General features: G+C 71.5%; 422 protein-coding genes, 7 tRNA genes and 3 pseudogenes (1 of these 432 cut by a window edge). 229 read left to right on the top strand and 203 right to left on the bottom strand.

Features of this window, described 5'->3' with window-relative positions; genetic code table 11:
* The 5 genes from C4V41_RS27520 to C4V41_RS27500 all read left to right on the top strand — a co-directional run.
* The coding region (locus C4V41_RS27520; protein WP_146103806.1) for a phosphopantetheine-binding protein at window positions 1-909 on the top strand (909 nt) is incomplete at its 5' end.
* 47 nt (window positions 910-956) lie between these two features.
* A complete protein-coding gene (locus tag C4V41_RS27515; protein WP_235030415.1) occupies window positions 957-1718 on the top strand; it encodes a thioesterase II family protein in 762 nt (253 codons plus the stop codon).
* Between the two features lie 10 nt (window positions 1719-1728).
* Window positions 1729-2082, top strand: a complete 354-nt coding sequence (locus C4V41_RS27510) for a nuclear transport factor 2 family protein (protein ID WP_103958813.1) — start codon at window positions 1729-1731, stop codon at window positions 2080-2082.
* Window positions 2083-2106: 24 nt separating this feature from the next.
* Window positions 2107-3153, top strand: a complete 1047-nt coding sequence (locus C4V41_RS27505; RefSeq protein WP_103958812.1) for a branched-chain amino acid aminotransferase — start codon at window positions 2107-2109, stop codon at window positions 3151-3153.
* 23 nt (window positions 3154-3176) lie between these two features.
* A complete protein-coding gene (locus tag C4V41_RS27500) occupies window positions 3177-3917 on the top strand; it encodes an alpha/beta fold hydrolase (protein WP_103958811.1) in 741 nt (246 codons plus the stop codon).
* A gap of 109 nt (window positions 3918-4026) precedes the next feature.
* Here the strand turns inward: C4V41_RS27500 and C4V41_RS27495 are convergent, their stop codons facing one another.
* From C4V41_RS27495 to C4V41_RS27450, 10 genes are all read right to left on the bottom strand, one after another.
* The gene (locus tag C4V41_RS27495) at window positions 4027-4968 is read right to left on the bottom strand and encodes an ankyrin repeat domain-containing protein (RefSeq protein ID WP_103958810.1); all 942 of its coding nucleotides are present in this window, start codon (window positions 4966-4968) and stop codon (window positions 4027-4029) included.
* A gap of 420 nt (window positions 4969-5388) precedes the next feature.
* Window positions 5389-5697 (bottom strand): hypothetical protein, encoded by a 309-nt coding sequence (locus tag C4V41_RS27490; RefSeq protein WP_103958809.1) that lies wholly within the window; start codon window positions 5695-5697, stop codon window positions 5389-5391.
* 76 nt (window positions 5698-5773) lie between these two features.
* Window positions 5774-6538, bottom strand: a complete 765-nt coding sequence (locus tag C4V41_RS27485; RefSeq protein ID WP_146103805.1) for a hypothetical protein — start codon at window positions 6536-6538, stop codon at window positions 5774-5776.
* 22 nt (window positions 6539-6560) lie between these two features.
* Window positions 6561-7439, bottom strand: coding sequence for an LLM class flavin-dependent oxidoreductase (locus C4V41_RS27480; protein ID WP_103958807.1), 879 nt, complete (start codon window positions 7437-7439; stop codon window positions 6561-6563).
* Window positions 7439-8383, bottom strand: coding sequence for a zinc-binding dehydrogenase (locus C4V41_RS27475; protein ID WP_103958806.1), 945 nt, complete (start codon window positions 8381-8383; stop codon window positions 7439-7441). Before C4V41_RS27475 ends, C4V41_RS27480 begins: the two co-directional genes overlap by 1 nt.
* 223 nt (window positions 8384-8606) lie before the next feature.
* Complete coding sequence (locus tag C4V41_RS27470) at window positions 8607-10130, bottom strand: apiosidase-like domain-containing protein (RefSeq protein ID WP_200824252.1); 1524 nt, start codon at window positions 10128-10130, stop codon at window positions 8607-8609.
* Window positions 10130-11122 (bottom strand): sugar phosphate isomerase/epimerase family protein, encoded by a 993-nt coding sequence (locus C4V41_RS27465; protein WP_103958804.1) that lies wholly within the window; start codon window positions 11120-11122, stop codon window positions 10130-10132. The genes C4V41_RS27470 and C4V41_RS27465 overlap by 1 nt, the downstream gene beginning before the upstream one ends.
* Before the next feature lie 10 nt (window positions 11123-11132).
* On the bottom strand, window positions 11133-11972 hold the full coding sequence (locus C4V41_RS27460; RefSeq protein ID WP_103958803.1) for a carbohydrate ABC transporter permease: 840 nt from the start codon (window positions 11970-11972) through the stop codon (window positions 11133-11135).
* Complete coding sequence (locus tag C4V41_RS27455; RefSeq protein WP_103958802.1) at window positions 11969-12856, bottom strand: carbohydrate ABC transporter permease; 888 nt, start codon at window positions 12854-12856, stop codon at window positions 11969-11971. Before C4V41_RS27455 ends, C4V41_RS27460 begins: the two co-directional genes overlap by 4 nt.
* A 1-nt stretch (window position 12857) precedes the next feature.
* Window positions 12858-14135: an ABC transporter substrate-binding protein gene (locus C4V41_RS27450; protein WP_103958801.1), complete on the bottom strand. Its 1278-nt coding sequence runs from the start codon at window positions 14133-14135 to the stop codon at window positions 12858-12860.
* Between the two features lie 188 nt (window positions 14136-14323).
* Here C4V41_RS27450 and C4V41_RS27445 point away from each other — a divergent pair, with 188 nt between their 5' ends.
* From C4V41_RS27445 to C4V41_RS64380, 11 genes and pseudogenes are all read left to right on the top strand, one after another.
* A complete protein-coding gene (locus tag C4V41_RS27445; protein ID WP_103958864.1) occupies window positions 14324-15205 on the top strand; it encodes a transketolase in 882 nt (293 codons plus the stop codon).
* Window positions 15202-16161 carry a transketolase family protein gene (locus C4V41_RS27440; RefSeq protein ID WP_103958800.1) on the top strand — a complete coding sequence of 320 codons (960 nt, stop codon included), beginning with the start codon at window positions 15202-15204 and terminating at the stop codon, window positions 16159-16161. Before C4V41_RS27445 ends, C4V41_RS27440 begins: the two co-directional genes overlap by 4 nt.
* Window positions 16154-17623, top strand: a complete 1470-nt coding sequence (locus tag C4V41_RS27435; protein WP_103958799.1) for an FGGY family carbohydrate kinase — start codon at window positions 16154-16156, stop codon at window positions 17621-17623. Before C4V41_RS27440 ends, C4V41_RS27435 begins: the two co-directional genes overlap by 8 nt.
* Window positions 17620-18243, top strand: a complete 624-nt coding sequence (locus C4V41_RS27430) for a DUF2291 family protein (protein ID WP_103958798.1) — start codon at window positions 17620-17622, stop codon at window positions 18241-18243. Before C4V41_RS27435 ends, C4V41_RS27430 begins: the two co-directional genes overlap by 4 nt.
* Window positions 18240-19769 (top strand): sugar ABC transporter ATP-binding protein, encoded by a 1530-nt coding sequence (locus C4V41_RS27425; protein WP_103958797.1) that lies wholly within the window; start codon window positions 18240-18242, stop codon window positions 19767-19769. The genes C4V41_RS27430 and C4V41_RS27425 overlap by 4 nt, the downstream gene beginning before the upstream one ends.
* The gene (locus tag C4V41_RS27420; RefSeq protein WP_103958796.1) at window positions 19766-20857 is read left to right on the top strand and encodes an ABC transporter permease; all 1092 of its coding nucleotides are present in this window, start codon (window positions 19766-19768) and stop codon (window positions 20855-20857) included. Before C4V41_RS27425 ends, C4V41_RS27420 begins: the two co-directional genes overlap by 4 nt.
* Before the next feature lie 16 nt (window positions 20858-20873).
* Complete coding sequence (locus C4V41_RS27415; protein WP_103958795.1) at window positions 20874-21872, top strand: D-ribose ABC transporter substrate-binding protein; 999 nt, start codon at window positions 20874-20876, stop codon at window positions 21870-21872.
* Between the two features lie 114 nt (window positions 21873-21986).
* On the top strand, window positions 21987-22961 hold the full coding sequence (locus tag C4V41_RS27410; protein ID WP_235030407.1) for a sugar-binding transcriptional regulator: 975 nt from the start codon (window positions 21987-21989) through the stop codon (window positions 22959-22961).
* 46 nt (window positions 22962-23007) lie between these two features.
* The gene (locus tag C4V41_RS27405) at window positions 23008-23979 is read left to right on the top strand and encodes a sugar-binding transcriptional regulator (protein ID WP_235030406.1); all 972 of its coding nucleotides are present in this window, start codon (window positions 23008-23010) and stop codon (window positions 23977-23979) included.
* A gap of 82 nt (window positions 23980-24061) precedes the next feature.
* Window positions 24062-24214 (top strand): annotated as a pseudogene (locus C4V41_RS65395) (sigma factor); the annotation flags it as partial.
* Window positions 24215-24236: 22 nt separating this feature from the next.
* Entirely contained in the window at window positions 24237-24437 is a 201-nt protein-coding gene (locus C4V41_RS64380; protein ID WP_235030416.1) for a hypothetical protein, read from the top strand.
* A 1-nt stretch (window position 24438) separates the two neighbouring features.
* Here C4V41_RS64380 and C4V41_RS27395 read toward each other — a convergent pair whose 3' ends face one another.
* From C4V41_RS27395 to C4V41_RS65390, 10 genes are all read right to left on the bottom strand, one after another.
* Window positions 24439-25695: an Nramp family divalent metal transporter gene (locus C4V41_RS27395; protein ID WP_235030405.1), complete on the bottom strand. Its 1257-nt coding sequence runs from the start codon at window positions 25693-25695 to the stop codon at window positions 24439-24441.
* A 10-nt stretch (window positions 25696-25705) separates the two neighbouring features.
* Complete coding sequence (gene groL, locus C4V41_RS27390) at window positions 25706-27397, bottom strand: chaperonin GroEL (RefSeq protein WP_103958793.1); 1692 nt, start codon at window positions 27395-27397, stop codon at window positions 25706-25708.
* A gap of 33 nt (window positions 27398-27430) precedes the next feature.
* The gene (locus C4V41_RS27385) at window positions 27431-28456 is read right to left on the bottom strand and encodes an NAD(P)-dependent alcohol dehydrogenase (protein ID WP_103958792.1); all 1026 of its coding nucleotides are present in this window, start codon (window positions 28454-28456) and stop codon (window positions 27431-27433) included.
* Window positions 28453-29163, bottom strand: coding sequence for an iron-sulfur cluster assembly protein (locus tag C4V41_RS27380; RefSeq protein ID WP_103958791.1), 711 nt, complete (start codon window positions 29161-29163; stop codon window positions 28453-28455). The genes C4V41_RS27385 and C4V41_RS27380 overlap by 4 nt, the downstream gene beginning before the upstream one ends.
* Window positions 29160-30188, bottom strand: coding sequence for an amidohydrolase family protein (locus tag C4V41_RS27375; protein ID WP_103958790.1), 1029 nt, complete (start codon window positions 30186-30188; stop codon window positions 29160-29162). Before C4V41_RS27375 ends, C4V41_RS27380 begins: the two co-directional genes overlap by 4 nt.
* A 3-nt stretch (window positions 30189-30191) precedes the next feature.
* A complete protein-coding gene (mimD, locus tag C4V41_RS27370) occupies window positions 30192-30569 on the bottom strand; it encodes a propane 2-monooxygenase effector subunit MimD (RefSeq protein ID WP_103958789.1) in 378 nt (125 codons plus the stop codon).
* Complete coding sequence (locus C4V41_RS27365; protein WP_103958788.1) at window positions 30566-31729, bottom strand: ferritin family protein; 1164 nt, start codon at window positions 31727-31729, stop codon at window positions 30566-30568. The genes mimD and C4V41_RS27365 overlap by 4 nt, the downstream gene beginning before the upstream one ends.
* Before the next feature lie 13 nt (window positions 31730-31742).
* The gene (locus C4V41_RS27360) at window positions 31743-32765 is read right to left on the bottom strand and encodes an FAD-binding oxidoreductase (RefSeq protein WP_103958787.1); all 1023 of its coding nucleotides are present in this window, start codon (window positions 32763-32765) and stop codon (window positions 31743-31745) included.
* Window positions 32766-34418 carry a ferritin family protein gene (locus C4V41_RS27355; RefSeq protein WP_103958786.1) on the bottom strand — a complete coding sequence of 551 codons (1653 nt, stop codon included), beginning with the start codon at window positions 34416-34418 and terminating at the stop codon, window positions 32766-32768.
* Window positions 34419-34517: 99 nt separating this feature from the next.
* Window positions 34518-34640 carry a hypothetical protein gene (locus C4V41_RS65390; protein WP_268808665.1) on the bottom strand — a complete coding sequence of 41 codons (123 nt, stop codon included), beginning with the start codon at window positions 34638-34640 and terminating at the stop codon, window positions 34518-34520.
* Between the two features lie 133 nt (window positions 34641-34773).
* Here C4V41_RS65390 and C4V41_RS27350 point away from each other — a divergent pair, with 133 nt between their 5' ends.
* From C4V41_RS27350 to C4V41_RS60875, 4 genes are all read left to right on the top strand, one after another.
* Entirely contained in the window at window positions 34774-36582 is a 1809-nt protein-coding gene (locus C4V41_RS27350; protein ID WP_103958785.1) for a sigma-54-dependent Fis family transcriptional regulator, read from the top strand.
* 20 nt (window positions 36583-36602) lie between these two features.
* Entirely contained in the window at window positions 36603-36842 is a 240-nt protein-coding gene (locus C4V41_RS62025) for a hypothetical protein (RefSeq protein ID WP_160150404.1), read from the top strand.
* Entirely contained in the window at window positions 36826-37806 is a 981-nt protein-coding gene (locus C4V41_RS27345) for a serine hydrolase domain-containing protein (protein WP_160150403.1), read from the top strand. The genes C4V41_RS62025 and C4V41_RS27345 overlap by 17 nt, the downstream gene beginning before the upstream one ends.
* 105 nt (window positions 37807-37911) lie before the next feature.
* Complete coding sequence (locus tag C4V41_RS60875; RefSeq protein WP_146103804.1) at window positions 37912-38172, top strand: hypothetical protein; 261 nt, start codon at window positions 37912-37914, stop codon at window positions 38170-38172.
* On the opposite strand, the gene C4V41_RS27340 is transcribed toward C4V41_RS60875, so the two are convergent.
* Entirely contained in the window at window positions 38126-38860 is a 735-nt protein-coding gene (locus C4V41_RS27340) for a CAP domain-containing protein (RefSeq protein WP_146103803.1), read from the bottom strand. The genes C4V41_RS60875 and C4V41_RS27340 overlap by 47 nt on opposite strands.
* A 219-nt stretch (window positions 38861-39079) precedes the next feature.
* Between C4V41_RS27340 and C4V41_RS27335 the strand changes: the two genes are divergently transcribed.
* Entirely contained in the window at window positions 39080-40033 is a 954-nt protein-coding gene (locus tag C4V41_RS27335; protein WP_103958782.1) for a hypothetical protein, read from the top strand.
* A gap of 73 nt (window positions 40034-40106) precedes the next feature.
* Window positions 40107-45278 (top strand): DNRLRE domain-containing protein, encoded by a 5172-nt coding sequence (locus tag C4V41_RS27330; protein ID WP_103958781.1) that lies wholly within the window; start codon window positions 40107-40109, stop codon window positions 45276-45278.
* 3 nt (window positions 45279-45281) lie between these two features.
* Here C4V41_RS27330 and C4V41_RS27325 read toward each other — a convergent pair whose 3' ends face one another.
* Window positions 45282-45770, bottom strand: coding sequence for an NADPH-dependent F420 reductase (locus C4V41_RS27325; RefSeq protein WP_200824251.1), 489 nt, complete (start codon window positions 45768-45770; stop codon window positions 45282-45284).
* 51 nt (window positions 45771-45821) lie between these two features.
* Complete coding sequence (locus C4V41_RS27320; RefSeq protein ID WP_103958780.1) at window positions 45822-46598, bottom strand: IclR family transcriptional regulator; 777 nt, start codon at window positions 46596-46598, stop codon at window positions 45822-45824.
* Between the two features lie 90 nt (window positions 46599-46688).
* Here C4V41_RS27320 and C4V41_RS27315 point away from each other — a divergent pair, with 90 nt between their 5' ends.
* From C4V41_RS27315 to C4V41_RS27285, 7 genes are all read left to right on the top strand, one after another.
* On the top strand, window positions 46689-47609 hold the full coding sequence (locus tag C4V41_RS27315) for a 5-dehydro-4-deoxyglucarate dehydratase (RefSeq protein ID WP_103958860.1): 921 nt from the start codon (window positions 46689-46691) through the stop codon (window positions 47607-47609).
* Window positions 47610-47652: 43 nt separating this feature from the next.
* On the top strand, window positions 47653-49212 hold the full coding sequence (locus C4V41_RS27310) for an ABC transporter substrate-binding protein (protein WP_103958779.1): 1560 nt from the start codon (window positions 47653-47655) through the stop codon (window positions 49210-49212).
* A gap of 11 nt (window positions 49213-49223) precedes the next feature.
* Complete coding sequence (locus C4V41_RS27305) at window positions 49224-50150, top strand: ABC transporter permease (protein ID WP_103958778.1); 927 nt, start codon at window positions 49224-49226, stop codon at window positions 50148-50150.
* Window positions 50147-51046 (top strand): ABC transporter permease, encoded by a 900-nt coding sequence (locus C4V41_RS27300; RefSeq protein ID WP_103958777.1) that lies wholly within the window; start codon window positions 50147-50149, stop codon window positions 51044-51046. The genes C4V41_RS27305 and C4V41_RS27300 overlap by 4 nt, the downstream gene beginning before the upstream one ends.
* A complete protein-coding gene (locus C4V41_RS27295) occupies window positions 51043-52020 on the top strand; it encodes an ABC transporter ATP-binding protein (RefSeq protein ID WP_200824250.1) in 978 nt (325 codons plus the stop codon). The genes C4V41_RS27300 and C4V41_RS27295 overlap by 4 nt, the downstream gene beginning before the upstream one ends.
* A complete protein-coding gene (locus tag C4V41_RS27290; RefSeq protein ID WP_103958775.1) occupies window positions 52013-53011 on the top strand; it encodes an ABC transporter ATP-binding protein in 999 nt (332 codons plus the stop codon). The genes C4V41_RS27295 and C4V41_RS27290 overlap by 8 nt, the downstream gene beginning before the upstream one ends.
* Window positions 53012-53078: 67 nt before the next feature.
* Window positions 53079-53261, top strand: a complete 183-nt coding sequence (locus C4V41_RS27285) for a hypothetical protein (protein ID WP_103958774.1) — start codon at window positions 53079-53081, stop codon at window positions 53259-53261.
* On the opposite strand, the gene C4V41_RS27280 is transcribed toward C4V41_RS27285, so the two are convergent.
* From C4V41_RS27280 to C4V41_RS27260, 5 genes are all read right to left on the bottom strand, one after another.
* Complete coding sequence (locus tag C4V41_RS27280; protein WP_103958773.1) at window positions 53258-53617, bottom strand: hypothetical protein; 360 nt, start codon at window positions 53615-53617, stop codon at window positions 53258-53260. The two genes, C4V41_RS27285 and C4V41_RS27280, sit on opposite strands and share 4 nt — an antisense overlap.
* Window positions 53618-53624: 7 nt before the next feature.
* The gene (locus tag C4V41_RS27275) at window positions 53625-54527 is read right to left on the bottom strand and encodes a WXG100-like domain-containing protein (protein WP_103958772.1); all 903 of its coding nucleotides are present in this window, start codon (window positions 54525-54527) and stop codon (window positions 53625-53627) included.
* Window positions 54524-54874, bottom strand: a complete 351-nt coding sequence (locus C4V41_RS27270; RefSeq protein WP_103958771.1) for a YbaB/EbfC family nucleoid-associated protein — start codon at window positions 54872-54874, stop codon at window positions 54524-54526. The genes C4V41_RS27275 and C4V41_RS27270 overlap by 4 nt, the downstream gene beginning before the upstream one ends.
* An 86-nt stretch (window positions 54875-54960) precedes the next feature.
* A complete protein-coding gene (locus tag C4V41_RS27265) occupies window positions 54961-55581 on the bottom strand; it encodes an SRPBCC family protein (RefSeq protein ID WP_103958770.1) in 621 nt (206 codons plus the stop codon).
* Window positions 55582-55655: 74 nt separating this feature from the next.
* Entirely contained in the window at window positions 55656-57113 is a 1458-nt protein-coding gene (locus tag C4V41_RS27260; protein WP_103958769.1) for a serine hydrolase domain-containing protein, read from the bottom strand.
* Window positions 57114-57289: 176 nt separating this feature from the next.
* Here C4V41_RS27260 and C4V41_RS27255 point away from each other — a divergent pair, with 176 nt between their 5' ends.
* Window positions 57290-58474 (top strand): MFS transporter, encoded by a 1185-nt coding sequence (locus C4V41_RS27255; protein WP_103958768.1) that lies wholly within the window; start codon window positions 57290-57292, stop codon window positions 58472-58474.
* 55 nt (window positions 58475-58529) lie between these two features.
* On the opposite strand, the gene C4V41_RS27250 is transcribed toward C4V41_RS27255, so the two are convergent.
* From C4V41_RS27250 to C4V41_RS27220, 7 genes are all read right to left on the bottom strand, one after another.
* Window positions 58530-58736, bottom strand: a complete 207-nt coding sequence (locus C4V41_RS27250; RefSeq protein WP_103958767.1) for a hypothetical protein — start codon at window positions 58734-58736, stop codon at window positions 58530-58532.
* A 177-nt stretch (window positions 58737-58913) separates the two neighbouring features.
* On the bottom strand, window positions 58914-59126 hold the full coding sequence (locus C4V41_RS27245) for an alcohol dehydrogenase catalytic domain-containing protein (protein ID WP_200824249.1): 213 nt from the start codon (window positions 59124-59126) through the stop codon (window positions 58914-58916).
* Between the two features lie 25 nt (window positions 59127-59151).
* Window positions 59152-60108 (bottom strand): MBL fold metallo-hydrolase, encoded by a 957-nt coding sequence (locus C4V41_RS27240; RefSeq protein ID WP_200824248.1) that lies wholly within the window; start codon window positions 60106-60108, stop codon window positions 59152-59154.
* A gap of 56 nt (window positions 60109-60164) precedes the next feature.
* Window positions 60165-62024, bottom strand: coding sequence for a glycoside hydrolase family 76 protein (locus tag C4V41_RS27235; protein WP_103958765.1), 1860 nt, complete (start codon window positions 62022-62024; stop codon window positions 60165-60167).
* Window positions 62021-63289 (bottom strand): ABC transporter substrate-binding protein, encoded by a 1269-nt coding sequence (locus C4V41_RS27230; protein ID WP_103958764.1) that lies wholly within the window; start codon window positions 63287-63289, stop codon window positions 62021-62023. Before C4V41_RS27230 ends, C4V41_RS27235 begins: the two co-directional genes overlap by 4 nt.
* Before the next feature lie 35 nt (window positions 63290-63324).
* A complete protein-coding gene (locus tag C4V41_RS27225; protein WP_103958763.1) occupies window positions 63325-64191 on the bottom strand; it encodes a carbohydrate ABC transporter permease in 867 nt (288 codons plus the stop codon).
* Window positions 64188-65066, bottom strand: coding sequence for a carbohydrate ABC transporter permease (locus tag C4V41_RS27220; RefSeq protein ID WP_200824247.1), 879 nt, complete (start codon window positions 65064-65066; stop codon window positions 64188-64190). The genes C4V41_RS27225 and C4V41_RS27220 overlap by 4 nt, the downstream gene beginning before the upstream one ends.
* A gap of 125 nt (window positions 65067-65191) precedes the next feature.
* Between C4V41_RS27220 and C4V41_RS27215 the strand changes: the two genes are divergently transcribed.
* Window positions 65192-66292 (top strand): GntR family transcriptional regulator, encoded by a 1101-nt coding sequence (locus C4V41_RS27215; RefSeq protein WP_200824246.1) that lies wholly within the window; start codon window positions 65192-65194, stop codon window positions 66290-66292.
* Window positions 66292-67308 carry a glycoside hydrolase family 76 protein gene (locus C4V41_RS27210; RefSeq protein WP_103958761.1) on the top strand — a complete coding sequence of 339 codons (1017 nt, stop codon included), beginning with the start codon at window positions 66292-66294 and terminating at the stop codon, window positions 67306-67308. The genes C4V41_RS27215 and C4V41_RS27210 overlap by 1 nt, the downstream gene beginning before the upstream one ends.
* A gap of 5 nt (window positions 67309-67313) precedes the next feature.
* Here the strand turns inward: C4V41_RS27210 and C4V41_RS27205 are convergent, their stop codons facing one another.
* On the bottom strand, window positions 67314-69119 hold the full coding sequence (locus C4V41_RS27205; RefSeq protein WP_103958760.1) for a glycoside hydrolase family 2 protein: 1806 nt from the start codon (window positions 69117-69119) through the stop codon (window positions 67314-67316).
* Between the two features lie 145 nt (window positions 69120-69264).
* Here C4V41_RS27205 and C4V41_RS27200 point away from each other — a divergent pair, with 145 nt between their 5' ends.
* From C4V41_RS27200 to C4V41_RS27190, 3 genes are read left to right on the top strand one after another with little or no spacing between them, the layout of a single operon-like run.
* Complete coding sequence (locus C4V41_RS27200) at window positions 69265-70578, top strand: extracellular solute-binding protein (protein WP_103958759.1); 1314 nt, start codon at window positions 69265-69267, stop codon at window positions 70576-70578.
* Window positions 70575-71498: a carbohydrate ABC transporter permease gene (locus C4V41_RS27195; RefSeq protein WP_103958758.1), complete on the top strand. Its 924-nt coding sequence runs from the start codon at window positions 70575-70577 to the stop codon at window positions 71496-71498. Before C4V41_RS27200 ends, C4V41_RS27195 begins: the two co-directional genes overlap by 4 nt.
* Window positions 71498-72328 carry a carbohydrate ABC transporter permease gene (locus C4V41_RS27190; protein ID WP_103958757.1) on the top strand — a complete coding sequence of 277 codons (831 nt, stop codon included), beginning with the start codon at window positions 71498-71500 and terminating at the stop codon, window positions 72326-72328. The genes C4V41_RS27195 and C4V41_RS27190 overlap by 1 nt, the downstream gene beginning before the upstream one ends.
* A 169-nt stretch (window positions 72329-72497) precedes the next feature.
* Here C4V41_RS27190 and C4V41_RS27185 read toward each other — a convergent pair whose 3' ends face one another.
* Window positions 72498-73487, bottom strand: a complete 990-nt coding sequence (locus C4V41_RS27185) for a LacI family DNA-binding transcriptional regulator (RefSeq protein ID WP_235030414.1) — start codon at window positions 73485-73487, stop codon at window positions 72498-72500.
* A gap of 155 nt (window positions 73488-73642) precedes the next feature.
* Between C4V41_RS27185 and C4V41_RS27180 the strand changes: the two genes are divergently transcribed.
* On the top strand, window positions 73643-73885 hold the full coding sequence (locus C4V41_RS27180) for a DUF2188 domain-containing protein (protein WP_103958755.1): 243 nt from the start codon (window positions 73643-73645) through the stop codon (window positions 73883-73885).
* A 6-nt stretch (window positions 73886-73891) separates the two neighbouring features.
* On the opposite strand, the gene C4V41_RS27175 is transcribed toward C4V41_RS27180, so the two are convergent.
* Window positions 73892-74761 (bottom strand): alpha/beta fold hydrolase, encoded by an 870-nt coding sequence (locus tag C4V41_RS27175; RefSeq protein ID WP_103958754.1) that lies wholly within the window; start codon window positions 74759-74761, stop codon window positions 73892-73894.
* A gap of 21 nt (window positions 74762-74782) precedes the next feature.
* Window positions 74783-76423, bottom strand: coding sequence for a ThuA domain-containing protein (locus tag C4V41_RS27170; protein ID WP_103958753.1), 1641 nt, complete (start codon window positions 76421-76423; stop codon window positions 74783-74785).
* Between the two features lie 183 nt (window positions 76424-76606).
* Here C4V41_RS27170 and C4V41_RS27165 point away from each other — a divergent pair, with 183 nt between their 5' ends.
* Entirely contained in the window at window positions 76607-77227 is a 621-nt protein-coding gene (locus tag C4V41_RS27165) for an SAM-dependent methyltransferase (RefSeq protein WP_103958752.1), read from the top strand.
* On the opposite strand, the pseudogene C4V41_RS27160 reads toward C4V41_RS27165, so the two are convergent.
* The 5 genes and pseudogenes from C4V41_RS27160 to C4V41_RS27140 form a co-directional block, all read right to left on the bottom strand.
* Window positions 77224-78334 (bottom strand): annotated as a pseudogene (locus C4V41_RS27160) (hemolysin family protein). The gene C4V41_RS27165 and the pseudogene C4V41_RS27160 sit on opposite strands and share 4 nt — an antisense overlap.
* 151 nt (window positions 78335-78485) lie before the next feature.
* Window positions 78486-79649, bottom strand: a complete 1164-nt coding sequence (locus C4V41_RS27155) for a glycosyltransferase family 4 protein (protein WP_103958751.1) — start codon at window positions 79647-79649, stop codon at window positions 78486-78488.
* Window positions 79646-80500, bottom strand: a complete 855-nt coding sequence (locus C4V41_RS27150; protein WP_103958750.1) for a sulfotransferase family protein — start codon at window positions 80498-80500, stop codon at window positions 79646-79648. The genes C4V41_RS27155 and C4V41_RS27150 overlap by 4 nt, the downstream gene beginning before the upstream one ends.
* A 212-nt stretch (window positions 80501-80712) precedes the next feature.
* Window positions 80713-81876 carry an acyltransferase family protein gene (locus C4V41_RS27145; protein WP_235030404.1) on the bottom strand — a complete coding sequence of 388 codons (1164 nt, stop codon included), beginning with the start codon at window positions 81874-81876 and terminating at the stop codon, window positions 80713-80715.
* A 9-nt stretch (window positions 81877-81885) separates the two neighbouring features.
* On the bottom strand, window positions 81886-82434 hold the full coding sequence (locus tag C4V41_RS27140; RefSeq protein WP_103958748.1) for an alpha/beta fold hydrolase: 549 nt from the start codon (window positions 82432-82434) through the stop codon (window positions 81886-81888).
* Between the two features lie 200 nt (window positions 82435-82634).
* On the opposite strand from C4V41_RS27140, the gene C4V41_RS27135 reads away from it, so the two are divergent.
* The 6 genes from C4V41_RS27135 (at window position 82635) to C4V41_RS27110 (ending at window position 89409) form a co-directional block, all read left to right on the top strand.
* Window positions 82635-83957, top strand: coding sequence for an ABC transporter substrate-binding protein (locus C4V41_RS27135; protein ID WP_103958747.1), 1323 nt, complete (start codon window positions 82635-82637; stop codon window positions 83955-83957).
* The gene (locus C4V41_RS27130) at window positions 83954-84889 is read left to right on the top strand and encodes a carbohydrate ABC transporter permease (RefSeq protein ID WP_407670049.1); all 936 of its coding nucleotides are present in this window, start codon (window positions 83954-83956) and stop codon (window positions 84887-84889) included. Before C4V41_RS27135 ends, C4V41_RS27130 begins: the two co-directional genes overlap by 4 nt.
* 9 nt (window positions 84890-84898) lie before the next feature.
* The gene (locus C4V41_RS27125; RefSeq protein ID WP_103958746.1) at window positions 84899-85774 is read left to right on the top strand and encodes a carbohydrate ABC transporter permease; all 876 of its coding nucleotides are present in this window, start codon (window positions 84899-84901) and stop codon (window positions 85772-85774) included.
* 122 nt (window positions 85775-85896) lie between these two features.
* A complete protein-coding gene (locus tag C4V41_RS27120; RefSeq protein ID WP_103958745.1) occupies window positions 85897-86925 on the top strand; it encodes a DUF6807 domain-containing protein in 1029 nt (342 codons plus the stop codon).
* Window positions 86922-88259: an ROK family transcriptional regulator gene (locus C4V41_RS27115; RefSeq protein WP_103958744.1), complete on the top strand. Its 1338-nt coding sequence runs from the start codon at window positions 86922-86924 to the stop codon at window positions 88257-88259. The genes C4V41_RS27120 and C4V41_RS27115 overlap by 4 nt, the downstream gene beginning before the upstream one ends.
* A 52-nt stretch (window positions 88260-88311) precedes the next feature.
* Window positions 88312-89409, top strand: a complete 1098-nt coding sequence (locus tag C4V41_RS27110) for a serine hydrolase domain-containing protein (protein ID WP_103958743.1) — start codon at window positions 88312-88314, stop codon at window positions 89407-89409.
* Between the two features lie 6 nt (window positions 89410-89415).
* On the opposite strand, the gene C4V41_RS27105 is transcribed toward C4V41_RS27110, so the two are convergent.
* From C4V41_RS27105 to C4V41_RS27085, 5 genes are all read right to left on the bottom strand, one after another.
* Window positions 89416-90948, bottom strand: coding sequence for a CU044_5270 family protein (locus C4V41_RS27105; protein ID WP_103958742.1), 1533 nt, complete (start codon window positions 90946-90948; stop codon window positions 89416-89418).
* Window positions 90941-91546: an RNA polymerase sigma factor gene (locus tag C4V41_RS27100; protein WP_327537471.1), complete on the bottom strand. Its 606-nt coding sequence runs from the start codon at window positions 91544-91546 to the stop codon at window positions 90941-90943. The genes C4V41_RS27105 and C4V41_RS27100 overlap by 8 nt, the downstream gene beginning before the upstream one ends.
* A gap of 60 nt (window positions 91547-91606) precedes the next feature.
* Window positions 91607-92365 (bottom strand): ankyrin repeat domain-containing protein, encoded by a 759-nt coding sequence (locus C4V41_RS27095; RefSeq protein WP_103958741.1) that lies wholly within the window; start codon window positions 92363-92365, stop codon window positions 91607-91609.
* Between the two features lie 70 nt (window positions 92366-92435).
* Window positions 92436-92795, bottom strand: a complete 360-nt coding sequence (locus tag C4V41_RS27090) for a hypothetical protein (protein WP_103958740.1) — start codon at window positions 92793-92795, stop codon at window positions 92436-92438.
* Window positions 92792-94273, bottom strand: coding sequence for a hypothetical protein (locus tag C4V41_RS27085; RefSeq protein WP_146103801.1), 1482 nt, complete (start codon window positions 94271-94273; stop codon window positions 92792-92794). Before C4V41_RS27085 ends, C4V41_RS27090 begins: the two co-directional genes overlap by 4 nt.
* Before the next feature lie 429 nt (window positions 94274-94702).
* On the opposite strand from C4V41_RS27085, the gene C4V41_RS27080 reads away from it, so the two are divergent.
* Genes C4V41_RS27080 through C4V41_RS27040 form a run of 9 tightly spaced genes read left to right on the top strand, consistent with a single transcriptional unit; the run spans window position 94703 to window position 103602 of the window.
* Complete coding sequence (locus C4V41_RS27080; RefSeq protein WP_103958738.1) at window positions 94703-95851, top strand: inositol-3-phosphate synthase; 1149 nt, start codon at window positions 94703-94705, stop codon at window positions 95849-95851.
* Window positions 95848-96720, top strand: a complete 873-nt coding sequence (locus tag C4V41_RS27075; protein WP_200824245.1) for an SCO3242 family prenyltransferase — start codon at window positions 95848-95850, stop codon at window positions 96718-96720. The genes C4V41_RS27080 and C4V41_RS27075 overlap by 4 nt, the downstream gene beginning before the upstream one ends.
* Window positions 96717-97550 (top strand): sugar phosphate isomerase/epimerase family protein, encoded by an 834-nt coding sequence (locus tag C4V41_RS27070; protein WP_103958737.1) that lies wholly within the window; start codon window positions 96717-96719, stop codon window positions 97548-97550. The genes C4V41_RS27075 and C4V41_RS27070 overlap by 4 nt, the downstream gene beginning before the upstream one ends.
* Window positions 97547-98149: an EboA domain-containing protein gene (locus tag C4V41_RS27065; protein ID WP_103958736.1), complete on the top strand. Its 603-nt coding sequence runs from the start codon at window positions 97547-97549 to the stop codon at window positions 98147-98149. Before C4V41_RS27070 ends, C4V41_RS27065 begins: the two co-directional genes overlap by 4 nt.
* Window positions 98149-99003 carry a TatD family hydrolase gene (locus C4V41_RS27060; RefSeq protein WP_103958735.1) on the top strand — a complete coding sequence of 285 codons (855 nt, stop codon included), beginning with the start codon at window positions 98149-98151 and terminating at the stop codon, window positions 99001-99003. Before C4V41_RS27065 ends, C4V41_RS27060 begins: the two co-directional genes overlap by 1 nt.
* Window positions 99003-100130, top strand: coding sequence for a metabolite traffic protein EboE (gene eboE / locus C4V41_RS27055; RefSeq protein ID WP_103958734.1), 1128 nt, complete (start codon window positions 99003-99005; stop codon window positions 100128-100130). The genes C4V41_RS27060 and eboE overlap by 1 nt, the downstream gene beginning before the upstream one ends.
* Complete coding sequence (locus tag C4V41_RS27050) at window positions 100127-101473, top strand: nucleotide pyrophosphatase/phosphodiesterase family protein (RefSeq protein ID WP_103958733.1); 1347 nt, start codon at window positions 100127-100129, stop codon at window positions 101471-101473. Before eboE ends, C4V41_RS27050 begins: the two co-directional genes overlap by 4 nt.
* Before the next feature lie 52 nt (window positions 101474-101525).
* On the top strand, window positions 101526-102665 hold the full coding sequence (locus C4V41_RS27045) for a carboxylate-amine ligase (RefSeq protein ID WP_103958732.1): 1140 nt from the start codon (window positions 101526-101528) through the stop codon (window positions 102663-102665).
* Between the two features lie 10 nt (window positions 102666-102675).
* Window positions 102676-103602, top strand: coding sequence for a diacylglycerol/lipid kinase family protein (locus tag C4V41_RS27040; protein ID WP_103958731.1), 927 nt, complete (start codon window positions 102676-102678; stop codon window positions 103600-103602).
* A gap of 58 nt (window positions 103603-103660) precedes the next feature.
* Here the strand turns inward: C4V41_RS27040 and C4V41_RS27035 are convergent, their stop codons facing one another.
* The gene (locus tag C4V41_RS27035) at window positions 103661-104770 is read right to left on the bottom strand and encodes a glycoside hydrolase family 53 protein (protein WP_103958730.1); all 1110 of its coding nucleotides are present in this window, start codon (window positions 104768-104770) and stop codon (window positions 103661-103663) included.
* A gap of 171 nt (window positions 104771-104941) precedes the next feature.
* Window positions 104942-105907, bottom strand: coding sequence for a hypothetical protein (locus tag C4V41_RS27030; RefSeq protein ID WP_103958729.1), 966 nt, complete (start codon window positions 105905-105907; stop codon window positions 104942-104944).
* Between the two features lie 103 nt (window positions 105908-106010).
* On the opposite strand from C4V41_RS27030, the gene C4V41_RS27025 reads away from it, so the two are divergent.
* The 8 genes and pseudogenes from C4V41_RS27025 (at window position 106011) to C4V41_RS26990 (ending at window position 112173) form a co-directional block, all read left to right on the top strand.
* Window positions 106011-107102 carry a sensor histidine kinase gene (locus tag C4V41_RS27025; protein ID WP_146103800.1) on the top strand — a complete coding sequence of 364 codons (1092 nt, stop codon included), beginning with the start codon at window positions 106011-106013 and terminating at the stop codon, window positions 107100-107102.
* Window positions 107042-107674: a response regulator gene (locus tag C4V41_RS27020; RefSeq protein WP_103958727.1), complete on the top strand. Its 633-nt coding sequence runs from the start codon at window positions 107042-107044 to the stop codon at window positions 107672-107674. The genes C4V41_RS27025 and C4V41_RS27020 overlap by 61 nt, the downstream gene beginning before the upstream one ends.
* A gap of 84 nt (window positions 107675-107758) precedes the next feature.
* Complete coding sequence (locus C4V41_RS27015; RefSeq protein ID WP_103958726.1) at window positions 107759-109690, top strand: MFS transporter; 1932 nt, start codon at window positions 107759-107761, stop codon at window positions 109688-109690.
* Between the two features lie 23 nt (window positions 109691-109713).
* Window positions 109714-109923, top strand: a complete 210-nt coding sequence (locus C4V41_RS27010; RefSeq protein ID WP_103958725.1) for an MbtH family protein — start codon at window positions 109714-109716, stop codon at window positions 109921-109923.
* A gap of 161 nt (window positions 109924-110084) precedes the next feature.
* Window positions 110085-110768, top strand: a pseudogene (locus C4V41_RS66170) (ABC transporter transmembrane domain-containing protein); the annotation flags it as partial.
* Window positions 110769-110997: 229 nt separating this feature from the next.
* Window positions 110998-111600 carry an ATP-binding cassette domain-containing protein gene (locus C4V41_RS27000; protein WP_103958724.1) on the top strand — a complete coding sequence of 201 codons (603 nt, stop codon included), beginning with the start codon at window positions 110998-111000 and terminating at the stop codon, window positions 111598-111600.
* 4 nt (window positions 111601-111604) lie between these two features.
* Window positions 111605-111832: a hypothetical protein gene (locus tag C4V41_RS26995; RefSeq protein ID WP_146103799.1), complete on the top strand. Its 228-nt coding sequence runs from the start codon at window positions 111605-111607 to the stop codon at window positions 111830-111832.
* Window positions 111833-111834: 2 nt separating this feature from the next.
* The gene (locus tag C4V41_RS26990) at window positions 111835-112173 is read left to right on the top strand and encodes a class I SAM-dependent methyltransferase (protein WP_235030401.1); all 339 of its coding nucleotides are present in this window, start codon (window positions 111835-111837) and stop codon (window positions 112171-112173) included.
* Here C4V41_RS26990 and C4V41_RS26985 read toward each other — a convergent pair.
* From C4V41_RS26985 to C4V41_RS64365, 5 genes are read right to left on the bottom strand one after another with little or no spacing between them, the layout of a single operon-like run.
* Window positions 112170-113225, bottom strand: a complete 1056-nt coding sequence (locus C4V41_RS26985) for a Gfo/Idh/MocA family protein (protein WP_200824244.1) — start codon at window positions 113223-113225, stop codon at window positions 112170-112172. The genes C4V41_RS26990 and C4V41_RS26985 overlap by 4 nt on opposite strands.
* A complete protein-coding gene (locus tag C4V41_RS26980) occupies window positions 113222-114001 on the bottom strand; it encodes a ThuA domain-containing protein (RefSeq protein ID WP_103958721.1) in 780 nt (259 codons plus the stop codon). The genes C4V41_RS26985 and C4V41_RS26980 overlap by 4 nt, the downstream gene beginning before the upstream one ends.
* A 17-nt stretch (window positions 114002-114018) precedes the next feature.
* Window positions 114019-114837, bottom strand: coding sequence for a carbohydrate ABC transporter permease (locus C4V41_RS26975; protein ID WP_103958720.1), 819 nt, complete (start codon window positions 114835-114837; stop codon window positions 114019-114021).
* Window positions 114837-115778 (bottom strand): carbohydrate ABC transporter permease, encoded by a 942-nt coding sequence (locus C4V41_RS63160; protein ID WP_235030400.1) that lies wholly within the window; start codon window positions 115776-115778, stop codon window positions 114837-114839. The genes C4V41_RS26975 and C4V41_RS63160 overlap by 1 nt, the downstream gene beginning before the upstream one ends.
* Window positions 115775-116986 carry a sugar ABC transporter substrate-binding protein gene (locus C4V41_RS64365; protein ID WP_103958719.1) on the bottom strand — a complete coding sequence of 404 codons (1212 nt, stop codon included), beginning with the start codon at window positions 116984-116986 and terminating at the stop codon, window positions 115775-115777. Before C4V41_RS64365 ends, C4V41_RS63160 begins: the two co-directional genes overlap by 4 nt.
* A 241-nt stretch (window positions 116987-117227) precedes the next feature.
* Between C4V41_RS64365 and C4V41_RS26960 the strand changes: the two genes are divergently transcribed.
* Together C4V41_RS26960 and C4V41_RS26955 are read left to right on the top strand one after the other, a co-directional pair.
* Window positions 117228-118244: a LacI family DNA-binding transcriptional regulator gene (locus tag C4V41_RS26960; protein ID WP_103958718.1), complete on the top strand. Its 1017-nt coding sequence runs from the start codon at window positions 117228-117230 to the stop codon at window positions 118242-118244.
* A 78-nt stretch (window positions 118245-118322) separates the two neighbouring features.
* Complete coding sequence (locus C4V41_RS26955) at window positions 118323-119135, top strand: SAM-dependent methyltransferase (RefSeq protein WP_103958717.1); 813 nt, start codon at window positions 118323-118325, stop codon at window positions 119133-119135.
* Here C4V41_RS26955 and C4V41_RS26950 read toward each other — a convergent pair.
* The gene (locus tag C4V41_RS26950) at window positions 119128-119784 is read right to left on the bottom strand and encodes a response regulator transcription factor (RefSeq protein WP_200824242.1); all 657 of its coding nucleotides are present in this window, start codon (window positions 119782-119784) and stop codon (window positions 119128-119130) included. The genes C4V41_RS26955 and C4V41_RS26950 overlap by 8 nt on opposite strands.
* Window positions 119781-120935 (bottom strand): sensor histidine kinase, encoded by a 1155-nt coding sequence (locus C4V41_RS26945; protein WP_103958716.1) that lies wholly within the window; start codon window positions 120933-120935, stop codon window positions 119781-119783. The genes C4V41_RS26950 and C4V41_RS26945 overlap by 4 nt, the downstream gene beginning before the upstream one ends.
* An 87-nt stretch (window positions 120936-121022) precedes the next feature.
* Here C4V41_RS26945 and C4V41_RS26940 point away from each other — a divergent pair, with 87 nt between their 5' ends.
* The 8 genes from C4V41_RS26940 to C4V41_RS26905 all read left to right on the top strand — a co-directional run bounded on the left by C4V41_RS26940 (window position 121023) and on the right by C4V41_RS26905 (window position 137363).
* Window positions 121023-121940 (top strand): ABC transporter ATP-binding protein, encoded by a 918-nt coding sequence (locus C4V41_RS26940; protein ID WP_103958715.1) that lies wholly within the window; start codon window positions 121023-121025, stop codon window positions 121938-121940.
* Complete coding sequence (locus C4V41_RS26935) at window positions 121937-123451, top strand: ABC transporter permease subunit (RefSeq protein ID WP_103958714.1); 1515 nt, start codon at window positions 121937-121939, stop codon at window positions 123449-123451. Before C4V41_RS26940 ends, C4V41_RS26935 begins: the two co-directional genes overlap by 4 nt.
* A 31-nt stretch (window positions 123452-123482) precedes the next feature.
* Window positions 123483-124247, top strand: coding sequence for an ABC transporter permease (locus tag C4V41_RS26930; RefSeq protein ID WP_103958713.1), 765 nt, complete (start codon window positions 123483-123485; stop codon window positions 124245-124247).
* An 81-nt stretch (window positions 124248-124328) separates the two neighbouring features.
* On the top strand, window positions 124329-129737 hold the full coding sequence (locus C4V41_RS62020; RefSeq protein ID WP_160150401.1) for a hypothetical protein: 5409 nt from the start codon (window positions 124329-124331) through the stop codon (window positions 129735-129737).
* Between the two features lie 7 nt (window positions 129738-129744).
* A complete protein-coding gene (locus C4V41_RS26920; protein ID WP_103958712.1) occupies window positions 129745-130068 on the top strand; it encodes a hypothetical protein in 324 nt (107 codons plus the stop codon).
* A 14-nt stretch (window positions 130069-130082) separates the two neighbouring features.
* Window positions 130083-134174, top strand: coding sequence for a papain-like cysteine protease family protein (locus C4V41_RS26915; protein ID WP_146103798.1), 4092 nt, complete (start codon window positions 130083-130085; stop codon window positions 134172-134174).
* 41 nt (window positions 134175-134215) lie between these two features.
* A complete protein-coding gene (locus C4V41_RS26910) occupies window positions 134216-136291 on the top strand; it encodes a hypothetical protein (protein ID WP_146103797.1) in 2076 nt (691 codons plus the stop codon).
* 31 nt (window positions 136292-136322) lie between these two features.
* The gene (locus C4V41_RS26905) at window positions 136323-137363 is read left to right on the top strand and encodes an NAD-dependent epimerase/dehydratase family protein (RefSeq protein ID WP_103958709.1); all 1041 of its coding nucleotides are present in this window, start codon (window positions 136323-136325) and stop codon (window positions 137361-137363) included.
* Here the strand turns inward: C4V41_RS26905 and C4V41_RS26900 are convergent.
* The 10 genes from C4V41_RS26900 to C4V41_RS26855 form a co-directional block, all read right to left on the bottom strand.
* A complete protein-coding gene (locus tag C4V41_RS26900) occupies window positions 137303-137647 on the bottom strand; it encodes a hypothetical protein (protein ID WP_103958708.1) in 345 nt (114 codons plus the stop codon). The genes C4V41_RS26905 and C4V41_RS26900 overlap by 61 nt on opposite strands.
* Entirely contained in the window at window positions 137644-138861 is a 1218-nt protein-coding gene (locus C4V41_RS26895; protein WP_103958707.1) for a YncE family protein, read from the bottom strand. The genes C4V41_RS26900 and C4V41_RS26895 overlap by 4 nt, the downstream gene beginning before the upstream one ends.
* Before the next feature lie 68 nt (window positions 138862-138929).
* A complete protein-coding gene (locus C4V41_RS26890) occupies window positions 138930-139916 on the bottom strand; it encodes a hypothetical protein (protein WP_235030399.1) in 987 nt (328 codons plus the stop codon).
* Window positions 139913-140746, bottom strand: a complete 834-nt coding sequence (locus C4V41_RS26885) for a hypothetical protein (protein WP_146103796.1) — start codon at window positions 140744-140746, stop codon at window positions 139913-139915. The genes C4V41_RS26890 and C4V41_RS26885 overlap by 4 nt, the downstream gene beginning before the upstream one ends.
* A 111-nt stretch (window positions 140747-140857) precedes the next feature.
* Window positions 140858-141715: a hypothetical protein gene (locus C4V41_RS26880; RefSeq protein WP_103958705.1), complete on the bottom strand. Its 858-nt coding sequence runs from the start codon at window positions 141713-141715 to the stop codon at window positions 140858-140860.
* Entirely contained in the window at window positions 141712-143145 is a 1434-nt protein-coding gene (locus C4V41_RS26875) for a hypothetical protein (RefSeq protein ID WP_103958704.1), read from the bottom strand. The genes C4V41_RS26880 and C4V41_RS26875 overlap by 4 nt, the downstream gene beginning before the upstream one ends.
* Window positions 143146-143652, bottom strand: a complete 507-nt coding sequence (locus C4V41_RS26870; RefSeq protein WP_103958703.1) for a hypothetical protein — start codon at window positions 143650-143652, stop codon at window positions 143146-143148. It abuts the gene before it with no gap.
* 118 nt (window positions 143653-143770) lie between these two features.
* A complete protein-coding gene (locus C4V41_RS26865; RefSeq protein ID WP_235030398.1) occupies window positions 143771-146071 on the bottom strand; it encodes a xanthine dehydrogenase family protein molybdopterin-binding subunit in 2301 nt (766 codons plus the stop codon).
* Window positions 146068-147039: an FAD binding domain-containing protein gene (locus C4V41_RS26860; RefSeq protein ID WP_103958702.1), complete on the bottom strand. Its 972-nt coding sequence runs from the start codon at window positions 147037-147039 to the stop codon at window positions 146068-146070. Before C4V41_RS26860 ends, C4V41_RS26865 begins: the two co-directional genes overlap by 4 nt.
* Window positions 147036-147518, bottom strand: a complete 483-nt coding sequence (locus tag C4V41_RS26855; RefSeq protein ID WP_103958701.1) for a (2Fe-2S)-binding protein — start codon at window positions 147516-147518, stop codon at window positions 147036-147038. The genes C4V41_RS26860 and C4V41_RS26855 overlap by 4 nt, the downstream gene beginning before the upstream one ends.
* Window positions 147519-147785: 267 nt before the next feature.
* On the opposite strand from C4V41_RS26855, the gene C4V41_RS26850 reads away from it, so the two are divergent.
* From C4V41_RS26850 to C4V41_RS26825, 6 genes are read left to right on the top strand one after another with little or no spacing between them, the layout of a single operon-like run.
* Window positions 147786-148769: a PstS family phosphate ABC transporter substrate-binding protein gene (locus C4V41_RS26850; RefSeq protein WP_200824241.1), complete on the top strand. Its 984-nt coding sequence runs from the start codon at window positions 147786-147788 to the stop codon at window positions 148767-148769.
* Complete coding sequence (pstC, locus tag C4V41_RS26845; RefSeq protein WP_103958699.1) at window positions 148766-149704, top strand: phosphate ABC transporter permease subunit PstC; 939 nt, start codon at window positions 148766-148768, stop codon at window positions 149702-149704. The genes C4V41_RS26850 and pstC overlap by 4 nt, the downstream gene beginning before the upstream one ends.
* The gene (pstA, locus tag C4V41_RS26840) at window positions 149701-150579 is read left to right on the top strand and encodes a phosphate ABC transporter permease PstA (protein WP_103958698.1); all 879 of its coding nucleotides are present in this window, start codon (window positions 149701-149703) and stop codon (window positions 150577-150579) included. The genes pstC and pstA overlap by 4 nt, the downstream gene beginning before the upstream one ends.
* A gap of 43 nt (window positions 150580-150622) precedes the next feature.
* The gene (gene pstB, locus C4V41_RS26835) at window positions 150623-151426 is read left to right on the top strand and encodes a phosphate ABC transporter ATP-binding protein PstB (RefSeq protein ID WP_103958849.1); all 804 of its coding nucleotides are present in this window, start codon (window positions 150623-150625) and stop codon (window positions 151424-151426) included.
* Between the two features lie 31 nt (window positions 151427-151457).
* On the top strand, window positions 151458-152177 hold the full coding sequence (locus C4V41_RS26830) for a response regulator transcription factor (protein ID WP_235030397.1): 720 nt from the start codon (window positions 151458-151460) through the stop codon (window positions 152175-152177).
* A 9-nt stretch (window positions 152178-152186) separates the two neighbouring features.
* A complete protein-coding gene (locus C4V41_RS26825) occupies window positions 152187-152525 on the top strand; it encodes an ArsR/SmtB family transcription factor (protein ID WP_103958697.1) in 339 nt (112 codons plus the stop codon).
* A 353-nt stretch (window positions 152526-152878) separates the two neighbouring features.
* Here the strand turns inward: C4V41_RS26825 and C4V41_RS26820 are convergent, their stop codons facing one another.
* Together C4V41_RS26820 and C4V41_RS26815 are read right to left on the bottom strand one after the other, a co-directional pair.
* On the bottom strand, window positions 152879-154375 hold the full coding sequence (locus C4V41_RS26820; RefSeq protein WP_103958696.1) for an alkaline phosphatase PhoX: 1497 nt from the start codon (window positions 154373-154375) through the stop codon (window positions 152879-152881).
* 116 nt (window positions 154376-154491) lie between these two features.
* Window positions 154492-155718, bottom strand: coding sequence for a glycosyltransferase (locus C4V41_RS26815; protein ID WP_103958695.1), 1227 nt, complete (start codon window positions 155716-155718; stop codon window positions 154492-154494).
* Between the two features lie 110 nt (window positions 155719-155828).
* On the opposite strand from C4V41_RS26815, the gene C4V41_RS26810 reads away from it, so the two are divergent.
* The 3 genes from C4V41_RS26810 (at window position 155829) to C4V41_RS26800 (ending at window position 158652) form a co-directional block, all read left to right on the top strand.
* The gene (locus C4V41_RS26810; protein ID WP_103958694.1) at window positions 155829-156554 is read left to right on the top strand and encodes a class I SAM-dependent methyltransferase; all 726 of its coding nucleotides are present in this window, start codon (window positions 155829-155831) and stop codon (window positions 156552-156554) included.
* Window positions 156555-156631: 77 nt separating this feature from the next.
* On the top strand, window positions 156632-157171 hold the full coding sequence (locus C4V41_RS26805; RefSeq protein WP_103958693.1) for a dihydrofolate reductase family protein: 540 nt from the start codon (window positions 156632-156634) through the stop codon (window positions 157169-157171).
* 206 nt (window positions 157172-157377) lie between these two features.
* Window positions 157378-158652 carry a BtrH N-terminal domain-containing protein gene (locus tag C4V41_RS26800; protein WP_200824240.1) on the top strand — a complete coding sequence of 425 codons (1275 nt, stop codon included), beginning with the start codon at window positions 157378-157380 and terminating at the stop codon, window positions 158650-158652.
* Window positions 158653-158847: 195 nt separating this feature from the next.
* Here C4V41_RS26800 and C4V41_RS26795 read toward each other — a convergent pair whose 3' ends face one another.
* From C4V41_RS26795 to C4V41_RS26785, 3 genes are all read right to left on the bottom strand, one after another.
* Window positions 158848-159852, bottom strand: a complete 1005-nt coding sequence (locus C4V41_RS26795; RefSeq protein WP_103958692.1) for an NADP-dependent oxidoreductase — start codon at window positions 159850-159852, stop codon at window positions 158848-158850.
* A gap of 457 nt (window positions 159853-160309) precedes the next feature.
* Window positions 160310-161281 carry a M56 family metallopeptidase gene (locus C4V41_RS26790; RefSeq protein WP_103958691.1) on the bottom strand — a complete coding sequence of 324 codons (972 nt, stop codon included), beginning with the start codon at window positions 161279-161281 and terminating at the stop codon, window positions 160310-160312.
* A gap of 82 nt (window positions 161282-161363) precedes the next feature.
* Window positions 161364-161735 (bottom strand): BlaI/MecI/CopY family transcriptional regulator, encoded by a 372-nt coding sequence (locus C4V41_RS26785; RefSeq protein ID WP_103958690.1) that lies wholly within the window; start codon window positions 161733-161735, stop codon window positions 161364-161366.
* A 174-nt stretch (window positions 161736-161909) separates the two neighbouring features.
* On the opposite strand from C4V41_RS26785, the gene kstD reads away from it, so the two are divergent.
* Window positions 161910-163670 carry a 3-oxosteroid 1-dehydrogenase gene (kstD, locus tag C4V41_RS26780; RefSeq protein WP_103958689.1) on the top strand — a complete coding sequence of 587 codons (1761 nt, stop codon included), beginning with the start codon at window positions 161910-161912 and terminating at the stop codon, window positions 163668-163670.
* A 138-nt stretch (window positions 163671-163808) separates the two neighbouring features.
* On the opposite strand, the gene C4V41_RS26775 is transcribed toward kstD, so the two are convergent.
* A complete protein-coding gene (locus C4V41_RS26775; protein ID WP_103958688.1) occupies window positions 163809-164246 on the bottom strand; it encodes a MarR family winged helix-turn-helix transcriptional regulator in 438 nt (145 codons plus the stop codon).
* Window positions 164247-164366: 120 nt separating this feature from the next.
* Here C4V41_RS26775 and C4V41_RS26770 point away from each other — a divergent pair, with 120 nt between their 5' ends.
* From C4V41_RS26770 to secD (C4V41_RS26750), 5 genes are all read left to right on the top strand, one after another.
* Window positions 164367-165101 carry an SDR family NAD(P)-dependent oxidoreductase gene (locus C4V41_RS26770; protein ID WP_200824239.1) on the top strand — a complete coding sequence of 245 codons (735 nt, stop codon included), beginning with the start codon at window positions 164367-164369 and terminating at the stop codon, window positions 165099-165101.
* A gap of 3 nt (window positions 165102-165104) precedes the next feature.
* Window positions 165105-166262 carry an MFS transporter gene (locus tag C4V41_RS26765; protein WP_103958686.1) on the top strand — a complete coding sequence of 386 codons (1158 nt, stop codon included), beginning with the start codon at window positions 165105-165107 and terminating at the stop codon, window positions 166260-166262.
* Between the two features lie 103 nt (window positions 166263-166365).
* Window positions 166366-167271 carry a hypothetical protein gene (locus C4V41_RS26760; RefSeq protein ID WP_103958685.1) on the top strand — a complete coding sequence of 302 codons (906 nt, stop codon included), beginning with the start codon at window positions 166366-166368 and terminating at the stop codon, window positions 167269-167271.
* Between the two features lie 53 nt (window positions 167272-167324).
* On the top strand, window positions 167325-167672 hold the full coding sequence (locus tag C4V41_RS26755) for a hypothetical protein (protein WP_103958684.1): 348 nt from the start codon (window positions 167325-167327) through the stop codon (window positions 167670-167672).
* Between the two features lie 39 nt (window positions 167673-167711).
* Window positions 167712-169955, top strand: coding sequence for a protein translocase subunit SecD (gene secD, locus C4V41_RS26750; RefSeq protein WP_103958683.1), 2244 nt, complete (start codon window positions 167712-167714; stop codon window positions 169953-169955).
* Between the two features lie 16 nt (window positions 169956-169971).
* Here secD (C4V41_RS26750) and C4V41_RS26745 read toward each other — a convergent pair whose 3' ends face one another.
* A complete protein-coding gene (locus C4V41_RS26745) occupies window positions 169972-170730 on the bottom strand; it encodes a PIG-L family deacetylase (protein WP_103958682.1) in 759 nt (252 codons plus the stop codon).
* 46 nt (window positions 170731-170776) lie between these two features.
* Between C4V41_RS26745 and C4V41_RS26740 the strand changes: the two genes are divergently transcribed.
* Window positions 170777-171163, top strand: coding sequence for a VOC family protein (locus tag C4V41_RS26740; RefSeq protein WP_103958681.1), 387 nt, complete (start codon window positions 170777-170779; stop codon window positions 171161-171163).
* A gap of 155 nt (window positions 171164-171318) precedes the next feature.
* A complete protein-coding gene (locus C4V41_RS62015) occupies window positions 171319-171684 on the top strand; it encodes a hypothetical protein (protein WP_160150400.1) in 366 nt (121 codons plus the stop codon).
* Here C4V41_RS62015 and C4V41_RS26730 read toward each other — a convergent pair whose 3' ends face one another.
* The 5 genes from C4V41_RS26730 to C4V41_RS26710 all read right to left on the bottom strand — a co-directional run bounded on the left by C4V41_RS26730 (window position 171685) and on the right by C4V41_RS26710 (window position 177123).
* Window positions 171685-173796: a SpoIIE family protein phosphatase gene (locus tag C4V41_RS26730; protein WP_235030396.1), complete on the bottom strand. Its 2112-nt coding sequence runs from the start codon at window positions 173794-173796 to the stop codon at window positions 171685-171687.
* Between the two features lie 84 nt (window positions 173797-173880).
* Entirely contained in the window at window positions 173881-174591 is a 711-nt protein-coding gene (locus C4V41_RS26725; RefSeq protein ID WP_103958680.1) for an FkbM family methyltransferase, read from the bottom strand.
* 42 nt (window positions 174592-174633) lie between these two features.
* Window positions 174634-175329: a response regulator gene (locus tag C4V41_RS26720; protein ID WP_103958679.1), complete on the bottom strand. Its 696-nt coding sequence runs from the start codon at window positions 175327-175329 to the stop codon at window positions 174634-174636.
* Window positions 175326-176489: a sensor histidine kinase gene (locus C4V41_RS26715; protein WP_103958678.1), complete on the bottom strand. Its 1164-nt coding sequence runs from the start codon at window positions 176487-176489 to the stop codon at window positions 175326-175328. Before C4V41_RS26715 ends, C4V41_RS26720 begins: the two co-directional genes overlap by 4 nt.
* Before the next feature lie 10 nt (window positions 176490-176499).
* The gene (locus C4V41_RS26710) at window positions 176500-177123 is read right to left on the bottom strand and encodes a TetR/AcrR family transcriptional regulator (RefSeq protein WP_103958677.1); all 624 of its coding nucleotides are present in this window, start codon (window positions 177121-177123) and stop codon (window positions 176500-176502) included.
* Window positions 177124-177234: 111 nt separating this feature from the next.
* Between C4V41_RS26710 and C4V41_RS26705 the strand changes: the two genes are divergently transcribed.
* The gene (locus C4V41_RS26705; RefSeq protein WP_200824238.1) at window positions 177235-178422 is read left to right on the top strand and encodes an SGNH/GDSL hydrolase family protein; all 1188 of its coding nucleotides are present in this window, start codon (window positions 177235-177237) and stop codon (window positions 178420-178422) included.
* Here C4V41_RS26705 and C4V41_RS26700 read toward each other — a convergent pair.
* Window positions 178403-178996, bottom strand: a complete 594-nt coding sequence (locus C4V41_RS26700; RefSeq protein WP_103958675.1) for a TetR/AcrR family transcriptional regulator C-terminal domain-containing protein — start codon at window positions 178994-178996, stop codon at window positions 178403-178405. The two genes, C4V41_RS26705 and C4V41_RS26700, sit on opposite strands and share 20 nt — an antisense overlap.
* 52 nt (window positions 178997-179048) lie before the next feature.
* Here C4V41_RS26700 and C4V41_RS26695 point away from each other — a divergent pair, with 52 nt between their 5' ends.
* From C4V41_RS26695 to C4V41_RS26680, 4 genes are all read left to right on the top strand, one after another.
* Window positions 179049-180431: an FAD-dependent monooxygenase gene (locus C4V41_RS26695; RefSeq protein ID WP_103958674.1), complete on the top strand. Its 1383-nt coding sequence runs from the start codon at window positions 179049-179051 to the stop codon at window positions 180429-180431.
* A gap of 97 nt (window positions 180432-180528) precedes the next feature.
* Window positions 180529-180924 (top strand): VOC family protein, encoded by a 396-nt coding sequence (locus C4V41_RS26690; RefSeq protein ID WP_103958673.1) that lies wholly within the window; start codon window positions 180529-180531, stop codon window positions 180922-180924.
* A 78-nt stretch (window positions 180925-181002) separates the two neighbouring features.
* Window positions 181003-181716: a TetR/AcrR family transcriptional regulator gene (locus tag C4V41_RS26685; RefSeq protein ID WP_103958672.1), complete on the top strand. Its 714-nt coding sequence runs from the start codon at window positions 181003-181005 to the stop codon at window positions 181714-181716.
* A 386-nt stretch (window positions 181717-182102) separates the two neighbouring features.
* Window positions 182103-183473, top strand: coding sequence for a glycoside hydrolase family protein (locus C4V41_RS26680; protein WP_103958671.1), 1371 nt, complete (start codon window positions 182103-182105; stop codon window positions 183471-183473).
* 1 nt (window position 183474) lies between these two features.
* Here C4V41_RS26680 and C4V41_RS26675 read toward each other — a convergent pair whose 3' ends face one another.
* The 3 genes from C4V41_RS26675 to C4V41_RS26665 are packed head-to-tail and all read right to left on the bottom strand — an operon-like array spanning window position 183475 to window position 186846.
* Window positions 183475-184611, bottom strand: coding sequence for a mandelate racemase/muconate lactonizing enzyme family protein (locus C4V41_RS26675; RefSeq protein ID WP_103958670.1), 1137 nt, complete (start codon window positions 184609-184611; stop codon window positions 183475-183477).
* Entirely contained in the window at window positions 184608-185510 is a 903-nt protein-coding gene (locus tag C4V41_RS26670) for a dihydrodipicolinate synthase family protein (protein WP_103958669.1), read from the bottom strand. The genes C4V41_RS26675 and C4V41_RS26670 overlap by 4 nt, the downstream gene beginning before the upstream one ends.
* A gap of 4 nt (window positions 185511-185514) precedes the next feature.
* Window positions 185515-186846 (bottom strand): MFS transporter, encoded by a 1332-nt coding sequence (locus C4V41_RS26665; protein ID WP_160150399.1) that lies wholly within the window; start codon window positions 186844-186846, stop codon window positions 185515-185517.
* A 277-nt stretch (window positions 186847-187123) separates the two neighbouring features.
* On the opposite strand from C4V41_RS26665, the gene C4V41_RS26660 reads away from it, so the two are divergent.
* The 3 genes from C4V41_RS26660 (at window position 187124) to C4V41_RS26650 (ending at window position 189729) form a co-directional block, all read left to right on the top strand.
* Window positions 187124-187810 (top strand): GntR family transcriptional regulator, encoded by a 687-nt coding sequence (locus C4V41_RS26660; RefSeq protein WP_235030395.1) that lies wholly within the window; start codon window positions 187124-187126, stop codon window positions 187808-187810.
* Between the two features lie 112 nt (window positions 187811-187922).
* Window positions 187923-188747: an ion transporter gene (locus C4V41_RS26655; protein WP_103958666.1), complete on the top strand. Its 825-nt coding sequence runs from the start codon at window positions 187923-187925 to the stop codon at window positions 188745-188747.
* Between the two features lie 40 nt (window positions 188748-188787).
* Entirely contained in the window at window positions 188788-189729 is a 942-nt protein-coding gene (locus C4V41_RS26650) for a sporulation protein (protein ID WP_103958665.1), read from the top strand.
* Between the two features lie 132 nt (window positions 189730-189861).
* Here C4V41_RS26650 and C4V41_RS26645 read toward each other — a convergent pair whose 3' ends face one another.
* Complete coding sequence (locus tag C4V41_RS26645) at window positions 189862-191031, bottom strand: MFS transporter (protein WP_103958664.1); 1170 nt, start codon at window positions 191029-191031, stop codon at window positions 189862-189864.
* A 155-nt stretch (window positions 191032-191186) separates the two neighbouring features.
* Here C4V41_RS26645 and C4V41_RS26640 point away from each other — a divergent pair, with 155 nt between their 5' ends.
* Both C4V41_RS26640 and C4V41_RS26635 read left to right on the top strand, forming a co-directional pair.
* Window positions 191187-191975: an SDR family oxidoreductase gene (locus tag C4V41_RS26640; RefSeq protein ID WP_103958663.1), complete on the top strand. Its 789-nt coding sequence runs from the start codon at window positions 191187-191189 to the stop codon at window positions 191973-191975.
* 219 nt (window positions 191976-192194) lie between these two features.
* The gene (locus C4V41_RS26635; protein WP_103958662.1) at window positions 192195-193094 is read left to right on the top strand and encodes an ArsR/SmtB family transcription factor; all 900 of its coding nucleotides are present in this window, start codon (window positions 192195-192197) and stop codon (window positions 193092-193094) included.
* A gap of 42 nt (window positions 193095-193136) precedes the next feature.
* Here the strand turns inward: C4V41_RS26635 and C4V41_RS26630 are convergent, their stop codons facing one another.
* From C4V41_RS26630 to C4V41_RS62010, 3 genes are all read right to left on the bottom strand, one after another.
* Window positions 193137-193688 (bottom strand): hypothetical protein, encoded by a 552-nt coding sequence (locus C4V41_RS26630; RefSeq protein WP_103958661.1) that lies wholly within the window; start codon window positions 193686-193688, stop codon window positions 193137-193139.
* Window positions 193689-193804: 116 nt separating this feature from the next.
* Entirely contained in the window at window positions 193805-195283 is a 1479-nt protein-coding gene (locus C4V41_RS26625) for an Nramp family divalent metal transporter (protein ID WP_103958660.1), read from the bottom strand.
* Between the two features lie 64 nt (window positions 195284-195347).
* A complete protein-coding gene (locus C4V41_RS62010) occupies window positions 195348-195503 on the bottom strand; it encodes a hypothetical protein (protein WP_160150398.1) in 156 nt (51 codons plus the stop codon).
* 123 nt (window positions 195504-195626) lie between these two features.
* On the opposite strand from C4V41_RS62010, the gene C4V41_RS26620 reads away from it, so the two are divergent.
* Together C4V41_RS26620 and C4V41_RS26615 are read left to right on the top strand one after the other, a co-directional pair.
* Entirely contained in the window at window positions 195627-195839 is a 213-nt protein-coding gene (locus C4V41_RS26620; RefSeq protein WP_103958659.1) for a hypothetical protein, read from the top strand.
* A gap of 333 nt (window positions 195840-196172) precedes the next feature.
* Window positions 196173-196703, top strand: coding sequence for a hypothetical protein (locus tag C4V41_RS26615; RefSeq protein ID WP_146103795.1), 531 nt, complete (start codon window positions 196173-196175; stop codon window positions 196701-196703).
* A gap of 351 nt (window positions 196704-197054) precedes the next feature.
* Here C4V41_RS26615 and glgC read toward each other — a convergent pair whose 3' ends face one another.
* Complete coding sequence (glgC, locus tag C4V41_RS26605) at window positions 197055-198290, bottom strand: glucose-1-phosphate adenylyltransferase (RefSeq protein ID WP_103958656.1); 1236 nt, start codon at window positions 198288-198290, stop codon at window positions 197055-197057.
* Window positions 198291-198448: 158 nt separating this feature from the next.
* Between glgC and glgA the strand changes: the two genes are divergently transcribed.
* Window positions 198449-199615 (top strand): glycogen synthase, encoded by a 1167-nt coding sequence (gene glgA, locus C4V41_RS26600; RefSeq protein ID WP_103958655.1) that lies wholly within the window; start codon window positions 198449-198451, stop codon window positions 199613-199615.
* 111 nt (window positions 199616-199726) lie between these two features.
* On the opposite strand, the gene C4V41_RS26595 is transcribed toward glgA, so the two are convergent.
* Complete coding sequence (locus tag C4V41_RS26595) at window positions 199727-200131, bottom strand: nitroreductase family deazaflavin-dependent oxidoreductase (protein ID WP_103958654.1); 405 nt, start codon at window positions 200129-200131, stop codon at window positions 199727-199729.
* A gap of 143 nt (window positions 200132-200274) precedes the next feature.
* Here C4V41_RS26595 and C4V41_RS26590 point away from each other — a divergent pair, with 143 nt between their 5' ends.
* The 7 genes from C4V41_RS26590 to C4V41_RS26560 are packed head-to-tail and all read left to right on the top strand — an operon-like array spanning window position 200275 to window position 213708.
* Window positions 200275-201273 carry a LacI family DNA-binding transcriptional regulator gene (locus C4V41_RS26590; RefSeq protein WP_103958653.1) on the top strand — a complete coding sequence of 333 codons (999 nt, stop codon included), beginning with the start codon at window positions 200275-200277 and terminating at the stop codon, window positions 201271-201273.
* Window positions 201270-202535 (top strand): sugar ABC transporter substrate-binding protein, encoded by a 1266-nt coding sequence (locus tag C4V41_RS26585; protein WP_103958652.1) that lies wholly within the window; start codon window positions 201270-201272, stop codon window positions 202533-202535. Before C4V41_RS26590 ends, C4V41_RS26585 begins: the two co-directional genes overlap by 4 nt.
* A gap of 4 nt (window positions 202536-202539) precedes the next feature.
* Window positions 202540-203469 (top strand): carbohydrate ABC transporter permease, encoded by a 930-nt coding sequence (locus C4V41_RS26580; protein WP_103958651.1) that lies wholly within the window; start codon window positions 202540-202542, stop codon window positions 203467-203469.
* On the top strand, window positions 203466-204287 hold the full coding sequence (locus C4V41_RS26575; protein WP_103958650.1) for a carbohydrate ABC transporter permease: 822 nt from the start codon (window positions 203466-203468) through the stop codon (window positions 204285-204287). Before C4V41_RS26580 ends, C4V41_RS26575 begins: the two co-directional genes overlap by 4 nt.
* Window positions 204288-204299: 12 nt before the next feature.
* Window positions 204300-205823, top strand: coding sequence for a glucoamylase family protein (locus C4V41_RS26570; protein WP_103958649.1), 1524 nt, complete (start codon window positions 204300-204302; stop codon window positions 205821-205823).
* A gap of 28 nt (window positions 205824-205851) precedes the next feature.
* Window positions 205852-207627: a GH39 family glycosyl hydrolase gene (locus C4V41_RS26565; protein WP_103958648.1), complete on the top strand. Its 1776-nt coding sequence runs from the start codon at window positions 205852-205854 to the stop codon at window positions 207625-207627.
* A gap of 45 nt (window positions 207628-207672) precedes the next feature.
* A complete protein-coding gene (locus tag C4V41_RS26560) occupies window positions 207673-213708 on the top strand; it encodes a CHAT domain-containing protein (protein ID WP_103958647.1) in 6036 nt (2011 codons plus the stop codon).
* A 269-nt stretch (window positions 213709-213977) separates the two neighbouring features.
* On the opposite strand, the gene C4V41_RS26555 is transcribed toward C4V41_RS26560, so the two are convergent.
* The 3 genes from C4V41_RS26555 to C4V41_RS26545 all read right to left on the bottom strand — a co-directional run bounded on the left by C4V41_RS26555 (window position 213978) and on the right by C4V41_RS26545 (window position 215597).
* Complete coding sequence (locus tag C4V41_RS26555; protein WP_160150397.1) at window positions 213978-214787, bottom strand: class I SAM-dependent methyltransferase; 810 nt, start codon at window positions 214785-214787, stop codon at window positions 213978-213980.
* Between the two features lie 38 nt (window positions 214788-214825).
* On the bottom strand, window positions 214826-215086 hold the full coding sequence (locus C4V41_RS26550; protein WP_103958645.1) for a hypothetical protein: 261 nt from the start codon (window positions 215084-215086) through the stop codon (window positions 214826-214828).
* Window positions 215087-215147: 61 nt separating this feature from the next.
* On the bottom strand, window positions 215148-215597 hold the full coding sequence (locus C4V41_RS26545; protein WP_103958644.1) for a hypothetical protein: 450 nt from the start codon (window positions 215595-215597) through the stop codon (window positions 215148-215150).
* A 134-nt stretch (window positions 215598-215731) separates the two neighbouring features.
* Here C4V41_RS26545 and C4V41_RS26540 point away from each other — a divergent pair, with 134 nt between their 5' ends.
* Window positions 215732-216244: an adenylyl-sulfate kinase gene (locus C4V41_RS26540; protein WP_103958643.1), complete on the top strand. Its 513-nt coding sequence runs from the start codon at window positions 215732-215734 to the stop codon at window positions 216242-216244.
* On the opposite strand, the gene C4V41_RS26535 is transcribed toward C4V41_RS26540, so the two are convergent.
* Both C4V41_RS26535 and C4V41_RS26530 read right to left on the bottom strand, forming a co-directional pair.
* Window positions 216241-216789, bottom strand: a complete 549-nt coding sequence (locus C4V41_RS26535; RefSeq protein ID WP_103958642.1) for a GNAT family N-acetyltransferase — start codon at window positions 216787-216789, stop codon at window positions 216241-216243. The two genes, C4V41_RS26540 and C4V41_RS26535, sit on opposite strands and share 4 nt — an antisense overlap.
* Window positions 216790-216832: 43 nt before the next feature.
* The gene (locus C4V41_RS26530; RefSeq protein ID WP_235030393.1) at window positions 216833-217540 is read right to left on the bottom strand and encodes a sirohydrochlorin chelatase; all 708 of its coding nucleotides are present in this window, start codon (window positions 217538-217540) and stop codon (window positions 216833-216835) included.
* A gap of 255 nt (window positions 217541-217795) precedes the next feature.
* Between C4V41_RS26530 and C4V41_RS26525 the strand changes: the two genes are divergently transcribed.
* Entirely contained in the window at window positions 217796-219079 is a 1284-nt protein-coding gene (locus C4V41_RS26525) for an MFS transporter (protein ID WP_160150396.1), read from the top strand.
* A gap of 3 nt (window positions 219080-219082) precedes the next feature.
* Here the strand turns inward: C4V41_RS26525 and C4V41_RS26520 are convergent, their stop codons facing one another.
* Entirely contained in the window at window positions 219083-220018 is a 936-nt protein-coding gene (locus C4V41_RS26520; protein WP_103958640.1) for an SPFH domain-containing protein, read from the bottom strand.
* A 57-nt stretch (window positions 220019-220075) separates the two neighbouring features.
* The gene (locus C4V41_RS26515) at window positions 220076-221425 is read right to left on the bottom strand and encodes an MFS transporter (protein ID WP_103958639.1); all 1350 of its coding nucleotides are present in this window, start codon (window positions 221423-221425) and stop codon (window positions 220076-220078) included.
* A gap of 101 nt (window positions 221426-221526) precedes the next feature.
* Between C4V41_RS26515 and C4V41_RS26510 the strand changes: the two genes are divergently transcribed.
* The 8 genes from C4V41_RS26510 (at window position 221527) to C4V41_RS26475 (ending at window position 226782) form a co-directional block, all read left to right on the top strand.
* A complete protein-coding gene (locus C4V41_RS26510) occupies window positions 221527-222198 on the top strand; it encodes a GntR family transcriptional regulator (RefSeq protein WP_235030392.1) in 672 nt (223 codons plus the stop codon).
* A gap of 10 nt (window positions 222199-222208) precedes the next feature.
* Entirely contained in the window at window positions 222209-222568 is a 360-nt protein-coding gene (locus C4V41_RS26505) for a DUF2203 domain-containing protein (RefSeq protein ID WP_103958637.1), read from the top strand.
* A 78-nt stretch (window positions 222569-222646) separates the two neighbouring features.
* Entirely contained in the window at window positions 222647-223399 is a 753-nt protein-coding gene (locus tag C4V41_RS26500) for an SDR family NAD(P)-dependent oxidoreductase (protein WP_103958636.1), read from the top strand.
* Between the two features lie 34 nt (window positions 223400-223433).
* Entirely contained in the window at window positions 223434-223781 is a 348-nt protein-coding gene (locus C4V41_RS26495; protein ID WP_103958635.1) for an ArsR/SmtB family transcription factor, read from the top strand.
* On the top strand, window positions 223774-224253 hold the full coding sequence (locus tag C4V41_RS26490; protein ID WP_103958634.1) for an SRPBCC family protein: 480 nt from the start codon (window positions 223774-223776) through the stop codon (window positions 224251-224253). Before C4V41_RS26495 ends, C4V41_RS26490 begins: the two co-directional genes overlap by 8 nt.
* A 53-nt stretch (window positions 224254-224306) precedes the next feature.
* Complete coding sequence (locus C4V41_RS26485) at window positions 224307-225263, top strand: hypothetical protein (RefSeq protein ID WP_103958633.1); 957 nt, start codon at window positions 224307-224309, stop codon at window positions 225261-225263.
* 5 nt (window positions 225264-225268) lie between these two features.
* Entirely contained in the window at window positions 225269-226222 is a 954-nt protein-coding gene (locus tag C4V41_RS26480) for a WD40 repeat domain-containing protein (protein ID WP_146103794.1), read from the top strand.
* 20 nt (window positions 226223-226242) lie between these two features.
* On the top strand, window positions 226243-226782 hold the full coding sequence (locus C4V41_RS26475; protein WP_235030391.1) for a CGNR zinc finger domain-containing protein: 540 nt from the start codon (window positions 226243-226245) through the stop codon (window positions 226780-226782).
* A 108-nt stretch (window positions 226783-226890) separates the two neighbouring features.
* Here the strand turns inward: C4V41_RS26475 and C4V41_RS26470 are convergent, their stop codons facing one another.
* The gene (locus C4V41_RS26470) at window positions 226891-228117 is read right to left on the bottom strand and encodes an MFS transporter (RefSeq protein ID WP_103958631.1); all 1227 of its coding nucleotides are present in this window, start codon (window positions 228115-228117) and stop codon (window positions 226891-226893) included.
* Between the two features lie 115 nt (window positions 228118-228232).
* Entirely contained in the window at window positions 228233-229000 is a 768-nt protein-coding gene (locus C4V41_RS26465; RefSeq protein ID WP_103958630.1) for a VOC family protein, read from the bottom strand.
* Between the two features lie 148 nt (window positions 229001-229148).
* On the opposite strand from C4V41_RS26465, the gene C4V41_RS26460 reads away from it, so the two are divergent.
* Entirely contained in the window at window positions 229149-229778 is a 630-nt protein-coding gene (locus C4V41_RS26460; RefSeq protein WP_103958629.1) for an alpha-ketoglutarate-dependent dioxygenase AlkB, read from the top strand.
* A 390-nt stretch (window positions 229779-230168) separates the two neighbouring features.
* Here the strand turns inward: C4V41_RS26460 and C4V41_RS26455 are convergent, their stop codons facing one another.
* The 6 genes from C4V41_RS26455 to C4V41_RS26430 are packed head-to-tail and all read right to left on the bottom strand — an operon-like array spanning window position 230169 to window position 235647.
* Complete coding sequence (locus tag C4V41_RS26455) at window positions 230169-231329, bottom strand: WD40/YVTN/BNR-like repeat-containing protein (protein WP_103958628.1); 1161 nt, start codon at window positions 231327-231329, stop codon at window positions 230169-230171.
* A gap of 10 nt (window positions 231330-231339) precedes the next feature.
* On the bottom strand, window positions 231340-232206 hold the full coding sequence (locus C4V41_RS26450; RefSeq protein ID WP_103958627.1) for an alpha/beta fold hydrolase: 867 nt from the start codon (window positions 232204-232206) through the stop codon (window positions 231340-231342).
* Window positions 232203-232703 carry a GbsR/MarR family transcriptional regulator gene (locus C4V41_RS26445; protein WP_103958626.1) on the bottom strand — a complete coding sequence of 167 codons (501 nt, stop codon included), beginning with the start codon at window positions 232701-232703 and terminating at the stop codon, window positions 232203-232205. Before C4V41_RS26445 ends, C4V41_RS26450 begins: the two co-directional genes overlap by 4 nt.
* A gap of 18 nt (window positions 232704-232721) precedes the next feature.
* On the bottom strand, window positions 232722-233558 hold the full coding sequence (locus C4V41_RS26440; RefSeq protein WP_103958625.1) for a D-alanyl-D-alanine carboxypeptidase family protein: 837 nt from the start codon (window positions 233556-233558) through the stop codon (window positions 232722-232724).
* Window positions 233559-233614: 56 nt separating this feature from the next.
* Window positions 233615-234793, bottom strand: coding sequence for a glycosyltransferase family 4 protein (locus C4V41_RS26435; protein ID WP_103958624.1), 1179 nt, complete (start codon window positions 234791-234793; stop codon window positions 233615-233617).
* Entirely contained in the window at window positions 234790-235647 is an 858-nt protein-coding gene (locus C4V41_RS26430) for a sulfotransferase family protein (protein ID WP_103958623.1), read from the bottom strand. The genes C4V41_RS26435 and C4V41_RS26430 overlap by 4 nt, the downstream gene beginning before the upstream one ends.
* A 116-nt stretch (window positions 235648-235763) precedes the next feature.
* On the opposite strand from C4V41_RS26430, the gene C4V41_RS26425 reads away from it, so the two are divergent.
* Complete coding sequence (locus tag C4V41_RS26425; protein ID WP_103958622.1) at window positions 235764-236444, top strand: DUF6348 family protein; 681 nt, start codon at window positions 235764-235766, stop codon at window positions 236442-236444.
* Window positions 236445-236546: 102 nt separating this feature from the next.
* On the opposite strand, the gene C4V41_RS26420 is transcribed toward C4V41_RS26425, so the two are convergent.
* The 3 genes from C4V41_RS26420 to C4V41_RS26410 are packed head-to-tail and all read right to left on the bottom strand — an operon-like array spanning window position 236547 to window position 239625.
* Entirely contained in the window at window positions 236547-237380 is an 834-nt protein-coding gene (locus C4V41_RS26420) for a carbohydrate ABC transporter permease (protein ID WP_103958621.1), read from the bottom strand.
* On the bottom strand, window positions 237377-238297 hold the full coding sequence (locus C4V41_RS26415; RefSeq protein WP_103958620.1) for a carbohydrate ABC transporter permease: 921 nt from the start codon (window positions 238295-238297) through the stop codon (window positions 237377-237379). Before C4V41_RS26415 ends, C4V41_RS26420 begins: the two co-directional genes overlap by 4 nt.
* A complete protein-coding gene (locus tag C4V41_RS26410) occupies window positions 238297-239625 on the bottom strand; it encodes an extracellular solute-binding protein (RefSeq protein WP_235030390.1) in 1329 nt (442 codons plus the stop codon). The genes C4V41_RS26415 and C4V41_RS26410 overlap by 1 nt, the downstream gene beginning before the upstream one ends.
* A 315-nt stretch (window positions 239626-239940) precedes the next feature.
* Between C4V41_RS26410 and arfA the strand changes: the two genes are divergently transcribed.
* A complete protein-coding gene (gene arfA, locus C4V41_RS26405) occupies window positions 239941-241431 on the top strand; it encodes an arabinosylfuranosidase ArfA (RefSeq protein ID WP_103958618.1) in 1491 nt (496 codons plus the stop codon).
* Here arfA and C4V41_RS26400 read toward each other — a convergent pair.
* From C4V41_RS26400 to C4V41_RS26375, 6 genes are all read right to left on the bottom strand, one after another.
* Window positions 241418-242431, bottom strand: a complete 1014-nt coding sequence (locus C4V41_RS26400) for a LacI family DNA-binding transcriptional regulator (protein WP_456093856.1) — start codon at window positions 242429-242431, stop codon at window positions 241418-241420. The two genes, arfA and C4V41_RS26400, sit on opposite strands and share 14 nt — an antisense overlap.
* Window positions 242432-242503: 72 nt before the next feature.
* On the bottom strand, window positions 242504-243964 hold the full coding sequence (locus C4V41_RS26395; protein ID WP_103958616.1) for a family 43 glycosylhydrolase: 1461 nt from the start codon (window positions 243962-243964) through the stop codon (window positions 242504-242506).
* A 135-nt stretch (window positions 243965-244099) separates the two neighbouring features.
* Window positions 244100-244174 (bottom strand) — tRNA-Val (locus C4V41_RS26390).
* 1 nt (window position 244175) lies between these two features.
* Window positions 244176-244249 (bottom strand) — tRNA-Cys (locus tag C4V41_RS26385).
* Window positions 244250-244268: 19 nt separating this feature from the next.
* A tRNA-Gly gene (locus tag C4V41_RS26380) sits at window positions 244269-244340 on the bottom strand.
* A 56-nt stretch (window positions 244341-244396) separates the two neighbouring features.
* Entirely contained in the window at window positions 244397-245041 is a 645-nt protein-coding gene (locus C4V41_RS26375) for an ACT domain-containing protein (protein WP_103958615.1), read from the bottom strand.
* An 80-nt stretch (window positions 245042-245121) separates the two neighbouring features.
* On the opposite strand from C4V41_RS26375, the gene dusB reads away from it, so the two are divergent.
* Window positions 245122-246228, top strand: a complete 1107-nt coding sequence (gene dusB, locus C4V41_RS26370; RefSeq protein WP_235030389.1) for a tRNA dihydrouridine synthase DusB — start codon at window positions 245122-245124, stop codon at window positions 246226-246228.
* Window positions 246229-246234: 6 nt separating this feature from the next.
* On the opposite strand, the gene C4V41_RS26365 is transcribed toward dusB, so the two are convergent.
* Window positions 246235-247014 carry a phytanoyl-CoA dioxygenase family protein gene (locus C4V41_RS26365; RefSeq protein WP_103958613.1) on the bottom strand — a complete coding sequence of 260 codons (780 nt, stop codon included), beginning with the start codon at window positions 247012-247014 and terminating at the stop codon, window positions 246235-246237.
* 35 nt (window positions 247015-247049) lie between these two features.
* On the opposite strand from C4V41_RS26365, the gene C4V41_RS26360 reads away from it, so the two are divergent.
* Window positions 247050-247958, top strand: a complete 909-nt coding sequence (locus C4V41_RS26360) for a helix-turn-helix domain-containing protein (protein WP_103958612.1) — start codon at window positions 247050-247052, stop codon at window positions 247956-247958.
* Here the strand turns inward: C4V41_RS26360 and C4V41_RS26355 are convergent.
* A complete protein-coding gene (locus C4V41_RS26355; RefSeq protein ID WP_103958611.1) occupies window positions 247948-249102 on the bottom strand; it encodes an ROK family transcriptional regulator in 1155 nt (384 codons plus the stop codon). The genes C4V41_RS26360 and C4V41_RS26355 overlap by 11 nt on opposite strands.
* Window positions 249103-249229: 127 nt before the next feature.
* Between C4V41_RS26355 and C4V41_RS26350 the strand changes: the two genes are divergently transcribed.
* From C4V41_RS26350 to C4V41_RS26320, 7 genes are all read left to right on the top strand, one after another.
* Entirely contained in the window at window positions 249230-250531 is a 1302-nt protein-coding gene (locus tag C4V41_RS26350) for a glycoside hydrolase family 36 protein (RefSeq protein WP_103958610.1), read from the top strand.
* Complete coding sequence (locus C4V41_RS26345; RefSeq protein ID WP_200824237.1) at window positions 250528-251400, top strand: carbohydrate ABC transporter permease; 873 nt, start codon at window positions 250528-250530, stop codon at window positions 251398-251400. The genes C4V41_RS26350 and C4V41_RS26345 overlap by 4 nt, the downstream gene beginning before the upstream one ends.
* A gap of 7 nt (window positions 251401-251407) precedes the next feature.
* Window positions 251408-252217 (top strand): carbohydrate ABC transporter permease, encoded by an 810-nt coding sequence (locus tag C4V41_RS26340; protein WP_103958609.1) that lies wholly within the window; start codon window positions 251408-251410, stop codon window positions 252215-252217.
* Between the two features lie 12 nt (window positions 252218-252229).
* A complete protein-coding gene (locus C4V41_RS26335) occupies window positions 252230-253525 on the top strand; it encodes an ABC transporter substrate-binding protein (RefSeq protein ID WP_103958608.1) in 1296 nt (431 codons plus the stop codon).
* A gap of 208 nt (window positions 253526-253733) precedes the next feature.
* The gene (locus tag C4V41_RS26330) at window positions 253734-255278 is read left to right on the top strand and encodes an alkaline phosphatase D family protein (protein ID WP_103958607.1); all 1545 of its coding nucleotides are present in this window, start codon (window positions 253734-253736) and stop codon (window positions 255276-255278) included.
* A 10-nt stretch (window positions 255279-255288) separates the two neighbouring features.
* Entirely contained in the window at window positions 255289-257217 is a 1929-nt protein-coding gene (locus tag C4V41_RS26325) for an NPCBM/NEW2 domain-containing protein (RefSeq protein ID WP_103958606.1), read from the top strand.
* A gap of 9 nt (window positions 257218-257226) precedes the next feature.
* Window positions 257227-258819 (top strand): beta-N-acetylhexosaminidase, encoded by a 1593-nt coding sequence (locus C4V41_RS26320; RefSeq protein ID WP_103958605.1) that lies wholly within the window; start codon window positions 257227-257229, stop codon window positions 258817-258819.
* A 20-nt stretch (window positions 258820-258839) separates the two neighbouring features.
* On the opposite strand, the gene C4V41_RS26315 is transcribed toward C4V41_RS26320, so the two are convergent.
* Window positions 258840-259334, bottom strand: a complete 495-nt coding sequence (locus C4V41_RS26315; protein ID WP_103958604.1) for a DUF2087 domain-containing protein — start codon at window positions 259332-259334, stop codon at window positions 258840-258842.
* 17 nt (window positions 259335-259351) lie between these two features.
* On the opposite strand from C4V41_RS26315, the gene C4V41_RS26310 reads away from it, so the two are divergent.
* The gene (locus C4V41_RS26310; protein WP_146103793.1) at window positions 259352-259918 is read left to right on the top strand and encodes a hypothetical protein; all 567 of its coding nucleotides are present in this window, start codon (window positions 259352-259354) and stop codon (window positions 259916-259918) included.
* A gap of 136 nt (window positions 259919-260054) precedes the next feature.
* Here C4V41_RS26310 and C4V41_RS26305 read toward each other — a convergent pair whose 3' ends face one another.
* Genes C4V41_RS26305 through C4V41_RS26295 form a run of 3 tightly spaced genes read right to left on the bottom strand, consistent with a single transcriptional unit; the run spans window position 260055 to window position 264429 of the window.
* Window positions 260055-262562 carry a DEAD/DEAH box helicase gene (locus tag C4V41_RS26305; RefSeq protein WP_103958602.1) on the bottom strand — a complete coding sequence of 836 codons (2508 nt, stop codon included), beginning with the start codon at window positions 262560-262562 and terminating at the stop codon, window positions 260055-260057.
* A 37-nt stretch (window positions 262563-262599) separates the two neighbouring features.
* A complete protein-coding gene (locus tag C4V41_RS26300; protein ID WP_103958601.1) occupies window positions 262600-263097 on the bottom strand; it encodes a GNAT family N-acetyltransferase in 498 nt (165 codons plus the stop codon).
* Window positions 263098-263157: 60 nt separating this feature from the next.
* Complete coding sequence (locus tag C4V41_RS26295; RefSeq protein WP_103958600.1) at window positions 263158-264429, bottom strand: acyltransferase family protein; 1272 nt, start codon at window positions 264427-264429, stop codon at window positions 263158-263160.
* A gap of 184 nt (window positions 264430-264613) precedes the next feature.
* On the opposite strand from C4V41_RS26295, the gene C4V41_RS26290 reads away from it, so the two are divergent.
* Window positions 264614-265861: a sensor histidine kinase gene (locus C4V41_RS26290; protein ID WP_103958599.1), complete on the top strand. Its 1248-nt coding sequence runs from the start codon at window positions 264614-264616 to the stop codon at window positions 265859-265861.
* Window positions 265852-266499 (top strand): response regulator transcription factor, encoded by a 648-nt coding sequence (locus C4V41_RS26285; RefSeq protein WP_103958598.1) that lies wholly within the window; start codon window positions 265852-265854, stop codon window positions 266497-266499. Before C4V41_RS26290 ends, C4V41_RS26285 begins: the two co-directional genes overlap by 10 nt.
* A 125-nt stretch (window positions 266500-266624) precedes the next feature.
* Here the strand turns inward: C4V41_RS26285 and mihF are convergent, their stop codons facing one another.
* From mihF to C4V41_RS26270, 3 genes are all read right to left on the bottom strand, one after another.
* Window positions 266625-266930, bottom strand: coding sequence for an integration host factor, actinobacterial type (gene mihF, locus C4V41_RS26280; protein ID WP_103958597.1), 306 nt, complete (start codon window positions 266928-266930; stop codon window positions 266625-266627).
* Window positions 266931-267032: 102 nt separating this feature from the next.
* Window positions 267033-267437: a GlcG/HbpS family heme-binding protein gene (locus tag C4V41_RS26275; RefSeq protein ID WP_103958596.1), complete on the bottom strand. Its 405-nt coding sequence runs from the start codon at window positions 267435-267437 to the stop codon at window positions 267033-267035.
* Window positions 267438-267556: 119 nt separating this feature from the next.
* A complete protein-coding gene (locus tag C4V41_RS26270) occupies window positions 267557-268771 on the bottom strand; it encodes an ROK family transcriptional regulator (protein WP_103958595.1) in 1215 nt (404 codons plus the stop codon).
* Between the two features lie 23 nt (window positions 268772-268794).
* Between C4V41_RS26270 and C4V41_RS26265 the strand changes: the two genes are divergently transcribed.
* The 10 genes from C4V41_RS26265 (at window position 268795) to rbsK (ending at window position 279743) form a co-directional block, all read left to right on the top strand.
* A complete protein-coding gene (locus C4V41_RS26265; RefSeq protein ID WP_268808658.1) occupies window positions 268795-270072 on the top strand; it encodes an MFS transporter in 1278 nt (425 codons plus the stop codon).
* Between the two features lie 153 nt (window positions 270073-270225).
* Entirely contained in the window at window positions 270226-271266 is a 1041-nt protein-coding gene (locus C4V41_RS26260) for a LacI family DNA-binding transcriptional regulator (RefSeq protein WP_103958593.1), read from the top strand.
* Window positions 271263-272177: a carbohydrate ABC transporter permease gene (locus C4V41_RS26255; RefSeq protein ID WP_200824236.1), complete on the top strand. Its 915-nt coding sequence runs from the start codon at window positions 271263-271265 to the stop codon at window positions 272175-272177. Before C4V41_RS26260 ends, C4V41_RS26255 begins: the two co-directional genes overlap by 4 nt.
* Window positions 272177-272995, top strand: a complete 819-nt coding sequence (locus C4V41_RS26250) for a carbohydrate ABC transporter permease (protein ID WP_103958592.1) — start codon at window positions 272177-272179, stop codon at window positions 272993-272995. Before C4V41_RS26255 ends, C4V41_RS26250 begins: the two co-directional genes overlap by 1 nt.
* A gap of 9 nt (window positions 272996-273004) precedes the next feature.
* Complete coding sequence (locus C4V41_RS26245) at window positions 273005-274315, top strand: ABC transporter substrate-binding protein (protein ID WP_103958591.1); 1311 nt, start codon at window positions 273005-273007, stop codon at window positions 274313-274315.
* On the top strand, window positions 274312-275313 hold the full coding sequence (locus C4V41_RS26240; RefSeq protein ID WP_103958590.1) for an ADP-ribosylglycohydrolase family protein: 1002 nt from the start codon (window positions 274312-274314) through the stop codon (window positions 275311-275313). The genes C4V41_RS26245 and C4V41_RS26240 overlap by 4 nt, the downstream gene beginning before the upstream one ends.
* A gap of 6 nt (window positions 275314-275319) precedes the next feature.
* Window positions 275320-276279, top strand: a complete 960-nt coding sequence (locus tag C4V41_RS26235; RefSeq protein WP_103958589.1) for an ADP-ribosylglycohydrolase family protein — start codon at window positions 275320-275322, stop codon at window positions 276277-276279.
* Entirely contained in the window at window positions 276276-277415 is a 1140-nt protein-coding gene (locus C4V41_RS26230) for an ADP-ribosylglycohydrolase family protein (protein WP_103958588.1), read from the top strand. Before C4V41_RS26235 ends, C4V41_RS26230 begins: the two co-directional genes overlap by 4 nt.
* 67 nt (window positions 277416-277482) lie before the next feature.
* Entirely contained in the window at window positions 277483-278859 is a 1377-nt protein-coding gene (locus C4V41_RS26225; protein ID WP_103958841.1) for an ADP-ribosylglycohydrolase family protein, read from the top strand.
* Window positions 278856-279743 (top strand): ribokinase, encoded by an 888-nt coding sequence (gene rbsK, locus C4V41_RS26220; RefSeq protein WP_103958587.1) that lies wholly within the window; start codon window positions 278856-278858, stop codon window positions 279741-279743. Before C4V41_RS26225 ends, rbsK begins: the two co-directional genes overlap by 4 nt.
* A 1-nt stretch (window position 279744) precedes the next feature.
* Here rbsK and C4V41_RS26215 read toward each other — a convergent pair whose 3' ends face one another.
* Window positions 279745-280245, bottom strand: coding sequence for an NUDIX hydrolase (locus C4V41_RS26215; RefSeq protein ID WP_103958586.1), 501 nt, complete (start codon window positions 280243-280245; stop codon window positions 279745-279747).
* A 44-nt stretch (window positions 280246-280289) separates the two neighbouring features.
* Here C4V41_RS26215 and C4V41_RS26210 point away from each other — a divergent pair, with 44 nt between their 5' ends.
* Window positions 280290-280700: a hypothetical protein gene (locus tag C4V41_RS26210; RefSeq protein WP_103958585.1), complete on the top strand. Its 411-nt coding sequence runs from the start codon at window positions 280290-280292 to the stop codon at window positions 280698-280700.
* Between the two features lie 9 nt (window positions 280701-280709).
* On the opposite strand, the gene C4V41_RS26205 is transcribed toward C4V41_RS26210, so the two are convergent.
* The gene (locus C4V41_RS26205) at window positions 280710-281396 is read right to left on the bottom strand and encodes a FadR/GntR family transcriptional regulator (protein WP_103958840.1); all 687 of its coding nucleotides are present in this window, start codon (window positions 281394-281396) and stop codon (window positions 280710-280712) included.
* A gap of 206 nt (window positions 281397-281602) precedes the next feature.
* Here C4V41_RS26205 and C4V41_RS26200 point away from each other — a divergent pair, with 206 nt between their 5' ends.
* On the top strand, window positions 281603-283270 hold the full coding sequence (locus tag C4V41_RS26200; protein ID WP_103958839.1) for a 2-isopropylmalate synthase: 1668 nt from the start codon (window positions 281603-281605) through the stop codon (window positions 283268-283270).
* Between the two features lie 117 nt (window positions 283271-283387).
* Window positions 283388-283897, top strand: coding sequence for a nucleotidyltransferase domain-containing protein (locus tag C4V41_RS26195; protein ID WP_103958584.1), 510 nt, complete (start codon window positions 283388-283390; stop codon window positions 283895-283897).
* Here the strand turns inward: C4V41_RS26195 and pyrF are convergent.
* Window positions 283875-284699, bottom strand: coding sequence for an orotidine-5'-phosphate decarboxylase (gene pyrF, locus C4V41_RS26190; protein ID WP_103958583.1), 825 nt, complete (start codon window positions 284697-284699; stop codon window positions 283875-283877). The two genes, C4V41_RS26195 and pyrF, sit on opposite strands and share 23 nt — an antisense overlap.
* Before the next feature lie 68 nt (window positions 284700-284767).
* Here pyrF and C4V41_RS26185 point away from each other — a divergent pair, with 68 nt between their 5' ends.
* Complete coding sequence (locus tag C4V41_RS26185) at window positions 284768-285262, top strand: DUF2283 domain-containing protein (protein ID WP_146103792.1); 495 nt, start codon at window positions 284768-284770, stop codon at window positions 285260-285262.
* Window positions 285263-285292: 30 nt separating this feature from the next.
* On the opposite strand, the gene C4V41_RS26180 is transcribed toward C4V41_RS26185, so the two are convergent.
* On the bottom strand, window positions 285293-285664 hold the full coding sequence (locus tag C4V41_RS26180) for a hypothetical protein (RefSeq protein WP_200824235.1): 372 nt from the start codon (window positions 285662-285664) through the stop codon (window positions 285293-285295).
* Between the two features lie 51 nt (window positions 285665-285715).
* On the opposite strand from C4V41_RS26180, the gene C4V41_RS26175 reads away from it, so the two are divergent.
* Window positions 285716-286513 (top strand): Cof-type HAD-IIB family hydrolase, encoded by a 798-nt coding sequence (locus C4V41_RS26175; protein WP_200824234.1) that lies wholly within the window; start codon window positions 285716-285718, stop codon window positions 286511-286513.
* A gap of 74 nt (window positions 286514-286587) precedes the next feature.
* Here C4V41_RS26175 and C4V41_RS26170 read toward each other — a convergent pair whose 3' ends face one another.
* The 5 genes from C4V41_RS26170 to C4V41_RS26155 form a co-directional block, all read right to left on the bottom strand.
* Entirely contained in the window at window positions 286588-286845 is a 258-nt protein-coding gene (locus tag C4V41_RS26170; protein WP_146103791.1) for a hypothetical protein, read from the bottom strand.
* Window positions 286846-286885: 40 nt separating this feature from the next.
* Window positions 286886-287506 carry a TIGR00645 family protein gene (locus tag C4V41_RS26165; protein WP_235030388.1) on the bottom strand — a complete coding sequence of 207 codons (621 nt, stop codon included), beginning with the start codon at window positions 287504-287506 and terminating at the stop codon, window positions 286886-286888.
* Entirely contained in the window at window positions 287506-287649 is a 144-nt protein-coding gene (locus tag C4V41_RS62005) for a hypothetical protein (protein ID WP_160150395.1), read from the bottom strand. The genes C4V41_RS26165 and C4V41_RS62005 overlap by 1 nt, the downstream gene beginning before the upstream one ends.
* Window positions 287650-287774: 125 nt before the next feature.
* Complete coding sequence (locus C4V41_RS26160) at window positions 287775-288008, bottom strand: hypothetical protein (protein ID WP_200824233.1); 234 nt, start codon at window positions 288006-288008, stop codon at window positions 287775-287777.
* 85 nt (window positions 288009-288093) lie between these two features.
* Window positions 288094-288441 carry a winged helix-turn-helix transcriptional regulator gene (locus tag C4V41_RS26155; protein ID WP_103958580.1) on the bottom strand — a complete coding sequence of 116 codons (348 nt, stop codon included), beginning with the start codon at window positions 288439-288441 and terminating at the stop codon, window positions 288094-288096.
* A 90-nt stretch (window positions 288442-288531) separates the two neighbouring features.
* On the opposite strand from C4V41_RS26155, the gene C4V41_RS26150 reads away from it, so the two are divergent.
* Both C4V41_RS26150 and C4V41_RS26145 read left to right on the top strand, forming a co-directional pair.
* Window positions 288532-289185: an NADPH-dependent F420 reductase gene (locus C4V41_RS26150; protein ID WP_103958579.1), complete on the top strand. Its 654-nt coding sequence runs from the start codon at window positions 288532-288534 to the stop codon at window positions 289183-289185.
* 93 nt (window positions 289186-289278) lie between these two features.
* The gene (locus C4V41_RS26145; RefSeq protein ID WP_103958578.1) at window positions 289279-289650 is read left to right on the top strand and encodes a hypothetical protein; all 372 of its coding nucleotides are present in this window, start codon (window positions 289279-289281) and stop codon (window positions 289648-289650) included.
* 27 nt (window positions 289651-289677) lie between these two features.
* On the opposite strand, the gene C4V41_RS26140 is transcribed toward C4V41_RS26145, so the two are convergent.
* Complete coding sequence (locus C4V41_RS26140) at window positions 289678-290367, bottom strand: endonuclease V (protein ID WP_200824232.1); 690 nt, start codon at window positions 290365-290367, stop codon at window positions 289678-289680.
* 25 nt (window positions 290368-290392) lie between these two features.
* On the opposite strand from C4V41_RS26140, the gene C4V41_RS26135 reads away from it, so the two are divergent.
* Genes C4V41_RS26135 through C4V41_RS26125 form a run of 3 tightly spaced genes read left to right on the top strand, consistent with a single transcriptional unit; the run spans window position 290393 to window position 294475 of the window.
* Window positions 290393-291493 carry an alpha/beta hydrolase gene (locus C4V41_RS26135; RefSeq protein ID WP_103958577.1) on the top strand — a complete coding sequence of 367 codons (1101 nt, stop codon included), beginning with the start codon at window positions 290393-290395 and terminating at the stop codon, window positions 291491-291493.
* 32 nt (window positions 291494-291525) lie between these two features.
* On the top strand, window positions 291526-292851 hold the full coding sequence (locus C4V41_RS26130) for an FAD-dependent oxidoreductase (RefSeq protein ID WP_103958576.1): 1326 nt from the start codon (window positions 291526-291528) through the stop codon (window positions 292849-292851).
* Window positions 292852-292861: 10 nt separating this feature from the next.
* Window positions 292862-294475, top strand: coding sequence for an AMP-binding protein (locus C4V41_RS26125; protein WP_103958833.1), 1614 nt, complete (start codon window positions 292862-292864; stop codon window positions 294473-294475).
* On the opposite strand, the gene C4V41_RS26120 is transcribed toward C4V41_RS26125, so the two are convergent.
* From C4V41_RS26120 to C4V41_RS26095, 6 genes are read right to left on the bottom strand one after another with little or no spacing between them, the layout of a single operon-like run.
* Entirely contained in the window at window positions 294472-295176 is a 705-nt protein-coding gene (locus tag C4V41_RS26120; protein ID WP_103958575.1) for a type 1 glutamine amidotransferase, read from the bottom strand. The genes C4V41_RS26125 and C4V41_RS26120 overlap by 4 nt on opposite strands.
* A complete protein-coding gene (locus C4V41_RS26115; RefSeq protein ID WP_103958574.1) occupies window positions 295169-295567 on the bottom strand; it encodes a DUF5655 domain-containing protein in 399 nt (132 codons plus the stop codon). Before C4V41_RS26115 ends, C4V41_RS26120 begins: the two co-directional genes overlap by 8 nt.
* Window positions 295564-296391: a bifunctional 5,10-methylenetetrahydrofolate dehydrogenase/5,10-methenyltetrahydrofolate cyclohydrolase gene (locus C4V41_RS26110; protein WP_200824231.1), complete on the bottom strand. Its 828-nt coding sequence runs from the start codon at window positions 296389-296391 to the stop codon at window positions 295564-295566. The genes C4V41_RS26115 and C4V41_RS26110 overlap by 4 nt, the downstream gene beginning before the upstream one ends.
* Window positions 296388-296993: a cyclodeaminase/cyclohydrolase family protein gene (locus C4V41_RS26105; protein ID WP_103958832.1), complete on the bottom strand. Its 606-nt coding sequence runs from the start codon at window positions 296991-296993 to the stop codon at window positions 296388-296390. Before C4V41_RS26105 ends, C4V41_RS26110 begins: the two co-directional genes overlap by 4 nt.
* 28 nt (window positions 296994-297021) lie before the next feature.
* Window positions 297022-297516, bottom strand: a complete 495-nt coding sequence (locus tag C4V41_RS26100) for a hypothetical protein (RefSeq protein WP_146103790.1) — start codon at window positions 297514-297516, stop codon at window positions 297022-297024.
* A gap of 49 nt (window positions 297517-297565) precedes the next feature.
* The gene (locus C4V41_RS26095; RefSeq protein ID WP_103958571.1) at window positions 297566-298990 is read right to left on the bottom strand and encodes a M1 family metallopeptidase; all 1425 of its coding nucleotides are present in this window, start codon (window positions 298988-298990) and stop codon (window positions 297566-297568) included.
* 98 nt (window positions 298991-299088) lie between these two features.
* Here C4V41_RS26095 and C4V41_RS26090 point away from each other — a divergent pair, with 98 nt between their 5' ends.
* Window positions 299089-299994, top strand: coding sequence for an SMP-30/gluconolactonase/LRE family protein (locus C4V41_RS26090; protein ID WP_200824230.1), 906 nt, complete (start codon window positions 299089-299091; stop codon window positions 299992-299994).
* A gap of 19 nt (window positions 299995-300013) precedes the next feature.
* Here the strand turns inward: C4V41_RS26090 and C4V41_RS26085 are convergent, their stop codons facing one another.
* From C4V41_RS26085 to C4V41_RS26070, 4 genes are all read right to left on the bottom strand, one after another.
* Window positions 300014-300781 carry a chitosanase gene (locus C4V41_RS26085; RefSeq protein WP_103958569.1) on the bottom strand — a complete coding sequence of 256 codons (768 nt, stop codon included), beginning with the start codon at window positions 300779-300781 and terminating at the stop codon, window positions 300014-300016.
* A gap of 28 nt (window positions 300782-300809) precedes the next feature.
* On the bottom strand, window positions 300810-301439 hold the full coding sequence (locus C4V41_RS26080) for an FMN reductase (protein ID WP_103958568.1): 630 nt from the start codon (window positions 301437-301439) through the stop codon (window positions 300810-300812).
* 18 nt (window positions 301440-301457) lie between these two features.
* Window positions 301458-302552: an LLM class flavin-dependent oxidoreductase gene (locus C4V41_RS26075; RefSeq protein WP_103958567.1), complete on the bottom strand. Its 1095-nt coding sequence runs from the start codon at window positions 302550-302552 to the stop codon at window positions 301458-301460.
* 92 nt (window positions 302553-302644) lie between these two features.
* The gene (locus C4V41_RS26070; RefSeq protein ID WP_103958566.1) at window positions 302645-303178 is read right to left on the bottom strand and encodes a CGNR zinc finger domain-containing protein; all 534 of its coding nucleotides are present in this window, start codon (window positions 303176-303178) and stop codon (window positions 302645-302647) included.
* Between the two features lie 90 nt (window positions 303179-303268).
* Between C4V41_RS26070 and C4V41_RS26065 the strand changes: the two genes are divergently transcribed.
* Complete coding sequence (locus C4V41_RS26065; RefSeq protein ID WP_103958565.1) at window positions 303269-304510, top strand: MFS transporter; 1242 nt, start codon at window positions 303269-303271, stop codon at window positions 304508-304510.
* Here C4V41_RS26065 and C4V41_RS26060 read toward each other — a convergent pair.
* The 3 genes from C4V41_RS26060 to C4V41_RS26050 form a co-directional block, all read right to left on the bottom strand.
* Window positions 304497-305147, bottom strand: a complete 651-nt coding sequence (locus C4V41_RS26060; protein WP_103958564.1) for an NAD-dependent epimerase/dehydratase family protein — start codon at window positions 305145-305147, stop codon at window positions 304497-304499. The genes C4V41_RS26065 and C4V41_RS26060 overlap by 14 nt on opposite strands.
* A 133-nt stretch (window positions 305148-305280) precedes the next feature.
* On the bottom strand, window positions 305281-305460 hold the full coding sequence (locus C4V41_RS60865) for a DUF4291 family protein (RefSeq protein WP_235030387.1): 180 nt from the start codon (window positions 305458-305460) through the stop codon (window positions 305281-305283).
* Between the two features lie 132 nt (window positions 305461-305592).
* The gene (locus tag C4V41_RS26050; RefSeq protein ID WP_103958563.1) at window positions 305593-306330 is read right to left on the bottom strand and encodes an IclR family transcriptional regulator; all 738 of its coding nucleotides are present in this window, start codon (window positions 306328-306330) and stop codon (window positions 305593-305595) included.
* 147 nt (window positions 306331-306477) lie between these two features.
* On the opposite strand from C4V41_RS26050, the gene C4V41_RS26045 reads away from it, so the two are divergent.
* A complete protein-coding gene (locus tag C4V41_RS26045) occupies window positions 306478-306843 on the top strand; it encodes a metal-sulfur cluster assembly factor (protein WP_103958562.1) in 366 nt (121 codons plus the stop codon).
* Window positions 306840-307823, top strand: coding sequence for an amidohydrolase family protein (locus tag C4V41_RS26040; RefSeq protein WP_103958561.1), 984 nt, complete (start codon window positions 306840-306842; stop codon window positions 307821-307823). The genes C4V41_RS26045 and C4V41_RS26040 overlap by 4 nt, the downstream gene beginning before the upstream one ends.
* On the opposite strand, the gene rodA is transcribed toward C4V41_RS26040, so the two are convergent.
* From rodA to C4V41_RS25980, 12 genes are all read right to left on the bottom strand, one after another.
* On the bottom strand, window positions 307785-308921 hold the full coding sequence (gene rodA, locus C4V41_RS26035; RefSeq protein WP_103958560.1) for a rod shape-determining protein RodA: 1137 nt from the start codon (window positions 308919-308921) through the stop codon (window positions 307785-307787). The two genes, C4V41_RS26040 and rodA, sit on opposite strands and share 39 nt — an antisense overlap.
* On the bottom strand, window positions 308918-310771 hold the full coding sequence (locus tag C4V41_RS26030; RefSeq protein ID WP_146103788.1) for a penicillin-binding transpeptidase domain-containing protein: 1854 nt from the start codon (window positions 310769-310771) through the stop codon (window positions 308918-308920). The genes rodA and C4V41_RS26030 overlap by 4 nt, the downstream gene beginning before the upstream one ends.
* Window positions 310764-311240, bottom strand: coding sequence for a rod shape-determining protein MreD (locus C4V41_RS26025; RefSeq protein ID WP_103958558.1), 477 nt, complete (start codon window positions 311238-311240; stop codon window positions 310764-310766). Before C4V41_RS26025 ends, C4V41_RS26030 begins: the two co-directional genes overlap by 8 nt.
* Before the next feature lie 4 nt (window positions 311241-311244).
* The gene (gene mreC / locus C4V41_RS26020; RefSeq protein WP_146103787.1) at window positions 311245-312039 is read right to left on the bottom strand and encodes a rod shape-determining protein MreC; all 795 of its coding nucleotides are present in this window, start codon (window positions 312037-312039) and stop codon (window positions 311245-311247) included.
* A complete protein-coding gene (gene mreB / locus C4V41_RS26015; RefSeq protein ID WP_103958556.1) occupies window positions 312036-313268 on the bottom strand; it encodes a rod shape-determining protein in 1233 nt (410 codons plus the stop codon). The genes mreC and mreB overlap by 4 nt, the downstream gene beginning before the upstream one ends.
* Window positions 313269-313381: 113 nt before the next feature.
* Window positions 313382-315283, bottom strand: a complete 1902-nt coding sequence (locus C4V41_RS65385) for a hypothetical protein (protein WP_103958555.1) — start codon at window positions 315281-315283, stop codon at window positions 313382-313384.
* 174 nt (window positions 315284-315457) lie between these two features.
* The gene (locus C4V41_RS26005) at window positions 315458-315889 is read right to left on the bottom strand and encodes a nuclear transport factor 2 family protein (protein WP_103958554.1); all 432 of its coding nucleotides are present in this window, start codon (window positions 315887-315889) and stop codon (window positions 315458-315460) included.
* A 41-nt stretch (window positions 315890-315930) separates the two neighbouring features.
* Window positions 315931-318453, bottom strand: a complete 2523-nt coding sequence (locus tag C4V41_RS26000; RefSeq protein WP_103958553.1) for a hypothetical protein — start codon at window positions 318451-318453, stop codon at window positions 315931-315933.
* Window positions 318454-318566: 113 nt separating this feature from the next.
* Window positions 318567-318641, bottom strand: a tRNA-Val gene (locus tag C4V41_RS25995).
* A gap of 1 nt (window position 318642) precedes the next feature.
* Window positions 318643-318716 (bottom strand) — tRNA-Cys (locus C4V41_RS25990).
* A gap of 15 nt (window positions 318717-318731) precedes the next feature.
* Window positions 318732-318803, bottom strand: a tRNA-Gly gene (locus C4V41_RS25985).
* 81 nt (window positions 318804-318884) lie between these two features.
* Complete coding sequence (locus C4V41_RS25980; protein ID WP_103958552.1) at window positions 318885-319610, bottom strand: SDR family oxidoreductase; 726 nt, start codon at window positions 319608-319610, stop codon at window positions 318885-318887.
* 135 nt (window positions 319611-319745) lie between these two features.
* On the opposite strand from C4V41_RS25980, the gene C4V41_RS25975 reads away from it, so the two are divergent.
* From C4V41_RS25975 to hutH, 3 genes are read left to right on the top strand one after another with little or no spacing between them, the layout of a single operon-like run.
* Entirely contained in the window at window positions 319746-320297 is a 552-nt protein-coding gene (locus C4V41_RS25975; RefSeq protein ID WP_235030386.1) for a hemerythrin domain-containing protein, read from the top strand.
* Between the two features lie 44 nt (window positions 320298-320341).
* Window positions 320342-321049 (top strand): ArsR/SmtB family transcription factor, encoded by a 708-nt coding sequence (locus tag C4V41_RS25970; protein ID WP_103958550.1) that lies wholly within the window; start codon window positions 320342-320344, stop codon window positions 321047-321049.
* 16 nt (window positions 321050-321065) lie between these two features.
* On the top strand, window positions 321066-322616 hold the full coding sequence (gene hutH / locus C4V41_RS25965) for a histidine ammonia-lyase (RefSeq protein ID WP_103958549.1): 1551 nt from the start codon (window positions 321066-321068) through the stop codon (window positions 322614-322616).
* On the opposite strand, the gene C4V41_RS25960 is transcribed toward hutH, so the two are convergent.
* Window positions 322597-323763, bottom strand: a complete 1167-nt coding sequence (locus C4V41_RS25960) for a Rid family hydrolase (RefSeq protein WP_235030385.1) — start codon at window positions 323761-323763, stop codon at window positions 322597-322599. The two genes, hutH and C4V41_RS25960, sit on opposite strands and share 20 nt — an antisense overlap.
* Before the next feature lie 58 nt (window positions 323764-323821).
* On the opposite strand from C4V41_RS25960, the gene C4V41_RS25955 reads away from it, so the two are divergent.
* The 4 genes from C4V41_RS25955 (at window position 323822) to C4V41_RS25940 (ending at window position 327195) form a co-directional block, all read left to right on the top strand.
* Window positions 323822-324760 (top strand): LysR family transcriptional regulator, encoded by a 939-nt coding sequence (locus C4V41_RS25955; protein ID WP_235030384.1) that lies wholly within the window; start codon window positions 323822-323824, stop codon window positions 324758-324760.
* Between the two features lie 29 nt (window positions 324761-324789).
* The gene (locus tag C4V41_RS25950; RefSeq protein WP_235030383.1) at window positions 324790-325737 is read left to right on the top strand and encodes a chorismate-binding protein; all 948 of its coding nucleotides are present in this window, start codon (window positions 324790-324792) and stop codon (window positions 325735-325737) included.
* The gene (locus C4V41_RS25945; protein ID WP_103958546.1) at window positions 325738-326568 is read left to right on the top strand and encodes an aminotransferase class IV; all 831 of its coding nucleotides are present in this window, start codon (window positions 325738-325740) and stop codon (window positions 326566-326568) included.
* A gap of 123 nt (window positions 326569-326691) precedes the next feature.
* Window positions 326692-327195, top strand: coding sequence for a hypothetical protein (locus tag C4V41_RS25940; protein WP_146103786.1), 504 nt, complete (start codon window positions 326692-326694; stop codon window positions 327193-327195).
* Here C4V41_RS25940 and C4V41_RS25935 read toward each other — a convergent pair.
* Window positions 327192-328532 (bottom strand): LVIVD repeat-containing protein, encoded by a 1341-nt coding sequence (locus C4V41_RS25935; protein WP_103958544.1) that lies wholly within the window; start codon window positions 328530-328532, stop codon window positions 327192-327194. The genes C4V41_RS25940 and C4V41_RS25935 overlap by 4 nt on opposite strands.
* A gap of 164 nt (window positions 328533-328696) precedes the next feature.
* Here C4V41_RS25935 and C4V41_RS25930 point away from each other — a divergent pair, with 164 nt between their 5' ends.
* Window positions 328697-329275 carry a DUF305 domain-containing protein gene (locus tag C4V41_RS25930; RefSeq protein ID WP_235030382.1) on the top strand — a complete coding sequence of 193 codons (579 nt, stop codon included), beginning with the start codon at window positions 328697-328699 and terminating at the stop codon, window positions 329273-329275.
* Here C4V41_RS25930 and C4V41_RS25925 read toward each other — a convergent pair.
* Both C4V41_RS25925 and C4V41_RS25920 read right to left on the bottom strand, forming a co-directional pair.
* Window positions 329261-329653, bottom strand: a complete 393-nt coding sequence (locus C4V41_RS25925) for a DUF6042 family protein (RefSeq protein WP_103958542.1) — start codon at window positions 329651-329653, stop codon at window positions 329261-329263. The genes C4V41_RS25930 and C4V41_RS25925 overlap by 15 nt on opposite strands.
* Before the next feature lie 603 nt (window positions 329654-330256).
* On the bottom strand, window positions 330257-330673 hold the full coding sequence (locus tag C4V41_RS25920; RefSeq protein ID WP_103958541.1) for an SsgA family sporulation/cell division regulator: 417 nt from the start codon (window positions 330671-330673) through the stop codon (window positions 330257-330259).
* A 466-nt stretch (window positions 330674-331139) separates the two neighbouring features.
* Between C4V41_RS25920 and C4V41_RS25915 the strand changes: the two genes are divergently transcribed.
* Window positions 331140-331214, top strand: a tRNA-Val gene (locus C4V41_RS25915).
* Between the two features lie 51 nt (window positions 331215-331265).
* Here C4V41_RS25915 and C4V41_RS25910 read toward each other — a convergent pair.
* The 7 genes from C4V41_RS25910 to C4V41_RS25880 form a co-directional block, all read right to left on the bottom strand.
* Window positions 331266-332822 carry a phospholipase D family protein gene (locus C4V41_RS25910; RefSeq protein ID WP_103958540.1) on the bottom strand — a complete coding sequence of 519 codons (1557 nt, stop codon included), beginning with the start codon at window positions 332820-332822 and terminating at the stop codon, window positions 331266-331268.
* A gap of 10 nt (window positions 332823-332832) precedes the next feature.
* Entirely contained in the window at window positions 332833-334092 is a 1260-nt protein-coding gene (locus tag C4V41_RS25905) for a sensor histidine kinase (protein WP_103958539.1), read from the bottom strand.
* On the bottom strand, window positions 334089-334778 hold the full coding sequence (locus C4V41_RS25900; RefSeq protein ID WP_235030381.1) for a response regulator transcription factor: 690 nt from the start codon (window positions 334776-334778) through the stop codon (window positions 334089-334091). The genes C4V41_RS25905 and C4V41_RS25900 overlap by 4 nt, the downstream gene beginning before the upstream one ends.
* Before the next feature lie 95 nt (window positions 334779-334873).
* Complete coding sequence (locus tag C4V41_RS25895) at window positions 334874-336196, bottom strand: cation:proton antiporter (RefSeq protein ID WP_103958538.1); 1323 nt, start codon at window positions 336194-336196, stop codon at window positions 334874-334876.
* 25 nt (window positions 336197-336221) lie between these two features.
* Window positions 336222-337529 carry a cytochrome P450 gene (locus tag C4V41_RS25890; protein ID WP_200824229.1) on the bottom strand — a complete coding sequence of 436 codons (1308 nt, stop codon included), beginning with the start codon at window positions 337527-337529 and terminating at the stop codon, window positions 336222-336224.
* Window positions 337529-339088 (bottom strand): NAD(P)-binding domain-containing protein, encoded by a 1560-nt coding sequence (locus tag C4V41_RS25885; protein WP_200824228.1) that lies wholly within the window; start codon window positions 339086-339088, stop codon window positions 337529-337531. Before C4V41_RS25885 ends, C4V41_RS25890 begins: the two co-directional genes overlap by 1 nt.
* 70 nt (window positions 339089-339158) lie before the next feature.
* On the bottom strand, window positions 339159-340649 hold the full coding sequence (locus tag C4V41_RS25880; protein ID WP_103958537.1) for a class I adenylate-forming enzyme family protein: 1491 nt from the start codon (window positions 340647-340649) through the stop codon (window positions 339159-339161).
* An 89-nt stretch (window positions 340650-340738) separates the two neighbouring features.
* Between C4V41_RS25880 and C4V41_RS25875 the strand changes: the two genes are divergently transcribed.
* A complete protein-coding gene (locus C4V41_RS25875) occupies window positions 340739-341425 on the top strand; it encodes a sulfotransferase family protein (RefSeq protein ID WP_103958536.1) in 687 nt (228 codons plus the stop codon).
* Window positions 341426-341429: 4 nt separating this feature from the next.
* Here C4V41_RS25875 and C4V41_RS25870 read toward each other — a convergent pair whose 3' ends face one another.
* Window positions 341430-342338, bottom strand: coding sequence for a phosphotransferase enzyme family protein (locus C4V41_RS25870; RefSeq protein ID WP_103958535.1), 909 nt, complete (start codon window positions 342336-342338; stop codon window positions 341430-341432).
* 39 nt (window positions 342339-342377) lie between these two features.
* Here C4V41_RS25870 and C4V41_RS25865 point away from each other — a divergent pair, with 39 nt between their 5' ends.
* Window positions 342378-343121, top strand: coding sequence for an SDR family NAD(P)-dependent oxidoreductase (locus C4V41_RS25865; protein WP_103958534.1), 744 nt, complete (start codon window positions 342378-342380; stop codon window positions 343119-343121).
* A gap of 77 nt (window positions 343122-343198) precedes the next feature.
* Window positions 343199-344062, top strand: a complete 864-nt coding sequence (locus C4V41_RS25860; RefSeq protein WP_146103785.1) for a hypothetical protein — start codon at window positions 343199-343201, stop codon at window positions 344060-344062.
* Between the two features lie 17 nt (window positions 344063-344079).
* On the opposite strand, the gene C4V41_RS25855 is transcribed toward C4V41_RS25860, so the two are convergent.
* From C4V41_RS25855 to C4V41_RS25845, 3 genes are read right to left on the bottom strand one after another with little or no spacing between them, the layout of a single operon-like run.
* Window positions 344080-347298: an ATP-binding protein gene (locus C4V41_RS25855; RefSeq protein WP_160150394.1), complete on the bottom strand. Its 3219-nt coding sequence runs from the start codon at window positions 347296-347298 to the stop codon at window positions 344080-344082.
* Complete coding sequence (locus C4V41_RS25850) at window positions 347295-348566, bottom strand: oxygenase MpaB family protein (RefSeq protein ID WP_103958531.1); 1272 nt, start codon at window positions 348564-348566, stop codon at window positions 347295-347297. The genes C4V41_RS25855 and C4V41_RS25850 overlap by 4 nt, the downstream gene beginning before the upstream one ends.
* Window positions 348567-348588: 22 nt before the next feature.
* On the bottom strand, window positions 348589-349299 hold the full coding sequence (locus C4V41_RS25845) for a Crp/Fnr family transcriptional regulator (RefSeq protein WP_103958530.1): 711 nt from the start codon (window positions 349297-349299) through the stop codon (window positions 348589-348591).
* A gap of 179 nt (window positions 349300-349478) precedes the next feature.
* On the opposite strand from C4V41_RS25845, the gene C4V41_RS25840 reads away from it, so the two are divergent.
* Window positions 349479-350051: an RNA polymerase sigma factor gene (locus C4V41_RS25840; protein WP_160150393.1), complete on the top strand. Its 573-nt coding sequence runs from the start codon at window positions 349479-349481 to the stop codon at window positions 350049-350051.
* A gap of 6 nt (window positions 350052-350057) precedes the next feature.
* On the opposite strand, the gene C4V41_RS25835 is transcribed toward C4V41_RS25840, so the two are convergent.
* The 3 genes from C4V41_RS25835 to C4V41_RS25825 all read right to left on the bottom strand — a co-directional run bounded on the left by C4V41_RS25835 (window position 350058) and on the right by C4V41_RS25825 (window position 353238).
* Window positions 350058-351323, bottom strand: coding sequence for a hypothetical protein (locus C4V41_RS25835; protein ID WP_103958528.1), 1266 nt, complete (start codon window positions 351321-351323; stop codon window positions 350058-350060).
* 226 nt (window positions 351324-351549) lie between these two features.
* Window positions 351550-351969, bottom strand: a complete 420-nt coding sequence (locus C4V41_RS25830; protein WP_103958527.1) for a hypothetical protein — start codon at window positions 351967-351969, stop codon at window positions 351550-351552.
* Between the two features lie 105 nt (window positions 351970-352074).
* Window positions 352075-353238 (bottom strand): alpha-hydroxy acid oxidase, encoded by a 1164-nt coding sequence (locus C4V41_RS25825; protein ID WP_235030380.1) that lies wholly within the window; start codon window positions 353236-353238, stop codon window positions 352075-352077.
* 107 nt (window positions 353239-353345) lie between these two features.
* On the opposite strand from C4V41_RS25825, the gene C4V41_RS25820 reads away from it, so the two are divergent.
* On the top strand, window positions 353346-353975 hold the full coding sequence (locus C4V41_RS25820) for an HD domain-containing protein (RefSeq protein WP_407670060.1): 630 nt from the start codon (window positions 353346-353348) through the stop codon (window positions 353973-353975).
* Here C4V41_RS25820 and C4V41_RS25815 read toward each other — a convergent pair.
* The 5 genes from C4V41_RS25815 to C4V41_RS60860 all read right to left on the bottom strand — a co-directional run bounded on the left by C4V41_RS25815 (window position 353972) and on the right by C4V41_RS60860 (window position 358565).
* Entirely contained in the window at window positions 353972-355864 is a 1893-nt protein-coding gene (locus C4V41_RS25815) for a hypothetical protein (RefSeq protein ID WP_103958525.1), read from the bottom strand. The two genes, C4V41_RS25820 and C4V41_RS25815, sit on opposite strands and share 4 nt — an antisense overlap.
* Before the next feature lie 42 nt (window positions 355865-355906).
* Window positions 355907-356176, bottom strand: coding sequence for a DUF4031 domain-containing protein (locus C4V41_RS25810; protein ID WP_103958524.1), 270 nt, complete (start codon window positions 356174-356176; stop codon window positions 355907-355909).
* Window positions 356173-356916: an HAD family hydrolase gene (locus C4V41_RS25805; RefSeq protein ID WP_103958523.1), complete on the bottom strand. Its 744-nt coding sequence runs from the start codon at window positions 356914-356916 to the stop codon at window positions 356173-356175. Before C4V41_RS25805 ends, C4V41_RS25810 begins: the two co-directional genes overlap by 4 nt.
* A gap of 18 nt (window positions 356917-356934) precedes the next feature.
* On the bottom strand, window positions 356935-358125 hold the full coding sequence (locus C4V41_RS25800) for a cytochrome P450 (RefSeq protein ID WP_103958522.1): 1191 nt from the start codon (window positions 358123-358125) through the stop codon (window positions 356935-356937).
* A gap of 164 nt (window positions 358126-358289) precedes the next feature.
* The gene (locus tag C4V41_RS60860; protein WP_146103783.1) at window positions 358290-358565 is read right to left on the bottom strand and encodes a hypothetical protein; all 276 of its coding nucleotides are present in this window, start codon (window positions 358563-358565) and stop codon (window positions 358290-358292) included.
* A gap of 227 nt (window positions 358566-358792) precedes the next feature.
* Here C4V41_RS60860 and C4V41_RS25795 point away from each other — a divergent pair, with 227 nt between their 5' ends.
* The 5 genes from C4V41_RS25795 (at window position 358793) to C4V41_RS25775 (ending at window position 363892) form a co-directional block, all read left to right on the top strand.
* Window positions 358793-360034: a hypothetical protein gene (locus C4V41_RS25795; protein WP_103958521.1), complete on the top strand. Its 1242-nt coding sequence runs from the start codon at window positions 358793-358795 to the stop codon at window positions 360032-360034.
* A gap of 10 nt (window positions 360035-360044) precedes the next feature.
* The gene (locus tag C4V41_RS25790; protein ID WP_103958520.1) at window positions 360045-360734 is read left to right on the top strand and encodes a DUF2786 domain-containing protein; all 690 of its coding nucleotides are present in this window, start codon (window positions 360045-360047) and stop codon (window positions 360732-360734) included.
* A 66-nt stretch (window positions 360735-360800) separates the two neighbouring features.
* On the top strand, window positions 360801-361856 hold the full coding sequence (locus C4V41_RS25785; RefSeq protein ID WP_160150392.1) for an Ldh family oxidoreductase: 1056 nt from the start codon (window positions 360801-360803) through the stop codon (window positions 361854-361856).
* Window positions 361840-363123, top strand: coding sequence for an MFS transporter (locus C4V41_RS25780; RefSeq protein ID WP_103958518.1), 1284 nt, complete (start codon window positions 361840-361842; stop codon window positions 363121-363123). Before C4V41_RS25785 ends, C4V41_RS25780 begins: the two co-directional genes overlap by 17 nt.
* Before the next feature lie 4 nt (window positions 363124-363127).
* Window positions 363128-363892, top strand: a complete 765-nt coding sequence (locus C4V41_RS25775) for an SDR family NAD(P)-dependent oxidoreductase (protein ID WP_103958517.1) — start codon at window positions 363128-363130, stop codon at window positions 363890-363892.
* Window positions 363893-363910: 18 nt separating this feature from the next.
* On the opposite strand, the gene pgm is transcribed toward C4V41_RS25775, so the two are convergent.
* Window positions 363911-365548, bottom strand: coding sequence for a phosphoglucomutase (alpha-D-glucose-1,6-bisphosphate-dependent) (pgm, locus tag C4V41_RS25770; protein ID WP_103958516.1), 1638 nt, complete (start codon window positions 365546-365548; stop codon window positions 363911-363913).
* A 96-nt stretch (window positions 365549-365644) separates the two neighbouring features.
* Between pgm and C4V41_RS25765 the strand changes: the two genes are divergently transcribed.
* From C4V41_RS25765 to thrS, 3 genes are all read left to right on the top strand, one after another.
* A complete protein-coding gene (locus C4V41_RS25765; protein WP_103958826.1) occupies window positions 365645-366544 on the top strand; it encodes a TIGR03564 family F420-dependent LLM class oxidoreductase in 900 nt (299 codons plus the stop codon).
* Between the two features lie 30 nt (window positions 366545-366574).
* Entirely contained in the window at window positions 366575-367180 is a 606-nt protein-coding gene (locus C4V41_RS25760; RefSeq protein WP_160150391.1) for a glycoside hydrolase family 25 protein, read from the top strand.
* 64 nt (window positions 367181-367244) lie between these two features.
* A complete protein-coding gene (thrS, locus tag C4V41_RS25755; protein ID WP_407670046.1) occupies window positions 367245-369209 on the top strand; it encodes a threonine--tRNA ligase in 1965 nt (654 codons plus the stop codon).
* Window positions 369210-369721: 512 nt separating this feature from the next.
* Here thrS and C4V41_RS25750 read toward each other — a convergent pair.
* Window positions 369722-369925, bottom strand: coding sequence for a TM2 domain-containing protein (locus C4V41_RS25750; protein WP_103958513.1), 204 nt, complete (start codon window positions 369923-369925; stop codon window positions 369722-369724).
* Between the two features lie 185 nt (window positions 369926-370110).
* A complete protein-coding gene (locus tag C4V41_RS25745; protein WP_103958512.1) occupies window positions 370111-370836 on the bottom strand; it encodes a PIG-L deacetylase family protein in 726 nt (241 codons plus the stop codon).
* Window positions 370837-371000: 164 nt separating this feature from the next.
* Between C4V41_RS25745 and C4V41_RS25740 the strand changes: the two genes are divergently transcribed.
* Complete coding sequence (locus C4V41_RS25740) at window positions 371001-371411, top strand: hypothetical protein (RefSeq protein ID WP_235030378.1); 411 nt, start codon at window positions 371001-371003, stop codon at window positions 371409-371411.
* A 157-nt stretch (window positions 371412-371568) separates the two neighbouring features.
* Here C4V41_RS25740 and C4V41_RS25735 read toward each other — a convergent pair whose 3' ends face one another.
* Entirely contained in the window at window positions 371569-372057 is a 489-nt protein-coding gene (locus C4V41_RS25735; RefSeq protein ID WP_103958511.1) for an Asp23/Gls24 family envelope stress response protein, read from the bottom strand.
* Window positions 372058-372133: 76 nt separating this feature from the next.
* On the opposite strand from C4V41_RS25735, the gene C4V41_RS25730 reads away from it, so the two are divergent.
* Window positions 372134-372664, top strand: coding sequence for an HIT family protein (locus tag C4V41_RS25730; protein WP_235030377.1), 531 nt, complete (start codon window positions 372134-372136; stop codon window positions 372662-372664).
* On the opposite strand, the gene C4V41_RS25725 is transcribed toward C4V41_RS25730, so the two are convergent.
* Window positions 372620-374812: a hypothetical protein gene (locus C4V41_RS25725; RefSeq protein ID WP_235030376.1), complete on the bottom strand. Its 2193-nt coding sequence runs from the start codon at window positions 374810-374812 to the stop codon at window positions 372620-372622. The genes C4V41_RS25730 and C4V41_RS25725 overlap by 45 nt on opposite strands.
* 380 nt (window positions 374813-375192) lie before the next feature.
* Window positions 375193-376095 carry a branched-chain amino acid transaminase gene (locus C4V41_RS25720; RefSeq protein WP_103958508.1) on the bottom strand — a complete coding sequence of 301 codons (903 nt, stop codon included), beginning with the start codon at window positions 376093-376095 and terminating at the stop codon, window positions 375193-375195.
* 81 nt (window positions 376096-376176) lie between these two features.
* Here C4V41_RS25720 and C4V41_RS25715 point away from each other — a divergent pair, with 81 nt between their 5' ends.
* The gene (locus C4V41_RS25715; protein WP_103958507.1) at window positions 376177-377520 is read left to right on the top strand and encodes an aminotransferase-like domain-containing protein; all 1344 of its coding nucleotides are present in this window, start codon (window positions 376177-376179) and stop codon (window positions 377518-377520) included.
* A 190-nt stretch (window positions 377521-377710) separates the two neighbouring features.
* Here C4V41_RS25715 and C4V41_RS25710 read toward each other — a convergent pair whose 3' ends face one another.
* Entirely contained in the window at window positions 377711-379270 is a 1560-nt protein-coding gene (locus C4V41_RS25710; protein WP_103958506.1) for a glycoside hydrolase family 10 protein, read from the bottom strand.
* A 142-nt stretch (window positions 379271-379412) separates the two neighbouring features.
* On the bottom strand, window positions 379413-381551 hold the full coding sequence (locus C4V41_RS25705) for an elongation factor G-like protein EF-G2 (protein WP_103958505.1): 2139 nt from the start codon (window positions 381549-381551) through the stop codon (window positions 379413-379415).
* A gap of 143 nt (window positions 381552-381694) precedes the next feature.
* Here C4V41_RS25705 and pgsA point away from each other — a divergent pair, with 143 nt between their 5' ends.
* From pgsA to C4V41_RS25595, 22 genes are all read left to right on the top strand, one after another.
* The gene (gene pgsA / locus C4V41_RS25700; protein WP_103958504.1) at window positions 381695-382348 is read left to right on the top strand and encodes a phosphatidylinositol phosphate synthase; all 654 of its coding nucleotides are present in this window, start codon (window positions 381695-381697) and stop codon (window positions 382346-382348) included.
* Window positions 382345-383253, top strand: a complete 909-nt coding sequence (locus C4V41_RS25695; protein ID WP_103958503.1) for a phosphatidylinositol mannoside acyltransferase — start codon at window positions 382345-382347, stop codon at window positions 383251-383253. The genes pgsA and C4V41_RS25695 overlap by 4 nt, the downstream gene beginning before the upstream one ends.
* Window positions 383250-384380 carry a glycosyltransferase family 4 protein gene (locus C4V41_RS25690; protein WP_103958502.1) on the top strand — a complete coding sequence of 377 codons (1131 nt, stop codon included), beginning with the start codon at window positions 383250-383252 and terminating at the stop codon, window positions 384378-384380. The genes C4V41_RS25695 and C4V41_RS25690 overlap by 4 nt, the downstream gene beginning before the upstream one ends.
* 8 nt (window positions 384381-384388) lie before the next feature.
* Window positions 384389-384919 carry a hypothetical protein gene (locus C4V41_RS62000; RefSeq protein WP_200824256.1) on the top strand — a complete coding sequence of 177 codons (531 nt, stop codon included), beginning with the start codon at window positions 384389-384391 and terminating at the stop codon, window positions 384917-384919.
* Between the two features lie 62 nt (window positions 384920-384981).
* Entirely contained in the window at window positions 384982-385998 is a 1017-nt protein-coding gene (locus C4V41_RS25680; protein WP_235030375.1) for a DUF3048 domain-containing protein, read from the top strand.
* Between the two features lie 124 nt (window positions 385999-386122).
* Window positions 386123-387031, top strand: coding sequence for a pyridoxal 5'-phosphate synthase lyase subunit PdxS (pdxS, locus tag C4V41_RS25675; protein ID WP_200824226.1), 909 nt, complete (start codon window positions 386123-386125; stop codon window positions 387029-387031).
* Window positions 387032-387362: 331 nt separating this feature from the next.
* Window positions 387363-389045, top strand: a complete 1683-nt coding sequence (locus tag C4V41_RS25670; RefSeq protein ID WP_200824225.1) for an alkaline phosphatase D family protein — start codon at window positions 387363-387365, stop codon at window positions 389043-389045.
* 77 nt (window positions 389046-389122) lie between these two features.
* Window positions 389123-389545, top strand: a complete 423-nt coding sequence (locus C4V41_RS25665) for a MarR family winged helix-turn-helix transcriptional regulator (RefSeq protein WP_103958497.1) — start codon at window positions 389123-389125, stop codon at window positions 389543-389545.
* 14 nt (window positions 389546-389559) lie between these two features.
* Window positions 389560-390759, top strand: coding sequence for an MFS transporter (locus tag C4V41_RS25660; RefSeq protein WP_103958496.1), 1200 nt, complete (start codon window positions 389560-389562; stop codon window positions 390757-390759).
* A 14-nt stretch (window positions 390760-390773) separates the two neighbouring features.
* Window positions 390774-391619: an endonuclease/exonuclease/phosphatase family protein gene (locus C4V41_RS25655; RefSeq protein WP_103958495.1), complete on the top strand. Its 846-nt coding sequence runs from the start codon at window positions 390774-390776 to the stop codon at window positions 391617-391619.
* 27 nt (window positions 391620-391646) lie between these two features.
* A complete protein-coding gene (gene pdxT / locus C4V41_RS25650; RefSeq protein ID WP_103958494.1) occupies window positions 391647-392261 on the top strand; it encodes a pyridoxal 5'-phosphate synthase glutaminase subunit PdxT in 615 nt (204 codons plus the stop codon).
* 3 nt (window positions 392262-392264) lie between these two features.
* A complete protein-coding gene (locus C4V41_RS25645; protein ID WP_103958493.1) occupies window positions 392265-393020 on the top strand; it encodes a YebC/PmpR family DNA-binding transcriptional regulator in 756 nt (251 codons plus the stop codon).
* A gap of 172 nt (window positions 393021-393192) precedes the next feature.
* A complete protein-coding gene (locus tag C4V41_RS25640) occupies window positions 393193-394986 on the top strand; it encodes a carbohydrate ABC transporter permease (protein ID WP_146103782.1) in 1794 nt (597 codons plus the stop codon).
* A 29-nt stretch (window positions 394987-395015) separates the two neighbouring features.
* Complete coding sequence (locus C4V41_RS25635) at window positions 395016-396158, top strand: GNAT family N-acetyltransferase (protein WP_235030374.1); 1143 nt, start codon at window positions 395016-395018, stop codon at window positions 396156-396158.
* 156 nt (window positions 396159-396314) lie between these two features.
* Window positions 396315-396845, top strand: coding sequence for a crossover junction endodeoxyribonuclease RuvC (gene ruvC, locus C4V41_RS25630; protein ID WP_103958824.1), 531 nt, complete (start codon window positions 396315-396317; stop codon window positions 396843-396845).
* Window positions 396846-396873: 28 nt separating this feature from the next.
* Window positions 396874-397494, top strand: a complete 621-nt coding sequence (gene ruvA / locus C4V41_RS25625; protein ID WP_103958491.1) for a Holliday junction branch migration protein RuvA — start codon at window positions 396874-396876, stop codon at window positions 397492-397494.
* A gap of 288 nt (window positions 397495-397782) precedes the next feature.
* Entirely contained in the window at window positions 397783-398814 is a 1032-nt protein-coding gene (gene ruvB / locus C4V41_RS25620; RefSeq protein WP_103958490.1) for a Holliday junction branch migration DNA helicase RuvB, read from the top strand.
* A 211-nt stretch (window positions 398815-399025) separates the two neighbouring features.
* A complete protein-coding gene (gene yajC, locus C4V41_RS25615) occupies window positions 399026-399415 on the top strand; it encodes a preprotein translocase subunit YajC (RefSeq protein ID WP_103958489.1) in 390 nt (129 codons plus the stop codon).
* Window positions 399416-399508: 93 nt separating this feature from the next.
* A complete protein-coding gene (gene secD / locus C4V41_RS25610) occupies window positions 399509-401335 on the top strand; it encodes a protein translocase subunit SecD (RefSeq protein WP_103958488.1) in 1827 nt (608 codons plus the stop codon).
* 1 nt (window position 401336) lies between these two features.
* A complete protein-coding gene (gene secF / locus C4V41_RS25605; RefSeq protein WP_103958487.1) occupies window positions 401337-402329 on the top strand; it encodes a protein translocase subunit SecF in 993 nt (330 codons plus the stop codon).
* 128 nt (window positions 402330-402457) lie between these two features.
* A complete protein-coding gene (locus tag C4V41_RS25600) occupies window positions 402458-402976 on the top strand; it encodes an adenine phosphoribosyltransferase (RefSeq protein ID WP_103958486.1) in 519 nt (172 codons plus the stop codon).
* Between the two features lie 189 nt (window positions 402977-403165).
* Window positions 403166-405358: a RelA/SpoT family protein gene (locus tag C4V41_RS25595; RefSeq protein ID WP_103958823.1), complete on the top strand. Its 2193-nt coding sequence runs from the start codon at window positions 403166-403168 to the stop codon at window positions 405356-405358.
* A gap of 16 nt (window positions 405359-405374) precedes the next feature.
* Here C4V41_RS25595 and C4V41_RS64355 read toward each other — a convergent pair whose 3' ends face one another.
* The 3 genes from C4V41_RS64355 to C4V41_RS25575 form a co-directional block, all read right to left on the bottom strand.
* Complete coding sequence (locus C4V41_RS64355; RefSeq protein ID WP_235030373.1) at window positions 405375-406466, bottom strand: cupin domain-containing protein; 1092 nt, start codon at window positions 406464-406466, stop codon at window positions 405375-405377.
* A 128-nt stretch (window positions 406467-406594) separates the two neighbouring features.
* The gene (locus C4V41_RS25580) at window positions 406595-407824 is read right to left on the bottom strand and encodes a DUF349 domain-containing protein (RefSeq protein WP_103958821.1); all 1230 of its coding nucleotides are present in this window, start codon (window positions 407822-407824) and stop codon (window positions 406595-406597) included.
* A gap of 62 nt (window positions 407825-407886) precedes the next feature.
* Window positions 407887-408762, bottom strand: a complete 876-nt coding sequence (locus C4V41_RS25575; protein WP_327537470.1) for a peptidylprolyl isomerase — start codon at window positions 408760-408762, stop codon at window positions 407887-407889.
* A 138-nt stretch (window positions 408763-408900) separates the two neighbouring features.
* Here C4V41_RS25575 and C4V41_RS25570 point away from each other — a divergent pair, with 138 nt between their 5' ends.
* From C4V41_RS25570 to aspS, 3 genes are read left to right on the top strand one after another with little or no spacing between them, the layout of a single operon-like run.
* Window positions 408901-409581 (top strand): MBL fold metallo-hydrolase, encoded by a 681-nt coding sequence (locus tag C4V41_RS25570; protein ID WP_103958484.1) that lies wholly within the window; start codon window positions 408901-408903, stop codon window positions 409579-409581.
* On the top strand, window positions 409581-410843 hold the full coding sequence (gene hisS / locus C4V41_RS25565) for a histidine--tRNA ligase (protein WP_103958483.1): 1263 nt from the start codon (window positions 409581-409583) through the stop codon (window positions 410841-410843). The genes C4V41_RS25570 and hisS overlap by 1 nt, the downstream gene beginning before the upstream one ends.
* Window positions 410844-410898: 55 nt before the next feature.
* The gene (gene aspS, locus C4V41_RS25560) at window positions 410899-412629 is read left to right on the top strand and encodes an aspartate--tRNA ligase (RefSeq protein WP_103958482.1); all 1731 of its coding nucleotides are present in this window, start codon (window positions 410899-410901) and stop codon (window positions 412627-412629) included.
* Window positions 412630-412696: 67 nt separating this feature from the next.
* Here the strand turns inward: aspS and C4V41_RS25555 are convergent, their stop codons facing one another.
* Window positions 412697-413617, bottom strand: a complete 921-nt coding sequence (locus tag C4V41_RS25555; RefSeq protein WP_235030372.1) for a peptidylprolyl isomerase — start codon at window positions 413615-413617, stop codon at window positions 412697-412699.
* A gap of 167 nt (window positions 413618-413784) precedes the next feature.
* On the opposite strand from C4V41_RS25555, the gene C4V41_RS25550 reads away from it, so the two are divergent.
* The 11 genes from C4V41_RS25550 (at window position 413785) to C4V41_RS25500 (ending at window position 425203) form a co-directional block, all read left to right on the top strand.
* Window positions 413785-414264 (top strand): DUF2231 domain-containing protein, encoded by a 480-nt coding sequence (locus tag C4V41_RS25550; protein WP_103958480.1) that lies wholly within the window; start codon window positions 413785-413787, stop codon window positions 414262-414264.
* A 9-nt stretch (window positions 414265-414273) separates the two neighbouring features.
* Window positions 414274-415578 carry a replication-associated recombination protein A gene (locus C4V41_RS25545; protein WP_200824254.1) on the top strand — a complete coding sequence of 435 codons (1305 nt, stop codon included), beginning with the start codon at window positions 414274-414276 and terminating at the stop codon, window positions 415576-415578.
* Window positions 415575-416405, top strand: a complete 831-nt coding sequence (locus C4V41_RS25540; protein WP_103958478.1) for a cyclase family protein — start codon at window positions 415575-415577, stop codon at window positions 416403-416405. The genes C4V41_RS25545 and C4V41_RS25540 overlap by 4 nt, the downstream gene beginning before the upstream one ends.
* A gap of 59 nt (window positions 416406-416464) precedes the next feature.
* The gene (locus C4V41_RS25535; RefSeq protein WP_103958477.1) at window positions 416465-417328 is read left to right on the top strand and encodes an oxygenase MpaB family protein; all 864 of its coding nucleotides are present in this window, start codon (window positions 416465-416467) and stop codon (window positions 417326-417328) included.
* An 85-nt stretch (window positions 417329-417413) separates the two neighbouring features.
* Complete coding sequence (locus C4V41_RS25530) at window positions 417414-417806, top strand: DUF948 domain-containing protein (protein ID WP_103958476.1); 393 nt, start codon at window positions 417414-417416, stop codon at window positions 417804-417806.
* A complete protein-coding gene (locus C4V41_RS25525; protein WP_103958475.1) occupies window positions 417803-418033 on the top strand; it encodes a hypothetical protein in 231 nt (76 codons plus the stop codon). Before C4V41_RS25530 ends, C4V41_RS25525 begins: the two co-directional genes overlap by 4 nt.
* Window positions 418034-418078: 45 nt before the next feature.
* Entirely contained in the window at window positions 418079-420751 is a 2673-nt protein-coding gene (gene alaS / locus C4V41_RS25520; RefSeq protein WP_103958474.1) for an alanine--tRNA ligase, read from the top strand.
* 1 nt (window position 420752) lies between these two features.
* Window positions 420753-421232, top strand: a complete 480-nt coding sequence (ruvX, locus tag C4V41_RS25515; protein WP_103958473.1) for a Holliday junction resolvase RuvX — start codon at window positions 420753-420755, stop codon at window positions 421230-421232.
* Window positions 421233-421632: 400 nt separating this feature from the next.
* A complete protein-coding gene (gene mltG, locus C4V41_RS25510) occupies window positions 421633-422808 on the top strand; it encodes an endolytic transglycosylase MltG (RefSeq protein ID WP_235030371.1) in 1176 nt (391 codons plus the stop codon).
* A gap of 211 nt (window positions 422809-423019) precedes the next feature.
* Window positions 423020-424171, top strand: a complete 1152-nt coding sequence (mltG, locus tag C4V41_RS25505; RefSeq protein ID WP_103958471.1) for an endolytic transglycosylase MltG — start codon at window positions 423020-423022, stop codon at window positions 424169-424171.
* A 90-nt stretch (window positions 424172-424261) separates the two neighbouring features.
* Window positions 424262-425203, top strand: coding sequence for a shikimate dehydrogenase family protein (locus tag C4V41_RS25500; protein WP_103958470.1), 942 nt, complete (start codon window positions 424262-424264; stop codon window positions 425201-425203).
* Here C4V41_RS25500 and C4V41_RS25495 read toward each other — a convergent pair.
* Window positions 425175-425492 (bottom strand): PIN domain-containing protein, encoded by a 318-nt coding sequence (locus C4V41_RS25495; protein WP_103958469.1) that lies wholly within the window; start codon window positions 425490-425492, stop codon window positions 425175-425177. The two genes, C4V41_RS25500 and C4V41_RS25495, sit on opposite strands and share 29 nt — an antisense overlap.
* Window positions 425489-425740, bottom strand: a complete 252-nt coding sequence (locus C4V41_RS25490; RefSeq protein WP_103958468.1) for a type II toxin-antitoxin system prevent-host-death family antitoxin — start codon at window positions 425738-425740, stop codon at window positions 425489-425491. Before C4V41_RS25490 ends, C4V41_RS25495 begins: the two co-directional genes overlap by 4 nt.
* Window positions 425741-426046: 306 nt before the next feature.
* Between C4V41_RS25490 and infC the strand changes: the two genes are divergently transcribed.
* From infC to C4V41_RS25455, 7 genes are all read left to right on the top strand, one after another.
* Complete coding sequence (gene infC / locus C4V41_RS25485) at window positions 426047-426706, top strand: translation initiation factor IF-3 (protein WP_268808656.1); 660 nt, start codon at window positions 426047-426049, stop codon at window positions 426704-426706.
* Between the two features lie 125 nt (window positions 426707-426831).
* The gene (gene rpmI, locus C4V41_RS25480; RefSeq protein WP_103958467.1) at window positions 426832-427026 is read left to right on the top strand and encodes a 50S ribosomal protein L35; all 195 of its coding nucleotides are present in this window, start codon (window positions 426832-426834) and stop codon (window positions 427024-427026) included.
* Window positions 427027-427053: 27 nt separating this feature from the next.
* Entirely contained in the window at window positions 427054-427437 is a 384-nt protein-coding gene (rplT, locus tag C4V41_RS25475; protein ID WP_103958466.1) for a 50S ribosomal protein L20, read from the top strand.
* A gap of 70 nt (window positions 427438-427507) precedes the next feature.
* Window positions 427508-428311 carry a TrmH family RNA methyltransferase gene (locus C4V41_RS25470; protein ID WP_103958465.1) on the top strand — a complete coding sequence of 268 codons (804 nt, stop codon included), beginning with the start codon at window positions 427508-427510 and terminating at the stop codon, window positions 428309-428311.
* A 50-nt stretch (window positions 428312-428361) separates the two neighbouring features.
* Entirely contained in the window at window positions 428362-429453 is a 1092-nt protein-coding gene (locus tag C4V41_RS25465; protein WP_103958464.1) for a sensor histidine kinase, read from the top strand.
* A gap of 130 nt (window positions 429454-429583) precedes the next feature.
* The gene (gene pheS / locus C4V41_RS25460) at window positions 429584-430624 is read left to right on the top strand and encodes a phenylalanine--tRNA ligase subunit alpha (protein WP_235030409.1); all 1041 of its coding nucleotides are present in this window, start codon (window positions 429584-429586) and stop codon (window positions 430622-430624) included.
* On the top strand, window positions 430624-433182 hold the full coding sequence (locus tag C4V41_RS25455; RefSeq protein WP_103958462.1) for a phenylalanine--tRNA ligase subunit beta: 2559 nt from the start codon (window positions 430624-430626) through the stop codon (window positions 433180-433182). The genes pheS and C4V41_RS25455 overlap by 1 nt, the downstream gene beginning before the upstream one ends.
* A 206-nt stretch (window positions 433183-433388) precedes the next feature.
* Here C4V41_RS25455 and C4V41_RS25450 read toward each other — a convergent pair whose 3' ends face one another.
* On the bottom strand, window positions 433389-433817 hold the full coding sequence (locus tag C4V41_RS25450; protein ID WP_327537469.1) for a Uma2 family endonuclease: 429 nt from the start codon (window positions 433815-433817) through the stop codon (window positions 433389-433391).
* Window positions 433818-433878: 61 nt separating this feature from the next.
* Between C4V41_RS25450 and C4V41_RS25445 the strand changes: the two genes are divergently transcribed.
* Window positions 433879-434112: a hypothetical protein gene (locus C4V41_RS25445; protein WP_103958461.1), complete on the top strand. Its 234-nt coding sequence runs from the start codon at window positions 433879-433881 to the stop codon at window positions 434110-434112.
* 60 nt (window positions 434113-434172) lie between these two features.
* Window positions 434173-434907: a metallophosphoesterase family protein gene (locus C4V41_RS25440; RefSeq protein ID WP_103958460.1), complete on the top strand. Its 735-nt coding sequence runs from the start codon at window positions 434173-434175 to the stop codon at window positions 434905-434907.
* 1 nt (window position 434908) lies between these two features.
* On the opposite strand, the gene C4V41_RS25435 is transcribed toward C4V41_RS25440, so the two are convergent.
* The 5 genes from C4V41_RS25435 to C4V41_RS25415 form a co-directional block, all read right to left on the bottom strand.
* On the bottom strand, window positions 434909-436198 hold the full coding sequence (locus C4V41_RS25435) for an MFS transporter (protein ID WP_235030369.1): 1290 nt from the start codon (window positions 436196-436198) through the stop codon (window positions 434909-434911).
* Window positions 436199-436298: 100 nt separating this feature from the next.
* Window positions 436299-436649, bottom strand: a complete 351-nt coding sequence (locus tag C4V41_RS25430; RefSeq protein WP_103958459.1) for a nuclear transport factor 2 family protein — start codon at window positions 436647-436649, stop codon at window positions 436299-436301.
* 14 nt (window positions 436650-436663) lie between these two features.
* Window positions 436664-437071, bottom strand: a complete 408-nt coding sequence (locus tag C4V41_RS25425) for a hypothetical protein (RefSeq protein ID WP_103958458.1) — start codon at window positions 437069-437071, stop codon at window positions 436664-436666.
* A 132-nt stretch (window positions 437072-437203) separates the two neighbouring features.
* Window positions 437204-437566, bottom strand: a complete 363-nt coding sequence (locus C4V41_RS25420) for a hypothetical protein (protein ID WP_146103781.1) — start codon at window positions 437564-437566, stop codon at window positions 437204-437206.
* Window positions 437567-437612: 46 nt separating this feature from the next.
* The gene (locus C4V41_RS25415; RefSeq protein WP_103958456.1) at window positions 437613-439277 is read right to left on the bottom strand and encodes a class I adenylate-forming enzyme family protein; all 1665 of its coding nucleotides are present in this window, start codon (window positions 439275-439277) and stop codon (window positions 437613-437615) included.
* A 349-nt stretch (window positions 439278-439626) separates the two neighbouring features.
* On the opposite strand from C4V41_RS25415, the gene C4V41_RS25410 reads away from it, so the two are divergent.
* The 3 genes from C4V41_RS25410 to C4V41_RS25400 all read left to right on the top strand — a co-directional run bounded on the left by C4V41_RS25410 (window position 439627) and on the right by C4V41_RS25400 (window position 443610).
* Window positions 439627-441240: an endo-1,4-beta-xylanase gene (locus C4V41_RS25410; protein ID WP_235030368.1), complete on the top strand. Its 1614-nt coding sequence runs from the start codon at window positions 439627-439629 to the stop codon at window positions 441238-441240.
* A 138-nt stretch (window positions 441241-441378) separates the two neighbouring features.
* The gene (locus tag C4V41_RS25405) at window positions 441379-442194 is read left to right on the top strand and encodes a maleylpyruvate isomerase family mycothiol-dependent enzyme (RefSeq protein WP_103958454.1); all 816 of its coding nucleotides are present in this window, start codon (window positions 441379-441381) and stop codon (window positions 442192-442194) included.
* An 81-nt stretch (window positions 442195-442275) separates the two neighbouring features.
* The gene (locus C4V41_RS25400; protein ID WP_146103780.1) at window positions 442276-443610 is read left to right on the top strand and encodes a hypothetical protein; all 1335 of its coding nucleotides are present in this window, start codon (window positions 442276-442278) and stop codon (window positions 443608-443610) included.
* An 87-nt stretch (window positions 443611-443697) separates the two neighbouring features.
* On the opposite strand, the gene C4V41_RS25395 is transcribed toward C4V41_RS25400, so the two are convergent.
* Window positions 443698-444303, bottom strand: a complete 606-nt coding sequence (locus tag C4V41_RS25395; protein WP_103958452.1) for a VOC family protein — start codon at window positions 444301-444303, stop codon at window positions 443698-443700.
* A gap of 44 nt (window positions 444304-444347) precedes the next feature.
* Window positions 444348-444536 carry the 3' portion of a hypothetical protein gene (locus tag C4V41_RS25390; protein ID WP_103958451.1) on the bottom strand. Its footprint extends 156 nt past the window's final position, so 189 of the gene's 345 nt are visible here — the last part of the coding sequence; its start codon lies off the right edge, out of view — the gene reads right to left on this strand; the stop codon is at window positions 444348-444350.

Below are 444536 nucleotides of genomic sequence, written 5' to 3'. Positions count from 1 at the left end.
CCGGTGCGTGCGCCGATCGGGCAGGCCATCCGCAACACCCAGCTCTATGTGGTGGATGAGCTGTTGGAGCCGGTCCCGGTCGGCGTGCCCGGCGAGCTGCTGGTCGGTGGTGCGGGTGTTGGGCGGGGTTATCTGGGTGACCCGGTGCGGACCGCGATGGCGTTTGTGCCGGATCCGTTCTCCGGGGTGAGCGGGGCACGGTTGTATCGCACCGGCGATGTGGTGCGGTATCTGCCGGATGGTCGGCTGGAGTTCCTGGGCCGCCGCGACCACCAGGTCAAGGTACGCGGCCAGCGAATCGAACTGGGCGAAATCGAAGCCGCCCTACGAGAGATCGACGGCGTAACGGACGCCGTGGTGACGGCGGTCACCGACCATCTCGGACAAACCCGGCTGGCAGGCTACGTAGCCGGCGCGGTGGACGCGGCCCTGGTGCGGACGCAGGTCGCGCGGGCGCTCCCCGACGCGATGGTGCCATCGGCCGTGGTCGTGCTGGACGCCCTGCCGCTGACCCCCAACGGCAAGGTCGACCGGGCGGCGCTCCCGGCCCCCGAGTTCGCCGACCGCTCCGAGTACGTGGCCCCCGCGACAGTCCACGAGCACCTGCTCGCGTCCATCTACGCCGAAGTCCTGGCCGTCGAGCGGGTCAGCGCGCTGGACGACTTCTTCCAGCTCGGCGGCCACTCACTCCTGGCCACCCAGCTCATGGCCCGCGTCAGAGAACAACTCGGCGTCGAAGTGCCGCTGCGGTCGCTGTTCGAGCACCCGGTGCTGCGCGACCTGGCCGCCGTCCTGGCGCAGGCGCAGACGGACTCGGTGCCGTTGGAAGAGCTCCTCGACGAGATCGAGCACCTCTCGGACGAGGAGATCGAGAAGCTGCTCGCCGACGGGGACACGCCGTCCCCGTGACGCGGCCGACCGTACCGAAGCAAAGCAGAGGAGAGCACGTGAAGCCCATGACCGGCCGCTGGTTCGCGGCCGAGAACACGGCCCCGGAGGCGGCGGCGCAGTTGTTCTGCCTGCCGCACGCGGGAGCGGGCGCGTCGGCGTACCGCGACTGGCAGGACAAGATCGGCCCGGACGTCGAGGTGGTGCCCGTGCAGTTGCCGGGCCGCGAGGCGCGGTTCGCCGAGCCCTTCGTCACCTCCGCGACCGAGATGGCGGCCGCGCTCGCCGGGCCGCTGCTGGAGCGCGCGACGGGCGACCGGCCGTTCGCGCTGTTCGGCCACAGCATGGGGGCGCTGCTGGCCTACGAGCTGACGCACCAGCTCATCGCCTACGGCCGGCCGCCCGTGCACCTGATCGTGTCCGGGTACGCGCCCCCGCACCTGCCCTACGACCCCGCCTACCAGATCGTCCACCAGATGCCGGACCCCCGGCTGGTGGCGCACATCGAGGCGCTGCAGGGCACGGCCGGAGAGGTGCTGGACCACCCGGAACTGCTCGAACTGCTGCTGCCGGTCATCAGGGCCGACTACGAGCTGTGCGAGACGTACCGGTTCGAGGACCGGCCCCCGCTGCCCGTCGCGCTGACGGCGCTGGGCGGCGCCGACGACCCGGAGGCGGGGGAGAAGACGCTGCCGGCGTGGCGGGAGCTGACGGCGGCGTCGTTCACCGTGGACATCTTTCCCGGCGGACATTTCTACCTGCACGCGCACCTGGACGAGGTGACCGGCATCGCGCGTGAGGCCGCGCTCTCGGAGCGGTCACGTACCTGAGGAGCCGAGAATGAACAGAGAACAGCGCATACGCCACTACTACGAACTGGTGGACGCGGGCGACGTGCCCGCGCTCGTCGACCTCTTCGATCCGGAGGTCGTCTACCGCCGTCCCGGATACGAGCCGCTCGTCGGTAAAGCGGAGTTAGAGCGCTTCTATCGTGAGCAACGGGTCATCAAGGAAGGGCGGCACACCCTGTCCACCACGCTGGTGAAGGAGGAGGGCGCGGCGGTGCACGGCACGTTCGAGGGGACGCTGCACGACGGGCGCGAGGTGTCGCTGGCCTTCGCGGACTTCTTCACCTTCTCGGCCAGCGGCGCCTTCCGCACCCGGGACACCTTCTTCTTCGCTCCGCTGGTCTGACCCTGAGGAAAGGAGCCGGTCGTCATGGCGACGTACGGGTTCGGAGAGCGGTTCACGGACCACCTGGTGACGCTGACGTGGACCGCCGACGCCGGCTGGGCGGGCCGGCCACGGGTGCTGCCGTTCGGCGACCTGCCGTTCAGCCCGGCGATGGCGGGGCTGCACTACGGGCAGGTGGTGTTCGAAGGGCTGAAGGCGTACCGGCGGCGGGACGGGGCGCTCGGCACCTTCCGGCCGGACGCCCACGCGCGCCGTTTCCAGCAGTCGGCCCGGCGCCTGGCCATGCCGGAGTTACCCGAGGAGCTCTTCCTGGAGGCCGTGGACGCGTTCGTCGCACGGGACGGCGGGCTGCTGCCGGCCGACGACCCGCGCCTGAGCCTGTATCTGCGCCCGATCCTGTTCGCCAGCGAGGCGAGCCTGGCGCTGCGCCCCGCGCGCGAATACACCTTCCTGCTCATGGGCTTCGTGACCGAAGGCTTCTTCTCCGACCGGCCGGATCCGGTGTCGGTGCTGGTCAGCAGGGAGTTCTCGCGGGCCGCGCCGGGTGGCACGGGCCAGGCCAAGTGCGCGGGCAACTACGCGGGCGCGTTCCTGGCACAGCGGCAGGCCGCCGACGCGGGCTGCCGCCAGGTGGTCTGGCTGGATCCGGTGGAGCGCCGCTGGATCGAGGAGATGGGCGGCATGAACCTCTTCTTCGTCCGTGGATCGGGCCCGTCGGCCGAAGTCCTGACACCCCCGCTCACCGGTACGCTCCTGCCGGGCATCACCCGCGACTCGCTGCTCACCCTCGCCGCCGAACTCGGCTACACCACGCGCGAAGAGCGGATCTCCGTCGACCAGTGGCGCGAGGAGAGCGAGTCGGGCCTCATCACGGAGGCGTTCGCCTGCGGTACGGCGGCGCTCGTCACCCCGATCGGCGAAGTCCGCGACGGGGACGGCGGCTGGCTGGTCGGCGACGGCAAGGCGGGCCCGCTGGCCATGGAACTCCGCACCGCGCTCACCGATTTACATCAAGGGCGAGTCGACGACGCCCACAGCTGGTTGCGCTGGGCAACCACCGAAGAAAGGTAAGAAAGTACGTGCTTTCTCACGACATGGCGGGAACCGGGGACGTTGTCGTCCTACTGCACTCCTCGGTGGGTGACCGGCGCATGTGGGACCCGCAGTGGCAGGCGTTGCTGGACGCCGGATATCGAGTGATGCGCTGCGACTTCCGTGGTTACGGCGAGACGCCCGCGCCGCTCCAGCCCAACAACGACGCCGACGACGTCCTGGCGCTGCTCGACGAGGTGGGCATCGAACGCGCCACCGTCGTCGGCTCGTCCTACGGCGGCCGGGTGGCGCTGGAGCTGGCGGCCCGCTGGCCGGGCCGGGTGGACGCGCTGGTCCTGCTGTCGGCGGGATCGCCCGCCCACGAGCCGACCGAGGAGCTCGACGCCTTCGACGAGGCGGAGGAGGCGCTGATCGACGCCGATGACCTGGACGGCGCGGTCGACCTGAACGTACGGACCTGGCTGGGGCCGGACGCGTCCGAGGACACGCGCCAGAAGGTGCGCGTCATGCAGCGGCACGCCTATGAGGTGCAGCTCGCGGTGGACGAGGAGTTCGACCAGTTGGAGGTGGAGGTCGACCTGGGCGCGATCGAGTCGCGGGCGCTCGTGGTGGCGGGCAAGCACGATCTCGGCTATTTCCGGCAGGTCGCCACGGATCTGGCGGACCGGCTGCCGCGCGCCCGCCTGGTCGAGCTGCCGTGGGCGGGGCACCTGCCCAGCCTGGAGCGCCCCGACGAGACCACCGAGCTCATCGTCAAGTTCCTCGCCGAGCGCGACGGCTGACCACCCGGCCCCGCCACCGCGCCCGCCCGCCCGCCGCTGAGGACGGGCGGTCCACCGGTTGAGCGGGCCCTCATCCGCCGGCCCGGTGGACGGCCTCGCGCGGTTCGCGTCAGCTCCAGTAGTCGTGTTCGGGCAGCCGGAGGTAGGTGTCCGGGTTGGTGATCGCGACGTTGCCGGTCGGGCGAAGGCCGGCGGCGGCGTGGCAGTAGGCGTAGGTCAGGCCGTCGTAGAGGTAGTTGAGCAGGACCTCCTCGGCCGAGTCGGCGGGGGCCCCGATGCCGCCCGCGTGGAAATCCCAGGCCACGACCTCGCCGTCGCGGTAGACGCTGGTCTGGTCGCCGCTCTTGGCGTTGGCGAACATGCCATAGGCGACCGTGCCCGCGGACAGGGCCTTCATGACGCCGGGGGTTGAGGCCAGGTAGGAGTATTCCTGGCTGACGACGCAGCCGCCGGGAACGTCGGTGAAGCCGAGGATCGGCTGGGCCTCGTCGTCGGTGGGGTCGAACATGATCTCTTCCAGCTCTTCCGCACCGACAGGTTCGGCGGCCAGGCGCCGGGCGGCTTCGGCGGCGCTGATGCCGCGTACGCAGGCCAGGCTGAATCCCTCGCTCGGGGTGTCGCTCAGCACACCGATCAGGCGGTCGGCCTCCACGACGGCGGCGGTCTCGGCTTCGGTCAGGCGGGCATGACCCGGTGGGAACGGGAAGAACAGGCCGGGCGTGGGCCCCGCCAGGCTGAGCCGGCCGGGAGACCAGCCCGCCATCATCGGCCGCCACGGGTCCGCCCCGGCGGCGACCAGGGCGCGGACGTTGTCGGGGCAGTCGTTGAAGACGGCCAACCAGAGCGCGGAACGGCCTTCCCACTCGGCATCGATATCATCGACGCGACCGGCCAGTTCGGCGACCACCTCGGGGGAGCCGGACTCCGCCGCGGCGTGCAGCGGCGGCTGGTAGAGGTCGTTGTTCGGGTCGGCGCCCGCGTCGAGTCGGGCGCGGACAAGAGCGACGTCTTCCCAGCGCGGCATGAGATCGGACCAATCGGCAGCGGTCATGGCGGCTCCTCAAGGATCATGTGTGAGGGGCCATCATGACGGAGGGCACAGACAATTTCCGGGCCGAGCCAGGCCGCCGCCGTGGGGTTCGGGGGAGCGCTGTGGGTGCGCCCATCGGGGGCCGGTCCGCATGGCGGATCGAGGTCCACGGCTCACGCACCCGCATACGGGCGGTCCGCGCCACCTGACCGATGACGGCCTGGTCGTGGACGGCAACCCTGAGGACCGGGAGCACTTCTTCTAGGGCCGGCGTACCAGGCGGGTGAGGGGGGCGGGTGGCTGAGGGGTGCGCCCGCGAATCCGCGGGGGGCCGACGTGCCGGTTCTGCCGGATCAGCGCGAACGCGCCGTCACCGGCGTACCGGCTGTGCTTCACCGGGGGACGGCTCTCGCACAAGGACGAGGTGCCGGCCGGGCACCGCTAGGCGGCCCTGGCCTGGCAGAGGACCGCCACGACGGCGAACCACACGCCACGCGCGTTCTGCGAGGTCACCGACTCGAACACGTTGCACTCCGTGAACCCGTGTTCGAGCGCGTTCTGCCGGGCCGCGGCCTCGGCCTCGGCGAGCGCGACGTTCTCGTCGATGTTCTTGGCGAACCCGTCGAACAGCGCTCCCCTCTGGTCGGTGACACCGGCGGAGGCGGGCAGCGCGACCGCGGCGGCGACACCGGAGCCGGCCAGCGCCGCCGCGGCCACCGCGACCATCAGCTTCTTCATCAGGGACGTCATGGAATCTCCTTGCGGTTGAATACCTACATCCGGGAGGCGTTCCAAGCCGTTCCATACCGGGGACACACCCCGTGCCCTATTCGGAAGGGGTCAGCCGGACATATCCGTACGGGTTGAAGAACAGGTCGTCCTCGTCGTAGCGGTCGCACGCGCCGGTCCGCAGCACCCGGCGGGGGGCGTCCTCGGTCAGCCGGAAGCCGGCCCCGTCCTCGATCTCCGCCGCGCGCGGATCGGTCAGCAGATAGAGCGCCAGCGCGTCCAGGTGCGTGACCAGGTCGCTGACGCCGTCCTCGGTCAGCTCCCTGTCGACCTCGATCTCCACCTCGGGCGCGCCGAGCAGGTGCATGCCGCAGCTGTAGAGCACCCGGCCGCCGTAGATCGGCCGCCTCACCCAGGCGGAGACGAGCGCGTCGGCCAGCTCCTCGTCCTTGGCGCCGGCCGCCTGGCGGGCCAGCGTGAGCCAGCGCACCCGGCCGTGGGTGATCCCGCTGCTCTCGTTCTTCACCGCGACGGCGCCGCCCCGTAGCAGGGCGGCGGTCGCGGCCAGCAGCCGGCGCGAGGTGTCGGCCGCCAGCTCCCGCATCATCGGCATGGACAGCAGGTAGCCGACGGTGTCGTGGGACTCGACGGCGGCCCGGTCGGCCTCACTGAACGACGCCGCCGCCCTGCTCGCCTGGAAGCTCGCCTCGAACGCCTCCGGCATCCGCGGATCGTGCTCGGCCTCCGAATATTCGTGGTCGAGGACGAAACCGCCGAACTCGGTGGCGATCCGCTCCATCTCCGCGAGACCCAGCCCGGAGCCGAGCACGCACAGCACGTGGCGAGGGAATGCTTCACTCATCCGGGCACGCTAGTGCACCGGATCAAGGATTGAGAAGGCGGTTCGTCTCGGCCAGCAGCTCGCTCTGGCGAAGCCGGTCGGCGGGGAACGGCATCCCGATCACCCGGTGCACGCCGACCTCGGCGAGCTCGGCGAACCGTTCGGCGGCCGCCGCGGGCGGGCCGGTGATCAGGCCGCGGCGGGCCTCCTCCTCCGACATCCCGTACTCCATCAGCGACCGGGCCTGCGCGTCGATCACGGAGGCGGGCAGGTCGCCGAGACCGACGCTGAGGCCGATCGTGACCCGTGGCACCGGGCGGCCGTACTCGGCGGCGAGGCCGGCCAGCCGGCCGGTCTGCTCGGCGATCTCGGCGGGCGCGGAGAACGCCGGATACCACTCGTCGGCGAACCGGGCGGCCCGCCGGATGGGGCCCGCGCCGATCAGGACGGGCGGCATCGTCGCACCCGGTGAGAGGGCGATCACCTCGCCGTTCACGTCCGTGGGCTTGCCCTCGACCAGGCTCGGCAGGATCTCCAGGGCGGCGTCGGTACGCCGTGCGCGTTCGGCGTACGGGATGCCGACGGCCCGCCAGGCGGCGTCGCCGTGTACGCTGCCGCCCGAGCCGACGCCGAGCAGCACCCGGTCACCGGACAGGTGCTGCAGGCTCGCGATCTGCTTGGCGGCCCAGGCGACCGGGCGCAGCGCCAGGATCATCACCCCGAAGCCGATCTTGACGCGCTCGGTGACGGCGGCGGCCGTGGCCAGCACGATCGTGCTGTCGAGGTACGGCCGCACCGGGAGCAGGTGGTCGCCCACCCAGACCGACTCCAGGCCGAGCCGCTCGGCGTGCCGGGCGTGCTCGCGTACCCCGGCGCTCTCGTCCACGCCGAACGCCGGCAGATTCACTCCGACCTTGAGCATCAGCGCACCTCAAGCAGGGTCTTGCCGACGCTGGCGCGCGACTCGATGCCGGCGTGCGCGTCGGCGGCCCGCTCCAGCGGGAAACGCTGCCCGATCAGCGGCCGCAGCCGCCCGGCCGCGGCCTCGGCGAGGGCGCTCTCGGTGTACGCGCGCATCGTCTCCGGAGTGGGCCTGGCCTGGACGAGCGTGACGCCGCGCACGGCCGCCGCCTCCTCCTCGATGGCGGCCCACTCCCCGCTCGCCAGCCCGAAGCTGACCATCCGCCCGCCCCGGCCGAGCAGCCCGAAGGCGGCCCGCGCGATGTCGCCGCCGACCCCGTCGAGCACGACGTCCACAGGGGCGACCCCGTCGGCCCAGCCCGGCACCGTGTAGTCGACCACCTCGTCGGCGCCCAGGTCGCGGGCCACAGCGACCTTGCGAGCGCCGCCGGCCGCCGCGACCACGGTCGCCCCGGCCGCCTTGGCGAGCTGCACGAGCAGCGAGCCCACGCCGCCGGCCGCCGCCTCGACCAGCACCCGCTCCCCGGGCCGTGGCTCGGTCGCGCGGAGCATCATGGTCGCCGTGCGCCCGTCGGCCAGCAGCGCGACCGCGTCGTCCAGCTCCAGGCCGCCGGGCACGTCGAAGAGCCCGGCCGCGTCCACCACGGCTCGCTCCGCGTAACCACCCGAACCGCCCATGGAGGTCACCACCCGGCGGCCGATCAGCGCGGCGTCCACACCCGCGCCGACCGCCGCGACCACACCCCCGACACCGTTGCCCGGGATCATCGGCAGCTCCGCCTTGAACGGCGACGGGGCGCCCGACCGGAACTGGGTCTCCACGAAGGTGATGTTGGCGTAGGCGACGTCGATCAGCACCTGCCCAGGCCCCGGGACCGGATCGGGGGCGTCTCCGATCGTGAGCACCTCGGGTCCGCCGAACTCCTTCAACCACACTGCGCGCACAACGTTCTCCTCTTCTTCGGCCGGTATCGGTCCTCAGCATGCAACCTCAACCGAACTAGAGGTCAACCCGCGCGTTCGAGGCAGTTCGTGGAGGAGGGCGACGACCTCGCCGACGGCCGCCTCGAAGCCGCACCGGGACGGGTCGGGAGCGCGCACGGCCGTACAACTGGACGCCCCGCTCGGCGCCAGTGGCGTCAGCCATGACGTCCATTGCCGCGCGATGTCACTCGTCGGAGAAGATGACCACCCGTGGCCCCTCGTGATCGTCGGGGATCGGCTGCCCCGGCTCGCGCAGTCCCTGCGCCCGCGTGAGCCCGGTGCGCGGGTCGACGACGCGATAGCGCTTGGGCACCCTCTCGTCGCGCGCCGGCGGGAGCGGGCCGCCGTTCTCCTGGTAGACGATGTGCAGGCGGCCGGGCACGCGCAGGCTGCGCGGGCTGATGAAGCTCTGCCAGTCCGGCTCCATGCCGGTCGTCGGCAGCCCGTCGAGGATCTTGCCGAGCAGCCCGACGTACGTGGAGCCCTCGAAGTCGAGGGACTCGCGCCAGCCGCCCGAGGGCGCCAGGAAATATGGCGCCTGGCCGGGCTCGTCCTCGTGCAGCCGCCACTGCCAGATGTTGGCGGCCCCGTAGACCACGCCCATCGTGCCGCCGGCGCACAGGTTGCTCCACGCCTCGTGGCCCTGCCACCAGCCGGCCGCGTTGGTGGCCGAGCGGGTGCACTCGTAGGTCGGCTCGCCGTTGGCAACGGCCTTTATCGGCAAATTTCGCCACATGTCGGCGACGCGTTCGGGTACGTGCTCGCCGGTGTGGCCCGTCTGGCACCACTGGAAGTCGAGCCAGCCGGCATCCTGCGAGGCGCGGTTGTCGGCGTGCGGGCGGTAGTGGATGCCGGTGGGCTGGCCGTAGCAGTCCCAGGCGTGGACCTCCTCACCGCCGGCGGCGATCTGCGGTTCGCGGCCGGAGCCGTCCGCGCCCACCAGGTAGATCGCGGGCCGGGCGCCGTAGCGGGCGACCAGGTAGCGGCAGTAGCGGGCGTACTCGGCGGGCGGTACGACGACGCCGGCCACGTCGAGGCCCTTCCAGCCGAACCCCTGGAACACCGGCTGCAGGACGGGGACGATCTCGTGCTCCGCCAGGATGCCGAGCAGGGAGTCCAGGTACTGGAAGTAGGCGGGATCGAGGTCGTTGATGTGCCCGGTGGGCAGGTCCTCGAACGCGACCCCGAACCCCTCGTCGGCCTGGCGGTCGCGCGGCCCGACGGCGCGCATGTCGGGCTGCACGGACATGAGCAGCACCGCGTTGAAGCCCTTGGCGTGCCGGTCGGCCGCGTAGACGCGTACCTGCTCCTCGGTGGCCCGCCAGGGCAGCGCCCAGGCGGTGTCGGCGACGAGGATCGCGGGCGTGCCGTCGGCGTGGACGAGGCCGCGCCCGCCCGGCGCCATCGTCCAGAAGCCGTGGCGCTGGAAACGGTTCGCCGGTTCACCGGGCTCGACCTCGACGACCCCGCTCACCCCGCGAAGGCCGGGGTCGTCCACGGACGCGCCGGTCGTCCACCGCCAGCGGCCGTCCGGCAGCGGCGAGCTGAAGCGGACCCGCCACGTCCGGCCGCCGTCCCAGAACGCGGGCCGGCGCAGGCTGAGCCCGCCGTCGTGGGTGAAGTCGGCCCACACGTCGACGCCGGTGTAAGGGTCGGGGAGGTCGGCGGCGGCGGTGAGGGTGATCTCCGTTTCGCGCCAGGCCCCCATCAGCCCTCCACCTGGGCGGTGAGCAGGGCCTTGCGGGCGATGCGCTGCGCGGCCAGGGCGTCCTGGCGGGACTGCGCCTCGGTGAGGGCCTCGACGTCGAGGATCTGCAGGGCGCGCCAGATCGTCCGCATGACCTCGACGCCGGCGCGGGCCGCCTCGACGGAGTCCTCACGGAACGGGAACTGGTCGAGCTGCCAGACGCCCTGCCAGTTCGCCTGGCGCAGGGTGTGGAAGAACTCGAACGTCTCCACCAGGTGGATGGAGCCGACGACCATGTCGTCGTCCCAGCCGCGGAAGTTGTCGTTGACGTCGATGGCGTACAGGCGGTCGTGTTCGAGGATGAGCTGGGCGGCGTCGGCGGGGGATTCGAGGCCGTAGAGGGAGTGGCCGAAGTCGAGCAGGACGCCGACGTTGGGCACGTCCATCTTCTCGATCGCCAGCAGGGTGCGGGCGGCGGAGGAGAAGGTCATCCGGTTGCGGGGCTCGCGCGGCTTGTACTCGATGGCGAAGCGCAGGTCGGGGTGGCGCTGGGCGAGCTCGCGGACGGCTTCGATGGACATCTGCCACAGGGCCTTGTAGTCGGCCTGGAAGGGGTAGTCCCAGCCGTCCTGCCCCGGCCAGAGCTTGACGTAGTCGCAGCCGAGGCGGCGGGCCAGGTCGGCGGACTCGCTGACCAGCTCGATCGCGGCGCGCCTGATCTCCGGGTCGGGGTTGGTGAAGCCGCCGCGGCTGAACTTGCGGGTGTAGATCTCCGGCGTCAGGGCGATCGCGCGCAGCCCGTTGGCCTTCAGCCGCTCCTCCAACTGGGCCACGTCGGTGTCTGCCGGGTTGAACGGGTAGTTGATGTCCACGACGGACAGGCTGCCGACCTGGCCGGCGCGGTCGATGGCCTCCAGGGTGGAGACGGGCGGGCCGTAGCCGTCGGTGGCGTAGCGGTCGCGGAACTGGCCGAAGTGCCAGAGTCCGGCGCCGAAGAGGGGTTCTGCGGCCATGGAACGGCTCCTATCCCTTGATGGCGCCGGCGAGGGCGCCCTGTGTGAAGAATCGCTGGAACATCAGATAGACGATCAGTACCGGAAGGATGGACATGATGATGAACGCGTTGAGCTGGCCGTAGTTGGAGGCGAACTGCGACTGGAAGGCCTGCAGCGCCAGCGGCACCGTACGCGCCTCCTGGTCCTGCAGCAGCACCAGGGCCATCCCGTACTCGTTCCAGGTGGCGACGAAGTCCAGGATGAACAGGGCGGCCAGGGCCGGCTTGGCGAGCGGCAGGCACACGCTCACGAACAGCCGCCAGTTGCCGGACCCGTCGATGCGGGCGGCCTCGTCGAGCTCGCCGGGCAGCGAGCGGAAGAACCCGTACAGGAAGAACACCTGGTACGGGATGCCGAACGCGAGATACGGCAGGATGATCCCGTTCGTCGAGTTCAGCAGCCCCATGCTCGACAGCGTGGTGAACATCGGCGCGAGGGCCACCTGCACCGGCACCATCGACCCCAGCGTGATCACGATGAGCAGGGCCCGGTGCCGTTTGAAGCGCAGCCGGGCGATCGCGAACGCGGCGGCGGCCGACACCAGCAGGCCGAGCGGCACCTTGATGAGCGCGATGTAGGCGCTGTTGGCGGCGACCGTCCACAGCTCGCCGCGCTCGGCGGCCTTGAGGTAGTTGTCCCAGTGCCATACCTCCGGCAATGCCCAGATGGAGCCGCGGCCGATCTCGGCGGTGGACTTCAACGAGGTCAAGACCATGAAGGCGAACGGCGCCAGCCAGAGCAGCGCGGTGACCACCAGGGCGATCCACAGCCCGATGAGGGGATAGTTGGCGCGGCGGACAGCGGTCATCGCCCGTCCTCCTTCAGGGTCCACATCAGGTACGGCAGCACCAGTGCCAGCGTGATCAGGAGCAGCACCACGGCCAGGGCGTTGCCGCCGCCGAAGTTGTGGTTGATGAACGACTGGCTGTAGGACCACAGGGCCAGCACCTGGCTCGACTGGGCGGGCCCGCCGTTGGTCATGCCGACGATGAGGTCGAAAACCTTCAGCGAGCTGATCACGGTGAGCACCAGGACGACGGTGAACGTGGGCCGCAGCGCCGGCAGCGTGACGTTGCGGAACGTCTGCCACGCGGAGGCGCCGTCGAGCTTGGCCGCCTCCACCAGGTCGAGGGGCACCGTCTGCAGCCCGGCCAGGAACAGCACCATGGAGAAACCGGTCGTCTGCCAGACGAAGGCGACGAACACCGAATAGAGCGCGATCTGCGGGTCGCCGAGCCAGTCCTGGATCCACGACGACAGACCGAGCGACGTCATCGTGCCGTTGACCAGGCCGGAGTTCGGGTTGTACATCCAGGTCCACATGGTCGCCACGGCGATCGAGGCGAGCACGGCCGGGATGTAGAACGCCGACCGCAGCAGGTTGCGGCCGAGCAGCCGGCGGTTGAGCGCCAGGGCGAGCAGCAGGGCCAGCACGGTGGGCACGACGAGCGACAGCACCACCCAGATGACGCTGTTGCGCAGCGCGGTGTGGAAGACGGTGTCGTTGGTGAGGATGTCGCGGTAGTTGTCGAGTCCGGCCCACACCTGGGGCACGGTGGGGAAGCCGTTCCACCGCATGAAGCTCAGGTAGACGGCCGAGACGATGGGGAACAGCAGGAACACCGAGTAGAGCAGCAGTGCCGGGGCCAGGAACGGCAGCGCGCCCAGGACCGGCATCTTCCGGATGGACACGTCAGTCCTTGTGGGTGTCGATGAACTTCTGCAGCAGCGCGCCGGCCTCCTTGGGCTCGATGGAGCCGCTGGTGACGCCGTTCTGGATGCGCCAGTACTCGGTCGTCACGTCCGTGGGGAAGTTCTGGTCGTTGTTGAGGAAGAAGCCCTTGGCCTTGCCGGTCAGCGCGGCGATCTCCGTGTTGAGCGGCTGGAGGGGGTTGGCGGACTTGGTGTCCTTGTTCACCGGGATCGAGGAGAAGACGCCCAGATATTTGCCCTCGACCGCGGCGGAGGTGAAGAAGTCCAGGAACTTCGCGGCCTCGTCCGGATGCTTGCTGCTCTTGGTGATGTACATGCCTTCGGAGAATCCGTAGAGCCGGTCGGTCCCGGTCGGCATGGGGAAGACCCCGACGTTGTTCTGGTCGTCGCCGGCGTCGAGGTTCTGCTGGGTGAACCAGTCGCCCTCGATCTGCATGGCCGACTTGCCGGAGTGGAACATGGCGCCGGCCTCGTTCACGGAAAGGCCGGCGAAGCCCTTGTTGAAGTAGGCGCCGGACCACTGCTTGAGCTGCTCGAAGGACTTGTCTATGCAGGGCTGGCCGGTCCAGCTCGTGGCGCGGGTGTTGAGCTTGTCGGCCGATTCGGCGCCGCAGTTGGTCTCGATGAAGGTGTCGAGCAGGCGCATGACGTGCCAGTTCTCCTTGCCGCCCATGGAGATCGGGGTGAGCCCGGCGTCCTTGAGCTTCTGCGCGGCCGTGGCCCACTCCTCGTACGTGGTGGGCGGAGCGCTGATGCCCGCCTTGGCGAACTGGTCCTTGTGGTAGTAGACGACCTCGGTGCGCTGGGTCCAGGGAACGCCGTGGTGGCCGCCGTACTGGTTGTAGGCCGACAGCGTGGAGGCGTTGAACCGGTCGGTCCACTTGTACTGCTGGTAGTACTTGCCCAGGTCGAGGCTCACGCCGGACTTGACCAGCTCGCCGCCCAGCCCGGGACCGGCCCAGTTGTAGTAGATGTCCGGGCCCTCGGTGCTGCCGGCCGTGGTGCGCAGCGCGTCCTTGTGCGCGTCCACGGCGCGATACTGCAGGTCCACCTTGATGTTCGGGTTCTGCTTCTCGAAGTCGGCGATGATCGACTTCAGCGCGTCGGTGGCAGTCTCCGCGTTCTGCGTGACCATCCACCAGCTCAGCTTGACCTGCCCCCCGCTGGTCGCACCGGGTGTGTCCTGTACGCGGCCGCTACAGGCGGCGATCAGCAGCAAAGAGGTCGCCAGCGCCGCGGTTTTCGTGGGGATGTTCATGTGCTTCTCCAAGCGTTCGGCAGGTTTGAATAACTATTCAGTGCTGCCTTGCTATTCAGCCGGAATGTAACGTCGCCGACACACAACCGTCAAGAAGTCCCCTCATTGACATCGATCCGGTGGCGGTCGTAGCGTCTCAAGTATGCCTAGTCGCTATGGAATAGATATTCAGCTCACGGGTGGTGCCGATGCTCTCCGCTGACCCGGTGCGGGCGGCCGCCTACCGCAAGACGGTCGAGCGCCTCCGAGCGGCCGATGAGGACGCCGTCGGGGCGGAGCTGGACCGGCTGGCCACCGACGTGCGCCGGAACATCGTCCGGACCATCGACCGGGCCGGCATGGGACACATCGGCGGCGATCTGTCGGTGACCGACATCCTGGTGTCCTGTTTCTACGGAGCGTTGTCCGTCGACCCCGAGCGCCCGCAGTGGACCGGGCGCGACCGGTTCGTGCTGAGCAAGGGCCACTGCGCCGCCGCGCTCTACTCCACGCTGGCCCAGTGCGGCTTCTTCGCCACGGCGGAGCTGGACACCTTCATGGCACCGCTGTCGGCGTTGAACGGCCATCCCAACCGGCTCAAGGTGCCCGGGGTGGAGACCAACACCGGCGCGCTCGGGCACGGGCTGCCGGTGGCCACCGGCTGTGCGCTGGCGGCCAAGATCGACGGCGTGAGCTGGCGTACCTTCGTCGTCCTGGGGGACGGTGAGCTGCAGGAAGGCAGCAACTGGGAGGCCGCGATGGCCGCCTCCCACTACGGCCTGTCGTCGCTGACGGCGATCGTCGATCGCAACCGGCTGCAGCAGGGCGCCAGGACGGAGGAGACCAACGCCCTCGGCGCGCTGGAGGACAAGTGGCGCAGCTTCGGCTGGGAGGTGCGCGAGGTCGACGGGCACGACCACCTCGCGCTGCTGCGGGCGATGAACGGCCCGCGCACCGGCCGGCCGGTCGCCGTCATCGCGAACACGATCAAGGGGAAGGGCGTGTCGTTCATGGAGGACAGGGTGGAGTGGCACCACAAGGTGCCCACCCCCGAGCAGGTCGACGCGGCGCTGGCGGAGCTGGCCCGATGACCCTCACCGAGCCGGAGCAGCAGGCCGTCTTCGACTGCCGCCAGGACTTCGCCGCCGAGCTGCTCGCCCTGGCCGAGGCCGACGAGCGGATCGTGGCGGTGTGCAACGACTCCGTGGGCTCCAGCAACCTGGTCGGCTTCCGCCAGCGCTTCCCCGACCGGCTGATCAACGTCGGCATCGCCGAGCAGGACCTCGTGGGCGTGGCCGCCGGGCTGGCGAACGCGGGCAAGATCCCGTTCGTGTGCGCGGCGGCGCCGTTCCTGACCGGCCGCGCCCTGGAGCAGATCAAGGCCGACGTCGCCTACAGCGAGGCGCACGTGGTGCTCTGCGGGCAGAGCCCCGGCATGGCCTACGGCGAGCTGGGGCCGACCCACCACTCGATCGAGGACCTGTCCTGGATGCGCGCGGTCGCGAACCTCGACATCATCATCCCGGCCGACCCGGTCCAGACCCGGGCCGCCGTCCGCTGGGCGGCCGCCTCGCAGCGGCCCTCCTACCTGCGCATCCCGCGTTTCAAGGTGCCGGTCGTCACCCCCGGCGACGCGCCGTTCGAACCGCGCCGCGCCGTGCTCCTCCAGGACGGCGGCGACGCCACCGTCATCGCGATCGGCTCGCTGACCTCCCGCGCCCTGGAGGCGGCGGCCCGGCTGCGCGGCGAGGGCATCTCCGTACGCGTGCTCAACATGCCCTTCCTCGACCCCCTCGACGAGGACGCCATCGTCGCGGCGGCCCGCGAGACCGGCCGGATCGTCACCGCCGAGGAGGCCACCATCAGCGGCGGCCTGGGCGCGGCCGTGTCGGCCGCCGTCGTCACCCACCACCCCGTCCCGATGCGCATCCTCGGCATCCCCCGCGTGTTCGCCCCCACCGGCGACACCGCCTTCCTGCTCGACCACTTCGGGCTGTCCGCCGACGGCATCGTCGCCGCCGTGAAGGACCTGCTGCGCCATGGCTAGCCCGCTCATCCTGGCCGTCGACCAGGGCACAGGCTCCACCAAGGCGCTGCTCGTCGACGCCGGGGGGCGGGTCGTGGCGCGCGCCGCCGTCCCCGTCGCGGAGACGCAGCCGCGTCCCGGCTGGGTGGAGCAGTCGGCGGAAGAGCTGTGGCAGAGCGTGCGCCGCGCGGTCGCCGGCTGCGTCGCCCCCGAGCACGCCGCCCACGTCGCCGGCGTCGGCTTCAGCACCCAGCGCGAGTCGCTCGTCCTGTGGGAGCGCCGCACCGGCGAACCGGCCGGGCCGCTGATCAGCTGGCAGGACCAGCGCACCACCGCGCAGTGCCACGAACTGGCCGCCACCGGGGCCGCCGAGCTGGTCAGGTCGGTCAGCGGTATGCCGCTGGACCCGATGTTCTCCGCGCTCAAGGCCCGCTGGCTGCTCGACACCCACGACCCGGACCGTCGGCGCAGCCGGGCGGGGGAGCTGTGCCTGGGCACCGTCGACTCCTGGCTGCTCAGCCGGCTCGGTGGCCGGCACGTCATCGAGGCCGGGAACGCCTCCCGCACCCAGCTCCTCGACCTCGGGACGGGCGACTGGGACCCTCGCCTGCTCGACCTGTTCGCGGTGCCGGCCGAAGTGCTGCCCGAGGTGGTGTCCTCCCGCGGGCCCTTCCCCGCGGTCAGGGGGCTGGCGCCGCTGCCCGACGGGGTTCCGGTGCTGGCCGTCATGGGCGACTCGCACGCCGCCATGTTCGCGCACGCCGGCTGGCGGCCCGGCGTCGTCAAGGCCACGTACGGCACCGGCTCGTCGGTGATGGCCATCGGCGGCCCCCCTGACGCGCCCGGCCTGTGCCGCAGCATCGCCTGGGACCTCGGAGCCGGCCCCGTCCACGCCGTCGAGGGCAACATCCGCGCGACCGGGCGGACCGTGAGCTGGCTGGCCGAGCTGTTCGACGTACCCGCCGACGTGCTGCTGGCCGAAGCCACAGACCCGGGCGACGTGCACTTCGTGCCCGCCTTCGGCGGTCTCGGCGCCCCCTGGTGGGACCCGGACGCGAGCCCGGTCATCACCGGGCTGACGCTCGGCACCCGCAGGGGCCAGCTCGTCGCCGCCGCCCTGGAGGCGGTCGCCTTCCAGGTCGAGGACGTGGTGGCCGCCGTCGATCAGGCCGTCGGTGACGTACGCGTGCTCATGGCCGACGGCGGCCTCACCCGCAGCGCCCCGCTGATGCGGCTCCAGGCCGACCTCAGCGGCCGGGCCGTCGCCCGGTCCGGTGAGCACGACCTGTCCGCGCTCGGGGCGGCCGACGCCGCCGGGCTCGCGGCCAAGCTCTGGACCCTTGAGCGACTGGAGGCGCGGCACCGGCCCGCCGACACGTTCGAGCCGTCCATCGACGCGGCCGAGCGCGCCCGCAGGAAGGCCGCCTGGCACGCGGCCGTCCGCCGAGCCCGGCGGCCCCCGCAGGAAGGAAGCAGGACATGACCACAAAGGCGCCGCCGGCCCGCTGGATCGCCGCCGCGGCCGTCGCCGTACTGATCGTGCTCATGGCGGTCAGCACCGAATACCGGACGGCGGAGACCGCGGCGGCCACGGCGCGGAAGAAGTTCGACCCGGCCGCCTTCGGCGCCCAGAACTACCAGGCCAAGGTCGTGCCCGCCATCGAGCGGGCCGCCGTCGACCTGCCGACCCTGATCGAGGCCATCACCGACGACAAGGAAGCGGCGGGCGAGAAGTACGGCAAGCGCCAGGGCACCGGCCCCTACACCTTCGCCGTCAAGGGAACCGGCAAGGCCGGAGAGGCCAGGTCGGGGCTGCTCCCCGTCACGGTCAAGGGCCTGGCCGGCACCAGGGTTTCGCTGCAGATCGGCCCCGCCATCAACGGCACCGCACTGCGCGACGCCTCAGGGTTCATCACGTTCGGCCAGTTCACCAACCAGGTGGAGTACGCCGACGCGGCCACCGCCCTGAACAACGAGATGCGCGCCAAGCTCCTCAAGAGCCTCGACGCCGCGGCGCTGGACGGCAAGGACGTCTCCTTCGTGGGCGCGTTCACCCTGCTCACCCCGCAGACCGTGACGATCACCCCGGTGGCGATCTCATGACCGCGCCGGTGCTGAGAGCCTGCGACGTCACCAAGGTGTACGGCGGCACCCACGCGCTGAAAGGCGTGGACTTCGCGGTCGCGCCCGGCCGCGTCACGGCCCTGTTCGGGGAGAACGGCGCCGGCAAGTCGACGCTGATGAAGATCCTGGCCGGGATCGAGCAGCCGACCACCGGCGACGTCGAGCTCGACGGCCGGCCCGTGCGGCTGCGGTCTTCCCGCCACGCCGCCGACCAGGGCATCGCCATCATCCACCAGGAGCTGAGCCTGTGCCCGAACCTCAGCATCCAGGACAACCTGTTCCTGGCCCGCGAGGTGCGCACCGGGCTGGGCGCGGTCGACCGCAAGGAGCAGCGCCGGGCCACGCAGGCCGTGCTCGACCGGCTGGAGGAGCACGCCGACCCCGACGGGCTGGTCGGCGACCTCCGGCTGGGCCAGCAGCAGCTCGTGGAGATCGCCCGCGCCCTGCTCCAGGAGGCCCGCGTCCTGATCATGGACGAGCCGACCTCCGCGCTGACCGCGCCCGAGGTCGAGGTGCTGTTCCGGGTGATCAGGGAGCTGACCGCCGCGGGCGTGGCCGTCGTCTACATCTCCCATCACCTGGACGAGGCCCTCGACATCGCCGATGACGTCGTGGTGCTGCGCGACGGCGCGCTCGTCGCCACCGCGCGGGCCGGCGAGGTGGACATCCGCTGGATCGTCGAGCAGATGGTCGGCCGCGACCAGGACACCCTCTTCCCCGACCGTGAACCCGTGCTGGGCGAGGAGGCGCTGACCGTGCGCGACCTCAGGGTCGCCGACCCGGCCATCCCCGACCGGCTCGCCGTGGACGGGCTGTCGCTCGCCGTGCGCGCGGGTGAGATCGTCGGCGTCTACGGCCTCATGGGCGCGGGCCGCACCGAGTTGCTGGAAGCGCTCGCCGGCCGGCTCCGGCCGGTGTCCGGGCAGGTCCTGCTGGACGGGACACCGCTGGCCGAGCCCGGCATCCGGGCGCGCATCGAGCGGGGCGTGGTGCTGGTGCCCGAGGACCGTCAGCGCGACGGCCTCGTCCAGACCATGTCCGTCGGGCAGAACCTGTCGCTGGCCGCGCTGGGCACGTTCGTCCGCGGCCTGTTCGTCTCCGAGCCGCGTGAGCGCGCCGCCGTCGCCCGCGCCATCACCGACGTCACCGTCAAGACCAGCGGCGCCCAGGCGCCCATCGGCTCGCTCAGCGGCGGCAACCAGCAGAAGGTCATCATCGGCAAGGCCCTGCTGACCGGGCCGCGCGTGCTCCTCCTGGACGAGCCGTCCCGCGGCGTCGACGTCGGCGCCAAGGCCGACATCTTCGAACTGATGGCCGGCCAGGCGCGGCGCGGCCTGGCCGTGCTGTTCACCACATCCGACGCCGAAGAGGCCCTGCACATCCCCGACCGGCTGCTCGTGCTCGCCCGCGGCGCCCTCGTCGGCGAGTTCCGGCGCGGCGAGCTCACCCGGGAGGAACTGATGCGCGTGTCCGACGGCGGAACCCCGAAGGACGGTGCGGCATGACGGCCACCACCAAGACCCCCGCCGCCGTCCCGGCCGAGCGCTCGGCCGCCCGGGCGCGCCGCCTGTCGCTGCTGAACGTGGCCTTCGAGCTGCGCGCCTTCATCGCGCTCGCGGTGCTCATCGTGATCTTCGGCCTGCTCTCGGACTCCTTCCTGACCGTGCCGAACCTCATCACGATGACCAAGCACGTCGCCATCAACGCCGTGATCGCGCTCGGCATGCTGCTGGTCATCCTCAAGGGCGGCATCGACCTGTCGGTCGGCTCCATCGTCGGCCTGTCCGGCGTGGTCGCCGGCGAACTGCTGGGCGGCCTGCACGTCGGCGGTGTGATCGCCTATCCGCCCGTGTGGGTGGTGATCGTCCTGTGCGTGACGGTCGGCATGGCGGTCGGCGCGGTCAACGGGCTGCTGGTCACGCGCTTCAACGTGGCGCCGTTCATCGCCACCCTCGGCATGCTGTACGTCGCCAGAGGCGCGGCCATGCTCATCTCCGACGGCGCCACCTACCCCAACCTGGGCGGCGACCCGGCACTCGGCAACACCGGCTTCGGCCTGCTCGGCAGCGGCCGGCCACTCGGCCTGCCCACGTCCATCTGGATCATGATCGCGCTCGCGGTGCTGGCCACGCTGCTGCTGGCCAAGTCGCCGTTCGGCCGCTGGCTGTACGCCACCGGCGGCAACGAGCGGGCCGCCGACCTGTCCGGCGTGCCGATCCGGCGGGTCAAGACCATCGTGTACGTGATCTCCGGCGCCTGCGCCGCCGTGGCCGGGCTCATCATCGCCTCGGAACTGACCTCGGCCGCCCCGCAGGCGGGGGAGACGTACGAGCTGAACGCCATCGCCGCCGTCGTCATCGGCGGCGCCGCGCTGAGCGGGGGGCGCGGAACCGTGCGCGGCACCCTGGTCGGCGCGTTCGTCATCGGCTTCCTCGCCGACGGCCTGGTGATCCTGGGTGTGTCGACGTTCTGGCAGATCCTCATCAAGGGTGCGGTGATCATTCTCGCCGTCATGCTCGACCAGGGTCAGCAGCGATTCAAGCGACGGGGAGCCGCCGCGGCGGCCGTCGCCGCCAGCAAAGAGCACCACTGAACCACAAGGAGACCAGATGCCCCCCTACCGTCGCCTGCTCACCCTGGCGTTCTCTCTAGTCATCGGCTCGACCGCGCTGACCGCGTGCGGCGGCGGTGGTGAGCAGCCCGCCACCAGCGCCTCCGCGAGCGGCGGCACCAGTGCCGCCGCCGGTGGCCTGATCGCGATCATCACCCCGTCGCACGACAACCCGTTCTTCAAGGCCGAGGCCGACGCGGCGAAGGCCAAGGCCGAGTCGCTCGGCTACCAGACCTCCGTGGCCTCCCACGACGACGACCCCAACAAGCAGAGCGAGCTGATCGACGCGGCCATCTCCCGCCAGGCAAAGGCGATCATCCTGGACAACGCCGGCGCCGACGCCTCCATCGGCCCGGTGCGCAAGGCCACCGAGGGCGGTGTCCCGGTCTTCCTGATCGACCGGGAGATCAACGCCACCGGCGTCGCCAAGGCGCAGATCGTCTCCAACAACTCCCAGGGCGCCCAGCTCGTCGCGCAGTCGTTCGTGGAGAAGATGAAGAGCAAGGGCAACTACGTCGAGCTGGTCGGCAAGGAGTCCGACACCAACGCCAGCGTGCGCTCCAAGGGCTTCGCGGACGTGATCTCCCAGTATCCGGACATGAAGCAGGTCGCCAAGGAGAGCGCCAACTGGGACCAGCAGGAGGCGTTCACCAAGATGGAGACCATCATCCAGAAGAGCCGCGACATCCAGGGCGTCATCGCCGGCAACGACACCATGGCGCTCGGCGCGGTCGCGGCGCTGAAGGCCGCGGGCCTGCTGGACAAGGTCACGGTCGTCGGCTTCGACGGCAGCCCCGACGCGATCGCCGCCGTCAAGGCCGGCCAGATGCACGCCACCGCCCTGCAGCCCGCCGCGCTCGGCGCCACCAGCGCCGTGGAGCAGGCCGACCAGTTCATCAAGACCGGCAAGACCGGAAAAGAGGAGAAGCAGTCCATCGACTGCGAGCTGGTCACGGCCGACAACGCCGACGAGTTCGGGGTGTTCGCCAGGAAATAGCCACCGGATGTCCCCTCGGATGTCACGGCCCTGGCATGGCGCCCAATAAGCTGAATCGGTTATCCAAGCGTGAATAGAAAATCAGCTTCGGCGTCGAATGAAAGGTGGTGCGCGGTGGCCCCTAACCTGGGCGGGAGGCGCGATACGACCAAGGACCATCTGCGGCTCCTGGCCAGAGTGGCCCGCATGTACCACGAGCAGGACATGCGCCAACCCGAGATCGCCGCCGCGCTCAACATCTCCCAGCCCCGCGTGTCCCGCCTGCTCAAGGAGGCGGTCACGCGCGGCATGGTCCGTACGGTGGTCACCCTGCCGGACGGCGTGCACACCGAGCTGGAGGAGGAGCTGCAGCGCCGCTACGGGCTGCGCGACGCCGTGGTCGTGGACGTCGAGGAGTTCCAGGACGACGTCATCCCGCCGCTCGCCTCGGCCGCGGCCAGCTACCTCAGCGTCACCTTCACCGGTGGCGACGTGATCGGCATCTCCTCGTGGAGCGAGACGCTGCTGGCCACGGTCGAGCGCATGCCGCAGAAGAACGCCCAGGTCGCCGACCGGGTCATCCAGCTCGTCGGTGGCGTCGGCAGCCCCGAGGCCCAGGTGCACGCCACCCGGCTGATCGCCCGGCTGGCCAACCTGACCTACGCCAAGCCCGTCTTCGTGCCCCTTCCCGGCGTGGTCGCGACCACGGCGATCCGCGACGCGCTGCTGCAGGACCCCAGCGTGATCGACGTACAGACGCAGTGGAACGACCTGACCGTCGTGCTGGTCGGCATCGGCAGCCTCGACCCGTCGCCGCTGCTGCTGAGCAGCGGCAACGCGGTCGGCCAGGCCGACCAGGAGGAGCTGCGCGGCCGCGGCGCGGTCGGCGACGTGTGCCTGCACTTCTTCGACGGCGCGGGCAAGCCCATCGACTCGGGCTTCGAGCAGCGCGTCATCGGCATCGACGCGCCCACCTTCCGCTCCGTCGGCCGGCGGGTCGGCGTGGCGGGCGGCCTGCGCAAGCTGTCCGCGATCAAGGCCGCCATCGAGGGCGGCTGGATCAACATCCTCATCACCGACCTGCGGGTGGCCCGCCACCTCTGCCAGTAGACTGAATGAACAACGATGCTGGAATAGATATCAGGGCGGTGTCACGGTGGCGGGCTTAGGGCTCGAAAGCGACGTGTCCACCGGGCATCTGCGGCTGCTGGTCAGGGTCGCCCGCATGTATCACGAACAGGGCATCCGCCAGCCCGCCATCGCCGCCGAGCTGAACATCTCCCAGCCCCGCGTGTCACGGCTGCTGCGCGAGGCGGTCAGGCGCGGCATCGTGCGGACCGTGGTCGTCCTGCCCAAGAGCGTGCACACCGAGCTCGAAGACAGGCTCAGGCAACGGTACGGCCTGCGCGACGTCGTGGTGGTGGACATCCCCGAGTCCACCCACGACGTCCTGCCCGCCCTCGCCTCGGCCGCCGCCGACTACTTCGACGCCACGTTCGCGGGCGGCGACGTGGTCGGCATCTCCTCGTGGAGCGAGACGCTGCTGGCCACGGTCGAGCGCATGCAGCCCAAGACCAGCCAGGTCGCCGACCGGGTCATCCAGCTCGTCGGCGGCGTCGGCAGCCCCGAGGCCCAGGTGCACGCCACCCGGCTGGTCGGCCGGCTGGCCGATCTCACCCGTGCCCGCCCGATCTTCGTCCCGTCTCCGGGGGTCGTCGGCAACGCCACCATCCGCGACGCCCTGCTCCAGGACAGCGCCATCCGCGACGTCATGGCGCAGTGGAACGATCTCACCGTCGTCCTGATCGGCATCGGCAGCCTCGAACCCTCGCCGCTGCTGCTCAGCAGCGGCAACGCGGTCGGCCAGGCCGACCAGGAGGAGCTGCGCGCCCTCGGCGCCGTCGGCGACGTGTGCCTGCACTTCTTCGACACCGCCGGACGGCTCATCGACTCGGGCTTCGGCCAGCGGGTCGTCGGCATCGACGCGGACACCTTCCGCGCCGTCGGCCGCCGGGTGGGCGTGGCGGGCGGCCTGCGCAAGCTGTCCGCCATCAGGGCCGCCGTCGAGGGCGGCTGGGTCAACATCCTCATCACGGACCTGAAGGTCGCCCAGCGCCTGGGGGAGTGATTTGAAATGGCGCGGCGCCCGCCGGGCATAGACGGGTGACCGACGACCCCGCCCTCCAGGAGGCCGACCATGGGAACCGCCCGTGGACGATGACCGCGTCACCCGTTTCGAAGAGGTGTACCGCCAGGCCTACGAACAGATCCTCGGCTACGCCATCCGCCGCTGCGAGCGCCCCGAGGACGCGTCGGACGTGGTGGCGGAGACGTTCGCCATCGCCTGGCGCCGCATCGACGACGTGCCGCCCGGCGAGGAGGCCGTTGACCGTCACCTACAGCCGCGTCCAGGTGAGCGCGGCCGGCGGTCCCGGGGGGACGATGAGCTCGCTGTCCTTCGAGCCGGTCCCCGAGACCGAGGTCGGCCGGGACTGGCAGGTCTGGGACGCCAAGCCCGTCAAGGAGGGCCACGTCCGCCTGCTGGTCACCCCGGACCGGCTCCCCAAGAACCCCCTCTACAACTGACTCAGGCGACGAACGTGACGTAGAGCAGGTACACGTTCAGAATGATGATCATGGCGGCGATGCAGCCGGCCGCCGCGTTCGTGAGCCGGTTGTTGACGAACGAGCCCATGATGTCGGCGCGGCGGGTCAGCATCAGCAGCGGCACCAGCGCGAACGGGATGCCGAACGACAGCACCACCTGCGACACCACCAGGCTGTCGGTGGCCGGCAGGCCCAGCCCGAGCACCACCAGCGCCGGCAGCATCGTGAGCCCCCGCCGCAGGAACAGCGGGATCCGGAACCGGATGAAGCCCTGCATGACCACCTGGCCCGCGTACGTGCCCACGCTCGACGACGACAGCCCCGAGGCGAGCAGCGCCACCGCGAACGCCAGGGCCGCCCCGCCGCCGACGAGCCGCCCGAGCCCCTCGTGCGCGGCCTCGATCGAGTCGACGCCGGCGTTGCCGGTGCCGTTGAACAGCGACGCGGCGATCACCAGCATCGACAGGTTGATCACCCCGGCCGCGCCGAGCCCGACCACCACGTCGAGCCGCTGGAAGCGCAGCAGCTCACGGCGTTCGTCGTCGTCGCGGCAGGCCACCCGCGCCTTCGTCAGCGCCGAGTGCAGGTAGACGACGTGCGGCATGACGGTCGCGCCGATGATGCCCGCCACGAGCAGCAGGCTGTCGTCGCCCGCGAGGCGCGGGACCAGCCCGCCGGCGACGCCGGCCGGGTCGGCCCCCACGACGACCAGGTCGTAGAGGAAGCCGAGGAACACGATGAGGAGCAGCCCGGCGATGGCCAGCTCGAAGCGCCGGTAGCCGCGCTGCTCCAGGGCCAGGATCGCGAACGCGACGACGGCCGTGATCAGCCCGGCCGTGAACAGCGGCACCCGGAACAGCAGGTTCAGCCCGACGGCCGCGCCCACGAACTCGGCCAGGTCCGTCGCCATCGCGATGATCTCGGCCTGCACCCACAGCCCGCGCGACACCGGGCGCGGCAGGTGCTCGCGGCACAGCTCCGGCAGGTCGCGCCCGGTGGCCACGCCGGCCTTCGCCGACAGGTACTGGACCAGCATGGCCATCAGGTTGGCGACCACGATCACCCAGACCAGGGTGTAGCCGAACTTCGCGCCGGCGGTGAAGTTGGTGGCGAAGTTCCCCGGGTCGATGTACGCCACCGCCGCCACGAACGCGGGCCCCATCAGCGCCACGGGGCCGCGTACCCGCCCGCGTGAGCGCAGCCCGCGCAGAGCGTTGTGCCGGGAGGTGAGGGTCACGGGGGAACCCTCACCCCACCGACGGCCCGAGCCCGAGCGACTGCGGCGTGCTCGAGTCCGGCGACGGCTGGTTGAGGCCCTCGTCGAGCGGCCCGAACTCGGTCATGAGCGCCCGGCTGCCGCCCCACGGCGGCTGCTCCTCGGCGACCAGCGTGTTCGTCGTGAGCAGCAGGCCGGCCACCGAGGCGCCGTTCTCCAGGGCCGAGCGGGCGACCCGCAGCGGGTCGACGATGCCCATCTCGATCATGTCGCCGAAACGCTCCCGCAGCGCGTCGAACCCCTCGCCGGGGCCCATCCGCGCGGTCCTCACGATCACCTCGGGGCCGGAGAACCCGGCGTTGGCGGCGATCAGGTACGCGGGCTCGGTCAGGGCCCGGCGCACGATCTCCACGCCGGTGGCGTAGTCGTCCTTGACCTCCAGGTCGTCCAGCGCACTCGCGGCGTGCAGCAGCGCGGCGCCGCCACCGGCCACGATGCCCTCGGCCATGGCCGCCCGGGTGGCCGACAGCGCGTCCTCGACCCGGTGCTGGAGCTCCTTCAGCTCGGCGTTGGTGGGCGCGCCCACCTTGATGACGGCGACCTTGCCCGACAGGGCGCCGATCCGCTCGGTGAGCACGTCCTCGTCCACGCCGAAGGTGGCCCGCCCCAGCTCCGCGCGCAACTGGGTGAGCCGGAACTCGACCGCCTCGGCCGTGCCGCCGCCGCCGATGAGCGCGGTCCTGTCCGCGGTGACCCGCACCTGGGCCGCGGTGCCGAGCTGGTCGACGGTCATCGTCTCCAGGGTGAATCCGGAGTGCCTGCTGTAGACGGCGCCGCCGGTGATCGCGGCGATGTCCTCCAGCTTGTGCAGCCGCCGGTCACCGAACCCCGGCGCCCGGACGGCGACACACTGGAAGATCCCGTTGACGTGGTTGTGCACCAGCATGCCCAGCGCCGTGCCCTCGACCGCCTCGGCGATGATGACCAGCGGCCGCGGTGCCCGCATGATCTTGTCGAGCAGCGGCATGAGCTGCTGCACCTTCGTGATCTTCTCACTGCACAGCAGCAGGTATGGCTCCGCGACGACCGCCTCCAGGCTGGCCGGGCTCGTCACCATGTACGGCGACAGGTAGCCGTTGTCGAACTCGAACCCCTCGACGAACTCCACGCTCATCCCGTGCTCCGCCGACTCCTCGACGGTCACGACGCCGCCGTCGCCGACGGTGCTCAGCGCCCTGGCGATCACCGCGCCGACCGTGTCGTCGTCGTTGGCCGAGATCGCGGCCACCCGCGCCAGGTCCCGCTCGGTGCTCACCGGCCGGGCGACCTCGCCGAGCCGCTCGACCAGCCGGCCGACGGCCAGGTCGACGCCCCGCTTGACGAGCACGGGGTTCGCGCCGGCGTCGATCGCCGTCATGCCCTCCCTGACGATGGCGTGCGCGATGACGGTCGCCGTCGTCGTGCCGTCGCCGACGATGTCGTTGGTCTTGATGGCCGCTTCCTTGACCAGTTGGGCGCCCATGTTCTCGAACTGGTCCTTGAGGTGGATCTCCCGCGCGATCGTCACGCCGTCGTTGGTGACGACCGGCGAGCCGGTGAGCTTCTCCAGGATGACGTTGCGGCCCTTGGGCCCGAGCGTCGACTTCACCGCCTCGGCGAGCTGGTCGACCCCGCTCAGCAGCAGGGTGCGCGCTTCCGGGCCGAAACGCAGTTCCTTGGCCATCGATACTCCAATCGGGCTGTCGCGACTATCCGGCTACGGGACGAGGATGGCGCGGCCGCGGACCCGGCCCGCGTCGAGATCCCGCAGGGCGTCCACCGCGGCCTCCAGCGGGTACGTCCTGGTGTGCAGCGTGACCTTGCCCGCCTGGGCCAGCACCATCAGCTCGGCGAGGTCGTTGTAGGTGCCGACGATGTTGCCGACGAGGTTGCGCTCGGTCGAGATGATGTCGAGCGTCGGGATGCGCACGGTGCCGCCGTACCCGATCACGTAGTAGGAGCCGGCCCGCGCCGTCATCGCGAACCCGTCCTGCTCGGCGCCCTGCTCGGCGACGAAGTCGAGCACGACCTCGGCCCCCCGGCCGTCGGTGAGATCCTTGACCGCGTCCACCTGCCGCCCGTCGGCGACGACGCCCGCGTGCGCGCCGAGCTGCTCGGCCAGCTTGAGCGCGTCGGGGTTGCGGTCGACCACGACGATCCGCGTCGCGGTGAGGGCGGCCAGGCACTGGATGCCGATGTGGCCGAGCCCGCCCGCCCCGATGACGACGCACGTCGTGCCGGGATGGAGCAGCGGGATCGCCTTGCGGACCGCGTGGTAGGCGGTGATGCCGGCGTCGGCCAGCGCGGCGACGTCCTCCGGCCGCGTCCGGGGGTCGAGCTTGACGCAGGCCCGCTCCGAGGTCAGCAGGAACGCGGCCATGCCGCCGTCGCGGGACAGGCCGGGGAAGGCGCTGTCGGCGCAGTGCATGTCCTGCCCGATCCGGCAGGCGCGGCACAGCCCGCAGGTGGGCGTCGGGTGCAGGATCACCGTGTCGCCGGCCCGCACGCTGGTGACGGCGGAGCCGGCCTCGTGCACCCAGCCGGCGTTCTCGTGGCCGAGCGTGTAGGGCAGCGCGATGCCCATCGCCTCGGCCCACTGGCCCTCGACGATGTGCAGGTCGGTACGGCACACGCCGGCGCCGCCGACGCGTACGACGACGTCGAGCGGCCCCTGGACGGTCGGCTCCGCTACCTCCTCGACCACGGGCATCTGGTGGTACCCGTGCAGCCGGACGGCCTTCATCGCTCCTCCTCGCCTTCCCCTTTGTCCTGATACCGATGCCGCAGCATGCCGCGGCAGATGCCGGTGTTGGCCTCGATGGCGACCCGCGTGGTGCGCGCCCGGCGCAGGTGCGGCACGACCGCGTCCGGGCCGATCGGCGCGCCCGTCGCCGGGTCGATCAGCAGCGGGGCGTCGTCCCCCGACGGCAGGCCCAGCTCGGCGCGCCGGCGCCGCAGCCGATCGAGTTCGCGTGAGCCGGGCACGTCACCGAGCGTCAGCCCGGCCGGATCTTCACCCGCCGGCAGGGACCGGCACACCTGGTCCGTGCCCGCCAGCACCGCCCTGCGCAGGAAGTCGGCGCGCAGCTCGTCGAGCTCCCCGGCGGCCTCGCCCTCGAAGGACCGCGCGAACCCGGCCCGCGCGGCCACCCCGCCGTTGATCTCCTCGGCGGCGAAATGGTCCTCAAGGATCACCTCGGCGTGGCGCACGCCCTCCGTCGCCGACACCGCGTCGTGGGCGTCGGCGACCATGAGGAAGGCGAAGTTGGGCGCGCAGAAGTACGTCGGCAGCCGCAGCCGCACCTCCGCCCGCCCGCGGGCGGAGACGGTGCACGACGCGACGAAGCCGAGCGCGGTGATCGGCTCGTCCAACTCCGGGTCGCGTACCGTCGCCAGTGCGGCGAGAACGCGCGCTGTGAGGGTCCGCGACCCGTCGAGCACGGCGCTCATGCCGGCGCGAGCGGCGGGACGCTCTGCCCCGCGTCGAGCCGGCACTCGGCCGGCACCTCGATGCCGTAGAGCCGGGCCGCGTTCAGCCCGAGGATCTTCTTCTTCGTCGCGGTGGTGACCCGCGGGAAGTCGGAGAACTCCTCGCCCGGGTAGTCCCAGTCGACGAAGCCCTCGATCTGCCACTTGGGCTCCCAGATGCCGTAGTCGCTGCCGAAGGTCATCTTGTCCTCGCCGACCCAGAACAGCAGCTCGCCCATCACCTTGGCGAAGAACCTGGGACGGGCGTGCATGAGGCCGCCGATGACGACCGACAGCCCCGCGTACACGTTGGGCTCCTGCGTCGCCATGAAGCAGAAGTCCTCGATGCGCGGCAGCCCGACGTGCTCGACGATGAAGTTGAGGTCGGGGAAGTCGGTCGCCGCGTGGTCGATGTCGGAGACGTCGAACGCGTCCTTGTCCAGCGGCCAGATCGTCGGCCCCTTGTGCACGTGAATGTTGACGATCCCGAGCTCCTGGCACGCCTCCAGATAGCGGTAGGCGGCCGGGTCCTTGAGCGTCCAGCCGCGCGAGCCCTCACGCCACTCGGCGGTGTAGAGCTTGACGCCCTTGGAGCCGTACCGCTCGACGTTGTGGGCGAGCGTCTTGAGGCCGTCGTCGCCGTCGCGGGGGTCCCAGCGGGTGTTGGCGATGAACTTCCCGGGGTGCCGCTCGCCGAGCGCCGCGTTGCGCTCGGTGGTGTTGAAGCCCTCCTTGTACCACTCCGTCAGGTACGTCGGCTGGAAGATCGCGACGTCCACGTGCCCGTCCTCGAAGAGGTCCTTCATCAGGTCCTCTTCGGAGTACTTCTGGAACTTCTCCATCGGCCAGTGGGTCTCGGCCGGAGCCAGCCCCTGGTACGCGTGGAAGCACTCGATCCAGCCCTTCGCGTACCGTTCGGCGCCCGGCACCCAGTTGTCCGGCGCCGCGTTCCAGTAGTGCATGTGACCATCGACTATGAAGTACTTCTCGCCGTCCTTCTCGTACACGGTTCAGCTCCTCGGCGTGACGGTCAGGTCGAAGCCGAGATAGCCGGCCGCGTCCTCCGGGTTCGCGAACATGATGGTCCGGTCGTCCTCGTGGATCATCCGGCCGTAGTGCGTGGACATGTTCTCCTCGAACTCGGCGGCGTCGAAGTAGCCGGGCTCCTCACCGAGCGCCTCGGAGATCTCGTCGTAGACGACGTCCATCCGCCGGACCGCGTCGATCCGGATCATCGAGGGCAGCGGCGTCACCCGTACGTTGTCCTTGGTGGCCATGACCTCGGCCACCACCACGCCGACCTGGTTGTTCATCAGCGTGAACCCGCACATTCCGGACGACGTGCTGTCCGACTTGAAGGGGCTCTCGGCCGTCCTGAACGTCGTCACTGGGTCAGCTCCTTCGGGGTGTCGAGGCGGAACTCGGCCAGCAGATCGGTGAACCGGCTCTTGGCCCGGTCGAGGCCGTCCTCGAAGCGGGGTGCCTTCGCGTCGGGCTGCGACCACAGCGGCTGCAGCGTGCGGGCGGCCGAGAGGGCGCGCGGCACCCAGAGCGAGAGCCACTCCTGCATGATCGTCGTGTTGTGGTGGGCGAACTCGCGGTCGTTGGCCAGCAGGCCGAACATGACCCTCGTGTAGCGCAGGTCCCGCTCGGCGTAGTCGTACTCCTCGGCGCCGACGATCGTGGGAGTGATGAAGTCGCCGTTGCGCGGGGCCGCCTGCTGCACCAGATGGCTCCGGAACAGCTCGCCGACCAGCGGCTCGAAGACCACGTTGGCGGCGAACACGGCCTCGCACCAGTCGTCGACGGCGGTCAGCCGCTCGGCGGTCTCCCGCACGCCCTGCCAGGCCGGGTCCCGGTTCCACGCCTCCAGGTGCGCGGCGCCGTCGAACCCGTCGATCTCCTCGCTCAGCGTCAGGTTGTAGAGCGCGAGGTCCTGGGCCGACCTGATCCGGTGCATGCTGTTGACCGAGATCGCGTTGTTGTGCATGTTGGTCGGCGCGCGGCGGTTGGCGTTGGCGAAGAGATAGAGGCCGAGCCCGTGGTCCACGTGCATCCACGCGCCGACGTGGCTCTCCACGAACCGCACCCAGTTCGGGTTCCACTGCTCGAACGCCTTCGACTGCCTGGCCGCCTCGATGTTCTGGCCGACCTGGCGCACCACGTTGGAGTTGTAGCGGTAGAGGGACAGCTCCCACTCCTGGTTGGGGTCGCGGAACTCGTGCCAGCCGTGCGCCGGCCACTCGTAGCCCTTGCCGCCGGAGCCGGGTCCGCGCTCGGGCTCGGGCCGGTCCTGGCCCCACGCCTTGAGCGCGGTCCAGTCCAGCGGGTAGCCGCCGCGGCCGTCGGAGAAGCCGTACAGCCAGCCCTGGCTCAGGTAGTGGCGCGGGTCCGGCTGGACCTCGACGGTCACGTCCTCGTAGTGCGTCCGCTTGCGTTTCTGCGGCGTGTAGTAGGCGAACTGGCGCGCGGTCGAATCCGGGAACTCCTTGGCGCCGGCTTCGGCGTCGGTGAAGACCGGCTTCGGTACGCTTCGCGGGGTTGTCATAAGGTTGCTCCCCTCACCCGGTCGTAGTGAATTTGTCGAAGTAGATGTGCTTCTGCGGCACCCCGAGCGCGGTGAGCAGCGGCATCGCCGCCTCGACCATGGGCGGCGGCCCGCAGAGGTAGGCGTGCGTGTTCCTGAGGTCGTGCTCGTGCCGCCGGACCACGTCGGTGATGAGGCCGACCTCGCCGTCCCAGTCCTCTTCGGACAGTGCCGGCACGTACCGGAAGCCCGGCAGGGTCTTCTCCAGAGCGCGCAACTCCTGCTCGAAGCAGAGGTCGCGACGGCGGCGCGCGCCGTAGTAGTAGGTGGCCCGGCGCTGGACGCCGCGCTCGGCCATCGAGCGCAGCAGCGCCAGGATCGGGGCCATGCCGGCGCCGCCGCCGACGAACAGCAGGTCCTCGCCGTGCCCTTCGCGCAGGGTGAAGACGCCGAACGGGCCGGTCAGGGAGAGGCGGTCGCCCACCGCGACCCGGGTGTCCAGGAAGTGCGAGAACAGGCCGTCCGGATACACCTTGATGACGAACTCCAGCCGGCCGCCGTCGCGGCTGGAGGTGTTCGCCATCGAGAACGAGCGGGTGGCCTCGGCGCCCGGGACGGCGATGTCCACGTACTGGCCGGGGAAGAACGTGAGCTCCTTGGGCTCGGCCAGCCGCAGCACCAGGTGGCGCAGATCGTGGGTGACCGGGTCGTTGGCGACGACCTCGGCCACCGCGTTCACGATCGGTAGCCCCGAGCGGATCATCTCCTCGTCGAAGTTGAGCAGCTCGATCGTGACGTCCTCGTACACGTGCGCCCGGCACAGCAGTGTGTAGCCCTCCTCCTTCTCGTAGTCGGGCAGGGCGAAGGTGGAGTACCGGTCCAGCTCGATGTCGTCGCCGTCGAGGACGAACGACTTGCAGGACGCGCACTGGCCCTCCTTGCAGCCGTGCATGAGCATGAGCCCCTGCTCGGCCGCGGCGCGCAGCACCGCCTGGTCCTCGCCGACCTCGATCTCGATGCCGACCGGTTCGAAGCGCACGACGTGCTTGTCGGCCATCTACGTGAGTTTCGGAGCCGGACGGCCCGCGGGCCCGCCCCGCACGTAGTCGGCGCGGAACGCCTCCCGCTCCTCCGGGGTCATCTCGTTGAGCAGCACGTTCGGGCTCTGCAGCGGCGGGCAGCGGCGCAGGTGATCGAGGGTCCACATCTTCGACGGGTCCAGGTTCAGGTGCGGCTGCGCGACCAGCGTCTTCCCGTCGTCGCGGACGAAGCCCATGTCGCTGACGACGTCGGCCCAGTTCCAGCCGTGGTAGAGCGTCTCCCACTCCCGGGAGCCGATGAGCTGGCCCATGTTGGGCGTCTGGCGGCCCTGGTAGACCGGGCGGAACGCGGTGACGTCGGTCCAGCGGCACGCCTCGTGGCAGTACGTGCGCCACTGGCCGTTGACCTCGTCCATGACCATGTCCTCGCGGACCAGGCAGGGCACCATGCAGGTCCAGCAGCGGTGCGGGTACTGGTAGTCGACGTCCTCGAAGACGATCGGGTTGTGGCCGTTGGGCTTCGACAGGCGGTTGTAGTTCTCCCACCACTTGCCGTACCTGTCGTACCAGCCGGGGTACTTGTGCTCGAACCACTCGAAGTCCGTGTCGGTCATCGGGTCGATCCGCCAGTAGTTGGCCAGCCAGCCGGTGGCGAAGAACTGGGCGACCTCGTGCACGTAGCCCTTGTTCCAGATCTGGTTCCACGCCTCCTCGATCAGGTCGTGCGGGATGACCAGGCCGTACTTCTCCAGCGGTACGAGGTAGCTGCGGTAGTAGTCGTCGTAGATCCACCGCCGCCACATCTCGGCGTAGCTCTCGCGGTCCTTGCGGCGGTCCTTGGTGCCGTACTCGATGAACGTGCCGATCGCGGCGTCCACCACCCGGTGGTTGTTCCACCAGGCGTAGCGCAGGTCGCGCTGCAGCAACTGGTGGTTGCCCTCGTCGGCCAGGGCCATCAGCAGGGTCGCGTAGCCGTTGCTGATGTGCCGGGACTCGTCGGACTGCACCGAGTGGAACACCGTCGGCAGCAGGTAGTCGCCGTTCGCGGCGGCCTCGGCCGGCATGGCGACGAACAGCGTGTTGGTGAACGCCGTCTCCGCCACGATCGTCAGGTAGATGCTCGCCGCGGTGATGGCGTCGCCGGTGATGAAACCCTCGGCGAACTGGCGGCCGATCGTCCCGCAGTAGTCGTTCTGGAAGTTGCGCAAGCTGCTGTTGAAGCCGGCCGGGTCGATGTAGTTGTTCATGTACAGGCGCTTGAGGTTCTGCTGGATCGTCGAGTGCCGTACCTCGTCGATCATCTGGATCGCCTGGCCGTTGTGCAGCTCGGGGTTGGGCACCGTACGGAACAGCAGCGGCATCGCCCGCGCCGCCGAGATCTCCGGCAGCGGGATGATGCTGAGGAACAGCTTCTGCCACTCCAGCCAGCGCTCCTGCACCTGGCGGAACATGTTGCCGCGGATGGCGCCGTCGGACGCGCCGTAGACGCGGTGGTCCTTCTCCTCCTGCATGGGGAAGTACGACCGCAGCACCTGCTTGAGCGGGTCCTTCTTCTGCGCCTTCTGGAAGGTGTAGTCGGTGCCGTACTGCGACACCGGCTCGTGGTACATCGGTTCCCAGGACAGCTCCTGGATCTTCTGGTGGGCCTTGGCCACGCTCTGGCGACTCATCGGTCACTCCTCACCGTGGGCCGACACTCGTCGTGCCCGGATCAGACCACGCGGACGGCGCCTCGGGCGTCTCAAGATGAGGCGGTGGACGGGTTTCGGTCAGCGATCGCCCAGCACCGGATGCAGACCCTGCCCGGCCAGGTGGTGGAAGACCAGGTTGACGACGCTCCAGGGGTTGAAGGTCTCGTCGTGCGGTTCCATCATCCGATCGAACGGCGTCATCGGCGCCGCGGCGGTCTCAATCTGAGACAGGTATCGGACAGCGGGCGCGTATGGTGAAAGTCGCGACGTAATCTCGAATCCGCCCGTGGGCCGGACCTCGCCCGCGGGAGCGTTCCCGCGAACAGGGGGCCCCATGCCGCCCACGCTGACGCGTCCAGGTGACCCTGCCGACGGCGACAACCTGGCCAAGGTTCGCGAACGGTTCCTGACCGCGGAGACCGTCGATCCGCACCAGGTCCGCGAGGCCATCCTGGCGTCGTGGTGGCGCTCCCGGCACTGGAACGTGGCGGCCGACCACATCGACCTGACCTACCTGCGCGACCCCGACCTCGACACCCCGCTGAGCCGCAGCGCGATGCCGGTGCTCATGCATCTGCGCGAGCACCTCGACGGCCAGCCGATCAGCATCATCCTCACCGACCCGGCGGGCCTGGTGCTGGCCCGGCTGGCGGCCGACCGCGACCTCGACGCGCACCTCGACCGCGTCCAGCTCGCGCCCGGCTTCAGCTACGCCGAGGAGTTCGTCGGCACCAACGGCATCGGCACCGCCCTGGAGGGCGGCCGGCCGATGCACGTGTTCGGCCACGAGCACTACGCGGAGCACTTGGAGGACCTCGCCTGCGCCGGTGTGCCGATCCACCACCCGATCACCGGGAAGACGATCGGCGCCGTCGACCTGACCTGCTGGCGCAGGGACGCCGACCCGCTGCTGCTGGCGCTGGCGAAGACCACGGCCGACCAGATCCAGCAGACGCTGTTCACCGACAGCAGCGTGCGCGAGCTGCGGCTGCTCCAGGAGTACCTGCGGACCTGCCGGCGCACCGCCGGCATCGTGTTCGCGCTCGACAACGACGTCGTGATGATGAACGACCACGCCCGGCAGGTGCTCGACCCGAGCGAGCAGTCGATCCTGCTCGGCCAGGCCGCCGAGACGCTCTCCGGCAGGCAGCCCAGCGCGGTGGTCTCGGTCGAGCTGCCCAGCGGCATGAAGGCCCGGATGTACTGCCGCCCGGTACGCGGCCCTGGCCGGCCCGCCGGCGGTGTCGTGCACGTGAAGCTGACCGAGCTCGGCAACCGGCAGCACACCGAGATCGTGACGCCGCCGCGCACGTTCCTGCCCGGCCTGGCCGGCTCCGGCGCGCTGTGGCTGCGCGGCTGCCACCAGGTCGAGGCGGTCCACACCTCCGGCGAGTGGCTCGCGCTGGAGGGCGAGCCCGGCGTCGGCAAGCTGGCCCTGGTCAGGGCCGTGCACCAGCGCCACACCCCGGCCGCGCACTTCTCCGTCCTGGACGCCGCCGACGCCGGTGACCGGAGCTGGCTCGCCGGGGCGCGGCGTGAGCTGCTCGGCGCGTCCGGCACCCTGGTGATCCGGCACGTCGACCGGCTCACCCCCGGGCGGCTGCGCTCGCTGTCGGCGGCCCTGCGCGCGGCGACGGCCGCGGACCGGCCGAGCCCGCTCTGGGTCGCGGTCACGCTGAGCCGGCGCGACGACCTCGGCGAACTGGCCGAGCTGCTGCGCTTCTTCCCGAGCACGGTCGAGCTGCCGCCGCTGCGGCACCACGTCGAGGACGTGCACGTGCTGGTGCCGTTCTTCCTGGCCAAGCTGATGCCGGGCGGCCGGCTGGTCTGCTCGCCCGAGGCGATGCAACTCCTCGTCCGGTCGAGCTGGCCCGGCAACACCGAACAGCTCTGGCAGGTGCTCAGGCGGGTCGTGCAGTACCGGCGTACCGGCTCCATCCAGCCGAACGACCTGCCGCCGGAGTGCCGGACGGTCAGCCGCCGGGTGCTCAGCCCGCTGGAGTCCATGGAGCGCGACGCCATCGTGCGGAGCCTGCTCGACCACGACGGCAACAAGATCAAGGCGGCCAGGTCGCTCGGCATGTCCCGGGCGACGATCTACCGCAAGATCCACGAGTACGGCATCGTGCCGCCGACCGCCTGACGCCCTCCGGCTTCGTCCAGGTGAATGACCGCGGGCCGGCCGTCATCGCCGCCGCCCTGCTCACCGCGACGACGGCCACCGCGGCCGTCGCGGAACAGGCGCCCCAGCCCGACTCCGTCCTTGAGATGGAGTCCATGGGCCGCAACCCGTCCACCATGTCGCTGTGCGTCTTCTTCACCAGGGGCGACGTCGCCCTCTCGTACGCCGATACATTGTCCGGTTATGGGAGATCTGAGCAGTCTGGTGGGGGGAACCGTTGACGGGCTCACGGCACGGCACGCGGGCGTGGTGGTCGCCGCCGTGGCGGGAGCGTCGACGGAGATCCAGGGTTCCGGCTCCTACGGCGCCGGCACGCTGTTCGAGATCGGCTCGGTCACCAAGGTGTTCACGGCGCTGACCCTGGCGCGGCTGGTCGTGGCGGGCACGGCCGGCCTCGACGAGCCGCTGGCCGCGCTGCTGCCCGAAGGGACACGAGTGCCGTCGCGGGACGGTGCGGAGATCAAGCTGCGGCACCTCGCCGGCCACACGTCGGGCCTGCCCCGGCTGCCCAAGGGCATGCTCCTTGAGGCGTTGCTGCGGCCGTCGAAGCCGGATCCGTACGCGCACTGCACCGCCGGCTTCCTGCTGGACGGCCTGTCGAGAACCCGGCTCGGCGCCACGCCCGGCCGCCGGTTCCGCTACTCCAACCTCGGCGCGGGCCTGCTCGGACTGGCCCTCGCCCACCGGAGCGGCACCGACTACGAGACGCTCGTCACCCGGGAGATCTGCGCGCCCCTGGGGATGGCCGACACCGGCATCGCCGATCGGCAGGGCCGGCTCGTCCAGGGCCACGACCGGCGCAAGCGGCCCGTCGCGCCCTGGCACCTGGCCGATCTGGCCGGCGCGGGCGGGCTGCGCTCGACGGCCGCTGACCTGGTCACCTTCGTACGCGCCCAACTGGCCCCGGAGCCCGGCGGCCTCGCCGACGCGATCCGGCTCAGCCACGAGGTCGAGCACCGGGCCAGCCCCTTCTCCTGGGTGCATCTGGGCTGGATGGGCCTGCGGTCGCACCCCAAGCAGGGAGGCGGCCTGCTGATCTGGCACAACGGGCGGATCGGCGGGTTCTCCTCGTTCGTGGGATTCAACCCGGAGAAGGAGGTGGCCGTCATCATCCTGAGCGACACGCACAGGTCGGTGGACACGCCCGGCCTCGACCTGATCCGCCGCTTGGAGTCCTTGCGGTAACGGTTCGCTGCGCGCCTTGTGCGCCGCCGGTGGCGGGTTCGCCATCCAGGCGGAACCTCATCCACCTGGGAGTCCCCATGGTGCCTTCGAAGGACTCTCCTGTCGGTGATCGCCGGGCTGTCGGTGCCGGCGGTCGCGGCGGCTTCCGGCGCCGTCGCCGGGGACGTGACGCCGGCGGCCGCCGACCCGGACACGACGGTCACCGTGAGCCCGGCGGGCGCCCGCGTGACGTTCGCCGGCGGCTGGATCGAGCTCCCGCCCGGCGCGGTGACCCAACCGGCCACAAGGGCACCGTGGACGCCGGCCCGTGGGCCTGAGGTCAGCCGCAGCGCCCGAACATCTGCACGTACGTCACGGCCGGCGTGATCGACCCGGCGGCCGGGTCCGCGCTGCCGAGGGCGGCCTTGGTGTACACCTCGGTGAACGCCGGGTTCAGGATCGCCTCGCGGTGCGGCTTGCTGTTCATCCACCAGGTGACGGCCGCCCGGGGCGTGACCTGGGAGGCGCCCCAGCCCGCGTACGTGTTCTCGGCGACGGCGAACGAGGAGCAGCGGCTGCTGTAGCCGACGGCCTGAGCGCGGCTCAGCGGGGTCGAGCCGGTCTGCGGGTTGACGTGCGGATCGCACCGGCCGGGGTCACCCTGCGTCGGCCGGCAGTTCTTGCCCGGCGTGACCTGGCCCCACCAGCGCAGCCTGACGGCGTCGGCGGCGTGCCTGGCGGCGGCGCTGCCGAGCGTGAGCGGGCCCTTCTTGCCCAGCGACAGATACCTCTTCAGCGGCTGCCGGCCGAGCGCGGCGCGTTCGGCGTTGACGAGGCACAACACGGCCGGCTCGATGGCGAGCTGCTGCCGCAGGAACGCCGCGAGCCCCTCGCGGGTGCCGGGGAATGCGGATTTGGGCTGGTAGACGACGTCGTTGCCGGCGCAGGTGCCGGCGCCCTTCAGCGGCGCGGCAGCGGCGGCGGGCTGGGCCAGGACGACCGCGCCGGTCAGCCCGGCCAGGAGGGCACCGGTGGCGACTCGCGGGGAGAGGAACGGCATTGGGGGCTCCTTCATGGCCGGGGTGCCTCCTTGATAAGCCGGACCCCTTGCAGCCCATCTGCCGGACCCCTTGCAGGCGCCTTTCAGACCCCTCGGTGAGCGGGCGACTACTGGATCTTGGAAGACGGCAAACGTTTACGGCCGCGCCATCCAAGATCACCCGAATGGTCGCCGATGATCTTTACGTTTGCGACGTTTGTGCATAACCCCCCACCCGCACGTGGAAGGACATCCATGCGCATCTCCGCTCGGGCGTTCGTCGTCGGCTTGGCGACGGCCCTGGCACTCAGCAGCGTGAACGTCGCCGGCACCCCGGCCTTCGCGCAGGACGACCCGGCTCTCGCGGCCCTCACCCAGGTGGTCCCCGAGATCGTCGAAGAGGCCAAGACCATCCCGCCCACCGAGATCCCCGACGGCAACGTGCAGCGGCCCTTCGCCGTCGCCACGGACCCCGACCGGACGCTGGTGGCGACCGTCAGTGACTCCGACATCGGCATCGGCATGCCGGAGGCCGCCGGCGCCGGTAACCAGCCGCTGCCCGGCCTGGTCACGTACGCCGCCAACCAGCCCAGCGTGGCCTACGCCCACCAGCGCACCGGCCAGATCGCGCGGGCGATGACCATCATCAAGGACGCCTCGGCGCCGACGGAGTACCGCTTCCCGATCTCCGCCCCCGAGGGCAGCATGCTGGAGGTCGAGGAGGACGACGGCACCGTCCTGATCTACAACAACGACTTCTACCTCGCCGAGATCGACCTGCCGTGGGCCAAGGACGCCAACGGCAACGCGGTGCCGACGTCGTACCGGGTGGAGGGCATGACGCTCATCCAGACCGTCGACCACGTGGGCGCCGCCTACCCCGTGGTCGCCGACCCGGCGCTCAAGCTGCAGTGCGAGTGGTGGAAGGCCATGTGCCGGCTCATCTTCTCGAAGAAGCTGACCAAGAAGATCTACGGTGTCTGGCTCGTCGCCGGCGTCGCCGGCGCCATCGAGGCGCTGAAGAGCTCCTGCGACAAGCTCAAGGGCAAGGCCAAGGTCATCTGCAAGATCGCCTACACGGCGGGTGGCGCCTCGGTCATCTACAAGGTCCGGGAGGCCGCGAGGAAGAACCAGTGCCTCGCGATCCGGTTCCAGGCGCCGGGCATCGTCTGGTACGAGGTCCGCAAGAAGAGCTGCCAGAGCAAGTAACCCCCAGCACCACCCGACGCCCCCGCCGGTCCGGCGGGGGCGTCGCCCTACGCGCACACCCCCCGGAGCCTCCATGCCTGCCATCACGCCACGGGCCCTCGCCGGTGGTCTCGCCCTGCTGCTTCTGCCCCTGACCGCCCTTCCGTCGGCCGCGACGCCATCGGCCCCGACGCCCGTGGCCGAGCGGGGTGACGACCCGAGTGCCCCGGCCCGGCTCACGGCCGAGCCGAGCGCGCCCGACGAGCCGTCCGCCCGGCTGTCCGCGCGGCTGACGGGCCGACGGGTGGAGGTCGCCGGGGTGCGCACCGAGACCACCACGACCTACGCGAACCCGGACGGCTCGCTGACGGTCGACTCGTTCGCCGGTCCCGTCAGGTTTCGCCGCGACGGCGCCTGGGCCCCCGTGGACATCACGCTGACCAAGGCCCCGACGGGCGAGATCGTCACCAGGGGCCACGGCCGCGCGCTGAGGTTCGGCGGCGGGCGCGCGGGCGCGTCCCGGCAGGCGAGCGCGACAGGCAGGACCGATCTGATCACGATCGGTGAGGGTGCCTCCAAGGTGACCATGCAATGGCCGGGCGCGCTGCCGGTGCCGCGCCTGTCGGGGGAGACGGCCACCTACCCCGGCGTCATGCCGGCCGCCGACCTCGTCGTCACCGCCACCAGGACGGGCGCCGAGCAGTTCCTGCTGCTCAAGTCCCGCCCCGCCGCTCCGCTGGAGTACCGGCTGGGGCTGAAGGCGCCGGGTCTCGAACCGCGCCCGGCGGCGGGCGGCGGCGTGGAGCTGGTGGACGCCAAGGGCAAGGTCGCGGTCACCGTCCCCGCCCCCGTCATGTGGGACGCCACCGAGCACCCGATCTCCGGCGAGCACCTGCGCCGCGCCCCCGTGGCGATGAAGGTCGACGGCCGTGACCTCGTCCTCACCCCGGACCCGGCCTTCCTGAACGACCCCGCCACGACATACCCCGTCACCGTGGACCCCTCACTCAACCTGGGCCAGGTCTTCGACACGTTCGTGCAGGAGGGCTACGGCACCGACCAGTCGGGCGCCACCGAGCTCAAGATCGGCAACAACGGCAGTGGCCAGGTCGCCCGGTCGTTCATCACGTGGAAGACCCCCGGCATCGCGGGCAGGAAGATCACCGCGGCCACGCTGAAGCTCTGGAACTACCACTCGTGGTCGTGCGACGCCCGCACCTGGGAGGTCTGGTCGGCCAACCGGGCCTCGACGTCGTCGCGCTGGCCGGGCCCGGCGATGGCCGCCGAATACGCCTCCTCCAGCCAGACGAAGGGCCACGGCAGCGGCTGCGCCGACGGCTGGGTCACCGCCAACGTCACCTCACTGGTGCAGCACTGGGCCAACGAAGGCTGGAAAGAGTCCGGCATGGGCCTGCGGGCCTCCAGCGAGACGGACAAATACGCCTGGAAGCGATTCCACTCGGGCAACGCCTCGTCGAAGGTGCCGGTCATCTCGGTGACGTACAACTCCTACCCGAGCACCCCGGTCTCGGCCTGGCTCTCGCCGCACAGCGCCTACGACGGCGTCCACTGGACCAACTCGCTCACCCCGCAACTGCGCAACCACGTGCGCGACCCCGACGGCGGGAACGTGCGCGGCCTGTTCGACGTGTACGCGGGCTCGACGCTGCTGATCGACAACCTCTACGGCGCGTACGTGGCCAGCAACGGCTTCTCCGGCGCCAACGTGCCCGCGGGCAAGCTCGCCCACGGCAAGACGTACACGACCCGGACCTGGGCCAACGACGGCTCCCTGACCTCGAAGGCGTACCTGGCGAGGACGTTCTCGGTCGACACCGCCAAGCCGCCCGCCCCCAAGGTGACCTCGGCCGACTATCCGAACGACGGCGGCTGGCACGGCGACGCGGGCAAGGCGGGCACGTTCACGCTCACCCCGGCGAACACCGACACCGGCTGGGTCGCGTACAAGCTGGACAGCGGCGCCACCACGAAGGTGCTGACCACCGGCGCGGCCGTCACCGCCAAGCTGACGCCCGCCACGGTCGGCGCGCACACGCTCAGCGTGCACACCATCGACAAGGCCGGCAACGCCTCGCCGGTCACCGCGTACACCTTCAACGCGGGCTCCGGCGCGGCCGTGGCCGTGCTCGCCGCCCCCGAGGACGGCCTGCGCAGCACCGGCAAGGTGCCGCTGGCAGTGACGGGCACGGCCTTCACGCAGGCGCGCTTCCAGTACCGGCGGTCCGAGACCGAGGACTGGGCGGACCTGCCGGTGGCGAACGTGACCGGCGCGGACGGCAAGCCGCTGACCGCGTGGCCCGTCGCGGCGCCCGGCAAGCTGTCCGGGCTGGTCTGGGACGCCGGATCGCAGCTCGGCGACGCCGCCGTCCAGGTGCGCGCGCTCGTCGCGGGCTCGACCGGGGCCACGGCGGAGTCCGCCCCGGCCGAGATCGTCGTCGACCGCCGCGCCACCAGGGCCGCCACCAGCGAGATCGGCCCCGGCGTGGTCAACCTGCGCACCGGCGACTACCGCCTCCAGACGACGGCGGGCGGCCCCTTCGGCCTGACGCTCACCCGTACGGCCTCCTCCCTCGACCCCTCGTGGGCACCGGCGCTGACCGTGCTCAGGGAGACCTCGCCCACGTCCGTCGAACTGACCCGCGCGGACGGCCCGCCGGTGAGGTTCACCAGGACCAAGGACGGCTGGAGGCCGGAGCCGGGCGCCGAGAACCTGACCCTGACCGGCACGTACACGCTCACCGACGCCCGCGGCGAGGTCACCGCCTTCACCAAGCAGGGGGACCTCTACGCGCCCGCCGGCCACACCTACGAGCAGGGCCGCATCAGGTCGATCACCCGTTCGGGCCACACGCTCGACTTCGGCCACGACGCCGCCGGCCGCCTGGCCACGGTCTCGCTCAAGGGAGCGGTGATCGCCCAGTACGGCTACGACAACGCGGGCCGGCTGTCCGAGACGTGGGACCCGCGCGTCAGCCCGCCGCTGAAGACCCTCTACGGGTACGACTCCGCCGGCCGCGTCGCCACCCTCACCCCGCCCGGCGAACTGCCGTGGACCTTCGCGTACGAGGCCGATGGCCGCCTGCGCTCGGTCACCCGCGCCACCCTCAAGCCCGGCACCGCCGACCAGATCGCCGGCGAGGCACGGACCACGGTGGCCTACGGCGTGCCGCTCACCATGGCGGCCGGCGGCCCGGCGAACGTGACGGCCGGGGACGTGGCCGGCTGGGGCCAGGCCGTGGCGCCCGTGACGGCCACGGCGGTGCACCCGCCGGGCTCGGCGAACCGCCCCACCGTGACGTACCTGGACGAGTCGGGCCGCGCGGTCAATGTGCTGGTCCCCGGCGGGCACCTGTCCGCCACTGACTACGACCGCTACGGCCACCCGGTCAGGGTCCTCACCGCCGCGAACAGGGAGCTGTCGCAGCGGGACACGACCGACTACCGGCTCGTCGAGCTGGCCATCACCGCCTACGGCCCGGACGAACGCGCCGAACTGCTGTCCACCCGCTCCGTCTACGACCGCGGCAGGAAGATCGAGGAGCTGAGCCCGGTCCACATCGTCAACCTGGAGTCCGAGGTGGACGACCTGCCGGCCGGCTACGCCATCGGCGCCAGGACCCGCACCGTCAGCACGTACGACGAGGGCCGCCCGGCCACCGCCACCGCCCGCGACCTGCCCACGACCGTGAAGACCGGCGCCGTGATCGTCGGACGCGAGTCCAGGCCGGACGCCGACGTCAAGACCACCACCTTCACCTACGACTGGGCCACCGGCACGCGGCTCAGGACGGTCCGCGACCCCGGCGGCCGCGCGGTCACCGCCGAGACCGCGAGATCCGTCCTCTACACGGCGACCGGCACCGGCACGTGCGCCGGTCGGCCGGAATGGGCCGGTCTGGTGTGCCAGGACGGCGGCCGGACCTACACCTACACCGCCGCCGGCCTGCCGTACACCATCACCGAAGGCGGCACGGTCACCACGATCAAGCACGACCAGGGCGGCCGCCCTATCACGACCCAGACCGGCGGGGAGCCCGAGATCGGCCTCGGCTACAGCCCGGCCAGCGGCCGTCCCACCGAGCGGTGGCGCGGCACGGAGAAGATCGTGACGGCCTACGACCGGCTGGGCCGGGCCATGTCCCACATCGACGCCGACGGCGGCCAGACCCGCACCGAGTACGACGACCTCGACCGTCCGGCCAAGGTCACCGACTCGGTCCCGTCCACCAGGATCTACACCTACGATCACACCGCCGAGCCGCGCGGCCTGCCCACCGCGGTCACCGACTCGGTGGCGGGCAGGTTCACCGCCCGCTACGACGCCGAGGGCCGCCAGGCCGGGGGCGACCTGCCGGGCGGGCTGCACGCGCAGGCCCTGTACGACGAGCGGGGCCGGCACTTCGCCCAGATCTACACCAGGGACGGGCTGGAGGCCCCGGTGCTGATCGACCAGGTCGGCCGGACCGTCCATGGGCAGGAGCTGCTGCGCATGCGTACCGACACCATGAACGAGGGGCAGCTCGCCTACGACAAGGCGGGCCTGCTCACCTCGGTGCTGGACATGGGCTTCCCGCTGTGCACGCTGCGCCGCTACGCCCACGACGGCGCGGGCAACCGGACCCGGCTGGCGGTTCAGGCGTCGGACGAGGACTGCCCGGTGGCCGACGACGCCGCCGCGAGCATCACGTCGTACGCCTACACCTCCGACGGCAGGCTGACCGGCGACGGCTACGGCTACGACCCGGCGGGCCGTACCACCGCGCTGCCGGACGGCCGCACCATCGGCTACTTCGCGGGCGGCTCGCCCGCCCGGCAGACCGCCGGCGACCAGAGCCTGACCTGGACGCGCGACCCGGCGGGCCGGATCAGGTCGGAGACCACAGAGACGGGCGCGGTCACCGTGCACCACTACGGCACCGACGGCGACCGCCCCTCCTGGACCACCGGTGACGGCACGGTCGTCCGCCAGGTGCCCGGCGTCGGCGGCGAGCTGGCCGCGCTCACGGGAGCGACCGGAGGGGTGCGCGTGCAACTGCTCACCGTCGGCGGCCACGTGGGCGCCGACCTCGATCTCGACGCCGACCTGGCCACCGTGATCGGGTACGACGAGTTCGGCGTGGCCACCCAGCCGCAGCGCTACGGCTGGCTGGGCGGCGCGTTCAACCCGACCACGCTGGGGACGGTCCTGGTGGCGGGCCGCCTGTACGAACCGTCGCTCGGCCGCTTCCTGCAGCGGCCGTACTGAGGATCAGCCTGGCCGCCGCGCCGCGGCGGCCAGCTCCCTCACCCGGCCGGCGGGCACCGGCACCCCGGGGGTCTCGAACCAGCGGTAGGCATCCTCCTGGCTCAGCTCCCCCTGGGGCCGGGGGACCACGTACGGGTCGACGTAGACCGGGGTGTCCGGCTGGCTGCGCCAGCTCTCGGCCAGCGGGCCGATGTCCACCACGTCGTAACCGAGGAGGCCGAGCAGCCCGGCCACCTCGGCCTTGGCGGCCGCGTCGTCGCCCGCGATGGGCAGGGCGCTGCGGTCGGCGGCGCCGGCCGGCCGGGCGCTGGTGAGCAGGCGGTGGAAGTCGATGTTGTTGAACGCCTTCACCACGCGGGACCCGGCCAGGTGCCGCTGCACCAGGGCGCTGGAGGTCAGCTCACCCGCGTCCAGCTCCGCCGCCGCCCTCGACTGCCTGAGCGTCGCCCTCGACCACTGGACCGCCTCGGACGGCGGCCTCGACCTCGTCACCCTCGTGGACGAGACCTTCGCCACCCTCGCCCCCCAGCCTGGCGAGCCGGCCTAGCGGACGATGCGGCCCCGGGCCCGGAGCAGGGCGGCCACGACCTTCTCCTCGCGGTCGGCGTCGAGGCGGACGACGGGGATCGAGCAGCTGAGAGCCTCGTTCGGAGGCGAGGAGAACCCGAGGGCGACGGCGAAGCAGCGCAGGCCGATGGTCGACTCCTGCTCGTCGATGGCGTGCCCGCGCAGCCGGATCGCCTCCAGCTCGGCACGCAGCGCCGCCCGGTCGGTGAAGCTGTGGACGGTGCGCGGCGTCAGCGTCTCCGGCAGCAGCCGGTCCACCTCGTCCCAGGGGCGCATGGCGAGAATCGCCTTGCCGAGACCGGTCGCCCACGAGGGCAGCCGCCGCCCCGGCCGGGAGACGACGGCGAGGGAGTGCCGGGAGATGTTCGTGGCCAGGTAGACGATCTCCGCGCCGTCGAGCCGGGCCAGGTGCACGGTCTCGCCCAGTTCGTTGTTCAGCTCGTTCATCGCCGGCTGTGCCCGCTGGACGACGTCGTCGTGCTCGACGTACGAGGCCCCCGCGCGCAGCGCGCGCAGCCCGATCCGGTAGCGGCCGGCGGCGTCGGAGTCGATCCAGCCGGTGTTCACCAGCGTCGTGAGCAGCGCGTACGCGCTCGCCCTGGGCAGGGTCAGGCCGGTGGCCACCTCGCGCAGCGAGCACGCGTGATCGGCGGAGCTCAGATATTCGAGCACCGCGATGGTCCGTTCGGCCGATTTGACGCTGCGGACGCCCCCGCCGGTCTCCGGCGACGGGTCTCCATCATGTTTCGTCATCGACCACCTCTTGACGTGCGTAGAAACCCCGACTTAATGTCTCGGCTACAAATATAGACAGCGTCTTCATATGTAGACAAGAGGTTGTTCGTGGCGCCCCCCGCTCTTTCCCTGGCCGGACTGCTCGCCTTCCCCGTCACTCCGTTCACGGAGTCGGGCGAGGTGGACCTGTCCCGCTTCAGGACGCATCTCACCGACGTCCTCGCGACCGAGCCCAGCGCGATCTTCGTCGCGTGCGGCACCGGTGAGCTGGCGTCGCTGACGGCCACCGAGCATCAGGCGGTGGTCAGGGCGGCCGTCGACCACGTCGCCGGGGCGGCCCCCGTGCTCGCCGGGGTCGGCGGTGGCACGCGTACGGCCGCGGAGTTCGCCCGGGCCGCGCAGGCCGCCGGGGCGGACGGACTGCTGGCGCTCCCACCATACCTGCAGGTCGGGCCGCCGGCCGGGCTGGTGGAGCACTACCGCCAGGTCGCCGCCGCCACCGACCTGGGCGTGATCCTCTACCAGCGCGGCACGGCGATCTTCACCCCCGAGTCGGTGGCCGAGCTCGCCGAGGTGGACAACATCGTCGCGCTGAAGGACGGCCACGGCGACATGGAGCTGCTCCAGCTCATCCAGACCGCCACCGCCGGCCGGCTCCCGCTGCTGAACGGCATGCCGACCGCGGAGGTCTTCGCCCGCTCCTACGCCGGACTCGGCGCCCGCGCCTACTCCTCGGCGGTGCTGGCCTTCGTCCCCGAGGTCGCCACCGCGTTCTTCCTGGCCTTCGAGACCGGCGACGACGCGACCCAGGAACTCCTGCTCCGCGAGTTCTACGCGCCCCTGGCCGACCTGCGCAAGACCACCCCCGGCTACGCCGTCTCCCTCATCAAGGCCGGCCTGGAGATCCGTGGCCGCTCCGCCGGACCCGTCCGCTCACCGCTCGGGCACGTCACTCCCGAGCACCGCGAGCGGCTCGCCCGCATCATCGACCGTGGCCTCGCCGCCCTCACCGCGACGCCCGTCGCATAGCACCCGCCTGCCCCGCCCCAGGGCAGGCGACTTCGGAGGAATCATGATCACCACCCCCAGCCGCCGTCAGGCGGCCTCCGCCCTCCTGGCGCTCGCCGCCATGATGACCGCCGGCGCCTGCTCGGTCGCCAACAGCGGCCCTGAGCCGTCGGCCGGCGGCGCGGCGGCGAGCACCGTCCGCATCGTGCTGCCGGAGGAGCCTCCGACGCTGGAGCCGTGCGACGCCTCTCTCACCGCGACCGGGCGCGTCACCCGCGCCAACATCACCGAGGCGCTCACGGAGCGGGACCCGGGCACTGGCGAGCTGAAGCCGGCGCTGTCCACGGAGTGGAAGCAGGACTCGCCGACCGAGTGGACCTTCACCCTGCGCAAGGACGTGAAGTTCCACGACGGCAGCGCGTTCGACGCCAAGGCGGCCGCCTTCTCCATCGACCGGACCCTCAACCCCAAGGTCGACTGCAACGTCAACGGCTACGTCTTCGGCGGCATCAAGCTGACGGCCACGGCCGTGGACGACGTGACCCTCAAGGTGAAGACCGCCAAGGCGGACCCGATCCTGCCGCTGCGGCTGTCGTTCGTGGAGATCGTGCCGACGACCACGAACGCGACCGGCAAGGTCCGCGAGCCCGTCGGCACCGGCCCCTACAAGATCGCCAAGTGGGACGCGGGCCGCAGCCTGCGCCTGGAGAAGTACGCCGGCTACTGGGGCAAGGCGCCGGAGTTCGCGGCGGCCGAGTACGTCTGGCGCGCCGAGGGCAGCATCCGCGCCGCCATGGTCAAGAGCGACGAGGCCGACATCGCGGTGGGCCTGGCCCCCGAGGACGGCGCCGGCGACTCCGCCGTGCAGTTCCCCAACAACGAGACCTCCTACCTGCGCATCGACGCCACCAAGCCGCCGCTCAACGACATCCGCGTGCGCCAGGCGATCAACTACGCCATCGACAAGGACGGGCTCGTCGCCTCGGTGTTCGCCGGGCTCGGCAAGTCGGCGGGCCAGATCGTCCCCGAGGGCGTGACCGGTCACAGCCCGGCCATCCAGCCGTGGCCGTACGACATGAACCAGGCCAAGAAGCTGATCGCGGAGGCCAAGGCGGACGGCGTCCCCACGGGCACCGCCATCACGATCATCGGCAGGAACGGCATCTACCCCAAGGCCGCCGAGGCCATGGAGGTCGTGCAGAACTCGCTGATGGAGGCCGGGCTCTCGGTCAAGATCCAGATGCTCGACGTGAACGCCTGGCTCGAATACCTGCTGGCCCCGTTCCCCAAGGACGCCGGCCCCACGCTGCTGCAGGCCCAGCACGGCAACCAGGCCGGTGACGCGGCCTTCACGATGGGCCAGATCTACGGCAGCAAGGGCGCGCAGAGCAGCTACGGCACCAAGGAGCTCGACGAGCTGATCTCCACCGCCGAGCAGGCTTCGGGCGCCGAGCGCCAGGCCGCGTTCGCCAAGGCGCTGGAGTACCAGAACAAGGACGTCGTCCGCGACGCGGTCCTCGCGCACATGACCGGCATCCTCGCGCTGTCGAAGAAGGTCACCTACAAGCCCGACGCCGCCACGAACGACGAGATGCGCCTCGCCGACATCCACCCGGCCGGCTGAGAGGAACGAGTGTGCTGACCTTCCTGCGGCGTCGCATCGTTTCGAGCGCGATCCCGCTGGTCGTCGTGATCCTCGGCGTGTTCTACCTGGCGCGCCTCACCGGTGATCCGGCGAATCTCTACCTGCCCCTCAGCGCCACCCCGGAGATGCGGGCGGAGTTCGCCGCCCGCCACGGGTTCGACCAGCCGCTGCTCGTCCAGTTCGGCGACTACCTGTCCCAGGTGATCCAGCTCAACTTCGGCGAGTCGCTGCGCACCGCCGAGCCCGCCGCCGACGCGGTGCTGCGGGCGTTCCCGGCGACGCTGCAGCTCGCGGGCGCGACGATGATCCTGGCGATCCTCGGCGCGATCGTGGTCGGGAGCTGGGCGGCCTACCGCCCCAACTCCGTGGCCGACCGGGTCGCCAGCTTCACCTCGACGACCGCGGCGAGCATGCCGGACTTCTGGTTCGCCATCATGGGCGTGCTGGTGTTCGCCGTGGCGCTCGGCTGGCTGCCCACCTCGGGCACCGAGGGCGCGGCGGCGTGGGTGCTGCCGGTGGTCACCCTGCTGATCAGGCCGTTCGGCGTGCTCGTGCAGGTCGTACGCGGGGCGATGGTCACGGCGCTGTCGGCGCCGTACATCAAGGTGGCCAGGAGCAAGGGCGCGGGAGAGCTGCGGGTGGTCTTCGGCCACGCGCTGCGCAACGCCGCGCCCCCCGCGCTCACCGTGGCCGGCGACCTCGCGGTCGGGCTGGTCAACGGCGCGGTGGTCGTCGAGACGATCTTCGGCTGGCCGGGCATCGGCAAGCTGATGATCACCTCGATCCTGCAGCGCGACTTCGCGGTGCTGCAGGCCGCGGTCCTGGTGACCGCGATCACCATCTTCGCGCTCAACATCATCATCGACGCCTGCTACGCGCTTCTGGACTCCAGGGTCCGTCAGGGGGTGACCGCATGAGGCACACCTCCTGGTGGCGGCTGCTGCTGCGGGACAAGTTCGCCTGTGTGGCGGTGGTGGTCCTGCTGGTCGTGTTCGCCGCCGCCCTCGTGGGGCCGATCCTGCTCGGCGACCTGGCCACCAAGCAGAACCTGCGGGCGGTCAACCGGCCGCCGTTCAGCTTCGACGACGGCTGGGCGTTCCTGCTCGGCAGCGACTCGCTCGGCCGCAGCCTGCTCGCCCGGCTCATCGTGGCCAGCCGTACGACGCTCTCCGTCGCCGTCCCGGCCGTGGTGATCTCCCTCGTGGTCGGGTCCGTCTGGGGGATGTGGGCGGGCTATCACCGCGGCTGGCGCGAGAACGTCTCCATGCGCGTCGCCGACGTCATCCTCAGCTTTCCGTCGCTGCTGCTGGCCGTCGTCGTCCTGTACGTCTTCTCGCCCAGCGCCGGCAACATCATCCTGGTCCTGGCGATCGCGCGCATCCCGATCTACCTGCGGGCCGCCCGCGCGGAGTCGGCCGAGCTGCAGAGCCGGCTGTTCGTCGACGCGGCGCGCACGTTCGGCGCCAAGAGCTGGGCGATCATCGGCAGGCACGTGGCACCCACCGTGCTGCCCACCCTGTTCACCGTCGCGACCCTGGACTTCTGCTTCGTGATGCTCACCGAGTCGTCGCTGAGCTTCCTCGGCATCGGCATCCAGCCGCCGGACATGAGCTGGGGCCTGATGGTCGCCCAGGGCCGGCAGGTGCTGCAGAGCGCCTGGTGGATCGCCGTCTTCCCGGGCCTGGCCATCGTGGTCACCACCGTGTCGGCGACCATCCTCGCCTCGTGGGCGCGCCTGGCCATGGACCCCGGCCAGCGGTGGCGGCTCACCCTGCCCCGCGCCGAACGCAAGATCAAGGAGGTGAAGGCGTGAACCCAGTGCTGGAGGTGGATCGGCTGGCCGTCGACATCCGCACCCCCGCCGGAACCGTACGCGCCGTGCGCGAGGTCAGCTTCTCCGTCCAGTCCGGCGAGACGCTGGCGCTCCTGGGCGAGTCGGGCTGCGGCAAGAGCATGACGGCGCAGGCCATCGCCGGGCTCCTCGACCCAGTGGCGCACGTGGCCGGCGGCGCCGTACGCCTCGACGGGACCGACCTCCTCACCCTGCCGCCGGCCCAGCGCCGGCGGCTGGCCGGTCCCGGCCTGTCGATCGTGTTCCAGGACGCGCTCACCGCGCTGAACCCCGTCCAGACGGTCGGCGCCCAGCTCGCCGAGCCGTTCCGGATCCACGAGCGGGTGTCACGCCGCGCCGCGCGGGCCCGCGCCGTCGAGCTGATGGAACGGGTCGGCATCCCCGAGCCGCGCGCCCGGGCCGGCGCCTATCCGCACCAGTTCTCCGGCGGCATGCGCCAGCGGCTGCTCATCGCGCTGGCGATGGCCCTGCGGCCCAAGGTGCTGCTCGCCGACGAGCCCACCACCGCCCTCGACGTCACCGTGCAGGCCCAGATCATGGAGCTGCTGCGCGAGCTGCGCACCGAGCAGCAGACGGCGCTCATCCTGATCACGCACGACCTCGCGGTCGTGGCCGAGCAGGCCGACCACGTGGCCGTCATGTACGCGGGCGCCATCGTCGAGACGGGCCGCGTGGCCGACGTGTTCGCCCGGCCCCGGCACCCGTACACGCGGGGCCTGCTCGACTCGGTGCCGGCCGAGGTCGCGCGCGGCACCAACCTGAAGTCCATCCCGGGCAGCCCGCCCGACCTGCACTCGGTGCCCTCGGGCTGCGCCTTCCGCGCGCGCTGCACGATGGCCACCGACGTGTGCGCGGAGGAGCGCCCGGTCCTCGCCGAGTCCGGGCCCGGCCGCCATTCCGCGTGTCACCACTGGAAGGAGCTGGCCGATGACTGAGGCCGCCACGGTTCCGCTGCTCGACGTGGCGGGGGTGAGCAAGACCTTCCACGTGTCCGGCAAGGGCCGCCTGCGCGCGCTGGACGGCGTCGACCTGCGCCTGGGGCACGGCGAGACGCTGGGCCTGGTGGGGGAGTCGGGCTGCGGCAAGTCCACCCTGGCCAGGGTGCTGCTCATGCTGGAGCGGCCCGACCAGGGCCACGTCAGGTTCGAGGGCACGGACCCGTTCGCGCTGCGCGGCAAGGAGCTGCTGCGGTGGCGCCGCCGTGTCCAGATGGTGTTCCAGGACCCGTTCGCGTCGCTGAACGCCCGCTTGTGCGCCGAGGACATCGTCGCCGAGCCGTGGCGGACGCACCGGGACCTCGTACCGGCGAAGGAGCGCGGCAAGCGGGTCGCCGACCTTCTCGAAATGGTCGGGTTGCGGGCGGGCGACGCCCGGCGGTATCCGCAGGAGTTCTCCGGCGGCCAGCGGCAGCGGCTGGGGATCGCCCGCGCGCTCGCGCTCGAACCCGACGTCATCGTGTGCGACGAGCCCGTGTCGGCGCTCGACCTGTCCGTCCAGGCGCAGGTGCTCAACCTGCTCACCGACCTGCAGGCCCGGCTCGGCGTGTCGTACGTGTTCATCTCACATGACCTGTCCGTCGTCCGCCACGTCGCCGACCGCGTCTCGGTCATGTACCTCGGCAAGATCGTCGAGACCGGCCCGACCCGGCAGGTGTTCGACCGGCCGCGGCACCCCTACACCGCCGCCCTGATGTCCGCGGCGCCGGTGCTCGACGTCACCTCCGGCGTCCGGCGGGAGCGCATCCTGCTCAAGGGCGAGGTGCCCTCGCCGCTCGACCCGCCGTCGGGGTGCCGCTTCCGTACCCGCTGCTGGCAGGCTCAGGACGTCTGCGCCCAGGACGTGCCGCCCTTGGAGCCGGCCGACGGTGAACCGCTGCACGCGGCCGCCTGTCACTTCCCTCTTCAGGAGGTGACGGCGGGGGCTTGAGAGGTCATAGGTGTGGCCGACCGGTTTCTGGACAGGAGTCTCCTTCGACTTCGATGAAGGGGCTTCCATGTCTGCTGACCAACCGGCCACCTGTCCGGCGTGCCAGGGCGTGCTCGTCGTCCTGCGGACCAGCGCCTACACGCCCGAGCGGGCTCGGCTGATCGTCGCCAACGGCTTCTGCAAGGGGCGCTGCGCCGAGCTCGAAGCCGGCGAGCCGACCCGCGCGATCATCCCGGTGGCGGTCTCCTAGCCCGTGCCCCAGATCTTCTGCCCCGGGTCGGCGGGAGGCAGTTTCGACAGGATGGCGGCCACGCTGTCCCAGTCGGCCACCTGCACGAGGTCGGCCATGAGGCGCAGGCGGGAGGCGATCTCGTGGTGGGCGTCGAGGTAGACCTCGGTGCCCTCGATGATCTGGCCGGTGACCGCCTCGTATCCGCCGGCGGCGCCCTGACCCTTGAAGAACGCCGTGCCCTCCTTGCCGTCACCCCAGAAGTCGCCGATGGCGTTCAGGTCCTCGGCCGCCTCGGCGATGAACCTGCCCAGCTCGCCCCGCTCCAGGTCGAAGGCGGTGGCCGCGGAGCGGATCTGTGTCTTGTCGATTTCCATGTGATCCTCAGGCGGGTTTGTGGGCCATCGTGAAGTAGAGCAGGATGCGGCCCAGGGTCTCCTTCGGGGTGGGGATGAGCTCCTCGCCCGACTGCCCGTTCAGCGAGTCGTACGTCGGGCCGTAGCCGACCGAGCCGCCCGCGAGCCGGCTCAGGAAATACTGCACGTCCGCGTTCGCGGTCACCTTCCTGGCCAGCGGCGCGGCCGCGTCGAACACGCCGTAGAAGGCGACCGAGGCGGTGAACTCCTTGAGCGCCTGCGTCGCGTTGTCCCCGAACGAGCCGGGATCCTCGCCCCGCGCCGCCTTCACCCCGGCCACGACCGCCACGTCGCCCACGGCGAAGAAGGCGCTGCCGATCGAGTATTCGGTCAGCTTGCTCAGCACGATCTTGGCGATGCTGTGCTCCAGCAGCTTGGCCAGCAGCCCCGCCTGCGCCCGCCGCATGAGGATCTGCGTGATCTGGTACGCCACCCCCGCCTGCCAGGGAAAGGTGGTGATGAAGACGAAACTGGCGAAGTTCGCCAAGGCCAGCGTCCAGTACGCCTTCCGCGCCTCCTCGATCACCTCGGCGAACTCCAGGCAGGCGGTGCTGTTGTCACGGCACCGCCGGGCGAGCTTGGCGGCGTAGCCGTTCTCCTCCGGCTGCGGATAGAGCCCGGCGGTGACGGCCGACTTGAACGCCGCCACCCCCTGCCCCTCGTTCCTGCGCCACACCGACGCGGCGGCCGGGTACGTCGCGTCCGGGCTCCGCTCGATCCGATCGGCCAGGCGGGCCCAGACGGCGGCGGCCTGGCGTGCCTTGTCCGGTTCGCCGCTGGGGTAGTCGACCGCCAGCATCTGGAACACGAAGCCCGCGATGCCGAGCGTGCCGAAGCCGTAGATGCTCGCGCGGGTGGGATTGATCTTCACCGCCCGGTCCCGTCGTCCAGCGGTGTGCCCGTGAGGAAGGGCGTCACCACGTCGCCCGCCTCCCGCTCGGCGTCGCGGGCCGCCCGGCCGGCGGCCTCCATGATCGCCGCCGCGAGCCGGTCGGAGCCCAGCTTCATCGCGCGGGGGTCGATGGTGATCCCGGCGAGCGCGCCGCTCTGGGTCACGTCCACCACGACCCGGCCGTCCGCCGCCTCGCCCCGGCCCCGGACGGAGGCGATGCGATCGCGCAGCCCGTCCAGGGCCTCCATCTCCCGCTGAAAGTCCTTCAGCAGCCTGCCGAGATGCTGGTCACCGCCGGTGCTGAAAGGATCGGTCGGTGAGGTCATCCCGCCTCCTGGCTTGTGCGCATGATTCCCACAATATACGGATAAACAGACCTGAAATTAGGGTTATCCGATGGGGAAGATGCGGTTCAGCCGGCGTCCGGGGCGAACTGGGCGAGGGAGGCCGCCACCGCCGCGGCGATCTCGTCGGCGGTGGCGGCGCCCGAGGCCTCGATGGCGGCCGTCCAGGCGTGCACGGACCCCTTGGAGAACTCCTGCGTCTCCAGGGAGTTCGCCGCGGCCACCGGGTCGCCGACGACCTCTCCGCGCAGGAAGAGGTCCAGGCCCATGAACGCGCCGTCCCACCCGGGCCCCACGTAGAGCGCGCCCGCGCCGCTCCCGGCCATCTCGACGGGCACGGTGTGCTCCAGTTCGAGCGTGGTCGCGCCGTCCCCGCCGGGGGTCAGGCGCAGCTCGACGATGCTGGCCGGGCCGCCGAAGGTCACCTTGAGCAGGCGGGGCCGCTCGCAGGTGAGGATGTCGCCGCCCGCGTTGCCCTCAAGCTGGAACGTGCCGCCGGCGCGCAGGTCGCCGCTGAGCGGCAGGAACCAGCGCTTGACCCGATCGGGGTCGGTGACGGCGTCCCACACGTCGTCGATCGCGGCGTCGTAGGTGCGCCGGAGGAGGACTCCGACGCCCTCGCCGCCGTCGATCGGCTTCTTGCCGACCTCGCGGTGGATGGCCTGGAGCTGACTGGCGATGTCGATCATGGGGTGTCCCTTGTCGCGTTCTAGGGGGGTCGCGTCATTATTGCGTTCTCGCTTATATAAGTCAATTAATATACTTACTGGACCTTGGGGGTGGCGCGCATCCCGACGTAACAGACCTGGGAGCCGTCGGCCAGCGTGGCGAAGACGACGGGCATGTAGTCCTCGCTGAAGGCCGCCCCGGCGCCGGAGGCGGCGAACACGGTCTCGGTGACCGGCTCCAGGTCCATCTCCAGCGGCGGTGACATGTCCTTCATGCCGTCCACGAACTCGTAGCGCATGTGCGCCTTGCCGCCGCCGTCCCCGCTGACCGTGATGACCACGCCCTCACGCTTGTACGTCCCCAGCAGCGGCGCGAGATCGACCGCGGGCGCGGGGTTCGCCGGGGCGAAGGGCTCGGGCATCCGCACGCCGGCCAGCTCCGCCAGCAGCTCGCGGAACAGGTCGGCGTAGAGCAGCCGGGCGCTGCCACCGTTGGTCATCAGCGCGAGGGCCAGCCCCGCCCGCGGGACCACGCGCAGGTACGCGTACTGGCCGATGGCGGCGCCGTCGTGGCCGTAGCCGGCGACGCCGTCCCAGTCGTACAGGGTCCAGCCGAGGCCCCAGCCGTCGGCGGAGACCGTCCACTTGTCGGGCACGTCCACCTCGCGGCGCTGCATCGCGGCGACCGCCTCCGCCGACAGAACGCGGGTGCCGTCGGGAGCGAGGCCGTGGCCGAGGTGCATGCCGGCGAGGCGGGCCATGTCGCCGGCCGAGACGATGACCCGCCCGGCGGGTCCCGCCGATCGCGGCATCAGGTCCCAGGCCGGCGCGGGGCCGGGCTCGGCGCCGGGCTCGCCGAGGTGGCTCATGGCGGTCTGGAAGCGCAGGGCCTCTTCCGGCAGGGTCATCGAGCGTTCCAGGCCGAGCGGGGTGAAGAGCAGGTCCTTCAGCGCCTGGTCCCAGGTGCGGCCGGTGAGCACCTCGATGACGCGGCCGAGCACCACGTAGCCGAGGCCGCCGTACGAGACGGCCGTTCCCGGCGGGCAGTCCAGCGCCACGCCGCGAGCGGCCTTGACGTATTCGGCCAGGCAGTCGTCGCCGCGGCCGCTGTCGTGGTTGAAGTCGTTGGTGACGCCGCCGGTGTGCGACAGCAGTTGCCTGACCGTGATCGTCCTGGTCGCCACCGGGTCGGGGGTGGCGAACTCCGGCAGCACGCTCACCACGGGCGTGTCCAGGTCCAGCCGGCCCTCGTCGACCAGCCGCATCACCAGCGTGGCGGTGTAGACCTTGGCGATCGAGCCGGACAGGAACACCGAGTCGGTCGTCACCTTCACGCCGGTGCCGCGGTGCAGCACCCCGCTGGCCAGCTCGTGCACCTGGCCGTCGACCAGCACGGCCAGCGACGCGCCCGGCACGTGGTGCCGCTCGCGCAGCTCGTCGAAGCGGGCCTGCCAGCGGGCCACGTCGAAGGTGCGGCCCCGCGAGTCCGCCGTCCCCCACTCGCCCTTGGCCGTCCAGCCGCCCTGCTCGGTCCAGTTCACGTTCGTCGACATGCTCGACTCCTTTTGTACGCCGTTCCGCTTATGCGAACACTGTACTCTGTGCGCACAGTGTTCGCAAGCGCGACGGTGATCAGGACAAGCCCGTACCGGCGATATCCGTTTTTGTATGGATTGATGTCACATATCACTATTGGACGGCCTGCCCGATCTCTGCTGTCATCTCCCGGGTGACCGTCGCCGCCCTCACGCCGCCCGACCCCGTCGCGGACCCGCCGTCCGGCCGCCGGCTGGTCGTGATGGTGGTCACCATCCAGTTCGCCGCCTGCCTGGGGTTCTTCTCGGTGATGGCGCACCTGGTCGCGCACCTCCGGCACGACCTGGGCCTGCTGGCCGGCACGGTGGGATTGATCCTCGGGGTGCGGGTCGGGCTGCAGTTCGCCCTTCTGCTGCCGGTCGGGGCGGTCACCGATCTGCTCGGCGCGCGGCGTACCGGGGTGATCGCCTGCGTCCTTCGCGCGCTGGGCTTCGGTCTGCTCGGCGTCGCGGACGGGGTGGGCGGACTGCTCGGCGCCGCCGTCGTCCTCGCCGTCGGCGGCGCGCTCTACAACCCGGCGGCCCAGAGCCTGCTGGCCGGCGTCGGCCCCGCCCGCCGCGCCGGTGGGTTCGCCGCCTATGTCGGGGCCCAGCACATCGCGACGGTCGTGGGACCGCCCGTGGGGCTCGTCCTGCTCTCCCTGGGGCCCGGGTTCGTGCTGCTGGCCGGAGCGGCGGCGGCCATGTGGACGGTGTCCGCCGTCCTGTTCCTGCTCCTGCCGCATTCCGGGAGGAAACCGGCGCCCGCCCGCTTCGGCGACATTCTCACCGGGGTGCGGAGGGTGCTCGGCGACCGTACGTTCGTGCTCTTCGCGCTGATGACCGCGCCCACGTCGCTGCTCGCGAACCACATCATGACCGCCGTGCCGCTGCTCGGCTTCACCCCGGCCGCGGCGACGCTCTCCTTCAGCGTGCTGGCCGCGGTCGCGGCGGCCGCCCAGCCGTTCGTCGCCGCCGGGCGGCGGGGCGAGCGTCCGTGGGTGCTGCGCCTCGGCCTGCTGTGCGCGGCGGCGACGTTCTTCGTGCTCGCCCCGCTCGACGGTACGCAGGCCGGCCCGCTGATGGTCGCGGCCGTGCTCAACGGGGTGTCGAACGGGCTGGTCCAGCCGGCCATCTTCCAGCGCGCCGCCCGGCACGCGCCACCCGAGCGCTTCGGCTCCTACTACGGTGTTCTGGCGTTCTGCGCCGGCATGTTCTCGTGCGCGGCGGACCTGCTGATCGGCCGCCTCTTCGACCTGGGCCCGACGGGCGCGACGGCGGCCCTGATCGGCGTCGGCACCTTCGCCCTCGTGGCCGCCATCGGCACCCGGGGCCCGTGACCCGGCAGGGGCTCACACTCGCGAACACCGCTGCCGGGTCTGGGACGACCTGTGGCTAGCCGATCCAGTCGTCACTGGCCGGTGCGGCCCAGTCGCGGTTGGCCGGTGCCACCCCGATCCAGTCGTCACCGGCAGGGGTGACGTTGGCCCAGCCGTGCCCGGCGACGGCGGCGCCGCCGTCGACGTGGCCGGACAGGGCGACGACTCCGACGCCCAGCGTCGCGCTCACGATGATCGCCGCCCCCGCTGCGAACTTTCGCATGTCATTTCTCCCTCGATCGACCCAGCGGCGAAATCGCCGCCCCCGTCGCCTCCGACTCTCCGCCACGAGAGATCGGGCCGCGCGCCATCGTGAGCGCACGTGTCCAGAAAGCTGGGATTCGTGTCCGTTCCCTGACGTTGTCCCCGTCATCGGCCCGCCACCCGGGCTCCTGAGGGATCAGCAGAAGGTGATGACGCGGCGACCTCCGCGCTTGGCCGGGCACAGGATCTGGTCGCCGGACACGCAGTGGTCGCAGTGGCCGCACGAGTCGTACAGGAACCGGGCCCCGACCGGGTCACCCACGGACAGGCCGGGCACACCGGAGCCGAGCGCGGCGACCGTGCCGGTGATCTCGTGGCCGGGGACGACCGGGAAACGGGCTCGCCTCACGGAGGTAGTGCCCAGCCTGCGGCGGTCAACCCAGAGCGGTCTTCAGAACGCCGGACTGGTGCTGCTCCGGCAGCCGGCTGTCCGGGTGCGCCCACGGCAGCACATTGGCGAACCGCCGCCCGAAGAACTCCAGCACCTCCCGATCCGAGTGACGCAGGCTGAAGTGCGTCAGCACGAAGAGCGTCTCCGGATGCGCCTCGACCACCTTCCGCAGGCGGCTCCACACCGTGTGCCCGACCCGGTCGGCGCGCTCCAGCTCGGTGTCGTGGAGGAAGGTGCACTCGGTGATGATCACCGGATAGTCGAACAGCCACGTATTGTGCTCGAACACGCTCACGTGGGTGTCGCCGAGGAAGGCGAAGAGCGGGCGGCGTACCTCCCGCTCGACCTCGTTCCCCGCCGCGCGCTCGCGGGCCATGACGCGGCCGAACTCCGCCGCCCGGCCGTCACTCGCCAGGGAACGCCGCAGCTCGTCGTACTCGGGCAGCAGCTCCTTGCCGCGCTCGGAGAAGGCGTAACCGACGCAGGGGACCTTGTGCTCGCACCGCACCACCCGCACGTGGTGCCCGCGGCGGCCGAAGGCGAACTCGTCGCCGGGCTTCACACCGTGCAGGCGGTGCCCGCCGGCCAGCTCCGGGTCGTAGCCGGCGCCGTGGTTCAGCTCGGCGGAGGCGCGTAAGTACGACTCCACGTACGGCACCGCCTCGGCGGGCAGGTAGATGTCCGTGCCGCCCGCCCGCGAGGCGAGAAAGTCGAGATCCTTGGCATGGTCGTGATGGGTGTGCGTGAGGAACACCGTCTCCGCCTGGCGCCCCTCGCACAGCCCCGCGTCGAGGACGCAGCGCAGCTCGGGCAGGTGGAAGAAGGTCTTGTCGTTGGCGCGTGAATAGCCGGTCATGGTGATCCCGGTGCCGGGAATCCGCCAGGTCTTCCACTGCCGGAACGGATGTCCCTGGTCGAGGCGGTCCGGGTGAGCTGTCATCGCGGGTCGTGCCTTTCGCATGGGCCGGTGGCAGGGGGCCACCGCGCATGCCGAGGCTAGGGGCTTTCCGCGTAACGGATGGTCATCTCGTCAAGGTTGAGCCAGTTCGTACTGCCCTGGGCGGCGTCGAAGGCCAGCGTGACGGTGTTGGCGCCGGCCTGGAGCGCGACGTCCGGCACGGTCACCGTGTTCCAGGTGCCCCACGCGCCGGTCGAGGGGAACCGCACGGTGGCGCCGGGCGTGAGCCGCCGGGTGGCGTCGCCCGCGGCGGCGGCGTAGCGGAACGTGAGGTCGTAGCGGCCGGCCCGGCTGACGTCGGGGCGGAAGGTCACCGACTGGCCGTCGGCGTTCCAGCCGGCCACGTAGCCCGTGCCGGTATAGCCGGGATGGGTGGATTCGGTGCCGACGCCGTTCAGGGTGGCCGACTCGGCCTGGTGCTGGGCGGAGACGTCGAGGCGGTCGAGGTTGAGGTAGTTGCCGGTGCCCAGCTCGACGCGGATCGTGTTGTGGCCCTGGACGAGGGTGACGCCGTTGAGGACGGCGGTGCTCCAGGTGCCCCATCCGCCGGTGGACGGGAACGCCACGTCGGTCTGGGTGCCGTGCACGACGACCCGGCGGGAGGCGTTCCCGGCGCCGGCGGCGTAGCGGAAGCGGAGCTCGTACGGGCCGGCGGACGGGACGTTGACCTGGAACGTCAGGGTCTGTCCCGAGGCGTTCCAGCCGGCGAGGTAGCCCCGGCCGGTGAAGCCGGGCTGGGTGCTCTCGGCGCCGATGCCCGAGGGGATCGCGTTCTCGGCCTCGTATCTGCCGTTCTCCGGCTGGAGGCCGGTGTTGCCGTCGGGCTGGACGAGCTGGAGCGCGCTGACGGCGGCGGCCGCGGTGAGGCTCTGCAGGTACGCGGCCGGCGCGGGCGCGGACCAGTCGGGGCCCGCCAGGTCGTCGCCGGTACGGCGGTGCCGCCACGCCTGGGTGGCGTTACGCTGCAGGAACGGCAGATACCGGCTCTGCCCGTGCCGGGTGACGAGGGTGTTGAGCCCACGGAAGAGCAGCGACTTGAAGCCGCCCGCGTCGTTGACGCCCTCGTGCGTCATCGTCCCGCCGTTGGTCAGGTAGGTGGTCGCCCAGTCGGCCGCCGCGCGGGCGTCGGCGAGGTAGGACGCGGTGCCCGTCGCGGTGTGCAGCGCGGCGGCGGCGCTGATGTAGGTGCCGAAGTTGTAGCTGAAGTCCCACTTCACCAGGGTGCCCGAGCCTTCGATGTGGTCGTAGACGTGGCCCGACTCCTGCAGGTTGGCCTTCAGCCAGGCGAACAGCGACTGCGCCCGGGTCAGGTAGGCCGCGTCGCCGGTGGCGGCGTACAGCTTGGCGGCGGTCAGGGCCGCCGGGGCATTGGTGGCGACGTTCTTCTGGTTGTGCACGCTGCGGCGCCACCAGATGCCGCCCCCGTACGTCGAATCGTGCTCGGCCCAGATCTGGTCGAACAACGACCGCGACCGGGTCAGATACCTGGCGTCCCGGGTGATCTCGTACGCCCGCGCACTGGCCAGCGCCCACCAGCCGATGTCGTCGTTGTAGTCGTTGACGAACGTCGGATAGTAGGCGACGAACCCGTCGTAGACCTCGTCGATCATCCGGCGGTACGTCGCGCTGCCGGTGCGCTGGTAGGCGTCCATCACCAGCTCCCAGAGCTGCGCCTCCCACCAGAAGTCGGTGTAGAGCCCGCCCTCCGGGCCGTGCGCGTGCTCGGCGTGGGTCTGCCGGTCGCTGTTGGTGTAGAAGTACTTCTTCGCCGGATCCCAGAAAGTCGCGACAAAAGCGGACATGGCGGCATCGGCGTCAGCCGGTACGGTGGCCGCCTGCGCGGGCTGGGTCAGGGCCGCCGATAACAGCAGGCAGGCGACCGCCATCTGGCCCCTCATGAGTTGTTCTCCGTCAGCACCCGGTCACCCTGCTGCTGCGCCTGGGTGAGGGCATCCTGGGCGCCGGCCTTGCCCTCCATGAGGAGCTGGAGGCCGGGAATGAGCGACTCCTCCTCCATCGGCGCGTAGCCGGCGCAGGCGGGCCGGATCTTGGCGTACTCCAGGGTGTCCAGGATCGGCTTCCAGAACGGGTCGCCGGCGAAGAAGGGATCCCGCGCCGCCTGCACGTTGCCGGGGATGTTCAGGCTGGTCTTGGCCCACAACACGGCGTTCTCCTTTTCGGCCGTCCACCACTTGACGAACTCCCAGGCCTCTTCCTTGTGCTTGCCCGCCTGCGGGATCACCAGGCCGAAGCCGCCCATGAGGCTGGCCTGGCCGCCCTGCGGGCCCGACGGCGGCGGCACGATGCCGAAGTCGAGGTCCTTGCCGTACTTCTTGTAGGTGGTGATGTTCCAGGGGCCCGTCAGGATCATGGAGACCTTGCCGGTCGCGAAGGCGTCGGTGCCCTCGCCGAGGCCCTTCTCGAAGCCGCTCTGGTAGACGCCCGCCTTGATCATGCGGTCCCAGAGGCCGAGGACCTGCAGGCCGGGCGGGCCGTTGAAGGTGGTGCGCGCGCAGTCGTCGCTGACCATCTGGCCGCCGGCCTGGCGCAGGTACATGCTGAACAGGCCCACGTCGTCCATCGACAGGCCGGCGCGGACGAGCTTGCCGCCCTCGCGCTCGGTCAGCTTCACCGCCGCCCGCTCCAGCTCGGCCCACGTGCGCGGCGGTTCGATGCCGGCCGCCTTCAGATGGGCCTTGTTGTAGAACAGGGCGCGGGCGTCGACCGTGAGCGGCAGGCCGTACAGTTTGCCGCCGTGGGTGAGCTCGCGCATCGCCTCGCCGTAGAAGCGCTCGCGCTCGATGCCGTCCTTCTTCAGCCGGTCGTCGATGGGGTGGAGCACGCCTTTGGGCGCGTAGCCGGCCGTCCGCCAGCGGTCCCAGAACATGACGTCGGGGGCCTGGCCTGAGGTGGAGGCGGTGAGGAACTTGGTGAGCATGTCCTCCTGGACGACGTACTCGACCTGGATCTTGGGGTGGGTCTTGTTGAAGGCGGCGGTCATCGTCCTGAACTGCTGCTCGCCCTCGCCGGACCAGTCGCCCCAGAACTTCAGGCGCACCACGCCGTCCGAGAAGGGGGCGCCGGACGAGCCGCAGCCGGTCGTGATCGTGAGCAGGGCGGCGATGGAGGTGGCGGCCAGCCGCCTGGTCAGGATGGCGCGCATCGGCGGCTCAGTCCTTTCTACTGGATGCCGGAGCTCTACTGGATGCCGGAGCCGGTGAAGGCCAGGCCACGAGTCAGGTAGCGCTGCCCGAAGGCGAACAGCAGCAGCGTGGGCAGCATCGCGACGATCGATCCGGCCATGAGCGGCCCGTAGTCGGTCTGCTTGTTGAAGGAGAAGGCGGCCAGGCTCATCTGGATGGTGCTCATGTCGGGGTCGTTGAGTACGATCAGCGGCCACAGGAAGCCGTTCCAGCCCGCGACGAAGGTGAAGACCGCCAGGGTGGCCAGCGCGGGACGGCACAGCGGCAGGTAGATCCGCCAGAAGATGCGGAACTCGGGGCAGCCGTCGACGCGGGCGGCCTCGCCCAGGTCCTTGGGCAGCGCCAGGAAGAACTGCCGCATCATGAACACCGCGAACGCGCCGACGGCGCCCGGCAGGAGGATCGCCCAGTACGTGTTCAGCAGCCCGAAGCCGCCCTGACCGGCCAGGTCGTTGCCCCCGGCGAGCGGCAGGTTCTTGACGATGAGGAAGGAGGGGACCAGGGTCACCACGGCCGGCACCATCATGGAGGCCAGCAGCAGCCGGAACAGCGCCCGGCTGCCACGGAACGGCAGCCGCGCGAACGCGTACCCGGCCAGCGACCCGAGCACCAGGTTGGTGACGACGCCGCCCACGGCGAGCACCATCGAGTTGGCGAAGTGCCGGGCGAACGGGACGGTGGTGAACGCGGCCCAGTAGTGCTCGAAGGTGATCGAGCTGGGCAGCCACGTGATGGGCAGCGAGATGATCTCGTCGTCGGGCTTGAGCGACGTGCTCAGCGACCACAGGAACGGCAGCAGCATGAACAGCCCGACCACGGTGAGCACGGCGTAGAAGAGGGCGATCCGGATCTTCCGCATCATGTCTCGTCACTCCGGTTGATCCGCATGTTGACCACGGTGACGGCCACGATGATGAGGAAGAGGGTGAACGCCTGCGCGGAGGCGTAGCCCATCTGCAGCCGGTTGAAGCCGGTCTCGTAGATCTGGTAGACGGGCGTCAGGGTCGAGTTGCCCGGCCCGCCCTTGGTCATCACGTACGCCTGGTCGAAGAGCTGGAAGGCGCCGATCAGCGACAGCGTGGTGACGAACAACGTCGTGGTACGCAGTGACGGCCAGGTGATGTGGGCGAACGACGCCCAGCGGCCGGCGCCGTCGAGGGCGGCGGCCTCGTACAGGTGGCCGGGGATGTTCTGCAGTCCGGCCAGGTAGATCAGCATGTTGGAGCCGATCCCCTGCCACAGGGTGACCAGCACGATGGAGAGCATGGCGGTGTCGCTGGAGCCCACCCACGCCGGGCCCGGGAACCCGAAGAAGCCGAGGATCTCGTTGACCGGCCCGTAGTGGCTGTTGAGCATCCAGGTCCACACGGTCGCGGCGGCGACGGGCGAGGTGACCACGGGAATGTAGTAGATGGTGCGGAACAGGCCCATCGCGGGCAGCCTGCTGTTGAGCGCCACCGCCAGCAGCAGCGAGGCGGCGATCATCGCGGGCACGAACATCGCGCAGTAGAACAGGATGTTCTTCAGCGTGGTGAAGAACGTGGCGTCCCCGAGCAGCCTGGCATAGTTCTCCAGACCCGCCCACGTCGGCGGCGTGAGCACGTCGTAGGAGGTGAAGCTGAGACCGAGGGCGCCGATCACGGGCAGCACGGTGAAGACGACGAACAGCACCATCGGAGGCGTGGCGAACAGGACGCCGGCCCGCGCCTGGTGCCGGCTCAGTAAGGAGCGGGTCATCGCCGGGCCACCTCCCATCGCCGTGCGTGAGATGTCACTTGGAAGCAACGTAAGAATCAAGTTGGCATAAGTCAATATGTCTAGGATCAGTTGGTATATATCTGGACCTATCAAGAAGGGGAGCCGTGGCTGCGAGAGGCCCGCTGCTCTACGAGCGGATCATCGACTACCTCCTGGACGAGGTCAGGCGGGGCGCCCTGGCCCCGGGTGACCGCGTTCCCTCGGAGATGGAGCTGGCCGAGCGGTTCGAGGTCAGCCGGATCACTTCCAAGAAGGCGCTCGAACTCCTGCGGGAGGCCGGCGTTGTCCACCGGATCCGGGGAAAGGGCTCGTTCGTGGCCACGGACCTGCCCGATCTCGGCACGCTCACGTTCGCCGCGCGCCCCGCCGAGGCGGAACGCGCTCCGGCGGCGATCGCGATGATCTATCCCGACGCCTCGGAGGCGTACGGGCTCGAACTGCTCTGCGCGGTCGAGGAGCGCTGCGCCGAGCACGGCCTCACCCTGGCGATCAAGCGCACCCGTGGCAGCCAGGAAGAGGAGGAGAAGGCGATCGAGGCGATGGTGGACGGCGGGCTGGTCGACGGCCTGATCGTCTTCCCCGTGCACGGCGAGTACTACAATGCCGGCCTGCTCAGGACCATCCTCGACGGCTACCCGCTGGTCCTGGTCGACCGCTACCTGGCCGGGATCCAGGTGTGCGCCGTGCACACCGACAACGTGGCCGCCGCGCGGGCGCTGACCGAGCGCCTGCTCGACCAGGGGCACCGGCACGTCGCGTTCGTCTCGCCGCCGCCGGAGAACACCTCCAGCATCGAGGAGCGGCTGGAGGGCTTCCGCGCCGCCTGCGCCGGGCGCGGCCTGCCGCCCGACCGGCAGCACCTGCTGACCGACCTGTCCAGCACCCTGCCCGGCGCCTTCACCTCGGACAACGTCTCGGCCGACGTCGAGCGCATCCGCGCCTTCCAGGCCCGCGAACCGCAGGTCACCGCGTTCGTGGTCTGCGAGTACAACCTGGCGCGGGTGATGGGCCGGGCGATCGACGGCCCGGTCATCGCCTGCTTCGACTCGCCCCTCGACCCCGTCGCCGGGCCGGCCTTCATGCACGTACGGCAGGACCAGCGGGAGATGGGCCGGCGAGCGGTCGACCTGCTGCTGGCGCAGACGCGCGGCGAGGTCGTGCCAGGACGGTCCATCGTGCCCTTCACCATCGCCGAGCCCACCTGATGGAGGCAGAACCCGTGTGGAACCACCGGGCCGACCAGGCCCAGCGCAGCCTTGACCACTTCTTCGGCGCCCCCGGAGAGCAGTTGTTCGACAACTGGCATCCGCTGGAGCCGGGTGACAACGACGTGTTCAACTACTGGTGGCTCGCGCACGCCATGGACGCCCGGCTCGACGGCTATGAGCGGACCTCCGACCCGGCCTACCTGGAGCAGGCCAGGCAGATCCACGACGGGATCCGCTGGCGCAACGGGGGATCGCTGTTCAACGACTACTTCGACGACATGCTCTGGCTCGCGCTGGCGACCTTGCGCCTCGCGGACGCGACCGGCGCCGCCGACCTGTACGGCGACGCCGTCCGGCTCTGGGAGCACGTCCTGGAGCACGGCTGGAACGAGCACGAGGGCGGCGGCATCGCCTGGCGGGTCTCGCAGCCGTACTACAAGAACACCCCCGCCAACGCCCCGTTCGTCATCCTGTCGGCCCGGCTGCACCGGCACACGGGCGACCCGCGCTACCTGGAGCAGGCGCTGCGCGTCATGGACTGGCTGGAGCGCACCCTCGTCGAGCCGGACGGGTTCGTGCACGACGGCATCAACCGCCAGGAGGACCACGCCATCGACGTGGACTGGCGCTTCACCTACAACCAGGGCCTGTACGTCGGCGCGTGCGTCGAACTCGGCGAGGACTACCTGGCCCGCGCCGCGCGCACGGCCCGCACCGCCATCGCCGAGCTGAGCAGGGACGGCGTCTTCTCCGACGAGGGCGAGGGTGGCGACGAAGGGCTGTTCAAGGGCGTCTACTACCGCTACGCCCGCGAGCTCGTCGAGGTCGCGGACGTGCCGCACGTCAGGGAGTTCGTGCTGGGGAGCACCGAACGGCTGTGGCGTTCGTGCGAGCGCGACGGCCTGCTGCTCGCCAACGGCGACTGGAACCGGCCGCCGCGCGGCAAGGTGCCCCTGTCGGCCCAGCTCAGTGCCGTCATGGCCACGGAGATGTGCGCGGCCATGACGGGATGAGGGGCCTACCGCTCGGCGGCGGCCTGGCGGATCTGGACCGCGCGCACGCGCTCCACGTCCAGCTTGGTGCTCCGGTCGAAGCGGTAGATGCCGTTCTCCTCCTGGAACACGTCGGTGAGCTGCGTGTAGCAGTAGCCGAACATGTCCGGGTCGTCCAGGAGCACGTCGGTCAGGCCGGCGAAGCGGATGTGGAACTCCTCCTCGCCCCGCACCCGCTGGCCGTAGCCCCACGAGCTCTCCCGGTCGGCGTCCTGGTCGGTCCCGGCGAGCTCGGGGTTCCACCAGATGCCGCCGTACTCGCTGACGAAGTACGGCTGCCCCCGGTAGGGCACCGAGATGGGCCGCCCGTCCTTGTCGTTGACGAACGGCTGGTCCTTGCCCAGGCCGCTCATCTGGCTCGCGAACGCGGCGGGCTCCTGCTCGTAGTTGTGCGAGTCGTAAATGTCGGTCTCCCAGACGCGGTGGCTGTAGCCGGAGGCGTCGATGACCGGGCGGGTGGGGTCGGCCAGCTTGGTTGCCAGGTACATGCCGCGCGTGACGTCGTCGAGCTGGGCGACGTGGTCGTGGATGACCTGGGTGGTCTCGTTGAGCGGGCACCAGCCGACGATCGACGGGTGCGAGAAGTCCCGCTCCAGGACCTCCAGCCACTGCGTGATGAAGGAGGCGGACGGAAGCTGCTCGGTGCCGTCGTTGGCGCCCCAGTCGCCGAACTCGCCCCACACCAGGTAGCCCAGCCGGTCGGCGTGGTAGAGGAAGCGCTCCTCGAACACCTTCTGGTGCAGGCGGGCGCCGTTGAAGCCGGCGGCCACCGACAGCTCGATGTCCTGGACGAGCGCGGCGTCGGTGGGGGCGGTCATCAGGCCGTCCGGGTAGTAGCCCTGGTCCAGCACCAGACGCTGGAAGACCGGGCGGCCGTTGATCAGCACGCGCTTGCCGTCGATCGCGATCGAGCGCAGCCCGGCGTAGCTGTCCACGGCGTCCGTCACGGCGCCGGAGGCGTCGAGCAGCTCGACCTTGACGTCGTAGAGGAAGCCGTCGCCCGGCTCCCACAGGCGTACCCGATCGGCCGGGATCTCCAGGCGCACGGAGGGCGCCAGGTCCACGTCGGCGCGGGCGGTCGCGGTGGCGACGACGCCGGCGGCGTCGGCGACGGTCACGCGGACCGAGCCGCCGGGGCGGTTGGCCGACAGCGGCGTGACGACGGTGAACGACGAGGTCGCGACCTCGGGCGTGATGCGCGGGCGGCGCAGGTGCGCGTCGGGGACGGGCTCCAGCCACACCGACTGCCAGATCCCCGTCGTCCGGGTGTAGAGGCACTCGAAGTTCTGGTATTTGGTCGACTGCTTGCCGCGCGCCTGGGGCCCCTGCCGGGGGTCGCGGGCGCGGACCACGATCGTCGCCTCCTCGCCGGGGCGCACCACGGCCGAAAGGTCGGCCGTGAAGGGGGAGAAACCACCGCGGTGCCGGGCCACCTCGGCCCCGTTCACCCACACCGTGGCGTCATGGTCGACGGCCCCGAAGTGCAGCAACGTCCGCCGCCCCGCCCACGCGGCCGGAACGGTCACACTGCGGCGGTACCAGACCGCCTCCATGAAGTCGGTGTGCCCGACGCCGGACAATTCCGACTCCGGCGCGAAGGGCACCGTGATGGTTCCGGACAACTCGCGTTCGCGCAGGCCACGCTCCAGGCCGGAGTCCGCGGCGTCGATCTCGAACTGCCACGGGCCGTTGAGGGTCAGCCAGTCGGCACGGACCATCTGCGGACGGGGATATTCGGGACGGGGCACGTCATGAGGGGCTGAACTCGGCATCTGAACAACCTTCGGAAATCGCAGACAGCGGGCAGGTCAGGTCTTTTGCTACGTAGCAAAGTGTGCCACACTCCCTCCAACCGGAGTCAACATCCCGCTACGCCCCGTTGTGAGGGCTGGTCGGGCCCTCTGGAGGAACCACGAAATGAGCGAGTGGCCCAATACCCGGCTTTCCCGGCGCCGGGCGCTGCAAGTCGCCGGACTGTCGGCCTTTCTGGCAGGCTGCGGTACGCAGTCCGCCCGGTCGGGCGGGCAGGAGATCGCCTTCTGGCATCTCCTCAGCGGCGGCGACGGCGAGCGCATGAACGCGATCGTCGGCAAAGCCGACGCGGAGATGCCCAACGCCCGAATAAAACAGGTCATTCTCGCCTGGGGCGCCCCCTACTACACCAAACTCGCGATGTCAGCGGCCGGCGGCCGCGCTCCCGACCTCGGCATCGTGCACATGTCCCGCCTGGCCGGGTACGCCCCCGGCGGCCTGCTCGACCCCTGGGACCTGAACCGGCTCGCCCGCTACGGCGTCAGCGAGTCGACGTTCACGGCCCCCGCGTGGAAGAACTCCATCGTCAACGGCAAGACCTTCGCCCTGGCGCTGGACTCCCACGTGTTCGCGGCGTTCTTCAACACCGACCTGGCGAGCAAGGCCGGGCTGCTGGACTCGTCGGGCAAACTGCCCGAGATCAAGAGCATGGCCGACATGAAGCGGCTCGGCGCGGAGTTCAAGAAGCTCACCGGCAAGCAGTACGGCCTCGGCTTCGGCTTCCTCGGCGACGGCGGCCAGCTCTGGCGCCTGTTCTGGACCTTCTACAGCCAGCACGGCGCCACCTTCGGCCTGCAGGGAGACAAGTTCGCCTACGACGCCGACGCGTTCGGCGAGTCGGTCGAGACGATGCGCCAACTGGTCGACGGCGAGGTCGCCTCCACGAGCGCCGACTACTCCACGGCCACCTCGGCGTTCCTCAACGGCGAGATCGGCCTGCTCTTCTCGGGCGTCTGGGAGCTGCCGCAGTTCCAGGAGGCGAAGATGCCGCTGGGCGCCATGCCGATCCCGAACATGTTCGGCACCGGCATCGACGCGACCTGGGGTGACTCGCACACGTTCGTGCTGCCGCACCAGTCGGATCCGGACGAGAGCCGTCGCGAGCTGGCCTACGAGGCGGTGTCGAGGATCCTCAAGGGCTCGCTGCCCTGGGGCGCGGCCGGGCACACGCCCGCCTACCAGCCCGTCGTCAACTCCCCGGAGTTCAAGGCGCTGCGGCCGAACAGCGACTACGCGGTCACCGCGTCGTACACGCACTACGATCCGCCGTCGTCGTTCTCCGGCTCGGGCTCGAACTTCATGACCCAGTTCGGCGGCGTGATCCAGAATGCGCTGATCGGGCAGACCACTGTCAAAGACGCCGTCGCCGACTTCGCCGAGCGCGTCAACGTCCTCATGTCCAAGGCGGTGAAGCGATGACGTCGGCCACCCTCACGCGGGGCGCCGTGACGGAGAAGCCCAAGACCGGCGCCAAGGTGCGCAGGGGCCGCGTCGGGCTCCTGTACGTCCTGCCGTTCTTCGTGTCATTCGTGCTCTTCCTCCTGTGGCCCACGGTCTACGGCATCTGGATGAGCTTCACCGACCGCGACCTGGCGGCCGGCACCGAGCCGAAGATGGTCGGGTTCGCCAACTACGCCGAGGCGCTCACCGACCCGATGGTGTGGACGACGTTCGGCAACACGGTGCTGTTCACCGTGCTCACGACGGTTCCGCTGATCCTGCTGGCCCTCGTGGCGGCGCTGCTGGTCAACCTCGGGCTGCCGGGGCAGTGGGTGTGGCGGATGTCGTTCTTCCTGCCGTACCTGCTCGCCTCGACCGTGGTCAGCCTGATCTGGAAGTGGCTCTACAACCCGGAGCTGGGGCTGGTCAACAGCTTCGTCGCGCTGTTCGGCGTCGAGGCCCAGAAGTGGCTGCAAGATCCCGACACCGCCATGGTCGCGATCGCGCTCACCACCACCTGGTGGACGCTCGGCTTCAACTTCCTGCTCTATCTGGCCGCGCTGCAGAACATCCCGGCCACGGTCTACGAGGCCGCCTCGATCGACGGGGCGGGCAAGTGGCGGCAGCTCTTCTCGATCACGCTGCCGCTGCTGCGCAACACCACCATGCTGATCCTGGTGCTGCAGATCCTGGCCTCGCTCAAGGTCTTCGACCAGATCTACCAGATGTCGGGCGGCGGCCCCGACGACAGCACCCGCTCGGTCCTCATGTACGTCTTCGACACCGGCTTCACCGGCTACCGGCTCGGCTACGCCTCGGCCATCTCCTACGTCTTCTTCGCCATCATCCTGGTCCTGTCACTGCTGCAGCTGAGGTTCGCCCGGAGGTCCGACCGCTGATGAAGAGCACCAATGCCGGGCGGATCGTGGCCTTCGTGGTCCTGGCCCTGTTCAGTCTGCTGATGCTGGCGCCGTTCCTGTGGGCGGTGAACACCTCGCTCAAATCCGAGGCCGACGCCGGCGCGACCCCCATCTCGATCCTGCCCAAGGGCGGCTACACCTGGGACACCTACGCCAAGGTCTTCGAGATGGGCAACATCCCGACGTGGATGGTCAACAGCTTCGTCGTGGCGACCGGCGTCACGCTCATCACGCTGGTGATCTCCACGCTGGCCGGGTACGCGTTCTCGCGGCTGGACTTCACCGGGCGCAAGCCGCTGCTCGCCCTCACCGTCGCCTCCATCATGATCCCCGGGACGATCTTCATCGTGCCGCTGTTCGACGAGATGCTCGCCTTCGACATGGTGGACACGTACTGGGGGATCATCCTGCCCCAGGTGGTCGCGCCGGTGATGGTGTTCATCCTGAAGCGGTTCTTCGACAGCATCCCGCGCGAGCTGGAGGACGCCGCGCGGGTGGACGGGGCGACGTCGTTCCGGATCTTCCTGCGGATCGTGCTGCCGTTGTCGCGGCCGATCATCGCGGCGGTGGCGATCTTCACGTTCGTCGGCGCGTGGAACAACTTCCTGTGGCCGTTCATCGTGACCAACGACCCCAACCTCATGACCCTGCCCGTCGGCCTGCAGACCGTCACCAACGGCTACGGCGTCGTCTTCGCCCAGAACATGGCGAACGCGGTGCTGGCAGCGCTGCCGCTGATCCTCGTGTTCCTGTTCTTCCAGCGGCAGATCATCAAGGGCATCGCCACCACCGGCCTCGGCGGGCAGTAGCGTGCGCGTCACCACGGCCCCGTTCCTGACCGACGGCGGCCGGGTGGAGCGTCGCCGGGCGGCTGCTGATCGAGGACACCGCGCCCGCGGAGGCCGGCCGGCGGGCGCTGCGGATCGCGTACAAGATCATCGAGGCGTTCGAGACGGGGCGCAGGGTCGCGGTCCGGCCTCACTGACTCGACTCGCGCACCTTCAGCTCGAAGTCCACCAGAATGTACGGCTCCAGCCCGCTGGCCTTGCCCGTGATCTGCTCGTGCAGCATCGCGACCGCGGTCCTGGCCAGCGCGTTCACGTCGGGGGAGACCGTGGTCAGCGACGGCGTCGAGTAGCGCGCCTCCTCGGCGTCGTCGAAGCCCACCAGCGCGATCTCCCGCGGCACCCGGATCCCCCTGGAGCGCAGCCCCCGGAGCGCGCCGAGCGCGAGGGAGTCGTTCATCGCGAAGATGGCGTCCGGCATCGGCAGCCCGGCGTCCAGGTGCTGTTCGATCGCCTGCTGGCCGCCGGGACGGGTCCAGTCGGCGTGCACCAGCAACTCCTCGTGCGCGCTCAGCCCCGCCTCCGCCAGCCCTTCGAGGAAGCCCTGCGTCCGCTGCCTGGCCGTCACCTTTCCCTCGGGGGCGTAGCCGAGCAGCATCAGCCGCCGCCTGCCCAGCCCCGTCAGGTAGCGCACCACCGCCAGGGCGGCCTGTCGGTTGGGGGTGCCGACGTGGTGCACCGGCGGATCCAGCACCTGGTCGCCCACCAGCACCATCGGGTAGTCGGGGCGGCGGTGCAGCCCGTCGTCGGGCTTCAGCGTCAGCGCCGCCATGATCGCACCGTCGGTCAGCTGGTTGCGGCCGCCGCCCAGGACCTTCAGCTCGCGCTCGCGCTCCGAACCGGTCAGCTCGATCAGCACCGTGTAGCCGTGCGCCTCGGCCTCGCGGACGACCACGCCCGCGAGGTCGGCGAAGAAGCGGGCCCTGAAGTCGGGGACGACGAGCGCGATGAGCCCGGTGCGGGCCGCGCGCAGGCTGCGGGCGGCGGCGTTGGGCACGTAGCCGAGCGCCGCCATGGCCTCGAGGACGCGGCGGCGCGTCTCCGGGCGGACGAACTCGTAGTTGTTGACGACGTTGGAGACCGTGCGCTGGGAGACCCCGGCGGCGCGGGCGACGTCGTGCATGCTCACGGCCATCGCGGTGTCGCCTCACCCAGGGTCATCACGACCTTTATCGTACTGTGCGTCACCGCCCGGACAACGAGAGAGGACTAGAAGAGCCCGCTCGGGGCACGAGAAGGTGCCAATCACTACAAACCTCCAGAAAAGGGGCACCTCTCATGGCAGGCCAGGCCAACTCCCGAGACGTCGTCCAGCGCCCTGACGGTAGCTGGGCGGTCACCAGGCCGGACGCCGACCGAGCGCTCTACACCGCGGACACGCAGGCGGACGCCGTGCGGCGGGCCAGCGAGCTGCTGCAGCGGGACGGCGGCGGCGAGCTGCGCATCCACGGCGTCGACGGCCAGGTGCGCGACCAGCGCACCATCGCCCCCGGCAACGACCCCACCCCGCCCAAGGGCTGACCGGCCTCAGGCGTGCACACGCCCGAGGAAGTCGCGGACGAGGGGCACGATCTCGCCCAGATTGGTCTCCAGCGCCCAGTGGCCGGCGTCGAGCAGATGCAGCTCCGCGTCCGGCAGGTCGCGCAGGTAGGCACTGGCCGACTCCTCGGGCATGTAGCCGTCGTGCGACCCCCACACGATCAGGGCAGGCGGCCGGTGCTCGCGCAGGTACGCCTGCTCCTTGGGGAACCAGCCGAGCGTCGTCGCCTGGTCCTCGAACAGCGACACGACGTTGGCGCGCCGCCGCGGCGTGTTCATCAGGCTCCAGTGCAGCTTCCACAGGTCCGGGCTCACCCGCTCCGCCAGGTGCGGGGGCAGGTCGCCGGCGAACTCGTCGCGGAAGCCCTCCTCCGAGACGTTCGCGGCCATCTTCGCCCGGCCCTCGGGCGTGGGGCAGGACCAGAACTCCTTCAGCCAGGCGTATTTGGGGCCCAGGACGTCCTCGTAGATGTCGCCGTTCTGGATGACGAGCGCGGCGACCCGCTCCGGTGCCCGCAGGGCCAGCCGGAGGCCGAACTGGGAGCCGTAGTCGTGCAGGTAGAGGGCGTACCTGGACAACTCCATCACCTGGGTGAAGCGTTCGAGGAAGCCGGCGTAGCCGTCAAAGGTGTAGGAGAAGTGCTCGGGGGTGCCGCTGAGGCCGAAGCCCGGCAGGTCGGGCGCGAGCAGGCGCCAGCGGTCGCCCAGCGCGGCCATGAGGCCGCGGAACTCGTAGGAGCTGCACGGATAGCCGTGCGGCAGCAGGAACACCGGCGCGTCCGGCGGCCCGGCCTCCCGGTAGAAGGTCTCGATCCCGTCGACGTCGATGGTCCGGTGGGTCACGGGTGACAGAGGCATGTGTCCCCCATGCCCGGGGAGTCACCTCCGTACCAGGGTGAGGGCGTCGACGTCGAACAGGTGACCTCTGCCGCCCTTGAAGACCAGGTGGAGCGGGCCCGTGCCGGTGCCGGTCAGCGGGGTGGTGACGGTCCTGAAACCCCCTCTGGCCGGTACGGCGACCGAGCCGAGCAGGGGGCCGGTGCGCGAGCCCGAGCGGATCTGGATCGTCCCGCCGCGCCCGGCGGACACGCGGGCGGAGAACGACGCCGCGTCCCGCGTCGTGACGTTCGCGTAGCCCGCCCAGTCGCCGTCGTCGAGGTGGCCGAGCACCTTGCCGCCGCCGGCCCGCGGGTCGCGGACGACGCGCACGCCGCGGCCGGAGGTGCACGACTCGGCCTCGACGGTGGCGCCCAGCCGCCTGATCCGGATGTCGCGGAAGGACACCTGATCGGTGGGACCGTGGTTCTGGATGCCGACGTGTCCCTGGCGCAGCGAGCGCCGCGGATCGGTGTTGGTGAAGTCGTTGATCCGCACGCCGTTCAGGAAGACCCGCAGCCGCTCGTCCTCGACCAGCAGCTCGTAGGTGTTCCACTGGCCCGGCGGGTTCAGCGCGGCGTCGCGGGCGGCCAGGTCGGCGGCCTTGAAGCCGTAGACGGAGCCGGTCGTGCGGTCGGGCGCGTCCGTGGCGTCGATCTGCACCTCGTAGCCGTTGTTCACCGCCGACCACGGGTCGTCCGAGGCCGGGAAGCCGACGAAGACGCCCGAGTTGCCGTCGCCGGTCACCCGCCAGTCGAGCTTCAGCGAGTACGAGGCGAACTCCTCGGCGCGGTACCACAGCAGTCCCAGCCCGCCCTGCGAGGTCAGGGTGGCGTCCTGCTCGGTGAAGCCGCCGGGGCCCGCCTGCGACCAGCCGGCGAGTGAGCCGTCGTAGAGCGCGGTGTAGCCGTTCTCCGGCCGGCAGTCCGCCTGGGCGGCGCCGGCCGCGTACCTGATGCCGCCGAGCAGCACGTCGCGGAAGGCGGGGTCGGCGTAGGACTCGTTCGTGTGGCCCAGCCCGGTGTAGAAGGAGCGGCCCTTGCCCTGGGTGCGGCACCAGGTGATGGGGTGGTCGCCCATGTCGCCGCCGGTGTAGCTGCTCTCGTCGAGGTTCTGCAGCACGTGCACGTCGGCGCGCGGGTTGGCGCGGTAGTTGTACCACTCGTCGGTACGCGTCCACGTCTGCCCGAGGTGCGCGGTCGCGGGATGCGCGCGGTCCTCGGTGCGCACGGTCGCCTGCTGGATGGCGGGGTGGTTCTTGAAGTACGCCCCCACCAGCCGCCCGTAGTAGGGCCAGTCGTACTCGGTGTCGGCCGCCGAATGCACGCCGACGTAGCCGCCGCCTCCGTCGATATACCGCTCGAACGCGGCCTGCTGCGCCGCGTCGAGCACGTCACCGGTGGTGCTCAGGAAGACCACGGCGTCGTAGCGGCCCAGGTCGGTGAACGCGGCCGCGTCCTCCGTCGCGGTGACGGAGAAACCGTGCGCCGCGCCCAGCTCACCGATGGCCCGCAGGCCCGCCGGGATCGAGTCGTGCCGGAACCCGGCGGTCTTGGAGAAGACCAGCACCTGGTACGCCGGTTCCGCTGGAGTCGCGCTCAGGCTCGCCGCGACGAGGACGAGGGTCAGGAGTCTGTGCAGCATCGCCGCCTACCCGGACGGGGGAGTGGGACCGTGTGGGACTCGTGTGGGACTCGTCCTCGACCGTCGCCGCTCTGACAGAGAACGTCAACCCCCTAGGTGATTCCCCCTAACCCTTGAGCACGACGGCGAAGATCGGTCCTGGGGCTCGTGACGGCCGGCCGGCGCCGTTCGTAGATTGCGCCCATGCCTCTGCCGGAACTGCTGCACCGCGCCCTGTTCAAAGGGGTGTCCCTGCTCCCGCCCGCCGTCCAGGCGGCCCTGCTGCGCCGCTACTTCGACTGGTGGCACCGCTCGCCCGATCCGTGGCGGCTCGGCACCGACGACTACGAACGGCACAAGTACGCCACCACGCTGCGCCTCCTGCCCGACCGGACCTACCGCCACATCCTGGACGTGGGCTGCAGCGAGGGCGTGTTCACGCACATGCTGGCCACCGGCCATCCCGAGGCGGAGGTCACCGGCGTGGACGTCTCAGAACGCGCGCTCAACCGCGCCCGCGGCCGCCCCGGGCCGGCCCGCCTGAGCTTCACGCGGGCCGACCTGATCTCCTACGAGCGCTCCCGCGCCTTCGACCTCGTCGTGTGCGCGGAAACGCTCTACTACGTGGGCCGGCACGAACGGCTCCGGCTGGCCTCGGCCCGTCTCGTCGACCTCGTCCGGCCGGGCGGCCTGCTGATCCTCGTGCATCCCTGGCCGGAGGCCCGGCGGCTCTACACCCACATCGACGGCGCCATGACGCGGGTGCTGCACCACGTCGAGCGGGACTCGCCCCGCCCGTTCGCGGTCACCGCCTTCGAAGCCTAGTCAGCCGGGGCCGGAGCGGCGCGCTTGAGGCGTACCTGGGTGATGGCGTGACGTTCGGTGGCCGCGACGCGCAGGTGCCAGCCGCCCGTCGTGACCGACTCGCCGGGGGCGGTGGGCACGCGGCCGAGCAGCGCGAGGACGAGGCCCGCGACGGTGGTGTAGTCGCCGTCCGGGCGGCCGTCCAGGTGCACGTCGAGGTCGGGCAGGTCGTGGACGGGGAAGCCGCCGGGCACCAGGATGCTGCCGTCGGCCTCGCGGCCGACGCCGATGACGTCGCGGTCGGTCTCGTCGTAGATCTCGCCGACGACCTCTTCGAGCAGGTCCTCCAGCGTGACGATGCCGTCCACCACGCCGTGCTCGTCGATGACGAGGGCGAACTGCTCGCGTTCGCTCTTGAAGCGGCGCAGCGCGTCGGCGACGGGCACGCTGTCGGGCAGGAGCAGCGGCGGGCGCGCCACGTCGGCGGCGGTCACGGCGCTCTCGTCGGTCAGCAGGTCACGCAGGCTGGCGATGCCCACGCTCTCCTCAAGGGCGTTGTCGCGGATCACGGGCGCGCGGGAGTGGCCCGAGGCGGCCAGCAGCCGGCGGGCCTCCTCGACCGGGGTCTCGGCGTCCAGGGTGAAGACGTCGCGGCGGGAGATCAGCACCTCGCGCAGGATGCGCTCACTGATCTCGACGGCGCCGGAGATGATCAGGCGCTGCGAGCAGCGCCCAGGTCTCGGCGCGCTGCATGGCCACGCGCTTGGGGGCCAGCTCGCCGAAGACCAGGGTCAGGAAGGTCAGCACGATGGTCACGAGCACGATCGCCACCGGGCTCGCGGCGCCGCCGAGGAACCCGAGCAGCGGCACCAGGGGCGCGGACAGGGTGACGGCGGCGGTCGCCGAGGCCAGGAAGCCCGACAGGGTGATGACGAGCTGAATGGTGGCCATGAACCGGTTGGGGTCGCGCGCCAGGCGGACCAGGATGCGGCCGCCCGCGTTCTGCTGCTCCAGCCTGCGCAACCGGCCCTCCCGGAGGGAGACCAGCGCGAGCTCGCTACCCGCGAAGATCGCGTTGACGATGATCAGAACCAGGACCAGGGCAAGCTGAAACCCATAGCCGTCCACGGCTGAAGAACTCCTTGAGCTGGAAGAGAGGCCGCCATGGACGGGTCACTGGGCGGAGGTGGCGCGCCGGGCCGGGGCCCGGCCTGGTATTGCACTCCTCCACAGGACTCCGTTCTCGCTTTCACACAGCGGGCTTTATGGGCGATAACGCTCAAAGGCGGCTAAAGGTCCCCCCGCCGATCAGCGAGGTGAACAGGTCCTCCCAGAGCGGCATCACGACGTGCGGGGTGTAGTCCTGCGCCGTCTCCGCGGCGGCGGTGCCCAGGCGGTCACGGAGATCGGCGTCGCCCATCGCCTGGGACAGGGCCTCGGCCAGCGCGTCCACGTCGCGAGGCGGCACCAGCAGCCCGTCCTCGCCGGGGGTCAGCACGTCGCCGGGGCCAGTGGGGCAGTCGAAGGCGACGACCGGCAGGGCGTGGCCCATCGCCTCGATCATCGCCATCGGCAGGCCCTCGATGCGCGAGCTCAGCGCGTAGATCGACGCCTTGGCGAGTTCCTCGTGGATGCGGTTGCTCCGGCCCATCAGCCTGATCCGGTCACCCATGCCGGCCTCGTCGATCCTGGCCTGTAACTTCTCCTTCGACGGTCCCGTGCCGAAGATGCGTAAGCTCCACTCGGGATGCTCGCGGGCGGCGGCGGCGAAGGCGGGGATGAGCAGGTCGAAGCCCTTCTGCGGCACCAGCCGGCCCACTGCGATGACGATCGGGCGGCTCCGGTCGGAGTGCTTGCGCTCGTCCATGTGCACGGCGTTGGGGATGCGGACCACGGGTGTGCGCGGCAGCAGGGCGTGATATTCCCTGCGGCTGGTCTCGGTCAGCACCGCCACCGTGTCGAAGCCGTCGTAGTGGCGGCCGATCTGCTCGCGTACGGCCTCGTGGTAGGAGGCCAGGTTCATGTGCTCTTGCGCGACGCGGATCACGCCGGAGGTGGCGCGGCGGGCCGAGATGAGGTTGAGCGCCGGGCGGGTGGTCACCAGGATGCCGTCGCGCAGGCCCGACACGTAGTCGATGACCGCGCCCTCGACCCGTTCGGTGAAGTAGTCGGCGGCGAACTCGCCGTACGGGACGATCTTGCCGCGGGCCCGGCGCCACACCTTGCGGGCCAGGGTGTCGGCCGTGACGCCGTCGCGCTGGTCCACCAGCGACGACAGCGTGACGCGCCGGTCGATGGCGAACTGCGGGTCGGTACGCCGCCGGACCGCGCTGACGATCTCGACCTCGTGGCCCGCCTCGGCCATCGCGTTCGCCTGGTTGACCACGGTGCGAATGGTGCCGCCCATGCCGTAGGCGTGCAGCAACATGTATCGGATCTTCAAACCAGGTACTCCCAGGTTCGGCACATGTCCTTGAGCTCGTCGGGGATGTCCGCCGCGCTGGGCAGGTCGCGGCCGCGCTGCACCGAGCCCGAGCGGATCTTGTCCTTCCAGTCGCCGAGCCCCTTGGTCACGACGTCCGGGGTGCCGTAGGAGAGCAGCTCGGGCGCCCAGGGCAGGTCCAGGAAGTCGCAGATGCCGCGCCCGGTCTTCTCCGGTTCGGCGGTCAGCTCCTCGTAGCGCACGGTCAGGCCCGGCAGTGCTTTACGGGCCCGCTGTACGGCCTTCATGTAGCGCAGCGCGTCGGCCGCCGCCTCGCGCGGGGTGCGCTTGTCCGGGCTGGCCTCGTGCCAGGAGGCGGCGATGGAGGCCGGGTGGCGCAGCAGGAACACGAACCTGGCGTCCGGCCAGCAGGTGGCCAGCCGCTCGAAGGCGAAGGCGTTGGCGGGGGTCTTCTCGACGATGAACCGTTTGCCGCTGCGTACGAGCTCGCGGTGGAGCACCCGATCCCACAGCAGGTGTTCGAGGTCGGCCCGGTTGTGCCCGAGCGCCGCCATGGCCTTGTCCGCCAGCGAGGTATCGAATTCCACCCTCAACCGGCGTACGTGCAGCTCATGGGGAGCGTGCAGGTCCGGGTGAGCGTTCAGCATCGCCCGCAGCAGCGTCGAGCCCGACCTGACCGGCGAGATGATGAACACCGGCGCGGTCAGCAGCCGGTCGGTCTCCGGGTCCGCAGGCGGCCGGAAGGGCACCTCGGGCCTTTTCGGAGAGACCTTCTCCGCTTTTCCTACTCGGTTGATTTGGAATCCTGTGTACCTGGCCAGCGCCTTGTCGATCTTGCGCTGCCACTTCATGTCGAGGGACAGTACCGGGCCTACCTGGGAATTGGCTGTGGATCAAGAGCGCCCCAACCGGCCCCCATAAAGTGGGGCAAACTTGGGCATAAGTTGCCACAAGGGGGGCCGAACGACGTGGGAGGCAGCGGGCGCCGGCGGTTACGGTGGCCGGCGGTGCTGCTGTGGGCGCTGATCTGGCTGCTGCACCTGCACGACTTCCTGGTGACCTTCTAGCGCGAGCGGCCGAGGCGCTGCGCGGGCAGCTCGATCAGCCGGTACGTGAGCCCGCTGACCAGCAGGATGGCCGCCGTGGTGAGGGTCATGACCAGCGCCTGGACCGGCGGGGGAGCCGTCCGCAGATCCCCGGCCAGCGCCGTGAGCAGCTTCAGCACCGGCACATGGGTCAGGTAGAGCGAATAGCTGACCATCCCCAGCCACACCAGGGACCGGGGGATCCGCCACCTCTCCCGCACCGCCATGACCCCGGCGAACGTCGCGGCCGCCATCGCGAGCGTGGTGATCCACACGTCGGGCTGCACCCACCACCATCCGGCCTGCGGCGCCCACACCGGCGCCACGGCCACCAGCACGGCGGCGGCCCCGACCGGCCACAGGCGGCCCGCCTCCCGCTCCCACCGGTGGACGGCGGCCCCGGCGAACATCACCGCCAGGATGGCCGCGCCGAACCACGGCGCCCGGCTGCTGAGGAACAGCAGCGCGACCGCCCCGATCCCCAGTGCGAGCGTGACCGGCACGGCGCCCCGCCGCGCGACCACGCAGGCCAGGCCGAGCGCGAAGGCCACGGTCGACGCCCACACGACCCACCCGCCGGTCAGCGGCGGCCCGGACAGCAGCAGCCCGGCCAGCACGGCGCCCCCGGCGAACAGCAGAGCCGCCACGCCGCCGCGCGTGTGCACGCCGGCCGCGTACATGGCGGCGCACACGAGGTAGAAGACCATCTCGTACGACAACGTCCACATGGGATCCACCACCGTGGCGACGCCGACCACGTCGGTCAGCATGGTGGCGTGCGCGGCGACCGCCGACGGGTCACGGGGCACGGCGTCGCGCACCGGAATCCACCACGCCAGCGCCAGGGTCAGGCCGATGACGGCGACGTAGAGCGGATATAGCCGGAACGCCCGCGAGATCCAGAAGGCCCGCAGATCTCCGCGCCGCTCCAGCGACACCGGGATGATGTAACCGCTGACCAGAAAGAACACCATCACGCCGTAGATGCCCAGGTTGCACCAGTACGGCCGCAGGGACGGCATGATCGCCTGCAGCATGTGCTCGGCGAGCACCGCGACCGCCGCTAGGCCGCGCAGGGCATCGAGCCAGGCCATGCGGGAGTGCGCGGATAAGTGTGAAATATCGGCTTCGGCGGTCGACACCCGACAAACCTAACCTGGTTTTCCACCCAGAAACGCGGCCACGGCCCGCAGCCAGGCTTCCGGCTGGTCCACGTGCGCCATGTGGCCCGCCTCCTCCAGCACCACCGCCGTGGCCGATGGGATCATCGCCGCCGCCCGCTCCGCCCGGGGCCGGCCGTCGGGGGTGGACACGGGGAGGACCGAGCTGGAGGCGATGGCGAGGCGGCGTACCGGGCGGGCGAGCGCCAGCCGCTGGGCGATCAGCCCGCCGTAGGAGAAGCCGAGCACGTCCACCTCGCCGATCTTCAGCGCGTCGAGCAGCGCCACGAGATCGCGGGTCGCCGCGTCCGGGGTGTACGCCCCGTCCGGCAGCCCCCGGGTGGACCGCCCGCAGCCGCGCAGGTCGGCGAAGACCACCTGGCGGGGCAGGCGGGCCAGCGGTTCCGTCAGGTAGGTGTGATCCCAGTCGGGGCCGCCGTGCACGACCAGCAGGGCGGGCCCGGGGGCCGTGGTGGTGCGGGCGGTGAAGAGGTCCACGACGGGATCGGTCGAGACGCGGACCAGGCTCTCGGTCATCATCGCCGCTCATCGTGCCATTTCCTTATTTGTTTCATGGGTTGACGTAACCCGAAATTCCGTCGTAACGTGACCGGCAGATTCCGGCGAGCGACCCACGACCCCGCAGGTCGCCGCCGTCGCAGGGTGGCGCCGATCCGCGTGCCCGAGACACCCCCCATGCCGTGAAAACGCGGCAATTCTCGTGAAGGGACTGCGCCCACATGACGGATCGATCCGGGATCGGCCTGAGCCGCCGGGACTTGGTGAGAATGGCCGGGCTGACCGGCCTCGGACTCGGCCTGACCGCGTGCGGCCGCGGCTTCGGCGGCGGCGGCGACGCGCCCACCGGCGGTGGCGTGCGGCTGAACATGGTCTGGTGGGGCGATGCCACCCGGGCGCAGAAGACGCAGGCCGCGCTCGACGTCTTCCAGCGCAAGAACCCCGGCATCACGGTCAAGACCGAGTATCAGGACAGCGGCCCGTACAAGGACAAACTGGCCACCCGCTTCGCCGCCGGCGACCCGCCCGATCTCATGATGATGCGGATGGACAGCCTGCGTGAATACGCCGACCGCGGCGCCCTCCTCGACCTCAACCAGCACAAGGGCGCGGTCGACGTCACCGGGCTGAGCGAGAGCGTGCTGGGCCTGGCCGCCGTCGGCGACAAGAACTTCGGCATCGCCTCCGGCCTGAACAGCATCGGCTTCGTCGTCAACAAGACCCTGACCGAGAAGTACGGCGTCAAGATCCCCGACGGCGACACCTGGAGCTGGAAGGACCTGGCCGCGTTCGCCAAGGAGATCTCCGACGCCAGCGGCAAGAAGGTCTACGGCACCGGATTCGAGCCCGCCACCCTGGCCAACCTCATCGTCTACACCCGCCAGCGCGGCGAGGACTTCTACACCGCCGACGGCAAGCTGGGCATCAGCGAGGCCACCGTCGTCGCCTGGTTCGAGATGGTCGAGAAGATGCGGGCCGAAGGCGGGTTCCCGCCCGCGGGCTTCTTCGAGAACATCGGCGGCTCCGCCGAGCAGTCATACCTCGCCAAGGGCACGCTCGCCTCGCAGATCATCCCCACCAACAACTTCCTGGGCTACAACGCCGCCGCCGGCGGCAACCTGGCGCTGCTGCGCATCCCCGGCGAGACCACCGAGAAGCGGCGCGGCCAGTCGATCGACACCCCGGCCCTGTGGTCGGTCGCCGCCCGGTCCAAGCACCCCGCCGAGACGCTCAAGCTGCTCGACTTCCTCATCAACGACCCCGACGCCTCCAAGGCCACCGGCACGACGCGCGGCGTGCCCGCCAACGCGAAGGTGGCCGCCGAGGTCAAGCCGAGCCTGCCGCCCGACGACCAGGTCGCCACCGACTACCTGGCCGGGCTGCAGAAGGAGGAGTTGCCGCGCGCGTACACGTATCCGCCCGGTTCGAGCGGCATCGCCGGCAGCCTGGAGACGATCGCCACCGAGGTCGAGTTCAAGCGGCAGACGCCGCAGCAGGGCGCCAAGGCGTTCCTCGAAGCGGGCGCGAAGGCGCTCGGCGGGTGACTCGATCCGTGCTGGAGCGGCCCGTCGCCGCGCCTCCCGTCAAGGCGGCCCGGCGGCGGGCGAAGCCGCCGCAGGACCGGGCCGGCTACCTGTTCCTGCTGCCGTGGTTCATCGGGATGCTGTTCACGGTCATCCCGTTCTTCGCGTCGCTGTATCTGGCGTTCACCGACTACAACCTCCTCAACGCGCCGCGGTGGATCGGCCTGGACAACTTCACCGAGATGCTCGGCGACCCGGTGCTGCACCAGTCGCTGAAGGTCACCTTCGTCTACACGTTCGTGTCGGTGCCGCTGTCGCTGCTCGCGGCCCTCGGCGTGGCCATGCTGCTCAACCGGGGCGTACGCGGCCTGCCCGTCTACCGGGCGGTGTTCTACCTGCCGTCGTTGCTCGGCGGCAGCGTGGCGATCGTGCTGCTGTGGCGCTACATCTTCGGCCTCGACGGCATCGTGAACGGCTTCCTCGGCTGGTTCGGCATCGAAGGCCCCGGCTGGACGACCGACCCCGACTACGCGCTCACCACGCTGATCGTGCTGCACATCTGGACGTTCGGCTCACCCATGGTGATCTTCCTGGCCGGGCTGCGGCAGATCCCCGTCATGTACTACGAGGCCGCCGCCATGGACGGCGCGTCGAAGTGGCGCCGGTTCCGCTCGATCACGCTGCCGCTGCTCAGCCCGATCATCTTCTTCAACCTGATCCAGTCCCTGATCTCGTCGTTCCAGACCTTCACCCAGGGCTTCATCATGAGCGGCGGCACCGGCGGCCCGGCCAACTCCACGCTCTTCTACAACCTGTACCTGTACCAACAGGGGTTCTCCCAGTTCAACATGGGCTACGCCTCGGCCATGGCCTGGATGCTGCTGGTGATCATCGCGGCGTTCACCGCGGTCAACTTCCTGGCCGCGAAGTACTGGGTCTTCTACGACAACTGAGGTCTCAACATGTCGGCTCCTCCGTACGAAGAGGACAGTTACATCGAACGGATCGGCAGCAGCCGCCGGTCCCGGTTCGTCAAGCACGTGCTGCTCTGCCTGGCCGGGGCGGTCATGCTCTATCCGCTGGGATGGCTGATCTCCAGCTCGCTCAAACCCGACGAGCTGATCTTCACCGACCTGTCGCTCTGGCCGGCCGCGTGGGACCTGAGCAACTACGCGCGTGGCTGGACCGCCCTGGAGCACCCGTTCACCGTCTATCTGGTGAACTCGCTGGTCATCGTGGTGCTGAGCATCGTCGGGAACCTGATCTCGTGCTCGCTGGCCGCGTACGGCTTCGCCCGGCTGAAGTTCACCGGCCGCAAGCTCTTCTTCGCCCTGATGCTCGGCACCATGATGCTGCCCGGCCACGTGCTGCTGGTGCCGCAGTACATCGTGTTCGCCAAACTCGGCTGGCTCAACACCTACTATCCGCTGCTGGTGCCGAACTTCCTGGCCACCAACGCGTTCTACATCTTCCTGATGGTGCAGTTCATGCGCGCCCTGCCCAAGGAGCTCGACGACGCGGCGCGCATCGACGGCTGCGGGCCGTTCCGTACCTTCTGGAAGGTCATCATGCCGCTGTGCATGCCCGCCTTCGCGACCACCGCCATCTTCACGTTCATCTCGGTCTGGAACGAGTTCTTCGGTCCGCTGATCTATCTGACCGACTCCGAGCTCTACACCGTGCCGCTGGCCCTGCGGCAGTTCATCGACTCCGAGGGCCAGTCGCAGTGGGGGCAGATGTTCGCCATGTCGTTCCTCTCCCTCGCACCGGTGATCGGGTTCTTCATCGCCGGCCAGAAATACCTGGTCAAGGGCATCGCCACGACCGGACTGAAATAGCCGCGCCCACCCGCCGGCCGCCGAAACGGGGAGCCCGAGAATTGTCGTACGCTCAGGAAGCACCGCGACCTCCGGGAGATCCACTCGGCCTGGTCAGGGCGGAGAGAGGCGGCGATACCACCATGAAGGCTCCCGGCGCAGGTCCGGTGCTCGCCGAGCGGCCACGTGGCGTCGCCGTCCTGCGCCTGCGCGGCCACGACGTCGCCCACTACAACTGGGAGCCCGACCTGCCGCTGTCCACCTCGCCGCGCCCCTACCTGCATCCGGTACGCACGCTGGCCGGCACCACCGTCACCGACGCCGCCCCCGACTCCCACAGTCACCAGTTCGGGATCAGCGTCGCCTTTCCCGACATTGACGGGCGCAACTTCTGGGGCGGGCGCACCTTCGTGGCCGGGCACGGGCCGGCCTGGCTGGACAACCACGGCACGCAGCGGCACCAGCGCTGGCTGCGCCGGACGGGCACGGAGCTGACGCACACCTTGCACTGGGTCGGGCCGCACGCGACGACGCTGCTGGCGGAGGAGCGTTCGATCACCTGCCGGGCTCTGGGGGAGACCGCCTGGTCGCTGGGGGTGCGGACCCGGCTCACCAACGTCACCGGGGCGCCGCTGCCGATCCGCAGCCCGGCGGCGCTCGGGCGGGTGGGGGCCGGGTTCGGCGGCATCTTCTGGCGCGGCCCGGCCGTATCGGGCGCCCCCCGCGTCCTCAGCCCGGCCGTCACGGACCTGGGGGACGGGCCGGGCACCGCCGGTCTCGCACGTGTGCCCGGTGCCTCCGGTGCCTCGGGTGCTTCCGGTGTCGCCGGTGCCTCGGGCGCATCGGGTGCCTCCGGTGCTTTCAGTGCCTTCGGGGCTGATGTCGGGCGGGTTCATGGCGCGACCGCGCCGTGGATCGCCGTCACCGGTGCCGACCGTGACCGTGGGGAGTGGACGCTGGTGTTCACGCCGGGCGACGAGACGACGGCCCGCGACAGATGGTTCGTCCGCGCCCGCGACTACCTCGGCGTCTGCTCCTCGCCGACCTGGGACGAGCCGCTGGTCCTGGCCCCGGGCGAGACGATCGCCAGGCACGTCGTCATCGTGGTCGCCGACGGCGCGATCACCCCCGGGACGGCCGCCGAGCTCGCCGACATCGCCCGGCCGCGATGATGACCCCACCTGTCCGTCCGAGCCAGCCCAGGCAGCCCCAGGAACCCGTCCGGCAGGAGAACCTGCGCACCCTCAACCTCGAACTCGTCTTCCGTCACATCCTGTCCGCCGGCCGCCCCATCTCCCGTACCGAACTGGCCGCCCTCACCGGCCTGACCAGGCCCACCATCACGCGCATCGCCGAAGAACTGCTGGCCGGGCAGCTCATCACCGAGGGCGCCGTGACGCACAGCGGGCGCGCGGGCCGGCCCCGCGTCGGCCTGACCCTCTCCGAGAAGGGCCCTGCCGGGCTCGGGCTCGACATCCGCGCCGACGGGCTGGCGGCCTGCGTCGTCGATCTCACCGGCACCGTCCGCCACCTGGCGTTCGCCCCCTCCGCCGGCCGGGACGCCCCCGACGTGCTGAGCAACCTGGCCGCCATGGCGGGCGCCGCGATCGACGCCGTCGCGGCGGACGACCTCGCCGTCGTCACCGCCACCCTCGCCGTCCCGGGGCCCGTCTCCGCCGGGGTGGTGCGCTCGGCGTCCGCGCTCGGCTGGCGCAACGTCGACGCCGGGGCGCTGCTGCGCACCGCCACCCGGCACCTCGACCTGCCCATCGCCGTCGAGAACGAAGCCAACCTGGCCGCCCTCGGCGAGCTCTACGCCAGCGACAACAGTCTCGACAGCTTCGTGTACGTCTCCGGCGGGCTGGGCATCGGGGCCGGCATCGTCCTGGGCGGCCAGCTCATGCGGGGGGCGCGTGGCTGGAGCGGCGAACTCGGCCACGTCACCGTCTACCCGGACGGCAAGCCCTGCCCTTGCGGCTCACGCGGCTGCCTCCAGACGTACGCCAGCCTCGCGGCCATCCTCGGCGACGCCCCCACCGGCACCCTTCCTGCGATCCCTGGGGCTGATGCCACCACCGGGACGGCCTCTGAGACCGGCGCCACGACCGGGACCGCCGCCTTTGGGGCCGGTGGCGTCACCGGGGTCGCCGCCACCCCCGAGGCCGTCATCACCGGTCGCGCCGAGGCCGGTGGGGCCGAGACGCTGGCCGCGCTCGACACCGCCGGCACCGCGCTGGGCATCGCCCTGTCCGGGATGCTCAACATCCTCGACATCGACACCGTCCTGCTCGGCGGCAGTTTCTCCCTCCTGGCGTCCTGGCTGACCATGAACGCCAGGGCCGAGCTCGACCAGCGCGTCCTCACGGCCGCCTGGGCCCCCGTGACCATCCGCCCCGCCCTGCTCGGGCCGGACGCCGCCGTCATCGGCGCCGCCCTGACCTCCATCGACCAGATCCGCCAGCACCCGACCGGCTGGCTCACCCGTCAGACGGCGGTCAGCCTCTGATTGTCCTCGATACCCCAGCCGGGTATGGTGCGGGTAACGGGAGGTGCATGACATGACCGCGGTCGAGGGATTCGCCGAAGACGGATATGACGAGGTGCGGAAGGTCTTCCAGCAACTCGTGGACGACGGCCGGGAGACGGGAGCGGGGGTCTCGGTCTGGCGCGACGGCCGCGAGGTCGTCCGGCTGAACGCCGGTTGGGCCGACGCCGGACGCCGCCGCCCCTGGCACGCCGGCACCCTGGTGCAGCCGTACTCGCTGTCCAAGTCCTTCGCGACACTCGCCGCGCTGGTGGCGGTCCGCGACGGCGCGCTGGAGCTGGACGAGCCGCTGGCCACCTACTGGCCCGCCTACGGGGTCAACGGCAAGGAACGTACGACGCTGCGCCAAGTGCTCACGCACCAGGCCGGCCAGCCGCGGTTCCCGGCCGAGGCGGCGGGCCTGAGCCTGCTCGACGACGCCGGCCTGCGGGAGAGCCTGGAACGGGCGGCCCCCGAGTACGTACCGGGCACGTCGCTGGGCGAGCACGCGCTGACGTACGGACATCTGATCGACGGCGCCCTGCGCGCGGGCGCGGGCACCACGCTGGGCGAGATGTTCAACGACGTCGTACGCCCCGCGCTGGAGCTGGACGCCTGGTTCGGCGTGCCGGACGATGACCTGGAGCGGGTCGCCGACCTGGAGTACGCCGACCCGGCCTGGCCCCGCCTGCTGCACGCGGCGCCGTGGCTCCAGATCCCCGACGGGGTGCTCGACGTCGAGCGGGCCAACTCCACGGCCTGGCGGCAGTCGGTCTTCGGCGCGGTCAACCTGCACACGACCGCCACCGCCATGGCCGCGTTCTTCGCCCGCCTGACCGCCGACGACGGGCCCGTGCGCGCGCTGCTCGGGCCGAAGCTGCACGCCGACCTTCTGACCTCGCAGGTCACGGACTTCGACGAGGTCTTCGGCACCCGGATCACCTGGACGCTGGGCTTCGTCCGCGACCACGGCAAGATCGCCAAGGGCGGGATCGGCGGTTCGGCCGCGTGGTGGTCCCGTAAGCACCACCACGCGTGCGCGTACCTGACCCGGAGGCTCGACGACCACTCCCGCGCCGCTCAGATCGCCATGGCCTTGGGAGACGACCTGAGCGTGGTGGGCGAGGACTGAGCGCCTTTATCCGGGCAGATCGGGCTGGTCGTCGGTCCAGCCGATGGCCTCGTACGAGGTGGATTGGCGCAATTGCACCTCCCGGCCGTCGGCGAGGGCGGCCGGGAACGTCGTCTCCAGCGCCAGCGGCAGGCCGCTGCGGGGATCGACGATCAGCCGGATCTCCGTCATCGTGCCCGGACTCGCCTCCACCTCATAACTGAGCGCCTGGCCGGGACGGCCCAGCGGATCCATCACCTCGCCCTCGGCCCGCATGCCCGGGAGCTGCGCCAGCAACTGGTACGCCGCGGCCCGCACCTCGGGGGAGACCGCCAGACCCCGCAGGATCTGCAGACATGCCTCGCGCAACAGCGGCTCCAGCTCCTTTCCTGCGTCGTCGAGGCGCTTCTCCAGGTATGAGCGGAGTTCGCCGGGTTCGTCGGGGATCTCGGCGAGGTCCTTCCAGGACATCAGCTTCATCATCAGCGCGCCGCCCGAACCCTGCCACTGACCGGTCAGCCTGGCGGCCTCCGGCTCGTCCGGGGCCGACTTCAGCTTCTGGCCGGACTCGGCGTTCAGGTCCGCGGTGTTCTGTGGGTACTGCCAGCTCGACGGCGAACCCGCCGCCCGCCAGGCCGCCTCGTCCTCGGGGGTCGCGGGCGCGGCGCCCAGGTCACGGCCGATCCGCCAGCCCTGGTCGGCCGGCTGCCGGGCCAGCCACTTCTCCACCGACAGGCTGTGCTGGAGCACGTACGAGCGGGTCGGATCGATCATCATCGACCGGTTCACCTCCCTGACCCGCCAGTAGCGGCCCTCCGCCGGCGCGGTGGCGATCGCCTTGGCGGCCGCGAGCAGGATCTGCCGCGCGGCGGGGCCGGACGTGGGGCTCTGGGAGGCACTGTGCGAGACTCCTGGCTGCGGCGGGGGCACCGAGGGGGCGGCGGTCACCATCACCACCGCGGCGACCGCGGCCAACGCCCCACCGGCAACGGCAACGGCCCAGCCACCCCGCGATCTCCTCCGACGAGCCGGCCCGCCCCGAGGCCCGGACACCTCCCGCGTCGCGGGACCGCCCCGGTAAGCCCGCCCATTCCGCACCACGGGCCCGCCGAGGACCCGAAGGCCGGCCTCGCCCCGTGCCCCGGGCTCGCCGTGGCGGCCGGACTCGCCCCGTGACGCGGGCCTGCCGTGGGGGCCGGGCTCATCCCAGGTCGCGGGGCCGGGCTCGGTGTGGGGTGCGGGACGGGGGGCCGGTTCTTCGGGGTGGCCCTGGGCGGCGTCTTTTGGGGCGGCGGGGAGGGCCGAGAGTTCGGCGAGCAGGCGGGTGCGGCCCTTGGCGATCATGCCCGGGGTCGGATCCGGGCCGCCGAGCAGGTCGCGTACCACGTCGTCCAGGTCGCGCATCACGCCGTCTGCGTCGTGCACCGTGCCGTCTGAGTCGCGGAGCACGCCGTCCGGGTCGTGCGCCATGCCGTCTGAGTCGCGGAGCACGTTGTTCGAGTCGCGTGGCACGTTGTCCGGGTCGCGTGGCATGTCGCCCAGGTCGTTCGGCTCATGCATCGGCTTCTCCGATCGTGGGGTTGACGCCGCCCAGAGCCGCGCGCAGCTTCCTGCGCACCCGGTTGAGCCGTGAGCCGACGGTGCCGAAGGGGATGTCCAGGGTCTGGGCGATCTCCTCGTGGCTGAGGCCGGCCAGCGCGACCAGCAACAACACGTCGCGGTCGCCGTCCGAGAGCCGTTCCAGTTCGGCCGCGAGCCGCCCCCGCAGGCCCGCCGCGCTCACCCAGGCCGCCACCCGGTCCTCGTGCCCCGGATCGGACGTGCCCTGGGTGGCCGAGGCGCGCTGTAAGAGCTCCAGCCGGCGGGTCTCGCTCCTGCGGTGGTGCCCGATCAGGTTGGTGACGATCCCGAACAGCCAGGCACGTACGGTGCCCCGGTCCGGATCGAAGGTCTCTCGTTTCCTGAAGGCCACGAGAAAGGTCTCGGCCGCCACGTCGTCGGCGAACTGCGTGCCGATTCGCCCGGCGACGTAGCGGTATATGTCAACGAAATAGCGGTCGTACAGCACGGCGAACGAGTCGGGGTGCTGCCACGACCGTGCGATGAGCTCGGTGTCATCGAGCAACGCCGGCATGTCGGGGGGAGCGGCCATCCGCATGGTGTCCCTTCTTTCGGTACACCGTTACTCCGCGAAAGTGCCGATTCGCTTTCACGGGCGTCAGATCGTACGGGCCTCCAGCAGGCGGACGATCTCGGCGTGACCTGTCCCGAGCACCGATTCCGAGCGCAGGTCACCGCTCGCGTCACGCACCTCGGCCACCATCCGTACGTCGCCGCCCTCGGACTCCTCACTACGGACGGAGATCCGCGATCCCTCGCGGGCATATTCGGCGGCCTGGGCGCGCAGCTCGGCCTCGATGTCCGCGCCCGCGTAGCGCCGGGCCCGATCGATGGGCCGCAGACCTTGGTCGTCGGTGGGCGCGGGGTCGGCGCCGTGGTCGAGCAGCGCCCTGACCACGGCCGTGGCGCCGTGCCCGGCGGCGTGGGAGAGGGCGGTGCCCCCGACGGAGTCACCGAGGTCGGGATCGGCGCCCCGGTCGAGCAGGACCCGCACCACGGCCAGGTGTTCCCTCGACGCCGCCCAGTGCAGGGCCGTCATCGCGGACCTCGGCAGGTCCTCCCGCTGGTCCGGGTTCGCGCCGGCGTCGAGCAGCGCGGTCACCGCGTCGAGGTGCCCCCAGCTCGCGGCGGCGCACAGAGGCAGCCCTTCGCTGTCGCCCCCGCTCTCCCTGTTGGGATCGGCGCCCGCCGCCAGCAGGATCCGCGCCATGTCCGCGTCACCTCGTACGGCCGCCTGATAAAGGGCGGTGCCGCCGTCCTCATCAGGCTCGTCCGGAGCCAGGCCACCGTCCAGCAGCCGCCTGACCTCCTCGTTCTCGCCGCAGATCGCCGCCGACACGAGCTCGCTTCCCATCATGCGCCCCAGTTTTCTACGCCGCCGCCCGCTAATCCACTTCTTTTAGGCCGGGCGAGTCGGTGGGCCGTCGCTACTGCAGGAGGGCGCGGACGCTCTCTTCGATGGCGGCGACCGCCGCGGCCAAGGTGGACAAGCCGCTGACCCCTGCGCCGAGGGCGCTCAGGAACCCCATCACCCGGCCCGGGTCTGGCTCGTCGGCCGCGAGTTCGCGGCCCGCCTGCTCCGCCGCCTCGATCGCCGCCCGCAGTTCGGGATGCCGCACCTCGGTGGCTCGCAGCTCGGTGAGGAGGTCGTCGAGCCGGGTACGGACGTCGCCGTACTGGCGGCGGTCGATCTTGCGGCTGTTCGCCTGGGCGTGCGAGCCGGCGGCCATGGCGTCGGCCTGGACGTGGGCGTTGCCGGCGATGTAGATGCCGCTGTTCTCGTTCATTTCGAGCCCCTCTGCGCCGCCGAGCGCGCCTGGCCGATGAGGTGTTCCGCACGGGCCACCGCGCCGGTCCCGGCCGCCACGCTGTCGCTGTTGATCTGTCCCTGGCCGGTCACGAAGATGCCGTTGTTCAGAATGGTCGTCTGGCGTTCGAGCAGAGCGCTCACGTCGACGTTGTGCTCGACCAGGAATTCGGTGAGGGCGTCCATGATCCGCTGTTCGGCGGCCTTGACGTACATCTCCTTGTCGAGTTGCTGGAAGTAACGGTGATAGCGGTGGTCCGTGGCGTGTTCGCGCGGGTTGTGGGCCGCGCCGTAGTTGAACGTGTGGCCCTCGATGGCCTTGACGGCCTCCTTCCGCAGCCGCATGTTCCTGCCTCGCGCGGCCAGCGTATTGACGGTGCCGGGCAGCGCGAAGAGCAGAGCGCCGAAGGTGCGCGCCAGCGCCTGCCCGGCTATCCAGATCTGCCGCCGTGACGACGTGCGGTTGGCGATCCTGTCGGCCGCGCGATAAGCGTCCCGCAGGGGTGGCAGCAGCGAATAGTGGGCCTCGGTGAACAGCAGGCCCTTCTCGGCGAGGAGCACGAATCGCAGGAAGATCGAGATGACCACCTCGCCCTCCCAGCCGGTCACGCTCACCGTGAGGTAGGGACGGGCGCGGGTCCTAGGGTCGTCGCGCAGCCGGTGGATCAACTCCGTGCTCACCGTGGACACGGGCGGGGCCTGCTCCCGGGGGAGCACGGCCTGCCGCAGGTCGGCGTCGATCTCGTCGCGCAGGTCGAGCCCGTTGACGAACAACCGGTCCTCGACGGTGAGCCCCGGCAGGCCGAGGGCGCGGATCTCGGCGGCCACCCGGTCGTAGAGCTGCCCGGCGGTGAACGGGACGACCTGCGCGTCGTTCTCGGCCTTGGCCACGTTCATGCTGAACGACCAGTTGCTGATTTTGCCGCCGTGTCCGATGAAGGGCGAGTAGCCCGCGAAAACCGTGACATTTCCCGAGTCGCGTTTCGCGATGTCGTTGAGGCGATCGCACATCTCGGTCGATTTGGGGAGCGGAGCGTCGGCCGGGTCGAAGAATGAACGGGTCAGCTTCGGGAAGATGATGACCTCGTAGGTGTAATAGAGCTCCAGGAAGACCACGAGGGCGCTCAGCACGAGCAGCAAGGGCAGCGAGAAACCGAAAACCGCCAAAATCGTGATGGTGATGGCGGCGAGCGTGGCATCCCGGATGCGCTGGCGTCTCTGCGCGAGAAGCGCGTATTTCAGGACCGTGGCCAGGTCGACGCCGGGGGAGTGGGCGATCGCGCGGAAAGTGTCGTGGAGAATGGCGTTGATGGCCGAATTGCGGGCTCTGGGGTCCAGCAGCATGGCGATGCAGAGGTGGCGGGTCGTTTCGGTGGCGGCCGGCTGAGTGTGCTGTCCACAGTTTCCGCATATAGCGACATTGGGTGGATTTAGTAGGTCGCAGTTGCCGCAGTTCATTTGCCCGCCCTTTAGGTGGTCGCCTGTGCGGCCTGACATTACCTCGACTTCGGTCAGAGGTCATGGGTAATTACCGCGCGGAGGAGTCCCGGCCATAGGCGAGGAGGTGCCCGGCGTCAAGAACGTGAATGATCTGTGTCCGGCTTGTATGGTGGCGGTTTCGAGCGGATCCTGGTCACTGAGCCCGATCATCCCTACGTCTGCGCCCGGCCTCGGCTATGAGCACCCCTTCACCCTGCTGGCGAAGGGCTCCCTGAAAAGCGATCGTCTCCGGCACCGCCCTCGCGCCGTCGTACGACCACGGCGGGCGGCCGCCGCCCGACCTCTGTGGAGGACGCGCATGATCCAGTCGAGCACGTTGCACATCGGCCCCCTGCACCACCCTTCCGACGCCGGATGACCCCCTCGGCGCCGCGCGAAGGAGAGCACATGAGAACGGGAGTATGGCTGATCGGCGCACGCGGGTCGGTCGCCGTCACCAGCATGATCGGGGCGCTGGCCATCCGGGCCGGGCTGGCCGCGCCGACGGGGTGCGTCCTGGAGTCGCCCGGCCTGCGCGACCGTGTCCGGCCCGGGATCGGCGACCTGGTCTTCGGCGGGCACGACATCACCTCGGTCCCGCTGGACAAGAAGGCCGCCGAACTGGCCGAGGCGGGGGTCGTCCCGCTCGCGCTGACCAGGGCGTTGCACGACGATCTGGCCGCCATCGAACAGGACGTCCGGCCGCTGCCCACCCAGTCCGCCCAGGCCGGAACGGCCGACGCCATCGCAGCGGATCTCGAACGGTTCCGTGGCCGGCACGGGCTGGAGCGGGTGGTCGTGATCAACGTCTCCACCACCGAGCCCTTTCCGCCCCCGCACCCCGCCCACGCCGACCTCGGCGCGTTGCGGGCCGCGCTGGTCGGCCCCGAGCCCGTGCTGCCGCCGAGTTCCCTGGCCGCGTACGCCGCGCTCCGGGCCGGCTGCCCGTACGTCGACTTCACCCCGTCCACGGGCACGCGCCTGCCCGCGCTGGACGAGCTCGCCCGCGAAGCGGGGCTGCCGTACGCCGGGCACGACGGCAAGACGGGGGAGACCCTGGTCAAGTCGGTGCTCGCGCCGATGTTCGCCCAGCGCAACCTGAAGGTACGCACCTGGTCGGGCATCAACCTGCTCGGTGGCGGCGACGGCGCCAACCTGGCTCAGCCGGGCGCGAACGCCGCCAAGGCCGCCAGCAAGCAGCGCGTCCTGGCCGAGACCCTCGGCTACGCCCCCCAAGGCGAGACCCGCATCGACTACCTGCAGGATCTGGGCGACTTCAAGACCGCCTGGGACCTGGTCACGTTCGAGGGCTTCCTCGGCACGTCCATGCGCATGGAGTTCACCTGGCACGGCTGCGACTCCGCGCTGGCCGCGCCCCTGATCCTCGACCTGGCCCGGCTCACCGCCGCCGCCCACCGCGCCGGGCGCTCGGGACCCATCACCGAGCTGGCCTTCTTCTTCAAGGACCCCCTCGGACAGGTCCCGCACGGGCTCGCCGAGCAGTGGCAGGCCCTGAACGCCCTCGTGGCCGCCCTCAGCCCACCGGACGAGTCGTGAACAGGGCGCCCCTGCGCGATCTGCTCGAACTCGTACGCGCCCCGGCCGCGCTGTCGGTGCCCGGCGACGTGGTCGCGGGGGCGGCGGCCGGGCGCGCGCTCGGTCGCCGGACCGCCGGCCTGGCCTGCTCCTCGGTCTGCCTGTACTGGGCCGGCATGGCCGCCAACGACTGGGCCGACCGGCGCCTCGACGCGGTCGAGCGGCCCGAGCGGCCCATCCCTTCCGGACGGGTGTCGCCGGGCGCGGCGCTGGCCGTGGCCGCCGGGCTCACCGCGGCCGGGGTCGCCGCCGCGGCGCTCACCGGTGGCCGCCGCGCCCTGGCGGTCGCCGTACCCCTGGCCGCGGCCGTCTGGACGTACGACCTGGTCGCCAAGAACACCCGCGCGGGACCCCTGGTGATGGCGCTGTGCCGGGGGCTTGACGTGCTGCTCGGCGCGACCCCCGGCCGGTCGCTCGCCGGCGCCCTGCCCGCCGCGTTCACGATCACCGTGCACACCTACCTGCTCACCGTCCTGTCCCGGGGCGAGGTGTCCGGCACCGGCCGCGGCCGGCCCGCCACCACCCTGACCGGCACCCTCGCCCTGGCCACCGCCACCGCGGCCCGGCCCGTGACCGGGGAGCGCGGCCCTGACGCGGTGCGGGCGGCGCTCGCCCTCTGGTACGCCGCCCAGTTCGGCTCCTCCCAGGCCGACGCCGTCGCCGACCCCTCCCCGGCACGGGTCCGCGCCGCCGTCACGGCCGGCATCGTCAGCCTGCCCGCGCTCCAGGGCGCACTCACCGCGCGCGCCGGCGCACCGCGTACCGGGCTCGCGCTCGCGGCGGCGGTGCCGCTGGCCCGCCGCCTGGCCAGGAAGTTGTCCCCGACATGATCCGATTCGGCTACGGCACCAACGGCTTCGCCAACCACCGCCTCCCCGACGCCCTCGACGTGCTCGCCGACCTCGGGTACGCCGGGGTGGCGCTCACCCTCGACCATCACCACCTCGACCCGTACGCCGACGGGCTGGGCCGGCGCGTGGCCAAGGTCGCCGACCACCTGCGCGCGCTCGGCCTGGCCGTGGTCATCGAGACCGGCGCCCGCTACCTGCTCGACCCGCGCCGCAAACACGCCCCCACCCTGCTCGACGACGACCGCGGCCGGCGGATCGACTTCCTGCGCAGGGCCGTCGCCATCGGTGACGACCTGGGGGCGGAGGCGGTGTCGTTCTGGGCCGGGATCCGGCCTCCGCACGTGGCTCCGGACCTCGCCTGGGAGCGGCTCGTGGACGGCTGCGCCCAGGTGCTGGAGGTCGCGCACGGCCTGCCGCTGGGGTTCGAGCCCGAGCCCGGGATGTTCGTCGACACGATCGCCGGCTGGCGGGCGCTGCACCGGGCACTCGGCGCGCCGGACGGGTTCGGCATCACGCTGGACATCGGGCACTGCCGCTGCAACGAGCCCGACCCGGCGCCCGACTGCGTCAAGGCGGTCGCGGAGCACCTGGTGAACGTGCAGATCGACGACATGCGCCGGGGTGCGCACGAGCATCTGGAGTTCGGCGAAGGGGAGATCGACTTCCCGCCGGTGCTGCGCGCGCTCGCCGAGTCCGGTTATCGGGGCCTGGTCGCCGTCGAACTGCCGCGTCATTCCCACGCCGCCCCCGACGTGGCCGCCCGTTCCCTGACCTTTCTCCAGCGGGCGGCCGAAGGAGGCAGGACGTGACGTCGTCCGAGCGGCTGCGGGCCGCGCTGCGCGACACCGAGCACGGCACCTGGCTGGACGGCGCGCTCGCGGCCGCCGGACGCCCCGAGACGATCAGGCGCTCCTTCGCCGCCGCCGGCCGGCGTACCGGCCGGGCGCCGTTGCCCGGCGCGCCCGGGTGGACGGCCGACGAGGCGGCCAGGGCGTTGCTGCTGGCCGCGCTCCCGCCCGGCCGCCTGCCCGAAGAGGCCCACGACCTCTACCGGTACGGCGACGCCGACGAGAAACGCGCCGTGCTCAAGGCGCTGCCCCTGCTGCCGATCGGCGCCGACGCCGTACCCCTGCTGCTCGACGCCATCCGCACCAACGACGCCCGCCTGCTGACCGCCGCCCTCGGACCCTACGCCGCGCACCTCGACCAGTCCGCCTGGCGGCAGGCGGTGCTCAAGTGCGTGTTCATGGGCGTGCCGCTGGCCGGGGTGGACCGGCTGGCGGAGCGAGCCGACGCCGAGCTGGCGGCGATGCTGGCCGCGTACGCCGACGAGCTCGCCGCGGCCGGGCGCCCGATGCCCGGCGACGCCGCCGCCCTGCTCCGCCGTCTCACCAGCGAGGAGACCTGATGCGTATCTTCGACCCGCACATCCACATGACCTCCCGCACCACCGACGACTACGCGCGCATGTCCGCCGCCGGGGTCCTGGCCGTGGTGGAGCCGGCCTTCTGGCTGGGCCAGCCGCGGACCAACCCGGGGTCGTTCGCCGACTACTTCGACTCCCTGATCGGCTGGGAGCCGTACCGGGCCGCCCAGTTCGGCATCGCCCACCACGCCACCATCGCGCTCAACCCCAAGGAGGCGAACGACCCGCGCTGCCGCCCCGTGCTCGACCTGCTGCCCCGCTACCTGGACAAGGACCGGGTGGTCGCGGTCGGTGAGATCGGCTACGACTCGATGACACCCGAGGAGGACGACGCGTTCGAACGGCAGCTCGCCCTGGCCGTCGAGCACGAGCTGCCCGCGCTCGTGCACACCCCGCACCGCGACAAGGCGCGCGGCACCCGCCGCACCCTGGAGGTCGTGGCCGCCTCCGGCATCGAGCCGGGACGGGTCGCGGTCGACCACCTCAACGAGGTCACCGTCGGCCTCGTGCACGACTCGGGCTGCTGGATGGGCTTCTCCATCTACCCGCAGACCAAGATGTCGCCGCCCCGCATGGTCGAGATCCTGCGTACGCACGGCCTGGAGCGGGTGCTGATCAACTCCGCCGCCGACTGGGGCGTCTCCGACCCGCTGCTCACCCTGGAGACCGCCGAGGCGATGCTGGCGGCCGGGTTCACCGACGACGACGTGGACCGGGTGCTGTGGCGCAACCCGGTCGAGTTCTACGGCCAGTCGGGACGGCTCGACCTGACGGACGTCACCGGGGCCACCGAGCCGACGTTCGCCGGCAGCTCCATCAAGCGCGGCGGCGAGTGATGCGGCTCCGCCACCCCTCGGGGACCCCGCTGCACCTGAGCTACTGCACCAACGTGCACCCGGCCGAGGACCTCGCCGGCATCGTCGGCCAGCTCGACACCTACGCCGTCCCCATCCGGGCCACGCTCGGCACCGGCGTGCTGGGGCTCGGGCTCTGGCTGGCCGCCCCCGTCGCGGCCGAGCTGGCCGCCGACCCGTCGCTGCGGGCCAAACTGCGCGGTGAGCTGGACGCGCGGGGCCTCGAAGTGGTGACGCTGAACGGCTTCCCCTACCGCTCCTTCCACGACCCGGTGGTCAAACAGGCCGTCTACCACCCCGACTGGACCACGCGGGACCGGCTGGCGTACACGCTCGACCTGGCCCGCGTCCTCGCCGACCTGCTCCCTGACGACGCCGCCCGCGGGTCGGTCTCCACGCTGCCGCTCGGCTGGCGCGAGCCCTGGTCCGCCGAGACGTCCGACCTGGCCGCCCGCCGCCTGGACGCGCTGGCCGAGGGCCTGGCCGCCGTCGAGTCGGCCACCGGGCGGGTGATCCGGGTCGCGTTCGAACCGGAACCGGGCTGCGTCGTCGAGACCACCGCCCAGGCCGTCGCCCATCTGTCCGGCATGGACACCGACCGGCTCGGCCTCTGCCTCGACCTCGCCCACCTCGCCTGCGCGTGGGAGCGGCCCGCCGACGCGCTGGCCGCCCTGCGTACGGCCGGCCTGCCCATCGTCAAGGTGCAGTTGTCGGCCGCCCTGGAGACCGCGGACCCGGAGGCGCTGCGCGAGTACGTGGAGCCGCGCTTCCTGCACCAGACCCGCAACCCGAGCGGCGGCGCGGCCGACGACCTCGACGAGGCCCTCGACCGCGGGCTGCCCGGCCCGTGGCGGGTGCACTACCACGTGCCGCTGCACGCGGAGCCGGCCGCGCCGCTGGCCACGACCATCCCGGTGCTGCGCGAGGCGCTCAAGGAGCTGGCCGGCGGGCCGGAGCCGCTGTGCGACCACTACGACGTGGAGACCTACACCTGGGGCGTGCTGCCGCCGGCGCTGCGGCCCGAGACCCCCGGACGGCTCGCCGCCGGCATCGCCGGGGAGCTGGACTTCGCCCGTGCCGAGCTACGTGAGCTGGGAGTGACCGGATGATCAAGCTGCTGGTGCTGGACGTGGTCGGGCTGACCCCCCGGCTGCTGGCCCACATGCCCCGCCTGCGCGCCGTCGCCTCGCGGGGCTTCCAGGCGGAGCTGGGCACCGTCCTGCCCGCCGTCACGTGCTCGGCGCAGTCCACGTTCCTGACCGGCCTGCCGCCGTCGGGGCACGGCGTCGTGGGCAACGGCTGGTACTTCCGCGACCTCGGCGAGGTCCTGCTCTGGCGCCAGCACAACGCGCTGGTCGGCGGCGAGAAGATCTGGCAGGCCCTGCCGGGCCGTACGGTGGCCAACATCTGCTGGTGGTACGCCATGGGCGCCGACGTCGACTGGACGATCACCCCGCGCCCGATCTACCGCGCCGACGGCCGCAAGGATCCCGACTGCTACACCCACCCGCCCGAGCTGCACGACGAGCTGGAGCCGTTCCCGCTGTTCACGTACTGGGGGCCGGGCGCGGGCATCGCCTCGTCGCGCTGGATCGCCGAGGCCACCCGGCACGTCATGACCACCCGCGACCCCGACCTGACCCTGTCGTACCTGCCGCACCTCGACTACGACCTGCAGCGCTACGGCCCCTCCGACCCGCGCGCCGCCCAGGCCGCCGCCGAACTCGACACCGTGCTCGCACCCCTGCTGGACGCCGCGGGGGACCGGACCGTCGTGGTGCTGTCGGAATATGGCATCACCGACGTCTCCCGCCCCGTCGACGTCAACCGCGCGCTGCGCGCCGAAGGGCTCCTGAGCGTCCACACCCAGGACGGCATGGAGTATCTGGACCCGTGGACCTCGAAGGCGTTCGCGGTCGCCGACCACCAGATCGCCCACGTCTACGTCCGCGACCCCGCCGACGTGCCCGCCGTCGCCAAGCTCTGCGCGTCCGTGCCCGGCGTGGCGACCGTGCTCGACGAGGACGGCAAGGCCGCGTACGGCCTCGACCACGCCCGCTCCGGCGAACTGGTCCTGCTCGCCGACCCCGACGCCTGGTTCACCTACTACTACTGGCTCGACGACGCCCGCGCCCCCGACTTCGCCCGCCTCGTCGAGATCCACCGCAAACCGGGCTACGACCCCGCCGAGCTCTTCTTCGACCCGGCCGCCCCCGGCGCCGCCAAACGCCGGGCCGCCGTCGCACTGCTGCGCAAGAAGGCGGGCATGCGCTATCTCATGAGCGTCGTCGGCCTCGACGCGGGCGCCCGCGCCGTCCGCGGCTCCCACGGGCTGCTTCCCGCCGACCCCGCCGACGGGCCCGTCCTGCTCTGCTCCGACCCGGCCGCCGCCCGCGAACGCTACGAGGCCGTGGAGGTCAAGGACCTGCTCCTGGCTCTCATAGGTGCGTAAAGGCGATTTCTGGGGAGTGGTCATGCCTGTCCTATGAGCCGGAGGTGCCGTCATGACTGGGGATGGGATGCGGGTGGGGGCCGAGGAGGAGTTCCATGTCGTGGACCTGGCCACCCGCCGCCTGGCGCCGCGTGGCCAGCTGGTGCTCGACGGGCTGCCGTCCGAGCGGTTCACCGACGAGCTGCAGCGGTCGATGGTGGAGAGCAACAGCACGCCCTGCCTGACCCTGGAGGAGCTGGCCCGTGACCTGTGCGGGATGCGCGGACGGCTGATCCGGCAGGCCGACGGGCTGGGGCTGGGCATCAACGCGGCGGGCAGCTCGCCCCTGGCCGACATGGACGAGCTGAAGGTCTCCCCGAGCCCCCGCTACGAGCAGATGCTCGACGACTACCAGCAGCTCACCAGGGAGCAGCTCATCTGCGGCACCCACGTGCACGTCCAGGTCGAGGACCGCGACCTGGCCGTCGCCGTGGCGCACCGCCTGACGCCGTGGCTGCCGCCGCTGCTGGCGCTGTCGGCCAGCTCACCGTTCTGGGACGGCTCCGACACCGGGTACGCCAGCTACCGCACCCTCGTGTGGTCGCGCTGGCCCACCGCCGGTCCCATCGGCAAGTACGAGTCCGCCGCCGAATACGAGGAGATGATCAGGGAGCTCATCCGGTCGGAGGTGATCGCCGATCCGGGCATGCTCTACTTCGACATCCGGCCGTCGGAGCACGTGCCCACGGTCGAGCTGCGGATCTGCGACGCCAACCCGCGCGTGGAGTCCGTCGTGCTGGTCGCCGGGCTGTTCCGGGCGCTGGTGTGCAGGGAGCTGGAGGCGGTACGCCAAGGGGTCGAACGCGAGGTGCACCTGGAGGCCGTACGGGCCGCGACGTGGCAGGCGGCGCGGTCCGGGCTGGAGGGCGAGCTGATCGACCCGGCGGGCGGCGTGCCACGGCCCGCGGCCGTCGTGCTCGGGCGGCTGGTCGAGGGGCTACGGCCGCAACTGGAGCAGTCGGGCGACTGGGAGCTGGTGTCCGAGCTGGTCGAGGAGGCCCTGGCCAAGGGGAGCTCCGCCGAGCGGCAGCGCCGCGCGTACGCCCGGGGTGAGCGGCTGGCCGACGTCGTGGACCTGCTGCTGGCCGAGACCAGGGCCTGCGAGTGGGACAGGCCCGCCAACGACCCCCCGTCGTACCGGTCCGCGTCCTGAGGGCCACGGAATGGCACGCAGGCTGCTGGCGATAGCGAACCCCGCCGCGGGCGGGGACGACGACGAGACGCGGAAGACGGTGCTGAGCACGCTCGGCGAGGGAGCCGACGTGGTGGCCGCCGTCGTGGCGGGGCCGGAGGACCTCGACCGCATCCTGGACGAGCACCCCGGCCGCGATCCCGTCGTCCTCGGCGGCGACGGCACCCTGCACCGGGTGGTGGCGGCGCTGCTCGCCCGCGACGAACCGGCGCGGACGGTGGGCCTGATCCCGATGGGCACCGGCAACGACCTGGCGCGCACGCTCGGCATCCCGCTGGACCCGCGCGAGGCCGCGCTGGTCGTGCTGCGGGGGACCGAGCGGCCCCTGGACGTGCTCGTCGACGACCGGGGCGGCATCGTGATCAACGCCGTGCACGTCGGGGTCGGGGCGCTGGCCTCGGAGCAGGCGGTCCCGCTCAAACCGGCCCTGCGGCGGGCCGCGTACGCGGTGGGCGCCCTGCTCGCCGGGGTGCGCGCCAAGGGATGGCGGCTGCGGGTGCGGGTGGACGGCCGGCTGGTCGCCGACGGGCGGTTGCTCATGGTGGGGGTGGGCAACGGCGCGTCGATCGGCGGCGGCACCCCGCTGGCGCCCGGCGCGCGGCCCGACGACGGCGTGGCCGACGTGGTGATCTCGCACGCCGTCTCGGCCTGGGCCCGGCTGGGGTACGCGGTGCTGCTGCGGCTCGGCCGGCACCGCGAACGGCACGACGTGGTGACGCTCAAAGGGCGGTCCATCGTCGTCGAGGGCGAGCCGGTGCCGGCCAACGCCGACGGCGAGCTGGAACCGGCCGCCCCTTACCGCTCCTGGACCCTGCGCCCCGCCGCCTGGCGCGTCATAGCCCCGGACCAGCAGACGGGCCGGCAGCCGGACCAGCAGACGGTCAGGGGCGGCGGGTGATGCGGATGATCTGCCCGGCCGCCTCCCGGTCGGCGCGGAAGTCGTCACCGCCCACGATTCATGGGGTCCACCTGATGCCGGGGTTGATGGAGCCGGTCCAGTTGAAGGTGGCCATGTTGTCCCACTGGTTGCCGGTGCCGTTCATGTTGGCCGGGTCCCAGCCGTGGCCGGGGACGGCGTACCAGGTGGGCTCCCAGTAGAAGAAGCCGATCGCGCCCGCGCTGCGGGCGGTGTTCTGGACGGCGGTGAAGTTGCTCGCCTGCCCCGCCCATGTGGCCGGATAGCCCGAGCACGGCGCCGTGCCGTTCACCGCGTTCGCCTCGCTGTCGGCGTTGGCCGCGGTGAACGGGTACGCGGTCTCGGCCACGACGACCGGCTTGCCGTACCGGGTGCGGGTGTCGTTGATCACCGTGGAGAGCGTGGACAGGGAGCCGTGCCACATGCAGTAGTACGACAGGCCGGTGATGTCCCACGGCACGCCCTTGGCGCGGATCCCGTCGTAGAACCAGCGCGCGTTGGCCTGGCTGTTGGCGTTCGCGGTGTGGATGATCACCTGGGTGCCGCCGTTGCACGCCTTCGTGGCGTTGTAGCCGGCCTTCAGCAGCAGGCTCAGGTTGGTGAAGTCGTTGTTGACGACCCTGCCGTCGTTCCAGAGCATGCCGACGTTGATCTCGTTGCCGATCTGCACGCTGTCGGGGGTGGTGCCCTGCGCCTTGAGGCTGGTGCAGATGTCGTAGGTGTAGTTGTAGACGTCCGTCTGGAGCTGGCCGATGCCGTGGCTCGCCCACGCGGCCGGTTTGTACTGCTTGCCGGGGTCGGCCCAGGTGTCCGAGTAGTGGAAGTCGATCATCAGGCCGAGGCCCCTGGCCTTGACCGCCCTGGCGTGGGCCAGGACCTTCGCCTTGTTGTTGTAGCCGCTGGCCGGGTTGTTCCAGATGCGCAGCCGGACGTAGTTGACGCCGACGCCGGTGAGGATGTCGAGCGGGTCGGCGGCCGTACCGGCGGCGTTGTAGTACGTGGCGCCCAGGTCCAGGCTGCGCTGGACCGAGGAGATGTCGGCGCCGCGCATCGTCAGCGTCGCGGCCGCGGCGGGGGCGGGGGTGAGCGGCACGATGACGAGCAGTGCCGCGAGGGTGAGGAGCGTCTTCCGTAAGCCGTACGCGGGCATCCCGATCTCCTTGGTCGTGTTGTGTGCACGTTCACGGATTGATGGGGTGAAAACACGCTGAAAAATAGGGCTTTGTAGGACGAAACCGGTCTGTGAACGTTCACAGACGTATTGGGGTTGAGGATAAAGAAGAAACCGGCACGGGGGAAGCCCGCAACTTCGCGGGCCTGGTCATGGCGCCGGCGTAGAGCCCCTGCGGCGCAGGTGGTAGGCGATGGTGGCGGTGGCCAGGGCGGCGCCCCAGACCGGCCAGAAGCACTCCGGCAGCCAGGCGCCCCACTCGGCCAGGGCGAAGCGGCCGGCGACGGTGGCGCGCAGGTAGGTCAGGCCGGCCACCGTGACGATGATCGAGACGAATCCGGCCGGAATGACCGCCAGCAGCGGCGGAACCCTCTTACCGCGCAGGCCGGGCAGCCAGCGGGGGAAGATCTCGCCCCAGCGCTGGGTCAGGCCCAGGGTGAGCACGCCGCCGAGGGCGCCGAAGGTGGCCAGGTACGCGCCCGCCAGCCACAGGCCGTCCTCGCCCGCCGCGAGGAACTCCCGGTCCACGCCGAGCGGGATGCCGAGGGCCCACGCCCACCGGGTCAGGCAGTAGACCAGCGGCACCCCGGCGGCCACGTACACGGCCTTGCGGCCTCGTTCCGGGGTGAACCAGCGGGCGTGGTCGTGGCCGCAGGCGAGGGCGGCGGCGGCCAGGAGCAGGCCGCCCAGCACGCACAGCAACTGGTTGAGGACCGGCCACGGCCAGGCGTCGGCGAACGTGGCGCCGCCCAGACCCCAGCCGAAGAGCGGCGCGACCAGGAGGAGCGGGGTGTAGGCGACACCCATCATGAGCCGCGAGTCGGGGATCACCAGCACCAGGATCGCGGCGATCGGCCAGGCCGGGAACAGCGGGAGGCGGCTTCCGGCGGGGCGGGTCAGTGCCAGGGCCGTGGCGGCGGTGAGCAGCGCGAAGGCGGCGATCCACCAGCCGGAGCGCGGCGTCGTGGCGGCCAGGATGGACAGCGCGCCGTCGGGGTCGGGGTCGGAGGCGCCCCAGGGGAAGCCGGGCATCCCCAGCGCCCACGCCACCCCGAGCACCCCGTAGACCAGCGCCCACAACGCCGCCACATGGCCGGTTCTCACAGGTTTGTTCATGTGATCAAGCGTCGCGGGGCGGCGGGTGATGGGGCGAGATGCCGTTCGGCACCTGTTGGGCCGGTGACCGTGCCGTCCGGCACTCCGGCGTATCTTCGGTCCGGTGGACTGGTCGTGGATTGTCGCGTTCGTGCCGGCGCTGGCCGCCGTGACGGCGGTGGGTGCCGGGGCGGTGCGGTGGCGGGGGCGCCTGGCCGGGCTGACCGGGGTGGCGGCGGGTGTTTCGCTGGCCGTCACGGTCGTCTGGAGGTTCGGGGCGCCGCCGGGGGCCGACGCGCTCGGGATGGCCGAGGGGGTGGCGCTCATGGGGCTGGCCGGTCTGGCCGTCCGGTACGCGCCCGCCCGGCGGGCCGCCGTCGCCGCCCCGGCGGCCGGGCTGGCGGCGGCCACCTGGGTGCTGCGCTTCTTCACCCCGGCCTCACCGCTGGAGGGCGTGGGCGTCTGCGCGTTCTGGGGGACGGGAGCGCTGCTGGCCGCCGCCGTGGGCGGATACCTGCGCCACCTCGACGAACGGGCGGTGCGCGCGGCGGCCGACGCCCGTACCGGGCTGCGGTTGCGGCTGGCGGGAGACCTGCACGACTTCGTCGCCCACGACATCAGCGAGATGGTGGCGCACGCCCAGGCGGGCCTGGTGACGGGCGATCCGCGCGCGGCGCTGGAGCGGGTGGAGGCCGCCGGGCAGCGGGCCATGTCGATGCTGGACCGCACCCTCGACATGCTGCACCAGGACCGCCCGCTCGGCCCCGCCGGAGACCTGGCCGGTATTCGCGCGGCGGCCGGGCGGTTCTCCGAGGCGGGCGCGGCCGAGGTGCGGCTGCGGATGGAGCCGGACATGACCGTTCCGGCGGAGATCGGGGCGCTGGCCTATCGGATCGTGATCGAGGGGCTGACCAACGTACGGCGGCACGCCCCCAAGGCGGACCGGGTCGATCTCGTCATCGGAGTGGAGGCCGGGGTGCTGAGGATCGCGATGACGAACGACGGTGTGACCGGAGCGGGGAGCGGGCGGCGGGGCGGGAACGGGGTGGCCGGGCTGGCGGCGCTCGTCCGGGAGCGGGGTGGGGAGCTGGTGGCGGCGGCCGTACCGGAAGGGTGGTCGCTGACCGCCCGCCTGCCGCTGGCACAATCACCGGAATGGCCACCCGCATCCTCATCGCCGACGACCAGGAAGGCATCAGAAGTGCCTTCCGGCTGATCCTCGACGCCCAGCCCGACATGACGGTCGTGGCGGAGGCCGCCGACGGCCGCGGCGCGATCGAGACCGCCAGGGCGATCGAGCCCGACGTCGTGCTCGCCGACATCCGCATGCCGGGCGCCGACGGCATCGAGGTGACCAGGGCGCTGGCGGACACGGGCATCCACGTCGTGATCGTCACCACGTTCGGCCGCGACGAGTACGTGCACGCGGCCCTGCGGCACGGTGCCTGCGGGTTCGTTCTCAAGCGCTCGGGCCCGGCCCTGCTCGTCGAGGCCGTCAGAGCCGCGATGAACGGCGACATGCTCATCAGCCCCCAGCTCACCGTTCGGCTGTTGCGACAGCGCGGGGCGCCGCGGGAGACGCCGGGTGTCGTTCTCACCGGGCGCGAGGAGGAGATCGTGGCGAGGGTGGCGCAGGGCCTGACCAACGCCGAGATCGCCGCCGAGCTGTTCCTCGCGCCCGGCACGGTCAAGAACCACGTCGCGGTCGTCCAGCGCAAGATCGACGCCAGGAACCGGGTGGCCATCGCCGCCTGGGCCTGGGCCACCGGCAGGGCCGAGCCTGGCTAGTTCTTATTTAGGCTAGCCTTACCTAAATTTCAAGTTCATACTTGTCGTGCCACCACGGTCGGATGCCCGAGGAGAGGAGCCGTTTTGGCGGAGCGGTTCGTGGCCGACCCGTTCGGGCCGCGCGGCGGGCGCATGTACCGGACCAGGGACCTGGCCAGGTGGCGGCCCGACGGGATGATCGACTTCCTGGGGCGCTCGGACGGGCAGGTCAAGATCAGGGGCTATCGGATCGAGCCCGGCGAGGTCGAGGACGTGCTCACCGGGATCGACGGGGTGGGGCAGGCCGCGGTCGTCCCGCGCACCGACGCCCAGGGCGCCGTGCACCTGGTGGCCTACCTCGTACCGGCTGGCCCGGACACCAACGCGGGTGCGGACGTGCCCGCCGACGTCGATGCCGAGCGGGTGCGGGCCGAGGCCGCCGCCGTGCTGCCCGGCTACATGGTGCCGGCCGCCGTCGTCACCCTCGACCGGCTGCCGCTGACCGTGAACGGCAAGCTCGACCAGCAGGCGCTGCCCGACCCCGTCATCGCCGCCCCCGGCGCGGGCGACCCGCCGCGCGGGCCCGTCGAGGAGGCGGTCGCGGCGGCGTTCCGCGACGTGCTGGGCCTGGCCGAGGTGGGCAGGGGCGACGACTTCTTCGCGCTCGGCGGGCACTCGCTGCTGGTCGTACGACTGGTCGGCCGCCTGCGGGAGAGCCTCGGCACCGTCTCCGTCCGCGACGTCTACGACGCGCCGACCCCCGCCGCGCTGGCCGCCATCGCCCAAGGTCAGCAGGCCGGCGGCAGCGGGCTGCAACCGCTGCTGGAGATCCGCGGATCCGGTGCGGGCGCGCCGGTGTTCTGCTTCCATCCGGCGGGCGGGCTCGGCTGGTCGTACACCGGGCTGGTCTCCCACCTGCCGGCCGTCCATCCGATCTACGCGCTGCAGGAGCCGCTGCTGTCGGACCCGTCGGCGCCGCGCCGCACCTTCGAGCAGGCCGTCGCCGGGTACCTGGCCCAGATCAGGGAGGTCAGCCCGCGGGGGCCGTACCACCTGGTCGGGTGGTCCTACGGCGGGCTGGTCGCGCACCGGGTGGCCACCGCGCTGCTGCCGGACCCGCCGCTCTGGCCGATCTACGCCCTGGCCGCCTGGGACGGCCTGGCCGCCGGGATCAGCGCCAGCACCCTCACCACACTCGTGCCGAACCTGGTCGAACGCGACGACCTGCCGGCCACCGGCGCCCTGCTCAGCCTGACCGCCGACCTGTCGTCGATGATCTCGCCCGCGCTCGGCGGCCTGCTCATCGCCACGATGGGCGTCGCGGCCAACTACGTCGCCGCCGCGCTCGCCACCGTCCTGACCGCCTTCAGCATCAGCCGCCTACCGCCCTACCCCGCGCCCGGGGCCGGCCGCGAATCGCCGGCGCGGGCGATCGCGGCCGGCCTCGCCTTCGCCGTACGCCACCGGACCGTCCGCAGCGTGCTGATCGCCGGGCTGGCCACCATGCTGCTCAGCGGGCCGGTGGTGCTGCTGCCCGCGCTGGTGGACACCCGGCTCGGCGGCGGGGAGGCCACGCTCGGCCTGCTCTACAGCGCCCCCGCCGTCGGCGCCGTGCTGGGCTCGCTGACCAGCGGCTGGATCGGCGGCGCCCGCCGTCCCGGCGTGGCCCTGCTGGCGGCCATGCTCGCGATGGGCCTGGCCGTGCTCGCCACCGGCCTCAGCGTCACGCCCGTGCTCGCCTTCCTGGCCCTGACCGGGTACGGCGCCGGCCGCGTCCTCACCGACATCCTGTGCTTCACCCTGATCCAGCGGCACACACCCGACGAGGTCAGAGGCCGGGTGTCGAGCCTGTGGCAGGCCCAGGTCGTGGCCGCCGCCTCGGCCGGCTCCCTGGTCGCCGGGCTGCTGGCCGAGGCCGTCGGCCCGGCGACGGCACTGCTCGTGTACGGGGCCGGCGCGAGCGTCCTGGTCCTCGCGCTGGCCACCTTCCTGACCCCGCTCCGCGAACCCGACAGCCAACCGACCAGAACATCCTGAAAAAACACCCCATAGGAGGATCCATGACCAACCCCTTCGACGACGAGAACGGCACCTTCCTCGTTCTCGTCAACGACGAGGGCCAGCACTCGCTCTGGCCCGACTTCGCCGACGTACCGGCCGGGTGGGAGACCGTCTTCGGACCGGGCACCCACGCCGCCGCCCTCGACTACGTCGAACAGAACTGGACCGACATGCGCCCGCTGAGCCTCCAGCGGGCCATGGGCGAATAGGCGCCGGTGACCACGACCACCACCGTCCGGGTACGGGCCGCGGGGCGTTCCCCGCGGCCCGCCCGCGGCCCGCCCGCGACCTGCTGCGCTGGTGCCTGCGCGCCGAAGGCCCGGCCATCGCGGCCGCCGCCGCGCTCACCACGCTCTGGCAGCTCGCGCTCGTGTCACTGCCCCTGTCCATCCGGCGCGCCCTCGACGACGGCCTCGTCGCGGGGCAGCGCTCCGCGCTGCTCGCCTGGTGCGCGGTGATCACCGGCACCGGGCTGCTCGCCTGGCTGGCCCAGCGGGCCGGTCAGCACCTCGACTACCTGGCCGGCGCCAAGGTCATCGGGAGGCTGCGGCGGCGCCTGTCCGACCACCTGCTCGAAGACACCCGCGGCTTCGGCCACGGCGACCTGCAGGCGCGCAACTCTCACGACGTGGACCTGGTCTGGATCTGGATCGGCGGCACGGTCGCCCTTCCGCACCTGGTCATCGGCCTGAGCACGGTCGTCGTGGCGGTCGCGCTGCTCGACCCGCTGCTGGCCCTGCTGTGCGCGGCCACCGTGGCGGCCGTACTGACCATGAACCTCTTCTTCGGCCGCGCCCTCGCCACCAGGAGCGCCGCCCTCGCCACGGCGCACAGCGCGCGGGCCGACCTCGTGGACGAACTGGTCGCGGGCGGCCTGACCCTCCGCGCCACGACAGGCGAGGCGGCCCTGCTGCGGGCGCACCACGATCGGAGCGCGGAGGTGAGCGAACGGGCCCTGGCCATGAGCCGGGTGGGGGCCGCCTGGTCGGCCCTGTCGTCCTTCGTACCGCTGCCGGCCATCGGACTCGGTGTCGCGGCCGCCGCACCGGCCGTGCTGTCGGGCAGGATGACCGTCGGCGGGCTGGCCGCGTTCGCCTCGTGGATGCTGATGCTCGCCGCCACCTCCACCACGCTGTCGGTCCGCGTCTCCCAGCGCGCCCAGGCCGTCGAGGCCGCCACCCGCCTCGCCGAACTCCTCACCACCACCGCGCCCACCGGAACCACCGACGTGACACCCGGGACGCTCGAAGCGGCAGGCGTCACGGTCGAGCACGAGGGGCCGGGTGCTGCTCGGACCGGTCACCTTCCGGGTCGAGCCCGGGGCGTTCGCCGTCGTCACCGGGCCGGTCGCGGCGGGCAAGTCCACGCTGCTGCGCCTGCTCACCCGGCTCCGGGAGCCGACCCATGGCGAACTCCGCTACGGCGGGACCGACCTGCGCGCCCTCGACCCCGAAGCGCTACGACGGCGGATCACGCTGGTGCCCCAACGACCCGTCCTCGTCTCCGGCACCATCGCCGGCAACCTGACCCTCGGCCTGCCCGAACCCCCCGAACCCGGCGTGCTGCGCGCGGCCTTACGGGCGGCGGCGATCCTCCAGGAGATCGACGCCCTGCCCGACGGGCTCGACACCGTGATCGGCGAGGGCGGCGCCACGCTCTCCGGCGGCCAGCGCCGGCGCGTCGCCCTGGCGGCGGCCCTGCTCCGGCGTCCCGACGTGCTCCTCCTCGACGACGTCACCTCAGCCGTGGACGAGCGCACCGAGGAGGCTCTCCTGACGGGCGTCCGCGACTGGATGGGCACCGGAACCGTCATCGCCGTCACCCACCGCCCGGCCCTGCTCCGCGCCGCCACCCAGATCATCGCTCTGCGGGACCACCATGGGTGAGGTCGTGCCGCTGAGGGACGCTCCGCCCAGAACCGGGCTGCTGCGGGCGGCGCTGCCGTACCTGCGGGCACATCTGGGACGGATCGCCGGCGGGGTGGCGGCGAGCCTGGCCGCGACGGCGTCCGTGGCGCTCGTCCCTGCGGCCGTCGGCGCCGTCACCACCGCCGTGCTCGAAAGGGACGCCGGTTCACCGAGACCGGCCTGGAGGCGGCGGCCTGCGACGCCGTGCTGAGCGTGGACGCCCTGTGGATGGTCTGGAACAAGCGGGCCGCCTTCGCCGAGGTGGCCCGCGTCCTGCGTCCGGGCGGCAGGTTCGTGTTCAGCACCTGGGAGCCGTCCTACCTCGACCACGCCGGGATGCTGGGCCGGGCTGGGTTCACCGTGACCTCCAGGGAGGAGGCCGATCGGTGGCTGGAGCGGCAGCTGGAGGTGTACCGGCGGATCCTGGCGGACTCGGTGGCGCTGGAGAAAGAGCTGGGGCCCGGCGTGTCCGTGCTGCTGGCCGAGGCACGGGACACGCCGGCGACCCTGCCGGACACGCCGCGCGTGATCGTGTCCGCCACCCGGAACTAGGACGCGCCTTGGAGCCGTACCCGGATCTCCTCCCGCAGGGGAAGGGCCAGCGCGTCCGCGTGCGCCGTTTCCAGCAGTGCGTCGATCTCGACGCGCTCGCCCGACTCCGCGGAACGGACCGCCGCCTCGACCATGGCCAGGCTGTAGAGGTTGCGGGAGATCGCCCCCGACGGCTCCGCGCCCGTGCGCAGTGAGGCGACGAACTCCGCGAGCGCCCCGGAGATCTGCTCCGCTCCGCCCGGCGGCACGTCCACCGCGCCGCCCGCGCTGGACGTGACGCGGTCCTCGCCGTCCCACGTCGCGGTGCCGCCGGAGCCGGAGGCCCGCCACTCGCCGTTCCACGAGGTCTCCAGGCCCTCCGCGCACCAGCTCCCGGTGAACACGTAACGGGCGCCGTCGCCGAACAGGAAGGTCGCCATGGCGGCGGCGTCGCCCTTGAACCAGCTCCAGGCCGGGTTCCAGCTCTCGCACGTGACCGAGACCGGCTCGGTGCCGAGCAGGTAGCGGGCCGCGTCGAAGGCGTGGATCGCCATGTCGACCAGCAGCGGCTGCTCCATCTCCTCGCGGAAGCCGCCGAAGCGCGGGCCCCGGTAGAAGCCCGTGGTCAGCAGCCCGACCGTGCCCAGCTCGGCGAGCCGGCTCCGGTACGCGGCCAGGGCGGCGTAGTAGCGGCGCGACTGGCTGATCATCAGCAGCCGCCCGGTGACCTCGGCCGCCGCGGCCTGGACGACGGCCTCGGCGAGGGTCGGCGCGGCGGGCTTCTCGCAGAGGACGGGCAGCCCGGCGAAGAGCGCCTCGACGTTCACCTCGGTGTGGGCGGCGGGCACGGTGACGTTCAGCACGGCGTCCGCCGCGGTCGCCGCGAGCACCTCACCGAGCGACGCGCCCACCACCACATCGGCGTCCCCGAACACGGACCGTACGGCCGCCGCCGCCCGCTCGGTGTCGAGATCGGCCACGCCGGCCAGCTCGACGCCCTCGGTGGCGGCCAGCGTACGCATCCAGGCCAGCCCCATCGAGCCCGCCCCCACCTGCACGAAACGCAGCGTCACTCCGAGCTCTCCTTGTTGTGCATGGCGCCGCGGTAGCCGTGGCCGGTGAAGAAGTCGCCCATCTCGTAGCGGAGCAGGGTCGGCAGCTCGCGCCTCGACCGGTCGCCGGCGGCCCACTCGACGCCGTTGGCGATGACGTGCAGCACGTCCTCGTGGTGGTACACGGGATAGTCCTGGTCACCGGGGCTGAAGTAGAAGATCTTGCCGTTGCCGCGCCGGAAGGTGCAGCCGCTGCGGAACACCTCGCCGCCGGTGAACGAGCTGATGAAGACCAGCTCGTCGGGGGCCGGGATGTCGAACTGCTCGCCGTACATCTCCTGGGCCGGGATCTCGATGGGGTGCGGGATGTCGCGGGCGATCGGGTGGGCCGGGTTCACCGTCCAGACCAGCTCGCGGTCGTTGTCGCTGCGCCAGCGCAGCGTGCAGGTGGTGCCCATGAGCTTGCGGAAGATCTTCGACCAGTGGCCGGAGTGCAGCACGATCAGCCCCATGCCGGACAGGACGTGCCGGTGCACCCGCTCGACCACCTCGTCGGCGACCTCCTCGTGGGCGGCGTGGCCCCACCAGGTCAGGACGTCGGTGTTGGCCAGCACCTCCTCGGTCAGGCCGTGCTCGGGGTCGTCGAGCGTGGCCGTGGCGACGGTCGCCCTGTCGCCCAGCCAGCGTTCGATGCCGCGCCGGATGGCGTTGTGCATGCCGTCCGGGTAGATCCCGGCCACGAGGGGCTCGGCCTGCTCGTGGCGGTTCTCGCCCCACACCGTGACGTGCAATGTCATGAAAAAGTCCCTTTCGTTCACTTGACCGCGCCGCTGACGGCGCCCGCCGCGATGGAGCGCTGCGCGAAGATCAGCAGCAGGCCCGCCGGGATGGAGGCGAGCACGGCCGTCGCCATCACGGGGCCCCAGTTCTGAGTGTCCGCGCTGATGTAGTCGTAGATGCCGAGCGTGATGGGCCGCACCTCGGGCGTGCTGGTCAGGGTGAGGGCGAACAGGAAGTCGCTCCACGCGTTCAGGAAGGTGAACAGCGCCGCCGTCACGATCGCGTTCCTGCTGATCGGTACGACGATCGAGACGAACGCCCGGAGATTGTTCGCCCCGTCCACGAGGGCGGCCTCCACCAGCGCCCGGGGGATGGCCCCCATGAACGCCCTGATGAGCAGCACCGCGAACGGGATTCCGCCGGCGGTGTTGGCCAGGATCAGGCCGAAGACGTCGTTGAGCAGGTTGAGCGAGTTGAACAGGGGATAGAGGGCGTTCGCGATCACCATGGCCGGGATCATCTGCGTGACCAGCAGCACCAGCAGGAACACGGTGCCGCCCCGCGTACGGAACCGCGACAGCCCGTAGGCGGCCGGAGTGGCGACGAGCAGCGTCAGGACCACGGTCCCCAGGGCGATGACCAGGCTGGTGAGGAAGTTGCGGCCCTGCTCCGAGATCGCGGTCGCGTACCCGTCGAGGGTCGGATGGATCGGGAAGAAACTGGTCGACGCGGCCCCGGAGCCGGTCTGCAGGCTGCTGTTGACCATCCAGTAGACCGGGAAGATCATCAGCGTCAGGAAGACGAGGCCCAGCGCCGTCATGGGCAACCGGCGTACGTTGACGGAATTGTTCATCACTCGTCGGGCTCCCGGCGCGAGATGTAGAGGTAGACCAGGGAGAACACCAGCGACACCACGATGAGGATGTTGCTGAGCGCGGCGCCCTCCCCGAAGTTGAACTCCACGAACGACTTGTTGTACGCGTTCGTGGCCAGCGTCTGGGTGGAGTTGGCCGGGCCGCCGCCGGTCAGGCCGAGGATGATGTCGACGACCTTGAGCGTGTACACGACGCCGAGCACCATGACGACGCTGACCACGGACCGGATGTTCGGCCAGGTGATGTGCCGGAACGCCCGCCAGCCGACCGCGCCGTCCAGCGACCCCGCCTCGTACAGGTCGCGCGGCACCGCCTGCAGCCCGCTGTAGAGGATCGCCACGTTGAACGGGATGCCCAGCCAGATGTTCACCCCGATGACGCCGGCGAGCGCGAGCCCGGGGCTGACCAGCCAGGGGACGGGCGCGACGCCGAACAGGCCGAGAAACTGGTTCAGCACGCCGTTCTCGTGGTCGAGAATCCATTTCCACACCGCGCTGGAGGCGATCAGCGGCAGCAGCCACGGCAACAGCAGCAACGACCGCAGAAAACCGCTCAACGGGAAATTGCGTCTGAAGAACAGCGCCAGCGCCAGCCCGATGACGAACTGGAACGAGATCGACCCGATCGTGAACAGCGCGGTGTTCACCACGGTCGTCGTGAACAGGTTGCTGGAAAGGGAGGCCACATAGTTCGCCAGGCCGACCCAGGGCGCCTCGCCGGTGTAGAACGTCGCCGTCGTGTACTCCTGGAAGCTCATGACGACGTTCTGGACGATGGGATAACCGAAGAACACCGCCACGAACGCGATGGCGGGCAGCGAGAACAGCCAGTGCGAATGCCGCCGGAGCAGGCGCGTCCATCGGGCCCGGCTTCCCGACGCGCCCGCGGCGGCCCCGAGGCGGAGGTCGGCCGACGTCACTGGTCCTGCGCCTGCCGCAGCGCCTGCTCGGGAGCGGCCTTGCCGGTCAGCGCGGCCTGCACGGCGGTGTAGATCTTCGTCGCCGCCTTCGGCCAGTCCGCGCCGAGGATCGCGGTCCGCGCCCGCGCCGTCTTCACGGTCGTGACGAACGGCGCGATGACCTCGTTGGAGCTGCCGAACTCCGCGGCCACCTTCAAATCGGACGGCACGGTCTGCCGGAGCTTGGCCGATTCGAGCTGCATCTCCGGCGAGATGAGGCATTTCACGAACTGCCCGGCCTTGGTCATCTTGGCCTTGTCGGCGGTCCGCGGCACCGTGTAGACCTCACCGCCGAGCGGCGCGACCGTGGTCTGCGTGGCCAGCCGGGTGGGGACCGGGAACGCCGCCCACTTCACGTCCTTCCGCTTCTCCAGCGCGGGGATCTGCCACGGCCCGTTGACGACCATCGCGGCCTTGCCGGCGATGAACTGGTCGATCACGTCGTCCTGGCTCCAGTTGATGGAGCTCTTCGAGATCGACCCGTCGTTCTGCAGGTCGAGGACCAACCGCAGCGCCTGCGCGGTCTCCGGGCCGGTGATGTCCTGCTCGGAGCCGCCGTTGCCCCACATGAACGGCAGGAACTGCCACGAGCCCTCGTAGGTGTTGACGTTGCTCATCGCGAAGCCGTACCGGCCCTGCCGGGTGAGCTTCTTCGCGTACGCCCGCAGCTCGTCCCACGTCTTGGGCGGCGACGAGAGACCGGCCGCCTTGAACAGGTCCTTGTTGTAGAAGATGACCAGGGTGTTCACCGACGGCGCCAGCCCGTAGAGCTTGCCCTCGTAGGTGCCCGCCTTGACCACGGCCTCCACCATGCCGTCGCCGCTCATCCCGTAGTCGGTGAGCGGCGAGAGCGCGCCGGAGGCGGCGATCTGCTGCACGTCGGGGTTGTCGAGCATCAGCACGTCGGGCAGGGTGCGCGAGGAGCTCTGCTGCAGGACCTTGGGGATCAGGCCGGGGCCGGGCAGGTGGTTGATCTCGACGCTCACGCCGACGGTCTTCGCGCAGGAGTGGTAGATCGGGTCGTGCGCGGGCTCGTAGTAGTCCTGGATCGTCAGCGTGTTCGGCGACCCGGCGCCGGCGGAGCTCGATCCGCCGCACGCGGTCAGGGAGAGGGGGACGAGGGCCGCCACCGCGACGGCTTTCAGCGGACGCTTTCGCGCTGTCCTCATGGGCTACTCCTTCTGCTGAATGCATCCGGCGTATGGGGGGAGTCGTTCGGCGAATTCGTGCGGAAAAGGAGGGCCACACGGGCGCGTCCGCCCGGGCCATCATCAAAGCGCTTAACCGGCGCTGGCTTGTGAAGTATGTTGCGCCTATCGACCGGCGATGTCAACAAGAAGTTAAGCGTTTTACAAGAGAATTTGCGCTATAGTCGCAGGCGCCGTCCCTACGAGCCGGGAGGCGTCACCCATGGCCACGATGCGCGAGGTCGCCGAGCGGGCGAAGGTCTCCATCGCCACCGTTTCCTTCGTCATCAACGGCACCAAGCCGGTGGCGCCGGAGACGCGCGCCCGCATCGAGGCGGCCATCCGGGAGCTCGACTACCGGCGCAACGTCGTCGCCCGTGCCCTGGCCAGCTCGCGCACCCACATCCTCGCGCTGCTCCACCCCGACCTGGAGTCCCGGCCCAACGCCACGGTGATCCAGTTCGTCATGAGCGCCGCCCACGGCGCCCGCGAGCGCGGCTACGACCTCGTGCTGTGGCCGATCAACGACGACGAGCAGATGTCGCACCTGCTCGCGGGCGGTCTCGTCGACGGCGCGCTGCTCATGGAGGTCCAGATCCACGACTCCCGCGTCGACCGGCTCATCGCCTCGCGGGTGCCGTTCGCGCTGATCGGGCGGACCGAGAACGACGACCTGCCGTTCGTCGACATCGACTTCGACACCACGATCCACCAGGCGGTCGACCACCTCCGCTCATACGGCCACCGGCGGATCGCGCTCGTCACCCAGCGCACGAAGGCCGCGCCGGGCAACGAGCCCGGCCGGATCATGCGCGCCGAGTCCGCCTACCGCGAGGCGATGGCGATCCTCGGGTCGCCGCCCGCCGTCATCACCGTGGAGGGCACCTCGGCGGGCGGCCGGGAGGCCGCGCGGGCGCTCGCCGCCGACGCCCCGGAGGCGACGGCCGTCATCCTGATGAACGAGGGCGCCTCGGCCGGGCTCGTCAAGGGGTCGCGGGCGCTCGGCCGTGACGTGCCAGGACACCTGTCCATCGTCTCGGTGTCCACCACGCGCGAACTCGGCGAAATGATCGAGCCTTCCTTGACCGTCATGGAGGCACCGGCCGCGCCGCTCGGCCGGCTGGCCGTGAACGCGCTGATCGACCAGCTCGAAGGCGTCCAGGACGCCCCTCCGCACCGCCTCATCCCGTGCACCCTCGTGCCCGGGCAATCGGTGGGGCCACCACCGTCGCGCACTTGAGGCTTGTCACCATCACTGGATAGCGTGCTGTCGTCGGGCATAATCAAGGAGTTCTCCAGCCCGTGGAGGGGGCGGCGCATGAGTGACGAGGCGCGGTGGGGCGCAGGCGTGGACCCCAACACGCCCAACCTCGCCCGAATGCACGACTACTTCATCGGGGGCAAGGACAACTTCGCCGCCGACCGGGAGGCGGCCGAGGCGGTGCTCGCCATCGCGCCGGAGGTCCGGGTGATGGCGCAGGAGCATCAGGCGTTCCACGTCCGCGTGATCCGCTTCCTCGTCGAGCAGGGCATCACGCAGTTCATCAACCTCGGCTCGGGGCTGCCCAGCGATCTCAACACGCACGAGCTGGCCCGCTCCCACACCCCGGACGCCCGCGTGGCCTACGTCGACACCGACCCCGTGGTGCTCACGCACGGCCGGGCGATCCTCGCCCGAGGGCCGCGGACGACCGTCGTCAAGGGCGACGTCATGCATCCCGCCGCGCTGCTCGCCGACCCCGGCCTGCGCAAGGTGATCGACCTCGACCAGCCGGTGGCGGTGCTGCTGTTCGCCGTCCTGCAGTACATCCCGGACGACCACGACCCCTACCGGCGCGTGGCCGAGCTGATCGACGCGCTGCCGGCCGGCAGCCACGTCGTCATCACCCATGTCGTCTTCGACTCGCGCCCGGAGATCGCCGAGCCGATCGTGCAGCTCTACCGCAAGATGCTGGGCCACACCGAGGGCGGCGCCCGCGGCCGGGAGGAGGTGCTGCCCTTCTTCGACGGCCTGGAGCTGGTCGATCCCGGCCTGGTCTACGTCCGGGAGTGGCGGCCCGACAGCCCGTTCGCCTCCGGGCCCCCCGACAAGGCCTGGGTCCTGGTGGGCGTCGGCCGTAAGGTCACGTGATGCGGTAGCCCACGCCCGGCGTCGTGGCGATGACCGGCGGGTCGCCGAGTTTGCGGCGCAGGCGGCCGATGGTGACCGTGACGGTGTTGGTGAGCGGGTTCGCGTGCTCGTCCCACACCTGTTCGAGCAGGTCCTCGGCGCTGAGGAAGGCCGGGGTGGCCCGGAGCAGCGCCTCCAGCAGGGCGAACTCCTTGACCGACAGCTCCAGCGGGCGGCCGTCGCGGGTGGCGGTGCGGCGCAGCGGGTCGAGCTCGATGCCCGCCGCGCGCAGCGTACGAGGCCGCGCGGAGGGCCGCCGGCGGGCCAGGGCGCGGAGGCGCAGCACCAGCTCCGGGAAGTGGAACGGCTTGGCCAGGTAGTCGTCGGCCCCCAGCGTCAGCCCGGTGACCCGGTCGCCGGGCGAACCGGCGGCGGTCAGCATGAGGACCATGACCCGGTCGTCCCGTTCGGTGATCATCTGGCAGAGGGTGTCGCCGTGGATGCCCGGCAGGTCCCGGTCGAGGACGACCACGTCGTAGGCGTTGAGGTCCAGCTTGGCCGCGGCCTCCAGCCCGTCGTACGCCACGTCCACCGCCATGCCCTGATCGCTCAGCCCCTCGGCCAGGACGGCGGCGAGCGTCCTGGCGTCCTCCACCACGAGCACCCTCACGCCGGCACCCCGGCGGCGGCCAGGGGCAGCGAGACGGTGGCCAGCAGGCCGCCTTCAGGCCGGGCACGCAGGTCGAGAGAGCCCCCGTGCGCGGCGGCGACGGCCGCGACGATCGACAGGCCGAGCCCCGAGCCGGTGCCGACGCGATCGGCGCCGAGCCGCTGGAACGGCCGGGCCAGCCGGTCCACCTGCTCCTGGTCGAGCACCGGCCCGCCGGTCTCGACCACCAGCCCGGCCGTCGCGCCGTCGGCGATGGTCGCCAGGCGGATCCAGCCGCCCGGCGCGTTGTGGGTGACGGCGTTGTCGATCAGGTTGTCGGCCATGCGGGCGAGCAGCGTCCCGTTGCCCTCCGTCCACGCGCCGTCGTGGACGTCGCCGGAGCGGACGGTGAGGCCCTTGGCGGCGATGTCGCCGGCCCGGGCGTCCAGGGCGGCGGTGAGCAGCCGGCCGAGCGAGAGCGTCGCCCGGTCGGACAGGGCGCCGTGCTGGGCGCGGGCGAGCAGCAGGAAGCCTTCGAGCAGCCGGTCCACCTGGTCGAGCTCCGTACGCAGCCGCCCGGCCAGCGCCGTCGTCTGCGGCGGCACCGGGTCCGGCTTGGCCAGGGCCACGTCAATGGAGGCGCGCATGGTGGCCAGCGGTGTACGCAGCTCGTGGGAGGCGTTGGCCACGAATCTGCGCTGCGCGGCGAACGAGCTCTCCAGGCGTTCCAGCAGCTCGTCGATGGTGTCGGCGAGATCCTTGACCTCGTCGGCCGGGCCCGCGGCGGCCAGCCGCTCGTGCAGGTTGTCGGCCGAGATGCGGCGGGTGGCCGCCGTGATCGTCCGCAGCGGGCGCAGCACCCGACCGGCGGTGAGCCGGCCCAGCCCGACCGACACCAGGGCCATCACGCCGAGCCCGACCGCCGAGCCGATGAGCAGCCGGCGTTCCTGGTCCGCGTACGCGGCGGTCAGCTCCGCCTCCAGCCGGGCGATCCGCGTGGCGGCGACGGACAGCGTGGTCGCCTGGACGGGCGCCGGCACGGACTGGCTGACCCGCGTGCCGCCGAGCCCCACGAGGTTCGTGATCACCAGCAGGCCGACGGCCGACAACAGGAACATGGCACCGTAGAGGACGGTGAAGCGCGTCCGTACGGTACGCCACGGCTTTCTCATGGGAACCAGGATGCCCTGCCGGACCTAACAACGATGTGACAGCCGTCGTTCGGCCCGTGTTAGGGCCCGATCCGTACAACCGATCACATGCGAGCAACGATCGAAGTCAGCGGCCTGCGCAAACGGTACGGCGGCACCACGGCCCTCGACGGGATGACCTTCACCGTTCCGCCCGGCCGCGTCACCGGGTTCGTCGGCCCCAACGGCGCCGGCAAGTCCACCACGATGCGGGTGATCCTCGGCCTGGACGCGGCCGACGAGGGGCACGCGCTGGTGGGCGGGCGGCCGTACCGGAGCCTGCGCGACCCGCTCCGCCACGTCGGCGCGCTGCTCGACGCCGGCGCACTGCAGCCGAGCCGCACCGGCCGCGACCACCTGCTGTGGCTGGCCCACTCCCAGGGGCTGGGCGCGCGGCGGGTGGACGAGGTGATCGAGCAGGCCGGACTCACCCCGGCGGCGCGGCGCAGGGCCGGCGGCTACTCGCTCGGCATGCGGCAGCGGCTCGGCATCGCGGCGTCGCTGCTCGGCGACCCGCCCATGCTCCTGCTGGACGAGCCCGTCAACGGCCTCGACCCCGAGGGCATCGTGTGGATCCGCGGCCTGCTGCGCGCGCTGGCCGCCGAAGGACGGGCCGTGCTGGTGTCCAGCCACCTGATGAGCGAACTGGCCGACACCGCCGACCATCTCGTGGTGGCGGGCCGCGGGCGGGTCGTGGCCGACGTCGGGGTGGCCGAGCTGATCGCCCGGGCCTCCCGTGGCCGGGTCGCGCTGCGCAGCGCGGAGCCGTCGCGGGCGATGGCCGCCCTGTCGGCGGCCGGGGCCGAGGTGAGCGCCGATGACCGGGGCGCGCTCACCGTCTCCGGGCTGCCGTCCGAGCACGTCGTCGCCGTGCTCAACGCGAACGCGGTGCCCTTCCACGAGGTGTCGGCGCACCGGGTGACGCTGGAGGCGGCGTACATGGAGCTCACCAGGGACGCGGTCGAGTACCGGGGGGCCGCGCGATGAGGATGCTGCGCGCGGAGCTGACCAAGCTCAGGACGGTACGCGGCTGGATGATCGCCCTGGTGGCCGCGGCGCTGGTCACCGTGCTGCTCGGGCTGACGTCGGCGGCCGGTAGCCACGCCTCGTGCGGCGCGGGCCCGGAGGAGACGGCCTGCCCCGCGCCCCCGGTGGGGCCCGGGGGCGAGGCGGTGGACGACAAGTTCTTCTTCGTGCACCGGCGGCTGACCGGCGACGGCGCCATCACCGCCCGCCTGACCTCCATGACCGGCCAGATCCGCAAGCCCGACGCCACCCCGGGCGTCCGGAACGTGGTCGCCGGGCTCGTACCGTGGGCCAAGGCCGGCGTCATGATCAAGGAGAGCACCGAGCAGGGCTCGTCGTACGCGGCCGTGATGATGACCGGCGCGCACGGGGTGCGGATGCAGCACGACTTCACCCACGACGTGGCCGGCCGACCCGGCGGCGTCTCGGCGAAGTCACCCCGCTGGCTGAGGCTCACCCGCGCCGGCAACCTCATCACCGGGTACGAGTCCGCCGACGGCACGACCTGGACCCCCGTCGGCACCGCCACCTTGACGGAACTGCCGGAAACGGTCGAGATCGGGCTGTTCGCGACCTCGCCCGGCGACCTGACGGTGACCCAGGGAGACCTCGGCGGGTCCATCTCCGCAGCCCGCTTCACGGAGGCCACCGGCGAGTTCGACCACGTCGAGCAGACCGGAAAGGCGTCCGGGGGATGGCGTCACGACGACATCGGCGCCACCCTCGGGCCCGACGGCCAACCTCACCACCCGGGCCGCTCCGGCGGGTCCGGGAGTGCCTTCTCCGTGACCGGCGTCGGCGACATCGCGCCGGCCACGGAGGGCCAGACCGCCGAACGGCCGCTCGGCTCGGCGCTGTTCGGGCTGGTCCTGGTGATCGTGGTGGCGGTCCTGTTCGTCACCGCCGAATACCGGACCGGGCTGATCCGCACCACGCTGCTCGCCGGCCCCCGGCGCGGGCGCGCGCTGGCGGCCAAGGCCCTCGCGCTCGGCCTGGTCACCTTCGCGGCCGCACTGCCCGCCGTGGTGGTCACGTACGTCGCCGGCGGGCGGATCCTGCGCGCCAACGGCAACGCCGTCCTCCCGGTGACCACGCTCACCGAGATCCGCGTCATGGCGGGGCTGGCGGCGCTGTTCGCGCTGGCCGCCGTGCTCGCGCTCGCCCTCGGGGCGCTGCTGCGGCGGGGGGTCGCGGCGGTCATCGCGGCCGTCGCACTGATCGTGGTCCCGCACGTCCTCGCGACCACCTCGGTCCTGCCCGACGAGGCCGCGCGCTGGCTGCTGCGGCTCACCCCGGCCGCCGGGTTCGCCGTCCAGCAGACCCTGCCCGAGTACGCGCACGTGCTCGGCCACTACGCGCCCATCGCCGGCTACTACCCGCTCCCACCCTGGGCCGGCCTCGCGGTCCTGGCCGCCTACGCCGCGCTCGCCCTCACCCTGGCCACCGTTCAACTCGGCCGGAGGGACGCATGAGAGAGCCGTTGTGCCATTGCGGGAGGACCGCATGAGAGAGCTGCTGCACGCCGAGTGGACGAAGCTCCGGACCCTGCCCGGCACCGCCGGGCTGCTGCTCACGATCGTCGTGCTGACCGTCGCCGGCAGTGCCGCGGCGGCCGCCCTCGTGTCCTGCGGCCCGGCGGCCTGCGGTTACGACCCGGCCAGGATCGGGTTCTTCGGCGTCCAGGTGGGCCAGGCGGCCGTCGTCGTCATGGCCGTGCTGGCGGTCGGCGGCGAATACGGCACCGGCATGATCCGCACCACCTTCACCGCCATGCCCCGCCGGGCCGCCGTCCTGGCCGCCAAGGCGATCCTGCTCGCCGCGCTGACCCTGGCCGCCGGGAGCGTGGCCGTGCTCGGCTCCGCCCTGGCCGCGCGCGGCATCCTGCTCGGCAACGGCTTCCCGGCCGGCTCACTCGACCTCGCCGACGGTCCCGTGCTGCGCGCCGCCGTCGGCTCGGTGCTCTATCTGACGGTGATCGCGCTGCTCAGCCTGGGTGTCGCCATCGCCGTACGGGATTCCGCCGCCGCCGCGGGAAGCGTGCTCGGCCTGCTCTTCCTCTTCCCCGCCCTCATCCTCATGATCCCCGACGCGGACTGGCAGCTCCTGCTCTGGCGGCTCTCCCCGATGAACGCCGGCCTCACCGTCCAGGCCACCACCGGCCTCGCCGCGCTGCCCCTCGACCCGTGGGCCGGACTGGGCGTGGCGGCCGCCTGGGCGGCGGCGGCCCTCCTGGGCGGCGGGCTGCTGCTCAGGGCCCGCGACGCCTGAGCGAGGGGTCAGACATGTGTGGCTGTATCGGTGAGATGGGCGGTGGTAGGAACGGTTTGTCTCGTGGGGATGGGGGCGGACATGCACGCTGTCCATGGGCACGTACGCGCGGCAGGGGAAGCGGACTGGAGCGGTCACCGGGTCGAGCTGTCCTATGGCGAGACCGTTTCCGTGGACCGAGGTCCGGGGCAGCCGCCGGAGAAGGTGACCGTGCCCCGCACCGCCGGCGCGGCCCTGGCCGCAGACGGAGCCTTCGAGCTGCGGATCGCGGTTCTGGCCGACGTGGTGCCGCCGGTGCGCGTCTCGGTGACCGGGCCGGACGGCGCGTCCCTGGCGGCCCGGGATCTCACGGTCAAGGAGCTGGAGGACGAGATCCTGCTCGACGCCGTGCCGATGCCGCCGCGCGACATCCGGCCCAGCGGCGTGCCCGCGCTCGGGCGTCGGCTCCGGCTGTCCGGCCGGGTGTTCGACGAGCTGGGGCGTACGGTGCCGGCCGGGCTGCCGATCCTGATCTCCGGCGTGCTCAAGGGGACGGACGCGCTGGTGCCGCTGGTGGTGGCCGAGACGCAGCCGAGCGGCTACTTCGGCGCGGACTGGGCGCCCGACGTCCTGGAGCGGGCGCAGGCCATGATCGCGGGCGGCGCCGCCCTGCCCATCCGGCTGGAGGCCGAGCGGCTGCCCGCCAGGATCATCCTGGTGAGCCGGCTCGCGGACGAGACGCTGGCCGACGGCTCCTGCGAGTGCGAGGTCGCCCCGCCGCTCGGCGCGGCGCCCGACGACGTGGCCGGCAACCCGGTGGGCTTCTCCCAGGACCTCGGCGGCACCTGCCAGGGCCTCACCACGCCCAACCGGGTGGTGGAGGAGTTCGCCTACCACCTCGTCGTCCGCACCACGGAACCGCAGATCAAGGGCACCACGCTGGGCGAGCGCCGGGCCGTGCCCAGAAACGTGCTGGCCGACCTGGCCCGGGTCGCGGGCGCCGCCCGCGTGGACCTGGCCCTGCCCCCGGGCGAACCGAACGGCGACGGGGACGGGGACGGGGACGGTGACGGGGACGGAGACACCGGCGGCGAGCGCGGCGCCGGGTCCGATGAGGAGCGTGCCAGCGGGAATGGTGGCCGGCGTGCCGGTGGGAACGGTGGGGCGTGGAGCCGGGGCGGGAGCGGGATCGCGCCGATGGTGGACGCCGCCACCGTGCGCGACCTGCTGCGCCGCCCCGCCGCCCTCACCGTGGGCGCCGTCGAGCTGGCCGTGCTCAACAAGGAGCTCCGGCACGTCGTGGACGTCGTGGACGTGGCCCGCCGGGCCGCGCCCGCCCGCGTCCCGCTTGACGCCACCACCCCCGTGGACTGGGACGACACCCCGACCCTCTACCAGGCGACCTCCGTCGCCCACGGTCACCTGCTCGGCTTCCGCCAGGTGTGGCGGGCCGACGGCTACTCCCTGGGCGACCTGCTGCACTCCGTACCCCTGGCTCCCGGCCAGCAGCGGCGGATGGCCGTGCTCGACTGGGAGCGCCGCGAGGAGAGCCGCCGCGACGAGGTGCTGGAGTTCGAGGAGCAGCTCGAAGCCATGCTCGGCCGCGACCGCGACATCACCGAGATCGCCGGCTCGCGCCTGGCCGAGGAGTCGGCCGGCGGGTCGCGGGCCTCGCAGTGGGGCGTGGCGGGCGGCATCGGCGGCGGGTTCATCGGCAACGGCTGGGGCATCTTCGGCGGCGTGGCCGGCGGCGCGGGCGGCGCCGACGCCGACGCCTGGCAGAACTCCTCGCGCACGCTCAGCGCCAACAGCCTGCAGGCGCTGCGCGACCGGACCACCCAGCGGGCCTCGGCCGTACGCGACCAGCGCTCCACCGTCATCCAGACCGTGGCGCAGGGCGAGAGCGTCCGCGCCGAGACGGAGATCGTGGCCAACTTCAACCACTGCCACGCCGTCACCATCCAGCACTTCGAGGTGCTGCGGCACTTCCTGGTGGACCACGAGCTCGCCGACGTGCGCGAATGCCTGTTCGTGCCACTGCCCATCACCCTGTTCGACCCCGACAAGGCCAGGCGCTGGCGCGAGCCGCTGCGGCGCCACCTGCGCGACCGTACGCTGCGGGACGCGTTCGACGCCGTGGAGCGGGTCCTGGACGACTGGCAGGGCCACAACCTGCCCCCGAACCGCTTCTCCGAGGAGGCCCCCGAGGATCTGATGGGCGAGCTGCGGGTCTCGTTCGTCCTGCCGCGCCCGCGCGACGCCGACGACGGCGGCTTCCAGCTTGAGAACTGGCGCTGGCTGCGCCCGTTCCTGAACGTCGACGCGCTCGAACTGTGGACGGCCAGGCTCAACGCCCGCGCCCAGGCCGAGCGCGACCGCGTCTTCCGCACCGAGATCGCGCCGGGGCTCGCCGAGCGGCTGGTCCAGCGGCTGCGGTTCGCGTACGTGACCCGCTCCGGCAGCGAGGTGCCGATCCCGCTGGACGCGACCCTCGTCTCCCGCTACGCGGAGGGTGTCCCGCTGTACGTCAGCCTGCGCCCGGCCGGCCCGCTGCCGCCCATCCCGCGTGAGGAGATCGCCCGCTTCATGATCGCCGCCCCGGACGCCGACCTCCCGCCGGACGCTCAGGTGATCGTGCACAGCGGTCGCGCCCGCTACCGTACCCCGCACCTGCGGCACCTGCTGTTCGACCAGCCGCGGCTGCTCAACGACCTCGGCGGCGCCGACCGCGCGGTCGTCTCCACGCCGTTGTCGCGCCTTGAGCTGCGCGACCCGCGCGACGAGGACCGCAAGCTCGCCGAACGGCTGGTCGCCCACCTCAACGAGCAGATCGAGTGGTACCACCAGGCGATCTGGGCCGACATGAGCGCCGCCCGCCGCTACCTGCTGCTCGACGGCGTCATCGCCCCCAACGCGGGCGGCCGCAGCGTGGCCGGCGTGGTGGAGAACCGGCTGATCGGGATCTCCGGCAACTGCCTCATCATGCCGGTCGCGCCGGGCATCCACCTCGACCCGACGCTCGTCCGCGACGACGAGCGGGTCAGCCTCCAGAACGCCTACGCCGCCGACGCGCCCCCGCCGCTGCGCGTCAGCGTGCCCACCCGCGGCGTGTTCGCCGAGGTCGTGGCCGGGAGCTGCAACTCCTGCGAGGTGCCGGACGACACCCGCTTCTGGCGCTGGGACGAGTCGCCGCTGCCGGAGACCCTGACCGCCATCGAGCCGCTGTCCACCGCCAGCCGCGCCGAGCCGCAGACGGCGCTGACGCCGACCCCGCTGCCCCAGCCGCTGGTCGCGATCCAGAACGCGCCGGAGCTGCCCGACCCGCTCGGGCTGCAGGAGGCGCTGAAGGTGCTGGCCCAGAACAACCTGTTCAAGGACATCACCGGCCTCAGCGAGACGCAGAAGAACGCGCTCGCCGCGTTCAAGGGCGCGCTCGACACCGCGCAGTTCTTCGGCAAGCAGGCCGCCGACCTGGCCAAACAGCACAACCTCGGCCGCACCGTGGACCGCACGCTGGCGCAGATCGAGCAGGCCCGCGCCGACGGGCTGCTCAACCCGGCAGAGGCGCAGAACCTGGCCGTCTCAGCGCTGCGCGCCATGGTCGGGCGCCCGCAGCAGGCCGACCGGCCGCCGGCCGACGACCCGGCGGTGAAGAAGGTCATCGACGCGGCCGCCCAGGCCGGCCAGGCACAGGTCGCGGTCCGTACGCCCGAGGAGACGGTGGAGGCCACGTTCGAGGGCGTGGTGGGCGCCGGGGGCGCGCTGCTGCCGCGCAGCGACTCGCGGGCCGAGTTCGTGGCCGTGCCGATCCAGCTCGACGACCGCCGGGCCGGCACGCCGGTCAGATTCACCTCCGATCCGCCCGAGCGTTCGATCACCGGGGTGAAGGGGCGGCTGCAGTCGCTGGGGACCGGCAAGGTGGGCCGCTACGGCAAGGCGTTCTTCGACGCCGGCCTGCTCATCCCCGACCCCGCGGCGCCCACCTCGTTCCTGGCCCAGATGCGGCTGCGGATCACCTGGCCCACCGACTCCACCGGCGCGGTGGCCGGCACCGGGCGGCTGCCCGTCGTCGTGCTGCTGCACGGCCAGAGCGCGGCCTGGTCGGTCGTGTGGAAGAGCACGCCGACCGCGACCGTCAGCGGCGTCGACGTCTTCGACGCCGACCACGTCAACCAGGCGGCCAGCCACGAGGGGTTCGCCTACCTCCAGGACGTTCTGGCCCGGCTGGGCATCGTGTCGGTCTCGGTGGACTGCAACTACGCCAACACGTTCGACTCCTGGGTGGAGACGCGGGCGGACCTGGCGATCGAGGCGCTGCACGCGCTGCGCAGGCTCGACGGCGACGCCACGCACCGCTTCCACGGCCGGCTGGACTTCGACCGGGTGGGCCTGTTCGGCCACTCGCGCGGCGGTGACGCCGTGGTCCGCGCGGTCAAGAAGAACCGGGCCACGGCCGGGACGCCGTACAAGATCGTCGCGGCCTGCTCGCTCGCGCCGACCGACATCACCGGCACCGCCCGCCTCGCCGCCGCCGGCGAGATCGGCCGGCAGGACCTCGCCGCCGCCGACCTCGGCTTCTACCTGGTCCTGTACGGCGCCCAGGACGGCGACGCGCACACCCTGAACGGCGTCACCGACGCCATCGGCACCGGCTTCCGCCACTACGACCGGGCCCGCTGCCAGAAGGCGATGATCTTCCTGGACGGCTGCAACCACAACAGGTTCAACACGACGTGGCCGGTCAACGACCCCTTCCGCGTCGCGGGCGAGGCGGTGCGCGACGCCGGCGAGCACCGCATGCTCGCCGGCGAGTACGTCGGCGGCCTGTTCGCCTGGCAACTGGCCGGCCGCACCCAGTTCCGCCCGCTGTTCGACGGCACGCAGGCCAACGGCAGGGGCGTGCCGGCCTCGATCCAGTGGGCCTTCGGCACGCAGGTCTCCCTGCTCGACGACTTCGAGGCCACCGCCGCCCCGGCGGGCGCCACCAGGACCGTCGGCACCGCGGCGGAGGTGAAGGCGTTCGGGGACATCACCATCGGCACCAGCCTCGCCCCGCGCGTCGGCCACCAGACCCGCGTCCTGCACGGCGACGTGACCGGCGGCGCGAGCAAGTGCCTGGAGCTGGGCTTCGCCGCGCCGCGCGACCTGAGCGCGTTCACCGACCTGACGCTGGCCATGACCGGCAACTTCGACCTGACCACCAAGGCGTCGATCGCGTCGAGCCCGCTGCCCGACCTGAAGGTCTCGCTCGTGGACGACGCGGGCAAGTCCGCGTCGGTCACCAGGACCGGCTTCCGGCCGCGCTCGGTGCCCGGCCGGCCCGCCTTCCACGAGGTGGACGAGGGGGCCGGCAAGAAGGCGGTCACCGTGCTGCGCCTGGAGACCGCGAGCATCGCGCTCGGCTCCTTCACCGGCGTCGACCTGAAGAAGGTGCGCAAGGTGATCGTGGAATCCGTCGCCCGCACGGCCCAGCACGTGTTCGTGGACGACCTCCGGGTCAGCAGGAGGTGAGGACGTCATGGAACCTCTGGTCGCCGCTTCGGCGCTGTTCATGAAGATCCCGCAGGGCATGCACCCGCAGTGGAAGGTACGCCTGCTCGTGTCCGGCTCCGGCTTCCGCGCGACCACCAGGGGCCTGAGCGCCGCGGTCGGCGGCCAGCCGGTCGAGGGCATCACCCTGGGCACGGAGGGCGCCGGGTTCGCCGGGTTCCTGCGGGCCGAACCCGCCAAGGGCGACCGGCTGTCCGTGGGCTACGGCAGGCGGCTGGGCGAGACGGGCGTGACCTACCAGGGCCCGTTGCACGATCCGATCGAGCTGGGCGACGAGGGCCCGGTCGCATAGGGGGAGTGGTGGCGATGGCAGCGCTGACGGGGCACCTGATCGCGCCGGGGCCGGCCGATTTCACCGGCTGGCGGCTGAGCGCCGACTTCGAGGAGGCCACCGGGCAGGAGCCGGTCGTCATCCCCGCCCACCGCTCGGCCGGTGTCGCGCCCGACGGCGCGTTCAGCCTGGCCCTGCCCGACGGGTGGCGCGAGCCGGTGGCGGTCACCGCCTCGACGCCCAGCGGGTTCGTGGCGGGCCGCACCAAGCTGAGCGCCAATGAGGTGTCCCAGCCGGTACGGCTCGATGTGCTGCCCGCCCCGCCCGTGCCCATCGAGGAGTCGCCCGACCCCACGCTCGGCCGCCGGCTCCGCTACACCGGCAGGGTGCTCGACACGCTCGGCACCGGGGCGCCGGCCGACCTGCTGGTGGTGCTGTGGGGGACGCCGAGGGGCGGCGGGGACGCGTACCCGCTGTCGGTCACCCGCACCGCGACGGACGGCTACTTCTCCGACCTGTGGCCGGTGGACGAGCTGGACGGCGCCTACGGCGTCGTGCAGGGCGGCGTCCAGACGTCGATCCCGCTGGCGGCCGGGCGGCTGCCGGACCGGATCCTTCTCGTGCTGGCCGAGCTGCCGGTGCCGATCGCGGCCGAGTCGCCGGACGACTGTGAGTGCCTGCCGGCGCCGCCGCGCGTGCCGGACGCCCTCGACCTGGCCGCCAACCCGGCCAGCTACGCGGCCGACCTGGGCGGCTGCGGGGACGTCACCGTGCCCAACCGCACGGTCGAGGAGGCCACGTTCCACGCCGTCGTACGGACCAGCGAGCCGGAGGTCAAGGGCGTCACCGCGCCGGAGGCGGTGGAGCTGTCGCAGCCGCTGGCCGCGTACGTGGCCACGCTGGTCGTCGAGCGGGAGCGGCTGGGCACGGAGCGGGAGCGGGTGGTCGTCGAGCGGGAGCGGCTCTCTGGGGGGACGCCGCGGCTCGCCGCCGATCAGCCGGTCACCGCGCAGGCGACCGAGCTGATGTCGGCCCGGCTGACCGACGACAGTGGCCCCGACCTGCGGCTCGATCCGGCCATCCTGAGCGCGGTGGCCCGCCGCCCCGACCAGCTCCGCTCCCTCGACCTGATCCGCGCCGAGCACCTGACGCTCAGGAAGCAGATCGGCCAGGCCGTGCTGCCGCTGGCCAGACCGCACCCCGGCCGCGTCACGCTGGACGCCGACCATGAGATCGACTGGGACGAGACGCCCACCACGTACCAGGCCACCACCATCGCCCACGGCCACCTGCTGACGCTCAAGCAGGTGTGGCGAGCCGACGGCTACTCGCTCGGCGACCTGCTGTACTCGCTGCCGCTGGCCCCCGGCCAGCGCAAGCGGGTGGCGATCGTGGACTGGCGGCGCGAGGAGGTCGCCTCCAGGAGCGCCGAGCGCAGGGAGAGCGAGCGGCTCGGCGCGCAGCTCGTCCATGACCGGGACATCTCCCAGGTCCTCGACACCGCGCTGCGCGAGAACACGCGCGGCCACTCGGAGTCGAACGTCGGCGCGGTCGGCGGCGGAGTGGCCGGCTTCATCGGCGCCGTCGTCTTCGGCGTCGGCGGCGGGTACGCCTCCAGTTCGGCCTCGGCCTGGCAGTCCTCGGCCCGCTCGGTCGCGGCCACCTCGCTGAGCAACATGCGCGACCGCACCCTGCAGGCGGCCAGCGCCGTCCGCAGCCAGCGCGCCACGGTCGTGCAGGGGGCGCGCGTGGGCGAGTCCGTACGCGCCCAGACCGAGGTGCTCGCCAACCACAACCACTGCCACGCCGTCACCGTCGAGTACTTCGAGGTGCTGCGCCACTTCCAGGTCACCAACGAGGTCGCCGACGTCCAGGAGTGCCTGTTCGTCCCGCTGGAGATCACGCCGTTCACCCCGGAGAAGGCGCTGCGCCACCGGCGGGTCCTGGAGGGCTCCCTGCGCCGCGCCGACCTGGCCGGCTCCTTCGCCGCGCTGGAACGCGTCGTCACCGGCTGGGAGAACGCCGGCGTCCCGGTGGGCAGGAACGCCGACCAGCCGATCACCGACCTCGACGGCGAACTGTGGCTGGCCTTCACCCTGCTGCGGCCGCGCGACGCCGCCGACGACGGGTTCGACGGGACCGACTGGGAGGCGTACGTCCCGTTCCTGCCCCAGACGCCGGGCGTGCCGCCGAACAAGCTGGCCGAGCACGTCTGGCGCACCTACCTGGGCGTCGCCCGGCGCGTCGACCGGGACCGGATCTGGAACACCCGCATCGCGCCGCGCGTGGCCCGCAGGATCGCCGGCACCCTGACGCTCGAACTGGTCAAGGCCGACGGGTCGCCGCCCGCGCCGGTCACCATCGACCCCACGCTGGTCACGCCGTTCGCGCAGGACCGGCCGCTGCTGGTCACGCTCCGCCTCGACCAGGCGCCCCCCGGCCTGGCCCGCGCGGCGGTGAGCGGCGTGCGGTTCACGTTCGGCGCGGCCCTGCCAGGGCTGGCCAGGGTGCTGGCCACGACGGCCGCGATGACGTACAGGACCGCCTACGCCACCCGGCCGCTGTTCGGCGACTGGCGGCTGGACAACGACCTGTCGAACACCGACGACGTCCTCATCCCCACGCCGCTGGACGCCTGGGAACGGCGCAACCCGCGCGAGGAGGACGTCCGCCGCGCGGCCGCGCTGCTCGGCCACCTCAACGACCACGTCGAGCACTACCACCACGCCATCTGGTGGAACATGGACCCGGGCCGCCGCCACCTGCTCCTCGACGGCTACCTCGCGCCGAACACCGGCCGCAGCGTGGCCGGCGCGGTCGAGAACCGGCTCATCACCATCGTCGGCAACTGCCTGGTGATGCCCGTCGCGCCCGGGCTCCACCTCGACCCCGGCTACCAGGCCAACGGGACGAGCCTGCTGGACGCGTACGCGACCCCGCCCACCCCGCCGGCGCGGATCAGCGTGCCCACGCCCGGGGTGTTCGCCGAGGCGATGCCCGGCGCGTGCAACTCGTGCGAGGTCATCGACGACACCCGGTTCTGGCGGTGGGAGGAGGCGCCCATTCCGGGCGAGCCCGCCGACATCCTGCCGCTGTCCACGCTCACCCGCCGCACCACGCCGGCCGGCGTCACGGCCGACGACTTCCCGGCCCCGATCGTGCGCATGCAGACGGCCCCGCGCGCCCCTGACCCGACCGGGCTGGCGGCGGCGCTCAGCCTCATCGGCACGCCCAACCTGTTCAGGGACCTCACCGGGATCGACCTGACGCAGGCCAACGTGGCCGAGGCGTTCAAGAGCACCATGAGCGCCGCCAAGGAGTTCGGCTCCCAGGCCGCCGGGCTGGCCCAGCAGCGGTTCCAGGCCGGCGAGAGCGAACGCAACCTGGAGCGCATCAAGCAGGCGCGCAAGAGCGGGCTGATCACCGAGGAGCAGGCGAGCGAGCTGGCGTCGGCCGCGCTGGGCGGGGCCGCCGGGCAGGCGCCCGCCGGTGGCCGGCCGGTGGACAACCCGTCGGTCCAGAAGCTGCTGGACCGCGCCGCCGGCAGCCCCGACAGTCACGTCAAGATCACCCGGTCGAGCGGCGAGGTCGACGTCCGCACCGGCGCGCGGGCCGACGGGAAGATGGACTTCACCGTCGTCCCGCCGGTCGCGCCGCTGAAGCAGAGCAAGCCGCTGAACTGCTGGGCGGCGGTCGGGGCGATGATGCTGGGCTGGCGCGACCGGATCTCGATCAGCGAGGCGGGCGCGGCCGAGCGGGCGGCGCCCGAGTGGCTGGCCAAGCAGCGGGCCGGGACCGGGCTGGAGGCCGCCGAGGTGGCCGCCTTCACCGCGGCCCTGGGGCTGCGCCGCGAGAATCCGCAGAGCTACCTGCCCAAGGGCATCTTCCTGCTGCTGGAGGCGCACGGGCCGCTGTGGGTGATCGGCGACGTCGGCTTCTCCGATGATCGGCTGTCGCACGCCATGATCGTCACCGGCATCCGCGGGGACGGCACGGCCGAAGGCACCCGGGTCACTCTCGTCGATCCCGCTCTGGGGGCGGCCAGGGAGGAGACGTACACGAACTTCGCCCGGTCGATGGAGGCACAGGACGTGGTGCGGCTCGGGCTCGGAATCTTCCACTGGTGATGGCTCTGGTCTCGGAGGGGCGTGGGGGTCAAAATCACGGCATGACGGTTGTTGTCGCGGCCGTCGCCCGGGACGGGGGCGACGCCGGACGGCTCGTGGAACGGGCGGTGGCCGGAGCGGGCCTGTGGGCGGCGCTCCCGGCGGATACCGCGCTCACGGTCGCCATCGCGGCCGGCCGCGGCGTCGCGCCCGCCGTGGTGGAGAGCCTGGTCGGATTGCTGTACGCGCACGGGTACACCTCGGTCGCGGTCACCGGCCGCTCCGGGCACGCGGGCCGCCATACGGGCGGGCCTTCGGGTGGCCCTGCGGGCGGTCATGTGGGCGGCCGTGCGGGCGGTCATGCGGACGGGCTTTTGGGCGATTCTTCGGACGCCCCTTCGGCCGGCTCTTCGGAGGGCCCTTTGGGCGGCCTTGGGGTGATCGACTTAGGTGCGGACCTGGTGTCCGGGGGGTTCGCGGCCGAGTGCGGGCTGCACGGGGTGTCGCTGGCGCGCGGCTGGGTGGAGGCGGGCTTCCGGATCAGCGTGGCCGGCTGCGCCACGCATCCCGAGCAGGGGTACACGCTGTGCCTGGCCGCCCTCTGCGACCTGCTGCCCGAACCGCCCGCCGACCGGGCCGAGGCGGCGGCCGAACTGCTGGCGCTGGCCGACTTCCACCTCATCGACGCGGTCGAGAGCAGCCACGGCCCGGCCGGGACCTTCGTGCCCGTGCCGCTGGCCACCGGCACCGTCGTCGCCTGCGCCGACGGGGTGCTGGCCGACGTGGTGGGCGCCTGCCTCATGGGCGTCGACCCGGCCACCTCGCCGCTGGTCGCCCGGGCGCTGGCCGACCCCGGCCTGCCCGCCGCGTACCGGATCGACGGCGACCTCACGCCCTTCGCCGGCTGGCGCAACCCGCCCCGCCCGCTGCTGGACGCCATGGGCAGGCTCGCCGACGAGGGGGCCTTACGCCGGACCATCCTGGCCGCCGCCGAGGCGCCGCGGGACGCCGACCGGGTGCTGGTCAGGATCGGCGACGTGGTCGGCGGCGCCCTCCGCGCGGGAGAGCGCAACCCGCTGGCGCTGGCCGCGCTCTGCTGGTCGCTGCAGGCCCTGGGCACGGCCGAGGCGGCGGTACGGAGCTGGCAGGTGATGTTCGCCAAGGAACGGGTCGCGCGGCGGCGGACGTCACTTGGGCTGCGGCTCGGCGACTACGCCGCGGCCGACTACGAGGCCGTCGCCACGCTGCTGGAACCCGTGGAGAGCCTGATCGACGCGCTGCCCGCCGACGAGCACGGCATGCGGCTCGGCCTGCTGGACGGCTCGACGGTGTTCGGGTGCGAGCGGACCGTGGCGGCGCCGTACGCGGACTTCGCCGCCCGGGTGGACATCAGCCGGGCGATCTCGTACATGAACGACTATCTTGGCGGCTGTGTCGTGCCCGTCGCGACCGATGAGGACGGGCGGGTGGTGTGGCAGGCCGAGCGCAACCTGTATCTGCCGCAGCCGAACTATCTGGCGATGTTCGGCGGGGACGTCATCGACGTGTGCAAGCTGGAGAGCATCCGGTACGAGCCCGGCCGGCGGAAGATCTCCTGGCGGACGGTGCGCAGCCCGAACGGGTCGGCCCTGTTCGACGACGGGTCGGTCACCTTCGCGGCGGCCGACGGCGGGCGGCGCACCACCATCACCGTACGGGTCAGGCAGCGGTTCACCCTGCCGCTGTTCTGGCAGGTCGTCGATCTGGACGCGTGGCCCGAGCTGAAGGCGGCCCTGGTCGCGGACGCGTACCGGCAGTTCTTCGCGGCCACCATGGACAACTTCGAGGCCCGGTACGAGGACAGGGACTTCCGCATCGGCCGGCGCTCCGAACCGGTGGGCCGGCCGACCGAACGGCTCTCACTGCTGCTCGACCTCGCCTCGGTGTCCGCGGAGAGCGCGCGGGAGCGGCTGCGGGCGCCGGTGGGGGAGCTGGACGCCGACGGGTTCGAGCACTTCTCGGCGGACGACCGGCCGGAGGACCTGCTGTCCCGGCTGCGCGGCGACGGCGGTTCGCCGGTGTCCCGGCCGGTGGCCGACTACCTGCGCGGCCTCCGCGAGGCCATCACCCGCGACTTCGGAAGGGGAAGACAGCGGTGAGGGGTGGGGCGGGGCGGGAGGCGGGGCTGGGGTGAAGGCGGCGGTTACCGGGGCGTCCGGGCTGGTGGGCGGGCATGTGGTGCGGGCGTTCGCGCGGGCGGGCCACGACGTGCGGGCGGTCGTGCGGGCGACCAGCCGGACGCGGGAGCTGGCCGGGACCGAGCTGGCCGTCGCGGACCTGGGGCGGCCGGCGCGGTTGCGGGCCGCGTTCGAGGGGTGTGACGTGGTCGTGCACTGCGCCGGCGCGTTCTCGTACGCCGAGGACACCCGCGAGGTCAACGTCGCCGGCACCGAGGCGGTCCTGCTGGCCGCCGCCGACGCCGGCGTGAACCGCCTGGTCGTGACCTCCTCCTCGGTGACCTGCGGCGCCGGCGAGGACGACGACCCCGTGCTCGACGGCATGCCCGCCTACTTCGCCGCCAAGGCCGAACAGGAGGCGCTCGCCCTGCGCCTGGCCGGGGAGCTGGCCCTGGAGGTCGTCGTGGCCTGCCCGACCGTGGTGATCGGCGGCCCCGATCACCGGCTGGTGCCCAGCAACGCGCTGCTCGTGCGCTATCTGCTCGACCCGCTGCGCACGACGTTCCCCGGCGGCGGCAACCTCGTCGCGGCCCGCGACGTCGGCGACGGGCACCTGCTGCTGGCCGAGCACGGCGTACCGGGGCGGCGCTACCTGCTGGGCGGCGAGAACCTCACCTGGCGGCGGATCCACGAGCTGGTCTCCGAACTGTGCGGAACCCACGGCCCCGGCCTGACCGCCACCCACACCAGCGCGTACGTCGGCGCCTCGGTGCTGGAGCTGGCCGCGCGGCTCACCGGCGGCCCCGCCCTGTCCACCCGCGCCGAGGCGGCCACCATCGGCCGCCGCTTCTGGTACGGGCACGAGCGCGCGGCGGCACTCGGGTACGCCCCGATGCCGGTCAGGCGCGCCCTGGCCGGGGCACTGAGCTGGCTGATCACCAGCGACCACGTGCCCAGACCCGTCCGCGCCTGGCTACGGCCGCTCCCCGAGGTCTACGAGGCCCGCGAACTCTTCCCGGCACCACCACCGCGCGTCGTCCCGCCCCCGGCCTGATCCCCGCGTGTCGTATCGCCCCCGGCCTGGCGTACGTGCTCGACGAGCCGGGTGCTGAAGTCCCTGCCCAGCGCCGTCAGCGCCTCGGTGTAGTCCACGGCGGCCGAGGCCATTCTGGCGGCCTGCTCGGGCGTCTCCTTGGTGATGAAGTCCAGCGCCGCGCCGCCCGTACGGATCGACACGCCCGCCCGCAGCAGCTCGTCGGCGGTGCCCAGGGCGACGCGCCACATGTCGAGCTGGGCGTTCAGGTAGCGCGAGAAGACGTCGTCGCTCGTGGTCGTCATGCGTCCTCCAGGAGTGTGCTGTGGTGGAATCCCAGCCGCGGGTCGGCCCAGGTGGGCAGGCCGGGGTCGTACCTCTGCAGATCGGGCATCCGCACGCGCAGCCGTACGGTGTTGGCCGGGTAGTCGTACACCGTGATCGTGTTCAGGCCCCGGTTGGCGGTGAAGAGCAGGCTCTGGTCGCCGGAGAGGCGGCAGGCGTACACCGAGTCCAGCAGCGTGCCGCGCGACACCCGCAGCGCGCCGAGGAAGTGCTTGCCGCTCGGGGCGGGCGAGCCGCGCGTGAAGGCGTCGGTCACCTGGCGCACCGCCTGCCGTCCCGCCCGGAACTGCTCGCCCAGCGAGGGCCGCTCGTCGATGATCCGGTACGCCGACAGGCTCTCCAGATCGATCATCACGATGGTCCCGCTGCCGCCGTTGCAGTAGATCAGCTCGTGGTCGGACACGCAGACGTCGGAGTTGACGTGCGCCGGGGTGTCCAGGCCCGAGGCCCAGTGCCGGCGTACCTGCCCGGACTCGGCGTCGATCTCGAAGACGTACTCCTTGAAGTACGCCATCGCCCACTCGTGCCAGTCGTGGCCCTCCTGCGGGCGTACCCGGAACGACAGGGCGTAGAAGCGGTCCTCGCGCGGATGCGCGGCCACGTGCCAGCAGGTCGTCGGTAACTCCACCCGGCGGGCCCGCCCGGTCTCCAGGTCGAAGATGCCGACCTCGCGGGCCTCGCCCCTGGTGGGGTGGTCCATGCCGCCGTACACCAGGTAGCGGCCCGAGGCCGTGCGGTTGATGGCGTGCGGCAGCTTCAGCGCGTGCCGGCCCAGGCACTCGGCCTTGGTCAGGCGGTCCACGTCGAAACGCCACAGGTTCTCGCCGATGGCGCTCACGCCCTCGCGCTCGTTCAGCCAGACGATGTGCGTGCTGCTCTTGATGGCCGCGTCGACCGGCTCCAGCCGCAGCGTGGAGAAGCGGTCCTCCTCGCGGAGGGTGGCCGTGTCGTAGAAGAGCAGGTGCTGGCCGACGTTGCCGAGGAAGCCGAGCTGCCGGTTCGGGCTGACGCTGACGGCGTGGCCGCCGGACACCCCGTCGAAGTAATTGATCTTGTACGCGTACCGTTCGGTGTCCGGGTCGTACAGGAAGGCGCAGACCCCCGCCCTGCCCTCCAGCCCGTTGAGCCCGTTGCCGTCGAGTGCGATGTGGAATGCGTACCGATAGTGCCCCATTCCCACCCCCGTAGATGGCGATACCGCCTAGCGTAGGCACGATCCGCGCGCCCGCCCAGAGCGTGGCGTCACGGCTGCGGGACGAGCTGGACGCGGGTGCTTCCGTCGTACGGCACCACGATCGTCTGGTCCCGGCCGAGCGTCCAGGCCGAACCCACCAGGAACAGCCGGCCCCCGGCGGCCAGGAGCAGCCGGAACCCGCGGTAGCGGTGCGCGAAGGCCGGGTCCTTGGCGGTGCTGGGGAGCGGGGTGTAGGCGATGCCCGACGGGGTGCCCTGCAGGGGCTCCTTGAGGTCGAGGATGACCTCGGGCCGGTGGGGGAGCTCGCGTACGTCGTCTTCGCCCCTGCCGGTGCCGTACGCCCACGCGACCGTGGTCGAGAACCAGAGCAGACCGGCCAGGGCCAGGCCGAGGACGCTGACGACGCCGTTCCTGGCCAGCCGCTTCGAGATCAGCGGGCGGCCACGGTTCCTGCCCTGGAGGTGGATCGCGTACGCGACGGTGACCGGGCCGAACGCCAGCGCCAAAGGGGTGACGTTGATCGTCACACTGGTTTCCGTGCCCTCCAGGAAGATCCCGATCAGGGCGCGGGCGATCAGGAGGGTGCCGACGAGCCCGATGACGGCGGCGAGGAAGGCGTTGACCGTGTCGCCGGGGTGGCGGGCGATCTGGCGGGTGAGCAGGGTGTGGGCGCCGATGGCCAGCAGGGCGCTCAGGCACATGATGGTGGCGGGGACGTAGACGACCTCCAGGCCGAGGAGGAGCAGGGTCTGGTTGGACATGCCGGTCATGTCGATGGAGATACCGAAATACGCGAAGCGGGCGCGGGTGGCGATGTAACCGAAGTAGATCAGCAGCGCGGTGGCCAGCGTGGTGGGCCCGGCGGCCTCGGCCAACTGCCGCATCCGCACCGAGACCGGCTCCTGCCCATCAGCCGCCGCTCCCGCGTCGGTCTGCTCAGGGCCGGTCTGCTCAGCGCCGGTCTGCTCAGGGCCGGCCCGGTCCGGCGCCGGGCCGGGCTCTGTCTCCTCCGCGGCCGCCTTGCTCGTCATCATTCCTCCGGCGCCGGGGCGGCGCTTTCGGCGGGAGCGTCCGAGTTGCTCGACTCCTCGTCCGTGGCCGACGTGTCGGGCTGCTCGGCGTCGTCCGGGGACGGGCTCGGGGACTCCTCGTCGGGGGAGGAGGGCCCTTCGATGGAGACGCTCATCGGGGGGACGTCGTCGGTGGTGCCGCTGATCGTGATCGGCCTTTCGGCCGTCGGCGGCGGGCCTTTCCAGTCGCCGACCTCGTCACAGGGCGAGTCCTCGGGGTCGACGCACACGTACCGGTACCGGACCTGAGCCCTCAGCACGTACGCCGTCTCGGAGGCGGGACCGCTGACCTGGGCTCCCGCGATGCACTGGGTACCGGGCCTCAGCATGACGCCCTGGCACGACGGATCGCCGTCGCGCTCACAGTGCCCGGCGCCGGACCGGACGGTGGCCTTCCCCGGCCCCGACTCGACCAGGAAGGACACCGACTCGATCACCCCGGGGGTGGAGGTCTTGTTGATGACCTTCATGCAGCCCCCGCCGCCGCTGCCGTCGAGATGGATGCCGTTCCAGGTGACGCTCTGCCGGCCGTTGCCCGACGACCCAGGAGACCTCCCAGACCGCCCCTGACCACCTCGCGAACCCTGCTCGCCGTCCGAGCCCTGGCCGCCGTCCGAACCCTGCTCCGCACCGTCCGTGGCCTGTTCGCCGGGCTCTTCTCCGGTGGCGCCGGGCCGGACGTCCTCCGACGTACCTCCTGGGGCGCCGGTGAGCCGCCCGTCGCCGCCGCCCGTCGCCACGCCGACCAGCCAGACGACCCCGAAGGCCCCCACGAGGGTGAGGACGCCCGCCATGATGAGCAAACGTGACCGCGATGGTGTCATGGATCATCCCGAGAAGCGTCGCCGAAATTCCTGACTCGCCCTCAGGATCGGTGTCCCGCGCCGGGACGGGATGAGTACCCCCTACTCAACCGGAGACGCCTCAGGGACGTCGATGCCCAGCTCGCCGAGCGCCGCCCGCAGGTCTTGGGGAATCCCGAGGTGGCCGAGGAGAACCCGGGCGTGCGCGGCCGACCAGGGATCGATGCGCGCCGCCGCGTCGGCGAACCCGACGAGGGCCGCCGGGCTGAGATCGTCGTTCTCGGTCACCGGCTCGATGGACGTCCTGACCAGCTCGGCCCGCTCCGGGTCCGCCACGAGCAGGGTCCGGTAGTAGAACGGATCCCGCTCCAGCGCCGCCACGACGGCCGGATGCCGGGCTCTGTCCGCGCCCTGAGCCGCGTCCGTGGCTGGGGCCGGGTCCAGGGCGAACAAGGCCAGGGCCTGTTCGTGCCTGGGCCAGGGGTCGTTCGGCCAGCGGGCGGCCACCGCGGCGTGGTTTTCCAGTGCCGCTGTGTGGTCTCCCCGGTCGTGGGCGGCCAGGCCCGGTTCCAGGGCGGCCGCCAGTTCGCCGCCCCGCCAGCTCACCTCGTCGATCAGCTCGCCCAGGACGTCCAGGGTGCCGGGGTCGGCGAAGGGCCGGGCGAGCCGGATGAGCAGGGTGCCCCGGCGGTGCAGCCCTCTGCCGAGCAGCAGGCAGGCCAGCGCGAGCTGACCGGCGGTCGCGGGCGCCGGGTCGCCGTGGGTCAGGCACGCCCAGTACGTACGGTCCGCGCGCACGTCGGGCCACCACCGCTCGAACGGCCTGCCGTCCCCGCGCAGCTCGCTCAGCCGCCGGGCCAGCAGATTCCCCGCCGACCCCATGAGCGCCAGCAGCGAGGCCACCTGCCGGAAGCACGCCTCCTCCAGGGGCCGCCCACCCTGCCACGACCCCGAGCTCATGAGGTGGCCTGCTCGTGGGCCGGGTCCAGGGGCACGCCTCGTCGCGCGCGGGACAGGGCCTCCTCGTGGGAGTCGCCCAGTTCGAGGTGGCCGACATAGCGGGTCAGCGCGCCGGGTGGGAGGAGCCGACGGGCGTGGCCGACCAGGATCGCCGCACAGGCCAGCGCCGCCTCGCTCTCCATCCCCCCGGTCTCGGCGCCGGTGGTGTCGAAGAACCAGAGCATGCGGTCCACGTGTGCCGGCAGGGTCCGGTCCACGCCCAGCCCGAAGAGGAACCGTACGGACTCCGGCGCCTGGTCGGGCGGGCGGCGGGCGAAGGGGAGGAGGACGTGCATGGCCGCCGTGGGCACCGCCCGCCGGAGCGGGAGCCGCAGTCCGTCGCGGACGAAGGCCGCACCGGCGGCCGGTGCCGCGCCGGACCAGCGGTGGATGGCGGCGGTGAGCTCGTCGCACAGGGCCTCGGCCAGCTCGACGTCGCCGATGCGGGCCGAACGGTGGCCGGCCTCGCCGCCCGGCAGGACGTCCATGGAGAAGTGGGCGAAGGCGCGTCCGAGGCCGATGTCGTGGCACTCGGCGTAGATCGGGGCCGCGAACGGGCCGAACTCGGCGTCCCAGGCCGCCACCCCGTCCAGACCGGCCAGCAGTTCCGCCGCCCGCCGGACGGCCGGGCTCAGCGACGGCCGGGACGCCAGCCGTGCCAGGACCGGCCGGTCCGAAGCGAGCCGGGCCACCGCGAACCTGGCCGCCGCCACCTCGGGCAGCCGGTCGTAGGACGGGTCGATGCGCGTCAGTGCCGCGCCCGCCCGGCCCAGCAGGTCTTCCTCCATCGGCAGCCCGGCCTCCAGCAGCCGCAGGCAGCGTTCGGCGATCAGCAGGTCCATCGAGCGCCGCACGTCCAGCGGCATGCGCGTGGCGTGCAGCATCTCGCTCGCCGCCCCGAAGTAATCCAGCGCCCGCACGTAGTACGACTCCACGGCCAGCCCGTCCGCGACCGCCCAGAGCAGTTCGCCGGCCAGGTTGTCGAGCAGCGGGTTGCGCTCCATCTCGGGGTCCATGACGAAGGCGGCCCCGAGGTTGGCCAGCTCCATGACCTCGTCCAGTTCGCCCAGCTCGGCATGGAGACGGACGCATTCGAGCAGCCCCTGGAAGCGCTCGGTGAACTCCGGCAGCTCGTACGGGACCTCGGGCTCGGGCATGGCAGGCCGCAGTTCGGTCAGGCGCCGGTGGTGCGACTCCCGCCGGGCCGCCCGCCGGTCCTCGATCTCCCGCAGCGCGACCGCCTCCAGGACCTCGATCACGTCCGGCACGGTGAGCCAGGTGACCGACACGAGAGAGGCGAAGTCGACGGCCAGGGCGCCCTCGACCGTACGGCACCGCTCCTCCAGCTCCGCGCGCAGCCGCAGACCGCCCAGGAGCGCCGGCCGGGCCATCTACCTGCCCCTGAGCAGCACGAGGAAGGAGCCGATGCGCTCGCTCCCGCCCGACGGCCCGGGCGCGACGTCGAGCGAGCACTCCCAGAGCCCGCTGACCGCCGCCTCGACGAAGAGGTCGAACCCTCGCGCGGCCCCCGCCGGCAGCGTGCAGCGGCTGCCGGCGACGGCCACCGTGCAGCCCTCCGCGCCCGGTGAAGTGAGGCGCACCCGGCGGCCTTCGCCTTCGAGGGGCAGCCGCGCGGACCCGAGGCCGGTCTCCAGCCGGTCGTAGCGCAGGGAAGGGGGATAGCCGTCCTGCCCCCGCCGCGCCACCACCTGAATCCCGGGGAACTCCACGGGCGACCCGGTCGTGTTGGCCACGCTGATCGGCAGCCTGACCCCGCGCCCGTGCACGGTCACCCCGTCGAGGCTGCCCGCGTGCCCGTAGATCCGGCGCGCCGATCCCTCGACGGCCCAGAACAGGCGCGGCGCGCCGACGCTGACCTCGATCGGGGAGGGACCCATACCAGCGTTGTACCGCACCCGAACCCGGGTGTCCTCTTCCGCCGGGACCGAAATCCCGGCAACGGTCAGACCCGGACGCCGAACCGCGCGCCCGGGCTCTGCCGCACGTCTCAAGGTCTCAGGTGAAGACCTTCTCCGGAGTGATGGGCAGGTCGCGGACCCGCTTACCGGTGGCGTGGTGGACCGCGTTGGCGACCGCCGCCGCCACCCCCACGATGCCCAGCTCGCCGATGCCCTTGGCGCCGAGCGGCGTCTGCGGGTCGGGCCGGTCCACGAAGCGCACGTCGATGTCCGGTACGTCGGCGTGCACCGGGATATGAGAGCCGGCCAGGTTCGCGTTGACGATCCGGCCCGAGCGCTCGTCGAGCAGGGTCTCCTCCATCAGCGCCATGCCGATGCCCATGATGATCCCGCCGCGCATCTGCCCGGCGGCCTGCTTGGGCGAGACGATCCGGCCTCCGTCGAACGCGCCCGTCCAGCGGGTGACGCGCACCTCGCCGGTGTCCGCGTCCACCCGCACCTCCGCGAAGTGCGCGCCGTACGTGCTGGTCGAGCGCTTGATCGTCTGGTACGGCGGCGCGGACCTCCCGGTCACCTCCACCTCCTCCCGCCCGGCCCTGGCCAGGATCCGCCGGTAGCTCTCGCCCCGCCCGTCCGGCAGGTACAGGCCCTCGTCGCGCGTCGCCACCTCACCCGCCCGCCGCCCGGCCAGCGGCGAATCGGTGCCCTTGACGAGCGCGAGCAGCTCGCGGACCAGGTGGTCGCGCGCCGACCAGACCGCCGAGGCGAGCGTCGTCGTCGCCGCCGAGGCGCCGGGGATGCGGGTCTTGGCCACGTCCGAGTCGCCCTGCAGGAAACGGATCTTCCCCATCGGCACGCCCAGCCGCTGCGCCGCGGCCTGGATCTGGGCGGTCGCGGTGCCCGCGCCCAGCTCGTTCGTGCTGCTGTGGAGGGTCACCGTGCCGTCGGCGCGCAGCCGCAGCCGTATCGCCGCGATGAGCACCGCGTCCGGGTTGATCGCGGCGGCCATGCCCTGCCCGACCAGCCAGCGCCCGTCGCGGGTGGCGCGCGGCGCGGGCGCGCGCTCGCGCCAGCCGAACGCCTCCGCGCCGAGCAGGTACGCCTCGCGCAGATGCCGGCTCGTGAACGGCCGCCCGGAGACCGGATCACGTTCAGGCTCGTTGCGCAGCCGCAGGTCGAGCGGGTCCATCCCGAGCTCCCAGGCCAGCTCGTCCATCGCCGACTCCATGGCGAACGACCCGGGGGTCACGCCGGGCCCGCGCAGGAACGCGTTCTGGATCCGGTCCACCCGCACCACCCGCTGGTGCGCGGTGAGGTTGGGGCAGGCGTACAGGTGACGGGAGGCGGCGATGGCGGCCTCGGCGAACTCGTCGGCCGAGCACGTGGACAGCGCGTCGTGCACGATCGCGGTCAAATGCCCCTGATCGTCCGCGCCGAGCCGGATCCGGCTGCGCGTGGGCGCCCGGCCGCCGGTCATGGTGTACGTCTGCCCGCGCGACAGCACGAGCTTGACCGGCCGCCCGGCGAGCCTGGCGGCGGCCACCGTCAGCGCCACGTGCGGCCAGGCCGTCGTCTTGCCGCCGAACCCGCCCCCGATGTACGGGGCCAGCACCCGCACCCGCCGCATCGGCAGGCCGAACTTCCCGGCCAGCATCTCCTTGAGGCCGTACGGGTACTGCGAGGTGTCGTACACGGTGAGGTCGTCGCCGTCCCACATCGCCAGCGTGGCGTACGGCTCCATCGCGTTGTGGTGTTCGAGCGGCGTGGTGTACTCCGCCCGCACCGTCACCGCCGCGCCCGCCAGCCCCGCCCGCGCGTCGCCGACGACGGTACGCGACTCCTCCAGCACGGAGTGGGCCGGGGTACGCGCCCCCTCGTCCGTCATCGCCAGCACCGCCGGCTCGGCGGCGTAGCGCACCACGACCAGCCCCGCCGCGTGCTCGGCCTGCTCCCGCGTGCCGGCCACGACGACCGCGACCGGCTGGCCGTGCCAGTGGACGCGGTCGGTGTTCAGGATCGGCAGGCTCATCGCGGCGGCCCCGACCGGGGCCCTGAGCGTGGCGTACGCGCCGGTGGGCCGCATCTCCGGCGCGTTCTCGTGCGTCATCACCAGCAGCACGCCGGGCGCGGCCGACGCCGCCGAGGTGTCGATGCCCGTGACGCGGCCCTTGGCGGTCGCGCTCGGCACGGGCACCGCGTACGCGAGCCCCTCCGGCACGTGGTCGGCGGTGTACCGGATGGCACCCGACACCTTGTCCGGCCCGTCCACCCGGTCCACCAGGCGGCCGACCTCGCCGGGCTCGGTGGACAGCGGATCGTGGCGGCCGTCCGGCAGGAGCCGGGCCACCTTGCCCACGGCACGCATGACCAGGCCGAAGCCCTTCGCGGCGATGCTCATGACGGTCCCGCCAGTTCGGTGAGGGTGCGCTGGATCAGCCGCCGGGCCAGCTCAGCCTTGAACGCGTTGTCCCGCAGGGGCCGCGCCCCGGCCAGCGCCGCCACGGCCGCCTCGCGGAAGGCCCGCTCGTCCGGCGCCGCCCCGGTGAGCAGCTCTTCCGCCTCGTACGCGCGCCACGGCCTGGCCGCCACGCCACCGAGCGCGATGCGTACCGTGCCGATCCCGCCGTCCTCGACGTGCAGCAGCACGGCCACGCTGACCAGCGCGAAGGCGAAACTGGCCCGGTCGCGCACCTTGACGTAGGCGCCGTGGGCCGGCAGCCCCGGCGGCAGGTCCACGCTGGTGACCAGGTCGTTCCCGAGCACGGTCTCGACGTGCGGCGTCCGCCCCGGCAGCAGGTGGAAGTCCGTCACCGGCACCGCCCGCGCACCGTGCACGCCGGCGAGGTTGACGGTCGCGCCGAGCGCCGCCAGCGCCACGCACATGTCGGAGGGGTGCACGGCGACGCAGCTCTCGCTCGCCCCCAGGACGGCGTGTCCCCGGTCGAGCCCGCCGATCGCCTCGCAGCCCGCCCCCGGCACGCGCTTGTTGCAGGCGGCGCCGACGTCGTAGAAGTAGCCGCAGCGGGTGCGCTGCAGCAGGTTGCCGCCGACCGTCGCCCGGTTGCGGAGCTGCGGCGAGGCCCCGCTGAGCAGGGCGCGGGCCAGCACCGGGTACCGCGCCCGCACCCGGTCGTCGGCCGCCACCCGCGCGTTGCGGGCCAGCGCCCCGATCCGCAGGCCGCCGCCGGGCAGGTCCTCGATCCGGTCCAGCGGCAGCCGCGAGATGTCGATCACCCGCTCCGGGCGTTCCACCTCCTGCCGCATCAGATCGACCAGGTTCGTCCCGCCCGCCAGGTACGTCCCCGCCGCCCCCAGCTCGACGGCCTCGGAAAGATCGGCCGGCCGCTCGTACACGAAGGGCCTCATGACAGCTCCCTGACGGCGGCGACGATGCCGTTGTAGGCGCCGCACCGGCACAGGTTGCCCGACAGCCGCTCCCTGATCTCCGCGTCGCTCAGCGGCGCGGGAGCGGTGAGATCACCGGTCACGGCGCTGGGCGCGCCGGCGCGGTGCTCGGCCAGCATGGCGATGATCGAGCAGATCTGCCCCGAGGTGCAGTAGCCGCACTGGAACCCGTCGTGGCGCACGAGCGCCTCCTGCACGGGATGCGCCACGCCCTCGATCGTGGTGACCTCCATGCCCGCGCACTGGACCGCGAGCACCAGGCAGGAGTTGACCCGCTCACCGTCGAGCAGGACCGTGCACGCCCCACAGGCGCCCTGGTCGCAGCCCTTCTTGGTGCCGGTGAGCCCGAGCCCCTCACGCAGGAGGTCGAGCAGGCTGACGCGCGGGTCCGTCGGCAGGTCGTGGGACCGCCCGTTCGCCCGCAGGGTGTGGCCGACCATCGGCTCCTCCTATCTCGTACATGTCTGTACGACTTAGACCATACCCCATCCCAGTATGGGAACCGGCGGTCAGGCCGGGGGGCCGCGCGTGAGCAGGAGCCGGTGCGCGGCGCCTGCCAGGCGAAAACCATATATAGATGATCATCAATGAATTCAGTGAGTGCTCAAGCGCTGTTTCCCGTCTGTTCACATTGACGGATTTCTATGCGATTGCGGGACTCGGATGCCTGGTCGCGGCCGGGCTCGTCAGGAGCCGGAGGAATGATCGTGAGCAATCGAATGCGGACCGCACTCGCCCTGGTCGTGGCGGCCGGCGCCATCGGGCTCGCCGCGTGCGGCGGCGGCAACCAGACCGCCGCCGAACAGGAGCCGGGCGCGTCCCAGCCGGCCAAGGAGCTGGCCGGCGACGTGAAGGTCGACGGCTCCAGCACGGTCGCGCCGCTGTCCACGGCGGCGGCCGAGTTGTTCGCCGAGCAGCAGGCCAAGGTGCGGGTCACGGTCGGCACGTCCGGCACCGGCGGCGGCTTCGAGAAGTTCTGCAACGGCGAGACCGACATCTCCAACGCCTCCCGCCCGATCAAGGACGAGGAGAAGGCGGCGTGCCAGGCCAAGAACATCGCCTATGAGGAGTTCTCGGTGGCCAACGACGCCCTCACGGTGGTCGTGCACAAGGAGAACACCTGGGCGAACTGCCTCACCGTGGAGCAGCTCAAGAAGATGTGGGAGCCCGGCTCCAAAGTGAACAACTGGAACCAGGTGGACGCCAAGTTCCCCAGTGAACCGCTCAAACTGTTCGGCGCCGGCACCGACTCCGGCACGTTCGACTACTTCACCGACGTGATCAACGGCGAGGAGGGCAAGAGCCGTACCGACTACAGCCCGAGCGAGGACGACAACGTCACCGTCCAGGGCGTGGCGGGCTCCAAGGGCGGGCTCGGCTACTTCGGGTTCTCCTACTTCGAGGAGAACGCCGGCAAGCTCAAGGCCGTGCAGGTCGACAGCGGCGACGGGTGCGTCGGGCCGAGCGTGCAGAGCGCGCAGGACGGCACGTACAAGCCGCTGTCGCGGCCGCTGTTCATCTATCCCAAGGCCGCCTCGCTCAAGCGGCCCGAGGTGCTGGCCTTCGTCGAGTACTACGTGGCCAACCACAAGCAGATCGCCGAGGACGCCAAGTTCATCCCGCTCAACGCCCAGCAGGAGACCGAGCTCCAGGGAGACCTGGCCAAGCTGAAGACCCAGGCCGGCGGATGAGCACGACCGGCACCGAGCCCTCTCCGGCGAGCCCGCTGGAGAGGGCCCGCTCGCGCTACGGGGAACGCGCGGTCCAGGTCGTGCTCGTGGCCGCCGCCCTGGTGTCGGTCGCCACGACCGCGGGCATCGTGATCTCGCTGGTGCCGCCCACCGCCGAGTTCTTCGAGTCGGTGAGCGTGGCGGAGTTCTTCACCACCACGGTCTGGGCGCCGCTCTTCGAACCGCCCGCCTACGGCGTGCTGCCGCTGGTCACGGCCACGTTCCTGATCACGTTGATCGCCGTCGTGGTCGCGATCCCGCTCGGGCTGGGCGCCGCGCTCTACCTGAGCGAGTACGCCCACGCCCGCACCCGCAAGGTCTTCAAGCCGATCCTGGAGGTCCTCGCGGGCGTCCCGACCGTCGTGTACGGCTTCTTCGCCCTGCGCTTCGTCACCCCCGCGCTCCAGACGTACCTGCCCGCCGGCCTGCAACCGGACATCTTCAACGCGATCTCGGCCGGCCTCGTCATGGGCGTCATGATCGTCCCGACCGTGGCGTCGCTGTCGGAGGACGCCATGTCGGCGGTGCCCCAGGGCCTGCGCGACGGCGCCTACGCCCTGGGATCGTCGACCAGGCTCGTGGCCGTGCGCGTGGTGCTGCCCGCCGCGCTGTCGGGCGTGGTGGCCTCGTTCGTGCTGGCCATCTCGCGGGCCATCGGCGAGACGATGATCGTCGCGATCGCGTCGGGCAACAAGCCCGCGCTGTCGTTCAACCCGCTGGACGCCATGCAGACGATGACCGGGTTCATCGCCCAGGCCGGCTCCGGTGACCTGCCGACCGCCTCGCTCGACTACAAGACCATCTTCGCCGTCGGCGCCCTGCTGTTCCTCATCACGTTCGCGATGAACTTCGTCAGCGCCCGGCTGGTCCGCAAGTTCCGGGAGGTGTACGAATGACCGCCACCCAGCGGCGGCTGCTCGTCCGGCGCCGCGTCCCGTGGGGCGACATCGCCTTCAAGCTGGTGCTGCGGCTGTGCCTGGCCGTCGCGGTGGCCTTCCTGGTGACGCTGCTCGTCTACGTCGTCTACAAGGGCTGGTCGCGGCTCGACCCGAGGTTGTGGGAGAACTTCCCGTCGATCCGCCGCCCCGAGCGGGCGGGCGCGAAGTCGGCGCTGTTCGGCAGCCTGTGGGTGATCGGCATGACCGCGGTGTTCTGCCTGCCGGTCGGCATCCTGGGCGCCATCTACCTGGAGGAGTACGCCGACCACCGCCGCTGGTACAACCGGCTGATCGAGCTGAACATCGCCAACCTGGCCGCCATCCCGTCCATCGTGTACGGCATCCTCGGCCTCGGCGTCATCGCCCGCGGCTTCGGCTTCGGCACCACGGTGATCACCGCGTCGATCACGCTGTCGCTGCTCGTGCTGCCGATCGTGATCATCGCCTCCCGCGAGGCCATCCGCGCGGTGCCGGGCGAGATCCGCAACGCCTCCTACGGCCTGGGCGCCACCAAATGGCAGACCATCTGGCGGCAGGTGCTGCCCTCGGCGATCCCCGGCATGGCCACCGGCTCCATCCTGGCCCTGTCGCGGGCGGCCGGCGAGGCGGCCCCGCTGCTGCTGCTCGGCGGCCTGACCTACGTCGCCTACATCCCCGACGGCCTGCTCAGCGGCTACACCGTGCTGCCGATCCAGATCTACGGCTGGATCAGCCAGTCACGCGAGTCCTTCCACGACCTGTCGTCGGCGGCCATCGTGCTGCTGCTGATCGTGATCATCGCGATGAACTCCGTCGCCATCTACGTACGCAATCGCTCCCAGAAGCGGTGGTGAACAGACCGTGACCACCCCCACGACCCCGCGATCCGAGAAGGCCATGGCCCCCTCCCAGTTGCCGGACCTGTTCGACCCCGTCTTCACCCTCCAGGACCTGTCGGTCTTCTACGGCGACTACGAGGCGGTGCGCGGCGTGAACATGCGCATCGCCCCGCAGGAGATCACCGCGCTGATCGGCCCCTCAGGCTGTGGCAAGAGCACGGTGCTGCGCTGCCTCAACCGGATGAACGACCTCATCCTGGACGCCCGCGTGGCCGGCAAGGTGACCTACTACACCGAGGACCTCTACGGCGAGTCCGTCGACCCCATCGAGGTACGCCGCCGGATCGGCATGGTCTTCCAGAAGCCCAACCCGTTCCCCAAGTCCGTCTTCGACAACATCGCCTACGGCCCGCGCATCAACGGCCAGCGCAGGGGACTGGACGAGATCGTCGAGGAGGCCCTGCACCGCGCGGCGTTATGGGACGAGGTCAAGGACAAGCTCAAACAGAACGCCCTCGCGCTGTCCGGCGGCCAGCAGCAGCGCCTGTGCATCGCCCGCGCCATCGCGGTCAAACCGGACGTGATCCTCATGGACGAGCCCTGCTCGGCGCTCGACCCGATCGCCACCACCAAGATCGAGGACCTCATGCAGGTCCTGTCGCGGGACTACACGATCGTGATCGTCACCCACAACATGCAGCAGGCGGCCCGCGTGTCCGAGCGCACGGCCTTCTTCACCGCCGAGGTGGACGAAAGGGGTGAGCGGCACGGCCGGCTCGTCGAGTTCGACTCCACCGCGCGCATCTTCAGCAACCCCGCCGACAAGCGCACCGAGGGCTACATCACCGGGCGGTTCGGCTGACAGAAGCAGACCAGGAACGGAGCGATCGAGCGTGACCCAGGCCATGGCGGCACCCCAGTCCGACCGCCCCGGCGGCCCCGAGCTCCTGGTCGCCGATCCGGATCACGGTCTGACGGAGCTGGCCGCGCAGGGCATCACGGTCGTGCGGGCCGTGGACGGCCCCGGCGCGCTGCTGCGCATCGGGGCCTGCCCGCCCGACGTGCTGCTGGTGAGCGCGCGCCTGCCGGGCATCGACCCGGTGACGCTCATCGAGTCGGTACGCCGCTCGCTGGCCACCCTGCCGATCATCCTGGGCACCGGGCCCGAGGACGCCGAGCTGGCCATGCGCGCCCTGGCGGCCGGGGCCACGGCGTGTGTGGCGCGGCCGTACCGGTGCAAGGAGCTGCTGACGCTGATCCACGCCACGCACATCCCCGGGTCCCTGCCCCTGCTGCGGGTCGGCGACATCGAGCTCGACCAGGACGCGCACGTCGTCCGCGTCGCCGGGGCGGCCGTGCACGTGCCGCTGCGCGAGTACGAGCTGCTGCGCTACCTGATGCGCAACGCGGGCCGCGTGGTGACCAAGCACGAGATCACCAGGAAGGTGTGGCGCAGCGAGGGCAAGCCGCCGAACAACACCATCGTCGTGCACGTCAAGCGGCTGCGGCGGCGGCTGGGCGACGACGAGCGGCATCCAGCGATCCTGCTCACCGTGCGGGGCATCGGCTACCGCATCACGGCTGGTGATCCACCACGGTCGAACGGTACCTAAAATGGGCCGGTGCAGCCCGAAGAGATCTCGCCGGCCGATGAGCGGCGCGACACCGCCCCCGTCGCCGAGCCTCTCTCGCGGCCGGCGGCCGAGCGGCTAGCGAGCGCGCTCAAGGCGGTCGCCGATCCCACCCGGCTGCAGGTGCTCAGCATGATCAGCGGCAGCCCGGCCGGGGAGGCGTGCGTCCTCGACCTCACCGCGCCGCTCGGGCTGACCCAGCCCACCGTCAGCCACCACCTGAAGATCCTGGTCGACGCCGGGCTGCTGACCAGGGAGAAGCGCGGCAAGTGGGCGTGGTACTCGATCGTCCCCGAGCGGCTGGACGCCCTGCGCGGCCTGATCCCCTAACGCTCCACCGGCCTCTGACACCTTCCCGTTCTCCAGCGCCTCTTGCAGGCGCAGCGACCGGGCGAACAGCTCCCGCCCGGCCGGGGTGGCGCGGTGGCCGCCCGGGCACGGCTCGATCAGGCCCGCCTCGCGCAGCACCGCGAGATCCCGCTCGGCGCCGCAGGGCGCGCCGCTCTGCCAGAGCAGCACGCTGAGCAGGCGCAGCCGATCGGGATCCGCCATGGCCCGCAGGCGGCGGGCGCGGGCGACGGCCGTGGCGTAGGGAATGGGCGGCCCCGGCGGCGACCTCTCATCCGTGGGCACGCGTCAATCGTCAGGCGGCGGGCGGGGCTTGTCCAGGCCGTTACAGCCTATTAGAGCGGCCCGCGGTGCCAGGGGCCACGGATCGCGTACGTGCGGCCCGGCGGGTCCGGCGACACCGTGTCGCCGAGCTGGTTGACGAACAGCACCGAGCCGTCCGGGCTGAAGCACGCCCCGGCGAACTCGCTGTCGTCGGCGATGTTGACCGCGAACTCGAACGGCTGCCCCCGCCGCGGGTCCAGCCCGATCAGCCGGTTGACGTTGACCAGCCCCGGGGCCAGCGGGTGCGGGTCGGCGTCCACCGAGCCGGCATCGTCCTCGCACAGCACGATGCCGCCGCGCGGGGTGAACGTCAGGTTGTCCGGCGAGTCGAGCTCCCTGCGGCCCGGCGACTCGTACACCAGGACCAGGGTGCCGCCGTCGCGCCGGCCGGGGACGTACCGCCAGACCTGGCCGTAGCCCTCCCGGTAGCCGTCGGCGCCGGGCGCGTCGCCGTTCTTGGCGTCGCCGCCGCTGGTGGAGTTGAAGAAGATGCTCCCGTCGCCGTACCAGCAGCCCTCCAGGCGGTTGAACATGGCGCCGCCCTTGGCCAGGCCCTGCTGGGTGCAGGTCTGGGCGCCGTTCTCCAGGTCGGGGTCGGGGTCGTCGATGCGCACCCACTCGACGGGGATGCGGGCGCCCATCGTCTGGCCCTCGCGGCAGTCGTACCCGTCGGCGCCCTTGACCTTGAGCATCTCCAGTACGCCGCCGGCGGCCAGGTCGCGCGGGTCCCGAGGGCGGAAGCGGTAGAAGCCGTCGGGTTTGCCGGAGTCGTCCTCGGTCTCGTAGACGTAGCCGGTGCGCGGGTCCACCGCGACGGCCTCGTGGGAGAAGCGGCCCATCGCCGTCAGCGGCTGCGAGGGCGCGGGCCTGCCGGGCTCGGGGCCGTTCAGCGGCACCTGGAAGATGTAGCCGTGCTTGCGCCGCCAGCCCTGCGCCACACCGGCGGTGGTCTCCTCGCAGGTCAGCCAGCCCCGATCGTGCAGCATCCGGCCGCCCGCGCAGTTGACGATCGTGCCGTTGAGGCTGACGAAGTGGCGCAGCACCTCGCCGCTGCGCAGGTCGACTTCGAGCGTGGTGGTGCCGGCCACGCCCAGCTCGTCGTAGCGGGCCGAGCCCTCGACGAGCACCCGGCCGACGGGGGAGCCGGGGGCGGTGCGGACCTCGTGGTTGCGGATCAGGCGCACGGTGTGGCGGCGCGTCCCGGGGAAGGCGGCCATGCCGTCGTGGGCGATCGGGGTGGCGACGCCGTCGGTCATCGTCGTGCCGGTCCTGCCCAGCACGACGTAGGAGAAGCCGGCGGGCAGGGCGAGCAGCTCTTCGCCGGTGTTCTTCGAGGGGGTACGTGCCGGCGGGCCGTACCCGGCCCGGTGCGCGCCGGCGGCGGGACGGCCCGCGTCCGCCCAGGAGGCGTGGGCGGTCAGGGTCTCGATGGCGACGCCGCTGGCCAGCACGCCACCGGTGGTGGCCAGGCCGCGGCCGAGGAAGGATCGTCTGTCGAGCTCGGTCATGGTGCTTTCCCCTCGGGACAAGGGCATCGACACATGCCTATATGTCGTATTCGGTGAACGAATGCTGTCGATAGCGTAAACGTCGGATTAAGTGCGGAGAGGGCCCATTTCTGGCGTTAGTCGGATTTCGCCGCGCCCGGCGCGCTCTCCAGCCGGGCGATGGCCGTGGCGATGCCGTCCTCCTCCGCCATCCGGCCGGCCAGCGTACGGGCCGCAGGCGCCAGGCGGGCCGCCTGGTCCAGGGCGGCGGCCAGCCGGGCCGGGGTGAGGCGGCCGCCGAGCGGGGCGGCGGCGACGCCGAGCCGGTGCAGGCGGGCGGCCCAGAACGGCTGGTCGCCGATGAACGGGCGGACGGCCTGCGGGACCCCGGCGCGCAGCGCGGCCGCGACCGTGCCGATGCCGCCGTGGTGCACGGCCATCGCCATCCGGGGCAGCAGCCAGTCGTGCGGCACGTCCTCGACGACGAGCACACCGTCCGGCTCGGTGCCCGGCCGCAGGCCGCCCCAGCCCGTGGCCAGCACCGCCCGCTTCCCGGCCAGCCGGACCGCCTCCAGCACGGTGGCGGTCAGCGCGCGCGGATCACGCCCGACCGCGCTGCCGAAGCCGATGTACACCGGCTGCTCGCCCTCCTCCAGGAACCGGGCCAGCCGCTCGGGCGGTGCCCAGTCGACGGCCGCGGGCATGCTCCAGAACCCCGTCGGCCGCGCGGAGTCCGGCCAGTCGGCGGGCGCGGGCAGCAGGTGCGCGCTCCAGGCGTGCAGCACGGCGCCGCGCCTGGCCACGTCGGCGACCGGCCGGAACCCGCCGGTCATGCCCAGGGCCTCGGCCCGCCAGGTGCGGATGAGGCCGCGGTAGGGCATCTCGATCACGCTCGACGTCCGCCAGCTCGCGCGGTTGAGGGCGCGCGGCAGCCGTACGGGAAGAATGGGGGACGCGAACGCGGCGGTCGGCACGTAGAGGGGGAGCAGCAGGCCCGCGATGGCGGGGACGCCGAGCTTCTCGGCCACGTACGGGCCGCCGAGCGACTTGGGATGATAGAGCACGACGTCGGCGTCCCGGTGCGCCAGCTCGGCCTCGTCGTCCAGGACGCGCCGCACCAGCGGCTTGACGGACCGGGCGGCGGCCATGGCCGCCCTGGCGCCCTTGCCCTTGGCGAGGTCCTGAAGGTCCAGCATCTCGTCGTTGAGCGGGACACAGTCGATCCCGTGCGCGGCGGCGAGCGGCTGGAAACGGCGCGGGGCGGCGACCACCGGCTGGTGCCCGGCGGCCAGCAGGCCCTTGGCCAGGGCGAGGTACGGCTGCACGTCGCCCCGGCTGCCCACGGTGATCAGTAACGGCTTCATCTGCGTACCTCCTCGATGGGAACACCGTCCACCGAGAACGCCTCCCTGTCACGGGCCCCTCGCCCGGAAACCGGGAGCACTCGTGAGGTCGCACGGCGTATCGTCTCCGCATGGCTGACGATCTCTTCGAGCACCCCCGGCTGGCGGCCGTCTACGACCCCCTCGATCCCGACCGGAGTGACTTGGAGGTGTACGCCGACATCGCCCGGGAGCTCGGCGCCCGCCACGTGCTCGACGTCGGCTGCGGAACCGGCACGTTCGCGCTGCTCCTGGCCGATCGTGGCTTCGAGGTGACCGGGGTCGACCCGGCGGAGGCCTCGCTCGATGTCGCCAGGGCCAAGCCGGGCGCCGATCGGGTGCGCTGGCTGCACGGCGACGCGACCGGCCTGCCCCCGATGCGGGCCGACCTCGCCACGATGACCGGCAACGTCGCCCAGGCGATCATCGAACCGGCGGACTGGGCGGGCACGCTCGACGGGATCCACGCGGCGCTGCGGCCGGGCGGACACCTGGTGTTCGAGACCCGCGACCCGGCCAGGCAGGGCTGGCTGGAGTGGAACCGCGCCGCGTCCTACCAGGTCACCTCCATTGACGGGGTCGGTGAGGTGACGACCTGGTCGGAGGTGCTCGACATCAGCGGGCCGCTGGTCACCTTCCGCGGCACCTGGGAGTTCGCCTCCGACGGGCAGCGGCTGACGTCGTACTCGACGCTGCGCTTCCGCGAGCGGGACGAGGTCGAGGCCGACCTGGCGGCGCACGGCTATGTCGTGAAGGAGGTCCGCGACGCTCCCGACCGCCCCGGCAGGGAGTTCGTGTTCTTCGCGCGGCGACCTTAAGGATTTTGGCAGAGTTCGGTAAGCGGGCCACGCCAAAGTAGTCTCATCAGCCGGAACGCCCCTGAAGGAGACATGTCATGAGGAAGCTCGTCGAGTCCACGTTCGTCACTTTGGACGGGGTCATCAGCGACCCGCACGTGTGGGGCGTCCCCTACTGGGACGAGGACCACCAGAACTACAGCGCCAAGCTGCTGTTCGACGCGGACGCGCTGCTCCTGGGGCGCGAGACGTACGAGGGCTTCGCGGAGGCGTGGCCGGGACGCTCGGGCGACCCGTACACCGACCACATCAACAGCATGCCGAAATACGTCGCCTCCACCACGCTGAAGTCGGCCGACGCCTGGAACGGCACCCTCATCGAGGGCGACGTCGCCACCGCCGTGGCCGAGCTGAAGCGGCAGGAGGGGAAGAACATCCTGAAGTTCGGCACGGGCTCCCTCGACCGCGCGCTGCTCGACGCGGGGCTGGTCGACGAGCTGCACCTCTGGGTGTTCCCGGTCATCGCGGGCGGCGGCGACCGGCTGCTGGAGGGCCTCGACCTCACCCACCTCGACCTGATCGAGACGACCCGCTTCAAGTCCGGCATCGTCGTCCACGCCTACGGCCCGAAGAACTAGCCGGTTCTGTACTAATATCCGGAGGTACGGCGGTGCTCTCCCGCCGAACCTCCAGAGCGGGTCCCCACGCGGCCCGCCGATCGCGGGGGCAAAGGGGACGCCATGAGCCTCGGGAGTCGCGCTCCGAACGGTCGACGCTCTGTCGCGGCCGCCACGGGCCGCGGGCGTGGGCCGGGCCCTGGCGATGGCCGCGGGAAGAGCCTGACATGACCAGCAAGAAGCAGCTCAAGGCCCGCATCAGGGCTCGCATGGCCAAGACGGGGGAGAGCTACACCACCGCTCGTGCCCATGTCGCGGGCAGCGCCTCCTCCTCCTCCTCTGACGGCGGCTGGCGGTTCGCCGGCGGGCGGCACCCGTCCAGCGCGGCGATCACCTCCGTCCTGGTCAACCAGGGGGCGGCCGTCAGTGAGCCGCTGGTGTTCCTGGCGGGCGGCGGCATCGGCGCCGGCTACATCCTGTGGGAGTTCCAGCACGACGCGTCCCGTCATGTCGTCCTGGGCTTCCGCAACCAGTGGCAGTATCACGACCGGTGGATGGCCAAGACGCTCACCCGGCTCGGCGTTCCCTTCGACGAGCACCGCACGTCCGGCGTTCGCGCCGCCAGTGATCGGCTGGCCGCCGAACTGGACGCCGGGCGGCCGTGCGTGGTCCTGCCCGACCGGCACCGTACGGGCTACTGGCAGCTTCCCGACGCCCTGGAGGGGCACGGCGGGCATCCGGTGGTCGCCTACCGGCGCGACGAGGACGGGGTCTACCTCGACGATCGCGGGCAGGCACCGATCTGTGTCCCGCGTGAGCGGTTCGACGCGGCGCGGGCGCGGGTGGGGTCGTACAAGAACGTCATGCACGTGCTGGGGGAGGCGAAGATCACCGAGGCGGCGCTGGCGGAGGCCGCCCGGGAAGGGCTGCGCGACTGTGCCGCGCACTTGTCGGCCACCTCCGACTCCTTCTCCCTGCCCGCCTGGCGCAAGTGGGCCAGGTTGCTGGTCGACACGCGCAACGCCAAGGCGTGGCCGAAGGTGTTCGCCGACCGGCGCGGCCTGGCCGACGCCCTGCTGTCGATCTGGGAGGGGGCCGAGCCGGTGGGCATCGACGGCGGCAACCTCCGCGACCTGTTCGCCGACGCCCTCGACGAGGCCGCCGCCCTGCTCGACCGGCCATCGCTGGCCGAGTCGGCCGCGCGGTTCAGGGAGATTCGCGGTTTGTGGCACGAGCTGGCGGAGGCGGCGCTGCCGGCGGAGGTGCCGGAGTTCGCCAGGATCCGGGAGCTGACGGCCGCGATCAAGGAGAGCGTCATGGCGGACGGCACCGCGGGCGGCCCTCAGGCGGCGCAGGCGGCCAAGGAACTGTGGGCGGCCCGCGCCACCGCCAACGCCTCCCTGGCCACCCTCCCCGACACGCTCCCGCTGTTCGCCGACCTGAGTTCCCGGCTGGGGACCATCTACGAGGCCGAACGCTCGGCGATCACCACCCTCACATGAACCGCACCCCCGCCTGAACCGAGCCGGACCCTTCGGCCGGTTCGGTCGCTGAGGCCGAACACTCGGCGCCCACCGCGCTCGCACAGCCCGCCCAGACCGGGCCCTTCGCCCAGACCGGGCCTTCCGGTCGGGCCGGGCCTCCGGTCGGCCGGGCACGGTCGCCTCCGTCTGGGCGGCTCGGCGTGGTCACCCTGGTCAGGGCAGGTGGACCAGCATCTTGCCGAGGTTGGCGCCGCGTAGCACGCCGAGGAAGGCGGCCGGGGCCTGTTCCAGGCCCTCCACCACCGTCTCCTCGGTGTGCAGGCTGCCGTCGGCGAGCCAGGCGGCGGCCTTGGCGACGTACTCCGGGAAGCGGTGGAAGTGGTCGCTCACCAGGACGCCGCGCAGCGACAGCCGCCTGGTCACCACGTCGTAGAGGTTGCGCGGCCCGGGCGGCGGCTCGACGGCGTTGTAGCGGCTGACCATGCCCACCAGGGCCGCCCGCCCGTGCACCTTCAGCGCGCCGATGGCGGCCTCCAAGTGGTCGCCGCCCACGTTGTCGACGTAGACGTCGATACCGCCCGGCGCCAGCTCGGCCAGCCGCGCGGCCACCGATTCCGATCGGTAGTCGATGGCCGCGTCGAAGCCGAAGACCTCGACGAGCTTCCCGGCCTTCGCGGGCCCACCGGCCGAGCCGATCACCATGGCGGCACCGGCCTTCCGTGCGAGCTGCCCGGCGACGCTGCCCACCGCTCCGGCGGCACCGGAGACGAACACCACGTCGCCCTCCTTGACCGGCGCGATCTCGGTGACGGCCAGGTACGCCGTCAGCCCGGTCGTACCGAGCGCCCCCAAATGGTCCTGCGGCCGGGCGAGCCCGGTGTCCACGACGGCCGCCCCGGCGGCGTCCAGCACGGCGAAGTCGCGCCAGCCCAGGAAATGCGACACCGTCGCGCCGACGGGAATGTCAGGGGCTTCGGAGGCGACCACCTCGCCGATCGCGCTGCCCTCCAGCGCCTCACCCAGCCGGAACGGCGGGATGTAGGACTCGGCGTCGTCCATCCGGCCCCGCATGTACGGATCCACCGACATCCAGGTGTTACGCACCAGAACCTGCCCGGGACCCGGCCGTGGGACCTCGGCCGTCACCAGTTCGAAGTTCTCCGGCCCCGGCTCACCGACGGGGCGGGAGACAAGCCGGATCATACGGTTGACGCTCATGATTCATCCTCAGGAAAGCCGGTTCGGTCGACCCCCTGACTCTGCGGCACCCCGCTTCCGTTTCCCTGTCGGGCCCACCGACAGCTCGCGGTAGCACAACGTTTGTTACGTAACAGCGGTCATGTGGAGGCCGGGATGCCCAAACAGGCCGACCAGGCCGAGCGTTGTCCGAGGCGGTGCGGCGGGTGGTCGCCGAGCGGGGGATGGACGACCTGACGCTGCGAGCGGTCGCCACCGCCGCGCGTGCTGCACCACCGGCATGGTGACCCACAGCACGCGGCGGCGCACGCCTCCTGAGCACGCCACCTCACCGGCCTGGTTCGCGATGCCCTGCCTCAGCCGGAGCCCTCCGGCCTGGTTCGCAACGCGCTTCTCCAGCCGAAGCCCCCGACCTGCGAGAACGGGTTCACAGCCTGGCCGCCTGCCTGGATGGGGTCTACTATGCGGGTTCGTAGGGTCAGAGCGTCAGCAGGGCGTGGCAGTGGTGGGCCAGGAAGGCGCTCACCGCCGGGGCCGCCGCCAGTGCCGCCGGGCCCGCCAGCAGCGACGCCACCGCCAGCAGCCCCGTGACGCGCTCGCGCCGTTCCAGCGGCGGCTGCGGGTGCAGCATGCGGCGGACGCGCTCCAGCGCCGTCTCACCGCCCGCGCCCAGCGCGAAGGCCGGCGCCCGGCCGGTGGCCAGCCGGACCAGGGCGGCGGCGAGCTGGTCGCGCGGGTGGTGGCGGGCCGCCATGTCGTCGGCCAGCAGTTCGACCAGGCGGCCGATCTCGGTACGCGCCCGTTCGAACAGCGGGACCCGGGGGAACGCCCGCGTCAAGCTCTCGGCGGCGGCCAGCACCAGGTGGTGCCGACCGCGCAGGTGCGCCCGCTCATGGGCGAGCACGGCGGCGACCTGCGGGGGAGCGAGCGACCGCAGGGCGCCCGTGGTGATGACCGCCTGTCCCCTGCGCCCCGGGACGCAGTAGGCGATCCGCTCCTCGTAGTCGACCACGGTCGCGCCCAGGCCGTCGTCGTGCCGGCCGAGCAGGGCGAGCGCGCCGGCGTGCCGCCGCCGCTCTCTGCGGGCGCCCAGCAGGACGGCGCCGCCCGCGTACGCCAGCCGCGCCAGCACCAGCCCACCGGCGGCCAGACCGGCCCCTGCGGCGGCCGCGTTCGGCGCGGACGGGTCGTTCAGCAGTTCCGCGCACACCTCGACCAGCGCCATGCACGCGTCGAACAGCCCGGCCAGGCCGTGCCCCACCAGCGAGGCGGGCACCACCACCGCGAACACCGCCAGCAGCGCCGAGACCACCGCCGACGCGCTCGCCGCCTGCCACAGGACGATCGCCAGCCGGGGCGCACGATCGGCCCACGCGGCCCGCCCGAGCAGCCGCGGCAGCGCCAGCGCCGCGAACACGCAGTAGAGGGCGAGAAGGACCGCCACCACCATCAGCCGCGCCCCTCGGGCAGACGCTCCTGCGGCGCCGCCATCAGTCGCACCCCTTGGGGCGGGTGGAGGTGCAGGGCCGCCATCAGCCGCGTCCCTTGGGTGGGTAGACCTGCAGGGCCGCCTCCAGTGCGCTGGCCTCCTCCGGGGTGAGCCGTTCGAGGAAGTGCACCAGCGTGGCCGCCTGGTTGCCGCTGCGGGCCAGTGACTCGCGCATCACCTCGGCGGTGTACGCCTCCTTCGACGACACCGCCTCGTAGATGTAGGCCCGGCCGACCGGTCTGCGCTTGAGCAGGCCCTTGGTGTGGAGCTTGTCCATCACCGTCATCACCGTCGTGTAGGCCAGGGCCCGGTCTTTGCGGAGATGCTCGAGAACGTCCCTGACCGAGGCGGGCTCCTTGATGGCCCACATGCGATCCATGATCGTGGACTCGAGCTCGCCCAGTCCGCGCGCCATCCGACCGCCCTCCTCCGCCTGGTCCCTCTTCGCCGCGATCGGCCCAATGCTACCGGCGATCGTAGAGGCGCGACCAGGTACGAGATCGCGGGGTGTTGACAGGCCAACCAACCAAGCGCATGCTTCGGTGCGGCGAGGGGGCCACGAGGCTCTCCCCTGCGAAGGGATCGATCGATGAGACCTGTCGTGCCGGCCCCCGAGGGCCTGACCGCCGAAGGCCGCAGCCGCCGTACCCTGCTGATCGCGGGCGGCATCCTGGTGACCGGTGCGGCGCTGGGGCAGAACCCGGCGTACGCCCAGGCCGACTACGACGTCGTGGTCGTCGGATCGGGAGCCGCCGGCATGACCGCCGCGCTCACCGCCGCCAAGCGCGGCCTGAGCGTCGTCGTCCTGGAGAAGGCCCCCACGTACGGCGGGACGGCGGCCAGGTCGGGCGCCGGCATCTGGATCCCGAACAACGAGGTGATCCTGGCCGCCGGCGTGCCGGACACCCCGGCCAAGGCCGCCGCCTACCTCGCGCGCGTCGTCGGCGGCACGGTGCCCATCGAGCGGCAGCAGGCGTTCCTCGCCGCCGGACCGGCCATGATCTCGTTCGTCATGCGCAACAGCCCGCTGCGCTTCCGGTTCATGGAGGGGTACGCCGACTACTACCCCGAGTACCCCGGAGGGATGCCGAACGGCCGCTCCATCGAGCCGGACCAGTTCGACGGCAACCGCCTCGGCGCGGAGCTCGCCCGGCTCAACGCCCCCTACATGGCCGTACCCGCGGGCATGGTCGTCTTCAGCGCCGACTACAAGTGGCTGACGCTCAGCGCCGTCCACCCGAAGGGGATCGAAGTGAGCGCGGCGGCCCTGCTGCGGGGCACGGAGGCCGCGCTGCGCGGCGAGAAGCCGCTGACCATGGGCCAGGCGCTGGCCGGCGCGCTGCGGGCCGGGCTGATGGCGGCCGGGGTGCCGGTGTGGCTCAACACCCCGCTGCTCGACCTGCACGTCGAGGCGGGCCGGGTCGCCGGGGTGGTCACCTCGGCCGGCGTGGTCAGGGCCCGGCGCGGGGTGATCGTGGGGTCGGGCGGGTTCGAGCGGAGCGCGGCGATGCGGGCGGAGTTCCAGCGCCAGCCCATCGGGACCGCCTGGACGCTCGGCGCCAGGGAGAACACCGGCGACGGCATCGAGGCAGGCGAGCGGGCCGGGGCCGCGCTGGAGCTCATGGACGACGCCTGGTGGGGGCCGGTGATCCCGCTGCCGGGCGAGCCGTACTTCTGCCTGGCCGAGCGCACGCTGCCGGGTGGCCTCATCGTCAACGGCAACGGCGCGCGGTTCGTCAACGAAGGGGCGCCGTACAGCGACGTCGTCCATGTCATGTACGACCGCAACACGCCGTCCGCGCCGCACATCCCCGCCTGGCTGATCGTCGACCAGCAGTACCGCAACCGCTACCTGTTCAAGGACATCGCCCCGCTGCTGCCGTTCCCCGACTCCTGGTACGCCAGCGGCGCCGTCCACAAGGCGTGGACCCTCGAACAGCTCGCCAGCCGCATCGGCGTGCCGCCCGCCGCGCTGCGCAACACCGTCACCCGCTTCAACGGCTTCGCGCAGACCGGCCGGGACCTCGACTTCCAGCGCGGCGACAGCGCCTACGACCGCTACTACGCCGACCCGTACGTCAAGCCCAACCCCTGCCTGGCGCCCCTGTGGCTGCCCCCCTTCTACGCCTTCAAGATCCAGCCCGGCGACCTGGGCACCAAGGGCGGCCTGCGCACCGACGCCCGCTCCCGCGCCCTGCGCGCGGACGGCTCGGTCATCCCGGGCCTGTACGCCGCCGGCAACGCCAGCGGAGCCGTCATGGGCCACAGCTACGCCGGCTCCGGCTCCACCATCGGCCCGGCCATGACCTTCGGCTACATCGCCGCCAACCACATCGCCGACAACCCCTGACCATCAGCCGATCACGCCTGGCTGACCAGTGGGCGCTCGGGTAGCCGCGTTTCCGCACGTGCTGAATCGCCAGACAATCCGGCCTCCCCCTCTTCGAAAAGGGATCCCGCCGAAGAGGGGCCGGGCCGGCCCGGGTGGTCAGCCGGGTGACTCCAGGTTGGCGATCATCCGCTGGAGGGTCCGCATGAACGCCTCCATCTCCTCCGGCGGGATCCCGCGCACCGCCCGCGCGTTGGCCGCCCGCGCCCCCGCCGTCAGCGTGTCCTGGACCGCGCGCGCCCGCTCGGTGAGCGTGTACCGGGACCGCCGCCGGTCGTCGGGGTCGGTGGAGCGCACGACGAGGCCGTCGCGCTGCATCCGGTTGAGCGTGTGGGCCATCGTCGACTGGTCGATCCTGACCCGCTCGCACAACTCCTGCTGGGTCAGCCCGTCCTGCTCGTACAGGGCCAGGAGCTGGGCGAACTGCCCGGGCGTCACCCCGGTATCGGCGATGTTGACCCGCAGGCCGTTGCCGAGCAGCCGGCCCAGGTGATTGATCTGGTAGCCGAGCGAGGCTCGGCGGGGCAGCGAGGTCACACGCGTTCCTTGGAGCGGTCCGGTGACGCGTGCGCCGCGTCATGGCGACAGCGTATCGGGGGGCGTTCCGTCCCATGGAAGGCAGTCGGCCAGTAAAGGGTTGGGTAACGTGCGGAAGGCATGTTCCCCGGACGAAAGCAGGACATGAAGATCACCAACGCCGTCGTCACCGGTGCCGCGAGCGGGATCGGCCGCGCCCTCGCCACCCGGCTGCGCGCGGACGGCGCCCACGTCACCCTGGCCGACATCGACGCGGCGGCCCTCGACGGCGCCGCCGAGGAGCTGGGCGCCGTGCCCTTCCCGGCCGACGTCTCCGATCCCGAGGCCATGGAGGCGCTGGCCGCCGCAGTCCCGGACGCCGACCTCGTCTGCCTGAACGCGGGCATCGTCGGCCGCGACCTCGGCGCGCCGTGGGAGGTGAGCGCCGCCGACTGGGAGCGGGTGTTCGCGGTGAACGTCGGCGGCGTGGTCAATGGGCTGCGGGCCTTCGTGCCCCGGCTGCTCGCGGCGGACCGGCCGGCGCACATCCTGATCACCGCGTCGCTGGCGGGGCTGGTCACGTTCCCCGCCGGAGGCGCGTACGCGGCCGCCAAGCACGCCGTCGTCGCCCTCGCCGAGCAGACGGCACTCGGGCTGGCGGACACGCCGATCGGGGTGACGATGCTCTGCCCGGCGCTCGTGCGTACCGGAATGTCGCCTGAGGGCGAGGATCCCGCCGACATCGCGGACAACGCGCTCCAGGCCGTCGGCGAGAACCGGTTCACGGTGGTGCCCGGCGGGTGGGAGGACGCGATCCGGCGGCGGGCCGGCCGGCTGGCCTCCGGGGCGCGGCCGGAGTCGCCGCTGCCCGGCTGAACCATGGTGACCAGGACGTACCTGATCTGGACGTTCTTACGGGCCTCGTGCCATCGGGGCTACGTGCTGGTCTCCGGCCTGTACTTCGTCGTCGTCGCCCACCTGCCCGCCGGCGAGCTGCTCCTGCTCGGCACGGTCGTGGCCGTCACCATGCTGGCCTCGGACGCCCCCGCCGGCGTCTGGTCCGACGCGATCAGCCGCCGGTGGCCGCTGGCGACCGGGCACGCGCTGCTGGCCGCCGGCATGGTGACGACCGGCTTCGTGACCGCGTTCCCGTGGATCGTGGCCACGCAGGTGCTGTGGGGGCTGGGGTGGGCGCTCATGGCGGGGGCCGACGTCGCGTGGCTGACCGACGAGCTCGACGACCCCGCCGGGATCGCCCGCGCGCTGACCGCGGCGGCCCGCTGGGAGCTGGCCGGCGGCGCGGCGGGGATGGTCGCGTTCGGGGTGCTGAGCCTGGTCGCGGGCCCGGCGGCCGCGATCGCGGTCTCGGGCGCGGGCATGGCCCTGATCGGCCTGTACGTCGCCGCCCGCTTCACCGAACGGCACTTCACTCCGGTACGCCACAGGGCCGCCCCGGCGATCCTGCGGCGCGGGCTGGGCCTGGCCCGCCGCGACCACCAGATCCTGCTCGTGCTGGCCGCCACCACGACCGTCAACGGGGCCGGCGTGATCGGCTGGATCTTCCCCAGACGGCTCGTCGAGCTGGGCTTCCCCGGCGACCCCACGCTCTGGTACACCGCACTCGGCCTCCTCGCCTCCGTCGCCGGCGCGGTCACGCTGCGCCTGGTCGAGGCCCGCATCGACGGCGAAGGCGTCGCGCGGCGGGTCTACGCGCTCGCCTGCCTCGCCGGGGCGCTGGGGGCGCTCGTGCTGGCGTACGCGCCGGGCGCGCTCGTCGGCGGGCTCGGCGTGCTGCTCGTGAGCGGCGTCTGCTTCACCGTCACCCGGGCCGTCGGCGTCATCTGGGTCAACGGGCGCGTCACGAGCGACGTGCGGGCCACCGTGCACTCGTTCCTCTCCCAGGCCGAGAACACCGGGAAGATCGCCGGCGGGTTCGCGCTCACCGCCCTGGCGCAGGCCGCCGGCCCGGGGGCCACGCTGGTGACCTCGGCCGCGCTGATCGCCTGCGCGGGCGCGATGGTGGCGACACGGCGCTGAGGCGTTCGGTTCAACGTTCCTCGAAGGGAGCCGCCGCCAGGCGTTTCGTGGCTTAAGGTCCCTTCCGGTACGCCGGGTTCCGGGGGAAGGAAGGCACGCCACCATGACAGCGAGTCCGTGCGCGCGCTGCGGAACGCCGGTCCTGCCCGACCGGCAGGCGGCGGGCTTCTGGGTGGACCGATGGAACGGCCGCTTCTGCGGCGGCGACCAGCGCTTTCCCCACCAGGCCGCCAGCCGCGGCCCCGTCCCGTGGATCATCACCGGCTGCGTGGCGGCCGTGGCCGTCCTGCTGGGCGCGGCCGTCCTGGTCATCGTCCTGAACGGCGGCCAGAGGGACGATCCCGCCGCCGGGCAGGCCGCCCGCACCTGGGCGCCGGACGCCACGCCTGCCCCGAAGCCGAGCGTGACCAGGGCGCCCGAGGCCCCGGTGCCCTGCGATCCGGCCCTGGAGCGCGGCTTCTCTTGCTTCCCGGCCGCCTACCAGGGCCCCGCCCTCCTGCGCCGGATCGCCAAGGCGATGAAGTGGACCTGCTACCGGGCCGGGCAGAAGGACCGCAGCGGCACGAAGCTCAGGAACGCCGAGTGCCAGGGCGTCAACACCGTCGACCAGCCGTACACCAGGCGGGTGAGCCTGGGCTACGAGGCTCCGCCGAACAAGGACGACGGCACCATGAAAGAGGTCGTCATCGTGGCCTCGACCCAGGCCGTGAACCAGGGCACCACCGTGAAGAACACCACCAGGCTCGGGACCGACGCGTTCGACATCGCGGTGACCCATCTGTGGCCGGCCAACAAGGCGCTGCGGAAGGAGGCCAACAGGGCCCTCGCCAAGCTCCAGCGTGACTGCGCGCCGTCCGGGATGTCGGAGAAGGTCCGGCTCTCGGTCGGCTACGACATCTCGTGCTCCGTCCCCACCCCGATCTCGGTACGGCACGACGACGGCGAGGTCGTCACCACCATCACCCAGATTCTGCGCATCGACGCCCCCATCGACGCCTACGGCGACTGATGCGGCATGCGGGCGAACCCGGCTAGGGTAAGCCGCGAAGGGGAGGGGGCGACATGCGTACCAGGCTGCCTGCGGCGCTGCTCCTCCTCCTGTCGTGGTTCCTGCCGGCCACCGCCCACGCGCAGGCCGTCCAGCAGCTCACCGCCACCGCTCAGGCCACGTCCTGGCGGGCCGAGCAGCAGCACTCCGGGATGCGGCAGGTCCCGCACCCCGGCCCCGTCATGCGGGCGTGGGCCGGCCCCTACGGCGTCACCGGATCGGGCGCGGCCGTGCTCGGGTCCGGGCCGGCCGGCCACCGCCACGGCTGGGCCGTCGCCGTCGCGCCCGCGACCACCGACGCCCCCGCCCGCACCAGGCCGGACACCGCGCCGGCCAGGGCGCCTCCCTCCACCCGGTTCTGAAGCGTCTCTTTTCGCACGTCTGAGCCTGTGGAGGCTTCCATGTTCCGTGCGCCCTTCTGGCGTGCGGTGGCGGCTCTCGCCGTCATCGTGACCTCGATCATTCTGACCTTTACCATGTCGCCGCGCCTGGGGCTCGACCTCAGGGGCGGCACCCAGCTCGTCTTCGAGACGAAGGACTCCGCCACCGTCAAGGCCGACGCCGCGGCCACCGACCGTGCCATCAACGTGCTGCGCCAGCGGGCCGACGCGCTGGGCGTGGTCGATCCCACCCTGGTCCGTTCCGGTGAGCGGCGGATCATCGTCGAGCTGCCCGGCGTGCTCGACCCGGCGCAGGCGGCCGAGGTCATCGGCCGTACCGCGCAGCTCGCGTTCCATCCCGTCCTGGGCGCGGCCGAGCCCGGCGACAAGAGCGCGCCGCGCGACGAGAACGGCGTGCCGTACGAGCTCGGCCCCGCCGCGATCACCGGTGACGGCGTGAGCGACGCCGTCGAGCAGAGCGACCCCCAGCGCGGCCCCGGCTGGTGGGTGAGCCTCGAATTCCGGGACGCCGGCGCCTGGCAGCGGCTGACCGGCGAGGCGGCCTGCCGGTCGCAGGACGACCCGCGCCGGCGGATCGCCATCGTGCTCGACAAGGAGATCATCTCCTCGCCGCCGATGGACGCGTCGATCGCCTGCCGGACCGGCATCCCGGGCGGCCGTGCCGACATCACCGGCTCGTTCAGCCACGAGGAGGCGCGCGACCTGGCCGTGCTGATCAAGGGCGGCGCGCTGCCCGTACCACTGGACCTGGTCGAGCAGCGTACGGTCGGCCCGACGCTCGGAGCGGCGGCCATCGAGGCCAGCGCCAAGGCGGCGCTCGCCGGGCTGGTGCTGACCGCCGTGTTCATCGTCGCCGTCTACCGGATGGCGGGGCTGCTGTCGGCGATCGCGCTGCTCTGCTACGGGCTGATCTCGTATGCGGCGCTGGTGGCGATGGGGGCGACGTTCACGCTGCCGGGGCTGGCCGGGTTCGTGCTGGCCATCGGCATGGCCATCGACGCCAACGTGCTGGTCTTCGAACGGGCCAGGGAGGAGTACGGCCAGGCGCCGGGCCGCGGACTGCGGCCGGCGCTCGACCGGGGGTTCAAGAACGCCTGGAGCGCGATCGCCGACTCCAACGTCACCACGCTGATCGCCGCCGGCCTGCTGTTCTGGCTGGCCTCGGGGCCGGTCAAGGGCTTCGGCGTGACGCTGGCCGTCGGCGTGCTGGCCTCGCTGGTGTCGGCCATGCTGATCACCCGCGTGCTCGCCCACGCCGTCATCGACCGGGTCGGGCCGCGCCTGTCGGGGCTGGGCTCGCCCGGAGCCGTACGGACCTGGCTGACGCGCAGGAGCCCGCAGCTCATGAAGGCCGGGAAGGTGTGGCTGGCGATCGCGGCCGGGGTAGCGGCGGTGGCCGTGGCCGGCCTGCTCGTCCGCGGGCTCAACTACGGCGTGGAGTTCACCGGCGGGCGGCTCGTGGAGTTCGCCACGAGCCGGCCGCTGTCGGCGGACGCCGCCGGGCAGGCGGTCACCCGGGCCGGGGTGCCGTCGGCGGTGGTGCAGGCGACCGGCGACGGCGTCACCGTACGCGCCGGGCGACTCGGCATCGACGAGGTGAGCAGGATCGAGCAGGCCCTTGAGCGGCAGGGCGGCGAGGTGACCAAGCGGCGCGAGGAGTTCATCGGCCCCAGCCTGGGCGAGGAGCTGCGCCGTAACGCCCTCGTGGCGCTCGGGGTGGCGGTGGCCATGCAGCTCGCGTACCTGGCGGTGCGTTTCAGGTGGACGTTCGGGGCGGCGGCCGTGATCGCGCTGCTCGTGGACGTGATCCTGGTGGCCGGGCTGTTCGCCTGGCTGGGCAAGCCGATCGACGGCGTGTTCCTGGCCGCCATGCTGACCATCGTCGGCTATTCGGTCAACGACAAGGTGGTGGTGTTCGACCGGGTCAGGGAGCTGTGGACGGCCCGCCGTGGCGAGCCTTTCGCGGCGGCGGTGAACGGCGCGATCCTGCAGACGATGCCGCGCACCGTGAACACCGGTCTCGGCGCGCTGTTCATCCTGCTCGCCCTGATGGCCTTCGGCGGCGACTCGTTGCGCGACTTCGCGATCGCCCTGGTGACCGGCATCGTCGCGGGCACCCTGTCGTCGGCCTTCGTCGCCGGGCCGACGGCCATCCTGCTCGGCCGGTTCGACCGCCGCCCGGCGCCCGAACCGGCCAAGCCCCGCGTCAGCCGGCCCCGCGAGGGCAGCGGCGCCGTCGTGTGACACCCCTGACCGGCCCTCAGGAGAGCGTGCGCTCCTGAGGGCCGGTGTAGGCGACGCGGCGGTACCACTCGTTCGACAGGAGCTGGGCGCGGGCCTGCTCGGGCAGCGCGGTCAGCATGGTCATCGACGCGCCCCGCCCGACCTCGGACTCGTGCGCGTGCATCGCGGCCCACTTGCGCTCCGCCCACGGGGAGACGTCCAGGTGCGTGGTGATCTGGTCGTCGGGCACGCCGGGCAGGGTCTGGCCCGGGGCCGGGGGCGCGCCGAAGACCGACTCCCACTGCGACTCCACGACCGACCGGGGAAGGGTCGACAGGTAGAGGGCGCGCGGCCGCCACGGGTCGCCGGCCTCCGGATAGAGCTGGTCGTAGCCGGCGGCCTCGACCGCGGCCATGGTCACCCGGTGCACGTGGACGTGGTCGGCGTGGCCGGAGGAGCCGTAGCCGTCGAACGTGAGCACGACGTCCGGCCGTACGCTCCTGATGTGCTCGACCAGCAGCCCCACGGCCTCGTCGAGTGGGACGTCCACGAAGCGCGGGCGGCCGGGCGCGGACTCCGGCTTGCCGGCGTCGGCGTAGCCGAGCAGCCGGGGCTTGCCCGCGCCGAGAAGGTCGAGGGCGCGCTCCAGCTCGCCCGCCCGGTTCGTCCCTTCGGCCCAGGTGCAGGTCACGACCGCCGTCCTGGCGCCCTCGTCGGCGTAGCGGGCCAGGGTGCCGCCGGTCCAGATCGACTCGTCGTCGGGGTGGGCGTGTACGCACAACAGGCTCAGATCCATGCCGATCAAGGTTACCGGTGGCGAGGTCGCGGGGAAGAGAACCGGCATGGAGGTGCTGAGCAGCCGGGTGCTGCTGCGTCCGAACGACCTGGCGAGCAGCCGCCGCTTCTACGCTGAGACGCTCGGCCTGGCGATCTACCGCGAGTTCGGCCCGCCCGAGCATCCCGGCGTGGTCTTCTTCCTGGGCCAGGGGTTCCTGGAGCTGTCCGGCCACCCCGACGACGGCGCCGGCCCGGGGGTGTCGCTCTGGCTGCAGGTGCGCGACGTCGCCCGCGAGGAGGAACACCTCAGGAAGGCGGGCGTGACCGTGCTGCGCGAGGCGCGCCAGGAGCCGTGGGGCCTCATCGAGCTGTGGATCGCCGACCCCGACGGCCACCGCATCGTCCTGGTGCAGATCCCGGGCGACCACCCGCTGCGCCGCGACACCCGCTGAGCCCTCGAACGGCCACCGCTTCGACGGCGGGGTCTCGGTGCGCGGCGGGACGGCCGGCAGGGACGTCCATCGAGGGAAAATCCATCGAGCCGGGACGGGTCCCGGCTCGATCACGGCAGACTGGCGGCGCCGACCCCTTCGGAGCAAGGAGGATCATGTTCGCCAAGATCGCCGCCCTCACCGTCGCCGCGTCCCTCGCCCTGGCGCCGGCCGCCGCCACCGCCGCCACCGCCGCCACCGCCGAGACGGCCGCCCGCCCCAACCTGCGGGCCTGCTACGACGGCAATTGCAAGCTCACCATCACCAAGGCGGTGTCGTTCCGGGTCAGCCCCCGCTTCGGCATCACCAGACTCCGGATCAGCTTCACCGGCTCCACCGTGAGCATCCGGGGCACCAGCGCCCGCACGATGTCGCAGACGGTGATCGGCCGCAACGCCACCGGGTCGGTCAACGGCATCGGCGTCCGCATCATCTCGCTGTCCGCCGGCAAGGCGGTGCTGCGGCTGAAGCCCGGGCGCTGATCAGGAGCCGTCGCGCATGAGCAGCACCGCGATGTCGTCGGAACGCGCCTCCGTGACCGGGTCGATGAGCGCACTCGCGAGGTCGTACAGGGGCTGACCGGCCGTGGGATTGAAGCGGTGGGCCAGCGCCGCCATGGCGTCGCCGATGTCGAGGCCGGGTGCCTCGACGAGGCCGTCGGTGTAGAGGGTCAGCACCGAGCCGACCGGCAGATTGATCTCCGTCGTGGGGTAGCCGGCGTCGGGGTCGATGCCGAGCAGCAGGCCCGGCGAGATCTCGATGATCTCGGCGGGCCCGCCGACCAGCCCGAGCAGCGGCGGAAGGTGCCCCGCGCTGGCCAGGCAGGCGGTGTGCGTCTGCAGGTCGAGGCTGACGTACAGGCAGCTCGTGAAGCGGTCCGGCGACAGCTCGATGAGCAGCCGGTTGGTGTGCGCGAGCACCTCTCCGGGCGAGGCCCCCGCGGTGGCGTGGGCGTGGATGGCGGTGCGCACCTGGCCCATGAGGGCGGCGGCGGTCACGTCGTGGCCCTGGACGTCGCCGATGACCGCGGCGGCCATCGTGTCGCTGAGCCGGATCAGGTCGTAGAAGTCGCCGCCGATGTCCATGCCCGGGGTGGCGGGCACGTAGCGGGCGGCCACCTCCAGGTTCGGGATGCTGGGGAGCTCGCGGGGCAGCAGGCTCGACTGCAGGAACTGGGCGATCTGGTGCTTGGTGTCGTACATGCGGGCCCGCTCGAACGCCTGGGCGATCACCCCGGCGAGCGCGGTCAGCGAGGCCCGCTCGTCGGTGCTGAACCGGTGCGGACGGTCGTAGGCGAGCACGCACGTGCCGATGGGCCGGCCCGAGGTGACCAGCGGCAGGAACGCCCACGCGCACATGTCGTCGGAGCGGATGGCGCCGGGATAGGTGGCGCGCAGCTCGTCCCAGTCGGCGAAGAAGCCCGGCTGGGTGGGGTCGAACGACTTGCTGGTGGGGATCGGCGGCATCACGGGCCGGCCGTCGAAGTCGTTGATGGCGGCCCGGGTGTAGCCGCGCGAGGCCTCCACGTGCACGCGGTCGCCCTTGGTGGTGAGGATGGCCAGGGCCTGCACGTTGTAGACCGGCATGACGTGGTCGGCGACCAGGTCGATGACCTCCTGCGCGGTGATCGCCCTGGCCAGGCTGGTCGCGAGCTGCAGGATCTCGTGCACCATGATCAGCCGGGGCCGCCGCTCGTTCTCCGCCACGATGTCGGGGACGCGGGTGGCGGTGCCGGGGCTGATGCGCACGGTGATGCCCGTCAGGCCCGGATAGAGCCAGAACGACAGGTTCCGCCCGGCGGGGTTGCGGACCTGGAAGTGGGTGACCTGCCGGCTGACGACCGCGGCTCGGTAGCGGTCCTCGTACACGGGGTCGTCCAGCCAGGGCAGCGCCTCCCACGGGCGCCGGCCGAGCAGCTCGGACGAACAGCTCCCCAGCAGGTCGCAGGCCGGCGCGCTGACGACGGTCACGCGCCCCTCGACGTCCAGTGAGCAGAACCCCTCGGGCAGGCGGTTGAGGCATTCGAGCGCGACCATGCCGGCCCGCCGGTCCGTCTTGTGCACGGGACACGGGTCGAGCACGCGGGGCCTGGACGGGGCGGCGATCGGCCGGCCCGCCTCGGCCGCCCGTTCGAGCAGGCCGGCGATGTCGGTGCAGGCCTCCTCGATGACCTCGCGCTGGCGCGCGGTGAGCTCGGCCGCGTGCCCGGCCGGCCACAGGAGCATGAATCCGCCCCAGATGACGTCGCCGGTGCTGATGGGGGTGAGCGCCGCCGCGAAGTGGTACGGCAGGGCCAGCGCCGCCGCCGGGAAGTCGCGGGCCAGGTGCTCGCGGCCGCTGATCCAGATCAGCCGCCGCTCGCGGATCGCCACGGCGACCGGTACGGGATCGTTCGTCCTGATGCGAGACCACGCCCTGGCGATCGGCGCGGGCAGGCCGAGCTCGGTGGTCATCTGCAGGACCTCGCAGTCCTCGTCCAGGAGGTAGACCGCGCCGATGTGCGCTCCCGCACAGATGATGGCCTCGATCAGCAGGTCGTCCAGGCGCTGCGACTCGTCCGCCGCGCCAGGACCCGAGGTGCGCTCGTCCCGCACCGCCTCAGCACGCCCCGCTCACGACCTTGAACCCCCCATAGTGGCAGGATACCCGCATTGGCGTAGCAGGGCACTTACTGTACGTTAATGCCCTGGTATGGCGAACAGGTAGTTGCGCCGCCGCGTGGTCACCTCCTTTGTGCGGCTCCAGCGCCCCCGATGCCACACGTGCATGTGATATCCGCGATCGAGCAGCGACCCGGCCACCTCGCCCGCGCTCCTGCCGTACTTGCCCAGGTGCCGCTCCTCGATCTCCAGCAGCAGCGCGGGCCGGTGCTGCTCGATCGTCCACGCGGCCCCGTCCAGCACGTCGAGCTCGGCCCCCTCCACGTCCAGCTTCATGAAGTCCACCCGCGACAGCTCCCGCAGCTCGCACACCCCGTCGACGGTGTGCACGGCCACCTCCAGCGTCTTGCCGCCCGGCCGCCGCAGCCCCTTCTCCAGATGGGCCCAGCCGTGGATCGGCAGCCCGAACCGGTACGGCAGCACCAGCCGCTCCCACCCCGACGACGAGCCGAGCGCCGCGTTGGTGACCCGCACGTTCCGCGCCCCTGCCGCCCGCAGCCCGGCCTCAAGGATCCGGTACGGCACCGGCAGCGGCTCGAAGCCGTGCACCTGCCCGGCCGGCCCGGCGAGCCTGGCCAGCGGATAGGTGTACATCCCGTACGCGGCCCCGATGTCGAAACAGACCGCCCCCGGCCGGACGAACTCGGCCAGCCCCAGCAGTTCGGGTTCGCTCAAGGACATCCGCGCCCCGGTCCTGAGCAGGGCGTCCGCCGCTCTTACACGCATCATGCGGGCGACCGTAGGCGGGGGAGGGGCGGCGCCACATCCCCTTCAGGTACGCATTCCGGGCCTCCGCCGTGCCCCCGAGGGGGGAGAGCCGGGCACGACGAGCCCGCTCTCGTACGCGAGCACCACCGCCTGCGCCCGGTCGCGCAGCCCCAGCTTGGTGAAGATCCGCCCCACGTGCGACTTCACCGTCTCCGCCGCGATCGTCAGCTCCCCGGCGATCTCGGCGTTGGCCAGCCCGGCCGCCACCAGCCTGAGCACGTCCAGCTCGCGCGCGGTCAGCGCGTTGAGCCGCAGCGCCTCCCGCTCGTCGACCGGCCGCCTGGCCGCGAACTCCTCGATGAGCCTGCGGGTGACCGAGGGCGCGAGCAGCCCCTCGCCGCCGGCGACGACGCGGACCGCGGTGATGAGGTCGGCCGGCGGGGCGTCCTTGAGCAGGAAGCCGCTGGCCCCGCCGCGCAGGGCGGCGTAGACGTAGTCGTCGATGTCGAAGGTGGTCAGGATCACCACCTTCGTCGCGCGCCCGGCCTCGGTGATGCGGCGGGTGGCCTCAAGGCCGTCGAGGTTCGGCATGCGCACGTCCATGAGCACGACGTCGGGGCGCAGCTCGCGGGCCATCGCCACCGCCTCCAGGCCGTCCGCGGCCTCGCCCGCCACCCGCAGGTCGGGCTGCGCGGAGAGCAGGGCCGCGAACCCGGCCCTGATCATCGCCTGGTCGTCGGCGACCAGCACCGTGATCATTCGTCTCCCTCTGGTAGCACCGCGCGCACGGCGAAGCCGCCCTCGCCGGTGGCGGCCGCCGTCAGCCGCCCGCCGAGCGCCGCCACCCGCTCGCGCATGCCGATCAGCCCGAGCCCGGAGCCGGGGGTGGCGGCCGGAGCGGCGGGGGGTTCGTTCACCACCTCGACGGTCAGCTCCCCGTCGCCGCCGGAGATGGTGACCGTGGTCCTGGCGCCGGGGGCGTGCCGTACGACGTTGCTCAGGGCCTCCTGGACGATCCGGTAGGCGGTGAGCGACACCACCGGCGAGGGCTCCTGGGTGCCGATCTTCAGCTTCACGGGGACGCCCGCCCGCCGTACCGACTCCACGAGCCCGCCGAGCTCGCCCAGCCCCGGCTGCGGAGTGGTGCCGGGATGAGTGCCGGCGCCGCGCAGCGCGCCGAGCAGGTGCCGCATGTCGCGCAGCGACTCGCGTGCGGCCACGTTGATCTCCCCGAACTCGCGGGCGGCCGCCTCGCTCACGCCGCCCTCGATCCGGTACGGCGCGCTGGCCGCCTGCACGGCGATCACCGACATGTGGTGGGCCACCACGTCGTGCAGCTCCCTGGCGATGCGCGAGCGCTCCTCCAGGATCCGCCGCCGGCCCAGCTCCTCGGCGACCCGCAGGGTGTGCAGCAGCCGCATCCGCCTGGTGTGGCCCAGCAGCGTGGCGACCAGGAGGGCCAGCGCCCAGCTCAGCAGGCCCCTGGCGAGCCGGTCGGGCTCCAGGTTCAGCAGCGTCGTCACGGGGAGGACGGCCGCGAGCGTCAGCGCGAAGGCGGGCACGGTCACCCGCCGGGGCGACGACAACGCCAGCACGTACATCACCGGCGCCTGCGACAGCATCTGGTCGAACAGCCATGGCTCCGGCACGAGCGGGCTGTCCAGCGCCAGTCCCAGCCCGAGGAGCGCGACGTGCGCCACCACCATGGCGGCCCACGCGGGTAACGGCCGGTACCACGCCCACAGCACCGGCGCGGCGATCATGGCGGCGGCCGGCACGGCCAGCACGCCGAACCCGGAGCTGACCGACAGCAGCAGCGCGTCGTGGACCAGGAGCGCCACGGCCGCGGCGGCGAACGGCCAGCGGCGGAGCACCGGCCGCCCGGTCTCCGGCGAAATGGGCACCCGGATTACCCCCATACGGCCTAGCCTAGGGGCCGCCGGGGACCTCCAGGCCGAGCTCCCGCCCGAGCAACTGGTGCATGTGCGCGCGGAAACGCCGCAGGTGCTGCCGATCCTCCGGGCCGCGCCGGGTGCCCGTCCCGTTGAGCACCCCGCTCAGCGAGAACCCCTGGATGCACCAGACCATCGTGTACGTGGTGTACAGCGCGTCGGCGCCGATCGGCTCCGCCAGCGTGCTCACGGCGTCCACCGCGGCCTGGGTCAGCGGCTGGGCGTTGTCGGAGTCGGGGTCCGCGATGTCGCTGGCGTCGGACAGCCAGCGGTGCATCCACAGCGCGGGCACCTCGGGATGGTCGACGCACAGGTCGATGTAGCCGTCGATGAACCGGTGCAGCGCCTCCGCCCGCCCTTCTGGAGGGGCCGCCGCCAGCTCCGCGGAGCGCGCCTCGATGACGTCGGCCAGCAGCCGGTGGGCCAGGCCCATGACCTCCAGATAGAGGTGTCGCTTGTCGGTGAAGCAGGCGCCGACGGCCGCCGTGTCCACCCCAGCCGCCTCGGCGATCTGCGCCAGGTCGGTGCCGTCGTAGCCGAGTGCGGAGAACAGGCTGGTCGCGGACCGCAGGATCGACTCCCGCTCTTCTGGAGAGTGCATGCACGTGACCCTAGGCGGGAAGCGCCGGGCGGCCTATGACTTGATCGACAAGCAGGGGTAAAACCCGAAAGGCACCCCCGCCGGTCAGCGCCGCCGGAAACGTTCGGTATCGTGCCGAAAATTTCCAAGGAGGCCGCGTACATGCACTGGGTCACCACGTGGACGGCGATGCCGCAGCTCACCGAGCCGGACAACCTGCCGCCCCCGCCGTACGCCAAGGAGGGGCTGGTCCTCGCCGACACCACGCTCCGGCAGACGCTGCGGGTGTCGGCCGGTGGGCGGCGGGTGCGGCTGCGCCTGTCCAACGCGTTCGGCGGCGCGCCGCTGCCGCTCACCCGCGTGACGGTGGCGCTCCCGGACGGCGGGGCGGGCGCGAGCGCGATCAGGCCGGGGACCTGTAAGCCGGTGACGTTCTCCGGGCGCGCCTCCATGGTCGTGCCGATGGGCGCGCACGTCGTGTCGGACCCGGTGGACCTCGATCTCGCCCCCGGCTCCGTCCTGACCGTGTCGGCCTACCTCGCGAAGGGCCTGGCCTCCTCCGCCCTCACCTCGCACCCCGGCTCCAGGACCACCTCCCACCTGGCCACGGGCGACCACACCGAGGCCGGCGACCTGCCCGGCGCGACCCCCGTCGATCACTGGTACCTGCTCAGCGGGGCCGAGGTGTGGTCCGGCGCGGCCACGCTCGTCCTGCTCGGCGACTCGCTGACCGACGGCAGGGGGTCCACCACCAACGGCGACGACCGCTGGCCCGACCAGCTCTTCGACCGGCTGCCCGGCGGCGTCGCGATCGCGAACCAGGGCGCGGGCGGCAACCGGGTGCTGAACGACGGCCTGGGCCCGAGCGCCCTGGCCCGGCTGGACCGCGACGTGCTCGCGCAGAGCGGCGCGCGGTGGCTGGCCGTCTTCGAGGGCGTCAACGACCTCGGCACGGCGGAGCCCGCCGCGCAGCGCGAGACGGTCGCCGACCTGATCGCCGCCTACGAGCAGATCATCCTGCGCGCCCACGCCCGCGGCCTCCTTGTGTACGGCGCCACCCTCACCCCTTTCGGCGGCCACTCCTACGACGACCCGGGAGGTCACCGTGAGGCGGCCCGGCAGACGGTCAACGCCTGGATCCGCGACTCCGGCCGGTACGACGCCGTCATCGACTTCGACCGCGCGGCCCGCGACCCGGCCGACCCCCGCAGGCTGCGCGCGGACTGCGACGAGGGCGACCACCTGCACCTGAGCCCGGCCGGCTACCGCACCCTGGCGCGGGCGTTCCCCCTCGAACTGCTCAGGCCAGAATCCGGGTGAGCCCGTCCTCGAAGCGCTCGTCGAAGGTGGCGTCGGTGAGGTGGCCGAGGGCTTCGCGCAGGGCCGGGTAGGAGCCCCGCGCGACGGCGTCGCGCAGCCGGGAGGCGTCTCCGGCGGGCATGCCCTGCTCCTCCTGGGCGAGCCCGAGCGTGAAGTAGGCCAGCGCGTTGAGCGTCCAGGCCGCCTCGCGCGGTGTCGCGCCGCCGTCCATCAGCGCGGCCACCACCGCGTCGGCGAAGCGCAGGGTGCCGGGTTCGGCCGCGTAGGTGCCCGCGACCAGCGCGGCGCCGTCCCGATGGCTCGTCAGTGCGCGCCGGTAGCGCCGCATCAGCTCCCTGACCCGCTCCGGCGGTGACGCCGGCAGGTCCTGGAGCGAGATCTCGGCGGCGATCGCGTCCGCCATCAGCTCCAGCAGCCCGGCCTTGGTCTTGACGTGCCAGAGCACGGTGTTCATGCGCACGCCGAGCAGTCCGGCGACGGCGCGCGTGGTGACGGCCTCCAGCCCCTGGTCGTCCAGCAGGCGCAGGGCCGCCGCGACGACGGTGCCCGGGTCGAGGGTTTGCCTTTTGGTCACTGACCTAGTTTACTCGGCCTTCCAGAGTTGGTCAGTGACCAAGGAGGTTCTCATGGATCCCGTCATCGTCGTCGGCGCCGGGCCGACGGGGCTGTGGCTGGCGGCCGAGCTGCGGCTGCACGACGTACCGGTGATCGTGCTGGAGGCCCGCGTCGAGCGTGATGAGCACTCCAAGGCGATCACCGTGCACCCCAGGACGCTGGAGATCCTCGCCATGCGGGGGATCGCCGGGCGCTTCGTCTCGGCCGGGATGCCGATCCCGGTCGGGCATTTCGCGGGGCTGCCCGACCGCATGGACTTCGGCGTGCTCGACGGGCCCTATCCGTACACGCTGTTCCTGCCGCAGGCGCGTACCGAGGAGCTGCTGGAGGAGCACGCGGTGGCGCTGGGCGCGACGGTGCTGCGCGGGCACCGGGTGACGGGCCTGGAGCAGAGAACGGACGCGGTGACCGTGCGGGTGACGGGACCCAGCGGGGCCTACGACGTGCGCGCCTCCTACGTCGCCGGCTGCGACGGCACCCGCAGCACGGTCAGGGAGGCGGCCGGCATCGCCTTCCCCGGGACCGAGGCCACGGCCTGGGGGTGGCTGGGGGACGTCGTCCTCGACGACCCGCCCGCCGGGCCGCTCAGCGCGTCGGGCCCCGACGGGCTCGCGATGGTGGTCCCGCTGCCCGGCGGCGCGCACCGCTTCGTCGGCCTGAACCCCGAGGACCTGCGCCCGGAACACCCCGGCGAGCTGCGCCTTGAGCGGCTCCGCGAGAAGGTCCGGCGCGTGCTCGGCACCGACCACGGCATGCGCGACCCCCGGTGGCTCTCCCGCTTCGGCAACGCCGCCCGCCAGGCCGCCGCCTACCGCGCGGGCCGGGTCGTGCTGGCGGGCGACGCCGCGCACATGCACTTCCCCGCCGGCGGGGTGGGGCTGAACGTGGGCCTCCAGGACGCCGCCAACCTGGGCTGGAAACTCGCCGCGACGATCCGGGACGCTCACGGCGACCTGCTGGACACCTACCACGCCGAACGCCACCCCGTCGGCGCGCGGTTGCTGGCGCACACGCAGGCGCAGACCGCGCTCATGGCCGGCTTCTCCGCCGACGGGCAGGCGCTGCGCGCGGTCTTCAGCGCGCTCATCGCCGAGGTCCCCGAGCTGTCGCGGGCCCTGGCCGGGCGGCTCTCCGCGCTCGACGTCCGGTACGACGTACCGGACGCCCATCCGCTGGCCGGCACCCGCGCCCCCGACCTCGCCTTCACCGGCGGCACCGGCCTGTTCGCCCTCATGCACGCCGGCCGGCACGTCCTGCTCGACCTGTCGGGCGGCCATCCGGAGATTCCGGGCGCCGACCGCCACGGCCTCCGCCTGGCCGAGCCGGTCGCCGGCTGGGAAGACGTAAGCGCCGCCCTCGTACGCCCCGACGGCCACATCGCCTGGGCGCGATAGCCCCTTGCCAAGCGTGCGCGGAATCTCTAGCGTATGCGGATGTGTCCCCCGGACACTGAATGTCTCGGGGAAACATCATCGTACGAAGGAGATCGTCATGTCCAACGCCATCTGGATCAACCTGCACGTCAAGGACGTCAAGGCGGCCGTCGACTTCTTCCGCGCCCTCGGTCTGGAGATCGACGACGAGTTCACCAACGAGCAGGCCGGCTGCGTCAACGTCGCCCCCGGCGCGAAGGTCCTGCTCGTCTCCGAGGACTTCTTCACCTCCGTGACCGGCAAGAGGCTTCCGAACCTCGACGTCGCCCAGGAGGTCGCGCTGGCGCTGGAGGCCGACAGCCGTGAGCACGTCGACCAGCTCGTCGACCTGGCCCGCGACAACGGTGGCAAGGAGTCGAAGGAGCCGGAGGACCACGGGTTCATGTACTCCAGGGGCTTCCGCGACCTCGACGGCCACCTGTGGAACGTCATGTACATGGCCGTGGAGGCGTGAGCCCCTTTCGCGCGCCCGGTAGTGTCCGGTGTACACCAGTGCGTACACTGGACAGTCCGGAAGCGTGAAGGAGGGCCAATGGCGGCCGCGGACCAGAACGGCATCGTCGACCTGCTGTGGGGGCAGCTCGGCAAACAGCCCGCTCCGGCGCGGCCCTCGCTCAGCCTGCCCGCCATCGTGGCCGCGGCGACCGCCATCGCCGACGCCGAGGGCATCGACGGGGTGTCCATGCAGCGCGTGGCGGGCGACCTCGGCTTCACGAAGATGTCCCTCTACCGGTACGTCTCCAGCAAGGCCGACCTGGTCGCCGTCATGGTCGAGAGCGCGGTCGGGGCCCCGCCCGACCTGTCGCGGGTGGAGGGCGGCTGGCGGGAACGGCTACTGGAGTTCAGCCGCCTGCTCGCCGCCGTCTGGCAGCGCCACCCGTGGCTGCCGTGGGCGACCCTGGGCGAGCGGGTCATGGGGCCCAGGGAGGTCGGCTGGGTCGAGGCGGCCGTCGGAGCGCTGGACGGCACCGGGCTGTCGGGCGGTGAGCGGATGGACGCGGTGTTCCTGCTGTTCGGGCACCTGCGCAACACCGAGTCGCTCACCACCTCGGGCACCCAGCCCTGGACCTCCGACCGCCGCCCGAGCGACGCCTTCGCCCGCATCCTCGACCGCCACGGCGCCACCTTCCCCGCCCTGGCCGCCGCCATCGGCGACCTGGGCGACGCGCCCCACGACAACGGGCGCGCGTTCGGCCTGGCCTGCATCCTCGACGGCCTCACCGCCCGGATCGACGCCAAGCCCTGACCTTCATGGGGGTCCGTGAGCGATCCTGACGAGATCCGCGACCAGGTGCTCCCGCGCTACGCATCGGGCCCTCGACCGGTGGGGCGCCGTTCGAACATCGACCTTCTTGGCGACCGCCATTCCCGCCGGTTGCCGATCGTGCAACCATTTCCGCTATCTGGAGCAGGTACGCGCGCTGCCCGGCGAGATCGACCCCCACCCGCCGGAGGAATTCGAACGATTGCGCTGGTTTCCGCTGCCCGCCTGCACAAGCCCGGGGAAAGCGAATTCCATTAACACGCGACGGTAACGATTACCTGTGAAAGCAGTCCCTGGATATGCCCCTTTCGTATTTCCCGTGGAACGCTTCAGGCGGCAGGCAGACGGCAGGAATCGGGTGAGGCCGGGTGGCATCGACTAACGGGGGATCGTTCTGGCGGCGGCTGCGCAGGCTGACCGCCTCGGTCGCCGGGGCCACCGCCCTGGCACTGGTCGTGGCGAGCTGTGGCCGGCCGGCCGAGCCGCCCCAGGGGAGCGCGTCTCCGCAAGAGCCCACCGCGCAGGAGACGGCCGAGACCGTCAAGGCGCCGGCGGTCGAGGAGGGCTGGCCCCGCTGGGGGCTCACGCACACCGGCGTCAGCGCCAACAACATCACCCGGGAGTTCGAGCAGGTCGTGGCCGGCCGCCTGCAGCGCACGCCGATGCTGCAGAACCAGCACATCATGGGCTTCGGCGCGCTCAACCCCGAGCCGTACCCCGGCCAGTATTTCTGGGAGGACCTCGACAGCCGGCTCAACCTCATCACGCAGTCGCGCGGCACGCCGATCATCACGCTCTGCTGCGCCCCCGACTGGATGAAGGGCGGCCCCGAGGGACCCACCGAGGACTCGGCCTGGGGCGAGCATCTGGAGGACGCCCCCTACCCGGAGCACTTCGACGACTTCGCCAAGCTGTCGGCGGCCGTCGCCGAGCGGTTCAAGGACGTCAAGTACTTCATGGTGTGGAACGAGCTGAAGGGCTTCTGGAAGGACCACGCCAAACCGGCGGACTTCAAGGGCTACACCGAGATGTACAACAAGGTCTACGACGCGGTGAAGAAGGTCCGGCCCGACGCGATGATCGGCGGCCCGTACATCGGGTTCGACAGCAACAAGAGCGGCGACTCCGAGCTGCGCGGCGACTGGGGGGTCGTCAACCAGAACGTCCTCGACGCCTTCAACTACTGGTACGAGAACAAGAAGGGCGCCGACTTCATCGTGGTCGACGGCGCCTCGCCCACCGACGCCCACGAGCTGCTGCCGGACGAGTTCGGGGCGCTGGCCAAGTTCGGGGCGGTCACCGAATGGCTCCGCAAGAAGGCCGGTGACCTGCCGATCTGGTGGTCGGAGTGGTATTTCGTGCCCGAAGACGGCACCAAGTGGGCCGAGCCCAAGCGGATGGCCGTCCAGGCCGCGTCCATGATGGAGTTCGCCCGCAGCGGCGCCGCCACCGCGCTGTACTGGAACCCGCAGGCCAAGGAGGGCACCTGCACGGGGTGCATGTGGGATCCGCGCAGCGGGAAGGAGACGCCGACCGGCAAGCTCGTCGCCGACTTCACCAAGTGGTTCCCGGCCGCGGCGCGACTCGACCCGGTCACCTCGTCCGACCCGGCCGTCCGGGTGCTGGCCCAGCCGCAGCAGTTGCTGCTGGTCAACACCACGGACGGCGACGTCACCACGACGGTGGACGGCAAGGAGTACTCGCTGAAGGCGTACGAGATCAAGTGGAGCGCCCGCTAGGTCAGACGTAACCCGTGGAGCCGTCGGGGCGGATCGGCAGCCTGCGCTCCCAATGCACGTAGTCGTCCGTCCCCAGCGCCGACTCGTCGATCTCCACGCCCCAGCCCGGTCGGTCGGGCCGCAGCTCCAGATACCCGTCCACCGGCAGGTACGGGTCCGGGCACCAGGTCGTCTCGCACGGCTTGTACTCCACCAGCTTGAGCCCGTGGTGCGTGGCGGCGAAGTGCACGTTGACCGCCGTGGCCAGCGGCCCCATGGGGTTGTGAGGCGCCACGCTGGCGTAGTGCGCCTCGGCGATGGTCGCGATCCTGCGCATCTGCGCCAGCCCGCCCACCACGCACACGTCCGGCTGCACGATGTCGGCCCCGCCCGCGCTCAGCAGGGCGAGGAAGTCCTGCGGCAGGAACAGCGACTCGCCGGTGGCCAGCGGCACGCTGAGCTGGTTGCGCAGGTGCCCCCAGGCCGGGATGTACTCGGGCCTGATGGGCTCCTCGAACCACAGCGGGTCGTACGGCGCCAGCGCGTTGCCGAGCTGGATGGCCTGGCGCGGCTCGAAGATGCGGGCGTGCGCCTCGAAGGCGAACTCCCACTCCGGCGGGTGGATCGAGCGGATCTCGGCGAAATAGTCGGCCGCCTCCTTGACCACGTTGCCCCAGCGGCCCGCGTACAGGTCGCGGCGGTAGGGGCTGAGCTTGAAGGCGGTGAAGCCGTACCGGTCGTTGTACTCCTGGGTGAGGTCGCGGCAGGCCGGCGGGTCGGGGGCGGTGTAGACACCGCAGTAGACCGGGACGCGGTCGCGGACGCTGCCGCCGAGCAGCATGTAGACCGGCAGGCCCGCCGCCTTGCCCGAGATGTCCCACAGGGCCTGGTCGATGGCCGAGATCGCGGCCAGCCCGATCGCGCCCGGCGGGAAGCGCGCCTCCTGCAGGAGCCGGCGCACCACGTACTCGACCCGCCGCGGGTCCACGCCCTCGATCTGCCGGAACATGTACTCCAGCACCGGCACCAGCGCGTGGTCGGGCCCGTGGTTGTAGGCCTCGCCCCAGCCGGACACGCCCTCGTCGGTCTCCACCTTCACCAGCAGGCGCGGGCGTTCGTCCACCCGCTGCATGTACGTCCGCAACGCGGTGATCTTCATACCGTTCCCTCCCAGGTGGCCAGGATCACGGCCACCTCCTCCCGGATCTCGGCGGGCAGCGCCCGGCTGGGCGGCCGCACGTCGCGGCGGCACAACCCGAGCTGGGCGAGGGCCTCCTTGACCACCGCCACGTTGTCGGCCGAGGCGTCCGCGCCGCGCAGCTCCTCGAACCGCCTGATCAGCTCCCATACCTCCATGGCGGCCGGATAGTCGCCGGCCCGCAGCGCGTCGCGCATCCGCAGCGTCAGCCCGGGCGCCGCGGTGACCAGGCCGGAGGTGAAGCCGCGGGCACCGGCCGCCCAGTACGCCGGCGTGTAGGGCTCCGCCAGCCCGCACAACCAGGCGAACCGCTCCAGCCCGGCGTCACGGGCCACCGAGGCGAATTGCACCGGGTCGGGCACCGCGTACTTGACGCCGACGACGTTCGGGCACGCCTCGCCCAGCCGCGCGATCTGCTCGCCGGTGACCCGGGGGCCGCGGACGTACAGGACGACGCCCAGGCCGGGCACCGCGTCGGCGATCCGCCGGTGGTAGTCCACCCAGCCGTCCGCCGACACGTACGGGTGCACGGGCTGATGCACCATCACCATGCGCGCGCCGTGCTCCCCGGCGTGCCGGGCGGACTCGACGGCCGAGGCCACGTCCAGCCCGACGCCGGCCAGCACGATCGCGTCCTCGCCGACGGCGGCGGCCGTGGATTCGAGCATCAGGCGCCGCTCGTCCGGGGTCAGCGCGTAGAACTCGCCGGTGTTGCCGTTCGGCGTGATCACGCCGACACCCGCGTCGACCAGCCGCCGCACGAGCTTGACGTTCGCGTCGAGATCGAGGCCGCCGGCCGCGTCGAACGGCGTCACGGTGACGGCCGCGACGTCGGCCAGCCGCTCGGTCAGTGAACGCATGAAATCAACCTCTGCTCTCTGCGGGTACGGTCTCGTTCAGCGGTCTCACCTTCACCACGAATCCGTAGATCAGGGTGCCCAGGATCGCCATCGCCCCGGCGAACAACATGGGGCCCGTGTAGGAGTTGCCGCTCAGCGCCAGGAAGAACCCGATGAGGATCGGGCTGATGATGTTGCCGATCTGCGAGCCGAAGTTCTGGAAGCCCGCGACCGAGCCGATCACCGTGGGGGACGGGGCGACCTCGGCCGGCAGGCTGAGGATGGCGGCGCCGGCGAAGGAGTGGGCGCAGTTGCTGATCGACAGCAGGATCATCACGGCCAGGGTGCCGTCCACGAACGTGGTCAGCGCGATCGTCGAGGCCAGCAGCATGCCGGTGATGATCGGGATCTTGCGGGCGCGGGAGATCGGGACGCCGCGGCGTACCAGCCAGTCGGAGAAGGCGCCGCCCGCGATCGTGGCGCCCACCGCGAGCAGCGACGGGATGGAGCCGTAGATGCCCAGCTCCACGAGCGAGAAGTTCCTGGCCTCCATCAGGTAGCTCGGATACCAGGTCAGGAAGAACGCGCCGGTGGCCGAGCGGCAGATGTAGCCGAGCACCAGCCCCCACACGGTGGGGTAGCGCAGCAGCTCGACCCAGCGCACGCGCGGGCCGGTCTCGGGCACGGCCGCGTCGCCGCCCTCGATGTAGTCGAGCTCGGCCTGCGAGATCTTCGGGTGCTCCTGGGGCGAGCGGTAGATCATCCACCAGCCGATCACCCACAGCATGCCGACCAGGCCGATCACGACGAACGCCGCCCGCCAGCCGAACGCCCCGACGAGCACGGCCATGACCGGCACGGACAGGGCCACGCCGACCTGCTGCCCCGTGTCGAACAGGCTGGAGGCCAGCGCCCGCTCCCTGCGCGGGAACCAGGCGGAGACCACCTTGATGTTGGCCGGCTGCACGGGCGCCTCGCCCATGCCGAGGCCGAGCCGGGTCACCAGCAGCGTGCCGACGCCGTGCGCCAGGGCCGTCGCGGCCGTCCACAGCGACCACCACACGACGGCGATGGGATAGATGAGACGCGGGCCGAAGCGGTCGAGCAGCCACCCGGAGGGCAACTGGAAGATCGCGTAGGTCCAGAAGAACGAGCTGAGCAGGATTCCCTTGGTGACCTGGTCGAAGCCCAGGTCTTTCTGGATGTCGGTGCTGGCCACGCTGAGGGCGGACCGGTCGAGGTAGGCGATCGCGAGGCCGAGGCCCGACAGGGCGATGATCGACCAGCGGAGCCGGGACCGTGCGGGCCGCGCGGTCGCGGGCCCGGCGGGGGCGGGGGTTGCGGAGTTAGACTGCATTCGAGCTCCATGCTGCAGGTCAGTGCAGTGGTCACGCCGGACCGCCGGCTCGTGAGCCCGAAAGGCCGCCGCGCCAACGGCGTCCCCGGGGAACCGTGGGGTCCGGGTGTGCGAGTGAACGGAGCCGTCTCGCCGGTGTGGTCCGTTGCCGCGGGCCACACCGGACGGCTCTATCGGTACGGGTCTCCCTTCGGTGAAGTCCCTGAAGTCGTAATTCACGCGACTGTAACCGAAATATCGGTCATATACGAGATGCGATGTACGATATCTTTGTCGCATGAGTGAGGTCATGGCGTCCCCCGTCTTCGCCGGACAGTCCCGGTCGCTGTCCTCGCGGGGCACGATCGTGCTGGAAACGATCAAGAACGCGATCCTGACCGGCGCGCTCCAGCCGGGGCAGCAGCTCGTCGAGACCGACCTGGCCCAGCAGCTCGGCGTGTCCAAAACCCCCGTGCGCGAGGCGCTCAAGACGCTGGCGGGCGCGGGGCTGGTGACGATGAGCGAGTACAAGGGCGCGACCGTGCGCACGGTCGACGACGCGCTGCTGGAGTGGGTCTACGACCTGCGGCTGCTGCTGGAGCCCGAGGCGGTCTCCCGTACGGTCGAGCGCGGCGCCGACCTGACCCCGGCCGCCGAGGCGCTGCACCGCGCCGACACCGCCGCCGACCGGGCCGAGCGCAGCCTGGCCAACCGCGACTTCCACCGCACCCTCTACGCCGGCTGCGGTAACCCGCTGCTCGTCAGCACCCTCGACTCGCTGCGCGACCAGACCGCGCTGATCTCGGCGGCGGCGTGGGAGCGGGTGCCCACCTGGGAGCGCGAGGCCGACGAGCACCGCGACATCCTGCGCGCCGCCCAGTCCGGCTCCGCCACGGACGCGGCGCGGCTGCTGCGCGAGCACGTGTGCGGCTTCGTCGACCGTGTCAGGCAGAGCGGTGGTCTCACCGGCGAAAGCGCCTCTTAAGGGGGCGGGCCTCTCAGGGTGTGATCCATCTCTCAGCCCGGCCCGGCCGGCGGCCGGGGCCTTCCCGCGTCCCTACGATGATCTTCGATCAGCCGGAGGGAATCGAGGGTCTTTGTCTGGGCAAGAGCGGGTTCGGGCCGCACTGGAGAGCCGGCTCGTGCAGCGGGCGGTCATCCTGGTCATCATCGTCAACGCCGTCACGATCGGCTGCGAGACCAGCGCGTACCTGATGGAGCGGGCCGGCGGGCTGCTGCACGCCATCGACCGGATCGCCCTGGCGATCTTCACCGCCGAGATCGCCGCCCGCCTGTACGCCTACCGCGCGGCGTTCTTCCGCGACCCGTGGAACTGGTTCGACACCATCATCGTGGCCGTCGCGCTCATCCCGGCCTCCGGGCCGACGTCGGTGCTGCGCGCGCTGCGGATCCTGCGGGCGCTGCGGCTGGTCTCGGCGGTGCCCAGCATGCGCCGCGTGGTCGGCGCGCTGCTGGCCGCCGTGCCGGGGATGGCCTCGATCATCGGCCTCCTGGTGCTGATGATCTACATCGCGGCGGTCATCGCCACCAAGCTGTTCGGCGACATCGTGCCCGAACGGTTCGACGAGCTGCCGCGCTCGCTGTTCACCCTCTTCCAGATCATGACGGGCGACGACTGGGGGAACGTCGCGCAGGAGGTGATGGAGGAGAAGCCGTGGGCGTGGATCTTCTTCATCGTGTACATCCTCATGTCGACCTTCGTAGCGCTCAACCTGTTCATCGCGGTCGTGGTCAACGCCATGAACGACGTCGAGGGGGACGCGGCGGAGAACGAGACGCGGGCCGAGCTCGAATCGGTACGGCAGGAGCTGGCGGCGGTCAACGCCAAGCTCGACCGGCTCCTCATCCGAACGCCATCACCGTCACCTTCGGCGGAACTCGGCTCCCCGGTTGATCGTTGACGCCAGCGGACAATCGATCTTCGACAGAAAGAAGAGAGCCGTGGTCTTCAAACGGATGCTGGGTGCGTTCGGCGTCGGCGCGCCCTCGGTGGACACCGTGCTGTCCACTCCGCGGACCAAGCCGGGCGGCACGCTGGCGGGCGAGGTACGGCTCAAGGGCGGTGACTTCGACGCCGAGATCGAGCACATCACGCTGGGCCTGGTGGCCAGGGTCGAGATCGAGCACGGCGACGGCGAGGGCTCGGGTCTCGGCCAGTTCGCCAACGTCCGCGTCTCCGGCCCCTTCACGCTGCTCAAGGGCGAGGAGCGCACGGTCGGCTTCGGGCTCCCGGTGCCATGGGAGACGCCGATCAGCGAGATCCAGGGCCGGCCGCTGACCGGGATGGCGATCGGGGTGCGGACCGAGCTCGCCATCGCCAAGGCCGTGGACAAGGGCGATCTGGACATGGTGGCGATCGAGCCGCTGCCGTCCCAGTTGCGGATCCTGGAGTCCTTCCTGCGGCTCGGCTTCGTCTTCAAGTCCGCCGACCTGGAGTACGGGCACCTCTACGGCGTGCGGCAGGAGCTGCCCTTCTACCAGGAGATCGAGTTCTACCCCGGGGGCCGGTACGCCGGGCGGGTGGGCGAGGTCGAGGTCACCTTCGTGGCCGACCCGGCCGGGCTGCAGGTGGTGCTCGAAGCCGACAAGCGCTCGGGCCGCTACTCGTCGAGCGACGCCATCGGCCGCTTCCACGTGAGCCACGAGGACGCCCTGCGTACGGACTGGGACGGCGAACTGAGCCGCTGGCTCGACGGTCTGTCCCAGTACGGCCACCACAGCGACCACGGCCACCACGGCGGCCATCATGGGGGGCACCACGGCGGGCCGGGCCTTGGGATGGTCGCCGCCGCCGGTGCCGCCGGCGTGGTGGGCGGCCTCGTGGCCGGTGAAGTGATCGAGGAGGTCGTGGAGGACTTCTTCGAGGGCGGCGACGAGGAGTGACGAGCCACTGGTGACCCGGCCCCGGCGGCCGGGTCACCGGTACTCCTCACTTGGGCCGTTGCCGGTACATGCCGAGCGCCGCGGCTCCCGGAGGTGTGCGGGCGATCTACCGTCATCCGCACAGGTGTCATGTCAAGGATCCGCTGGAAGCCGCCGTGCCGTCACCCCGGCCCAGCCCAGCCCGAGTGCGGTGATCATGAGGACGCCGCCCGCGCCCATCCCGGCCGCCACCAGGCCCGCCGCGCCCGGCAGCAGCAACTGACCGGTGCGGTTGCCGACCAGGCGCAGCGACATGGCCCGCCCGCGCAACCCCGGCGGCGCCGACTCCGCCAGCCAGGACATGGTCAGCGGCTGCCCCACCCCGAGCCCGAACCCGAGCACGACGAGCACGGGCACCAGCAGCCAGAGCGGCATCGGCAGGGGAGTGATCAGCATGGCGGCCGCCGCCGCGACCGTGCTGGTGACCAGCAGCCGGCGCCGGCCGAGCGCCCGTGACAGGCGGCCGAGGAAGAAGCGCGAGATCATGGACGCCAGGCCGCGGATGGTGAGCAGCAGGCCGACCGTGCCCGCGGTCAGCCCCTGCTCGGTGCCCAGGGCGGGCAGGTAGACGAGCGTTATGTCGACCGCGGCCAGGACCACGCAGCTCGTCACGAGGGCGTGCGCGATCCCGGGGCGGCGCAGCAGGGAGCGTACGTTCATGGCGTCCTGCCGTTCGCCGGGCTCCGGGCGGGGGCTGCGGGCCAGCGGGATCGACAGCAGGACCAGCAGCACGGCCAGGCCGCAGGCCCACAGGAAGATGCGGCCGGTGTCGGGGATGGCCTGGTCCCCGCCGAACGCGGAGATGAGCACCGGCCCCGCGGCCTGCCCCAGCGAGGCGGCGAACGTGTAGCGGCCGAACGCCGTGTCGTGGCCGCCGCGCTGGGTGGTGTTGGCGACCAGGGCCTGCTGGGCGATGACGCACCCGAGATGGCCGGTGCCGAGCAGGATCCCGGCCGCGACCAGGCCGGGCACGGTGTGGCCGAGCGTCAGGAACGCGGCTCCGGCGGCGGTGAGCAGCAGGGCGCCGGCCACGGCCATGCGGCGCTCGCCGTACCGGTCGGCGGCGTGCCCGGCGGGCAGCGCCAGCAGCAGCGGCGCGATCGCGAAGCTGGCCCCCAGCACGCCGAGCAGGGCCGCGGGGACGTCCAGCTCGATCGCCCGGTACGACATCGTGGGGCGGAGCACGAACGTGACCACCTGCGTGCCCACCGAGTGCGCCAGCAGCACCGCCGTCGCGTACCGGCGGTTCCGAGCCTCAGACATCGATCCCTTTCCGTTCCCGTCCGCCGGAGGTGACCGTTATAACGTACAGCTCGCTGGACCGAATCTATCCATATGTACCGACCATTCCGGCTTTGGGGTGTTATAGCGGGCTGGCCATATTGAAACAGGTTGCAGTTCGTCTCTAGGCTGGCGGCATGATCCTGGACCGCTTCCAGATCACCGGCGCCGCCGCCGTCGTCACCGGCGCGGGCCGGGGCATCGGCGCGGCGACCGCGATCGCCCTCGCCCAGGCAGGCGCCGACGTCGCGCTCTGCGCCCGTACCGAGGACCAGCTCCGTGCCGTCGCCGACCAGGTGGCGAAGGCGGGCAGGCGGGCCCTGGTCGTCCCGGCCGACCTGAGCGCGCCGGGCGCCGCCGAGGAGCTCGCCGCGCGCGCGGCGGACGCCTTCGGCCGGCTGGACGTCGTGGTCAACAACGTGGGCGGGGCGCTGCCCAGGGCGTTCGCCGACACCCGGCGCAAGCACCTTGAGAACGCGTTCCAGTTCAATGTCGGGATCATGCACGAGCTGACCCGCGCCGCCCTGCCCCACCTGCTCGCGAACGGCGGCGCGGTGGTCAACATCTCCTCCGCCATGGGCCGCCTGGCCGGGCGCGGCTACCTGGCGTACGGCACCGCCAAGGCCGCCGTCGCCCACTACACCCGCCTGGCCGCCCTCGACCTGGCGCCGCGCGTACGCGTCAACGCGGTGGCCGTCGGCTCGGTCGCCACCTCCGCGCTCGACCTCGTCATGAACGACGACGGCCTGCGCACCAGCATGGAGCAGGCCACGCCGCTGAAACGCATCGGCGAACCGGAGGACGTGGCCGCGGCCGTCCTGTACCTGGTCTCACCGGCCGCCCGGTACGTCACGGGCACGGTGCTCGAAGTGGACGGCGGCATCGAACGCCCCAACCTCGACCTCGGCCTGCCCGACCTCACCTGACGAACCGGTCGCACAAAAATGGGCCTCTCATGATTCATCGAATCATCCTGCAACCGGACGTTAAGTCGTTGGAAAGCCGCCCGATTAGGTTGACTCTCTGCCCGATGGAGCCGACCTCTAGGAGCCGACGTAACCAGCCAGACCGTATGGAGTGAGCTGCGTGTTTCCTCCGCACCTCAGCTGTCCATCTCGCTCTCCCCGCACCTCACGGCCCTGGCCATGATCACCGATGCCCTCGCGGGCCGCCGCCGGGGCCTGCCGGACCTCTGGCGCAAGGCGATCAGCGCCCGCGTCGGCCGGCCGGGACACCAGGCGGTACGCCCGCTCGCCGCCCCCGGCTACTCGGTGGTCCCCGACTGTCTCGTCCCTCGCACGCCCATCGGCGCCGACGTCTCGGTGCGGGCCCAGATCGGCGCCCTGCGCGACCTGCCGCCGGACACCCTGCTCACGGACCTGGAGCAGGCGTTCGGCGACGGGCCGCTGCCCGTGCACTGGCGCTCGGCCGCCGAACGGCCGTCCGCCTGGCTGCACGGTTACGCGAGCGCGCTGGCCGAGGTCTGGAGCACCACCGAGCCCCTGTGGAAGCGCGCCCGCGCCCTGCTGGACAGGGAGGTGCACCGCGTCGGCGTCGCCACCGTCCGCGGCGGCCCCGAACTGCTGCTCGGCTCGCTCACGAGCCGGATCACCTGCGGCGAGCGCGGCCTGCTGATCTCCGACGTCGAGGCCAGCGTGTACGACCTGGGCGACCGCGACATCGTCCTGGTCCCCATGCTGGCCGGCAAGGACGCCGTCATCGTCAGCCTGGACAACGAGGAGGCCGTCTGGATCGCCTACCCGGTGCCCGGCGCGCAGTCCCTGTGGCGCCAGCCCGCCGCCCCGGTGCACGACGAGTTGTCGGCGCTGATGGGCCCGGTCCGGGCCGACCTGCTCTGCGCGATCGGCCGGCCGATGACGATGAGCATGCTGGCGGCCGACATGAAGATCGCGCCCAGCAGCATCACGTACCACTGCGACCGCCTGCGCGCCGCCCGGCTCATCACCAGGGAGCGCCGGGGCCGCGAGGTGTGGGTCGGGCGCACCCACCGCGCCGAGGAACTCCTCGAACTGTTCCACCGCTGACACCCGAAAGGGGCGCGCCCGGCGCGCCCCTTTCGCCGGTGCTCAGCGCGCGGTGCCGAACTGGAAGAGCAGCGGGCCGTCGAGCTTCCAGCCGGGCTCGTTCGCCAGGATCTTCTGGGTGTGCGACTCGATCGCCAGGCGCCACTTGTTGTCGTTGGACAGGCGGTTCACCTTCACGCTGCCCCCGGCACCGGCCGACCCGGGCGCGTAGCCCAGGATGCCCTCGTACCGGAAGTCGCCCGAGCCCACCAGCTTCTCCCGCTCGGCGACGGACGCGGTGACCAGGTACGAGGCCTTCTTCGACCAGCGCAGCCGGAAGAGCGGCTTGCCGCCGGTGAACGGCGCGGACGAGAGGTAATAGAGCGGCGTCTGCGTCGTCGACCAGCCGTGCTTGGCGATCGCGCTCTGCTTCTCCGACTCGCTGGCGGTGTAGAAGAACCCGCCGTCCTTGGTCACCAGCTCGTAGACCTTCACCCGCTGCGCGGCGACGCTCGTGGCCGGCTGCTCGGTGGTGGCCGAGGCCGATGCGGCGGCGCCGAGGGACAGCGTGGCGCCCAGCGCGACCGCCAGGCCGAGGCCGACGGGGCGGGTCATGCGACCGAATGACAGGGCCATGTATCCGAGATCCCTCCGAATGGCTGACTTGACGCCCGTCAAACTAACAGCGCGTACCCGCCCTGAAGATCACTTCAATTTCCCGGTAACTGTGGCTAGAACGTCACCAGCGGATCCCCGATGAAGTCGGCGATGAAATTGACGAAGAAGAACCCGAAGAACAGGAAGTTGAGCACCAGGATGACGTAGTGCCAGGGGCGCGGCCGGGCCGGTCGCGGCAGCTTGCTGTTCAGGTACATCAGCATGAACGGATACAGCAGCGCCCCGAGGTTGGACATGTTGGCCGACCACTCCACCAGCCCCACCGGCAGCGACTGGAAGATGATGATCGAGATGATCACCAGCAGCACCAGCATGAACGGATAGTAGAAGCGGCGCGGGTCACCCGAGATCAGCGCGCGCAGGCGCGGGCTGGTCGCGTTGGCCGCGTCGGTCGTCACCCGGACCATCGCCTCGAAGATGCCGAGCTGCGTCGAGAACAGGATCAGCACCCCCACCGCGAGCGCCACGTAGAAGACCACCCGCCCGTACTCCTCGCCGAGCGCGCTGGCCACGAACGTCGGGACGTTCGCCCGCGTGGGCCTCTCGCCGGACAGGGTGACCGCCTGGGCCATCAGGAGCGTGGGCAGCAGCATGCCGAGGATGGCGCCGACGAAGAACACGCCCCACATGTCCACCATGAGCAGGCGATACCACCGGCGCCACAGGCCCCGGTTGCGGTCGTCGTCGGGGAAGGTGACGCCGCTGGCCAGGATCTCGCGCCGCTCACCGCGCAGGCCCGAGATGTAGCCGACCCGGTAACCCATGCCGTAGCCCTTGTCACGGTAGTGGCCCATGACGTACCAGTTCAGGCCCGAGGCCAGCGCGGTGAAGCCGGCCAGGGCGCCGAGCTGGGTGGCGGTGATGCCGGCGGGCGGTGCGGCCGGGGTGATGAAGCCGAGGATGCCGTCCCACCACTGGCTGAACGGCACCACGAGCAGGTCCACGGCCAGCAGGGAGATGAGGATGGCGCCGACCATGAGCCAGTTGGCCAGTTCGAGCACGCGGCTGATGCGGCGGGCGCCGGCGGTGATGAGGAACACCAGCACCAGCAGGCCGACGGCCCACCAGCGGGGTTCGAGGTCGGTGGCCGCCGGGGGGACGCCGTGGACGAGCGCGTACACGCCCTGTCCGGCCGAGGCGGCCCAGCCGCCCGCGACGAACGCGAAGATCACGATGAGGACCGACAGGGGCACCCACAGTGGCCAGCCCGGCGGCACCCGCCCCCAGCCGACCACCGGCGTCTCGCCGGTCGCGATGATGTAGCGGGAGCACTCGACGTTGTAGAACGTCTGCAGCACGGCTGAGACCACGATGACCCAGCCGACGCCGATGAATCCGTACTGGCCCACGCTCAGCGGGCCGAGCAGCCATTCGCCGCTGCCGATCGAGATGCCGAGGGCGATCAGGCTGGGGCCGATGGCGTATTTGACCAGTTCCTTGGGGCCGATCTTGGAGACCTTGAAGACCTCCTCAGGCGTGGGCAGGTCGGTGACTTCGAGATCCGGGCGGCTGACTCCGAGTGGGTGCGACATGTCACTGCCTCCTGCCGTTCAGGGTGATCCCTTGGTACGGCGGCTACAAGACCCAAATGCCCGATCACCCACCCGGCAGGTGAAGGACCACGTACCCCTCCCGTTCCAGCACCAGCCGATAGCCGCGAGCGCGCAGCCCGGCGACGTGTTCGTCCAGCGACTTGAAGATCGGCTGGCACGTCGCCACGTCCACCACGACCCAGGGGGCGCGCCGGGGCATCGGCCGCCACATGACCGCCTTGGCCCGGGCCGAGAGGTTCGGCCCGACCTGGTTGGCGCTCTCGACCGGCGCCGCCGGGAAGGCTTCTCCCTGCGGCGCCGCTGGAGCCGCTCGATCGCGTCGATGGACGCGCAGAACAGCGCGATGACGACGGCGCAGTTGTCGTGGTGGCTCGTGCCCCACCAGCCCGGCTGGCCGGTGGCCGGCACGCGCTCCAGCACGAGCAGCGCGGGCGGCAGCAGCGGCAGGAACGGCACGGGCACGAGCAGCAGCATCGTGCTCACCTTGACGCCCGGCGTGGTGAGCACGGCCAGGCATCGAGCGGATGGGTGGTGAACAGCCGGACCACGGCCTCACCGGAGCCCGCCCCCAGCCCGCGGTATTACCAGTAGCGACCTCCGAACGCCGGGATGACGACCTGGCCGGTCACCCACACCACCAGCGGCCCGGCCCGCCACCACCGAAACCAGGCCCGGCCAAGGCCCCGTGATCGCCGCATTTTGATCATGATGGAAGTCGCGAAGCGGCATATGCCCCAAAGCCGGACAAGTGCCAACAAGGCAGGTTCACCAACGTGACGGAATGTTCAGGCGTGGCGTTACGCGACGTTCCGGGACTGACTACGTACAGTGAGGAAGCGTTGTCACAAGGTGACTACAGGGGGAGATCATGAAAGTTAAGCTCATAGCGGCAGGTGGGGTGCTCGTCACCGCCGCCACGGTCATCGCGATGGCCACACCGGCCAGCGCCGACCCGGTCGTATGCGACCTGAGCGTCGGCGACAGCACGCACTCGCTCCGCATCGACGGCTGGGGCGTGTACGCGGGCCGCCGCGACGCCGACGCCTGCGAGGGCCGCCACACCTACAACCGCGACCACGGCGACCACGACAACGGCGGCAACTGGGACAACGGGGACCGCGGCTGGAACGGCGGAAACTGGGGCAACGGCGGCTGGAACGGCGGCGGCTGGAACGGCGGCGACCGCGGCTGGAACGGCGGCGGCTGGGACAACTCCGGCTGGGACAACTCCGGCTGGGGTAACGGGCACGACCGCGGTCACCAGACCACCTGGGCCTGGCCGTCCCGCCACTGGGGCAGCGGAAGCTGGAGCGACACGGGCTGGGGCACCCGCGGCGGCTGGGGCGAGCGTGGCCTGGTCGGCTACGGCTGGCCCGGCGCCTGGGCCGGCCGCTACTAACAGCCGGCCTTGCCGGCCGGAACTGGCGTAACCGGTCCTGGATGATCAGTCCGGTTCGGTCCCGGGACACTGTCACGGTGACCCGGGACCCCTGTCCCCACCGATCACCCACATCTCCCCGCCCGAACCGCTCGAACCACCCGAACCGCTCGAACCACCCGAACCGCTCGAACCACCCGAACCGCTCGAACCACCTGAAGTGTTCGAACCACCGAAGCGTTCGAACCACCAGTAGCGTTCGAAACGCCCGTAGTGTTCGACACACCCGTGCGTTCGAAGCGCCCGCCGCACGTGTCCACTCCGTGGCAGGCGTACCGGGCCGCCGCGTGCCCGCGGCCCGGCCGGCCGTTCCTACCGGTCGACGATCTCGTTCTTACCGATCACCACGACCCCGCCCCGCGTGAGCGCGAACCGGGTGCGGTCGTAGTCCAGGTCGAACCCGATCCGGGCGCCATCGGGGATCACCACGTTCTTGTCGATGATCGCCTTGCGGACGATGGCCCCCCGGCCGACCTTGACGTTCTCCATCAGCACGGAATCCTCCACCAGCGAGTGCGAGTGGAGCACGACCTTGGGGGACAGGATCGACCTGATCGCCGTGCCGCCGGAGACGATCACGCCGGGCGACACCAGCGAGTCGATCGCGCGCCCCACCCGGTCGCCGTCGTTGTGCACGAACTTGGCCGGGGGCAGCGGGTCGTGCCCGGTGAAGATCGGCCACTTGTCGTTGTAGAGGTTGAACACCGGATGCGCCGAGATGAGGTCCATGTGGGCCTCGTAGTAGGCGTCCAGCGTCCCGACGTCGCGCCAGTAGCCCCGGTCGCGCTCGCTGGAGCCGGGGACGATGTTGTTGGCGAAGTCGTAGACGTCGGCGCCGCCCGACTTGACCAGCATCGGGATGATGTTGCCGCCCAGGTCGTGTTTGCTGGTGGGGTCGAGCGCGTCTTCGCGCAGCGCGTCGATCATCGACTGCGTCTTGAACACGTAGTTGCCCATCGAGGCGAACACCTCGTCGGGGGAGTCGGCCAGCCCGACCGCGTCCTTGGGCTTCTCCCTGAAGGCCACGATCCGGCGGCCCTGGGGGTCGGTCTCGATCACGCCGAACTGGTCGGCGAGCGAGATCGGCTGCCTGATCGCCGCCACCGTCACGTCGGCGCCGGAGTCCTCGTGCTGCTCGACCATCTGCCGGGGATCCATCCGGTAGATGTGGTCGGCCCCGAACACGATCACGTGCTCGGGCATCTCGTCATAGATCAGGTTCAGGTTCTGGAACAGGGCGTCCGCCGAGCCCGAGAACCACCGCGGCCCGAGCCGCTGCTGCGCGGGCACCGGCGTGACGTAGTTGCCGAGCATCGCCGACAGCCGCCAGGTCCGCGACACGTGCCGGTCAAGGCTGTGGTTCTTGTACTGCGTCAGTACGACGATCTTGAGAAAGCCACCGTTCGCGAGATTGGACAGCACGAAATCCACGAGCCGATACATCCCCCCGAAAGGGACCGCCGGTTTCGCCCGATCCGCCGTGAGAGGCATGAGCCTCTTGCCCTCTCCACCTGCCAGCACGACCGCAAGTACCCTCCGGGACCTCATGTCCAGGACGCTACCCTCAAATCGCCGATCTATCGACGAAACCCCGCACGGTGAACTTCCCGCGTGTCCGGTTTTGGGGCTCAATGTACGAAGAGGAGTTGCCGACCTGGGGCTTGTCGATGTGTCCGTGGCGGGTGGGTCACCCGTAAGGTCGTCTCATGCGTGTTGATCTGCTCAGCCGGGAGTATCCGCCCGAGGTCTATGGCGGGGCCGGCGTGCACATGGAATATCTGGCCAGGGAGCTGCGGAAACTGGCCGACGTACGGGTGCGCTGCTTCGGCGCCGGCCGGGCCGAGCCGGGCGTCTCGGCCTACCGGGTGCCGGGCGGGCTGGAGGGTGCCAACGCCGCGCTGCAGGTGCTGGGCGTGGACCTGGAGATGGCCGCCGCCTGCCAGGGTTCCGACGTCGTTCACTCCCATACTTGGTACGCCAACTTCGCCGGGCATGTCGCGAAGATGCTGCACGGCATGCCGCACGTGGTCACCACGCACAGCCTGGAGCCGCTGCGGCCGTGGAAGGCCGAGCAGCTCGGCGGCGGCTACACGATCTCGTCATGGGCCGAGCGGACGGCGCTGGCGGCCGCCGACGCGGTGATCGCGGTGTCGGAGGGCATGCGGCGCGACGTGCTGGCCGCGTACCCGGAGATCGAGCCCGGCCGGGTGAGCGTGATCCACAACGGCATCGACACCGCCGAATACGCCCCTGACCGGGGCCTCGACGTGCTGGAGAAGCACGGCGTCGATCCTGACCGGCCCTACGTGATCTTCGTGGGCCGCATCACCCGTCAGAAGGGCCTGGTGCACCTGCTGCACGCGGCGCGCGCCTTCGACCCGGAGGCGCAGCTCGTGCTGTGCGCGGGCGCGCCGGACACGCCGGAGATCGCGGCGGAGGTGTCCGAGCTGGTGCGCGGCCTCGACCGCGACGGGGTGTTCTGGATCCAGGAGATGCTGCCCAAGCCCGAGGTGATCCAGTTGCTGACGCACGCGACGGTGTTCGTGTGCCCGTCGGTCTACGAGCCGATGGGGATCGTCAACCTGGAGGCGATGGCCTGCGAGACGGCGGTGGTGGCGACGGCGACGGGCGGCATCCCGGAGGTGGTGGCCGACGGGGAGACGGGGCTGCTGGTGCCGATCGAGCAGGGCGCCGACGGCACGCCGCACGATCCGGAACGCTTCGCCGCCGACCTGGCCGAGCGCGTCAACGCGCTGCTGGGGGATCCGGGCCGGGCGCGCGCGCTGGGGAAGGCGGGGCGCACCCGCGCCATCGACCACTTCTCCTGGGAGCGCATCGCCCACCGCACGCTGGACCTCTACACCTCCATCTAGTACGGCTTCGCGGCGGCCGGCGCCACCCGCCGCACGGGGCGGGTGGCCTCCAGGGTGACGCCGTCTGACCCGCACAGGGCGGGCCGCCGTCACGGCGCACAGTGGGCCGGGCTACGGGATACGTTCGAGCACCACCACCGGGATCTCCCGGTTCGTCTTCTTCGTGTACTCGTCGTAGTCCGGCCACGTCCTGGTCATCAGCCGCCAGAGCTCGGGCCGTTCCGTGTCCGTCGCCGTCCGGGCGCGCGAGGTGAACTTGTCGCCCTTCACCTGGATCTCGACCTCAGGGTTGGCCACCAGGTTCTTGTACCACTCCGGATCGTCCGGGTCCCCGCCCTTCGAGGCCACGATGACGTGGTCGTCGCCGTGCTTCTGGTAGATGAGCGGCGTCGTGTAAGCCCGGCCCGAATTACGGCCCTTGGTGGTCAGCAGCAGGACCGTGGTGTTGTTCCAGTCGTGTCCCTCGGCGCCGTCGGTCTCCTGATAGCGCTGGACATGTTCCTTGCCATAGAGCATGATCCCCCACTACCCAGCCCCGCCGTGACCTCACCGTTACCTGCCGGGCCCTGTACGAGAAGTTAACAACCCTGGCACACTGCATTTGTGTAAGCGCTTACAGCAGCTCATTATGAAAGCGCTTACATGTAAGGAGCGACTCGATGGACGTGACCATCTACGAGGTGGCCAAGCGGGCCGGCGTGTCGATCGCGACCGTGTCCAGGGCCCTGCGCGGCACCGGCCCCGTGGCGGCCAGGACGCGGGAGAAGGTGCTCAAGGCGGTCGAGGAGCTCAACTTCACGCCCAGCCGCCTCGGTGTCAGCCTGGCCGAGGGCCGCCACGCCGCCAACGGCATCGTCTTCCCCGACCTCGCGGGCCCCTACTACACCGAGGTCCTGCTCGGCTACGAGGAGGTCGCCTCCGAGCTGGGCCGCTCGGTGGTCATCCTGTCCACGAAGGGCCGCACCAAGGTCGGCGACCTGGTCAAGGATCTCGCCGGGCGGGTCGACGGCATGCTGATCTTCGGCCACACCGTGCCGGAGCCGATGGTCGCCGAGCTGGTCCGGCTCGGCGTGCGGCTGGTGTTCATCTCGCGCGACCCGCTGACCGGCGCCGACACGCTGCGCAGCGAGAATATCGGCTCGGCACGGGCGCTGGCCGGGCACCTGGTCGGCCACGGCTATGAGCGGTTCGCGTTCCTCGGGGCGCCGCTGGCCAGCCGGGACGACGTGGACGAGCGCTGGCAGGGCGTGCGGGGCGTGCTCGGCGGCGCCATCGAGGCCGTGGACACCGGCCGCTACACCGTGGAGAGCGGCTTCGAGGCCGCCAGGAAGCTGCTCAAGACCGGAAAAGGGCCCGAGGCGATCGTGTGCTCCGACGACGAGGTGGCGCTGGGGGCGCTGCTCGCCGCCGAGGAGCTCGGCCTCGACGTGCCCGGCGACGTGGCCGTCACCGGCTGGGACGACATCATGGCCGCCCGCCACGCCCGCCCCGCGCTGACCACCGTGCGGCAGCCGATGCGCGAGCTCGGCGCCCGCGCCGCCCGCGCGCTCGACGAGCTGATCACCGGGGTCCGTGACACCCCGAGCCACCTCATCCTGACCACCGAGCTGGTCATTCGCACCAGCTGCGGTCACCACCCCCAGGAGGTAAGCACGTGAACACCACCACCCGGCGCGCCGCCGCCGGCGGGCTGGCTCTCGCGGTCCTGGCCGCGGGCTGCGGCCGCAGCGCGGACAGGGCGCCCGAGCAGGCGCAGGACGTGACGACCGGCAAGGCCACGGGGGAGGTCACGGTCTGGGCGATGGGCGAGGAGGGCAAGGCGCTCGGCGCGTTCGTCAAGGACTTCGAGAGCGCCAACCCCGGCATCAAGGTCAACGTGACGGCCATCGGCTGGGACGTGGCGCACGACAAGATCACCGCCGCCATCGCGGGGAGCGCCACGCCCGACGTGAGCATGATCGGCTCGACCTGGTCGGGCGAGCTGGCCAAGACCGGCGCGCTGGAGCCGACCCCGGGCAACCTGGTCGACAAGGCGGCGTTCTTCCCCGGGGCCTGGCAGACCGTCGATGTCAACGGCACCGCCTACGGCGTCCCCTGGTACGTCGAGACCCGCGTCCTCTACTACCGCTCCGACCAGGCGAGCAAGGCGGGCGTGCGGCCGCCTGAGACCTGGCAGGAGTTCACCGCGTTCGCCAAGGCGCTCAAGGAGGAGGGCGGCGCCAAGGACGGCTTCCAGCAGAGCTACACGCTCGGCGCGTCGTGGCAGGAGGTGCTGCCGCTGATCTGGCAGGCCGGCGGCGAGATCGTCAAGGACGGGAAATACACCTTCGACACCCCGCAGGCGGTGATGGCGCTCAAGCAGTACCGGTCCATGTTCGAGCAGCGGCTCGCCCCCACCGACGTCCCCGCGAACGCGTTCCCGCAGACGTTCATCAAGGGCCAGGTGGGCGGGTTCTTCTCCGGCCCGTGGATGATCGGGGTGCTCAACAACGACGGCGGTCCCGGGTTCAAGGACAAGTTCGACGTGGCCCCCTACCCCAAGGGGCCGGTGGCGGGCACCAGCTTCGTCGGGGGCGCCGACATGGCGGTGTTCAAGAAGGCGAAGAACCGCGACGCCGCCTGGACGTTCATCAAGTGGCTGAGCGAGCCGAAGGTGCAGGCCAAGTGGTACACCACGGTCAAGGCGCTGCCCGCCGTACAGTCGGCCTGGCAGGAGCCCGAGCTGAAGTCCGACGAGCAGCTCGCGGTCTTCGGCGAGCAGCTCAAGGATGCCAAGACGCCGCCGCCGTTCCCCACCTGGGAGCAGGTCGCCAGAGTGCTGGAGAGCGAGCTGGAGAAGCTGGCGCGCGGCCGGTCCACGCCCGAGCAGACGGCCAAGGCGATCCAGTCGCAGGCCGACACGATCGGGACGGGCCTCTGATCCCATGGCGGTCCTGACGAGGCAGGCGCCGGCCGCCCCGCCCCCGATCAAGGTCAGGGGCGCATTACGCCAGTCGGGCATCGGCTGGATCTTCATCCTCCCGTTCGTGGTGCTGTTCATGGTGTTCTACCTGGGGCCGCTGCTCGTCGGCATCGGGATGAGCTTCACCGACATGCGCAGCACCGACGTGACCGACCCGCTCGGCGTCAACCTGGTCGGCGTCGACAACTATCTGCGGCTCATGAACGACGACGCCATGCGCAGGGCGGCGCTCAACACCGTCGTGTTCGTGCTCACGGCGCTGCCGCTGACGATCGGCCTCGGGCTGGCCGCCGCCGTGGCGCTCAACTCCGGCATCGCCCGGCTGCCCGCCGCGTTCTTCCGGCTCGGCTACTACCTGCCCAACATCACCAGCATCATCGGCGTCGCGGTGGCCTGGAAGTTCCTGCTGGAGCCGCAGGCCGGGCTCGTCAACCGGCTGCTGGAGCTGGTGGGGATCCAGGGCCCGAACTGGCTGCAGGACGAGAGCACCGCCCTGCCCTCGATCATCGTGATGACGGCCTGGCGCAGCTTCGGCTTCAACATGGTCGTGCTGCTGGCCGCCCTGCAGACCATCCCGAGAGAGCTGTACGAGGCGGCCGAGGTGGACGGCGCGGGCCGCTGGGCCCGCTTCCGCTCGGTGACCGTGCCCTCGCTCCGCCCGGTGCTGCTGTTCTGCACCGTCTACAGCTCGGTCGGATTCATGCAGTTCCTGGAGGAGCCGCTCGTCATGACCAACGGCGGCCCGCTCAACTCGACGCTGTCGGCCTCGCTGGCGATCTTCGACCAGTTCGGCGTCGGCAACTACGGCTACGCCGGGGCCGCCTCGACCGTGCTGTTCACGGTGATCGTGGCGCTGGCGATCCTGCAACTCAGGCTGGGGAGGAACCGGTGAACAGGACCCGCCGCCAGCGCGCGATCGTCTACCTCGGGCTCGCCGTGGGCCTGCTGCTGGTCGCCGGGCCGTTCCTGTGGACGGCGCTCAGCTCGGTCAAGCCCGAGCGGGAGATCCGGCAGGACCCGCCCACGTTCTGGCCTCAGACGTGGACGCTCGACAACTTCGCCGAGCTGTTCGACCGGGTCAGCATCGGCACCGCGTTCGCCAACAGCCTGATCATCGCGCTCGTGCTGGTCGCCACCAACCTGCTGTTCTGCTCCATGGTCGGCTACGCCTTCGCCAAGCTCTCCTTCCGCGGCAAGAACCTGGCGTTCGGCCTGGTGCTGGTGCAACTGGCGATCCCGGCGATCGTGCTGATGGTGCCGCAGTTCGTGCTGATCGCCAAGCTCGGCATGGTCAACACGTTCATCGGGATCATCCTGCCGACCGTGGTGACGCCGCTGGGCGTCTTCATGATGCGGCAGTTCATCTCCGACCTGCCCGACGAGCTGATCGACGCGGCCCGGGTGGACGGCGCGCGCGAGTTCCGGATCTTCGCCACCATCATCCTGCCGCTGTGCGGGCCGCCGCTGGCCACGCTGGGGCTGATCACGTTCCTCGGCTCGTGGAACAACTTCCTCTGGCCGGCCGTGGTCGCCCAGAGCGAGAACATGTACACCCTCCCCGTCGCACTCAACATCCTCAACGACTTCGAGGGCACCCACTACAACCTGCTGGTCGCCGGATCGGTCGTGGTCATCGCGCCGATCCTGTTCCTGTTCGTCTTCCTGCAGCGCTTCTTCATCCAGGGCATCGCCACCACCGGCCTCAAGTAGAGGAGCACCTCCATGCGCAAGACGGTCCTTTCCGGCCTGCTCGTTCTCTCCTTAGCCGCGACCGCCGCTCCAGCGAACGCCTCAACGGACAGCACACTCCACCGGTACGCCAAGGACACCTGGCGCTCGATGGCCGCCATGGTCGAACCGGCCACCGGCGTCCCCTCCGACAAGGTGACCGGCGACCTCAGGACGAGGGCCCAGGTCACCTCGCCCACCAACATCGGCACGTACCTGTGGAGCACGCTCGCCGCCCGCGACCTGCGCCTCATCAGCGGCGCCGACGCGGCCTCCAGGGTCGGCAGGGTCCTGCGTGCGCTGGAGAAGATGGAGCGCGACACCCCGACCGGCCAGTACTACAACTGGTACGACCCCGCCACCCTCGCGCTCGTCACCTCCTGGCCCGGCACCGGCGAGCCGGTCCGGCTGTTCGCCTCCAGCGTGGACAACGGCTGGCTGGCGAGCGCCCTCATGATGATCCGCACCGCCGTGCCGGCCCACGCCAGAGCCGCCGACCGGCTGGTCACCTCCATGAACTTCGCCTCCTACTACGATCCGGCGGCCCGCCCCGACGCCGGGACCGGCCTGCTGCGCGGCGGTTTCTGGCCGGAGCGGCCGCCGGGACCCAATGACTGCTTCGTCGAGAGCGACTACGCCGGCACGGGCACGACCGTCTACTCCACCTGCCACCACTACGGCGCCCCCGCCGAGACCCGCATCGGCCAGTACGTGGGTATCGCGCTCGGCCAGATCCCGCGCGAGAGCTACTACGGCCCCTACCGCACGTTCCCCGACAACGGCTGCGACTTCGGCTGGCAGGAGCAGAAGCCGGTCGGCTCCTGGAAGCAGTACCTGGGCGTCAACGTCTGGGAGGGCACGTACGAGTACCGCGGCATGCGATTCGTCCCCAACTGGGGCGGCTCGATGTTCGAGGCCCTCATGCCCGACCTGGTCGTCCCGGAGGCCAAGTGGGCGCCGCGCGCCTGGGGCCGCAACCACCCGGTGTTCGTCCAGGCCCAGATCGAGCACGGCCTGAACGAGGCCGAGTACGGCTACTGGGGCTTCTCCCCGTCCAACGACCCGCTCGGCACCTACGAGGTGTACGGGGTGGACCAGCTCGGCATGGACGGGCCCGGCTACATGTCCGACCGCGAGCGCACCAACGTCGACCCCGGCTACGAGGGCTGCCGTCCGGCCCAGCCGGCGCCGGAATCGTACAAGGAGGGCGTGGTGACGCCGCACGCCAGCTTCCTGGCGCTGCCGTACGCGAAGTCCGCGGCCCTGGACAACCTGGCCAAGCTGCGCAGGGACTTCGACGCCTACGGTCCCGGCGGGTTCTACGACGCGATCGCCGTCCGCTCGGGGGTCGTGTCCAAGTGGTACCTGGCGCTCGACCAGGGCATGGCCATGGCCGCCCTGAGCAACGTGCTCACCGGCGGCAACCTGCACCGCTACTTCGCGGGCTCCGGCGTGGAGGCCAAGCTGCGCCCGGTGATGCGGATCGAGGAATGGGACGTCGTCCCGCCCAAGAAATGACCCTTTAGATGAAACGGGGTAATCGTTGATGAACTCGGCCGCCCACAGCGACTGGCAGGACCGCATCGGTGACGCGTCCGGCGAGGTCGCCGCAGCCCCGAGGCCCGCTCTGAAGGCCCCCACCGGCCTCCGGGCGGCCCCGGGGGCCGGGCACGTGACGCTGACCTGGGACCCGGTCCCCGGCGCCATCGGCTACCTGGTGCACAGGGACGGGGCTCCGGCCGCCCCGCCGGAGGTGGACGTCCCCGCCGTCCCGGCGTGCCGCTACGTGGACACCGGTCATGGGGCGGCCGAGTACACCGTGGCCGCCGTCTCCGCCATGGACCACACCGGGCCCTTCTCCGCGGCCGTGCGGGCCGAGCCGCTGACCGCGGGCACCACGGTGCTGTCCGTGCGGGTGGACGCGGGGCGGGTGACGCGTGAGCTGCTGCGGCCGTGGGCGTACATGGTGGGCTCCGAGCACCTGTCACACCTGCTGAGCACCGACGAGACCGGCGGCAGGCCCATCGGCGAGGAGCTGGCGGCGGCGCTGCGGACGGTGCGCGACGAGCTCGGCGTCCAGACGGTCAGGGCGCACGCCATCCTCGGCGACGACCTCGGCGTCTACCGCGAGGGGCCGGTCTATGACTTCAGCGGCGTGGACCGCGTCTACGACAAGGTCGTCGAGCTGGGCCTGCGGCCGATCGTGGAGCTCGGCTACATGCCCCGCGACCTGGCCGCCGACCCATCCAAGACCGTCTTCGAGTACGCGGCCGTCATCTCGCCCCCCAAGGACTTCGAGGCGTGGGGCGACCTGGTCAGGGCGCTGGTCGAGCACCTGGCGGAGCGGTACGGCGTACACGAGCTGATCGACCACTGGGCCTTCGAGGTCTGGAACGAGCCGAACCTGGCCGTCTTCTGGTCCGGCACCCCCGAGGAGTACTTCCTGCTCTACGACGTCACCGCCGCCGCCGTGAAGAACGTCCACCCGGACCTGCGCGTCGGCGGCCCGTCCTCGGCCGCGAACGGCTGGGTCGAGGAGCTGCTCGCCCACGTCGAGGAGTCGGGCGCGGCGCTCGACTTCATCTCGACCCACACCTACGGCAACGCGCCGCTCGACTGGCGGCCCGCGCTGGCCAGGCACGGGCGCGACGTGCCGATCTGGTGGACCGAGTGGGGCCCCACGCCGACCCACTTCCACGGCATCGGCGACGGCCCGTTCGGGGCGGCGTTCCTGCTGCACGGCATGAAGTCGGCCGCGGGCCGGGTCGACGCGCTGTCGCACTGGGTGGCCTCCGACCACTTCGAGGAGCTGGGGCGCCCGCCCCGGCTGTTCCACGGCGGGTTCGGGCTGCTGACGGTCGGCAACCTGCGCAAGCCGCGCTTCCACGCGCTCAGCCTGGCCAACCGGCTGGGCGGCGCCGAACTCGCGGCCGAGCTCGACGGCGACGCGGGCGGCGTCGAGGTGTGGGCGGCCCGGCACGACGACGGCCGCGTCGGCGTGCTGGTCTGGAACGGCACGCTCAACAACACCCAGGCGACCGGCGCCCCCGAGCTGGCGCGCACGATCGAGCTGACCGTGGACGGGCTGGAGGGCACGTACACGCTCACCCACCACCGCATCGACCGCGACCACACCAACGTGGAGGCGGTCTGGCAGTCGATGGGCGGCGGCGACTGGCCGTCCGGCGAGCAGTGGGACAAACTCCGCGCGGCCGACGGCCTCGACGAGCTGACCCCGCCCGCCACCGTCACCGGCGGCTCGCCGAGCCTCACTTTCGAGCTGCCCATGCCGGGTGTTTCCCTGATCGAGTTCGCACCGTAATAGGCAATCCTGTACGGAGGCGCACGCTGGTGAGAGCCTGTGCGCATGACCGATCCGGCCGATGCACTGGCCGCCCGCATCGAGCGGTTCGAGCGGGCCGCGGATCCCGAGCTGATCTGGGATCCCGCGGCCCTCGCCGAGGCCGAACAGGCGATGCGGGCGTGCGCCGGCGACCGGTCCGACGCCGCCACCTGGCGGCTGATCGGGATGCTGCACCTGGCCCGCTACCGGCTCGACCAGCGGACCACGCGGGACGCGGCGGTGGCGGGCGCCTTCTTCGCCGCCGTGGCCGTGCTGGACCCCGGGCGCTTGCCGGAGAAGCTGCGCGGCTCCAGCGGGCCGCCGGGCGATTCGGCCGGCACGTGGGCCGGGCTGGTCGAGGAGCTGTTCCGGCACGTGGACCCGGCCTCCTACCGGCACGTGGGGCTGCTGATCCACGCGCTGGTCCGCCGCGCCATGGCGCGCCCGACGCGGGAGGTGGCCGACCGGCTCGGGCAACTGCTGCTGGAGGAGTCGATGCGCTCGCCCGACCCCTCCTGGGCGCCCGGCGCGCTCGAACCGCTGGGCACCGGTCTGGTCCACCTGTACGGGCTGACCGGCGACCGGGAGGTCATCGACGACGCGGTGCACGTGCTGTTCAGGGCGGCGCTGTCCGGGCCCGTCGAGGCCGCGTACGCGGGCGAGCTGGCGGCGGCGCTGGGCCTGGCGGCGCCCGGCGACGAGGAGCTGGTCAGGGCCTACCTGTCGGCGGCCGAGACCCCGCCGGGCGGCCAGGACCGGTCGCAGGCGCTGCTCGCGCTCGTCGACGTCACCCAGGCGCGGGCCGCCGCGTCGTGCGCGGACGGTGACCTGCTGGCGTTCATCAGGGTGGGGCAGTGCGCCCTGGACTTCTGGCACGAGCAGTGGGCGCATCCCGCCGTGCTGGCGCCGTACGCGGCCGGGCTGATCGAGTGGTTCGTCATCACGGGGAACGAGCGCTCGCTCGAAGCCGGCATGGAGATGCTGGAGGCCCTGCACGTCACGCCCGACGAGACGGCGCGCGGGCTCGGCACCGACCCCGTCGTCCGCCTCGGGCTGCTCGGCGACCGCCGCCGGCGCCGCTACGACGTGACCGGCGACCTCGCCGACCTGGACGTGACCGTCGACGTCCTGCGCGAGGCGGCCAGGCTCGCCCCCGCCGGGCACCGGGAACGCCCCAGGATCCTGGACGGCCTGGCGAACGCGCTGCTCAGGCGGGCCGTGGTGGCCGGCGGGGACCCGGCGGAGGCGATCGCCGCCGCCCGTGCCGCCGTGGCCGCGTACGACGGGCGCGACCCGGCCAGGGCCACGTCGCTGCTGCTGCTCGCCCGGGCGCTCAAACTGGAGCTCACCCCCCAGACCGCCGACGAGGCCGTCGCCGCGCTGCACGACGCCCTGGCGGCCGGTGAGCGGCTGGCCTTCCGCGCGGAGGCGTACGGGCTGCTCTCGGAGGTGCTGCGGTGGCGCGCCGCGCGGGAGGGCGGGACCGAGGACCTGCACGAGGCCGTACGCTCCGCCCGCCAGGGTGTCGAGCTGGCCGTGAAGACCTCGAGCGACCACGGGCCCGTGCACGGGACGCTCTGCCGGGCGCTGCTGGCGCGCTTTTCGGCGCAGGGCGACCCGCGCGACCTGGCCGAGGCGCTGGCCCTGGCCGGCGACGGGGACGCCGACCTGCTGGAGCGGCTCGGCGCCGCGCTGGCGGACCCGCCGCCGGTGGACGAGCAGCTCGCCCAGGCGGCCACCGAGCTGGCGCTGCGCATCGCGGACGACGACATGGCGCTCAAGCTGCTGCGGTTCGCCGGGCAGCGGCCCTGGTCGCCGGGCGAGCGCGGCGAGTTCCTGCTGGACACGGCGCTGCACCTGGGCGAGCTGGGCCGCCCGCGCATCGCCGGCGAGGTGCTGGAGCGGGCCGCGGCGGCGTTCGAGGCGGCGGGGCTCCTGGCGCGGGCGGCCTACGCGCTGTCCCGGAAGGGGGCCGGCCACGAGGAGCTGGGCGAGCCCGACCGGGCGCTGGCGGCCTTCGGGCGGGCGGCCGACGCCTATCGGGACGTCGGGGAGACGCGTTCCGAGGCGCTGCAGCTCGGCAACATGGGGATCGTGCACCTCCAGGCCGGCGATCCGGCCCGCGCCGTCGAGCACCACCTGCGGGCCGTCGCGCTGTGCGAGGGCGCCGGGCTGGCCGCGGAGGAGGCGGGGCAACTGGGGCACGCGGCGGAGGCGTACCTGGCCGCCGGCGACCCGGACGGCGCCGTGGACTGCGCGGGCCGGGCCCGCGAGCTGTACCTGGGGCTCGGCGAGACGGAATCGGCGGCCCTGGCCCTGGTCCACGCCGCCAGGGCGGCCGTGGACCAGGACGACCTCGTCGCGGCCGGGGAGCGCATTGCCGCCTGCGCCATCGAGCTGGAGGCGGCGGGGGCGTGGGAGGACGCCTGCCGCACGCTCGACGCCCAGGCCGTCCTGCTGGCCGCTCGCGGCCACCGGACCCAGGCGGCGGCCTGCGAGATCCGGCTGGTGGAGATCGTGCGGCGCAAGGGGCGGCGACGGGAGCCGGCCGACGAGTGGTACCGCCTGGCGCAGCGCCGCCGTGGCCTGGGCGACGTGATCGGCGCGCGGGCGGCCTTCGAGCTGGCCGAGCGCGAGTACGAGTCCATCGCCCACCACGACGGGGCCGGGTCCGTGCGGTACAACCTGGGCGTGCTGTCGTACACGGAGGGGGAACCGGAGCGGGCGCTGGAGGAGTTCGGGGCGGCGGCGGAGACGTTCGTACGGCTGCGGGCGCCCGCCAAGGAGGCGGCGGCGCTGACCATGCGCGCGTCCTGCTCGGTCGCGCTGGGCGGGGTCGAGGACGCGCTGGCCGACCTGGACCGGGCCCTCGAACTGGCCGCCGCCGAGGGCGACCTGGAGGCCCTGCTGACCGCCACCCTGGGCCGGGCCGCCCTGGACGTGGAGCTGGGCGAGCCGCAGGAGGCCGAGGAACGGCTGTACTCCGCGCTCGGGCTGGCCGCCGGCGACCCGCTCAAGGAGGCCGTCGTACGCGACCGCCTGGCCGCACTGGCGGCCCGCGCCGGGGACGCGAGGGGGCAGGTGGCGGCCTTGGAGGAGGCTCTCACCCTCTTCCACGCCGGCGGCCAGGCGCGGCTGGCGGCGCTCGCCTCGATCAAGCTCGGCTTCGCGCTGGAGGAGCGGGGCGAGTTCCGCCGCGCCAGAACGGCCCTCGAAGAGGGGCTGGCCGGGCTCGCCTCCGCCCCTGGCCCGCGTCCGGCCGGGACCCCGTTCGAGGTGGTGGCGGCCATGGCGGGCGACCTGGACGCGGACGTCCTGTCCCGGCTGGCCACCATCCAGCTCACACTCGGCGACCTGAGCGGCGGCCGCGCCACCCTGACCCAGGCGCTGTCGACGCTGCGGGCGGGCGGGCACCGGGGGGAGGCGGCCACCCGCCTGGAGAACCGCCTGCGTCTGGAGGAGGCCGAGGCCGCAGGCGACCTGACCACGGTCCGCCACCTCGCCGAACAGGCCCTCACCACCGCTTCCCCGAGCGCTACCGCGTCTTTTGGCACTCCCACGGAGTGGCCCCCTGCCGACGCCTCGGCCACCCCGCTGGGTACGGCCGTTTTCCCCGAAGCAGCCGCCCGCCCGGAAGGGACCGCCCTGCCAGGATCAGCCGGCCCGCCGGTTCCGACCGGGGACCCCTCCGAGCGCTCGTACCTGCTGGCCAAGCTCTCGGCCTGTTGCCTCGCCCTCGGTGATCCGGCCGCCGCCTACGACTACGCGGCCCACGGATACCGGCTGCGCGACGAGCGGATGCTCGACCACCTCCGTAACCTCGGGACGGCGGCCAGAGCCCTGGGCCGGACCGGCGAGGCGGTCGAGCACCTGTCGAAGGCCGTCGACCTGGCCCGCGACGCAGACTCCGCCCTCCCGGCCCGGCTCGCCCGCTCCCTCGGCCTCCTGGCCACGGCCCTCACGGACCAGGCCCGCTGGGAGGAGGCCGCCCGCGCGTACGAAGAGGGCCTGTCCCTCCTGGAGGCCCCCATCTGGCGAGCACTGCGCGCCCCCCTCCTGTCCGGCCGCGCCGCCCTCCACCTCGAACTCGGCGAGCTGAACGAGGCGACCACCCGCTACCGCCAGGCCATCTCCCTCAAGGAGGAACTGGGCGACACCACCGGCCTGGCGGACGCCTACGCCGACCTGAGCCTCACCCACGAGCTGAGCGGCGACCCCGCCCAGGCCCTGCCCCTCGCCGAACGCGCCCTGGACCTCGAAGACGCCCCCCGGAGCAGGGTCCTGATCCTGCTCGCCCTCGCCCGCCTCACACCCCCGGAACGTGCGGAGTCCCTGCTGTCGGAGGCCCTCGCGACGGCCCAGGAGCTCGGCTTCAGAGCGGGAGAGGCCATCGCCCTCAGGCATCTGGGCGCCCTCGATCTCACCACGGCCTCCTACGCCCGCGCCCGCCGACGCCTGTCCACCGCCATCGACCTGCTCACCGACCTGGGCCACGACCTCGAACTGGGCGCCGCCCACCACCACCGCTCCATGGCCGCGGCGGAACTCGGCGACCTCCCGAACGCCCTCACCGACGCCGAACACGCCTGCGCCCTAGGCCACCCTCCCGCCACTGACCGCGCCGTCCACCTGGCGGTACGCCTGAACCGCGGCCTGACCGCCTGGACCCACGCCGAAACCGCCAAGTCCACCGCCCTGTCCACTGTCCTGTCCGCCCGCCTCCACCGAAACGCCGCACCAGGCACGCCCGGCCAGGACGCGCCGCATGGCGTACCCCGCGACCTGGCGGAGGCCGAACACCGCGGCCTCACCGAGGTCCGGACCCTCACGACGGCCGCCCGCCACACCCGCGACCCCGAACACGCCGCCCGGCTCCTCCGCCGCGCCCACACCGCCCAAGCCACCCTGGAGGCGTTGTGGACCCGCATGGAGCCCCTGGCCCCCGACCACGTCGCCCTCCACAGACCGGCCCCCCTCACCCAGGCAGACCTGGACTTCCTCGTCGGCCGACCGGACGGCCCGATCGGCCTCCTCGCCTTCCACCTCACCGAGGCGCCCCCGCCCACCAGACCCTCCGAAACCGAGGACGACACCCTGATCGGGGACGGCGGTCTGAACGGTGAGGACACCGTGATCGTGCTCGCGCACCGCACCGGCTGGCCCGAGCCCCGCGCCTTCCCCACCACGGTCACCCGCGCCCTGCTGGCCGCCTTCCTCCGCACCACCAACGGCCGCCGCCCCGGCCTCCTCGACATCGAGGCCCGTCGTCGGCGCGCCGCCCTCTGGCGTGAACTGGCCGACCGGTTGCTCGCGGGCGCCCTCGCGGCCCTGGGCGACGACCTGACCCATCTTCACCTGTTCCCGCACGCCGAGCTGCGCCGCGTCCCTCTGCACGCCCTCGCCCCCAACGGCCGCATGCTCCTCGAACGCCTTCCCGTGACGTACGCCCCCTCCGCGACCGTCCTGAGCCGCCTCCACCACCGCGCCCCCGCCCGAGGCGCCGACTCCCTGGCACTCGGCTTCACCCCGGACCCGGCCGAGCGACTCGTCGTGGAATCCGAGGCGGAGGACGTGGCCGGCATCCTCGCCACCCGCCCCCGAACCGGCCAGGACGCCACCAGCGGCCTCCTGAACGGCTCATGGGACGTCGTGCACCTGGCCTGCCACGGCGTGTTCGACGACGCCGGCCCGTCGGGCCCGGGCATCAGACTCGCCGACGGCCTCCTCACCACCCGGCGCCTCATGACCATGAACGTGGACGCCCGGCTGGCGCTCCTCAGCGCCCACGAACACCAACCGGCCGGTACGACCAGCGGGGCCGGCGTGGCCGAACTGGGTTACGCCCTGCTGCACGCGGGAGCCAGGTCCGCGGTGCTCACCCTCTGGCCGGTCTCGCCCGAGATCACCCGCGTCCTGATGCGCGACCTCCACACCAGGCTCCACCACGGCGCCACCCCGGCGGAGGCCCTGCGCGCCGCCGTACTCGGCCTGCGCGAACTCTACGGCTCGGCCGAGCCCGACCTGTGGGCCGCGTACATCCTGACCGGCCTGCCGCGCTAGCCCGGGGATTCCGCATGTCGCCATGGCTTCCCCTCTCGTCCTATCCCACCGCACTTCGGCGCGGTCCTTTTGAAGAAGAGGAGGAGGCGGGGAGTCCGGTTCGCCCGCGGCGTGGGGAGGAGTGGGCGGAGGCTGCGAGGTCGGTTCGCCTGCGGCGTGGGGAGGAGTGGGCCGAGGCGGGGAGGCCGGTTCGTCGGTGGCGTGGGGGAGTGGGCGGAGGTTGCGAGGTCGGTTCGCCTGCGGCGATTTCGGCGCGTGCGGAGACGTGGCTAGGCGGTGCCGAGAACGCCGGGGCGATACTGCCAGACGAACTCCAGCCACGGCGGTGCCACCGACATGAAGTGCTCCCAGCTCCCCGGTTCCAAGCCGGGGCGATCACTGTGGACCTCGGAGAGGTGCGTCAGCAGGAAGCCCTCCCCGGTCAGGCCGTTGACGATCCGGCTCAGCGTCTGCCGGTATTCTCTCGGCTCGCGGATCGAGCGGCCGTCCGATGTCCTGTCGTAGACCCATTCCTGGTCGGGATAGCTGGTCGCGGCCTCGTCCGTGTAGGGCTGCCTGAGCGTGTAGCCCTCGCCGTTCCACGAACTGTGGGTGAGGCCGGAGAAGAACGGGTTGGCGCACATCAGGTGGTAGTGGCCGCCCTTCTCGACGACCTTCGCGACCTCGCGGAAAACGACCCGGGAGTCCGGGACGAACGTCAACGAGTACGGATGCCAGACCAGGTCGAACGACGAGTCGTACAGAGCCGACAGGTCCCGCATGTCTCCCTGGACGGTACGGACACCGACGCCGTAGTGCTCGGCCGCCGAACGGTCACGCTCCAGTTGCCCGGCCGAGATGTCGAAGACCGTCACATCCGCTCCGAGCAGGGCGAACGCCGCGGACTGCTGCCCGCCCCCGCCCGCCAGGCAGAGCACCTTCCGCCCCGCCAGGTCGTCGGGAAGGCCCAGCCTCGCCAGGCCCAGATAGGCGCGGGCCTTCTCTTCGTCCAGGTCGAGCATGGGACGGGTGAACAAGGCGTCCGCCGCCACCAGGGCTTCCCAGCGTTCCTCGTTGTAGCGGTAAACGTCGTCGGTCATGGCGGAGACCATATCCGCCCTTCCGGTGGCCGTTCAGCTCAATTGTTCTCGCCTGTCCACTTCGAGTCCGGCATGAGCGTGACCAGCACCAGGTAGCCGAAGAAGCCGGCCGCGAGCCCCACCGCGTAGCCGCCGAACGCCTCGGGTGAGCCCAGTAGCGCCGTCACCCAGCCGCCGCCCACCGCGGCCAGCACCGCCGACAGCTCGCTCAGCCCCGTGGCGGCCTGCCGGCGGCGTAGCGTGCCATAGGTGATCCAGCCGATCACCAGGCCGAAGCAGATCGCGCCGAGCACCGCCATGAGAGCCTCCAGATCGCCGCCAGGAGATCACCATCGCATGCGGCGAGCCCGCCCGGCCACCCTAGAGGTACGACTTCGTCGCGCTCACCAGCTCGGCCGCCGCCCCAGGCGTGTCGACGTAGAGGGCCACTTCGGGGGTGCGCTCGCGGACGTCCTGGTCGCGGATCGCGAACACGGCCGGAACCACCCCCACGTCCCCGTAACGGCGGGTCACGGCCGCGCCGATCGCCCGGCGCACGTCGCCGACCACCTCCCGCGCGGTGTGACCGCCACCGGAGGCGGCGAGGTAGCCCAGCATTCCGGCGAAACGCAGCTCGCCCTCGGCCGCCGGCCGCTGATCGAGCGGTGAGTCCAGCCAGAACACCTTGCCCGCCAGGAACGCCTCGTAGCCGTCACCCTCGCGGCCGAGCAGGCGGGCGGTCTCGGCGAGCAACTCCCCGAACTCGGCCAGCTCGGCCTCCGGCGGCAGGTCCGTGGTGACGAACAACGGCACGATCAGCGAGTCGAGCATGTGACTATCCCTCCGTGAGGAGCCTCATCGTAGGATGTCCCACCGACAATCCCGGTTCCAGCCACGCCCGCCCGGCCGGCACCTGCCCGATAATCACGCGCGCCCGGCCAGGACCGCTCGGTAAGATCGGGTGAATGGCGACGGCCCTTCTGATCACCGGCACCGTGGGCGTGGGCAAGACGTCGGTCGCCGACGCCGCCGGCGACCTGTTCATCGACGCGGGCGTGCCCAACGCCGTCATCGACCTCGACCGGCTGCGCCATTGCTGGCCCGCCCCGCCCGACGACCCGTTCCACGCCGCCCTGACCATGCGCAACCTGAGCGCCGTGGCGGCGAACTTCCTGGCGGCGGGCGCCGAGCGGCTCGTGCTCGCCGGTGTCATCGAGAGCCGGGCCGAGCGCCGCCGCCACGAGGAGGTCCTCGGCGTCCCGCTCGCGGTCTGCCGCGTCCACGTCGAGCTTCCCGAGGTGCACCGGCGCCTGCGGGGCCGTCACGTACACGATGGCGGGCTTGACTGGCACCTCGCGAGAGCCGGGGAATTGGCGGCCGTTCTCGACGAGGCGCGCGTCGAGGACTACACCGTGGACGGTACGCACGGCACCCCCGGGGAGGTCGCCGCCCAGGTCATCAAGGGCTGGCAGGGCTAGCGTTCGATCCACTCGTCCTGGAGCGCCGAGTGCACGATCGAGTCGCGCCACCCGTGCGGCGTGTGCACGTGGTGCCGGATGCGGCCCTCCTCGACCATGCCGGCCGTCAGCATCGCGAGCTGGGCGGGCAGGTTGGCGGGGGAGCGGGCGCCCCAGATGCGGTGCAGCCCGAGCTGCTTGAACCCGAACGACAGCAGCAGCCGTACGAGATCCGTCCCGATGCCCCGCCCCCACTGGTCGGGATGGAGCCCGAACCCGATCTCCGCGCTGTGCGGATGCTCGGCCTCGACGTGCAGCCGCGCCACCCCGATGACATGGCGCCGATCGGCGTCGACCACGGCCAGCACGTAGAGGTGGCGCGGCTCGGCGGCGGCCGCCTCCATGGCCTGGCCGACGAGTTCGGCCACTTCGCGCAGGCTACGCGGCGTGAACGGCATGTGCTGGGTCACGGTGGGATCGCCGTAGATGGAGTGGAGGGCGGCCACGTCGGCCTCCGTCACGTCCCGGAGGCCGAGTCGCTGGCCGTCGCACACCACGCGCCGCATGCGCAGAAGGTAACGCGAGTCCCGTGATCTTTACAAGCCCTTGTCAAGTCGCGAGTTGACTCCCGTAAGCTCGCGCGACAAGTTCGGCGACGGCGCTGTGCGCGCCGAGCGGCGCCGCGTGCCCGGCGCTGATCGCCGTGGCGGCCTGCTCGACGATGTCCGGCGCGGCCTCGTGGCCGATCAGGCAGGGGGCGATGGCCAGCCGCTGGGCGCCCGACGCCCGCAGCCGCTGCGCCGCGAAGGCGACGGCCGGGTCGCTGTCCAGTGAGGCGGCCACGACCGGCAGCGTGAGCCTGGAGGCCAGCAGGACGGCGGTGGCCTGCACGGCGTGCACCGCCCGCTCCCCGCCGACGGTGGCGAGGATGACGGCGTCGACGGGGCTGCCGACGTTCAGCAGGCGGACGCGGTCGGCCCTGGCCAGGCCGCGCTCGGCCAGCCTGATGTGCAGCGCCTCGGCCAGCAGCGGATGCGGGCCGAGCGCCTCGGTGACGACCGCCCCCGAGCCGCTCGCCGCGACGGCCTTGCCGATCTCCGCCATGACGAGGGGGTCGTCCCAGGTGAGCAACGGGACGACGACGGCGTCCCGGCCGGAGGGCACATTGTCCGCCAGGTCGGTCACGCTCGACAGCCGCACCTCGATCTGCGGGTTGTCGACGCGGACCACGGCCGCGATCTCCTCGGCCACGCCGGTGGCGCTCCCTGGGGCGGCGAGCACGAGCACGGGGGCGTCGGGCGGCAGGGACGTGGGCACGGGCGCGCGGTGTCGGCCGCCGCCCGGGCGGGGGGAACGTTGACGTACAGGCAAGCTCACAGCCGCGCAGTTTATGCCTATCCGGGGCTGGTTGTTCTGGGAATCGATGGCGATTCCGTCACAACCACCGGGCTGTGATCGAAAATACATCGCGAGCCCTGAATACGTTGACTTATCCGTACAAAACGGCAACTCTGAAGCAACTAGAAACGCGTTCTAGAGCGACAGTCACAGGACCGTCCCCGGAGGATGGGAATGAAGCCGTTCTATGTCCGCGAACTGAGTGTGTATCCCGTCGGCCGCCGCCGGATCTTCCTGCTGGCCGTGGCCGTGCTCGCCAGCCTGGTGGCCAACTTCGAGACCACGATCGCCACCATCCTGCCCCTCCTGATGTCCGACCTCGGCATGTCCCTCACCGTCTACGGGCAGATCGCCGCGCTGTCGGTGCTGGTGGGCGGGCTGTCGGCGGGGTTCGGCGGCATCTTGTCCGACCGGTGGGGCCGGGTCACGATCCTGGTGCCGACCCTGACGATCACGGCCGCCTGCAACTTCCTGCTCGCCACCGTGGACACCGTCGCCGAGCTGTTCTGGGTGCGGTGCCTGATGCTGTTCATCGAGGGGGCGGGCATCACGATCACCGCCTCCCTCGTACGGGACTTCTCACCGCGCATGGGACGCGCGCAGGCGTTCGCGTTCTGGACGTGGGGGCCGGTCGGGGCGTCGTTCCTGGCCTCGTTCATCGCGGGGTTCACGCTGCCGCTGTTCGGCAACGCCTGGCAGTCGCAGGCGATCATCATGGGCGTCGTGTCGCTGGCGATGTGCGCGGTGATCATCTGGAAGATCGCCGAGCCGTCGGCGTCGCTGCGGGCGCAGGTGCTGGAGGCCGAGCAGGCCCTGGAGGTGCGGGAGCACACCCACCACGGCCGGGTACGGCTGCTGTTCCGGCACCCGCACCTGTGGGCGCACGTCCTCGGCAACACCGGCTGGCAGGTGCTCTACTGGACCTTCACCATCTTCGGCCAGACCATCCTGGCCGGCGGGTTCGGCATGGACCCGGCCGGGGCCAACCGGGTGGTGGCGCTGGGCATCGTGCTCAACGCCCTGGCCGTGGTCACCGTCGGCCGGCTGTCCGACCGGCTGCGGCTGCGCAAGCCGTTCGCGGCCGTGGGCACGGTGCTCACGGCGGCGACGCTGGCGTACTTCATCGCCTTGATCGGCCCTGGCGTGCCCGTCGGCCAGATCACCTTCGTGTACGCGCTGCTCTTCGTCTTCCTCGGCATCGCCTACGTGCCGTGGATGGCCAGCTTCTCCGAGGACGCCGAGGACGTCGACCCCCGCCTGCAGGGCTCGGCGCTGGGCCTGTGGGGCATGGTCGTCCGGGTCATGATCGTCGTCCTGCTCGTCGTCTCCCCGCTGGTGGTGGAGGCCGGCGGCTGGCAGACGTGGCTGACCGTGGCGCTCGCCGGCCAGATCGTGTTCCTGGTCTCCACCGTCGCGTTCAAGGGGCCGTGGGCCCGGCGACCCAAGGTCACGGTCTAAAGGTCACGGTCTAGCGGGCACGACCACGGACTGCGGGTTGCCGGGCGCGTACACCGTGATGCCCTGCGGCAGCGACTTGAGCTTCTCGATCTCCGCGCAGGCCGGGCACTTGTCGTAGCCGTCCTGCCTGGCCTGGTTCGCCGCCGACTCCGCCTTGGCCTGGGCCACCCGCGCCTGGGCCTCGGAGACGGCGGCCGAGGCGGCCAGCGAGCGGTCCACGGCCTGCTGGACCTCGACCGGTAGCGTCACCTTGACCAGTGTGAACCGCAGCCCGGTCAGGAACTCGCCGCCCAGCGTGGCCGGCAGGTCGCGGGCCAGCGAGGCGTTGACCGCCTCCTGGACCTTGGCGATGGAGGCGTTGCCGTCCTGCGGCTTGAGCGACGCGCTCTCCAGCAGCGCGCAGGAGGAGACGAGCTCGGCGCAGCGCATGGTGCCGATCTGGCCGCGCAGGGCGTTGTCGATCACCGGGCGGACGGCCTGGCCGAAGAAGGCTGACCAGCCCTCGTCGCCGTCCCACGGGTAGAGCGACTGGTCGTCCTGGGCGCGGAACGTGCGGGTGCCGTACTTGTCGTCGAACCTCTTCAGCGTGTCCTGGTCCAGGTTGAGCGTGAAGTACAGGGTGCCTTCGATGCCAAGGTTCACGCCGTCGCTGCTGGGCACCGTCACCACGTCCACGCCGAGCGCGGTGGCCCGCCTGGCGTCGGCGGTGATCGTGTAGAAGCGCTGCTGCGCCGGATAGGGGTGGGTGGAGGACCACAGGCCGACCCAGGTCAGGCCCGAGCCGGGGTCGATGACCTGGCGTACCTTGTTGTCGTCGAGCGGCCCGCCGTCACGGACGACGGCCACCTCACCGCCGCTCGTGCGCTCCAGGCCCCCGATGACTCCGATGAGCAGGGGGATCGCGATCAGCGTGCCGATGACGGCCAGGGCGATTCTCATGCGGACCCTTCCGCGCGGGCGGCGTTGGCAGCCGCCGCCCGCGGCTTTCGCGGCAGATCAGGCGAAAGGCCCCACTTGTCCGGGGTGCGGGGCCTTGGGGGCGTCCTCGGGCGTGTCGCCGGGTGCGTCGCCGGTCAGGTCGAGGTCGCGGGTCTCCGGGGCGATGGCCAGGCCCAGCGCCGTGACGGCCAGGGCGATGACCACGTAGATCGACACCGCGACCGTGCTCTGGTACGCGGTGAAGAGCTGCAGCGCGATGACCGGGGCCAGGGCGCCGCCGACGATGCCGGCGAGCTGGTAGCCCATGGAGGCGCCGCTGTAGCGCAGGCGGGTGCTGAACAGTTCGGCGATGAAGGCGGCCTGCGGGCCGTACATGGCGGCGTGGGTGACCAGCGCCACGATGGCGGCCAGCGCGATGAGCGGGAAGGAGCCGGTTTCGAGCAGCGGGAAGAAGGCGAACACCCAGACCGCCGCGCCGGCCACGCCCGCGAGGTAGACGGGACGCCGGCCGTACCGGTCGGACAAAGCGCCGGCCACCGGGATGAGCACGAGTTGCAGGGCCGAGCCGATGAGCACCGCGTTGAGCGCGTACGAACGGGGCAGCTTCAGCACGGTCGTGATGTAGACGATGATGAACGCGGTGAAGGTGTAGAAGGCCACGTCCACCCCGATCCGCGCGGTGAAGGCGGACAGGAGCGCGCGCGGATGCGTGGTCAGCACCTCGACCAGCGGCATCCTCGCCTTCGTGCCGCGCTGCTCGACCTCGGCGAACAGCGGCGACTCGGTGACCTTCAGCCGCACCCACAGGCCCACGAACACCAGCGCGCCCGACAACAGGAACGGCACCCGCCACCCCCACGACAGGAACGCCGCGTCCGACATCGTGAACGACATGATCGTCAGCAGGCCCGTGGCCAGCACGAAGCCGGCGGGCACGCCGACCTGCGGCCAGCTCGCGTTGAAGCCGCGCCGGCGGCCGTCGCCGTGTTCGAGCGACATGATCACCGCGCCGCCCCACTCGCCGCCGAGCCCCAGGCCCTGCACGAACCTGAGCAGCGCCAGCAGCACGGGCGCCAGGACGCCCACGCTCGCGTAGCCGGGCAGCAGGCCGATGAGGAACGTCGAGACGCCCATCACCAGGAGCGTCACCACCAGTACGGTCTTACGGCCCACACGGTCGCCGAAGTGGCCGAACACCACGCCGCCGAGCGGCCGGGCGACGAACGCCACGGCGTTGGTGGTCAGCGAGGCCAGGGTCGCGTTGAACGGGTCGAGGCTGGGGAAGAAGAGCTGAGGGAAGACCAGGGTCGCCGCGGTGGTGTAGAGGAAGAAGTCGTACCACTCCAGCGACGTGCCGATCAGGCTGGCGAGGATCACCCGCCGGGTCTGTTGCGTGGAGCCTGCCATCCGATGCTCCTAGGGTCGAAGGGGGATGCTTATCAACGTATGGATCGTTGAACAATTGGACAAGAGGTTTGCTCCATGATTTCCTGTTAAATGTGGATAACGTGGTCGCTGATCTTTCCCAGGACCGGCCCCGGCTGGGACGCAGCAGCACGGCGGAACGGGTCGCCGACATCCTGCGCGACCGCATCAGCGAAGGCTTCTTCCAGCCCGGCCAGCGCCTGTCCGAGGAGTCCATCTCCGAAGGGCTCGGCGTCTCCCGCAACACGCTGCGCGAGGCGTTCCGGCTGCTCGGCCACGAACGACTGCTCGACCACCGGCTCAACAAGGGCGTGTTCGTCCGCCTCCCGTCCGCCGAGGATGTGGCCGACCTCTACCGGGTGCGCCGGGTGCTCGAAGGGGCGGCCCTGCGGCGCGCGCCGTCCGAGGAGGCGCTCGCCCTGATCAAGGAGGCCGTGCTCGACGCCGAGCGGGCCGCCGAGCAGGACGACTGGCAGGGCGTCGGCACTGCCAACATCCGCTTCCACCAGGCGCTGGTCTCGCTGAACGGCAGCCCCAGGATCGACGAGGCCATGCGCCAGCTCCTCGCCGAGCTGCGGCTGGTCTTCCACGTGATGGAGAACCCGCGGGCCTTCCACGAGCCGTTCGTCGACCGCAACCGCGCGCTGGTCGGCCTGATGGAGTCGGGGCAGCCGGAGAAGGCCGCCGCCTATCTCGACGACTACCTCGACCAGGCCGAGCGACTGCTCATCCACGCCTACGAGCCGAACCGCTAACGTTGCGGGCATGGACCGGATCTTCACGCTGGACGAGGCCCGTGCGCTGCTCCCCGCCGTCATCGAGGACGCCCGCGCGGTGATCGCCGCCCGCGCCGACCTGGCCGAGATCGACTTCGAACGGCGCTCGGGCGGCCGGTCCGAGCTGGGCGGCCTGCCGGAGCTCAAGGGCCTGCAGGCCCGCATCGAGGAGATCCTGAGCGGCTGGGGCGAGCAGGGGATCGAGGTCAAGGGCATCGCGCCGGTGCTCGTCGACTTCCCCGCCGTGCTCGACGGCGTCTCCGTCCGGCTCTGCTGGATCGAGGGGGAGCGCGAGCTCGGCTGGTACCACCGCACGGAGCTGGGCTTCCCGGGCCGCCGCCCGCTGTAACCGTCACGCACCCCTTGACAGGGCCTCGTCGTCGCCTATATTCAACTCACAGGTTGATAAACCGAAAGGTTGAATACGATGCTCCTTCAAGACAAGATCGCGATCGTGTACGGCGCGGGTGGCTCGATCGGCGGCGCGGCCGCCAGGGCGTTCGCCAGGGAGGGCGCCCGCGTCTTTCTCGCCGGCCGCACCCGGGCCGCGCTCGACAAGACCGCCGCCGCCATCCGCGACGCGGGCGGCACGGCCGAGACCGCCCAGGTCGACGCCCTGGACGAGGGCCAGGTCGACGCCTTCGCCGCGGACGTCGCCGGCCGGGCGGGCGGCATCGACATCTCGTTCAACGCCATCGGGATCCAGGACGTGCAGAAACCGCTGACCGAGCTGTCGGCCGCGGACTTCCTGCGGCCGATCGAGGTGGCCGCGCGCACGCAGTTCCTCACCGCCAGGGCCGCCGTCCGGCACATGACGCCGCGCCGGTCCGGGGTGATCTTGATGTTCGGCGGCGGCGGGCCGCAGACCATACCGGGGGTGGGCGGGCTCAAGGTCGCGCTCGACGCCATGGAGAGCATCCGGCGGCAGTGGGCCTGCGAGGCGGGCCCGTACGGCATCCGGGTCGTCACCATGGTGACCGGCGGCATCCCGGAGAGCCTGCCGGAGGACTTCGCCGACCAGGAGGAGCTGACCGCCGCGCTCACCGAGTCGACCCTCCTCAAGCGCACGGCGAGCCTGGCCGACGTGGGCGACGTCGCCGCCTTCGTGGCCTCCGACCGGGCCAGGACCATGACGTCGGCGACCGTCAACATCTCCTGCGGCGCGATCGTGGACTACTAGGGTTGAGCGGCACCCGAGAGAAAGACCGGCCGGCATGCCCGACGACCCGCTCAGCCTCACCTTCGCCGCGCTGGCCGATCCGACCCGGCGGGCCATCCTCGCCCGGCTCGCCGACGGAGAGGCCACGGTCAACGAACTGGCCGAGCCGTTCGACATCAGCCTCCAGGCGATCTCCAAACACCTCAAGGTGCTGGAGCGGGCCGGGCTGATCAGCAGGGGCCGCGACGCCCAGTGGCGGCCCTGCCGCCTGGAGACGGCCCCGCTGGAGACCGTGTCGGAGTGGGTCGACCGCTACCGCGGGCGCTGGAGCGACCGGTTCGACCGCCTCGACCAGGAGATCAAGAGCATCCAGCGCCGGCAGGAAGGGCACGAGCATGGCTGACACCGAGTTCGTCATCGAACCCGGCAGGCAGGACCTCGTCATGATCCGGATGTTCGACGCGCCGCCGGACGTGGTGTTCCGCGCGATCACGGACCCGGAGCTGATCCCGCGCTGGTGGGGGCCGCACGTCCTCACCACCAGGGTCGATCGGATGGAGGTCCGCCCGGGTGGCCGCTGGCGTTACGTCAACGTCGACGCGCACGGCCGGGAGTGGGCCTTCAGCGGCGTCTACCACGCCGTCGTGCCGCCGGAGCGATATGTGCGCACGTGGGAGTTCGAGGGCGCGCCGGAGGAGGTGGCGCTGGAGACGGTCACGCTGACGGAGGTGGACGGCCGGACGCGGTACGTGGCCCAGTCCGTGCACCCCTCGGTCGAGGCCCGCGACGCCATCGTGCGGGCGGACGGCCCGAGGGGCGGGCGGGAGTCCATGGACCGCCTGGCCGTCCTGCTCGGCACCGTGGCCGACATGTGACCAACCGGGCACGTCCTGTGGGGGTCTAACGGGGTGAGCGAAAGGATCACGCCATGAGACCCATCTCAGCGGCCGCGGCGCTCTCGGCGGCCGCCCTGGGACTGTCCCCCGCCGTCGCCCATGCCGAGAACGCCCCTCCGGTGGCCCGTGCCGCCTGGATCAAGGGCTGCTACGACAAGACCTTGGAAGACTACGCTCCCTGCGGCCACTGGCGGCTGCTCACGAAGGACGGCCGCCAGGTCACCGTGCACGGGGCGGCCACGCGCGCCGCGGACGCCAACGGGGACCCGACCAGCGAGGCGGGCGCGTTCGCGATCAGCGCGGACGGCCGCGTGCTGGCCTACGAACGGGCCGGTGACGGCCGGCTGGTCGTCCAGCGGGTCGCCGGCGGCCCGGCCAAGGTGCTGCCGAAGCCGACGCGGGCCCGAGGCGCCGACCAGGTCTACCTCGCCCTCTCCCCGGCGGGCGACCGGGTGCTGGTCGACTACGACGAGGAACACCTGCCGTCCAAGGTGATCACCGTGGCCACGGGCCGGGCCGTGACGTTGCCGGCCGCGTACGAGCCGCTCGGCTTCAGCGCCGACGGCGACGAGCTGCTCGCCTCACGCGCGCTGGGCGACAACACCACCGCCCTGTACGCCCACCGCCTCGCCGGCGGTTCGACCAGGCGGACGCCGCCCCTGGTCATCGCGAACGCCCACACCTACGCGCTGGACTCCAACGGCACCACGGTGGCGGCCTTCACCTCGGGGCCCAGGATCCGTACCTATGACCTGAAATCGGGGGAGCTTTCCGCGGGGGCGGACCTGCCGTTCAAGAAGGGCACCGAACCCACCGTCGGCGTGTGGGACGCCGACGGCCGGGTCAGCACCACGATCAGCACCGGAGAGGCCAGGGAGACGGCGGTGGTACGGGTGCTCACCGTCGATCCGGCCACCGGCGAGGCCACGCAGGCCGACAAGTACTCGATCAGCCGTGAGCGCCACTCGTTCGTCGTGGCGGGGGAGTGATCATCATGAGGATCCTGACAACACTGGCCCTCGTCGCCGGCCTGTCCTGGGCCTTGACCGCACCGGCCGCGCACGCGCAGCCGCACGAGCACGATGCCATCCGGTACGCCTCCATCAAGGGCTGCGCGGTCAAGGGCGGCGGGACCAGGCCGTGCGGTGACTGGCGGCTCGTCATGCACAGCGGCGAAATCGCCACCCTGCCCGACGGCCAGGGGGTGGCGCTGGAGGCCAACGGCTCGTCCAGCCACAACTACACGGCCGCCATCGCGGTGAGCGGGAACGGGCGGCGGGTGGCGTACTTCACCAAGAAGGGCCGCCTCGCGGTCAGGACCGTCGGGGGCGGGGCCGAGGTGTTCGCCAAGGACGCGCTGCCGAAGGTGCCGCAGTGGGAGGTGACCCTGCGACTGTCCGACGACGGTGAACGGCTCGCCGCGGTGCTGGCCAAGGAGACGCGGATCTTCGACACCGCGACCGGGGCGCTGCTCGGCACCGTACCGGCCGAGTCGGCGGTGCTGGGCTTCAGCGGCGACGGCGGCGAACTGCTCACCGTGCTCGTCAACGACGAGACCGTCACCGAGCTGATCGTCTACAGCGACACCGGCCAGGAGCTGCGGCGCGTCGCGCCGCCGCAGGTCATCGCCTCGAACTCGCCGCAGGCGCTGGCCGCCGACGGCCGCACCGTGGCGAGCATCGTGAACGGGTCCAAGAAGGAGCTGGTCACGTACGACGCCGAGGGCGACCAGCTCATCGGCCGCAAGCGGATCAAGCTGCCCGCCGGAGAGATCCACGGGGTCGACTGGACCGGTGACACCCAGGTGACCGTCCACCTGGCCAGCCGGTCGTCAGGCCCGGCCAAGGTGGCGATCGCCGAGATCGACACGAAGACGGGCGCGGTCGGGATCAGGGACCGGTACACGACGCTGAAGGACACCTTCTTCTTCGCGGCCTGCGGGGGCTGAGGCGGGCATACGCTTCTCGGGTGGAGGTTCACTCGACCAAGGCGATGGCCGTGCGAGCCGTCGACCTGTGCGTGGCGCTGCTGCACGAGCGGCCGTCGATCGAGTCGGTGTCGCGGGTCCTGCGTGACCATGGCGAGGTCGGAGACCTCGACCTGGGCGAGGCGGACGTGGCGGCGATGCGGTCGGCGGCCGTCCGGCTGCGCGAGGTGCTGGGGGCGGCCGGCGCCGACGAGGCGGCGGCCCTGCTCAACCGGCTCCTCGCGGGCGCGGCCCAGGCGCCCAGGCTGACCAGCCACGGGAGCTCGACGAGCTGGCATCTGCACGTGGACAGCGGGGATGACGCGCCGTGGGGGGAGTGGTTCCTGGCGTCGTCGGCGCTGGCGCTGGCGGTGCTGCTGGCCGACTACCAGCGGGTGCCGGGCGGGTTGTGCGCTTCAGCTAGTTGCGGGCGGCCTTACCTGGACTTCGGCGGAGGCAGCCCGCGCCGCTACTGCAGCGCCCGCTGCGCCACCCGCGAACGCGTCGCCGCCCACCGCTCCCGCTCAACGGTCGGCGGCTGACCCTTTCAGTCGCCCGACCGGTTCAGATGTCCGACCGGTTCAGGCGTCTGGCCGGTTCAGGCGTCCGACCGGGTTCAGGCGGCTGGCCCGCTCGGGCGGTCGGACCGCTCAGGTGGCTGCGCGCCTTGGGATCAGGATGGCGACGGCCAGCGCCTGCAGCGCCGCGCCGGTCAGCAGAGCGGCACCCGTCGAGTACGCCGCCAGCGGCCCGGCCAGCGCGGCCCCGAGGGCGAACGAGGTGATCTTCAGACTGGCGCCCGTGGTGAACACCTGACCACGCAGATGGGTGGGCGCATGCTGGTGGCGTACCGCGAACAGGGCGGTGAGCTGCGGCCCCTCACCCACGCCCGCCACACCGGCGGCCACCACCGCCACCCAGAACGCCTGTGCGAAGGCCGCCAGCGCCATGCCCGCCCCCAGCACCGCCGTCCCCCAGGCGAGCACCACGTCCCACCTCTTCACCCGCCCCCAGGCCGCGACCACCCCGTTGACCGCCAGCCCGCAGGCGGCGGTGACGGCGAGCAACAGGGCACCATGCCCGCTCTCACCGGTGAGCCGGGCGCCGAGCACGGGCGCGGACACGACCATCATGGCCAGCCCCGCACACGACACCATGGACCCGACGGTCGCCCGCCGCAAAGCCCCACTCCGGACAAGAACCCCGAACCCGGCCCCCAAATCCCCCCAAATCCCACGCCAGGCACCCCGCCATCGGCCCACTTCATCGCCACGAATCCCACGCCAGGCAACAGCCCGCCACCGGCCCACTTCATCGTCACGGATCCTGCGCCGGGCGGCGGGGAGGTGCCAGGCGGCGGGGAGCGCCATCAGCAGGAGCGCGACGCACGCCAGGAGCGCCACCGGGCCACCGCTCACCGTCGCGACCACGCCGGCCACAGCGGGTCCGGCCAGCCCTGCCACGTTGTAGCTCATGGAGTCGAACGCCGTGGCCCTGCCCAGCCGCTCAGGCCCCGTCACCAGGGGCAACTGCGCCGTCCAGCCGCCCGTGAGCGCCGGCCCCAGCAGCCCGGCGGCGACGGCCAGCCCGATCAGGGCCGCGTCCGGCACCCGCCCCAGCCCGCCGAGAACGCACACGAGCCCGCCCGCGTACCCGGCCAGGCAGCAGGCGAGCACCCGCCCCGGCCGCCGCACGCGGTCGAGCAGCACCCCGAGCAGCGGCCCGCCGACGGCGGCCGAGATGGTCAGCCCCGCCAGCAGCCACGACGCGAGCACCGGCGACCCCGTGACGGCCAGCCCGGTGACGAGCAGGGCGGGCCCGGACATCTCATCCCCGGTGCGGGCGGCGACGGCCCCCACCATGTAACGCCATAACATGAAGAAGACGTTACAGGACGTTAGGCGGGACGGTTCGGGGGAATGGATACACCCGAAATCCGGGGAGGGTCCGGCCTGCACGGACTGCGTGCCGTGCAGGCCGGACGCCCCTCGGTCAGGCCGAGCTGGTGATGATCGCGAACCGCGCGCCGAACGGATCGGTCAGGAACGCCATCCGTCCGACCCCTTCCGCCGTCACCGCCGGCTCCCGCATCGTGCCTCCGAGCTCCTGCGCCAGGATGGCCGTGGCGTCACAGTCGCGTACCTCGAAGTAGGGCAGCCAGTGCGCCTCATCGCCGTCCGGAAGCCGGACGATCCCGGCCATCGCCGACGACTCGTCGCCACCGGCCGGGGAGATCACGGGATAGGGCAGGTCGCCCATCGGCAGATCCTCGACGTGCCAGCCGAAAACCGACCGGTAGAAGGGCTGGATGCCACCGGGATCGGGGACGTAGAGCTCGACCCAGCCCAGCGAGCCCGGCTCCGTGACCAGGCCGAGCCCCTTGGTCGCCCCCGGCTGCCACACCGCGAACGAGGCCCCCGCCGGATCGGCGTACACCGCCATCCGCCCCTGCCCCTCGATGTCGGCCGGCGCGGCCAGGACCGCGCCGCCCGCCTGCTCGATCGTCTTGGTGATGACGTCGGCGTCGGGCGCCTGGAAGTAGACCAGCCACGCCGGCGCCGTCCTGAACGCGGTCTCCCGGCTGATCCCCGCGACGGTCTTGCCGTCGGTCTGGCAGAAGCGGTAGTCGCCGTGGCCGGAGCCCAGCGAGAGGGACCGCCAGCCGAACAGCCCGGTGTAGAAGGTGTTCGACGCCTCCAGGTCGGGGCTGCTGACGTCGAGCCAGCACGGGGTGCCGGGGAGGTAGTGGGTGGTGAGCATGGCCCTGCTCCTTCGCGTGACGAAGCGGTGGGTGGCCTCTTCACCTCTGGCGCGGTTGGAGGGGCGACGCCACGCGTACAGCCTGACACGGCCTGGCCACCCAACGCCAATCGAATGGGTGTTTGAACGATGGCATAAACTCGGCACCATGACAGCCGCGTTCCAAGCATCTCTGCTCGGCCTCGACGACGAGCTCGGGGTCGGACCGCTAGGTGACACCGTGCGCAGGACCCGCCTCGACCACGGCGCCTGGCTCGACCTCCGGCCGGGCTGGCTGACGGGCGCCGACACCCTGTTCGAACGGCTCGCGGAGGCGGTGCCGTGGCGGGCGGAGCGGCGGCGCATGTACGACCGGGTGGTCGACGTGCCGCGCCTGCTGAAGTTCTACGACGAGGACGAGACCCTGCCCGACCCGGTGCTCGACGACGCCCGGCGCGCCCTCGACGCCCACTACGGCCGCGAACTGGGCGAACCATTCCGTACGGCCGGCCTCTGCTTCTACCGCGACGGCCGCGACAGCGTGGCCTGGCACGGCGACACCATCGGGCGTGGCGGCCACGAGGACACCATGGTCGCGATCATCTCGGTCGGCAGCCCCCGGCCCCTCCTGCTCCGCCCCCGAGGCGGCGGCCCCTCGATCCGCCGCGACCTGGGCCACGGCGACCTGATCGTGATGGGCGGTAGCTGCCAGCGCACGTGGGAACACGCCATCCCGAAAACCTCCCGCCCCGCGGGCCCCCGCATCAGCATCCAGTTCCGCCCCCACGGCGTCCGCTGAAACCTCCGCAAACACCTGCCGAGAACCCCGACGCGAGCTGAACCACCGCAGCCCGAGTCGGCCACTGCGCCGCAAGCCGGGCAACCGCAGCGCGAGCGGGGCGACTGCGGCGGAAGCCGGGCGGCCGCTGCAGCAGCCGGGCGGCCCCGTGCGAGTCGGGCGACTGCGGCACCAGCCGGGCCACTGCGGTGCTAGCCGGGCCGCGCTCGCCTCGTTCTTTGCACGTGCTGGACCGCCACAGGCGAACTGACCTCTCCACCTCCCCTCCTTTGAAGGGACCTCGCCGAAGTGCGGTGGAGAAGGGGAACCGCTCCAACGTGAGGCGGCCCGCTCGGCGTACGCCGGGCCGCTTCAGCGTGCGCCGGGCCAGCTCGGCGTGAGCCGGGCTGTTCAGCCTGAACCGGGTCGCTTCAGTTTGAGGCGGGCGACGCGGCCCTGTTCGCCCGCTGCCCAGCACGACAGGTCGCGTGTGCAGGACACCGTGTCGAACGAGCCGCTGTCGAACGTCTCCCACCGGCGCCCGCCCGAATACGTCACGTCGCTCCCCGACGGCCCCACCGCGATGGCCGCGAACGGCAGGTGCGGTAGCCAGGTGACGCCCGAGCGGTAGGCGGGCGGGGGAGTCGTGGCCGGTCGCCAGGTGGTGCCGCCGTCGCCGGTCACCGCGCCCGCGCTGGGTGACTGCTGCTCGGGCCGGTAGTCCCCGCCCACCGCGATGCCCCGGTGCCGGTCGCGGAAGGCCAGGCCGAAGACGCCGCGCGCCGGGTCTCCGGCCGGGATCGGCGTGTCGGCCACCGTCCAGGTACGGCCACGGTCGCCCGAGTGGAACACCCGCGCCCGCTCCGCCCCACCGCCGGCCAGCCAGACGTCCCGGCTGCCCGACGCGACCAGGCACTGCCCGCTCGCCGCGAACCCGGCCTCGCCCGGCAGCGCCTCCGGCATCCCGTCGGAGGGCAGCACCCGCCAGCTCCGCCCGCCGTCCTCCGTGGCCAGGATCCGGAACCTGCCGTCCACCGGGTCGCTCATGGCCAGCCCGTGCCGCCGGTCGAAGAACGCCAGGCAGTCGTAGAACGCCCTCGGCTCGTCGTTCCTGAACGTCTCCGTCCATGTACGTCCGCCGTCCTCGGTCCGGTAGACGCGCGAGTCCGTACCCGAGCCGATGGACAGCGCCACCGCCCTGCGCGCGTCGAACGCCTCGATGTCGCGGAACTGCAGCGCGGCGGTGTCGGGCGGGGACACGTTCTGCCAGCTCCGCCCGCCGTCCACGGTCCTCAGCACGGTGCCGGCCGAGCCCGACGCCCACACCACATCCCGGCTGACGGGCGACAGACCACGCAGGCGCGCCGTCACCCCGGTCGCCTTGAGCTCCCAGCCGAGCGCGGGGGTGCCGACCGCGCCGACGGTGCCGGCAGCGCCGGCGCGGTCCACAGCGCCGGCCGTACTGGCAGTGCCGGCAGCGTCGGTCATGTCAGTGGCGCCGGCCTGGGCGGGCAGCGGGGTGGCGAGAACGGCTGCCGCTGACAGCGCGCTTAACGCGATTCGAAGCTTCATGTCGGGCAAACTAACCCAAAGGATCAGCACCGTCCATGAGGAATCCGGCGATCAGGGCGTTGACCCGTTCGGGTGCCTGACGGCTGGACCAGTGGCCCACGCCTTCGAGCAGTTCGAAGCGGGCGCCGGGGATGAGGGCGGCGGCGGCTCGCGTGCGGGCGTGCGGTACGCCGACGTCCCGATCGCCCTGGATGAGCAGGGAAGGGCAGGCGATCTCGGACAGGCGTGGCCGGAGGTCGACACGCATGCGGAACGGGCCGATGGAGGCGTTCTGCCAGTCGGAGGAGCCCGCGCCCCCGTCGCGCACCTCGGCGGCGATCTCGTCCACGACCTCCTCGAAGTCGGCCACCGGCCCCGCGAACAGCGCCCGTCTGGCGAACCGCGCGATGCCCTCCCTCGTCCCGAACATGGCCCTCGGCAGCGTCCGGTTGAGCAGCGGCAGCTTGGCGGTGAGCCGGAGCAACTGGTGCACGACGGGCGGGAACGACAGGATGCCCGCCGGCGCGAGCGCCACGAGCCGGTCGACGCGTTCGGGGTGCTCGATGGCGTAGGCGAGGGTGAGCGCGCCGCCCTGGGACAGACCGATCAGGGCGGCCGAGTCGTGGCCGAACCGGTCGAGGACGTCGGTGACGCAGCGCAGCATGCGGGCGTGGGTGGCCGGCCCCTCCCAGGGCCGGCTCCTGCCCTGCTTCGGCCAGTCGAGCGCGAGGACGCGGTGCTCCTGGGCCAGCACGGGGATGAGGTGCCGCCAGCTGAGCAGCGCGTTGTCCACCCCGGCGCCACTCAGGAGCAGCACAGGTGAGCCGTGGTCACCGGCCTCATAGACGTGCAGCCGGCCTTCCGGGGAGGGGAGGTACGTGCCACGGAGGCCGGTCATCTCCGGTCTTCCCGGTGGGAAGGTCGCGGGCCGCCGTCTCGCCGGGCTTCCCACCGTTCCCACAGCGCCGGCAGTTCCTCCTCCAGGAACCGGTACAGCTCGTTCACCCCGGCCAGCCGCTCCCGCCGCTCGGACGTGCCGTTCGCGAGCGTCCGCAGGCCCGCCTCGGTGATCTCCCGGAACGCGGCCGTCTTCGCGTAGCGGGCGGCCAGCATCCGGCTCCACCCGTCAGGCTCGATGCGGAAGTATTCCTGGCGATCCCCCCGCCGCCGCACCCCTTTGACGAGCCCGCTGGGCGTCAGGAGCCGGGTCGCGCTGCTGATCGAGCTCCGGCTGACCCGCAGCACGTCGGCGAGCTCGGCGGCGCTCTGCTCCGGCGGGTCGCTGATGAGCAGCCAGCCGATCACCCGGCCGGCGATCAGCGGCATGCCCTCCCGGGCGAAGAACCCGGCGACGTCATCGACGAACTCCAGCTCTGCTTCCGGGGGAGTGCTCATTGCCAGAGGTTACAGTCATTACTGCAATGAGCGCACGCTCAGGCCCCACTCCAGCAACTCCTCGGCCGTGGTGAAGCGCCGGCTGGAGACCGACTCGTCGAGCAGGACGCCGACCAGCCGCCGCCCGTTCGTCTCGCCCGCGAACGCCAGGCAGTAGCCCGCCGCCCGCGTGAATCCGGTCTTCAGCCCGACCGCGCCCGGCGTGCCCAGCAGCCTGTTGGTGTTGCGCCAGCTATAGGAACGGTGCTGGGCCGTGGCGTCCAGGGAGTGCAGACGGGTCGCGGCCGTCTGCTTGATCAGCGGCACCGCCAGCGCCCTGGCCGCCAGCACGGCCTGGTCCCTGGCGGTGGAGTAGCCGTCGCCGCCGGGCATCGGCAGGCCGTCGGCGTTGACGTATGCGGTGTCGTTCATGCCCAGCTCGCGGGCGGTGGCGTTCATTTTGGTGACGAAGCCGCCGACGCCGGGGCCGTACGTGCGGGCCAGCGCGTGGGCGGCGTCGGCGCCCGAAGGGAGCATCAGGCCGTAGAGAAGCTCGCCGACCGTGAGACGGTCGCCGGCGCGCAGGTCCGCGGTGGTGCCGCCGCCGTCCTCCGCGTACGCGACGTCCGCGGAGTCGATCCGGACCACGTCCGTGGGTTTGGCGGTTTTCAGTACGACATATGCCGTCATGGTCTTGGTGAGGCTGGCGATCGGCATACGTTCGCCGGCCTCCTTGCTGAACAGCACCTGACCCGAGGTGGCGTCCAGCAGGATGGCGGCCTGGCCGTGAACGGCCGGAGTGTCCGCGTGCGCGGGCGCGGCCAGCCCGGTGACCAGGGCGAAAAGACCTGCCGGGACGACGTGACGGATACGCATGGCACCCAGCGTGCCGCCCGATTTGGGGTGCGTTTAACGAAATGAGGTAAATCTTTTCAGCGGGCTGACCAGTGGTTTCGCACGGCGCGGCGGTCCTCCGACAGCTCCGAGAACAGCCTCTCCCACAAGGGCATCACCACGCCGGGCCCGTATGCCCGCGACGTCACGACCGCCGCCTCGCCCATGCGCAGTCGCAGCTCCCGGTCGGCGATGACCCGGTTGAGCGCGGCGGCCAGCGCGTCCACGTCCCTGGGCGGCACCAGCACGCCGTCCACGCCGTCGGTCAGCACGTCCTTGGGGCCGGTCGGGCAGTCGAAGGCGACCACGGGCAGCGCGTGCGTCATGGCCTCGATCATCACCATGGGCAGGCCCTCGAAACGCGAGCTCAGCGCGTACACGGAGGCGTCGGTCAGTTCCCGCTCCATCCGTTCGGTACGCCCCGGCAACTCGACGTGCTCGCCCAGCCCGTACTGCTCGATGAGCCCGGCGAGCTGCCCCTTGCGCGGTCCGGTGCCGAAGACGCGCAGCCGCCACTCCGGATGCTCGGGCACCACCTGCGCGAAGGCGGCGATCAGCAGATCGAACCCCTTCTGCGGCACCAGCCGCCCGGCCGCGATCACGACGGGATTGACCTGCTGGGAACGTTCCTGCTCGACCTTGTGCACCGCGTTCGGGATCTGCACGATCGGGGTGCCGGGCAGCAGCCGCTGGTATTCCAGCCGGTTCGTCCCGGTCAGCACGCAGATCGCGTCGAACCGGTGGTAATGACGGGCGATCTCCCTGCGGATGGTGTCGGGGTAGGCCGATAGGTTCATGTGCTCCTGGGCCACCTTGATGACATTTCTAGGGGTACGCCGGGCGGCGATCAGGTTCAGCGCCGGCCGGGTCGTCACCAGGATGCCGTCCCGCAGACCCGACACGTACTCCATCGCCGCCCACTCCACCCGCTCGGTGAAGTAGTCGGCCGCGAACTCGCCGCGCGGCACGATCTTCCCGCGCACCCGGCGCCACGCCCTGCGGCCGATCGAGTCCGGCAGCCGGCCGGTGCGCTGGTCCACGAGGGTGGTGACGGTGATGCGGGGGTCCAGCCGGAACTGGGGCATCTCGCGCCGGCGTACCAGGCTGACCAGCTCCACCTCGTGACCGGCGGCGGCCATCGCGTTCGCCTGGTTGACGACGGTGCGGATGGTGCCGCCCATGCCGTAGGCGTGCAGCATGAGGTAGCGGATCTTCACGTCAGATACCCCCAGGTGCGGCTGATCGGCTTCAGCACGTCCGGGACCTGATCCGCCGGGGGCAGCTCGCGGGCCGGTTGCACGGTGCCGGAGCGGATCTTGTCGCGCCAGTCGCCGAGCCCCTTCTCGATGACGGCCTGCTCGCCGTACGAGAGCATCCCCGGCTCCCACTCCAGCTCCAGGAACGCGCAGATCTCCCGCGTCACCCGCTCGGGTTCGGCGCTGAGCTCCTCATATCTGACCGTGAGGCCGGGCAGCGCCGCCCTGGCGCGCTGGACGGCCTTCATGTACCGCAGGGCGTCGGCGGCGGCCTCGGCCGGGGTGCGCTTGTCCGGGCCGGCCTCGTGCCAGGAGGTGGCGATCGAGGCCGGGTGGCGCAGCAGGAAGACGAAACGGGCGTCGGGCCAGCAGGTGGCGATGCGCTGGTGGGCGAAGGCGTTGGCGGGGGTCTTGTCCACGATGTACCGCTTGCCGCTGCGCACCAGCTCCCGGTGCAGGACGCGGTCCCACAGCAGGTGCTCCAGGTCGGCCTGGTTGTGACCGAGCGCCGCCATCGCCTTGGCGGCCAGGTTCGTGTCGAACTGCACCCGCAGCCGCCGTACGTGCAGCTCGTGCGGCGCGTGCAGGGCCGAGTGCGCGTTCAGAATCGAGCGCAGCAGGGTCGATCCGGAGCGCACCGGCGAGAGCAGGAACACGGGCGCTTCGAGCAGCCGGTCGATCGCCGGATCCGCGGGCGCTCTCGTCTCGGGAACGGGCAGGGGCGCCTCGGCCGCGGGCGCCTTCTTCCCTGCACGTTCGATCTGGAATCCCGTGAACCTGACCAGCGCTTTGTTCATCTTCCGCTGCCAGTTCATGCCGACGCAGACTACCGCCTGTTCCTGGTGATTCCCTGGGAGCGCCGGACCGCCCGATGATCAAGACCGCTAGCCTTGCAGGTGTCGAGCTGCTGATCTTGACCGAGGGGTAGGGCATGGGCGAGGAACGGCTACCGGACGACGTGGTCCTGGGGATGGTGGCCGGACATCTGAGCGCGGCCATGGGCCGGCCGTGGCGGGTCGAGGACGGCAGGGCCAAGGGCCCCGGCTCGGCGGCGGTGACCCTCGGCGGCCACACCGGCGACCCGTACCACCTCGATCTCGACTTCCAGCTCAACGCGGACACCAGCATCGGCGACCGCGTGGCCGGCTACGGCGCCACCACCGAGGAGGCCGTGGACCGGGCCGTCCGGCTGTGGCTCGGCACCACCGGCAGCGCGCTGCTCGAACTCCTCGTCCAGGACGGCTCGCACGCCGGCCACTTCGCCCCCGGCGACCCCCACGGCTTCCCGGGCCGGCACGCCGTGCACGGCGGCATCGTCGGCTGGGGCACGGGCGACGACCACGACGCCGTCCAGCGGTGGGCGGTCCAGCACGTGCTCCTCCCCGACCTGGCCCCGGCCCTGAAGGACACGGTCGGCCGGGACCGCCTGGTGGGCGTCAAGGCGTTCTTCGGCGGGGGAGAGGACACGGAGGCCGCGGAGATCCGGGTGGACGGCGTCTATCACGAGGCGGGGTCCCGGGTGCTGGCCGAGCTCGGCTGGCCCCGCCTCCAGACCGGCGTTTCCTACGCCCGCACCTTCATGCTGCTGGTCCGGCACGACGAAGAGCCGTGACGCCACGATCTCGCGCAGGGATGAGCCGCTCGGCGATCTCGACCGCGTCGACTGGGCCGGGCTACGGCACGCCCGGCCCTCCCGTACCTGCTCGTACCCGGGTCACTGACCGGCCAGGCCGGTGTGCGCGACACCGCGTACGATCTGCCGCTGGAACAGCACGAACACCACCAGCAGCGGCAGCCCGGCGAGCACCACGGAGGCCATGATCTGCGCGTACCGCAGGCCGAACGTGCCCTGGACGACGTTGGCCAGGCCCACCGGCAGCGTCATCGTGTTCGGGTCGGTGGACACCAGGAACGGCCAGAGGAAGTTGTTCCAGGTGTTGATGAACGTGAAGATCGACACGGCCGCCAGCACCGGGCGCGACAGCGGCAGCACGATCGTGAAGAACACCCGCCACCGGCCCGCCCCGTCCACGAACGCGGCCTGCTCCAGCTCGGGCGGCACGTCCTGGAAGAACTTGAACAGGATGTAGACGATCAGCGGCGCGGCCACCTGCGGCAGGATGATCGCCCACCAGGTGTCCACCAGGCCGAACGCCACCATCTCCGCGAACAGCGGCGCGATCAGCACCTGCGGCGGCACCATGATCCCGGCCAGGATCGCCCCGAGCAGCACGCGCTGGCCCCTGAACTGCGTGCGGGCGAACCCGTACGCCGCCATCGCGGAGAACAGCACGGTCATGAACGTGACGGCCACCGCGGTGACGGTCGAGTTGATCGCCCACTTGACGATCCCGCCGGTGCCCAGGACCAGCTCGTAGGAGTCGAAGGTGATCTCGCTGCCGATCCACTCCAGTGGGATCTTGGTCGTCTCGCTCTCGGGCTTGAGCGAGGTGGCCACGGCCCAGGCGATGGGCGCGAGCCAGATGGCCGCCAGGACCAGCGTCACCACCAGCAGGACGACCTGGCTGAAGCTGAACCGCTTGGTCACGACGCGACCTCCTCGCGCTTGCGGAACAGCCGGAGCTGCGCCAGGGAGACGATGACGATCAGGACGAACAGGATGTACGACACGGCCGAGGCGTAGCCGATGCGGTAACCGGTGAAGCCGACGTCGTAGGCGTACTCGATGATCGGCCGGGTGGAGTCCTGCGGGCCGCCGCCGGTCATCAGGTAGATCTGGTCGAACACCTTCAGCGAGGCCACCAGTTGCAGCACCACGATGAGCGCCGTCGTACGGCCGAGCAGCGGCAGGGTGATCGAGCGCAGCTTGTCCCAGGAGGAGGCGCCGTCGATGGCGGCGGCCTCGTACAGGTGCGCCGGGATGGACTGGAGCGCGGCCAGGTAGAGCAGGAAGTTGAAGCCGACCGTCCACCAGACCGTGGTCAGCACCACCGACCACATGGCCACGGAGGGGTCGCTCAGCCACAGGACGTCGGTGCCGAGCGTGCCGTTGAGCAGGCCGTAGTCGGGCGGGTAGATCATCTGCAGCCACAGGATCGAGATCACGGCCGACGGCAGCAGGAACGGCCCGAAGAACGACAGCCGCCACAACCACTGGACCCAGCGCAGGTTGTGCACCAGCAGCGCGAACACCAGGCCCAGGAGGACCAGCGGGATCGTGCTCAGCACGGTGAAGACCAGCGTGTTCCAGAGCGAGCGCCACATGCGCGGGTCGCCGAACGCCTCCAGGTAGTTCCCGAACCCGACGAACTTGTTGTTGCCGCCCGCGATGTTGACGCTCGACAGGCTCATCTGGAAGCCGAGCACGGTCGGCCAGACCAGGAAGGCCAGGTAGATCAGCAGGAACGGCCCCACGAACAGCAGCCCGTGCTGGGTCCAGCCACGCCGGACCTTGGCCTTGGCGACGGGGGCGGCGGTCGCGGGGGCCGCGGTGATGGTGGCCATTAGCGCTCCTCGTCGGGGAAGGGGTTCGGGGCGGACAGCAGCCTGTTCAGCGACGCCTTGGCGGCGGCCAGGCCCTCCTCAGGCGTCCGCGCGCCGCTGATGACCGGAGAGAACGCCTCCCCGAACTCGATCCACAGCCGCGAGGCCGACCCGGCGAACCACGCCTGCGGGTCGAGGGCGACCTCGGTGATGACCGAGCGGTACTCCGACTGCGGCTGCAGCGCGAGGTAGTCGGGCTCCTCCAGCGCCGGCAGGTACGCGGGCACGTGCCCGGCCACCGCCCAGTCGGCGCTGTTCTTGACGAGGTTCGCGATGAACTGGTACGTGGCCCGCTCCACCTGCGGATCCCGGTTGCGCTGGTGCGGCAGGACGAACGCGTGACAGTCGGCCTGCGCCGCGCCGGTGCCGAAGACGCTGGGGAAACGGGTCATGCTGAACGGCGTCTTGCGCTCCTTGAGCCCGGTGGTCTCCCAGTCGCCGTTCCACAGGAAGGCCGCCTGGCCGTTGGTGAAGTTGGCCACGGAGGCGCCATAGTCGGTACGCGGGTCGCACAGCCCTTCCTGCCCGAGCCGCGCCATGAACCGCAGCGCCTCCAGCGCCTTGGCGTCGTCGATGGTGACCGTGGCGCCGTCGTCGGAGAGCAGGGTGCCGCCGCTCTGCGGATACAGCGAATACCACACCCGCCATGGGCCCACCGTGCCGAGACCGAGGCAGTCGAAGGCGAGCGGCGGTTTGCCGCCCATGACCTCCTTGGCCTTGTTGAGCTGGGCGATCAGCTCGTCGGCGTTCTTGGTGGGCACCAGCTTGCCGTCGGAGCCGAGCAGGCCCGCCTTCCCGCAGATGTCGGTGTTGTAGTACTGCACCATCGGGTGGGCGTCGAACGGGATCGCGTACAGGACGCCGTCGAGGTGGGCCCGCTCCCAGATCGGCGGGCTGAAGTCGGCGCCCCGCAGGCCCACCTCCTCCAGCAGCTTGACGTTGATGGGGTCGAGGATTCGCCCGGCACCGATCCCGGCCAGCCGGGCCAGGTGGAAGGTGGCCAGGTCGGGCGAGCGCCCGCCGGAGCCGGCCATCGCGATCTTCGTGTAGTACGGCTCGCCCCACGCGAGCACGTTCTCCTCGACGAAGATGGCCGGGTTGTCCTTGGCGAACGCCTGGACCATCTTGTTCATGATGATCCCGTCGCTCGCACCGAGGAAATGCCAGTACTGGACCCGGGTCTGGGACGAGCCGAGCCCGACGGGGATGGCGCAGCCCGTGGCCGCCGCGCCGAGAAGTGCGAGGCTGCCGCCGAGGAGATGCCGGCGGTTGATGGGGGGACCGTGCACGTGAGCCTCTTCCTGCACCGAGCTATCGCTTGGCTATGTTCTCGCTAACATCAGAGGAGTCAGGGCAGCCGTGAATAGGGCCTCTCGCGCAGCGCGGCGCGAAGGCGTCATGGGCGTACCGTCCGGGTCGCGGAGGTCGCCGCGTGGACCCCGTTGTTTCAGCGGGGTTACCCGAGTGTTAGCGGTAACAAGCAGCCTGTCAAGGCCCGTCGGCAAACGGTTGCCGCGATCACCGTGCCACTCCCCGCCCCTTGACCGGACTTCCTGATAGCGCTAACAATCTGGAGCACGTAACGCCGCGAACCAGGAGCATCCGTGCATCAGGCCAAGCTCACCCTCGATCCCGCGTTCAAGGTCGCCCCGGTACGGCGGCGCACCTTCGGCACGTTCGTGGAGCACCTCGGGCGTTGCGTCTACACCGGCATCTACGAGCCCGGCCACCCGTCGGCCGACGACGACGGCTTCCGCCGCGACGTCCTGGACCTGACCAGGGAACTGGGCGTGTCCACAGTCCGCTACCCCGGCGGCAACTTCGTCTCCGGCTACCGCTGGGAGGACGGCATCGGCCCGGTCGGGCAGCGGCCGCGCCGCCTCGACCTGGCCTGGCACAGCACCGAGACGAACGAGGTCGGCGTCGACGAGTTCGTCCGCTGGTGCCGCAAGGCCGGCGTGGAGCCCATGATGGCGCTCAACCTCGGCACCCGTGGCATCGCCGAAGCCCTCGACCTGCTCGAATACTGCAATATCCCGTCCGGCACGACGCTGTCCGACCTGCGCGTCACCAACGGCGCCAAGGAGCCGCACGGCATCAGGATGTGGTGCCTGGGCAACGAGATGGACGGCTCCTGGCAGACGGGCCACAAGACGGCCCTCGAATACGGCCGGCTCGCCGCCGAGACCGCCCGCGCCATGCGCATGGTGGACCCGAAGCTGGAGCTGGTCGCGTGCGGCAGCTCGAGCGCGAGTATGCCCACTTTCGGCGCGTGGGAGGCCACCGTGCTGGAGGAGACCTACGACCTGGTCGACTACGTCTCCTGCCACGCCTACTACGAGGAGAAGGACGGCGACCTCGGCAGCTTCCTGGCCAGCTCGACCAACATGGAGTACTTCATCCGCTCGGTCGTGGCCACCGCCGACAGCGTCGGAGCCCGGCTGAAGTCGCGCAAGAAGATCGACATCTCCTTCGACGAGTGGAACGTCTGGTACCTGTCCCGCTTCGTGAACGCCGAGCCGCCCACGGACTGGCCGGTCGCGCCGCCGCTGCTGGAGGACCACTACCACCTGGCCGACGCGGTGACCTTCGGCGGGCTGCTGATCACCCTGCTGCGCAACAGCGACCGGGTGACGGCCGCGTCGCTGGCCCAGCTCGTGAACGTGATCGCGCCCATCATGACCGAGCCCGGCGGGCGGGCCTGGCGGCAGACCACCTTCCACCCGTTCGCGCAGGCGTCCCGGTACGCGGCGGGCGACGTGCTGCGGGTGGAGCCGGTGTCGCCGTCGTACGACACGAAGCTGTACGGCGAGGTGCCGCTGGTGCACGCGGTGGCCACGCACTCCGAGGAGGGCACGACGTTGTTCGCCGTCAACCGCTCGACCGATGAGCCGCTGTCGCTGGAGATCGACGCCAGGGCGCTCGGAGGCGTCCGCGTCGTCGAGGCCACCACGCTCACCGACCCGGACGTCTACGCCCGCAACACCGCCGACGACCCGGACCGGATCGCGCCCCGGCCGAATCCGGACGTCGAGCCCGACCCCCTGCGGATCCTGCTGCCCCCGGTCTCCTGGAACGTGATCAGACTGGCTTAGGTCCGGTGCTCTCCCTGACGACCAGCTCCGGCTCGACCAGCCGGCGCGCGTCCGGCTCGGCGCCCGCCATCCGGTCCAGCAGCAGGTGGAAGGCGAGCCGGCCCACCTCGCCGAAGTTCTGGCGCACGGTCGTGAGCGGCGGCCAGAAGTAGGCGGCCTCGGGAATGTCGTCGAACCCGGCCACGCTCACGTCTTCCGGCACCCGCCGCCCGGCCTCGCGCAGCGCCCGCAGCACACCGAGCGCCATCTGGTCGTTGGCCACGAACACGGCGGTGACCCCGGGATCGGCGGCGAAGCGGCCGCCGAGCTGGTAGCCGGAGCGCGAGCTCCAGTCGCCGCGCAGGATCTCGGGCACCGGCCGCCCCGCGGCCTCCAGCACGCCGCGCCAGCCCTCGATGCGGTCGTTGGCGTCCAGCCAGTCGGCGGGGCCTGCCACGTGCAGAACGGTCTCATGCCCGAGGTCGAGCAGGTGCCTCGTCGCGCGGGCGGCGCCGGTGCGCTGGTCCACCTTGGCCACCGGCACGGGGATGTCGTCACCGGCGTCCACCGCGACCACCGGCATCTCGGGCGGCAGGTGGCGCAGCCCGTCGGTGGCCGATTCGTGCGGGGCGACGATGATCACGCCGTCGACCGACTGGGTGCGCAGCCGCTGCAGGCCCTCCTCCATCGAGCGCCGGTTGAGCGAGCTGAGGCTGGCGATGCTGACGTTGTAGCCGGCGTGCCGGGCGGCCTGCTCGATGCAGTAGAGCGTGGAGGCGGGGCCGTAGAGGGTGGTGTCGATGCTGACCACGCCGAGCACACCGGAGCGGCCGGTGACGAGCTGGCGGGCGGCCTGGTTGGGCCGGTAGTCGAGCTCGCGCACGGCGGCCAGCACCCGGGCCCTCGTCTCGGCGCGTACGAGGTCGGGCGCGTTGAGCACGCGCGAGACGGTCATGGTGGAGACGCCGGCGAGCACGGCGACGTCCATGAGCACCGCGGGCCTGCCCGATCTGGCTTTCACCGTGGCTCACCCCCCTTGGCGGTAACGCTAACAGGCCAAAGGGGCGAGCGCGCGATCATAACCGCCGACCCGCTACACCGGCCGGATCGACCACTGCTGGCAGGTGTTGTTGAGCCAGCTCCACTGCCGTACGTCGGCGCCGTCCGCCGTGCCGCAGTCGGCCACGTCGGCGACCTTGCCGGTGGCGGCGTTGACGATCCTGACCCAGCCGCCGGTCGCGGTGTAGACGAGCCGGAAGCGCTGGCAGGTGTTGTTCAGCCAGCTCCACTGGCGGATGTCGGTGCCGTCGGCGGAAGCGCAGTTGGTCACGTCGGCGACCTTGCCGGAGGCCACGTTCACCAGGCGGCTCGTGTCGTCGGCCTGGTCCTCCAGTCGCCAGCGCTGGTTGGTGCCGCCGTTGCAGGTCCACTGCTGGATGTTCGCGCCGTCGGTGCCGGATCCGCCCGCGACCTCCAGGCACTTGCCGCTGTTCCGGTTGACCAGCGTGTACGCGGTGGGCGTCGCGGCCGTCTCTCCCGCCGGGGCGGGCAGCGAGGTGCCCGTGGCCACCGGGGTGCCGAAGTTCGGGCTGCCGTCGGAGTTCCAGGTGAACTTCTGGGCGCGGGTGGTGCGGTTGTTGTCGCAGCCGCCGCCGCTGGAGCTGTTGGCGTGGTAGACGATCCAGTTCTCGGCGCCGTTGGGGGAGGTGAAGAAGCCGTTGTGGCCGGGGCCGTACACGTTGCCCGAGCGCTGGAACACCGGCGTCGGCTTCTTCACCCACGAGGACGCGCTGAGCGGGCTGCCGCCGTTGTAGGTGAGCTGCCCCAGCTTGTAGTCGGGCCCCCAGCAGGCGCTCGCCGAGTAGATCACGAACGTCTGCCCGCCCCGCTGCAGCGCCTCCGGCCCCTCGTTGACCGTGCCACCCTGCGTCTCCCAGCTGAGCGCCGGACTGGAGATCCGGCTGAACGTGCTCCCGCTCACCGTGTACGGATTGCTCATCGGCGCGATCACCAGGCTCTGCGTGCTCCCGGCGATGAACCCGCTGCCCAGCAGGTAGAGCGTCCCGTTCAACGTCATGGGGCTCGCGTCGATCAGCCACCCGCCCGGAGTGAGGTTGGAGCCGGTCAGCATGCTCCGGTACGCGTACGGCCCCAGCGGATCACTGCCCGAACTCTCCAGCACGTGCGTGCGCTGACTGTCACAGCAGGCGGCGCCGACGGCCCCGGCCGAGTAGTAGATGTACCAGCGGCCGTTGAACTGGTGCAGCTCAGGAGCCCAGAAGTTGGTGCCGCGGGAGGCCGTGGTGTCCTGCCAGACCTGGATGCCGGGCGCGGTGGCCAGCCCGCCGAGGGTCGGCGACCTGCGCATCACCAGCGTGTTCGTGAAGCTCGTGGTGATCAGGTAGTAGTTGCCGTCGTGATACTGCAGCCAGGGGTCGGCGCCCTTCTGCGACTTGATCGGGTTGGTGTACGACGTGGCCGCCGAGGCCGGTCCCGTGCCGGGGACCAGGGCTAAGAGGAGGAGCGACAGGGCCGCCAGGATGCTTCGGATCATCGTCGGACTCCTTGGTAGCGCTAACATTCCGCTCTCCTTTGTTAACGCTCACGTCCGGCGTGTCAATGGAGGCTGAAAGTTTCACTACCCGTACAACAGAGCAGCCCCAGCTCGCGTGAGCTGGGGCTGTGAAGCTGGTGGACGATACTGGGATTGAACCAGTGACCTCTTCCGTGTCAGGGAAGCGCTCTCCCGCTGAGCTAATCGTCCTTGGAGGTGGCGACGGGATTTGAACCCGTGTGGACGGCTTTGCAGGCCGCTGCCTCGCCTCTCGGCCACGCCACCGAGTCAAATCTCTACTCCGAGCGGAAGACGGGATTCGAACCCGCGACCCTCACCTTGGCAAGGTGATGCTCTACCACTGAGCCACTTCCGCGTAGCTGCTTGCACAACTCTAGCGGGTTTTTGGAGCGGATGCTTACGTGGCGAGCCTCAGCGGGGGTCCTTGCGCAGTTGCCGGGCCACGCTGCGCTCCGTGGCGGGCAGGGTGAGGAAGATCTCCAGAATCCTGGTGAGGCGGTGGACCTCGATGCGGTGGAAGGCCGGGCCCTCCGAGCGGGCCAGCAGGAGCGACAGGGCCAGCGGCGGCAGCGGGGCGTGGATGACGTGCAGGCCGCCGTGGAGCGTGACGGCCGTCGGCCGGGCCGGGACCTGGCCGGGGACGGTCAGATCCTGCGGGGCCCGCCAGCTCGCGTAGACGACGCGGTCGTCGGCGGTCGTGGCGGCCCAGTCGGCGCTGAACAGGACAGGGAGCGAGTCGATGAGGGTGGTCAGGGCGCGGTCGCCGGCCGTGGTGATGTATTTGAGGATCTCCAGCTCCGGATAGGTGCCGGGCGCCTCCCGGGTGGTCCAGATGCCCTCGACCGTCACGTCCTTGACGCTCAGCAGGCTCTTGACCAGGGCCTGCCTGGGCGTGCTGTCGGGGCAGAAGATCGTGATGTCGTCGACGGCCATGCCCGCGCCGCGTTCGAGCACGGTCACCTGCGTGATGTCGGCCCCCGCCGCCCCCAGGACCTTGGTCACCTGCGCCAGCGACCCCGGCCGGTCGGGCAGCCCGACGCGCACTCGAAGAAGCATCCATCCCCTCCACTCCAGATGCCTCTCACAGCCTATCCGCGAATACCGGTTACGGCCTGACCTGCGCTACAACTGTGGGGGTGAAGATTGGGCCGATTGGGGTGTGGCCGCCGGTGGTGCTGGCGCCGATGGCGGGCATCACGAACGCGCCGTTCCGGATGCTGTGCCGGGAGCAGGGCGCGGGGCTGTTCGTGTGCGAGATGATCACCACGCGAGCGCTGGTCGAGCGCAATCCCAAGACGTTCCGGATGATCAGGTTCGCGGAGTCGGAGCGGCCCAGGAGCATCCAGCTCTACGGCGTCGACCCCGACATCGTGGGCCGGGCGGTCAAGATGATCGCCGAAGAGGACCTGGCCGACCACGTCGATCTCAACTTCGGCTGCCCGGTGCCCAAGGTGACCAGGCGCGGGGGCGGGTCGGCGCTGCCGTACAAGCGCAATCTGCTGCGGCGGATCCTGCGGCAGGCGGTGGCGAACGCCGGGCCGCTGCCCGTGACGATGAAGATGCGCAAGGGCATCGACGACGACCACCTGACCTACCTCGACGCCGGCCGGATCGCCGTCGAGGAGGGCGTGGCCGCCATCGCGCTGCACGCCCGCACCGCGAAGCAGCACTACGGCGGCGTCGCCGACTGGGAGGCGATCGCGCGGCTGAAGGAGGCCGTGCCCGAGGTTCCCGTGCTGGGCAACGGCGACATCTGGTCCGCCGACGACGCCCTCAGGATGGTGGCGCGCACCGGGTGCGACGGCGTCGTGGTGGGGCGGGGGTGCCTCGGGCGGCCGTGGTTGTTCCGGGATCTGGAGAACGCGTTCAACGGCGGCCCCGAGCGGGTCCGGCCGACGCTCGGCGAGGTGGCCGAGGTGATGGCCAGGCACGCCGAGGGGCTGACCGAGTGCTTCGACATCGAGCGCTACGCGGTGGCCGACTTCCGCAAGCATGTCGGGTGGTATTTGAAGGGGTTCACGGTCGGGAGCGAGCTGCGGCGCGAGCTGGCCACGGCCGAGTCGCTCGACGGGCTGCGGGAGGGGCTGGCCAAGCTGGAGCACGACCAGCCGTGGCCGCCGAACACGGACACGCCCCGGGGCAAGTCGGGCGAGCGGGCCAAGGTGCTGCTGCCCGACGGGTGGCTCGACGACCCGTGGGACACCCAGGCCCCTGATGACGAGTTCGAGATGTCCGGCGGCTGACATCTCCTAATGCGGGCCGCTGACCTCGGTGCCGCAGGGGCCGCCGCCGACGGCCGTTTCGAGCTGGACGCGCTCGCCGGACATCGTCATCGTCGGGTAGTACTCGGCGATCCGCTCCGCGGAACGGCCCACGTAGTGGCAGATGAAGCTGCGCCGGAAGCGGTCGGCCGTGCTGTTGGGCTCCGAGCCGTGCACCAGGCTGCCGTTGAAGAACAGCACGTCGCCGGCGTTCATGTCCACGGGCACCCGTTCGAGGCCGGGCGGCGGGGGTACGTACTCCCTGGTGAACGAGACGTCCTGGTCGGCCTCCTCCGGGCAGAACAGGTCCATCTTGTGCGTGCCGGGCACGACCTCCAGGCCGCCGTTCGCGCGGTCCACCCGGTCGAGCGCCACCCAGGCGGCCACACAGGTGCCCGGCTCGACCCGGAGGTAGAAGTTGTCCTGGTGCAAAGCCTGGCCCCTGGCGCCCGGCGGCTTGAAGTAGAACATGCTCTGGGCTGCTATCGGCTCCTCCTCCAGAAGGTCGCGGAGCACGGCGGCGATGCGCGTGTCGAGCAGGTAGCGCAGGGCCAGGTCGTTCACCACATGAGGGTGCATGATGCGCGGGTAGTCGCGCAGGATGTCGTACGGCCGGCCGGGTTCCTGCGGCTGGGGGGCGAAGTGACCGGGGATGGGACCCCTGGAGTGCAGCGCCATGAACTCCTCGCGCAGCTCGGCCACCTCCTCCGGGGCGAGGAGACCGGGCACCAGCAGGTACCCCTGATCGTGGAAGTCGTTGAGCCTCATGCCTCTCACGCTAAAGAGCCGGATCGTGTAACGGTATGCCTGTGACCGCTGAGGACCTGTCTGTTCCTGCTGCCGAGCTGACGATCGTGGGCCACTACGACAAGGTGGCAGGCTACGCGACCCGTCGCGCCGGCGGCTCGCCGAGCTGGCTGCTGCTGTGGACGGAGGCGGGGGCCGGGCTCGTCGAGCAGGGCGGGGTGTCGTGCGAGGTGGGGCCGGGGGATCTGGTGGTGCTGGGGTCGGGGGTGGCGCAGCACTACCGGGTGCCGGCGGGGGCGGGGAGGTGGCGGTTCTGGTGGGTGCACTTCCAGCCGCGCGCGACCTGGGCGGCCTGGCTGGGGCCGTACGCGAGGGGGGATGGGCTCCACCTGGTGGCCGGGGTTCCGGCGATCGTGCACGAGCGGATCGGCCGGGCGTTCGAGCGAGCGCTCCAGGACTCCCGCTGGACCCCGGACGCGCCCGCCCCGGACGCGCCGGTGCCGGGGGAGGCGCGGGTGCCTGCCGTGGTGGTCGGCGGCCCTGCGCGGGAGCTGGTGATGGGGGCCGTGGAGGAGGCGCTGGTGCTGGCCACCGCGTCGGCGCGGCCGGTGGGGGCGCGGCGGGGGGAGGAGGGCGACGAGCGCGTACGCCGGGTGCTGGCGATCATCGCGGCCGAGCCGGGCGCCCCGCACTCGGTCGCCTCGCTCGCCCGCGCGGTCGCCCTCTCACCCTCCCGCTTCGCCCACCTGTTCGCCGAGGAGACCGGCCAGACCCCCATGCAGTCCGTACGCCAGGCGCGCGTCCGCCACGCCGCCGGCCTCCTGGAGGTCACCGACCTGGACGTCGGCCAGGTGGCGGCGGCCTCGGGCTTCGTCAGCCCGTTCCACTTCAGCCGCGCCTTCAGAAGGGAGTACGGCCTGCCGCCCCGCGACTATCGCGCCCGCGTGCGCCCCGTCACCGGCTGACCGGCAGTGGCCCCCTGTCCGGGGTGAAGAGCCGGTCGTCCAGGTGGTCGACGGCGTAGTCGATGGCCCCGGCGACCACGCATTCGTCGCCCAGCGTCGAGGCGCGCACCTCCGGCATGCGCATGCACGTACGCTCCAGCCGCTCCCGCAGCCGGTCGAGCAGCACGTCGGCCGAGCGCGAGAAGCCGCCCCCGAGCACCACGAGCTGGGGATCCAGGATGAGGACCATCGCGGCCGTGCCCACCGCGAGGTCGTCGACGTACCGCTCGACGGCCTCGATCGCCGCCGGGTCGCCGTCGCGAGCCGCCGCCAGCGTGTGGCCCGCCGCGTCCTCCGGCGGCGTGCCCGGGGGCACGGACGCGCACGTGTTGAGGTGCTCGGGAGCGTCGAACCAGCGGGCCTCGGGCAGCATGGAGATCTCGCCGGCCGCCGCGCCGAACCCCCTGTGCACCCGGCCGCCGATGATGAGACCGGCGCCCATGCGCCGCCCGACGTGCAGGAACACCACGTCCCGGGCGCCCTTGGCGACGCCGCGCCGGTGCTCGGCCATGGCCGCCAGGCGGCTGTCGTTCTCGATGAGCACCTGGCACGGGAACATCTCGCGCAGCTTGCCCGCCAGGTCGAGGTCGCGCCACGCGGGCACGGCGGCCGAGAAGATGACCCGGCCCTCGACGTCGATCACGCCGATGGTGCCCACCGAGATGGTCCACAGGTCCTCGACCGTGGTGCGGCTGAGCGCGAGACAGCCGGAGACCGCGCGCTCGATCGCGGCCAGGCGCTCCTCCAGCGGGGCGTCCGGCAGCACCGGCTGCCGGGTCTCGGCCAGGATCTCACCGTCGAGGTCGGACAGGGCGGCCCGGATGTTGTGACCCCCTATGTCCACGCCCACCAGGTAGCCGCTGTCGGCGCGGAAGCGGTAGCGGCGGGCCGGCCGGCCCATCGTGCCGGGGCTCGGCGGCACCTCCTCGACCCAGCCGAGCGCCATGAGCTCGTCGGTGACCTCCTTCATCGACGGCCGGGACAGGCCGGTGCGCTCGGCGAGCGCCGACAGGGTGAGCGGCCCGGACCCGCGGAGCTCGCGGATGGCCGTCAGCGAGTTGAGCTGCCGCAGGCGGGACAGGTCGCCGCCGCGTAGGTCCGCCATCGCCCGTCCTTAATGTAAGAGTCCTCGTTAATTAACGATTATGCCAGGAGATGGCCCGTTGACCATCCAAGAAACTCGGTGCTACTAATAAAGCTCTCCTTCGTAAGTTGAGAGGAATGAGGGACTGATGCCGTTCGCGGACGTCGGTGAGATCAGGTGCCGGCCCCAAGAGGCGCGGGTGTTCGAGCACGGCTGGCAGTCGTGGAGCCCCACGGGCCGCTACCGCTGGACCGACACCCCGCCGCGCCCGGCCGACGCGACGATCCGGGTCCTCGCCTACCGGCCAGAGACGCCCGTGCCTGAGGGATCCTTCCAGGGCGAGGGGCTGCTCGCGATCGAGCCCGGCGACGGTTCCGTCGAGCTGTGGTCGGCGCCCGATCCCCGCACCGTGCCCTCGATCAGGGTGCGGGAGGAGCAGGGCCGCCTGGTGGTCTCCGCCGACGGCCCCGTACGCCACCACCGCGCGGAGAACGGCCTCGACCAGGCACTCCGCGACTGGGCCGCCGGCATGACCGAGCAACGTGAGTTCCCCGCCGTGCCGCCCATGTGGTGCACCTGGTACGGCTACTGGGACCGGGTCACCGACGCCGACGTCATCGAGAACCTCGAACTCGCGCGGCGCCACGACCTGGGCGCCGACATGTTCCTCATCGACGACGGCTACGAGGCCGGGATCGGCGACTGGCTGGAGGGCCGGCCCGGCTTCGGCTCGCTGTGGCGGGCCGTGGACGCCGTGACGGGAGCCGGGCGGCGGGCCGGGATCTGGACCGCGCCGTTCCTCGTCGGGCACCACGGCCGGATCTTCAGGGAGCACCCGGACTGGCTGGTCGGCGGCGCGTACGCGGGCCACATGTGGGACCAGGACCTGGCCGTCCTCGACGTCACCCACCCCGACGCCGCCGCGCACCTGGTCGAGGTGTTCAGGACGCTGGCCGCGATGGGCATCGGCCACTTCAAGATGGACTACCTCTACGCCGGGGCGCTGCACGGCCGGCGGCACGAGGACATCGACCCGATCGCCGCGTACCGGCTGGGCCTGGAGCTCGTCCGCCAGGGCGCGGGCCCCGAGGCCACGCTGCACGGCTGCGGCGCGCCGATGCTGCCCAGCATCGGCCTGGTCGACATCATGCGGGTCAGCCCGGACATCGCCCCCACCCTGCAGCCCAAGTCCGGCGACATCAGCCAGCCCTCCCAGCTCGGCGCCCGGCTCACCGGCGCGGCGCGCGAGTTCCTGCACGCCCGCTGGTGGGTGAACGACCCCGACTGCATCATCCTGCGGCCGGAGGTCGAGGCCAGGGAGGAGTGGGCGGCGCACATCGAAGCAACCGGCGGGCTGCGCGGGTCGAGCGACCCGATCGCGGCGCTCGACGCGTGGGGGATGGAGACCACCAGGCGGCTCATGGTGCCGACGGCCGAGGTCCCTTCGTGAGAAGGAACAACTGGTACCCGTACCTGTTCGTCGGCCCGAGCCTGTTCGGCGTGGTGGCGTTCCTGCTGCTGCCGATGGTCATCGTGCTGGTGCTCAGCCTGTTCGACTGGGAGCTGTTATCGGCTCCCGAGTTCGTCGGCCTCGACAACTACGCGCGGCTGGCGGCCGACGGGGAGACCTGGCACTCGCTCTGGGTCACCGTCGCCTACGTCCTGCTCTGCATCCCGCTCCAGACCGTGCTGGCCCTGGGCCTGGCCATGCTGCTCGACCGGCGGATCAAGGGCGTCAGGTTCTACCGCTCGCTGTTCGTGGTCCCGTGGATGGCCACGCCGATCGTCCTCGCCCTCGTCTGGAACTGGATCTTCGACCCCCGTGACGGCGCGCTCAACAGCGCCCTGGCGGTGATCGGGATCACCGGCCCGGACTGGCTGTCCGACCCGGCGTGGGCGCTGCCCGCCGTCGCGCTGGTCAGCGTCTGGCAGCACACCGGCTACAACATGCTGTTCTTCCTGGCCGGGCTCCAGGGCATCCCCAAGGAACTGCACGACGCAGCCGAGACCGACGGCGCCACCCCGGCGCAGCGGTTCTGGAAGGTGACGCTGCCGCTGCTCAACCCCACGATGTTCTTCGTCACGGTGACGAACCTGATCGGCGCCTTCCAAGTCTTCGACACCGTGTACGCGATGACCGACGGCGGTCCGAGCCAGAGCACCGAGGTGCTCAACTTCCGGATCTTCCAGACGGCGTTCAAGGAGTTCGACTTCGGCTACGCCGCCACACTGTCGACGCTGCTCTTCGTGATCATCCTGCTGGTGACGCTGGCGCAGGTCAGGTTCTTCTCCAAGCGCACCACCTACGACCTGAGCTGAGGCGGCCGTGACCAGACGAATCCTGCTCTATGCCGCCCTCGCCACCGGCGCGCTCATCTCCGTGTTCCCGTACCTGCTGGTCCTGCTGACCGCGTTCAAGACGCAGGCGCAGCTCAGCTCGACCCCGCCCTGGCTGCCCGGGCTGCCGCCGACCACGGACAACCTGGCGGACATGCTCGGCGGCGACTTCCCGCGCTTCATCCTCAACACGGCCGTGATGACGGCGCTGCTGACGGCCGGGCAACTGGTGTTCACCACGTTCGCCGCCTACGCGTTCGCGCGGCTGCGGTTCCGGGGCAGGGACGTGCTGTTCTGGCTGTTCGTGGCCACGATGATGGTGCCGAGCGCGGTCACCATGATCCCGCTGTTCCTGATCATGCGCGAGCTGGACCTGGTCAACACCTGGTACGGCCTGCTCGCGCCGTACGTGCTCGGCACCCCGTACGGGATCTTCCTCATGCGCCAGTTCTTCAAGAGCCTGCCCGCCGGGCTCGAAGAGGCGGCGCGGATGGACGGCGCCGGGCCGATGACGATCCTGCTGCGCGTCATGCTGCCGCTCTGCCGCCCGGCGCTCGGCACGCTGGCGATCATCACCGTGATCTCGTCGTGGAACAGCTTCCTGTGGCCGCTGATCATCACCAGCGGCGACGACACCAAGGTCATCACCGTGGCCATCGCCACGCTCAAGGACGGCATCGGCGTCGACTACCACCTCATGATGGCCGGCAGCCTGATCGCGCTGGTGCCGATGGTGGCGATCTTCGTCTTCTTCCAGAAGTACATCGTCAGGTCGGTGGTCCTCACCGGCCTCAAGTAAAAGAGGCAGCGGATGTCGAAGAACCCCCCGATTCGCTGGGCCCTGCTCGCGGCCGTGGCGCTCGCCCTCACCGGGTGCGGCTCCGGCTCGGACACGGGCAAGGTGACGTTGACGTACCGGCTCTGGGACGACCAGCAGAAGGCCGGCTACGAGAAGGTGATGGCGGCCTTCGAGAAGGCCAACCCGGGCATCGACGTGCAGATCGAGCTGCTGCCGTACGACCAGTACTGGACCAAGCTCACCGCCGACGCGGTCGCCGGCACGGCGCCGGACGTGTTCTGGATGACGCCCACCCAGTTCCCCGAGTACGTCACCAAGGGCGTCCTGGCCCCCGTCAAGATCGACGCCGCCAAGTACCACCAGACGGTCGTCGGCTCGTTCACCTACGAGGGCAAGCCGTACGGCGTGCCCAAGGATTGGGGAGTCGTCGGCCTGCTCTACAACAAGGACCTGTTCAAGCAGGCCGGCGTGGAGATGCCCGACAAGCTCACCTGGACGGCGGACGGCACCGGCACCCTGCTCGACACGGCCCGCAAGCTGACCGTGGACGAGGCCGGCAAGCACCCGGGCGAGTCCGGCTTCGACGCGGCCAAGGTCAAGACGTACGGCTTCGCCTCCTGGAACCACTACCAGACCCAGTGGATGAACTGGGTGGCCTCCAACGGCGGCAAGCTGGTCGACCAGCCCTTCGGCAAGTACGCCTTCAACGACCCCGCCTCCGTGCAGGCGCTGCAGTTCGGCGTCGACCTGGTCAACAAGCACCACGTGTCGCCGCCCGCCACCCAGACCAACCCGCCCACCGGCAAGGTCACCGACATGTTCAAGGCCGGCCAGATCGCCATGTTCCCGGCCAACAACGCGCTGCTGCCGTTCGTGGCCCCGGAGTCGACCTTCGAGGTCGGCGTCGCCCTCATGCCCGAGGGCCCGGCGGGCCGCTCGGTCAACCTCAACGGCCTGGCCGAGGCCGTCTACGCCAAGAGCGACCATCCCGAGGAGGCCATGAAGCTGGCGAACTACCTCGGCACCGAGGAGCCGCAGAAGCTGATGGCCGACGGCGGCTACGTCTTCCCGGCGCTCAACGGGCTGTCGCAGGGCTACGTGGACTACTGGAAGGCCAAGAAGATCGACGTCTCGCCGTTCGCCGAAGAGGCGGCCGGGACCACCTTCCCCCTGCCGGTGACCACCGGTTTCACCGGGTTCGAGACGAAACTTAATCAGATCTTCAACGAGATGTACCTCGGCGAACTCTCTCCGAAAGAAGCCGCCGACCAAGCTGTCGCCGAAGGCAACGCCGCTGTATCCAATTGACCCGCTCCGCGGGGCTCGGTCGCTGTATCTGATTGACCCCGCTCCGCGGGGCTCGGTCGCCATGATGCTTCCGACTCCGTCGGAAGCGCGGTGTATCTGATGACCCCGCTCCGCGGGGCTCGGTCGCCATGAAGCTTCCGACTCCGTCGGAAGCGCTCCCTCGTTCTCTGCAAGTTCGCTCCCTCGTTTGTACAGGTTAAGGATCCTCATGATCACCCGGCGTTCACTATTCGCCGGGGGCGCGAGCCTGGGCATCTCCGCCGCACTGGGGGTCACCCCCGTGCGCGCGGCCGCCCGGCCCGTCCCTCTTTCCGACCCCTTCCAGCTCGGCGTCGCCTCGGGCGAGCCCACGCAGGACGGCGTGGTGCTCTGGACGCGCCTCGCCATGAACCCGATCGCGGCCGACGGCTTCGGCGGCATGCCGGACCGCGCGGTCGACGTCCACTGGCAGCTCGCCAAGGACGAGAACTTCCGCCAGATCGTCCGCCAGGGCACCGAGCCGGCCAGCCGCGAGTCGGCCCACAGCGTGCACGTCGAGCTCGAAGGGCTGACCGCCGGCGCCGAGTACTTCTACCGCTTCAAGGCCGGCAGCGAGCTGAGCGAGGTCGGCCGCACCCTGACCTCCCCGGCCCCGGGGATCCGCACCCGGCCGCTGAACCTGTCGTTCACGTCGTGCGCCGACTACCAGGCCGGCTGGTTCACGCCGTACCGCAGGATGGCCGAGGACCAGCCCGACCTGATCGCCTTCCTCGGCGACTACATCTACGAGTACGGCGACTACAAGTACCCCGTCCGCGACCAGGCCGGCGGCGAGTGCCTCGACCTGGCCGGTTACCGCCTGCGCCACGCCCAGCACAAGGCCGACCCCGAGTCGCGGCTCGCGCACGCCATCGCCCCCTGGGTCGTGGTGTGGGACGACCACGACATCGAGAACGCCTGGGCCGGCGACGTGCCCGAGCAGCCCGACCCGCCGTTCCTCAAGCGCCGGGCGGAGGCGTTCCAGGCGTACTACGAGAACATGCCGCTGCGCCGCGCCCAGAAGCCGGACGGCGCCGCGCTCAAGCTCCACCGCAGCATCCGGTGGGGCGACGTCGCCAACCTGCACCTGCTCGACACCCGCCAGTACCGCGACCTGTACGCCTGCACCGGCAAGAGCGGCACCGTCGGCCCCGACTGCCTGGAGCGTTTCGAGCCCAACAGGACCCTTCTCGGCCGGGACCAGGAGGCGTGGCTGGACCAGCGGCTCAAGACCTCGGAGGCCACCTGGGACCTGCTCGGCCAGCAGGTCTTCTTCATGGAGATGGACTGGGCGAACGGCGAGGGCAAGGGCTACTCGAACGAGGGCTGGGACGGCTACGTCGCCTCCCGCAACCGCCTGACCGCCGCCATCGACACCTACAAGCGCAACGCGGTCGTCCTCACCGGCGACGTGCACTCGCACTGGGCCGGCGAGGTCAAGCGCGACCACCAGGACCCCGAGTCCAAGTCGGTCGCGGTCGAGCTGGTCACCACGTCGGTGACGAGCGCGGGCAACGGCCTGGACGAATACCCGAACACGCAGATCCTGATGAACGAGAACCCGCACGTGAAGTTCTTCAACGGCCGCCGCGGCTACGTCAGGACCCGGATCGACCAGCGGGAGATGAAGGTCGAGTTCCGCTCGCTGTCCCGTGTCACCGAGCCCTACGCCCCCGCCTACACCTCCGGCTCCTTCGTCATCGAGCCCGGCAGCCCCAAGCTCAACCCCGCCTGACAGGACTCCCATGCGCACGATCACGGCCGCCGCCGCGGCGGCCCTTCTCACCCTGCCCTTTTTACCCGTGACCAGCGCCGCCGCCGCGGTGGCGGGCCCGCCGATGGGCTGGAGCAGCCGCACGCTCGGCTGCTCGGTCTCCGAGCAGTCGGTACGCCAGGCCGCCGACGCCCTCGCCCCCCTGGCACCCCTGGGCTACCGGTACGTCATCCTCGACGACTGCTGGCTCGCGCCGCAGCGCTCAGGCGGCGCCCTGGCCCCCGACCCCGCCCGTTTCCCCGGCGGCATCGCCGCGCTGGCCTCCTACGTCCGCGGCAAGGGCCTCAAACTGGGCCTCAGCCTGTCGGCCGGCACGAAGGCGTGCGCGGGCGGCGGCCCCGGCTCGTACAAGAGCGAGGCCGCCGACGCCGCCCAGGTCAAGGCGTGGGGCGTGGACTACGTCAAGTACGACTGGTGCAACATCCCGGCGGCCGACTTCCCCGGCCAGAACGTGCAGCAGATCGGCCAGGCCCTCTACCCGCCCATGCGCCAGGCCCTCGGCCCCGACGTCGTGTTCGCCATGAACAACGAGGACGGCAGCACCGTGCCCTGGCTCTGGGGCAAGTCAGCGGGAGCCACCACGTGGCGCACCAACGTCTACAACCGGCCCATCGCCGACGCCTACGCCACCATGGCCGACATCTGGGAGACCAACCAGCTCAGAGCCGAGTACGCGGGCCAGGGCAGCTTCGCCGACCCCGACCTCATCCAGGCCGGCCGCGGCGGGATGACCGAGACCGAGTACCGCACCCAGTTCACGCTCTGGGCCATGGGCGCGGCCCCGCTGATCCTGCAGGCCGACCCGGCCAAGGCGCCGGCCTCGGTCGTCGCCAACCCCAAGGTGATCGCCGTGGACCAGGACAAACTGGGCGCCCACGGCACGTTCGTCACCAGCGACGGCTGGTACCACGTCCTGTCCAAGCCCCTGGAGAACGGCGACCGCGCGATCGCGCTGTTCAACGAGAGCGACCGGTCGGCCACGATCTCCACCAAGGTCGGGAGCACCCGTCACCGCGTCGAGGACCTGTGGACCGGCGCGGTCACCAGCACGACCGGTGAGCTGGCCGCCCAGGTGCCCGCGCACGCCGCGCTGCTCTACCGGGTGAGCGCGAGCCAGGAGCAGGCGCCGCCGGTGGTGACGTTCGAGGCGGACCCGCCCAAGTTCCTGGGCGACGACCGGCCGTCGGTGCTGGAGCCGGGCGTGGCCGGGGAGATCCTCACCCGGGTCACGAACACCGGGGGCACGGCGCCGCTGCGTGGCGTCGAGGTGACGGCGGACGTGCCGGCGGGATGGAAGGTCGAGGCCCGCACGCCGGCCAGGACCGGCAGCCTGGCCGCCGGGGAGACGTTCACCGTGACGTGGGCCGTCACCCCGTCCGCCGAGGGGACCCGCGAGCTCACGTTCCGCCAGGGCGGGCGGAGCGCCACGGCCGTCGTGACCGTGGCCAGGGCGCCGGGGCCGGGCAGGACGTACCTGAGCGACCTGGCCTGGACGAGCGTCAAGAACCACTTCGGCCCCGTCGAGAAGGACGCCAGCAACGGCGAGCGCGCCGCCGGCGACGGCCGCCCGCTCACCATCGAGGGCGTCCGGTACGCCAAGGGCCTCGGCACCCACGCGCCCGCCGAGATCGAGTACCACACCGCCGGCCGCTGCACGACCGTCGAGTTCCAGGCCGGGATCGACGACGAGGTCGGCTCCGCCGGTTCGGCCGGGTTCGAGGTCTGGGCCGACGGAGGCCGGGTCGCCTACTCCGGCCTGCTCACCGGGGCCATGCCCGCCCGCAAGGTCACCGCGCCGATCAAGGGCGCCCGGTTCGTCCGGCTGGTCGCGACCAACGGCGGCGACAACGCCACCTCCGACCACGCCGACTTCGCCGACGCCACCATCACCTGCGAGTAGAGGAGTTTCATGATCGTCCCCAAGCCCGTCAAGCACGAGTCCAGGCCGGGTTCGTTCGTCCTCGACGGCCGGACCTCGCTCACCGCCGATCCGGCGCTGGGCGAGGTGGCGGCCTGGCTGCGCGGTGAGCTCGCCCCCGTCACCGGCGGGGAGCTCCTGCCGGGGGCGGGCTCGGGCACGATCAGCCTCGCGCTCGGGGACCTGCCGCCGGAGGCGTACCGGCTGAGTGTCGGGCCGGATGTCGAGATCGTCGCGGGCGGGCCCGCCGGGGCGTTCTACGGGGCGCAGACGCTGCGGCAGCTCCTGCCCGCCGCCGCGTACCGGAAGGGGCCGGGCGGGCCGTTCACGGTGCCGGGCGCCTACGTCGAGGACGCGCCGCGCTTCGGCTGGCGCGGCGTCATCCTCGACGTCGCCCGGCACTTCCTGACCAAGCACGAGGTGCTGCGCTTCATCGACCTGATGGCGCTGCACAAGCTGAACGTGCTGCACTTCCACCTCACCGACGACCAGGGCTGGCGCGTCGAGATCCGCCGTCACCCCCGGCTGACCGAGGTCGGCGCGTGGCGCACCGAGAGCCAGACCGGCTGGAACGGCGCCATGGACGGCCGCCCGCACGGCGGCTTCTACACCCAGGACGACCTCAGGGAGATCGTGGCGTACGCCGCCAGGCGGCACATCACGGTCGTCCCCGAGATCGACCTGCCGGGGCACACGCAGGCGGCCATCGCCGCCTACCCGGAGCTGGGCAACCTCGGCACCCCGCTGGAGGTGCGCACGGGCTGGGGGGTGGGCGTGAACGTGCTCAACGTCGAGGACGCCACGGTGGCGTTCTTCCAGGACGTGCTGGACGAGGTGCTGGAGCTGTTCCCGAGCCCGTACGTGTGCGTGGGCGGCGACGAGTGCCCCAAGGACCAGTGGAAGGCCAGCCCGGCGGCCCAGAGCCGGATCGCCGAGCTGGGCCTGCGCGACGAGGAGGAGCTGCAGAGCTGGTTCATCCGCCAGTTCGGCACCTTCCTCGCCGCGCGCGGACGCCGGCTGGTCGGCTGGGATGAGATCCTCGAAGGCGGCCTGGCCCCCGGCGCGGTCGTCGCCTCGTGGCGGGGCGAGCTGGGCGCGGTGGCGGCGGCCAGGCGCGGCCACGACGTCATCAACTGCTCGAACACCTCCCTCTACCTCGACTACCGGCAGGGCCCGGGGGAGGACGAGCCGGTGCCGTTCGGGACGGTGCTGACGCTGGAGGACGTCTACGCCTTCGAGCCGATCCCGGCCGAGCTGCGCGGCGACCCGGCCGCCGCCCGCGTCCTGGGCGCCCAGTGCGGCGTCTGGACGGAGCTGATCGACTCGGGCCGGCGGGTGGACTACATGGCCTTCCCCCGGCTCGCGGCCTTCGCCGAGACGGTCTGGAGCTCGGAGGAGCGCGACCTGGCCGGCTTCCGCACCCGGCTGGACGCCCACCTACGCCGGCTGGACGCCCTCGGGGTCGAGTATCGGCGGGCGGACGGCCCCTTGCCCTGGCAGACCAGGCCGGGGGTGCCGGGCCGCCCTGAGACGCCGGAGCGGTGGCAGGCCAAGCTCGACGCCTGGACCAGCAACCTGCGCTAAATGTCCCGTTAAATGTCCCGTTAAATGTCCACGTGGCCGCCGCTGCGCCAGTAGACGTTGCCCTCGCGTGACAGCAGGTCCTCGTCCACCAGGTAGCGGCGCAGCGCCGCGTAGTCGTCGTGGAAGGCGCGCAGCGCCACGTTCACGTCCTTCTCCGCGTAACGCATGCCGGGCTCGAAGACCATCGCGATGTAGCGCAGCACGACGAGCCGCTTGTCGCGCCGCATCGCCATGGTCGTCAGCCGCCCGTCCACCAGGAACGTGCGCAGCACCCGCTCGTCGGGGCTCAGCTCCTCGGCGGGCTCGGCGTGCGCCCGCAGCAGGTCGCGGAAGCGCTCGGGCGTGGCCCGCCATGTTCCGTCGTCGCCGCGCGCCGCCAGGCCGCCGGCCGCCAGCTTGTGCAGACATTTGGGGGAGAGCCCGTCGGTCGTCCCGAGCACCAGGGAGGCGAAGGTCCGCAAAGTGTCGTCCTGGTAGAGCAGTCCGAGGACGCGCCTGATGTCTTCGTCGTTCACTCATACCATTTTGTCCCATGATCTCAGTGCTCTTGCTCGCGGCGACGGTCGCCATCCCGAACAACTTCCTGCTGTACGAGAAGGCGGCCGCGAAGAAGGACGACAACCCCGAGACGAGCTGGTCGGCCAGCAGTAAGAAGGCGGCCAGGCTCGTCGTCAACCCGTGCCAGAAGGCCGCGCTGGGCCAGAAGGGACGGACCCAGGCCAGGACGCTCGTCTACACGGCGGTGCCCGACTACGCCAAGTCGGAGCAGGTGATCCTCTACTCGTCGGCGGCGGCCGCCGGCAAGGTGCTGCGCGACGTGGAGGCGGCCGTGCGCTCGTGCGGCACCAAGGGCTACCGCTACTCCGCCAACGTGACCGCCGGCCTCGGCGACCGCGCGCTGTCGGTCACCGGCCAGGCGTATCAGGACGGGAAGCCGGCCGTCGGCGGCGACCGGGGCATCGTGACCCGGCGCGGGAACGCCCTGATCCTCTACATGGTGTCAGGCGAGTGGGGCAAGCCCGCGACCTCCGACTTCAAGCAGCAGACGAAGGACACCAAGACGATGCTGGCCAAGATCTGCACCATCGCCGATTGCTGATTTCATGAAATGTCTCGATCTTGGGACATTGTCATGACACGACCTCGACGTAATTCGTCGGACACTCGTATCGACAGGCCTGTGCCGGGACGCCCTTGCCAGTCCGTTCCGGCACACGGCTTGTCTTTTTCATGCCCTAGAGGCGGTTGAGCCCGAGCACGTGCAGGACCGCGCGGCCCTCCTCGTCGGAGGCGGTCAGATCGACCTGGGCGTCGATGCCCCAGTCACCGTCGCCGGCCGGATCCTTGATCGTCTGCCGCACCTTCCACAGCCCGCTCTCCTCCTCGATCCGCAGCAGCGCGGGACCACGGGCGTCGGCGTCGGTGCGGATCTCCTCGTGCTCGTCGTAGTAGGCGTCCAGCGCCGCGCCCCAGTCGACGTCGGGAGCCAGCTCGGCCAGCTCCTCCTCCTTCTCCAGGGCGCACAGCTCGGCCAGCCGGAACATGGCGTTGCGCACCAGCACGCGGAAGGCCCGCGGGTTGGCGGTGACCGGGCGTACTTTGGCTTCGAGCTGCTCCTGCTGCTCCAGCACCGCGTCGGGGTTGGTGAGCTTCTCCCACTCGTCGATCAGCGACGAGTCGACCTGGCGGACCAGCTCGCCGAGCCACTCGATCAGGTCGATCAGGTCCTCGGTCTTGAGATGCTCGGGCACCGTGCGCGACAGCGTGCGGTAGGCGTCGGCCAGGTAGCGCAGCACCGTGCCCTCTGACCTGGTCAGCTCGTAGAACTGGATGTACTCGCCGAACGTCATGGCCCGCTCGAACATGTCGCGGATCACCGACTTCGGGCTCACCGTGTAGTCGCCCACCCACGGATGCCCCCGCCGGTAGGTCTCGTAGGCGCCGAGCAGCAGGTCGTCGAGCGGCATCGGATACATGACCTCGGCCAGGAGCTCCATGCGCTCCTCGTATTCGATGCCGTCGGCCTTCATCTGCCCGACGGCCTCGCCCCTGGCCTTCTTGAGCTGGGCGGACAGGATCTGGCGCGGGTCCTCCAGGATCGACTCGACGATCGAGACCATGTCGAGCGCGTAGGACGGCGACTCGCGGTCGAGCAGGTCGAACGCGGCCAGCGCGAACGTGGACAGCGCCTGGTTGAGCGCGAAGTCCTCCTGCAGCTCGATCGTCAGCCGGGCCCGCCTGCCCTGCTCGTCGGGCTCGGCGAACTGCTCGACGATGCCGCCGGCCAGCAGCGACCGGTAGATGGCGATGGCCTGGCTGATGTGCCGCCGCTGCCACTTGCGGTCTTCGTGGTTGTCGGTGAGCAGGTGGCGCATCGCCTGGAAGCAGTCGCCCGGGCGGTTGATGACCGCCAGCAGCATGGCGTTGCTGACCTTGAACCGGGAGTTGAGCGGCTCGGGCTCGGCCTCCTGGAGCTTGGTGAAGGTGTCTTCGCTCCAGCCCACGAAGCCCTCCGGCGGCTTCTTGCGGGCGTAGCCGCGCCGCCGCTTGGGGTCGTCGCCGATCTTGGCGAGGGCCTTGTGGTTCTCGATGTCGTGCTCGGGGGCCTGGCAGGCGACGTAGCCGATCGTGTCGAAGCCCGCGCGGCCGGCCCGGCCAGCGATCTGGTGGAACTCGCGGGCCCGCAGCCGCCGCACCTTGTTGCCGTCGTATTTGGACAGCGCCGTGAACAGCACCGTGCGGATCGGCACGTTGACGCCGACGCCGAGCGTGTCGGTGCCGCAGATGACCTTCAGCAGCCCGGCCTGCGCCAGCCGCTCCACCAGCCGCCGGTATTTCGGCAGCATCCCGGCGTGGTGCACGCCGATGCCGTGTTTCACCAGCCGCGACAGCGCCCGGCCGAACCGGGTGGTGAAGCGGAACCCGCCGATCATGGCGGAGATGGCCTCCTTCTCGGCCTTCGTCGCCATGTTGATCGACATCAGCGCCTGGGCCCGCTCCATCGCGGCGGCCTGCGTGAAGTGCACGACGTAGACCGGCGCCTGCCCGGTGGAGAGCATCTCCTCCAGCGACTCGTGCAGCGGGGTCATCCGGTAGGAGTAGATCAGCGGCACCGGCCGCTCGGCGTGCTTGACCACGGAGGTCGGGCGTCCGGTGCGCCTGGTCAGGTCCTGCTCGAACATCGACACGTCGCCGAGCGTGGCCGACATCAGGATGAACTGCACGTTGGGCAGCTCCAGCAGCGGCACCTGCCAGGCCCAGCCGCGGTCGGGCTCGGCGTAGAAGTGGAACTCGTCCATGACGACCTGGCCGATGTCGGCCGCCGCGCCGTCGCGCAGCGCCACGTTGGCCAGGATCTCGGCCGTGCAGCAGATGATCGGGGCGCCGGGGTTGACGCTGGCGTCGCCGGTCATCATGCCGACGTTCTCGGTGCCGAAGACGGCGCACAGGTCGAAGAACTTCTCCGACACCAGCGCCTTGATCGGCGCGGTGTAGAACGTGCGCATGTCGCGCGTCAGGGCGGCGAAGTGGGCGCCCGCCGCCACCAGCGACTTGCCCGAGCCCGTCGGCGTGGCCAGGATCAGGTTGCTGCCGGAGACGACCTCGATGAGGGCCTCCTCCTGGGCGGGATAGAGCGTGAGCCCCCGCTCGGCGTTCCAGGCGACGAACGCGTCGAAGATGGCGTCCGGGTCGGCGTCGATGTCTTCGGGCAGGCGGTCAACGAGTAGGCTCACGGCTCCTATCCTGCCGAAGTTTGCCGTGTGGTCGAACCGGGCTCGACTATTTCAGGTCGAGCTGGAACAACACCGTGTCGATCCAGCGCCCGTGTTTGAACCCCACGGCCCTCAGCCGGCCCGCCTCCTCGAAGCCGAACGCCGTGTGCAACCGGGCCGACGCCGGGTCCCCGGAATCGGCGATCACCGCGACGAGCTGGCGGGCCGCGGTCTCGCGGGCCTGGGCGACGAGTTCGCCGAGCAGCAGCCGGCCGAGGCCCCTCCCGGTGCAGCCCGGCGCCAGGTAGATGGTGTCCTCCAGCGTGTGCCGGTAGGCGGGCTTGGGACGATATTGGGCGACGTAGGCGTAGCCGGCGACCTCACCGTCCAGCTCGGCCACCAGGAACGGCAGCCCCGCGTCGGCGATGGCGCCCGCCTTGGCCCGCCAGTCGGCGACGGTGAGCGGCTTCTCGTCGAACGTGGCCACGGTGCCGGTCACGTAGTGGGCGTAGATCTCCGCGATGGCGGGAAGGTCGGCGTCGGCGAGGGCCCGAATCTTCGTCATACCGCTGCATTCTCCTCAACGGCGGGTGACGTTCGCATTTCCGGACCCTCACCACGACTCTCAGGCGCGGGCTCGCGGCACCGTCGTCAGCAGCCCGCCGAGCAGGGCGAGCACTCCCAGGAACGGCCCGCCGCCCGGCGCGAAGCCGCCCACGGTCAGGGTCAGCACCCCGGCGCCGACCAGCACCGCGGCGCCGAGCGTGCCGCCCCAGCCCGCCTGCCCGTACGGCAGCGACGGCGGCGTCTCGAACCTGGCGAACCCCTTCAGCAGCGGCCACATGACCAGGCACAACATCCCGAACCAGAGCGGCCACCCGGCGAACCACAGGCCGCTGCCCGGCGCCGGCGTCTCCACGCCCAGCAGGACCACCACGACCCCGGTCACCGCGAAGAGGGCCGGCATGTGCCACAGGTACACCGTCATGACGCGCGGACCCGCCCAGTCCAGCAGCCGGTCCAGGGGCAGGCGCAGCAGCAGCGGGCGCAGCAGCACGGCCAGCCCGATCTGGCCGACGCCGACGGCCAGCATGGCGAGCGTGGGCGGGGCCATGTTCGACACCTCGGCGCCCGGCAGGCCGATCATGCTGCCCGGGTAGGGGCCGTACGCCACCAGCAGCGCGCCCACCCCGAAACCACCGGCCAGCATCGCCCAGGGGAGCCGCAGCCGGCCCTCGGCGTAGAAGAAGCCGAGCTGGTGCACGGCCAGCCAGACGAACACGATGTTCAGGTAGCCCACGGCGTCGAACCCGGTCGAGAAGCGCGCCACGTCCGTCAGCACCGCCCCGGCCGCCAAAGCCGCGGGGACCAGGAGGCCGTACCGTTCGTGCAGGCGGTGCGCGTACGGCATGACCGTGACGGCGATCAGGTAGACGGCCAGGAACCACAGGAGCTGGCCGGTCAGCTTCGCGCCCACCTCCAGCGGCTGCGCCGGCACGCCCAGCGTCAGCAGGATGTGGGGGAGCGGGATCCACACCGCGGCCAGCGGCAGCAGCGGCCAGGCCAGCCGGCGCAGCCGGGCCGACAGCCACCGCTGCGGGCTCCCGTCCCACCGGCCGAAGCTGATCGCGTTCGCCGCGCCGCCCGCGAAGAACACCAGCGGCATCACCTGGCTGATCCAGGTCACCACCCACACTCCCGGCGTGGCCAGCGCGTTGCCCGTGGTCAGCCGCACACCGTCGTACGACAGCACGGGGATCGTCCAATGCTGGAACACGATGAGCGCCATGCCGAACACGCGCAACAGGTCGATGAACGGATCCCGCGCCGTGCGGCGCGCGCCCGCCGCGCGCGGCGGCGCGACTGTGGCGGCGGGGCGGTCCAGCAGGACGGTCATTGGGGGGCCTCGATTCGCTGAGAGCGGATGAATCAAGGTTCCCGTTCACGGCGTCCCGGCACACTGCCGCGGGCCACCGTATGCCGGTCAAGATCACACCACCACCAGGGGTAGGGCTGGCCCTACCCCTATTGGAAGGCGCACCCGCTCGTGCCGGTCGCGGCGACGTCTTACCGTTGAGGCCATGCGCTCCCTGATGAGGCGTGTCCTCCTCGACACCCGCTACACGCTGGTCGGCCTCCCGACGACGCTCATAGGCTTCGTGCTCATGCTCGCGGGCTTCGCCGCCGGGCTGGGCACGGCGGTCGTGTGGATCGGCGTGCCGTTGCTGGCCGGCACGCTGATGCTGGCGCGGGGCTTCGCCGACGCGGAGCGCGGCTGGCTGTCCGACGTGCTCAAACGGCCCCCCGTCCGGCCCCGCTACAAGCCCGCCCCGGCGGGCGCCGGCCGGTTCCGGCGGCTGGTCAACCCGCTGACGAGCGGACAGTCCTGGCTCGACCTGCTGCACGGCATCATCAACCTGCCGTTCGCGATCATCAGCTTCGTGCTCACCGTCGTGTTCTGGGCGGTCCCCCTGGCCGGGCTCACCTGGCCGATCTACGGCATCATCACCTCGCAGATCCCCGGCAACATGGAGCTGCCCGAGCTGCTCGGCATGGGCGACGGCTACTGGATCAACTCGATGTTCTACGTCTCCATCGGCCTGGTCTTCACCCTCCTCATGCCGTTCGTGATCCGCGGCGCCGCGCTGGTCAGGGCCGGGCTGGGCCGGGCGCTGCTGACCGGGGTGGCCGAGCTGCAGGAGCGCATCGACGACCTGGCCCAGGGCCGGGCCGCCGCCGTGTCCGCCGAGGCCAACGCGCTGCGCAAGCTGGAGCGCGACATCCACGACGGGCCGCAGCAGCGGCTGGTCTCGCTGGCGATGGAGCTGTCCAGGGCGCAGCGGCAGATGGCCAAGGACCCCGAGGCGGCCCAGGCCACGATCAAGTCGGCGATCACCGCCACCCGCGAGACCCTCGACGAGCTGCGCGCCCTCTCGCGCGGCATCGCCCCGCCCATCCTGTCCGACCGCGGCCTCGCGCCCGCCCTGGCCGCCCTGGCGGGGCGCTGCACGGTGCCCGTGGACCTCGACGTGCAGACCGTCGAGCGCTACCAGGCGGCCGTCGAGAACGCCATCTACTTCGTCTGCGCCGAAACCCTCACCAACGTGGCCAAGCACAGCCGCGCCACCGTCTGCACGATCCAGCTCGTCCGCATCGGTGACGTCCTGATGCTCTCGATCGGGGATGATGGGGTCGGCGGCGCACACGTCGCCAAGGGACATGGTCTCGCCGGGCTGGCCGACCGGCTCCGCGCCGTTGACGGGGAGCTGGCCGTCCATTCACCCGACGGCGGGCCCACATTGATCGTGGCGGAGGTTCCGTGCGGGTAGTCGTGGCCGATGACGCGGTGCTGATCAGGGAGGGCCTGGTCAGGTTGCTGGAGGAGTTCGGCTGCGAGGTGGTGGCGACCGTCGGCGACGGCGACGCCCTCGTCGAGGCGGTCGCCGAGCACAAGCCCGACGTGTCGGTGGTCGACGTGCGCATGCCGCCGTCGTTCACCGACGAGGGGCTCAGGGCGGCCGTGGAGGCGCGGCGCAGGGTGCCGGGGGCGCCCGTGCTCATCCTGTCGCAGTACGTCGAGGTCTCCTACGCCGACGACCTGCTCGCCGACGCCCGTGGCGCGGTGGGCTACCTGCTGAAGGACCGGGTCGTCGACGTGGACGAGTTTCTGGAGGGCCTGCGGCGGGTGGCCGCGGGCGGGACCGTGTTCGATCCGCAGGTGGTGTCCCAGTTGATGGTGCGCAGGCGCAAGGACGATCCGCTGGCGCAGCTGACGCCGCGGGAGCGTGAGGTGCTCGGGCTGATGGCCGAGGGGAAGTCGAATCCGGCCATCGGGCGGCAGCTCGTGATCAGTGACGGCGCCGTGGAGAAGCACATCAGGAGCATCTTCAACAAGCTCGGCCTCTACGCGGAGGACAGCGACCAGCACCGCCGGGTGCTCGCCGTCCTGGCCTACCTGCGTTCCTGAACTTTCCGGCCTCCCCGTGGTGGTCACCGTCGAGCGGGGGCGGCTCCGCTCGCCGGTCCCTCCTGTTCGCCGAGGGTCGCTGGCCGGTCCGCGCGGCGCTGCGCGCGGACCTGGCCGCTCAGGCATCAGCCGAGCGCGTCGACCAGCTTCTTGCGCTGCTGGGCGCCCAGGCCGCCGAGGCGGCGCTTCTCGTCGACGCCTGCCTCCTCCATCAGCGCGGTGGCCTTGGCCGGACCCACGCCCTTGACGGCGCGGAGCGCCTGGGAGACCTTGATCTTCTTCGCGATGTCGTCGTCGCGCTCGAGCAGCTGAGCGAACGTCATCTCGCCCGCCTTGACCTTGCCCAGGAGGGCCGTGCGGGCGGCACGGGCCTCGGCGGCCTTGGCCAGAGCGGCTTGACGCTGCTCGGGGGTGAGAGTGGGAAGTGCCATCTCAGTTCTCTCCTCGGGGAGTTTTACGTTCGGGTGTTGTACCCGTGGTGCAGTGGCTAATCATGGCGGATACCAGCGGTTCGTGTTGTCGAAAGCGCCCGCTCAACGTGTCCGCCACACCGACTCGGCCGCTTCCGCGCACGCCACGTCCTGCGTGACCGTGCCTCCGCTGACCCCTATGCCGCCGACCACGCGTTCTCCCTCACCGTAGTCCGACCACAGCGGGATGCCACCTCCAACGCAGATGAATCCGCAGCCCGCCAGGCCGGACAGCTCTCCGCCGGGGGCGGTCCGCGCGGCGAGCTCGGAGGTGGGTCTCCGCAGGGCGACCGAGGTGTACGCCTTGCCCCGCGCGAGGACGGGCCCCGAGATCTCCGCACCGTCCATACGCTGGTACGACACCAGATTTCCGCCCTCGTCCACGACCGCGACGGAGATGGCCGCGCCCTCGCGGAACGCCTGTTTCACGGCCGCCTCCGTCATGCGGAGGGCGAGTTCGAGGTTCACGGGATTCGTCCCTGGGTCATGATTGTTTCGCGCATCGGACCCTTCCACTCGTACCGCTCGCCGGACGGGCTGTCCAAGATCGCGAAGAGCGCCCCGGTGCGGGCGTTCTATGGCGGTGTTTACCGCTTCGGCGTGGAATGCATCACATTTTCCCGGTCGGGCGTGTCGCGAGCCTGGTCAGGCTGGTTTTTCCGCCACCGGCCGAGGCCCTCCGGGGTGAGGAAGGCGTCGAAGACCGACTCCATGGCGCCGAGGAGCGAGCCACGCCAGCCGAGGGCCGAGCCCTCGATCCGGGGCGGGCGGTCGCGGCGGATCGCCATCAGAGCGGGCTCACAGGCCGCCTGGAGGGCGTCTCCGGCCCGTTCGAGCAGCTCCCGGCCGTGGCCGGACAGGGTGACGGCCTCGGGGTCGTGCGCGTTCACCAGGGCCGCGACGCCCCGGCCGAGCGCCCCGGCGTTGGCCGTGACCGCCTCCTGGCTGGTGGCGAGCACCTGTTCGGCCTGCTCCCGCCCCCGGCCGCCGCCGTAGGCCAGGCCGACGTGCCGCAGCAGGGCGTTCGCGCCGACGTCCATGCCCCAGCAGCCGATCGCGCCGCACGGGCAGGGGCGGTCGCCGCCGGTGAGCGGCATGTGCCCGAACTCCGCACCGGTCCCGCTCGCCCCGCCCAGCGGCCGGCCGTCCACGACCAGCACGCCGCCCAGGTCGAAGTCCACGTGGAGATGGAGTCCGACCCGCACCCCGCGCAGCCGGCCCCGCCGCGCCTCGGCCAGCGCGGCGAGCGCGGTGTCGTTGCCCACGATCAATGGCGTCTCGACGCCCAGGAGGCTGGGGACGTCCACCGAGCGCCAGCCCAGGTGGGCGATGTCCACCAGGCCGCCGTGGCGGACCGGGCCCGCCAGGGCGACGCCGGCGCCGATCACGCGGTAGCCCGCTTGGGCCCGGTGGGCCGCCATGGCCTCGCCCAGGGGGACGAGGGCGTCCTCCGGGGTGCCGTCGTGGGGGCGTACGGCGATGATCGTCACGCGGCCGCCCAGCTCGCAGGCGGCCAGCTCCCAGGCGTCCTCGCGGATGTCGGCCGCCAGGGCCAGCGGGCCGAGCGGGTGCGGGCCCGGGATCTGGGTCGGCCGGCCCCGCGCGTGCTCCGGGGCGGGCTCCTCGTGCAGCAGGCCGTCGTCGGCCAGGCCGGCGACGAGGACCGAAGCGGTGCCTCTGGCCAGGCCCAGGTCACGGGTGAGCTGGGACCTGGTGCGGGAGGCCCCGCAGTCATGTACGGCGCGCAGCAGCCTGACCCGGTTGTGCGCCCGGAGTTCGCCGCTGGTGGTGGCTCCATTCACGGAACACAGTTTATGCTCTAGCCGTGAACAAAAGCCTCATTGATGCCAGACGGGCACGTGCCGGAGTTTTCGGATTCTTCTTCCTAGCCGGATTTGTCATGGGTTTGTGGGCGGCGGGGCTGCCGTCCCTGTACGACCGGCTCGAGCTCGACACCGCCAGGCTGGGCAGCGTCCTGCTGCTGATCTCCGGCGGCGCGCTGGTGTCGATGCTGCTGGCCGGGCCGCTGGTCGACAGGTGGTCCAGTCGCCGGGTGTGCTGGATCGCGGGGCCGTTCTCCGGCGTGGTCCTGCTCGGGCCCGCGCTCGCGCCCTCGTACTGGAGCCTGGCCGCGCTGGCGGTGCTGTTCGGCATCGGGCTGGGGGTGACCGAGGTCGCCATGAACGCCCACTCCGTCGAGGTCGAGCGCCGCTACCGGCGGCCGATCATCTCGGCCTTCCACGGCACGTGGAGCCTGGGCGGCGCGGCCGGGGGCGGGCTCACCTCGCTCGTCCTCCAGGCGGGGCTGGACCCGCAGTGGCTGCTGATCGTGGCGGCTCTCGTGGTGCCCTTCCTGTACGTGCCGGCGGCGCGGCTGCTGCTGCCGGACGAGCCCGCGCACGCCGAGACCGAGGTGAAGACCGAGCGGGGCGGCTCGCTGCGCTGGGGGCTGATCGCGCTGCTGGGGCTGGCCGCGTTCGCCGGGCACCTGAGTGAGGGGGCGGCCATCGACTGGGCCGCGCTGCACGCCAAGCTGGTGCTGGCGACCGATCCGGCGCTGGCGCCGCTGGCGTACACGATCTTCTCCGTGGCCATGACCACCGTGCGGCTGCTCGGCGACCCGATCAGGGCCCGGCTCGGCTCCGTGCGGACCATCCAGCTCGCCGGGGTCTTCGCCACCGCCGGATACGTCCTGGTGCTCCTCTCGCCGGTGGTGGCCGAGCCGCTGCGGGTGGCGTGCGCCTGGACCGGCTGGGCGCTGGCCGGGGTGGGCCTGGCCACGGTGGTGCCGGTGCTGTTCAGCGCGGTGGGCGCGGCCGGCGGGCCCGTCGGGCGGGCGCTGGCGATGGTGACGGCGTTCGGGTACAGCGGGCTGCTGCTCGGCCCGGCGGTGCTCGGCTACGTGGCGGAGGCGTCGTCCCTGCCGGTCGCCCTCATCATCCCGGCCGTGCTGGCCGCCGTCGTGACCCTCACCGGCTCCCCGGCCATCCGCGCTCTCCTGCGGCTGTCCCCGGCCGGGAACGAGCCGGTGCCGGTGCCGGCCGCCGAGCCCGCCGAGTCCGACGGCGGTGTGGGACGGTGGGCCGAGCCGGCCCGCGACTGAGTGGCGGGTCAGTGGTCAGGGGCCGGGGCGATTTGCCGTCAGGGCCTCTGACCTGGTGTTATGCGATCGTGACTTGACCTGCAAGTTACGGGCGGGTTTCATATGGCGCACACCGTAAACGTTTACAGTTTACCGCCCACGGGAAGGACAGCCTTGGCCGACGGACCCACGATCAACACGATCGCCGCGCGCGCCGGTGTCTCGATCGCCTCCGTTTCACGGGTGTTGAACGGCCTGCCGACCCGGCAGGACACCGTGCGCAAGGTCATGGCGGCCGCGGACGAGCTCGGCTACGTGCGCAACGCCGTCGCCAGGTCGCTCAAGTCGCGCCGCACCCATCAGGTCGCCTTCGCCATGGCGGACGTCGGCAACCCCGCCTACCTGGCCATGCTGCGCCAGATCCAGCCGGTGCTCAAGGCCGCCGGATACCGGCTCGTGCTGCACTCCACCGACGCCGTCGTGGCCGACGAGATCGACGTGCTGCACAGCCTGGGCGAACGCTACGTGGACGGGCTGATCATGAGCCCGCTGCGCGTCACCGAGGCGCACCTGCGGATGCTGGCCACCGCCAGGGCGCCGGTCGTGATCATCGGTTCTGTGCCCGACGGGACGCGCGTGGACAACGTGCGCGCCGACTCCCGCACCGGCGTACGACAGGCGATCGACCACCTCTACTCCCTCGGCCGCCGCCGGATCGGCATGGTCAACGGCCCGCTCGACACCGTGCCCGGCGCCGGGCGCGGGGCCGCGTACCGGGAGGCGCTGGAGGACCTGGGGCTGCCCTACGACGAGAACCTGGTGCAGATCGGCGACTTCTACCGCGCTGAAGGGGGCCGCGCGGTGGCGGAGCTGCTCGCCAGGGAGCCCGGCGTGGACGCGCTGCTGTGCGCCAACGACCTGATCGCCCTCGGCGCCCTCGACGTGCTGCGGGCGGCGGGCCGGCGGGTGCCCGAGGACGTGGCCGTGGTCGGCATGGACGACACCGACCTCGCCGCGGCCTCGTGGCCGTCGCTGACCAGCGTCTCGCTCGGCTCGGCCGAGCGCGGCAAGGTCGCCGCCGAGCTGCTGCTGGACCGGCTCCAGGGCGGCGACAGGGAGCCCCGGCTGGTCACCGTGCCGCCGCGGCTCGTGGTGCGGGCCTCCACGGCCGGCGCCGCGTACGAGCGGATCGACAGGAAGGACGGCGGGGAGTGACGGCGACCGTGACGAGAGCGGCGCCGCCCCGGGGGACGCGGCACAAGCGCCGCCGGATCTCGCGCCAGACGCGCGAGATGTGGGTGATGCTGCTGCCGGCCATGGTGCCGGTGCTGCTGTTCAGCGTGGGGCCGCTGCTGTACGGCATCGGCCTGGCCTTCACCGACGCCCGCAACACGCGCAACCACGAGACCGAGTTCGTCGGACTGGAGAACTTCGGCGCGCTGCTGAGCGACGAGCAGTTCTGGGCGTCGTTCCAGATCGGCGCGATCTGGTCGGTCTCGGTGACCGTGCTGCAGTTCCTGGCCGCGCTCGGCCTGGCCCTGCTGCTCAACGAGAAGCTCCGGTTCAGAGGCGTGGCCAGGGTGCTCTCGGTGGTGCCGTGGGCGATGCCGCCGGTGGTCATCGGCCTGATGTGGAAGCTCGTCTACCACCCCGACGCCGGTGTCCTGAACAGCCTGCTCGGCACGCACGTCAACTGGCTGGCCGACTTCTCGCTCGCGCTGCCCGCGATCATCGTGGTCGGCGTCTGGGCCGGGATGCCGCAGACCACGGTGGTGCTGCTGGCCGGCCTCCAGGGCGTGCCGAAGGAGCTCTACGAGGCGGGCGAGGTGGACGGGGCCGGCCGCTGGCGGCGGTTCTGGAACATCACGCTGCCGCAGCTCAAGCCCGTGATCGTGGCGATCACCTCGCTCGACTTCGTGTGGAACATCAACCAGTTCGGCCTCGTGTACGTGCTCACCCAGGGCGGCCCCGGCGGCCGGACCAGGCTGCCGATGTTGTTCGCCTACGAGGAGGCGTTCCGCTATCGCATGGCCGGTTACGCCTCGATGCTCGGTCTCGCCATGGCGATCGTCGTGCTGGCGGTGCTCGGGCTGTACCTGTGGCGGCAGATGAGGGAGACCAGGTGATGAGACGCGTTCCTCAGTACGCGGCGCTGCTGGCGTACGTCGTCTTCCTGGCGTTTCCGCTGGTGTGGCTGCTGTCCACGGCGTTGAAGACGCCGCAGGAGATGGCGCTGGCCGACCCCACGTGGCTGCCGCGCGAGCCGACGCTGGCCAACTTCGGCGACGCGTTCGGCGAGCAGGACCTGGTGGGCGCGGCGCTGCGGAGCCTGGTGGTGGCGCTGTTCAGCAGTGTGATCACGGTGCTGATCTCGCTGCCCGCGTCCTACGCCATGGCGCGTTATCGCAGCCTGATCAACCGGGTGGCGATCGGGTGGGTGCTGGTCAGCCAGGTGTTCCCGTTCATCCTGATCATCATTCCGCTGTTCCTGATCATGCGGGACCTGGAGCTGGTCAACACGCTGCCGGGGCTGGTGGCCGTGCACGTGACGTTCACGCTGCCGTTCGCGCTGTGGATGTTGCAGGGTTACGTCCGCGCGGTGCCGCACGAGCTGGAGGAGGCCGCCGCCATGGACGGCGCGACCCGGCTGCGCGCGCTCGCCAGCGTGGTCGCGCCGCTGCTGGCGCCGGGCGTGGTGGCCACGCTGCTGTTCGCGTTCATCTCGTCGTGGAACGAGTTCATGTTCGCGCTCGTGATGCTGCAGGACCCGGACGTCATGACGCTCCCGCTCACGCTGGTGAGGTTCACCGGCCCCGAGGGGGTGGCCAGGCTCGGGCCGCTGGCAGCGGCGTCGCTGATGGCGACGATCCCCAGCCTGATCTTCTTCGCAATCATTCAGCGGCGGCTGAAGTCCGGCCTGATGGCCGGCGCCGTCAAGGGCTAGGAGGCTCATATGCGAATCAGGTCCGCTCTGGCGGCGGCGGCGATCCTCACGCTCGCCGCCGCGTGCGGCGGGGGAGGCGGTGGCGGCGGCGAGTCGTCGTCCGCCTCCGGCGAGCCGGTGAAGATCAACTTCCTCAGCCTGGCCTGGCAGAAGGAATCGGTCGCCGCGAACAAGCAGCTCGTGGACGAGTGGAACAAGGCCAACCCCAAGATCCAGGTCACGTACGTCCAGGGAAGCTGGGACAACGTCAACGACCAGCTCGTCACCCAGTTCGCCGGTGGCACGGCGCCCGACGTCATCCACAACGACTCGCCCGCGCTGGCCGGCTTCGCCGCCGACGGCTACCTGCTCGAACTCGGCGGCAAGCTGCCCGCCGAGCTGAAGAGCGACATCCCGCAGGCCGCCTGGGACACCGTCACGTTCGACGGCGGCAAGGGCGAGCAGGGCGTGTACGGCGTCCCGTTCCTGCAGGAGTCGCAGGTCATCATCGCCAACAAGAAGCTGCTCGACGAGTCCGGGGTCCGCGTCCCGACCTCCGAGGAGCCGTGGACCTGGGACGAGTTCTCCGCGGCCGCCAAGAAGATGACCAAGGGCGGCACGTACGGCGTCGCCTGGCCGATGAAGTCCCCGGTCAACAAGACGCTCAACCTGGCGCTCAACTTCGGTGGAACGTTCTTCCAGACCGCCGAGGGCAAGACCACGGTCAAGGTCGGCCCCGAGGAGCGCGAGGTGCTCCAGCGCATCCACGACCAGCTCTACAAGGACAAGTCCGCCGACCCGGCCGCCCTCGGCCAGGGCACCGCGGACCCGCTGCCCACGTTCTACCAGGGCAAGTTCGCGCTGCTCCCGGCCGGGGTCTTCCTGCGTCAGCAGGTGGCCGAGCAGGCGCCCGACGGGTTCGAGTGGGTCACCCTGCCCGCGCCCAAGGGCACCTCGGCCCAGCAGGGCGCCGTCTCGCAGACGTTGTCGATCGCGCAGGACAGCAAGCACCCGGACGAGTCCATGAAGTTCATCTCGTTCTTCCTGAACGGCGCCAACCAGGCCAAGCTCGCCAAGGGCGACTGGCTGCTGCCGACCTCGACGACGGCCGCCGCCGACGCGTCGATGACCACGAAGGAGAACGGCTGGGACGTGGCCACCGCGTCCGCCAAGAACCTGGTCGTCGCGCCGTTCCTCAAGGTCAACGGGTTCGACGAGTGGAAGAGCAAGGTCGCCACGCCGGTGCTCCAGGAGTACTACGGCAACAAGATCACGCTTGACCAGGCGGCGGCGAAGCTGGTCGAGGACGGTAACAAGGTGTTGGAGCGGTACCAGCGGTGACTTATCGGGATAGAGCCCGGGGGTGTCTGCTCGGCCTCGCGGCCGGCGACGCCCTCGGGGCCCCGGCCGAGAACCTGTCGCCGCCGGAGATCCGGCGGCGGTGGGGGCGGCTCACCGAGATCGAGGGCGGGGGGACGGATGACACGGAATACGCGATCTTCGCCGCGTCACTGCTGGTGCGGCACGGGCACGGGCTGACCGCGGCGGACGTGGCGGCGGCGTACCGGACGGAGATCATTCCGCTCGTGGCGGGTCCCATGCGCGGGGCCGGGTTCTCCGAGCTGGGCACCATCGAAGCGCTTCGCCGGGGGCTGGAGCCGCCTCTGACCGGGCTCGTGCATTCGCACGGCTGGTCGGACGGGCTGGCCATGCGGGCGGCGCCGTACGGGATCTTCTGCCCGGGTGATCCGGCGGAGGCGGCCCGGCTGGTGGAGCAGGACGGGCTGGTCAGCGGGTCGGGCGAGGGCATACTCGGCGGCCGGGCGGTCGCCGGGGCGGTGGCCGCCGCGATGGACGGGGCCACGCCCCGCGAGGTCGTGGCCGCGGCGCTGTCGGTGATCCCCGAGGATTCGTGGACGGCCAGGAACGTCGTGCGGGCCCGCGAGACGCTCGGCCGCTCTTTCGCGAGCCGCGAGGCGGATGGCGCGGGCGCGATCGGCGCGGACGATACGGATGTGATCGACGCGCTGCACGAGGCGGTCGTCGTCGAGCACTATCCCTGGACCGACGTCGCCCCCGAGGCCGTGGCGCTGGCGCTGGCCGCGTTCCTGGCCGGGGACGGTGAGGTCGAGGCGGCCGTGACGTTCGCGGTGAGCCTGGGCAGGGACGCCGACACCATCGGCGCCATCGCCGGCGCGATCGCCGGCGCCCTGCGGGGTGAGAGTGGCGTCCCGGAGCGGTGGGCCGCCAGGATCGGGCCGGTGACGGGCAAATGCCTGCCCGTCGTCGCCGGAAAACACGTGCTGGACGTCGCCGACGAACTGGCGGGAGGACGGTAGATCTTTATGTCGGGGGACAGAATCAGGGGAGCCTTCGCCGGGCTCGCCATCGGTGACGCCGTGGGCTGGCCCGCGGCCAGGCACCGGGCGGCCCTGCACGCACCCTGGAGCCGCCGCCTGCACCGCGAGCTGGACGCGTTCGCCGAGGAGCACCGGGTCACGACGCTGCCGGTGCCGTTCGCGCTGAACCAGCCCGTCGCGCCGCTGCGAGCAGGCCCGTCCGACGACGCCGAATGGCTGGCGTGGACGCTGCTCACCATCGACCGCCCGCGGGCGGCGGCCTACCGGGAGCTCAAGGACGTCAGGGCGCGCATCTCCGTCGCGACCGCGCTCGGCAACCTGGCCAAGGGCGTCGAACCGCCCGCGTCCGGGCACGACAACCCGCACCATTTCGACGACGCCGCCGCCGTCAGGGCGGTCGCGTACGGGGTCCTGGGGCGGGACCCCACACCGGACGCCCAGGTGACGAACGCCGGCGACGGCGTCCTGGGCGCCCAGGCGATGGCCGCCGCCGTGGCCGAGGCCGTGGCGTCGGGGAACGCCGGCCAGGCCGTCGAGGCGGCGCTGGCCGTACTGCCGGCGGACACCGCCATCGGGCACAACGCCCGCCTGGCGCTGGCCGCCGCCCGCAAGGCGGGTGACCCGTTCGGCGCGATCCCCGCGCTGGACGCCGCGCTGCTCGACCACGTGTACAGCTACGGGGTGGGCGCGGCGCAGACGGTGCCCGTGGCGCTCGCGCTGGCCGAGGCGGCCGGTGGCGAGCTCGGCCGGGCCGTGCCCGCGGCGGCGTGCCTCGCTCCGCTGGCCGACTCGGCGCCCGCGCTGACCGGGGCGCTGGCGGGGGCGTGCGGCGGATACGACGCGATCCCGGAGGGGTGGACCGCGTCGGCCCGCACGCTGGCCGGTTGCTGCCTGCCCGAACTGGCGGGCCGAGATCTGATCGAACTAGTGGAGGGAATCGCATGACGCCGCTTGAGGACAAGGCCACCGGCTGCGTGGCGGGGGCGGCGGTCGGTGACGCGCTGGGCGGCGCCACCGAGGGCTGGACTCCCGAACAGATCGTCACGCGGTACGGGGGGCACGTCGAGGGCATCGTGCCGCCGTACAACGAGGACTGGCGCAACGCCCGTCCCATCGCCCCGTACCACAAGGGCGACGGCCACATCACCGACGACACGTTGATGACGCACGCCCTGATCCGCGTGTACGAGAAGGCCGGCGGGCACCTGAACGCGTACTCGATGGCTGAGCACCTGGTGCCCGAGCTGATGAGCGAGCGGCGCTGGATCCCCGAGCTGGAGGCCGAGGCGCTGCCGCTGCAGCGGATCTTCCTGGCCGAGAAGTGGATCGTGGCCAGGCTGCACTACGGGCACGCCGACCCGCGCGAGGCCGGCGTCGGCAACATCGTCAACTGCGGCGCCGCCATGTACGTCGCCCCCGTCGGCATCGTCAACGCCGCCGACCCCGACGCCGCCTACGCCGAGGCCATCGACCTGGCCGGCGCGCACCAGTCGAGCTACGGCCGCGAGGCCGCCGGCGTCATGGCCGCCGCCGTCGCCGAGGCCATGCGGCCGGGCGCCACGGCCGACTCCGTGGTCGCCGCCTGCCTGCGCCTGGCCAAGGACGGCACCAGGGACGCCATCGAGGCGGTCTGCGAGGCGGCGGCGGGGCTGGGGCACTGGGACGGGTCGTTCGAGGCGCTGCGGGCGGCCGTACGGCCGTTCGACACGGTCGCCGACACCTACCGCGACCAGGGGCTGGGGGCGCGGCGGCCGAGCCGGGTGCACAGCATCGAGGAGCTGCCGCTGGCGCTCGGGTTCCTGGTGATCGCCAAGGGCGACTACCGGGGCACGGTGCTGGGCGGGGTCAACTACGGGCGCGACGCCGACTCGATCGCCTCCATGGGCGGGGCCGTCGCGGGGGCGCTCGGCGGGCTCGCGAGCGTGCCGGGGGAGTGGGTCGAGCAGGTGGGGGTGGCCAGCCGCACGGACCTGGTGGCTCCGGGGCTCGCGATCGCGGACGTGGCGCGCCGGGTGCACGCCGAGGACCTGGTACGGCGGCGCGACCACGAGTCCGCCTTCGCCGACCTGGACCGCCCATGACCGGCTTCGCCCAGACCCAGGGCCCGGCCCCGATCCGGCTTGCGCGGGCTCGGTCCGGGGGGTGCTCGTGATCCGGCTGACCTGGGTTCAGCCCGAGGACCTGATCGGGCACGAGCTGCGGCAGGCCGCCGAGGACGGCCGGGACGCGCGGGAGATCGCCGCCCGGTGGCACGCGGCGGGCGGCCACGACGCCCCGCCGCGCGCCGGCGCCTCGGAGCCCGGCGCGGCGCGGCTGCGAGGGCTGGCGGAGGAACTACTCGACGAGCTGACGGCCATCCCGTCCCCGCTCCCGGAGCCGTCGGACCTGGCCGGCATCATCGCCGCCTGCCCGGACTGGCCGACCGCAACACGGACCGCCGGGCCAATCGCCGCCGGGTCGGTCGCTGGGTCGGTCGCCGAGGTGCGGGGGGTGGATTCCGCTCGGGTGCTGGGGGCGTGGCAGGGGCGGGCGGCCGGGTGTGTGCTCGGGAAGCCCGTCGAGAAGATCCCGCGCGAAGGCATCAGGCAGATCGCCGAGGCCACCGGCAACTGGCCCATCAGCGGCTGGTTCACCGCGAAAGGGCTGCCCGACGACATCGCCCGCCGCTGGCCCTGGAACCGCCGCAGCGCCGTCAACTCCCTGGCCGAGAACATCGACGGGATCCCCGAGGACGACGACCTCAACTACCCGCTCCTCGCCCTGTCCGTCCTGGAGCGCCACGGCCGCGCCTTCACCACCGAGGACGTCGCCAAGCTGTGGCTGGACGAACTGCCCGCGGGCCGGACGTTCACCGCCGAGCGCGTGGCGTACCGCAACCTGCTGGACGGCGTGGAGCCGCCGGGGACGGCCCGCCACCGCAACCCGTTCCGCGAGTGGATCGGTGCGCTGATCAGGACGGACGTCTACGGTTGGGTCAATCCGGGCGATCCGGCCACGGCGGCCGAGTACGCCTGGCGCGACGCCCGCCTCACGCACACCGCCAACGGCATCTACGGGGCCATGTTCACGGCCGCGATGTGCGCCGCCTCCCTGGTGGCCACGTCGGCGGAGGAGGTCGTACGAGCCGGGCTGTCCGTGGTGCCGGCGGGCTCGCGCCTGCACGAGGCGGTAAGCCTGGCCGCCGCCGACGCCGCCCGCGAGGACGACTTCGACCGGGTCATCGACCTGCTCCACGAGCGCCACGGCGGCCTGCACTGGGTGCACACCATCAACAACGCCGCCCTGATCGCCGCCACGCTGATCCACGGCAGGGGCGACTTCACCGCCACGATCGCCGGTGCGGTCGCCGGCGGCTGGGACACCGACTCGGCCGGAGCCACGGCCGGGTCCATCGCGGGCGCCCTCAACGGCGGCGTGCCGGAGCGGTGGCGGATGCGCGACAGCCTGGCCAGCAGTCTGACCGGGTTCGATGGGGTGGGTCTCGGCGCGCTGGCGGCACGTACTCGGGAGATGATGAGGTCATGATCTCGGTTTTCGGCAGCGCCAACATGGACCTCGTCGCGTACGTTCCCGAAGCCCCCAAACGGGGTGAGACGGTCACCGGGCACCGGTTCCGTACCGTGCCCGGCGGTAAGGGCGCCAACCAGGCGATCGCGGCCGCGCGCGCGGGCGCCGGGGTGGCGTTCCTGGGAGCGGTGGGCGACGACGGGTTCGGCGCGGAGATGCGGGCCACGATGTCGGAGGCCGGGATCGACGTACGCGGCCTGCGCCAGGTGCCAGGGCCCAGCGGCATCGCGCACATCGTGGTCGACGATGACGGCGGCAACTCGATCATCGTCGTCCCCGGCGCGAACGGCACCATCACCGGCCCTTCCGGCGAGGACCTGGCCGCGATCGCCGCCTCGCGGGCGCTGCTGCTGCAGTTGGAGCTGCCGATGGTGGCGGTCGTGGCGGCGGCGCAGGCCGCCATGGTCTCCGGCGTGCCCGTCTTCCTCACCCCGGCGCCCGTCCAGCCGCTGCCGCAGGAACTGCTCGACGCGGTCACCACGATCGTCCCCAACGAGCACGAGGCCGCCGCCATCACCGGCGTCACCGGCCCGGACGCCGCCCTGGAGGCGCTGCTGGAGCTGGTGGAGGAGGCGGTGATCACGCTCGGCTCCGAAGGCGCGCTCTACGGGTCGCGGTCGGGGGAGCGGCTGCGGGTGCCCGCCGTACAGGTCAAGGCGGTCGACACGACAGCGGCCGGCGACACGTTCGTGGGGGCGCTGGCGGTGGCGCGCTCCGAGGGCATGGACATGGAGCGGGCCCTGGGCTTCGCCTCGACGGCGGCGGCGCTGTCGGTGCAGCGCGAGGGTGCCAGCACCTCGATGCCGTCCCGCCGGCAGATCGAGGACAACCTCACGACCTGACCTACGCGATCCACCGGAGCATGACGGGGGCGGCCGGGCGAGCACCGGAGAGCAGGCCGGGCAGGAGGGTGGCCAGGCCGGGCGGGAAGACGCGCTCGTCCGTGGCCGCCAGCTCCGCCGCGCTCCACCAGCGGTATCCGAGCCGCCACTCCTCCCGCTCGTAGTGCTCCAGCGCGGTGGGCGCCACGGTCGCGGCCGGGACCCGGACGAAGAAATAGGTGCTCACGGTGTAGAAGTTACGGCCCTCGTTGGACCACGGGCCCTCGTTCACCGCCACCGGGTCGCCCAAGGTGCTCGGGTCCAGCACGTGGCCGGTCTCTTCGAGCGCTTCGCGTACCGCGGCCTGCGCCGGGGTCTCGCCCGCCTCGATCCCGCCGCCCGGTGTGTGCCAGGCGGGCTCCCGCGGCCACGGCTCCGGCGGGACGAACCGGAACAGCAGCACCCGGTCGTCGGGACCGGCCAGGATGACGCGCCCGGTGGGACGTCGCGTGGGATCGATCACCTTTGGGACGCTAACAGGCCGGTTCGCCGGGGCAGTGGGTGGCTATGAGCGAGACATCCGAGGAACTGCCCGAGGCGGTCGGCCGCATCAACGGCGAGAGCGACATCGTCGCGGAACGCTCCGGCGCCGACACCCCGAGAGCCCGCCGCCCCATCCCCGCCGACCTGCCCGACCCCGAAGCCGACCAGGAAGCCGACCAGGACGAGCCGGATCGTTCCGAGGACCCGGATCGCCCCGAAGAGCCGGAGCAGCCCGAGGAGCAGGCCCAAGCCGAAGAACCACCCGTGGAGCCCGACCAGCCCGAAGCGCCGGACCAGCCGGAAGCCTCGGAGCAGTCCGAGCGGTCGGAGGGGGCCGAGCGGGCCGGGCAGTCCGAGCGGTCGGAGGCGGCCGAGACGCAGGTCGAGGAGGAGAGTGACGAGGTCGTCCGGCCCGAGGCGGGTCCGACCGGCTGAGCGGTGCGGTCAGCGGTGCAGGTGGGCGAGCGTCTGTTCCAGCTCCGCCTGCAGGATCCCGCAGGCCGCGTCCCCGTCCCCCGCCCGGATCGCCGCCACCAGCGCCGCGTGCGAGTCGTGCCCGGGATCGCGCTCATGCTCCCGCAACCCCAGCAGCTCCACCAGGTCGATCAGCCGTGACCGCAGCGCGGGCGCGAACTCCGCGAACAGGTCCGTGAGCACCGGATTGCCCGCCGCCGCCACCACCGCCGCGTGCAAGGCGATGTCGGCGTCCACGAACCCCGCGTCGTCGCCCGCCGCCGCCCTCGTCCTGGCCGCCAGCGCCGCCTCCAGCGCCGCGAGGTCCTCGTCGGTACGCCGCCCCGCCGCCAGCCGGGCCGCCTGCGTCTCGACCATCATCCTGACCTCGTAGACGTCGGTGATCGCGGCCCGCCGCAGCCGGGCGGGCCAGTCTTCGGCCGGCTCCGTGGCGATCACGAACACCCCCGACCCCTGCCTGGCCTGCACCAGCCCCGCCCCGGCCAGCGCCCGCAGCGCCTCGCGCACCGTCGAACGCCCGACCCCGAGGGTCTGGGCCAGCGCGTTCTCCCCGGGCAGCCGGGTGCCCACCGGCCACTCGCCCCGCGTGATCTGCTCCCGCAGGTGCTCGGTGGCCTGTTCGACCAGGGGGCTGGGGCGGATGGCGCCGAGGGGCATCGTCGTCAAACCTCTCAGGTTGTCTGAGGACCTGTGTTGTGGTTAGTGTAGCGCCCATGACGACGCACGGTCTCCTTCTCGGCCGCCGCGGCGGGGCCTGACCGGACCGGCACCCCGCCGCGGCGATTCGGGTGCCCGCCGGTCTGCCCACGACCTCACAGAGAAGAGCAGACGTGTACGACTGGAACCGCCAACGCCCCAGCACCATGCCCTACCACCGATACCGCCCCGCCCACGAGCGCGTCGACGTCCCCCTGACGGACGCCCGCGCCTGGCCCGCCCGGCGGATCACCCAGGCGCCCCTGTGGGTGCCGGTCGACCTGCGCGACGGCAACCAGGCCCTGGCCGAGCCGATGGACCCGGTCCGCAAGCGCCGCATGTTCGATCTGCTCACCGGCATGGGCTTCAAGGAGATCGAGGCCGGCTACCCGTCGGCCAGCCGGCAGGACTTCGACTTCGTGCGCGACCTGGCCGAACGGGGAGGCGGGGAAGATGTGACGGTGGTCGTGTTCACGGCCGCCCGGCGCGACCTGATCGAGCGCACGTTCGCCTCGATCGAGGGCCTGCCCCGCGTGGTCGTGCACCTCTACACCGCCACCGCGCCCACCTGGCGCGACGTGGTGCTCGGCCACGACCGGCGCGAGCTGCGCGACCTGATCATGGACGCCGCCGGGCACGTGGCCCGGCTGGCGGGGGACCGGGACATCCGGTTCCAGTTCTCGCCGGAGGTGTTCAACCTCACCGAGCCGGACTACGTCCTGGAGGTCTGCAACGACCTGACCGCCCTCTGGGACGCCTCGCCGGACCGCCCGGTGATCCACAACCTGCCCGCGACGGTCGAGATCGCCACCCCCAACGTGTACGCCGACCAGATCGAGCACATGCACCGCCACCTCGACCGCAGGGACTCGGTGATCCTCTCGGTGCACCCGCACAACGACCGGGGCACCGGCGTGGCCTGCGCCGAACTGGCGCTGCTGGCCGGGGCGCAGCGGGTGGAGGGCTGCCTGTTCGGCAACGGCGAGCGCACCGGCAACGTCGACCTGGTGACCCTCGCCCTCAACCTGCACTCCCAGGGCGTGGACCCGATGATCGACCTGTCCGACATCGACGAGGTACGCCGGGTCGTCGAGCACTGCAACCGCCTGCCCGTGCCCGACCGTCACCCGTACGCGGGCGACCTCGTCTACACCGCCTTCTCCGGCACCCACCAGGACGCCATCGGCAAGGGCCTGGCCCACCACGCCAAGCGGGCCGCCGACCTGGGTGTGCCGCCGGAGCAGGCGCCGTGGGAGGTGCCGTACCTGCCGATCGACCCCGCCGACGTGGGCCGCGACTACCAGGCGGTCATCCGCGTCAACAGCCAGTCGGGCAAGGGCGGCATCGCCTACCTGCTGCGTACCCGCTACGGCCTGGAGCTGCCCCGCCGCCTGCGGATCGACTTCTCCTCGGTCGTCCAGCGGGCCACCGACGGCAGCGGTGAGGAGATGACCGCCGAGAAGCTGTGGCGGCTCTTCCACACCACCTACCTGACGCCGGGGGAGACCAGCGCGCTGGCGGACTGGCGTACGGTCGAGACCGGGCCGGGCACGCACGAGTTCGCCGGCACGCTGCGGTCAGGGCGGCGGCTGCACGGCACCGGCAACGGTCCCCTCGACGCGCTGACCAGCGCGCTCGCCGCCGACGGGATCGAGGTCGACATCCTGCACTACGCGGAGCACGCCCTGGACCCCGGGCGGGACGGCCGGGCCATCGCCTACGTGGAGGCCCGCGTCGGCGGCGTCACGCGCTGGGGCGCGGCCCAGGACACCTCCGTCCTGACCGCCTCGGTGCACGCCGTACTCTCCGCCGTCAACCGGGCCATCGACGGCTAGGCCCGTTCCGCTCCGCCGCACTTCGGCGGGGTCCTTCTCGAAGGGAAGAGGAGGTGGGGAGGCCGGTTCGCCTGGGGCGATTCAGCACGTGCCGAAAACGAGGCTACGATCAGGCGAATGTTCGAGGCGACGACGGTCCTGACCGTGCTGGAAGCGCTGCGCCGGGCGGGCTGCGAGGTCTGGATCGGCGGCGGCTGGGGCATCGACGCGCTCGTCGGCCGGGTCACGAGGCCGCACGGCGACCTCGACCTGCTGCACCGCGCCGAGCAGGAACCGGCGGCGATCGCCGCGCTGGAAGAGCTCGGCTACACCGAGCGCGACGGCGCCGTGCCGGGCAGGCCCGCCCGCTTCGTCATGGCCGACCCCGCCGGCAACGAGCTGGACCTGCACCCGCTGCTGTTCCAGCCCGACGGCTCCGCGCTCCAGCGCCTCGACGACGCGGGCGGCGCCTTCACCTATCCGGTGCGGGCGTTCGCCAGCGGCGTGATCGAGGGCGTGCGGGTGCCCTGCCTGTCACTCGACCAGCAAGTGCACTTTCACCAGGGTTATCAGCCGAGGGAACGCGACCTGCACGATTTGGCCCGGCTGAGCGAGGCGTTCGGGGTCAGTGCCGAGTGGCGATCTTGACGTCGAGGTGGGCGGCGCACTCGTCCCGGTAGTGCAGCGTACGGGTGCGCACCCGCTTCGGGTCGGTCAGCACGGCCCTCGACACCGACGGGATGACCGCGTGCCGCACCGAGGCGAACAGCCGCGCCACGTCGGCGGGTGAGGCGCCCTGCGCGCCCAGCCCGGGAGCCAGGACGGGGCCGTTGAGCCCGGTCAGCGAGTGCTCGATCGCGGGCAGCGTCGCGCCCACGACCACCCCGACCGGTCCGAACGGGGACTGGCCGGCGTTCGCCGCGGCGGCGCCGGCCAGCACCTGGTCCGCGACCAGCCGTTGCAGCGCGGCCGCCTCCGGGTTGGAGGTCAGAGCCAGCACGAACACGCCCGCGTCGTTGGCCACCGCCGAGGTGATCGCCCCCTCCAGCGACCCGAACCCCAGGTACGGGCTCAGCGTCACGGCGTCGGCGGCCACCGGGCTCCCCCGGTCCAGGTACGCCTCCGCGTACGCGGCCATCGTGCTGCCGATGTCACCCCGCTTGACGTCGAGGATCACCAGCGTGCCCGCCTCGCGCAGGTCGGCGATGGTGCGTTCCAGAACGGCGATGCCGCGGCTGCCCCAGCGCTCGAAGAAGGCCGACTGCGGCTTCACCACGGCCGCCACGTCGGCCACGGCCTCGACGACCGCGCGGCTGAAGCGTTCGAGACCGGCGGGGGAGTCGTCGAGCCCCCAGGCGCCGAGCAGCTTCGGGCTCGGGTCGATGCCCACGCAGAGCGGTCCGTACTCGTCGAGCCTGGCTCGCAGGCGGCTCCCGAACGACTCGTTCATGGCTGGGCTCCTCGGGCACGAATGTATCTCCAGGGTCGATATGGTACCGAGTCTTCCATGGCGGCCTCGTGGGTAGATCAGCAGACATGTACGAGATCGCCCACCGGGTGCTGGCGCTGCGTACCGATCCGCCGCGTGACGTGGTCGTCGCGATCGGCGTCCCTTACGAGGAACCGACGGGTGAGTGGTCGTGCCCGTACCGGATCGACGGCCTCGCCGGGTGGGAGCACGAGCGGAAGGTCACCGGGCTCGACTCGCTGGAGGCGGTCGAGCTGGCGATGGCCATGGTCAGGGCGGCCCTGGCGGGTTCGCACGAGGCCAAGGAGGGGCTGCTGACCTGGGACGACGAGCCGGCGGGGCAGCGGGCGCAGACGGTGTACGTGAGCTGGGACAAGCTCCGGAATATTGCTTATATAGCGATGAAGCATGAAGTCGTGCCCGGCGAGGCCGTACGGCAGTTCGTCGCGGAGGACATCGTCCTCGACTACGGTGACGCCGGGCAACTGCTGGGCCTGGAGCTCATCGACGCGGAGCGGCTGCTCCCCGCCGAGATGCGAATCTGACGGGCCGACGGCTCTGACGGGACAGCCGCTCTAACGGGACAACAGCCACCGCCAGCGCGGCAGCTCCATCACCACCGCCACGATGGCCAGCACGGAGACCAGCGCCGCCGCGAACGCGTGCCAGACCGCCCAGGCCGCCGCGACAGCGGCCACCACCTGCAGCACGACCAGTGCGATCGTCACGTAGCCCGGGACGGCGACGATCACGTTGCGCTTGTCGCCCGGTGTGGAGAACACGGTCGGCAGCCCGATCAGCACTATCACCGACAGCACGGCCAGCGGCACCGAAACCGACCAGAGCGCCCCCGGGGTCGCGACCCAGGCGACCAGCTCGGTGGCGAACCGGAAAACGGACGCGACCCGGTCGTCAGGGCGGTCATCAGGCAGGGGCTGTAAGGGCACTCGCGTAACCCTACAGCAGCACAAACGCACCGGATTGGAATAATCACTCGGGTGACCCTTCCTCGCATCGTGGCCACCGACCTCGACGGCACCCTCCTCACCACCGCCGGCACCGTCAGCCCCCGTACCAGCCAAGCTCTGCGCACGGCCCGCGCGGCCGGGGCGGAGATCGTCTTCGTCACCGCCCGCCCACCGCGCGGCGTCCTGCGGGTCGTCGGGGAGGATGACGGCTCCGGCATCGCGATCTGCAGCAACGGCGCCATCGTGTACGACCTGACGACCGACGAGATCACCGCCAGCCACCCCATGGACCCGGAGACGGCCGCGAAGGTCGCCGAGGCTCTCGCCCGTACCCTCCCCGGCGTCGGCCTGGCCGTCGAGACCGGCAGGAACGTGCTGGCCGAGGCCGCCTACACCCGGAGAGTCGCCCGCGACCTGGCGTTCTACCATGAGGTGGACTCGGTCTTCGACTCCGATCAGCCCATCGTCAAGCTGCTCGCCATGTCGTCGGAGCACACGGCGGACGAGATGTACACGGTGGTGTCGGAGGCGGTCGGGGACCTGGCCGAGGTGACGTTCTCGGGCGTGGAGGGGCTCCTGGAGATCAGCGCGGCGGGGGTGACGAAGGCGCTCACGCTCGACGTGCTCTGCAGGGAGCGGGGGATCGGGCCCGACGAGGTGGTGGCGTTCGGGGACATGCCCAACGACGTGGCCGTCCTGCTCTACGCGGGCGCGGGCTACGCGATGGCCAACGCCCACCCCATGGTGACCGCGGCCACCGAGCACAGGACGCTGTCGAACGACGAGGACGGCGTGGCCGTGGTGCTGGAGCGCCTGTTCGGTCCCTGACCAACCCCGTCATCGCACCCGCTGGGGTGGCCGCCTTGGTGCCCGCCCACCCCCGCGGGCGGGCACGTGCGGTCTCACGCGTCGTCGTCCGACACGCGGGATGCGCCTTCGCAGGTCGCGGGCGACGACTTGCTGAGCACGGGCAGCAGGCTCCCGCACGTGCTCAGCGGCAACGACACCGGCTCCACGATCTCGTCGTTGAAGATGATCACGTCGCCGATGAGGGGGGCCGGGCCCTTCTCCGGGGCCGCGTCGTCGGCGTACGCGCCGCCGCAGAACAGCACGCCCGGCAACACGGCCGACAAGACGAGCGCGGCGCCCCTGACTCCCATCAGGACCTCCGCCGCGGACCCGGCCGCGTCCGGCACCGGCCTACGCGGCGTGCCGCTGCTGCTGCATCTGCGTGGGACGCTCCTCGCTGCCGGTGTCGTGCTGGGGCCGCCCGCCCGCCATGAGGCGGTCGATCCAGGCCAGCGCCAGGGCGGAGACGACGAAGGTCAGGTGGATCAGGGTTTTCCATATGAGTTCCCGGTCGGTGATGGTCGGCCTGGCCGCGTTGATGAAGATCTGCAGCAGGTGGATGGAGGAGATGCCGATGATCGCCATGGCCAGCTTGACCTTTAGCACGTTGGCGTTGACGTGCGAAAGCCATTGCGGCTGGTCGGGATGTCCCTCTATGCGGAGCCGGGAGACGAACGTCTCGTAGCCGCCGATGATGACCATGATGAGCAGGTTGGAGATCATCACGACGTCCACGAGCCCGAGGACGATCAGCATGACGGTCGTCTCCGGCGGGGTGCCGCCGAAGCCGAGCTGGGCCAGGTGGAGCAGCTCCAGCATGAACCGCCACACGTACACGACCTGGGCGACGATCAGCCCCAGGTAGAGCGGCACCTGGATCCACCGGCTGAGGAACATGACGTAGCCGACACGAGTGAGCGCTGTCCGTGGCTTGGCCGGCTCGCCGGCCCCGGGCACCTGCGCGAGCCGCACTAGGACGTCAGAACGTTGATGTGCTGGACGTAGGACTCGACGTTGACGACAGGAGTGCCTTCGCCGAGCTTGTCGAGGACGAGGGGTGGGGCGCCCGCCGCCAGCGCGAGAACGCCGGCGGCGATCAGGACTCGGATCTTCAACAGAACTCCTTGCTGCTGCTCTTCGTACACGCGTTGCGCTGTCATGGTGGGGACCGGGCGGCGCGGTGCGCGCGCCGCCCGCACCCGTGTCGAGGGGCGGTCCGGGGCCGAGGCTTTCCGGACGGTCAGGGCGCGAGGCAGTGCGTGGCCGCCGGGATCTCCGGCGGCGCGGCCAGACTGGCCGGGTCGGCGACGACGGCGGTCGGGTCGACCAGCGCGGTCAGGTCGGCGGGGGTCCCGCCGGCGCAGGTGAGGAAGGCGACGGGGTCGACGACCGCGTGGGCGGCGGGGGCGGCGATGAAGGTCAGGCCACCGGCCACGAGCGCGGCGGCGGCGATCCGGCGGGGGGTGACGTGCATGAAACCTCCTGGGTAACAGCAATGAACAACTCTCGACTTGCTACCCAGAGTAGTGATTCGGTAACACTCGGCTCAAGTAAAGTGTTCACCGTATGTGACAGGCAGAGCGGTCCTGCGCGGCCATGACCTCGTCGGCGTGGTCGAAGGCCCACTCGCCGAACGCCTCGATCGGGCCCAGGAGGGTGCGGCCCAGGTCTGTCAGCTCATATTCGACCCGGGGCGGGGCCTCCGCGTACGCGTGGCGGACGACCAGGCCGTTGTGCTCCAGGCGGCGCAGCGTCTCGGTGAGGACCTTGGTGCTGATGCCGCCGATCTCCTCGCGCAGCCTGCCCGGCCGGCGCGGGCCGTGGCGGAGCGACCAGACGACGACCGCGTTCCAGGTGTTGGCGATCAGGTCGAAGGCGAGCCTGGCCTGGCAGTCGGCGAGATACAACGCGAGCCTCCGTTAGGCACCGAATGGTGTGCGACGACATTTCTACAGTCCTCCCATAAGTAAAGCCCCTCGAATGACGGAGGACGGAACATGCGAATCGGGATCCTGGGCGCGGGCGGCATGGCGGACGCGCTGGGCACCCAGTGGGCCGCGGCGGGCCACGAGGTGATGATCAGCGGCCGCGACCCGGGCCGGAGCGCGGCACGGGCCGCCCAGATGACCACCGGGGCCACAGAGGTGCGGGCCGGGAGCTGGGCGGAGGTGGCCGCGTTCGGGGAGGTCGTGGTGGTGGCCGTCAGGGAGGAGGGGCTGCTCGGCACGCTCCAGGCCGCCGGCGCCGCCCTGCGCGGCAAGCCTCTCATCGACGTGACCAACGGCGACCCCGGCCGGTACGACCCCGCGCGTCCCCTCGCCCGCCTGATCGGCGACATCACCGGCGGTCACGTGGTGAAGGCGTTCAACCTGTGCCATGTGGACGTGTGGCGGATGACGCCGCCGGTGTTCGACGGCAGACCGCTGGCCGTGCCGCTGTGCGGGGACGACCCTGAGGCCCTGGAGGCCGCGCGCACGCTGGTCGAGGCCCTCGGCTGCACGCCCGTGAGCGGCGGCGGGCTGGACCGGGCGCGGCTGCTGGAGGCTACAGCGGCGTTCGTGATCGGCCTGTGGGTGGGCGGCGCCGACGCCCAGGCCATCCTGCCGCCGATGGCCCTGTCGGGCGACCACCCGTCACCCGCGTACGACTGACGGTGTAGCCGGGATGACGACGCCCGGCGGATGCCGTCACGGGGGCGCGGCGGAATTCTGGAGACCTCGTCCAGGATCGAAGGAGAGGGTCCAGTGGTCACCGAGGTCGTCAAGCGGAGCGGATACGCGACCGCGTTCCAGGTCGTCGCCGCGCTCAGCACGTTGTCCGTCCTCGCGCAGGCGGTGACGGCCGGGCAGCTCATGAGCGGGGGAGCGGAGAGCCCGCACGGCGTGGGCGCGACGGCGGTGCACGTGCTGGGGCTGGCCCAGCTGGTCGTGGCCGTGCTGCTGTGGCGGCCGGGGCGCGGCGCGGGCTGGCCGGCGCTGGTCAGCCTGGCGGTGCTGCTGCTCGGGTTCGTCCAGTCCGCGATGGGCGGTTCGGGGGTGGTGACGGTGCACGTACCGCTCGGGATGGCGCTCTTCGGGCTGAGCGTCTGGCTGCTGGTCTGGTCCTGGCGCCGCTGACCCCGGTCCACCCGGCCCGTACGGGGGTCAGGCCGGGTGGCGGGCCAGGTGGTCGGCGTGGCGGATGGGCTCGGGGAGGCGGTAGCGGGCGGCCAGGCGCAGGATCTGGTCGGTGGCGGCGTCCAGTGAGATGCGGTGGCCCTGCGAGACGTACACCGGCTTGATCCCGGGCTGTGTGCGCAGGGCGCGGCCCACCGTGGCGCCCTCGTGGACGATCGGCGTCCACGCGCCGCGCTCCTGGCCCGGCGGCTCGTGCGTGCCGACGAACGGCGTCTTGCCGGCCCCCACCGACGGCAGCCCGGTCAGTACGCCGAGGTGGCAGGCCAGGCCGAAGCCGCGCGGGTGGGCCAGCCCGTAGCCGTCGCAGACCAGCAGGTCGGGCGTCACCGTGAGCCGTTCGAGCGCCCGCACGAGAGCGGGCAGCTCGCGGAAGGCGAACAGCCCCGGCACATACGGGAACGCCGCCTCCCCGTGCACCACCACCCGCTCCACCGCCTCCAGCGTGCCGCCGTCGAGGACGACCACCGCGGCCGTCAGCGCGTCATCGCCGTGATAGTGCACGTCCAGCCCCGCCACCAGCGAGAACGTCGTGGGCCCGGTGAGCTCGACCTGCCCGCGGAGCCGGTCCTGGATGGCCTCGGCCTCGGCGACGGTGGCGGGCCAGGGGTGAAGCTGCTTCACATGCACCGGCCCAAGGTACGCCACGACGGCGATCATGCGCTCTTCTATAGGGTCGGGCCTTATGAGCGACGATGTCCTGGTGGTCGTCGGCCCGGGCGTGACGGCCGACCCGGCCCTGCTGGCGGAGATCGCGGAGCGGGAGTTCGCGGGGGCGGGCGTCAGCGGTGCGCTGGTCCACGCCCAGGGCGCCGCTCACGTGCGGTCCCTCGTGTCCGACGGCACGGTGGTGCTGCCCGGGCCCAGGCCCGAGGTGCGCGCGCTGATGGAGCGGCCGCTGGGGGCCGTGGTGTGGGTGGACCTCGAAAGGGTGGACGGGGTGACGGCCCTTGAGGGTGCCACTCACCTGCACGGGCGCGGCATCGGCGGCCTGGCCTGGGGCATCCGGCACGCCGTCCACCGAGCCCGGCACCCGTCCCGCCGGATCGCCTACGGCCCGGAGCCGGAGCAATGGGGCGACCTGTACACACCCGGGAACACGGCGCCGGCCGTGGTGCTGATTCATGGCGGTTACTGGCGTTCGATCTGGGCCGCCGATCTGATGGAGGCGCTCTGCGCCGACCTGGCCGGGCGCGGCCTGGCGGTGTGGAACCTCGAATACCGGCGCCCCGACCTGCACGGCTGGCGGGCGACCACGGCGGACATCGCCGCGGGCCTGGCCGCCCTCGGCGGGCTCGGCGACGTCGTGGACCTCGGCCGGGTCGCCGTCGCCGGGCACTCGGCCGGGGCTCAGCTCGCGTTGCGGGCGGTGGCCGACGGGGCGCGGGTGCCGCCGGCCGTGTCGCCGCCTGCGTCGCCGGCCGTGTCGCTGCCCGTGTCGCTGCCCGTGTCGCTGGTCGTGTCGTTGGCCGGGGTGCTCGACCTCGTCCAAGGGGAGCGGCGGTGGCTCAGCGCCGGGGCGGTCGCGGCCGCGCTCGGAGAGTCAGGGGACGCGGACGCCTCGCCGCTGCTCAGGGTGCCGGTCGGGGTGCCGCAGCTCGTCGTCCAGGGCGCGGGCGACGACCTGGATCTGGTCGACTTCGGCCGGCGGTACGCGCGGGTGGCCCGGGAAGCGGGCGATAACGTGAAATATCTGGAAATGGTGGGTGATCACTTCGACGTCATCACCCCGTCCACCCCCATCTGGCAGGCCACCGCCCACGCCATCACCGAAGCCCTCACCTAGACAGCGGCCGCCCCCCGCCGTACGAAGGAGAGATGGAGGTCACGATCGTCGGGGCCGGGCTCGTCGGCTGCCTGCTCGCCTGTTTCCTGGCCCGCCGCAACCACCACGTCACCCTGTACGAACGCCGCCCCGACCCCCGCCAGGAGGGAGCGGACCGGGGCAGGTCGATCAACCTGGCCATCTCGGAACGCGGCATCGACGCCCTGCGCCGCCTCGGCCTGGACGGCAAGGTCCTGGACGCGGCGATCCCCATGCCGGGCCGGATGATGCACGCCCCCGACGGCGCCCTGACCTTCCAGCCCTACAGCGCCGACCGCTCCCACGCCATCAACTCGATCGGCCGCGCCGACCTGAACAGGGAGTTACTCGACGCCGCCACCGCGCTGCCGGGCGTCGAGGTCAGGTTCGGGCACCGGCTCACCGGCCTGGACGAGCGCACGGGCAGGCTCGAATTCGAGCACGGCAAGACGGAGACGGCCAGGGTGGTGATCGGCGCGGACGGGGCCTACAGCGCGGTCAGGGCCAGGCTGCAGCAGCTCCCCGGCGTGAGCTTCCGCCAGGACTACCTCGACTACGGCTACAAGGAGCTGACGATCCCGGCCAGGAACGGCGCGTTCGCCATGGACCCGGGCGCACTGCACATCTGGCCCAGAGGCCGCTCGATGATGATCGCCCTGCCCAACCCCGACCGCTCGTTCACCTGCACCCTGTTCTGGCCGCACGAGACCCTCGCCGCCCTGGACGGCCCGCAGCGGGTCAGGGCGTACTTCGCGGAGCACTATCCGGACGCGTTCGAGCTCATGCCCGACCTGATCCCCGCCTACCGGGACAACCCGGTCGGCCACCTCGTCACCATGCACTGCTCACCCTGGCACGTCACCACAGAGTCCACCACTGGGTCCACCACGGTCGGGCTCGTCGGCGACGCCGCGCACGCCATCGTGCCCTTCTACGGCCAGGGCGCCAACTGCGGCTTCGAGGACTGCGTCGAGCTGGACCGCTGTCTCGACCAGGCCGGGGACGACTTCCCCAAGGCGCTGGAGCTGTTCGAGCGCCGCAAGGCCGACACCGACGTGATCGCCAGGCTGGCCCTGGACAACTTCGTGGAGATGCGCGACAAGGTCGGCTCCCGGATGTTCCTGGCCGGCAAACGCGTGGAGCACGCGCTCGAACGGGTGCTGCCGGGCTACGCCTCCCGCTACGAGCTGGTGTCGTTCTCGACGACCCCGTACGCCGGGGTGGAGCGCCGCGTCGCCCGCCAGCGCCGGATCGTGGCGGGGGCGGCCGCCGCGCTGCTGGCGCTCGGATTCGCGGCGCGCCGGAGGCGGGGGCTGGTGCGTACGCGGGATGGCGGCTGACACTGTGGTCATGCTGTCGTACTCCAGCGCAACCGCCGTCACACCCCTGCTGGGCGAGACCATCGGCGAGAACCTCGAACGCACCGTGGCCCGATTCGGCGACCGGGAAGCCCTCGTCGACGTGCCGACCGGCCGCAGGTGGACCTACGAGCGGCTCAACGCCGACGTGGACGCCCTGGCCAGAGCCCTGCTGGCGCGAGGCGTCGCGAAGGGCGACCGGGTCGGCATCTGGGCACCGAACCGCGCGGAATGGGTGATCGTCCAGTACGCCACCGCCAAGATCGGCGCGATCCTCGTCAACGTCAACCCGGCCTACCGCACCCACGAGCTGCGGTACGTGACCGAGCAGTCCGGCATGCGCCTGCTGATCAGCGCCCAGGAGCACAAGGGCAGCGACTACCGCACAATGGTCGGGGAGATCGGCTTCGCCGACGTCATCTTCCTCGACGACCCCACGTGGGACACCCTCACCGGCCGCCAGGCGGACGACGCCGCGCTCCGGGCCCGGATGGCGGAGCTGGCCTTCGACGACCCGATCAACATCCAGTACACCTCGGGCACCACCGGCTTCCCCAAGGGCGCGACCCTGTCGCACCACAACATCCTCAACAACGGCTATTTCGTCGGCGAGCTGATCCACTACACCGAACAGGACCGGGTCTGCCTGCCGGTGCCGTTCTACCACTGCTTCGGCATGGTCATGGGCAACCTGAGCGCCACCTCGCACGGCTCCTGCATCGTGATCCCGTCGCCCGGCTTCGACCCGGAGGCCACGCTGAGCGCCGTGCAGCAGGAGCGGTGCACGTCCCTGTACGGCGTGCCGACCATGTTCATCGCCGAGCTGGCCCAGGCCGCGAAGTTCGACCTGTCGTCGCTCAGGACCGGCATCATGGCCGGCTCCCCGTGCCCGGTGGAGGTGATGAAGCGGGTCGTCGGCGAGATGAACATGCGCGAGGTCGCCATCTGCTACGGCATGACCGAGACCTCGCCGGTGTCCACGATGACCAGGTCCGACGACGACCTGGCGCGCAGGACCGAGACCGTGGGCCGGGTGATGCCGCACGTCGAGGTGAAGATCGTGGACCCGGAGACGCGGCTCACGGTGCCGAGGGGTGAGCCGGGCGAGCTGTGCACGCGCGGCTACTCGGTCATGCTCGGCTACTGGAACGAGCCCGCGAAGACGGCCGAGGCCATCGACGCGGCCCGGTGGATGAGCACCGGTGACCTGGCCACGATGGACGACGCCGGCTACGTCAACGTGGTGGGCCGGATCAAGGACATGATCATCAGGGGCGGCGAGAACGTCTATCCGCGCGAGATCGAGGAGTTCCTCTACGGCCACCCGGACATCGCCGACGTGCAGGTCATCGGCGTGCCCGACGAGAAGTTCGGCGAGGAGGTCATGGCCTGGATCGTCATGCGGCCGGACACGGAACCCCTGACGGCCGAACGGGTGAAGGACTACTGCGCGGGCCGGCTGGCGCACTTCAAGATCCCCCGGTACGTGCACGTCACGGACGCGTTCCCGCTGACCGTGACCGGGAAGATCAGGAAGGTCGAGATGCGGGAACGCTCGGTCGGCCTGCTGGGGTTGCAGGCCGCCGCCCAGGTCCGTAATGCCTAGACCGGCGCCTCCGTGGCCCGTTCGGTGACGAGATCGGCGAACCGGCTCGTCACCAGCTTCCAGATCGGCGTCGAGACCGGTTCGTCCGCCACCGCCCGCGCGTACACCTCGTCGGGGTCGAAACCCTCCACCCGCCACTCACGGATGCGCACCGGCAGCACCTCCGGATGGAACTGCACCCCCCACGCCCGCTCACCCGTCCGGAACGCCTGGTACGGGCAGCGCCCGGTCTCGGCCAGGTGCGCGGCCCCGGCCGGGAGCCGGACGATCGCGTCCTTGTGGTGCTCGATCGCGGGCACCACCGGCGGCAGGTCGTGGAAGAGCGGGTCGTCGGCGGCCTCGGGCCTGATCGTGAGCGGCAGGCTGCCGTTCTCCGGCTCGCCCACGTCGCCGGCCACCTCGCCGCCCGCGATGTGGGCGAGCATCTGCCCGCCCAGGCAGATGCCGAACAGCGGCACGCCGTCCGCCAGCGCCTGCCCCATCAGCCGCCGCGCGTCCGCCAGCCACGGCGCCCGGTCATCGTCGTCCGGCAGGTAGCCGCCGCCCAGCATGATCATGGCGTGGTGCTCCAGGCGGGCGGGCAGGGGAGCGCCGTCGTGGGCGGGCACGACGTCCAGCTTGTGCCCGGCCTCCTCCAGCCAGCCGGCCATCCGGCTCGGGCCGCCGCTCCGGCTGTTCTGGACGATCAGGATGTCACCCATCGTGGGCCTCCGCCATGAAGTCGATGATCCGCTCGTCCACGTCCGCCACGCGGGTGAGCTTGAAGAAGTGCCACACGCTCCCGCCCGGCGCCGGGAGCGCCCTGGCGATCAGCGGGTGCTCGACCCGCCGGGAGAGCACCAGCGCCAGGGTCAGGCTGCGGGCCTTGGGGCGGATCTCGGCGAACGTGCGCCCGCTCTTGAGGAACACCCCGACCCGCACGGCGTCCTCGTGGATCGGGCCCAGGTCTTCGACCAGCCGGTCGTAGATCTCCCGGTAGACCGGCGGATACGGCGCGAAGGTCTCCTCCACCGTGCAGCCGGGGACGCACACGTGCGACTGCCGCGTGCGGCCGAACTCGCGGTCGCACTGCGGGCAGGTCCACCGGGTCACGGCAGGTTCGCCGCCCTGGCCGTGTGGCGGAGCAGCAGGGCGGTCGTCACCGGGCCGACGCCGCCGGGCACCGGGGTGAGCGCCCCGGCGACCCGCGAGACCGCCTCGAAGTCGACGTCGCCGGTCAGCCCGCCGTCGTCGGTCGGGTTGGTGCCGACGTCGATCACCACCGCGCCGTGCGCCACGTGGCCGGCGCCGATCAGCCCCGCCCGGCCCACGGCCGCGACCAGCACCTCGGCCGTCGCGGTCACCGAGGCCAGGTCACGGGTGCGCGAGTGGCAGACGGTGACGGTGGCGTGCCGGTCGAGCAGCAGGTGCGCCAGCGGCTTGCCCACCACGGTCGAGCGGCCCACCACCACGGCCCGCCGCCCGTGCAGCTCCACCTCGTGGTGGTCGAGCAGCGCCATCACGGCCGCCGCCGTGGCGGGCGGGAAGGCGGGCAGCCCGGCGGCCAGCCGCCCCAGCGACAGCGGGTTGGCGCCGTCGACGTCCTTGCGCGGATCGATGGCCGCGGCCAGCTCCTGCGCGGAGGCGCCGGCGGGCAGCGGGGTCTGCAGCATCAGGCCGTGCACGTTGGCGTCGGCGCTCAGCCGGGCCAGCGTCTCGCCGATGTGGCCGGGGGTGGCGTCGCGGCCCAGGTCGACCACGTCGCAGGCGATGCCCACGCCGGCCGCCGCCTTGGCGATCGAGCGGACGTACCACAGGCTGGCCTCGTCGTCGGTGGCCACCACCACGGCGAGCCTCGGCTGCGGGCCCGCCGCCGCCTCGGCCTGCGCCTGGGCTCTGATGGCGGCGGCCAGGTCCTTGCCGGTCAGCGTCTTCACGGCTTGATCTCCTCGCGTACTTCGGCGGTCACCCAGTCTGCCCTGGCGACGGCCGCGTCCACGCCGGAGACACGGATGTTCAGCCGCTCGCGTACCCGCTCGTCCTTGATGCCGCCCAGGTTGACCTCCACGTTCACCCGCGCCGTGGTGAGCGCGGCGCGGGCGGCCTCCGCGGCGGCGGCCACGTCGGTGACGACGTTGCGGTTGCCGATCGGCAGCAGCAGCTCACAGAGCTCGACCAGGCGCGTGGCGGCCTCGATCACCCGGGCGGGCGGCTCGGCGGCGCCGGCCAGCGTCCTGGCGATGGCGGCGCTGCGCTCCTCGCCCTTGGGCAGCCGGTAGGCGTCGGTGACCGCGGTGAACGCGGTCGCGTCGTCCTCGGCCAGCTTCAGCGCCCGCACCCGGAGCGTGTCGGTCTCGGCGATCACGGCCACGATGGTCTCGGCGTGGTCGGCGTACTTCTCCCCGGTGCTGTAGCGGGCCACCATGCCGAGCAGCGCGGCGGCCTGCGCCGCGTGCAGGGCCGCCGTCGCGCCGCCGCCGGGCGCGGGCACCCGGTCGGCCAGCTCGGCCAGGAAATCGACGATCTTCAAATCGCGCATGGCGGCATTCTGCCAGGCCATCGGGGGCTTACTCGCGGTACATCGGCCTGGTGGTGTCATGCGGCAGGTACGGCGCCGCCGTGTTCGAGTCGTACTCCACCGCCTCGTAGACGATCTGCGACCGCCAGCGGGACGGGAACATCGAGACGATCAGCAGCATCACACCGAACACGAGCTGCAGCCCCGAATAGCCCAGGGTCTGGAAACCCGTCTGGAAGGCGGCGGGCGGCAGGCCGTCCGGCAGCAGGCGCACACCGGTCATCTCCAGCAGGGGAAGGACCCCCAGGGCGGTGAAGGCCAGCCCGCCGATCAGCGAGGCCACGGGCGACAGCCGCGACCCCGCCAGGAAGGCCAGGACGATCCCGGCCGCGACGAGCGCGCCGATCGCGATCCAGGAGATCTGGAACGCCTGCGCGGCCTGGAGACGCAGATCGCCGACGCCGTACCAGAGGCCGGCGGCGACGAGAGGAGGCAGGAGCAGCCCCGCGACCACTCCCAGAGCATGACGGGCACCGTTTGACATGATCAACCCCGTTTGGTCGGCTCTGTCCCAACCTACTCGCCCGTCGCCGTCAGCGCGGTGTGGTCTCCGAGTCCAGCCAGGTGTCGACGAGCGCGGTGAAGTCCTCGCCAGTGTGCTCGTTGAGCCAGGCGACGAACGACGCCCGGTCCTGGGTGGTGTTGCGGTGCTCCTGCGGCCAGGCCCTGATCATGGCGAAGAAGCGCCGGTCGCCGAGCCGGGCCCGGATCTCGTGCAGCATGAGCGCCGGCCCGTAGTAGACGTTGCTCTCGCCGAAGGAGTCGCGCTTGTAGTTCCCGGGAGGGCCGTGCTCCGCGCGCAGGCCGGCGTCCTGGAAGCGGAGGTCGTCGAGGAGATCCTCCAGCGTCTCGTCGCCGTGCTCGGCCTCCCAGAGGATCTGGAAGTACATGGCGAAGCCCTCGTTGAGCCACACGTCACGCCAGGTGCGCGGGGTGACGGTGTCGCCGAACCAGTGGTGGGCCAGCTCGTGCGCCACCACCTCCGGCCGCATGTAGTCCGGGCCGAGCGCGATCATCTGCTGCGTCTCCATGCCGGACTCGCTCGTCGCCACCAGCCCGGCGCTCGGGAACGGGTACGGCCCCAGCTTCTTCTCCAGCCACCGGATGGCCGCCGGCATCGTGCGGGCCACGGGCAACTGTTCGGCCACGTCCCCGGGACGGATCCAGTACGTGATCGGGATCCCGCGCGGCCCCTTGTCCCTGAACATCCGGAACCTGTCGGCCGCGAACACCGTCAGGTAGCTGGCCACCGAATCGGTCGACCGCCACCGGAACGTGCTGGTCCGTCCAGAAATGGTGTTGCCCCGGTACGTGCCGTGCGCGACGCCCGACCAGCCCTTGGGCATGGTGATCGCCACGTCGTACAGCGCCTCGTCCGAGGGGTGGTCGTTGACCGGGAACCAGGTGAACGACCCGAACGGCTCCTGCAGCGCCCACGCGCGGCCGCCGGCCCGCGTGTGGAAGCCGAGAACGGAGAGGTCCTCGCGCCAGAGTCCGGTGTCGATCGGCTTGGGCGTGCCGTGGTAGCGCACGGTCACGATGGCGCTGTGGCCGGCCCCGATCGGCCGGGCCAATGGCACGGTCAGGTCGTCGCCCTTACGCGTCGGCAGGGCCTTGCCGCCGTTCACCGTGACGTCGTCCACCTCGAGCGCGCGGCCGAAGTCGAGCCGGACGCTGGACAGGGGACTGACCGCCCGGAGCGTGAGCGCGGCGGTGCCGGTCAGCGTGCGGGAGCCGGGCCGCCAGTCCAGCTTCAGGTCGTAGTGGAGCACGTCGATGGCCGGGTTGCCATATTCGGGGTACAGCGGGTCCGCGACGGGCTCCGACCTGCCCCTCTCGGCCGGGCTCGGCTCGGACTGCGGGCTCACCGGGGCGGGCGAGGGGGCAGGCGGCTTCGGCGCGGTACAGGCCGTGACGGCCAGCGCGACGGTGAACAGGACTAACAGGGGCCTCCGCATTGGCGCAAAGGTATCGGTGCCCGGCTGATGCTGAAAACTCCCTGTGAAGGCAATCATGGGTCTTTGCCCCGACCCGTGATCGGGGCATCGTGGGCCGCATGAGATCCGCGATCCTGAAGACCGCACTCAGTGCCGTAGTCGTGGTCCTGGTGGCGGGCATACCCGCACAGGCCACCACGAAGCCCGACACGTTCCCGCTGCCCAACGGGTTCCAGCCGGAGGGCATCGCGATCGGAGGGCCGTACGCCTACTTCGGCTCGCGCGCGACCGGTGACATCTACCGGGCCGACCTGCGCACCGGCAAGGGCGCCGTCATCAGCAAGGGGCCGGGCACGCAGTCGCTCGGGCTCAAGACCGACGGGCGGCGGCTGTTCGTGGCCGGGGGCAACGCCGGGAACGCGCGGGTGGTCGACCTACGTACCGGCGCGGTGCTGAAGTCGTACCAGCTGGCCACCGGCACGTCCTTCGTCAACGACGTCATCCTCACCGGCCGCGCCGCCTACTTCACCGACTCGGCCAACCCGGTGCTGTACAAGCTGGAGCTCGGCCGGGGCGGCGCGCTGCCCGACGAGGCCGTCAAGATCCCGCTCAGCGGCGCCATCCAGTACACGACCGGTAACAACGCCAACGGCATCGCCCCGAGCCCCGACCGGAGGTCGCTGCTGATCGTCCAGTCGAACACCGGCAAGCTGTTCGAGGTGGACCCGTCGTCCGGCGTCACCACCGAGGTGGACCTGGGCGGCGAGCTGCTGACCAACGGCGACGGCCTGCTGCTGTCCGGCCGCACCCTGTACGCCGTCCAGAACCGCCTCAACACGATCGCCGTCATCGGCCTGGCCCGCGACGGCTCGTCGGGCACGGTCGTCCGGCGGCTGACCGACCCCAGGTTCGACGTCCCCACCACGGTCGCCGCCTCCGGCCACCGCCTCTACCTGCCCAACGCCCGCTTCACGACCCCGCCGACCCCCGACACCACGTACGACGTGGTCTCCGTCAAGCGCTGATCCGCCAGGACACGGCCCGTCACTTTTTGATCGTGTAGCGGTCGCCGTAGACCTTCCAGGTCAGCGGCGGGTTCAGGTCGAGGTTGCCGTTCTTGAGGAACACCCGCTGCATGGTGTCCACCCGGGTCGTGTCCTCGTGCGCCTCCTCGGCCTTCATCGCCGCCTTGCGGACGTCGAGGAACGCGTTCAGGTACGTCACCTCGTCGCCGCCCTGCGCCGGCGTCTTCGCCTTGGCCAGGGCGGCCTTCCTGATGCCGCCGAAGCTCATCTTGTCCGCGCCCGGGCCGTGCATGACCATGGCGTCGTAGTACACGAACTGGCCGAGCGTCCGCAGCCCGTCCTTCTTGGCCTGCTTGACGGCCGGGTCGAAGTAGACCCGGTCGCGCTCGTCGTTCTGGGCCTGCTGGAAGGCGGGGTCCTTGGCGGCCGTCTTCCAGTCCTTGATGAAGGTCGGCTCCAGGCCCTTGAGGGAGTCGGTGCCGTTGACCTTGCGCAGCGCGGGCAGGTAGCGGGCCAGCACGTTGCCCGGCTTGCGCTTGGTGTAGAGCTCGACCAGCTCCAGCATGTCGCCGGTGCCGGAGCAGAAGCCGATGATGCCGGCCGTGTAGCCGCGTTCGTCCTTGATGTTCTCGATGTAGCCGTACTGGGCCTTCCAGTCGAGCGAGGAGTTCTCCGCGCTGGACACCAGTCGCATGGCGATGTCCTTCTTGTGCGGGTCGGCGAGGCCCGTGCCGGTTACGGTGCCCGTCACGGTGAGAGACAGGGTGAGGAGGGCGGCTGTCAGCACGTGGGCTCCCGTTCGTTAGGAAAGGTTCCTAACGAACCTTACTCCCCGATCCCGGATCGAGGGGGCGCAATGCCGCGAGTTGCTGCTCGAAGGGTACGACCTCGTCCACCGGCTCCGCCCGCCGGGGTGCGCGGTGCAGCAGGAGATCCGTCAGCTCGCCGGCGGCTCGCGCGACGCGCTCGCCGAGCCCGTCGGTCAACGCGTCGCGCCCGCCGCCCCAGTCCTCCGAGGCCGCGTAGACGGCGGTCGGCACGACCACGGCCCGCAGGTACGCGAACAGCGGCCGCAACGCGTGCTCCAGCGCCAGCGAGTGCCGGGCGGTGCCGCCGGTGGCGGCGATGAGCACGGGCTTGCCCGCCAGCGCCGTGTTGTCGAGCACGTCGAAGAACGACTTGAACAGGCCGCTGTAGGAGCCGCTGAAGATCGGCGTGACCGCGATGAGCCCGTCGGCCTCGGTCACTGCCTCGATCTCCTCGCGCAGCCGGCCGCCGGGGAAGCCGGTCACGAAGGTGTTCGCGATGTCCACGGCGAGGTCGCGCAGCTCGACCACCCGGACCTCCACCTCTGCGCGCTCCGCTACGGCGGCGGCCAGGCGGTCGGCGAGCAGGCGGGTCGAGGAGGGCTGGGTCAGCCCCGCCGTGACGACGACGAGCTTCATGAGGTTCCTTCCGGTCTTTCAGGCTCCGACGGGCTCGGCGGCGTCTTTGGCCGCGAGCAGGGAGGCGTGGGTGGGGGCGCCGGGCACCTCGGCCGGCCGGTCCTTGGCGAACTCCTTGCGCAGCACCGGGACGACCTCCTCGCCGAGCAGGTCGAGCTGCTCCAGCACGGTCTTCAGCGGCAGGCCCGCGTGGTCCATGAGGAAGAGCTGGCGCTGGTAGTCGCCGAAGAACTCCCTGAACTCAAGGGTCCGGTCGATGACCTGCTGCGGGCTGCCCACGGTGAGCGGCGTCTCCGCGGTGAACTCCTCCAGCGACGGGCCGTGGCCGTACACGGGGGCGTTGTCGAAGTAGGGGCGGAACTCGCGTACCGCGTCCTGGGAGTTCTTGCGCATGAACACCTGGCCGCCGAGACCCACGATGGCCTGCTCGGGCGTGCCGTGGCCGTAATGGGCGTAGCGCTGCCGGTAGAGGCTGATCAGGCGCATGAAGTGCTCCTTCGGCCAGAAGATGTTGTTGGCGAAGAAGCCGTCGCCGTAGTAGGCGGCCTGCTCGGCGATCTCGGGGCTGCGGATCGAGCCGTGCCAGACGAACGGCGGCACCCCGTCCAGCGGGCGCGGCGTGCTCGTGAACCCCTGCAGCGGCGTGCGGAAGCGGCCCTCCCAGTCCACGACGTCCTCGCGCCAGAGCCGGTGCAGCAGCGCGTAGTTCTCGATGGCCAGCGGGATGCCCTGCCTGATGTCCTGCCCGAACCACGGGTAGACGGGCCCGGTGTTGCCCCGGCCCAGCATGAGGTCCACCCGGCCGTCGGCCACGTGCTGCAGCATGGCGAAGTCCTCGGCGATCTTCACCGGGTCGTTGGTGGTGATCAGCGTGGTGGCGGTGGACAACCGCAGCCGCTCGGTCCTGGCCGCGATGTAGCCGAGCATCGTGGTCGGGGAGGACGGCACGAAGGGCGGGTTGTGGTGCTCGCCGGTCGCGAACACGTCCAGCCCCACCTCCTCCGCCTTGAGCGCGATCGTCACCATCGCCTTGATCCGCTCGTGCTCGGTCGGGGTCCTGCCGGTGGTGGGGTCGGTGGTCACGTCGCCCACGCTGAAGATTCCGAACTGCACTTTAGTCACCATCCATGACTGTTGAATCTTTGACGGCTAGGGTAGCGCTCTCGCCTCCCGGGATATTCCATCATCCGGCAAGCCCGCGACCGCTATCGCCGCCGGGCGCGGAACGCCGCCGCCTTCGCCCGGTTGCCGCACCCGCGCATGTCGCACCAGCGGCGGGTGCGGCGGTGCGAGGCGTCGATGTAGAGGCGGGTGCACGGGTCGGCCTCGCACTCCCTGATCAGCGCGGCCTGCGGGCCACCGAGCAGCTCGGCGGCGGCGCGGGCGGTGCTCGACAGCGCGGCCCGCAGATCGCCGGCCCTCTCCACGCCGCGCTCGCCGAGCAGGACGGCCGCCGGTGGGCGGCCGGCGGCCAGGTTGAGCACGCCGCGGTCGGCCGGCTCGAACCTTTCTCCGGTACGGGCCGCGCTCGCCAGCCGGTAGACCGCCTCCCGCAGCGCCTTGGCCTCGGCCAGGTCGCCGTCCGTGGCGGCGGGCGGAGTTTCGAGAAGCCCGGCCGCGACCGTCCACCGGGCCAGATCCTCGGGGGCCGCCAGCAGATCGACCCGCCCGCCTCGGCGCCGCCCGATGGTGCCGGCCAGGTCGAGCCCGAGATTGCCGCTGACGAAGGTGAACTCCATGGGTTCCATGCTAACCGGATTGACAAGTTACTTCGGCGGCTGCCAGAGTCCATAACCGGATTTGATGGTTATTTCGGGAGATGTCTGGTCATGGCGGTATTGAGCAGGTCGCGGCACCGATGGGTCGTCCTGGCCGTCGGCGTCGGGGCACAGGGCGCCTTCGCGGCGATGTTCTCCGGCATCCCGGTCACGGGGATCGCGATGCGCGCCGGCTACCGGCTGACCACGGGCGAACTCGGGCTCGTGCTGGCCTGTCTGGGGCTCGGGGTGGCGGTGTCCGACCTGGTGTGGGGGCTGCTGACCGACCGCTTCGGCGACCGCCGCGTCCTGCTCACGGGCCTGACCTCCACGGGTCTTCTGCTCGCCGTGATGGCCGCCACCGTGACCCCCGCGGACGGGGCCGGCGTGGTGCCGCTGGCCGGCTGCATGGCGGTCGCCGGCGCCCTGGGCGGCAGCGTCAACGGGGCGTCGGGGCGCGCGATCATGACCTGGTTCCAGGAGGGGGAGCGGGGCTTCGCGATGAGCATCCGCCAGACCGCGATCCCGGTGGGCGGCGCCGTCGGCGTGGGCCTGCTGCCCTGGCTGGCGCACACGTACGACTTCCGCGCCGTCTACGCCGCCCCCGCCGCCTTCTGCCTGGCGGCGGCCGCGGCGACCTGGCGCTGGCTCCACGACCCGGCGGACCGGCCCCGCGCCACCGAGCACCCCGTCACCGGGCACCCCGTCAGCGAAGGCCCCGAGGGCGGAGGCCGTTCGCCGCTACGACGGTGGGACGTCTGGCGCCTCGCACTGGCGGGTTCCCTGCTCACCGTCCCCCAGTTCGCCGTCCTCTCCTTCACCGCCATCTTCCTGCACGACGTCAAGGGCGAGGGCGCCACCCTGGCCAGTGTCACGGTCCTGATCGCCCAGCTGGGCGGCGGCGCGGCCCGCATCTGGACCGGCCGCCGCACCGACCGCGCCGGCAGCGCCTCCGGCACCCGCCGGGCCTACCTGCGGGCCATCGGCGCGCTCGCCGGCATCGCCATGGCCGCCGCCGCGGTCCTGACCGGCGCCCCCACCCCGATCACCGTCACCGCCCTGGCCCTCGGCGGCCTCCTGGCCAACTCCTGGCACGGCATCGCCTACACGGAGATCGCCGCCATGGCGGGCCCGGCCAGGGCGGGCACGGCGCTGGGCCTGCTCGGCACCGCCCTCTTCGCCATGGGCTTCCTCACCCCGCTGCTCATCCCCGTGGTCATCGCCCACGCCTCCTGGACGGCGGTCTGGGCCCTCACGGCCGCGGCCGCCCTCCTCGCCATCCCCCTGGCCCCGGCCCCGGTCAGAGCGCGTTGATGTCCGCCGGCCCCAGAATCCGCCGCGGCGCCCCCCGCTCGGCCACCGCGATCATCGCCTGCCCGATCCGCTCGGTCGTGGTCACCCCGCCCCCGAACAACCGCCGCAGCATCGGATAGAGCGGCCGCGTCACGACATAGGCCAGCCGATAGAACCGCGTCCGCGAGGTGACGCCGTGCATCGGCTGGATGTAACCGGGCCGGAACATGTACCCCTCCAGCGGCAACGCCAGCAGCGCGTTCTCGGTCTCACCCTTCACCCGGGCCCACATCGCCCGCCCCCGCGCATCGGTCCCGGCGCCGGAAACGTACACGAAGGTCGACCCAGGACCGAGCCGCGCCAGCGTCCGCCCCACCGACAACGTGACGTCGTACGTGATGCGCCGATAGTCCGCCTCGGCCATCCCGACGGACGAGACCCCCAGACAGAAGAAACACGCGTCGTATCCGCCCAGCTCACCCTCGATCGCCGTCAGATCGAGCAGGTCGGCGTGCCGAATCTCCCGCAACTTCGCGTGCGCGACCCCGGTCGCGCTCCGCCCGACCCCGAGCACGGCCGTCACCCGCTCATCGAGCAGGCACTCCCTGAGCACACCCCGCCCGACCATACCGGTCGCCCCAAAGATGATCACCCGCATGGCACGCTCCTCGCCAAGACGCCAACCCACATTAGGCGATCTACGATCTCTCGGCGGTGCTAGGAGGCGCTGTGGCCAGGCTACAGGCGCGGCGGGACGCTCAAGCTCATCGCGGACTTTGGCGACGAGCAGCTCAAAGTGAGCCGACGCTCGCTTCGATGATCTCCGCGAGGTCGTCACGTAGCGGGTACGGCCGCTCGGCCGGCAGCAACTCGTCCGGGGTCTCGCGGCGGCGGACCGCCGCGTGCACCTCGCGCGCCCGGTCCGTGACGTCGGTGATGGCCACCGTCCACTCGTCCACATACCGCCCCACCGCCTCCCCCGACACCCCCGTCGTACGCCTGATAGACGGTGATGGTCCGCTCGGTGTAGGCGGCGCGGATCTGGCGGTAGGGGACGTTCATGCCGTTCACCCTGGCCAAGCCGGGAGCTCGGAGGCAACGGGTTATGTCCGCGTCAGGTCCCTGATCGCGGCCTCCAGGCGGGCGGTGGCGGCCGCGGGGATGGCCAGGCCGCGGGTCGAGAAGCCGATCGCCCACTGCGTCCCGGGGACGATCGCGCCCGCGCAGGCCACCTCCTCCCTGAACTGCCCGTGCTCCTCCACCACCTGCCCCGGCCGCAACCTCGACAGCTCCTCCTCCAGGTCCTCCACGCTGGCGGGGGTCGAAGGGGTGAAGCGGCGCAGGCCGTACTCGGTCAGGACGCCGCGCCTGACGGGGGACGGGAGGGAGAGCAGCAGCGCCTTGCCGAGCGCGGTGGCGTGCGGCGCCGTCTCCAGCCCCGCCTGGAGGTCCTCCAGCCACGGCGAGCGCGGCCCCTCGGCCACGTCCACCACGATCAGCCGCCCCTCGGCGAGCTGCGCCAGATAGGCGGTGTGGCCGGACGCCTCGGCCAGATGCCGCAGCACCGCCGAGGCGCGCGGCGGACGCTGGAACGTGTCGAGCATCTCGTGGAACCGCTCGGCCACCTTGGAGCCCAGCAGATGGTCACCGTCCGGCAGCCGGTGCAGATAACCCTCGTAGCACAGCGTGCGGACCAGGTGGTAGGTGGTGGACAGGTTGAGGCCGCACCGGCGGGCGATGACCTTGACCGGCAGCGGCCGGTCGGCGCGCGCGACCACCTCCAGCACGCGAAGCGCGCGGGAGACGCTGCGAATCAGGTCACTGGGCGGTTCGCCGGTCATCTCGCCAGCATTCTCGCCATGTCGGCTTCTCTCACGTCACGTGCCGGTCTGAGCGCAGATTAATGCTTGACCGGGCACGTCAAGATGTGAAATCGAATATGGGCCGGATCTCTATCCAAGAGGCCATACCGGTTTCATGATGAGGCCATGCCGGAGATACCGCAGTGGGCGAGCCAGGCGCTGTCCGAGGTCTACGACCCGTGCTGCAGGGAGAAGGGCATTTCCGTCGTGGAGATGGGTCTGGTCAGGTCGGTCGAGGTGGACGGCGGCCGGGCCCGGGTGGAGTTGCTGCTGACCTCGGGCTGGTGCCCGTTCGCGGCCCGCGTCCTCACCGAGGTACGTGAGCGCATCGAGGAGCAGCCCGGCATCCGGGAGGCCGAGGTCGAGGTCGTGTGGGACGAGGTCTGGACGACGGACCGGCTGTCCCCGAGGGCGGCCGGCCTTCTGCGCTTCCTGCCGGATCCCGCGCGAGTGCCCGACAAGTCGGCCTACATCAGGAGGGAACTACGGTGATCGACGATTTCTTCGTGTTCGACAGCGTGGCCCACGTGTTCAACTTCGAGCCGAAGAACGCCTACGGCTCCGCGGGCCAGATGTTCTCCAACCACCTGTACGCCTTCCACACCACCCTCACCCCCGAGGGCGAGACCAAGCTGCCGCCCGAGGAGTTCCTGCGGCAGTGGACGATCGACGACATCCACCGCATGGTGTACGAGGAGTCCGACACGGACATGCTGGTCGCCATGCCGCTGCCACTCACCGACCTCTACCACGACGGCCTGTCGCCGTGGCAGGAGTGCGCCGAGCTGGCCGCCCGCGACCCCGACCGGACGATCTTCTGGGGCACGGTCAACCCCCTGGAGGGCCGCAAGGCGCTGGACCTGATGGAACGCCAGGTGGGGGAGTTCAACGCGCGCGCCTTCAAGCTGTACAACGTCCGCTACGACTACGGCTCCCCGTACCCGTGGCGCATGGACGACCCCCGGGTGGCCTTCCCGATCTTCGAAAAGGCCCAGGACCTGGGCGTCAACCTGATCGGCGTGCACAAGGGCGTCCCGCTGGGCCCGCAGCCGATCGAGCACACCCAGACGTGGGACATGGACGGCGCCGCCGCCAACTTCCCCGACATCAACTTCGTCATCTTCCACGTCGGCCTGCCGTTCCTCGACGAGACCTGCTGGCAGCTCATCCGCTACCCCAACCTGTACGCCGACCTGGCGGCCACGATCAACTTCATCGTCAGGGCGCCCAGGATGTTCGCCGAGATCATCGGCAAGCTGCTCTTCTGGTGCGGCGAAGACAAGATCATCTACGGCTCGGAGGCGCCGATCTTCCATCCGCAGTGGGCGCTGAGGGCGTTCAGGGACTTCCAGATCCCGCAGGACCTGTGCGAGGGCTACGGCTATCCGCAGCTCACCGACCAGGCCAAGCGCAAGATCCTGGGCGAGAACCTGCTACGACTGCATGGCCTTGGTCCGGTGCACCGCCTGTAACAGCCCGATGGCCAGCAGCCCGGCCACCGTGGCGGAGCCGCCGTAGGAGACGAACGGCAGCGGCACGCCCACGATCGGCATGAGGCCCACGGTCATGCCCACGTTCACGAACGTCTGGAAGGCGATCCACGACACGATCCCGCCGGCCAGCACGGTCCCGTACGGCGAGGCGCTGTGCCGCGCGATCGACAACCCGCGCCACAGCAGCGCCAGCACGGCCAGCAGGATCAGCGCGGCCCCGGCGAACCCGAGCTCCTCGCCCGCGACCGTGAAGATGAAGTCGGTGTGCTGCTCCGGTACGAAGTGCCCGGCCGTCTGCTCCCCGTTGAACAGCCCCTTGCCGGTGAGCCCGCCGGAGCCGATCGCGATGCGCGCCTGGGCGGCGTTGTACCCGACGCCGCCCGGGTCGGCTCCCGGGTCGGCCAGCACGAGCAGCCGTTCGAGCTGGTACGGCCGGACCAGCCCCAGCTTCCACGCCGCCACGGCCGCCCCCGCCGCCCCCACCCCGAGGACCAGCAGCCACCGCTTGGGCGCCCCCGACACCAGCAGCGCGCCCGCCACCATGGCCGCGAACACCAGCATCGTCCCGAGGTCGGGCTGCAGCGCGATCAGCCCGATCGGCACCGCGGCCAGCACCAGCGCGAGCAGCACCCCGCCGAACCCCGGCCGCCGCTGCCCGTCGCGCAGTTCGCCCAGCGGCACCGCGAACGCCAGCGCCAGGGCCACCTTGGCGAACTCCGACGGCTGGAACCGCACCCCGGGCGCGAGCACGATCCACGAGTGCGCCCCGTTCACCCGCACGCCCAGCGGGCTCAGCACCCCGGCCAGGGACAGCAGCGCGAGCACGTACACGAGCGGCACGTACGCCCGCAGCACCCGCAGATCCACCCGCGACACCAGCCACATGAGCACCAGCCCGGCACCGACGGCGCCCGCCTGCCGCAGCAGCAGCCCGTGCCCGCCCGACAGCCGGGTCGCCGACCACACCAGCAGCAGCCCGACCCCGGACAGGGCGAGGGCCAGCAGCGTCAGCATCCGGTCGGGCGCGGCCAGCGAGGGCGCCCACACGATCCGCCGCTTCTCGGCCCTCAAGGTCATCGCCGCTCCCGCAGGCCGAGGATGCCCTCCCAGATGGCGCGCGCCGCCGGCGCCGCGCCCTCGGCGCCCCTGCCGCCCTCCGACAGGACCACGACCACCGTGTACGCCGGATCCGGGGCGAACGAGGCGAACCAGGAGGTGTCCCGATGCCCGAACGACTCCGCCGTGCCCGTCTTCCCCGCCACGGCGATCTTGCCGAACGGGAACCCCTTGAAGGCCCCCTCCGCCGTACCGGACCTGGGCACCTGGGCGAGGGCCTGGCGGATGAACCGCAGCGTCCCCGCGGAGGCGGGCAGCCGCCCGGCCACCGGCGGCGTGATCGTCCGCACCGACGTCCCGTCCGGGCGCACGACGCGCAGCCCGGCGCGCGGGCTGTACAGTGTGCCGCCATTGGCGATGGCCGCGTACGCCCGCGCCAGTTGCAGCGGCGTGACCAGCACGCCGCCCTGCCCGATCGACAGGTTCGCCGCGTCGCCACCCCGCCACACGCCGCCGCCCCGGCAGTTCTCCCTGGCGATCGCCGTCAGGTACGCCGCCCGCCCCCGATCCGCCTGCTCCGGATAGCCCTTGACGGCCCGGCGGCAGCTCTCCGCGCGCGTCGCGCGCCAGAGGGCCTTCTTCGCGGCCGCGCCGGGCACCGCGCCGGCGGCCTCGCCGGGCAGGTCCACACCGGTCGGCCGGCCGAAGCCGAACCCGCGCGCGGTCTCCTGCAGGGCGCCGGAGCCGCGCCGCCACAGCTCGTCGGCGAGCCGGTAGAAGATCGTGTCGCACGACCGCACGAGCGCGCCGTGCATGGTCATCAGGCCCAGGTTCGCGCTGCCGAAGTTCCTGAACACCCGGTCACCCACGGTGTAGCCGCTGGGGCAGTCGTAGGTGGCGCCGAGGCCGTACCCGGCTGACGCGGCGGCCACCACCGAGGCGACCTTCCACGTGGAGCCCGGCGCCCACTCGCCCCGCACGGCCTGCGACAGCAGCGGCAGCGCCTTGTACTCGCGGGCCGTCACGCCGTCGATCCACACGGCCGGGTCGTAGGAGGGCCGCCCGGCCAGCGCGACCACCCGCCCGGTGCCCGACTCCAGCACCACCGCCGCGCCGGACGAGCCGCCGCTGCTCGACAGGCCATCGCCGAGCGCGCGCTCGGCGATGGCCTGGATGCGGGAATCGATGCCGGTCACGAGCGTGTTCCCGGGGACGGGCCGGTCTTCGCGGATCGTCCTGGTGACCTGGCCGGTGTTGTCGACGGCCACGTCGCGGCGGCCCGCCCGCCCGGCCAGCTCCCGGTCGTACACCGCTTCAAGGCCGTCGCGGCCCTTGACGCCCTGCACGTATCCGAGCGTGTGGGCGGCCGCCCGGCCCAGGGGATGGACGCGGACCGGGCGCAGCTCCGTACGGACGCCCGGGAAGTCCTGCTGGCGTTCGCTGATCTGCAGCGCCAGCGGCACCGTGACGCCCTCGGCGACGGGGATCGGCTCGTACGGCGAGCCCTGCCAGCACGGCTGCGCCACTTCCGGCCCGCACGGGCGTACCTTCTCGGCGAGCTGCCGCTCCGGCTGCCCCAGCACCTCGCCGAGCCGCGCCAGCACCGCCCGGCCGCCGTCCGGCTGGTGGGCCAGCGCCACGGCGTCCACCGTGACCACCGGCCGCGTCCTGTTCGTCACCAGGGGACGCCCGGCCACGTCGAGGATCTGGCCCCGGGTGGGCGGCAGCGACACGGTCCTGATCCGTACGTCGGCCGCCGCCCGCACGTACCGGTCGCCGCTGACCACCTGCAGATACCAGAGCCGGCCCGTCAGCGTGAGCAGCATGGCCGTGACCACCAGCCGCAACAGGAACAACCGGGCGCTAGACACGGTGCGGCACCACCCTGGCGGGCCGCCGGCGGATGAGCGCGGCGCCCGCGACGGCGGCGGCCACCGTCCAGGCCAGCACCAGAGGCAGCCCGGCCATCGCCGATCGCCACGGCTCGTCGCCGAGCGCGACCGCCGCCGCGCCCAGCAGGACGACGCCCAGCGCGGCGCCCGCGGCGGCTACCAGCAGCCGGGCCGCGCCCGCCGGTGAACGGCGTTCTGACCACCATCCCGCCAGCAGCCCGGTGAGCGACAGCACCAGCGCCGCCCGCCCCACCGTGCCGTCGGCGGGCGGTGCCACGTCGGCGGCCAGCCCGCCGGCCAGGCCCGCGGCGCACCCCCAGACCGGCCCCCTGGCCAGCGCCAGCCAGAGCACGGCCAGCGTCACCAGGTCGGGCCCGCCCCACGGGGCGCGGTTGACCAGCAGCACCTGCAGCAGCGGCGCCGCGAGCAGCAGCGACACCAGTCCCACGGGATCACCTCCCGGACCGCGGCACGATCACCGCGACGAGGCCGAGCGCGGAGAGCCGGGCGGCGGGCCGCACCAGCGCCGTGCGGGTGGCCGCGCCCGGCACGCTCTCGATCGCGGCGACCGTGCCGATGGGCACCCCGGCCACGTACGGCCGGGCGCCCGCGGACCCGAGCGTCACCACCTGGTCGCCCACCTTCAGCGGCGCGTGCGGATCGAACAGGCTGAGCCGCAGCCGTGTCTCGCCCGGCAGGCCGGTGACCACGCCCAGCTCGCCCGAGCCCGCCATGCGCGCGCCCACGGACGAGGCCGGGTCGGTGATCAGAGACACCGAGGCCGTCGCGGCGCCCGCCCAGGTGACCTTGCCGATGAGGCCGTCGGCGTTCAGCACGGTCACGTCGCGCACGACGCCGGCCGCCGAACCGGCGTCGATGGTGAGCCGCTGCCCGGCCCCGAAGCCGACGACGTGCGCGGCCACCCCTCGATGCCGGGCCGGGCCCGTCGTGGCCCCGCCCGCCGTGCGCGTGCCCAAGGCCGTGCCCAACGCCGTGCCCGCGTCCGTGCCGAGCCCGCGCGTGCCCGAGGCCGTTAAATCCGCCCGCAGCCGGGCGTTCTCCTGCTCCAGCGCCCGCAGCCGCCCCTCGCCACCGAACGACCGGGTGACCGCGCCGGCCGCGGCCTGAGCCGTCCCGTACACCGTCGCACCGGCCTCGCGCAGCGGCTCCAGCGGCGCGACCGTGCGATCGACCACGACGAGGAGGACGGCGGTGGCGAGCACGAGCAGGACGAACGCCCGCCTCACCGCCGTGACCAATCGGGCAGCAGCACGTCGCGCATCGCCTGGAAGCGCTCCACGCAACGCCCGGCGCCCAGCGCCACCGAGTACAACGGCTTGTCCACGACCCGGATGGGCATGCCGGTCGCGTCGCCCATCCGCTCGGCCAGGCCCCGTAACAGGGCGCCGCCGCCGGTCAGCACGATGCCGTTGTCCAGCAGGTCGCCGGCCAGCTCGGCCGGGCACTGGTCCAGCGTCGTCTGCACCGCGTCGATGATGGACTGCACCTGGTCCTCGATGGCCTCGCTGATCTCCTCGGAGGTGAGGGTCGCGGTCTTCGGCAGGCCGCTGACGAGGTCACGGCCGCGTACCGGGGCGGAGGTCCGCAGGTCGAGCGGGCGCGGCGCGGCGCTCGGCGGCACGCTCTCGGGCTTGGGCCGCGGCCTGAACGGGTTCCAGCTTCGCGGCGCGGGCGGCGGCTCGGGGAGCTCGTCGTCCGCGGTCATGACCGGGCCGGCGTCGCCCGGCGCGGCGACGCCGACCCGGTGCCGGCCCTTCGGTGAGGAGTCGGCGTCGCGGGCGCTCACAGGCGCGGGACGCACCATGCCCAGGTCGATCTTCAGCCGCTCGGCGGTGCGGTCGCCGAGCAGCAGCGCGTGCTCCTTCTTGGTGTACGTGATGATCGCCTCGTCGAGCTCGTCACCGCCGACGCGCAGCGACTTGGCCACCACCACGCCGCTCATCGAGACGATCGCGACCTCGGTGGTGCCGCCGCCGATGTCCACGACCATGTTGCCGGTGGCCTCGCCGACCTTCAGCCCGGCGCCGATCGCCGCCGCCATCGGCTCCTCGATGATGTGCACCCGGCGCGCGCCGGCCTCGTAGGCGGCCTCCTTGACCGCCCGCTGCTCGATCGAGGTGGTGCCGCTCGGGACCGCCACGACGATGCGCGGCTTGGCCAGGAACCGGCTCGGGTGGGCCTTCTGGATGAACATCCGCAGCATGCGCTCCGCCGCGTCGAGGTCCGCGATCACGCCGTCCTTCAGCGGCCTGATCGTGGCGATGTGCGGGGGAGTGCGGCCCATCATGCGCTTGGCCGCCTTGCCGACGGCGACGACTGTGTTCTTGTGCAGGTTGATCGCGATGACGGAGGGCTCGTTCAGCACGATGCCCTTCCTGCGGACGTACACCAGAGTGTTGGCTGTCCCGAGATCAACCGCTATGTCATGACCGAGAAGAGCCCATGCGAATGCCATTGCCGCACAGCCTTTCGACCGGGTGGGGCAGGGGGACACTGCCTGCCCTCGCGTTGCCCGCAGGGAATTCCCCACAAACGTATTAAGTCCGTACCCTCCGACATCGCCGCAGGTCAGCCGGGGTGGTACGAGCAGCGCACGCCGGTGCGCACGGTCGCGCGCAGCTCGTCGCCGATGACGGGATCGGCTATCGCGACGCGGTCGATGGCCCGCCGGATGGCCTTGCCCACGGCCGTGCGGGCGCGCTCCTCGCTGCCGGTGAAACTGCGCGCCCGCCCGCCCAGCCCGGTCGCCGAGGCCAGCTCGGCGATCAGCCAGTCGCGCTCGGTCCGCCGCGCCTGCGCCTGCCGGCGCTTGGAGCCGGACTCCAGCTCCGCGATCTCGGCGTCGAGCCGCGCCAGCCGGTTCCGGTACGCCCGCCCGGCGGGCCCGTCCAGCACCGGCTGCGCGGACCCGGCGGCCGCGGCTTCCGCCGGGCCGGCGGCGGATCCGGCCGAAGCCGCCACGGCCGGGCCCGCCGCCAGCTCGGCCGCCGGGATCTCCTGGCCGGGGTTGGCCAGCAGCACCGCCAGGTGCAGCAGGCCCACGCTGTGGTCGACCAGCACCGAGCGCGGGCCCAGCTCGACCCGCCACTGCGTGCCGGACGGGCGGCAGGTCAGCGGGCCGGTGACGTACCGGGGCAGCACCATGTCCTGCGCTCTGGCCTCCTGCTCGGCCTGTGTGAGCTGCCGGCGCGCCCCCTCGTTCCTGGGCCCGTCGCGCAGCGCCAGCGCCTGGCCGAGGCGGGAGCGCGACAGGGCCACGGCGGGCCAGTGGCCCAGCGCCAGGTTGCCGTGGACGGCGGCGCGCAGGTGGCCGACGGCCGCGTCCAGGTCGCCCGTGGTGATCGCGGCCACGCCCAGGCTGTGGCTGACCGAGCCGAGACAGGCCACGCCGGGGCCGGCGACCACGGGCAGGTCCGCGTACGGGGCCAGTAGCTTCGCCGCCCCCGCCGCCAGCTCGGCGTCGGCCAGCAGATCGGCGGCCTCCACGATCGCGTACATGGACGGCAGCCACGTCCCCGTGCGCGGCAGATCGGCCAGGACGCTGCCGCGCAGCCGGGCCAGCATGCTCTCGGCCATCCGCCGGTCGCCCGCCGCCGCGGCGGCCAGCGCCAGGCCCGCGTAGGGGAAGTCGTCCACCGCGCTGAGCTGGGGCGAGGCCAGCTGGTCGGTCAGGAGGGGGACGAGGTCGCCGACGCGGCCCTGGTACCAGCGGACGGTGACGAGCTGGCAGCCGTACCAGCCGGTGGCGTCGTGGTCGCCGGCCGCCACGCCCAGCTCGTGGCAGGCAGCCGCCCGCTGCTCGGCCTGGGCGAACCGGCCGGCGCGGATGCTCAGCATGACTTCGATGGCGCCGAGCACGTACCGGATCGCCTGGTGGTCCTCGCCGTCCAGCGCGAGGCGCAGCTCGGCCACGGCCCGCTCGGCGTGCGGGTCGGCTTCGAGGAGCAGGTCCACGGCGTACCAGAGCAGGCCGGTGAGCAGGTCGGCGCGGCGGCCCGTACGGGAGGCCACCCCGATCAGGTCCCTGGCCAGCTCCAGCCGCCGCGCTCCGTGCCCGGGGCCCAGCACGCAGTGGTGGGCCAGGCGCAGCGCCTCGGCCAGCGCCACCGGATCGCCCGACGCCCTGGTCTCGGACAGCAGCGCGAGGATCGCGTCGAGGCCGCCGCCCCGGTAGTCCTCCTCGGCGGCCAGCCTCACGCGCAGCCGCAGCGCCAGGGAGGAGCCGGGGTCGACCTGGGCGAGCGCCTCCCGCTGGCGCACCCGTACCATCGCGGCCCCGGCCGCCGTCCTGTGCTCGTGCACCCACATCCCGCCCAGGCCCAGCGCGGCCCGGGCCATGGCGGGCCCGTCGCCCTGCTGCGCGGCCTCGCGGTAGGCGACGTCGAACCGTTCGCGCGCCCGCCGCATGTCCCCCTTGACGAGCAGCGCGTGCTCTCCGTCCTGGAGAGCCCACTCCAGTGCCTCGATCACCGGCCCCTACCCCCGTGGCATCGCCCATCGCGTGAGCACCCATGGGGCAGCGGTCCCTCGTCCGCTTCCCGGCCGATGAACCGCATAGGTGAAAAACCCTCGGAGACGGCTCCCATCCGTCGTCCAACTCAATTCCACATCAAACGGGAACGATTCGGAACCGAATTACCGGAATCAGCGGGCGGTGCGCCAGCTCTGCTCCTCCACCAGCTCGGTGCTGCGCCAGCCGTCGGGGGTGCGTCGCATGCGGTGGTGGTACCAGCCGCCGCCGTGCAGGAAGCCCTCGGTGCCGACCGCGACCATCTCCCGCGTCGGGGCCAGCGTGTCGGTGAACGGCGCGCTCACCCGCGCCTCACCGTCCTGGAAGTCGATGTACGCGGCCCCGACCAGGTGCAACCGGGCCGGCCAGTGCGCCAGGACGTCCGCCAGCCACGCCTTGACGTCGTCCCTGGTGCCCCTGATGCCGCCGGAGGAGGTGTAGTCGATGACGGCGTCCGGGCTGAACACGTCGTCGAGCAGGTCCCACCGGCCCGAGTCGATGGCGTGGGTGTAGCGGGCCAGCAGGCCGGTGATCTCTAATCGGTCGGCGATCTCCTGAGTCTCCATGAGGTGATCGTCGCTCCAAGAGGGCTCGATGACCAGATCGTTCAGCGCAGGAGCAGCCCGGTCAGCCGTCCGGACGGCACGCGGACGGTGAACGGCTCGCAGGGCACGCAGAAGTAGTCGCGGCCGAAGGTGAACTCCACGCCGCCGGTGACCAGGTTGACCAGCAGACGATCGCTGTCCACGGTCACCGTCCTGGGGTCCTGGCCCTCCGGCACGAGGGGCCGCAGCGCGTCGGCCAGCCGCCGCCGGCCCGCGGGGGAGAAGGCGGCGGGGGCGAAGACGTCGCGCACGGTGAGGACCCTGGCCGCGCGGCGGTCATAGGTGACCGCGGCGCCCGCCTCGCCCGTCATCACGTACCGGACGGAGACGATCTCGGGGTCGTTGCGCACCACGACGAAGGTGCCCGTCACCACGCCCGGCTGCTCGCGGTGCTCGCGCAGCGCGTTCTCGACGTACGCGCGCAGGGGCGCGGCCAGGGCCGCGTTGATCCGGACCGCCTCCCCGCCCCTCACCCTGGGATAGGTGACGTCGATCGTGAGCCGCCGCTGCGCGCCCCGCCAGACTCCCTCACCGATCACGACCGGCCCGGGAGCCGGCCGTAAGAGCGGCGCCGCACTCACCAGCACCAGCACCACTCCTCCCGCCAGCAGCACCTTCCGGCTCGCGGGCCATCGAACCGCCACCGTCAGCGCTCCGGCGACCAGCCCCATCTGCAGCCCCACGACCCCCGGTAACCCGCCGGCCACCCCCGCCAGCCCGCCCGCCACCACCGAGAACCCCCACACGGCCGGCCGGACGGACCGGCCGCGCTCCCGCAGATTGACCTTCCGCAGTCCCGCGTAGACCAGCGCCGCGAGTAACGCCAGGTAGAGCAGGCCCGTGAGGTTGTCCGGCCACGGCAGCGCGAACGACACGGCGGGCGCGGCCAGGAAGACCCCCGCCACCTCGGCGTCGCTCCAGACGCCGAACGCCCGCAGCGTCCCCGCCACCACGGCCACCACCAGCGCGCCCCCGGCGGCCCGCGCCGCGAGCAGCCCGCGCTCCCGCCCGCCGGGCACGTGCTCCCGGACGCTCTCCTTCCAGGCCCGGTAGCGCTCGGTCAGCTTCTCCCATGTCTGCTCGCCCTCCAACTCCACGAGACGGGCGAACCTGGACACTCCGACCTGCGAGTGCACGATGAACAGCACCGCCGCGAACACCGGCGCGACGAACGCGGTGAACGTGGCGGCCTCCGTCGCGGGCGAGATCCCGAGCGGCCGTTCCCCGGCCAGCAGGTGGCCGATCACGCTGCCCGCGTTCCAGGCCAGCGCCGCCGCCAGCGCGACCGCGCCGGTCAGCACGAGGTACGACGTCGCGGGGAACACCCGGACCAGTTGCCCGCGCACCGCGACGTACACGAGCGCGGCCGCCGCCACCCCGAACACCGCCGCCACCGCCCACGACCACACCACCGCGGTCCGGCCCAGCGCCGGATCGGGCGGCGCCAGCAGCGCGAGGGCGCGCAGCATCACGGGCGTCTCCTCGTCGTACTCCCGCCCGGTCAGCACCGGGAAGCGCGAGGTGGCGGCCAGGCAGAAGTAGGTCAGCACGATCGCCGCCCCCGCCACCAGCAGACTCCACCGCCGGTCGGGCCGCACCGGATCGGGGACGCCCGGCGTGGGCGCCTTCCAGGGAAGCGCCCACTGCAGGGCGGTGCCGGCCAGCGCCAGCAGCAGCGGCGGCACGGCGACCTGCGCCGGGGCCGCGACCAGGGCGGCTCCGGCGTCATTGAGGTATTCGGTGACCCAGGCCGGGTTCCAGGGGGCGGCCATCAGCGGCTCCCGCATGCCGCGGTCGATCGCCACGACGGCCGCGTACACGATGGGGGCCACGGACAGCGCGATCCACGCCAGCACGAAGGCCCGCCCGGGACGCCCCTCCACGGGCAGCCGCCGCCGCAGCGCCCCTTCCAGCGAGGTGGCCGCGATGGCCGCGAGCACCACGGCGACCTGGTCGAAGTAGCCGAGCGAGAGCGGCAGCCAGGCCAGGAGGTCGTGCTCCCGCAGGAACAGGCTCCACACGATGGACCATCCGGCGACCAGGCACGGCAGCACCCAGGCCCGCGGATGGAACGTCCGCTTCCGCTCCCGCCCGGGGGCCGGGGTCGTCCGGGTCGCGGCCAGGGCGAGCAGGCAGGAGAGCAGGGCGGTGGCCATGCCCCAGGCGGCGGCGTACCGCGCGTACCCGGCGAACGGCAGTCCCTGTAACCGCGCCCACGCCAGCAGCGCGATCATCCCGGCGGGCCCGCCGGTCAGCGCCCAGCAGACGAGCACCCCGACCCGCGACGGGCCGAACCCCGACCACCGGAACACCAGGTACGCCCCGCCCGTCATCGCCACGGAGAAGCCGGCCAGCGCCACCGCCGTACCGGCGAATCGCCCCTGGCCGAGGCCGGGAAAGACGAGCGCGGCCGCGAGCGCCCGGCCGAGCAGGAACCCGCCCACGGGCGGCAGGGCGCACAGGCAGGAAAGGCCGAGCGCGGTGCCCGCGGCGGCGAGCAGGAAGGTCCGGGTCGTCTTCGCCACGCCCTGTCATCTGCCCGCCACGGACGGGATCCGCACCGGGGTGACCCGGAAGTGGCCGCCAGGTGAGCCGGGAACGCGCGAAAGCCCCGGCCGGTGGCCGGGGCTTTCGGAGGTGGTGGACGATACTGGGATTGAACCAGTGACCTCTTCCGTGTCAGGGAAGCGCTCTCCCGCTGAGCTAATCGTCCTTGGAGGTGGCGACGGGATTTGAACCCGTGTGGACGGCTTTGCAGGCCGCTGCCTCGCCTCTCGGCCACGCCACCGAGCCGGAAGCTCCGAGCGGAAGACGGGATTCGAACCCGCGACCCTCACCTTGGCAAGGTGATGCTCTACCACTGAGCCACTTCCGCTTGTGCCCCGCTTGCGCCGGGCGACGAGAGAACTCTAGCGAATCTCGGCCGAGTCCCCAAACTGAAATAGCCCGGCGCAGGTCACGTGTGGCCGCCGTTGACCGTGACGCGCTGGCCGGTGACGAAGGCGGCCCCGTCGGAGGCGAGGTAGGCCACCGCGCCCGCCACGTCGTCAGGCGTGCCCATCCGCCGCAGCGGCACCTCCGCCCGGTAGGTGCTCAGGTCCAGGCCTGAGTGCCGCTCTACCGGGATCCAGCCGGGCGCGACCACGTTGACCGTGATGCCATGAGGGCCCAGCTCCCTGGCCCACACCTCGGTGAGCGCGTGCTGGGCGGCCTTGGCGGCGATGTAGGCGGACATGCCGGGCAGCCGGCGGTCCACGACGTCGGAGCCGATCTGGATGACGCGGCCGCCGCCCAGCTCTTTCATGCCGGGCAGCGCCGCCTGCAGGAGCAGCGTCGGGCTCTTGACGAAGAACGTGAGCTGGTCGAGGTGCGACTGCCAGGTGAGGTCCTCGAACCCGATCGCCGGCTGCGGGCCCGTCGCGTTGGCCACCAGCACGCTCACCGGGCCGAGCCTTCCGGCGACGCCGGCGATCAGGCGCGTCACGCCGGCCTCGTCGGTGACGTCGGCGGCGAACGCGTCGGCGGTGCCGCCGGCGGCGCGGATGTCGTCCACCACGCGCTGGGCGCCGGCGGAGTCGGAGTGGTAGTTGACGGCCACGGCCAGTCCGTCGGCGGCCAGGCGGCGGGCGATCACGGCGCCGAGGCCGCGCGAGGCTCCGGTGACGAGGGCGACTGCTGTCATGGCATCCGACTGTAGCGGCGGGGCCTCAGCCGCTCACTCGCAGGCCCGATGGAGCGATCTCGGCGTTGGGTCCTCGAACGGCCCGCGTTCGGTAAGGCGACGCGTGCCGGGCCGAAACCGGGGTAGGGCGCCGACGTGGCTGAACACGATGTCATTGACCTGCTGATGGCCCAGCATGGGCAGATCAGGGACCTGTTCGACGAGGTGGAGCAGGCGCCGCCGGAGAAGGCCGGGGAGGCGTTCGGCCGGTTGACGCGGCTGCTCTCCGTGCACGAGACCGCCGAGGAGGAGGTCGTGCACCCGTACGCGCGCCACAAGCTCGACAACGGCCAGGGCGTGGTGGGCGACCGGCTCGCCGAGGAGCACCAGGCCAAGCGCCTCCTCCTCGACCTGCACAAGGCCGGGGTGGACCATCCGGAGTTCTGGGAGCGGCTGGCCGAGCTGCGCACCGCCGTGACGGCCCACGCGCGCAGCGAGGAGCGCTACGAGTTCGCCCGGCTGCGGGAGAGCACCTCCGTGGCTGAGCGGCGGGCCATGGCGGCGGCGGTGCGGGCGGCCGAGGCGCTGGCGCCGACGCGCCCGCACCCCGGCACTGAGTCGCTGGCCATGAACGTGCTGGTGGGCACGCCTCTCGCGATCGCGGAGCGGGCCAGGGACCTGATCAGGAAGGGCCTGGGGCGGAGCTGACCCTTCGACGCCGGGCGAAATATCGGCGTATTACCGTCGTGGACATGGAGTACATCGCTCGTGACGCCGACATCGCACCCGTCGCCGCGCTCATCGCCGAGCCCACCCGGGCGGCGATCCTGACGGCGCTGCTCGACGGGCGCGCGCTGGCGGCGGGGGAGCTGGCCAGGGTCGCCGGGGTGAGCGCCGCCACCGCCAGCGCCCACCTGGCCAGGCTGCTCGACGGCCGGCTCGTGGACGTCGTACGCCAGGGCCGCCACCGCTACTACCGCCTGGCCGGGCACGAGGTGGCCGAGGTGCTCGAGGTGCTGGCCAGGATCAGCGCCCGGCCGCCCGTACGCTCTCTGCGCCAGTCCAGGCAGGCCAGGCAGCTGGAGGAGGCCCGTACCTGCTACGACCACCTGGCCGGGCGGGCCGGGGTGGGGCTGCTCGACCGGCTGCGGGAGGGCGGCTTCTACGACGGCCACGACCTGACCGGCGCGGGGGAGCGGCTGCTGTCGGGGTTCGGCGTGGACGTCGAAGGCGCGCGCAGGTCCAGGAGGCGGTTCGCGCCCGAGTGCCTCGACTGGACCGAGCGCCGCTCGCATCTCGGCGGGGCGCTCGGGGCGGCCATCACGGAGGTGCTGTTCGAGCGCGGGTGGTACCGCCGGGGCACGGTCCCCAGGGCGGTGATCCTCACCGACGAGGGCAGGGAGGGGCTGGAGGCGATGTTCCCCGGTAAGGAGCTAACATCGGGAACACCAATTACTTGAGCGAGAGAGACGCATCATGCGCGACAACGGAGTCGTGAACGTCGGCCCGGAGCCCTTGACCTTCGGCGACGTCATCAGGGTGGCCCGGCACGGAGCCCCCGTCCAGCTCACCGACGACGCCATGGCCGCCATCGCGGCGGCCCGCCAGCGGGTGGACGAGCTGGCCGAGAGCCCGACGCCGGCGTACGGCATCTCGACCGGCTTCGGCGCGCTGGCCACCCGGCACATCGACCCGGCCCTGCGAGCCCAACTGCAGCGCTCCCTGGTGCGCTCGCACGCGGCCGGCAACGGCCCCGAGGTCGAGACCGAGGTCGTGCGCGCGCTCATGCTGCTGCGCCTGCACACCCTCGCCACCGGCCACACCGGCATTAGGCCGACCACCGCCAAGACCCTGGCCGCCCTGCTCAGCGCGGGGATCACGCCCATCGTGCACGAGTACGGCAGCCTCGGCTGCTCGGGCGACCTGGCCCCGCTGGCCCACGTGGCGCTCACGCTGATGGGCGAAGGGGTCGTCCGCGACAGGGCGGGGGCCCTGCTGCCGGCGGCCGAGGCGCTCAAGCAGGCCCACATCGACCCCGTCGAGCTGGCCGCCAAGGAGGGCCTGGCGCTGATCAACGGCACGGACGGCATGCTCGGCATGCTCATCCTGGCCATCGACGACCTCACCGGGCTCGTCAGGACCGCCGACGTGAGCGCCGCGATGAGCGTGGAGGCGCTGCTCGGCACCGACCGGGTCTTCGCCCCCGAACTGCAGGCGCTGCGGCCGCACCCCGGCCAGGCGCTGTCGGCCGCCAACATGACGAAGGTCCTGCGCGACTCGGGCATCATGGCCAGCCACCGCGACCCCGAGTCGTGCACCCGCGTCCAGGACGCCTACTCGCTGCGCTGCGCCCCCCAGGTCGCCGGCGCCGCCCGCGACACGATCGCGCACGCCGCCACCGTGGCCGGGTGGGAGCTGGCCAGCGCCGTGGACAACCCCGCCGTGCTGGCCGACGGCCGCGTGGAGTCCAATGGCAACTTTCACGGCGCGCCCATCGCGTACGTGCTGGACTTCCTCGCCGTCGTGGCCGCCGACCTGGCCTCGATGTCGGAACGGCGTACCGACCGGTTCCTGGACGTGGCCCGCAACCACGGGCTGCCCGCGTTCCTGGCCGACGACCCGGGCGTCGACTCCGGTCACATGATCGCCCAGTACACCCAGGCGGCCATCGTCTCCGAGCTCAAGCGCCTGGCCGTGCCGGCGAGCGTGGACTCCATCCCCAGCTCGGCCATGCAGGAGGACCACGTGTCCATGGGCTGGTCGGCGGCGCGCAAGCTGCGCAAGTCCGTCGACGGGCTCACCCGCGTGCTGGCCATCGAGGTGCTCACCGCCGCCCGCGCCCTGGACCTGCGCGCCCCGCTGACGCCCGCGCCCGCGACGGCGGCCGTGGTCAAGGCGCTGCGCGAGACCGTCCCGGCGCCCGGGCCCGACCGATTCCTGGCGCCGGAGATCGACTCGGCGGTGCGCCTGGTGGCCGACGGCGCCGTGGTCGCGGCGGTGGAGTCGGTCACCGGCCCCCTGGCGTAAGGGCCACGATCAGGTCCACCTCCAGCAGCAGCCCCGGCATGAACAGCCTCGACACCTCCACCGTCGTGCTGGCCGGGGGCGTGCCGGTGATGTACTTCCTGCGCACCCGTCCGTACTCGACCCGGTCGTCCATGTCCGTCAGGTACGTCCTGATGAACGCCACATCCTCGAACGTCGCCCCCTGATCGGCCAGAATGCGGCCGATGACCTGGAAGACGTGCTCGGCCTGCGCCGCCATGGAGCCTTCGCCGACCACCTTGCCCTCCTCGTCGAAGGCCGCCTGGCCGGAGACGTAGAGCATGTCGCCCACGCGGACGGCGTGCGAGTACATGCCGTTCGTGGCCGGCACCGTCGCCGGATTGAGCGGTACGGCCCGGTGCGCAGGGGTTCCGCCGATGTGTTCGACGATGGCCGACAGGTCGCGTTCGCCCAGCCCGGCGGCCCGCGCCTCCTGGAGCCTGGCGCGGGCGGCCGTGGCCATCGAGGCGCCCTCCCACGCGCCCAGCTCCAGGTCCTTGGCCGCGTGGGCGAGCGCGTAGCGGGTCTGCGCCGATGGTGCGCGCAGGCGGTCGGCCAGGACGCCCAGCGGGGTGCCCGACAGCACGTCGATCAGCGCGTCGTGATCCACGCCGTGCGCCCGCCCGTACGCGAACGTCTCCGCGAGCAGCACCTGGGCGGGCACGAGCGCGCTCATGACGGCGATCTTCATGGCCGCCCCCGAGCCCAGCGGCCCGAGCTCGCGTACCGTCCCGAACACCGACAGCACCTCGCGGCACCCCGCCACGTCGCCGCCCGCGAGGACCGTCAGCGTGCCCTCGGCGGCGGGCCCCACGCTGCCCAGCACCGGCGCGTCCACCAGCCCCACCGACGGCGGCAGCAGCGCGCGCAGCTCACGCACCGCGTCCGGGCCGATCGTGGACATCTCCACCACCGTCGCGTCCGGCCGCAGGCCCGGGAGCGCCCCCGCCAGCACCTCCCGCACCGCCGCCGGATCGCTGAGCATGGTGATGACCAGCTCCGCGCCCGCCACCGTCGTCGCGACCGGCACCCCGGCCCCGCGCCGCCACGTCGTCACCTGATGCCCGGCCGCGATCAGCCGCCGGGCCATGGGGGCGCCCATGCGCCCCTGTCCGAGAAAAGCAATCACGTGCCCTAGTGAACCTGGACGCGAGGCATTCCACCACCGACTAGATTGCATACCAGCCATGCTTGACACGAATGCCTTGGACACCGCCGCGCTCCGGCTCTTCGACGAGGTCGCCAGGAGCGGCTCGTTCACCGCCGCCGCCGAGCTGCTCGGATACACGCAGTCGGCGGTCTCGCGCCGCGTCGCCGCCCTGGAGCGTGCCGCAGGCGGGCCGCTGTTCGAGCGCCTGGCGCGCGGCGTGCGCCTGACGCCCGCCGGGGTGGCGCTGCACCGGCACGCGGTCGCCGTCCTCGACCGCCTCGACCGCGCGGGCGAGGAACTGGCCGCCATCCACGGCGGGCGGGGCGGCACGCTGCGGGTGGGCGCTTTCGCCACCGCCAACGTCGACCTGGTGCCGGGGACGCTCAAGCGGTTCGCCGGGCGGCATCCGCGTGTCGAGCTGCGGCTGATCGAGGGGCTCAGCGCCCGGCTGATGGACCGGCTGCGCGCGGGCGCCATCGACGTGGCCGTGATCAGCGACTATCCCGCCGGACTGCCCGCCGAGGGCTCGCGTGCCGGTTCGGAGGGCGCTCGCGCCGTGCCGCTGCTTGAGGATCGGTTGCTGGTCGCGCTGCCCGCCGGCCACCGGCTGGCCGGCGAGCCGGAGGTGGACCTGCGCGACCTGGCCGGGGAGAACTGGATCGAGGCCGCGCCGCGCGGCCAGCCGACGCTGCTGGTGACGGCGTGCGCGGCGGCCGGGTTCACGCCGCGCAGCGGGCTGCGGGTGGCCGAGTGGTCGGGCAAGTTCGGATTCGTGGCCGCCGGGCTCGGGGTGACGCTGGTGCCGGAGCTGGCGGCGCGGGCCGTACCAGGGGATCTGGTGCTCCGGCCGCTGCGCGGAATGGCCCCTGTGCGCAAGGTGTACGCGGCCCTCCCAGAGATCCCCCTACCCGCCGCGCGGGAACTGGTCGAGATGCTGGGACAATGGGAGGTGTGTACGACGGTTTCGCCCACTTAGGTCACCATCTCGCAACCGGGTTGCGCGACGTGACCTCCGACCTCGCCGCGCTCGACGGCGAGGGCTGGTGGGCCGTCGTCGTCGACTACGAGGGCAAGGTGACGTGTGCCCGCTTCGACCGGGTGCGCAAGGCGCCCCTGCCCGCACCCGCCGCGCCCTGGCACGGGCCGCGCCCAGACCAGTGGCGCAGCTCGCTCGACCGGGCCGCCTACGAGCGCGGGGTGCGCGCCATCCGCGCGTACATCGAGCAGGGTGAGGTCTACCAGGCCAACCTCTGCCGGGTCCTGAGCGCGCCCGTCCAGCCCGGCGCCGACCCGCTCGCGCTGGCCGCCAGGCTGGCCGAGGGCAATCCCGCCCCCTACGCGGGCGTGATCCAGGTGCCGGGGCTGAGCGTGGTGTCGGCCTCGCCCGAGCTCTACCTGTCGCGCGACGGCGACATGGTGGAGTCCGGTCCCATCAAGGGCACCGGCGCGACCGCCGGCGACCTGCTCGACAAGGACTACGCCGAGAACGTCATGATCGTCGACCTGGTCCGCAACGACCTCGGCAGGGTCGCGGCGGTCGGCTCGGTCGAGGTGCCGTCGCTGTGCGCGCTCGAAGAACACCCCGGGCTCGTCCACCTCGTCTCCACCGTCCGCGCCAGGCTGGCGCGGGGGGTGGGCTGGCCGGGCCTGTTCGCGGCGACATTCCCGCCCGGGTCTGTCACGGGTGCGCCCAAGTCGTCCGCTCTGCGCATCATCAATGAACTCGAAGCGGCACCTCGCGGCCCGTACTGTGGGGCCGTGGGCTGGGTCGACGCCGACCGAGGCAGGGCGGCGCTGGCCGTAGGCATCAGAACATTCTGGATCTCCGCAGGAGAGATCCGTTTCGGAACGGGAGCGGGCATCACCTGGGGCAGCGATCCCCATGGCGAATGGCTCGAAACCGAGCTCAAGGCAGCCAGGCTCATCGCACTGGCATCCACAGGAGGAAACTGAATGAACATCCCTGTCTGGGTCAACGGGGAGCTGATCGACCCCGCGCAGGCCACCGTCTCGGTGTTCGACCACGGGCTCATGGTCGGTGACGGCGTCTTCGAGACCATCAAGATCGTGAACGGCACGTCGTTCGCGCTCACCCGCCACCTCGACCGGCTCACCCTCTCGGCCCAGCGCATGGACCTGCCCGAGCCCGACGTCGACGCCATCGCGGACGGCGTCGCGAAGATCCTGGAGGTCGCGCCCACCTGGCCGCTCGGCCGCATCCGCGTCACCTACACCAGCGGCCCGGGCCCGCTCGGCTCCGACCGCGGCGACCAGGGCACCACCTCCGTCGTCATCGTGGACGAGCAGAAGCCGTTCCCCGCGACCGCCAACGTGGCCGTCGTGCCGTGGCCGCGCAACGAGCGCGGCGCCCTGTCCGGGGTCAAGAGCACCTCGTACGGCGACAACGCCAAGGCCCTGCTGCACGCCAAGAAGCGCGGCGGCGGCGAGGCGATCTTCGGCAACCTGGCCGGCAACCTGTGCGAGGGCACCGGCTCCAACATCTTCATCGTCCACGACGGCCGCCTGCTCACCCCCACGCTGGAGTCCGGCTGCCTGGCCGGCGTCACCCGGGCGCTGGTGCTCGAATGGTGCGGCGGCGACGAGACCGACGTGCCGCTGAGCGCCCTCTACGAGGCCGAGGAGGCGTTCCTCACCTCCACCACCCGCGACGTCCAGCCGATCAGGCTGGTCGACGACACCGAGCTCCCGGTCGCTCCCGGCCCCATCACCGCCAAGGCCATGCGGATCTTCGCCGAGCGTTCCGCCGCCGACCTGAACCCCTGACCCCGCGCGGCCCCGCCCTCTTTCGTCCCGGCGGGGCCCATATTTCCGGCGTTCGGCTCCAGGCCCGCGCAACCGGGGTTACGCTTCGCGGCAAACAGCCTCCGAGCCAGCTTGGGATCGATCATGAGTGGGGATGGCGGCCCGGTGCCGCCGATTTCAAGAATGGGCGCGATCGTCACTCTGGAGCGGGTGCTCGCCCGTACTCCGGCGCTCGCCGTCCTGCTGCCGATGCTCCAGGTGTACGACGTCGGCTGCCTCGTGCGCCTGGACGTCGTCGTACGCAACGCCATGGCCCCCCGCGGCCTCGCGCTACGCCTCGACTCCGCCCTCTCCGGCGAGGAGAGCACGTCCTTGCACGTCACGGTGCGTTATCCGGACGGCAGCGAGGCCGCCTCCGACGACGACCGCCATTGCGCGCCGCCGAGCCTGTCCTGGTTTCCCGGAGGGGTGCGCGGCGACGGCGCGTACACGCTGTACGAGATGCCCTTGTGGCTGTCTCCGCTGCCGCCGCCGGAGGATTTCCTGCTGACCGTGGAATGGCTCTGGGCCGGAATCGGGCCCGAGGCCATCCCACTCGACGGCGCCGCCGTCGCGAGGGCGGCGGCGCGGTCGGCGGAGTGCTTCTAGTACGACTTCTGGGTCTGGACGTTGAAGTCGTCCATCTTGACCTTCTTGGCCGGGTCGGTCAGCGGGTCGTTGATCTCCAGGACGTCCAGGCCCTCCATGATGTCGCTGGAGTAGATGTAGCCGTTGTAGTAGTAGGCCGACCAGGAACCGGCGATGGCGGGCTCGGGGTGCGGGCCGCGCTCGAAGAAGCCGATCTCCTTCGGGCTGGAGGAGTCGGTGAAGTCCCAGACCGACACGCCGCCCTGGTACCACGACTGCACCATGATGTCCTTGTCCGGAACCGGGATCAGGGAGCCGTTGTGGGCCACGCAGTTCTCGTTCTCCTGCTGCTCCCTCGGGATCTTGAAGTAGCCGCGCCGCTCCAGCTTGCCGCCCACCAGGTCGTAGACGGCGTTCGCGCCCTTGGTGGGCGGTGTGTTGCGGTCACAGGTGGCCTGGCCGCCGCCGCCCAGCTCGTCGCTGAACACGACCTTCGTCCCGTCGTTGTTGAACGTCGCCGAGTGCCAGATCTGGAAGTTCTCGGTGTCCGTCAGTTGCTGCAGCACCTTCGGGCTGACCGGGTCGGAGATGTCGAGCAGCACGCCGTCGCCGAAGCAGGCGGCCGCGGCCAGCTTCTTCTCCGGGTAGGCGGTGATGTCGTGGCAGCCCGAGGCGAGATCGGAGTGCTGCCGCTCCGGGAAGATGTCGGGCTTGGCGACGATCTTGGCCGACTGCGGCGCCTTCAGCGGGACCTCGACGATCTGGATGAGCTCGTGCGGCGGCGGGCAGGTCTCCGACTCGGGCTCGGGGCCGGGGGAGGAGACGTACACGTACAGGCTCTCGCCGTTGGGCACCATCGTGTGCGTGTGGGAGCCGCACTCGGTCTTGACGGCGCCGACGTACTGCGGGCTCTTCTTGTCGGTGATGTCGAAGATCCGCAGGCCCTCCCAGGCGCGGGGGCCGTCCTTGGAGTCGCACTCCGGGCCGCCGCGCGGCTCGTCGATCGACAGGATCAGCAGGTTCTGGTAGACGGTGACGTCGTTCTGCTGCGCCGGGCAGGAGACCTGGCTGACGATCTCGGGCTTCGCCGGCTCGCTGATGTCGTAGACCGTGAAGCCGCCGAAGTTGCCGACGTAGGCGTAATCCCCCTGGAACGCCAGGTCGGTGTTGATGTCGTCCTCCCCGTTGAGGGGGGCGGTCCGCGGCATGCTGGCGACCTGCTTGATGTTGCCGCTCATCATGACGTTGCCCGTCTGGGCGGGCTTACTGGCTGGAGCGCTGGTCTCCTGCGTGGTGGTGGGGGGCGTCGGAGCCCCGGTGACCTGCGGGCCCGCGGCACATGCGGATGCCAGCAGCATCACCGTACACAACAACGCTCCGCGCAACTTGGCAGAGATCAACGCGCATCCCCTTTGTCTCGTAGCTCACTATGGAAGCTATGTCAGCAGGTTCGCGGCCGCGTACGGTAATCATCACAGTATTGGCGACATTTGCCCTTGCGGGTTGTTCGCCGGACCAGAGGGTGCCGTCGGGGCCGTCACCAGTAGGTACGGATGCGCCCGTCATCCTGCCCGGCAAGCCCGGCGCGGCCGCCCGTACGGCGACGCCCGGGCAGCGGGTCGGGCCGACGCCCTCGCCGACGGTGGCCGCCGACGTGCGGTTCGCGGAGGGCATGATCCCGCATCACCGCCAGGCCCTGGAGATGACCTCCCTGGTGAACGAGCGCACCACCACGCCCGGCACCCTCGCCATCGCCCGCTCGATCACCGCCGCCCAGACGCCGGAGATCAAGGCCATGACCGGCTGGCTGTCCGAACTGGGCCGCTCCGTCCCCGCCGGCCACGGGCACCAGCAGGCGGCCGCGTACGGGATGGCGACCCAGGAGCAGCTCAACGCGCTGCGCGCGGCCAAGGGCGGCGCGTTCGACCGGCTGTTCCTGCAACTGATGACCCGGCACCATGAGGGGGCGGTGAAGATGGCGGGCGAGGAGCTGGCGGACGGGCGTGATCGGCGGATGCGGATGATGGCCAAGGACGTGTACTCGGGGCAGAGCATCGAGATCGGCCGCATGCGAAAGGTCCTGGAGTCACTGCCCGCCTGAGGGATCGCCGCCTGCCCATGCTTCAGCGGTGGCTGCGGCGGCCCGGCCCATGGTCCACAGATCGGCGGCGAAGGGGGCGTAGCGGCGGTGCGCGTCCTGACCCCGGATGGTGGCGCTCTGCCCGGCCGGCAGGCGCAGCACGTCCTCGGCGCGCGGCGGCGTCTCGACGACCCGATAGCGGGTCTCGCCGTCGGTGGTCACCAGCCCCGCCGCCACCAGCAGCCGGAGCAGCTCACGGCGCGTGGCAGGCGCGGGCACCCCGAGCTTTACGGCGTACTCCGGCAGCTCGACGGAGAGCGCGGCATCCCAGGGCCCGGAGCCGCTGGACCACGGCTGATAGGCGGCCGCGACCTGCTCCTCGGTGGCCGCACCACCCACCGCCGACGCCGTACAGCACCTCATAACCAGGGCGCCCGAGAACGACGTCCCAGCCGGTGCCCGCGGGCCGGCTCCTGGCCTGCCATCGAGGAGGCTCGGGCGATCCTCCCCAGAACTGCATCCGCCACACATCACCCTCGGAGGCCGCGAGGCCGGGAATCTCCGGCGGTGTCCTTCGACAGGAGACCCGGACCCGGTAGAACCCCGGCGGGCCGATCTGGGGCGGGCGGTCCTCTTGGCGATCACCGCTCATCAAGGTGGTCAGGACGACCGAGCCGGTGGCGGAGTGATAGGAGGTCTCGACGACGTCATGCCAGTCATCGCCGTCTTGGGGCGGCGGACCGTTGCGCGGGCGCACCGCGAGCCGGCGCCCGCCTTGGCGATCGTCCCGCAGGACTGGACTGGACCGGAACGTCGAACTCGCCGAGCAGGGGCAGGCCAGGCACCGACCGGGACGCCGGATCCACGCCCCAGGTGTCCCTGACGACGATCATTCCGTGTTCGGGCCAATGACCATCTACGGTAAGGATCTTCACACGCAGACCCTACGATCCATCCATCCGTCCGGCTCAGGGGAGCGTGCCGGACGGTGGTGACCCTCGTTCAGGAGGGCCAGAGCATGTTGGTCAGCTCGGCGTCCAGATCCATGTAGTCGGTTTCCCGCCCCGCCGGCACCTTCTCATAGGTGCGATGGAGGAACTCGGTGAGCGGGGCCAGCGGTACTTCGAAGAGCGCCTGCCCGAACGGCGACGTAAGGCTGATGTGCAGCGTGCGTTCGCCGTCGGCGCGTGCGGGCCACACCTGCACGTCGCCGTCGCCGACACGTCGTACGATCCCTACGGTCAGCAGTTCGCGAGCAAAGATCCACTCGACCGGCTCGTCGTTCCCTACGTGGAAGGCCATGCGGATGGCGTACGGATCGTCGGCTGTGTAGCTCAGTCCGGCGAGCAGGGGGACGGTAGTACGGTCGGGGACCACTAGCCGAAGGCCAAGCTCGGCGGAGACGGTGGTGCTGTTCATCGTCAGCCAAACCTTTTCGTCGTAGGTCCCCTCTTCGGGGCTTTCACTGCTCTGACGGACTTCGTCCTGAGCTATGACGCGGAACGAAGAAACCTGTAGGAAAGATTCCGCTTCTAGGGCCTTCTGTAACGCACATCACAGCTGGACATTTAGGCATCTACCAGGCTAAACGGCATCAATCGGGTCGTATTTACAAGGGTTTTGCGTGCGGTGGAGCCCTTCCCCGTCCGCGCCGACCATGAACGTTTTTCGCCAAAGATCGCGGCCGATGCCTTCCGGGACACGACGATGGTATGACACACGCCCGCCACGCCGATGGGCAACCGCCGCGTTTCACCCGAATCCCTCTGACCGCCCTCCCGCCCAGCCCCGGCCCCTTGATCGTCCCCACCGGTTTCCGCTTCGCCATCAGGTGCCAGAGTGCGGTATGGTTTTCCACGTCGGCACCGCAAGGCACCGGCAGGGCGGGCGATTAGCTCAGGGGGAGAGCGCTTCGTTCACACCGAAGAGGTCACTGGTTCGATCCCAGTATCGCCCACCACGCTCAAGGGTCGCTTCCCATCACGGGAGGTGGCCCTTTTCGCGTTCCGGGTCAGAACGCGCGTGAGCGGCGCATGTTTCGGGGCCGGCCGTCCGGGTCCACCGCGATGCGGTACAGCGGCATCGCCATCAGCTTCTGCAGGTGCGACAGGTGCGGCGCGGGGTGGGGGCGGAGGCGGCCGGGTGGGCGGGGGCCTGTGCGGCCGGAGTTGTGCCAGGTTTCGAGGGTGGCCGCGGTGCGGGCGAACGCGTCGAAGGCGACCGCCGGGTCGGACAGGTCGTCCACCCGTTCGGCCGGCCGGTCGAGGTGTTCGGCCATGAGGGTCAGGCGCAGGTCGCGGGCGAAGCGGAGAGCGCCGGCCGGTTGGCGGGGGTCCTCGTGTTCGTCCAGGACGGCGCAGCTGAGCTCCGAGTCGTACGTCCACGAGCGCAGGTTGACGTTGTCCGAGCCCACCGTGGCCCAGACGTCGTCCACGACGCAGACCTTCGCGTGGACGTACACGGGGACGCCCTGCTCGTTCTCCAGGTCGTAGATGGCCACCCGGTCGCCGCCGGCCTGGCTCAGGCGGCGCAGCGCGCCGGCGCGGCCGATCAGGCTGGCGGGGGAGGCCAGCCAGCCGTCCTGGTCGGGGTGGCGGGGCACGACGACCACCATGCGCAGGCCCGGCTCGCGTTCGAGTGCCTCGGCGAAGGGTTCGATGACCTCCGTGGACCACAGGTACTGGTCCTCCAGGTAGATCAGCGAGCGGGCCCGGGCCAGGACCTTGCAGTAGGCGCGGGCGATGCTGCGCTCGCCGCCCGGCGCGAACGGGTAGCCGCGGCGCCGGGCCGGGTACGTGCGCAGGAGTTGCACGTGGTGGTGGCCCGCGCGGGGCGGCGGCGGGCCGGGCTTGGGCAGGGGAGGGGCGTCGTCGAGGTGGCCGAAATGGTCGCGTACGCGCCGCAGTGGATCGCGGGTCTCGGGGGCGGGGTCCTCCCAGCGTTCGCAGAAGACCTCCTCGACCTGCGCGACGGCGGGCCCGCGGATGGCCACCTGGACGTCGTGCCAGGGCGGCCGGGGACCGTACACGGAGGGCATCGGGGCCGGCTGCGGGTCGCCGCCGTGGCGGGCGTCGTCGCGGCGGCTGTGGCACAGGTCGACGCCGCCGACGAAGGCCACGTCCTCATCCGGTTCGCGGTCGTGGCGCAGGATGACGAACTTCTGGTGGTGCGAGCCGCCCGCCTTCGTCCGGGTGTCCAGCAGCGCCTGGCCGCCGGCGGCCTCGATGGCCTGGCCGAGGTGGCGGTTCTCGGCGGAGCTGAAGCGCAGCAGGTCGAGGTGGGAGCGCCAGATGAGGCCGCGTACCAGGGCGCCCCGTTCGGCGGCGGCGGCCATCGCGGCGCCCACGCCGGGGCCGTCGGGGGTGAGGCGCTCGTCGGGGTCGCCGCGCCAGTCGGCGAACAGCAGCAGGTCGTCCTTGCCGAGCCGGTCGAGACGGGCGTTCAGCTCGGCGAAATAGGTGGCGCCGTGGATGAGCGGGCGCACGTCATTGCCGGACGACCAGGGTTCGAGCTTGGTCGCCGGGTTGCCCCGCTCCTCATCGGTGAGGAACCAGTCCTGGATGCGCATCCGTTTCCGGCTACCCCGAGAGCGGGCGCTGATACCTCTCCAGCACGGGTTCCGGGGCGGCCGGCGCGGTGCGGTCGGCGGGCAGGCGTACGGTGAACGTCGCGCCGCCGCCCGGCCTGCCGTCCACCGTGATGGTGCCGTTGTGACCGTCCACCACCTCCCGTACGAGCGCCAGCCCCAGCCCGAACCCCGCCCCCACGAACGGCGTGAACAGCCGCTCGGTGTCGTCCGGGTCGAGCCCGGCCCCGTCGTCGCGCACGACGAGCTGGACCGTCCCGGGCTCGCTGGACAGCGTCACCCAGATGTGGCCGCCGGCGCCCGTGTGGCCGAGCGCGTTGTCCAGCAGCGCCGAGATCACCCGGCGCAGCGCGGACTCCACGCCGCGCACGACGTGGTCGCCGGGCCCGTCGCAGCGGACCTCGACGATCACCCGCTGGGCCGCCGCCCTGGCGTTCTCGGTCACGGCCGGCTCGGTGGCCAGCACGGCCAGGTCCACCGGCCCGAACGGGCGGCGCAGGCGCTTGAGCTGCGCCGAGCGCAGCAGGTCCTCGACGACCTCGCCGAGCTGCCTGGTGCCGATGACGAGCTGGTCCACCTCGTCGATGAGCAGGATCGGGTCGGTGCCGCCGCGCAGCCGCCGCGACAGGAGCTGGGCGCGGGTGTGCAGGCGGGTCAGCGGGCTGCGCAGCTCGTGGCTGACGTCGGCGGCGAAGCGGCGCTGGCGGGCCAGGGCCTCGCCCAGCGGCGCGATCGCGTGGCGGGAGACGACCTGGCCGACCAGGAGCGCGGCCAGCAGGCCGGCGACCTCGGCCCCGAAGAGGGTACGCAGCAGCCGCTGACGCTCGCCGGCCTGGTAGCGCAGGTCCATCACGGACTGGATCGTCGTGGCGCCGCGCTGCCGGGTGTGGATCAGGTAGTCGCGCCCGGCCACCGTGACCTGCGTGGTCTCCGGCCCGGCCCCGGCGGCGACCTGGGCCAGGGACGTCCGCACGGGGAGGGCGGCCGGCGCGCCGGGGGAGCCCTGGACGGTGCCGTCGGGGCGCAGCTCGTACAGCCACACGCAGGGCGGCGGGTGGGCGACGGGCGAGCGCTGCGCGGCGGAGGCCAGGTCGCGCCGGGCCGAGCCGGTCTGGGAGTGCACCATGGCGCAGTAGACCAGCACGCCGACGAGCGCGAGCACGACCGAGATCGCGCCCGCCACCTGCACGGTGAGGCGGCGGCGGGCCCGGATGAGCAGGAGCCGGTCTGGGTCGGGGGCCGGACGGTTCATAGCCGGCCCAGGCGGTAGCCCACACCTCGCACGGTGCACACGACCCCGGGGCCCAGCTTGTTGCGCAGATAGTAGACGTAGGTGTCCACGATCGATTCCTTGTTCGCCCCGTCGAAGACCCGCTGGCGCAGAGACCTGCGGGTGTGCACCTGCCGCGGGCGGGCGGCCAGCGCGCTGAGCAGCCGGCACTCCTGCCCCGACAGCGCCACCTGCTCCCCGGTCGGCAGCCGGACGAGGTGGGAGTCGGCGTCCAGCCAGCCGGCGCCGAGCGGCAGCAGCCGGGCCTGGTCGAGGTTGCGGCGGTGCAGCGCGCGCACCCTGGCCAGCAGTTCCTCGATCTCGAACGGCTTGACCAGGTAGTCCTCCGCGCCCGCGTCCAGCCCGGCGACCCGGTCGGAGACCGAGCCGAAGGCGGTGAGCACGAGCACCGGTACGGTGACCGCCTGCCGCCGCAGCCGTCGCAGCAGGTCGATGCCGTCGAGGGCGGGCAGGCCGCGGTCGACGATGAGCACGTCGTAGGCGCGGCTCAGCCCGAGATGCAACCCCGTCTGTCCCTCCAGTGCCAGATCGACCGTGTAGCCCTGTTCTGTGAACAGGCCGACCAGCATGTGACCCAGTTCGCGGTCGTCCTCGACGAGCAGCAGCCGACGGGAGGGGAGGGCGGCCGTGCCCGATGTCCCAGCCACGCCCCAACCGTTACATCACCGCCGGGGATTTACCAGGTCCACTGCATGATTGGACCGACGGCAAATCCGCATCAACCCGCCCACATGGGCAAATATCAGGAATTGGACCTCACGGTCACCGGCGGTTCCGCGGCCGGCTCGGCCTTGGCGTCCCGTTCGAGGCGGTCGGGCAGCGCCAGCTTGTACAGCGGCAGGGCGCCGGCCGTGGTCAGGACGGCCACGAGGACCAGCATCGCGAACAGCTCCGAGGTGATCATGCCCTGGGCCAGGCCGATGTTGATGAAGATGAGGATCATCAGGCCGCGGGCGTTCATGAGCGCGCCCACCGCGTACGACTCCCGCCAGCTGAACCCGATCCCTCGCATCGCCAGCGAGCAGCCGAAGTACTTCCCGCTGAACCCGGCCAGCAGGATCACCGCGAACGCCAGCAGCATGGTCCCGCCCGCGATGCCCCCGAGCTGCGTGTTCAGCCCGGAGAAGGTGAAGAAGGTGGGCAGCAGCAGCGTCGAGACGATCTCCATCATCCGGCCGTGCAGCACCCGGCGGAACTCGGCGTCGCGCGGCATGGCCAGGCCCGCGATGAAACCGCCGAAGACCGCGTACACGCCGATCCAGTCGGTCGCCCAGCCGGCGGCCAGGGGGATGAGGACGACGATGTACACGTGGGTGGCGCTGAACCGGCCGGTGCGCGCGACGGTCCTGCCCATCGGGCGCAGCATGGGCCGGACCACCGTGAGCATCACGATCGCGAACCCCACGGTCAGGCCGATCGTGGGCAGCGCGCCGCTCGCGCCGGTGCCGAGGTGCATGGCCGACAGGACCGCCAGGATGCACCAGGCCAGGGCGTCGTCGACGGAGGCGGCCAGCAGGGTGAGGCGGCCGATGGGGCTGTTCTCCAGGCCGCGCTCGTACAGGATCCTGGCCAGCATGGGGAAAGCCGTCAGCGACAGCGCGCCGCCGACGAACAGGGCGAACTGGAACGGCGGCACGTCGGGGCGCGAGAGCGTGCTCCACAGCAGCAGGCCGGTGCCGAAGCCGAGCAGCATGGACGGGACGATCCCCGACGTGGCCAGCACGGCCGCCTTGCGCAGCTCGTTCGGCGTCCGCGCGCTGTGGTCGAGGCCGGCGCCGACCAGGAACATGTAGAGGGTCAGGCCGATGGTGCTCAGCACGTACAGGACGGGTCTGACCTCGGGCGGGAACAGGGCGGCCTGCGCGTCGGGGAACAGCCACCCGAACAGCGTGGGCCCGAGGAGCACGCCGGCGACCATCTCGCCGAGCACGCGCGGCTGCATCACCATGATCGCCAGCCGCCCGCAGACCGCCGCGGTGATCAGGAGGACCACCAGGGCGGGAAAGACCTTCAGCATGATGGCGAGGTTGGCGTCGGCGGGAGCGACGTAGGCCAGGTAGGGCATTCCGGTTTCTCCGCTCGGAAAGGGGTCAGGGGTCGAAGTGGCGCCCGCACAGCCGCTGCCTGCGCGCGTCCCAGACCATGTACGTGCCGAGGACGAGCTGTACGAGGCTGCGCCAGACGTCCTCCCAGCGGTCGCGGACGCGCATGTACGCCAGCGCGGCACGCGGCGACCGGCGGGCGGCGCCGAGAGGGGTGAGCAGACAGGGCCCCCGGTTCGGCAGGGACCTGGTGTGGGAGGCGGAGGAATCCAGGCGGTAGCGCCGCAGGACCTCCTGGGCCGCCACCCGCATGGCGATCGGCGCCAGCCGCCAGGCCGGGCACGGCCGGTTGGCCGCGACGCCGAACGGGATGTGGTTCAGCTCCTTGACCGGCCGGTGGAACCGGTCCGGGTCGAAGCGGCCGGGATCGGCGAAACCGGCCCGGTGGAACTCCGGGTAGTTGAAGCAGAGCACCGAGCCGGCCGGGATCGCGGCGTCCTCGTCGAGCGGGATCGCGCCGGTGGTGATGCGGTGGGCGATGCCGAACAGCGGATAGAGCCGCAGCGTCTCGGCGATCACCTGGTCGAGGTAGCGGGAGTCGCCCGTACGGGCCCGTTCCTGCACGCCGGGATGCTGGGCCAGGACCATCAGCAGGTGCGCCATGGCCTCCGACATCTGCACGACGGCGGTGTTGAAGAAGGCGCCCTGCAGGTAGAACGCCTGCTCCCGGGGGGTGAGGTCGGGCGGCAGCGGCAGGCGCACCCTCGACAGGCGGGCGGTGAGATAGCGGGTCAGGCGGTGGCGGCGCTCCATGTGCCGCAGGCCCGTGCACTTGAGCGAGGTGACGACGTCGTTCGCGTTGCCGATGATCAGGTCGCGGGCGGCGCGCGGGCAGGGCTCGGCGAACACCAGCTCGTACGAGAACTCCGCCCACAACGGCATCATCAGATCCCGCAGCCGGACGAACCCGCCCGCGTCCCCGAGCGTGCGGACCGCGCAGCGGCGGGTGAGCTCCTCGGCCTCCCCGCGCGGCACGGCCAGCAGATCACGGGTGACGCGGGCGACGGCGTCGTAGCGCTCGCCCGCCTCCAGGTGCTCCTGGTGCATCTCGGGGCCGGGCGACAACCAGTACCAGAACAGGTCCGACAGCGCGGCGCCCCTGCTGCGGCCGCCCGCGGCCGGGTGCGAGTAGATCTCCCTGAAGCGCTCGACGCCGACGAGGTCGCCGGGCACGGGGATGCCCTCGTCGCCGTTGATCCGGGAGAACAGGCGGGCGCGCAGTGCCACGACCCGGCCCGGCAGCCACCACGGCAGGCTCACCACGACGGCCAGGGTCAGCAGCAGCGCGATCATCATCAGACCGGTACCGAGGCGGTCCTGCGGGCGAAGAAGGCCCTGAGCGGCTCGACGTGGACCTCAGGCGAGTCCCACTCGTTCTCCAGGTTCTCGGTGATGTGGTGGGCGACGGGGGCCTGGCCGGGCAGGTGGTGCCGGACCACGGGGTGCAGGTAGTGGCCCTCGTGGGCGCGGGCCGCGTCGGTCTGCCTGATGCGGCCGACCGCGATGTCGAAGGGGTCGATCTTGTCGTGCTCGGGGCCGTACTCCAGGGTGATCGCGAAGTGGCCGCGGTCGCCGATCGGCGGTCCCTGCAGGTCGTGGGGGAGCTCCTCCATGTAGCGGGCGGTGCCGTCGCCCACCACGATGACGTCGGCCAGCAGGCCGAACTGCTGCCACAGGGCCGAGGAGCGGTTGACGCGCTCGATGACGGCCGCCGCGAGCGCCGCCGGGTCGGCGGGCAACTCCCGCGCCGGCCACGGGACGTCGTGGTAGCGGGACTCCAGGACGCGGTGCAGGGCGCGGACGCCGTACCTGAAGCCGTGGATGAAGCCGCTGGTGCCGCGCCTGAAGTCGCGCGACTGGGTGATCGTGCCGGCGAAGTACAGGCCGGGCACGTCGGCCGACTCGTAGGCCGGGGTCAGCGCAGGGAACCTGTCGTTGATCGTCAGGGCGGGCCGGCAGGAGTCGGCGAAGATCGAGGAGTCGAACCGGAAGCCGGTGCAGACGATCACGCTGTCGTACGGGATGTCCTTGGTGACCTCGTTCACCCGGGCGAAGGACACCGTCACCAGGTACGTGCCGTCCGGGCGCCGCTCGATGTTCTTGACGTCGCCGTCGAGGATGGCGTTCTGGGACTTGAGCTGGTAGGTGTCGAGCAGGCTGTTGTTGATCGCGCGCAGGTGCCCGACGTAGTGCGTGCGCCACGCCATGCGCAGCGAGTGCGGGCCCGACACGTGGATGACCGCGGCGGTCTCGATCAGGTTGTCGGCCGTCTCGAAGCCAGAGTTGCCCTTGCCGATGATGAGCACCCGCTGCCCGAGGTAGTCGGCCGGGTCGGTGGAGGCGGTGCCGTAGAGCTGAGCCGTCTCGATGCCCGGAATGGGCGGGAGGTTGGGGCGGGTGACGCCGGCCGCGACGACGACCCGTTTCGCCTCGTACGTGCGCCCGCCCTCGTCGGTCACCCGGAACACCTCGCCGGGACGCTCGACCCGGACCACGCGGGAGTCGTAGGAGACGCGCAGCCCGCACGTCTCGGCGAAGTCGGTGAGGTAGCGGACCATGTCGTCGGCGTGCGGGAAGTACCGGTCGCTGTAGTGGGTGAACAGCAGGCCGGGGTCGTCGGACAGCAGCGAGTTCCAGTCCATCCGGAGGTTGAGCTCGGGGTCGTCCCAGCCGGTGTGCTTCTTGTTGATCGAGATGAGCGTGCGGTGGCGTGGGAAGGTGCGGAAGAACTGGCCCGGTCCCGGCCCCGCCTCGAGGATCAGGTAGTTCCGGCCCGTTTTCTGCAGGAGGTGGCCGAGCTGCAGGCCGGCGGGCCCGGCTCCGATCACCAGGTAGTCCAGGGAATTGTCCGGCACTGACGCCTCCAGACCAGCGATGTGGTTGAACGGACAACGTCAGTGTTGGCGGGCGATTCTCAGAAAATGCTCAGAGAATCCGGTTCAGCAGGGCGCGCTTGTCGGGCTTGCCGCTGGTGGCGACGGGGACGCCGGGCACCAGGGTGATCGTCTGGGGCACGCTGTCGCCGCCCAGCTCGCCGCGCACCAGCTCGGCCAGGCCGGCGCGGTCCGGGACGCGGCCGGGCGCGGGCACGACGAACGCGTGCACGGCCTCCCCGGTGCCCTCGTCGGGCGCGCCCGCCACGTACGCCTCGTCCACGTCGGGATGGCCGGTCAGCACGCGCTCGATCGGCCCCGCGTAGACGACCATCGCGTTGACCATGATGACGTCGCGGGTGCGCCCCGCCAGGTGCAGGAAACCGTCCGCGTCCACGTGGCCGAGGTCGCGGGTGCGCAGCCAGCCGTCCCGCAGGGTGTCGCGGGTCTCCGCCTCGTCGCCCCAGTAACCCGCCATGAGGTACGGGCTGCGCACGTGGATCTCGCCGGTCGCGCCCGCGGGCAGCTCGGCGTCGTCGTCGTCGCGCACGCTGAGCTCGACCCCGGGATGCGGCCGGCCGACCGGATCCAGGACGCCCGCCGCGATGTGCTCGGGCGTCAGCATGGCCACGTTGCCCGCCTCGGTCTGCCCGTACCCCTGGTAGACGACCGGCCCGAGCCGCCGAGCCGCCGCCGCGAGCCGTTTCGGGCCGATGGGCGAGCCGGACACCATGAGCGCCCGCAGGCTGGAGACGTCCGCGTCGTCTGCCAGGTCCAGGAGCTGGAACAGGCGCGGCACGGTGATGATCGACCCGGTGATCCGGTGGCGCTCGATCGCGTACGGGAACATCGGCCGCCCGTCCTCCTCCGGGATCACCGCGGTGCCGCCGCCCAGCAGGCACGGCGCCAGGAACTCCATCACCACCATGCTCGCCAGCGTGCCGAACAGCAGATACCGCTCGAACCCCGCCGCGAACGCCCGCGCGACCGGCGACCACACGCGCGGCTGCCACGCCCAGTGCTCGCTCAGCGCCCGGTACGTGATCGCGCACCCCTTCGGCCGCCCGGTGCTGCCGCTGGTGAACGTCAGGGCGGCCACGTCGTCGGGCCGGGCGCCCACCTCCAGCGGCCCGCCGTCGTCGGGTCGGGCCAGCAGGTCGGCCGCGCCCGCCACCGGGCCGAGCGACAGCGCCGTCCCCGTGCTCATGAGGCCCGGCGCGGCCGTTCCCGGGTCCACGAGCACGGCGTCGACGTCCATGGCGAGCACGTGGGCGAGCTGGCCGGGCGGGTAGCCGGGGCGGATGCCGACGACGCGGCAGCCCAGCGCGTGGGCCGCCATGTGGGCGGCGAACGCCTCGGGGGTGACGGCCGTGCGGACGGCGACCGCCCGGCCGGGGCCGAGGCCCGCCGCGCGCATCGCGCCCGCCAGGCGGCGGATCAGGTCCAGCAGCTCGGCGCGGGTGACGGTCCTGCCCGCGTGCTCGAAGGCCGGGGTCGCGGGGGCGGCGCGCAGGGCGTGGAGGAGGGGGTGCGGGAAGAGCATGGCCGGGCTCCTCTGAGCGATTTCCCATTTAGATATGTCGTCATATAACGGGATTCAGATCAGAGCTAGATCAGAGAGGTGGGCTCGGCGTGGACGTGATCGGCGCGGGGTTCGGCCGTACGGGGACGCGGTCGCTGAAGGCGGCGCTCGAACTGCTCGGGTTCGGTCCGTGCTACCACATGTCGGCGGTCATCGCGGAGCCGTACCGGGTGCGGCAGTGGCTCGACGTGGGCGAAGGGCGGTCCCAGGACTGGGACACGGTGTTCGCGGGGTTCCGGTCGGCGCTCGACTGGCCGGCGTCGGCGTACTGGCGGGAGCTGGCCGCGTACTATCCCGATGCCAAGGTCATCCTGACCGTCCGCGACCCCGCCCGCTGGTACGACAGCGTCAGCGCCACCATCTTCCGCAGCGCGCTGGACCAGCGGCGGCCGTCACTGCGCCGCCGGGCGATCCGCCGGCTGGTGAGCTGGCGGTCCCCGGACTTCGCGCTGTACCCGCGCATGGCCAGGGCCACCTTCATCGACCGGGTCTTCGACGGCCGCGTCGGCGATCGTGACCACGTCATCGAGGTCTTCGAACGGCACGTCGCCGAGGTGAAGGCGGCGATTCCGGGCGATCGGCTGCTGGTGTTCGAGGCGGGGGAGGGGTGGGAGCCGCTGTGCGCGTTCCTCGGGGTGCCGGTGCCCGAGGTGCCGTACCCGCGGGCCAACGAGCGGGCGGACTTCAGGCGCAAGCGGCCGCGCCGCCTGTTACGCCTGATCGTGCGCGGCCGCTGACCCCCTAAGCAAGGAGCGCGTCGATCCTGGCCGTCGTGAGCGGCCGGCCGAGCATGGTGCCGATCCGCCCGCGCGCCCTGGACCGGTTCTCGTCCGTCTCCTGGGGCGACAGCGCCCGCCGGATGTAGAACTCCAGCAGGTGCCCCTGCTCGGCGATCGCCATGGAGAAGTCGGCCGGCTCCGCGAGCCGCCCGGGACCGCCCGCCGCCCGGTAGGCGTCGTAAGCGGCGGCGGCGTCGGGCAGGTCGGCCAGGATCTTGGCCAGCTCCCACGACGGCCGCGCCGGGCCGCAGTTCTCCCAGTCCAGCACCACCACGCCGCCGTCGTCCCGCGCCCGCAGCACGTTCTCCAGGTTGACGTCGCAATGGCAGGTGGTGAGGGAGGCCGGGTCGGGCGCGACGACCAGGGCGTCCAGCGCGACCAGCTCGGGCAGCAGCCGGTCGAGCGCGGGCGACCACTCCTCGCCCGCCGCCGCCGTCGCCAGCGCCTCCCAGCGGGCCGGGCCGATCGGCTCGGAGAACCACGGGATGACCGGGCCGGACGCCGGGTGCGCCACCCGGTGCAGCCCGGCCGTGACCGCCCCCAGCTCCGCCGGCGTGACCTGCTGCCCGGCCGCCAGATCGACCCACTCGTACACCCGGAAGCCGCCGCACATCACCGTGCCCTCCAGGGTCGGCCGGGGCCGTGGCAGCCTCACCCCCGCGGCGGCGGCCGCGAGCTGGAAGGCCACGTCGGCCCGCGCGTCCCGCTCCTCGACCGGCACGAGCAGCTCCTTGACCGCCCACGTGCCCGAGGCCGTGTCGAGCCGCCAGATCCGGCCCAGCTCACCACGCGCCGCGTACGCCGGTGGGCCCAGTGGCTCCCCGAGCCCGTACGCCCGCGCCAGCTCTTCGATCCTGCCGTTGTCGACCATGTTCTCAAGCCTGGATCACGACCCCCTAAGCTGCGGTGGATGAGCGCACGAAATGTTCTGGTCACGGGGGCTTCGAGGGGAATCGGACGGGCGGTGGCGAGCGCCTTCGCCGCCGCGGGCGACCGTGTCGCGATCCATCACCGCGACTCCGCCAAGGAGGCCGAGAGCCTGCTCGGCACGCTGCCCGGGCAGGGCCACACGGTGGTCCAGGCCGACATGGCCGACGCCGATGCGGTGCGGCGCATGGCCGACACCGCCGCCGAGGCCCTGGGCGGGATCGACGTGCTGGTCAACAACGCGGGCATCTTCCTCCACCACCCCATCGCGGAGACCTCCTACGAGGAGTGGCAGCGGGCCTGGCGGCGCACGCTCGACGTCAACCTGGTGGGCGCGGCCAACCTCATCTGGTGCGCGCTGCCGCACATGCCCGCCGGCGGCCGGGTCATCAACGTCACCTCGCGCGGCGCCTTCCGCGGCGAGCCCGACAGCCCGGCCTACGGCGCGAGCAAGGCGGGCCTGAACGCCCTGGGCCAGTCGCTCGCCATCGCCCTGGCCCCGCGCGGCGTCGCGGTGGCCATGGTGGCGCCGGGCTTCGTCGAGACGGACATGACCAACGAGCACCTCAAGTCCCCGCGCGGCGACGCCATCCGGGCTCAGAGCCCGTTCGGCCGGGTCGCGCGGCCGCAGGAGATCGCCGCCGCCGTCCTCTACCTGGCCTCCCCGGCCGCCGAATGGGCCAGCGGCACCGTCCTCGACCTGAACGGCGCCTCCTACCTCCGCTGACCGGAATCTGGGGATCTTCCCGGATTGGCGGGTTATGGTGAACTCGGCACGTCGGGATCTCGCGCAGAGGGGACGTTGTGGCCAAGGGCTGTGGGTGGGCGCTGGGATTGTTAGCGGGCTGCGCGGTCGTCCTGGTGGTCTGCTTCGTCATCGCGGTGGAGGCCGGTCCCCGGGCCTCGTTCGTCGTCCTCGCGCTCGCCCTGCTCAACCTCTGCGGCTACCTCGTCGGCCACGACGCCCTGCGCCGCAGGCAACTGGCCGACGAGGAGGGCCGGCAGCTCGCCAGGGAGCGCGACCACGTCAAGCGCACGGTCGACTTCGTCGCCGACCCCGGGCTGACCGAGGAGGAGCGGCTGGCCGTCATCGACTGCTTCATCCCGAGGCTCGGACTGAGCGCCGCGCGGTCGCCGTACCGGGACAGGTTCGTGCTGGTGCCGGAGCTGGACCCGGGGGCCCGCGCGCTCCTGGAACGCGCCAGATCGGCGGTCATGTCCGTTTACACCTCCGAGGCCATGCGCACCCGCCTGCTGGACGGGCTGGCCAACGAGGTGCTGCTGCCCCGGCAGATCTGGGAGATCGCGCTGCTCTTACGCGTACAGACGCATCTGAACGAGGAGCAGGAGCGGGCCATGAGAGGGGTCGTGACACCCGAGCTGATGGCCGTCCTGGAGCCGCAGCAGGAGGCGCTGCGCCGCTCCGTGGCGGCGGTGACGGCCCGCGTCGAGAGCCTTGAGCGGTACGCCCACCGCGTCCAGGAGGCCGACGCCGCCCTGCGGGCCCGCGCGGCGCTGGACAACAACGACAAATACCGGGCGCTGCTCGCGCACACCGACGACGCCGACGCGATGCGCTCGCTCGAAGCGAGCGGCGACGCGCTGGAGCAGACCCTGGCCAAGAGCGTGCGTGAGGCCATCGAGGCAGGTCAGACCCTGGCCCTGTAACTCAGCGGCCCTGTAACTCAGCGGAGACGGCGCTCCAGCAGCAGCGCGCCCCGGCCGGGCAGCAGCGACCCGCACCATTCGCGCAGATCCTCCGGCTTGGGCCCGTTCACCTCGCCGCCGTCGAGCAGTTCGGCCCAGTCGAGCAGCGACTCGGCCAGCATCAGCGGCACCCCGCGCCGCTCGTGCACCTCGGCCGCGGCCTCGAAGTGCTCGGCGGCCCGCTGCCGGTCGCCCATCGCCACGCACAGGTGCGCCAGGTAGTGGTGGCCGCAGTGGTGCGCCACCGCGCCGTGCCCGAAGGTCTCCCCGTCGGAGGACAGCGAGGTGTAGAGCTGCCCGGCCAGCTCGGCCCGCCCCAGGCGGGCGGCGGCCACGGCCAGGTTGTCGAGAGCGGGCCGGTGCGCCATGTTGCGCGGCGGCTCGGCGCCCCCGCCGGCCAGGATGCGGTCGAGCAGGGGAGCGGCCTCCGCATCGGTCAGCTCGCACAGGTAGCGCAGCACCGCGTGCACCGGGTCGACCTGCGGGGCCTGGGCGATGCGGCGCAGCCGGTCGCGCAGCTCCCACAGCCGCCCCTGCAGCCGGCGGATCTCGGCGATCTGCTCGGAGTAGATGGCCACGGCCTCCAGGCGGCGGCCGATCCCGGAGCCCAGCCGCATCGCGGCCTCCGCCTCGGACTCGGCCTGCGCCAGGTCGCCCTGCATAAGGGTCAGCCCGGCCTTGGAGTAGCCGATCAGCCAGTTGAGGTGCGGCTGCCCGAGCCGCCTGGCCAGCTCGTCGGCCCGGTCGAGCAGGGTCGCGGCCTTGGCCGCGTCGCCGCTGTCGAGCACCGGGGGAGTGCGCTGCACGTAGGCGTGGAACAGCGCCAGGTCGTCGCCCGTCTGGCGGGCCGCCTCCAGCATCTCGTCGCCGTCGCGGTTGCGCTGGTGCAGCGGGTCGGCCGGGATGATGGTCAGGCTGCGCATCCCCAGCACGCTGGCCAGCGTGCGCGGGTCGCCGGCCTTGCGGGCCAGGGCCACCGCCTCGTCGCTGAGCGCGAAGCGGCGCTCGCCGTCGGGGGCCCAGATGAGCTCGGAGGCGAGCAGCGCGGCCAGCAGCGCCCTGGTGCTGACGTCGGTGGAGTCGACCACCTTGCGGGCCTCGGTGAGCAGCGCGATGCGCTGCTGGTCGGGGGCGGCCGAGACGGTCGAGAAGCCGCGCTCGCCGCCGAGCGCGGCCAGCACGATCAGGTCGCCGCGCCCGCACTCCCTGGCCAGGTCGGCCGCCTGCGCGAGGGTCTGCCTGGCCTCCGGGTGCCCGGCCAGCCACATCGCCCTGCCGCACTCCACGAGCAGGTCCGCGCGCCGCTCCTGGGTGGCGCCGGGGTAGTCGCGCAGCAGGTCGAGCACCCGCTGGTACCAGGTGACCGCCTCGCGGTGGGCCAGCCCGGCCAGCGCGTGCCGGGCCGCGCGCTCGGCCGCGTCGGCCGCCGCGCTCACCCGGGCCGGGTCGCGGCCGTGCTCGGCGGCGGCCAGCAGGTGGGTGGCCACGACGTACGGCCGCGACTCCATCGCCTTCGGGTCGGACTGGACCAGCGCGTCGGCGACCCGCCCGTGCAGCAGCGCGGCGCGCGGCGGCGAGAGCGTGGCGTAGAGGGCGTTCCTGGTCAGCTCGTGGGAGAACTGGCAGGACCCGTTGTCCAGCATGGTCACCAGGCCCGCGCCCATGGCCTCCTCGACCGCGGCCACGAACCGGCCCTCACCGAGACCCGCGTCGTCGCCCAGGCCCCGGCGCAGCGCCGCCGACTCCATCCGCTCGCCCACGGCCAGCAGGCTGACCAGGTCTCTGGCGTCCGGGTGGAGCTGCGCCATGCGGGCCATGACCATCCGGGTGACCGAGTCGGGCACCGCCAGCGCGTCGAGTTCTTTGCCCGCGGCCAGCTCTCTGACGACCTCGCTGATGAGGAAGGCGTTGCCGCCGGTGATCCGGTGCAGTTGCGCGGCGTCGCCGCGGGCGCGCGCCTCCGTCAGCGCGTGGGAGACCTCGTCGAGCCCGAACGAGGGCACCTGGACGACGCGGGCGTCAGCGGTCAGCTTGTGCAGCTCCGGCACGGCCGTCTCGACCGGCACGGGCCGCGACATGGCCATGATCAGCAGCGGCAGCGCGTCGGCGTCCCACATGAGGGCGTTGAGCATCTGCAGCGACTCCAGCGTCGCCCACTGCAGGTCGTCGATCACCAGCAGCACCGGCCGTACGGTGGCCAGCCGCTCGATCAGCGTACGGGCCGCGGCCATGAGGTGGTAGCGCTCCGACACCGGCTCGGTCGCCGGCGGCACCTCCAGCGACAGCGGCGGCGCGGCCAGCGACGGCGCCAGCCGGACGAGCTGGCCGCACTGCTGGTCCACCCCGGCCCGCAGCAGCAGCGCGGGCGAGGTGCGGGCCAGCCGCTCCACCGCCGCCGCGATCGGCTCGTACGCCTGCCGCGCCGGATCCGTGCACCGCCCCGCCAGCACCGTGAACTGCCGCTTGAGCGCCCGCCTGGCCACCTCGGAGGCCAGCCGGGTCTTGCCCACCCCCGGCTCGCCCTCCAGGATCACCAGCCCGCTGCCGAACTCGGCCGCCGCCAACTCCCCGTCGAGCGCCCGCAGCTCCTCCTCCCGCCCGACGAAGGGCAGCACGTGCCCGTCGTCCAGCCACGGGGCCAGCCGGCCGCCCAGATGGTGGTCGGCGCTCTGCCAGTGCAGCTCGAACGTGTGCAGCGGCTCGCGCAGCCCCTTGCCGGGCAGCCGCCCGAGATCCTTGAACTCGTGCCTGCTGCGCCCCTGGGCGAGTCGCCGCACCAGGTCGGTGCAGAGCACCTGGCCGCCCTCGGCCACCGCGACCAGGCGGGCCGCCTCCACGGTCGGCAGCCCGCTCACGTCGTCGCGGCCCCAGGCGACGTCGCCCGCCGCGAGCGCGGCCCTGATGGAGATCTTCTCCTGGGCCCGTTCGTTCTCGTCGGCCACCGCCTGCTGCACCGCGATGATGGCGTCGAGCCCGGCCGTGGCCGAGTCGAACACCGCCATCAGCCCGTCGCCCAGGCTCTTGGTGAACGTCGACCCGCTCGCCGTCACCACCGAGCGCAGGAGCTGGTAGAGCCGCCGGAAGACGTCGTTGGCGCGTTCTTCACCGAGCCTGATCCGCAGCGCGGTGGAGCTCACCACGTCGGTGAACAGGATCGTCGCCGTGGTGAGGGTGCCCGGCTCATGTGGCGCAGTCACGTGCGCGGCCCTTTCAGCCCCTGCGTGGGCGCTCGAAGCTTCTCGCGGACGGTGCCGCGGATCGCGCGAGTCTTCACCGCCGGCTTGGACTGCTTGATCCGCCACGCGCGGGCCAGGTCGTCGGGGATCCTGAACGCCGCCGTCCCGTTGGAATGGCGGTCGATCAGGGCCACCACGATGTGACGGCCGGCCCTGCGTACCAGCCAGCGAATCACACCGCGCACCGGACGGGCCACCCATGGCGTCCGGTGAGCCTCGCGGCCCAGCCAGAACAGGGCCGTGCACCACCAGGCCGGCTTCGGTACGCCGAGCAGCTCGGGCACCCGGTCGGCGCCGTGCGCGGCGTCGCGGAAGATCCAGTGCACCAGGCTGCGCGGCAGTTTGCGCCAGCCCAGATGCATGAACCCCTCCATCTCCGACAGCAGGGTCGCCATCAGCCGGTGGCCCTCGTCGCTGGTCTCGCACAGGCGGCCCAGCCGCGCGCCGACGGGGTCGACGTCGTCGAGCGTGAGGGGGCCGTCGCGGCACACCTCCACGCCCATGAGGTGGCCGAAGACGCTCCAGGTGTAGAGGTGGGCCTCCCGCTCGTCGCGGCTCAGCTCCACGCCCATCGTCTCCATGGCCTCCCAGGTGACGACGGAGAAGTCGAAGAGCGTGGCCAGCAGCAGCTCCTGGTTGACCGGCGGCCCGAACCTGGCGGTGTCCCAGTCATCGGCGTGGCGCTCCTCGACCAGCGCGCGCACGAACGAGTGCAGGATCCGCAGCCCGATCGCCGTGGTGTGCCCAGGACGGCCCGGCTCCAGGCTGTCGGTGGCCTTGAGCCCCATCACGTCCACCAGCATCTGGCCGGTCTCGGCCACCCGGCGGGTGAGGCTGTGCGTGGCCAGGTGGGACACGCCCGCCAGCACCTTGGCGCTGGAGACCTCCACGTACGCCATCGGCAGGCAGGCGAAGAACAGCGCGGCCGACTGGTAGAGGCCGTAATCGGCGAAGACGGCCTGCCCCCGGGCGAGCATGGCCCGGTCGTGGCCCCACTCGGGCAGCTCCTTGGTGAAGTCGAGCGCCTCGAAGATGCCGGCGGACGGCGGCCTGCCGTCCTCCTTGGCCTGGCGCAGCTCGACGATCATGTCCTGCAGCAGTTGCAGCGGCCCCCGGTCCGCGGGCTGCGTCTCCAGATATTCGGCCACCACCTTGTCGACGTCTGGGTCCGCCTGCTGCCTGAGCTGCCGGAACCTCTCCGCCGGCCAGCGCTCATCTTGAACGTTCATGTACCCCGTACTCCAGATTCGGTCAGAGGCCGCCCCGTTTCCGCAGGGCGGAGATGTCGAGAAGCGTGATCGTCCGGCCCTTGATGTCGATGAGTCCCCGTGACACCAGCGACTGCAGAGCCCGGTTGACCGCCGGTCGCGACGCGCCGATCAGCGCCGCGAGGTCCGACTGGGTCAGCCCGGGCAGGTCCACCACGCCGTCGGATTGCCCGTGCTTGTCGGCCAGTTGCAGCAGCAGCTTCGCCAGCCGCCCGCCGAGGTCGAGGAAGGCCAGGTCGGCGGCCTGGCCGGTGAGCCTGCGCACCATGTGGCCGAGCAGGCGCAGGAACTCGTCGGCCAGCGCCGGGTGCTCCCGCATGAGCTCCAGCAGCCGCGCCCTGGGCAGCGCGAACACCCACGCGGGACGTACGGTCACGATCGAGGCCGAGCGCGGCGAGCCGTCGAGCAGCGCCATCTCGCCGAAGGTGTCGCCCCTGCTCAGCATGTTGAGGACGATCTCGTCGCCGTGCTCGGTGGTGAACACCACCTTCACCAGCCCGTCGAGCAGCACGTAGAGCGACTCTCCCGGGTCTCCCTGATGGAAGATGATCTGCCCGGACCGGTATCTGCGGGCCAGGCCCGCCCGTGCCGTGCTCTGGATGCCGCTCTCCCCGAGTACGCGGAACAACGGGATCTCCGCCAGCACGGCGGCGACCGGCTCGACCTCGTGGGGCAGCCCGCTGCGCGCAGTCATGCAAGAACTTTAGGCCGCATTCCGCGAGTCGCCAGTATCTGGTAACTGATCTGTCGAATGTGACGCAGAACACACTCCCACTGTCACGCGCGAAACAGCCCTCCGCGATCACTCGGCGCACGGTGGTGATGCCGGCCGGAAGAGGCCCCCCGAGAACCCGGACCGGCAGGGAGAACGACATGCTTGTGGAGACCATCGAACGACTCGACACAGCCGCGCTGGTGTCGGCCGCCCAGGACGGCGACGCCGAAGCGTGGGAGCGGCTGATCGAGGAGTTCAGTCCCATGCTGAAGGCCCGCATCCGCCGGTTCAGGCTGAGCCACGAGGACGCCCAGGACGTGTTGCAGACGACCTGGCTGCTGGCCTGGCAGAACCTCAGGAGCGTGGCCGACGGCCAGCGCATGGCGGGCTGGCTGGCCACCATCGCCTTCCGCGAGTGCCTCAAGCTCACCAGACGCACGAAGGAGATCTGCACACCGGACCTCGACTCACTGGGCAGCACGGACGACGTGGACAGGGAACTGGCCAGGATCTGGCTGGCCGGAACGCTGGAGGAGCTGGTGGAGGAGCTGCCGGCGGCGCAGCGCGTGCTGTTCAGAGCGCTCACGGAGACCTCCGAGCCCCACTACGTGGACGTGGCGCGCAGGCTGGGCAGGCCGGTCGGGAGCATCGGGCCCACCCGAGCCCGCTGTTTCGCGAAACTGCGCGGGCTTCTTCAGGCCCGCGAGATCACGCGTGACTTCCTCGACTGAAGCTGTCTATTTACGGGCCGGGTCCAGGGGGATCGCCTCCAGGAACGGCTCGAAGTCGAAGTGGGCCATCTCGTACGCGTCCGGGTCGGTCTCCGTCGGATAGGAGTAGACCTTGCCCCGGCGGCGCCGGCCCGGCCTGGCCTCCAGCAACTGGCTGACGGCCTCGGGCACCAGCCCCCGCGTCATCTCCGCGGCCAGACCGTCGGCGATCTCCTGGTCGAACGGCACCCGGTAGAGCGCGTCCACGTTCTGGTAGACGCGGAAGTAGCTGACGATGAAGCGCATGCGGTCGGGATAGGACACCCAGTTGGCGACCCCGGCCGTGGACGCCTCCTGGTCCTCGGTGATGAACTCCTCGGCCAGTTTGCGCACGCGCTCGTTCTGGATCGGCCGCCACACCTTGGCCAGGTCGACGCCCTGGGGGGCGGTCAGCGGCCGGCCGACCTTGATGTCGCTGAGCGGGGTGCGCACGGAGAACAGGTGCCGCGTGTAGAGGGAGGCCCAGAGCTCTTCCAGCTTGCGGGTGAGCCAGGGCTGGTCCTCGTGGCGGGCGGCGTAGAGGCGGAATCTCGGGAAGCGCCTGCGGGTCACCAGGGAGCGCAGCGAGCGCCACGACACCCGGGTCATCCAGCGCACCGGCCGGTAGAGCACCAGCTCCAGCGCGGCCTGCGCGCGCGCCTGCTCGTACGCCGACAGCGCGATGTTGGCCCCCAGCATCAGCTCGGCCCGCACCTCGGGGTCGTCGGCCTTCTTGGCCTCGACCAGGAGCCGCGCCGCCTCCTTGAGGTAGCGCGGGTCGGCCGGTGACAGCAGGTCGGTCAGGAACTCCGGCGGCGCCGGTGTCAGGTCGGACTCCGGGCTGACCTTCAGGTAGCGGTCGGGCTCGTCGTTCCACAGGTTGACCGCCAGGCTGGCGGTCTCCAGGAAGATGGCGCGGTTGGCCAGCGCCAGCCCGAGCTGGTAGCTGGGCCCCAGCAGGGTGAGCAGCATGGCCCTGAACAGTCTCCGGAAGCGGTGCGGCACTCGGAACCGGCGGCCGAAGTCGTCGATGAACGGCGAATCAGGGCCGAGGTCGAGGCTCTCCCCGACCGCTTTGGAGGTCCAGGTGGCGTAGCAGTACCAGTTGTTGGCCGCCCTGCCCAGGTGCACGGCCAGGTCGGCGGCGACGCGGTGGTAGCTGTAGGCGATGACCATCGCTTCGAGCGCGGCGCTGCGGTCCTTGTAGGCCGCGATGCGCAGCACGTCGTCCGCGGTCATCGGAGTGTCGGACATTGCGGTCTCCCGTTTTTGCCGGTCCCGTCGCCTCGAGAGGAGTGCTCATGGAGATAAGAGCGGCTCCGGCGGCGTCAGATACAGTCGGCGGCCTGCCTTTGCCCCGTGGCCGCCAGCCAGGAGGGTAGGAGGGGCACCTTGCGGAAGGCTTGCAGGGCGATAGGAGAGGAATCGCGCGCGGGCACACGTCGCGCCGCCCCGGGACGCCCGCCCGGGGCGGCGGCTCTCATTCCTTCACGAGGATCTTGCTGATCACCACGAATCCGCCGAGCGCCCCCGCGGTGCCCGCGGCAGTCGTGGTCGTGAGATTGACCACGAGGTCATATGTCCCAGGGGAGAGCTGGCCGCGCATGGGAATGGAGGCCGTATATCGCCCCGAGCCAGGTGTGAAGGTCAATTCCACCGGAGGTGACGGATGCCTCGTCTCGCCTCCCCCGAGCAGGTCGGCGATGATCTCCAATTGCCAGCAGCCCGCCAGCCAGTCGATGAGCTCGCCGGTGACCTCCCAGCTCACATCCACGGTCCAGCCCTCACGTTGCCGTACGACGTTCGTGGGCTGGGCTCCGGGATCGACAACCTGGCCGTGAAGAATACCGGTCAACTGCTCGGCCGGCACTTTCATCACTTGAAACTCTCCGGTGGCCATTTCGATCTCCTCTCCGCGCGGGACAGATCCCCGTGTGAAGGAGCAGAGTGAAGACACCGGCGGCTAAATACGCGGCCTTTCTGTCAATAAATGCCGGAAATTTCGTTACATGCGGATCCGGACGGCGTCGCGGCTCAGGCCGCCGACCCCGCCCACTCCCAGCAACTGCAGGGTACGGACGAGCTCGGCGCGCATCAGGTCGAGCACCCGCCGCACGCCGGGCTCGCCTCCCGCCATCAGCCCGTACAGGTAGGCCCGGCCCACGAAGCACGCCCGGGCGCCCAGCGCGACCGCGGCGGCGACGTCGGCCCCGCTCCTGACGCCCCCGTCCAGGAACACCTCGGTGCGATCGCCCACGGCGTCCACCACGGAAGGCAGCAGCTCCAGCGGCGTGGGGGAGCGGTCGAGCTGCCGCCCGCCGTGGTTGGACACCACGATCCCGTCCACCCCGACGGCGGCCAGCTCCTTCGCGTCGTCCACTCGCTGCACGCCCTTGACCAGCAGCTTCCCCTGCCAGGCCGACCTGATCCACTCCAGGTCGGCGACCGTGACCGACGGGTCGAACATCATGTTGGTGATCCCCGCCAGGTCGCCGGGCGCGCCGTCCACGGTGGCGAACCTGAGCGGCTCGCTGGTGAGGAAGTCGAACCACCACGCCGGATGCCGCAGCGCCTGCAGCGCGCTGCGCCAGCGCAGGGACGGCGGGATCGTCAGCCCGTGCCGCACGTCGCGCAACCGCGCCCCGGCCACCGGCACGTCCACGGTCACCACCAGCACGTCCATGCCCGCGCCGGCGGCCAGGGACAACATCTCCAGGCTGCGGGCGCGGTCGCGGACCACGTAGAGCTGGAACCAGTTCCACCCGCCCGGCGCCGCGGCCGCCACGTCCCTGGCCGTCGTGGTGCCCATGGTGGACAGCGTGTACGGGACGCCCGAGTCCGCGGCGGCCCGCGCCACGGCGCGCTCGCCCTCGCGGTGCATCATCCGGGTGAACCCGGTCGGGCCGAGCACGACCGGCATCTCGATCCGCCGGCCCAGGATCTCGACCGAGGTGGGGGCGTCGGCGACGTCGCGCAGCACCCGCGGGCTGAACTCCACCCGGTCGAACGCCTCCACGGCCCTGGCCATCGACCACTCGCCCTCAGCCGCGCCGTCCACGTAGTCGAACACCATCCGCGGAGCCCGCCTCCGCGCCAGCAGCCGCAGATCGGCGACGTCGGCCGCCCCCGCGACCCTGGCCTTCCTGGACAACCGCGGCCGCCGGGGCACGACGGCCCGCAACTCCCGCCAGCGGGGCAGGCGCCGTGGCTCTTCTCCGATGCTGTCGATGCCCAGGACGGTACCAAACCGGTCACCCGGCTACGGTGGGCAGGGTGATCGACTCTTCTGACGTCCGGATCTCGGCTGCTCGGTGGGCGGGGCTGGCGGGCGGCTCGCCGGCGGCCCTCGCCGTGCGGGCCGAGCTGGTCGCCCGCTGGTCCGAGCCGCACCGCCGCTACCACACGCTCACCCACCTGGCCGCCGTCCTCGCCGCCACCGACCGGCTCGCCACCGAGGCCGAGGACGTGACGGCGGTGCGGCTCGCGGCCTGGTTCCACGACGCGGTCTACGACGGCAGGCCGGGCTCGGACGAGGAACGCAGCGCCCAGCTCGCCCAGTCCGCCCTCCCCAGGTGCGGTGTGCCCGCCGGCCGGGTCGCCGAGGTCGCCCGGCTGGTGCGTCTCACGGCCGCCCACGACACCCTCCGGCCCGGCGACCGTAACGGCGCCGTCCTGTGCGACGCCGACCTGGCCGTGCTCGGCAGCCCCGGCTACGACGACTACGCGGCGGCGATCCGCCAGGAGTACGCCCACGTCCCTGACGAGCTGTTCAGGCAGGGCCGCGCGGAGGTGCTGCGCCGCCTGCTCGCCACACCCTCCCTCTTCCGCACCGCCCTGGCACGGGAGCTGTGGGAGGCTCCGGCCCGCGCCAGCATGACGGCCGAACTGACCAGGCTGACCGGTTAGAGCTCCTCCGAGGCGCGTTCGAGGGTGGCGCGCGCGGACTCGGCGTCGGGGACGACGTCGAGGCGGCCCCACCGCACCGGCCAGGCGAAGCGGCGCTCCACCGTCCAGGCCAGATCCGCGTCCAGCTCGGCCAGCCGATCTCCAGGGACGATGACCAGGCCCGCCGCCGGCCCCACGGCGGGGGCGGCGATCGTGCACCAGGCCTCCTCGTCCAGCACGAACGAGTCCGCCCCGAACACGTCGTCCAGCAGGGCGTCCTCCTCCACCGGAGGCTCCACGTCGCACTCCAGGTCGAAGACGAAGTCTCCGAGCACCTCACCGGTCATCGCCCGGACGAACCGCAGCGCCCGCTCACCGGCCAGCGCCAGCACGTCGCCGTCGCCCCAGAAGACCGCCGTCGCCTCGTCCGGCGCCTCGGCCGACCGCACCAGCTCCGGCTCCGCGCCCAGCGACCACACCTCGACCCGCCCGCCGGAGGTCAGGCAGGCGCCGTGCTCGCCGGAGGGCGCCCACGCCCACGGCAGCTCCTGCCCGGAGTGCGGGTCCGCGCCGGTCCCGTCGATGGTTTCGATCCCGAGGTGGTACCGGAACCCGCCGTGCTCGTCATGGATCCCGACGCCCGCGCCGTCCTCCATCACGACCGCCAGCCGTGGTACGTCCCCGCGCATGCCCCAGTACGGCGCCCCGGCCACCGGGTGCGAGCCGATCTCGTGGCCCGTGTTCGCGTCGAGGACGACCAGCCGGCCGTTCCCCACCGCCGCCACCAGCCGTTCGTCGGGGCTCCACACGGCGGGGCCGCCGGTCTCGGCCAGCCAGAGCATCCGGCCGCCGGGCAACTCGACCGCGCACGCGAAGTCGTGGTCGTGGCCGAGCAGGCGCTTGCCGTCCCGGGAGTACCACACCTGGTCGAAGAACCACTCGCCGTCGTCGAGGCGCGACTTCATCTCCCCGGGGATCGGCTCGGGCAGCAGCTCCGGCAGCGGGCCCTCGACGTCACCGAACTGCGCGGCGAAGAACACGTGACCCTGGTCCAGCGCCGCCACGCACCCCATGACCTCGTGGTCGCTCCGCATCGAGATGTAGGCGCTCCGCCCGTCCGGGGCCAGCGCGAACGTGGCCGCGCTGTCGTTCCCGTCGGTGACGTTGGCCTCCCCGTACGGGTTCAGCCACGCGCCGAACGGATCCCACACCCCCACCATGTTCGTACGGAAGGCCAGGGCGAGACGGCTCCCGTCGGCCGACCACTGGACCGTGTCCACACAGCCCGGCCAGCCGACGCCGCCCTCGATGCCGGCGACCGCGTTGACGGCGCGCCCGGTGGCCAGCTCCCAGATCTGCAGCGTCCCCCGTTCCTCCTCCATGTGCCAGTGACCGGTGGCGAGGTGGCGGCCGGACGGGCTGAGCGCGAAGCCGGTGATCGCGCCCGTGACCCCGAAGGCCGGCCGCGCGTACGGGTGCCGCAACCGCGCCCCTCGCTCCACGAGCCGCTCGGTCGCCAGCAGGTGGGCGGGCGTGACCCCGTGCGCGCGCTCCAGCGCGGTGAGCGTCTCACGCAGCGGCGGCAGGTCCCGCTCCGGCACGAACGCCGCCCAGTCGGCCGCCCGCAGCACCGCGTGCACCCGCTCGGGCTCGCCCCCCGGCACACCGGCCCCCGGGAAGTCTCCCGGGCCGGGTTCGGGCGTGCCGCGCAGGAGCAGCTCGTACAGGTCGGCCTCGGTCAGCATCGGGATCCCGAGCCGCCAGACGTCCTCGTCCGGCTCCGAGCCGCACCACAGATCGGCGGGCTCCTCCAGGGAGTCCGTCACGCGGGCGCCGAGGGCACGGAGGCGGTCCGCCAGGTCCTCCCGCCCGGCGTCCGCGAGGACGACCGTCTTGCCATGAAAATTCATGATCGAGGACTGTAGCGGCGCCCGGCGACGGTCCGCAGGCCATCAAGAATGATGGCGTTTACGCCGGCGAAGGCCCGCCGAGATGAGCCGCCGCAGCAGCTCACGCGAGCTGACCGCCTCCGCCCCCATCGACACCGCCCGCGCGTGCACGGTCTCCGGCACGTCGTAGTGATCCCGGTCGAACGCCCGCACCGGCACCCCCAGCCGCCCCGCGAAGTCGTGCAACTCCTCCAGCGAGCTGTCGCTGACGAGATGCGACCACATCAGGCCGCGCGGCCCTGGCCAGTTGGGCGGATCGATGAGAACGGTCACGAGGTCAAGGGTAGGACCCTGCCACGAACGCTCAGTTCGCCCAGATCGGGCACCGCGAGGTGCGCCCCACGGGCCCGCAGCTCGTCGGTCTCCCCGACCGCGACCACCAGCCCGAACCCGCCCTTGCGGGCCGCCTCGACCCCGGGCAGGGCCGAGTCCACCACCGCGACCCTGGCGGCGGCCAGGTCGAGCCGGCGCGCGGCCTCGGTGAAGAGCGCGGGGTCGGGCGTGCCGGGCAGGTTCATCAGCGCGGCGTCATGGCCGTCCACCATCAGGTCGAACAGGTGCATGACCCCCGCCGAGCCGACCAGCTTGCGGCCGTGCAGGCTGGCGGAGACGGCCGCCGTACGCGCGCCGCGCCGCCGCAACTCGTGCAGCAGCGCCACCGTGGACGGGAACGCGGCCACCCCGTACTTGTCCACCTGCGCCACGAAGATCTGGTCCTTGGCCAGGCCGAGCCCGTGCACGGTCGGCGCGCCCGGCTCGTCCTCGGGAGAGCCTTCGGGCACCTCGATGCCGCGCGCGGCCAGGAACGTGCGGATGCCGTCGAGGCGCGGCCGGCCGTCGACGTGGCGCAGGTAGTCGTCGCGGATGTCGAACGGATCCGAGCGGCCGCGCAGGAAGGTGTCGAAGACGTGTTTCCAGGCGGCCGCGTGCCCCCGAGCGGTGTCGGTGACCACGCCGTCGGTGGCGAAGACGACGGCGTTGATCGTGGTCAGGTCGATGACAGGCTCGTTCACATTGCGAACGTAACCGCTCTACCAGGCGACGGGTAGTTCTTTGACCCCGTAGACGATGGCGAGTTCCCTGAACGGCACCTCGCCGGCCACCCGCAGCCCGGGAAAACGGCGCAGCAGCGCGGGAAAGGCGATGCGCATCTCCATCTGCGCGAGCGGCGCGCCGATGCAGCGGTGGATGCCGTGGCCGAAGGCCATGTGCGGGCCGGCCGTCTCCCTGCCGGGGCGTACCTCGTCCATGTCGCCCACGCCCTTGCCGAGCGCGGCGTCGCGGTTGGCGCCGGTGAGCGAGCACAGCACCATCTCGCCCTTCTTGATCGGTACGCCGTACAGCTCCAGGTCGTCGCGGGCGAAGCGCGGGAAGGCGACCTGGACGACCGTCATGTACCGCAGCAGTTCCTCGATCACGTCGTTGACGTAGCCGTCGACCTCGCGCACCTTCGCGGCCTGCTCGGGGTTGCGCAGCAGCCACAGGCTGCCGAGGGCGAGCATGCTGGTGCTGGTGTCGTGCCCGCCGGTCAGCAGCCCGTCGGCCATGCTGGCGAGCGTGCGGTCGTCGAGCTCGTCGCCGTGCTCGCGCAGCAACTGCCCGAGCAGCCCCTCGCCCGGGTTCTTCCGCTCCCTGGCGACCAGGTCCGTCAGGTACGCCATCGCGTCGTTGATGGCCTGCAGCGACGCCTCGGGCCCCGCCGTGAAGTCGAACCGGTCCTTGCTGATCTTGACGAAGCCGGCGCGCTCCTCGTACGGGACGCCGAGCAGCTCGCACACCACCAGCGACGGGAGCGGCAGCGCGAACTCCTCCACCAGGTCGACCGGCCGCCCCCCGGCGCCCTTGGCTTCGAGCCGGTCGAGATGCTCCTCGACCATGGCCTCGATCCGCGGCTCCAGCCTGCGCAGGCGGCGCATGGTGAACTCGGGGGTCAGGTATTTGCGCAGCCGCGTGTGCTCGGGCGGGTCACGGAACCCGAGCCCGCCCGGGTCCTCCTGGTTGGAGCCGAGCCCGATCACACCGGCGAAGTCGTTGCTGAAGCGCTCGTGGTCGCCCAGAACGCCGCGTACGTCCTCCCAGCGGGTGACGAGGTACACGGTCTGGCCGCCGGGGATCTCCATGGGGAAGACCGGGTGCTCGGCCCGGATGCGCCCGAGCTCTCCGACAGGGTCGAACCCGTCGCGCATGAACTGGACGAGCGGGAACTCTTCTGTGTCTGACATCGATATCCGTCCTGCTGGGATACATCGCACCATGTTGGGATAAATCCCTGCATAGATGGTCCCATCAGGAAGGGTGGAAGGTGCCCTCCGAAAGGACGAATTTAGCCGTAAGACTCAGGGCCGATCGGCCGTTCCGTCACCGGCCGATCGCGTGCCGTCACGGGTCACCGTACGGCCAAAGTCCTGGTCACCTCGGCGGGCGGCGGCTCGGACCTGTCGTGGACGAACACGAGCGGTTCGGGCAGCGGCGCCTCGGCCGATAAGGCCGGCGGGGCGGGCTTGGGCCTGCGCGGTTCGCGCACACCGCCCTCTCTTCCCGGGTCGCCCGGCGGATCATCGAAGTCGTCCTTGGGCCCGTGCGGCTCACCGGGGCCGAAACCGGGCGGCCAGGCGGGCGCGCCGCTGGGTAGAGCACGGCGTCTGCGCGATCGCTTGCTCACAATCCCTCCTCGGATCCATTGTGCGCCCGCCCCCTGGAGGCGGCCAGTCCGAATCGCGGTGTAATCGAGACGGCCTGAGAGCTGTCACACCCTCTGTCAAGGCCCCCGAACTGCAGTGAAAGGTGGGCAAACTGGGGCAGCAGCCGCCGTTTGGCGTACAAGATGGCAACATTCTGCGATGATCTCGTCGCATAGAGCCGGAGTTTGAGCCTCACGGATAGTGACTGATGCCGACATTCGAGGAAATAACGACCTTCGTCACCGAGAAGCCCCTCGCCACCGCCGTCATAGCGTTGCTGAGCCTGATCGGGCTGGTGGTGGCGTTCCTTGCGCTCAGGATCGCCTGGCGCGTCACCGCCTGGCTGTTCACCAGATACATCGCCCCGCGCCCCATCGAGGACGTGCTGACCGTCGTGGCGGCCTCCATCGCCACGGGCGTGTCCGCGCAGGGCATGTGGCGCTTCTCCGGTGACGTGCTCGGCCTCGACGGTCCGCTCCGGTTACTGTTGTTCGCCTTCATCGAGGTCGCGATCATCACCTCCGCCGTCCGCGCCCGCCGCAACATGCGCGAGAACTTCTCCGCCGGCATCGACGGCATCGCCGTGTGGGCCCTGACCTGCCTGACCGCCGTCCTGTCCAGCATGGACGCGCGCAGCCTGCCCGAGGCCGTGTTCAGGCTGGCCGCCCCGCTCGTGGCCGCGTGGCTGTGGGAGCGGGGCATGGCCATCGAACGGCACCGCATCCGTGGCACCGGCCGCATCAACTGGCGCCTGACGCCCGAGCGGCTGATGGTCAGGATGGGCCTGGCCGAGGTCAGCGACCGTACGGCCAGCGAGGTCGACGCCCACCGCAGGCTGACCCGGGTCGCGCTGGCCGCCAAGCGCGCCAAGGCGCTGCGCGAGAACGGCGCGTCCGAGCGGAAGATGCGCACCGCGCTGGCCAAGCTCGACAAGGCCATGGACCAGGCCGTCGAGCACACCGGGCTGGCCGTGGACCAGGGCCGCCAGGAGGCGCTGCTGGCGCAGATCGCCGCCCTGTACAACACCTCCGCCCTCATCGACGCCGACCCCCGCGTCCCCTGGGAGCCCACGGCCGACCACCACCCGGTGCCGGCCCGCCCGGCGCTGCCGCCCGCGCTGGCCGAGCTCGTCTCCGACGACGACGAGGACTTCGACGTGTTCGACACCACGCCGCAGGTCCTCAGCACCGCCGAGCGGGCCGCGCGCATGCGGGCCGCCCGCGAGTTCTGGGACCGGCAGATCGCCAAGGGCATCGTGCCCCGCACCGTGGACATCGCCCAGGAGATCGGCATCTCGCTGGCCACGGCGCGCGAGTATCGTGCCCTGTGGAAGCTGGAGCCGCAGGCGCACGCCCTCATCGAGGCGCTGTACCAGCAGCACGGCATCGTGGACACGGGCGCCTTCCCCGCCATCGCCGATGACGGGCGGGTGCTCACCGCCAAGCCCTAGGGGAGCACGGTTGCGGGAGCGCACGCTCGAGCGCGTCAGGAAGCTGCTGGCCAAGGCCGAAGGCACGGACAACGAGCACGAGCGGGCGACGTTCATGGCGGCCGCGTCGGCGCTCATGGCCAAATACGGCATCGACGCGCTGCCTCCCGCCGGCGCCCGCCAGACGCCCGGTGACCGGATCGTCTCCCTGCCCAACCCGTGGGCCAGGGAGAAGGCCCGCCTGGTCAGCATGGTCGCCCGCGCGGTGCGCTGCCGGCCGCTGCTCATCGGGCGGGGCGACGACGGGCACCGGGTGCACGTGTTCGGGTTCGCCGCCGACCTGGAGCGCGCCGACCTGCTGGCCACCTCGCTGCTGCTGCAGATGGCCACGGGCCTGAACCGGGTGGAGCTCCCGCCGGAGGTCACCGCCGTGCGGGCCTACCGCCGGTCCTGGCTGCTGGGGTTCGCGGACGAGGTCTACCGGCTGCTGTGCGCGGCCGAGTCCCGCGCCGAGGCCGAGTCGGCCGGCACGGGCTCGGCCCTCGTCCTGGCCGACCGCCGCGCCGAGGTCGAGCGGGCGGTCGCGGCCCACTATCCGAAGATCCGCAACAGCGTGCCCAGGACCAGCGGCACCGGCTACCAGGACGGGGTCGCCGCAGGCCGCAGGGCCGACCTCGGGCGTACCGGGATGGGCGCCACGACCGCCCCCGAGCTTCGGTAGGCCGTTTCGGCCGTTCTCGAAGCGGGCATAAGCGCGCACACGGAACGCAGCCGAAACAGGGTCCCCGTGAACGCATCCTCCCGTCTGCTCACCGCCGGCCACCTCCGCGATCTCGCCCGCGCCCTCCTCAGCGCCGCCCGCGTCCCGCCCGGCACGGCGGCGGCGGTCGCCGAGTCCCTGGTGGAGGCCGACCTGGCCGGCCACGGCTCCCACGGCGTACGGCGGATCGGGCCGTACCTCGACCGGATCGAGGCCGGCGCGATCGTGCCGGACGCGCTGCCCGAGGTCGTCTCGCGCCGTGGCGCGAGCGCGGTCGTGTCGGGGCGGCGCGGCTTCGGGCAGCCGGCCGCGCGCCTGGCCGCCGCCGAGGCGGCCACGCTGGCCGCGGCGCACGGCGTGGGCGTGGTCGCCATCAGGGAGTGCAACCACGTCGGCAGGCTCGGCGAGTACGCCGGGACGCTGGCGGGCTCCGGCCTGATCGCCCAGATCGTCGGCAACGCCGACCCGACCGTCGCCCCCTACGGTGGGCACCGCAGAATGCTCGGCACCAACCCCATGGCCTGGGCCGTGCCGCGGGCCGGCGGCGCGGCGGTGGTCATGGACTGGGCGACCGCCGCCATGGCCGAGGGCAAGCTGGGCCTGCTGCGGGCCGCGGGCTCCCCGGCCCCCGAAGGGGTGCTCGTCGACCCGGAAGGGCGCGCCTCCACCGACCCGGCGGACTTCTACCGGGGCGGGGCGCTGCTGCCGTTCGGCGGCCACAAGGGCTACGGCCTGAGCGTCCTCATCGAGCTGGTCGGCGGCCTGCTCACGGGCACCGGCACGGCCTGCTCGCCCGACTACGACGGCACGTTCGGCACGGTGATCACCGCGGTGGACATCACCGCGTTCGTCCCCATGGAGAGCTACGTCGCTCAGGTCGAATCCTTCTGCGCGGCCCTGCGCGCCTCCGGTCCCGGCGTGGTCGTGCCGGGAGAGCCCGAGGCGGCGGCGCGCGCGGCCCGCCTGAAGGAGGGGATCCCGCTGCCCGCGCCGGTGTGGGAGGAGCTCGGCGTGCTCGCCTCGCGGCTCGGCGTTCCGTGGCCCGACACGCCCCCTGGGAGGTCAGATGTCCGCCACCTCTGAATTACGCCGCGTCGTCGCGGGCGCCCTCGTCGGCACCGCCCTGGAATGGTACGACTTCTTCATCTACGGCACCGCGGCCGCCCTCGTCTTCAACCGCCTGTTCTTCACCGAGTCCGACCCTGCCGCGGGCACGATCGCGGCGTTCGCCACGTTCGGCGTGGGGTTCGTGGTCCGGCCCTTCGGCGGGATCCTGTTCGGCCATCTCAGCGACAGGATCGGCCGCCGCTCCACGCTGATCATCACCACCGTCATCATGGGCGTGTCCACGGGGCTGATCGGCCTGCTGCCCACGTACCCGGCCATCGGGGTGTGGGCGCCCATCCTGCTCACGCTGCTGCGCGTGTGCCAGGGGCTCGGCGCGGGCGCCGAGTTCGGCGGCGCGGCGACGCTGCTGGCCGAGCACGCGCCGCCGGGCCGGCGCGGCTACTACGCCTCCTTCGCCCAGACCGGCGTGCAGATCGGGCTCGTGCTGGGCACCTCGGCGTTCCTGCTGGTCCAGCTCCTGCCGCAGCCGGACATCAACTCCTGGGGCTGGCGGCTGCCGTTCCTGCTGAGCTTCGCGCTCATCGGGGTGGCCCTGTACGTGCGGCTGCGGGTCGCGGAGTCGCCGGTGTTCCGCGAGATGGAGCGCACCCGCGAGATCGTCAGGCTGCCGATCAGGGACGCCATCGCCCGCCACCCGCGCAACTTCCTGGTCGGCGTCGGGGCGCACATCAACGACACCGCCGTGGTCTACACGCTGGCCACCTTCAGCGTCGCCTACGCCGCGAACCGGCTCGGCCTGTCCAGCCGTACCGCGCTGCTGGGCGTGATCCTGTTCGGGCTGACCGTCATCGCGCTCCAGCCGTTCTACGGCGACCTGTCGGACCGGATCGGGCGGCGCCCGCTCAACCTGTTCAGCGTGGTGTTCGTGGCGATCTTCGCCTTCCCGTACTTCCTCATGGTCGACACCGGCGTCACCTGGCTCGTGTGGCTGGCGATGATGATCATGGGGGCGTTCGGATTCGCGCCGCAGGTGGCCGTGCAGCCGGTGTTCTACGCCGAGTTGTTCGGGGCACGGGTGCGCTACACGGGGTTCGCCGCCTCGCGCGAGCTGGGCGCGGCGCTGGCCGGGTTCTCCCCGCTGATCGGCGCGGCGCTGGCGGCGCGGATGGGCGGGGCGCCGTGGCTGGTGGCGGCCTTCCTGGTCGGTACGGCGGTGGTCTCGTTCGTGGCGTTCTACGTCTCGCGGGAGACCAGGGACATGGACATCTCGCTGAAGGAGTGAGCGCATGGACGTCAACGGCACGGTGGCCGTGGTCACCGGCGGCGGCACCGGCATCGGCGCCGCCGTCGCGGAGAGCCTGGCCAGGAAGGGGGCGGCGGCCGTGGTCGTGAACTACTCGCGATCGTCGGAGGCGGCCCAGGCCACCGTCGCCCGGCTGGAGAGCCTGGGCTGCAAGGCCGAGGCGATGGCGGCCGACGTGTCCGACGACGCCGCCGTGCGCCGGATGGCCGAGCGCGTACGCGCCGCGTACGGCCGGGTCGACGCCCTGGTGTGCAACGCGGGCACCACCGCGTGGGTGCCGTTCCCCGACCTGGACGGGCTCACCGACGAGGTGTGGCGCGACATCATGGGCGTCAACCTCATGGGCGCCTTCTACTGCGCCCGCGCCTTCGCCCCCGACCTGAAGGCCGCCCGGGGCGCGATCGTCAACGTGGCCTCCATCGCCGGCCTGCTCGCCACGGGCTCCTCGATGGCGTACGGCGTCAGCAAGGCCGCCCTGCTCCAGCTCACCAAGGACCTGGCGGTCGCGCTCGGCCCCGACGTCCGGGTGAACGCGGTCGCCCCCGGCCTCGTGGCCACCCGCTGGCACATCGACCGGGTCGGCGAGCAGGTGTTCGCCGACATGGCCGCGAAGGAGGAGGCGAAGGCGCCGCTGCGCCGGACCGCCCGCCCCGAGCACATCGCCCAGATGGTCACCGCGCTGCTGGAGGCGGACATGGTGACCGGCGAGATCCTCGTCGGCGACGGCGGGCGGCACCTGGGCTATTAGACGTGGCCGGCGCGAGGGCTATGGGGCGCCGAGCGCGTCCGACACCAGGGAGCGGGCCTCCTCCTGCACCTTGGCCAGGTGATCCGGGCCCTTGAAGGACTCGGCGTAGATCTTGTAGACGTCTTCGGTGCCCGACGGCCGGGCCGCGAACCAGGCGTTCTCCGTCGAGACCTTCACCCCGCCCAGCGCGGCGTCGTTGCCCGGCGCGGCGGTCTGCACGGACGTGATCGGCTCGCCCGCCAGCGACGAGGCCGTCACCTGCGCGGCCGACAGCTTGCCGAGCACGGCCTTCTCCTCGCGGGTGGCCGGCGCGTCCACCCGCGCGTACGCGGGCTCGCCGAACCGCCCGGTCAGCTCCCGGTAATGGGCGCTCGGCGACTCGCCGGTCACGGCCAGGATCTCCGAGGCGAGCAGCGCCAGGATGATGCCGTCCTTGTCGGTGGTCCACGCCGAGCCGTCGCGGCGCAGGAACGACGCCCCCGCGCTCTCCTCGCCGCCGAACCCCAGCGACCCGTCGAGCAGCCCCGGCACGAACCACTTGAAGCCCACGGGCACCTCGTACAGCCGCCGCCCCAAAGACCCGGCCACGCGGTCGATGATCCCGCTGCTGACCATGGTCTTGCCCACCCCGGCGTCCGCCGGCCAGCCGTCGCGGTGCGTGTACAGGTAGGAGATGGCGACCGCGAGGTAGTGGTTGGGGTTCATCAGGCCGGCGTCGGGCGTGACGACGCCGTGGCGGTCGGCGTCGGCGTCGTTTCCGGTGGCGATGTCGTACGTGTCGCGCCCGGCGATCAGGGAGGCCATCGCGTACGGGGACGAGCAGTCCATCCGGATCTTGCCGTCCCAGTCGAGCGTCATGAACCGCCACGTCGGGTCGACCAGCGGGTTGACCACGGTCAGCGCCAGGCCGTGCCGCTCGGCGATCTCGCCCCAGTAGGCCACGCTGGCCCCGCCCAGAGGGTCGGCGCCGATGCGTACCCCCGCCGACCGGATCGCGTCGAGGTCGACCACGGACGGCAGGTCGTCCACGTACGTCCCGAGGAAGTCATAACGCCCGGCCTGTGCGGCGGCCCGCGTGTACGGGACCCGCCGCACACCCTTCAGCCCGTCCTGCAGCAGGCGGTTGGCGCGGTCCTGGATCCACGAGGTCGCGTCCGTGCCGGCGGGACCGCCGTGCGGCGGGTTGTACTTGAACCCGCCGTCGGCCGGCGGATTGTGCGACGGCGTGATCACCACGCCGTCGGCGAGCCCGTCCGTGCGGCCCCGGTTGTGCCGCAGGATCGCGTGCGAGACCGCCGGCGTCGGCGTGTAGCCGTCGCGCGTGTCGATCAGCACCTCGACCTCGTTGGCCGCCAGCACCTCCAGCGCGGAGACCCGCGCGGGCTCCGACAGCGCGTGCGTGTCGATGCCGAGGAACAGCGGCCCGTCGGTGCCCTGCGCCCGCCGGTATTCGCAGATCGCCTGGCTGGTGGCCAGGATGTGCTCCTCGTTGAACGCCGTACCGAACGACGACCCCCGATGCCCCGATGTCCCGAACGCCACGCGCTGACCCGCCTCGCCCGGATCGGGACGCAGCGCGTAGTAGGACGTCACCAGCTTGGCGACGTCGACGAGATCGGCGGGCTGAGCGGGCTGTCCCGCGCGTTCGTGGGTCATGGGGGCCACTTTACAAATCGGGCCCCGGCCAGGGGTGACCGAGTGGGGGCGTGGGGAGATACATTCGCGTCAGCCACTAGAATGGAGTTCTGTTTCATGCGATATGGATACTTTCTGGCGGAATCCAAGGATTCCGACCCCATCGGCGACCTGCGCGACCAGATCACCCGCGCCGCGGACGAGGGCTTCAGCTCCGCCTGGCTCTCCAACATCTTCAGCCTCGACGCCATCACCGCCCTGGCCGTGGCCGGCGCCCAGGCCCCCGCGATCGAGCTCGGCACCGCCGTGGTGCCGACCTACCCGCGCCACCCGGCCGTGCTCGCCCAGCAGGCCATGACCGCCAACGCCGCGCTCGGCGGACGCCTCGCGCTCGGCATCGGCCTGTCCCACAAGATCGTCATCGAGAACATGTACGGCTTCAGCTACGACCGCCCCGGCACCCACATGAAGGAATACCTGGACATCCTCATCCCGGCCTCCAGGGGCGAGCAGGTCAAGTACGACGGCCAGACGCTCAAGGCCGACCTGCGCCTCACCACGCCGGGCGCCGGCTTCCCCGTCCTGATCGCCGCGCTCGGCCCGCGCATGCTCAAGCTCGCCGGGACCAAGGCCGACGGCACCGTGCTCTGGATGACGGGCCCGAAGACGGTGGCCGAGCACATCGCGCCCACCATCAAGGCCGCCGCCGCCGAGGCCGGCCGCGAGGCGCCCAGGATCGTCTGCGCGCTGCCGATCGCCGTCACCGACGACCCCGAGTCCGCCATCACGCGCGGCAACGAGATCTTCTCGGTGTACGGGCAATTGCCCTCCTACCGTGCCATGCTCGACAGGGAGGGCGCGGCCGGCCCCGGCAACGTGGCGATCGTCGGCGACGAGGACACCGTGCTGGCCAAGCTCGACGAGCTGCGCCAGGCCGGGGTCACCGACTTCGTGGGATCGCCGTTCGCCAACCGCGACCGCACCCGCGCCCTGCTGATCGGCGCGGCGAAGGGCTGATCAGCCGACATCTCAATAAACTCCGACAAGGTGAAGCGCTTGCTACAGGGCATAGATGTGTCGAACTGGCAGGGCACCGTCGACTGGGCGGACCATGCGGAGGCCGGCGTGGCCTTCGCGTTCGCCAAGGCCACCGAGGGCGGCGACTACACCGACAAATGGTTCTCACGTAACTGGAACGGCATGCGCGAGAGCTGGATCGTCTGCGGGGCCTACCACTTCGCCAGGCCCAAGGGCGATCCCATCGAGCAGGCGCGTCACTTCCTGCGCGTGGTCAGGTCGGCCGGCGGTCTGCGCCGCGGCGACCTGATCGCGCTCGACCTGGAGACCAACGACGGCCTGCGCCCGGAGCAGGTCGCCCGCTACGCCCGCCGCTGGTGCCACCACGTCGAGCGGCACGCGGGCGTACGGCCGTTCATCTACACCTTCCGCGCGTTCGCGAGTGGCGGGCACTGCGCCGGGCTGGCCGAATATCCGCTCTGGATCGCCAGCCCGGAGAGCGAGCGCGGCCGTCCGCCCGTGCCGCGGCCCTGGCGCGACTGGACGATCCACCAGTACGCCAACAGCCCGATCGACCGCAACCTCTTCCACGGCACCCGGCAGGAGCTGACAAAGCTGGGGTTTCACCCGCGATAGCATCGGTGTTCTCTATCGAAGCCGCATCGGTGCCGGGCATCGAGCGCGATCCAAGGGAGTCACCGTGTCAGCCGAGCTACGCATCACCCTCGCCGGAGCCGAGCGTGTGGTCGCGGCCGGCACGACGGCCGGGGAGGCGCTGGAGGCCGACGGCCGCACGGTCATCGCGGCCAAGGTCAACGGCGAGCAGCGCGACCTGGCCCACCCGCTGGCCCAGGGCGACGTGGTCGAGCCGATCGAGGTCGGCAGCGAGGAAGGACGGGCCATCGTCCGCCACTCCACGGCCCACGTCATGGCCCAGGCGGTGCAGGAGCTGTTCCCCGAGGCCAAGCTGGGCATCGGGCCGCCCGTGGACAACGGGTTCTACTACGACTTCGACGTCGAGCAGGCCTTCCAGCCCGACGACCTCAAGCGCATCGAGAAGCGCATGCGGGAGATCGTCAAGCAGGGGCAGCTTTTCTCCCGCCGGGCCGTCTCCGACGAGGAGGCGCGGGCCGAGCTGGCGGCGGAGCCGTACAAGCTGGAGCTGATCGGGCTCAAGGGCGGCGCCGACGCGGAGGAGTCGGTCGAGGTGGGGGCCGGGCAGCTCACCATCTACGACAACCTCGACCCCAAGAGCGGCGAGCTGTGCTGGAAGGACCTGTGCCGTGGCCCGCACGTGCCCTCCACCCGGTCCATCCCGGCCTTCAAGCTCATGCGCTCCGGCGGCGCCTACTGGCGGGGCAGCGAGAAGAACCCGCAGCTCCAGCGCATCTACGGCACCGCGTGGGAGTCCCGCGACAAGCAGGACGACTACCTCAAGCTGCTGGAGGAGGCCGAGAAGCGCGACCACCGCAGGCTGGGCGCCGAGCTCGACCTGTTCAGCTTCCCTCCGGAGCTGGGCAGCGGCCTGCCCCTCTTCCATCCCAAGGGCGGGATCATCCGCAAGGAGATGGAAGACTACATGCGGCGGCGGCAGGCCGAGGCGGGCTACGAGTTCGTCAACACCCCGCACATCACCAAGTCGTCGCTGTTCGAGACCTCCGGCCACCTGCCCTGGTATGCCGATGACATGTTCCCGGCCTTCGAGCTGGAGGGCATCGAATACCGGGTCAAGCCGATGAACTGCCCGATGCACAACCTGATCTTCCGGGCGCGCGGGCGCTCCTACCGCGAGCTGCCGCTGCGGCTGTGCGAGTTCGGCTCCGTCTACCGCTACGAGAAGTCGGGCGTGGTCCACGGGCTGACCCGGGTGCGCGGCATGACGCAGGACGACGCGCACATCTACACCACCCGCGAGCAGATGGCCGATGAGATCAAGTCGCTGTTGCGGTTCGTGCTCAGCGTGCTGCGCGACTTCGGCCTGTCCGACTTCTACCTGGAGCTGTCCACCCGCGACGACTCCGAGAAGTTCATCGGCGACCCCGCCGAGTGGGAAGAGGCCACCGCCGCCCTGCGCCAGGTGGCCACCGAGTCCGGCCTGACGCTGGTCGACGACCCGGGCGGCGCGGCCTTCTACGGCCCCAAGATCTCCGTCCAGGCCAAGGACGCGATCGGCCGCACCTGGCAGCTCTCCACGATCCAGCTCGACCTCAACCAGCCCAAGCGGTTCGGCCTCGAATACCAGGCGGCCGACGGCAGCAGGCAGACGCCGGTCATGATCCACCGGGCGCTCTTCGGTTCCGTCGAGCGCTTCCTCGGGGTGCTCACCGAGCACTACGCGGGCGCCTTCCCGCCCTGGCTGGCCCCGGTCCAGGTGACCGGCATCCCGATCGCCGACGCGCACGCGCCCTACCTGCACGACGTGGCCAAGCGGCTGCGCGAGCGCGGGATCCGGATCGAGGTCGACGCCTCGGACGACCGCATGCAGAAGAAGATCCGCAACGCGCAGAAGGCGAAGGTGCCGTTCATGCTGCTCGCGGGCGACGACGACATCGCCAACGGCGCGGTGTCGTTCCGCTTCCGCAACGGCGAACAGAAGAACGGCGTCCCGGTCGACGAGGCCATCACCGAAATCATCAACGCCGTCGAAAGCCGCGTCCAGGTCTGACCGAGCCCACAGCGCCGGGCTTGGGAGCCCGGCGCCGCGTCACGGGTTTACGGGCCCGTGGGTCCAGCGCTGCATCGCCAACCGACGGGCCTGCGGGTCCGGCACCGCGTCGCGTACCGACGGGCCTACGGGTCCGGCGCCACGTCGCATGCCGACGGGCCTGGCCACATCCTCCCACTCGCCCCGCCGGCAGGAGACGCGCGCCTCCCTTTCACCCACCCTCCGGCAAAGGGACCTGTGCCGTAGTGCGGCGGGTGGTGGGTGGGCGGGCCTGGCGCCTTCTTCGGGCTCTCCTCCGGCAGGTGACGTGCGCCGGAGGGCACTTCCTGTCCTGCCCCCTTCAGCGAAAGGGATCTGTCGTAGTGCGGCGGGTCTGGTGCCTCCCTCTCGCCCTCCCCTTCGGCGAAGGGACCTGTGCCGGAGTACGGCGGGGCTGGTGGCGGTCGGTGTCCGGTTCCAAAGGACGGCGGAGCGGCCCGTGGGGGTCGCTCCGCCGTTGTTGTGCGGCCGGGTCACTTGGCCAGCGGCTGACCCTGCTTGTCGGTGAACTTGCCGATGAGGATCATGATGAAGTCGATCAGCGCCCAGATGCCGAAGCCACCCAGGGTGATGAGCATCAGGATGCCCGTCCCGATCTTGCCGACGTAGAAGCGGTGCACACCCAGTACACCAAGGAAGAAGCAGAGTAAAACGGCCACGATCCATGATTTGGCCATGAGAAGAACCTTTCGCATCGGGGGGATCGGCCGGGCGCAGGGCATGGCGCGCCCGACCGGCAGCGCCTGCGGGAAACGATCGACCGCAGGGCACGAAACCCTAGCAAGGTCTTCAGGCCGTCGCAGATGCTTCGTGGACGATGCGTCCAATATCCAGCAATATGCGGAAGATCCCGAAATCTCCTTTATTGGGGGTAAAGCCGGAAAGGCACCGCAGGGCGGCCGTCGAAGCGTTCCGCCGACTCTCTGGCGGAGCCCTCGACCTGGTTGCGGGCATACGCCTCCGGGTCCTCCGTGGTGAGGGCCTCGATGTAGGCGCGGTGCTCCATGAGGGAGCGCACGCCGCGCTCCAGGCCGTCGGTGACGTCCACGGCGTGGGTGGGGGAGTCGCATCCGGCCACGGCGACCCAGCGGACGCCCGGCCAGGGTTCGGCCTCGGTGTCCGGAAAAATCCAGCGATTTCCGGCGTCTCCGGTGGCGTCCACCACGGCCCTGCCGACGGCGCGGTGGTCGGGCGTGTTCCAGTGAGCGCCGCCGCCCCAGGTGTCGTCGAAGTTCAAGGTGATCACGAGTTCGGGGCGGTGCCTGCGGATGGCGGCGGCGAGGTCCCTTCTGAGCGCGGGGCCGTACTCGATCACCCCGTCGGCGTAGTCGAGGAACTCCACGCTCGTCACCCCGACCACGCCCGCACCGGCCCGCTGCTCACGCTCCCGCAGCGGCCCCGCCTTGGCCGGCTCCAGCGTGTCGATGCCCGCCTCGCCCCTGGTCACGAGCAGGTAGGAAACCTCGCGCCCGGCGTCGGTCCAGGTGGCGACGGCCGACGCGCAGCCGTACTCCAGGTCGTCGGGATGGGCCACGATGGCCAGCGCGCGCTGCCAGTCCTCGGGCATGGGCTCAAATCGGTCTGCCATGGTTCTCATCCTGACAGGGCCGGGCGCCCGATCCTGGTGCGAAAGGGCCGCAGAAGGACGCGACACGGCCGAGGAGGAAGTTTTCTCGCCGAGACCGATTGCTTTTGCCGCGCCGCGCCGTCATAAAGGCGTACCTCACTTCCGGAGACTGAAGGGACGCCACCATGACCGAGCACGTGGACACTCAGCTCAAGGCCCTCGACCGGCTCGTCGGCACCTGGAAGGTGACCGGCGACGCCGAGGGCACCGTCACCTACCGCTGGATGGAGGGCGGGCACTTCCTCATCCAGGACGTGGACCTCGCGCAGGATGGCGGGCGCGTCAAGGGCACGGAGTTCATCGGCAGGAAGCGGCCGTTCGGCGCGGAGCGGCCGAGCGAGGACGTGCACTCCTGGTACTTCGACAGCCAGGGCGCCACCCTGGCCTACGTGTACGAGATCGTGGACGACACGCTCACGATCTGGGCCCACCAGCGAGACTCGGGGGCCTACTACCGGGGCACGTTCAACGCGGAAGGTACGAGCGTCACCGGCGCCTGGGTGTATCCCGGGGCGGCGGCTACAACGCGGACATGACGAGGGTGAGCTGAGCGACCCGACCCGGATCTCGCACATGACGACGGCGGGGCGTGCGGGCCCCGCCCGGGACACCTGCGCATGGGCACGCCGACCGCATCGGGACGCGGTTACGCGGTGGCACGCCGACCTCGCCGGGGTGCCCAGAACGACGGATTCAGGATGGTTGGGGTTCCTCGGCGGGGTCGCCTGGTTTGGGGCGGATCTCGCCGGGGAGCCGGACGTCGTCCACCGTCACGTTGACCTCGGTGACGCGCATGCCCAGCATGCGGCTCACGCTCCTGGCCACGTTCGTCTTGACCTCGGCGGCGACGTCCATCACCACATGCCCGTACTCGACCACGATCGTCAGGCTCACCGCCACCTGCCGGTCCTCGATCTGCGCACTGACGCCCTGGTTGCCGCGCCGCGAGCCGATGCCGATGCGGTCGCGTACCGACTCGAAGGCGCGCGCCAGGTCGCCGCCCATGTCGGCGACGCCCGCCACCTCGAGCGCGGCCAGCGCCGCGACCTTCTCGACGACCTCGTCGGCGACCTTGATCCGGCCCTTCACGACCGCGCCGGACGTGGGTGCCTCGATGTACGAGGACGGCGGCGCGCCATCCTCGACAGGGCTGGCGGGCTGTTCGGCTAAGGCTTCACTCATCGCGGCCTCCTGTAGGCGGTGCTCAGGATTGTGCCGGACGGACACCCCGTTTGTCCGTGGTCCTATGCTGCTAGTTATGCACGATCAGGCAGGGGCCGGGGCCCCCGACAACTTCCAGCGTCTGTGGACCCCGCATCGCATGGCCTACATCAAGGGCGAGAACAAGCCGACCGGCACCGGTCCCGGCGACGGGTGCCCGTTCGACGCGATCCCCAAGATGGCCGACGAGGACGGCCTGGTCGTGGCGCGCGGCGAGACCGTCTACGCCGTGCTCAACCTCTACCCCTACAACTCCGGTCACCTGATGGTCGTGCCCTATCGGCACGTGTCCGACTACGACGAACTGGAGCACGCCGAGATGGCGGAGCTGGGGGAGTTCACCCAGAAGGCGGTGCGGGCGCTGCGCAAGGCCAGCGGCGCGCAGGGCTTCAACGTCGGCATGAACCTCGGCCACGTCGCGGGCGCCGGCATCGCCGCCCACCTGCACCAGCACGTGGTGCCGAGGTGGGGCGGCGACACGAACTTCATGCCGGTCGTCGCCCAGACCAAGGTCCTGCCGCAGCTACTTCGTGACACTCGCCAGTTGCTCGCCGACGCCTGGGACTGATCTCTTCGTGCGAGGCAGCGCGCCGATGCCGGTCGCCAGCAGCAGCGGTACCGCCAGCGCCAGCGCCATGGACAGCACGGCCGCGCCGGAGTCGTTGACCAGCATCCCGACCACGCCGCTGACCAGCGTGCCGATCAGCCCGGCCCGCAGCGCGGGGGAGTGCTCGAACGCGGCCGGCACCACGCCGGCCGACGCCTGCTCGGGCCGCATGACCGCGTACACGAGAAACGCCACGGCCGCGATCACGATCGGCATCAGGTTGGGGCTGAGCAGGGTGGACAGCATGGCCTGCAGCTTGCGCCAGATGACGTCGAGCGCCTCCCCGGTCAGCACCTGCCCCACGAACCGGCCCAGGTGCGTCTGTTCGGCGGCGGGCCGCAGGTAGTTGAGCCAGGCGAACGCCATCACGATCACGCCCCCGAACACGCAGAACGCGCCCAGCTTCACCAGCGAGACCCGCCTGCCCGACAGGATCAGCGCGGTCACCGCGATGCCCGGCACGAACGCGATGACGCCGCCGAAGTCGCTGCCCATCCCGGACCCGCCCAGCACCATCGCGAACGCCCCCAGCACCACGATCGCGCCCACACCCACCTTGCCCGGCCACCGGTGCGCGATGACCGTGGTGCCCAGCAGCGTGCCGGTCGCCAGCAGCGCGAACGGGATGTTGCCGAGGCCGTAGTAGCGGGCGCCGACGTCGGCTCCGTAGCCCATGATGCTGTTGAGCTGCAGCGTCGTGCCCGTCAGCAGATCGCCGGCGAGCGTCAGCGCGGTGACCCCGGCCACCACCGCCAGCGGGCCCAGCGGCCGGCGCCGCCACGGTCCGCCGAACGCCACCGCCGTGATCAGCGCCGCCCAGCCGAGCACCCCGCCGACCAGTTGCGGCAGGTCCGACCAGGGCAGCAGGTTGACCAGGTAGCTGGAGACCGGGATCGAGGCCAGCGCGACGGCCGCGAACCGTACCGGCGCCAGGCCCTTGCGGCGGCGCAGCAGCAGGAACGCCACCAGATAGAACAGCACCTGCAGCACCGCCACGACGGTGAAGTAGATGCCCTTGATCGAACGAATCTCCTGCGCGGTCCCGTCGGCCCTGCTCAGGCGTTCGAAGGTGGCGCCGGTGTCGCCCGCGCGCACCGGCGAGCCGACGACCGTGGCCGGCACCGGCACGTCCAGCCTGGTGAGCACGGTGGCGGTCAGGTCGGTCAGGATCGAGATGTCCTCGCGGCGCGTGGAGGCCGCGCCGAGCAGCCGTCCCTCGGCGCCGGGCTCGCGCAGCGCGGCGACCCGCAGATGCGGTACGGAGCCGTGGTCGGACAGCCCCGCCAGCAGCACCGTCGTCCCGGCGGGCAGGATCGACAGCAGCGCCCCCGCCTTGGCGTCGGCCAGGCGCAGCGCGGCGCGGCGCTCGGTGGGGCCGAGCAGGTCGGGCACCTTGGGCAGCCGGTCGCCGGCCAGGTAGGGGAGGATGAGGTCGTCCACGTCCATGGCGATCATCGGGCACTTCCGCAGGTCGGCGGAGCTGACCTGCTGCGGCGAGGGGCGGTAGTTCTGGACCGCGCCCTGCCGGTCGGCCAGCGCCAGCGCGGCGCCGCGGCCGATCGCCATCGAGCACCGGCCGGCCGCCTTGAGCGATTCGCCCAGCGTGCCCGCGGTGCGCTGCCCGGCCACGTCGATGAGGTAGCGGTAGTCGGGGATGACGGCGCCGCCGTCCTTGGGCTCCGGCGCCGGGGCGGCGCCGCAGCCGTAGCCGACGGCGGACCTGGTGCCCGCCGACACGGTGAGCCAGCCGTCGTAGGGGCAGGTGACGCTGCCGACGGTACGGACCGACAGGGAGCCGATCGCGCTCGCCTTCGCCAGGCCCCACAGGTGGGGGGTGTCGGACCGGGTGAGGTCGTTCCAGTGCAGACCGGGCACGCCGATCAGTGCCACCTGTTCCGCGGCCGTGCCCGCTTTCGCCGGCTCCGCTCCCGTCGGCTTCGCGAGTTCGGCCGCTGCGCCCGCGCTCGATCGCCCCGTGAGTTCGGCGGCCGTGTCGGCCCTCGACGGCGCCGCGAGCTTCGCGGCCGCGCCCGCCGGCCCCGCGAAGAGGCCGTTTCCGACTATGACCTGGCCGACCAGCATGGCCAGCACGACCAGCGCGCGCCTCACCCGAAGACCTCCCACGTCGATGATTTCCGTGGCGCGGGAGAGCTAGGTCACATTCCGGCGCGCCACCAGACGGCACCACCCTCTCATGCGGCGGACCCGCGAAAGGCCGTCTTGACCGTCACACGGCGATCGGCTTGGCCTATGACCGGCGCCACGCGCCGACCGGCTTCCCCTATGACGGTCGGCTTCACGGGGGACGGTCAGCTTCGGGTCGGGCGGTCGGCTTCACGTGGGACGGCCGGTTTCAGGTCGGGCGGTCGGCTTCACGTGGGACGGCCGGTTTCAGGTCGGGCGGTCGGCTTCATATGGGACGGTCGGCTTCGGGTAGGACCGTCGGCTTCGGGTGGGACGGTCGGCTTCGCGCGCGGCTGGTGCGGGCGTCAGGCGGTGATCGGGGTCAGCCAGGAGCGGTAGCGGTCGTCGCGGCCGTGGACGGCGGCGTCGTAGGCGTCGGCCAGCTTGGCGGTGACCGGGCCAGGGCCGCCCAGTTCGCGCCGGTCCACCGAGCTGACGTGCGCGATCCCGGCCCCGGTGCCGCACACGAAGACCTCGTCGGCGACGTACAGGTCCGAACGCAGCAGCTCCCGCCGCTCCGCCCGCAGCCCCAGCCCGGCCGCCAGCCGTTCGACGGTGTCCTGGGTGATCCCGTCCAGGGCGCCCGCGCTGGACGGAGGCGTGGCCAGCAGCCCGTCGCGGACGACGAAGATGTTGGCGCCGGTGCACTCGCTGACGTACCCGGCGGCGTTCAGCAGCACCGCCTCGTCGTACCCGGCGTCGAGCGCCTCGTTCTTGGCCATCACGGAGTTCAGGTAGGGACCGGTGGCCTTGGCCGCGGTGGGCACCACCGTGTGGTCGTTGCGCCGCCACGAGCTGGTCATCAGCCGCACCCCGCCGGTGCCGAGCAGCGGGCCCCAGCTCCAGGAGGCGATGGACACGACGGTCGGGCAGCCGCGCGCCGCGATGCCCATCTCGCCGTAGCCGCGGTGCACGAGGTGGCGGATGTAGCAGGCGGGATGCCCATTCGCGGCCACCGTCGCCAGCGTGGCGGCGCGCAGCTCGTCCATCGTGTACGGCAGCGTCAGCCCGATCATCCGCGTACTGCGGACGAGCCGTTCGAGGTGCTCGTCGAGCCGGAACGCGGCCGGCCCCCGCGGCGTCGCGAACACCCGGGTGCCCTCGAAGACCGCCGTGCCGTAGTGCAGGGCGTGGGTCAGCACGTGCACCTTGGCCTCACCCCACGGCACCAGCGTCCCGTCCATCCAGACCCACTCGGCTTCCTCCACCGGTCCTCCTTCTGGCTACAAAAGGCTCAACTATTTAGGCCAATATGCCGATAAGTGGCACAATAACTGGATAATGGTGGCATGGGAAGGGAAGACAACCTCGTCACACTCGTCCGCGACCGCCTCCGGCTCCACCAGGGCACGCCCAGCCGCCGGCTGGCGGGCGCGCTCGCGGACCTCGCCCAGACGGGCCTGATCGTCCCCGGCACCCGGCTGCCGTCCGAACGGGACCTGGCCCAGGCGGTGGGGCTGAGCAGGGGGACGGTGGCGGCGGCGTTCAACGCGCTGTGCGAGGACGGGCTGTGCGAACGACGCCACGGCAGCGGCACGTACGTCCTGGGCACCCCGTCCTTCGGCGGCCTGCTCCGCGGCGGCGCGGTCCTCGCCGACCTGTCCACCTCGGTCGTCCCCGACCCCTCCCACCTGGTCGTGCCCGCCCTCGACCCGGCCGACCTCCTCCGCTCACCCAGCGGCCACGGCTACGACGCCCAGGGAGACCCCCGCCTGAGAGCCCTGCTGGCACTGCCCGGAGCGGAGGGCGACCCTGTCGTGACGGCCGGCGCGGAGAGCGACCTTCTGGTGACGGCCGGCGCCCAGCAGGCGATCGACCTGACGGCCCGGGTGCTGCTACGGCCAGGAGATCGCGTGCTGGTGGGCGATCCGGCCTACGGCGGCGCGCTCAGCGCGTTCCGGCGGGCGGGGGCGCACGTGGTGGCCGTCGATCTGACCTCGGAGACCGCCGTCGAGGAGGCACTCGCCCGGCACCGGCCCGCCGCCGTCTACGTGGCCGGCGTCGACAACCCCACCGGCTCCGTGGCCCATCTCGCCCACGTCGCCGAACTGGCCAGGAACACGGACATACCGCTCGTCGAGGACCGCACCCTGGCGGCGCTCGTGTACGACGGCACCCCGTCCCCCGACCCACTGGCCACGCTGCACCCGCACGGGACGGTCACGGTCGGGTCGTTGTCGAAGGTGCTGTGGGGCGGCCTGCGGGTGGGCTGGCTGACGGCGCCCGAGCCGCTGCTGGCCCGGCTGATCGAGGCCAAGGTGGACGCCGACCTGGCGACCAGCGCGGTGGCCCAGCGGCTGGCGGCGGACCTGCTGGAGAGCAACCCGATCGGCCCCTGGCTGACCGAGCTGACCCGCCGCCGCGAGCACTGCACGGCCGCGCTCGCCGAGCGCCTGCCCGAGTGGACCTGGACGCGCCCGGCGGGCGGGCTGTCGGTGTGGGCCCGCCTGCCCGGCACCGACACCGACCGGTTCGCCGCCGTGGCCCGCGAGCACGGGGTGGCGGTCGCGCCCGGCTCCCTGTTCTCCCCGGACGGCCGCCACCGCGACCGCCTGCGCCTCAGCTTCGCCCTGCCCCCCGAACTCCTGGACCAGGCCCTGACGGCCCTGACCCACGCCTGGCACGAGCGGTGACCTGCGGGAGGGCCGGACCTGGTGTGAGCGTCCCCTGGGGGAGAACGGGCTCCCGCGTGCGGTGGCCTGCGGGAGGACAGGGCCTGGTGTGAGCGTCCCCTGAGGGAGAACGGGCTCCCGCGAGCGGTGACATGCCGAAGGGCCGGTCGTGGGACCGGCCCTTCGGGTCAGACGGAAGGTCAGGCGAGGGTCAGACCGCGTCCACCTTCACCTTGACCGCCTTGCTCTCGTGGTGCAGCCGGTCGAGCGACGTGACCAGGTAGCTACCCGCGGCCTTCACCGCGTAGGACGGATCGCTCACCACGGCGACCAGGTTGCGGCTGTCGGTGGTGCGGCAGTCCTTGCCGGACTTCGGCACCTGGTAGACCGCGTAGGCCCGCGCGCCGGCCGAAGGCGTCCACGTCAGCTTGGTGCCGGCGGCCTTGGCGCCCGCGGGCGGCGCCGGGGCCTCGCCACCGCGCTCCTTCATCAGGGGCAGCAGCGCCGGACGGCTGTAGTGGGTCTTGGCGACCCGGTCCATCGCCTTGAGCGGGTTGGTCAGGAGCTGCTTGGCGCTGAAGTAGACCGCGCCGTCGACCTGCTTCTGCTCCCGGCTCGCGGCGATCTGCCCGGCCAGCTCGCCCGGCTTGGTCCACGCCTTGTCGTCCTTGGCGCCGACCCGGTAGAGGCCCTCGCCGATGTAGAGCTGCACGTCGCTGCCCTCGACCGCGCCGGACCACCAGCGCACCAGCGTGTTGTAGTCGGCCAGCTTGTGCCCGCGCGGCCAATAGAGCTGCGGCAGCACGTAGTCGACGGTGCCGGCCTTGATCCAGGCGCGCGCGTCGGCGTAGATCGAGTCGTAGGCGGACATGCCCGAGGTGTCGGATCCGGCCGGGTCGTTGGACTTGTTGCGCCAGATGCCGAACGGGCTGATGCCGAACTTCACGTGGTTCTTCGCCTCGTGCACGGCCTCGTCGACCTCGGAGACGAGCGTGTTGACGTTGCCGCGGCGCCAGTCGGCCAGCTTCTTGCCCTTGCCGTATTTCTGGAACGCGGCCGTGTCGTCGAACTTCGCCCCCGCCACCGGGTAGGGGTAGAAGTAGTCGTCGAAGTGCACGCCGTCGATGTCGTAACGGTCGACGACGTCACTGATGACCTTGACCACGTGCTCGCGCACGGCCGGCAGGCCCGGGTTGTAGTAGAGGCGCCCGCCGAACTTGACCGTCCAGTCGGGGTGCCGGCGCGCCGGGTGGCTCGCGGGCAGCTTGGCGGTGCTGTCGCCGTAGGAGGCGCGGTAGGGGTTGAACCAGGCGTGGAACTCCATGCCGCGCTTGTGCGCCTCGTCGGTGAGGAACGGCAGCGGGTCCCAGCCCGGGTCCTTGCCCGCCGTGCCCGTCAGGTATTGCGACCAGGGCTCCAGCGAGGACTTGTAGAGCGCGTCGGAGGCGGGCCTGACCTGAAGGAAGACCGCGTTGAAGTTGCGCTTGGCGGCGCTGTCGAGGATCTTGACGTAGTCGGCCTTCTGCCGCTCCGGGCTGAGACCGGCCTTGGAGGGCCAGTCGATGTTCTGGGTCGTGGCGATCCAGATCCCGCGCAGCTCACGCTTGGGGTATCGGGCATCGGCCTTGCAGGCCGCGGAGGGTGCGGCGATGGCCGTCTTCTTCTCGCTCGCTGCGGGGCTCTCCCCGGCGCCTGGGCCGAAGACGTAGGCGGCGGTCATGGTGACGACCGCGAGCGTGGCAGCGGCTAGGAGTGGGCGTCCTGTTCGCATAGTGCCACCCAGTGTGACACCTGCTCAGGCATGCTCGCGACGAAAAATCGAAACAAAGTCGTGACACTTTTGTGATAAAAGCCTACGGCTGGGCCGGGAGGGACATATCCCTCCCGGCTCGTTCACAGCCCGTGCCGGCGGCTCAATCCGTTGCCGCGACCTTGCTCGCGAGGTTGGGCGGCAGCGGCTCGTAACGCAGGAACGTGCGCTGGAAGGTCCCGGTGCCGTGTGACATGGATCTCAGGTCGATGGCGTACCGTGTTATCTCCAGCTCCGGCACCTCCGCCTTGACCAGCGTGCGGCCGGTGCCCACCGGCTCGGTGCCGAGCACCCGCCCGCGCCGCGACGACAGGTCGGACATCACCGACCCGACGTAGTCGTCGGCGACCAGCACCGACAGCTCGTCCACGGGTTCGAGCAGCAGCGTGGAGACCTTCGACGCCGCCTCCTTCAGCGCGAGCTGGCCCGCGATCTGGAAGGCCATGTCGGAGGAGTCCACCGAGTGCGCCTTGCCGTCGTACAGGGTGACGCGCACGTCCACCATCGGATAGCCGGCCACGACGCCGCGCTCCATCTGGGCGCGCACGCCCTTCTCCACCGACGGGATGAACTGCCGCGGCACCACGCCGCCCACGATCTTGTCCACGAACTCGAAGCCCCCGCCGGACGGCAGCGGCTCGACCTCCAGGTGGCAGATCGCGTATTGGCCGTGGCCGCCGGTCTGCTTGACGTTGCGGCCCATCGCCTGGCACTTGCCGCCGAACGTCTCGCGCAGCGGCACCCGCAGGTCGACCCGCTCGACCTCGACGCCGTGCCGCTTGGCCAGGCGGTCGAGCAGGACGTCGGTGTGCGCCTCGCCCATGCACCACAGGACGAGCTGGCGGGTCTCGGCGTTGTTCTCCAGGCGCAGCGTCGGGTCCTCGGCCACGAGCCGGCCGAGCGCCTGCGACAGCTTGTCCTCGTCGGCCTTGGACTTGGCCCTGATCGCCACGGGCAGCAGCGGGTCGGGCATGGCCCACGACGTCATCAGCAGCGGGTGCTCCACCTCCGACAGCGTGTCGCCGGTCTCGGCCCGCGACAGCTTGGCCACGGCCACGATGTCGCCCGCCACGCCCTTGGCCGCGCCGCGCTGCTGTTTGCCCAGCGGGCAGGTCAGGGTGCCGATGCGCTCGTCCACGTCGTGGTCTTCGTGCCCGCGGTCGGCCAGGCCGTGGCCGGACACGTGCACGGTCATGTCGGGACGGAGCGTGCCGGAGAAGACGCGTACGAGGCTGATGCGGCCGACGTACGGATCGCTGGTGGTCTTGACGACCTCGGCCACGAGCCGGCCGTCGGACTGGCACGTGATGCCCTTGACCGGCTTGCCGGACAGGTCGGTGATCTCGGGCATGGGGTGTTCGAGCGGTGACGGGAAGCCCTGCGTGATGAGCTCCAGGACCTCTTGGGCGCCCACCCCGAGGCCGCTGCACAGGACCGGGTAGAAGCTGCCGCGCGCGACCGCCTTCTCCAGGTCGTCGACGAGGACCTTGGTGTCGATGGGCTCGCCTTCGAGGTAGCGCTCCATGAGCGACTCGTCTTCGCTCTCCTGGATGATGCCCTCGATCAGGACGCCGCGGTGCTCCTCGATCTGCGCTTCGTACTCGGCGCCGGGGTCCTTCTCGGTACGGGTGCCCGTGGCGTAGTTGTAGAACTTCTGCGACAGCAGCCCGATCAGCCCGTTGACGTGGCCGTTGGTGATCACCGGGAGATACAGCGGCGCGACGCCGTCGCCGAAGACGTCCTGGCAGGTGGCCAGCACCTCGTCGAAGTCGGCCCGCTGGTGGTCGATCTTGGTGATGACCACCGCCCGCGGCATGCCGACCTGGGAGCACTCCTCCCAGAGCATCTGCGTGAGCCCGTCGATCCCCTCGGAGGCCGACACGACGAACAGCGCGGCGTCCGCCGCGCGCAGCCCCGCGCGCAGGTCGCCCACGAAGTCGGCGTAACCGGGGGTGTCCAGAAGGTTGATCTTGATGTCGTTGTGCATCAGCGGCGCGACGGACAGGTTGACCGACCGCTGCTGCCGGACCTCGACCTCGTCGAAGTCACTGACCGTGTTGCCGTCCTCCACCCGTCCCGGGCGCTGGATGGTGCCCGTGGCGGCCAGCAGCTGCTCGACGAGGGTCGTCTTACCCGCTCCTGAGTGGCCGACCAGCACGACATTGCGTATCGCGTCCGCCCGGTCGGCCGCGGGTGCCCTGCCCGCGGCTCCTACGGCGCCGCCCGAGTTTCTTTCCGCCACATCGCCTCCCGCGTCGTCGGTGTTCCCCAACGCCGCGCCCGCGCGGAGGGTGCCAGAAACCGCATGGACGCGGTGTGTTCACCAAATACCCCTGTGGCGGATATCACAAGGGGGGCGGGGCAAAGAAAGTTGTCAGTTGCGTCATGGCCTACGATCGGACGGCGATGCTCAAACTCCTGCGCCCGGCCATGACCCGGATACTCACCCCGCTGGGCAGGGCTCTCGTCGGCCGCGGGATCGGCCCGAACGTCGTCACGGCGATCGGCACCCTCGGCACCGTCGTGTCGGCCCTGCTCTTCTTCCCGTTGGGGCAGCTCACCTGGGGCGCCCTCGTCATCACCGTCTTCGTGCTGTTCGACCTGCTCGACGGCCTGGTGGCCCGGCTCGGTGGCAAGGGGGGCAGCACCTGGGGGGCCTTCCTCGACTCGACGCTCGACCGGGTGGCCGACGCCGCCATCTTCGCCGGCCTGATCTTGTATTTCATCGCCGGAGGCGACACGCTGATGGCCGCGGTGACACTGGTGTGCCTGATCGCGGGCGCTCTGGTCTCCTACGCCAAGGCCAGGGCCGAAGGGCTCGGGCTCACGGCCGACGTGGGGCTGGCCGAGCGGCCGGAGCGGCTCGTCGTGGCGCTGGTCGCGGCCTTCCTGGCGGGGCTCGGGGTGCCGTACGTGCTGGCCGGGGGCATGTGGCTGCTCGCGCTTGCCAGCGTGATCACCGTGGGGCAGCGCGTCATGACCGTGTATCAGCAGACGCGGCAACAGCAAGGTGCGGACGAGCAGACGAGGGAGAGATGAGCGAGAAGGCGTCGTTCGGGGACCGGGTGGTGGCCGCGGGCTTCGCGGCAGGCTGGACGCTCGTTCCGAAACTGCCCGAGCGCCCGACGGCCGCGGTCTTCCGCTTCCTGGCCGACCGGGTCTGGAGCAGGCGTGGCAAGTCGGTGCTCCGGCTGGAGTCCAACCTGGCGAGGGTGACAGGCCTCAGCGCCGGGAGCCCGGAGCTGCGCGAGCTCAGCAAGGCGGGGCTGCGCTCGTACTTCCGCTACTTCCACGAGATCTTCCGGCTGCCGTCGATGAGCACCGAGGAGATCGTGCGCCGCTCCCACACCATCGGCGCCGAGCACGTGCACGACAACGTGGCGGCCGGGCGGGGCGTGGTCTTGGCGCTGCCGCACATGGGCAACTGGGACCAGGCGGGCGCGTGGCTGGTGGGCGTGGGTCACCCGTTCACGACCGTGGCCGAGCGGCTCAAGCCCGAGTCGCTGTTCCGCCGCTACGTCGCCTTCCGCGAGGGGCTCGGCATGGAGGTCCTGCCGCTGACCGGGGGCGACGGGCACAACTTCGGCACCCTGGCCACCCGGGTGCGCAAGGGCGGCGTCGTCTGCCTGCCCGCCGAGCGCGACCTGACCAAGGGCGGCATCGAGGTGCGGTTCTTCGGCGCGACGACCAAGGTGCCCGCCGGGCCGCCGCTGCTGGCCGTGCAGACCGGGGCGGCCCTGCTGCCGGCCATCCTCTACAACGTGGGCGACGACTGGGCCGTCCACATCCACGAGGAGGTCCCCGTCCCCGCGGAGGGCACCCGGCAGGAGAAGGTGGCGGCCGTGGCGCAGGGCCTGGCCGACGTGTTCGAGAAGGGCATCGCCGAGCATCCGGAGGACTGGCACATGCTGCAGCGGCTCTGGCTGGAAGACCTGCCACGATGAGGGTCGGCATCGTGTGTCCCTACTCCTGGGACATGCCCGGCGGCGTCAGGCAGCACATCGACGATCTCGCCCAGGCGCTCATCGCGCAGGACCACGACGTGTCGGTGATCGCTCCGGCGGCCGACGACGAGGAACTGCCCCCCTACGTGACGAGCGCGGGCAGGGCGATTCCGGTGCCGTACAACGGGTCGGTGGCCAGGATGTCGTTCGGGTTCATCTCGGCCGCGCGGGTGCGGCGCTGGGTGCGTACGGGCGACTTCGACGTGCTGCACATCCACGAGCCGCTGATCCCGAGCCTGGGCGTGCTGGCCTGCTGGGCGGCCAAGGGGCCGATCGTGGCCACGTTCCACGCCTCGTTCAAGCGCTCGCGGGCGATCGCGGTGGCCGAGCCGCTGCTGCGCAGCGCGCTGGAGAAGCTGAGCGGCCGCATCGCGGTCTCCGACGCGGCCCGCAAGAGCCTGGTCGAGCAGTTCGGCGGCGACATGGTGCTGATCCCCAACGGCGTCACCGTCGCCCGCTACACCGAGGCCGAGCCGCTCGACGGCTGGGGGCCCGACGGGACCACGATCGGCTTCCTGGGGCGGATGGACGAGGAGCGCAAGGGCCTGCCGATCCTGCTCGACGCGTTCAACAGGCTCGCCGAGGCGCGGCCCGACGTGAAGCTGCTGCTCGCCGGGCCCGGCGACGCCAAGGACGTCTACGAGAAGGTGCGCAAGCCCTACCACGGCCGGGTGACCGTGCTGGGCATGGTGAGCGAGGCCGACAAGATCCGCGCCTACCACTCGGTCGACGTGTTCTGCGCGCCCAACACGCGCGGCGAGAGCTTCGGCATCGTGCTGGCCGAGGCCATGGCCTCCGGGGCGACCGTGCTGGCCAGCGACATCCCCGCCTTCCGCAGGGTGCTGGGCGAGGGGCAGGCGGGCGCGCTGTTCACCAACGGCGACCCGGCCTCGCTGGCGCGCGAGGCCACCGCGCTGCTCGACGCGCCCGAGCGCCGGGCCAAGCTGGCGGCGGAGGCGCTGGTGGCGGTCAGGAAGTACGACTGGTCCACGGTCGCCAGAGACGTCGTGCGCGTCTACGAGACGGTGACCACGAGCGGCGCGGGGCGCGTGGAGGAAGACCTGTGACATCGACCATGATCGTGCTGATCGTGGGCATCGTCGTCGTGCTCATGGCCGTCTACGTCTCCTGGCGCGCGGGCCGGCTCGACCGGCTGCACATCCGGCTGGAGCTGGCCCAGGAGTCGCTGGACGCCGCGCTGATGCGGCGCCGGGCGGTGGTGCTGGAGCTGGCCGGCTCGCGGCTGCTCGACCCGGCCACCTCCCTGGTGCTGGCCGCCGCGGCCCACGAGGCCAGGATGGCCGGGCCCGAGGAGCGCGAGCACGCCGAGAGCGACCTGTCGGGGGCGCTGCGGGCGGCGGTGGACCAGGAGCGGTTCAGGGAGAAGCTGTCGGAGGCGGCCGGCGGGCCCGACCTGCTGGAGGAGCTCGACGCGGCGGTGGCCAAGGTGGTCTACTCGCGCCGCTTCTACAACAACGCCGTCGGCGTCACCCGTACGGCCCAGCGCCGCTGGCTGGCCAGGACCCTGCGCCTGGCCGGGCACACCGAATATCCGCAATTCTTCGAGATTGATGACAATCCGCCTGCGACTATGGCAACTGAATGACCTGATTTGGGAGAGCCAGTAAGCTTCTCTCCGTTTCTGGGCTGAAGCGAGGAGAGTTACAGGTGCGGCTACCCCGGATGATGACGTTCTGGCTGGCCGGAGCGGCCGTGCTGCTGCCCGTCGCGGGCTGTTCCTCGGACGAGCCGGCCGCGGGCCAGGCTCCGCAGGCCACCACGGCGGCGCCGAGCGAGGCGCCGGCCGAGGAGGTCAACGCCCATCCGTTCACCGGCAAGCCGTACGGGTCGCTCAGGCCGGTGCTGGCCGTCAAGATCGAGAACACCGCGGCCGGCAAGCCGCAGCTGGGGCTCAAGAGCGCGGACATCGTCTACGTCGAGCAGGTGGAGGCCGGTCTGACCCGGATCATGGCCATCTTCTCCTCCAAGCTGCCCGCCAAGGTCGGCCCGGTCCGCAGCGCCCGCATCTCCGACCTGCACATCGCGCCGCAGTTCGGCAAGCCGGCCTTCTCCTACTCGGGCGCGCAGACCAAGATGCTGCCGTTCATCGCGGAGGCGTCGCTGTTCGACGTGGGCGACACGCGCAACCCGGGGGCCTACTTCCGTCAGCCCGGCCGTTTCGCCCCCTACAACCTGTTCGCCAACACCAAGCAACTGCTGTCGAAGGCGCCCAAGGCGACCAAGGCCAAGGACATCGGCTTCACCTTCGGCGACGCCCCGGCCGAGGGCGGGGTCGAGCGCAAGTCGTACAGCGTCAAATGGCCCGCGGCGCGCTTCACCTTCGCCTGGTCGGAGGAGAAGAAGCAGTGGATGATCTGGCAGGACGGCAAGAAGGACATGGCCGCCGAGGGCGGGCAGCTCGGCGCTCCCACGATCGTCGTCCAGTACACCAAGACCGAGCGCTCGGAGTTCCACGACAAGAACGACAGCTACACGCCGCTCGTGCACACCACGGGCAAGGGGTCGGCGATCGTGCTGCGCGACGGTAAAGCTTTCAAGGCGAAGTGGGAACGGGAATCAGAGGACTCCGGTACGACGTTCACCACGGAGAGCGGCGAGCCGATGAACTTCGCGCCCGGCCAGGTCTGGGTCGCTCTCGCCAGCCGCAAGCCCGTCATCCCGTAGCGCCGTCCTGTACGAATATGGGGGCTGATCCTGACATCTTGGCATGTCGGGGGAGGGGTCCTTCAGGACCTACGATGGGCTTGATAACTTACCGAACCGCCGTGAGAGCCCCGTGAGGTCGACCGTGTCCAGCAGCACGCCAGAGAGCACCCCCGTCACCGGAACCGCCCGCGTCAAGCGCGGCATGGCCGAGATGCTCAAGGGCGGCGTCATCATGGACGTCGTCACGCCCGACCAGGCCAAGATCGCCGAGGACGCCGGCGCCGTCGCCGTCATGGCCCTCGAGCGGGTGCCCGCCGACATCCGCGCCCAGGGCGGCGTCTCCAGGATGAGCGACCCCGACATGATCGACGGCATCGTCGCCGCCGTGTCGATCCCCGTCATGGCCAAGGCCCGCATCGGTCACTTCGTCGAGGCCAAGGTGCTGCAGTCGCTGGGCGTCGACTACGTGGACGAGTCGGAGGTGCTGACCCCGGCCGACTACGCCAACCACATCGACAAGTGGCAGTTCACCGTGCCCTTCGTGTGCGGGGCGACCAACCTGGGCGAGGCGCTGCGCCGCATCACCGAGGGCGCGGCCATGATCCGCTCCAAGGGCGAGGCCGGCACCGGCGACGTCTCCAACGCCGTCACCCACATGCGCACGATCCGCGCCGAGCTCAAGCGCCTCGGCTCGCTGCCCGAGGACGAGCTCTACGTCGCCGCCAAGGAGCTGCAGGCCCCCTACGACCTCGTCGTCGAGGTCGCCAAGACCGGCAAGCTGCCCGTCGTGCTGTTCACCGCCGGCGGCATCGCGACCCCGGCCGACGCCGCGATGATGATGCAGCTCGGCGCCGAGGGCGTGTTCGTGGGCTCGGGCATCTTCAAGTCGGGCGACCCGGCCAAGCGCGCCGCGGCCATCGTCAAGGCCACCACGTTCTACGACGACCCCGACGTCATCGCCAAGGTCTCCCGCGGCCTGGGTGAGGCCATGGTCGGCATCAACGTCGACGAGATCGCCCAGCCGCACCGCCTGGCCGAGCGCGGCTGGTAGTCCCTCCCGCCGGCCCTCTCCGCCCGACTTTGGCGGATCCTCATGAAGGAGGGGCAGGTGGGCAGATCGGCCGCCCTCAGGCGATTCAGCACGTGCGCGGCGCGTCGCTGCAGGTCACAGGCTTGAGCGCGTGAGAAGATCGCTTTCGGCAGGCGAGGAGCAACGAGCCTCGCCTGGTGGGGGCGCCACAATGTGACGGCAATAATTGCCGAAAAAGGCGGCATCCGCGAAGGATGTCGCCTTTTTCGTGTTGTGTGGTGTTCACCAGGTAGTCATGATCTTCAGTCAGGCTACGGGCGTCCCTCACCCTCGCACGTCCCAGGAGTCACACGTGTCCAAGCTGAACCGCCGGCACTTCCTCGTCACCGGGTTAGCGGCGGGAGCCGGCGCCGCGATTCCCGCCACCGCCGCCTACGCCGACCCGGAGCCCCCCGCGGAGACCGGCCGTGACCTGGCCGGGAAGGGGCTGCGCAGCGACCCGTTCACGCTCGGCGTCGCCTCCGGCGACCCCGACCACGAGGGCTTCGTGCTGTGGACCAGGCTGGCCCAGCAGCCGCTCGCCGAGGACGGGCTCGGCGGCATGCCCCAGACGCCGTTCACCGTCCAGTGGCAGATCTACGCCGACGAGGGCGGCCGCCGCGTCGTTCACAGTGGCGTCTCCGTCGCCGCGCCCGAATGGGGCCACAGCGTCCATGTCGAGGTCGACGGCCTGCGCTCCGACCGCGACTACTGGTACCGCTTCCGCGTCGGCCCGTACGTCTCCGCGATCGGCCGCGCCCGCACCGCCCCGCACCCCCTGTCGTACGGCGGCGGCCTGGCCATGGCCTTCGTCTCCTGCGCCCAGTACGAGCACGGCTACTTCACCTCGTACCGCCGCCTGGCCGAGGAGAACCCCGACCTGATCCTGCACCTGGGCGACTACCAGTACGAGTACACCAAGAACACCTACACCATCCCCGGCGGCAACGTCCGCCACCACGACGGCCCCGAGACCGAGACGCTGGCCAACTACCGCCAGCGCCACGCCCAGTACAAGGCCGACCCCGACCTCCAGGCCGCGCACGCCGCCGCCCCCTGGCTGGTCGTGTGGGACGACCACGAGCTGGACAACAACTGGGCCGACGAGGTGCCGGAGAAGCCCGAGGTGCCCCAGCCGAACTTCCGCGCCCGCCGCGAGGCGGCCTTCCGCGCCTACTACGAGAACATGCCGCTGCGCCGCACCTCGATCCCGCGCGGCATCGACATGCAGCTCTACCGGCGCATCCGGTGGGGCCAGATGGCCACGTTCCACATGCTCGACACCCGCCAGTACCGCGACGACCAGGGCTGCGGCGACGGCTACCGCGACTGCCCGGCCGCGGTGGACCCGGCGCGCTCGATCACGGGAGCCGAGCAGGAGTCGTGGCTCCTGGACGGTTTCCGCAAGTCGCGGGCGCAGTGGGACGTCCTGGGCCAGCAGGTCTTCTTCGCCCAGCGTGACAACAACGCCGGGCCCGCCAAGGTCACCTCGATGGACGCCTGGGACGGCTACGTGGCCTCCCGCCGGCGCATCACCCAGGGCTGGATCGACGCCGACGTCCGCAACCCGGTGGTGCTGACCGGCGACGTGCACGCGCACTGGGCCAGCGACCTCAAGCTCGACTACGACGACCCGACCGGGCCGTCGGTGGGCGCGGAGCTGGTGGCGACGTCGATCTCGACGGGCGGCAACGGCGCCGACTCCGACCCGGCGAAGCACCCGTTCCTGACGATCAACCCGCACCTCAAGTTCTACAACAACCAGCGCGGATACGTGCTGACGAAGATCGAGCGCGACCAGATGACGGCCGACTTCAAGGTCGTGCCCCAGGTCCAGACCCCCGGCGCCGGGGTCTACACCAGGGCCACGTTCGTCATCGAGGACCAGGTGCCCGGCGTGCAGCAGACGTACCTGCGCCCGATGGACCCGGCCCTCCGCGCCGCCCAGCAGATGACGGTGGAGGAGACCGTCCGCCTGGAGACCGAGCGTCCGTAGCTCCTCAAAGGGGCCGGCCTGTGCCGGCCCCTTTTTCCGGACGGAATATTAGCCAGGCTAAGTTAGTTGGGCTAAGTATGAGGGACGATCCCACTCACCTGGCCGAACAGGTCTCCTCGGTGCTGCGGCACCTGGTCCTCCTGCTCAGGCGCACCGTCGCCGGTCAGCCCGTCACCAGCCAGCAGTACGCCGTGCTCGGCTCGCTCGAAGGCGCCCCGCGCCGCATGACCGAGCTGGCCGAGGAGCACGCCGTGCAACTGCCCACGATGACCGTCCAGATCAACCGGCTGGAGGACGCGGGCCTCGTCGCGCGCGGCTCCGACCCCGCCGACGCCCGGGTCAGGACGGTCGAGCTCACCGGCGAGGGCCGCGACCGGCTGCGCGCCGTACGCCAGGCCAGGATCGGCCACCTCACCCGGGAACTGGCCGCGCTCACCGACGACGAGCGCGCCACACTAGCGGCCGCCCTGCCCGTGCTGGCGAAGCTCGGCCGCTCGTAGCGTTAGGAGCATCCATGTCGACCGGCGTTCTCCGCCAGCCCACGTCCGTCTGGGCCACCGCCTTCGCCGCGGTCGTGGCCTTCATGGGCATCGGGCTGGTCGACCCCATCCTGCCCTCCATCGCCCAGGGGCTGCGCGCCACCCCGAGCGAGGTGTCGCTGCTGTTCACCAGCTACTTCCTGGTGACCGCGGTGGCCATGCTGATCACCGGCTGGGTGTCCAGCCGCATCGGTGGCAAGCGCACGCTGCTGGCCGGGCTGGCGCTGGTGGTGGTGTTCGCCGCGCTGGCCGGCACCTCCTCCAGCGTCGCCGAGCTCGTCGGCTTCCGCGCCGGCTGGGGCCTCGGCAACGCCCTGTTCGTGGCGACCGCGCTGGCCGTCATCGTCGGGGCGGCCAGCGGCGGGGCGGAGTCGGCGATCATCCTGTACGAGGCCGCGCTCGGCCTGGGCATCTCCGCCGGACCCCTCGTCGGCGCGCTGCTCGGCGACTGGAACTGGCGGGCCCCCTTCTTCGGCACCGCCACGCTCATGGCGGCCGGCTTCGTGCTGATCGCCACCCTGCTCAGGACCGCGCCCAAGCCGGCCGTCAAGACCCGCCTCAGCGCCCCCATCAGGGCACTCGCCCACGGCGGCCTGTCCACGACCGCCTTCACCGCGCTGTTCTACAACTTCGCGTTCTTCACGATCCTGGCCTTCACCCCGTTCATCCTGCACATGTCCCCGTACGGCATCGGCTCGGTCTTCTTCGGCTGGGGCGTCTGTGTGGCGCTGGCCTCGGTCTTCGGGGCGCCGCCGCTGCGGCGCAGGCTCGGTTCGGTGAACGTCCTGCACCTGTCCCTGGCCCTGCTCGCCGTCCTCCAGATCGGCATCGCGCTGTCAGGACATGGGGGTGTCATCGTGTTCACCGTGCTGTCGGGCATCCCCATCGGGCTCAACAACACCGTCTTCACCGAGGCGGCCATGGAGGTCTCCGACGCGCCCAGGCCCGTGGCCTCGGCGGGTTACAACTTCGTGCGCTGGATGGGCGGGGCGCTGGCGCCGTTCATCGCGACCAAGCTGGGTGAGGAGATCGGGGTCGCGGTGCCGTACGCGCTCGGGGCCGTGTGCTGCCTGATCGGCATGGCCATCCTGTACACCCGGCGCCACCACCTGCGCTCCCTGTCCCGCGTGGACGCCGGCCACACGTTGCGCGACGCCGAGCCCGTGCCCCTGTGATTGGATGTCCCACCATGGTGGGACACGCGCTGCTGCTCGCGGCGAGTCTTCTCGTCGCGCCGTCGGAGCTGTCGGTCATGACGTGGAACGTCTGCACCGGCACCAACTCCGACTGCCGCTTCTACCGCGCGACACCGCTCGAACTGGCCGAGAACATCGGCCGGTACGCGCTCGACCAGCCGATCAAGCCCGGCGTGATCTTCCTGCAGGAGTTCTGCACGGGCGCGACCGGCACGCTGGAGCTGTGGCTCGAACGGCGCACCGGCCGCCCCTGGTCGGTCGGCTCGTGGGGCCTGACCGGCGCCGGCGGAAAGCCGTACGCCTGCCACCCCGACCGCCTCGGCCGCCCGCGCGGCGCGCAGAGCATCGCGGTGGCCGTGATGGGCGACACGGCCACGTTCGAGACGCACCCGCTGCCCGCCCCGCCCTGGTACGTCCGGCGCGCCGCCATCTGCGCCACCATCCCCGCCAGGAAGGTACGCGCCTGCGGCACCCACCTGTCCTCGGGCAACGGCTACGACGACCGCCGGCCGGGCGCTCCCTACCGCACCAGGCAGCTCCGGCGGCTGCTGGAGGTGGCCGCCAGGCCCGGATACCGGACGATCGTCGGTGGCGACCTCAACGTCGCCCCGCCCGACAGCGGTTACGGCAGCGCCGCCGGGCGCCGCGCGGTGGCCCCGCTCTACCGGGCGTACCAGGAGTGCGGCCAGCGGGGCGCGCGGCGTACCGGAGGGTGGACCCGCGAGGGCAGGAAGCTCGACTACCTGTTCGCCCCCAAGGGCACCGTGCGGCGCTGTCACGTCGAACGCGACGTCACCCTTTCCGATCACAAGCCCGTCTACATCAAGGTGGCCTTCTAGGAAGATGCCAGGCCATCCTGGTGTTGAATGGTCGGAACCCTGACCCGGACGGAAGGATCGGCTGTGCCCACGATCGGTGTACTCGCTCTCCAAGGAGACGTGCGCGAGCATGCGCGCATGCTTCAGGAGGCAGGAGCCTCGGCCGTCGCCGTACGCAGGCCCGCCGAGCTGGACGCGATCGACGGCCTGGTCATCCCCGGCGGGGAGTCGACCACGATGTGGAAGCTCGCCGAGACCTTCGACATGCTCCAGCCGCTGCGCATGCGGATCAAGGAGGGCCTGCCCGCCTACGGCTCCTGCGCCGGCATGATCATGCTGGCCGACAGGATCGAGGACGGCGTCGCCGGCCAGCAGACCATCGGCGGCATCGACATGGTGGTCAGGCGCAACGCGTTCGGCCGGCAGGTCGACTCCTTCGAGTCCGACCTGGACTTCGCGGGGGAGAGGGTGCACGCCGTCTTCATCCGCGCGCCCTGGGTCGAATCGCTCGGCGCGGACGTCACCGTGCTGGGCCGGTGCGAGCCTGGGGATAGGATCGTCGCGGTCCGTCAAGGGCCGTTGCTCGCTACGTCGTTCCATCCCGAGCTCACCGGGGACGTACGCGTGCACCGATACTTCGTAGACATGGTGAGGGAGCTCTAGGTAATGTCCGGCCACTCCAAATGGGCGACGACGAAGCACAAGAAGGCCGCGCTCGACGCCAAGCGCGGCAAGCTGTTCGCCAAGCTCATCAAGAACATCGAAGTGGCGGCCCGGACCGGTGGCCCTGACCCGGACGCCAACCCCACCCTCTTCGACGCCATCTTCAAGGCGAAGAAGAACTCGGTGCCCAACGACAACATCGAGCGGGCCCGCAAGCGCGGCGGCGGCCTGGAGGCGGGCGGCGCCGACTGGCAGACCATCATGTACGAGGGCTACGCGCCCGGCGGCGTCGCGGTGCTCATCGAGTGCCTCACCGACAACCGCAACCGCGCGGCCTCCGAGGTGCGCGTGGCGCTGACCCGCAACGGCGGCTCGCTGGCCGACCCCGGGTCCGTGTCCTACATGTTCAACCGCAAGGGCGTCGTGCTCGTGCCCAAGAACGGGCTCGACGAGGACACCGTGCTGATGGCCGTGCTCGACGCGGGCGCCGAGGAGGTCAACGACCTGGGCGACTCCTTCGAGGTCGTCTCCGAGGCCGGTGACCTGGTGCCGGTGCGCAAGGCGCTGCAGGAGTCGGGCATCGACTACGACTCGGCCGAGTCGAGCTTCCTGCCGACGATGAGCGTGCCGCTGGACGAAGACGGGGCCAAGAAGGTCTTCCGGCTCATCGACGCGCTGGAGGACAGCGACGACGTCCAGAACGTCTTCGCCAACTTCGACGTCAGCGACGACGTCCTGGCCGGCCTCGACGCCGAATAGCCACCGCTGCGGCCGCGGCCGGGCTCCGCGTTCTCCTGGACGTGCGGCCCGGCGGTCGCGGCGCACGAAAACGGCCGCGCTCGCTCCGCGTACACTTTCGCGTTCATTCCGTGACCTTCCGGCTTGTTCTAAGCGTGCGCGAGAGGGCCGGGGCAGCGTAGGGTCGGGCGACGTGACTTCCCCCACCCCCGCTTTCCCTGCCCCGCCTCAGGCGTTCTCGCGGGCGCTCGGCTGGTTGCTGGCCGTGCCCGCGCTGCTCGGCACCCTGATCTCGCTGGTGCTGCCGACCGTCCAGACGATCTGGCTCAGTTTCCAGAGCGGCGGCGTCATGCGGGCGAGCGCATACGTGGGGGCGGACAACTACACCGACCTGTTCGGCGAGGACGAGTTCTGGCGGGCCCTGGGGTTCACCCTCTCCCTCACCCTGATCCCGCTGCTGGTGGCCGTGATCGCGGGCCCCCTGCTGGCCCTGGCGCTCGACCGGGCGGGCACCTGGCCGCGCCGGGCCGGATACGTCGTCCTGTCCCTGGCCATCGTCACGTTCTCGCCGGTGGGCGTCGCGGCCGCCTGGATGCGGGGCCTGATGTCCGACGCCTCGGGGATCACCTCCCTGGCCGAAGGGCTGCGCGAGCCCGCCACCGCCCCTGGAACGCTCCGGCTGATCGTCGCGGCGGCCACGTTCGGGGTGGTGTGCGCGCTGGCGGTGATCGCCTTCCTGCCCGCCCTGCGCGGCGGCACCGTCGCGCCCGCCATGCTCGCCGTCGGGGCCCTCGTCGTGCTCGCCACGGTCGCCGTGGGGCTGCAGTCGTTCTCCGTCGGCATGGTGCTCACCCGGGGCGGCCCTGAGCGGTCCACAGAGACGCTCGCGGGCCTGCAGTACGACTACGCCTTCAGAATGGCCCAGTTGGGCCCTGGGGCGTCCATCGCGGTCCTCACGGGGGTGATCCTCGGCGCGCTGGGCATCATCGCCACGGTCATCGCGGCGGCCTCCCGCCTGCGCATCACCCTGACCTCCCGCACCGAGACGGGCCCGCATGGCGCCGGCCCTTCCCCCTTCGAGGGGCCTAAGGGTTCCGCGACCGCGAGTGGGCCGGCCGGGTCCTGGCCCGCGGCCGGCATCCCGGGCCCGCGCCCCGCCGAAGACGCGTCCGGCTCGTGGGCCGCGCCGGGCGCGCCGGCCGAAGGGCCCGCACCGGTCTCCTCCTCCGGCTCGCCCGGCGCGGCCCGCAGGGGGTCGGCCGGGCCTGTCGGAGTGGTCGTGGGCGTGGTGGCGTTGGTGGTCTTCACCGGGGCCGGGCTGCTGTGCGCGTGGCCGTGGATCGACGGGGTGCTCGCCTCGCCCGGGAGCCCGGCCGGCAGCCTGCGCGTGCACATGAACACCTGGGTGCCCGCCCTGGCCGGAGCGCTGGTCTCGGTCGGCGTCGCGTACCTGGCGGCCCTCGGCATCGGCGGTCTGCGCCCGCTCGGCCGCGGCAGTGAGTGGCTGCTGCTGGCGTTCGCGCCCTGGCTGTTCGTCGGCGCGGGACCGCTCGGCAACGCGAACTGGCAGAACGTCCGCAACCTCGGCCTCATCGACTCCTTCCTGGCCCTCTTCCCGCCCCTCCTGGTCAGCGTCCCCGCCCTGCTGGTGCTCACGCTGCTCTGCAAGGGCCTGGCCGAGCGCGCGGGCCGTGACTTCTTCGGCGGCGTGTTCGTCCCGTCCCTCCCCATGGCTGGCATCCTCGCCGGCGCCGTCACCCTGGTGAACGCCCACGACCTGCTGTGGCCGATGCTCGTCGTACAGAAGCCCGGCCTGTACACCGCACCCGTGGCCCAGGTCGCCCAGCTCAACGGCTTCAGCTCCCAGGCGATCGACGTCGGCGCCACCACGCCCGTGGTCGTCGTCGCCATCGCCCTGGCCGCTCTCGTCGCGGCCCAGGTGTTCTACCTCGACCGGCTCGCCATCGCCACAAAGGGTTCGCGATGACGTGCGCACGCTGAATAAATTGGCTCCTTGTGGAAATTCGCGACCTGACTCCTGAAGACCTCGACGCCACCCTTGACCTCCGCAAGCGCGCCTTCGGCCCGCTGTCCGCGGCCGATGTGGAGAGATGGCGCGCCGCGGTGATCCCCGTGCTCGGCGAGGGCCGGTATCTGGGGGCGTTCGACGACGGCAGGCTGGCCGCCGCGGCGCGGCTGCGCCGGTTCACGCAGTGGTGGCACGGCAGGCCGCAGCCGATGGCCGGAATCGCGGGCGTCACCGTCAGCCCGGAGGACCGCGGGCGCGGCGTCGGCAGCGGCATCATGCGGGCCGTCATCGAGCGCGGCGTGGCGCTCGGCGACGCGATCTCCGCGCTCTATCCGGCCACCACCGCCATCTATCGCGGGCTCGGCTACGAGCACGCCGGCGCCCAGTACAACGTGCGCATCCCCGCCGAGGCGCTGCGCCGGATCCGGTCGTCAGGGCCGGTCAAGCTGCGCAGGATGGGCCCGGACGACGCCTCCGAGATCGTGTCGGTGCTGCACCGCGTGCACGGCGCGGCCCGTTCCAGCGGCCCCGTCTCCTGGGACGAGCAGACCTGGCGGCTCTGGCTCGGCAACCCGGACGACTTCCTCTACCTGGCCGACGACGGATACGTCATCTACCGGTGGAAGGGCGAGGACATGGAGGTCGAGAACGTCGTCGCCGCCTCCGGGGAGAGCCTGCGGGCGCTGTGGTCGATGGTGGGCAGCGCCTCCTCGATCGCCCGCGACGTCATCGCCTCCGTGGCGCCGGACGACCCGGTGCTGTGGCTGCTGCGCGAGCGGTCGACGGAGCAGGTCCTGCAGCGGCGGTGGATGTTCAGGGTGCTGGACGTGGCCGCCGCCGTGGAACGCAGAGGCTATCCGGAGCAGGTGGGGTGCGAGGCGGTCGTGACCGTGGAGGACCCGATCCAGGGTTCGGGCACGTGGCGGCTGGAGTTCGGAGGCGGCTCGGGCGCCGCCACGCCCGTGGAGGGGGCCGGGGTCACGCTCTCGGTGAACGGCTTCTCCGCCCTGTACGCCGGGATTCCGGCGGCGACGCTCCGGCTCACCGGGCTCATGTCCGGGGACGAGCGCTACGACGAGGCCCTGGACACGGCTTTCGCGGCGAAGCCGTACATGCTGGATTACTTCTGACCGGCATCCGGGCCGCGGACGGCGCGGCCGTGCGTCCGATGGGCGCTTTCCAGGGTACGGTCACCGATCCGGAGGGCGTTTTCCGATGCACGGCCACCTCAGCCGGGGTAAAGTCTCGTGCCGAACAGATGTTCGGCGGCGCGGGGAGGCATGCCGGTGCGGGTGATGGGCGTCGATCCGGGGCTGACCCGGTGCGGCCTGGGCGCTGTCGAAGGGCGTCCGGGCGCGCCGCTGACGCTGGTGGCCGTCGGGGTGGTGCGCACCGGGGCCGACGAGGAGCTCGGCGCCCGGCTCGTCGGCATCGAGGCGGGGATCGAGCAGTGGCTCGACGACGTGCGGCCCGACGCGGTCGCGGTCGAGCGCGTCTTCAGCCAGCACAACGTCCGCACCGTGATGGGCACCGCCCAGGCGGCGGGCATCGCGGTGCTGTGCGCGGCCCGGCGCGGCCTGCCGGTGGCCCTGCACACGCCGTCCGAGGTCAAGGCGGCCATCACCGGCAGCGGCACGGCCGACAAGAAGCAGATCGGCGCCATGGTCACCCGGCTGCTCCGGCTGAGCGAGATGCCCAAGCCCGCCGACGCCGCCGACGCCCTCGCCCTGGCCATCTGCCACACCTGGCGCGGCGGCGCCCAGCACCGCCTGGCCGAGGCCCTGGCCAAGGCCACCCGAAAGGACCCCAGACTGTGACAGACCTTCAGGCGACGGGGGTGGGGCCGTGATCGCGTCGGTGGCGGGCAAGGTGGCGGCGGTCGCGCCCGACGGGGCCGTGATCGAGGTCGGCGGGGTCGGCATCCTCGCCCACTGCACGCCGGGCACGCTCGCGACGCTGCGGGTCGGCGAGGACACGCGCCTGGCCACGTCGCTGGTCGTGCGCGAGGAGTCGCTCACCCTCTACGGCTTCGTCAGCGATGACGAGCGGGCCGTGTTCGAGCTGCTGCAGACGGCCAGCGGGGTCGGGCCCAAGCTGGCGCTGGCGATGCTCGCCGTCCACCCGCCCAACGCGCTGCGGGTCGCCGTGGCAAGTGCCGACCTCAAGGCGCTCACCCAGGTGCCGGGGATCGGGCAGAAGGGGGCGCAGCGGATCGTCCTGGAGCTCAAGGACCGGCTGGGCACGCCTGAGGAGGCGGTCAACGCGGCGCTCAACGGGGAGCGGCGGGTCGCGGCGTGGCGCGACCAGGTCCATTCGGGGCTGGTGGGGCTGGGCTACTCCGGCAAGGACGCCGACGAGGCGATCGCCGCCGTGGAGCCCGACGCCGACGCCGACCTCGCCGCCGGCCGCCAGCCCCAGGTCGCCGCCCTGCTCAAGGCGGCTCTCAAGTCTCTGAGCATCCGATGAGCCTTTACGGCGAAGCCACCGTCCCCGCACGCGCCGACGCCGGTGACCGTCCGTCATGGCCGGTCGTGAAGGCTCACGGGCTGCTCGCCGTGACGAGCGCCACCTTGACCGGCCACCGTGCCCCGGCCGGCCACCGTCCCAGACGCGCCGGCCCCCGCCGCGCCACACCCCGCCGTCCCGGCGCGGTGGTGACGCCTTCGGACCCATTCCGGAAATCGGTGTCCAGTCAGATGGCGGTCCAAGGCAGGGTGTGTGATAGCCAGGTGCTGAACGGGAGGTGGGGGCGGCGTGGGGTTTGAGAGGGAGATTCTCTCGTCCGAGGCCGAGGGCGACGAGCTGCAGATCGAGGCGGCGCTCCGGCCCAAGCGCCTGGGCGAGTTCATCGGCCAGGCCCGCGTGCGCGAACAGCTCTCCCTCGTCCTGGAGAGCGCCCTGCGACGGCGGCGGCCGCCCGACCACGTGCTCATGAGCGGCTCTCCAGGGCTCGGAAAGACGACCCTGGCCATGATCGTCGCGGCGGAGCTCAACGCGCCCCTCAGGATCACCTCAGGGCCCGCCCTGGAGCGCGCGGGTGACCTCGCCGCCATCCTGTCGACGCTCACCGAGGGCGAGGTGCTGTTCATCGACGAGATCCACCGGATGGCCAGGCCCGCCGAGGAGATGCTCTACCTCGCCATGGAGGACTTCCGGGTCGACATCATCGTCGGCAAGGGCCCGGGCGCCACCGCCATCCCCCTTGAGGTCTCGCCCTTCACGCTGGTCGGCGCCACCACCCGCGCCGGGCTGCTGCCCGCCCCGCTGCGCGACCGGTTCGGGTTCACCGCCCACATGGACTTCTACGAGGTCGGCGAGCTGGAGCAGGTGCTCTACCGCTCCGCCAAGCTGCTCGGCGTCAAGCTGCCCATCGAGGGCGCCCACGAGATCGCCCGGCGCTCCCGTGGCACGCCGCGCATCGCCAACCGGCTGCTGCGGCGCGTACGCGACTTCGCCGACGTGCGGGCCGACGGGCTGATCGACCGCGACATCGCCTCCGCGGCACTGAACCTTTACGAAGTCGACGCAGAAGGGCTCGACCGGCTCGACCGGGCGGTGCTCGGCGTGCTGCTGAAGAAGTTCGGCGGCGGCCCCGTCGGCCTGTCGACGCTCGCCGTGGCCGTGGGGGAGGAGCCGGAGACGGTCGAGGTGGTGGCCGAGCCGTTCCTCGTACGCCAAGGTCTGCTGGCCAGGACTCCGCGCGGCCGGGTCGCGACCGCCGCGGCCTGGACCCATCTCGGTATGACACCGCCACCCGATGCGTTCGGAGCGGCACTTTTCGACTGATTACAGAACGGTTGCAACCGTTTCAAATTGGGAACTTCCCCGCGCGCCGAAACGCTGCCTCGTTGCCGCGTTTCGCAACAAGCGCCTACACTCCGTGGCTTGGCTGGCTGTGTAGGCTGACGGGCTGAGCGGCGCGGCCCCAAGCCACGCACGGAATTTCCGGCGCGAGGCCGGTGTCAACTTCTTGTACGACAATGGAAGGTCGCCCCTTATGGACATGGGACAACTCGGAAGCATCCTGCCGCTGATTCTTCTGGTGGTGGTGTTCTACTTCCTGCTGATCCGCCCCCAGCGCAAGCGCCAGCAAGAGGCGATCAAGATGCAGAACTCCCTGGGCCCCGGCGCGCGGGTCATGACGACGACCGGACTTTTCGGCACCGTCGTCGCGGTGGACAATGAGGATGTGATCCTCGAGGTCGCGCCCGGGATCGAGACCCGTTGGGTGAAGGCCGCCATCGGCCGCGTCGTCACCCCCGGTGACGCCCCAGCGGACGCGGAGCCGGCCGATGACGAGGCCGAACTCGGCGAGGAGGGCAAGAAGGAGTCCGAGGCCACCGTGGAGCGTAACGGCGACCAGGACTCCAGTACCAAGCAGTCCTGACTAAGCTCTGCGACAAACACCCCTATCCGAAAGAACTGACGACCAGTGGCCCGATCGACCAGCAGCCACAGCCGACCGGGGCGTACGCTCCTCGTGCTTCTGGCGCTCATCCTCGCCCTGCTCGGGACGATGTTCCTGCAGAAGGCGTTCACGCCCAAGCTGGGACTCGACCTCGCCGGCGGCACGACGGTGACTCTGTCTCCCGTGACTCAGAACAACGCGGCTCCTCCGGAGGAGATCCTTGACCGCGCGGTCAACATCATCCGCGATCGGGTCAACGGCACCGGAATCTCCGACGCGGAGGTCGCCAAGTCGGGCGACAACATCATCATCTCCATTCCGGGCGTCGGACAGAGCGAGGCCGTGAAGCTGGTCGCGACCACCGCGGAGCTGCGCTTCCGCCAGGTCCTCGCGATGGCGGCCACGGAGGTCCCGCAGGAGTTGGCCACCAACGCGCCGACGCCCAGCGGGTCTCCTTCGGCCGCCCCGAGCCAGTCGGCCAAGCCGTCGAGCTCGGCCAAGCCGTCGACCTCGGAGTCGGCCGGCGCGCCGAAGGCCACCCCCTCGCCCACGGGCAAGGCGCTGTCCTCCGCGCTGACCGCGCCGAGCCCGGCCGCTCCGGCCGCCGAGCAGAGCACCGGCGCCAAGACCGACCAGACCGGCCAGACCGGGGCGAAGACCGACCAGACCGGCGCCAAGAACGCCGAGCCGTCGGCTCAGCCGTCCGCGACTCAGCAGGACACCAAGAAGAACAAGGCCTCCCCGTCGGCGAGCCCGACCGGCCAGGCCAGCACGCCGCCGCAGCAGCAGGACCCGATGGCCGGCATCAACACCGAGGGCATCGACCCCGCGGTGCTGGCCCAGTTCCAGAAGCTCAACTGCGCCGACCCGGCCAACCGCGGCCAGGGCGTCCAGGACGACCCGAACAAGCAGTACGCCGGCTGTGAGACCGACGGCAGCTACAAGTACGTCCTCGACGTCGCCAAGGTCGTCGGCACCGACATCGACACGGCCTCGGCGGGCGTCCAGCAGGGCACCACCGAGTGGGTCGTGCAGCTCGATTTCAAGAGCAAGGGCGCGGGCGAGTGGAGCAAGCTCACCACCACCGCGTACAACTCGCAGGAGCCGCGCAACAAGGTCGCGGTCGTGCTCGACGGCGTCGTCATCACCGCGCCCAACATCATCAGCCCGATCCCCGGCGGTCGTGCCGAGATCACGGGCGGCTTCGACCAGGCCAGCTCCACCAACCTGGCCGACCAGCTCAAGTACGGCGCGCTGCCGCTGAAGTTCAACCGCAGCTCGATCGACACGGTCTCCTCGACCCTGGGCCAGGACCAGCTCCAGGGCGGCCTGATCGCGGGCCTCATCGGCCTGGCGCTGGTGGTCGTCTACTGTCTGCTCTACTACCGGGGCCTGGGCATCGTGGCGGTGCTGAGCCTCGTGGTGGCCACGCTGATCACGTACACGGCCGTGGTGGTGCTCGGGCACAACGCCAACTTCCGGCTCTCGCTGCCGCACATCATCGGTTTGGTGGTCTCGATCGGCATCACCGCCGACTCCTTCATCGTGTACTTCGAACGCATCCGTGATGAGATGAAGGAAGGACGGCGGACGCTTCGCGCGGCCGTCGAGGTGGCCTGGGTCCGTGCCCGGCGCACGATCCTGATCGCCGACGCCGTCATGTTCATCGCCGCGATCGTGCTGTACTTCCTGGCGGTGGGCGGTGTGGCCGGGTTCGCGTTCGCGATGGGCCTGACCACGCTGATCGACATCGTGGTGGTGTTCCTGTTCACCAAGCCGTTCATCGCCCTGCTGGCGAGGGTGAAGTTCTTCGCCAAGGGACACCCGCTGTCGGGTCTCGACGCCGAGCGCATGAGCGAGGTCACGACCGGCCGCACGACCACTCCGCAGGAGGCCTGAGATGGGACTGGGGCGTCGCCTCTATCGCGGCGAGATCGATGTCGACTTCGTCGGCCAGTGGAAGCTCTGGTACAGCCTGTCGGGCTTCCTGCTGATCATCTCCCTCGCCGGACTGCTGATCAACGGCCTCAACCTGGGCGTGGAGTTCAGGGGCGGGTCGGTGTTCTCCTTCAAGGCCCAGACCGCGAACATCGAGCAGGTACGCGAGGTGTTCCAGGAGCAGGGCGTGCACCAGCCGATCGTGCAGACGGCCGGTGACCGCTGGCGGGTGACCACCGAGACGCTGTCGGAAAGCACCATGAACCAGGTGCAGACCGCCGTCTCCAAGGACTTCAACGTGCCCACCAACCAGGTCGACATCCAGTCGATCGGCGCGTCCTGGGGCGGTGAGGTGTCCCAGAAGGCCTGGATAGGCCTGGGCGTGTTCATGCTGGCGATCATCTTGTACCTGTCGATGGCGTTCGAGCCGAAGATGGCCCTGGCGGCCATCGTCGCGCTCATCCACGACCTCGTCATCACGGCCGGCATCTACGCCTGGTCGGGCTTCGAGGTCACGCCGGCGACGCTGCTGGGCTTCCTGACCATCCTCGGTTACTCGCTCTACGACGCGGTCGTGGTGTTCGACATGATCAAGGAGGTCACGGCCAAGCTCGGGCACGGGTCGAAGCAGACCTACTCGATGGCGGCCAACAACGCCCTCAACCACACGCTGATCCGGTCGCTGAACACCTCGCTGGTCGCGATCCTGCCGGTGGCGGCGATCCTGTTCATCGGCACCACGCTGCTCGGCGCGGGCACGCTGAAGGACCTGTCGCTGGCGTTGTTCGTCGGCATGATCGTCGGCACCTACTCGTCGCTGTGCGTGGCCACGCCGCTGCTGGTGACGCTGAAGGAGCGCGAGCCGAAATACCAGGCCATCGCCAGGAGGCTCGCCTCCACGGGAGGTGGCAAGGGAGCCAAGGGCTCCAAAAGCGCGGCCGTAGCCAAGGGGTAGCCGCGACGGCATCCGTACGACGCCCTCGCCCTGCACCGGGGTGAGGGCGTCGTCGTGTCCGGGTGCGGCCGGAAATGCACCATCATGGAGCCCGGCATACGGCCGGTTGAGAGAGGCGAGGAAACGCCATGAGTGAGCTGAGCGCGATCATCCTGGATCGGATCAGAGACGTGCCCGACTACCCCAAGCCGGGCGTCATGTTCAAGGACATCACCCCGCTCCTGGCGGACCCGGTCGCGATGGCGGCCGTGGTGGACGAACTGGCCGGGCTTCACCAGGTGGACAAGATCGTGGGGATCGAGGCGCGGGGGTTCATTCTGGCCGCGCCGGTGGCGTATCGGGCGGCGGCGGGGTTCGTTCCCGTACGAAAGAAGGGGAAATTGCCCGCCGCGACCCTGGAAGAGTCCTACGATCTGGAGTACGGCTCCGCGACCATCGAGGTCCACCGTGACGCCTTCACGCCCGGCGACCGGGTTCTCGTCGTCGACGACGTGCTGGCCACGGGAGGCACCGCGAAGGCGGCCGTGGAGCTGGTGCAAAGGGCCGGAGCCGAGGTCGTCGGCATCGCCGTGCTGATGGAGCTGGCCTTTCTCAAGGGACGAGAGCGCCTGACGGGGGTGGACGTGCACTCCCTGCTGATCGTCTGAGCCCCGGCCCGCGGCGGCCCAGGTTCGCCGCCTGGATACACTGGGGGATCTGGACTCGAAACGTGAGGAGCCATTGCGTGAGGAGTCTGTGTGCCCCGTGATGTGGTCGTGCCCGACGTGACCGACTCTGGCAACGCCGAGACGTCCGGCGTGCCGTCGGTGCGCCGAAGGCGGTTTGGGGGTGGGGCCATGAATCCGGTGCTGGAGCCGTTGTTCCGCACGGTCCGCGCCACCCATCCCAAGGCCGACCTGCGCGTGATCGAGCGCGCCTACGACGTCGCCGCCTATCACCACCGCGACCAGAAGCGGAAGTCCGGCGACCCGTACATCACCCATCCGCTGGCCGTGGCGACGATCCTGGCCGAGCTCGGCACCGACGACGAGACGCTGTGCGCGGCGCTGCTGCACGACACCGTCGAGGACACCGCCTACAGCCTCGACGAGCTGCGCGGCGACTTCGGCGACACGATCGCGTCGCTGGTCGACGGCGTCACCAAGCTCGACAAGGTCAAGTTCGGCGACGCCGCGCAGGCCGAGACGGTGCGCAAGATGGTCGTCGCGATGTCGCGCGACATCCGGGTGCTGATCATCAAGCTGGCCGACCGGCTGCACAACATGCGCACCATGCGCTACCTGCCGGAGCACAAGCGCCACCAGAAGTCGCGCGAGACGCTGGAGATCTTCGCCCCGCTGGCCCACCGCCTGGGCATGAACACGATCAAGTGGGAGCTCGAGGACCTCGCCTTCGCGATGCTCTACCCCAAGCGCTACGACGAGATCGCGCGCATGGTGTCGGAGCGGGCGCCGCGCAGGGACTTGTTCCTGCAGGAGGTCATCGAGAAGGTCTCCGGCGACCTGCGTGAGGCGAAGATCCGCGCGGTGGTCAAGGGCCGGCCGAAGCACTACTACTCGGTCTACCAGAAGATGATCGCCCGCGATGTGGCGTTCGACGACATCTACGACCTGGTGGGCATCCGCGTGCTGGTCGACAGCGTGCGCGACTGCTACGCGGCGCTCGGCACCATCCACGCCCGGTGGAACCCGGTGCCGGGGCGGTTCAAGGACTACATCGCGATGCCCAAGTTCAACATGTACCAATCGCTGCACACGACGGTGATCGGTCCCGAGGGCAAGCCGGTGGAGCTGCAGATCCGCACCCACGCGATGCATCACAGGGCCGAATACGGCGTGGCCGCGCACTGGAAGTACAAAGAGGAGGTCGGCGCCCCCGGCCCCACCGGCAAGGTCAAGCCGGGCAGCGACATGGCCTGGCTGCGCCAGCTCCTCGACTGGCAGAAGGAGACCTCCGACCCGGGCGAGTTCCTGGAGTCGCTGCGCTTCGACCTGTCGGTCTCCGAGGTCTACGTGTTCACCCCGAAGGGCTCGGTCATCGCCCTGCCCGAGGGGGCCACGCCGGTCGACTTCGCCTACGCCGTGCACACCGAGGTGGGCCACCGCTGCATCGGCGCGCGGGTCAACGGGCGGCTGGTGCCGCTGGAGTCGCGGCTCGGCAACGGCGACACGGTCGAGATCTTCACCTCCAAGTCGCCGGACGCCGGGCCGTCGCGCGACTGGCTGAAGTTCGTCAAGTCCGGCCGCGCCCGCAACAAGATCCGGCAGTGGTTCTCCAAGGAGCGCCGCGAGACCGCGATCGAGGCGGGCAAGGAGGCCATCGGGCGGGCCATGCGCAAGCAGGGCCTGCCGCTGCAGCGGCTGATGTCCGGCGAGGCGCTGCTGGCGCTGGCCCGCGACCTGCGCTACCCCGACGTGTCCGCGCTCTACGCGGCCGTGGGCGAGGGCCACATCGCGGCCCAGACCGTCGTGCAGAAGCTGGTGAGCTCGATCGGCGGCGTCGACAGCGCCGAGGAGGACATCGCCGAGACCTCGCTGCCGACCCGGCTGCGCGGCCGCCCCCGTGGCGGTGGCGGCGCGGGCGTGGTGGTGGCGGGCGACGCCGACGTGTGGGTACGCCTGTCGAAGTGCTGCACCCCGGTGCCCGGCGACGACATCGTCGGCTTCGTCACCCGGGGCCACGGCGTGTCGGTGCACCGGGGCGACTGCACCAACGTGCAGGCGCTCAAGTCGCAGCCGGACCGCCTGGTCGAGGTGAGCTGGTCGCCCAGCGACGACAGCGTGTTCCTGGTGGCCATCCAGGTGGAGGCGCTCGACCGGCCGCGCCTGCTGTCCGACGTCACCCGCACGCTGTCCGACCAGCACGTCAACATCCTGAGCGCCTCCGTGACGACCTCCCGCGACCGGGTGGCGATCAGCAAGTTCACCTTCGAGATGGGCGACCCCAAGCACCTGGGTCACGTGCTGAAGGCCGTACGCAACATCCAGGGCGTCTTCGACGTCTACCGGGTGAGCGGCGCCGGCGGCTGAGCCCCCGGCGGGAAGCTCAGCGCTGGCGCAGGTCGGGCAGGTTGACGACGATCGCCTCCTGCGTGCTGCGCGCGATCACCACGACCGCCTCCTCGGAGGGGTCGGGGTTCTCTTCGCGGTGCGGCACGTAGGGCGGCACGAAGATGTAGTCGCCGGCCTTGGCGTCCAGGCGCACCTCCTGGCCGTCCTCCAGGAACACGAACGACGGGTGGCCGCTGACGACGTAGATGGCCGTCTCCGAGGCGCCGTGGTGGTGGTCCGAGGAGCGGCTGGCGGGCGCGACGTGCGTCTGCCCCATCCACAGCCGCGCCGAGCCGGCCGAGGCGCCGCTGACGGCGGCCAGCCGCCGCATGCCGGGGCTCTGCGCCGTATCGCCGGAGAGCTCTCCTGAGGCGATGTGACGCAGGGGCCGGTGGAAGGGGTCCCCTTGGGTGCGATAGCCCTCCCACAGGCGTCCTCCGGCCCGTTCGAGCACGGTCGTGGCCACGGCGGTCAGCTTCGCGGGGTCGTCGCGGGCCGCGAGCAGCTCATCCGCCAGCTCCGCATCGAGGGTGCGCAGCTCGCGCAGCAGCCACTTGCCGTTCCCCTGCCACCAGCGCCCCATGCCCAGCGCGGTCCTGGCGGTGGCCTGCACGATCTCCCAGCCGATGAACGCCCGCTCACCCGGATCCGTCGTCCCCGCCAGGTCGTCGAGCAGGTCGGACAGCACGTATCGGGCCCGCTCCGCCTGGCCGGTCGTCAGCCCCGAGGGCCCGGCCGACAGGCGCTCGGCCAGCGCGCTCTGCAGGTCGCTGGCCCGGCCGCCCGTCCTGTCGGCCAGCACCGCGCCCTCGGCGCAGATGCGCGCCAGGATCGGCCGCCGCTCGTCGAAGCCCTTGCCGATGTAGGCGGCCAGGCTGGTCTCGCTGTGCGCGAACAGCTCCACCGGCCACTCGCGCCAGCGCAGCGTCTCGCGATAGGGGCGCGCCAGCCCGTCGAGCACCACCACGACGTCGAGATCGGAGGTGCCGGTGCGGCGCTCGGTGAGCACGCTGCCGCCGACGAAGGCGTAAAGAGCGCCGGGGAACATCTCTTCGATGAAGGCGCGCGCCGCGCTGACGGGATCCATGCCGTCAGCCTAGATCCGTGGCGCCGCCGCTCGCCGCCCGATTCACGCGACGGCGGCATCAATGGGCAGGAGAAACAGAGCGGACCGCCCGAGCCGTCCGGCGAGGGGCGCGAGGCCCCCGCGCCGGACTAGCTGAACTCGGTCAGCGTGCGCTCGGCCTCCTCCAGCCACGAGCGGCGGGCGATCAGGGCCTCCTCGGCCTCCTTGACGTCCTTGGCGCGCCCTGCGGCCTGCGCCTTGGACAGCCGCTTCTCGAGCTGCTCGATCGAGGTGCGGAGCTGGTCGACCGTGCTCTGGGCGCGAGCCCTGGCCTCGGGGTTGGAGCGCTTCCACTCGGCGTCCTCGGCCTTGCGCACGGCCTCGTCCACCTTGCGCAGCCCGCCCTCCAGGCGGTCGCGCTGCTCGCGCGGCACGGGGCCGGCGGCCTCCCACCGCTCCAGGATGTGCCGCAGCGCCCCTCGGGCCGTGCGCACGTCGGTCACGGGCAGGATCTTCTCGGCGTCGGCGAGCAGCTCCTCCTTGACCTGCGCGTTGGCGGCCAGCGAGGCGTCACGCTCGGCGAAGACCGCCGAACGGGCCTGGAAGAACTGGTCCTGGGCGCCCTTGAAGCGCGCCCACAGCTCGTCCTCGGCCTCGCGTGAGGCGCGCCCAGCGCTCTTCCACTGCTGCATCAGCTCGCGGTAGATCGCCGCGGTCGTGCCCCAGTCGGTCGAGTCGGCGATCGCCTCGGCTTCGGCGACGATGCGCTCCTTGGTCGCCCGCACGCCCTCGCGCTGCTCGTCGAGCCCCGCGAAGTACTGCTTGCGCCGCTTGGCGAACGCCGTGCGCGCGGCCGAGAGCCGCTTCCACAGCGCGGCCTCGGTGACCCGGTCGATCCGGTCGGCCGCCTTCCACTCCTCGACGAGCTGACGCAGCCGCTCGCCGCCCGACTTCCAGTGAGTGGTCTCGTCGGCGATGCGCTCGGCCTCGCCGACGATGCGCTCCTTGACCGTCCTGGCCTCGGCCCGCGCGTGCTCGCGGGCCGCCTTGACCTCCTCGCGGCGCTGGCCGACGAGCTCCGTCAGGCCGTCGAGCCGGGCCACCAGGGCGGCCAGGTCGCCGATGGCGTGCGCGTCGGCGACGGCCTCGCGCAGCTTGACGATGCTCGCCTCGGCCTGCGCCGGGGCCAGATCGGTGCCCTTGACGCGCTGCTCCAGCAACTGCACCTGGCCGGCCAGCTCGTCGTACTTGCGATGGAAGTAGGCCAGTGCCTCTTCGGGTTCACCGGCCTGCCAGGAGCCGACGGCTCGCTCTCCCTCAGCCGTACGCACGTAGACGGTGCCGTCGTCGTCTACCCGGCCCCACGGGTCGGTGCTCACCGTGTCCTCCCGCACTATCCATCAGACCCTTCGGGACTACTTCGTCCCTAGTTTGTATTACGTCAGCTCTTGCCGGCGATTGTCACGTCTTTGATTTCGACGGATTGCTTTGGCGCTCCTGTCCCGTCTCCCGCGTCGCCGATGACGCCTGCTTTGTTCACCTTGTCCAGGATGTCGAGCCCCTTGGTGATCGTACCCACCGGCGTGTAATCCGGGGTGAGTCCGATGTCTCCGTAAACCAGGAAGAACTGACTGCCCGTGCTGCCCGGCGCCTGCGTCTTGGCCATGGCCATCACGCCGCGCTTGTACTGGGCACCCTGCAGGTTCTCCTCGGCCATCACGTAGCCGGGGCCGCCCGAGCCGTCCTGGCTCTTGCCGTCCGCCTTCGCGGTCGGGTCGCCGCACTGCAGCATCGGGAACTTGTCGCTGCCGAGCCGGTGGCACTTGCTGCCCTTGTAGTAGTTCTTCTTCGCCAGGAACTCCAGCGAGTTGGTCGTGCAGGGCGCCTTGGCGTTGTTGAGCTCGACCACGATGTCGCCCTGGTTCGTCTTGAGCGTCATCGTCTTCGTCGCCGGCTCGGTCTTCACCTTCGCCGGCGGCGTGCCGACGTCCTTGACCTGACCGCCGCCGGTGTCCTTGGCGTAGTCGCACGTGCCCGTCGCCGCGTTGTACGGCTTGGGGCCCGTCGCGGGCGGCGCCGTCGTCGCCGTCGTGTCGGCGGGCGTCGCCGAGGGCGATGCCGCCGCCTCCGTCGCCGGGTCATTGCCCCCGAGCAGGGCGACCGCGGCCACGATGCCGCCGACCACGATCACCACGCCCACGGTGGAGCCGATGATCGCCGTGCGCTTGGCCTTCTGCTCACGCTCGACGCGGCGCTGCATCTGCCGCTCGTAGTGCTCGCGTGCCAGCTGCTTCTGCCGGTCCTTCCCCGTGGCCACCGCTTTGCCTCCCATAGTCAATCAACTGAGGTGGGCGAATCGTATCGGCCAACGGGTAATGATTCGCAGCCCGGCGACCCGCACCGGTACCCTTCAGTTACATTCCCATTGGCTTTTCGACGAGATCACCTGAGGCAGATGCTCATCGCCGGCTTCCCCGCAGGGGCCTTCCAGACCAATTGTTACGTTGTCGCGCCTGCCGCCGGCGAGGAGTGCGTGATCGTCGATCCAGGTCAGGACGCGACCGAAGGCGTGGACGAGCTGCTGCGCGAGCACCGGCTCAAGCCGGTCGCGGTCCTCCTGACCCACGGCCACCTCGACCACGTCTGGTCGGTGGCCCCCGTCTGCGGCGCGCGCGACGTCCCCGCGTGGATCCACCCGGAGGACCGCCACCTGCTGAGCGACCCGGCCGCGGGCTGGTCCGGCACGAGCGCCTCGATGTTCGGCGGGCTGACGCTGAGCGAGCCCGACGACGTGCGCGAGCTGTCCGACGGCGCCGTGCTGCCGCTCGCCGGTCTTGAGCTCGTGGTCGACCACACGCCCGGCCATACCAGGGGGTCGGTGAGCTTCCGGCTGCCCGGTGACGAGATCATGTTCTCGGGTGACCTGTTGTTCGCCGGCTCCATCGGCCGCTCTGACCTTCCCGGCGGCGACTACGCGACCATCCTGCGCAGCCTGGCCTCCAAGTGCCTGCCGCTGCCTGACGATACGGTCGTCCTGCCGGGCCACGGACCACAGACCACGATCGGCCGCGAGCGCGCGACCAACCCCTACCTCAAGGAAGCAGCGCCGCACGCCGGTCCCACACGAGGGATCTAATGAGCTTCCAAGCACCGAAAGGCACCTTCGACTGGCTGCCGCCCCGCTCCGAGCGGGTCCTCGCCGTGCGCGAGGCGCTGAGCGAGCCGCTGCGCCGGTCGGGATACGGCTACATCGAGACGCCGGTCTTCGAGGACACCCAGCTGTTCGCCAGGGGCGTAGGCGAGTCCACGGACATCGTCTCCAAGGAGATGTACACCTTTCCCGACAAGGCCGGCCGTTCCCTGACGCTGCGGCCCGAGGGCACGGCCTCGGTCGTGCGCGCGGTGCTCCAGCACAACCTGCACAACGGCCAGCTCCCGGTGAAGCTGTGGTACTCCGGCAGCCAGTTCCGCTACGAACGCTCCCAGAAGGGCCGCTACCGGCACTTCTGGCAGGTCGGGGCCGAGGCGCTCGGCTCGGAGGACCCGGCGCTCGACGCCGAGATCATCATCCTGGCGGCGCGCGGGTTCGCCTCGCTCGGGCTCCGGCAGGTCCGGCTGATCCTCAACTCGCTCGGTGACAAGAACTGCCGGCCCGCCTACCGGGCGGCGCTGCAGGAGTTCCTGCGCGGGCTCGACCTCGACGAGGACACCAGGGCGCGCATCGAGATCAACCCGTTGCGCGTGCTCGACGACAAGCGGCCCGAGGTCCAGGCTCGACTGGAGGGCGCGCCGCTGGTCGTCGATCACCTGTGCGCGGCCTGCGAGGCCTACCACGAGGAGGTCCGTGGCCTGCTGACCGCCTCCGGGGTGGCGTTCGAGGACGATCCGCGCCTGGTGCGCGGGCTCGACTACTACACGCGCACCACGTTCGAGTTCGTGCACGACGGCCTCGGCTCGCAGTCGGCCGTGGGCGGCGGCGGCCGCTACGACGGGCTCAGCGAGATGCTCGACGGCCCGCCGCTGCCCAGCGTCGGGTGGGCGCTCGGCGTGGACCGGACGTTCCTGGCCATGGAGGCCGAGGGGTTGCTCGCCGACGACACCGCACAGAGGCGCGTCCAGGTGTACGGTGTCCCGCTGGGTGACGACGCTCGCCGCCGCATGTTCCTGCTCGTCGGCGAGCTGCGCGAGGCGGGCGTCAGCGCCGACATGGCCTTCGGTGGCAAGGGGCTCAAGGGCGCGATGAAGGGCGCCGACCGCTCGGGCGCGGCGTTCGCGCTGATCCTGGGCGAGCGTGACCTCGCGGCCGAAGCCGTGCAAGTGAAGGACCTGGCCACCGCCGAGCAGACCGAAGTGCCGCTGGCCAAGGTCGTCGACGTACTGAAGGGGAAGGTGCAGTGACCGGCGAGCCAGGGCCGCTGCCGCCCCTCTCCTATTCGCATGAAGGGAAAGTGCAGTGATCCGCACGCATACCGCCGGGTCGCTCCGCGAGGAGCACGCCGGGCAGCAGGTGACGCTCGCAGGATGGGTGGCGCGCCGCCGTGACCACGGCGGCGTCGTCTTCATCGACCTGCGTGACGCCTCCGGCTCGGCGCAGGTGGTCTTCCGCGAGGAGGACCACGCCCACGACCTGCGCGCCGAATACTGCGTGCAGGTCGTCGGCCAGGTCAGGACGCGGCCCGAGGGCAACGAGAACCCCGAGCTGCCCACCGGCGCGATCGAGGTCGTGGCCGACCGGGTCGAGGTGCTGAGCGAGTCCGCGCCGCTGCCGTTCCCGATCGAGGGCAACGTGGGGGTGTCGGAGGAGGCGCGGCTGAAATACCGCTACCTCGACATCCGCCGCCAGCAGGTGGCCGCCGCGATGCGTACCCGCTCCAAGGCCACCTACCTGGCCAACGAGGTGATGCACGAGCTCGGCTTCGTCTACGTCGAGACGCCGACGCTGACCCGCTCCACGCCCGAGGGCGCGCGCGACTTCCTGGTGCCGGTGCGCCTGCAGCCCGGCAACTGGTACGCGCTGCCGCAGTCGCCGCAGCTGTTCAAGCAGCTCCTCCAGGTGGCCGGGCTCGAGCGCTACTACCAGCTCGCCAAGTGCTACCGCGACGAGGACCTGCGGGCCGACCGGCAGCCGGAGTTCACCCAGATCGACGTCGAGATGTCCTTCGTGGACCAGGAGGACGTCATCGCGGTCGGCGAGCAGCTGATCGGCCGGATCTGGAAGGAGACGCTCGGCTACGAACTGCCGTCGCCGCTGCCGCGCATGACGTACGCGGACGCGATGGCCCGCTACGGCTCCGACAAGCCCGACCTGCGCTTCGGCCAGGAGCTGGTCGAGATGACCGGCTACTTCGCGGGCACCACCTTCCGCGTCTTCCAGGCCGACTACGTGGGCGCCGTGGTGATGCCCGGTGGCGGCTCGCAGACCCGTAAGGAGCTCGACGGCTGGCAGGAGTGGGCCCGCTCGCGCGGCGCCAAGGGCCTGGCCTACGTGCTCGTGCAGGACGACGGCATGCTCGGCGGCCCGGTCGCCAAGAACCTGTCGGAGGCGGAGCTGTCCGGCCTGGCCGCCAAGGTGGGCGCCGCGCCGGGTGACGCGATCTTCTTCGCCGCCGGGGCTCGTAACGCCGCGCGCGACCTGCTCGGCGCGGCCCGCCTGGAGATCGGGCGGCGCTGCGGGCTGATCGACGAGTCGCTGTGGTCGTTCCTGTGGGTCGTGGACGCGCCCATGTTCGAGGAGGACGGTGAGGGCGGCTGGACGGCCGTGCACCACCCGTTCACCGGGCCGAAGCCGGAGTGGGCCGACAACTTCCAGGACCATCCGGGCGAGGCGCTGGCGTACGCGTACGACATGGTCTGTAACGGCATGGAGATCGGCGGCGGCTCGATCCGTATCCACCGGGCCGAGATGCAGCAGCGCGTCTTCGACGTGCTCGGCATCTCCAAGGAGGAGGCGGAGAGCAAGTTCGGCTTCCTGCTGGAGGCGTTCAAGTACGGCCCGCCCCCGCACGGCGGCATCGCCTACGGCTGGGACCGGATCTGCATGCTGCTGTCCGGCGGCGACTCGATCCGTGACGTGATCGCGTTCCCGAAGACGGCCTCCGGCTTCGACCCGCTCACGGGCGCGCCCACGCCCATCACCACCGTGCAGCGCAAGGAGGCGGGCGTCGACGCGACGCCCAAGGAGTGATCAGCCCCTGAAACGCGAATACGGCGGGCGCCCGATCGGGCGCCCGCCGTATTTTTCGCGCTCTACCTCAGGAGAACGTGATCCGCTTGATGATCACGGGGTTCTTCGGCGCGGTCGTGCCGCCGTCGCCCGTGATGTCGGCGTCGTTCAGGAGCAGGTCCTTGCCGCTGGTGGCCATGGCGAGCAGCGTGTCCATGCCTTCGCTCACCATGCCGAGCACGTTGTAGCCGGCACCGATCTGGACGTTCTCGTCCGACAGCGAGAAGGCGAACTGGCTGTTGTTCTGGCCCGCCGCGTCACCCGCCTGCGTCAGGAACACCACACCCTTGCCCACCGGGATGTCGATGTTCTCGTCGGTGAAGACGTAGCCGGAGGTGCCCTGGCCGTCCGTCGGGTTCTTGCCGTCGGCCTTGGCCAGCGGGTCGCCGCACTGCAGCATGTGCACACCGGCCACGTCGGGCGTGACCAGGCGGTGGCACTTCATGTTGTCGTAGAACTTCTTCTTCGACAGGAAGCTCATCGAGTTGACCGAGCACGGCGCGGCGGCCGTCATGAGGTCGACGACGACCTTGCCCCGGTTGAACTCGATCGTCATCTTCTTGAGCTTCATGTTGGGCCGCTTGCCCGGAAGTCCCACGAACTTGTTCGGCACCGCCGTCTCACGCTTGTACGCGCACGACACCGGCCCGGTCTTCGTCGGAGTGATCGACGGCGCCGGCTCCAGAGGGCCGGAGCTCGTGGACGGGCTCGCGCTCGCCGACGCCCTCGCGGCGGCGTCCACCTCGGCCGCCCCCTTGTCGTTGCCGACCAGGGTCGTGGCGGCGAAGACGCCCGCCGCGACCACGACGACGGCCACGCCCGCACCGATGAAGGTGTTCCGCCGTGCCTTGGCGGTCTGGTCGGAGGCGCGCTTCGCCTGCCGCTCCTTGTGCTCCCGCGCCAGCTCTGCCTGGCGGTCTTCCTCGTTCTGGCGGTCGTCGCCGCTCACCGCTAGTCCCCTCATCTTTGCCGATGCATGACCAAACAACTCCGCGAATGCTACCGGCCTTCGTTATGTGCCGGACGTAAGTGGCGAAAGCCGTAGGTGGGACTACAGAGGTCGCGAACCATATGGTGCTGAGATGCGTAGTTGAAATGAGCACTAAGGAGCGCCCCATGTTCGACCAGATCCTGGGCCTGCCGGCCCACCCGCTGATCATTCACTTCGCCGTGGTGCTGACCCCGTTGCTCGTCGTCGTCGCGGCGGCCTACGCGCTGCTGCCACGCCGGCGTCCGTATGTGGCGTGGGCGGTCGTCCTGCTCTCCCTGGCCACGCCCGCGGCCGTCTTCGCCGCCAGGCAGAGCGGCGCGAGCCTCAAGGCGGCCCGGTTCTCCACCGCGGAGGGCGAACTGGCCACCCGCATCTCGACGCACCAGAGCTTCGCCACGCCGCTGCTGCTGTCGGTGCTCGGGCTGTCCGTGGCGGCCCTGCTTCTCGTGTACGTCACGCGCCCGGCCCGCGACTCCGTCGGCCGCGACCGCTTCGGCCGCTCCATGACGCTCGTCCTGGCGGGGCTGACCCTGGTCCTGGGCGCGGTGGCGGGCTACTACGTCTTCCGCGCGGGGGACTCGGGCGCGAGAGCGGTCTGGGCCTAGTAATCTCGCATTGTGGATAGCCTGTTCGACTCGGCGGCTGAGGAGGCCACCCCGCAGCCCCTGGCGGTGCGGATGCGCCCGCGCTCGCTCGACGAGGTGATCGGCCAGCGGCACCTGCTCGGTCCTGGCACGCCGCTGCGGCGCCTGGTCGAGAGCGAGGCGCCCATGTCCCTGTTCCTGTGGGGGCCGCCGGGCACCGGCAAGACCACGCTCGCCTACGTGGTCTCCAACGTCACCAAGCGCCGCTTCGTCGAGGTCTCCGCCGTGTCGGCGGGGGTCAAGGACGTGCGGGCGGCCATCGACAACGCCCGCCGCGAGCTGGGCATGAGCGGCCGCCAGACGGTGCTGTTCGTCGACGAGGTGCACCGCTTCAACAAGGCCCAGCAGGACGCCCTGCTGCCCGCCGTCGAGAATCGCTGGGTCACTTTCATCGGCGCCACGACGGAAAACCCGTACTTCTCGGTCATCTCACCGCTGCTGTCGCGCTCGCTGCTGCTCACGCTGGAGTCCCTGTCCGACGACGACGTACGCGCGGTGCTGGAGCGGGCGGTGACCGACCCGCGCGGCCTGGGGGAGCGCGCCACCCTGGCGCCCGAGGCCCTGGAGCACCTCGTCCGTCTGGCGGGCGGTGACGCGCGCAGGTCGCTCACCTATCTGGAGGCCGCGGCGCTGCTGGCCGACGACATCACCGTCGAGGTCGTCGAGAAGGCCGTCGACAAGGCCGCCGTGCGCTACGACCGGCAGGGCGACCAGCACTACGACGTGATCAGCGCGTTCATCAAGTCGATGCGCGGCTCCGACGCCGACGCCGCGCTCCACTACCTGGCCCGCATGATCGAGGCGGGGGAGGACCCGCGCTTCATCGCCCGCCGCATCGTCATCTTCGCCTCCGAGGACGTCGGCCTGGCCGACCCGACCTGCCTGCAGACCGCCGTGGCCGCCGCCCAGGCGGTGCAGCTCATCGGGCTGCCCGAGGGGCAGATCAACCTGGCGCACGCGGTCATCCACTGCGCGACGGCGCCCAAGTCCAACGCCGTGGTCAAGGCGATCGGGGCGGCCGTCAGCGACGTCCGGCGGGGGCTGATCGGCCAGGTGCCCGGGCATCTGCGCGACGCCCACTACCAGGGGGCGGCCAAGCTCGGCCACGGCGACGGGTACAAATACCCGCACGACTTCGACCACGGGCTGGTCCGGCAGGACTACGCGCCGGAGGTCGTCCGCGACAAGCGCTACTACGAGCCGACCCGGCATGGGGCGGAGGCACCGGTGTCGGAGCGGTGGGCCAAGATCCGCGCCTTTCTGAGAGGGTCATGACCGACTATCGCGCCTCCTTCGACGCGGCGATCGCCTTCAGCAACGGGGGTGATCTCAGCGTGCACGGGTTCCGGGTGGACCTGCCGGGGCCTGCCGCCGGTGAGAGCGAGATCGCGGCGTTGTTCGTGGCCTCGCTCGGGCTGCTGATGACGGACACCGTGGAGCTCACCAACGTGCGGATCTTCGCCGAGCCGCACAAGGGCACCAGGGGCGGGCCGTCCGACTCGGCGTCGGGGCGGGGCTCCGCCGGCCCTGGCCGGGCTTTGGTTTCGGGGCGGCTGGTCGAGCTCGGACGCCTTTCGGGGGACGGTGGCACCTGCCTGGAGGCGCCTGGTGGCGACCTCGCGGCCGTCCCTTTGGGGCGGACCGTGGACGTGCCCGCCGTGGTGGTGCGCGTCGCCGGGACCGCGCGGCCGGTCGGCGTGGGCTCGCTGGCCGCCTTCGACGTCCGCGACCACGCCGTGCTGCTGCACACCGGCGGGTCCGGCGGCCACGGCCTCACCGTTGAGGCGGCCGGCTGGCTGGTGGAGCAGGGGGTCGCGCTGGTCGGCACGGACGCCGGCAGCCTGGACGACGGCGCCCATGCCGACGGGGGCGATGGCGGTGCCCGCGCCGACGGTCTCGACGGTGGTGCCCGGGTCGGCGGTGGTGCTCGCGTCGGCCCGCTCGCTCGTGAGGTGCTGCTCGGTGCGGGTGTGCCCGTCGTGGAGCGGCTTGCCGGGCTGGAGTCGCTTCCGCCGACCGGGGCGCTGTTCACGGCCGCGCCGCCGCGCCTTGAGGGCGTCGGACATGTGCCGATACGGGCTTACGCCCGCATACCCGGCTGAAGCCGTACCGACCCGGAGAAAGCCGTACTAAAGCGGTGGTCGCGGGGAATCACCATCGGATGAAGGCGATGGTCACCCCCGGCGGCGGTCTGTTCGGTCCTCAGTCGATCACCTGGCGCGTCCACACCGAAACCCCCGCCAGGCCGGCCGCCCTGCGCGCCTTCCAGCTCCAGGCCCTGCACCCCCGCACCATCCGCGGCATCGCCCAGAACTGCCTCCTCGACGACCCCGAGGTGGCCCGCGCCCGGTTGCGGCGTCAGCTCGACTTCGTGGCCGTGCGCACCTTCGGCACCAGCGAGCAGGCCGAACAGGCGGGCGAGCGGATCCGCCGGGTGCACGCCCGCCTCATCGGCCTCGACACCGACACCGGCACCCTGTTCCGCGTGGACGAGGAGGAGAACCTGCGCTGGGCGCACTGCGCCGAGGTCTCCTCGCACCTGGAGGTCGCCCTGCGCTCGGGTGTGCCGCTCACCCCGGCCGACCGCGACGCCTATGTGGCCGAACAGCGGCGCAGCGCCCGGCTCCTGGGCGCCGGGGACGTGCCGGGGGACACGGCCGAGCTCGCGGACTACTTCGACGGCATGCGCCCCTGCCTGGCCGTCACCGGCGAGGCCCGCGACGCGCTGCGCCGCAGCGTGAGCCCGCAACTGTCGTTCCGGCTGGCGTTCATGACACCCCCGCTCGAACTCGGCTCACTGCCCGCCGCGGGCGCGCTCGCCTTCGCCACCCTGCCGGCCTGGGCCCGTCAGATGTACGGCTGCCGCGGCAACAGAGCGGCCGAATACGCGGCGGACACGGCACTCAAGGCCCTTCGCGCGGCGGCCATGGCCCTGCCGGCCAAGCTGGTGGCGCCCGAGATCAGGGCGGCCCGCGGCCTCATGCGAGCGGTCACGGAAGTGTCAGGGGCCGACGTGGCTGCCTGATCGCGCCCGCCTTGGTCACTAACGTTGTCACTCGAACGCGATAGGGTCTTGCCGTTCCGGCCCAGCGTACGAGGGAGATGAGCGGATGCTTACCGCTGGAGAGGTCGCCGGGCTGATCGCGGCCACGGGCTGGGTTGTCCTGGTCTGCGTTCTCGCCATGGTGCTCGTCAAGCTCGCCAGGCTGCTCACGGAGACCACCAAGGCGGTCTCCGACCTGAACGACCGGCTGACGCCGCTGCTCGACGACATGAGCGTCACCGTCAACGAGACCAACAGGCAACTGGTCGCCGTCGAGGCCATCGCCAAGGACGTCAAGCAGGTCAGCGCGCACGCCGCCAAGCTCAGCGCGGTGACGCAGACCATGTTCACCGGGCCGCTGATCAAGGTGTCCTCGCTCGGCTACGGCGTGCGCCGCGCCATCGAGGCCCGCCGCCCGCGCAAGCCCGTGACCAGGGCCCGGCAGGGGCGGCCGAGATGATCAGACGGCTGTTCTACCTGTCGCTCGGCGCCTTCATCGCCTTCTGGGTAATGCGCCGGTTGCAGGCGCTTCATCCCGATCACGTGGCCCGCAGGACCGCCGACGGCGCCGCGGGCATGGTCCGGCGGGTGAGAGACTTTACCCAGGACGCGCTCGGCGAGGCCGCGGAGCGCGAAACCGAGTTGCGAGCGCGCTTCGGGCTCGACAACCCTGATACCACCCCCTGAAACACCCAGAACGACAATCGATGACTACAGCAAAGGATGGCCACCATGGAGTCGGCAGAGATCGCCCGCCGCTTCCTGCGCTTCTTCGAGGAGCGTGGGCACAAGGTAGTGCCCTCGGCCAGCCTGATCGCTGAGGACCCCACGCTGCTCCTGGTCAATGCCGGTATGGTGCCGTTCAAGCCGTACTTCCTGGGGCAGCGCAAGCCTCCGGCGCCCAGGCTGGCCACCGCGCAGAAGTGCGTGCGCACCCCCGACATCGAAGAGGTCGGCAAGACCACCAGGCACGCCACGTTCTTCCAGATGCTCGGCAACTTCTCCATCGGCGACTACTTCAAGGCCGAGGTGATCCCGTTCGCGTGGGAGCTGCTCACCAGGTCCGAGTCCGACGGCGGCTTCGGCTTCCCTGAGGAGCGGCTCTGGGCGACCGTCTACCACGACGACGACGAGGCGTACGACATCTGGCGCAACCGCGTCGGCGTGTCCGAAGACCGCATCCAGCGCCGCGGCCTGGAGGACAACTACTGGCACATGGGCGTGCCCGGTCCCGGCGGCCCCTGCTCGGAGATCTACTACGACCGCGGCAGCGAATACGGCAAGGAGGGCGGTCCCGTCGCCGACGAGGAGCGCTACCTCGAGGTGTGGAACCTCGTCTTCATGCAATACCAGCTCAGCCAGGTCCGCACCAAGGTCGACTTCGACGTGGCCGGCGAGCTGCCCGCGAAGAACATCGACACCGGCATGGGCCTCGAGCGCATGGCCACGATCCTGCAGGGCGTCGACAACCTCTACGAGATCGACACCACCTACAAGATCCTCGACCGGGCGGCCGAGCTCACCAAGACCCGCTACGGCCGCGACCACCGCGCCGACGTCAGCCTGCGGGTGATCGCCGACCACGTGCGCACCGGCACCATGCTGGTCGCCGACGGCGTCATGCCCGGCAACGAGGGCCGCGGCTACGTGCTGCGCCGCATCCTGCGCCGCTCCATCCGCAACCTGCGGCTGCTCGGCTCCGGCGACGAGCGCTACATGCACGAGCTGACCGACGTCGCGATCAACGTCATGGGCGAGCAGTACTCCGAGCTCAAGAACGACGCGCCGCAGATCCACGGCGTCATCGACGCCGAGGAGGCGAGCTTCCTCGGCACGCTCCGCACCGGCACCGCGATCTTCGACGTGGCCGTCGAGGAGACCAAGCGCAAGTCCGGCACCACGCTCTCCGGCGACCAGGCGTTCAAGCTGCACGACACCTACGGCTTCCCGATCGACCTGACGCTGGAGATGGCGTCCGAGCACGGGCTCAAGGTCGACGAGGAGGGCTTCCGCCGGCTCATGAAGGAGCAGCGGCAGATGGCCAAGGCCGACGCCGCCGCGAAGAAGACCGGCAACGCCGACATCTCCGTGTTCGGGCAACTCCTCGAGGCGGCGGGCAAGGTCGAGTTCCTCGGCTACGACCAGACCGAGGCCGACACCAGCGTGCTCGGCATCCTCGTCGACGGCGTGCCCGTCCCGGCGGCGGGCGCGGGCACGACGGTCGAGGTCGTGCTGGCGCGCACCCCGTTCTATGCCGAGGGCGGTGGCCAGCTCGCCGACCAGGGCGTGATCCGTACCGGTGGGGCCGAGGTCGAGATCAACGACGTGCAGTCGCCGATCGCCGGGCTCGTCGTGCACCGCGGCAAGATCCGCAGCGGTGAGCTCAAGGTCGGCGACGACGCGCAGGCGGAGATCGACCTGGAGCGGCGCCGCGCGATCTCGCGCAGCCACAGCGCCACCCACCTCGTTCACCGCGGCTTCAAGAACGCGCTCGGCGAGACGGCGGCGCAGGCCGGTTCGGAGAACTCGCCCGGCCGCTTCCGCTTCGACTTCACCGCGGCGGGCGCGGTCCCGCAGAGCGTGCTGCGTGACGTCGAAGACGAGGTCAACGCCGTGCTCATCAACGACCTCAAGGTCAACGCCTTCTACACCTCGCAGGCCGAGGCGCGGGCGATGGGCGCGCTGGCGATGTTCGGCGAGAAATACGGCGACGAGGTCCGCGTGGTCGAGATCGGCGACTACTCGCGCGAGCTGTGCGGTGGCACCCACGTGCACAGCTCCGGCCAGCTCGGCCTGGTCAAGGTGCTGGGCGAGCAGTCGGTCGGCGCAGGCGTGCGCCGCGTCGAGGCGCTCGTCGGCATCGACGCCTTCCGCTTCCTGGCGCGCGAGAGCGTGCTCGTCGCGCAGCTCACCGAGCAGCTCAAGGCGCGCCGCGAGGAGCTGCCCGAGCGCATCGACGGCATCGTCACCCGGCTGCGCACGGCGGAGAAGGAGCTGGAGAAGATCCGCTCCGCGCAGGTGCTCCAGGTGGCCGGCGATCTGGCGTCCCAGTCTCGTGACCTGCGGGGTGTCTCCGTCGTGACACACCGCGCGCCTGATGGAACCGGCGCCGATGACCTGCGTAAGCTCGCGCTTGATGTGCGTGGCAGGTTCCCGGCCGACCGGCCGGCGGTCGTCGTGATCGCCGGTGCCCCCTCCGACCGGCCGGTGGTGGTTGCCGCGGTCAACGAGGCGGGGCGCGAGCGGGGGCTCAAGGCCGGGAAACTGGTCGGCGTCGCCGCCAAGGCTCTTGGGGGTGGCGGTGGCGGCAAGGACGATGTCGCGCAGGGCGGTGGCACGCGAGCGGAGTCGATCGGCGACGCGTTGCGACTGGTCGAAGAGGCCATTTCGGGGCAGCTCAGCTGATATGAGATTCGGTTCGCGAATCGGCGTGGACGTCGGTTCGGTACGTGTCGGCGTGGCCCGCAGCGACCCTTCCGGGATGCTGGCCACGCCGGTGGAGACCGTCAGGCGCGGCAAGGGCGACCTCAACCGCATCGCCGCGATCGTCGCCGAGCACGAGGCGATCGAGGTCGTGGTGGGGTTGCCCACCTCGCTGTCGGGGCGTGAGGGGCAGGCCGCGGGGCTGGCGCGCGAGTTCGCCGCCAAGCTCGCGGCCCGGCTCGCGCCGACGCCCGTGCGGCTGTTCGACGAGCGGCTGACCACGGTCGCCGCCCAGCAGGGGCTGCGGGCCAGCGGTGTGCGGGCCAAGAAGCAGCGCGGTGTCGTCGACCAGGCGGCGGCGGTCGTGCTGCTGCAGGACGCGCTCGACGCGGAGCGGGCGACGGAAAGACCACCAGGCAGGCCCGTCGAACCGCCACCAGCGGCCGACGGACCTGCCTCATGAGCGGGCCACCCCCCGGCCCCGCAGACCCGGCGTCCCACCTACGTGCCGCGTGCGCCTGTGCCCTGGCCACGTGCCGCCCTTCTCCGGCCCGCGGCTGGGCCCCGGTGGCGGGCCATGTTCCTGCGACGCTCACCAGGGCCCCGATGGCGTGCCGCGTTCGTGCGGTGCGCGTCGGGGCTCCGATGGGGTGCCGGGCTCTTGCGGTGCGCGCCGGAGCCACGTGTCGCCCCACTGGGCGCGAACATGTGAACGACGGGGCCACCGCCCTGGTGCCTGCGGGTGAGAGAGCCGTTGGCCGGGCAGGCGTGGCCGGGAGGGCCGCTGCCTGGGCGGGCGTCGCCGGGAGGGCGGTTGGCGGCGGCGGTGCCCATGCTCACGGGTGTGTGGGCGGGGTGGTCGTGTGAACGGGACGCCTGAGGATGAGGATGACGGCGGCGAGGTGATTCCGTTCCGGTCCGGGGACACCACAGGTGAGCCTTCGGGGCCGGAGGAGGGCAGGGACGAGGCTGCCGAGGCGGAGGTCATTCCGTTGCCGGCCCGGCGTCAGAGGGCCGTGCGGAAGGCGGGGCTGTTGTCGGCCGCGCTGGCCGCCGGACTGCTGGTGCTCGGGGTGGGGACGGTCGTGGCGGTGAAGCCGTACCTGAGTCCCGATGACTTCGAGGGGCCGGGCAGCGGCGCCGTGACCGTGCGGATCGCGCCCGGGTCCAGCGCGCAGGCCATCGGGTCCGCGCTGACCGAGGCCGGGGTGGTGGCGAGCGTGGGGTCGTTCGTGAACGTCACCGAGGAACGCGCGGTGAGCGACCGGCTGCGGCCGGGGCACTACCGGCTGCGCAAGGGCATGGCCGCGGGCGCGGCGCTCGACCTGCTGCTCGCCCCCGCGTCCAGGATCGTGCGGCGGGTCACCGTGCCCGAGGGCCTGCGGACCTCCGAGGTGCTGAGCCGGGTCGCCAAGCTGGCCGGGCTGCCGCTGAAGGACCTCATGAACGTCGACAAGGCCCTGGTCGGCCTGCCCGCGTACGCCCGGGGGCTGGAGGGTTTCCTGTTCCCGGCCACATACGAGATCGAGCCCGGCGACACCGCCGTGGACGTGCTGGCGGCCATGGCCGAGCGTTTCATCGCCGCCGCCCGCCAGGTGGACCTGGAGGAGCAGGCGGCACGCGTACGCCTGACACCCCTCCAGGCCGTCACGGTGGCCAGCATGATCCAGGCCGAGGGCGGAACCGACGAGGACTACCCGAAGATCTCCAGAGTGATCTACAACCGCCTGGAGAGAGGCACCCCGCTGGAGATCGACAGCACCGTGCTGTACGCCCAGAACCGCCGCACCCTGAAGGTCACGGAGAGCGACACCAAGGTGAACTCTCCCTACAACACCTATCGCCATCGCGGACTGCCGCCAGGACCCATCGCCAATCCCGGAGAGAAGGCGCTGATGGCGGCGCTGAACCCGGCGGAAGGTGATTGGCACTGGTTTGTAACGACGGATCCGGCGCATAGAATCACCAAATTCACCAACAAAGAGAGCGAGTTCGTGAGATACCGGGAAGAGCTGAACAAGAACCTCGGGGCGAGCTGATGTTCCACGGAACCCCCTCTGTTCCCGCGCAAAAGCCCCAAAAGGGGGCACGCGTGCTCTTTCCGTCCCTTAGCATGGCTACGCAGAGTGATAGCTGTCGGGCATGGGAACATGTCCGGCGAACCCCCCAGTTTCGCTCGGTGACCCCAGCCGGTTCTGCAGTTCCGCTTGACGTCCGGCGGGCACTACCGGGAGATTGGCCAGCGCACCTATGAACGATCTCGATCTGAACACCTTGCTCGGCGCCGAGGACGACGAAGGGTCTCCCCGGCGCGGTGGCCGCGGCGGCAAACGCGGTGGCCGCCGCCGGCGCCGGCGCCGCAACCGGGGCGGCTTCATGGCCCCGCTGCTCGCCTTCATCGTGCTGGCGGGCATCCTCGGCGGCGGCGGATATTACGGCTACCTCTGGCTCAGTGACGCCCTCGTGCCCGACGACTTCAGCGGTCGCGGCACGGGCGAGGTCGTCCTCGAGATCAAGGACGGCCAGAGCGCCTCCGACGTGGCGGTGGAGCTGGAGCGGCTGGGGGTCGTGGCCAGCGCCAGAGCGTTCACCAACGCGGTCGCCAGCGCGAACAAGAGCGCCGCGCTGCAGCCGGGCGAGTACAAGATGCGCAAGAAGATGTCGGCCGCCAGCGCGGTCGCCCTGCTCACGCCTGAGAACCGGCTGCTCGCCACGGCGACGGTCCCGGAGGGCAAGCGCCTGTCCGACGCGCTCGCCATCCTCGCCAAGGAGACCGGCAAGCCGCTCAAGGAGTTCCAGGCGGCGGCCAAGAACACCAAGGACCTCGACCTGCCGTCGTACGCGAAGGGCAAACTCGAGGGGTACGCCTTCCCGGCCACGTACGAGTACGGGCCGAAGACCACGCCGAAGGAGATCCTGGCGGCGATGGTCAAGCGGTTCTCGCAGACGGCCGAGCAGATCGACCTCGAGGGCGGGGCCAAGGAACTGGGCCACACGCCGCACGAGATCATGATCATCGCGAGCATCGTGCAGGCTGAGGCGGGCCGGCAGCAGGACATGTCCAAGATCGCCCGTGTCATCTACAACCGGCTTGAGAGCAATCCGGAGATGAAGCTGGCGATGGACAGCACGGTGATGTACGCGCTCAACAAGTACGGCACCGCCGCCACCTTCGCCGAGACGAAGGTCAAGCACCCGTACAACACGTACATGAACCTGGGCCTGCCGCCCGGTCCCATCGTCAACCCCGGCGACCACGCCATCGAGGCGGCGCTCAACCCGGCCAAGGGCACCTGGCTCTACTTCGTCGCGACCGACCCCAAGAGCGACGTCACCAGCTTCGCCACCACGGAGGCCGAGCGCCAGGCGCTCCTGGCCAAGTACAAGGCCAACGGCGGCTGACCCGGCATTCTCCAGGCGGCGCACGACCGGGCGGTCGTGCGCCGCTGTCGTGCCCGGGCGATAAGGTCTTGCTGTTCGGAAGGAGTGTGGATGCGGGCTGCGGTGATGGGGTCACCCATCGGCCATTCGCTCTCGCCCTACCTGCACAGGGCCGCCTACCAGGCGATGGGGCTCGACGGGTGGAGCTACGAGGCGTACGAGTGCGATGAGGCGCGCCTGCCGGGGCTGCTGGCGGGGCTCACACCCGTGCGCGGCGGTGCCGAGACCGGTGCCGGTGCGAGTGCGGGTGCCAGTTCGGATGCCGAGGCCGGTCCTGGTGCGGGTGCCGACGCCGAGGCCGGTCCGGGTGCCGGCGCGGACGTCTGGGCGGGGCTGTCGCTGACCATGCCGCTCAAGCGGGCCGTGCTGCCCCTGCTCGACACGGTGTCCGAGCTGGCCGTGGAGGTCGGCGGCGCCAACACGGTGGTGTTCGGCGACGGCGCGCGGCACGGCCACAACACCGACGTCTACGGGATCGAGCAGGCGCTGGCCGAGGCGGGGGTGCCCGCGCCGCGCTCGGCGACCGTGCTGGGCGGCGGGGCCACGGCGGCCTCCGCGCTGGCGGCGCTGCGCAACCTCGGCCTGTTCTCGGCGACCCTGCTGGTGCGCGACCCCGCGCGGGCGGGGGAGACGGTGGAGGTGGCCGAGCGGCTGGGGGTGGCGCTGGCAGTGGAGACGTTCGACAAGCTCGACGCGCTCATCGGCGTCGACCTGGTGGTCTCGACGCTGCCCGGAGGGGCGGCCGACGTCTTCGCGGGGCGGCTGACGCGGGTGCCGGCGCTCTTCGACGTGGTCTACTCACCCTGGCCGACCCGCGCGGCGGCGGCCGTCCAGATGGGGGGCGGCACGGTGGTCGGGGGGTTCGAGATGCTGCTGCACCAGGCGGTGCGGCAGGTGGAGCTGATGACGGGGCGGTCCGACGTGCCGGTGGAGGCCATGCGCGCCGCCGGCACGGCCGAGATCGTCAGGCGGTCGGCCAGCCGAACGGGTTGACGACGGTCTTATCGTCAGGCGGTCGGCCCTCGGACGGGTTGACGGTCTTGACGTCGAGCCCGGCGAAGTCCTTCACGTTGCGGGTGGCGAGGGTCCAGTCATGGGTACGCGCGGTGGCCGCGATGAGGCCGTCGATGATCGGCAGCGGCCGCACGGCGTGCAACCGCCCCCACTCCTCGGCGACCACGGCACCCTTGCGGATCTCGCCGAACACCATGACGCTCACGTAAAGGCCGGAGCCGGTGCCGAGCCATGCCTGCACGTGCGCGTCTCTGGTGCGCTTGGTCATCTCTGACAGGACAGGTAGCTCACTCGGCGCCCTCGAAGCCCGGGCCCCGCGTCTCGGCGCTCTTGTCGCGGGCAAGGTCGAGAACGCTCAGATCGGGAGCCGAGAGCTGAAGTCCGGCTGCTCGCCCTTGAGCCGACGGTCATGCCGAGAATGACCGCCACGTCGTGCCCATGCCCGGTGACGATCTGCGGGCCTTCATCATGGGCCCTCCTGGCGACCTCGCTGAAGCGCTGTTCGGCCTCCCGCAGCCTGCCACTTGGTAATTTCGGCCTGTTGTACTGTCATTTGCCCCTCCTGGCTGGTTTTCTGGACAGAAGTTTGAGGGGCGGTCTTGGCCGGCGGGGATGATTCGAGTGGATGCCGGTGTTGTGGTAATGTAGCTCTCTGATCGGTCCGGCATGCCTTGCTGGACGCGCAAGCGGAGGTCTCCCTCCCACCTGAGTCACCGCAAGGTGGCCGGGTCCAGGATCACGCCGGACTACTCCGGGGAGCTCGAGGCCACGAAGCCAAAGAGCTCAGTGGCCCCGCATGCGCGACGTGCGGGGCTTTTCGCGTTGAAAGCGAGAAGTCCCGGGCACGACGAGCACGTAGGGATCGCAAACCTAGGAGGCCCCATCAGCACTGAGCCCCGCATCAACGAGCGTATCCGAGTTCCCGAGGTTCGCCTCGTGGGCCCGAACGGCGAGCAGGTCGGCATCGTGTCCATTCACGACGCCCTCAAGCTCGCCCAGGAGGCCGACCTCGACCTCGTCGAGGTCGCGGCCACGGCTCGACCGCCCGTGTGCAAGCTCATGGACTACGGCAAGTTCAAGTACGAGTCCGCGATGAAGGCGCGCGAGGCGCGCAAGAATCAGGCGCACACGATCATCAAGGAGATCAAGCTCCGGCCGAAGATCGACCCGCACGACTACGAGACCAAGAAGGGTCACGTGGTGCGGTTCCTCAAGGCGGGAGACAAGGTCAAAGTCACGATCATGTTCCGTGGCCGTGAGCAGTCCAGGCCGGAGCTCGGCTTCAGGCTGCTGCAGCGGCTCGCGGACGACGTCCAGGAGCTCGGGTTCGTGGAGTCCCACGCCAAGCAGGACGGCCGTAACATGATCATGGTGATCGGTCCGCACAAGAAGAAGGCCGAGGCCAAGGCCGAAAAGGCCGCCGCCAAGGCCCAGCGTGGCGACGAGGAGCCTTCCGTACCGGAATCCGTACCGGAAGCGTGACCCGCAGTTGGGGTTAGCCTTACAGGCGGGACCCCAGCCAGCCACCGGCAGACGAAGACGTCGCTACCGGGCCGACCAGCACCGGCCCGGCCAGCGGCACGACCGAAACGAGGAGAGACGGCGACATGCCGAAGATGAAGACGCACAGCGGTGCGAAGAAGCGGTTCCGGATCACCGGCACCGGCAAGATCAAGCGTCGCCGTGCCAACCGCGCGCACTACAACGAGTGGAAGTCGTCCACGCTGACGCGCCGTCTCAAGAACGAGGTCGTCCTTTCCGACGCCGACTCCAAGAAGATCAAGAAGCTGCTCGCCAAGTAAGTAGCGCGAACCCCCGGGGAGAAGAACATGGCACGCGTGAAGCGGGCGCTCAACGCCAAGAAGAAGCGCAAGGTCGTCCTCGACAGGGCGAGCGGTTACCGTGGCCAGCGGTCACGTCTTTACCGCAAGGCCAAGGAGCAGATGCTCCACTCGATGACGTACGCCTACCGGGACCGTAAGGACCGTAAGGGCAACTTCCGTCGTCTCTGGATCCAGCGGATCAACGCCGCCGCTCGTCAGAACGGCATGACGTACAACCGCCTGATCCAGGGTCTGCGCCTGGCCAACATCGAAGTCGACCGCAAGATCCTCGCCGATCTCGCGGTGAACGACAGCCAGACTTTCGCCACGCTCGTCGAGGCCGCCAAGAAGGCGCTTCCGGCGAACGTGAACGCTCCGGCCGCGAGCTGAGCGATCGCCTTAAATCGAGGGCCCACCGATTGCGGTGGGCCCTTTGTTGTATGAAACGCAGGGGGAGAGCATGGCGGGGTCCGAGCTGACCAACGTGAGATCGCCGCGGGTCAAGGCCGCCAGACGGCTCACCAAGCGGGCCTTCAGGGAGCAGGACCGCAAGTTCCTGGCCGAAGGCCCCCAGGCGGTACGCGAGGCGCTCAAGCTCGAGGACGTGACCCTGGAGCTCTTCAGCACCGCCGAGGCCGAGCTGCGCCACCCCGAACTGATCACCGAGGCCACGCTCAAGGGCGTCCCCGTGCACCGGGCCAGCGGCGAGGTCATGTCCGAGCTGTCCCAGACCGTGACCCCGCAGGGGCTGGTGGCCGTCTGCCGGCTCGTCCACGTGCCGCTGGAGCGGGCACTGACCGGTGAGCCCCGGCTGGTCGCGCTGCTCGCGCACGTGCGCGACCCGGGCAACGCCGGCACCGTCATGCGGGCGGCCGACGCCGCCGGCGCCGACTCGGTGATCCTCACCGACGCCTCCGTGGACCCGTACAACGGCAAGTGTGTACGCGCCAGCGCCGGCAGCCTGTTCCACCTCCCCGTCGCCATCGGTGCACCGGTGGCCACCGCCGTGCGTCAACTGAAGGAGCGGGGACTGCGCGTGCTGGCGGCCGACGGCGCGGGCAAGCACACGCTCGACGACGTCGATCTTTCCGGACCGACCGCGTGGATCTTCGGCAACGAGGCCTGGGGACTGCCGGAGGAGATCCTCGCCGAGGCCGACGACGTGGTCCGGGTGCCCATCTACGGACAGGCGGAAAGCCTGAACCTGGCCACCGCGGCGGCGGTATGCCTTTACTCATCGGCCAGGGCGCAGCGGGTCCCCTAGGGGACCGGAAACCCGCTATTGTCGGCGTTGTAGGCGGAGGAGGCGAGGTCGTGCACGGCGCAGACACCGACGGGCGAGTGGTGGCCGCCGCGTGCACGATAGCCATCGACGACCTTCCTGACGGGCTCATCGTGACCGACCGATATGGGTGCGTGGTGGCCGTCAACCAGGCCGCGTCACGCCTCACCGGCGTCGCCATGGAACGCGCGGTCGGCCGGCACATGAACGATGTCTTTCCCTTTCGCGACCATGACGGGCGCGACTGGTGGAAGGCGCTCGACCCCGAGGGCGGGCTGCGCACGCGGAGCAGGGTCCCGGAGCGGCCGCTGCACCTGCCGGGCCGCCAGGAGCTCTACGTCGCGGCCAGGCTCGTACGCGAGCCGGAGCGCGGCGGCGAGGTCGAGCGCGTCGCGATCACCCTGCGCGACGGCGGCGCCCGCGCCCGGCTGGAGCGCAGCCGCGCCGATCTGGTCTCCACCGTGGCCCACGAGCTGCGCTCGCCGCTGACCAGCGTCAAGGGGTTCACCGCCACGCTGCTGGCGAAATGGACGCGCTTCACCGACGAGCAGAAGCGCGTCATGCTGGAGACCGTCAACAACGACGCCGACCGCGTCACCAGGCTCATCACCGAGCTGCTCGACGTCTCGCGGATCGAGTCCGGGCGGCTGGAGGTGCGCCGCCAGGTCGTCGACATCCCGGCCAGGACCCGCCGCCTCGTCGCGGGCCGGGTCGCGGCCGGTGAGAGCGAGGAACGTTTCAAGCTGATCGTCGACGACGACCTGCCGGAGATGTGGCTCGACCAGGACAAGATCGACCAGATCCTGGGTAACCTGGTGGAAAACGCGGTGCGCCACGGGCGGGGCACCGTCACCATCGAAATCGAATCCGTCGGATGGGGAGTGGCCGTGTCGGTGCGCGATGAGGGCGAGGGCATCGAGCCCGAGCTGGCTCCGCGCGTCTTCAGGCAGTTCTGGCGGGGCGGCAACAGCCGCAGGCGCGGTGGCACCGGGCTCGGCCTGTTCATCGTGAAGGGCCTGGTCGAGGCGCATGGCGGGACGATCGCCGTGCAGCGGGCGCCCGAGGGCGGCGCGGAGTTCCGATTTACCGTGCCCACCGGCACCCCCGACTTCGTCATCCCGTAGTGAGCGAGTCGGCCCCGGTGGGCGGGTCCCACTAGACTCTTTTCCGCTCAAGCCCTGGATACGGAGCTCACTCTTGTCTGATTACGACCCCGTCGAGGTGACACCGTTGCACGCCGACGAGCTGTCCCGCATGGAGGCCGACGCCATCGAGGCGATCAAGGCCGCCGCCGACCTCGACGCACTCAAGCAGGCCAGGCTGGCGCACGCGGGCGACCGCTCGCCCATCGCCCTGGCCAACCGCGAGATCGGCGCCCTGCCGCCGGCCGCCCGCGCCGAGGCCGGCAAGCGCGTCGGCGGCGCCCGCAAGGCGATCGGCGAGGCGCTGGCCGCCCGCCAGGCCGAGCTGGAGGCCGAGCGCGACGCGCGCGTGCTCGTCGAGGAGAGCGTCGACGTCACCCTGCCCTGGGACCGGCGGCCGCGCGGCGCCCGCCACCCGCTGACCACGCTGCAGGAGCGCATCGCCGACGCGTTCGTCGCGATGGGCTACGAGGTGGCCGAGGGGCCCGACCTCGAAGGCGAGTGGTTCAACTTCGACGCGCTCAACATCGCCAAGGACCACCCGGCCCGCTCCGACCACGACACCTTCTTCGTCGGGTCCACCGACTCCGGCATGGTGCTGCGCACGCAGACCTCGCCGGTGCAGATCCGCGCGCTGCTGCAGCGCGAGCTGCCGGTCTACGTGATCTCGCCGGGCAAGACCTTCCGCACCGACGAGCTCGACGCCACCCACACCCCGGTCTTCCACCAGACCGAGGGGCTGGCCGTGGACGAGGGCCTGACCATGGCCCACCTCAAGGGCACGCTCGACCGGTTCGCGGAGGTGATGTTCGGCAAGGGCATCACGACCCGGTTCCGGCCCAACTACTTCCCGTTCACCGAGCCGTCCGCCGAGATGGACCTCAAGTGCTTCGTCTGCCGTGGCGCCTCGGCGATCCTCGGCAACCCGCCCTGCCGCACCTGCAAGTCGGAGGGCTGGATCGAGTGGGGCGGCTGCGGCATGGTCAACCCGCGCGTGCTCATCGCGTGCGGCGTTGACCCCTCGCGCTACTCCGGGTTCGCGTTCGGCATGGGCATCGAGCGGACGCTGATGTTCCGCCACAACGCCGAGGACATGCGTGACATGGTCGAGGGAGACGTGCGCTTCACGCTCCCGTTCGGAATGGAGATCTGATGAGGGTCCCGCTTTCCTGGCTGCGGGAGTATGTCGATCTCCCGGCGGTCACCGCCCACGAGGTGGCCGACAAGCTGACCGCGGCCGGGCTCAAGCTCGAGTCGATCGTCTCGCACGGCCATGACGTCAAGAACGTCGTGGTCGGCGAGGTGCTCGAGATCGAGGAGCTGACCGGGTTCAAGAAGCCGATCAGGCACTGCAAGGTCGAGACGGGCGAGGCCGCGCCGCGCGAGATCGTCTGCGGCGCGACGAACTTCGCCGCCGGCGACCGCGTGCCCGTCGTGCTGCCCGGTGGCGTGCTGCCGGGCGGGTTCGAGGTCGGGGCGCGCAAGACGTACGGGCGGCTGTCCGAGGGCATGATCTGCTCCGAGCGCGAGCTCGGCCTGGGCGACGACCACAACGGCATCATGGTGCTGCCCCCGGACACGCCGATCGGCACCGACGTGGTCGAGCTGCTCGGGCTGCGCGACGACGTGATCGAGCTGGAGATCACGCCCGACATCGGCTACGCGCTGTCGATCAGGGGCGTGGCGCGCGAGGCGGCCACCGCGTTCGGGGTGCCGTTCCGCGACCCCGCCGACGTCGAGGAGCCGCCCGCCGAGACCGAGCCGTCCTGGCCCGCGTCGATCGCCGACGCGACGGCGTGCGACCGGTTCGTGCTGCGCGAGGTGCGCGGCTTCGACCCGTCGGCCCAGAGCCCGCTCTGGATGCGCGTACGCCTCCAGCGCGCCGGCATGCGTCCCGTCTCCCTGGCCGTCGACATCACCAACTACCTGATGCTGGAGCTCGGGCAGCCGCTGCACGCGTTCGACCGCGACAAGCTGCGCGGTGAGATCGTCGTACGCCGGGCCAGGCCCGGTGAGAAGCTCGAAACGCTCGACCACGTCGTGCGGGAGCTCGACCCCGACGACATCCTCATCACCGACCAGTCGGGGCCGATCTCGATGGCCGGCACGATGGGCGGCCTGGACAGCGAGATTTCCGGCGCCTCCACCGACATCGTCATCGAGGCCGCCCACTTCTCCGCGACCGGCATCTCGCGCGAGTCGCGCAGGCACGGGCTGGTGTCGGAGGCGTCCAAGCGCTTCGAGCGGGGCGTCGACCGGGAGCTGCCGCTGATCGCCTCGTGGCGGGCCGTGCGGATGCTGGCCGAGCTGGGCGGCGCCACGGTGGCGCCCGGCGTCACGCACGCCGAGGTCGAGGTGGCGCCCGCGCGCATCGCGATCCCGTCCGGCTACCCGGGCCGGGTGGCCGGGGTGTCCTACTCCAGGGACACCGTGGTCGCGCGGCTGGAGCAGGTCGGCTGCGTCGTCACCGGCGGCGACGACCCGGCCGTGCGCCAGGGCGGCGTCGACCCGACCGGGGTCGTGACCGGCGGCGCGCTGGCGGCCAGGCTGGCCGTCACCGGCGACGACATGATCACCGTGACGCCGCCGTCCTGGCGTCCCGACCTCACCGACCCCAACGACCTGGCCGAAGAGGTCATCCGGCTGGAGGGCTACGAGAGCCTGCCGTCGGTGCTGCCCGCCGCCCCGGCCGGCGCCGGGCTCACAGAAGGGCAGCGGCTGCGCAGGCGGGTCGGCCGGACGCTGGCCGAAGGCGGCTACGTCGAGGTGCTCGACTACCCGTTCATCAGCGCCGACGACTTCGACCGGCTGCTGCTGCCCGCCGACGACGCGCGGCGTAACGCCATGCGGCTGGCCAACCCGCTGTCGGAGGACGAGCCGCTGATGCGGACGACACTGCTGCCGGGTCTGCTCAAGACCCTGGTACGCAACGTCGGGCGCGGCTTCACCGACGTGGCGCTGTTCGAGACGGGGCCGGTCTACCGGCCGCGGCCGGGTGCGCCCGAGGTGGCGCCGGTGCTCGGCGTCGAGCGCCGGCCGACCGCCGAGGAGCTGGCCTCCATCGAGGCGGCGCTGCCCGACCAGCCGATGCGGGTCGCGGTGGTGCTGGCCGGGGAGTTCGAGCGGTCCGGCTGGTGGGGCGCGGGCCGTGCGGTGTCGTGGGCCGACGCCGTGGAGGCCGCGCGGCTGGTGGCGGGCGAGGCGCGGGTCGAGCTGTCCATCAGCGCCGACCAGCACGAGCCCTGGCACCCGGGCCGGTGCGCCGCCCTCTACGTGGGCGACACGCTGGTGGGGCACGCGGGCGAGCTGCATCCGCGGGTCATCCAGGCCTACGGGCTGCCGCCGCGCACCGCGGCGATGGAGCTGGAGCTGTCCCGGCTGGAGGCTGCCATGACGGGGCCGGTCCAGGCGCCGGCGGTGTCGGCCTATCCCGTCGCCACGCAGGATGTCGCCCTCATCGTCCCGGACTTCACGCCGGTGGCCGACGTGGAGGCCGCGTTGCGCGATGGGGCCGGGGAGCTGCTGGAGTCGATCCGGTTGTTCGACGTCTACGCCGGGGAGCAGGTGGGCGAGGGGAACAAGTCGCTCGCCTACTCGATGCGGTTCCGGGCCGCTGACCGGACGTTGACGGTTGAGGAGACGACGGCGGCCAGGGACGCGGCGGTGGCGATGGCGGCCGATCGGGTGGGGGCTCAGCTGCGGAGCTCGTGAGCTTGACTCCGGAGGGCCGGTGCGGCGGATGCCGCGCCGGCCCTTTCGCGTCATATGCGGTTGATCGCGGCGAGGTCGAAGTCGAGGTCGAAGGGGACGGTCAGCTTCAGCCGGTCGCGGTGGACGCCGGTGGGGATGTAGGAGCCGGTGACGGAGTCGGGCTCGTAGACGTGGACGACCGGCTGGTCGGCCTCGTTCTCGACGAGTCAGAAGTGCGGAATGGCGGCCGAGGCGTAGAGGTGCGGCTTGCGCTGGCGATCGCGCACGTCGGACGCGGGTGAGACCACCTCGACGACGAGCGAGACGTCGTCAGGGCGGTAGAAGGTCTCCTTGGCGCCCTGCCCGGCGTCCGCTGCCACGACGCAGAGGTCCGGTTCGGGGCGCTGGCCTCTGCTGAGGATGACGCTCATCTCCCGGCGCACGCGGAATGCGGCCGGGGCCGCGCGCCGGAGCCTGCCGTCCAGGAGTGAGACGGCGCGCATGTGGAAGAGGGCGCGGCGGCTCGGGAAGACCAGGGCGCCGTCGATCAGCTCCGTGTGGACGGGGAGGTCGGGCAGGCGATCGAGGTCTTCGGCCGCGAATCCGTCGGGTGGGGGGATGACCCCAGGAGGGAGGGCATCGAGGTCCTCTGTCATGACGCAACGTTATCGGCCGCGACGGTCCGTGTGCGGGCAATGGCTGGGAGAATGCGGGTTCATGAGGCAGTTGCTGGTGTTCGGGGAGCGGGACGACGCCGAGGAGGTCGCGGAGACGCTGGGGGAGTGGTTTCCGGGGCTCGGGGTGCCGCGGGTGGTGCGGGAGACGCTGGCCGGGGAGGACGACGCCGAGGACGCGCAGTGGCTGGTCGTGGTCGAAGGGCTGGACGAAGAGGCGCTGGCCAAGGTCGATGAGCTGGCCGAGCGGTATGAGGGGTGGCGGGAGGCCGAGTGAGGGGTTCTCCGGGTAGCGAACAGCGGGGCCGGGGCGCCTGAATCAGGGCAGGGTGGCGATATGCGAATCGCCGTGTTGTCCGATGTCCATGGGGTGTTGCCCGCGCTGGAGGCCGTGCTGAGTGAGCCCGACGTGGCCGCGGCTGATCTGATCGTGCTGACCGGTGACGTGGCCGCCGGGCCCATGCCGGTCGAGACGCTGGATCTGCTGGTCTCGCTGGGGGAGCGGGCCCTCTGGGTGCGGGGCAACGCCGATCGGGAGCTGGTGGAGATCGCCGGGGGCAAGGCCGGGCCGTTCGCGTCGGCCGAGTGGGCGGCGAAGGAGCTGCGGCGGGATCAGGTCGCGTTGCTGAGCGGCATGCCCGAGCGGTGGACGGTCGAGCTCGGGCGCCTGGGGAGCACCCTGTTCGTGCACGGGACGCCGCGTAGCGACGAGGAGATCGTGCTGGTCGACAGCTCGATCGAGCGGTGGGGCGAGGTGCTGGCGGGGGAGAGCGCCGACACCGTGGTGCTGGGCAACACGCACATGCCGTTCGTCCGGCTCGCCGATCGGGTGCTGGTCGTCAATCCGGGCTCGGTGGGGATGCCGTACGGGCGTCACGGGGCGCAGTGGGCGTTGCTGGACGGCGAGAGCGGCGCGGTGACCTTGCGGAACACGCCGCTCGACGCCCGGCGGGTGGGGGAACGGCTGGTGGCCGAGAGCGGGTTCGGCGGGATCGAGGAGTGGGTCGCCGAATACGTGACCAGCGTCTACTCCGACGCCGAGGCGCTGGCCGCGTTCGGGAAGCGGGGGTAGGTCAGGCGGCGGCCGTTTCCCGGCGGGCCTTCTCCGACAGGGCGTGCTCGTCGGTCCTGGCGTCGTACCGGCGGAATCTGGGCAACGTGGCGGCCAGCGCCAGGACGGCGCCCACGCACAGCAGGCCGCCCGCGCCGAGCGAGAAGCGGGTGCCGCTGAGCTTGGCCATCAGGCTGGCGCGGGCGTTGCCCAGCATCGGGCCGCTGGCGTAGGAGAGCAGCTCGATGCCGGCCAGCCGGCCGCGCAGCTCCGGCGGGATCGTCTGGTTCCACATCGTCATCCGGAAGATGCCGCTGACCATGTCGGCGGCGCCCGCCAGCGCGAGGCAGACGAAGACCAGCCAGACGTTGGGGGCCAGCGCGGTCAGCGCCACCGCCGCGCCCGTCAGCGCCGCCGAGACGATCACGCCGAGCCCCTGGCGCTGCACCCGCGCCGTCCATCGGCCGGTGACCGAGGCGATCAGGGCGCCCACCGCCGACGCCGAGTAGAGCAGGCCGAGCGCCTGCGGCGACCGCAGCTCGTCGGCCAGCCACGGGTACAGCGCCGTGGACATGGCGAACACCATCGCGGCGATGTCCACCACGTACGTGCCGATCAGGTCGCTGCGGCCCATCGCGTACCGGACGCCCTCGACCAGGGACTTCAGCGACGCGGGCGCGGCGTCCTCGGCCGGCGGCAGCGAGCCCACGCGCCACAGCAGGACCAGCGACACGGCGAAGGTGAGGCTGTCGAGCGCGTACGCCCCCGCGGGGCCCCACGTCGTCACCAGCAGGCCGCCCAGCGCCGGGGCCACGATGGCGCCGAAGTTCCAGCGCAGGCTCGACAACACCGCGGCGGCCGACTGCTGGTCGTGCTTGACGACCTGCTGGATCACCGCCTCCAGGCTCGGGCGCTGCAGGCAGGCGATGCCCGTGGACACGGCGCCCACCACGTACAGGACCCAGACCTGAGGGTCGGGCAGCATCGCGTTGACCATGAGCGTGGCGGTGGTGAACAGCAGGCCCAGCTCGCTCACCACGATGATCTTGCGGCGGTCGAGGGCGTCGGCGATGGCCCCGCCCCACAGCCCGCACACCACCATCGGCACGAACTCCGCCAGGCTCACCAGCCCGACCGCCAGATAGGAGTCGGTGAGCTGCTTCATCTGGTACGGCACCGCCACCAAGGTGATGAACGAGCCGAACATCGTGATGACCCCGGCGGTGAACAGCAGCCGGTAGTCGCGCGAGTCGCGCAGCGGGCTCACGTCGATGGTCAGATGGCGAGAAAGGCGCTTTACGGCATTGAGCACGAGTTCAGATTGTCCGACACGTGAAGTGATCAGGGCAAATGGATTTCAGCGCACACGCCGACGGCCCCCGGGAGTACCCGGAGGCCGTCCATCAGGAAGATCAGGAGGGGACCTTGTCGAGGAAGCCGAGGACCTTGCGGATCCTGCCGTCCTCGGCCAGCTCCACCACGTCGAACCCGATCGCGACCGGCTCCCCGCCCTCGGGGCCCAGGTGCCAGGTGAAGCGGGCGACGTGGTGGTGGGCGTCGTACGTCTCGCCGGGGGTGAAGACCAGGCCGGGGAACATGCCCTGCGCGCCCTCGATCACCGCGGCGATCGCGGCGTGCCCGGCCACGTCGGCCAGGGGGTCGGTGTAGGTGGCGTCCTCGGTCCACAGGCCGGCCACCGCCTTGGCGCGGGCGTCGGGGTCGGTCTCGTTCCAGGCTGCGACGTAGCGTTCGATGAGGGTCATGATGTCTCCCGGGTCTAGTTGGTGCGGGCCTTGCGCAGGCCCATGATCTGCAGTTCGGCGAAGCCGCCGACCACGAGCGCCTGGGCGATGGCCCAGATGGCGCCGATGGTGGTGAACTCCAGCGCGCCCGTGACGACGGCGGCGACGCTGCCCAGGGTCCAGATGATGTTCAGGGCGATCACCGCCTTGGTGCCGGCCGGGCTGATCGCGCGGCGGGCGGCCAGGAGGCCGACGGCGACGCCGTACACGAGGAGGAAGACGCCGATGCCGCGCAGCAGGCCGGCGTCCGGGCCGAGCAGGGTGCCGACGGGGCCGGCGAGGGCGAGGTAGATCAGCCCGTTGCCGCCGGTGACGACGGCGTCGGCGGCCAGGGCGAGGCGCAGGAACTTCGTCCGGTCGGCGGTGACGGTCACAGCGGTCATGTCGGGCTCCCTTTGTTGTGGCTGTTCGGTGCGACACCTGAAAGATGTCAGCCAGGGGGTAGGGGCCGCGATTACGCGTCAGGTAAGCGTGGGGCGCCGAGCTGCGGAAACGCCGTTGAAATGTGACCGTCGTCACCGTTTCCGGTACGTCACGACCTTGTCGCCCTCGGCCGGGTACGCCATGACCAGCAGGCGCTGGCGACGGAGGCGTACAACGTCCGGCGCAGGAGGGTGACCCGCCGGTCGCGGGTCGCCGCGGGCCGGGCCGGGCAGGATCTGCCAGTAGGCCCAGCCCTGTACGGCCGCGACCGGCGCCAGGAGCAGCACGAGCCACCACCTGACGGTGAAGTCCATGAGCGGGGAGTCGTGCACGACCAGCCACCAGGCGTGGTCGAGCCTGCCGGTGGCCGGCGTGGCCACGCCGGCGGCGATGGCCACGAGCCCATAGCCCGCCGCGGCGAACGCGGCGATCCTGCCTGACCGATGGCGACGCACGAGGGCACTCCCGGGGGGTTGGAGCGCCAACTCTAGCGGACGATGATCAGGCGCTGCCCAGGATCTCCCTGCGCAGGTGGGTCTTGAGGATCTTGCCGCCGGGGTTGCGGGGAAGCTCGCCCTCGCGGAACCACACGTGCACCGGGATCTTGAACTTGGCGATCCGGTTCGCCAGGAACGCCTGCAGCTCCTCGGCGGTGACCGTCCGGCCGGGGGCCAGGCGCACGACCGCCCCGACCTCCTCGCCCAGCTCGTCGTCCGGTACGCCGATCACCGCCGTGTCGTCCACCGCCGGATGCTCGAACAGGGCCGCCTCCACCTCGGCGCAGTAGACGTTCTCGCCGCCCCTGATCAGCATGTCCTTGGCCCGGTCCACGATGTAGACGAAGCCCTCGTCGTCGATCTTGGCCAGGTCGCCGGTGTGCAGCCAGCCGCCGACGAACGTCTGCGCGGTCGCCTCCGGCTTGTTCCAGTAGCCCAGGATGACGTTCGGGCCGCGTACGCAGAGCTCGCCGACCTCGCCCGGCGGCAGCTCGGCGCCCGACGGGTCCACCACGCGCACGTCCACCACGGCCGCGGGCAGGCCGATGCTGTCGGGCCTGGCCTGGTAGTCGGCGCCGCCGTTGCCGATGGCCAGGGCGGTCGTCTCGGTCATGCCGTAGCCGTTGGAGGGGGCGCGGTCGGGCAGGTTCTGGGTGATGCGCTCCAGCAGCTTGGGCGGGGCGGGGGCGCCGCCGTAGCCGAGGGTGGTCAGCGACGACAGGTCGTACTTGCCGAAGTCGGGGTGGGACATGAGCTGCCAGGCGTTGGTCGGCACGCCGATCATCGCGGTGACCCGCTCGCGCTCGATGAGGCGCAGGGCCTGCTCGGGGTCCCACTTGTACATGAGCACCAGGCCGCCGCCGCTGAACATCGTGGTGGTCAGGGCGGAGAAGCAGCCGGTGACGTGGAAGAGGGGGACGGTCAGCAGCGTGACCCGGCGCACTCCGGCCGCCGCCGCGACGTCCTTGCCGGCCAGGGCGGTGGCGCGCATGAGACCGTACGCGACCGTCATGGGGGACTGGCCCAGGTTGCGGTGGCTGCCCAGCGCGCCCTTGGGGTTTCCGGTCGTGCCGGAGGTGTAGAAGATCGTGGCCGGGTCCTCGGGGGACAGCTCGACGTCCGGAAGTTTCACGTCGGCGACCACCTCACCCAGCACCTCGTCGAACGCCCGCGCGCCCGCCGGGGCCTCGCCCCTGGTGACGATCATCGGCACGCCCGTTGAGGCCAGCCTGACCGCGCGCTCGCCGTCGGCGATCAGCACCTTGGCGCCGGAGTCGTGCACGCCATAGGTCAGCTCGGCCTCCGTCCACCAGGCGTTCAGCGGTACGGCGATGGCCCCCGCCGCCAGCACGGCCGAGAACGAGATAGCCCATTCCGGATAGTTGCGCATGGCCACGGCCACCCGGTCGCCCTTGGTCACGCCGTACTCCTCGACCAGGCGGGCGGAGAGGGTGGCGGCGCGGCGGAAATGCTCCTCGAAGGTGAGGTGCTCGTCCTCGTACGCCAGGAAGACCTTGTCGCCGTGGAACCGGCTCATCTCCAGCAGGGCGCGGAAGTGGGCCGGTGCGTGCTTCCACGTGCGTACGCCGCTGTCGCCGATCTCCTCGATCTCGAACAGCTGGCCTGGACCGGTGAGCTGGGCCTGGACCTGGGCGTGCGAAAGAGACATGCGCAGAACTCCCGCAGTGGACGATTATTCCGGATAATTCACAGTACCGACCGGTAGGTACGTCGCGCTAGACCAGGAAAAATGGCCATATTGCCCCCTCTGCCGTTGATGTTCCCAGGGGTCGCCTGCGGGGAAACCTCCGTGAAAGTTTCATATATCTGCCGATAGTTTCAGCGCGTCAACTGCTGCTTTGGCGGCGGGGTTTGCCTGCCATTGACCATGCACGGGCATGTCAATACCGTCGGCGATGCGGTCCTGTCCGGGCCGAAAACTTTCGGAACCGAGTGCCTGCCTCCGGAGGTAGATGTCCGTGCATTCGTCGCTTGTCAGAATCCTCACCCTGGTGGGGATGCTCGCAGCCTTCCTCCTGCCCGCCACCGCGGCCGAAGCGTCCGGCCCCCTGCGTACGCACGCCGAGGCGCGGGGCAAGTTCATCGGGGCGGCCCTCGCCACCAGCCCGCTGGCCAACGAGACCTCCTACCGCAATATCGCGGCCACGGAGTTCAACCAGATCACCGCCGAGAACGCGATGAAGTGGGACGCCACCGAGCCCAGCCAGAACCAGTTCAACTTCTCCGGCGCCGACGCCATCGTCAACTTCGCCACCCAGAACAACCAGCAGGTCCACGGCCACACCCTCGTGTGGCACAGCCAGACGCCCGGCTGGGTGCAGGGCCTCGGCGCCACCGCGATGCGCTCGGCCATGCAGAACCACATCAGCCAGGTCGTCGGCCGCTACGCCAGCAACGCGGCCGTCGTCTCCTGGGACGTGGTCAACGAGGTCTTCGACGACAACGGCAACATGCGGACCTCGTTCTGGTACAACACGCTGGGCCAGAGCTACATCGCCGACGCCTTCCGCGCGGCCCGCGCCGCCGACTCCAACGCGCGGCTGTGCATCAACGACTACAACGTCGAGGGGATCAACGCCAAGAGCACCGCGATGTACAACCTGGTCTCGTCGCTGCGCCAGCAGGGCGTGCCCGTCGACTGCGTGGGCTTCCAGGGACACCTCGCGATCCAGTACGGCTTCCCGAGCGACCTCCAGCAGAACCTGCAGCGCTTCGCCGCGCTCGGCGTCCAGGTCCGGATCACCGAGCTGGACGTGCGGATGCAGATGCCCAGGGACGCCACGAAGGACGCCACCCAGGCCACCTACTACCGCAACGTCGTGAACGCCTGCCTGGCGGTCTCGGCCTGCGCCGGGGTGACGATCTGGGGCTTCACCGACAAATACTCGTGGGTGCCCGACACCTTCTCCGGTCAGGGCGCCGCGCTGATCTACAACGAGAGCTACCAGCAGAAACCGTCGTACACGGCCGTCCACGACGCCCTGGCCGGCGGCTCGACCACCGACACCACGCCGCCGACCACGCCCGGCACACCGGCGTCGAGCGGCGTCACCTCCAACTCCGCCGCGCTGACCTGGACCGCCTCGACCGACAGCGGCGGCAGCGGCCTGGCGGGCTACAACGTCTACCGCGAGCAGGGCACCACCGACACCCAGCTCGGGCAGAGCACGACCAACTCGATCACGCTGACCGGGCTGAGCCCGAGCACCCAATACCAGGTGTACGTGCGGGCGCGCGACGGAGCCGGCAACCTGTCCGGCAACTCGGCGCTGGCCACGTTCACGACCACGAGCGGGCCGGGCGGCGGTGGCTGCACCGCGGTGGGCACCGTACAGAACCAGTGGAACAACGGCTACGTCGTCCAGCCCGTCACCGTCACCAACACCGGCACCGCCGCCATCACCGGCTGGACCGTCACCTTCACCCTGCCCGCCGGTCAGACCCTGGCCGGCTCCTGGAACGCCGCCCTGACCGTCAGCGGCCAGACCGTGACGGCCAGGAACGCCGGCCACAACGGCAACCTGGCGCCCAACGGCGGCACCACCTTCGGCTTCCAGGTCAGCCGGCCGAGCGGTAACACGCAGACCGTCTCCGGATACACCTGTGCCTGACCAGCCCTGAACGGGGATCCCCTGGGGTCTGCCCGGCCTGCCCGCCCGGCTACCGGCCCGCCCCAGGGGATTCTCTCCGGTGGGAATATTGACAGTTAAACCGTTGAGGTCTGTCGTTCGCCATAGGAGGTGAACGGCATGAACGAATGGGATGCCACCTCGTACGCCGGGAAGGACACCATCCTGCGAGTCGTCAGGGACGAGGCCGAGCGGCTGTTCGCGCTGGCCGAGCCCGAGGAGGCGTGGGAGGCTCCGACCGCCTGCACGGGCTGGACGACGCGCGACGTGGTCGCGCACATCGTCGACACGACGGAAGGCTACTTCGCCGCCTTCGAGGCCGCCCGGGGTGGCGGGGAGCTCGGTACGGCGTACGGACTGCCCGGGATGGGCGCCCGCGTCAACGACCAGGCCATGGCGCTGCGCGGGGTCCCGCAGAAGGAGCTGCTCGACCGGCTCAAGACCGACTTCGAGCGGATGCAGGCGATCCTGCGCGACCTCGGCGAGGACGAGTGGAGCGGGCTGACCGTCCCGCACTTCTACATGGGCCCGCTCCCGGCCTACTTCTACGCGGCCGGGCAACTGATGGACTACGCGGTCCACTCGTGGGACGTCCGCCAAGGCACCGGCCGCGCGCACGGCCTGCCGGGGGAGTCGGCCGACCTGCTCGTGCCGTTCATGTTCGTGCTGTGGCAGTCGACGATCAAACAGGGGGCGGACCTGACGCCGTTCGACGTCGGGATCCGGGTGGGCGGCGTCAACGGCGGCGACTTCCGGGTCTCGGTCGGGGCTGAGGGGATGACGTACCGGCAGGCGAACCTGGACGGGCTGCCGGCGGTCATCGAGTTCGACGCCGGGAGCATGGTGCTCACGACGTTCGGGCGCAGCAACTCGGGGACGGTCCGGGGTGATCTGGCGATCGCCGACCGGTACCTGAATCTCTTCTTCCGGATCTAGCGCTTCGTGACCTGCCGGTGCGACGGCCGGCAGGTCGCGCCCAACGGGAACTCGGGCGCCGGAATTCGCGTCAAAGCCGGAATGAGAGCCTTTCGCGTGTTCCTGGCGGCCGTCCTCATCGCCCTGGGCGCCGGGTGTGGTCAGGACGTGGCGGTCTCGGCGGCTCCGCTCTTACCGGAGCGGCCAGGAGGTCTTCATCTGGAGGAGATGATGCCATCGAAAGCCGAAGGAGACCCGGTCACGGCCTATGCGGACGGTGACAGGACGCTGGCCGTGCTGGTGACGGACTCGGAGGACTGGGATCCGCCGTACGGCGGCAAGCCGGTCAAGCTGGACAGGCACGAGGCGACCATGGGCGGCTCGGGACGGCACCGCTGGATCACCTGGCCGGACAAGACCAGCCAGGACTTCGAGTCGTTCGCGGTGCTGGGCCACGGGCTGTCGGACGCCGAGCTGACCGCGGCGGCCAACGGGGTGGTCGAGGATCGGCGGCGGCCCCGGATCGACGACGGACGCCTGCCGGACGGGCTGAGCCTCGTCAAGAACGGTTCGCTGCCGGTCGGTGGGTGGCGCGCGGAGCTCGGGGGGACCGAGCGCGTCTGGACGAACCGGCAGAAGCGCGCCAGGATCGTCGTCAGCCAGTTGCCCGGCGACGCCGATATGGAGGTGCTCGCCGGGACCACGGTCAGCGGGGAGCGCCGGGAGATGCGCGGCACCACCGGCCTGTCGGGCGGCGACCTGCTGATCAACGGCTCGCTCAGCATGGACTGGGTGCACGAGGACCTGAGCCTCATGATGCCCAAGGTCCGGCTCTGGCGGGAGAACGGGATGATCGTCAAGGTGTCCTCGCTGGGGCTGGCCGACGACGCGGTGGACGCGTTCGTCGAGGGTCTGAGCCCGGCCGGTCCCGAGGCCGTCGAGCGGGCGCGGGACTCCATCCTGAACTATCCGCCTGACCTGCTGTTCCCGCCCGACGACGGTGATGGCCGGCCGTTGCGGGTGGTCACGTCCGGCAGGCTCGGCGAGCGGGCCTGGGCCGTGGCCGCGGGGATGCGGGGCGAGAGCCTCACGCACGCGTTCCGCCTGCTCTCCCGCCGGGACGAGGCCATCGACGGTGGCGGCTCGACCTTCGGCGAGTGGAAGGCGGCGTACAACCGGGGACCGATGGTGATCATGCGTGAGGTGACGGACCTCGGGCTGCCGAGTGACAACGTTCTCGTCGGCTTCGCGGCGGCCGGGGTGGTGAAGGTGCGCATCGCCTACCAGGACGGAACCTCGGAGGAGCTTGCGCTCGGCCCGGAGAGTGTGCCGGGCGGCGTGCGCTGGTTCTCCGCCGAGGTGAAGTCCCGGTCGTTCAAGCTCTCCGCCGAGCTGGCGGACGGCAAGGTCACCGGCACCGTACGCCGCATCCCCTGAGTCAGCGCTGAACCGGGCCCGAGGAGATGACGATGCTGAGATCGTCCTCGGCGTTCTCCCGTATGGCGACCTTCGCCGCGGAGATCGTCAAGGCTCCAGGGTGATGCCTTCGCGCCGCAGGTCCTCGACGATGCCGTCGACCAGCCGGGTGGCGACCGTGTGGTGCAGCCGGCCGTCCTCCCGGAGCTCACGCACGGCGGGCACGGGGTCCGGGTCGGCGAACAGCCGCTCGTCGGCGTAGTCGACCGGCCTGCCGGTCGGGTCGATCGTCCACCAGGACGCCTCCAGCGCGATGCCGTTGGGGTCGCTGAAGTAGATCGAGCGCAGGAACCCGTGGTCGATGACGTCGGTGACCTCGCAGCCGTGCGCCTTGAGCCGGTCGCGCAGCCTGATGAGGGCGTCCTCGTCCGGCAGGTGCAGGGCCAGGTGGTCGAACTGGGCCGCCTTCGCGTACGGCACTCCGGCCGGCTTGGCGAAGCTGTCCAGCGGCTGGTCGGTGTATTCGAAGAAGGCGACCGTGTTGCCGGTGCCGACTTCGAAGAAGTAGTGCTTGAACGCGGGGACGGCGAGGGTGGTGACGAGGCGGGCGTCGAGCACACCGTGCCAGAAGCGCACGGTGGCGTCCATGTCCGCGGTCACCAGGGCAAGGTGGTGCACACCGCGCCAGTGCACCGTTTCCGGGGTCGCAGCCATGCCCTAACCGTACGCCTTTCAACTACCTTCGTTAAGGCCCTGGCTCAAGGCGTGGTGGCGCAGTGATCCTGGGTGCTGCCGGACAGGCGGACGCACACCTTGTCGCCGGTGACCAGGCCGGCGGAGGGGCGGAACTCGCCTTCGAGCGCGGTGCCCACGCGGTAGGTCGAGACGCCGCCCGAGGCGGGGATGCCGTTGAGGGTGAGGGTGAAGGCCGGCGTCGCGGGGGCGGG

Origin of the sequence: Nonomuraea solani (assembly GCF_900108335.1) — a bacterium.
Lineage (GTDB): Bacteria > Actinomycetota > Actinomycetes > Streptosporangiales > Streptosporangiaceae > Nonomuraea > Nonomuraea solani.
Note: the sequence above shows the minus strand (reverse complement) of the source record. Positions and strands in the feature narration are given on the sequence as shown.

Coding starts and splice junctions, on each gene's coding strand:
- C4V41_RS27515 (WP_235030415.1), top strand. CDS start 957: ATGACCGGCCGCTGGTTCGCGGCCGAGAACACGGCCCCGGAGGCGGCG.
- C4V41_RS27510 (WP_103958813.1), top strand. CDS start 1,729: ATGAACAGAGAACAGCGCATACGCCACTACTACGAACTGGTGGACGCG.
- C4V41_RS27505 (WP_103958812.1), top strand. CDS start 2,107: ATGGCGACGTACGGGTTCGGAGAGCGGTTCACGGACCACCTGGTGACG.
- C4V41_RS27500 (WP_103958811.1), top strand. CDS start 3,177: ATGGCGGGAACCGGGGACGTTGTCGTCCTACTGCACTCCTCGGTGGGT.
- C4V41_RS27495 (WP_103958810.1), bottom strand. CDS start 4,968: ATGACCGCTGCCGATTGGTCCGATCTCATGCCGCGCTGGGAAGACGTC.
- C4V41_RS27490 (WP_103958809.1), bottom strand. CDS start 5,697: ATGACGTCCCTGATGAAGAAGCTGATGGTCGCGGTGGCCGCGGCGGCG.
- C4V41_RS27485 (WP_146103805.1), bottom strand. CDS start 6,538: ATGAGTGAAGCATTCCCTCGCCACGTGCTGTGCGTGCTCGGCTCCGGG.
- C4V41_RS27480 (WP_103958807.1), bottom strand. CDS start 7,439: ATGCTCAAGGTCGGAGTGAATCTGCCGGCGTTCGGCGTGGACGAGAGC.
- C4V41_RS27470 (WP_200824252.1), bottom strand. CDS start 10,130: ATGGGGGCCTGGCGCGAAACGGAGATCACCCTCACCGCCGCCGCCGAC.
- C4V41_RS27465 (WP_103958804.1), bottom strand. CDS start 11,122: ATGGCCGCAGAACCCCTCTTCGGCGCCGGACTCTGGCACTTCGGCCAG.
- C4V41_RS27460 (WP_103958803.1), bottom strand. CDS start 11,972: ATGACCGCTGTCCGCCGCGCCAACTATCCCCTCATCGGGCTGTGGATC.
- C4V41_RS27450 (WP_103958801.1), bottom strand. CDS start 14,135: ATGAACATCCCCACGAAAACCGCGGCGCTGGCGACCTCTTTGCTGCTG.
- C4V41_RS27445 (WP_103958864.1), top strand. CDS start 14,324: ATGCTCTCCGCTGACCCGGTGCGGGCGGCCGCCTACCGCAAGACGGTC.
- C4V41_RS27440 (WP_103958800.1), top strand. CDS start 15,202: ATGACCCTCACCGAGCCGGAGCAGCAGGCCGTCTTCGACTGCCGCCAG.
- C4V41_RS27435 (WP_103958799.1), top strand. CDS start 16,154: ATGGCTAGCCCGCTCATCCTGGCCGTCGACCAGGGCACAGGCTCCACC.
- C4V41_RS27430 (WP_103958798.1), top strand. CDS start 17,620: ATGACCACAAAGGCGCCGCCGGCCCGCTGGATCGCCGCCGCGGCCGTC.
- C4V41_RS27425 (WP_103958797.1), top strand. CDS start 18,240: ATGACCGCGCCGGTGCTGAGAGCCTGCGACGTCACCAAGGTGTACGGC.
- C4V41_RS27420 (WP_103958796.1), top strand. CDS start 19,766: ATGACGGCCACCACCAAGACCCCCGCCGCCGTCCCGGCCGAGCGCTCG.
- C4V41_RS27415 (WP_103958795.1), top strand. CDS start 20,874: ATGCCCCCCTACCGTCGCCTGCTCACCCTGGCGTTCTCTCTAGTCATC.
- groL (WP_103958793.1), bottom strand. CDS start 27,397: ATGGCCAAGGAACTGCGTTTCGGCCCGGAAGCGCGCACCCTGCTGCTG.
- C4V41_RS27385 (WP_103958792.1), bottom strand. CDS start 28,456: ATGAAGGCCGTCCGGCTGCACGGGTACCACCAGATGCCCGTGGTCGAG.
- C4V41_RS27380 (WP_103958791.1), bottom strand. CDS start 29,163: ATGAGCGCCGTGCTCGACGGGTCGCGGACCCTCACAGCGCGCGTTCTC.
- C4V41_RS27365 (WP_103958788.1), bottom strand. CDS start 31,729: ATGACAACCCCGCGAAGCGTACCGAAGCCGGTCTTCACCGACGCCGAA.
- C4V41_RS27360 (WP_103958787.1), bottom strand. CDS start 32,765: ATGGCCGACAAGCACGTCGTGCGCTTCGAACCGGTCGGCATCGAGATC.
- C4V41_RS27355 (WP_103958786.1), bottom strand. CDS start 34,418: ATGAGTCGCCAGAGCGTGGCCAAGGCCCACCAGAAGATCCAGGAGCTG.
- C4V41_RS65390 (WP_268808665.1), bottom strand. CDS start 34,640: ATGACGCCGTTCGATCGGATGATGGAACCGCACGACGAGACCTTCAAC.
- C4V41_RS27350 (WP_103958785.1), top strand. CDS start 34,774: ATGCCGCCCACGCTGACGCGTCCAGGTGACCCTGCCGACGGCGACAAC.
- C4V41_RS27340 (WP_146103803.1), bottom strand. CDS start 38,860: ATGAAGGAGCCCCCAATGCCGTTCCTCTCCCCGCGAGTCGCCACCGGT.
- C4V41_RS27335 (WP_103958782.1), top strand. CDS start 39,080: ATGCGCATCTCCGCTCGGGCGTTCGTCGTCGGCTTGGCGACGGCCCTG.
- C4V41_RS27330 (WP_103958781.1), top strand. CDS start 40,107: ATGCCTGCCATCACGCCACGGGCCCTCGCCGGTGGTCTCGCCCTGCTG.
- C4V41_RS27320 (WP_103958780.1), bottom strand. CDS start 46,598: ATGACGAAACATGATGGAGACCCGTCGCCGGAGACCGGCGGGGGCGTC.
- C4V41_RS27310 (WP_103958779.1), top strand. CDS start 47,653: ATGATCACCACCCCCAGCCGCCGTCAGGCGGCCTCCGCCCTCCTGGCG.
- C4V41_RS27300 (WP_103958777.1), top strand. CDS start 50,147: ATGAGGCACACCTCCTGGTGGCGGCTGCTGCTGCGGGACAAGTTCGCC.
- C4V41_RS27290 (WP_103958775.1), top strand. CDS start 52,013: ATGACTGAGGCCGCCACGGTTCCGCTGCTCGACGTGGCGGGGGTGAGC.
- C4V41_RS27285 (WP_103958774.1), top strand. CDS start 53,079: ATGTCTGCTGACCAACCGGCCACCTGTCCGGCGTGCCAGGGCGTGCTC.
- C4V41_RS27280 (WP_103958773.1), bottom strand. CDS start 53,617: ATGGAAATCGACAAGACACAGATCCGCTCCGCGGCCACCGCCTTCGAC.
- C4V41_RS27270 (WP_103958771.1), bottom strand. CDS start 54,874: ATGACCTCACCGACCGATCCTTTCAGCACCGGCGGTGACCAGCATCTC.
- C4V41_RS27265 (WP_103958770.1), bottom strand. CDS start 55,581: ATGATCGACATCGCCAGTCAGCTCCAGGCCATCCACCGCGAGGTCGGC.
- C4V41_RS27260 (WP_103958769.1), bottom strand. CDS start 57,113: ATGTCGACGAACGTGAACTGGACCGAGCAGGGCGGCTGGACGGCCAAG.
- C4V41_RS27250 (WP_103958767.1), bottom strand. CDS start 58,736: ATGCGAAAGTTCGCAGCGGGGGCGGCGATCATCGTGAGCGCGACGCTG.
- C4V41_RS27240 (WP_200824248.1), bottom strand. CDS start 60,108: ATGACAGCTCACCCGGACCGCCTCGACCAGGGACATCCGTTCCGGCAG.
- C4V41_RS27235 (WP_103958765.1), bottom strand. CDS start 62,024: ATGAGGGGCCAGATGGCGGTCGCCTGCCTGCTGTTATCGGCGGCCCTG.
- C4V41_RS27230 (WP_103958764.1), bottom strand. CDS start 63,289: ATGCGCGCCATCCTGACCAGGCGGCTGGCCGCCACCTCCATCGCCGCC.
- C4V41_RS27225 (WP_103958763.1), bottom strand. CDS start 64,191: ATGATGCGGAAGATCCGGATCGCCCTCTTCTACGCCGTGCTCACCGTG.
- C4V41_RS27220 (WP_200824247.1), bottom strand. CDS start 65,066: ATGACCCGCTCCTTACTGAGCCGGCACCAGGCGCGGGCCGGCGTCCTG.
- C4V41_RS27210 (WP_103958761.1), top strand. CDS start 66,292: ATGGAGGCAGAACCCGTGTGGAACCACCGGGCCGACCAGGCCCAGCGC.
- C4V41_RS27205 (WP_103958760.1), bottom strand. CDS start 69,119: ATGCCGAGTTCAGCCCCTCATGACGTGCCCCGTCCCGAATATCCCCGT.
- C4V41_RS27200 (WP_103958759.1), top strand. CDS start 69,265: ATGAGCGAGTGGCCCAATACCCGGCTTTCCCGGCGCCGGGCGCTGCAA.
- C4V41_RS27195 (WP_103958758.1), top strand. CDS start 70,575: ATGACGTCGGCCACCCTCACGCGGGGCGCCGTGACGGAGAAGCCCAAG.
- C4V41_RS27190 (WP_103958757.1), top strand. CDS start 71,498: ATGAAGAGCACCAATGCCGGGCGGATCGTGGCCTTCGTGGTCCTGGCC.
- C4V41_RS27185 (WP_235030414.1), bottom strand. CDS start 73,487: ATGCACGACGTCGCCCGCGCCGCCGGGGTCTCCCAGCGCACGGTCTCC.
- C4V41_RS27180 (WP_103958755.1), top strand. CDS start 73,643: ATGGCAGGCCAGGCCAACTCCCGAGACGTCGTCCAGCGCCCTGACGGT.
- C4V41_RS27175 (WP_103958754.1), bottom strand. CDS start 74,761: ATGCCTCTGTCACCCGTGACCCACCGGACCATCGACGTCGACGGGATC.
- C4V41_RS27170 (WP_103958753.1), bottom strand. CDS start 76,423: ATGCTGCACAGACTCCTGACCCTCGTCCTCGTCGCGGCGAGCCTGAGC.
- C4V41_RS27165 (WP_103958752.1), top strand. CDS start 76,607: ATGCCTCTGCCGGAACTGCTGCACCGCGCCCTGTTCAAAGGGGTGTCC.
- C4V41_RS27150 (WP_103958750.1), bottom strand. CDS start 80,500: ATGAAGTGGCAGCGCAAGATCGACAAGGCGCTGGCCAGGTACACAGGA.
- C4V41_RS27140 (WP_103958748.1), bottom strand. CDS start 82,434: ATGATGACCGAGAGCCTGGTCCGCGTCTCGACCGATCCCGTCGTGGAC.
- C4V41_RS27135 (WP_103958747.1), top strand. CDS start 82,635: ATGACGGATCGATCCGGGATCGGCCTGAGCCGCCGGGACTTGGTGAGA.
- C4V41_RS27125 (WP_103958746.1), top strand. CDS start 84,899: ATGTCGGCTCCTCCGTACGAAGAGGACAGTTACATCGAACGGATCGGC.
- C4V41_RS27120 (WP_103958745.1), top strand. CDS start 85,897: ATGAAGGCTCCCGGCGCAGGTCCGGTGCTCGCCGAGCGGCCACGTGGC.
- C4V41_RS27115 (WP_103958744.1), top strand. CDS start 86,922: ATGATGACCCCACCTGTCCGTCCGAGCCAGCCCAGGCAGCCCCAGGAA.
- C4V41_RS27110 (WP_103958743.1), top strand. CDS start 88,312: ATGACCGCGGTCGAGGGATTCGCCGAAGACGGATATGACGAGGTGCGG.
- C4V41_RS27105 (WP_103958742.1), bottom strand. CDS start 90,948: ATGCATGAGCCGAACGACCTGGGCGACATGCCACGCGACCCGGACAAC.
- C4V41_RS27100 (WP_327537471.1), bottom strand. CDS start 91,546: ATGCGGATGGCCGCTCCCCCCGACATGCCGGCGTTGCTCGATGACACC.
- C4V41_RS27095 (WP_103958741.1), bottom strand. CDS start 92,365: ATGATGGGAAGCGAGCTCGTGTCGGCGGCGATCTGCGGCGAGAACGAG.
- C4V41_RS27090 (WP_103958740.1), bottom strand. CDS start 92,795: ATGAACGAGAACAGCGGCATCTACATCGCCGGCAACGCCCACGTCCAG.
- C4V41_RS27085 (WP_146103801.1), bottom strand. CDS start 94,273: ATGAACTGCGGCAACTGCGACCTACTAAATCCACCCAATGTCGCTATA.
- C4V41_RS27080 (WP_103958738.1), top strand. CDS start 94,703: ATGAGAACGGGAGTATGGCTGATCGGCGCACGCGGGTCGGTCGCCGTC.
- C4V41_RS27070 (WP_103958737.1), top strand. CDS start 96,717: ATGATCCGATTCGGCTACGGCACCAACGGCTTCGCCAACCACCGCCTC.
- C4V41_RS27060 (WP_103958735.1), top strand. CDS start 98,149: ATGCGTATCTTCGACCCGCACATCCACATGACCTCCCGCACCACCGAC.
- eboE (WP_103958734.1), top strand. CDS start 99,003: ATGCGGCTCCGCCACCCCTCGGGGACCCCGCTGCACCTGAGCTACTGC.
- C4V41_RS27050 (WP_103958733.1), top strand. CDS start 100,127: ATGATCAAGCTGCTGGTGCTGGACGTGGTCGGGCTGACCCCCCGGCTG.
- C4V41_RS27045 (WP_103958732.1), top strand. CDS start 101,526: ATGACTGGGGATGGGATGCGGGTGGGGGCCGAGGAGGAGTTCCATGTC.
- C4V41_RS27040 (WP_103958731.1), top strand. CDS start 102,676: ATGGCACGCAGGCTGCTGGCGATAGCGAACCCCGCCGCGGGCGGGGAC.
- C4V41_RS27035 (WP_103958730.1), bottom strand. CDS start 104,770: ATGCCCGCGTACGGCTTACGGAAGACGCTCCTCACCCTCGCGGCACTG.
- C4V41_RS27030 (WP_103958729.1), bottom strand. CDS start 105,907: ATGAACAAACCTGTGAGAACCGGCCATGTGGCGGCGTTGTGGGCGCTG.
- C4V41_RS27020 (WP_103958727.1), top strand. CDS start 107,042: ATGGCCACCCGCATCCTCATCGCCGACGACCAGGAAGGCATCAGAAGT.
- C4V41_RS27010 (WP_103958725.1), top strand. CDS start 109,714: ATGACCAACCCCTTCGACGACGAGAACGGCACCTTCCTCGTTCTCGTC.
- C4V41_RS26980 (WP_103958721.1), bottom strand. CDS start 114,001: ATGACATTGCACGTCACGGTGTGGGGCGAGAACCGCCACGAGCAGGCC.
- C4V41_RS26975 (WP_103958720.1), bottom strand. CDS start 114,837: ATGAACAATTCCGTCAACGTACGCCGGTTGCCCATGACGGCGCTGGGC.
- C4V41_RS64365 (WP_103958719.1), bottom strand. CDS start 116,986: ATGAGGACAGCGCGAAAGCGTCCGCTGAAAGCCGTCGCGGTGGCGGCC.
- C4V41_RS26960 (WP_103958718.1), top strand. CDS start 117,228: ATGGCCACGATGCGCGAGGTCGCCGAGCGGGCGAAGGTCTCCATCGCC.
- C4V41_RS26955 (WP_103958717.1), top strand. CDS start 118,323: ATGAGTGACGAGGCGCGGTGGGGCGCAGGCGTGGACCCCAACACGCCC.
- C4V41_RS26945 (WP_103958716.1), bottom strand. CDS start 120,935: ATGAGAAAGCCGTGGCGTACCGTACGGACGCGCTTCACCGTCCTCTAC.
- C4V41_RS26940 (WP_103958715.1), top strand. CDS start 121,023: ATGCGAGCAACGATCGAAGTCAGCGGCCTGCGCAAACGGTACGGCGGC.
- C4V41_RS26935 (WP_103958714.1), top strand. CDS start 121,937: ATGAGGATGCTGCGCGCGGAGCTGACCAAGCTCAGGACGGTACGCGGC.
- C4V41_RS26930 (WP_103958713.1), top strand. CDS start 123,483: ATGAGAGAGCTGCTGCACGCCGAGTGGACGAAGCTCCGGACCCTGCCC.
- C4V41_RS62020 (WP_160150401.1), top strand. CDS start 124,329: ATGCACGCTGTCCATGGGCACGTACGCGCGGCAGGGGAAGCGGACTGG.
- C4V41_RS26920 (WP_103958712.1), top strand. CDS start 129,745: ATGGAACCTCTGGTCGCCGCTTCGGCGCTGTTCATGAAGATCCCGCAG.
- C4V41_RS26915 (WP_146103798.1), top strand. CDS start 130,083: ATGGCAGCGCTGACGGGGCACCTGATCGCGCCGGGGCCGGCCGATTTC.
- C4V41_RS26910 (WP_146103797.1), top strand. CDS start 134,216: ATGACGGTTGTTGTCGCGGCCGTCGCCCGGGACGGGGGCGACGCCGGA.
- C4V41_RS26900 (WP_103958708.1), bottom strand. CDS start 137,647: ATGACGACCACGAGCGACGACGTCTTCTCGCGCTACCTGAACGCCCAG.
- C4V41_RS26895 (WP_103958707.1), bottom strand. CDS start 138,861: ATGGGGCACTATCGGTACGCATTCCACATCGCACTCGACGGCAACGGG.
- C4V41_RS26890 (WP_235030399.1), bottom strand. CDS start 139,916: ATGATGACGAGCAAGGCGGCCGCGGAGGAGACAGAGCCCGGCCCGGCG.
- C4V41_RS26885 (WP_146103796.1), bottom strand. CDS start 140,746: ATGGCGGGCGTCCTCACCCTCGTGGGGGCCTTCGGGGTCGTCTGGCTG.
- C4V41_RS26880 (WP_103958705.1), bottom strand. CDS start 141,715: ATGAGCTCGGGGTCGTGGCAGGGTGGGCGGCCCCTGGAGGAGGCGTGC.
- C4V41_RS26875 (WP_103958704.1), bottom strand. CDS start 143,145: ATGGCCCGGCCGGCGCTCCTGGGCGGTCTGCGGCTGCGCGCGGAGCTG.
- C4V41_RS26870 (WP_103958703.1), bottom strand. CDS start 143,652: ATGGGTCCCTCCCCGATCGAGGTCAGCGTCGGCGCGCCGCGCCTGTTC.
- C4V41_RS26865 (WP_235030398.1), bottom strand. CDS start 146,071: ATGAGCATCGCCGCGAAGGGCTTCGGCCTGGTCATGCGTGCCGTGGGC.
- C4V41_RS26860 (WP_103958702.1), bottom strand. CDS start 147,039: ATGAGGCCCTTCGTGTACGAGCGGCCGGCCGATCTTTCCGAGGCCGTC.
- C4V41_RS26855 (WP_103958701.1), bottom strand. CDS start 147,518: ATGGTCGGCCACACCCTGCGGGCGAACGGGCGGTCCCACGACCTGCCG.
- pstC (WP_103958699.1), top strand. CDS start 148,766: ATGAGCACGACCGGCACCGAGCCCTCTCCGGCGAGCCCGCTGGAGAGG.
- pstA (WP_103958698.1), top strand. CDS start 149,701: ATGACCGCCACCCAGCGGCGGCTGCTCGTCCGGCGCCGCGTCCCGTGG.
- pstB (WP_103958849.1), top strand. CDS start 150,623: ATGGCCCCCTCCCAGTTGCCGGACCTGTTCGACCCCGTCTTCACCCTC.
- C4V41_RS26820 (WP_103958696.1), bottom strand. CDS start 154,375: ATGACCGAGCTCGACAGACGATCCTTCCTCGGCCGCGGCCTGGCCACC.
- C4V41_RS26815 (WP_103958695.1), bottom strand. CDS start 155,718: ATGAAGCCGTTACTGATCACCGTGGGCAGCCGGGGCGACGTGCAGCCG.
- C4V41_RS26810 (WP_103958694.1), top strand. CDS start 155,829: ATGGCTGACGATCTCTTCGAGCACCCCCGGCTGGCGGCCGTCTACGAC.
- C4V41_RS26805 (WP_103958693.1), top strand. CDS start 156,632: ATGAGGAAGCTCGTCGAGTCCACGTTCGTCACTTTGGACGGGGTCATC.
- C4V41_RS26800 (WP_200824240.1), top strand. CDS start 157,378: ATGACCAGCAAGAAGCAGCTCAAGGCCCGCATCAGGGCTCGCATGGCC.
- C4V41_RS26795 (WP_103958692.1), bottom strand. CDS start 159,852: ATGAGCGTCAACCGTATGATCCGGCTTGTCTCCCGCCCCGTCGGTGAG.
- C4V41_RS26790 (WP_103958691.1), bottom strand. CDS start 161,281: ATGGTGGTGGCGGTCCTTCTCGCCCTCTACTGCGTGTTCGCGGCGCTG.
- C4V41_RS26785 (WP_103958690.1), bottom strand. CDS start 161,735: ATGGCGCGCGGACTGGGCGAGCTCGAGTCCACGATCATGGATCGCATG.
- kstD (WP_103958689.1), top strand. CDS start 161,910: ATGAGACCTGTCGTGCCGGCCCCCGAGGGCCTGACCGCCGAAGGCCGC.
- C4V41_RS26770 (WP_200824239.1), top strand. CDS start 164,367: ATGTTCCCCGGACGAAAGCAGGACATGAAGATCACCAACGCCGTCGTC.
- C4V41_RS26765 (WP_103958686.1), top strand. CDS start 165,105: ATGGTGACCAGGACGTACCTGATCTGGACGTTCTTACGGGCCTCGTGC.
- C4V41_RS26760 (WP_103958685.1), top strand. CDS start 166,366: ATGACAGCGAGTCCGTGCGCGCGCTGCGGAACGCCGGTCCTGCCCGAC.
- C4V41_RS26755 (WP_103958684.1), top strand. CDS start 167,325: ATGCGTACCAGGCTGCCTGCGGCGCTGCTCCTCCTCCTGTCGTGGTTC.
- secD (WP_103958683.1), top strand. CDS start 167,712: ATGTTCCGTGCGCCCTTCTGGCGTGCGGTGGCGGCTCTCGCCGTCATC.
- C4V41_RS26745 (WP_103958682.1), bottom strand. CDS start 170,730: ATGGATCTGAGCCTGTTGTGCGTACACGCCCACCCCGACGACGAGTCG.
- C4V41_RS26740 (WP_103958681.1), top strand. CDS start 170,777: ATGGAGGTGCTGAGCAGCCGGGTGCTGCTGCGTCCGAACGACCTGGCG.
- C4V41_RS62015 (WP_160150400.1), top strand. CDS start 171,319: ATGTTCGCCAAGATCGCCGCCCTCACCGTCGCCGCGTCCCTCGCCCTG.
- C4V41_RS26725 (WP_103958680.1), bottom strand. CDS start 174,591: ATGATGCGTGTAAGAGCGGCGGACGCCCTGCTCAGGACCGGGGCGCGG.
- C4V41_RS26720 (WP_103958679.1), bottom strand. CDS start 175,329: ATGATCACGGTGCTGGTCGCCGACGACCAGGCGATGATCAGGGCCGGG.
- C4V41_RS26715 (WP_103958678.1), bottom strand. CDS start 176,489: ATGGGGGTAATCCGGGTGCCCATTTCGCCGGAGACCGGGCGGCCGGTG.
- C4V41_RS26710 (WP_103958677.1), bottom strand. CDS start 177,123: ATGCACTCTCCAGAAGAGCGGGAGTCGATCCTGCGGTCCGCGACCAGC.
- C4V41_RS26695 (WP_103958674.1), top strand. CDS start 179,049: ATGGATCCCGTCATCGTCGTCGGCGCCGGGCCGACGGGGCTGTGGCTG.
- C4V41_RS26690 (WP_103958673.1), top strand. CDS start 180,529: ATGTCCAACGCCATCTGGATCAACCTGCACGTCAAGGACGTCAAGGCG.
- C4V41_RS26685 (WP_103958672.1), top strand. CDS start 181,003: ATGGCGGCCGCGGACCAGAACGGCATCGTCGACCTGCTGTGGGGGCAG.
- C4V41_RS26675 (WP_103958670.1), bottom strand. CDS start 184,611: ATGAAGATCACCGCGTTGCGGACGTACATGCAGCGGGTGGACGAACGC.
- C4V41_RS26670 (WP_103958669.1), bottom strand. CDS start 185,510: ATGCGTTCACTGACCGAGCGGCTGGCCGACGTCGCGGCCGTCACCGTG.
- C4V41_RS26665 (WP_160150399.1), bottom strand. CDS start 186,846: ATGCAGTCTAACTCCGCAACCCCCGCCCCCGCCGGGCCCGCGACCGCG.
- C4V41_RS26660 (WP_235030395.1), top strand. CDS start 187,124: ATGAGTGAGGTCATGGCGTCCCCCGTCTTCGCCGGACAGTCCCGGTCG.
- C4V41_RS26645 (WP_103958664.1), bottom strand. CDS start 191,031: ATGTCTGAGGCTCGGAACCGCCGGTACGCGACGGCGGTGCTGCTGGCG.
- C4V41_RS26640 (WP_103958663.1), top strand. CDS start 191,187: ATGATCCTGGACCGCTTCCAGATCACCGGCGCCGCCGCCGTCGTCACC.
- C4V41_RS26635 (WP_103958662.1), top strand. CDS start 192,195: ATGATCACCGATGCCCTCGCGGGCCGCCGCCGGGGCCTGCCGGACCTC.
- C4V41_RS26630 (WP_103958661.1), bottom strand. CDS start 193,688: ATGACCCGCCCCGTCGGCCTCGGCCTGGCGGTCGCGCTGGGCGCCACG.
- C4V41_RS26625 (WP_103958660.1), bottom strand. CDS start 195,283: ATGTCGCACCCACTCGGAGTCAGCCGCCCGGATCTCGAAGTCACCGAC.
- C4V41_RS62010 (WP_160150398.1), bottom strand. CDS start 195,503: ATGCCCCGGCGCGCCCCCTGGGTCGTGGTGGACGTGGCGACGTGCCAG.
- C4V41_RS26620 (WP_103958659.1), top strand. CDS start 195,627: ATGGACGCGCAGAACAGCGCGATGACGACGGCGCAGTTGTCGTGGTGG.
- C4V41_RS26615 (WP_146103795.1), top strand. CDS start 196,173: ATGAAAGTTAAGCTCATAGCGGCAGGTGGGGTGCTCGTCACCGCCGCC.
- glgC (WP_103958656.1), bottom strand. CDS start 198,290: ATGAGGTCCCGGAGGGTACTTGCGGTCGTGCTGGCAGGTGGAGAGGGC.
- glgA (WP_103958655.1), top strand. CDS start 198,449: ATGCGTGTTGATCTGCTCAGCCGGGAGTATCCGCCCGAGGTCTATGGC.
- C4V41_RS26595 (WP_103958654.1), bottom strand. CDS start 200,131: ATGCTCTATGGCAAGGAACATGTCCAGCGCTATCAGGAGACCGACGGC.
- C4V41_RS26590 (WP_103958653.1), top strand. CDS start 200,275: ATGGACGTGACCATCTACGAGGTGGCCAAGCGGGCCGGCGTGTCGATC.
- C4V41_RS26580 (WP_103958651.1), top strand. CDS start 202,540: ATGGCGGTCCTGACGAGGCAGGCGCCGGCCGCCCCGCCCCCGATCAAG.
- C4V41_RS26570 (WP_103958649.1), top strand. CDS start 204,300: ATGCGCAAGACGGTCCTTTCCGGCCTGCTCGTTCTCTCCTTAGCCGCG.
- C4V41_RS26565 (WP_103958648.1), top strand. CDS start 205,852: ATGAACTCGGCCGCCCACAGCGACTGGCAGGACCGCATCGGTGACGCG.
- C4V41_RS26560 (WP_103958647.1), top strand. CDS start 207,673: ATGACCGATCCGGCCGATGCACTGGCCGCCCGCATCGAGCGGTTCGAG.
- C4V41_RS26555 (WP_160150397.1), bottom strand. CDS start 214,787: ATGACCGACGACGTTTACCGCTACAACGAGGAACGCTGGGAAGCCCTG.
- C4V41_RS26550 (WP_103958645.1), bottom strand. CDS start 215,086: ATGGCGGTGCTCGGCGCGATCTGCTTCGGCCTGGTGATCGGCTGGATC.
- C4V41_RS26545 (WP_103958644.1), bottom strand. CDS start 215,597: ATGCTCGACTCGCTGATCGTGCCGTTGTTCGTCACCACGGACCTGCCG.
- C4V41_RS26540 (WP_103958643.1), top strand. CDS start 215,732: ATGGCGACGGCCCTTCTGATCACCGGCACCGTGGGCGTGGGCAAGACG.
- C4V41_RS26535 (WP_103958642.1), bottom strand. CDS start 216,789: ATGCGGCGCGTGGTGTGCGACGGCCAGCGACTCGGCCTCCGGGACGTG.
- C4V41_RS26525 (WP_160150396.1), top strand. CDS start 217,796: ATGAAGCCGTTCTATGTCCGCGAACTGAGTGTGTATCCCGTCGGCCGC.
- C4V41_RS26520 (WP_103958640.1), bottom strand. CDS start 220,018: ATGAGAATCGCCCTGGCCGTCATCGGCACGCTGATCGCGATCCCCCTG.
- C4V41_RS26515 (WP_103958639.1), bottom strand. CDS start 221,425: ATGGCAGGCTCCACGCAACAGACCCGGCGGGTGATCCTCGCCAGCCTG.
- C4V41_RS26505 (WP_103958637.1), top strand. CDS start 222,209: ATGGACCGGATCTTCACGCTGGACGAGGCCCGTGCGCTGCTCCCCGCC.
- C4V41_RS26500 (WP_103958636.1), top strand. CDS start 222,647: ATGCTCCTTCAAGACAAGATCGCGATCGTGTACGGCGCGGGTGGCTCG.
- C4V41_RS26495 (WP_103958635.1), top strand. CDS start 223,434: ATGCCCGACGACCCGCTCAGCCTCACCTTCGCCGCGCTGGCCGATCCG.
- C4V41_RS26490 (WP_103958634.1), top strand. CDS start 223,774: ATGGCTGACACCGAGTTCGTCATCGAACCCGGCAGGCAGGACCTCGTC.
- C4V41_RS26485 (WP_103958633.1), top strand. CDS start 224,307: ATGAGACCCATCTCAGCGGCCGCGGCGCTCTCGGCGGCCGCCCTGGGA.
- C4V41_RS26480 (WP_146103794.1), top strand. CDS start 225,269: ATGAGGATCCTGACAACACTGGCCCTCGTCGCCGGCCTGTCCTGGGCC.
- C4V41_RS26470 (WP_103958631.1), bottom strand. CDS start 228,117: ATGTTATGGCGTTACATGGTGGGGGCCGTCGCCGCCCGCACCGGGGAT.
- C4V41_RS26465 (WP_103958630.1), bottom strand. CDS start 229,000: ATGCTCACCACCCACTACCTCCCCGGCACCCCGTGCTGGCTCGACGTC.
- C4V41_RS26460 (WP_103958629.1), top strand. CDS start 229,149: ATGACAGCCGCGTTCCAAGCATCTCTGCTCGGCCTCGACGACGAGCTC.
- C4V41_RS26455 (WP_103958628.1), bottom strand. CDS start 231,329: ATGAAGCTTCGAATCGCGTTAAGCGCGCTGTCAGCGGCAGCCGTTCTC.
- C4V41_RS26450 (WP_103958627.1), bottom strand. CDS start 232,206: ATGACCGGCCTCCGTGGCACGTACCTCCCCTCCCCGGAAGGCCGGCTG.
- C4V41_RS26445 (WP_103958626.1), bottom strand. CDS start 232,703: ATGAGCACTCCCCCGGAAGCAGAGCTGGAGTTCGTCGATGACGTCGCC.
- C4V41_RS26440 (WP_103958625.1), bottom strand. CDS start 233,558: ATGCGTATCCGTCACGTCGTCCCGGCAGGTCTTTTCGCCCTGGTCACC.
- C4V41_RS26430 (WP_103958623.1), bottom strand. CDS start 235,647: ATGAACTGGCAGCGGAAGATGAACAAAGCGCTGGTCAGGTTCACGGGA.
- C4V41_RS26425 (WP_103958622.1), top strand. CDS start 235,764: ATGGGCGAGGAACGGCTACCGGACGACGTGGTCCTGGGGATGGTGGCC.
- C4V41_RS26415 (WP_103958620.1), bottom strand. CDS start 238,297: ATGGCCACCATCACCGCGGCCCCCGCGACCGCCGCCCCCGTCGCCAAG.
- C4V41_RS26395 (WP_103958616.1), bottom strand. CDS start 243,964: ATGATCCGAAGCATCCTGGCGGCCCTGTCGCTCCTCCTCTTAGCCCTG.
- C4V41_RS26375 (WP_103958615.1), bottom strand. CDS start 245,041: ATGCTTCTTCGAGTGCGCGTCGGGCTGCCCGACCGGCCGGGGTCGCTG.
- C4V41_RS26365 (WP_103958613.1), bottom strand. CDS start 247,014: ATGAGGCTCAACGACTTCCACGATCAGGGGTACCTGCTGGTGCCCGGT.
- C4V41_RS26360 (WP_103958612.1), top strand. CDS start 247,050: ATGCCTGTGACCGCTGAGGACCTGTCTGTTCCTGCTGCCGAGCTGACG.
- C4V41_RS26355 (WP_103958611.1), bottom strand. CDS start 249,102: ATGGCGGACCTACGCGGCGGCGACCTGTCCCGCCTGCGGCAGCTCAAC.
- C4V41_RS26350 (WP_103958610.1), top strand. CDS start 249,230: ATGCCGTTCGCGGACGTCGGTGAGATCAGGTGCCGGCCCCAAGAGGCG.
- C4V41_RS26335 (WP_103958608.1), top strand. CDS start 252,230: ATGTCGAAGAACCCCCCGATTCGCTGGGCCCTGCTCGCGGCCGTGGCG.
- C4V41_RS26330 (WP_103958607.1), top strand. CDS start 253,734: ATGATCACCCGGCGTTCACTATTCGCCGGGGGCGCGAGCCTGGGCATC.
- C4V41_RS26325 (WP_103958606.1), top strand. CDS start 255,289: ATGCGCACGATCACGGCCGCCGCCGCGGCGGCCCTTCTCACCCTGCCC.
- C4V41_RS26320 (WP_103958605.1), top strand. CDS start 257,227: ATGATCGTCCCCAAGCCCGTCAAGCACGAGTCCAGGCCGGGTTCGTTC.
- C4V41_RS26310 (WP_146103793.1), top strand. CDS start 259,352: ATGATCTCAGTGCTCTTGCTCGCGGCGACGGTCGCCATCCCGAACAAC.
- C4V41_RS26300 (WP_103958601.1), bottom strand. CDS start 263,097: ATGACGAAGATTCGGGCCCTCGCCGACGCCGACCTTCCCGCCATCGCG.
- C4V41_RS26295 (WP_103958600.1), bottom strand. CDS start 264,429: ATGACCGTCCTGCTGGACCGCCCCGCCGCCACAGTCGCGCCGCCGCGC.
- C4V41_RS26290 (WP_103958599.1), top strand. CDS start 264,614: ATGCGCTCCCTGATGAGGCGTGTCCTCCTCGACACCCGCTACACGCTG.
- mihF (WP_103958597.1), bottom strand. CDS start 266,930: ATGGCACTTCCCACTCTCACCCCCGAGCAGCGTCAAGCCGCTCTGGCC.
- C4V41_RS26250 (WP_103958592.1), top strand. CDS start 272,177: ATGAGACGCGTTCCTCAGTACGCGGCGCTGCTGGCGTACGTCGTCTTC.
- C4V41_RS26245 (WP_103958591.1), top strand. CDS start 273,005: ATGCGAATCAGGTCCGCTCTGGCGGCGGCGGCGATCCTCACGCTCGCC.
- C4V41_RS26235 (WP_103958589.1), top strand. CDS start 275,320: ATGTCGGGGGACAGAATCAGGGGAGCCTTCGCCGGGCTCGCCATCGGT.
- C4V41_RS26230 (WP_103958588.1), top strand. CDS start 276,276: ATGACGCCGCTTGAGGACAAGGCCACCGGCTGCGTGGCGGGGGCGGCG.
- rbsK (WP_103958587.1), top strand. CDS start 278,856: ATGATCTCGGTTTTCGGCAGCGCCAACATGGACCTCGTCGCGTACGTT.
- C4V41_RS26210 (WP_103958585.1), top strand. CDS start 280,290: ATGAGCGAGACATCCGAGGAACTGCCCGAGGCGGTCGGCCGCATCAAC.
- C4V41_RS26205 (WP_103958840.1), bottom strand. CDS start 281,396: ATGCCCCTCGGCGCCATCCGCCCCAGCCCCCTGGTCGAACAGGCCACC.
- C4V41_RS26200 (WP_103958839.1), top strand. CDS start 281,603: ATGCCCTACCACCGATACCGCCCCGCCCACGAGCGCGTCGACGTCCCC.
- C4V41_RS26195 (WP_103958584.1), top strand. CDS start 283,388: ATGTTCGAGGCGACGACGGTCCTGACCGTGCTGGAAGCGCTGCGCCGG.
- pyrF (WP_103958583.1), bottom strand. CDS start 284,699: ATGAACGAGTCGTTCGGGAGCCGCCTGCGAGCCAGGCTCGACGAGTAC.
- C4V41_RS26170 (WP_146103791.1), bottom strand. CDS start 286,845: ATGGGAGTCAGGGGCGCCGCGCTCGTCTTGTCGGCCGTGTTGCCGGGC.
- C4V41_RS26160 (WP_200824233.1), bottom strand. CDS start 288,008: ATGCACGTCACCCCCCGCCGGATCGCCGCCGCCGCGCTCGTGGCCGGT.
- C4V41_RS26150 (WP_103958579.1), top strand. CDS start 288,532: ATGCGAATCGGGATCCTGGGCGCGGGCGGCATGGCGGACGCGCTGGGC.
- C4V41_RS26140 (WP_200824232.1), bottom strand. CDS start 290,367: ATGATCGCCGTCGTGGCGTACCTTGGGCCGGTGCATGTGAAGCAGCTT.
- C4V41_RS26135 (WP_103958577.1), top strand. CDS start 290,393: ATGAGCGACGATGTCCTGGTGGTCGTCGGCCCGGGCGTGACGGCCGAC.
- C4V41_RS26130 (WP_103958576.1), top strand. CDS start 291,526: ATGGAGGTCACGATCGTCGGGGCCGGGCTCGTCGGCTGCCTGCTCGCC.
- C4V41_RS26125 (WP_103958833.1), top strand. CDS start 292,862: ATGCTGTCGTACTCCAGCGCAACCGCCGTCACACCCCTGCTGGGCGAG.
- C4V41_RS26120 (WP_103958575.1), bottom strand. CDS start 295,176: ATGGGTGACATCCTGATCGTCCAGAACAGCCGGAGCGGCGGCCCGAGC.
- C4V41_RS26105 (WP_103958832.1), bottom strand. CDS start 296,993: ATGCGCGATTTGAAGATCGTCGATTTCCTGGCCGAGCTGGCCGACCGG.
- C4V41_RS26100 (WP_146103790.1), bottom strand. CDS start 297,516: ATGTCAAACGGTGCCCGTCATGCTCTGGGAGTGGTCGCGGGGCTGCTC.
- C4V41_RS26095 (WP_103958571.1), bottom strand. CDS start 298,990: ATGCGGAGGCCCCTGTTAGTCCTGTTCACCGTCGCGCTGGCCGTCACG.
- C4V41_RS26090 (WP_200824230.1), top strand. CDS start 299,089: ATGAGATCCGCGATCCTGAAGACCGCACTCAGTGCCGTAGTCGTGGTC.
- C4V41_RS26080 (WP_103958568.1), bottom strand. CDS start 301,439: ATGAAGCTCGTCGTCGTCACGGCGGGGCTGACCCAGCCCTCCTCGACC.
- C4V41_RS26070 (WP_103958566.1), bottom strand. CDS start 303,178: ATGGAGTTCACCTTCGTCAGCGGCAATCTCGGGCTCGACCTGGCCGGC.
- C4V41_RS26065 (WP_103958565.1), top strand. CDS start 303,269: ATGGCGGTATTGAGCAGGTCGCGGCACCGATGGGTCGTCCTGGCCGTC.
- C4V41_RS26060 (WP_103958564.1), bottom strand. CDS start 305,147: ATGCGGGTGATCATCTTTGGGGCGACCGGTATGGTCGGGCGGGGTGTG.
- C4V41_RS26050 (WP_103958563.1), bottom strand. CDS start 306,330: ATGACCGGCGAACCGCCCAGTGACCTGATTCGCAGCGTCTCCCGCGCG.
- C4V41_RS26045 (WP_103958562.1), top strand. CDS start 306,478: ATGCCGGAGATACCGCAGTGGGCGAGCCAGGCGCTGTCCGAGGTCTAC.
- rodA (WP_103958560.1), bottom strand. CDS start 308,921: ATGACCTTGAGGGCCGAGAAGCGGCGGATCGTGTGGGCGCCCTCGCTG.
- mreB (WP_103958556.1), bottom strand. CDS start 313,268: ATGGCATTCGCATGGGCTCTTCTCGGTCATGACATAGCGGTTGATCTC.
- C4V41_RS26005 (WP_103958554.1), bottom strand. CDS start 315,889: ATGGAGACTCAGGAGATCGCCGACCGATTAGAGATCACCGGCCTGCTG.
- C4V41_RS25980 (WP_103958552.1), bottom strand. CDS start 319,610: ATGACAGCAGTCGCCCTCGTCACCGGAGCCTCGCGCGGCCTCGGCGCC.
- C4V41_RS25970 (WP_103958550.1), top strand. CDS start 320,342: ATGGAGTACATCGCTCGTGACGCCGACATCGCACCCGTCGCCGCGCTC.
- hutH (WP_103958549.1), top strand. CDS start 321,066: ATGCGCGACAACGGAGTCGTGAACGTCGGCCCGGAGCCCTTGACCTTC.
- C4V41_RS25955 (WP_235030384.1), top strand. CDS start 323,822: ATGCTTGACACGAATGCCTTGGACACCGCCGCGCTCCGGCTCTTCGAC.
- C4V41_RS25945 (WP_103958546.1), top strand. CDS start 325,738: ATGAACATCCCTGTCTGGGTCAACGGGGAGCTGATCGACCCCGCGCAG.
- C4V41_RS25940 (WP_146103786.1), top strand. CDS start 326,692: ATGAGTGGGGATGGCGGCCCGGTGCCGCCGATTTCAAGAATGGGCGCG.
- C4V41_RS25935 (WP_103958544.1), bottom strand. CDS start 328,532: ATGCTGCTGGCATCCGCATGTGCCGCGGGCCCGCAGGTCACCGGGGCT.
- C4V41_RS25920 (WP_103958541.1), bottom strand. CDS start 330,673: ATGAACAGCACCACCGTCTCCGCCGAGCTTGGCCTTCGGCTAGTGGTC.
- C4V41_RS25910 (WP_103958540.1), bottom strand. CDS start 332,822: ATGCGCATCCAGGACTGGTTCCTCACCGATGAGGAGCGGGGCAACCCG.
- C4V41_RS25905 (WP_103958539.1), bottom strand. CDS start 334,092: ATGAACCGTCCGGCCCCCGACCCAGACCGGCTCCTGCTCATCCGGGCC.
- C4V41_RS25895 (WP_103958538.1), bottom strand. CDS start 336,196: ATGCCCTACCTGGCCTACGTCGCTCCCGCCGACGCCAACCTCGCCATC.
- C4V41_RS25890 (WP_200824229.1), bottom strand. CDS start 337,529: ATGATGATCGCGCTGCTGCTGACCCTGGCCGTCGTGGTGAGCCTGCCG.
- C4V41_RS25880 (WP_103958537.1), bottom strand. CDS start 340,649: ATGCTCTTCCCGCACCCCCTCCTCCACGCCCTGCGCGCCGCCCCCGCG.
- C4V41_RS25870 (WP_103958535.1), bottom strand. CDS start 342,338: ATGGTCGACAACGGCAGGATCGAAGAGCTGGCGCGGGCGTACGGGCTC.
- C4V41_RS25865 (WP_103958534.1), top strand. CDS start 342,378: ATGAGCGCACGAAATGTTCTGGTCACGGGGGCTTCGAGGGGAATCGGA.
- C4V41_RS25850 (WP_103958531.1), bottom strand. CDS start 348,566: ATGAACGTTCAAGATGAGCGCTGGCCGGCGGAGAGGTTCCGGCAGCTC.
- C4V41_RS25845 (WP_103958530.1), bottom strand. CDS start 349,299: ATGACTGCGCGCAGCGGGCTGCCCCACGAGGTCGAGCCGGTCGCCGCC.
- C4V41_RS25840 (WP_160150393.1), top strand. CDS start 349,479: ATGCTTGTGGAGACCATCGAACGACTCGACACAGCCGCGCTGGTGTCG.
- C4V41_RS25835 (WP_103958528.1), bottom strand. CDS start 351,323: ATGTCCGACACTCCGATGACCGCGGACGACGTGCTGCGCATCGCGGCC.
- C4V41_RS25830 (WP_103958527.1), bottom strand. CDS start 351,969: ATGGCCACCGGAGAGTTTCAAGTGATGAAAGTGCCGGCCGAGCAGTTG.
- C4V41_RS25815 (WP_103958525.1), bottom strand. CDS start 355,864: ATGAATTTTCATGGCAAGACGGTCGTCCTCGCGGACGCCGGGCGGGAG.
- C4V41_RS25800 (WP_103958522.1), bottom strand. CDS start 358,125: ATGTCAGACACAGAAGAGTTCCCGCTCGTCCAGTTCATGCGCGACGGG.
- C4V41_RS25795 (WP_103958521.1), top strand. CDS start 358,793: ATGCCGACATTCGAGGAAATAACGACCTTCGTCACCGAGAAGCCCCTC.
- C4V41_RS25780 (WP_103958518.1), top strand. CDS start 361,840: ATGTCCGCCACCTCTGAATTACGCCGCGTCGTCGCGGGCGCCCTCGTC.
- C4V41_RS25775 (WP_103958517.1), top strand. CDS start 363,128: ATGGACGTCAACGGCACGGTGGCCGTGGTCACCGGCGGCGGCACCGGC.
- pgm (WP_103958516.1), bottom strand. CDS start 365,548: ATGACCCACGAACGCGCGGGACAGCCCGCTCAGCCCGCCGATCTCGTC.
- C4V41_RS25765 (WP_103958826.1), top strand. CDS start 365,645: ATGCGATATGGATACTTTCTGGCGGAATCCAAGGATTCCGACCCCATC.
- C4V41_RS25750 (WP_103958513.1), bottom strand. CDS start 369,925: ATGGCCAAATCATGGATCGTGGCCGTTTTACTCTGCTTCTTCCTTGGT.
- C4V41_RS25745 (WP_103958512.1), bottom strand. CDS start 370,836: ATGGCAGACCGATTTGAGCCCATGCCCGAGGACTGGCAGCGCGCGCTG.
- C4V41_RS25740 (WP_235030378.1), top strand. CDS start 371,001: ATGACCGAGCACGTGGACACTCAGCTCAAGGCCCTCGACCGGCTCGTC.
- C4V41_RS25735 (WP_103958511.1), bottom strand. CDS start 372,057: ATGAGTGAAGCCTTAGCCGAACAGCCCGCCAGCCCTGTCGAGGATGGC.
- C4V41_RS25730 (WP_235030377.1), top strand. CDS start 372,134: ATGCACGATCAGGCAGGGGCCGGGGCCCCCGACAACTTCCAGCGTCTG.
- C4V41_RS25715 (WP_103958507.1), top strand. CDS start 376,177: ATGGGAAGGGAAGACAACCTCGTCACACTCGTCCGCGACCGCCTCCGG.
- C4V41_RS25710 (WP_103958506.1), bottom strand. CDS start 379,270: ATGCGAACAGGACGCCCACTCCTAGCCGCTGCCACGCTCGCGGTCGTC.
- pgsA (WP_103958504.1), top strand. CDS start 381,695: ATGGCCTACGATCGGACGGCGATGCTCAAACTCCTGCGCCCGGCCATG.
- C4V41_RS25695 (WP_103958503.1), top strand. CDS start 382,345: ATGAGCGAGAAGGCGTCGTTCGGGGACCGGGTGGTGGCCGCGGGCTTC.
- C4V41_RS25690 (WP_103958502.1), top strand. CDS start 383,250: ATGAGGGTCGGCATCGTGTGTCCCTACTCCTGGGACATGCCCGGCGGC.
- C4V41_RS62000 (WP_200824256.1), top strand. CDS start 384,389: ATGATCGTGCTGATCGTGGGCATCGTCGTCGTGCTCATGGCCGTCTAC.
- C4V41_RS25665 (WP_103958497.1), top strand. CDS start 389,123: ATGAGGGACGATCCCACTCACCTGGCCGAACAGGTCTCCTCGGTGCTG.
- C4V41_RS25660 (WP_103958496.1), top strand. CDS start 389,560: ATGTCGACCGGCGTTCTCCGCCAGCCCACGTCCGTCTGGGCCACCGCC.
- C4V41_RS25655 (WP_103958495.1), top strand. CDS start 390,774: ATGGTGGGACACGCGCTGCTGCTCGCGGCGAGTCTTCTCGTCGCGCCG.
- pdxT (WP_103958494.1), top strand. CDS start 391,647: ATGGTCGGAACCCTGACCCGGACGGAAGGATCGGCTGTGCCCACGATC.
- C4V41_RS25645 (WP_103958493.1), top strand. CDS start 392,265: ATGTCCGGCCACTCCAAATGGGCGACGACGAAGCACAAGAAGGCCGCG.
- yajC (WP_103958489.1), top strand. CDS start 399,026: ATGGACATGGGACAACTCGGAAGCATCCTGCCGCTGATTCTTCTGGTG.
- secF (WP_103958487.1), top strand. CDS start 401,337: ATGGGACTGGGGCGTCGCCTCTATCGCGGCGAGATCGATGTCGACTTC.
- C4V41_RS25600 (WP_103958486.1), top strand. CDS start 402,458: ATGAGTGAGCTGAGCGCGATCATCCTGGATCGGATCAGAGACGTGCCC.
- C4V41_RS25595 (WP_103958823.1), top strand. CDS start 403,166: ATGAATCCGGTGCTGGAGCCGTTGTTCCGCACGGTCCGCGCCACCCAT.
- C4V41_RS64355 (WP_235030373.1), bottom strand. CDS start 406,466: ATGGATCCCGTCAGCGCGGCGCGCGCCTTCATCGAAGAGATGTTCCCC.
- C4V41_RS25570 (WP_103958484.1), top strand. CDS start 408,901: ATGCTCATCGCCGGCTTCCCCGCAGGGGCCTTCCAGACCAATTGTTAC.
- hisS (WP_103958483.1), top strand. CDS start 409,581: ATGAGCTTCCAAGCACCGAAAGGCACCTTCGACTGGCTGCCGCCCCGC.
- C4V41_RS25550 (WP_103958480.1), top strand. CDS start 413,785: ATGTTCGACCAGATCCTGGGCCTGCCGGCCCACCCGCTGATCATTCAC.
- C4V41_RS25540 (WP_103958478.1), top strand. CDS start 415,575: ATGACCGACTATCGCGCCTCCTTCGACGCGGCGATCGCCTTCAGCAAC.
- C4V41_RS25535 (WP_103958477.1), top strand. CDS start 416,465: ATGAAGGCGATGGTCACCCCCGGCGGCGGTCTGTTCGGTCCTCAGTCG.
- C4V41_RS25530 (WP_103958476.1), top strand. CDS start 417,414: ATGCTTACCGCTGGAGAGGTCGCCGGGCTGATCGCGGCCACGGGCTGG.
- C4V41_RS25525 (WP_103958475.1), top strand. CDS start 417,803: ATGATCAGACGGCTGTTCTACCTGTCGCTCGGCGCCTTCATCGCCTTC.
- alaS (WP_103958474.1), top strand. CDS start 418,079: ATGGAGTCGGCAGAGATCGCCCGCCGCTTCCTGCGCTTCTTCGAGGAG.
- ruvX (WP_103958473.1), top strand. CDS start 420,753: ATGAGATTCGGTTCGCGAATCGGCGTGGACGTCGGTTCGGTACGTGTC.
- mltG (WP_103958471.1), top strand. CDS start 423,020: ATGAACGATCTCGATCTGAACACCTTGCTCGGCGCCGAGGACGACGAA.
- C4V41_RS25500 (WP_103958470.1), top strand. CDS start 424,262: ATGCGGGCTGCGGTGATGGGGTCACCCATCGGCCATTCGCTCTCGCCC.
- C4V41_RS25495 (WP_103958469.1), bottom strand. CDS start 425,492: ATGACCAAGCGCACCAGAGACGCGCACGTGCAGGCATGGCTCGGCACC.
- rpmI (WP_103958467.1), top strand. CDS start 426,832: ATGCCGAAGATGAAGACGCACAGCGGTGCGAAGAAGCGGTTCCGGATC.
- rplT (WP_103958466.1), top strand. CDS start 427,054: ATGGCACGCGTGAAGCGGGCGCTCAACGCCAAGAAGAAGCGCAAGGTC.
- C4V41_RS25470 (WP_103958465.1), top strand. CDS start 427,508: ATGGCGGGGTCCGAGCTGACCAACGTGAGATCGCCGCGGGTCAAGGCC.
- pheS (WP_235030409.1), top strand. CDS start 429,584: ATGGAGGCCGACGCCATCGAGGCGATCAAGGCCGCCGCCGACCTCGAC.
- C4V41_RS25455 (WP_103958462.1), top strand. CDS start 430,624: ATGAGGGTCCCGCTTTCCTGGCTGCGGGAGTATGTCGATCTCCCGGCG.
- C4V41_RS25450 (WP_327537469.1), bottom strand. CDS start 433,817: ATGACAGAGGACCTCGATGCCCTCCCTCCTGGGGTCATCCCCCCACCC.
- C4V41_RS25445 (WP_103958461.1), top strand. CDS start 433,879: ATGAGGCAGTTGCTGGTGTTCGGGGAGCGGGACGACGCCGAGGAGGTC.
- C4V41_RS25440 (WP_103958460.1), top strand. CDS start 434,173: ATGCGAATCGCCGTGTTGTCCGATGTCCATGGGGTGTTGCCCGCGCTG.
- C4V41_RS25430 (WP_103958459.1), bottom strand. CDS start 436,649: ATGACCCTCATCGAACGCTACGTCGCAGCCTGGAACGAGACCGACCCC.
- C4V41_RS25425 (WP_103958458.1), bottom strand. CDS start 437,071: ATGACCGCTGTGACCGTCACCGCCGACCGGACGAAGTTCCTGCGCCTC.
- C4V41_RS25415 (WP_103958456.1), bottom strand. CDS start 439,277: ATGTCTCTTTCGCACGCCCAGGTCCAGGCCCAGCTCACCGGTCCAGGC.
- C4V41_RS25410 (WP_235030368.1), top strand. CDS start 439,627: ATGCTCGCAGCCTTCCTCCTGCCCGCCACCGCGGCCGAAGCGTCCGGC.
- C4V41_RS25405 (WP_103958454.1), top strand. CDS start 441,379: ATGAACGAATGGGATGCCACCTCGTACGCCGGGAAGGACACCATCCTG.
- C4V41_RS25400 (WP_146103780.1), top strand. CDS start 442,276: ATGAGAGCCTTTCGCGTGTTCCTGGCGGCCGTCCTCATCGCCCTGGGC.
- C4V41_RS25395 (WP_103958452.1), bottom strand. CDS start 444,303: ATGGCTGCGACCCCGGAAACGGTGCACTGGCGCGGTGTGCACCACCTT.